At 37.5% G+C, this 461,373-nt stretch carries 431 protein-coding genes, 3 tRNA genes, 1 rRNA gene, 11 pseudogenes, 6 riboswitches and 2 other annotated features (2 of these 454 running past the window's edge); of the genes and pseudogenes, 164 read left to right on the top strand and 282 right to left on the bottom strand.

The window, feature by feature from the left end:
- The 3 genes in view from cobA to ACFX4W_RS16600 are tightly spaced (at most 13 nt apart) and all read left to right on the top strand, a layout consistent with a single transcriptional unit that may run on beyond the window.
- Positions 1–374 carry the 3' end of a uroporphyrinogen-III C-methyltransferase gene (gene cobA / locus ACFX4W_RS16610; protein WP_165575746.1) on the top strand. 406 nt of this gene lie to the left of the window's left edge, so the window shows 374 of its 780 coding nt (coding positions 407–780); its start codon lies beyond the left edge, outside the window; it ends in the stop codon at positions 372–374.
- A gap of 13 nt (positions 375–387) precedes the next feature.
- On the top strand, positions 388–1,155 hold the full coding sequence (locus tag ACFX4W_RS16605; protein WP_097824842.1) for a sirohydrochlorin chelatase: 768 nt from the start codon (positions 388–390) through the stop codon (positions 1,153–1,155).
- Positions 1,136–1,744 carry an NAD(P)-binding protein gene (locus ACFX4W_RS16600; RefSeq protein ID WP_043977187.1) on the top strand — a complete coding sequence of 203 codons (609 nt, stop codon included), beginning with the start codon at positions 1,136–1,138 and terminating at the stop codon, positions 1,742–1,744. The genes ACFX4W_RS16605 and ACFX4W_RS16600 overlap by 20 nt, the downstream gene beginning before the upstream one ends.
- A gap of 26 nt (positions 1,745–1,770) precedes the next feature.
- Here ACFX4W_RS16600 and ACFX4W_RS16595 read toward each other — a convergent pair whose 3' ends face one another.
- The 6 genes and pseudogenes from ACFX4W_RS16595 to ACFX4W_RS16570 all read right to left on the bottom strand — a co-directional run bounded on the left by ACFX4W_RS16595 (position 1,771) and on the right by ACFX4W_RS16570 (position 6,217).
- Positions 1,771–2,448: an MgtC/SapB family protein gene (locus ACFX4W_RS16595; RefSeq protein WP_013059577.1), complete on the bottom strand. Its 678-nt coding sequence runs from the start codon at positions 2,446–2,448 to the stop codon at positions 1,771–1,773.
- 119 nt (positions 2,449–2,567) lie between these two features.
- The gene (locus ACFX4W_RS16590; RefSeq protein ID WP_043977184.1) at positions 2,568–4,154 is read right to left on the bottom strand and encodes an AMP-binding protein; all 1,587 of its coding nucleotides are present in this window, start codon (positions 4,152–4,154) and stop codon (positions 2,568–2,570) included.
- 238 nt (positions 4,155–4,392) lie between these two features.
- The gene (locus ACFX4W_RS16585; protein ID WP_025752735.1) at positions 4,393–4,587 is read right to left on the bottom strand and encodes a hypothetical protein; all 195 of its coding nucleotides are present in this window, start codon (positions 4,585–4,587) and stop codon (positions 4,393–4,395) included.
- A gap of 410 nt (positions 4,588–4,997) precedes the next feature.
- A pseudogene (locus tag ACFX4W_RS16580) lies at positions 4,998–5,123 on the bottom strand (cold-shock protein); the annotation flags it as partial.
- 274 nt (positions 5,124–5,397) lie between these two features.
- A complete protein-coding gene (locus ACFX4W_RS16575) occupies positions 5,398–5,586 on the bottom strand; it encodes a hypothetical protein (RefSeq protein ID WP_043981808.1) in 189 nt (62 codons plus the stop codon).
- 256 nt (positions 5,587–5,842) lie between these two features.
- Complete coding sequence (locus ACFX4W_RS16570) at positions 5,843–6,217, bottom strand: cupredoxin domain-containing protein (RefSeq protein WP_043981807.1); 375 nt, start codon at positions 6,215–6,217, stop codon at positions 5,843–5,845.
- 316 nt (positions 6,218–6,533) lie between these two features.
- On the opposite strand from ACFX4W_RS16570, the gene ACFX4W_RS16565 reads away from it, so the two are divergent.
- Together ACFX4W_RS16565 and ACFX4W_RS16560 are read left to right on the top strand one after the other, a co-directional pair.
- Complete coding sequence (locus tag ACFX4W_RS16565; RefSeq protein ID WP_043981806.1) at positions 6,534–7,964, top strand: PQQ-dependent sugar dehydrogenase; 1,431 nt, start codon at positions 6,534–6,536, stop codon at positions 7,962–7,964.
- A gap of 351 nt (positions 7,965–8,315) precedes the next feature.
- Positions 8,316–8,876, top strand: a complete 561-nt coding sequence (locus tag ACFX4W_RS16560; protein WP_043981805.1) for a hypothetical protein — start codon at positions 8,316–8,318, stop codon at positions 8,874–8,876.
- A 60-nt stretch (positions 8,877–8,936) separates the two neighbouring features.
- On the opposite strand, the gene ACFX4W_RS16555 is transcribed toward ACFX4W_RS16560, so the two are convergent.
- Positions 8,937–10,532, bottom strand: a complete 1,596-nt coding sequence (locus tag ACFX4W_RS16555; protein ID WP_043981804.1) for an acetolactate synthase large subunit — start codon at positions 10,530–10,532, stop codon at positions 8,937–8,939.
- Between the two features lie 458 nt (positions 10,533–10,990).
- On the opposite strand from ACFX4W_RS16555, the gene ACFX4W_RS16550 reads away from it, so the two are divergent.
- Positions 10,991–11,635, top strand: coding sequence for a glycosyltransferase (locus ACFX4W_RS16550; protein ID WP_162214007.1), 645 nt, complete (start codon positions 10,991–10,993; stop codon positions 11,633–11,635).
- A 642-nt stretch (positions 11,636–12,277) separates the two neighbouring features.
- On the top strand, positions 12,278–12,478 hold the full coding sequence (locus ACFX4W_RS16545) for a cold-shock protein (RefSeq protein ID WP_013056409.1): 201 nt from the start codon (positions 12,278–12,280) through the stop codon (positions 12,476–12,478).
- 295 nt (positions 12,479–12,773) lie between these two features.
- On the opposite strand, the pseudogene ACFX4W_RS16540 reads toward ACFX4W_RS16545, so the two are convergent.
- From ACFX4W_RS16540 to ACFX4W_RS16485, 12 genes and pseudogenes are all read right to left on the bottom strand, one after another.
- Positions 12,774–13,997, bottom strand: a pseudogene (locus tag ACFX4W_RS16540) (DEAD/DEAH box helicase); the annotation flags it as partial.
- Positions 13,998–14,017: 20 nt separating this feature from the next.
- A complete protein-coding gene (gene coaE / locus ACFX4W_RS16535) occupies positions 14,018–14,614 on the bottom strand; it encodes a dephospho-CoA kinase (RefSeq protein WP_377559798.1) in 597 nt (198 codons plus the stop codon).
- A 23-nt stretch (positions 14,615–14,637) separates the two neighbouring features.
- Positions 14,638–15,267, bottom strand: a complete 630-nt coding sequence (gene ytaF, locus ACFX4W_RS16530) for a sporulation membrane protein YtaF (protein WP_016765704.1) — start codon at positions 15,265–15,267, stop codon at positions 14,638–14,640.
- A gap of 60 nt (positions 15,268–15,327) precedes the next feature.
- Positions 15,328–16,161 (bottom strand): DNA-formamidopyrimidine glycosylase, encoded by an 834-nt coding sequence (gene mutM, locus ACFX4W_RS16525; protein ID WP_043976015.1) that lies wholly within the window; start codon positions 16,159–16,161, stop codon positions 15,328–15,330.
- Positions 16,162–16,182: 21 nt separating this feature from the next.
- Positions 16,183–18,810 (bottom strand): DNA polymerase I, encoded by a 2,628-nt coding sequence (gene polA, locus ACFX4W_RS16520; protein ID WP_043976012.1) that lies wholly within the window; start codon positions 18,808–18,810, stop codon positions 16,183–16,185.
- Positions 18,811–19,138: 328 nt separating this feature from the next.
- The gene (gene pnpS / locus ACFX4W_RS16515) at positions 19,139–20,911 is read right to left on the bottom strand and encodes a two-component system histidine kinase PnpS (protein ID WP_043976010.1); all 1,773 of its coding nucleotides are present in this window, start codon (positions 20,909–20,911) and stop codon (positions 19,139–19,141) included.
- The gene (locus ACFX4W_RS16510; RefSeq protein ID WP_013085192.1) at positions 20,904–21,620 is read right to left on the bottom strand and encodes a response regulator transcription factor; all 717 of its coding nucleotides are present in this window, start codon (positions 21,618–21,620) and stop codon (positions 20,904–20,906) included. Before ACFX4W_RS16510 ends, pnpS begins: the two co-directional genes overlap by 8 nt.
- 178 nt (positions 21,621–21,798) lie before the next feature.
- The gene (locus tag ACFX4W_RS16505; RefSeq protein WP_016765707.1) at positions 21,799–22,275 is read right to left on the bottom strand and encodes a MaoC family dehydratase; all 477 of its coding nucleotides are present in this window, start codon (positions 22,273–22,275) and stop codon (positions 21,799–21,801) included.
- A 133-nt stretch (positions 22,276–22,408) separates the two neighbouring features.
- Positions 22,409–23,347, bottom strand: a complete 939-nt coding sequence (gene mdh, locus ACFX4W_RS16500) for a malate dehydrogenase (protein WP_013085194.1) — start codon at positions 23,345–23,347, stop codon at positions 22,409–22,411.
- A 28-nt stretch (positions 23,348–23,375) separates the two neighbouring features.
- A complete protein-coding gene (icd, locus tag ACFX4W_RS16495) occupies positions 23,376–24,668 on the bottom strand; it encodes an NADP-dependent isocitrate dehydrogenase (RefSeq protein ID WP_277813712.1) in 1,293 nt (430 codons plus the stop codon).
- A 75-nt stretch (positions 24,669–24,743) separates the two neighbouring features.
- Positions 24,744–25,862 (bottom strand): citrate synthase, encoded by a 1,119-nt coding sequence (gene citZ, locus ACFX4W_RS16490; RefSeq protein WP_013059445.1) that lies wholly within the window; start codon positions 25,860–25,862, stop codon positions 24,744–24,746.
- 360 nt (positions 25,863–26,222) lie between these two features.
- A complete protein-coding gene (locus tag ACFX4W_RS16485; RefSeq protein ID WP_013059446.1) occupies positions 26,223–26,684 on the bottom strand; it encodes a DUF441 domain-containing protein in 462 nt (153 codons plus the stop codon).
- A 113-nt stretch (positions 26,685–26,797) separates the two neighbouring features.
- Here ACFX4W_RS16485 and ytvI (ACFX4W_RS16480) point away from each other — a divergent pair, with 113 nt between their 5' ends.
- Positions 26,798–27,907, top strand: coding sequence for a sporulation integral membrane protein YtvI (gene ytvI / locus ACFX4W_RS16480; RefSeq protein WP_043976005.1), 1,110 nt, complete (start codon positions 26,798–26,800; stop codon positions 27,905–27,907).
- Positions 27,908–27,946: 39 nt separating this feature from the next.
- Here the strand turns inward: ytvI (ACFX4W_RS16480) and ACFX4W_RS16475 are convergent, their stop codons facing one another.
- The 7 genes from ACFX4W_RS16475 to dnaE all read right to left on the bottom strand — a co-directional run bounded on the left by ACFX4W_RS16475 (position 27,947) and on the right by dnaE (position 38,213).
- On the bottom strand, positions 27,947–28,339 hold the full coding sequence (locus ACFX4W_RS16475) for an FxsA family protein (RefSeq protein WP_025750656.1): 393 nt from the start codon (positions 28,337–28,339) through the stop codon (positions 27,947–27,949).
- Positions 28,340–28,418: 79 nt separating this feature from the next.
- Complete coding sequence (pyk, locus tag ACFX4W_RS16470) at positions 28,419–30,179, bottom strand: pyruvate kinase (protein WP_043976002.1); 1,761 nt, start codon at positions 30,177–30,179, stop codon at positions 28,419–28,421.
- 491 nt (positions 30,180–30,670) lie between these two features.
- On the bottom strand, positions 30,671–31,648 hold the full coding sequence (accA, locus tag ACFX4W_RS16465) for an acetyl-CoA carboxylase carboxyl transferase subunit alpha (RefSeq protein WP_013059450.1): 978 nt from the start codon (positions 31,646–31,648) through the stop codon (positions 30,671–30,673).
- Positions 31,642–32,523 (bottom strand): acetyl-CoA carboxylase, carboxyltransferase subunit beta, encoded by an 882-nt coding sequence (gene accD, locus ACFX4W_RS16460; protein WP_043976000.1) that lies wholly within the window; start codon positions 32,521–32,523, stop codon positions 31,642–31,644. Before accD ends, accA begins: the two co-directional genes overlap by 7 nt.
- Before the next feature lie 227 nt (positions 32,524–32,750).
- Positions 32,751–33,353 carry a FadR/GntR family transcriptional regulator gene (locus tag ACFX4W_RS16455; RefSeq protein ID WP_016765715.1) on the bottom strand — a complete coding sequence of 201 codons (603 nt, stop codon included), beginning with the start codon at positions 33,351–33,353 and terminating at the stop codon, positions 32,751–32,753.
- A 79-nt stretch (positions 33,354–33,432) separates the two neighbouring features.
- Positions 33,433–34,662, bottom strand: a complete 1,230-nt coding sequence (gene ystJ / locus ACFX4W_RS16450; RefSeq protein ID WP_013059453.1) for an NADP-dependent malic enzyme — start codon at positions 34,660–34,662, stop codon at positions 33,433–33,435.
- Between the two features lie 200 nt (positions 34,663–34,862).
- Positions 34,863–38,213 (bottom strand): DNA polymerase III subunit alpha, encoded by a 3,351-nt coding sequence (dnaE, locus tag ACFX4W_RS16445; RefSeq protein ID WP_280560415.1) that lies wholly within the window; start codon positions 38,211–38,213, stop codon positions 34,863–34,865.
- A 141-nt stretch (positions 38,214–38,354) separates the two neighbouring features.
- Here dnaE and ytrH point away from each other — a divergent pair, with 141 nt between their 5' ends.
- Positions 38,355–38,690: a sporulation membrane protein YtrH gene (ytrH, locus tag ACFX4W_RS16440; protein ID WP_013059455.1), complete on the top strand. Its 336-nt coding sequence runs from the start codon at positions 38,355–38,357 to the stop codon at positions 38,688–38,690.
- Complete coding sequence (gene ytrI / locus ACFX4W_RS16435) at positions 38,687–39,205, top strand: sporulation membrane protein YtrI (protein WP_377559794.1); 519 nt, start codon at positions 38,687–38,689, stop codon at positions 39,203–39,205. Before ytrH ends, ytrI begins: the two co-directional genes overlap by 4 nt.
- Positions 39,206–39,243: 38 nt before the next feature.
- Here ytrI and ACFX4W_RS16430 read toward each other — a convergent pair whose 3' ends face one another.
- The gene (locus ACFX4W_RS16430) at positions 39,244–40,182 is read right to left on the bottom strand and encodes a DHH family phosphoesterase (RefSeq protein ID WP_043975994.1); all 939 of its coding nucleotides are present in this window, start codon (positions 40,180–40,182) and stop codon (positions 39,244–39,246) included.
- A gap of 251 nt (positions 40,183–40,433) precedes the next feature.
- Here ACFX4W_RS16430 and ACFX4W_RS16425 point away from each other — a divergent pair, with 251 nt between their 5' ends.
- A complete protein-coding gene (locus ACFX4W_RS16425; RefSeq protein ID WP_013085203.1) occupies positions 40,434–40,730 on the top strand; it encodes a YtpI family protein in 297 nt (98 codons plus the stop codon).
- Between the two features lie 26 nt (positions 40,731–40,756).
- On the opposite strand, the gene ACFX4W_RS16420 is transcribed toward ACFX4W_RS16425, so the two are convergent.
- From ACFX4W_RS16420 to ACFX4W_RS16390, 7 genes are all read right to left on the bottom strand, one after another.
- Positions 40,757–42,073: a CBS domain-containing protein gene (locus ACFX4W_RS16420; protein WP_013059459.1), complete on the bottom strand. Its 1,317-nt coding sequence runs from the start codon at positions 42,071–42,073 to the stop codon at positions 40,757–40,759.
- Positions 42,074–42,154: 81 nt separating this feature from the next.
- A complete protein-coding gene (locus ACFX4W_RS16415; RefSeq protein WP_043975991.1) occupies positions 42,155–42,391 on the bottom strand; it encodes a hypothetical protein in 237 nt (78 codons plus the stop codon).
- A 346-nt stretch (positions 42,392–42,737) separates the two neighbouring features.
- The gene (locus ACFX4W_RS16410; RefSeq protein ID WP_043976679.1) at positions 42,738–43,415 is read right to left on the bottom strand and encodes a metal-dependent hydrolase; all 678 of its coding nucleotides are present in this window, start codon (positions 43,413–43,415) and stop codon (positions 42,738–42,740) included.
- Positions 43,416–43,528: 113 nt separating this feature from the next.
- Positions 43,529–44,650, bottom strand: coding sequence for an alanine dehydrogenase (gene ald, locus ACFX4W_RS16405; protein WP_043975989.1), 1,122 nt, complete (start codon positions 44,648–44,650; stop codon positions 43,529–43,531).
- 150 nt (positions 44,651–44,800) lie between these two features.
- Positions 44,801–44,968: a hypothetical protein gene (locus ACFX4W_RS16400; protein WP_013059463.1), complete on the bottom strand. Its 168-nt coding sequence runs from the start codon at positions 44,966–44,968 to the stop codon at positions 44,801–44,803.
- 164 nt (positions 44,969–45,132) lie between these two features.
- Positions 45,133–46,521, bottom strand: a complete 1,389-nt coding sequence (argH, locus tag ACFX4W_RS16395; protein ID WP_013059464.1) for an argininosuccinate lyase — start codon at positions 46,519–46,521, stop codon at positions 45,133–45,135.
- A complete protein-coding gene (locus ACFX4W_RS16390; protein WP_013059465.1) occupies positions 46,518–47,726 on the bottom strand; it encodes an argininosuccinate synthase in 1,209 nt (402 codons plus the stop codon). Before ACFX4W_RS16390 ends, argH begins: the two co-directional genes overlap by 4 nt.
- A gap of 314 nt (positions 47,727–48,040) precedes the next feature.
- On the opposite strand from ACFX4W_RS16390, the gene ACFX4W_RS16385 reads away from it, so the two are divergent.
- A complete protein-coding gene (locus tag ACFX4W_RS16385) occupies positions 48,041–48,355 on the top strand; it encodes a hypothetical protein (RefSeq protein ID WP_029319996.1) in 315 nt (104 codons plus the stop codon).
- Positions 48,356–48,380: 25 nt separating this feature from the next.
- On the opposite strand, the gene ACFX4W_RS16380 is transcribed toward ACFX4W_RS16385, so the two are convergent.
- From ACFX4W_RS16380 to sppA, 8 genes are all read right to left on the bottom strand, one after another.
- A complete protein-coding gene (locus ACFX4W_RS16380; protein ID WP_013085209.1) occupies positions 48,381–49,223 on the bottom strand; it encodes an EcsC family protein in 843 nt (280 codons plus the stop codon).
- 231 nt (positions 49,224–49,454) lie between these two features.
- Positions 49,455–50,645, bottom strand: a complete 1,191-nt coding sequence (locus ACFX4W_RS16375; protein WP_013059468.1) for an acetate kinase — start codon at positions 50,643–50,645, stop codon at positions 49,455–49,457.
- A gap of 196 nt (positions 50,646–50,841) precedes the next feature.
- Positions 50,842–51,834: a class I SAM-dependent methyltransferase gene (locus ACFX4W_RS16370; RefSeq protein ID WP_043975986.1), complete on the bottom strand. Its 993-nt coding sequence runs from the start codon at positions 51,832–51,834 to the stop codon at positions 50,842–50,844.
- 147 nt (positions 51,835–51,981) lie between these two features.
- A complete protein-coding gene (tpx, locus tag ACFX4W_RS16365) occupies positions 51,982–52,515 on the bottom strand; it encodes a thiol peroxidase (RefSeq protein WP_042452765.1) in 534 nt (177 codons plus the stop codon).
- A 137-nt stretch (positions 52,516–52,652) separates the two neighbouring features.
- Positions 52,653–53,120: a GerW family sporulation protein gene (ytfJ, locus tag ACFX4W_RS16360; protein ID WP_162215025.1), complete on the bottom strand. Its 468-nt coding sequence runs from the start codon at positions 53,118–53,120 to the stop codon at positions 52,653–52,655.
- A gap of 13 nt (positions 53,121–53,133) precedes the next feature.
- Positions 53,134–53,832, bottom strand: a complete 699-nt coding sequence (locus ACFX4W_RS16355) for a DUF2953 domain-containing protein (RefSeq protein WP_280560419.1) — start codon at positions 53,830–53,832, stop codon at positions 53,134–53,136.
- A 341-nt stretch (positions 53,833–54,173) separates the two neighbouring features.
- Positions 54,174–54,677: an RDD family protein gene (locus tag ACFX4W_RS16350; protein ID WP_043975979.1), complete on the bottom strand. Its 504-nt coding sequence runs from the start codon at positions 54,675–54,677 to the stop codon at positions 54,174–54,176.
- A 10-nt stretch (positions 54,678–54,687) separates the two neighbouring features.
- Positions 54,688–55,698, bottom strand: a complete 1,011-nt coding sequence (gene sppA / locus ACFX4W_RS16345) for a signal peptide peptidase SppA (protein WP_043975976.1) — start codon at positions 55,696–55,698, stop codon at positions 54,688–54,690.
- A 149-nt stretch (positions 55,699–55,847) separates the two neighbouring features.
- On the opposite strand from sppA, the gene ACFX4W_RS16340 reads away from it, so the two are divergent.
- On the top strand, positions 55,848–56,648 hold the full coding sequence (locus ACFX4W_RS16340) for an NAD kinase (RefSeq protein ID WP_013059475.1): 801 nt from the start codon (positions 55,848–55,850) through the stop codon (positions 56,646–56,648).
- A gap of 23 nt (positions 56,649–56,671) precedes the next feature.
- Here ACFX4W_RS16340 and ACFX4W_RS16335 read toward each other — a convergent pair whose 3' ends face one another.
- The 5 genes from ACFX4W_RS16335 to ezrA all read right to left on the bottom strand — a co-directional run bounded on the left by ACFX4W_RS16335 (position 56,672) and on the right by ezrA (position 62,988).
- Complete coding sequence (locus ACFX4W_RS16335; protein ID WP_043975974.1) at positions 56,672–58,264, bottom strand: amidohydrolase; 1,593 nt, start codon at positions 58,262–58,264, stop codon at positions 56,672–56,674.
- Between the two features lie 123 nt (positions 58,265–58,387).
- Positions 58,388–58,576, bottom strand: a complete 189-nt coding sequence (locus ACFX4W_RS16330) for an alpha/beta-type small acid-soluble spore protein (RefSeq protein ID WP_013059477.1) — start codon at positions 58,574–58,576, stop codon at positions 58,388–58,390.
- Between the two features lie 88 nt (positions 58,577–58,664).
- Positions 58,665–59,876 (bottom strand): tRNA uracil 4-sulfurtransferase ThiI, encoded by a 1,212-nt coding sequence (gene thiI, locus ACFX4W_RS16325; protein WP_043975972.1) that lies wholly within the window; start codon positions 59,874–59,876, stop codon positions 58,665–58,667.
- 6 nt (positions 59,877–59,882) lie between these two features.
- Complete coding sequence (locus ACFX4W_RS16320) at positions 59,883–61,025, bottom strand: cysteine desulfurase family protein (RefSeq protein ID WP_043975970.1); 1,143 nt, start codon at positions 61,023–61,025, stop codon at positions 59,883–59,885.
- Positions 61,026–61,296: 271 nt separating this feature from the next.
- Positions 61,297–62,988, bottom strand: coding sequence for a septation ring formation regulator EzrA (gene ezrA, locus ACFX4W_RS16315; RefSeq protein ID WP_377559785.1), 1,692 nt, complete (start codon positions 62,986–62,988; stop codon positions 61,297–61,299).
- A gap of 213 nt (positions 62,989–63,201) precedes the next feature.
- Between ezrA and hisJ the strand changes: the two genes are divergently transcribed.
- Entirely contained in the window at positions 63,202–63,996 is a 795-nt protein-coding gene (hisJ, locus tag ACFX4W_RS16310; RefSeq protein WP_043975968.1) for a histidinol-phosphatase HisJ, read from the top strand.
- Here the strand turns inward: hisJ and refZ are convergent.
- Positions 63,988–64,635, bottom strand: coding sequence for a forespore capture DNA-binding protein RefZ (gene refZ, locus ACFX4W_RS16305; RefSeq protein WP_013085219.1), 648 nt, complete (start codon positions 64,633–64,635; stop codon positions 63,988–63,990). The genes hisJ and refZ overlap by 9 nt on opposite strands.
- A 217-nt stretch (positions 64,636–64,852) precedes the next feature.
- Between refZ and ACFX4W_RS16300 the strand changes: the two genes are divergently transcribed.
- Entirely contained in the window at positions 64,853–65,332 is a 480-nt protein-coding gene (locus tag ACFX4W_RS16300) for a GAF domain-containing protein (protein ID WP_043975966.1), read from the top strand.
- A 416-nt stretch (positions 65,333–65,748) separates the two neighbouring features.
- Positions 65,749–66,351 (top strand): 30S ribosomal protein S4, encoded by a 603-nt coding sequence (gene rpsD / locus ACFX4W_RS16295; RefSeq protein WP_013059485.1) that lies wholly within the window; start codon positions 65,749–65,751, stop codon positions 66,349–66,351.
- 72 nt (positions 66,352–66,423) lie between these two features.
- Here the strand turns inward: rpsD and tyrS are convergent, their stop codons facing one another.
- Complete coding sequence (gene tyrS, locus ACFX4W_RS16290) at positions 66,424–67,683, bottom strand: tyrosine--tRNA ligase (protein ID WP_280560422.1); 1,260 nt, start codon at positions 67,681–67,683, stop codon at positions 66,424–66,426.
- Positions 67,684–67,758: 75 nt separating this feature from the next.
- Positions 67,759–67,969 (bottom strand) — a binding site (T-box leader).
- A 139-nt stretch (positions 67,970–68,108) separates the two neighbouring features.
- Positions 68,109–69,824, bottom strand: a complete 1,716-nt coding sequence (acsA, locus tag ACFX4W_RS16285; RefSeq protein WP_043975961.1) for an acetate--CoA ligase — start codon at positions 69,822–69,824, stop codon at positions 68,109–68,111.
- A gap of 284 nt (positions 69,825–70,108) precedes the next feature.
- Here acsA and ACFX4W_RS16280 point away from each other — a divergent pair, with 284 nt between their 5' ends.
- Genes ACFX4W_RS16280 through ACFX4W_RS16270 form a run of 3 tightly spaced genes read left to right on the top strand, consistent with a single transcriptional unit; the run spans position 70,109 to position 72,576 of the window.
- Entirely contained in the window at positions 70,109–70,741 is a 633-nt protein-coding gene (locus ACFX4W_RS16280; protein WP_162215031.1) for an N-acetyltransferase, read from the top strand.
- Between the two features lie 30 nt (positions 70,742–70,771).
- Positions 70,772–71,413, top strand: coding sequence for an acetoin utilization AcuB family protein (locus ACFX4W_RS16275; RefSeq protein ID WP_043975958.1), 642 nt, complete (start codon positions 70,772–70,774; stop codon positions 71,411–71,413).
- Entirely contained in the window at positions 71,413–72,576 is a 1,164-nt protein-coding gene (locus ACFX4W_RS16270; RefSeq protein WP_016765740.1) for an acetoin utilization protein AcuC, read from the top strand. Before ACFX4W_RS16275 ends, ACFX4W_RS16270 begins: the two co-directional genes overlap by 1 nt.
- Before the next feature lie 29 nt (positions 72,577–72,605).
- Here the strand turns inward: ACFX4W_RS16270 and motS are convergent, their stop codons facing one another.
- The 7 genes from motS to ACFX4W_RS16235 form a co-directional block, all read right to left on the bottom strand.
- Positions 72,606–73,262: a flagellar motor protein MotS gene (motS, locus tag ACFX4W_RS16265; RefSeq protein ID WP_080781548.1), complete on the bottom strand. Its 657-nt coding sequence runs from the start codon at positions 73,260–73,262 to the stop codon at positions 72,606–72,608.
- On the bottom strand, positions 73,252–74,055 hold the full coding sequence (motP, locus tag ACFX4W_RS16260; protein ID WP_014458004.1) for a flagellar motor protein MotP: 804 nt from the start codon (positions 74,053–74,055) through the stop codon (positions 73,252–73,254). The genes motS and motP overlap by 11 nt, the downstream gene beginning before the upstream one ends.
- Before the next feature lie 53 nt (positions 74,056–74,108).
- Positions 74,109–75,107, bottom strand: a complete 999-nt coding sequence (gene ccpA, locus ACFX4W_RS16255; RefSeq protein WP_025750682.1) for a catabolite control protein A — start codon at positions 75,105–75,107, stop codon at positions 74,109–74,111.
- A 558-nt stretch (positions 75,108–75,665) separates the two neighbouring features.
- The gene (locus ACFX4W_RS16250) at positions 75,666–76,742 is read right to left on the bottom strand and encodes a bifunctional 3-deoxy-7-phosphoheptulonate synthase/chorismate mutase (protein WP_043975954.1); all 1,077 of its coding nucleotides are present in this window, start codon (positions 76,740–76,742) and stop codon (positions 75,666–75,668) included.
- 328 nt (positions 76,743–77,070) lie between these two features.
- Positions 77,071–77,394, bottom strand: coding sequence for a bacillithiol system redox-active protein YtxJ (gene ytxJ / locus ACFX4W_RS16245; RefSeq protein WP_043975951.1), 324 nt, complete (start codon positions 77,392–77,394; stop codon positions 77,071–77,073).
- Positions 77,395–77,607: 213 nt separating this feature from the next.
- On the bottom strand, positions 77,608–78,063 hold the full coding sequence (locus ACFX4W_RS16240) for a YtxH domain-containing protein (RefSeq protein WP_013059496.1): 456 nt from the start codon (positions 78,061–78,063) through the stop codon (positions 77,608–77,610).
- A gap of 27 nt (positions 78,064–78,090) precedes the next feature.
- Positions 78,091–78,576 carry a DUF948 domain-containing protein gene (locus ACFX4W_RS16235; protein ID WP_013085231.1) on the bottom strand — a complete coding sequence of 162 codons (486 nt, stop codon included), beginning with the start codon at positions 78,574–78,576 and terminating at the stop codon, positions 78,091–78,093.
- A gap of 281 nt (positions 78,577–78,857) precedes the next feature.
- Between ACFX4W_RS16235 and ACFX4W_RS16230 the strand changes: the two genes are divergently transcribed.
- Entirely contained in the window at positions 78,858–79,973 is a 1,116-nt protein-coding gene (locus tag ACFX4W_RS16230) for an aminopeptidase (RefSeq protein ID WP_013085232.1), read from the top strand.
- A gap of 40 nt (positions 79,974–80,013) precedes the next feature.
- Here the strand turns inward: ACFX4W_RS16230 and murC are convergent, their stop codons facing one another.
- From murC to ACFX4W_RS16190, 8 genes are all read right to left on the bottom strand, one after another.
- The gene (gene murC, locus ACFX4W_RS16225) at positions 80,014–81,315 is read right to left on the bottom strand and encodes a UDP-N-acetylmuramate--L-alanine ligase (protein ID WP_013059499.1); all 1,302 of its coding nucleotides are present in this window, start codon (positions 81,313–81,315) and stop codon (positions 80,014–80,016) included.
- A gap of 185 nt (positions 81,316–81,500) precedes the next feature.
- The gene (locus ACFX4W_RS16220; protein ID WP_043975948.1) at positions 81,501–82,154 is read right to left on the bottom strand and encodes a hypothetical protein; all 654 of its coding nucleotides are present in this window, start codon (positions 82,152–82,154) and stop codon (positions 81,501–81,503) included.
- 339 nt (positions 82,155–82,493) lie between these two features.
- Positions 82,494–85,592 (bottom strand): DNA translocase FtsK, encoded by a 3,099-nt coding sequence (locus tag ACFX4W_RS16215; protein WP_280560429.1) that lies wholly within the window; start codon positions 85,590–85,592, stop codon positions 82,494–82,496.
- Between the two features lie 429 nt (positions 85,593–86,021).
- Positions 86,022–86,627 carry a YtpR family tRNA-binding protein gene (gene ytpR, locus ACFX4W_RS16210; RefSeq protein WP_013085234.1) on the bottom strand — a complete coding sequence of 202 codons (606 nt, stop codon included), beginning with the start codon at positions 86,625–86,627 and terminating at the stop codon, positions 86,022–86,024.
- A gap of 2 nt (positions 86,628–86,629) precedes the next feature.
- Entirely contained in the window at positions 86,630–87,442 is an 813-nt protein-coding gene (locus ACFX4W_RS16205) for a DUF1444 domain-containing protein (protein WP_014457994.1), read from the bottom strand.
- Between the two features lie 72 nt (positions 87,443–87,514).
- A complete protein-coding gene (locus ACFX4W_RS16200) occupies positions 87,515–87,832 on the bottom strand; it encodes a thioredoxin family protein (protein WP_013059504.1) in 318 nt (105 codons plus the stop codon).
- Between the two features lie 153 nt (positions 87,833–87,985).
- A complete protein-coding gene (locus tag ACFX4W_RS16195; protein ID WP_162215037.1) occupies positions 87,986–88,510 on the bottom strand; it encodes a DUF84 family protein in 525 nt (174 codons plus the stop codon).
- Positions 88,511–88,567: 57 nt separating this feature from the next.
- Entirely contained in the window at positions 88,568–89,641 is a 1,074-nt protein-coding gene (locus ACFX4W_RS16190) for a M42 family metallopeptidase (protein ID WP_013059506.1), read from the bottom strand.
- A 152-nt stretch (positions 89,642–89,793) separates the two neighbouring features.
- Here ACFX4W_RS16190 and ACFX4W_RS16185 point away from each other — a divergent pair, with 152 nt between their 5' ends.
- The gene (locus ACFX4W_RS16185) at positions 89,794–90,105 is read left to right on the top strand and encodes a PepSY domain-containing protein (protein ID WP_025750689.1); all 312 of its coding nucleotides are present in this window, start codon (positions 89,794–89,796) and stop codon (positions 90,103–90,105) included.
- On the opposite strand, the gene ACFX4W_RS16180 is transcribed toward ACFX4W_RS16185, so the two are convergent.
- Both ACFX4W_RS16180 and trmB read right to left on the bottom strand, forming a co-directional pair.
- Positions 90,074–90,931: a YtnP family quorum-quenching lactonase gene (locus ACFX4W_RS16180; RefSeq protein WP_280560432.1), complete on the bottom strand. Its 858-nt coding sequence runs from the start codon at positions 90,929–90,931 to the stop codon at positions 90,074–90,076. The two genes, ACFX4W_RS16185 and ACFX4W_RS16180, sit on opposite strands and share 32 nt — an antisense overlap.
- 75 nt (positions 90,932–91,006) lie before the next feature.
- Positions 91,007–91,657, bottom strand: coding sequence for a tRNA (guanosine(46)-N7)-methyltransferase TrmB (gene trmB / locus ACFX4W_RS16175; protein WP_013059509.1), 651 nt, complete (start codon positions 91,655–91,657; stop codon positions 91,007–91,009).
- A gap of 127 nt (positions 91,658–91,784) precedes the next feature.
- On the opposite strand from trmB, the gene ACFX4W_RS16170 reads away from it, so the two are divergent.
- Positions 91,785–92,063 (top strand): YtzH-like family protein, encoded by a 279-nt coding sequence (locus ACFX4W_RS16170; RefSeq protein ID WP_013059510.1) that lies wholly within the window; start codon positions 91,785–91,787, stop codon positions 92,061–92,063.
- A gap of 6 nt (positions 92,064–92,069) precedes the next feature.
- On the opposite strand, the gene ACFX4W_RS16165 is transcribed toward ACFX4W_RS16170, so the two are convergent.
- The 4 genes from ACFX4W_RS16165 to thpR form a co-directional block, all read right to left on the bottom strand.
- On the bottom strand, positions 92,070–92,864 hold the full coding sequence (locus tag ACFX4W_RS16165; protein WP_028410490.1) for a phosphotransferase family protein: 795 nt from the start codon (positions 92,862–92,864) through the stop codon (positions 92,070–92,072).
- 191 nt (positions 92,865–93,055) lie between these two features.
- On the bottom strand, positions 93,056–95,197 hold the full coding sequence (gene pulA, locus ACFX4W_RS16160; protein WP_043975934.1) for a type I pullulanase: 2,142 nt from the start codon (positions 95,195–95,197) through the stop codon (positions 93,056–93,058).
- 92 nt (positions 95,198–95,289) lie between these two features.
- Positions 95,290–96,216: a hypothetical protein gene (locus tag ACFX4W_RS16155; protein WP_280560433.1), complete on the bottom strand. Its 927-nt coding sequence runs from the start codon at positions 96,214–96,216 to the stop codon at positions 95,290–95,292.
- 135 nt (positions 96,217–96,351) lie between these two features.
- A complete protein-coding gene (gene thpR, locus ACFX4W_RS16150) occupies positions 96,352–96,906 on the bottom strand; it encodes an RNA 2',3'-cyclic phosphodiesterase (RefSeq protein WP_043975930.1) in 555 nt (184 codons plus the stop codon).
- A gap of 190 nt (positions 96,907–97,096) precedes the next feature.
- On the opposite strand from thpR, the gene cysK (ACFX4W_RS16145) reads away from it, so the two are divergent.
- Positions 97,097–98,029, top strand: a complete 933-nt coding sequence (gene cysK, locus ACFX4W_RS16145; protein WP_013085245.1) for a cysteine synthase A — start codon at positions 97,097–97,099, stop codon at positions 98,027–98,029.
- A 32-nt stretch (positions 98,030–98,061) separates the two neighbouring features.
- On the opposite strand, the gene pepV is transcribed toward cysK (ACFX4W_RS16145), so the two are convergent.
- Positions 98,062–99,465, bottom strand: coding sequence for a dipeptidase PepV (gene pepV / locus ACFX4W_RS16140; protein ID WP_043975928.1), 1,404 nt, complete (start codon positions 99,463–99,465; stop codon positions 98,062–98,064).
- Positions 99,466–99,873: 408 nt separating this feature from the next.
- On the opposite strand from pepV, the gene ACFX4W_RS16135 reads away from it, so the two are divergent.
- Positions 99,874–100,095 (top strand): DeoR family transcriptional regulator, encoded by a 222-nt coding sequence (locus ACFX4W_RS16135; RefSeq protein WP_013059517.1) that lies wholly within the window; start codon positions 99,874–99,876, stop codon positions 100,093–100,095.
- Between the two features lie 223 nt (positions 100,096–100,318).
- Here ACFX4W_RS16135 and ACFX4W_RS16130 read toward each other — a convergent pair whose 3' ends face one another.
- Both ACFX4W_RS16130 and ACFX4W_RS16125 read right to left on the bottom strand, forming a co-directional pair.
- The gene (locus ACFX4W_RS16130) at positions 100,319–101,035 is read right to left on the bottom strand and encodes a pseudouridine synthase (protein ID WP_097824699.1); all 717 of its coding nucleotides are present in this window, start codon (positions 101,033–101,035) and stop codon (positions 100,319–100,321) included.
- A gap of 51 nt (positions 101,036–101,086) precedes the next feature.
- A complete protein-coding gene (locus ACFX4W_RS16125) occupies positions 101,087–102,730 on the bottom strand; it encodes a putative polysaccharide biosynthesis protein (RefSeq protein WP_043975924.1) in 1,644 nt (547 codons plus the stop codon).
- 211 nt (positions 102,731–102,941) lie between these two features.
- On the opposite strand from ACFX4W_RS16125, the gene ACFX4W_RS16120 reads away from it, so the two are divergent.
- The gene (locus ACFX4W_RS16120; protein WP_043975922.1) at positions 102,942–104,213 is read left to right on the top strand and encodes a BaiN/RdsA family NAD(P)/FAD-dependent oxidoreductase; all 1,272 of its coding nucleotides are present in this window, start codon (positions 102,942–102,944) and stop codon (positions 104,211–104,213) included.
- Positions 104,214–104,217: 4 nt separating this feature from the next.
- On the opposite strand, the gene ACFX4W_RS16115 is transcribed toward ACFX4W_RS16120, so the two are convergent.
- From ACFX4W_RS16115 to ACFX4W_RS16075, 9 genes are all read right to left on the bottom strand, one after another.
- Positions 104,218–104,397, bottom strand: a complete 180-nt coding sequence (locus ACFX4W_RS16115; RefSeq protein ID WP_013059521.1) for a sporulation protein Cse60 — start codon at positions 104,395–104,397, stop codon at positions 104,218–104,220.
- Between the two features lie 210 nt (positions 104,398–104,607).
- On the bottom strand, positions 104,608–104,787 hold the full coding sequence (locus ACFX4W_RS16110; RefSeq protein ID WP_080781547.1) for a hypothetical protein: 180 nt from the start codon (positions 104,785–104,787) through the stop codon (positions 104,608–104,610).
- 102 nt (positions 104,788–104,889) lie between these two features.
- On the bottom strand, positions 104,890–105,201 hold the full coding sequence (locus ACFX4W_RS16105) for a rhodanese-like domain-containing protein (RefSeq protein ID WP_013085250.1): 312 nt from the start codon (positions 105,199–105,201) through the stop codon (positions 104,890–104,892).
- A gap of 238 nt (positions 105,202–105,439) precedes the next feature.
- A complete protein-coding gene (gene leuS / locus ACFX4W_RS16100; protein ID WP_322552462.1) occupies positions 105,440–107,854 on the bottom strand; it encodes a leucine--tRNA ligase in 2,415 nt (804 codons plus the stop codon).
- 64 nt (positions 107,855–107,918) lie between these two features.
- Positions 107,919–108,137 (bottom strand) — a binding site (T-box leader).
- A gap of 243 nt (positions 108,138–108,380) precedes the next feature.
- The gene (locus ACFX4W_RS16095) at positions 108,381–108,572 is read right to left on the bottom strand and encodes a hypothetical protein (RefSeq protein WP_034276835.1); all 192 of its coding nucleotides are present in this window, start codon (positions 108,570–108,572) and stop codon (positions 108,381–108,383) included.
- Positions 108,573–108,636: 64 nt separating this feature from the next.
- Entirely contained in the window at positions 108,637–109,959 is a 1,323-nt protein-coding gene (locus tag ACFX4W_RS16090) for a GntP family permease (protein WP_050688647.1), read from the bottom strand.
- A 156-nt stretch (positions 109,960–110,115) separates the two neighbouring features.
- Complete coding sequence (locus ACFX4W_RS16085) at positions 110,116–111,303, bottom strand: MDR family MFS transporter (protein ID WP_029319939.1); 1,188 nt, start codon at positions 111,301–111,303, stop codon at positions 110,116–110,118.
- 158 nt (positions 111,304–111,461) lie between these two features.
- Positions 111,462–111,617 (bottom strand): hypothetical protein, encoded by a 156-nt coding sequence (locus ACFX4W_RS16080; protein ID WP_013059527.1) that lies wholly within the window; start codon positions 111,615–111,617, stop codon positions 111,462–111,464.
- 12 nt (positions 111,618–111,629) lie between these two features.
- Entirely contained in the window at positions 111,630–111,893 is a 264-nt protein-coding gene (locus ACFX4W_RS16075) for a YtzC family protein (RefSeq protein WP_013059528.1), read from the bottom strand.
- A 169-nt stretch (positions 111,894–112,062) separates the two neighbouring features.
- Between ACFX4W_RS16075 and mnmL the strand changes: the two genes are divergently transcribed.
- Positions 112,063–113,025 carry a tRNA modification radical SAM protein MnmL/YtqA gene (gene mnmL / locus ACFX4W_RS16070; RefSeq protein WP_043975908.1) on the top strand — a complete coding sequence of 321 codons (963 nt, stop codon included), beginning with the start codon at positions 112,063–112,065 and terminating at the stop codon, positions 113,023–113,025.
- On the top strand, positions 113,022–113,591 hold the full coding sequence (mnmM, locus tag ACFX4W_RS16065) for a tRNA 5-(aminomethyl)-2-thiouridylate-methyltransferase MnmM (protein WP_043975906.1): 570 nt from the start codon (positions 113,022–113,024) through the stop codon (positions 113,589–113,591). Before mnmL ends, mnmM begins: the two co-directional genes overlap by 4 nt.
- 12 nt (positions 113,592–113,603) lie before the next feature.
- Here the strand turns inward: mnmM and ACFX4W_RS16060 are convergent, their stop codons facing one another.
- Both ACFX4W_RS16060 and ACFX4W_RS16055 read right to left on the bottom strand, forming a co-directional pair.
- Complete coding sequence (locus tag ACFX4W_RS16060; RefSeq protein ID WP_013059531.1) at positions 113,604–114,662, bottom strand: tetraprenyl-beta-curcumene synthase family protein; 1,059 nt, start codon at positions 114,660–114,662, stop codon at positions 113,604–113,606.
- A 31-nt stretch (positions 114,663–114,693) separates the two neighbouring features.
- Entirely contained in the window at positions 114,694–115,470 is a 777-nt protein-coding gene (locus ACFX4W_RS16055; protein ID WP_013059532.1) for an alpha/beta fold hydrolase, read from the bottom strand.
- A gap of 107 nt (positions 115,471–115,577) precedes the next feature.
- On the opposite strand from ACFX4W_RS16055, the gene ACFX4W_RS16050 reads away from it, so the two are divergent.
- The 3 genes from ACFX4W_RS16050 to ACFX4W_RS16040 all read left to right on the top strand — a co-directional run bounded on the left by ACFX4W_RS16050 (position 115,578) and on the right by ACFX4W_RS16040 (position 117,985).
- Positions 115,578–116,105, top strand: coding sequence for a gamma carbonic anhydrase (locus ACFX4W_RS16050; protein ID WP_377559776.1), 528 nt, complete (start codon positions 115,578–115,580; stop codon positions 116,103–116,105).
- Positions 116,106–116,296: 191 nt separating this feature from the next.
- Entirely contained in the window at positions 116,297–116,821 is a 525-nt protein-coding gene (locus tag ACFX4W_RS16045; protein ID WP_014457968.1) for a phosphatase PAP2 family protein, read from the top strand.
- An 18-nt stretch (positions 116,822–116,839) separates the two neighbouring features.
- Positions 116,840–117,985 (top strand): glycosyltransferase family 4 protein, encoded by a 1,146-nt coding sequence (locus tag ACFX4W_RS16040; RefSeq protein ID WP_098524606.1) that lies wholly within the window; start codon positions 116,840–116,842, stop codon positions 117,983–117,985.
- Positions 117,986–118,017: 32 nt separating this feature from the next.
- Here the strand turns inward: ACFX4W_RS16040 and metK are convergent, their stop codons facing one another.
- Complete coding sequence (metK, locus tag ACFX4W_RS16035) at positions 118,018–119,220, bottom strand: methionine adenosyltransferase (RefSeq protein WP_013059536.1); 1,203 nt, start codon at positions 119,218–119,220, stop codon at positions 118,018–118,020.
- A gap of 132 nt (positions 119,221–119,352) precedes the next feature.
- Positions 119,353–119,470, bottom strand: a riboswitch (SAM riboswitch).
- Between the two features lie 374 nt (positions 119,471–119,844).
- On the opposite strand from metK, the gene pckA reads away from it, so the two are divergent.
- A complete protein-coding gene (gene pckA, locus ACFX4W_RS16030) occupies positions 119,845–121,434 on the top strand; it encodes a phosphoenolpyruvate carboxykinase (ATP) (RefSeq protein ID WP_028411848.1) in 1,590 nt (529 codons plus the stop codon).
- 34 nt (positions 121,435–121,468) lie between these two features.
- Here the strand turns inward: pckA and ACFX4W_RS16025 are convergent, their stop codons facing one another.
- Positions 121,469–121,711: a DUF2584 domain-containing protein gene (locus ACFX4W_RS16025; RefSeq protein WP_028410471.1), complete on the bottom strand. Its 243-nt coding sequence runs from the start codon at positions 121,709–121,711 to the stop codon at positions 121,469–121,471.
- A 54-nt stretch (positions 121,712–121,765) separates the two neighbouring features.
- Positions 121,766–122,548 (bottom strand): alpha/beta hydrolase family protein, encoded by a 783-nt coding sequence (locus tag ACFX4W_RS16020; protein ID WP_098331536.1) that lies wholly within the window; start codon positions 122,546–122,548, stop codon positions 121,766–121,768.
- 172 nt (positions 122,549–122,720) lie between these two features.
- Between ACFX4W_RS16020 and ACFX4W_RS16015 the strand changes: the two genes are divergently transcribed.
- Genes ACFX4W_RS16015 through ACFX4W_RS16005 form a run of 3 tightly spaced genes read left to right on the top strand, consistent with a single transcriptional unit; the run spans position 122,721 to position 125,284 of the window.
- Entirely contained in the window at positions 122,721–123,719 is a 999-nt protein-coding gene (locus ACFX4W_RS16015; RefSeq protein ID WP_028410470.1) for an ABC transporter substrate-binding protein, read from the top strand.
- Between the two features lies 1 nt (position 123,720).
- Positions 123,721–124,491, top strand: coding sequence for an ABC transporter ATP-binding protein (locus tag ACFX4W_RS16010; protein ID WP_025750714.1), 771 nt, complete (start codon positions 123,721–123,723; stop codon positions 124,489–124,491).
- Positions 124,478–125,284, top strand: coding sequence for an ABC transporter permease (locus ACFX4W_RS16005; protein WP_098331537.1), 807 nt, complete (start codon positions 124,478–124,480; stop codon positions 125,282–125,284). Before ACFX4W_RS16010 ends, ACFX4W_RS16005 begins: the two co-directional genes overlap by 14 nt.
- Before the next feature lie 46 nt (positions 125,285–125,330).
- Here the strand turns inward: ACFX4W_RS16005 and ytkD are convergent, their stop codons facing one another.
- From ytkD to ACFX4W_RS15980, 5 genes are all read right to left on the bottom strand, one after another.
- Positions 125,331–125,801 carry an RNA deprotection pyrophosphohydrolase gene (ytkD, locus tag ACFX4W_RS16000; protein ID WP_028410468.1) on the bottom strand — a complete coding sequence of 157 codons (471 nt, stop codon included), beginning with the start codon at positions 125,799–125,801 and terminating at the stop codon, positions 125,331–125,333.
- A 104-nt stretch (positions 125,802–125,905) separates the two neighbouring features.
- Entirely contained in the window at positions 125,906–126,226 is a 321-nt protein-coding gene (locus ACFX4W_RS15995) for a hypothetical protein (protein ID WP_028410467.1), read from the bottom strand.
- 74 nt (positions 126,227–126,300) lie between these two features.
- Positions 126,301–126,726 (bottom strand): phage holin family protein, encoded by a 426-nt coding sequence (locus ACFX4W_RS15990; RefSeq protein WP_028410466.1) that lies wholly within the window; start codon positions 126,724–126,726, stop codon positions 126,301–126,303.
- Positions 126,727–126,807: 81 nt separating this feature from the next.
- The gene (locus tag ACFX4W_RS15985) at positions 126,808–127,248 is read right to left on the bottom strand and encodes a Dps family protein (protein WP_013085268.1); all 441 of its coding nucleotides are present in this window, start codon (positions 127,246–127,248) and stop codon (positions 126,808–126,810) included.
- 163 nt (positions 127,249–127,411) lie between these two features.
- Positions 127,412–127,885, bottom strand: a complete 474-nt coding sequence (locus ACFX4W_RS15980) for an S-ribosylhomocysteine lyase (RefSeq protein ID WP_013059547.1) — start codon at positions 127,883–127,885, stop codon at positions 127,412–127,414.
- Between the two features lie 150 nt (positions 127,886–128,035).
- On the opposite strand from ACFX4W_RS15980, the gene yidD reads away from it, so the two are divergent.
- Complete coding sequence (gene yidD / locus ACFX4W_RS15975; protein ID WP_013059548.1) at positions 128,036–128,263, top strand: membrane protein insertion efficiency factor YidD; 228 nt, start codon at positions 128,036–128,038, stop codon at positions 128,261–128,263.
- Positions 128,264–128,266: 3 nt separating this feature from the next.
- Here the strand turns inward: yidD and ACFX4W_RS15970 are convergent, their stop codons facing one another.
- A complete protein-coding gene (locus tag ACFX4W_RS15970; protein WP_013085269.1) occupies positions 128,267–128,839 on the bottom strand; it encodes a beta-class carbonic anhydrase in 573 nt (190 codons plus the stop codon).
- Between the two features lie 119 nt (positions 128,840–128,958).
- Between ACFX4W_RS15970 and ACFX4W_RS15965 the strand changes: the two genes are divergently transcribed.
- Positions 128,959–130,146: a GTP-binding protein gene (locus ACFX4W_RS15965; RefSeq protein WP_280560446.1), complete on the top strand. Its 1,188-nt coding sequence runs from the start codon at positions 128,959–128,961 to the stop codon at positions 130,144–130,146.
- A gap of 83 nt (positions 130,147–130,229) precedes the next feature.
- Positions 130,230–131,189 carry a metal ABC transporter substrate-binding protein gene (locus tag ACFX4W_RS15960; protein ID WP_028410463.1) on the top strand — a complete coding sequence of 320 codons (960 nt, stop codon included), beginning with the start codon at positions 130,230–130,232 and terminating at the stop codon, positions 131,187–131,189.
- A 29-nt stretch (positions 131,190–131,218) separates the two neighbouring features.
- Here the strand turns inward: ACFX4W_RS15960 and ACFX4W_RS15955 are convergent, their stop codons facing one another.
- Complete coding sequence (locus tag ACFX4W_RS15955; RefSeq protein ID WP_013059552.1) at positions 131,219–131,464, bottom strand: type B 50S ribosomal protein L31; 246 nt, start codon at positions 131,462–131,464, stop codon at positions 131,219–131,221.
- A gap of 152 nt (positions 131,465–131,616) precedes the next feature.
- Here ACFX4W_RS15955 and ACFX4W_RS15950 point away from each other — a divergent pair, with 152 nt between their 5' ends.
- On the top strand, positions 131,617–132,951 hold the full coding sequence (locus ACFX4W_RS15950) for a cytochrome ubiquinol oxidase subunit I (RefSeq protein ID WP_013059553.1): 1,335 nt from the start codon (positions 131,617–131,619) through the stop codon (positions 132,949–132,951).
- Between the two features lie 15 nt (positions 132,952–132,966).
- Positions 132,967–134,004: a cytochrome d ubiquinol oxidase subunit II gene (locus ACFX4W_RS15945; RefSeq protein WP_016765774.1), complete on the top strand. Its 1,038-nt coding sequence runs from the start codon at positions 132,967–132,969 to the stop codon at positions 134,002–134,004.
- A gap of 30 nt (positions 134,005–134,034) precedes the next feature.
- Here ACFX4W_RS15945 and ACFX4W_RS15940 read toward each other — a convergent pair whose 3' ends face one another.
- Genes ACFX4W_RS15940 through ACFX4W_RS15930 form a run of 3 tightly spaced genes read right to left on the bottom strand, consistent with a single transcriptional unit; the run spans position 134,035 to position 135,600 of the window.
- Positions 134,035–134,493, bottom strand: a complete 459-nt coding sequence (locus tag ACFX4W_RS15940) for a flavodoxin (protein WP_280560450.1) — start codon at positions 134,491–134,493, stop codon at positions 134,035–134,037.
- A gap of 15 nt (positions 134,494–134,508) precedes the next feature.
- Complete coding sequence (locus tag ACFX4W_RS15935; protein WP_241771326.1) at positions 134,509–135,264, bottom strand: hypothetical protein; 756 nt, start codon at positions 135,262–135,264, stop codon at positions 134,509–134,511.
- 54 nt (positions 135,265–135,318) lie between these two features.
- Positions 135,319–135,600: a DUF2325 domain-containing protein gene (locus tag ACFX4W_RS15930; protein WP_043975879.1), complete on the bottom strand. Its 282-nt coding sequence runs from the start codon at positions 135,598–135,600 to the stop codon at positions 135,319–135,321.
- Between the two features lie 207 nt (positions 135,601–135,807).
- Here ACFX4W_RS15930 and ACFX4W_RS15925 point away from each other — a divergent pair, with 207 nt between their 5' ends.
- The gene (locus ACFX4W_RS15925; protein WP_013059558.1) at positions 135,808–135,966 is read left to right on the top strand and encodes a DUF1540 domain-containing protein; all 159 of its coding nucleotides are present in this window, start codon (positions 135,808–135,810) and stop codon (positions 135,964–135,966) included.
- Between the two features lie 66 nt (positions 135,967–136,032).
- Entirely contained in the window at positions 136,033–136,236 is a 204-nt protein-coding gene (locus ACFX4W_RS15920; RefSeq protein WP_013059559.1) for a hypothetical protein, read from the top strand.
- 29 nt (positions 136,237–136,265) lie between these two features.
- On the opposite strand, the gene ACFX4W_RS15915 is transcribed toward ACFX4W_RS15920, so the two are convergent.
- From ACFX4W_RS15915 to ACFX4W_RS15880, 8 genes are all read right to left on the bottom strand, one after another.
- Entirely contained in the window at positions 136,266–137,309 is a 1,044-nt protein-coding gene (locus ACFX4W_RS15915; protein ID WP_013059560.1) for a ribonucleotide-diphosphate reductase subunit beta, read from the bottom strand.
- 16 nt (positions 137,310–137,325) lie between these two features.
- The gene (locus tag ACFX4W_RS15910; RefSeq protein WP_165575752.1) at positions 137,326–139,569 is read right to left on the bottom strand and encodes a ribonucleoside-diphosphate reductase subunit alpha; all 2,244 of its coding nucleotides are present in this window, start codon (positions 139,567–139,569) and stop codon (positions 137,326–137,328) included.
- Positions 139,570–139,702: 133 nt separating this feature from the next.
- Positions 139,703–139,888: riboswitch (cobalamin riboswitch) on the bottom strand.
- 279 nt (positions 139,889–140,167) lie between these two features.
- Positions 140,168–141,271: an o-succinylbenzoate synthase gene (gene menC / locus ACFX4W_RS15905; RefSeq protein ID WP_165575751.1), complete on the bottom strand. Its 1,104-nt coding sequence runs from the start codon at positions 141,269–141,271 to the stop codon at positions 140,168–140,170.
- A gap of 3 nt (positions 141,272–141,274) precedes the next feature.
- Positions 141,275–142,738: an o-succinylbenzoate--CoA ligase gene (locus ACFX4W_RS15900; protein WP_237074100.1), complete on the bottom strand. Its 1,464-nt coding sequence runs from the start codon at positions 142,736–142,738 to the stop codon at positions 141,275–141,277.
- Positions 142,739–142,820: 82 nt separating this feature from the next.
- Positions 142,821–143,639, bottom strand: a complete 819-nt coding sequence (gene menB / locus ACFX4W_RS15895; RefSeq protein WP_013059564.1) for a 1,4-dihydroxy-2-naphthoyl-CoA synthase — start codon at positions 143,637–143,639, stop codon at positions 142,821–142,823.
- 16 nt (positions 143,640–143,655) lie between these two features.
- On the bottom strand, positions 143,656–144,465 hold the full coding sequence (gene menH / locus ACFX4W_RS15890; RefSeq protein ID WP_162215050.1) for a 2-succinyl-6-hydroxy-2,4-cyclohexadiene-1-carboxylate synthase: 810 nt from the start codon (positions 144,463–144,465) through the stop codon (positions 143,656–143,658).
- A gap of 3 nt (positions 144,466–144,468) precedes the next feature.
- Positions 144,469–146,223: a 2-succinyl-5-enolpyruvyl-6-hydroxy-3-cyclohexene-1-carboxylic-acid synthase gene (gene menD, locus ACFX4W_RS15885; RefSeq protein WP_097824720.1), complete on the bottom strand. Its 1,755-nt coding sequence runs from the start codon at positions 146,221–146,223 to the stop codon at positions 144,469–144,471.
- Positions 146,210–147,631, bottom strand: coding sequence for an isochorismate synthase (locus tag ACFX4W_RS15880; RefSeq protein WP_230182999.1), 1,422 nt, complete (start codon positions 147,629–147,631; stop codon positions 146,210–146,212). Before ACFX4W_RS15880 ends, menD begins: the two co-directional genes overlap by 14 nt.
- A gap of 352 nt (positions 147,632–147,983) precedes the next feature.
- Here ACFX4W_RS15880 and ACFX4W_RS15875 point away from each other — a divergent pair, with 352 nt between their 5' ends.
- Positions 147,984–148,736 carry a TraR/DksA C4-type zinc finger protein gene (locus tag ACFX4W_RS15875; protein WP_162215052.1) on the top strand — a complete coding sequence of 251 codons (753 nt, stop codon included), beginning with the start codon at positions 147,984–147,986 and terminating at the stop codon, positions 148,734–148,736.
- 93 nt (positions 148,737–148,829) lie between these two features.
- Positions 148,830–149,627: a TIGR00266 family protein gene (locus ACFX4W_RS15870; protein WP_013059569.1), complete on the top strand. Its 798-nt coding sequence runs from the start codon at positions 148,830–148,832 to the stop codon at positions 149,625–149,627.
- A gap of 38 nt (positions 149,628–149,665) precedes the next feature.
- Here the strand turns inward: ACFX4W_RS15870 and ACFX4W_RS15865 are convergent, their stop codons facing one another.
- From ACFX4W_RS15865 to glgB, 5 genes are read right to left on the bottom strand one after another with little or no spacing between them, the layout of a single operon-like run.
- Positions 149,666–152,077, bottom strand: a complete 2,412-nt coding sequence (locus tag ACFX4W_RS15865) for a glycogen/starch/alpha-glucan phosphorylase (protein ID WP_377559769.1) — start codon at positions 152,075–152,077, stop codon at positions 149,666–149,668.
- 13 nt (positions 152,078–152,090) lie between these two features.
- The gene (gene glgA / locus ACFX4W_RS15860; RefSeq protein WP_043975855.1) at positions 152,091–153,521 is read right to left on the bottom strand and encodes a glycogen synthase GlgA; all 1,431 of its coding nucleotides are present in this window, start codon (positions 153,519–153,521) and stop codon (positions 152,091–152,093) included.
- On the bottom strand, positions 153,518–154,543 hold the full coding sequence (locus ACFX4W_RS15855; protein ID WP_025750736.1) for a glucose-1-phosphate adenylyltransferase family protein: 1,026 nt from the start codon (positions 154,541–154,543) through the stop codon (positions 153,518–153,520). The genes glgA and ACFX4W_RS15855 overlap by 4 nt, the downstream gene beginning before the upstream one ends.
- A 22-nt stretch (positions 154,544–154,565) precedes the next feature.
- The gene (locus ACFX4W_RS15850; RefSeq protein ID WP_016765788.1) at positions 154,566–155,717 is read right to left on the bottom strand and encodes a glucose-1-phosphate adenylyltransferase; all 1,152 of its coding nucleotides are present in this window, start codon (positions 155,715–155,717) and stop codon (positions 154,566–154,568) included.
- The gene (glgB, locus tag ACFX4W_RS15845; RefSeq protein ID WP_280560459.1) at positions 155,668–157,629 is read right to left on the bottom strand and encodes a 1,4-alpha-glucan branching protein GlgB; all 1,962 of its coding nucleotides are present in this window, start codon (positions 157,627–157,629) and stop codon (positions 155,668–155,670) included. The genes ACFX4W_RS15850 and glgB overlap by 50 nt, the downstream gene beginning before the upstream one ends.
- Positions 157,630–158,056: 427 nt before the next feature.
- Between glgB and ACFX4W_RS15840 the strand changes: the two genes are divergently transcribed.
- From ACFX4W_RS15840 to ACFX4W_RS15830, 3 genes are all read left to right on the top strand, one after another.
- A complete protein-coding gene (locus tag ACFX4W_RS15840) occupies positions 158,057–158,344 on the top strand; it encodes a hypothetical protein (protein WP_013082386.1) in 288 nt (95 codons plus the stop codon).
- Between the two features lie 302 nt (positions 158,345–158,646).
- On the top strand, positions 158,647–159,888 hold the full coding sequence (gene bcbE, locus ACFX4W_RS15835) for a bacillibactin exporter BcbE (RefSeq protein WP_013082387.1): 1,242 nt from the start codon (positions 158,647–158,649) through the stop codon (positions 159,886–159,888).
- A 167-nt stretch (positions 159,889–160,055) separates the two neighbouring features.
- Positions 160,056–164,261: a tetratricopeptide repeat protein gene (locus ACFX4W_RS15830; RefSeq protein ID WP_237074685.1), complete on the top strand. Its 4,206-nt coding sequence runs from the start codon at positions 160,056–160,058 to the stop codon at positions 164,259–164,261.
- 31 nt (positions 164,262–164,292) lie between these two features.
- Here ACFX4W_RS15830 and ACFX4W_RS15825 read toward each other — a convergent pair whose 3' ends face one another.
- Positions 164,293–165,588: a purine/pyrimidine permease gene (locus ACFX4W_RS15825; RefSeq protein WP_237074686.1), complete on the bottom strand. Its 1,296-nt coding sequence runs from the start codon at positions 165,586–165,588 to the stop codon at positions 164,293–164,295.
- Between the two features lie 252 nt (positions 165,589–165,840).
- Between ACFX4W_RS15825 and ACFX4W_RS15820 the strand changes: the two genes are divergently transcribed.
- The 14 genes and pseudogenes from ACFX4W_RS15820 to ACFX4W_RS15755 all read left to right on the top strand — a co-directional run bounded on the left by ACFX4W_RS15820 (position 165,841) and on the right by ACFX4W_RS15755 (position 181,877).
- Positions 165,841–166,665, top strand: coding sequence for a M55 family metallopeptidase (locus ACFX4W_RS15820; protein WP_116371870.1), 825 nt, complete (start codon positions 165,841–165,843; stop codon positions 166,663–166,665).
- Between the two features lie 14 nt (positions 166,666–166,679).
- Positions 166,680–167,609: an ABC transporter permease gene (locus ACFX4W_RS15815; RefSeq protein WP_013056182.1), complete on the top strand. Its 930-nt coding sequence runs from the start codon at positions 166,680–166,682 to the stop codon at positions 167,607–167,609.
- Between the two features lies 1 nt (position 167,610).
- Positions 167,611–168,549, top strand: coding sequence for an ABC transporter permease (locus ACFX4W_RS15810; RefSeq protein ID WP_025749326.1), 939 nt, complete (start codon positions 167,611–167,613; stop codon positions 168,547–168,549).
- A 4-nt stretch (positions 168,550–168,553) separates the two neighbouring features.
- Positions 168,554–169,552 (top strand): ABC transporter ATP-binding protein, encoded by a 999-nt coding sequence (locus ACFX4W_RS15805; RefSeq protein WP_043979402.1) that lies wholly within the window; start codon positions 168,554–168,556, stop codon positions 169,550–169,552.
- A gap of 23 nt (positions 169,553–169,575) precedes the next feature.
- Positions 169,576–171,219, top strand: a complete 1,644-nt coding sequence (locus ACFX4W_RS15800) for a peptide ABC transporter substrate-binding protein (protein ID WP_237074793.1) — start codon at positions 169,576–169,578, stop codon at positions 171,217–171,219.
- A gap of 88 nt (positions 171,220–171,307) precedes the next feature.
- Positions 171,308–172,252 (top strand): S66 peptidase family protein, encoded by a 945-nt coding sequence (locus tag ACFX4W_RS15795; RefSeq protein ID WP_043979397.1) that lies wholly within the window; start codon positions 171,308–171,310, stop codon positions 172,250–172,252.
- A 31-nt stretch (positions 172,253–172,283) separates the two neighbouring features.
- Positions 172,284–173,084: a C40 family peptidase gene (locus ACFX4W_RS15790; RefSeq protein WP_377560541.1), complete on the top strand. Its 801-nt coding sequence runs from the start codon at positions 172,284–172,286 to the stop codon at positions 173,082–173,084.
- A 580-nt stretch (positions 173,085–173,664) separates the two neighbouring features.
- Positions 173,665–175,473 (top strand): reverse transcriptase domain-containing protein, encoded by a 1,809-nt coding sequence (locus ACFX4W_RS15785; RefSeq protein ID WP_377238817.1) that lies wholly within the window; start codon positions 173,665–173,667, stop codon positions 175,471–175,473.
- A gap of 106 nt (positions 175,474–175,579) precedes the next feature.
- Positions 175,580–175,696 (top strand): annotated as a pseudogene (locus ACFX4W_RS15780) (peptidase); the annotation flags it as partial.
- Between the two features lie 12 nt (positions 175,697–175,708).
- Positions 175,709–176,716, top strand: a complete 1,008-nt coding sequence (locus ACFX4W_RS15775) for an ABC transporter ATP-binding protein (RefSeq protein ID WP_043979393.1) — start codon at positions 175,709–175,711, stop codon at positions 176,714–176,716.
- 14 nt (positions 176,717–176,730) lie between these two features.
- Positions 176,731–177,492 carry a serine hydrolase gene (locus ACFX4W_RS15770; protein ID WP_237074687.1) on the top strand — a complete coding sequence of 254 codons (762 nt, stop codon included), beginning with the start codon at positions 176,731–176,733 and terminating at the stop codon, positions 177,490–177,492.
- A 341-nt stretch (positions 177,493–177,833) separates the two neighbouring features.
- Entirely contained in the window at positions 177,834–178,385 is a 552-nt protein-coding gene (locus ACFX4W_RS15765; RefSeq protein WP_013056190.1) for a hypothetical protein, read from the top strand.
- Between the two features lie 109 nt (positions 178,386–178,494).
- Positions 178,495–179,022, top strand: coding sequence for a GNAT family N-acetyltransferase (locus ACFX4W_RS15760; protein WP_280559317.1), 528 nt, complete (start codon positions 178,495–178,497; stop codon positions 179,020–179,022).
- Positions 179,023–179,108: 86 nt separating this feature from the next.
- Positions 179,109–181,877 carry a bifunctional diguanylate cyclase/phosphodiesterase gene (locus ACFX4W_RS15755; protein WP_043979388.1) on the top strand — a complete coding sequence of 923 codons (2,769 nt, stop codon included), beginning with the start codon at positions 179,109–179,111 and terminating at the stop codon, positions 181,875–181,877.
- A gap of 38 nt (positions 181,878–181,915) precedes the next feature.
- Here the strand turns inward: ACFX4W_RS15755 and ACFX4W_RS15750 are convergent, their stop codons facing one another.
- The gene (locus tag ACFX4W_RS15750; protein WP_028408025.1) at positions 181,916–182,752 is read right to left on the bottom strand and encodes a TIGR03943 family putative permease subunit; all 837 of its coding nucleotides are present in this window, start codon (positions 182,750–182,752) and stop codon (positions 181,916–181,918) included.
- A gap of 16 nt (positions 182,753–182,768) precedes the next feature.
- A complete protein-coding gene (locus ACFX4W_RS15745) occupies positions 182,769–183,638 on the bottom strand; it encodes a permease (protein WP_043979385.1) in 870 nt (289 codons plus the stop codon).
- A 262-nt stretch (positions 183,639–183,900) separates the two neighbouring features.
- On the opposite strand from ACFX4W_RS15745, the gene ACFX4W_RS15740 reads away from it, so the two are divergent.
- From ACFX4W_RS15740 to ACFX4W_RS15725, 4 genes are all read left to right on the top strand, one after another.
- A complete protein-coding gene (locus ACFX4W_RS15740) occupies positions 183,901–184,851 on the top strand; it encodes an ABC transporter substrate-binding protein (protein ID WP_043979383.1) in 951 nt (316 codons plus the stop codon).
- A 90-nt stretch (positions 184,852–184,941) separates the two neighbouring features.
- Positions 184,942–185,949, top strand: coding sequence for a FecCD family ABC transporter permease (locus ACFX4W_RS15735; RefSeq protein ID WP_043979380.1), 1,008 nt, complete (start codon positions 184,942–184,944; stop codon positions 185,947–185,949).
- Complete coding sequence (locus tag ACFX4W_RS15730) at positions 185,946–186,926, top strand: FecCD family ABC transporter permease (RefSeq protein WP_280559318.1); 981 nt, start codon at positions 185,946–185,948, stop codon at positions 186,924–186,926. The genes ACFX4W_RS15735 and ACFX4W_RS15730 overlap by 4 nt, the downstream gene beginning before the upstream one ends.
- A gap of 18 nt (positions 186,927–186,944) precedes the next feature.
- The gene (locus tag ACFX4W_RS15725; RefSeq protein WP_043979376.1) at positions 186,945–187,730 is read left to right on the top strand and encodes an ABC transporter ATP-binding protein; all 786 of its coding nucleotides are present in this window, start codon (positions 186,945–186,947) and stop codon (positions 187,728–187,730) included.
- Between the two features lie 21 nt (positions 187,731–187,751).
- Here the strand turns inward: ACFX4W_RS15725 and ACFX4W_RS15720 are convergent, their stop codons facing one another.
- Positions 187,752–188,057 carry a hypothetical protein gene (locus tag ACFX4W_RS15720; protein WP_043979375.1) on the bottom strand — a complete coding sequence of 102 codons (306 nt, stop codon included), beginning with the start codon at positions 188,055–188,057 and terminating at the stop codon, positions 187,752–187,754.
- A gap of 88 nt (positions 188,058–188,145) precedes the next feature.
- Positions 188,146–188,697 (bottom strand): TVP38/TMEM64 family protein, encoded by a 552-nt coding sequence (locus tag ACFX4W_RS15715; RefSeq protein ID WP_237074690.1) that lies wholly within the window; start codon positions 188,695–188,697, stop codon positions 188,146–188,148.
- Between the two features lie 494 nt (positions 188,698–189,191).
- Between ACFX4W_RS15715 and ACFX4W_RS15710 the strand changes: the two genes are divergently transcribed.
- From ACFX4W_RS15710 to ACFX4W_RS15700, 3 genes are all read left to right on the top strand, one after another.
- Positions 189,192–189,509, top strand: a complete 318-nt coding sequence (locus tag ACFX4W_RS15710) for a hypothetical protein (protein ID WP_013056195.1) — start codon at positions 189,192–189,194, stop codon at positions 189,507–189,509.
- A gap of 29 nt (positions 189,510–189,538) precedes the next feature.
- Positions 189,539–189,721, top strand: a complete 183-nt coding sequence (locus ACFX4W_RS15705) for a hypothetical protein (RefSeq protein ID WP_029324165.1) — start codon at positions 189,539–189,541, stop codon at positions 189,719–189,721.
- A 126-nt stretch (positions 189,722–189,847) separates the two neighbouring features.
- Positions 189,848–190,372, top strand: coding sequence for a cupin domain-containing protein (locus tag ACFX4W_RS15700; RefSeq protein WP_013056196.1), 525 nt, complete (start codon positions 189,848–189,850; stop codon positions 190,370–190,372).
- 33 nt (positions 190,373–190,405) lie between these two features.
- Here ACFX4W_RS15700 and ACFX4W_RS15695 read toward each other — a convergent pair whose 3' ends face one another.
- The 3 genes from ACFX4W_RS15695 to desA all read right to left on the bottom strand — a co-directional run bounded on the left by ACFX4W_RS15695 (position 190,406) and on the right by desA (position 193,308).
- Positions 190,406–191,008, bottom strand: coding sequence for a response regulator transcription factor (locus ACFX4W_RS15695; protein ID WP_013056197.1), 603 nt, complete (start codon positions 191,006–191,008; stop codon positions 190,406–190,408).
- The gene (locus tag ACFX4W_RS15690; protein ID WP_043979369.1) at positions 191,005–192,147 is read right to left on the bottom strand and encodes a sensor histidine kinase; all 1,143 of its coding nucleotides are present in this window, start codon (positions 192,145–192,147) and stop codon (positions 191,005–191,007) included. Before ACFX4W_RS15690 ends, ACFX4W_RS15695 begins: the two co-directional genes overlap by 4 nt.
- Positions 192,148–192,264: 117 nt before the next feature.
- Entirely contained in the window at positions 192,265–193,308 is a 1,044-nt protein-coding gene (gene desA / locus ACFX4W_RS15685) for a Delta(5) desaturase DesA (RefSeq protein WP_043979367.1), read from the bottom strand.
- A gap of 223 nt (positions 193,309–193,531) precedes the next feature.
- On the opposite strand from desA, the gene ACFX4W_RS15680 reads away from it, so the two are divergent.
- From ACFX4W_RS15680 to ACFX4W_RS15640, 9 genes are all read left to right on the top strand, one after another.
- A complete protein-coding gene (locus tag ACFX4W_RS15680) occupies positions 193,532–193,927 on the top strand; it encodes a ribosomal maturation YjgA family protein (RefSeq protein ID WP_043979365.1) in 396 nt (131 codons plus the stop codon).
- 158 nt (positions 193,928–194,085) lie between these two features.
- Positions 194,086–194,640, top strand: coding sequence for a hypothetical protein (locus ACFX4W_RS15675; RefSeq protein WP_043979363.1), 555 nt, complete (start codon positions 194,086–194,088; stop codon positions 194,638–194,640).
- A gap of 257 nt (positions 194,641–194,897) precedes the next feature.
- A complete protein-coding gene (gene cls, locus ACFX4W_RS15670; protein ID WP_043979361.1) occupies positions 194,898–196,400 on the top strand; it encodes a cardiolipin synthase in 1,503 nt (500 codons plus the stop codon).
- Between the two features lie 35 nt (positions 196,401–196,435).
- Positions 196,436–197,290, top strand: a complete 855-nt coding sequence (locus ACFX4W_RS15665; protein ID WP_014460878.1) for a DUF1206 domain-containing protein — start codon at positions 196,436–196,438, stop codon at positions 197,288–197,290.
- A gap of 84 nt (positions 197,291–197,374) precedes the next feature.
- Positions 197,375–197,596, top strand: a complete 222-nt coding sequence (locus ACFX4W_RS15660) for a spore germination protein (protein ID WP_013056204.1) — start codon at positions 197,375–197,377, stop codon at positions 197,594–197,596.
- Positions 197,597–197,813: 217 nt separating this feature from the next.
- Complete coding sequence (locus ACFX4W_RS15655; protein ID WP_162213898.1) at positions 197,814–199,259, top strand: glycosyl hydrolase family 18 protein; 1,446 nt, start codon at positions 197,814–197,816, stop codon at positions 199,257–199,259.
- 287 nt (positions 199,260–199,546) lie between these two features.
- The gene (locus tag ACFX4W_RS15650) at positions 199,547–200,749 is read left to right on the top strand and encodes a macrolide family glycosyltransferase (protein WP_162213899.1); all 1,203 of its coding nucleotides are present in this window, start codon (positions 199,547–199,549) and stop codon (positions 200,747–200,749) included.
- Positions 200,750–200,795: 46 nt separating this feature from the next.
- Complete coding sequence (gene galU / locus ACFX4W_RS15645; protein ID WP_162213900.1) at positions 200,796–201,704, top strand: UTP--glucose-1-phosphate uridylyltransferase GalU; 909 nt, start codon at positions 200,796–200,798, stop codon at positions 201,702–201,704.
- Between the two features lie 103 nt (positions 201,705–201,807).
- On the top strand, positions 201,808–203,019 hold the full coding sequence (locus tag ACFX4W_RS15640) for a sugar efflux transporter (RefSeq protein WP_237074693.1): 1,212 nt from the start codon (positions 201,808–201,810) through the stop codon (positions 203,017–203,019).
- A gap of 341 nt (positions 203,020–203,360) precedes the next feature.
- On the opposite strand, the gene ACFX4W_RS15635 is transcribed toward ACFX4W_RS15640, so the two are convergent.
- Positions 203,361–204,584 (bottom strand): MFS transporter, encoded by a 1,224-nt coding sequence (locus ACFX4W_RS15635; protein WP_043979346.1) that lies wholly within the window; start codon positions 204,582–204,584, stop codon positions 203,361–203,363.
- Positions 204,585–205,002: 418 nt separating this feature from the next.
- Between ACFX4W_RS15635 and ACFX4W_RS15630 the strand changes: the two genes are divergently transcribed.
- From ACFX4W_RS15630 to ACFX4W_RS15565, 14 genes are all read left to right on the top strand, one after another.
- Positions 205,003–205,374 carry a thiol-disulfide oxidoreductase DCC family protein gene (locus ACFX4W_RS15630; protein WP_028408045.1) on the top strand — a complete coding sequence of 124 codons (372 nt, stop codon included), beginning with the start codon at positions 205,003–205,005 and terminating at the stop codon, positions 205,372–205,374.
- A 154-nt stretch (positions 205,375–205,528) separates the two neighbouring features.
- On the top strand, positions 205,529–206,452 hold the full coding sequence (locus ACFX4W_RS15625) for an oxidoreductase (protein WP_043979342.1): 924 nt from the start codon (positions 205,529–205,531) through the stop codon (positions 206,450–206,452).
- A 153-nt stretch (positions 206,453–206,605) separates the two neighbouring features.
- Positions 206,606–207,706: an amidohydrolase/deacetylase family metallohydrolase gene (locus ACFX4W_RS15620; protein WP_043979339.1), complete on the top strand. Its 1,101-nt coding sequence runs from the start codon at positions 206,606–206,608 to the stop codon at positions 207,704–207,706.
- Complete coding sequence (locus tag ACFX4W_RS15615) at positions 207,684–208,787, top strand: DgaE family pyridoxal phosphate-dependent ammonia lyase (protein WP_043979337.1); 1,104 nt, start codon at positions 207,684–207,686, stop codon at positions 208,785–208,787. The genes ACFX4W_RS15620 and ACFX4W_RS15615 overlap by 23 nt, the downstream gene beginning before the upstream one ends.
- Position 208,788: 1 nt before the next feature.
- Positions 208,789–209,544 (top strand): 2-dehydro-3-deoxy-phosphogluconate aldolase, encoded by a 756-nt coding sequence (gene dagF / locus ACFX4W_RS15610; RefSeq protein WP_043979334.1) that lies wholly within the window; start codon positions 208,789–208,791, stop codon positions 209,542–209,544.
- Positions 209,537–210,553 carry a sugar kinase gene (locus ACFX4W_RS15605; RefSeq protein ID WP_043980571.1) on the top strand — a complete coding sequence of 339 codons (1,017 nt, stop codon included), beginning with the start codon at positions 209,537–209,539 and terminating at the stop codon, positions 210,551–210,553. Before dagF ends, ACFX4W_RS15605 begins: the two co-directional genes overlap by 8 nt.
- 11 nt (positions 210,554–210,564) lie before the next feature.
- Complete coding sequence (locus tag ACFX4W_RS15600; protein ID WP_043979332.1) at positions 210,565–211,281, top strand: GntR family transcriptional regulator; 717 nt, start codon at positions 210,565–210,567, stop codon at positions 211,279–211,281.
- Between the two features lie 78 nt (positions 211,282–211,359).
- On the top strand, positions 211,360–212,685 hold the full coding sequence (locus ACFX4W_RS15595; protein WP_043979330.1) for a GntP family permease: 1,326 nt from the start codon (positions 211,360–211,362) through the stop codon (positions 212,683–212,685).
- An 84-nt stretch (positions 212,686–212,769) separates the two neighbouring features.
- A complete protein-coding gene (locus ACFX4W_RS15590; RefSeq protein ID WP_043979326.1) occupies positions 212,770–213,582 on the top strand; it encodes a BtpA/SgcQ family protein in 813 nt (270 codons plus the stop codon).
- A gap of 495 nt (positions 213,583–214,077) precedes the next feature.
- The gene (locus tag ACFX4W_RS15585) at positions 214,078–215,058 is read left to right on the top strand and encodes a DUF3231 family protein (RefSeq protein ID WP_043979324.1); all 981 of its coding nucleotides are present in this window, start codon (positions 214,078–214,080) and stop codon (positions 215,056–215,058) included.
- 140 nt (positions 215,059–215,198) lie between these two features.
- On the top strand, positions 215,199–216,455 hold the full coding sequence (locus ACFX4W_RS15580) for an alkaline phosphatase (RefSeq protein WP_043979322.1): 1,257 nt from the start codon (positions 215,199–215,201) through the stop codon (positions 216,453–216,455).
- 143 nt (positions 216,456–216,598) lie between these two features.
- Positions 216,599–217,339 (top strand): DsbA family oxidoreductase, encoded by a 741-nt coding sequence (locus ACFX4W_RS15575; RefSeq protein ID WP_034653288.1) that lies wholly within the window; start codon positions 216,599–216,601, stop codon positions 217,337–217,339.
- A 198-nt stretch (positions 217,340–217,537) separates the two neighbouring features.
- Positions 217,538–218,497: a S8 family peptidase gene (locus ACFX4W_RS15570; RefSeq protein ID WP_043979318.1), complete on the top strand. Its 960-nt coding sequence runs from the start codon at positions 217,538–217,540 to the stop codon at positions 218,495–218,497.
- Positions 218,494–219,297, top strand: a complete 804-nt coding sequence (locus tag ACFX4W_RS15565) for an endonuclease I family protein (protein ID WP_013082427.1) — start codon at positions 218,494–218,496, stop codon at positions 219,295–219,297. The genes ACFX4W_RS15570 and ACFX4W_RS15565 overlap by 4 nt, the downstream gene beginning before the upstream one ends.
- Before the next feature lie 49 nt (positions 219,298–219,346).
- Here ACFX4W_RS15565 and ACFX4W_RS15560 read toward each other — a convergent pair whose 3' ends face one another.
- Complete coding sequence (locus ACFX4W_RS15560; RefSeq protein WP_016763546.1) at positions 219,347–219,808, bottom strand: MarR family winged helix-turn-helix transcriptional regulator; 462 nt, start codon at positions 219,806–219,808, stop codon at positions 219,347–219,349.
- A 279-nt stretch (positions 219,809–220,087) separates the two neighbouring features.
- On the opposite strand from ACFX4W_RS15560, the gene ACFX4W_RS15555 reads away from it, so the two are divergent.
- The 4 genes from ACFX4W_RS15555 (at position 220,088) to ACFX4W_RS15540 (ending at position 223,118) form a co-directional block, all read left to right on the top strand.
- Complete coding sequence (locus ACFX4W_RS15555; RefSeq protein WP_013082429.1) at positions 220,088–220,726, top strand: biotin/lipoyl-containing protein; 639 nt, start codon at positions 220,088–220,090, stop codon at positions 220,724–220,726.
- 33 nt (positions 220,727–220,759) lie between these two features.
- Entirely contained in the window at positions 220,760–222,385 is a 1,626-nt protein-coding gene (locus ACFX4W_RS15550; protein ID WP_043979312.1) for a DHA2 family efflux MFS transporter permease subunit, read from the top strand.
- Positions 222,386–222,446: 61 nt separating this feature from the next.
- Positions 222,447–222,875 carry a MarR family winged helix-turn-helix transcriptional regulator gene (locus ACFX4W_RS15545; RefSeq protein ID WP_043979311.1) on the top strand — a complete coding sequence of 143 codons (429 nt, stop codon included), beginning with the start codon at positions 222,447–222,449 and terminating at the stop codon, positions 222,873–222,875.
- A 45-nt stretch (positions 222,876–222,920) separates the two neighbouring features.
- Positions 222,921–223,118: a helix-turn-helix domain-containing protein gene (locus ACFX4W_RS15540; protein ID WP_013082432.1), complete on the top strand. Its 198-nt coding sequence runs from the start codon at positions 222,921–222,923 to the stop codon at positions 223,116–223,118.
- Between the two features lie 29 nt (positions 223,119–223,147).
- Here the strand turns inward: ACFX4W_RS15540 and ytzI are convergent, their stop codons facing one another.
- Positions 223,148–223,282 carry a YtzI protein gene (gene ytzI / locus ACFX4W_RS15535; RefSeq protein ID WP_016763550.1) on the bottom strand — a complete coding sequence of 45 codons (135 nt, stop codon included), beginning with the start codon at positions 223,280–223,282 and terminating at the stop codon, positions 223,148–223,150.
- Between the two features lie 128 nt (positions 223,283–223,410).
- Between ytzI and ACFX4W_RS15530 the strand changes: the two genes are divergently transcribed.
- Positions 223,411–223,578 (top strand): YfhD family protein, encoded by a 168-nt coding sequence (locus ACFX4W_RS15530; RefSeq protein ID WP_075420553.1) that lies wholly within the window; start codon positions 223,411–223,413, stop codon positions 223,576–223,578.
- A 90-nt stretch (positions 223,579–223,668) separates the two neighbouring features.
- On the opposite strand, the gene ACFX4W_RS15525 is transcribed toward ACFX4W_RS15530, so the two are convergent.
- The 4 genes from ACFX4W_RS15525 to ACFX4W_RS15510 form a co-directional block, all read right to left on the bottom strand.
- A complete protein-coding gene (locus ACFX4W_RS15525; RefSeq protein WP_043979308.1) occupies positions 223,669–224,676 on the bottom strand; it encodes a FecCD family ABC transporter permease in 1,008 nt (335 codons plus the stop codon).
- Positions 224,673–225,683 carry a FecCD family ABC transporter permease gene (locus ACFX4W_RS15520; RefSeq protein WP_043979306.1) on the bottom strand — a complete coding sequence of 337 codons (1,011 nt, stop codon included), beginning with the start codon at positions 225,681–225,683 and terminating at the stop codon, positions 224,673–224,675. Before ACFX4W_RS15520 ends, ACFX4W_RS15525 begins: the two co-directional genes overlap by 4 nt.
- An 81-nt stretch (positions 225,684–225,764) precedes the next feature.
- Positions 225,765–226,685, bottom strand: a complete 921-nt coding sequence (locus ACFX4W_RS15515) for an iron-hydroxamate ABC transporter substrate-binding protein (protein WP_043979304.1) — start codon at positions 226,683–226,685, stop codon at positions 225,765–225,767.
- Entirely contained in the window at positions 226,686–227,480 is a 795-nt protein-coding gene (locus tag ACFX4W_RS15510; protein ID WP_043979302.1) for an ABC transporter ATP-binding protein, read from the bottom strand.
- A gap of 189 nt (positions 227,481–227,669) precedes the next feature.
- Here ACFX4W_RS15510 and ACFX4W_RS15505 point away from each other — a divergent pair, with 189 nt between their 5' ends.
- From ACFX4W_RS15505 to ACFX4W_RS15490, 4 genes and pseudogenes are all read left to right on the top strand, one after another.
- Entirely contained in the window at positions 227,670–228,719 is a 1,050-nt protein-coding gene (locus ACFX4W_RS15505; RefSeq protein WP_043979299.1) for an NAD(P)/FAD-dependent oxidoreductase, read from the top strand.
- A 156-nt stretch (positions 228,720–228,875) separates the two neighbouring features.
- The gene (gene megL, locus ACFX4W_RS15500) at positions 228,876–230,063 is read left to right on the top strand and encodes a methionine gamma-lyase (RefSeq protein ID WP_043979296.1); all 1,188 of its coding nucleotides are present in this window, start codon (positions 228,876–228,878) and stop codon (positions 230,061–230,063) included.
- A 212-nt stretch (positions 230,064–230,275) separates the two neighbouring features.
- Positions 230,276–231,520, top strand: coding sequence for a Bcr/CflA family efflux MFS transporter (locus ACFX4W_RS15495; protein WP_043979293.1), 1,245 nt, complete (start codon positions 230,276–230,278; stop codon positions 231,518–231,520).
- A gap of 117 nt (positions 231,521–231,637) precedes the next feature.
- Positions 231,638–231,757, top strand: a pseudogene (locus ACFX4W_RS15490) (aldo/keto reductase); the annotation flags it as partial.
- A gap of 4 nt (positions 231,758–231,761) precedes the next feature.
- Here the strand turns inward: ACFX4W_RS15490 and ACFX4W_RS15485 are convergent.
- The 4 genes and pseudogenes from ACFX4W_RS15485 to ACFX4W_RS15470 all read right to left on the bottom strand — a co-directional run.
- Positions 231,762–232,331: pseudogene (locus ACFX4W_RS15485) on the bottom strand (Y-family DNA polymerase); the annotation flags it as partial.
- A 298-nt stretch (positions 232,332–232,629) separates the two neighbouring features.
- A complete protein-coding gene (locus ACFX4W_RS15480; RefSeq protein WP_241771356.1) occupies positions 232,630–233,100 on the bottom strand; it encodes a DinB family protein in 471 nt (156 codons plus the stop codon).
- 16 nt (positions 233,101–233,116) lie between these two features.
- Positions 233,117–233,677, bottom strand: coding sequence for an HPP family protein (locus tag ACFX4W_RS15475; RefSeq protein ID WP_043979289.1), 561 nt, complete (start codon positions 233,675–233,677; stop codon positions 233,117–233,119).
- Positions 233,678–233,796: 119 nt separating this feature from the next.
- Complete coding sequence (locus tag ACFX4W_RS15470; protein ID WP_043979286.1) at positions 233,797–234,381, bottom strand: CGNR zinc finger domain-containing protein; 585 nt, start codon at positions 234,379–234,381, stop codon at positions 233,797–233,799.
- Positions 234,382–235,482: 1,101 nt separating this feature from the next.
- Between ACFX4W_RS15470 and pruA the strand changes: the two genes are divergently transcribed.
- From pruA to ACFX4W_RS15455, 3 genes are all read left to right on the top strand, one after another.
- A complete protein-coding gene (pruA, locus tag ACFX4W_RS15465; RefSeq protein ID WP_028408064.1) occupies positions 235,483–237,048 on the top strand; it encodes an L-glutamate gamma-semialdehyde dehydrogenase in 1,566 nt (521 codons plus the stop codon).
- Positions 237,049–237,119: 71 nt separating this feature from the next.
- Positions 237,120–238,040 carry a proline dehydrogenase family protein gene (locus ACFX4W_RS15460; RefSeq protein WP_237074707.1) on the top strand — a complete coding sequence of 307 codons (921 nt, stop codon included), beginning with the start codon at positions 237,120–237,122 and terminating at the stop codon, positions 238,038–238,040.
- A 171-nt stretch (positions 238,041–238,211) separates the two neighbouring features.
- Positions 238,212–239,600: an amino acid permease gene (locus ACFX4W_RS15455; protein WP_074898028.1), complete on the top strand. Its 1,389-nt coding sequence runs from the start codon at positions 238,212–238,214 to the stop codon at positions 239,598–239,600.
- Positions 239,601–240,173: 573 nt separating this feature from the next.
- Here the strand turns inward: ACFX4W_RS15455 and ACFX4W_RS15450 are convergent.
- Both ACFX4W_RS15450 and ACFX4W_RS15445 read right to left on the bottom strand, forming a co-directional pair.
- Positions 240,174–241,106 (bottom strand): alpha/beta hydrolase, encoded by a 933-nt coding sequence (locus ACFX4W_RS15450; RefSeq protein WP_043979278.1) that lies wholly within the window; start codon positions 241,104–241,106, stop codon positions 240,174–240,176.
- A gap of 225 nt (positions 241,107–241,331) precedes the next feature.
- On the bottom strand, positions 241,332–241,547 hold the full coding sequence (locus tag ACFX4W_RS15445; protein WP_043979275.1) for a hypothetical protein: 216 nt from the start codon (positions 241,545–241,547) through the stop codon (positions 241,332–241,334).
- Positions 241,548–241,739: 192 nt separating this feature from the next.
- Between ACFX4W_RS15445 and ACFX4W_RS15440 the strand changes: the two genes are divergently transcribed.
- Both ACFX4W_RS15440 and ACFX4W_RS15435 read left to right on the top strand, forming a co-directional pair.
- Positions 241,740–242,291: a YhcN/YlaJ family sporulation lipoprotein gene (locus ACFX4W_RS15440; RefSeq protein WP_052500317.1), complete on the top strand. Its 552-nt coding sequence runs from the start codon at positions 241,740–241,742 to the stop codon at positions 242,289–242,291.
- Between the two features lie 217 nt (positions 242,292–242,508).
- The gene (locus tag ACFX4W_RS15435) at positions 242,509–243,054 is read left to right on the top strand and encodes an undecaprenyl-diphosphatase (RefSeq protein WP_165575356.1); all 546 of its coding nucleotides are present in this window, start codon (positions 242,509–242,511) and stop codon (positions 243,052–243,054) included.
- Positions 243,055–243,286: 232 nt separating this feature from the next.
- On the opposite strand, the gene ACFX4W_RS15430 is transcribed toward ACFX4W_RS15435, so the two are convergent.
- Positions 243,287–244,087: an alpha/beta fold hydrolase gene (locus tag ACFX4W_RS15430; RefSeq protein ID WP_043979270.1), complete on the bottom strand. Its 801-nt coding sequence runs from the start codon at positions 244,085–244,087 to the stop codon at positions 243,287–243,289.
- Between the two features lie 476 nt (positions 244,088–244,563).
- Between ACFX4W_RS15430 and ACFX4W_RS15425 the strand changes: the two genes are divergently transcribed.
- From ACFX4W_RS15425 to ACFX4W_RS15400, 6 genes and pseudogenes are all read left to right on the top strand, one after another.
- Positions 244,564–245,127 carry a YitT family protein gene (locus tag ACFX4W_RS15425; protein WP_237074709.1) on the top strand — a complete coding sequence of 188 codons (564 nt, stop codon included), beginning with the start codon at positions 244,564–244,566 and terminating at the stop codon, positions 245,125–245,127.
- A 283-nt stretch (positions 245,128–245,410) separates the two neighbouring features.
- Positions 245,411–245,704 (top strand): hypothetical protein, encoded by a 294-nt coding sequence (locus ACFX4W_RS15420; RefSeq protein ID WP_052500316.1) that lies wholly within the window; start codon positions 245,411–245,413, stop codon positions 245,702–245,704.
- Positions 245,705–246,028: 324 nt separating this feature from the next.
- Positions 246,029–246,505, top strand: coding sequence for a hypothetical protein (locus tag ACFX4W_RS15415; RefSeq protein ID WP_237074710.1), 477 nt, complete (start codon positions 246,029–246,031; stop codon positions 246,503–246,505).
- 202 nt (positions 246,506–246,707) lie between these two features.
- Positions 246,708–247,143 (top strand): annotated as a pseudogene (locus tag ACFX4W_RS15410) (GNAT family N-acetyltransferase).
- A gap of 636 nt (positions 247,144–247,779) precedes the next feature.
- Complete coding sequence (ltrA, locus tag ACFX4W_RS15405; protein ID WP_377559498.1) at positions 247,780–249,429, top strand: group II intron reverse transcriptase/maturase; 1,650 nt, start codon at positions 247,780–247,782, stop codon at positions 249,427–249,429.
- A 263-nt stretch (positions 249,430–249,692) separates the two neighbouring features.
- A complete protein-coding gene (locus tag ACFX4W_RS15400) occupies positions 249,693–250,115 on the top strand; it encodes a MaoC family dehydratase (RefSeq protein ID WP_043977682.1) in 423 nt (140 codons plus the stop codon).
- A gap of 242 nt (positions 250,116–250,357) precedes the next feature.
- Here the strand turns inward: ACFX4W_RS15400 and ACFX4W_RS15395 are convergent, their stop codons facing one another.
- From ACFX4W_RS15395 to ACFX4W_RS15325, 15 genes are all read right to left on the bottom strand, one after another.
- The gene (locus ACFX4W_RS15395; protein ID WP_043977680.1) at positions 250,358–251,701 is read right to left on the bottom strand and encodes a sugar porter family MFS transporter; all 1,344 of its coding nucleotides are present in this window, start codon (positions 251,699–251,701) and stop codon (positions 250,358–250,360) included.
- A gap of 52 nt (positions 251,702–251,753) precedes the next feature.
- A complete protein-coding gene (locus ACFX4W_RS15390; RefSeq protein ID WP_052500288.1) occupies positions 251,754–252,596 on the bottom strand; it encodes a sugar phosphate isomerase/epimerase family protein in 843 nt (280 codons plus the stop codon).
- A gap of 130 nt (positions 252,597–252,726) precedes the next feature.
- Positions 252,727–253,746, bottom strand: coding sequence for a Gfo/Idh/MocA family oxidoreductase (locus ACFX4W_RS15385; protein WP_043977679.1), 1,020 nt, complete (start codon positions 253,744–253,746; stop codon positions 252,727–252,729).
- 780 nt (positions 253,747–254,526) lie between these two features.
- On the bottom strand, positions 254,527–255,534 hold the full coding sequence (locus ACFX4W_RS15380; protein ID WP_043977677.1) for a LacI family DNA-binding transcriptional regulator: 1,008 nt from the start codon (positions 255,532–255,534) through the stop codon (positions 254,527–254,529).
- A 709-nt stretch (positions 255,535–256,243) separates the two neighbouring features.
- Positions 256,244–257,077: a hypothetical protein gene (locus tag ACFX4W_RS15375; RefSeq protein ID WP_043980811.1), complete on the bottom strand. Its 834-nt coding sequence runs from the start codon at positions 257,075–257,077 to the stop codon at positions 256,244–256,246.
- A gap of 467 nt (positions 257,078–257,544) precedes the next feature.
- The gene (locus ACFX4W_RS15370) at positions 257,545–257,874 is read right to left on the bottom strand and encodes a nucleoside triphosphate pyrophosphohydrolase (RefSeq protein ID WP_043980813.1); all 330 of its coding nucleotides are present in this window, start codon (positions 257,872–257,874) and stop codon (positions 257,545–257,547) included.
- A gap of 153 nt (positions 257,875–258,027) precedes the next feature.
- Entirely contained in the window at positions 258,028–258,498 is a 471-nt protein-coding gene (locus ACFX4W_RS15365) for a DinB family protein (RefSeq protein ID WP_043980815.1), read from the bottom strand.
- A gap of 44 nt (positions 258,499–258,542) precedes the next feature.
- Positions 258,543–259,712, bottom strand: a complete 1,170-nt coding sequence (locus ACFX4W_RS15360; protein WP_043980817.1) for a cysteine desulfurase family protein — start codon at positions 259,710–259,712, stop codon at positions 258,543–258,545.
- A gap of 2 nt (positions 259,713–259,714) precedes the next feature.
- On the bottom strand, positions 259,715–260,119 hold the full coding sequence (locus ACFX4W_RS15355) for an iron-sulfur cluster assembly scaffold protein (protein ID WP_098334625.1): 405 nt from the start codon (positions 260,117–260,119) through the stop codon (positions 259,715–259,717).
- A 1-nt stretch (position 260,120) separates the two neighbouring features.
- Entirely contained in the window at positions 260,121–261,290 is a 1,170-nt protein-coding gene (locus ACFX4W_RS15350) for a LuxE/PaaK family acyltransferase (protein WP_043980822.1), read from the bottom strand.
- Entirely contained in the window at positions 261,287–261,553 is a 267-nt protein-coding gene (locus tag ACFX4W_RS15345; protein WP_043980824.1) for an acyl carrier protein, read from the bottom strand. Before ACFX4W_RS15345 ends, ACFX4W_RS15350 begins: the two co-directional genes overlap by 4 nt.
- Positions 261,554–261,586: 33 nt before the next feature.
- Positions 261,587–262,624, bottom strand: a complete 1,038-nt coding sequence (locus ACFX4W_RS15340) for a flavin-containing monooxygenase (RefSeq protein WP_043980826.1) — start codon at positions 262,622–262,624, stop codon at positions 261,587–261,589.
- Positions 262,625–262,705: 81 nt separating this feature from the next.
- Positions 262,706–264,475 (bottom strand): fatty acyl-AMP ligase, encoded by a 1,770-nt coding sequence (locus tag ACFX4W_RS15335; protein ID WP_377559741.1) that lies wholly within the window; start codon positions 264,473–264,475, stop codon positions 262,706–262,708.
- Between the two features lie 48 nt (positions 264,476–264,523).
- A complete protein-coding gene (locus tag ACFX4W_RS15330) occupies positions 264,524–264,856 on the bottom strand; it encodes a carboxymuconolactone decarboxylase family protein (protein WP_043980830.1) in 333 nt (110 codons plus the stop codon).
- A 783-nt stretch (positions 264,857–265,639) separates the two neighbouring features.
- On the bottom strand, positions 265,640–266,248 hold the full coding sequence (locus ACFX4W_RS15325; protein ID WP_043980832.1) for a TetR/AcrR family transcriptional regulator: 609 nt from the start codon (positions 266,246–266,248) through the stop codon (positions 265,640–265,642).
- A gap of 189 nt (positions 266,249–266,437) precedes the next feature.
- On the opposite strand from ACFX4W_RS15325, the gene ACFX4W_RS15320 reads away from it, so the two are divergent.
- On the top strand, positions 266,438–267,619 hold the full coding sequence (locus ACFX4W_RS15320) for a YhgE/Pip domain-containing protein (protein WP_377559739.1): 1,182 nt from the start codon (positions 266,438–266,440) through the stop codon (positions 267,617–267,619).
- A 308-nt stretch (positions 267,620–267,927) separates the two neighbouring features.
- Here ACFX4W_RS15320 and ACFX4W_RS15315 read toward each other — a convergent pair whose 3' ends face one another.
- Positions 267,928–268,212, bottom strand: coding sequence for an AbrB/MazE/SpoVT family DNA-binding domain-containing protein (locus ACFX4W_RS15315; protein ID WP_043980836.1), 285 nt, complete (start codon positions 268,210–268,212; stop codon positions 267,928–267,930).
- Between the two features lie 742 nt (positions 268,213–268,954).
- On the opposite strand from ACFX4W_RS15315, the gene ACFX4W_RS15310 reads away from it, so the two are divergent.
- From ACFX4W_RS15310 to ACFX4W_RS15295, 4 genes are all read left to right on the top strand, one after another.
- Entirely contained in the window at positions 268,955–270,589 is a 1,635-nt protein-coding gene (locus ACFX4W_RS15310; RefSeq protein ID WP_043980838.1) for a glutamate/serine transporter AimA, read from the top strand.
- Positions 270,590–270,638: 49 nt separating this feature from the next.
- On the top strand, positions 270,639–270,866 hold the full coding sequence (locus ACFX4W_RS15305; RefSeq protein WP_043980840.1) for a hypothetical protein: 228 nt from the start codon (positions 270,639–270,641) through the stop codon (positions 270,864–270,866).
- Between the two features lie 282 nt (positions 270,867–271,148).
- Positions 271,149–272,495: a branched-chain amino acid transport system II carrier protein gene (gene brnQ / locus ACFX4W_RS15300; protein WP_098525976.1), complete on the top strand. Its 1,347-nt coding sequence runs from the start codon at positions 271,149–271,151 to the stop codon at positions 272,493–272,495.
- Between the two features lie 272 nt (positions 272,496–272,767).
- Entirely contained in the window at positions 272,768–273,040 is a 273-nt protein-coding gene (locus ACFX4W_RS15295; RefSeq protein ID WP_340448764.1) for an HU family DNA-binding protein, read from the top strand.
- Between the two features lie 95 nt (positions 273,041–273,135).
- Here the strand turns inward: ACFX4W_RS15295 and ACFX4W_RS15290 are convergent, their stop codons facing one another.
- The 3 genes and pseudogenes from ACFX4W_RS15290 to ACFX4W_RS15280 form a co-directional block, all read right to left on the bottom strand.
- Positions 273,136–274,347 carry a Ger(x)C family spore germination protein gene (locus ACFX4W_RS15290; RefSeq protein ID WP_377559737.1) on the bottom strand — a complete coding sequence of 404 codons (1,212 nt, stop codon included), beginning with the start codon at positions 274,345–274,347 and terminating at the stop codon, positions 273,136–273,138.
- On the bottom strand, positions 274,344–275,435 hold the full coding sequence (locus tag ACFX4W_RS15285; protein WP_377560540.1) for a spore germination protein: 1,092 nt from the start codon (positions 275,433–275,435) through the stop codon (positions 274,344–274,346). Before ACFX4W_RS15285 ends, ACFX4W_RS15290 begins: the two co-directional genes overlap by 4 nt.
- Before the next feature lie 24 nt (positions 275,436–275,459).
- Positions 275,460–276,038: pseudogene (locus ACFX4W_RS15280) on the bottom strand (spore germination protein); the annotation flags it as partial.
- 254 nt (positions 276,039–276,292) lie between these two features.
- On the opposite strand from ACFX4W_RS15280, the gene ACFX4W_RS15275 reads away from it, so the two are divergent.
- On the top strand, positions 276,293–276,820 hold the full coding sequence (locus tag ACFX4W_RS15275; protein ID WP_237074269.1) for a hypothetical protein: 528 nt from the start codon (positions 276,293–276,295) through the stop codon (positions 276,818–276,820).
- Between the two features lie 84 nt (positions 276,821–276,904).
- Here ACFX4W_RS15275 and ACFX4W_RS15270 read toward each other — a convergent pair whose 3' ends face one another.
- Positions 276,905–277,021: an alpha/beta fold hydrolase gene (locus ACFX4W_RS15270; protein ID WP_237074268.1), complete on the bottom strand. Its 117-nt coding sequence runs from the start codon at positions 277,019–277,021 to the stop codon at positions 276,905–276,907.
- A gap of 73 nt (positions 277,022–277,094) precedes the next feature.
- Positions 277,095–277,199: pseudogene (locus ACFX4W_RS15265) on the bottom strand (sensor histidine kinase); the annotation flags it as partial.
- Between the two features lie 189 nt (positions 277,200–277,388).
- Between ACFX4W_RS15265 and ACFX4W_RS15260 the strand changes: the two are divergent.
- Complete coding sequence (locus ACFX4W_RS15260; protein ID WP_280560067.1) at positions 277,389–277,793, top strand: hypothetical protein; 405 nt, start codon at positions 277,389–277,391, stop codon at positions 277,791–277,793.
- A gap of 564 nt (positions 277,794–278,357) precedes the next feature.
- The gene (gene lepB / locus ACFX4W_RS15250; protein WP_280560068.1) at positions 278,358–278,903 is read left to right on the top strand and encodes a signal peptidase I; all 546 of its coding nucleotides are present in this window, start codon (positions 278,358–278,360) and stop codon (positions 278,901–278,903) included.
- Between the two features lie 685 nt (positions 278,904–279,588).
- Here the strand turns inward: lepB and ACFX4W_RS15245 are convergent.
- Both ACFX4W_RS15245 and ACFX4W_RS15240 read right to left on the bottom strand, forming a co-directional pair.
- A pseudogene (locus ACFX4W_RS15245) lies at positions 279,589–279,786 on the bottom strand (carboxymuconolactone decarboxylase family protein); the annotation flags it as partial.
- A gap of 322 nt (positions 279,787–280,108) precedes the next feature.
- Positions 280,109–280,663 (bottom strand): helix-turn-helix domain-containing protein, encoded by a 555-nt coding sequence (locus ACFX4W_RS15240; protein WP_028409913.1) that lies wholly within the window; start codon positions 280,661–280,663, stop codon positions 280,109–280,111.
- A gap of 113 nt (positions 280,664–280,776) precedes the next feature.
- On the opposite strand from ACFX4W_RS15240, the gene ACFX4W_RS15235 reads away from it, so the two are divergent.
- Positions 280,777–281,361 carry a LysE family transporter gene (locus ACFX4W_RS15235; RefSeq protein WP_162214749.1) on the top strand — a complete coding sequence of 195 codons (585 nt, stop codon included), beginning with the start codon at positions 280,777–280,779 and terminating at the stop codon, positions 281,359–281,361.
- Between the two features lie 622 nt (positions 281,362–281,983).
- Here the strand turns inward: ACFX4W_RS15235 and ACFX4W_RS15230 are convergent.
- From ACFX4W_RS15230 to ACFX4W_RS15220, 3 genes are all read right to left on the bottom strand, one after another.
- A complete protein-coding gene (locus ACFX4W_RS15230) occupies positions 281,984–282,502 on the bottom strand; it encodes a GrpB family protein (protein ID WP_280560069.1) in 519 nt (172 codons plus the stop codon).
- 151 nt (positions 282,503–282,653) lie between these two features.
- On the bottom strand, positions 282,654–283,085 hold the full coding sequence (locus ACFX4W_RS15225; RefSeq protein WP_098332779.1) for a terpene synthase: 432 nt from the start codon (positions 283,083–283,085) through the stop codon (positions 282,654–282,656).
- 249 nt (positions 283,086–283,334) lie between these two features.
- Entirely contained in the window at positions 283,335–284,117 is a 783-nt protein-coding gene (locus ACFX4W_RS15220) for a GNAT family N-acetyltransferase (protein ID WP_280560070.1), read from the bottom strand.
- Between the two features lie 211 nt (positions 284,118–284,328).
- Here ACFX4W_RS15220 and ACFX4W_RS15215 point away from each other — a divergent pair, with 211 nt between their 5' ends.
- Both ACFX4W_RS15215 and ACFX4W_RS15210 read left to right on the top strand, forming a co-directional pair.
- The gene (locus tag ACFX4W_RS15215; RefSeq protein WP_280560071.1) at positions 284,329–285,228 is read left to right on the top strand and encodes an alpha/beta hydrolase family protein; all 900 of its coding nucleotides are present in this window, start codon (positions 284,329–284,331) and stop codon (positions 285,226–285,228) included.
- Positions 285,229–285,530: 302 nt separating this feature from the next.
- Positions 285,531–286,148 (top strand): methanogen output domain 1-containing protein, encoded by a 618-nt coding sequence (locus ACFX4W_RS15210; RefSeq protein ID WP_043980926.1) that lies wholly within the window; start codon positions 285,531–285,533, stop codon positions 286,146–286,148.
- Between the two features lie 353 nt (positions 286,149–286,501).
- Here the strand turns inward: ACFX4W_RS15210 and ACFX4W_RS15205 are convergent, their stop codons facing one another.
- From ACFX4W_RS15205 to ACFX4W_RS15170, 8 genes are all read right to left on the bottom strand, one after another.
- Entirely contained in the window at positions 286,502–287,338 is an 837-nt protein-coding gene (locus ACFX4W_RS15205; protein ID WP_280560072.1) for an alpha/beta fold hydrolase, read from the bottom strand.
- Between the two features lie 36 nt (positions 287,339–287,374).
- Positions 287,375–288,466 carry a low temperature requirement protein A gene (locus tag ACFX4W_RS15200; RefSeq protein ID WP_141235301.1) on the bottom strand — a complete coding sequence of 364 codons (1,092 nt, stop codon included), beginning with the start codon at positions 288,464–288,466 and terminating at the stop codon, positions 287,375–287,377.
- Between the two features lie 248 nt (positions 288,467–288,714).
- Entirely contained in the window at positions 288,715–289,359 is a 645-nt protein-coding gene (gene ycaC / locus ACFX4W_RS15195) for an isochorismate family cysteine hydrolase YcaC (protein WP_025753100.1), read from the bottom strand.
- 174 nt (positions 289,360–289,533) lie between these two features.
- The gene (locus ACFX4W_RS15190) at positions 289,534–290,100 is read right to left on the bottom strand and encodes an NADPH-dependent FMN reductase (RefSeq protein ID WP_043980920.1); all 567 of its coding nucleotides are present in this window, start codon (positions 290,098–290,100) and stop codon (positions 289,534–289,536) included.
- A gap of 155 nt (positions 290,101–290,255) precedes the next feature.
- Positions 290,256–291,194 carry a ring-cleaving dioxygenase gene (locus ACFX4W_RS15185; protein WP_377559731.1) on the bottom strand — a complete coding sequence of 313 codons (939 nt, stop codon included), beginning with the start codon at positions 291,192–291,194 and terminating at the stop codon, positions 290,256–290,258.
- A 141-nt stretch (positions 291,195–291,335) separates the two neighbouring features.
- Positions 291,336–291,734 (bottom strand): DoxX family protein, encoded by a 399-nt coding sequence (locus tag ACFX4W_RS15180; protein WP_013084346.1) that lies wholly within the window; start codon positions 291,732–291,734, stop codon positions 291,336–291,338.
- 348 nt (positions 291,735–292,082) lie between these two features.
- Entirely contained in the window at positions 292,083–293,123 is a 1,041-nt protein-coding gene (locus ACFX4W_RS15175) for an FUSC family protein (protein ID WP_237074258.1), read from the bottom strand.
- Positions 293,124–293,320: 197 nt separating this feature from the next.
- Positions 293,321–294,589 (bottom strand): glycosyltransferase, encoded by a 1,269-nt coding sequence (locus ACFX4W_RS15170; protein ID WP_043980914.1) that lies wholly within the window; start codon positions 294,587–294,589, stop codon positions 293,321–293,323.
- Positions 294,590–295,170: 581 nt separating this feature from the next.
- Here ACFX4W_RS15170 and ACFX4W_RS15165 point away from each other — a divergent pair.
- Positions 295,171–296,352 (top strand): cation:proton antiporter, encoded by a 1,182-nt coding sequence (locus ACFX4W_RS15165; protein ID WP_237074257.1) that lies wholly within the window; start codon positions 295,171–295,173, stop codon positions 296,350–296,352.
- Positions 296,353–296,491: 139 nt separating this feature from the next.
- The gene (locus ACFX4W_RS15160) at positions 296,492–296,701 is read left to right on the top strand and encodes a hypothetical protein (protein WP_043978263.1); all 210 of its coding nucleotides are present in this window, start codon (positions 296,492–296,494) and stop codon (positions 296,699–296,701) included.
- Between the two features lie 47 nt (positions 296,702–296,748).
- Here ACFX4W_RS15160 and ACFX4W_RS15155 read toward each other — a convergent pair.
- The 17 genes and pseudogenes from ACFX4W_RS15155 to ACFX4W_RS15075 all read right to left on the bottom strand — a co-directional run.
- Positions 296,749–296,928: pseudogene (locus tag ACFX4W_RS15155) on the bottom strand (IS3 family transposase); the annotation flags it as partial.
- Positions 296,929–297,127: 199 nt separating this feature from the next.
- Positions 297,128–298,084, bottom strand: coding sequence for a malate dehydrogenase (mdh, locus tag ACFX4W_RS15150; protein ID WP_013058360.1), 957 nt, complete (start codon positions 298,082–298,084; stop codon positions 297,128–297,130).
- A gap of 35 nt (positions 298,085–298,119) precedes the next feature.
- A complete protein-coding gene (locus tag ACFX4W_RS15145) occupies positions 298,120–298,533 on the bottom strand; it encodes a BMC domain-containing protein (protein ID WP_013084349.1) in 414 nt (137 codons plus the stop codon).
- A complete protein-coding gene (locus ACFX4W_RS15140) occupies positions 298,526–298,810 on the bottom strand; it encodes a EutN/CcmL family microcompartment protein (protein ID WP_013058362.1) in 285 nt (94 codons plus the stop codon). The genes ACFX4W_RS15145 and ACFX4W_RS15140 overlap by 8 nt, the downstream gene beginning before the upstream one ends.
- Entirely contained in the window at positions 298,807–299,472 is a 666-nt protein-coding gene (locus ACFX4W_RS15135) for a hypothetical protein (RefSeq protein ID WP_043978258.1), read from the bottom strand. The genes ACFX4W_RS15140 and ACFX4W_RS15135 overlap by 4 nt, the downstream gene beginning before the upstream one ends.
- Entirely contained in the window at positions 299,469–300,122 is a 654-nt protein-coding gene (locus ACFX4W_RS15130) for a phosphate propanoyltransferase (protein ID WP_043978256.1), read from the bottom strand. Before ACFX4W_RS15130 ends, ACFX4W_RS15135 begins: the two co-directional genes overlap by 4 nt.
- 25 nt (positions 300,123–300,147) lie before the next feature.
- Complete coding sequence (eutM, locus tag ACFX4W_RS15125; protein ID WP_013058365.1) at positions 300,148–300,441, bottom strand: ethanolamine utilization microcompartment protein EutM; 294 nt, start codon at positions 300,439–300,441, stop codon at positions 300,148–300,150.
- 16 nt (positions 300,442–300,457) lie between these two features.
- On the bottom strand, positions 300,458–301,987 hold the full coding sequence (locus tag ACFX4W_RS15120; protein WP_080781590.1) for an acetaldehyde dehydrogenase (acetylating): 1,530 nt from the start codon (positions 301,985–301,987) through the stop codon (positions 300,458–300,460).
- A gap of 34 nt (positions 301,988–302,021) precedes the next feature.
- Positions 302,022–302,675, bottom strand: a complete 654-nt coding sequence (gene eutL, locus ACFX4W_RS15115) for an ethanolamine utilization microcompartment protein EutL (RefSeq protein ID WP_043978254.1) — start codon at positions 302,673–302,675, stop codon at positions 302,022–302,024.
- A gap of 12 nt (positions 302,676–302,687) precedes the next feature.
- Positions 302,688–303,713 carry an ethanolamine ammonia-lyase subunit EutC gene (eutC, locus tag ACFX4W_RS15110; protein ID WP_043978252.1) on the bottom strand — a complete coding sequence of 342 codons (1,026 nt, stop codon included), beginning with the start codon at positions 303,711–303,713 and terminating at the stop codon, positions 302,688–302,690.
- Positions 303,714–303,725: 12 nt separating this feature from the next.
- A complete protein-coding gene (locus ACFX4W_RS15105; RefSeq protein WP_043978250.1) occupies positions 303,726–305,090 on the bottom strand; it encodes an ethanolamine ammonia-lyase subunit EutB in 1,365 nt (454 codons plus the stop codon).
- 17 nt (positions 305,091–305,107) lie between these two features.
- Positions 305,108–306,553: an ethanolamine ammonia-lyase reactivating factor EutA gene (locus tag ACFX4W_RS15100; RefSeq protein ID WP_043978249.1), complete on the bottom strand. Its 1,446-nt coding sequence runs from the start codon at positions 306,551–306,553 to the stop codon at positions 305,108–305,110.
- 198 nt (positions 306,554–306,751) lie between these two features.
- Positions 306,752–307,249 (bottom strand): EutP/PduV family microcompartment system protein, encoded by a 498-nt coding sequence (locus ACFX4W_RS15095; RefSeq protein ID WP_043978247.1) that lies wholly within the window; start codon positions 307,247–307,249, stop codon positions 306,752–306,754.
- 24 nt (positions 307,250–307,273) lie between these two features.
- Entirely contained in the window at positions 307,274–307,615 is a 342-nt protein-coding gene (gene eutS, locus ACFX4W_RS15090) for an ethanolamine utilization microcompartment protein EutS (protein ID WP_013058372.1), read from the bottom strand.
- Positions 307,616–307,657: 42 nt separating this feature from the next.
- Positions 307,658–308,947, bottom strand: coding sequence for an ethanolamine utilization protein EutH (gene eutH / locus ACFX4W_RS15085; protein ID WP_080781589.1), 1,290 nt, complete (start codon positions 308,945–308,947; stop codon positions 307,658–307,660).
- Positions 308,948–309,161: 214 nt separating this feature from the next.
- Positions 309,162–309,734: an ANTAR domain-containing response regulator gene (locus ACFX4W_RS15080; RefSeq protein WP_013058374.1), complete on the bottom strand. Its 573-nt coding sequence runs from the start codon at positions 309,732–309,734 to the stop codon at positions 309,162–309,164.
- A complete protein-coding gene (locus tag ACFX4W_RS15075; RefSeq protein WP_377559724.1) occupies positions 309,727–311,160 on the bottom strand; it encodes a histidine kinase N-terminal domain-containing protein in 1,434 nt (477 codons plus the stop codon). Before ACFX4W_RS15075 ends, ACFX4W_RS15080 begins: the two co-directional genes overlap by 8 nt.
- Positions 311,161–311,378: 218 nt before the next feature.
- On the opposite strand from ACFX4W_RS15075, the gene ACFX4W_RS15070 reads away from it, so the two are divergent.
- Positions 311,379–312,338, top strand: a complete 960-nt coding sequence (locus ACFX4W_RS15070; RefSeq protein ID WP_377559722.1) for a patatin-like phospholipase family protein — start codon at positions 311,379–311,381, stop codon at positions 312,336–312,338.
- Positions 312,339–312,576: 238 nt separating this feature from the next.
- Here ACFX4W_RS15070 and ACFX4W_RS15065 read toward each other — a convergent pair whose 3' ends face one another.
- The 4 genes from ACFX4W_RS15065 to ACFX4W_RS15050 form a co-directional block, all read right to left on the bottom strand.
- Complete coding sequence (locus tag ACFX4W_RS15065; RefSeq protein WP_377559721.1) at positions 312,577–313,458, bottom strand: phosphorothioated DNA-binding restriction endonuclease; 882 nt, start codon at positions 313,456–313,458, stop codon at positions 312,577–312,579.
- Positions 313,459–313,773: 315 nt separating this feature from the next.
- Positions 313,774–315,486 carry a DUF262 domain-containing protein gene (locus ACFX4W_RS15060; protein ID WP_377559719.1) on the bottom strand — a complete coding sequence of 571 codons (1,713 nt, stop codon included), beginning with the start codon at positions 315,484–315,486 and terminating at the stop codon, positions 313,774–313,776.
- Between the two features lie 111 nt (positions 315,487–315,597).
- The gene (locus ACFX4W_RS15055; RefSeq protein ID WP_377559717.1) at positions 315,598–315,843 is read right to left on the bottom strand and encodes a hypothetical protein; all 246 of its coding nucleotides are present in this window, start codon (positions 315,841–315,843) and stop codon (positions 315,598–315,600) included.
- A 142-nt stretch (positions 315,844–315,985) separates the two neighbouring features.
- Entirely contained in the window at positions 315,986–316,135 is a 150-nt protein-coding gene (locus tag ACFX4W_RS15050; protein ID WP_377559716.1) for a hypothetical protein, read from the bottom strand.
- A 545-nt stretch (positions 316,136–316,680) separates the two neighbouring features.
- Between ACFX4W_RS15050 and ACFX4W_RS15045 the strand changes: the two genes are divergently transcribed.
- Positions 316,681–318,486 (top strand): GmrSD restriction endonuclease domain-containing protein, encoded by a 1,806-nt coding sequence (locus ACFX4W_RS15045; RefSeq protein ID WP_367046874.1) that lies wholly within the window; start codon positions 316,681–316,683, stop codon positions 318,484–318,486.
- A gap of 727 nt (positions 318,487–319,213) precedes the next feature.
- On the opposite strand, the gene ACFX4W_RS15040 is transcribed toward ACFX4W_RS15045, so the two are convergent.
- The 7 genes from ACFX4W_RS15040 to ACFX4W_RS15010 form a co-directional block, all read right to left on the bottom strand.
- Positions 319,214–320,926, bottom strand: a complete 1,713-nt coding sequence (locus tag ACFX4W_RS15040; protein WP_377559713.1) for a TcaA NTF2-like domain-containing protein — start codon at positions 320,924–320,926, stop codon at positions 319,214–319,216.
- 79 nt (positions 320,927–321,005) lie between these two features.
- Positions 321,006–321,914 carry a phosphotransferase gene (locus ACFX4W_RS15035; RefSeq protein ID WP_377559710.1) on the bottom strand — a complete coding sequence of 303 codons (909 nt, stop codon included), beginning with the start codon at positions 321,912–321,914 and terminating at the stop codon, positions 321,006–321,008.
- A 98-nt stretch (positions 321,915–322,012) separates the two neighbouring features.
- Complete coding sequence (locus ACFX4W_RS15030; protein WP_280559812.1) at positions 322,013–323,341, bottom strand: 6-phospho-beta-glucosidase; 1,329 nt, start codon at positions 323,339–323,341, stop codon at positions 322,013–322,015.
- 38 nt (positions 323,342–323,379) lie between these two features.
- Positions 323,380–324,726 (bottom strand): PTS cellobiose transporter subunit IIC, encoded by a 1,347-nt coding sequence (gene celB, locus ACFX4W_RS15025; RefSeq protein ID WP_377559707.1) that lies wholly within the window; start codon positions 324,724–324,726, stop codon positions 323,380–323,382.
- 11 nt (positions 324,727–324,737) lie between these two features.
- Positions 324,738–325,043, bottom strand: a complete 306-nt coding sequence (locus ACFX4W_RS15020; protein ID WP_043983066.1) for a PTS sugar transporter subunit IIB — start codon at positions 325,041–325,043, stop codon at positions 324,738–324,740.
- A 262-nt stretch (positions 325,044–325,305) separates the two neighbouring features.
- A complete protein-coding gene (locus ACFX4W_RS15015) occupies positions 325,306–325,788 on the bottom strand; it encodes a hypothetical protein (protein WP_043983069.1) in 483 nt (160 codons plus the stop codon).
- Positions 325,789–325,844: 56 nt separating this feature from the next.
- Positions 325,845–326,777 carry an ADP-ribosylglycohydrolase family protein gene (locus ACFX4W_RS15010; RefSeq protein ID WP_280559813.1) on the bottom strand — a complete coding sequence of 311 codons (933 nt, stop codon included), beginning with the start codon at positions 326,775–326,777 and terminating at the stop codon, positions 325,845–325,847.
- Positions 326,778–326,967: 190 nt separating this feature from the next.
- Here ACFX4W_RS15010 and ACFX4W_RS15005 point away from each other — a divergent pair, with 190 nt between their 5' ends.
- Positions 326,968–327,534: a DUF6434 domain-containing protein gene (locus ACFX4W_RS15005; protein ID WP_043983073.1), complete on the top strand. Its 567-nt coding sequence runs from the start codon at positions 326,968–326,970 to the stop codon at positions 327,532–327,534.
- 116 nt (positions 327,535–327,650) lie between these two features.
- Here the strand turns inward: ACFX4W_RS15005 and ACFX4W_RS15000 are convergent, their stop codons facing one another.
- The 6 genes from ACFX4W_RS15000 to ACFX4W_RS14975 form a co-directional block, all read right to left on the bottom strand.
- The gene (locus tag ACFX4W_RS15000) at positions 327,651–329,153 is read right to left on the bottom strand and encodes a malate:quinone oxidoreductase (RefSeq protein WP_013083523.1); all 1,503 of its coding nucleotides are present in this window, start codon (positions 329,151–329,153) and stop codon (positions 327,651–327,653) included.
- A 707-nt stretch (positions 329,154–329,860) separates the two neighbouring features.
- The gene (locus ACFX4W_RS14995) at positions 329,861–330,019 is read right to left on the bottom strand and encodes a hypothetical protein (protein WP_155726330.1); all 159 of its coding nucleotides are present in this window, start codon (positions 330,017–330,019) and stop codon (positions 329,861–329,863) included.
- Between the two features lie 182 nt (positions 330,020–330,201).
- A complete protein-coding gene (locus ACFX4W_RS14990) occupies positions 330,202–330,594 on the bottom strand; it encodes an immunity 50 family protein (protein WP_043983075.1) in 393 nt (130 codons plus the stop codon).
- Between the two features lie 113 nt (positions 330,595–330,707).
- A complete protein-coding gene (locus ACFX4W_RS14985; RefSeq protein WP_280559816.1) occupies positions 330,708–332,930 on the bottom strand; it encodes a T7SS effector LXG polymorphic toxin in 2,223 nt (740 codons plus the stop codon).
- A gap of 198 nt (positions 332,931–333,128) precedes the next feature.
- Positions 333,129–333,401 carry a DUF5344 family protein gene (locus ACFX4W_RS14980; protein ID WP_016764504.1) on the bottom strand — a complete coding sequence of 91 codons (273 nt, stop codon included), beginning with the start codon at positions 333,399–333,401 and terminating at the stop codon, positions 333,129–333,131.
- 6 nt (positions 333,402–333,407) lie between these two features.
- Positions 333,408–333,761 (bottom strand): YwqH-like family protein, encoded by a 354-nt coding sequence (locus ACFX4W_RS14975; protein ID WP_165575031.1) that lies wholly within the window; start codon positions 333,759–333,761, stop codon positions 333,408–333,410.
- Positions 333,762–334,097: 336 nt separating this feature from the next.
- On the opposite strand from ACFX4W_RS14975, the gene ACFX4W_RS14970 reads away from it, so the two are divergent.
- On the top strand, positions 334,098–336,230 hold the full coding sequence (locus tag ACFX4W_RS14970) for a GDYXXLXY domain-containing protein (protein ID WP_280559817.1): 2,133 nt from the start codon (positions 334,098–334,100) through the stop codon (positions 336,228–336,230).
- 221 nt (positions 336,231–336,451) lie between these two features.
- Here the strand turns inward: ACFX4W_RS14970 and abc-f are convergent, their stop codons facing one another.
- The 6 genes from abc-f to ACFX4W_RS14940 all read right to left on the bottom strand — a co-directional run bounded on the left by abc-f (position 336,452) and on the right by ACFX4W_RS14940 (position 344,259).
- Positions 336,452–338,080 (bottom strand): ribosomal protection-like ABC-F family protein, encoded by a 1,629-nt coding sequence (gene abc-f, locus ACFX4W_RS14965; protein ID WP_280559819.1) that lies wholly within the window; start codon positions 338,078–338,080, stop codon positions 336,452–336,454.
- Between the two features lie 372 nt (positions 338,081–338,452).
- The gene (gene melA / locus ACFX4W_RS14960; protein WP_165575030.1) at positions 338,453–339,775 is read right to left on the bottom strand and encodes an alpha-glucosidase/alpha-galactosidase; all 1,323 of its coding nucleotides are present in this window, start codon (positions 339,773–339,775) and stop codon (positions 338,453–338,455) included.
- 26 nt (positions 339,776–339,801) lie between these two features.
- Positions 339,802–340,632 carry a carbohydrate ABC transporter permease gene (locus ACFX4W_RS14955; RefSeq protein ID WP_043983089.1) on the bottom strand — a complete coding sequence of 277 codons (831 nt, stop codon included), beginning with the start codon at positions 340,630–340,632 and terminating at the stop codon, positions 339,802–339,804.
- Positions 340,632–341,564: a carbohydrate ABC transporter permease gene (locus tag ACFX4W_RS14950; protein WP_013083531.1), complete on the bottom strand. Its 933-nt coding sequence runs from the start codon at positions 341,562–341,564 to the stop codon at positions 340,632–340,634. Before ACFX4W_RS14950 ends, ACFX4W_RS14955 begins: the two co-directional genes overlap by 1 nt.
- Positions 341,565–341,653: 89 nt before the next feature.
- Positions 341,654–342,913 (bottom strand): ABC transporter substrate-binding protein, encoded by a 1,260-nt coding sequence (locus ACFX4W_RS14945; protein WP_043983091.1) that lies wholly within the window; start codon positions 342,911–342,913, stop codon positions 341,654–341,656.
- A 311-nt stretch (positions 342,914–343,224) separates the two neighbouring features.
- Positions 343,225–344,259 carry a LacI family DNA-binding transcriptional regulator gene (locus ACFX4W_RS14940; protein ID WP_102813935.1) on the bottom strand — a complete coding sequence of 345 codons (1,035 nt, stop codon included), beginning with the start codon at positions 344,257–344,259 and terminating at the stop codon, positions 343,225–343,227.
- 333 nt (positions 344,260–344,592) lie between these two features.
- On the opposite strand from ACFX4W_RS14940, the gene ACFX4W_RS14935 reads away from it, so the two are divergent.
- Complete coding sequence (locus tag ACFX4W_RS14935; protein ID WP_280559824.1) at positions 344,593–345,348, top strand: hypothetical protein; 756 nt, start codon at positions 344,593–344,595, stop codon at positions 345,346–345,348.
- Between the two features lie 9 nt (positions 345,349–345,357).
- Here ACFX4W_RS14935 and ACFX4W_RS14930 read toward each other — a convergent pair whose 3' ends face one another.
- From ACFX4W_RS14930 to ACFX4W_RS14900, 7 genes are all read right to left on the bottom strand, one after another.
- Positions 345,358–345,573 (bottom strand): DUF3951 domain-containing protein, encoded by a 216-nt coding sequence (locus ACFX4W_RS14930; protein WP_043983097.1) that lies wholly within the window; start codon positions 345,571–345,573, stop codon positions 345,358–345,360.
- Positions 345,574–345,649: 76 nt separating this feature from the next.
- Positions 345,650–346,105 carry a GNAT family N-acetyltransferase gene (locus ACFX4W_RS14925; protein ID WP_043983098.1) on the bottom strand — a complete coding sequence of 152 codons (456 nt, stop codon included), beginning with the start codon at positions 346,103–346,105 and terminating at the stop codon, positions 345,650–345,652.
- Between the two features lie 266 nt (positions 346,106–346,371).
- Positions 346,372–346,602 carry a hypothetical protein gene (locus ACFX4W_RS14920; protein ID WP_338390606.1) on the bottom strand — a complete coding sequence of 77 codons (231 nt, stop codon included), beginning with the start codon at positions 346,600–346,602 and terminating at the stop codon, positions 346,372–346,374.
- 84 nt (positions 346,603–346,686) lie between these two features.
- Positions 346,687–347,262 carry an alpha/beta fold hydrolase gene (locus ACFX4W_RS14915; RefSeq protein WP_338390607.1) on the bottom strand — a complete coding sequence of 192 codons (576 nt, stop codon included), beginning with the start codon at positions 347,260–347,262 and terminating at the stop codon, positions 346,687–346,689.
- 232 nt (positions 347,263–347,494) lie between these two features.
- On the bottom strand, positions 347,495–348,631 hold the full coding sequence (locus ACFX4W_RS14910; RefSeq protein WP_043983101.1) for a glycerate kinase: 1,137 nt from the start codon (positions 348,629–348,631) through the stop codon (positions 347,495–347,497).
- Positions 348,632–348,653: 22 nt separating this feature from the next.
- Entirely contained in the window at positions 348,654–349,910 is a 1,257-nt protein-coding gene (locus tag ACFX4W_RS14905) for a GntP family permease (protein WP_280559826.1), read from the bottom strand.
- Between the two features lie 127 nt (positions 349,911–350,037).
- On the bottom strand, positions 350,038–351,138 hold the full coding sequence (locus tag ACFX4W_RS14900) for a sugar diacid recognition domain-containing protein (RefSeq protein ID WP_241771411.1): 1,101 nt from the start codon (positions 351,136–351,138) through the stop codon (positions 350,038–350,040).
- Positions 351,139–351,296: 158 nt separating this feature from the next.
- Between ACFX4W_RS14900 and ACFX4W_RS14895 the strand changes: the two genes are divergently transcribed.
- Positions 351,297–352,481: an iron-containing alcohol dehydrogenase gene (locus ACFX4W_RS14895; protein ID WP_043983104.1), complete on the top strand. Its 1,185-nt coding sequence runs from the start codon at positions 351,297–351,299 to the stop codon at positions 352,479–352,481.
- 32 nt (positions 352,482–352,513) lie between these two features.
- Here ACFX4W_RS14895 and ACFX4W_RS14890 read toward each other — a convergent pair whose 3' ends face one another.
- The 24 genes from ACFX4W_RS14890 to spoIIE all read right to left on the bottom strand — a co-directional run bounded on the left by ACFX4W_RS14890 (position 352,514) and on the right by spoIIE (position 375,745).
- Positions 352,514–352,861 (bottom strand): DUF805 domain-containing protein, encoded by a 348-nt coding sequence (locus ACFX4W_RS14890; protein ID WP_043983106.1) that lies wholly within the window; start codon positions 352,859–352,861, stop codon positions 352,514–352,516.
- A 160-nt stretch (positions 352,862–353,021) separates the two neighbouring features.
- Positions 353,022–354,023, bottom strand: coding sequence for a DUF3231 family protein (locus ACFX4W_RS14885; protein WP_043983108.1), 1,002 nt, complete (start codon positions 354,021–354,023; stop codon positions 353,022–353,024).
- 255 nt (positions 354,024–354,278) lie between these two features.
- Positions 354,279–354,557: a hypothetical protein gene (locus ACFX4W_RS14880; protein WP_028408159.1), complete on the bottom strand. Its 279-nt coding sequence runs from the start codon at positions 354,555–354,557 to the stop codon at positions 354,279–354,281.
- A gap of 462 nt (positions 354,558–355,019) precedes the next feature.
- On the bottom strand, positions 355,020–355,430 hold the full coding sequence (locus ACFX4W_RS14875; RefSeq protein ID WP_043983110.1) for a hypothetical protein: 411 nt from the start codon (positions 355,428–355,430) through the stop codon (positions 355,020–355,022).
- A 480-nt stretch (positions 355,431–355,910) separates the two neighbouring features.
- Entirely contained in the window at positions 355,911–356,117 is a 207-nt protein-coding gene (locus ACFX4W_RS14870) for a hypothetical protein (protein ID WP_016766132.1), read from the bottom strand.
- A gap of 48 nt (positions 356,118–356,165) precedes the next feature.
- Positions 356,166–356,513 carry a hypothetical protein gene (locus tag ACFX4W_RS14865; RefSeq protein WP_025753676.1) on the bottom strand — a complete coding sequence of 116 codons (348 nt, stop codon included), beginning with the start codon at positions 356,511–356,513 and terminating at the stop codon, positions 356,166–356,168.
- Positions 356,514–356,724: 211 nt separating this feature from the next.
- Positions 356,725–356,796 (bottom strand) — tRNA-Glu (locus ACFX4W_RS14860).
- Positions 356,797–356,835: 39 nt separating this feature from the next.
- Positions 356,836–356,912 (bottom strand) — tRNA-Ile (locus tag ACFX4W_RS14855).
- Positions 356,913–356,981: 69 nt separating this feature from the next.
- Positions 356,982–358,531, bottom strand: a 16S ribosomal RNA gene (locus ACFX4W_RS14850).
- Between the two features lie 281 nt (positions 358,532–358,812).
- Positions 358,813–360,297: a lysine--tRNA ligase gene (gene lysS, locus ACFX4W_RS14845; RefSeq protein ID WP_013054894.1), complete on the bottom strand. Its 1,485-nt coding sequence runs from the start codon at positions 360,295–360,297 to the stop codon at positions 358,813–358,815.
- 272 nt (positions 360,298–360,569) lie between these two features.
- Entirely contained in the window at positions 360,570–361,115 is a 546-nt protein-coding gene (folK, locus tag ACFX4W_RS14840; protein ID WP_028410339.1) for a 2-amino-4-hydroxy-6-hydroxymethyldihydropteridine diphosphokinase, read from the bottom strand.
- Entirely contained in the window at positions 361,116–361,475 is a 360-nt protein-coding gene (gene folB, locus ACFX4W_RS14835) for a dihydroneopterin aldolase (protein ID WP_043978999.1), read from the bottom strand.
- Between the two features lie 21 nt (positions 361,476–361,496).
- Positions 361,497–362,360, bottom strand: a complete 864-nt coding sequence (pabC, locus tag ACFX4W_RS14830; RefSeq protein WP_043979051.1) for an aminodeoxychorismate lyase — start codon at positions 362,358–362,360, stop codon at positions 361,497–361,499.
- A 4-nt stretch (positions 362,361–362,364) separates the two neighbouring features.
- On the bottom strand, positions 362,365–362,946 hold the full coding sequence (gene pabA, locus ACFX4W_RS14825) for an aminodeoxychorismate/anthranilate synthase component II (RefSeq protein ID WP_013054890.1): 582 nt from the start codon (positions 362,944–362,946) through the stop codon (positions 362,365–362,367).
- A 2-nt stretch (positions 362,947–362,948) separates the two neighbouring features.
- Positions 362,949–364,364 (bottom strand): aminodeoxychorismate synthase component I, encoded by a 1,416-nt coding sequence (pabB, locus tag ACFX4W_RS14820; protein WP_043979000.1) that lies wholly within the window; start codon positions 364,362–364,364, stop codon positions 362,949–362,951.
- A gap of 97 nt (positions 364,365–364,461) precedes the next feature.
- Complete coding sequence (gene cysK / locus ACFX4W_RS14815; protein WP_013054888.1) at positions 364,462–365,400, bottom strand: cysteine synthase A; 939 nt, start codon at positions 365,398–365,400, stop codon at positions 364,462–364,464.
- Between the two features lie 201 nt (positions 365,401–365,601).
- Positions 365,602–366,480, bottom strand: coding sequence for an Hsp33 family molecular chaperone HslO (gene hslO / locus ACFX4W_RS14810; protein ID WP_043979001.1), 879 nt, complete (start codon positions 366,478–366,480; stop codon positions 365,602–365,604).
- 12 nt (positions 366,481–366,492) lie between these two features.
- On the bottom strand, positions 366,493–367,260 hold the full coding sequence (locus tag ACFX4W_RS14805) for a type III pantothenate kinase (protein WP_013054886.1): 768 nt from the start codon (positions 367,258–367,260) through the stop codon (positions 366,493–366,495).
- Between the two features lie 217 nt (positions 367,261–367,477).
- Complete coding sequence (ftsH, locus tag ACFX4W_RS14800; RefSeq protein WP_013054885.1) at positions 367,478–369,388, bottom strand: ATP-dependent zinc metalloprotease FtsH; 1,911 nt, start codon at positions 369,386–369,388, stop codon at positions 367,478–367,480.
- A 93-nt stretch (positions 369,389–369,481) separates the two neighbouring features.
- A complete protein-coding gene (gene hpt, locus ACFX4W_RS14795; protein ID WP_013054884.1) occupies positions 369,482–370,021 on the bottom strand; it encodes a hypoxanthine phosphoribosyltransferase in 540 nt (179 codons plus the stop codon).
- Between the two features lie 27 nt (positions 370,022–370,048).
- Positions 370,049–371,425: a tRNA lysidine(34) synthetase TilS gene (gene tilS / locus ACFX4W_RS14790; protein ID WP_043979004.1), complete on the bottom strand. Its 1,377-nt coding sequence runs from the start codon at positions 371,423–371,425 to the stop codon at positions 370,049–370,051.
- A gap of 96 nt (positions 371,426–371,521) precedes the next feature.
- The gene (locus ACFX4W_RS14785) at positions 371,522–372,487 is read right to left on the bottom strand and encodes a protein kinase domain-containing protein (RefSeq protein ID WP_034654932.1); all 966 of its coding nucleotides are present in this window, start codon (positions 372,485–372,487) and stop codon (positions 371,522–371,524) included.
- Positions 372,456–373,196 carry a VWA domain-containing protein gene (locus ACFX4W_RS14780; RefSeq protein ID WP_013054881.1) on the bottom strand — a complete coding sequence of 247 codons (741 nt, stop codon included), beginning with the start codon at positions 373,194–373,196 and terminating at the stop codon, positions 372,456–372,458. The genes ACFX4W_RS14785 and ACFX4W_RS14780 overlap by 32 nt, the downstream gene beginning before the upstream one ends.
- A gap of 71 nt (positions 373,197–373,267) precedes the next feature.
- Positions 373,268–375,745 (bottom strand): stage II sporulation protein E, encoded by a 2,478-nt coding sequence (gene spoIIE / locus ACFX4W_RS14775; protein WP_013054880.1) that lies wholly within the window; start codon positions 375,743–375,745, stop codon positions 373,268–373,270.
- A gap of 489 nt (positions 375,746–376,234) precedes the next feature.
- Here spoIIE and ACFX4W_RS14770 point away from each other — a divergent pair, with 489 nt between their 5' ends.
- From ACFX4W_RS14770 to ACFX4W_RS14750, 5 genes are all read left to right on the top strand, one after another.
- Entirely contained in the window at positions 376,235–377,185 is a 951-nt protein-coding gene (locus ACFX4W_RS14770) for an AAA family ATPase (protein WP_043977166.1), read from the top strand.
- A gap of 10 nt (positions 377,186–377,195) precedes the next feature.
- Positions 377,196–378,386 (top strand): DUF58 domain-containing protein, encoded by a 1,191-nt coding sequence (locus tag ACFX4W_RS14765; protein ID WP_237075577.1) that lies wholly within the window; start codon positions 377,196–377,198, stop codon positions 378,384–378,386.
- Positions 378,383–380,575 carry a transglutaminase TgpA family protein gene (locus ACFX4W_RS14760; RefSeq protein WP_237075578.1) on the top strand — a complete coding sequence of 731 codons (2,193 nt, stop codon included), beginning with the start codon at positions 378,383–378,385 and terminating at the stop codon, positions 380,573–380,575. Before ACFX4W_RS14765 ends, ACFX4W_RS14760 begins: the two co-directional genes overlap by 4 nt.
- A gap of 39 nt (positions 380,576–380,614) precedes the next feature.
- Positions 380,615–380,716, top strand: a riboswitch (purine riboswitch).
- Positions 380,717–380,839: 123 nt separating this feature from the next.
- The gene (gene guaA, locus ACFX4W_RS14755) at positions 380,840–382,369 is read left to right on the top strand and encodes a glutamine-hydrolyzing GMP synthase (protein ID WP_043977160.1); all 1,530 of its coding nucleotides are present in this window, start codon (positions 380,840–380,842) and stop codon (positions 382,367–382,369) included.
- A 97-nt stretch (positions 382,370–382,466) separates the two neighbouring features.
- Positions 382,467–382,568: riboswitch (purine riboswitch) on the top strand.
- Positions 382,569–382,701: 133 nt separating this feature from the next.
- On the top strand, positions 382,702–384,027 hold the full coding sequence (locus ACFX4W_RS14750; RefSeq protein ID WP_013055032.1) for an NCS2 family permease: 1,326 nt from the start codon (positions 382,702–382,704) through the stop codon (positions 384,025–384,027).
- A 357-nt stretch (positions 384,028–384,384) separates the two neighbouring features.
- Here ACFX4W_RS14750 and ACFX4W_RS14745 read toward each other — a convergent pair.
- Positions 384,385–384,447: pseudogene (locus tag ACFX4W_RS14745) on the bottom strand (cold-shock protein); the annotation flags it as partial.
- Positions 384,448–384,737: 290 nt separating this feature from the next.
- Here ACFX4W_RS14745 and ACFX4W_RS14740 point away from each other — a divergent pair.
- Together ACFX4W_RS14740 and fbp are read left to right on the top strand one after the other, a co-directional pair.
- Positions 384,738–385,613 carry a YitT family protein gene (locus tag ACFX4W_RS14740; RefSeq protein ID WP_013058095.1) on the top strand — a complete coding sequence of 292 codons (876 nt, stop codon included), beginning with the start codon at positions 384,738–384,740 and terminating at the stop codon, positions 385,611–385,613.
- 792 nt (positions 385,614–386,405) lie between these two features.
- Entirely contained in the window at positions 386,406–388,334 is a 1,929-nt protein-coding gene (gene fbp, locus ACFX4W_RS14735; protein WP_043981285.1) for a fructose-1,6-bisphosphatase, read from the top strand.
- A gap of 57 nt (positions 388,335–388,391) precedes the next feature.
- On the opposite strand, the gene ACFX4W_RS14730 is transcribed toward fbp, so the two are convergent.
- Positions 388,392–389,099, bottom strand: a complete 708-nt coding sequence (locus ACFX4W_RS14730; RefSeq protein ID WP_043981286.1) for a M48 family metallopeptidase — start codon at positions 389,097–389,099, stop codon at positions 388,392–388,394.
- Position 389,100: 1 nt separating this feature from the next.
- Positions 389,101–389,604, bottom strand: a complete 504-nt coding sequence (locus ACFX4W_RS14725) for a YehS family protein (protein ID WP_043981287.1) — start codon at positions 389,602–389,604, stop codon at positions 389,101–389,103.
- 422 nt (positions 389,605–390,026) lie between these two features.
- On the opposite strand from ACFX4W_RS14725, the gene ACFX4W_RS14720 reads away from it, so the two are divergent.
- From ACFX4W_RS14720 to ACFX4W_RS14710, 3 genes are all read left to right on the top strand, one after another.
- Positions 390,027–390,557, top strand: a complete 531-nt coding sequence (locus ACFX4W_RS14720) for an ECF transporter S component (RefSeq protein ID WP_097822870.1) — start codon at positions 390,027–390,029, stop codon at positions 390,555–390,557.
- 89 nt (positions 390,558–390,646) lie between these two features.
- Positions 390,647–390,838 carry a hypothetical protein gene (locus ACFX4W_RS14715; RefSeq protein ID WP_013058089.1) on the top strand — a complete coding sequence of 64 codons (192 nt, stop codon included), beginning with the start codon at positions 390,647–390,649 and terminating at the stop codon, positions 390,836–390,838.
- Positions 390,839–391,045: 207 nt separating this feature from the next.
- Entirely contained in the window at positions 391,046–391,702 is a 657-nt protein-coding gene (locus ACFX4W_RS14710; RefSeq protein WP_377559693.1) for an alpha/beta fold hydrolase, read from the top strand.
- Positions 391,703–391,782: 80 nt separating this feature from the next.
- Here the strand turns inward: ACFX4W_RS14710 and ACFX4W_RS14705 are convergent, their stop codons facing one another.
- Together ACFX4W_RS14705 and ACFX4W_RS14700 are read right to left on the bottom strand one after the other, a co-directional pair.
- Complete coding sequence (locus tag ACFX4W_RS14705) at positions 391,783–392,109, bottom strand: Na-translocating system protein MpsC family protein (RefSeq protein WP_043981928.1); 327 nt, start codon at positions 392,107–392,109, stop codon at positions 391,783–391,785.
- Between the two features lie 37 nt (positions 392,110–392,146).
- Positions 392,147–393,583 (bottom strand): NAD(P)-binding domain-containing protein, encoded by a 1,437-nt coding sequence (locus tag ACFX4W_RS14700; protein WP_043981927.1) that lies wholly within the window; start codon positions 393,581–393,583, stop codon positions 392,147–392,149.
- A 391-nt stretch (positions 393,584–393,974) separates the two neighbouring features.
- Between ACFX4W_RS14700 and ACFX4W_RS14695 the strand changes: the two genes are divergently transcribed.
- On the top strand, positions 393,975–394,877 hold the full coding sequence (locus tag ACFX4W_RS14695) for a COX15/CtaA family protein (RefSeq protein ID WP_043981926.1): 903 nt from the start codon (positions 393,975–393,977) through the stop codon (positions 394,875–394,877).
- Positions 394,878–394,922: 45 nt separating this feature from the next.
- Here the strand turns inward: ACFX4W_RS14695 and ACFX4W_RS14690 are convergent, their stop codons facing one another.
- The 10 genes from ACFX4W_RS14690 to xylA form a co-directional block, all read right to left on the bottom strand.
- Positions 394,923–395,807 carry an SDR family oxidoreductase gene (locus ACFX4W_RS14690; RefSeq protein WP_043981925.1) on the bottom strand — a complete coding sequence of 295 codons (885 nt, stop codon included), beginning with the start codon at positions 395,805–395,807 and terminating at the stop codon, positions 394,923–394,925.
- 349 nt (positions 395,808–396,156) lie between these two features.
- Positions 396,157–396,651, bottom strand: a complete 495-nt coding sequence (locus ACFX4W_RS14685; RefSeq protein WP_043981924.1) for a universal stress protein — start codon at positions 396,649–396,651, stop codon at positions 396,157–396,159.
- Between the two features lie 147 nt (positions 396,652–396,798).
- Positions 396,799–397,095, bottom strand: coding sequence for a cytochrome o ubiquinol oxidase subunit IV (gene cyoD, locus ACFX4W_RS14680; protein WP_043981923.1), 297 nt, complete (start codon positions 397,093–397,095; stop codon positions 396,799–396,801).
- The gene (gene cyoC, locus ACFX4W_RS14675; RefSeq protein ID WP_043981922.1) at positions 397,096–397,695 is read right to left on the bottom strand and encodes a cytochrome o ubiquinol oxidase subunit III; all 600 of its coding nucleotides are present in this window, start codon (positions 397,693–397,695) and stop codon (positions 397,096–397,098) included. It abuts the gene before it with no gap.
- Between the two features lies 1 nt (position 397,696).
- On the bottom strand, positions 397,697–399,691 hold the full coding sequence (gene qoxB, locus ACFX4W_RS14670) for a cytochrome aa3 quinol oxidase subunit I (protein ID WP_372482331.1): 1,995 nt from the start codon (positions 399,689–399,691) through the stop codon (positions 397,697–397,699).
- Complete coding sequence (locus tag ACFX4W_RS14665) at positions 399,666–400,604, bottom strand: cytochrome c oxidase subunit II (RefSeq protein ID WP_165575981.1); 939 nt, start codon at positions 400,602–400,604, stop codon at positions 399,666–399,668. The genes qoxB and ACFX4W_RS14665 overlap by 26 nt, the downstream gene beginning before the upstream one ends.
- A 383-nt stretch (positions 400,605–400,987) precedes the next feature.
- The gene (locus ACFX4W_RS14660; RefSeq protein WP_157842273.1) at positions 400,988–401,134 is read right to left on the bottom strand and encodes a hypothetical protein; all 147 of its coding nucleotides are present in this window, start codon (positions 401,132–401,134) and stop codon (positions 400,988–400,990) included.
- Between the two features lie 205 nt (positions 401,135–401,339).
- The gene (gene xylE / locus ACFX4W_RS14655) at positions 401,340–402,761 is read right to left on the bottom strand and encodes a D-xylose transporter XylE (protein WP_162214058.1); all 1,422 of its coding nucleotides are present in this window, start codon (positions 402,759–402,761) and stop codon (positions 401,340–401,342) included.
- Between the two features lie 301 nt (positions 402,762–403,062).
- Positions 403,063–404,565: a xylulokinase gene (xylB, locus tag ACFX4W_RS14650; RefSeq protein ID WP_165575280.1), complete on the bottom strand. Its 1,503-nt coding sequence runs from the start codon at positions 404,563–404,565 to the stop codon at positions 403,063–403,065.
- A gap of 58 nt (positions 404,566–404,623) precedes the next feature.
- Entirely contained in the window at positions 404,624–405,961 is a 1,338-nt protein-coding gene (gene xylA, locus ACFX4W_RS14645; protein ID WP_377559687.1) for a xylose isomerase, read from the bottom strand.
- 234 nt (positions 405,962–406,195) lie between these two features.
- Here xylA and xylR point away from each other — a divergent pair, with 234 nt between their 5' ends.
- Positions 406,196–407,353, top strand: coding sequence for a transcriptional repressor XylR (xylR, locus tag ACFX4W_RS14640; RefSeq protein WP_028408895.1), 1,158 nt, complete (start codon positions 406,196–406,198; stop codon positions 407,351–407,353).
- A gap of 264 nt (positions 407,354–407,617) precedes the next feature.
- On the opposite strand, the gene ACFX4W_RS14635 is transcribed toward xylR, so the two are convergent.
- A complete protein-coding gene (locus ACFX4W_RS14635) occupies positions 407,618–408,514 on the bottom strand; it encodes a TetR/AcrR family transcriptional regulator (RefSeq protein ID WP_043981916.1) in 897 nt (298 codons plus the stop codon).
- Positions 408,515–408,781: 267 nt separating this feature from the next.
- Here ACFX4W_RS14635 and ACFX4W_RS14630 point away from each other — a divergent pair, with 267 nt between their 5' ends.
- Complete coding sequence (locus ACFX4W_RS14630; RefSeq protein ID WP_043981914.1) at positions 408,782–410,014, top strand: cytochrome P450; 1,233 nt, start codon at positions 408,782–408,784, stop codon at positions 410,012–410,014.
- 178 nt (positions 410,015–410,192) lie between these two features.
- On the opposite strand, the gene ACFX4W_RS14625 is transcribed toward ACFX4W_RS14630, so the two are convergent.
- Positions 410,193–410,657 (bottom strand): hypothetical protein, encoded by a 465-nt coding sequence (locus tag ACFX4W_RS14625; protein ID WP_043981912.1) that lies wholly within the window; start codon positions 410,655–410,657, stop codon positions 410,193–410,195.
- Between the two features lie 246 nt (positions 410,658–410,903).
- Between ACFX4W_RS14625 and ACFX4W_RS14620 the strand changes: the two genes are divergently transcribed.
- Together ACFX4W_RS14620 and ACFX4W_RS14615 are read left to right on the top strand one after the other, a co-directional pair.
- Positions 410,904–411,326: a CBS domain-containing protein gene (locus tag ACFX4W_RS14620; protein WP_013056563.1), complete on the top strand. Its 423-nt coding sequence runs from the start codon at positions 410,904–410,906 to the stop codon at positions 411,324–411,326.
- A gap of 65 nt (positions 411,327–411,391) precedes the next feature.
- Positions 411,392–411,517 carry a hypothetical protein gene (locus ACFX4W_RS14615; RefSeq protein ID WP_013056562.1) on the top strand — a complete coding sequence of 42 codons (126 nt, stop codon included), beginning with the start codon at positions 411,392–411,394 and terminating at the stop codon, positions 411,515–411,517.
- Between the two features lie 60 nt (positions 411,518–411,577).
- Here ACFX4W_RS14615 and ACFX4W_RS14610 read toward each other — a convergent pair whose 3' ends face one another.
- Both ACFX4W_RS14610 and ACFX4W_RS14605 read right to left on the bottom strand, forming a co-directional pair.
- A complete protein-coding gene (locus ACFX4W_RS14610; RefSeq protein WP_377559683.1) occupies positions 411,578–412,633 on the bottom strand; it encodes an aldose epimerase family protein in 1,056 nt (351 codons plus the stop codon).
- A gap of 189 nt (positions 412,634–412,822) precedes the next feature.
- Positions 412,823–413,347: a DinB family protein gene (locus ACFX4W_RS14605; RefSeq protein WP_043981910.1), complete on the bottom strand. Its 525-nt coding sequence runs from the start codon at positions 413,345–413,347 to the stop codon at positions 412,823–412,825.
- A 296-nt stretch (positions 413,348–413,643) separates the two neighbouring features.
- Between ACFX4W_RS14605 and ACFX4W_RS14600 the strand changes: the two genes are divergently transcribed.
- Complete coding sequence (locus tag ACFX4W_RS14600; RefSeq protein WP_043981908.1) at positions 413,644–414,537, top strand: hypothetical protein; 894 nt, start codon at positions 413,644–413,646, stop codon at positions 414,535–414,537.
- 63 nt (positions 414,538–414,600) lie between these two features.
- Here ACFX4W_RS14600 and fsa read toward each other — a convergent pair whose 3' ends face one another.
- Both fsa and ACFX4W_RS14590 read right to left on the bottom strand, forming a co-directional pair.
- Positions 414,601–415,269 carry a fructose-6-phosphate aldolase gene (gene fsa, locus ACFX4W_RS14595; protein ID WP_013082751.1) on the bottom strand — a complete coding sequence of 223 codons (669 nt, stop codon included), beginning with the start codon at positions 415,267–415,269 and terminating at the stop codon, positions 414,601–414,603.
- A 60-nt stretch (positions 415,270–415,329) separates the two neighbouring features.
- The gene (locus tag ACFX4W_RS14590; RefSeq protein ID WP_025749002.1) at positions 415,330–415,839 is read right to left on the bottom strand and encodes a hypothetical protein; all 510 of its coding nucleotides are present in this window, start codon (positions 415,837–415,839) and stop codon (positions 415,330–415,332) included.
- A gap of 490 nt (positions 415,840–416,329) precedes the next feature.
- Here ACFX4W_RS14590 and ACFX4W_RS14585 point away from each other — a divergent pair, with 490 nt between their 5' ends.
- On the top strand, positions 416,330–416,626 hold the full coding sequence (locus ACFX4W_RS14585) for a hypothetical protein (RefSeq protein ID WP_013082749.1): 297 nt from the start codon (positions 416,330–416,332) through the stop codon (positions 416,624–416,626).
- 106 nt (positions 416,627–416,732) lie between these two features.
- On the opposite strand, the gene ACFX4W_RS14580 is transcribed toward ACFX4W_RS14585, so the two are convergent.
- A complete protein-coding gene (locus tag ACFX4W_RS14580) occupies positions 416,733–418,184 on the bottom strand; it encodes an NADP-dependent glyceraldehyde-3-phosphate dehydrogenase (RefSeq protein ID WP_377559680.1) in 1,452 nt (483 codons plus the stop codon).
- 511 nt (positions 418,185–418,695) lie between these two features.
- Here ACFX4W_RS14580 and ACFX4W_RS14575 point away from each other — a divergent pair.
- A complete protein-coding gene (locus tag ACFX4W_RS14575; protein ID WP_013082747.1) occupies positions 418,696–418,836 on the top strand; it encodes a hypothetical protein in 141 nt (46 codons plus the stop codon).
- Positions 418,837–418,907: 71 nt separating this feature from the next.
- Here ACFX4W_RS14575 and ACFX4W_RS14570 read toward each other — a convergent pair whose 3' ends face one another.
- Positions 418,908–419,354, bottom strand: coding sequence for a hypothetical protein (locus ACFX4W_RS14570; RefSeq protein ID WP_043981904.1), 447 nt, complete (start codon positions 419,352–419,354; stop codon positions 418,908–418,910).
- A 326-nt stretch (positions 419,355–419,680) separates the two neighbouring features.
- On the opposite strand from ACFX4W_RS14570, the gene ACFX4W_RS14565 reads away from it, so the two are divergent.
- On the top strand, positions 419,681–419,836 hold the full coding sequence (locus tag ACFX4W_RS14565) for an aspartyl-phosphate phosphatase Spo0E family protein (protein ID WP_016763750.1): 156 nt from the start codon (positions 419,681–419,683) through the stop codon (positions 419,834–419,836).
- 136 nt (positions 419,837–419,972) lie between these two features.
- On the opposite strand, the gene ACFX4W_RS14560 is transcribed toward ACFX4W_RS14565, so the two are convergent.
- The 9 genes from ACFX4W_RS14560 to ACFX4W_RS14520 form a co-directional block, all read right to left on the bottom strand.
- Positions 419,973–420,941, bottom strand: a complete 969-nt coding sequence (locus tag ACFX4W_RS14560; protein ID WP_043981903.1) for an extracellular catalytic domain type 1 short-chain-length polyhydroxyalkanoate depolymerase — start codon at positions 420,939–420,941, stop codon at positions 419,973–419,975.
- Between the two features lie 285 nt (positions 420,942–421,226).
- Positions 421,227–422,573, bottom strand: coding sequence for an MFS transporter (locus ACFX4W_RS14555; RefSeq protein ID WP_043981901.1), 1,347 nt, complete (start codon positions 422,571–422,573; stop codon positions 421,227–421,229).
- Positions 422,574–423,229: 656 nt separating this feature from the next.
- Positions 423,230–423,514, bottom strand: a complete 285-nt coding sequence (locus ACFX4W_RS14550) for a DUF5316 family protein (protein WP_043981900.1) — start codon at positions 423,512–423,514, stop codon at positions 423,230–423,232.
- Positions 423,515–423,689: 175 nt separating this feature from the next.
- Positions 423,690–424,172 (bottom strand): Cys-tRNA(Pro) deacylase, encoded by a 483-nt coding sequence (ybaK, locus tag ACFX4W_RS14545; RefSeq protein WP_043982614.1) that lies wholly within the window; start codon positions 424,170–424,172, stop codon positions 423,690–423,692.
- 259 nt (positions 424,173–424,431) lie between these two features.
- Entirely contained in the window at positions 424,432–425,421 is a 990-nt protein-coding gene (locus ACFX4W_RS14540; RefSeq protein WP_043981897.1) for an ABC transporter ATP-binding protein, read from the bottom strand.
- The gene (locus ACFX4W_RS14535; protein ID WP_162214050.1) at positions 425,414–426,412 is read right to left on the bottom strand and encodes an ABC transporter ATP-binding protein; all 999 of its coding nucleotides are present in this window, start codon (positions 426,410–426,412) and stop codon (positions 425,414–425,416) included. The genes ACFX4W_RS14540 and ACFX4W_RS14535 overlap by 8 nt, the downstream gene beginning before the upstream one ends.
- Positions 426,409–427,317 carry an ABC transporter permease gene (locus ACFX4W_RS14530; RefSeq protein WP_043981894.1) on the bottom strand — a complete coding sequence of 303 codons (909 nt, stop codon included), beginning with the start codon at positions 427,315–427,317 and terminating at the stop codon, positions 426,409–426,411. Before ACFX4W_RS14530 ends, ACFX4W_RS14535 begins: the two co-directional genes overlap by 4 nt.
- 9 nt (positions 427,318–427,326) lie before the next feature.
- Positions 427,327–428,280 carry an ABC transporter permease gene (locus tag ACFX4W_RS14525; protein ID WP_043981892.1) on the bottom strand — a complete coding sequence of 318 codons (954 nt, stop codon included), beginning with the start codon at positions 428,278–428,280 and terminating at the stop codon, positions 427,327–427,329.
- A 59-nt stretch (positions 428,281–428,339) separates the two neighbouring features.
- Positions 428,340–429,878: an ABC transporter substrate-binding protein gene (locus ACFX4W_RS14520; protein ID WP_043981890.1), complete on the bottom strand. Its 1,539-nt coding sequence runs from the start codon at positions 429,876–429,878 to the stop codon at positions 428,340–428,342.
- 290 nt (positions 429,879–430,168) lie between these two features.
- Here ACFX4W_RS14520 and ACFX4W_RS14515 point away from each other — a divergent pair, with 290 nt between their 5' ends.
- Positions 430,169–430,915, top strand: coding sequence for a gamma-glutamyl-gamma-aminobutyrate hydrolase family protein (locus ACFX4W_RS14515; RefSeq protein WP_043981888.1), 747 nt, complete (start codon positions 430,169–430,171; stop codon positions 430,913–430,915).
- A 145-nt stretch (positions 430,916–431,060) separates the two neighbouring features.
- On the opposite strand, the gene ppsA is transcribed toward ACFX4W_RS14515, so the two are convergent.
- The 9 genes from ppsA to ACFX4W_RS14470 form a co-directional block, all read right to left on the bottom strand.
- A complete protein-coding gene (gene ppsA, locus ACFX4W_RS14510; protein WP_043981886.1) occupies positions 431,061–433,667 on the bottom strand; it encodes a phosphoenolpyruvate synthase in 2,607 nt (868 codons plus the stop codon).
- Positions 433,668–434,646: 979 nt separating this feature from the next.
- The gene (gene hmpA, locus ACFX4W_RS14505; RefSeq protein ID WP_043981882.1) at positions 434,647–435,867 is read right to left on the bottom strand and encodes an NO-inducible flavohemoprotein; all 1,221 of its coding nucleotides are present in this window, start codon (positions 435,865–435,867) and stop codon (positions 434,647–434,649) included.
- A 165-nt stretch (positions 435,868–436,032) separates the two neighbouring features.
- Positions 436,033–436,476 carry a hypothetical protein gene (locus tag ACFX4W_RS14500; RefSeq protein ID WP_043981881.1) on the bottom strand — a complete coding sequence of 148 codons (444 nt, stop codon included), beginning with the start codon at positions 436,474–436,476 and terminating at the stop codon, positions 436,033–436,035.
- Positions 436,477–436,596: 120 nt separating this feature from the next.
- A complete protein-coding gene (locus ACFX4W_RS14495; RefSeq protein ID WP_043981880.1) occupies positions 436,597–437,097 on the bottom strand; it encodes a hypothetical protein in 501 nt (166 codons plus the stop codon).
- 80 nt (positions 437,098–437,177) lie between these two features.
- Entirely contained in the window at positions 437,178–437,510 is a 333-nt protein-coding gene (locus ACFX4W_RS14490) for a hypothetical protein (protein ID WP_043981878.1), read from the bottom strand.
- Positions 437,511–437,642: 132 nt separating this feature from the next.
- On the bottom strand, positions 437,643–438,020 hold the full coding sequence (locus ACFX4W_RS14485; protein WP_043981877.1) for a hypothetical protein: 378 nt from the start codon (positions 438,018–438,020) through the stop codon (positions 437,643–437,645).
- Between the two features lie 13 nt (positions 438,021–438,033).
- Complete coding sequence (locus ACFX4W_RS14480) at positions 438,034–438,549, bottom strand: SMI1/KNR4 family protein (RefSeq protein WP_043981876.1); 516 nt, start codon at positions 438,547–438,549, stop codon at positions 438,034–438,036.
- Between the two features lie 121 nt (positions 438,550–438,670).
- A complete protein-coding gene (locus ACFX4W_RS14475) occupies positions 438,671–439,003 on the bottom strand; it encodes a YolD-like family protein (RefSeq protein ID WP_097823712.1) in 333 nt (110 codons plus the stop codon).
- A 14-nt stretch (positions 439,004–439,017) separates the two neighbouring features.
- Entirely contained in the window at positions 439,018–440,283 is a 1,266-nt protein-coding gene (locus ACFX4W_RS14470; RefSeq protein ID WP_377559673.1) for a Y-family DNA polymerase, read from the bottom strand.
- Positions 440,284–440,658: 375 nt separating this feature from the next.
- Here ACFX4W_RS14470 and ACFX4W_RS14460 point away from each other — a divergent pair.
- Positions 440,659–440,732, top strand: a tRNA-Gly gene (locus tag ACFX4W_RS14460).
- 115 nt (positions 440,733–440,847) lie between these two features.
- Here ACFX4W_RS14460 and ACFX4W_RS14455 read toward each other — a convergent pair.
- Positions 440,848–441,513 (bottom strand): B3/B4 domain-containing protein, encoded by a 666-nt coding sequence (locus ACFX4W_RS14455; RefSeq protein WP_280559023.1) that lies wholly within the window; start codon positions 441,511–441,513, stop codon positions 440,848–440,850.
- 129 nt (positions 441,514–441,642) lie between these two features.
- Between ACFX4W_RS14455 and queG the strand changes: the two genes are divergently transcribed.
- The 11 genes from queG to ACFX4W_RS14400 all read left to right on the top strand — a co-directional run bounded on the left by queG (position 441,643) and on the right by ACFX4W_RS14400 (position 454,784).
- Entirely contained in the window at positions 441,643–442,779 is a 1,137-nt protein-coding gene (queG, locus tag ACFX4W_RS14450) for a tRNA epoxyqueuosine(34) reductase QueG (protein WP_237075565.1), read from the top strand.
- Positions 442,780–442,851: 72 nt separating this feature from the next.
- Positions 442,852–443,739: an amidase domain-containing protein gene (locus tag ACFX4W_RS14445; protein WP_280559024.1), complete on the top strand. Its 888-nt coding sequence runs from the start codon at positions 442,852–442,854 to the stop codon at positions 443,737–443,739.
- Positions 443,740–443,803: 64 nt separating this feature from the next.
- Positions 443,804–444,277, top strand: a complete 474-nt coding sequence (trmL, locus tag ACFX4W_RS14440; protein ID WP_016762878.1) for a tRNA (uridine(34)/cytosine(34)/5-carboxymethylaminomethyluridine(34)-2'-O)-methyltransferase TrmL — start codon at positions 443,804–443,806, stop codon at positions 444,275–444,277.
- 458 nt (positions 444,278–444,735) lie between these two features.
- Complete coding sequence (locus tag ACFX4W_RS14435) at positions 444,736–446,631, top strand: PrkA family serine protein kinase (RefSeq protein WP_013055179.1); 1,896 nt, start codon at positions 444,736–444,738, stop codon at positions 446,629–446,631.
- A gap of 324 nt (positions 446,632–446,955) precedes the next feature.
- Positions 446,956–448,134 (top strand): sporulation protein YhbH, encoded by a 1,179-nt coding sequence (gene yhbH, locus ACFX4W_RS14430; RefSeq protein WP_013055180.1) that lies wholly within the window; start codon positions 446,956–446,958, stop codon positions 448,132–448,134.
- 104 nt (positions 448,135–448,238) lie between these two features.
- The gene (locus ACFX4W_RS14425) at positions 448,239–449,270 is read left to right on the top strand and encodes a DUF3231 family protein (protein ID WP_043978128.1); all 1,032 of its coding nucleotides are present in this window, start codon (positions 448,239–448,241) and stop codon (positions 449,268–449,270) included.
- A 144-nt stretch (positions 449,271–449,414) separates the two neighbouring features.
- Complete coding sequence (locus tag ACFX4W_RS14420; RefSeq protein ID WP_043978126.1) at positions 449,415–450,311, top strand: cation diffusion facilitator family transporter; 897 nt, start codon at positions 449,415–449,417, stop codon at positions 450,309–450,311.
- Between the two features lie 104 nt (positions 450,312–450,415).
- The gene (locus ACFX4W_RS14415) at positions 450,416–451,945 is read left to right on the top strand and encodes a spore germination protein (protein ID WP_052500295.1); all 1,530 of its coding nucleotides are present in this window, start codon (positions 450,416–450,418) and stop codon (positions 451,943–451,945) included.
- Positions 451,938–453,029, top strand: a complete 1,092-nt coding sequence (locus tag ACFX4W_RS14410) for a GerAB/ArcD/ProY family transporter (protein ID WP_043978124.1) — start codon at positions 451,938–451,940, stop codon at positions 453,027–453,029. The genes ACFX4W_RS14415 and ACFX4W_RS14410 overlap by 8 nt, the downstream gene beginning before the upstream one ends.
- Positions 453,019–454,131, top strand: coding sequence for a Ger(x)C family spore germination protein (locus ACFX4W_RS14405; RefSeq protein ID WP_043978122.1), 1,113 nt, complete (start codon positions 453,019–453,021; stop codon positions 454,129–454,131). The genes ACFX4W_RS14410 and ACFX4W_RS14405 overlap by 11 nt, the downstream gene beginning before the upstream one ends.
- 197 nt (positions 454,132–454,328) lie before the next feature.
- Positions 454,329–454,784, top strand: coding sequence for a VanZ family protein (locus tag ACFX4W_RS14400; protein ID WP_237075567.1), 456 nt, complete (start codon positions 454,329–454,331; stop codon positions 454,782–454,784).
- Between the two features lie 279 nt (positions 454,785–455,063).
- Here ACFX4W_RS14400 and thiC read toward each other — a convergent pair whose 3' ends face one another.
- On the bottom strand, positions 455,064–456,833 hold the full coding sequence (gene thiC / locus ACFX4W_RS14395; protein WP_043978116.1) for a phosphomethylpyrimidine synthase ThiC: 1,770 nt from the start codon (positions 456,831–456,833) through the stop codon (positions 455,064–455,066).
- Positions 456,834–456,946: 113 nt separating this feature from the next.
- Positions 456,947–457,061, bottom strand: a riboswitch (TPP riboswitch).
- A gap of 81 nt (positions 457,062–457,142) precedes the next feature.
- A complete protein-coding gene (locus tag ACFX4W_RS14390) occupies positions 457,143–457,433 on the bottom strand; it encodes a hypothetical protein (protein ID WP_043978114.1) in 291 nt (96 codons plus the stop codon).
- Positions 457,434–457,890: 457 nt separating this feature from the next.
- Between ACFX4W_RS14390 and ACFX4W_RS14385 the strand changes: the two genes are divergently transcribed.
- The 3 genes from ACFX4W_RS14385 to ytvI (ACFX4W_RS14375) form a co-directional block, all read left to right on the top strand.
- Entirely contained in the window at positions 457,891–458,715 is an 825-nt protein-coding gene (locus tag ACFX4W_RS14385; RefSeq protein WP_013055186.1) for an undecaprenyl-diphosphate phosphatase, read from the top strand.
- Between the two features lie 273 nt (positions 458,716–458,988).
- Positions 458,989–459,128, top strand: a riboswitch (cyclic di-AMP (ydaO/yuaA leader).
- A 106-nt stretch (positions 459,129–459,234) separates the two neighbouring features.
- Complete coding sequence (locus ACFX4W_RS14380; protein ID WP_025753247.1) at positions 459,235–460,494, top strand: glutamate/proton symporter GltT; 1,260 nt, start codon at positions 459,235–459,237, stop codon at positions 460,492–460,494.
- A gap of 213 nt (positions 460,495–460,707) precedes the next feature.
- A protein-coding gene (gene ytvI, locus ACFX4W_RS14375; RefSeq protein ID WP_013055188.1) for a sporulation integral membrane protein YtvI crosses the window boundary here: on the top strand, positions 460,708–461,373 show its 5' portion. The gene runs 366 nt beyond the window's last position; 666 of the gene's 1,032 nt are visible here — the first part of the coding sequence; it begins with the start codon at positions 460,708–460,710; its stop codon lies beyond the right edge, outside the window.

The raw sequence follows: 461,373 nt of genomic DNA, 5'->3' as shown, positions 1-461,373 counted from the left end.
GCGCAAGCTTTGCTTTTGTAGCGGGTCATCGTAAAGATAGCGAGCATGATGCAATCAAATGGGATAGCCTAGCCAAAGGTGTAGATACTCTTGCAATTTATATGGGGGTGCGGAACTTACCGTACATTTGCCAACAGTTAATGAAACACGGAAAAACCTCAGCTACGCCAATTGCATTGATTCACTGGGGAACATGTGCGGACCAGCGCACTGTAACTGGAACTCTTGGTACAATTGTTGATATTGTTAAAGAAGAACAAATTGAAAATCCAAGTATGATTATCGTTGGTGAAGTTGTGAATTTTCATGACCGATTAAATTGGTTTGAGAAGACTGGACAGCATTACTATTCGTTTGCACAAGAAGCTTACTAAAGAGGTTGATTATATGGATGCAGTTTTATATGTTTGCCATGGCAGCCGCGTAAAAGAAGGCGCTGATCAGGCAGTTGCTTTTATTGAAAGATGTAAAAAAAATCTAGATGTACCGATTCAAGAAGTTTGTTTCCTAGAACTAGCTTCCCCCACTATTGAACAAGGATTTGAAGCATGTATTGAACAAGGTGCTACTCGTATTGCAATTGTGCCTCTTCTGTTATTAACAGCTGCGCATGCAAAGCATGATATACCCGAAGAAATACACAAAGTATATGAACGTTATCCCCAGGTAGAGGTGCTGTACGGAGAACCGTTCGGCGTAGACGAACGAATTGTTGATATCTTGGTAGAGAGAATCAATGAAACCAATGTGGATAAGCATGAAGATTCGATGGTATTGTTGGTCGGCAGAGGAAGCAGTGATCCTGCTGTAAAAAAAGATTTTAACGAAATAGCTCAACTGCTAAAAGGGAAAGGTGCTTTTAAAGAAGTGAGCACATGCTATTTAGCTGCAGCTTCTCCTAATTTAAAAGAAGGCCTGCACCTTGCTAAACGAACTTCGTATAAGCAAGTATTCGTTCTTCCATACCTTTTGTTTACCGGTATTTTAATGAACGAAATTAAGGAAGAATTGGAGCAGCTATCAACAGATGCCCAGCAGTTTATCTTAGCCAACTACCTAGGTTATCATGATGGACTTGCACACATTTTAAGTCACCAAGTAAAAACGTTATTATCCAGCAAAGGAAATCAATACGATGTATACCGTTATGCTTGATTTAAAGGGTCGTTCGGTCTTAGTAGTTGGGGGCGGAACAATCGCAACTCGTAGAATTAAAGGTTTTTTACAAGAAGGAGCAGCCATTACAGTGGTTGCTCCAACTGTTTCAGCTGAAATAAATGAATGGGAAGCTAAAGATCAGCTGCGTGTAAAAAGAAAAAAAGTAGGAGAAGAAGACTTACTTAATGTCTTTTTAATTGTTGTGGCTACAAATGATCAAGCTGTGAATAAGTTTGTTAAGCAGCATATTAAAAATGATCAGTTGGTTAATATGGCCAGCAGTTTTTCCGATGGAAATATTCAAATTCCTGCACAGTTTTCTAGAGGGAGATTATCGCTAGCAATATCCACAGATGGCGCTAGCCCTTTGTTGACAAAGCGAATCAAAGAAGACTTATCCTCAAATTATGATGAGAGTTACACACAGTATACACAGTTTTTGTATGAATGCAGAGTTCTTATCCACAGATTAAATGTGTCAAAGAGCCGTAAACATGAGTTATTAACAGAAATTATCGATGATCAATACCGGCTGTCTCTAGTAAAACAGCGGGAATTTTTACAACAGATTAAAAAATACAAATAAAAAACGGCCAACTGGCCGTTTTTTATTTATACATTTTCAACTTCAATGCTTCGAATACCGCTGATTTTTTGAATTTCGTAATACACTTCTGTAGTAGGGCGCTGGTTATTAACTGACACTTTCATTCGTATATACAATTCATTGGTGTCTAAATCTTTGATTCGAATATTTTTAATTGTAATATTCTTTTCTCTAATGCTATTAGTTGTATCAAAGATATTGTGCTTATCCGCCAGCTTGAGTTGAAGAATAAGCTCTTTCTCGCGCAGTTGCCTAGGCCCCAAAATAGTAATAAGGAAGGGAAGAAGTTCAACGCTGATAATGAGCAGTACAACTCCGGTAATAGCTTCAGGATAAAACCCTGCACCTACAGCAATGCCTATACCTGCTGCTCCCCAGATAATAGCCGCTGTTGTAAGCCCTGAGATGCTGTCATTTTCTTTTCGTAAAATGACGCCCGCCCCTAAAAAACCAATTCCAGAAACAATTTGAGCGGCCAGACGAAGCGGGTCCATTGTGATATGATCACCTTTATTAAAAATTTGAGAAGACTCAATCGAAACAATTGTGAGTAAACAGCTAATAATGGAAATTACGAGAGATGTTTTTAAACCAACAGGCTTTCGTTTTAGTTCCCTTTCGATTCCAATAATAAGACCAAGTACAGCGGAAATACCTAATTTGAGCAACATTTCATTTTCCATTATTTTCACCTATTTCAATAAACATTGTTGTTTATATCTGTATGAAAGAAGAAAAACAGATATGTATCAGTATAGTAAACTTTTCTTCATAATAACAGGTGGAATTCGAAAAAATCTGATTATTTATAAAGCGCTGCGATCTTTTCTTTCAATTTATATTTTTGAATCTTGCCGGAGGCCGTCATGGGAAAGTCGTCTATAAAATAAATATGTTCCGGAATTTTGAAATGAGCAAGCTTACCTTTGCAAAAGTCTTTGATTTCTTGAGCGGTAAGAAAAGAATGTTGCTTGAGTTTAATGCATGCAGCAACTCGTTCTCCATACTTTGGATCAGGAATACCGACAATTTGCACATCTTCTACCTCGGGTATTCTATATAAAAACTCTTCAATCTCTCTTGGATAAATGTTTTCTCCGCCTCTAATAATCATATCTTTTAGACGTCCTGTAATTTTTACATAGCCACCCTTATCGATAGTAGCTAAATCTCCTGTATGTAGCCAACCTTCTACAATTGTTTTTTCTGTTTCTTCCGGCATTTTATAATACCCTTTCATTGTTAAATATCCTTTTGCACAAAGTTCTCCTTGTTCTCCGAAAGAAGCTGGTTTACCTGTAACTGGATTAATAATTTGAATCTGTACATGATTATGAACTTTGCCAACCGTTTGTACTCGCCGCTCGATAGAATCAGTTGGTGTTGTTTGGGTGATTACAGGAGATGTTTCGGTTTGACCATACGCGATCGTAATTTCATTGATGCCCATGTCATGTATGACTCGTTTCATTACTTCTGCTGGACAATTAGAACCAGCCATGATTCCTGTGCGAAGAGTAGATAAATCATATTGATTAAACTCAAGTGCATTTAATTCCGCAATAAACATAGTTGGTACACCGTGAAGAGCTGTACATTTTTCGTTCTCTACGGTGCGTAAAACAGAGGCAGGTTGAAATTCAATAATCGGTAGCATAGTAGCACCTACAGATACGCATGCTAGAACTCCCAGCACACATCCAAAGCAATGAAAGAAAGGAACTGGGATGCATAAGCGGTCTTCGTTAGTCAGTTTCATAGACTGAGCAACTAAAAAGCCGTTGTTTACTATATTATGGTGACTTAGCATAACTCCTTTTGGAAAACCTGTTGTTCCGGAAGTATATTGCATATTGATAACATCATGGATATGTAGGGATTGTTCATGCTTATTGAGAACCTCATCCGATACCGTTAAGCTACTCATTAAAAACTCGTTCCAAGATGTATGTTCGCTTGATCCACTTAAGTTTATAAGATGTTTTAGTTTGGGAAGATTATGTTCAATACTAGTGATAATAGACGTATAAGAAGTGCTTTTAAATTCATCAATGAAAAATAGCGCTGTTGTATCAGAATGACTCAATACATACTCTAATTCAGAGGATTGATAACTTGTATTAAGGGTAACCAAAACAGCGCCTATTCTAGCTGCTGCAAATTGAAGAAGCAACCATTCCGGCACATTGGTAGCCCAGATAGCGATATGGTCGCCTTTTTTGAGACCAGTGGCTAGAAGTGCCTTTGCAACTCGAGAGGTTTCTTGATAAAATTCCGCGTACGTATAGCGAATATTTTGTTCAGAGTAGATAACCGCTTCTTGATGCCCAAACTTTTTTGTACTTTCTTTTAAAAGTTTTCCAACCGTTAATTCAAGCAATGGTTTCATTTGGTTTCCTCCTTGAATAATGTTAAAGTATATATGAAAGCGTTTTCTAAAAGTAGTTTATCAAATTTAAAGAAAGTGTTCCAAAAAATCATTCGACAAATTCCTTCACTGTCCATCGTACGTATGAAGAAGAGAAGTGACTGAAGTTATCACATTGATTTCAATAAGTAAGTATACTGAATGCGAATATTGTAATAAAATAAAGAAATGTCTCCTTTTTATAAGAAGACAATGCATGTTAATAAAGAATGGTATAAAAATATGAAGTAAACAAACAAAAAATCATGCTGAATGTTGAAAGTGAAATAAATGAAAGGCCGTTGACTTTGCCTTCTTTATTAGACATTTGAATTGATTCCCAATAAGCAAGTGAAATTAAGAGAATAGACATGCAAAAGGACAAATAGAGTGCAGCTGCAATTAAGGTACCCAAGTGAACGCCTCCTTGGCGGATAATGATTTAATAGACATTATGCTAGTGTGGCTCTAGATATGCTAGTATCTATTAATTGGCTAACGTTTCGTTTGCAAGAAAATAGTTTTTAAAAATATATCGAAAAACTATTGCACAATAAAAGAAGGCATGGTATATTATTAAATGTCGCTAAGATGAACTGCTAAAGCAAACATCGAAGCGATAAACAAATAAAAAACTTGTTGACAACTAGGTTGCAACTTGTTATGATGGTAAAGTCGCTNCGAACACGGAAGTTAAGCTCTTTAGCGCCAATGGTAGTTGGGACTTTGTCCCTGTGAGAGTAGGACGTTGCCAGGCTGGAAAAGATCTCTCTTTTCTTTTAAAAAAAGTTGTTGACATTACGTTGATAACTTGATAAGATAGTNTTCTAATGATTTAAAGCCTTCACCTTGAATAGAGCTGAAATGTACGAATACATCGTCTCCGCCTTCAATTTCGATAAAACCGAAGCCTTTGTCTGCATTAAACCATTTTACTGTACCTTGTTCCATAATAGTGCCTCCTGGTGTGGAATACTCCACACTTGNTTTTAATATTAAGGGTGTAATTGCTTGTTACTTACATATCATTTAATATTTTTGTAGATATTTATTATAACCTATCAATGATTTCGAGAAAACAAAAAATGAAAGCGATTACTTTGGATTTAAAATACTAAATGAAACATAACTGTTTTTTATGAGATGTATTTTGGTTCTGAAAAAATACAGAGCTTAAGCTTAAATGGTCTAAAGTTTCTCTTATATATTAATATATAAGAAACTTTTATTCTTTCTCGTTTCGTGGCATAGCATTAGAAACTATAGAAATGTCTCCAGTATAATATTTATGCGGATAAGGATCAGAAGACTTAGCAGGCTTTGTTACAAACTCTTTCTCAAGATCACCTAATTTGGTTTCATCTGTATTATTCTCTGATACCTGTTCTAAATTATTTGATTGATTATCGCCCATATAAAATTCCTCCTTTTAATTAAACAATGCTCATTGCTCATTCATTAAGGATACATTTTTTAATAACCTGGATATAAATGCTGTTTTTATTCTATACTTTCCTGTGCTTTTTCTTCATTTAGTATATATTTGAAATAAATATTTATTACTTTTTTGAAATTGTGAACGGTTTATTTATACCTTTAAAATCCATTATGTTAATTAAGAAAGTATGTTATATTCACTTCAAAAAGCAGAGACCCATTGGCCCTGCTTGTTATTTGACTATCACTTTCCCCACCATTCCACTATTAAAATGATACCTACATATCAGTTCATATGTACCAGGATTTTGTGGTTTTACGGTAATGGTTTTTTCTTTTCCAGGCTGGACTTCAGCGTCAATTCCGAGCTTTTCTACTGTGAAGGTATGCTCTTTCTGACCTTCATTTTTTAATATCAATGTTGTCGTTTTTCCACTCGGGATAGTGATGGTTTCTGGATTAAAGTAATCATCGTTCAACTGAACCTCCATGGTTTTTTGTCTTACCATGTCTGATTCGGCCAAAACGCCGAGTGATCCTGAAGTCATCACACTGATAACCATCGCAAACAAAACGAATAGTCCCATTAACCAGTTTTTCACAGACATTTGCATTCACTCCTTTCATAAGTCATATTCTTTTCCAATTTATAAAATAATATCACTATTTTTTGTAAATTAATTATTATTTTTCCTTAATTTCAATTTTGGGGAGTCACAAATAGTTATGAACGTTGGGAGAATCTTGAGTGTTGAGAGAAGAAAATAGCAGGCTTAATCAGGACTAAATAAGTTTTATGAAAGAAGCTTCTCGATTAGGTCCCTCCATTAAATTGCCGCACTTTATAAAACAGTATTGATACTAATAGAACAGTTACAATCATATTCTTATAAAAGAAACCATTAAAAAGGAGTGTCAAGTTAGTTGATAAAAGCTAAGGTTAGTTTACGGCCTATTGTTAGTAAGATAAATTTACCTACCATTTTGAAAACAGCTATACTTCCTGGTGACTCATTTGAAAGCTTATTTATTGCAACCCAAGTAGGAGAGATCTTTTACATAAGAGACGAAGCTATACAGACTTTTTTAGATATTCGCTCACGAATCATAAAATTAGGTACGTCTGAACCAGGTGTTTCCCGCGGAGGATATGATGAACGAGGATTGCTAGGGCTAGCGTTTCATCCAGAATTTTATTATAACGGTCTGTTTTATCTTCATTACTCAGTAGCTGGAACACAAGGCCCAGGTGCACTTTCCGAACATTATAGACCTAACCCGTGTGATCCTAAAACTTCAAACTTAAGGTGGATAAATAGAGAAACTAAATATGATCATATTGATACAGTGGAAGAATGGATTTTCCAACCAAATGCTCAGCCTCAAAAAAGACGGACGTTACTTAACTTAAGAAGACCATTTTTTAATCATAATGGTGTCAACAGCTTAAACTTTTCACCTGAAACTGGAAAACTTATCTTTACAACCGGAGATGGTGGATCAGGCTATGACCCCTTTAACTTAAGTCAGAATGATATAGAAATTTACGGGAAAATAATTGAAATTGATGTAGGTAAGAATACATTTATCCATAATCCACCCGTAGTCACACGTTTTAGTGAACTCCCCTCACCTATTCAGGAAACTCTTACGCTCATTGCTAAGGGTGTTCGCAATATAACGGGCATTTCATTTCAAAAATTTTATAATCAGTACATCAAATATGTGGGAAATGTTGGACAAGACGTAGTAGAGTCGATTTTTTCATTTGTTCATTATAAGTCAATACCTGTTCCTCAACTTGTTCAAGCTTCTTTAATGAGAGCTAAACCCAGCCAAGAAGGATTTATTAACCTTGGCTGGCGGGGATGGGAAGGAGATTTTCCGACTTCGTTTATAAAAAGGTGTTCTGAAAATCCGGCCTTGGATGAGAAAATAATTGCTTATTACAATGAAGCGGTAAAAACTTCAGTGAGACGTCTTCAGCCTTTAACTAGTTATTTTCATAAAGATCCCCGCCCCAATAAATTTGGAGGGACCTCCCTTACAGGAGTTCAGCCATATATGGGAAATAATATCCCTAGCTTAACAGGAAGCGTTATGTTTACAGATATTGCACAGGTTAAAGAATCTCAATCCCCAGTTAAAGGGGTTTTAGCTTATACCAGGGCAGGTACAGATTGTAAGCTAAATGATTTTAGTGTGGTGGAAATTGATTATAATTTTGGTTCTCAATCAGCTTACTACGTTAGTTTGGGAACGAATCTGGATCAAACCAGGCTTTATTTAGGAGTTTATGGCTCTATGAAAGTGTCTGACTTTAATCAAGGTGCTGTTTTTGAAATTGTTCCATGACTTATATTTATAAAATTCGACTGGGTATTGATTTTCTCCTAAAAGTTATAGCTTAATTTTTTTACCAGCTATTTTATAGGAATAAACAAATGAACTTCCTAGAAAATAAAAAAGCCTTTAATTAATAAAGCCCATAAAAGGTTCATTTTATGGGCTACAGTACATACCTTTAGAAAGATAAAGAAATTTATCTTAACGGATATGACCTATTCCTTTAAAAGTAAATGCGACTTATTAGTCCTCCCTCTTAATTTCTTCATATATTACATGTAAGAGTTGATATATCAGGCAATGATCTAAATCTCTCTTTAACCCCTTATAATGTAAAAACAGTTAACCGAGGTGAAATTCATGTACTTTTTAAAGTCTCTTTCAAATGAAGTAAACTCTGCGCAGCTTTTTTTTAATAGACTATCTAAAACTAAGCAGCTTGTATCAGGCGCTCTTTTCGCCAGCTTAGCAGCCCTTTTTCAATCAGCAGGAGGTTTCTTACCAGGAATAGGAGTTTTTATTAGTCCATTCTCTACTGCACCCATTCTTTTTTGTTTTACACTTTCGCTCCCTCTAGGATTTATTACCTATATACTAACAAACCTGCTTCTTCTGATTATCCAGCCAAGTGAACTTATTATTTTTCCTTTTACAACAGGAATATTGGGAATGGGCATAGGAGCTGCTTTTTACTTTTTTAAAAAGAGATTATACATTGTTGTAAGTGGGGCCACTCTATTAACTGTTGGGATTATTACCCTATTGTACGGTTTCAAATTCCCAGTACTAGGTCCCGTGATTTCTAAAAATTTTTCTCTTTCTACTACTGGTTTAATTTTTGTATTTACTTTCCTTTATAGTTGGATTTGGGTTGAACTCAGCTTAGCTTATTTTAAAAAATTAAAAACATTTATTTCCTAGTGAATCTACAAATTAATCCCTTAACAAAGATAACTCGTTAAAATAATGGAGAAATCGCAATCAGTTTTTTAGAAGAACGTCAATTAGGACAATCTCATCTAAACTTTGTAAGGCTCTTTTCATTATATTTTCAAATTCAACTAAACTATTTGCCTGTTCCCCTTTAATTCCAAAGCTTTTTGCCAGTTGAACAAAATCTGGGTTTGTAAAAGTTACTCCATAGCTCTTACCAAACTTTTTGTTCATCATTTCCTGCTCTATTTTTAATGTAGAGTCGTTTAAAACAATAATGATGAATGAAAGCCCTAAGCGTTTTGCCGTCTCTATTTCAGCAAAATTCATTAAAACTCCTCCATCTCCAGTAATACAAATAGCTGGATCATTAGGGCAGGCTAGCTTAGCTCCAATTGAGCCTGGTAAAGCAATACCCATGGAAGCTAGACCATTTGATATAATGAGCCTGTTAGGGTTTTTAGGTTGATAAGTTCGGGCTATAGATACTTTATGAGCTCCCACATCTGAAATCACAATTGTTTTCTCTGAAGAGAGCTTGTCAATAATATGCAAGATATTCTCGATTGTCAAAGGCAGCAAATCGCTATCTATCTTTTTCTCTTCAATGTGATAAGATTGCTTAATTTGTTTCTGGAGATTACCAGAGGGAATCCATGGTTTAGAAGGAATATCAAGCTGATTGAATGCTCGTAAAGTCTGCTTTATATCTCCAACCAATTCGACCTCTATAGGGTAATATTCATCTACTTCTGCCGGTAAAGTATCTATATGTAAAATTGATGTTTTTTCTGTGTTCCATTCTTTGGGTAACCTTTCGACAAGATCAAACCCAATTACAATAAGTAGATCAGCTTCCTTTAAGCCTGCTAGCACTTCATCTTTTTCATTAAATCCAAACGTAAAGAAATTTTGTGGGTGATCTTTAGACAGTACACCTTTAGCCATATAACTATGGGTAACCGGTGATTGAAGGCGTTCAATAAATGGTTGAAGCTCATCCACGGCTCCCTGTCTAACAGCGCCGTTACCGATAATAACAAAAGGTCTCTCATACTGTTTAATAAGAGTATTGGCAGCCTGAATTGACTCAAATATAGGTATGCTTACGGGTATAGATGTAGGTAAAATAGGTTTAATGGGAACGATTTGAGTTGCTAAGTCTTCTGGCAATTCTACTACTACGGGTCCTGGCTTTTCCATTTGTGCAATTTTAAATGCTTTTCGAATAATCTCAGGAAGCGTTTGTGCATCTTTTATCTGAACACCCCACTTCGTTGCCGGTTCCACCATTTTGATAATGTCCATATACTGATGCGAATCTTTATGCTGCCTTCCCAAAGCAGCCTGTCCTGTTAAAGCAACAACAGGGGAATGGTCTAGCTTTGCGCTAGATATACCTGTCAATAAATTAGTCGCTCCAGGGCCTAATGTTGATAAACATACCCCTACTTTGTTTGTTAACCTTCCGTATACATCTGCCATAAAAGCAGCTCCTTGCTCATGCCTCACATTCACGAATTGAATCTGTTTAGAGTTGGATAAGGAATCAATAAAATCCAAGGTCTCTTTACCGGGTATTCCGAAAATATATTCAACTTCCTCATTTTCTAAACATTGAACAAGTGTATCCGTCACTTTCATATTGTTCGACCTCTCTCTAGATAGTATTCTGACAAGCTTATGTGAAAGGAATAGCTCATTAATCTTTATCGTATTTTTTGAGTTTCAGCTCGCAAAAACCCCAAATTTATGCAAAGAAATCCTATTCACTAACTATTGTTTATAGTGTTGCCATTAGGTTCTTATGTTAAAGACATTTTTTAGAGAATGTATAAATAATTGAATGAGTCAAAAAACTTGGAAGGAAATTAGACGGCAATGATTGTTTCTTTGTTAGTGAACAAAAAAAGCTTTATTTTTTCTGCTCTAACCTTACAAAAAGGTATCCTCTCTCTTCCCCTTCCTCTATGTTGGCTGATTGAAAGTGTAAAGATACCCTATAAAAAATTATTATTAGAACGTAACATTTTGAGGAATGTAAAAAATCCCATATACAAATAATAAGGCGCATACTCGTTTAAATTGGAGGGAGCGTTTTTATGAAAAGATTATTATTGATGGGATTTATGTTGTTATTTTCGCTAAACATGCTGGTTGAACCCAGTAGTGCTCGTGCTGAAACACAAGAGCATCGTGTTAGTCAACCTCAGGTAAAGTTTGAAAATGAATTGAGAAGACTTTGGATGGATCATGTACTGTGGACAAGCAATTATATTACAAGTGCAACAACAGCAGGATCAGAAGACCAAAAACAAGTGTTGAAAAGGTTATTAAAAAATCAAGAAGATATCGGGAATGCTGTGAAGCCGATATACGGAGAGAAAGCTGGGAATAAACTTACGGATTTGCTCAAGGAACATATTGTGATTGCTGGCAAGATTGTAGATGCGGCTAAAACGGGAAAGAAAGCCTTGGTGAATCAATTAAACCAAGAATGGTATAGAAATGCTGATGATATAGCAGCGTTCCTTAGCCAGGCCAACCCTTATTTTAAAAATGAAGATTTGAAAAAATTACTGTATACGCATCTAAAATTAGTGACAAATGATTTATCTGCAAGCTTAAAAAGAGACTGGGAGGCGAGAATCGTTGCAATTGATGAAGGAGTATCGCATATTATCTTAATGGCAGATACTATATCTGCAGGAGTTGTGAAGCAGTTTCCAAAGAAATTTAATAAATAATTTTAATAGGTACACGTAGATATTCTGCATAAAGCATCCTAACCAAAGGTTTAGTAAATTTAAACACTGGGTATTATCAAATCAAGACGATGTGTTAAGAGTACCGCCCGTGCATAGGGTGTGTCCTTCTCTATTCTATAAAAAATGGCGCCTAAAACGGCGTCATTTTTTATTTGGAAACAAGGTTACTGATTCTAGTGCGAAGGTTGTATTTATATGAAAAAGGTATATAGATTTCTATCTAATCGAATGTATTTTTACACCACTATTCAAAAATTTTTTTGGGTGAACTTCCCTTTCTTTTGGACAGACGGCTCCCATTATGCTCTCGCATCTAATTTAGGTTCATATTTATGACTGCAATGCCCTTAATGATTGTGTGAACAGTGGCTAATACTCGACTTCTATCATTTCCATGTTTAGAGGATCACTTATAAATATTTTGAAGTTTTTACACGAGAACTCCATTATGATGTATATAGTCATGCCCTTATTACCTTTTAATGGAATGAATGATGATAACAGAAAGTTAAAAAGATCAAATTAAATTAAGTTTAAGATGTCTCCATTGGGATAATATATAAATAAGCTAGATTTAATGATAATCTGGTTTATTTTCTACATTTTAGGAGGCAACAAAAAATGGAACATGGTAAAGTAAAATGGTTTAATGCTGACAAAGGTTTTGGATTTATTGAGCGCGAAGGTGGAGAAGATGTGTTTGTTCACTTCTCAGCTATTCAAGGTGAAGGCTTTAAATCCTTGGATGAAGGTCAAGAAGTGACTTTTGATATCGAACAGGGGCAACGTGGACCACAAGCGACAAACGTAAATAAAGCATAAGAAACCATACTAAAAAACAGACTCTATTTTCAGAGTCTGTTTTTACTTAAAAAGATTTTTATATCAAAACTTATTCATCAATAATTATAGTTCGTGTTTTTTTAATTCTTCTTCAAAGAAAAAGGTACTTGGGTATTTATCGACTGTATAAGAGTATCTTTTCATATTTTTTACATAATGACTTTTTAAGATTGTCACTAATTCATTCGATACTCTTATAGTTACTACTTCTCCATTACTAAATATTTTCTCACTCATAGCCATTATCCTTTCTCGCATCAAAAATAATCAGGGATTATTTTCTATATGTTTTTTTACGGCCTACTGTTTCTTTTCTCCCTCTATTTCTCTTACGTTCTGTTTTTGCCTTTTTATTACGAAGTGGTGCCACTTCAGACAATTGGACAGAGGTCATATTTGATTCTTTTGTTAAAAGCTTTAAAGTGGCTGACAGCAAAGAAACAGAATCCACTTCTTCTAATAACTTTTCCGCCATTGGCTTATATTCTACAAACTCCCCCTTGTGGATAGCGGTCAAAACCTGGTGAATGATTGCTTCCTGATGCCCTGCCATTACCTCACTAGAAGTAGGAGGTGATTGTCTAGACATTTTGGTTTTCGTGACATCTTCGATTACTTTTAAGTGATTACGTTCTCTTGGAGTTATAAAGGTAACTGCCAATCCCTTAGTACCTGCCCGCCCTGTTCGGCCAATACGATGAACATAGCTTTCAGGGTCCTGAGGAATATCAAAATTGTAGACATGGCTAACACCTGTAATATCAAGTCCTCTTGCTGCAACGTCGGTTGCAACCATAATCTCAATCGTATGATTCTTGAATTGACGAATTACATCGGCACGTTTGGATTGCGTCAGATCTCCATGAATGCCTTCTGCTGCATATCCACGCTTTTTTAGCCCTTCAGCAAGTTCATCCACACGTTTTTTTGTGCGTCCAAACACAATAGCAAGGTCTGGTGATTGAAGATCTACGAGATTACAAAGAACATCAAATTTTCGATTCTCTGGAATTTCCATATATTGCTGCTCGATGTTCTTTACCGTTAACTCCTTCGCTTTTACTTTTACGAGTTCAGGATCGTTCATAAATTTCTGGGCTAGACTTTGTACTTGCTTCGACATGGTTGCTGAAAATAGCAAGGTTTGGTGGGGAGAAGAGATTCCACCAAGAATCGTTTGGATATCTTCAATAAAGCCCATATTTAACATCTCATCTGCTTCATCCAGAACAGCTGTACGAATATGATTTAAACGAATGGTTCTTCTTTTCATATGGTCCTTAAGGCGTCCTGGGGTTGCTGAAATAATATGCGGTCTGTTTTTAAGGGCTTTGATCTGACGATTAATATCCTGACCTCCATAAATGGGCAGCGTTTTAACTCCTTTTACCTGCCCAATTCGGTTTAACTCCTCTGCTACTTGAATAGCCAGTTCGCGTGTCGGTGCTAAGACTATTCCCTGAATCCCTTCTTCACTAAGCTCAACCCGNAAAAAGAGTGAATGCAATCATTCACTCTTTAATCTAGCCATAGGGCTAATATACTTAAAAGCTGTTGTTTTGTTTCTTCCACAGGACCGTTGTTATTGATCACCGCATCGGCTAAGGCTACTTTTTGAATCAATGGCAGCTGTGCATGGATACGCGCATAGGCATCCTCCGCCGAGAGGTTATTACGCGACTTTAACCTTTCTAGCTGCACAGACTCATCGACATATACAACTACTACTTTATCGACTAAATGTGTCAAATCGCTTTCAAACAGCAGCGGAATATCTAATACAACGGCTTCGTAACCTTCCTCTATATAGCTTTCCTTTTGAGAAAGCATTTCTTTTCTTACGGCAGGATGTACAATTGCATTCAACTTTTTACGTTCTTCCTCTTGATAAAACACAATTTCCCCTAAAGCCGCTCGATTGATCTCCGCGTTCTCGTGAAGAATAGAACGGCCGAACGTCTCGACAATTTGTTTGTATGCTTCTTTTCCTGGTTTTACGACTTCTTTTGCAATGTGATCAGCGTCGATTACTGGAATATTGATATCTCGTAGCATTCCGGTTACCGTGCTTTTCCCGCTTGCAATTCCGCCTGTTAATCCAATTACAATTGACATTGGCCTCTCCTTTATCTCTTTATTTAAAATCTAAAAATACCTAAAATAATGAGCAGAACTCCTGGTACAAATGAGAACATTTTCATCCATGATAAACGTGAAAAAACCTTGCCAAATTGTATGCCCGCACTTAAAAAAAGAGAACTCATAAGAGCTACAGCAATTGCTAGAGCATACGGCGAATAACCTAATAAAGCCGCTCCAAACCCCGCTCCAAATGCATCAAGAGATAATGCAATTCCAAGTATAAATGCTTCAATACCATTGATGGAACCTGAATTATCTAAATCTGCTGCAATTGGCTTTTTTAATACGTTAATGACTAGGCCAATTGACTTAATTTCAATTTTCACTAATGTTTTTTCTTCTTTTACTCGAGGTGAATCTGCCGGACAAAAAAACTGGTATAAAATCCACATCCCAAGCAGAACAAGAATACCTCCGCCTACTTTATTTAGTACATCCACTGAAAATAGATGCGTAAGTACTTTTCCTAAAAACATAGAAAACATTAAAGAAAATGCTGAGCAACATGAAATAATAAAAATGGATTTCAGCGGGATTTTCACCTTTCGAAGTCCGTATGTCAGGCCAACACTAAAGCTGTCAAGACTTACGGCAAAAGCAAGAATAAGTAAAGAAAATGTTATCATGATGAGAGGACTCCTTTCCTTTCTGTCTATACGTAGTATATGAAAGGAGCCCATCCATTGTTATTTTTTATCCGGCTGACAATTTGGGCAGATATGTGTTCCTCTACCGCCTACAACAAATTTTTCAATTGGGGTACCGCACATTTTACAGGATTCGCCTTTTCTTCCGTACACATAAAGCTGCTGCTGAAACATGCCTATTTGTCCCTGTGTGTTTACATACGTGCGAATGGTGCTGCCTCCTTGTTTCACAGCTTCTTGAAGAGTCGCTACAATTTCTTCGTACAATTTTTCATACTCTTCGTCTGTTAATTGGCTGGCCACTCGTTCAGGATGAATCCCTGCGCGAAACAGTGCTTCATCTACATAAATATTTCCAAGGCCAACCACGACATTTTGATCGAGTAAAACCGGCTTGATTTTTCGAGAGGTTTTGCCGATTCTCATTTTTAATTGACTAGGATTAAATGTTTCGTCAAACGGTTCAGGTCCAAGGCCAATAAGAGGAGGAAACAGATCTTCCTCTCCCTTTTTAAATAAGTGCATAGTACCAAACTTCCTTACATCCCGGTATCGCAATTCCGTTCCATCCGTGAAGTGAAAAAAGACGTGTACATGCTTATCTGGTTCTTCTGCATTCTCATGGAGAGCATATTTCCCTTCCATACGCAAATGAGAAACCATCGTATAATCATCGAGCACAATTTTCAAAAATTTACCTCTGCGTTCAACATCTCGAATGGTTTGTCCAACAAGCGCATCACAAAACTGTTCAACTTGTTCAGGACGTTTGATAATATTAGGCCATTTAACTGTTACACGCTCAATGGTCTTTCCACTGGCTAATTCAATTAACGTACGTCTGACGGTTTCAACTTCTGGTAATTCTGGCACGTTTGTCACATCCTTTTTCCACTACTTTGCTTCGTACCAAGTCTTTCCGTAAGAATAATCTACTTTCAACGGAACTTCTAACTCTAAAGCGTTCTCCATTACTTCTGGTACGATTTTCTCTAAAATTTTAATTTCTTCTTCTGGGGCTTCAAAAATCAGCTCATCGTGTACTTGAAGCAGCAGCTTAGCCTGAAGATTTTCATCTTTTAAGCGCTTATCCATTTCAATCATTGCTTTTTTAATAATATCAGCTGCCGTCCCTTGGATAGGCGTATTCATAGCCGTACGCTCAGCGAAGCTGCGGAGGTTAAAATTTCGGCTCGTGATTTCAGGCAAGTAACGTCGGCGGTGCAAGAGCGTTGTTACATATCCCTTTTCTTTTGCATCGCGTACAATCGTATCCATATACTCCTGTACACCAGGGAAGCTTTTTAAATAGCGTTCAATAAAAGTAGCCGCTGCTTTTCTTGTAATTCCTAAACTTTGCGATAAACCGTAATCACTGATGCCATAGACGATTCCAAAGTTAACTGCTTTAGCCTGGCGGCGCATATTGGACGTTACTTCTTCTCTTTCGACGTGGAACACATCCATCGCTGTTTTCGTATGAATATCTAAGTCATGCTTAAACGCATCAATTAGCTTTTCATCATCTGCAATATGAGCCAGTACGCGCAGCTCAATTTGTGAATAATCCGCTGCAAATATCAACCAATCAGGCTGTGAAGGCACAAACGCACCTCTTATTTTTTTACCTTCTTCAAGACGAATCGGGATGTTTTGCAAGTTAGGATCTACTGAGCTTAATCTTCCCGTTTGAGTTAATGTTTGATTAAAGCGGGTATGAACTTTTCCATCGCTTTCATGAATAACCTTTTTTAATCCTTCAATATACGTAGACTGTAATTTTCCTAGCTGACGGTATTGTAAAATCTCTGGGATAATATCATGGGTACTAGCTAATTGCTCTAATACATCAGCTGATGTGGAATAGCCTGTTTTTGTTTTCTTTATGACCGGAAGCTGCATTTTTTCAAAAAGAACAACTCCTAGCTGCTTTGGCGAATTAATATTGAATTCTTGTCCAGCGTATTCGTAGATTTCCGCTTCAATTTTTTCAAGCTGCTCTCGAAGATCTTCGCCCATTTCATCCAAACGCGCGCGGTCAATTTTCACCCCTTGATATTCCATATCAGCAAGGACAATGGCAAGAGGCATTTCAAGCTTCTCAAACAGCTCAAACTGTTCATTTTCCACCAATTCTTTTTCTAACACTTCTTTTAAATAAGCTACGGCGGCTGCTTTTCTTACAACATGCTCAGCTAGCTGATCAGCTTCTGCAATGCTTCGCTTAGCTCCTTTTCCATACACAGCTTCATCTGATTGCACTTGATGGTATCCTTTTAATTTTGCAATTGTCGCTAGGTCATCATTTGCCTCAGCAGGGTTCAAGATGTAAGAAGCAATCATTACATCATGTTCAATTCCTTTAATTTCATGCCCCGCCCATTTTAACGATACAATCGTACGTTTCCCATTAAACACCGTCTTTTTTACACGTCCATCTTCTAACCATGCTTTAAATTTAGAAGATGAAAGAGCTGTATCTTTATCAATAAAATAGTGACCATTTTTGTTGCTGATTCCAAAACCGAGCAGCTGATTGTGATGGTAGTTTTCTTCATACCCTTCTACGATCAGAGCTGCTTCGCTTGTTAACATATCATCGTGAACTTCCTGCGCTATTTCAAACGTTAGTTCTTCAAAATCTGCTTCCTCTTCTGCTGATTCACCAAATTTAGCAAGCAGAGAATTAAACCCAAGCTCTTTAAATAATGAGATGACCTTTGAAGATTCAAACCCGTCATACTTTGCATCTTCTACAGATACTTCAAGAGGCGCTTCGCAATAAATAGTTGCAAGCTTTTTACTCATGATAGCTGATTCACGATTATCTTCTAGCTTTTCTTTTAATTTTTTACCGCTGACTTGATCGATAGATTTCAATACATTTTCAACCGTTTCGAACTCTTTTAATAGCTTTAAGGCTGTTTTTTCGCCGACTCCGGGCACGCCTGGGATATTATCCGAGCTGTCCCCCATAAGGCCTTTCATATCAATAATTTGTGCAGCCGTAATACCATACTTTTCATCAATGGCTGCAGGCGTATAGGAATCGACATCCGTAATTCCTTTTCTCGTAATATCTACGGTTACATGTTCTGACACAAGCTGAAGTAAATCTTTATCACCAGAAATGACTTTTACGGCCATTCCTTTTTGTTCAGCTTGTTTTGAAAGCGTACCGATAATATCATCTGCTTCATAATCAGGCAGTTCATAGCGCTTAATCCCATATGCATCTAATAACTCACGAATAAAGGGAAACTGCTCTGAAAGTTCAGGAGGCGTCTTTTGTCTTCCTCCTTTGTATTCTGTAAATGTTTTGTGGCGAAACGTTGTTTTCCCTGCATCAAATGCCACAAGTAAATGTGTCGGCTTCTCTTCCTCTAAGATACGTGTCAGCATTGTAGTAAAGCCATATATGGCATTTGTATGTATTCCTTTATCATTGTTTAAAAGCGGCAAAGCAAAAAATGCACGGTAGGCAATACTATTCCCGTCAATTAATACTAGTTTTTGTGTCATTCATGTTCCTCCATTTCGCTCTCTTCTTATCTTACCTTTATTTTAGCAAACAATAAGCTTTAAGGACAAAAAGTAATCTTGAGTTCAACGTTTTATTTTCATGTGGTGATAAGATCTGTACATCATAAAATAAAAACACCGCCTAGTTATTTTAGGCGGTGTAACATGTGAATGGATAGAAATTGTCAAAAAGAATCGGCGAAAATAGCACGGTTAAAGCTATTTTCGCCTTACACATTGGCTCCTTGGATGAAGGGGTTTCCATGAAAAATTGTATCAATTAATTATTAAGCTACATTAAATAAATTGTAAAAGGAACGTAAACATTTTACATCTGCGGCAAATACTTGTGCAGCTTGACCGAAAAAGTTGTCCCTTTATTGACTTCACTTTTCACTTCAATTTCCCCTTTATGAGCTTCAACGAGATGTTTAACAATTGCTAATCCAAGACCTGTTCCTCCGGAATTACGGCTTCTTGCTTTATCTACTCGGTAAAAGCGCTCAAAAATACGTGAAATTTCATCAGAATCAATACCGATACCTGTATCTTGAACATGAACCGTAATCGTTTCTTCTTCCTCTTCAAGCGAAACGTGAACAGTTCCTTCAGGCATTGTATACATGAGCGCATTGCCGATTAAGTTAACAAACACTTGCATAAGGCGCTGACTGTCACCATCAATCCACGCTTCTTCAGGAAGCGTATCTAACGTTAGCGTGATTTCTTTTTCAGTCGCTCGGTTTGATAGCACTGTTATGACCTCATAGAGAAGGGTATTCAAATCTACTGGATGGATGCTTAGCTTAAACCCTTGCTGTTCAACTTTAGACAAATCTAAAAGATCTTGAATCAGACTCTCCATACGCTGACTTTCCGTTAAAATGATCGATAGAAACTGCTGGCGCAGCTGTGGATCTTCCATGGCACCGTCTAACAATGTCTCACTAAACCCTTTTATAGACGTAATAGGAGTTTTTAGTTCATGAGACACATTTGCTACAAAGTCACGGCGAACTTGTTCTAGCTTTTTCAGCTCGGTAATATCATGGAAAACAAGCACAATCCCTTTCCATTCATCGTTTAAGCCAATAATCGGCGCTCCGTAAACATCAAAATATCTTCGTTCAATATTTAAAGGGAGAACCACTTGTTTTCGAACCTTTACTTCCGTCATAAATATTTTTTCCACAAGCTTAATGATTTCTTTATGCTCAAATACCTCGTAATACAAATGATAAAGGAAGTCATCCGGATGTATATGAAACTGCTCTTTATAAGCTCGATTCACTAAGTTTATATAGCCTCTACTATCGATAAGAAGCATGCCGCTTCCCATATTTTCAATTAGCGTGCGCAGCCTGTCCTGCTGCATTTCTTGATTAGTGATAGACTCTTGCAGATTACGAGCAAGTGCGTTAATAGACTGACTCAGCATCCCTGTTTCATCTACATAATCTTCATATGTACGAGCTTTATAATTCCCTTTTGCAAGTTCCATAGCCACTTTGGTTGCCGATTCAATAGGACGGGTATAGCGTCCCATAATCTTTACACCTAAGAGTAAAATCACAATCAAAGCTAGACCTAAGCTTCCAATAAGAAGGCCCCAAATTTGCTGATTTACTTGTTTTAATGAATCAAACGATGTACTCAGCACAACAAATCCCTCTTGCTTACCTTTTATAATAAGCGGGATGCCATAGTAATATAAGTCGTAATCTTCTTTAATTTGATCAAAGCTTTTTTTACTGTTTAACTGCTTTTTTAATACTTGTTGGATTACGATACTTTTTTCGATTCTTTGCTGCTTGCTGCCTGGATTTGAGTCAACTAATATTTTTCCGTCTTTTTGAACGATAGTCGTTCGTACACTTAACGAATGGCTGATTTGATCAACTTTAGATTTTAAAGCAGGACTTGTGATACCTTCTTCGCTAATGTACATTTCTACAAGCTTTGCCTCTTTTTCCATTCGCTCTTGAAACGTCTGAAAATAAAAGTTTTTAAACAACTGTCCCAGCAGCAGGCCAAGACCTACTAATACAATAATAATAAGTACTAATAGAGCCAAAAGTAGCCTTGAACGAAATTTATTCATCTACCTTTGGTTCCTCCAGCTTATATCCTAATCCTCTAATCGTTTTTATATAAACAGGTTTTCGCGTATTGTGTTCAATTTTCTCACGCAAATGGCTGATGTGCACATCTACAATTCGCGTATCTCCGGCAAAATCATAATTCCACACTGCACTTAGCAGCTGATCACGAGTTAATACCCGTCCTTTGTATTTTGCCAAATATAATAATAACTCAAATTCTTTCGGAGTAAGCTCAAGCTGCTCTTGATTAAAGTATGCCTCATAATGATCTGGAAGAATTTTTAAATCACCGATCATAATGCGCTCGCCATCTTCCTCTTGTTCATTTTCCTGAGCAATGATTTGTGTTCTGCGTAAAATGGCTTTTACACGCGCTACTACTTCTCGAGGGCTAAATGGTTTCGTCATGTAGTCATCTGCGCCAAGCTCTAGCCCTAATACTTTGTCGAACTCATCGTCTTTTGCAGTTAACATTAAAATAGGCGTCATCACTTTTTGCTGACGAAGCTTTTTACAAACTTCAATTCCATCCATCTTAGGAAGCATCAAGTCTAACACAATTAAATCCGGTTTTCCTTCTAGTGCCTTGTTGTATCCTTCTTCCCCGTCTTCAGCTGTTTCTACTGTAAAGCCAGCTTGCTGTAAATTATATTGTAATAATGTTGAAATTGATTGTTCATCATCTACGACTAATAATTTCTTACTCATATTAACGATATAAGCCTCCATTTAGTTAAATTAAACCGCAGCTTCATCCAAATGATATTATTTTCTATTTATCTTCTCTTATCATACAATGTTTTAGCCTCGTTCTCCAATACATTTCAACATTTTCAGAAAATATGACCAAACAGTTTCTTCTATATTTATAAATATTTAAGGCGTTTTAAAAATTTTCAAAGTCGTGTGTCTCTACCGATGGAAGTCTAAACGGCGGATACACAAGAAACCGCGCCGTTACTACTTTCTCTTTTTGCTCATTGACCGCTTCCACCTCAATCGTAACAGTTCTAGAAGAAACATCTACCTCTGTCACTTCAAATAAAAATTCAATCGTGCTATAATGATGAATCTTTTTAGGGAAGGCTACCGTATGTTCTGCAACGTGGCTTCCAGGTCCGGGCAAATACTTTGAAATGGCTGCTGTCATAATACCGGTAATCATAATACTTGGCACAATAGGTTTTTTAAAAGGGGTCTGAGATGCGTAATCATGCTGAATGTATAAAGGGTTAGAATCGTTTGTCAGCCCTAAGTACAATAAGATATCTTTATCTTCAATTCGTTCCGTTAGCGTTAATTTTTCTCCAACTTTTATATCTTCAATACTTCGGCCTATTTTTTGTTTTTTACCTAATACCATCATCATTCCACCTTTTGTATAAAGTAATAGCTTTTCTTTATATACAAGAAAAATTCGAGGTTTCCCTCGAATTTTCCTTGTGACTATTGTTTGAATATTGATAAAAACCTATACTCAAACCTATTTTATTGTATTAAGCTAATACACCCATGACAGTTTTAACTGATTTTGCTGATTGATCTAAAGAAGCTTTTTCAGAATCAGTCAGTTCTAATTCAATTACCTGCTCAATTCCTGCAGCTCCTAATACGGTTGGAACACCTAAGTAGATGCCATTATAACCATATTCACCCTCCAGGTAAGCAATCGCTGGTAAAATACGACGCTGATCTTTTAAGATCGCTTCTGTCATTTCCACTAAAGAAGCAGCAGGCGCGTAGTATGCACTTCCGTTACCTAATAAGTTAACGATCTCGCCGCCGCCTTTGCGTGTTCTTTCAACAATTGCTTCAAGACGCGCTTTTGGAATAAGCGTTTCAAGAGGAATACCGCCAGCATATGAGTAGCGTACAAGAGGTACCATATCGTCGCCATGTCCACCAAGTACAAAACCTGTAATATCTTTTACTGAAATGTTTAACTCCTGCGCTACGAACGTACGGAAACGTGCAGAATCTAATACGCCTGATTGACCGATTACGCGGTTTTTAGGAAAACCAGATTCTTTAAATACTGTATACGTCATAGCATCTACCGGGTTTGTCAACACGATGATGTGACAGTTTGGCGAGTATTTAACAACTTCTTGAGTAACAGACTTCATGATTTTTTGGTTCGTTGTTACTAAATCATCGCGACTCATACCTGGCTTGCGCGCGATACCAGCTGTAATAATGACAATGTCAGAATCAGCTGTGTCTTCGTAGTTGGCTGTTCCTGTAATGTTAGCGTCAAAGCCTTGTACAGGACTTGCTTCTAACATATCCAGCGCTTTACCTTTAGCTGGATTTTCTAATTGCGGAATATCAACTAATACAACATCAGCTAATTCTTTTTGACCAATTAAAAAAGCAGTTGTAGCTCCTGTAAAGCCCGCTCCGATAACAGATACTTTTTTACGCATATTTGCCATTATAATTCCTCCCCTAAATGAATAGCTATTAAACTGTTACTTGTTTTCCTAGATTGCTAATTAATTCATCAGCAAACTCTGAACACTTCACTTCTGTTGCGCCGTCCATTAAACGTGCGAAATCATATGTTACTACTTTTGAAGCAATTGTTTTTTCCATTGATTTCATGATTAAATCCGCTGCTTCATTCCAGCCAAGGTGTTCAAGCATTAACACACCTGATAATAATACAGAAGATGGGTTTACTTTATCTAAACCAGCATATTTAGGTGCTGTACCGTGAGTTGCTTCAAAGATAGCATGTCCAGTTTCGTAGTTGATATTTGCCCCTGGAGCAATTCCGATACCGCCAACTTGTGCTGCTAATGCATCTGAAATGTAATCTCCATTTAAATTCATTGTTGCTACTACATCGAATTCACGTGGACGAGTTAAAATTTGTTGTAAGAAGATATCTGCAATTGAATCTTTTACAATAATTTTTCCTGCTGCTTCCGCTTCTGCTTGAGCTTTGTTTGCAGCCTGTGCACCTTCTTTTTCAACGATGCGGTCATATTGAGCCCAAGTAAATACTTTATCGCCGAATTCTTTTTCAGCTAGCTCATAGCCCCAATTTTTAAATGCGCCTTCTGTATATTTCATAATGTTACCTTTGTGTACAAGCGTAACAGACTTGCGGCCTTGTTCAATTGCATAGTTGATTGCTGCACGCACAAGACGCTCTGTTCCTTCAGAAGAAATAGGCTTAATACCTAATCCAGAAGTTTCAGGGAAACGGATTTTATTTACGCCTAATTCCGTTTGTAGGAATGAAACAAGCTTTTGTACTTCTTCAGAACCCTTCGCATATTCAATACCAGCATAAATATCTTCAGTATTTTCACGGAAGATAACCATATCTGTATCTTCAGGGCGCTTAATTGGAGAAGGTACGCCGTCAAAGTAGCGAACAGGACGTAAGCATGTGAATAAGTCTAATTCTTGACGCAATGCCACGTTTAGAGAACGAATTCCACCGCCTACTGGTGTTGTTAATGGTCCTTTGATTGCAATTATGTATTCGCGAATTGCATCTAACGTTTCTTCCGGTAACCATTCGCCAGTTTGATTAAATGCTTTTTCACCTGCTAATACTTCTTTCCAAACGATTTCTTTTTCACCATTGTATGCTTTTGTAACCGCTGCTTCTAGTACGCGAGAAGCTGCTGCCCAGATATCCGGACCAATTCCGTCACCTTCGATAAATGGAATAATTGGGTTATTTGGTACGTTTAACACGCCGTTTGCTACAGAAATTTGTTCACCTTTTGTCATGAGAATGACCTCCTTAAAAAATTTGTCTACTTTCACTTATGGAAAAGTGCTCAACGAACGTGAGCACCTTCGTCACATTGTTTAGCTGCGCTCTTCAAGCGGAATGTACGTTTGTTTTCCAGGACCGATATAATCAGCTCTTGGACGAATCAAACGATTGTTTGAATACTGCTCTAAAATGTGAGCAATCCATCCTGATACGCGGCTTACGGCAAAGATCGGAGTAAATAGATCGTGATCAATCCCTAAGCTGTGGTATACAGAAGCTGAATAGAAATCAACGTTTGGCGGAAGTTTTTTCTCGCCTGTTACGATCTCTTCAATTTTCACTGACATATCGTATAGCGTTGTATCTCCTGCTTGTTTGGTAAGTTTTTCAGACATTTCTTTCAAGTGCTTGGCACGAGGATCACCCTGCTGATACACACGATGTCCAAATCCCATAATCTTTTCTTTTTTCGCGAGCTTTTCGCGAATATAAGGTTCCGCGTTTTCAACTGTTTGAATGTCAGACAACATTTTCATAACAGCTTCATTCGCTCCCCCGTGAAGAGGACCCTTTAATGCTCCAATAGCGGCTGTAATTCCTGAATAAATATCGGATAACGTTGCCACACAGACACGAGCTGTAAAAGTTGAAGCATTTAGCTCATGATCAGCATGTAAGACAAGTGCTTTATCAAATGCCTCTACTTGGATATCAGTTGGCTCTTCGCCGGTTAACATATATAAAAAGTTAGCGGCAATGCTATAGTTTTCGTTTGGTTCAATTGGCTCTAATCCGTTACGGACTCTTGAAAAAGCCGTTACCACCGTTGGTAATTGTGCTTGCAAACGAACAGCTTTGCGATAATTTGCTTCTTCATCCATTAAATCAGCTTCAGGATCGTACAACCCCAATAGTGATACGACTGTTCTTAAAGCTGCCATTGGATGAACATCTTTAATTGGATAAGTTTTGAAATGCTCTAAGACTTCTTGGGGTAATTTAGCGTTTTCTGCTAGTAATCTAGAAAACACAGATAATTCTTCTTTGTTAGGTAATTTTCCGTGCCATAGTAAATACACCACTTCTTCAAATGTTGCATAATTCGCTAAATCATCAATATTGTAGCCTTGATATGTTAAAGTGTCATCAATAATTGAACTTACTGCTGACGTTGTAGCGACTACCCCTTCTAGACCTCGAGTTGCTGTCATAAATCTCCACTCCTTTACAGAAAAAATTCCCCATACCTTTCTGTGTAAAACGTGAAAAACAAAATTGAGCCCCTGCTCAACTAGACATTAAATGATATACGAAGCGCCTCTTTTGAATATATATCTTGGAAGAACATTCCTTCACCCCACGTAAAGAAAATGCTTACATTTCCATTTGTTTCAATAACACACAAAATCAAAACATCTGCATGTGTCATTGCTTTGTTACAGCCCTATAGGTAAAACATACAATTGTATGTAAAAAGATGCGGCCTCAAAATATATTATAAACAATTATCTGACTTTTGTGAATCAAAAGAGAGAAGAAATTTCAAAAAAATTATTATTATACAAAAATTTCTACGAAAAAAGTTCAGTTAATTTCATAAATAAATAAGCGATTCCAGCACCGATTAACGGACCTACTGCTACCCCTTGAAACAGCGCCACAGCAAGAATTGTGCCAAAAACTAAAGCGGTCGTAATATGCGGATCATCTTCCAAGAGTGTAAGTCCATATTTGGCAATAATTGCTACAGCAATTCCGGCTCCTAGAGCAATCCAGGCATAAGAAGATTTCACGGCCTCTCCTAATTGTTTGAATCCTATGTCTCCTGTTGCAATTGGCACAAGAACGGCAATTGTAATAACCGTTACGCCAATATTAATTCCTTTTGATTGTAGAAACGGAAAAACCTTACCGTCTAACCCAATTAATTTTAAAATAAGTAAAAATGCAACTGCAATAATTAATGATTGATTTTTAGCCACTAATCCAATTACGAGTAAAACAGCTAAAAAAAGCATGGGTTGTGAGAACATTTTACTCATCCTTTCTTTTTTTATTGTGATAAATCTAAAGCGTATTACGTAAATATTTTATGAGTAGCTTTTTCTTTTGTTGACTATCGTTTACAAGGAGGCCTCTATTTATTGTGTACAAGCTTCATTTACATCGACTATTTCGCTTAGCTTGTGTATTGGCAATTATTGCAGCATCTATATTTCTTAGTTATTATGTCTCTTCTCTCATATATCCATTTATTATCGCCTGCTGCATCGCTTTTTTTATAAATCCTATGGTTAATCTATTTGAATTGAAGCTGCGCTTACCCCGCTACTTAGCTGTTTTACTGTCAATGGTTCTGGTCTTCTCTCTTTTGGCTGGACTTATTACGTTACTTATCACAGAAATCATTGCAGGAAGTACGTATTTAGCGAAAGTTGTTCCCACAAATTTCAAAGAAGTGGTCATATTTATTGAAAATATTGCTACAGAACAAATACTTCCTTTTTATGAACGCATTACTTCTATGTTTAATAACTTAAATACCGGTCAGCAAGCAACTATTTTATCGAACATTAAAGGGGTAGGCAACCATATCGCTCAAACGGTGGGCGATTTTCTCCAAAATGTATTGCAAAGCATCCCAGTACTTTTATCCGTACTGCCTAATGCAGCTACCGTGATTATTTTTTCATTACTGGCTACTTTTTTTATTAGTAAAGATTGGTACAAGCTGATGGCTAAAAGCAGCGTGTTTATTCCTAAAAAAGTAAGGGAAAATGGACAGACAGTGGGTGTGGAGCTTAAAAATGCACTGTTTGGTTTTATTAATGCTCAGCTTACGCTTATTTCGATTACCACAATTATCGTTCTTTTTGGTTTACTTGTTCTTAGGGTTGATTATGCTATTACAGTCGCTTTATTGATTGGCTTAGTAGATATTCTTCCTTACCTCGGAACAGGACTGGTTTTTGTTCCTTGGATGATTTATGCCTTTGCCACACATAACGTGTCATTTGCTGTAGGGCTTTCGGTACTATATGCTGTAGTACTTGTGCAGCGACAAATTATGGAACCAAAAATTTTGTCATCAAGCATTGGTCTTGATCCTCTCGCTACATTAATTTCTTTATTTGTAGGATATCAATTGATTGGATTTTTCGGATTAATAGTTGGCCCTGTGATTCTTGTTATTCTAAAAACACTTCATACAACGGGAGTTTTTAAAGAAACGTGGCAATTTATTATAGGAAAATGAAAAAGTGTGTGAAAGAAGCTTCTTTCACACACTTTCTAGTTAACGAATAATCGTCATTCGATTACGTCCTTGAAAAAATCTTCTTAGCCACGTTAAAAGAAAAGGCTTAACGATTCTGCGTGTAAACGGCAGTAAAAAGATAAAGCCCACAACATCTGTCAAGAAGCCTGGAAACAGCAGAAACAGTCCGCCAAATAGTACACACATGCCATCAAGGATTTCACCGCTTGGAACATGTCCCTGGCTCATCTGACGCTGTGCCTTTTGAAAAAGAGATGTTCCTTGTTTTTTCGCTAGAAACGCACCAATAAAACTGGTAGCAATAATCAGTAAAAATGTTGACATTACACCAATGAGATGACTTGAATAAATCAAAATCATTACCTCAACAGCAGGTACAATAAGAAGGAGCGGAAGGAGCTTCCTCACCATCATCACCTCTTCGCTTATTGAATTGCCTAAACAAAAAGAGAAGGATTCCCCTTCTCTTTTTTCTATCATCTACGTGTTCTTACAGTACGCTTGCGTGTCCGTTGTATACGACACCACGTGAAGCATCAACTGTAATATCTTGATCTTCTGAGAATACGCTTGTTGCATTTTCTACGCCTACAATGACAGGAATGCTTAAGTTTAACCCTACTACAGCTGCATGGCTTGTTAGACCGCCTTCTTCTGTAATAAGAGCTCCTGCTTTTTCGATTGCACTGATCATATCGCGATCTGTGCTGTTTGTAACAAGGATCGCACCTTCAGTCATTTTTGCATTTGCTTCTTCAGCAGTTTTAGCAATAACTACTTTACCAACTGCTGCTTTACGACCAATTCCTTGTCCTTTAGCAAGAACGTCACCTACAACTTGAACTTTCATTAAGTTCGTTGCACCTGATTCTCCAACTGGAACACCAGCTGTAATAACCACTAAGTCGCCGTGTGCTACAACGCCTGTTTTTACTGCGTCATTTACAGCGTGATCTAACATATCGTCAATCGTATTTACGCGCTCACCAACAACTGGTGTAACACCCCATACTAGAGACAGACGACGTGCAACAGAATCGTTTGCTGCAACAGCTACGATTGGAGATTGCGGACGATATTTAGAAACGATTTTCGCTGTATAACCACTTTCTGTTGGCGCTACGATTGCACTAGCGTTTAAGTTAAGCGCTGTGTGTACAACAGATTGTCCAATTGCATCTGTAATAGATGGGCCAACTTGCTTGCTGCGCTGTTGTAAAATCTCAGAGTAGTTTAGAGCTTGCTCAGCACGAGAAGCGATTGAATGCATTGTTTGTACAGCTTCAACTGGGTAAGAACCTGCAGCTGTTTCACCAGATAACATAATTGCATCTGTACCATCAAAGATAGCATTGGCAACGTCACTTGCTTCCGCACGAGTCGGGCGCGGGTTGCGTTGCATTGAATCAAGCATTTGTGTAGCTGTAATAACTGGTTTGCCAAGCGCATTACATTGTTTGATTAGATCTTTTTGTACTAATGGTACTTCTTCAGCAGGAATTTCTACTCCTAAGTCACCACGAGCAACCATTAAACCGTCTGAAACTTCAAGAATTTCCTTGATGTTATCTACGCCTTCTTGGTTTTCGATTTTTGAGATGATTTGAATGTGAGCTGCATTGTGTTTTTCTAGTAGTTCACGAATTTCTAATACATCAGATGCGCGACGCACAAAAGAAGCAGCAATAAAATCAATGCCTTGTTCGATACCAAATACAATATCGCTTGCATCTTTTTCAGTGATACCAGGAAGGTTTACACTTACGTTTGGCACGTTTACACCTTTTTTATTTTTTAATGTACCAGGGTTAAGTACTTTTGTTTTAATTTCACCATCAGTTTTATTGATGTCTAGTACTTCAAGACCGATTAAACCGTCATCTAAAAGGATTTTTGATCCTACGTGTACGTCCTCGATTAGACCTGGATATGTAATTGAGAATTTTTCAGTTGTTCCCACTACTTCTGTCATAGAAACAATGATTTCAGAGCCTTCTTCTAACTCAATTGCACCATTTTCCATTGTGTTTGTACGAATTTCAGGTCCTTTTGTATCAAGTAAGATACCTACTGTTTTACCTGTTTGTTTCGCAGCTTCACGAATGTTAACAATACGTGCACCGTGCTCTTCAAAGTCACCGTGAGAGAAGTTTAGACGACAAACGTTTAAGCCTGAGTTAATTAGTTCAACTAATTTTTCTACACTTTCACTCGCTGGTCCAATAGTACATACAATTTTAGTTTTACGCATTCAAATTTCCTCCTATATATTTACTATTTACTCCTTAGATAGGGCAAATAGCTATTTCTTTTACTAACCTTGTACTAGCAGGCTGTGAACAAATATTTTGTTGCCCTGACTTGTTCACCTTGCTTTACGTGTAACTTATGAAATACCTATGTAGCGCTGAATCAAATAGCAAACACAAACACAAACACATACACAGCACTTTAACGATGAATTTCTTCATCGTTTGCTTCTTGTTTTACTATTCCCTGCAATTCATACAGCAATACTTGCTGCCTGATTTGTCTTATATATCTCACGTTTTAGAGAAAAGACAAACGCTAGCACAGCTGCTAATAACCATAGGAAATTTTTTAAAAACACTCTTTTTCTACTTTTACTTAAAGGTTTTTGCTGTCTATAAAATACCACGAAGAACTTGTAAACACAATAGAGAAGGGCTATACAAACCGCACAAAAACGCGCACCCTTATTTTTCAAGAGTGCACGTTTCTTTATTTTATAGTAATGGCATCGTTTTCAGCTGCAAATTGTCCGATTTTTTTGTATTTTAAATAACGCTCTTCCACTAGCTCTTCTTTTGATAAATTCATCAGCTCTTTTAATGATTTCTTGATAATGCCCTCCATGTATCCAGCTTGTGCATCGATATCTCGGTGAGCTCCGCCTTTTACCTCTGAAACCATTTCATCTACAATGCCCAGTTCTTTCAAATCTGGTGCTGTAATCTTCATCGTTTCAGCAGCTTTTTTCGCAAGAGAAGAATCTTTCCAAAGAATGGCTGCCGCTCCTTCTGGAGAAATAACTGAATACGTCGAGTTCTCAAGCATATGAAGGTGATTTCCTAAACCTAATGCCAAGGCTCCCCCGCTTCCTCCTTCTCCAATTACAATGCAAATAACAGGTACAGTTAAGCCAGCCATTTCGAAAAGGTTTTTCGCAATAGCTTCGCTTTGTCCGCGCTCTTCTGCCGCTTTTCCTGGATAAGCTCCTTTTGTATCAATAAAGCAAATAATTGGGCGGTTAAATTTCTCCGCTTGCTTCATTAGACGCAGTGCTTTACGGTAGCCTTCAGGATGAGGCATACCAAAATTACGGCGAATATTTTCTTTCGTATCTTTACCTCTCTGATGTCCAATCACGGTAACAGGCACGCCATTAAACTTGGCAATTCCTCCTACGATTGCTTCATCATCTCCATAAAAGCGATCTCCATGACACTCTAAAAAGTTTGTAAACAAGCGAGAAATATAATCGAGTGTTGTAGGACGCTCAGGATGACGAGCAATTTGAACACGGTTCCATGGGCTTAGATGATTGTAAATATCGTTTTCTACTTTTTCTAAGCGATTTTCTAACTTATCAATTTCGCTAGATAAATCCACTTCTGTATTTTTAGCAAACTCTTTAAGCTCTGCAATCTTGTTTCGCAACTCAACAATTGGACGTTCAAATTCTAATTCGCTTACCACTCGATGTCACCTCCTGCTACGTGTATATCTAAAATAGTTGTTAACGTTTCTTTTAAATCATGACGGTTAATAACTCCATCTAGCTGACCATGCTTCAACAGAAATTCCGACGTCTGAAAATCTTCTGGAAGCTCTTCTCTAATTGTTTGTTCAATAATACGTCTTCCAGCAAAGCCAATTAACGCGCCCGGCTCGGCTAAATTATAATCACCTAACGAAGCAAAGCTTGCTGACACGCCTCCTGTAGTAGGATGTGTCATAATCGAAATGATTAAGCCGCCTTCATCACTGAACATTTTAAGAGCTGCGCTAGTTTTAGCCATTTGCATCAAGCTCAGAACACCTTCTTGCATACGTGCACCGCCTGAAGCTGTGAAAATAAGGAATGGAACATGCATTTCCTTCGCTTTTTCAATGGCGCGAGTAATTTTCTCGCCGACTACAGAACCCATGCTTCCCATACGGAAGTGTGAATCCATAACAGCAACTACTACTTTAATGCCCTCAATATCTCCTTCACCCGTAACAATCGCTTCACTTAAATTAGTTTTCTCACGATCTTTTTCGAGCTTTTCAAGATAATCAGGGAACCCAAGAGGATTTTCTGACGTCATATCTTTGTCGTATTCAACAAACGTTCCGCTGTCGATTAAGCTTTCGATACGCTCTGGTGCTGTCATTTGGTGATGATATCCACAGTTTAAGCATACTTTTAAGTTTTTATTTAACTCTTTCGTATACATTATTTTTTTACACTTTTTACACTTGGTCATAATTCCTTCAGGTACATCTTGTCTCATATGCTCAGAAGGAATCGTAGCATATTTTCGTTTTTTTGGAGTTTTTGTGTTTTTTGTAAATAAATCTCGTAACAAGGTGTAACCTCCTTTTGGTTCTTCTCTTTATCATAAGAACCTTTATTCTTCCTCTTCTTCTACTATTTACAAGTTGTGAAAATCCGCCTCAAATACAAATCAAGTGACGGATAGACAAAAATTGGACGAATTGTTCGCTTCACTTTATTAGTTGCTATTTACTTTACTAGATGACTGTTTGATTTTGTGTAGAAAGATGGCATGTCTCTTTCGACAAATTCCTTCTTTCACACTTGTTTGTAGCACTGATGGTGAAGATTTAATACAGCTGCTTCATCTTTTTTAGCTAACGCCTCTACTAATTCACTTATCAGAATGTCGCTTGGCGCTGAGTTTTGTTGAAAAGTTTGAGAAAAACGGCAAATAATCAGCCAGATTCGGTGTAATAGCCGATTAGGCTGCAAAGAAAACAAATAGTCAAACAAGTTCTTCAAACAATCGTCATTCTGCTTTTGAATTGCTTTCGAAACATTGATTTCGTCCTGTTCCGCTAAAACAAAATACAAACAGCTCTTTTCAAGAATATATCTAGTCTGAATTAAGTCTGATTTTGTTTTACCGTCTTGTACTAAAAAAGTAGCTAATAAATCAATAAATTGATGATCCCCTACTTCTTTAATAAACGTACCTTCACCTCTTCTAGTTTCAATCAACCCAATTAGCTCTAACGCTCTGAGCGCTTCTCGAACGGAAGAACGTCCTGCGCCTAACCGTTCAGAAAGCTCTCGTTCTGACGGGATTTTATCCCCCGTAGTTAAACGATCGTCTTCCATTAGCTGGCGAATTTGTTTTAGAATTTCTACATATACTTTTGAACGTTCATTCTTCAAGTTTACTACCACTCACTTTACATTACTTTAACAGGCATGCTTGAAGCATCATGCCTGTCAAAGAACAGTTGATGTAACCTTATTCAATAATCGCTAAGCGACGTGTGTTTTCAGCTACGGCTTCTGGCTTTACCTTTATTCGGGCAACGCCTGTTTCCATAGCTGCTTTTGCAACAGCGGCGGCTACTGCCGGAGCCACTCGTGCATCAAATGGACCTGGAATCACATAGTCTGTATTCAAGTCCTCTTCCGTAATCAAATTAGCAATGGCCTCAACTGCAGCCATTTTCATTTTTTCATTAATATGAGTAGCACGTACATCTAGTGCACCTCTGAATATCCCCGGAAACGCTAAGACATTGTTCACTTGATTAGGAAAATCAGAACGTCCGGTGCCGATTACTTTCGCGCCAGCTTTTTTAGCTTCTTCTGGCATAATTTCAGGCACCGGATTTGCCATTGCAAAAATGATTGGGTCTGGATTCATCTTTCCAATCATCTCCGGTGTGAGTGCTCCTTCAACCGAAACTCCAATAAATACGTCAGCTTCTTCTAAGGCATCAGCTAACGTACCTTCTACTTTGCTTCGATTTGTATAGGCTGCAACTTCATCTTTTATACGGTTCATGCCGTGAGGACGCTTGTCATAAATCGTTCCTTTGGAATCACACATAATGATATCGCGCACTCCATAGCTGTATAATAATTTAATAATAGCAATGCCAGCAGCTCCTGCTCCATTCGCTACCACTTTGATTTGTGACATTTTTCTTCCCGTCAGCTTCAGGGCATTAAGAAGGCCCGCTACCGTAACAATAGCCGTCCCATGCTGATCATCATGAAAAACCGGGATATTTGTTTCCTTTTTCAACCGCTCTTCAATTTCAAAACAGTTAGGAGCCGCAATATCTTCTAAATTAACGCCTCCAAAAGTAGGTTCTAGCAATTTAACAGTTTCTATAATTTTGTCCACATCTGTCGTGTTTAAACAAATTGGGAATGCATCTACGCCGGCAAAACTTTTAAAAAGGACAGCTTTCCCTTCCATTACTGGCAGAGCAGCTTCAGGACCTATATTGCCTAAGCCCAATACGGCAGTGCCATCAGATACAACAGCTACCATATTTCCTTTCATCGTATATTCATATACATTGTTTACATCATCATATATTTCTTTGCAAGGTTCTGCTACACCAGGGGAATAAGCAAGGCTTAAATCCTCTGCGTTTCGAACAGGAATTTTGGACTTTGATTCTAGTTTACCTTTGTTAATGCGGTGCATATGCAATGCTTCTTCACGTAAAGACAATGAATTTCACTCCCAATAAACAAAATGATAACAAATACTGCGCCTGAACCATGTTCTTTCCCACACTCATATGATGTTATAAATCCAATTGCATTTCATTTCAAGAAAAACGCATCTAATTCGTATATTTCATAAAAAACGGTGGTCAGACCACTTTTTTAACTATTTTACCATATAACATCACATGAAATCTGTAAAGACTATATCTTCTTGAACACAACGTGGTTCTCTCCTAGCATTGCTTTTAAAGTTTTTATTAACTCGTCGCTTCGTTCAATAGAATAGTGAACGGGAAGCTTGACCAATTGACGTTCTGCCTCATAATAAATTTTCACGGGAATTTTCCCTCTATGAGACTGAAAGTGCTGGTAAATAGTATGAAGCAGCTTTTCTGTACCTTGCTTTGTTTCTATACGTAAGTATAATTCTTCTGACGGTAGTTTTTGAACCGCCTCGCTAGCAGCTTCAGCACGTTGACAAACAATTTGCTGCTGCCCATTTCTTTCATCTATCTTTCCTTGTATCAGTAAAACCTTACCTTGTTCAAACAGCAGACGATTCTGCTCAAATACGCGGGGAAACGCAACAACTTCTCCTTCTCCACTTTCATCCGTGATGCGTAAAAAGGCCATTTGCTCTCCTTTTTTCGTTCGAATGACACGAATTTCCAACACAAATACTAAAAGAGAGACCGCTTTTCCTGAAGCGTATTCTTTCATATCGTGAAGAGAAACAACAGAATAAAAGGAATTCAGTGCTTCATACTGAGAAGCAGGGTGGCTTGATAAATAAAAACCTAGCATATCTTTTTCATACTGAAGCCGATCTTCTATTTTCAGTTCCTCTTTTTCCATATATTTAGGCTTTAACGAAAATTCATCTCCAAATCCAAAATCATCATCTGGGAGTACCAAGCTTGCATGTTCAAACGCTACATCAATCGTTGCTAATAAAGTAGCTCGATTTTCTCCGAACTCATCAAAGCCTCCAGATAGAATCAAAGCTTCAAGCCCCTTTTTATTCACGGCTTTTTGTGAAACACGGGCACAAAAATCAAATAAGTCTTCAAATCTTTTTTTCTTTCGCTCTTCTGTTATTTCCTGCATAGCTGCTGCACCAATATGTTTAATCGCTGCAAGGCTATACCTTATACTTTCACCTTCTACGTTAAACGAATACATGCTCTTGTTAATAGAAGGTGGGAGAACTTGTATTTTTTTTCTTTTTAGTTCATTAATATATTGAGCAATTTTCCCTTCATTTCCAATAACGCTCGTTAGTAAAGCTGAAAAGAACTGCAGCGGGTAATGTGCTTTCAAATAAGCTAACTGATAGGCTACCATACTGTAAGCAACAGCATGACTTCGGTTGAAGCCATAATCAGCAAAACGCACAATAAGGTCATACACTCGATTAGCAACGGATAGGTCATACCCTTTCTTCTTGCTTCCTTGGATAAAATGAGCTCGTTCACGATCCAGCACTGCCCGTTCTTTTTTACTAACTGCTCTTCTCAACAAATCTGCTTCTCCAAGAGAAAAACCGGCCATTTTTGAAGCAATCTGCATAATTTGCTCTTGATACACGATAACGCCGTGCGTGGATTGTAAAATGTCTTTAAGCGTAGGATGATCATATATTACCTTCTCCACTCCATGCTTGCGCTTAATATAGGTTGAAATATTTTCCATCGGACCAGGTCTATACAGCGCGTTAACTGCTACAATATCTTCTAGCTCTGTAGGTTTTAATTGCTGAAGCACTCTTCTCATTCCATCTGACTCTAGCTGAAAAATACCGGTCGTATCCCCTTTACTCAGCAGTTCAAAAGTTTTCTGATCGTTAAACGGTATATGAGACAGTGACAGCTTTCGATTCATGTCCCGCTCAATTTTCTTTAAAATATGATCTAAAATGGTTAAGTTGCGCAAACCTAAAAAGTCCATTTTCAAAAGCCCAATGTCTTGCAGAGCTTCCATTGGATATTGAGTTAGATATACATCATCATGTCCTTCTTGTACAGCTACAGATTGCGTCAGCGGCTCCTCACTAATCACAACGCCTGCTGCATGCGTAGAAGTATGCCTTGGCAGTCCTTCTATCTTCATGGCAATGTTGTACCATTGTTTTCTGGCTTCATTTTCAGATAAATAGTCTTGAAGAACTCTTGAATCACGAAGAGCGCTTTTCAACGTTGTACCTGGTTTAGTTGGAATCGCTTTGGACATTTTGTTTAGCGCTTCTTGATCAAATCCCATCACTCTCCCTACATCACGTACGGCTGCTTTAGCTGCTAGTGTTCCAAATGTAATGATTTGAGCTACGTGCAGCGCTCCATATTTTTGCGCCACATACTGAATGACTTGATCTCGTTTGTTATCAGGAAAATCAATATCAATATCAGGCATCGAAATACGTTCAGGGTTTAAAAAGCGCTCAAATAAAAGCTGATGCTGAATTGGATCAACATTTGTAATTCGCAAGGCGTATGAGACCAGTGAGCCTGCCGCTGAACCCCGGCCTGGGCCCGTTAAAACACCGTGTTCATGAGCATAATTCATAAAATCCCATACGATAAGAAAGTAATCACTAAAGCGCATATTTTCAATAATGTTTAGCTCATAATCCAAGCGTTCCTCATATTGTTCCGTGATCACTTGAACTCTTTCTTGCAATCCTTTTTCGCAGAGAGTGCGCAAGTAGGTTGATGATGTAACAGACGGGGGAACAGGATATTTTGGAATGGACATTACGCCTAGAGAAATTTCGAGCTCGCATCGTCTTGCGATTTTTATACTTTCTTCTATTAAAAAATGCTGGTCATGAAAGAGATCTTCCATTTCATCAGGTGATTTGAAATAGTACTCGCTGCTCTTACTTTTTACCTCTTCATCGCTATGTAATTTCTCTCCGTCTCGAATAGCTGCTAAACACTCATACGCATCCCGATCTTCTTTTTTTAAATATTTCACTTGATTCGTCGCAACAAGCGGGATATTTTCTTCAGCAGCAAGTTCCGTTAACTGCTGATTTATAAAAGCTTCATCCTGTCCGTGGCGCTGTATCGATATATACAAAGACTGCGAATATACTTTTTTAAAGAATTGAAGCACTCGCTTAGCATCTTGAAGTTTGTTTTCTGCTAGCAGGGTTTCAACTTCTCCAGTTAAACCGGGTGTAATAGCAATCAACCCGCTGCTGTAATGATGAAGCCATTTTTTATTTACACCGTGTTTTTCCTTGGTTTGAACTAAACTGCTTAGTTTTAATAGATTTTCATATCCCTTATCATTTTCCGCTAACAAAACTAAAGGGTACGCTCGCTCGCTTTCTTCATGTTCTAGAATTGATAATGTGAGCCCAATAATTGGCTTGATCCCCGCTTTCACGCAGGCTTTATAAAAAGGAATGACTCCGTACATCACGTTTTCATCAGTCAAAGCAATCGCTTCATAGTTCATTTTCTTAGCTGTTTCTACAAGTTCATGAATACGAACGGAACTGCTTAATAAGCTATAAGAACTTTGAAGCTGCAAGTGAACAAAAGGCACAGGACTTCCCACCTTTCTTTAATTCTTTATTCTTATTATAAATTTTGTTGCCGGCGTAGACAAATTACATAACTCTGAGCGTTTGTCCATATATATGTAGGAAGCGTGATTCATTGATAAAATAGTAAAGGAGGACACGTCATGACAAAAGAGCCTTTTATGTCTCTTTTCATTTGGAGTTACTTCACTTCATTAGGTATTATTTTAGGCGGTTCATTAATTGGAGCATTTGCAGGGTTTTTAATTGGCAAATCTCCTTTATACGTCATGCATACCCTCAGCAATAGTTTAAAAATCTGGGCAATTGTCGGAGCAATTGGAGGAACATTTGATACGTTTTACAGCTTTGAGCGAGGACTCTTTGAAGGAGCCACAAAAGATGTATTCAAACAAATCCTTTTAATTCTATCCGCTATGGGAGGAGCTCAGACCGGGGCTCTTATCATCAAGTGGTTAACTCAGGAGCATTTTGTATGAGGGTACCCAGCGAGCGAATGTTCAAGCGCTCCGACTGGCAGCGTTTTTTTGCCGGTATAGTCATTGGAGCAATTGTTAGCTGGGGGGTGTTTTTAACGATTTATGGCGTTTCAAGAGATAGAGAGCTAGAAGAAATTCGAATTGCTAATGATAAGCTAGAAAAAGCAAATTTGCAAATTAGCGCATGGCAAGAAGATGTAAAAGCATTAAACAAGGAAATGAAGCAGCATTTAATTATTCAGAATGTGAAAGTAAAATTAGTAAACGGCAATCGTTATAAAGTAAACTCTGTGGTTGAATACAATATTCAAAAAAGCGTGGACAAAGAAGCACAGCACTTAATTGCCCAAGATATTGAAAGTGCATATCGAAGCAGGGATATCTTAAAAAAAGCAATTGAAAATAAAAAATACGAATTCGATAAAACAATTTATGAAGTTGAAGCCCATCAAATTTATTTTTATACAACACTTTCGATTGAAGTTCGAATTAAAAAGATGGAAAAAGTACTATAAAAAGCCGCTGATTTAAAATCAACGGCTTATTTTACAGATTACTCCTGACTGCAGAGCTCTTCTAAATCAAGCAGTAAAGGCTCTACTTCTTCCCATGAATAAATGGAAGCGCCGGACGCAAGAGGATGGCCTCCTCCGTTGTATTTTCTAGCAATTGTATTAATGACAAGCTCTTTTGAACGAAGGCGAACACGAATTTGATTTTCTTCCTCCACAAAAAATACCCACGTTTTTACTCCATCAATTTGCCCTAACGAACCGACTAGCTGAGAGGCATCGGCTGGTGTCACATCATATTTTCGAAGAATTTCATTCGGAATTTTCATATGAGCAACTCCTGTTGGAGACATCGTAAAGTTTTGCAGCACATATCCGTGTAAGTGAGCGACGTTTTCTTTTGTTTTGTATAACTGATCATATACGTCTTTAAAATTGAAACCATATTGAATCAATTCACTTGCATAGCAAAACGTTTTCGGCTTTGTATTTGGAAATAAAAATCGACCCGTATCTCCGACGATACCGCTGAAGATCAGCTTTGCTCCTTCATCATTCAGAGATAATCCCTTTTCTTTTCCTTCCAAGTAAAATTCATAAATCATTTCGCTTGTTGAAGAAGCAGACGTCTCAACCCAAAGCAAATCACCGTAAGGAGTTTGGTTTGGATGGTGATCAATTTTAATGACCATTTTTCCATTTATGTAGCGCTGATCTGACACTCGGGCTTCATTAGCCGTATCACAAACGATGACAAGCGCATCCTCATAGGTGTCATCAGCGATGTCATCCATCCGGTATAAAAATTTTAGTGACTCCGCTTCTTCTCCCGTTACGTATACCTTCTTCTCCGGAAAAGATGTTTTTAACAATTCCGCTAATCCGCACTGAGATCCGTATGCATCTGGATCTGGACGAATGTGCCGGTGAATAATGATGGTGTCAAACTGCTTAATAGCTTCTAATATTTGTGCTTTCATTTTCTCTCTCCTGTCAATACTGTTCTTATTTTATGTACGTACCGCATGCACTTACATTTCCGCAGCGCTGTATCCATATTATTTATTAAATCATATCTCTTCTCTTTTTTGAAAGAAGAATCAATCAATAGTAGAATTTTCTGTCATCTACCTGTAAAATAATAGATAATACTGTAAGCACTTTCAACACTACGCATTACTAACATCTAGAAACATTATGGATAGAAATACACCGAACTGGAGGGGCGTCTGTGCCATTTTTTATGATTTTAATCGTTGTGTCCTTTGTTTTCTACATGTATTTAAAAGTAAAATATGTACGTTCGAAACGCCCAATGGAACGAAAGTGGATTTCCGCTAAGTCGAGTATTTGTCTTGGCTCTTTTGTATTATTTTTTGGAATCAATCAATGGTTTATTTACGAAACAAGCCTTTCGCTTATCATCGGCATACTATTTGTATTATTCGGTTCAGGCAGCATATTAGCAGGTATCAAAGCTTACAAGTACTATCAGCCTTATGCAATAAAAGAAGCTGGTCAAATGTAAAAGAAGCTGCAGAGCAGCTTCTTTTTTTATACTCTTTCCAATAACTGAGCCATCATCATCGCTTTCCCTACTACAACCCCGGCATTGTAGACTTCTACATCTAATTTAGCAAACTTCCGACCAAGTTCTAATAGCTTAGGGCGAATTTCAATTACGCTTTCAATTTGAACTGGCTTAATAAAATAAACGGTGATGTTTTCAATAACCAAATCACCTTTTTTATATAAGCGAAGAACACGATTGGCGGCTTCCGTTACAATAGTAGTGAAAACTCCGTATGAAATAGTCCCCATATAATTCGTCATTTGCGGCGTTACTTCACAGCGATACACCGGTGCTTCTTTTGTCTCTTGTACATCCATAAATTGATTGGTTACAATGTCGTCAATAGTTTCTCCTACCTGCGGTTGACGCTGAATCATTTGCAGCGCCTTTAAAACATCTTGACGGCTGATAATGCCCTCTAGCCGGTGGTAATCATCCACTACAGGCAGTACTTCAATCCCTTCCCATACCATCATATGCGCAGAAGAAGCGACCGATGTTTTCCCGTGAACCGTCATCGGATTTTTCGTCATTACTTTTTCAATTGAAGTAGAAAGGTCATATCCAATAACATCTTTTGAGGTGACCATACCGTGAACTTTCATATGCTGATCCACTACAGGAAAACGACTGTGGTGAGTCTTATCGTTACATTCATGCCATTTTTCAATCGTATCGGTTAACTGCAAGCTAACCGCTTCAGAGATAGGTGTTAAAATATCCTCTACAAGCACAATTTCTTTTTTTATCAGCTGATCATAAATAGCACGATTAATCATCGTTGCAACTGTAAACGTATCATAGCTCGTTGAAATAATAGGAAGTTTAAGATCATCCGCAAGCTTCTTAACCCATTCTTCCGTATCAAAGCCGCCCGTAATTAACACGGCTGCTCCTGCTTCAAGAGCTAATTCATGAGCGTTTACTCGATTCCCTACGATAAGAAGGTTTCCGGCCTCGGTATATCTCATCATAGCATCAAGCTTCATCGCTCCAATAACAAACTTGTTTAACGTTTTATGCAAACCTTCACGTCCGCCCAGCACTTGTCCATCCACGATGTTTACTACTTCAGCAAACGTGAGCTTTTCAATGTTTTCTTTCTTCTTTCGTTCAATTCGAATGGTCCCCACTCGTTCAATCGTTGAAACATATCCTTTATTTTCCGCGTCTTTTATTGCTCGGTACGCCGTGCCTTCACTGACATTCAGTTCTTTGGCAATTTGGCGCACTGAAATTTTTTCACCAATTGGAAGCGAATCGATATACTGTAAAATTTGCTCATGTTTTGTCGCCACGTGTACTTCACCCTTCTAAAACGTTTTTACGTTTCATATGTCTTTTCTTTTATTATACGGGGGAAGTGAAATGGATTCAATCTAACCTCTTTGACGCAAAGGCTTTCTCACACTATTTTTTTGAATACCTGCCTTCTTGCGGCGCGGTGCATAAAGCAGTGATGACAAATTGCCTCCGGCTACAAAAAGAGCAAAGGTAAGCCAGCTTATGCTAAAAACCCCTTGCAAACTCGAAGTTGTTAACACTAAGTGCGGCATTGCATAGTAAAGCATCACTCCGCATAATAAAAGCGATAAAATAACTCGATTTTTTTCCATAGCTCTCCCTCCTTATTATTACTATCGTATGCAGGGAAGTAAAAAAAGCAGAACGTTTCTTTACAAATAAAAAGAGATTAAGACATAACTGCATCGATTCAATCTAAAGACGAACAAATGTGAGACATGAGCTGAACCGCTTGTGACACCGCAGTTGACTTGCGTGCAAGACTTCGCTTTCCGAGGGAGTCTTCGTCTTGCCCTCCAATCAACAGCTAGAAGCCGCTACATATATGAAACCTACGTTCACCTTAACAATAAAAAAAGAACGAGTGATCGATAATATCGATTACTCGTTTTTTTTTAACTTTAACTGAAATCGTTTTGTCCCAGCCTTTATTTATGATTAAAGATCCAATCCTTCTCCAACTTTTAATACTTTTCCTTCAATACCAGATAAAGACTCAACAAATTGATGAGGATCTTGCTTAATTACAGGAAATGTATTGTAGTGAATTGGCACAACAAGCTTTGCCTGCACCCATTCCGCTGCGATAGCCGCATCTTCAGGTCCCATTGTAAAGTTATCTCCAATTGGAAGAAATGCTACGTCAGGCTCATGGCGACCAATTAACTTTAAATCAGAAAATAAAGCCGTATCTCCAGCATGATAAATTGTCTTTCCTTCAATCGTTAAAAGCAAACCAGCCGGCATTCCTGTATAAATAATTTTCTCATTATTTTCTGTATAACTTGAACCGTGGAAAGCTTGTGTCAATTTTACCGTACCAAAATCAAATGTATAAGCTCCGCCTATGCTCATTGGATGTACGTTTAAGCCTTGCCAGCTAAGATATGTAGCTAATTCTGCTACTGCCACAACAAGTGCACCGCTGCGCTTAGCAATTTCCACCGTGTCGCCTACATGATCATTATGGCCATGAGTCAGTAAAATCACATCTGCTTTTACATCTTCAGCATTTAAATCTGTTAATTCATTTCCAGTAATAAACGGGTCAATTAAAATTGTTTTTCCTTTTGTTTCAATTTTAACAACAGAATGTCCATGATAAGAAACGCGCATCATATATTCTCTCCTTTTACACTAACCTTTTCTATATTCTACCCGTCTGTTTTGGTTACAAAACAAGTGAATACGCGGCTATCATATCACAAACTGCGCAAAAACATGCCTTATTATGCTTGCTCTAATAAAGTTGTTGCATCAGCGTAAGTTAGACCGTGTGCATCTGCAACAGCCGCGTAAGTGACAAACCCATTTAGGGTGTTGATGCCTTGAAGAAGGGAAGGGTTTTTTAAGCACGCTTTTTTATATCCCTGATTTGCTATTTGCAGAGCATAAGGAACCGTTACGTTGGTCAGCGCTAAGGTCGACGTGCGTGGAACAGCTCCAGGCATATTAGCAACAGCATAATGCAAGACCTCATGCTTCAAATAAGTCGGGTTATCGTGAGTGGTAATGCGATCAGTTGTTTCAAAAATCCCCCCTTGATCAATAGCAATATCAACTACAACGGACCCTTTTGACATCGTTTGAACCATTTCCTCTGTGACAAGCTTTGGCGCTTTAGCTCCCGGTATGAGAACCGCTCCTATCACTAAATCTGACTCTTTTACAGATTGTGCGATATTGTAGTGATTTGACATTAATGTCGTCACTTCTTTACCAAATAAATCATCAAGCTGGCGAAGGCGATCAGCGTTTAAATCAATTATTGTAACATCAGCCCCTAATCCGACCGCAATTTTAGCAGCGTTGGTTCCCGCTACTCCTCCTCCAATAATTGTTACTTTTCCTCTTTGCACGCCTGGAACTCCACTTAATAAAATCCCTTTGCCACCTTTGGTTTTCTCCAAAAATTGAGCTCCAATCTGAGAAGACATTCTTCCTGCAACTTCGCTCATCGGAGTTAACAGAGGCAAGCTTTTGTTTGGAAGCTGTACAGTTTCATAAGCGATGCCTACCACCTTTTTATCAATCAATGCTTTCGTTAATGCTTCTTCAGCTGCCAAATGTAAATAGGTAAACAAAATAAGTCCTTCACGAAAATATCCGTATTCTTCTGAAATCGGTTCTTTTACTTTCATAACCATTTCAGCATCCCATGCTTCTTTTGCAGTATTTACAATAGAAGCTCCTGCATTTGTGTAATCTTCATCATGGAATCCAGAGCCTTCTCCTGCCTGTGTTTCAATATATACATCATGCCCACCGTTAACTAAAGCTGTAACACCAGCTGGAGTAATAGCCACGCGATTTTCATTGTTTTTTACTTCTTTCGGCACTCCAATTTTCACCTTTATCCCTCTTTTCTTATATCAGTGATTAACTGAAAAAAGAACGCCACACCAAATCCTTTAGAAAACCGGATTTACTATGACGTTACCTTTCGATAGAGCTCAGCATAATCCTGCTTTTCTTAGTCTATATACAGTATATGCATCTAGTTATTCATATAGTTCGTTATCACTCTGTGCTTCTGGATTTTCGACTACAGAAGCCATAGCATCGCCAATGACGCCGCTTGAATAAGAATCCATTAGCTGTCTTGATGTCTCTTTTTCTCCTTCAAAATCATATTCATATACATGCTGCGGATGTTTTTTGTCTTTCATATGTCACTTCTCCTTTTTCACTTTATTTTCTTTACGAATGTAAACTTTACTTCATAATCCCTTACATGATCTTTTCTATTTTCTTCTTAAATGCTCTAGTTATACCATTTATCTCACATCAAAAAACGCCCGCAGATTTTTCTGCGGACGTTTTGATAACTTTTTTATATCGATGTTTTTTCATGCAATTCATCTTTAGCTAGCTGAATTGCTTTTTTTACTTGTTCAAATCCTGTTCCTCCCGCGCTATTGCGGCGATTAACAGCTGTTTTTGGACTTAATACATGATAGATGTCTTCCTCGAATAAATCTGACGCTTCCTTATATTGTTCAAGCGGCAAATCCATTAGGTAGATATTTTTCTGAATACAAACGAGAACCAGTTTCCCAACCACTTCATGTGCTTCACGAAACGGCATACCTTTTGAAGCAAGATAGTCAGCTAACTCCGTTGCATTTGAAAAATCTTGTTTCGTAGCTTTTTCCATAACATTTGTTTTTACTGTCATTGTTTCGATCATGCCAGCAAAAATGGTCAAACATCCTTCAATCGTTGTAACCGTATCGAACATGCCTTCTTTATCTTCTTGCAAGTCTTTGTTGTATGTTAAAGGGGTACCTTTTAACACAGTCAATAGGCTAAATAAATGACCATATACTCGTCCTGTTTTACCACGAATTAACTCCGCCATATCAGGATTTTTCTTTTGAGGCATAATACTGCTGCCCGTTGCGTACGTATCATCCATTTCAATAAATTGAAATTCTTGACTAGACCATAAAATTAACTCTTCACAAAAACGAGATAAATGCATCATTAAAATAGAACTGTTGCTTAAAAACTCTAAAATAAAGTCACGATCGCTGACAGCATCCATACTGTTTTGATAAATCCCATTAAAGCCTAGAAGCTCAGCGCTATAGTGACGATCAATTGGGAATGTTGTACCAGCTAAAGCTCCTGCTCCTAAAGGAGATAAATCAATACGCTTCAGCGATTCCGCATAACGTTCAGCATCGCGCTTGAACATTGAAACATAAGCCATTAAATGATGAGCAAAAGAAACCGGCTGCGCGCGCTGCAAATGTGTGTAGCCTGGAAAAATGGTTTCAACATGCTGATCTGCTTTTGTAAGCAATACATCTTCTAGATTTTCAATCAGACCTACAATTTGCTGAACATGCTTTTTTAAATATAAGTGCATATCTGTAGCAACTTGATCATTACGGCTTCGACCCGTATGAAGCTTCCCTCCAACCGGACCAATTTCATCAATTAATAACTTTTCTAAATTCAAATGAATATCTTCATATTGAGCAGAAAATGTTAATTCTTTCTTCTTAGCTTTTTCAAGCAGTGTTTGAAGGCCTTTTTTAATTTGTGACGCTTCATCTCCAGAAAGAATACTGCATTTCTCAAGCATTGTTACATGTGCTAAACTGCCTTCAATATCTTCTTCTACAAGATGCTGATCAAATGAAATCGACGCACCGAACTCGTCAATCCATTGTTCAGGGCGTTTCGTAAAACGCCCTCCCCAAAGTTTGGTCATACCGTTGTCACCTTCTTTTGATTTACCATGCTGCTCACTTGTGTTGGAAGTCCCCATAATGAGATGAAACCAACTGCTGCATTGTGATCAAACTCATCTTCTTTTGTATATGTTGCAAGTTTTTCATTGTATAAAGAATTAGGAGATTTACGTCCCTCTACGATAGCATGCCCTTTAAATAGTTTTACTCTCACTGTTCCGTTCACATATTGCTGCGTATCTTTCAAGAATGCAAGCAGTGAATTTGTTAATGGAGAGAACCATAAACCTTCATAGATAACTTCTGTTAATTTTTTCTCAATCACTGGTTTGAAGTGCGCTACTTCTTTCACTAATGTTAAATCTTCAAGCTCTTTGTGTGCTTTAATTAATGTCATAGCAGCTGGACACTCATATACTTCACGTGATTTAATTCCCACAAGACGGTTTTCTACATGATCAATACGTCCGACTCCGTGCTTACCTGCAATTTCATTCAATTCTAGAATTAACTGAGCTAGCGTGTAAGATTGACCGTTTAATGATACTGGAACACCTTCAACGAATTCAATTTCTACTACATCCGCTGTGTCCGGAGTGTTTTCAAGAGAAGCCGTTAGGTCATATGCTTCTTCAGGTGGAGCTGCCCAAGGATCTTCAAGAACGCCACACTCGTTACTTCTTCCCCACAAGTTTTGGTCAATTGAAAATGGGCTGTCTAAGTTAATTGGAATTGGAATATTCTTTTCTTTTGCATACTCGATTTCTTCTTCACGAGACCATTTCCAGTCACGAACAGGAGCTAAAACTTCTAAGTGTGGATTTAATGCTTTAATTGATACTTCGAAACGCACTTGGTCATTTCCTTTTCCCGTACATCCATGTGCGACAGCTACTGCATTTTCTTGTTCTGCTACTTCTACAAGCTTTTTAGCGATTAGCGGTCTAGATAGTGCAGATACTAATGGATATTTTCCTTCATATAATGTGTGTGCTTGAAGTGCTGCTAACGCAAATGTATTGGCATATTCTTCTTTTGCATCAATCACATATGATGATACCGCTCCAACTGTTAAGGCTTTTTCTTTAACGAATTTCAAATCTTTTCCTTCGCCTACATCTAAACAGCAAGCTACCACATCGTACCCTTTTTCCTGTAACCATTTAATTGCAACTGATGTATCTAAACCTCCGGAATATGCTAAAACAACTTTTGGATTACTCATTATCTATTCCTCCTACAAATTATATATATATTAATACAACCGTTTTAATTTTTATTCATTTAATCTACTATTACTTTAACAACTTTTTAATCTATTTTCAATAGTTATTCAAAAAAAAGTATATAAATTCACATTTATTTTAATTTAATAGGGTGAAATCTCTTAAAATACTGTAAAAATAGATATGAATGAATATTCCTCCCTTACATACTTTGTATATTTATATGCATAAATCAAGTATACATGATTTATTTTTCACTTACAGTAGCTCTGGCTTTTGTCATTGTATAAAATGGAAGGGAAGAGGTGAAAAAATGGAGCGCTTTTTTACTTATGACAACAGACTCGGTATAAAAATTCCTGCTCTCGAAAGAGAATGGACATTCTATTCTGAAAAAGTTCAGCAGGATATCCTCCTAACATGGGAATCCATTCGGGGGCAGATTCCAGACAAAATTCAATCTTTAGAAAAGAGTATTAATCAAAAACAAGCGGCGTTAGAAGATGAGACTAATTTTATCCGCTCCTGCGAATTAAATAGCGAGATAGGAGAACTTGCTTCTATTATTAATGATTTGTGGATTTGGTATCGAACAAATGAGGAAATATCAAAAAAAGTTCACGGATAGACAAAAAAACGAGTCTCATGAAAAATTAATGAGACTCGTTTTTCTTATCCAGCAAATAGCGGTATTGGTAAAAGCGCTTCGCATAATCTGTCACTTGTTTGGCCATTCGATAATTCATCCCTCCGCCAACCATCATGCTTACAATCGGCAAACGATTATAAACTTTTCGCTTCGCAGCGAATATAGCTAGCGTTTTCCCAATTTGCACAACGATTTTTTGCAGCCACGTTTTATCTACAATTTGATCAACACCTTCATAAAAATACGGGTCAAATTCTTGGCTTAACTCACCCTTTAATTGATGCCACCCCTCAGCCTGAAGGTGTCTAGGTAAGGTTGCTGCATGGAACACTTTTAGCGTTAGCATAAGCTCTGAAGGAGTCTGGATATGATAACCGTAGCTCATTGCTGCCTGTTGCACCGCTTGAATATTCATGCATAAAACAGCAGGTATATCAATACCGACTAGCAGCGATTGTCCGGTTCCTGAAAGTGCTCCTTGACTCAGCGCATACAACCGAAGCTTGGCCATTTGCTGTTCGCATATATAAGAAAGCTGATCTACTTGAAGGGAATTCATTTCTGACAGATCTGTGATATCCTCTTTGAATACACGAGCGGTTTCAATAATTCGTTTTGTCGCTTGAGTTTGCATTTCCGTACCTTGAATTAATGCAGTTAACTGAAAGAGTCCCTCATCAATTTTATGTAAATAGGTCTCACGAACAGAAGCTGGAATTAAATTAAGCCCTTTTTCTAACCACTCTTCGTACAATAACTCCATCTCAGTTGCTTCTACACTCTGTAAGCTCTCTTCCCATTTATAGATTTCTTCTAAAAGCTGTTCTTCGCGATTCGTTAGTATCATCATGTCACCCTTTCAAGAAATAAGTAGTTTTATTTTTATTATAACAAATAATGCATCCGTTACATTTTGCTTCCTATATTATTTCTTTCTTCTATACGTTGTAAACCTTCTTTCAACCGTCAGCTACTTACGCTATATAAAAAAGCTGATTTCCAAACAAGGAAATCAGCTTTTCGTTAGTTTGCCTGACAATTTATGAGAATTCATGCATTGAAGAGGCACTTTATGAACTTAAATATTCGCTAAACGAGTAACGTCACGTGCAATCATAACTTCTTCGTCTGTAGGAATAACCATAACTTTAACTGGAGAATGAGGGTAGCTAATAAATGCTTCTTCTCCTTGTACACTATTTAAAGCTGGATCCCAATAAACGCCCATGAACTCTAAACCGCGCAGAACGCGAGCACGTACAACATCACTGTTTTCTCCAATACCTGCTGTGAAGATGATTGCATCTACACCAGACATACGAGCAGCATAAGAACCGATATATTTATGAATACGGCTAGCAAATACTTCAAGTGCTGTTTCAGCGCGTTCATTGCCTTCAGCGCTTGCTTTGATTAGATCGCGTAGGTCACTAGAAATACCAGATACACCTAAAAGACCACTTTCTTTATTTAATACATTTAATACTTCGTCAGCAGTTTTCCCTGTTTTCTCCATAATAAATGGAATTAATGCAGGGTCAATGTTACCTGAACGAGTTCCCATTGCTACACCAGCTAATGGTGTGAAGCCCATTGATGTATCAATTGACTTGCCGCCTTCAATTGCAGCGATACTTGCACCGTTACCTAAGTGACAAGAAATTAAGCGCAATTGTTCGATCGGACGGCCAAGAAGCTCAGCTGCACGCTCAGAAACATATTTATGAGATGTGCCGTGGAAACCGTATTTACGAACACCATACTTTTCATAGTACTCGTACGGTAAGCTGTACAAGAATGATTTTTCTGGCATTGTTTGATGGAATGCTGTATCGAAAACTGCTACAGCTGGAACATTTGGAAGAATATCTTGGAACGCTTTAATTCCCACAATGTTTGCTGGGTTGTGAAGCGGTGCTAAATCAGATAAAGCTTCAATTTCCGCTAGTGTTTCATCTGTGATTAAAACAGAATCAGCAAATTTCTCTCCGCCGTGTACTACACGGTGACCTACACCAGTGATTTCATCGTATGATTGAATGATGTTTTGAGAAAGTAACTTTTCAACTAAAATTTTAACTGCAACAGCATGGTCAGGGATTTCTGTAATATCCGTTTGTTTTTCACCATTTACCGAGATCGTGAAAACAGCGTTATCTAAACCAATTCGTTCTACTAAACCTTTTGTTAATACCGTCTCACTTGGCATTTCAAATAATTGAAACTTAAGTGAAGAACTGCCGGCGTTGATTGCCATGATTTTTGACATAAAAAAACAGCTCCTTCTTTATTATACGTGCATCATAAACATAACGAACAGAACATAAAAGTGTAATCTCTACAATATTCTATGCATTTCGACACGATTTCTATCCTTATTCATTTAATCATTCACGACAATAGATTTCAAGAGCTATACATCATGAAAACGCTACCGACAAATATTCATTATTTTCGAAAAAGACTTACTTTTTATTCACTCGGAACCATTGGTCCATTTGAGCCATAATATCACTCATTGCTTCCCGATTGCTGAACTTCGGCAAATTCACAAGCAGCGCGTTTTCAGGTGCTGTTACTCCTTCTCCCTGCTTTTGAAGAACCATAATACTTTTAGCAGCCTGCTCTTGTTTGAACATTGAAAGTGGCAGCTGAATAATCCCTTGCACGATTGCTTCCTCTTTTAAGAGCGGCTGTAATAAATGAGACTGTTCCGATTCAAACAAGTTATTTGGAATAAGAGCCACTACGTATCCTCCGTCTTTTACATGACGCAAGCTTTGTTCAATAAATAAGTGATGAGCATAAGTGTGACCTTCTTCAGCTCTTACCTTATACTCTTTTGCCCCTTCGTCGTTTGGATAATAACCAACCGGCAGGTCACAGACAACTAAATCCACAGGATCAATAAAAAGCGGCTGTAAGCTGTCTTGATTGAATAATTGAACGCCGTGCTTCTGTAAATTTGCATTTACATATGTTAATTGAAGTAATAAATCATCCACGTCTACACCGTATACGTGTTCAATTGACGCAGCATGTGTGTTTAAAATGGTTGTTAATAAATTCCCTGCTCCTACTGCGGGATCTAAAAGCGTATATTTATCTTTTCCTGCCATGAACTTTCCAACTAGATAGCTGACAAATAGTCCTACAGCATCAGGCGTCATTTGGTGGTTAGGCTGAACTGCTTCTTTCATGCCTTTTAAAATAGCCAGCTGATACGCTTTTCGAATCGTTTCTTTTTCAAAATGATCAAGCGTGATTGAATCGTATTCTTTTTTTAAACGTTTTTTAGTTACCTCATCTAGCTCTTTTTGTAAAATAGTTCCTTGAAACAAATTTTCTCCCGTTTCAGCTACTGCTTCTAAATATACGCAGTTTAGTTCTTTTCTTAAAATAATAGCTGTTTGATCAATTACACCAAATAGCTTTTCCATACTAGCTAACTGACTCATATTCTGCCTCCTGTGTAATGAAATAATATCTATATAAATGAGTAAACGTCCTATTTGGAACATCATATTTTATCATAAAAACTTCTTAAAACACAAAGAAGGCGAAAAACATTGTTTTCCGCCTTCTGCCGAACGCCACTGACAATCTTACTTAGCTGTTTTAGCTGCTTCGATTGCTGCTTCGTAGTTCGGATGCTCAGTTACTTCTGGTAAGTACTCAACATACGTTACGTTGTCATTTGAGTCTACCACAAAGATTGAACGAGCTAATAAGCGTAATTCTTGAATAGCTACACCATATGCTTCTCCGAAAGATAAGTCGCGGTGGTCAGATAAAGTTTGAACATTATCAATGCCATTAGCACCACACCAGCGCTTTTGAGCAAACGGTAAATCTACGCTTACTGTTAATACTTTTACGTTATCTAATTTAGCTGCTTCTTCGTTGAAGCGGCGAGTTTGCGCATCACAAACTCCAGTATCAATAGAAGGAACTACACTGATTAGGCGAACAGAACCCTTTGTACTGTCAAGCGTTACTTCTGATAAATCATTTGCTAAAACAGTAAAGTTTGGAGCCTTGTCTCCAACCTTCACTTGATTTCCTAATAATGTTACATCGTTACCTTTAAATTTAGTCACGAATAATTCCTCCTTTAAGTAAGTATGTACACTGTTCATATTAGCTTGTCTGTCTCTATATTGCAATTAAATGACATACAAAACATGGCACTCCAAGCTAGAAAACAAACCAAACAAAATAAGCTTTGCTTGCTTCTTTTACTATTCAAAGAAGCAAGCAAAGCTTTATTTTATACTTACAAATTAAAATCGTTTGCACTATCATGATGCTGATTTTGTTGATTATGATGATCCTGCTGATGATTGTTTCGTTTAAACATTTGTTGCAAGCGTTCAATTGCTTGAGGTGCTGTATCTAAAATCTTTTCATATAAATGTGTACTTTCGTTAAGGTGAAGCATTTTAATTCCGCTTCCACTCACAATTAAAAAGGCAATTGGCGTAATTGATACACCGCCACCGCTACCTCCGCCAAATGGATGACCTGATTCTTGCTGATGCTGTCCCGGAGAAGATGGTGCATGCCCTTCTACTCCAAATTCGCTTCCGCCCGCTGCAAAACCAAACCCTACTTTTGAGACAGTTAAAATAACACTGCCATCAGGTGTTTCTACAGGATCACCAATGATTGTATTAACATCAATCATTTCCTTTAAATTTTCCATAGCTGTCGACATTAAACTTTTAATTGGATGTTCTGCCATTAAGATAACCTCCTTATGTTTTCACAGAGTGTGTCTTGTTCTTATTTGACGACTTCCATCTTTTGCGACGCTTTTTGGACGTATGCCGCCAGTATCTCAAGGTCCGTAAACCTACTAGAATAGCTTGACCAACTCGAAAAGAAATTATGCACTCAAATACCGTTTCTGACCAAAGATGTTGAAATACAGGAGTAACGCTCATGACAGGCATATCTTTTAATTTCATATAACGGCTGATTATACCAACTATGCTCCCCTTTGCAGACCATACAGCCCCGGTAAGTACGCCTGTTAACGCAGCGTCACCTAAGCCGAAACGGCTGTGCCATCTAATATCACTTACCGTTACTTTCTGTAAGAAACGACGGAAAATTTTATGAAAACCGACTACCTGTTCAAGAAATTGCTTCGCATTTTCTAACATGCTTAGCCCGTCTTCTACAGAATAATCACTCCATGAATTCTCATTTTCTTTTCCTTGATCACCCATTCCTTTCTTCTTTTCAACAAGCAAACGCGGTGAATCTTTTCTTACTTTCACTACCGGAATTTCATATGTATAGCGAATAAGACCAAACCAAGCCCTGAGTCTCACTCTGTAATAATCGTTATCTCGGACATGGTGAAGATCTACAAACAGCGTAATTTTTGTCCATACAATAAGTACAATAACAATTAAAAGTGCTAGCAATATCCATAAAAGCCATAGCACATCCTTCACTCCTTCTTAGCTTCACATTATCTCCAAAACACAGAATATTAAACCTTATGGAAACAATAAAAAGAGGTTGAGATATAACGAAATGAATCTAATCTCAAGACGAACAAATGGGATACATGAGTTGAACCGCTTGTGACACCGCAGTTGATTGGAGGACAAGGCGAAGACTCCCGCGGAAAGCGAAGTCTTGCACGGAAATCAACTGCTAGAAGAATCTAAACAAATGAAACCTGCGTTTACCATAACAAAAAAAACGAACCACTAATCAAAAGTCTTGATCAGTGGTTCGTTTTTTACTTCGTCTAAAATCCTTTTATTCCAGCCCGTTTTTATTATCTGCTGATTGTACCTTCGTGTATGACGGTTGTATCTGCGTAGTAATCGTGTGCTCCTTGCTTCTTAGGTAAAAACGCAACTAATAAATAGCCTAGTAGAAAAACCGTTTTAGAAATATAGCGTCCAACTCCTTCACGAAACAGCACAACAGGCCAAGTTAACGTGGAGTCTTTCAGCGATACTACTTTAAGCCCAAACACCATTTTTCCAAGCGTTTGTCCAAAATACTTGGTCATTAAAACAAAATAACCATAGAAGATAATAACCGTTACAATCGTATAAGGAGAAAAAAATCCATCTTCTCGAGAAATACCTGCTAAATGGAAAATGGGCTTGATCAGCAGAGAGTTCAAGCTAGCTACCACAGCTAGATCTAAAAGATATGCCCAAAAGCGCATCCAAAAGCCTGCATAATGGAATTCACTACCTGTTGGCGTACTTACCGCTGGCTCATGTTTTATATTGTCGTTTGATTCGGTTGAATGAGACTGATTTTCCATGTTCCCACCTCTATTCTGCATATAAATACATCAGACGCGGAGAGCTTGGCTGCGCAAATGTTTTTAACATTGCAGTGACTTGTTCATCTCCACCTATTACTTTTTGCATACTCATTGAAAGCCAAGAAGGCAGTCCGAATCCTTGATCGTATTGAATTACTTGTGCCCCTTTTAACTTATAATCTTTTTCCATTCCTGTTACCGCATCTTCAAAATAGCCTAGTTGATCGACCAGCTTCAGCTCTTTAGCCTGACGTCCATCGTACACTCGTCCATCTGCGATAGAACGCACTTTTTCTTTAGACAAGTGACGTCCCTCAGAGATAACATTGACGAAACCATCGTACGAGTTGTCTACAAGTGTTTGCATAATTTCTTTTTCTTCTCCGGTCATTTCTCTTGTTGGAGACATAATATCTTTATGAGCCCCGCTTTTAATCACGACAGATTCTACTCCTAGTCTATCAGCCAGCTTGCCGTAGTTAACGCTTTGCATAATTACACCTAGTGAACCTGTTAAAGTGTCCGGGATTGCATAGATTTTGTTAGCCGCTGTTGAAATGTAATAGCCTCCTGAAGCAGCCATTGATCCCATTGAAATATACACTGGCTTTTTCGTTTCTTTCTTCAGCTCTTCAATTTTTTTATGTATTTCAGCACTTTCAACGACGCCGCCGCCCGGTGAATTCACCTTAATAATGACTCCTTTAACTGCCTTATCATTTTTTGCAGCCTCTAGCTGCTTTAAAAATGCTTGGTGGTTATAACCATTTTGGGACATAAGCGGAGAGGAACCGCTTCCTGTATCTTGAATCGTTCCATTGACCTCTAGCACTGCAATTTTCTTAGCTGCATTCCCTTTTTCGATAACTGTTTCTGATAGTTCACTGTCGTCTCCTCCAAATATGCCTGCCAGACCGTCATCTTTTTCTTCTTTGACTGAAAAACCAATATTAACAATCGCAGAAAAAATGAATAAGCAGGCTGCAATTAAAAGAGCAATCCACCTTTTTTTGTTCATGAAAATCCTCCTTTTTAGGTGTCAGAATTAAAAGATTATTCTTTTAATTCTTAAAGCAATAATGCTATAATTATTGTAACAAACTTTTTTTAAAAAGTTTACTTTATCGCTAATATTTTACATATCAGACAAACAAGGGGGAACTATCTATGCCAAATCGTCGCAACGTTTATTTCTTTCATCCAAAAAACCAGGAAACAAAGGCGCTTGTAAGTCCACTTATTGAACTTGCAAAACAATATGACTTTCAAGTAGTAGATCATTTCGACAGCGCTAACATCATTGTAAGTATTGGCGGTGACGGAGCTTTCTTACAGGCTGTCCGTCAATCTGGCTTTCGAGATGACTGCTTATATGCTGGTGTCACAACTTCAGATCAACTAAGCTTTTACTGCGATTTTCATATCGATGAAACGGATAAAATGATTGAAGCTATTACGACAGAAAATATAGAAGTACGTCGATTTCCCGTTTTACAAACTCAAATTGATCAAGGAACTTCTTTTTATTGCTTAAATGAATGTTCGATTCGATCAGGTGTTATAAAAACACTCAGTCTAGATGTTTTTATTAATGAAAATCACTTTGAAACATTCCGTGGGGATGGGATGATTATTTCAACACCAACAGGCAGTACGGCTTATAATAAATCGGTAAGTGGAGCCGTAGTTGATCCGTTAATTCCTTGTATGCAAGTCAGCGAATTGGCATCGCTAAATAATAATAACTATCGTACATTAGGATCTTCATTCATCCTAAGCGCTGAGCATACGCTCACTTTAAAACTATCCAATGACAACAACCACAGTCCAATTATTGGAATAGATAACGAAGCATTAAATGCACGCCAAGTTGATCAAGTTCAAATTCGTTTAAGCGACCGTCAAATTAAAACGGTTAAACTGAAAGATAACTCTTTCTGGCAACGAGTTAAGCGTACATTTCTATAATAAAAAGCGCCCTTGGGCGCTTTTTATTTTTGATATACAATTTCTCCATTAATAGCAGTCATCTGCACCTGTACCCCTGGAATATCATCTGCAGGTATCTCAAACAGATCTCTTTCTAATACGGTAAAATCAGCTACATAGTCCTTTTGAATATATCCTTTTTTGTCCTCTTGATGAATGGCCTGCGCACTTCCTAAAGTAAACAGCTGAACAGCTTCAAATACTGTAAGTCGCTCAGACGGTATGTAAACGACCGAGCTATTTGGAGAAGTTTTTCTAGAAACTGCTGCATGAATTGTTAACATGGGATTGATAGGTTCAATAGGCGCATCCGATCCGCCTGCACACATAACGCCCTCGTCCAATAACGTTTTCCACGCATAGCAATAGTCCAAATGCTCTTCTCCAATTTTTTCAATGACCCATGGAAAATCACTGGCTAAAAACCGGGGCTGGATATCCAATACAACCGGGAGCTTTTTTACACGCTCAACTAAATCTTTTCGTAGAATTTGCGCATGAATAATACGATCTCTTTGCCCTGTTTGAGGAGGATATTGTTCGATGCTTTCTACTACATATTGAAACGCTAAATCACCAATCGCATGAATTGCAACCGTCATGCCTAATTCTCTTGCTTTTCTCACTAGCTGTTTTAATTCATCGAGTGATTGAATAGCTACACCTCTTGTAGATGGGTCGCTTTTGTACGGAAAGCTTAAAAGAGCAGATTGACTGCCGAGAGAACCATCAGCAAAAATCTTCATTGGCCCTATTTCAATAAAAGCGGATGTGTCTTTCTTTTCTTCAACATATGTATACATATCATCTACAGCTTCATGATGAACAAGTAAATGAGCACGAAACAGCTGCTTTTCTTTATGAATAACGTCTTGAAATGCTTGATATGTACGCAAAAAGCCTCCATAATAATTTAAATCTTCCGTATGTCCACCCGTCAATCCGTGCTGAACACAATCTTTAATAGCTACTGAAAGAGCTTGTCGAATGTATGCTTCCGATACTTGAGGAATATGAGCCGTTACTAATTCTTGCGCTTGATCAGCCAAAAAACCGGTAGGATTTCCCGCTTCATCCCTCTGGATAATACCTCCTTCCGGGTCCCATGTTTCAGCTGTAATCCCGGCTATTTTAAGAGCAGTCCCGTTTACTACTAATCCGTGACGACAGACTCGCTTCAACATAATAGGATGTTCTGTTGAAAGTTGATCAAGATCTTGATACTGAATCAAAGAGGAATCTTCCCACTGATTTTCATCCCAACCTTCTCCAATTACCCATTCTCCTTTTGGTGTACTCTCTACTTTTTGCCGAACGCGCATCAGCACATCTTCCCTAGAAGTAGCTTGAGACAAATCAAGCCTAATGAGCTTTTCACCATGACCAATTAAGTGAAGATGGCTATCTACAAAGCCCGGATACATTGAATATCCTTTGAGGTGTACTTCTTTGTCAATCTCAGCACCCCATTTCATTCTTAGATTTTCTTCTGCGCCTATATCTTCAATGAATCCTTTTTCAACATATACGCTTTCTACATGCTCATCTTCTTTTAGCATCGTATATATTTTGCCTCCGTAAAATAAAGTCCCCATCGCCAACATCTCCTTTACTTTATAAAGCTTGATCTTGTCTCTATTATACGTGACAAAACAAACAAGACAAAAGAGTGAGGTTTCCCCCACTCTTTTTAGCCATCATTATTTAGTTAATATGACTTATTTACCACCAAGTTGTTGCTCAGCCATTTGAACTAAGCGTTTAGTGATTTCTCCACCAACAGATCCGTTAGCGCGAGCTGTTGCTTCTGGTCCAAGATTTACACCGAATTCAGAAGCGATTTCGTATTTCATTTGGTCGATAGCAGCTGCTGAACCAGGAGCTACTAATTTGTTTGTGTTTGCCATGTGTTTTCACCTCCTTGTTGAATATAGATTGTGTCAAAACACATGGCATCATACATTATTTTTTTGGTAATTTTATGAAATTTAACTTTTAAAACAAATCTTCTACGCTGTCTGCGGTATTTGTAGCCGAAGAAGCTGTCATCTCAAGCGTTTCTACATTATTTACCGCTTCTTGAATTAATGTTTCAAAATCATAAAATTGTTCGTATCGATTTATTTTTTCACGCTTTGGCTTCGTTTTTGGTGAGCTTGGGGTAAAAATTGTACAGCAGTCTTCATACGGTCGATTCGAAATTTCATGTGTATCAATTTTGCGGGCAATTTCAACAATCTCCGTTTTATCCATTGTTACAAGCGGACGCAAAATTGGCGTATTAGTCACTTCATTAATCGCATACATGCTCTCAACCGTTTGACTAGCTACCTGCCCTAAGCTATCGCCAGTTACGATAGCTAACGATTCATTTTTTTCACGAATAAGGTCCGTAATTCGAAGCATCATACGACGTGTAGAGGTCATGGTATAATTCTCTGGAATTTGCTTTTGAATCGCTTGCTGTACAGCTGTAAACGGTACAATATGCAGCTTTACTTTTTCGTGATAAGCCGTTAGTTTTTGCGTTAAATCGATGACTTTTTGCTTAGAACGTTCACTTGTAAAAGGCGGACTGTAAAAATGAACCGCTTCTATTTCTAAACCGCGCTTCATGGCTAAGTATCCTGCAACCGGGCTGTCGATTCCTCCAGAAAGCATCAGCATCGCTTTTCCACTCGTACCAACTGGAAGACCTCCTGCTCCGCGATAATCAAAACATGTAATATACGTTGCTTCACTTCTCACTTCTACTCGTACATTTACGCTTGGTTCTTTTACGTTTACCTTTAGATGCTCTGTATTTCGTAGAATATGACTTCCTACTTCATAATTTAATTCGTTTGTATCAAGAGGAAATTGTTTATACGCTCTTCGAGTAGATACTTTGAATGTTTTTCCTTCTACATCAAATTCTTTCATTGCTTCTAACGCTGCTTCTTGAATGACTTCAAGCTCATTTTCAACTTTTAATGCTAAACTAAAGCTTTGAATACCAAAGATTTGCTGAAGACGTTCGATGATAGGCTCGTGATTTTCACCGTTTAAGTGAATATACATGCGGTCTCTTGTGTATTTTACGTGAATATTTTGGAATGCACTAAGAGCCGTTACAATATTTTTTCTTAGCTGGGCAACAAATTTTTTTCTATTTTGTCCTTTGGTTGAGATTTCTCCGTACCGAATTAAAATATGGTTATATATCATAATCATTTACCTCATTACTTTCTTTAGATCTTCAATTACTGTGAAAATAGCATTTACAATAGGCGTTACTTCATTATAATCATTTAAGCCTGACAAGCTTAATCGAATGGACTGATCGGCTTCTTCGTAATTTTTACCGATAGCTAAAAGCGTTTTGCTTGGCTTTTTTCGCTTTGATGAGCAAGCAGATGTAGTGGATACAAACACTCCTTTTTCTTCAAGAGCGTGAACAAAAACCTCACCTTTAATACCTTGTGCTGTAAAATTTATAATATGGGGTGCCGAATGCTCATTCGGCGTATTAATCGTGATTCTTTCGTGAGCAGAAAGGTTGTCCATCAGTTCTGCTTTTATTTTCCGCATTTTTTGCTGATTTTGAGCAGCATGTTCAAGTGTTAAACGAAGTGCTTTAGCAAATGCTACGATTCCCGGCACATTTTCCGTGCCTGATCGATACTGCATTTCCTGAGAGCCTCCGCTAAGCAGCGGATGAAGCTGAACTCCATTTCGTTTATATAAAATTCCCGTCCCTTTTAAGCCGTGAATTTTGTGTCCTGATAATGTGCATAAATCAATTTTATGATCCGCTAAAGAAAGCGGAACTTTTCCAATTCCCTGCACATGATCGACATGAAAAAGCACCTTTGAATAGTTCGTCAGCATATGTCCAATTTCTTCAATTGGCTGAATGGTGCCAATCTCATTATTTACATGCATAACAGATACTAAAATGGTTTCATCTGTAATAGCTGATTCAATAGCCGCAGGTGATACAAATCCACTGGAATCTACCGGAACATACGTAACGTTAAATCCTAGGGCTTCTAACTGCTTGAATGGTTCATGAACAGAATCATGTTCAATATTTGTCGTAATGATATGCTGACCTCGGCTTTTATATCGCATCGCTACGCCTTTAATAGCCAAATTATTCCCTTCCGTTCCTCCCGATGTAAAGATAATTTCATTTGACGATACGTGCAGCAATTCTGCTACTTGCTCACGCGAGCGGCTCAACAAATTCTCCGCCTGTACGCCAAACTGATGGAGGGAGGATGGATTGCCATAATAAGTTGTAGCTACTTTAGTAAAAGATTGTATGACTTCGTTATAGGGTTTTGTTGTAGCGCTATTATCTAAATAAATCAAGGATGCGCGCCCCCTTCTTCATTTTTTCGGAACAACGTATTATCATAACATACCTTGATACTTTTTTAAATTAGGTTTTGCCTTAGTAATCATAACAAGGATAGACGATCTTTTCAAAGCTATTTGCCACTTTATAAGCAAGGTCTCCCCTTGCTTATCCTAACAGTTGCTGCCGTATTTATAGACTATACCATTAGCATTGAAAGAGATACGAGATAGTATGCAAAGAAAAGCGTCATAAAAAAGCTCGTGTCCTTTGGACACGAGCTTTTTAACTCTGTGAAGATACAATACGCTGTATACGATCCAGCGCACCAGGATCTACTTGCTCAATAGCTGCAGATGCCTGTTTTAATGCTTCTTTGTATTCGTAATGACGAAATGCTTCTTCTGCTTCTTCTAAAGACTGTGCAATCGAGTGATGAGTACTTCTATAGCGGTTACCGTATTGAATCACTCTTTCAACGAGTCGCGCTTCTTCTAACATTGCCTCTGTTTCATCAAATGTATCCTGAACAAAACCAACAGCATCTTCAAGTAAAGATTGAACAGCTTGAATATTAAGCGGTTTTTCTTTCAGCTTAGCGGTTACTTCATTTAAGATATGAACCGTTTTTTCAAGCTGCACTTTATATTCTTCAGGAACACCAGGAAGGTTGCTTTTTTGAATAAGGCGTCGTGCTTCAATCAACTGAGATTTCAGTTCTTCTATTTTGTCCTTAGCTGAGAGCTCATCTTTGCGAAGAGCTTGTAGCATATCGCTGTAGGATTCCTGAGATTCTTTTAATTGGTTAAGCTGTTTGGAAACGTCTTCGAGTTCTTCTTGGATCACACTGTAGGCTAAATTGTGCTCCGCCACCTTGTCCGAAATATTATAGTACAAGTTAGTCAATCGTTTTAGTTCGCGGTCCATTTTATAATATACGTCTAAATCGCGCTCTTTAAAATGATAGCTTTGCTGTACAAATAGCGTTTCTTCACGAAGTTCACGGTTTCGTTCTTGAAGCATACGAAGGAAGTTAGATACCGTATGAGATTCACGGTTCATTTTATGATAGGAGAAAACCTCATGCTCAAGTGAGTCATATAACTGCTCTAAGCGTTCGTTCACATCATCTAGTTTTGTAATCGCTTCTTCCACATATAATTCTTCAATATCTGCAATAATTTCAGCAGTTTCTTGTTTTAAAAGCTCTACCGTTTCTTCTACTTGCAGATGATCTAACACATATCCCTGCTCACTCATTTCGCGGAACCCGTCAAGCAGTTCATTGAACTGAACAGGAAGAGTGGTCTGACACTCAACTAACACTTTTGGAATTTGTTCTAAATACGAATCAATAGCTGTTAAATCAGTTTTTAATTGAAGAACAATCTCACGTGCTTGAAGATAGTTTCCGTTAATCGTCTCTTCCTCGTATTTTTTAAACTGCTCTTTAGACGTATTAATTGCGTATTCTAACGTTTTTTCAGCATTTCCATAGGAATACCGATGTGCGAGCAATTTTTTCTTCACATGGCGGTGAAGCTGATTTAATTCCTCAATATCATATCGATTATCTTGTTCGCTACCAATTAAATTTTGAAGTTCAGTAAGTATGTTTTCAATATCTATCTTGGTTTGTTCTAAGGCTTGATCAGTATGTATAGATAACTGCTTCGCTTTTTTAAATCGGTATTTATCCGCTGCTTCTTCCGTTTCAAACAGTTCTTTATCAATTTTCGGGAGATTAGTTGATATAATTTCATCCCACTGCTCACGCCAACGTTCAAATAGCTCTTCAGTTTGACCTGTCATGTTCAATTCTTTTACTTTTGAAATTTCCTCTGCAACTGGCGTATTTGCTAATTCGACTTTGATCGTTTCCAGGCGATCAATTTCTTGATAAATCTTTTTACGTGAAAACATTCCGTACACAACTAATCCGATAATAAGTATGATTAGTGCTATAATGAATTCCATACTAAGCCCCCTTACAGTGCGTTCTACATGACAAGTTTCTTATTTATAAAAAGGGTGAATTTAATCCTTTAAATTTTTTTGCGTCAATGTTTTTATGATACCATGTAAAGTCCAACTTTTGAGCAAAAAATTAAATTTTTTTATACAAAATATTGGCATGGAGTCACTTTGTGTCGTTACAATGGAAAAAGAAGAAAAAAGGAGGCATTTTTTATGAAAGTTGACAAACATATTCATACTCCATTTTGCCCACACGGTTCACCTGATTCATTGCAACAATATGTTGAACAGGCGATTTCCCTGAACTTTTGCGAGATTTCGTTTACAGAGCATGCTCCATTACCAAAAAGCTTCAGTGATCCGACGCCTGATCGCGACAGCGGAATGGATCCTGACAAACTTGATCGCTACATTCAAAACGTACAGCAAGTTAAAAAAGAATTTGAGCGCGATATTCGTATTAATATCGGATTGGAAGTTGACTTTATTGAAGGATTTGAACACCAAACAACAGATTTCTTAAACGAATATGGTCCTTATCTCGATGACAGCATACTTTCTGTCCACTTCTTAAAACATGAAGAAGGATATGACTGCCTAGATTTTAGCGCTGACGTATTTGCACATATTGTACAGAAGTTTGGCAGCGTAAGCAAAGTATATGATAAGTATTACAACACGGTATTACGCTCTGTACAGGCCAATTTAGGCGTTTATAAGCCTAAGCGCATTGGTCATATGACGCTCGTACATAAATTTCAAACTCGCTTTCCATATGAAGACACACTTTCCCCTATTATTTTAGCAATACTCGATGAAATAAAAATGAAAGATCTGGCTTTGGATTATAATGGTGCAGGGTTGTTTAAGCCTTTGTGCAAGGAAGCGTATCCAGCTCCCTTTGTCGTAAAAGCAGCCCAACAGAAAAAAATCCCTCTCGTATATGGGTCAGACGCCCACTGTGCGAAGGATTTAGGCCAAGGCTATGGAGAGCTCCATTTAGGATAATTGAACGCGCAGTTTGTTTGTCCGTTCATATGGTAAACATACCGTTGTGTGCACCCATTGCTCAAGCTCAATCGCATATTGCTGAACAAAATACGGTTCGTGAGGCAATATATGAAGAACTTCACTTAGATACTGAGGATGAAGATAAGGCATAGACAGCATGCCCTTAAGCTCAATGATTGTAAAGGAAACGTGCAGCTTTCGAAATTCCTTTTCTTTCATCCCTCTTTCAAGGATGGTTTTTAAGTAGTATTTTTCCTTGGTTAAATACGTAGTCATAACTTCTCGAATTAAAATCGTGTCAAGAGAGATTTCTCTATATACGAGCCGGGCAATATGCCTATTTTCGTGCTGGTAATGTAAGATAGCTCGAATCATCACGATCATACTTTCTGTTGAAGACAGCTTTTTCATTTCTTGGAATGCTTGCTCCAGTACCGCAATATAACCTTCAAAATAAGAAATCACTAAACTTTCAAGCAATCCTTCTTTGCTATGAAAATAATATGAAATATTCGCTACGTTCACTTTCGCTTTTCCTGCAATCTCGCGCACCGACGTACCATCAAAACCTTTTACGTTAAAAAGAGAAACAGCCGCATCAATAATTTTCTCTTTCGTTTTTGACTGTACAGCCATCTATCTACACCTCATTTCGATTTATTTTTACAAAACACATATGATTGCAAAATTGTGTAGAAATCGTTACAGTATTTAAAAAGGATTTTAGTAGCCTCTCTACATAATTCGTGATAGGCTTTTTAGTTCCTGTAATCTTTTATCGACAAAGTAGCGTTAAAACTGACGTTTCCTGATAAAAACTCATTAAATCTTATGTTGAATGGAGGAGAATACATTGTTTAATGTCGAAAACTACAGCGGCTCAAAACAAAAGGATTATGAATTAGTAATTAAGCAATTACGCGCCTTATTAGAAGGAGAAAGCAATGCCATTGCTAATCTAGCAAATGCTTCAGCTTTACTAAATCAATTTTTAAATGAAGTAAACTGGGTAGGTTTTTATTTAATGGAAGACGGCGAGTTAGTACTCGGTCCTTTCCAGGGGCTGCCGGCTTGTGTTCGAATTCCACTTGGAAAAGGCGTATGCGGTACAGCAGCTCAAAATCAAAGAACAGAGCGAATTGAAGATGTTCATGCATTCCCTGGCCACATTGCATGTGATGCTGCTTCTCAATCTGAAATCGTTGTGCCAATGGTAAAAGACGGTAAACTTTTAGGTGTTCTTGATATTGACAGTCCAATCAAGAATCGCTTTGATGAAATCGATCAACAGTATCTTGAAGAATTCGTGAAAGAACTCACTTCTTTTCTTTGAATATGAATAAGCAAAAAAACCGCTGCGAATCAGCGGTTTTTGCTTATTAAACAAACGTTTGATTAGCCCATCACCACCGTTTTCTTACGTTCTTTCTTCTCCTTTCATACTTCAAATGAATATATCCTTTCTTTTACATTCTTTTAATCTTCAATCTTCCTTGACTTTATACGAGGAAACACCTATAATACTCGTTGTGTGAAATATTGCAGCTTATACAATCTTCTTTATGTTTTTTCATTTTGTTCCTCATTAAAAGATTGTTTTACAGAAGTAGCAATCCTTTTAACAAGATGGTGTATCGTGTAACTCTCTGCTGCTAGAGCGATGGTACATGAAAACAAAATGAGCATATCGCTAGAATGTGTCTGTTTTTGTTTTGCATAAAATAAAAACACAAACAAGGAGGAGTCATCATGGCTCGTTATACAGGTCCAAGTTGGAAAATCTCTCGTCGCTTAGGTCTTTCTCTAAGTGGTACAGGTAAAGAATTAGAAAAACGCCCTTACGCTCCAGGTCCACACGGCCCAGGTCAACGTAAGAAAATTTCTGAGTACGGTTTACAATTACAAGAAAAGCAAAAATTACGCCACATGTATGGTGTAACTGAGCGTCAATTCCGTAACTTATTCGTTGCTGCTGGTAAATTAACTGGTAAGCACGGTGAGAACTTCATGATTCTTTTAGAAGCTCGTCTTGATAACTTAGTATACCGTATGGGTCTTGCACGCACTCGTCGTCAAGCTCGTCAATTAGTTAACCACGGTCACGTTTTAGTTGACGGTAAACGCGTTGACATCCCATCTTACCGTGTACAACCTGGTCAAGTGATCGGTGTTCGCGAAAAATCTCGCAACCTTTCAATCGTGAAAGAAGCGCTTGAAGTTAACAACTTCGTACCAGACTACTTAACAGTAGACGCTGAGAAATTAGAAGGTACATTCACTCGCTTACCAGAGCGTTCTGAATTATCTGCTGAAATCAACGAAGCACTAATCGTAGAGTTCTACTCTCGTTAATAGTAAAAAGCCGTTCCTTATGGAGCGGCTTTTTTGCTATCTATATAAAAAAAAGGCCTTTCGGCCTTTTTTTTATGCGTATTGAATAAGCGTATATTTTTTCTTGCCTCGACGAATCACTGTGAATTGACCTTCAATACGGTCTTCTGCACCTACTGTTTTTTGTAAATCTTGTTCACGCTCACCATTTAAGTAAATCGCACCGTTTGAAATATCTTCACGTGCTTGACGTTTAGAAGGAGAAATTTTACTTTCTACAAGTAAATCAATTAAACCAATATCTTCACCTGTATGCGTGTAAGAAGGAACATCCTTGAATCCTTGCTTAATTTCTTCTGCTGTTAACTCTGAAATACTTCCGCTAAATAAAGCTTGCGAAATACGAATTGCTTGCTCAAGAGCTTCTTCACCGTGTACAAGCGTAGTCATCGCTGCCGCTAGTGCTTTTTGTGCTTCGCGTTTTTCAGGAGCTTCTTTTGCAGAAGCTGCTAATTCATTAATTTCCTCGTGTGATAAGAATGTAAAGTATTTTAAATATTTTATAACATCACGATCATCTGTATTAATCCAGAATTGGTAGAATTCATATGGACTTGTTTTTTCAGGGTCTAACCAAATTGCTCCGCCTTCTGTTTTACCGAACTTCGTCCCGTCCGCTTTTGTTACAAGCGGAACTGTTAATCCAAATGCTTTTGCATCTTCTTCTGATTTACGAATTAATTCTAAGCCAGCTGTAATATTTCCCCATTGGTCGCTGCCGCCAATTTGAAGCTTACAGTTATATGTTTGGTATAAATTCAAGAAATCGTATGATTGTAAAATCATGTAGCTAAATTCCGTAAATGAAATGCCTGATTCGATACGAGATTGAACAGAATCCTTTGCCATCATATAGTTAATACCAAAGTTTTTACCGATATCTCGTAGGAATGTAATAACATCTAATGAGCCAATCCAGTCATAGTTATTTGCAATAACTGCTGGATTTTCACCTTCTTCGAAATCTAAGAAGCGTGAAAGCTGACCTTTAATACGCTCACTAAACATGGCAACCGTTTCTTTTTCATTTAATGTACGCTCTGCTTTTTTACCGCTTGGATCTCCAATAAGACCCGTACCTCCACCAACTAATGCAATTGGTTGGTGTCCAGCTTGTTGAAAGCGACGTAAAATTAAAACAGGAAGCATGTGGCCGATGTGAAGGCTGTCGGCTGTCGGATCGAATCCACAGTATAAACGAACAGACTCTTTACTCAAAAGTTCACTTAAGCCTTTTTCATCCGTTTGTTGGTTAATGAGCCCTCGAAACTCAAGATCTTGTAAAATATCCATGTTATATATTCTCTCCTTTATCTAATTGCTCGTTACAATTTGTTGAACAACATAAAAAACGCCCCTTCTTAAAAAAGAAGGGACGAAAATATCGCGGTACCACCCTATTTGGAAATAAATTATTTCCCACTTAAATGATGTAACGGTCTACCCGTCTTTTGCTACTGTAAGTTCACAAAAGATGCTCAAGGACGTATTTCATATTTGTCTATGTACTGATTTTCAGCAACCATCAGCTCTCTTAAACAGGGAGACAAGTATTACTTCTTCCTATCACTGCAGTTTATTTTATTTAAAAGTTTACACCCCACAATTATGAATGATTTCATTTTAAAATTCAAGTCCAAAAAAAAGTTCAAACAGCTGGCTGTTTGAACTTTATAAAAATCACTTATTTTCCCTACAAAGATTGAAACATTTACTCCTTAGTCTTCCATCGTTGACAAATCGCCCGTTGGCAAATCTAATTCCCACGCTTTTAAAACGCGACGCATAATTTTACCACTTCGTGTTTTAGGTAGCTTATCTTTAAACTCGATTTCACGCGGGGCTGCATGAGCAGCTAACCCTTTTTTCACAAATTGACGAATATCTTCAATCAGTTCATCTGAAGATTCATACCCATCTCTAAGTGCGATAAATGCTTTAATAATTTCCCCACGCACAGGGTCAGGCTTACCAATAACACCCGCTTCTGCTACAGCAGGGTGTTCAACAAGCTTACTTTCTACTTCAAATGGACCCACGCGTTCTCCTGCCGTCATAATAACATCATCGATTCGGCCTTGGAACCAAAAATAACCGTCTTCATCCATATACGCCGAATCACCTGATACGTACCAATCACCTGGCATAAAATATGACTCATACTTTTCTTTGTTGTTCCAAATCGTATGCATCATAGATGGCCAGCCTTTTTTAATTGCTAAGTTACCCATTCGATAAGGTGGAAGCTCTTGTCCTTGATCGTCAACGATTGCTGCTTGTACACCTGGAATTGGTTTCCCCATAGATCCTGGCTTAATTTTCATAGACGGATAATTACAAATCGTCTGACCGCCAGTTTCAGTCATCCACCATGTATCATGAATACGTTTTTGGAACACCTTCATTCCCCAGCGTACCACTTCAGGATTTAACGGTTCTCCCACACTTAATACATGTCTGAGATTGCTTAAATCATAGCGTTTAACTAAGTCATCACCAGCACCCATTAGCATACGAAAAGCTGTAGGTGCACTGTACCAAACCGTTACGCCAAAATCTTCAAGTGCTTGATACCATGCATCTGGACTAAATCGTCCTCCCACAATCACATTGGTTGCTCCAGCAAGCCAAGGACCAAAAATCCCATAGGAAGTCCCCGTTACCCAACCGGGATCTGCTGTACACCAATACACATCGTCATCTTTTAAGTCGAGTACCCACTTTGCAGTTTGATAGTGCTGAAGCATTGCGTTGTGAACATGAAGCACCCCTTTTGGTTTGCCAGTTGAACCTGATGTATAATGAAGCAGCATACCATCTGTTCTATCTACCCACTCAATTTCCACCTCTTTATTCGCCGCTTCTAATCGCTTCAGAAAATCTAGTTGAATGCCTTCTTCTTCTACATTTTCCCCTACCAGGAGAATGTGTTTTAAAGCTGGCAAATCTTTCACCGGAACGCGGCTCAGCAGTTCAGGCGTCGTAATTAACACTTTTGCATCACTGTCTTGCAAACGATCTTTTACTGCACCTTCCATGAACGCTTCAAATAAAGGCCCAACAATAGCACCAAGCTTCACCGCTCCTAACAATGCAAAATAAAGTTCCGGAGAGCGAGGCATAAAGATAAACACGCGATCTCCTTTTTCTACATCTGCTTGTTTTAGCACGTTTGCGGCTTTGTTTGACCATTCTTTCATTTCTTTGAATGTATATTTTTCATTGCGCTGCGCGTCTCGATAATAAAGCGCAACTTTATTTTTACGCGTAGAGTTTGCGTGCTTATCAATTGCTTCATAAGCTGCATTTAGTTTACCTGTTTCATGCCATGAAAATTCCTTCTCCACTTGTGACCAGTCAAAGGTTTGATACGTTTTATCATAGTCCTGTAAGTTGTATACCCCTTCAATTACAGGAAGCGCTTCCACCTTCATCACAAACTCCCCCTTATGTATAAAATTTACAAACCTATTATATAACAAAAATAGACTTTTCACAATTTTATAAAAATTATTTGTCGGAATTGGGATAATAGTCTCCCTTGTTATATGACAACCTCTGTTATAGAAGTGTCGAATGAACAAGAATCTCTTTTAATTTTTTATTCTATGTATTCTAAAAAACTCCTTTTCTTTTATTTAATTTTTTGAAAACGCTTTAATATAAAGTTTTTTTTGTATTATAATACAGATAAGACTGCTTGAAGGTGGTGATTCATGTGAAACATTCCCAAACATACAATATGAAAGAACTAAAAACCGCTGTTGGAGCAATTGTTATTGAAGGACCTGTTTCCTCCCAGACCTTGCAACAACTTGATTTTCATGAGCAACTAACAGCCTTTCGTCCACCTGAACAGCAAAAAGAAGCATTGATCGAGATTGCCAACTTGCCTGAAGGTAGAATCATTGTTGCTCGCCATCATCATACAATCATTGGTTATGTAACCTTTTTATATCCCGATCCTCTAGAACGATGGTCGGAAGGAAATATGGAGAATTTAATCGAATTAGGAGCTATAGAGGTAGCCGCTCCATTTCGCAGCTACGCTGTTGGTAAAAACTTGCTTATCGTATCTATGATGGATGATGCAATGGAAGATTATATTGTCATTACGACAGAATACTACTGGCATTGGGATTTAAAAGGAACAGGGCTAAATGTGTGGGATTACCGCAAAATTATGGAGAAAATGATGAATAAAGGCGGACTGACGTGGTTTGCCACAGATGATCCGGAGATTAGCTCCCACCCTGCTAATTGTTTGATGGTAAGAATCGGGAGCAGAGTACCTCAAGAAAGCATACAAGAATTTGATAGCCTGCGCTTTCGAAATCGCTTTATGTATTAAGCCGACCTTTAAGAAAAGGAGCTGTGTCTGATGATTGTTGAAGAGATGATGAAAACTGATCTCGTTACCTTAACCCCCGACCATACGATTGCTGAAGCTATGAAACTTTTAGATACACATAAGATTAGACATATTCCTATCATTAATGACCTTCATCACGTAGTTGGTATCATTTCTGATCGTGACGTAAGAGATGCAAGTCCATCTATTTTAGATAATACTTATACATCTGCTCTTCTATCCGAACCCGTGCGGATGATTATGCAAACAGAAGTCATTACAGCTCACCCTCTTGATTTTGTTGAAGAAATTGCAAGTATTTTTTATGAACATCAAATCGGTTGTATTCCCGTCACAAAAAACAAGCGGTTAGTAGGCGTTGTTACCGAAAGAGATCTATTACATACGTTTATTCAGCTTACCGGCACCAATAAGCCAGGTTCACAAATTGAAATAAAAGTAGAAAATAAGGCTGGCGTGCTCGCTGAAGTTACATCCCTCTTTGGTTCAACGAGAACAAACATCTTAAGCGTACTTGTCTACCCTGACGTAGATGAACGATATAAAATACTTGTGCTTCGCATTCAAGCTATTAATCCATTGATTAGTATAAATACATTAAAAGAAAACGGCTATGAGGTGTTGTGGCCTAAATTACCGGAGATGACGTAATGACTAGTAACGCTGTATTTATTTATTCAGATGATATTCTTTCGTACAAATTCAGCAATAATCATCCGTTTAACCAGCTTCGTGTTCAACTAACATATGAACTGTTACGGGAATTTGGCGCTTTAGGCAATCAAGATATTGTATTACCGCGGATGGCATCTGATGAAGAACTTCAGCTTGTCCATGATACTAGCTATATTCAAGCGGTAAAATTAGCAGGAAGCGGCGAGCTTTCTGTTGAAAAAGCAGCAGATTTTGGTCTTGGAACAGAAGATACACCTATGTTTCCCAACATGCATGAAGCCAGTGCATTTTTAGTTGGGGGTACACTTACTGCTGTAGATTATGTGATGACTGGAAAAGCTAAGCATGCTCTAAATTTAGGAGGAGGATTGCACCACGGCTTTCGAGGAAAAGCTTCCGGCTTCTGTATTTATAACGATAGCGCGGTAGCCATCAAATATATGCAGCAAAAGTACAACGCGCGTGTTCTCTATGTCGATACAGATGCTCACCACGGTGACGGCGTGCAATGGACATTTTATGACGACCCTTCCGTTTGTACTCTTTCCATTCATGAAACGGGACGCTACTTGTTTCCAGGCACGGGAAACGTTAACGAACGCGGGCACAGTGAAGGCTATGGTTATTCATTTAATGTGCCTGTTGATGCTTATACGGAAGATGAGTCTTGGCTCGATGTTTATAAGACCTCTTTAAAAGAAGTAGCTGCTTTTTTTAAACCAGATGTTATCTTGACACAAAATGGAGCCGATTCTCATTATTACGATCCGCTCACTCATTTATGCGGCACCACGAAAATATACCGTGAGATTCCTAAAATTGCTCATGAAATTGCTCATGAATACTGTCAGGGAAGATGGATTGCGGTTGGCGGAGGAGGTTATGATATTTGGCGGGTTGTTCCTCGGGCTTGGTCATTCATTTGGCTTGAAATGATTGAACGAAAGGCAGAAGGCATGCTTCCTCTGTCATGGCTTGAAAAATGGACAAAAGTATCGCCTCACCCCGTTTGCACGCAGTGGGATGATGAACCTAATATCTATCAGCCAATTCCAAGAAAACCAGAAATAACAGAAAAAAACGCTCAAACTCTTGAGCGCGCTCTTTATCCTATTCGTTCTCATACATCTCATTCTTAAAAAAAGGCTATACAAGCGTATGGCCTTTTTCACTGTGCTTCGGGATCTGAAATAATAATTTCGACGCGTCTATTTTTTTGTAGATTGTCATTAGACGTGTTCGGAACAAGCGGCTTTGTATCTCCGTAGCCAAGTGCTTCAAAGCGGTTAGCAGAAAGAGAAAAATGGTTCGTTAAATAACGTATGACGCCGCTAGCCCGCGCTGCCGATAGTTCCCAATTAGATGGATAACGATAGGTGTGAATGGGTCGATTGTCGGTATGACCTTCTACTTTAATATCATTTGGAATCGTACTGAATAACCTTCCTAATTCATCCAGAAAAGGGGTGCCTTTTTTCAAAATGTCCGCTTGTCCTGTTTCAAACAGCACCTGTTCTTGTAAAATAAGCACAACTCCGCGTTCATCTCGCTTAGCAGTAATGACATTCTGAAGCTTATTTCCCTTCAGGTAATCCTGCACTTTCGCTAAAATGTTATCCAGCTTTTGAGACTGCTGGCTCTTTTCTACAGAAGCTAATGAGCCACCGCTTGTAAGCGAATTGACAACGGTCTGAAACTTTTGATTATCCACGCTAGACATTGAAAATAGTAAAATAAAAAAAACTAATATTAACGTCACCAAATCAGCAAATGTTACCATCCATTTTGGCGACTGTGCCGAATACCTTTTTCTTCTACGCTTCACGAACGTGTTCTCTCTTTTCTTCCAGCTTTCGTTTTTCAACAGGGGCAAATACTTTTAGCTTTGCTTGCACAAAGCGAGAATTTTGACCCGCCTGCAAGCCGATGACACCTTCAATAATCACTTCTTTAACAAAAAGCTCATGCTCTGTTTTACCAGCTAATTTAGCTGCGATTGGCTGAAAAAACAAGTTTGAAAGCAGCGCCCCGTAGAAAGTCGTTAAAAGAGCAATTGCCATGTTAGGCCCAAGCGATGAAGGGGTATTAAGGCTTTTAAGCATTAGCACTAGCCCAACGAGCGTCCCAATCATTCCCCAAGCGGGGGCATAATCGCCTGCTTTTTCAAACATACTTCGACCTCTCGCATGTCTTTCTTCCACTGCAGCTATTTCAGCTTCAAGCAACTCTCGAATCATTTCCGGTTCTACTCCATCAATGGCTAGCAAAATACCTTTTTTCACAAATGAATCATCGATTTGTTCAAGCTCTGCTTCTAACGATAGAAGTCCTTCTCGACGCGCTTTCTCCGATAAATGTACAAATGTTCCTACAATTTCTTCTACGTTTATTTCTTTAGATTGAAACGCTTGTTTCCCTACTCTTCCCATATTTTTTAATTGTTTTAAAGGAAAGCTCACGCACAGCGTACCAAAAACGCCTCCCAGTACAATTAAAATCGATGGTACATCAATAAAAGCTAAAAAACCGCTCATTCCCCCACTTGAAATAACCCCAAACACAACCATAGAGATACCAATTAGTATCCCTATAGGTGTGAGCATATCAATTTTTTTCATATTCTATCTCCCCGTGTCTGAACTTTGGATTCGTTCTTATTCATTCACAGGTATTATTTTGTTGACTGTCTGAACTCGATGCGGTGAGGAAGCTGTACAATGCTGCTGTCTACCGTTTCTTTGTTCATGTATTTTGTTAAGAGACGCATCGCTACTGCACCAATATCATACATTGGCTGTACAACAGATGTTAACTGAGGACGAACCATTGTTGAAAGTCTTGTGTTATCAAAACCGATAACTTCTAGATCGTTTGGTACATTCAACCCGCGATCTTGTGCCCCGTGAATAACGCCTAATGCCATTTCATCCGTTCCAACGAAAATAGCAGTTGGCTTTTCAGCTTCTTCTAATAGTTTTTCAACCGCTTCAATACCTGAATCGTACGTGTAGTCTCCTTCTACAATATAAGAATCACGTACAGGCAATCCGCTTTCAGTAAGAGCACGCTTGTACCCTTTTACTTTTTTCGCATGATTGATTGGTTCTTCTAACGTACCTGAAACGAATGCAATATTTTTATGACCGCTGTCAATTAGTGATTGCACTGCATCAAAAGCTGCTTGTTCATAATCAATAGTTACAGATGGGATTTGGTTAGTTGATTCGATTGATGCTGCAAGTACAACTGGAACCGGTGATTTTTTTAGCTCTTCTACGTGTTCTTCCGTTACATTCCCACTCATGAAGATGATTCCGTCTACTTGTTTACCAAGCATGTTATTTAAAAGGTGAAGTTCTTTATCTTGATTTTGATCGGAGTTACTTAAGATGATATTATATTTGTACATTGTTGCAATATCTTCGATTCCACGCGCTAATTCTGCATAGAAAATATTTGAAATATCAGGAATGATAACTCCTACTGTCGTTGTTTTTTTACTTGCTAATCCACGCGCTACTGCGTTCGGACGATAGCCTAGTCTTTCAATTGTTTCTAATACTTTTTTTCTAGTTGATGGTTTTACATTTGGATTTCCGTTTACCACACGAGAAACCGTTGCCATCGACACGCTTGCTTCCCTTGCTACATCATAAATTGTTACGTTCACAACAAACACTCCTTATCGAAAAACATTTCGTTTATTTTATCCTTATTTCATTTCTTGTATTTACGTATATAAATCCATCTTCCTTTATAGAATGGCTATTTCTAGCTCCTTCACTCTTACATACAGCTTAGATACCCTGTATGCATCTAAATCATTCCTGTTATGCCCTTATTATTACGTGGCAAAGACAATTTTACCAGTTTATATGTAACAATGTAAAAGACGGTGTATATTAAGTAAATAAAAAAAGTGAATCGCGAATTTATATCATATGCAATCACAGAATGATAGCGAATATCTGTAACTACTATACGATACTATGTGCTTCATCGCAACGTATTTACCGCCTTTTTCCGACAAGTTTCACGAGAATTTCATAAATTCTTGTTTTTTGGATTTGCACTTATTCTTTCCTATTTTGACAAAAGTTATCGACTGTTTTCAAAATACGTGATAATTTCGCTTATCTTTATTATAACGAAAGGCAAACAAGCTTGAAACCATTAAGTGCCTCAAACTTGTCATAAAAGTATACGAATTTTTCATTTTTACGTTTTTTTATAAATTTAAGTTACATATAGGTTTTAGCTGCTTCATAAATTCTGTAAATTGCGGGATATCCATTTGCTGAGCTGAATCAGAAAGTGCTACGGCAGGATCTGGATGAACTTCTGCCATAATTCCATCTGCACCGATGGCAAGAGCTGCTTTAGCCGTTGGAACAAGTAAATCTCGTCTTCCCGTTGAATGGGTGACGTCGACTAAAACAGGTAAATGAGTTTCTTGTTTTAAAATGGGAACAGCTGAAATATCCAGCGTATTTCGCGTTGCTCGCTCATACGTACGAATTCCTCGTTCACACAAAATCAGCTGATCATTTCCTTTTGAAACAATGTATTCAGCAGCATTAATAAACTCATCAATCGTAGCGGCTAAGCCTCGCTTTAATAAGACAGGCTTCTTCACCGCACCCGCTTCTTTTAACAGCTCAAAATTTTGCATATTACGAGCGCCAATTTGAATCACATCTACGTATTCTACAGCTGTTTCAATATCAGCGGGATCGACAATTTCACTAATAACGGCTAAATCGTATTCGTCAGCTACTCTTTTTAAAATTTGCAATCCTTCTAAGCCAAGGCCTTGAAAATCATAAGGAGATGTTCTTGGCTTGTAGGCTCCGCCTCTAAGCATCCGCACGCCCTGCTGCTTCACGGCTTTTGCTACGGCTGCTACTTGCTCATAGCTTTCAACGGAACAAGGTCCTGCTACAAAACGCTGAAGTCCGTCACCAATTGTTTCTCCTTTTACCGTAACAATTGTATTTTCCGGCTTCTTTTTACGGGATACAAGAAGTGCTTTACGATGATCGTCTTCTTGAAGCTCTAAATGAGCTTTGAAAATCTCTTTGAAAATATGTTGAAGCGTAGACGTTTGAAACGGTCCTTCATTCTTGCTTAAAATCGCATCAAGCATTGCTCGTTCACGAACGGGATCAAATCGTTTGGTTGACTGCATGCCTTTTAACTTTCCTATTTCTTGAACAAGCTCGCCTCGCTCATTAATAAGCTTTAACAGTTTCATATTTACTTCGTCAATTTGAGATCGCAAATGCTGAAGATTTGAATTCGTCATGTACGTCCACCCTTTCACTGATTTTAAAAAATCCGTTTAGCAGGGTTACTACATAAGATGATAGATGATGGAGGATATATGTAAGGGGCTTCTCTGCTTTTATGTGCTAAACTACATCTATTGTACGAAAAAGCGGATGAAACCGCAATCAGCTTATAAAAAAAAGAGGTTGAGGCATAGCTAAATCGCTCCAACCTAAAGGCGGAAAATTGGGATAAACAATCTATTATGGATTGCTTGTCATACAGTAAACCTACGTTCACCCTTCCAATGAAAAAATCCGAACGATTAATGTTCGGATTTTTCTTTTACTAAAATACTTTTTCGATTAGTGAGCTACGTTTTTCGCTAATTCGTCTTTGTTAATGTTCCAGTGAGAAGCATGCCACTTCACTTTTCCATCTTCAAACAGAAGCGCTTGAGGTGATTCATGCTTCACTTCATACGTCTCAGCGATATAGTTAGATACATCACGTGAATCTTGAACATGAAGATAATAAGAAGGAATGTCTTCATGACCAGAAGCAAATGCTGAAAATGCCTCATGACCAGCTGCACTAATTGGACACGTTGTACTGTGTTTTAAAAATAAAAAGCGATTGTTTTCCTTTACAACTTGTTCGAACTCTTCAACTGTTGAAATTTTTTTCATTTTTTTCACCCTTTCTGTACTTACTCTTAAGTTTACATGGTTTGAGCGTTTCCATACAAAAAGAGTGCTCAGCTTTATGTATGATGCTCATAAATTCATTTATAAGGTGGAGTTTTTTTCTGCAATGAAACAATTATTTACTTGTTGTTATCCAACCTAAATTACATACAAAAAAAGCGTTCACCCTATAGGGTAAACGCTTTTGATTCTTTATTATGGTCGTGGCACTGTGCTTTCCACTTCATCTAGTGCTTTTTGAGCTTCTGTTAGCTTTTGCTGAACGTCTTCGTTGCTTTGAGACTCAACTTCATCAGCAAGCACTTCTAAGCTTGTTGGCGGTAATGCTTCGTGTTCAGGATCTACTTTACGGAAGTTTTTCACCTTGTCCACTACTTGTGAAGATTGCTCAGACAGTGTTTGTGATAAACCAGCCGTTTTTTCTTTAGCCGTTTGAGCAAACCCTTGTCCTTTTTCAACAGCGCTGTTTTTCGCTTGCTCTGTTTTTAAACGAACGTAAGCTGCCTGCTCATTTAAATCAGAACGGAACTCTTTACCTGATTTTGGAGCAAGTAGTAATGCCGTTGCAGCTCCTACAACTCCTCCAATCACTGTTCCTACTAAAAAGCCTTTATTTGAAGTGTTGTTTGGTTTATTTGGTTTGTTTGACATATGCGTCTCCTCCTTTAAAGTTCATCCTTATGAAAATGAGCGTGAGCGTTGAACCGCTTTTTCTTTTACTTCAACAGGTACAGGCTCTGCTTCAACTTTTTTCTGTTTTCTTAATTTTATACGTTCCCATACGTCTAATGCAACATTGCTCCATTGAACAACTTGAGCAACAGTTTCTTTATTTTCTTCTACTTTCTCTGAAACGCTTGATGATACGCTTTTAATAGACTTATTTAGGTCTTGGATTGAGTCACCTACGCCTTTAACAGAATCCACCACTGTGTTCAGCGCTTCGGATTTACGCTGAATATCTTCAGCTAACAGATTAGTCTTATGTAAAAGTGCAGTTGTTTCAGCTGTGATTCCTGTCATTTGCTTTTCTACACCGTCTAAAGTACCTGCCACTGAATTTAATGTGTGCTGAACGGATTTCAATGTTTTGGACACGGAAACCACCAGGTAAAAAATCGCAATGGCAACAATAGCAGCGCTTAAATAAAGAATAATAACCATCTGTGCAAGGCACCTCCTATTTTCTTCTCTCTTGTTATAACTACTTTCCCAATTTTATAAACAATTAAACCTTCTATTCCCTATAGACTCTTTAACTTTACCATATTCTCTCTGCTTTTATTCAGAAAAAGGGAAGATTGTACATTATTTCGCGATATATGAGTTATTTCCCTTCCTAAAGAAAAAAAGGATTTTAAAGCATAAAAACAAACAAAATAAGCTCAGTGGGGTACAATAGAAAGTGAATCACCAATCATTGCTATTTTAAGGAGGCACTATTTATGAAAGACCCTAGAATTGCGACATTAGCTAAAAATTTAATTAATTATTCTGTTCGCCTTCAAAAAGGAGAAAAAGTATTAATCGAAAACTTTGGACTTCAGCGCGAACTTGTGACAGCACTTGTAGATGAAGCGTACAAGGCGGGTGGTTATCCATTTGTACTGCTAAAAGATCATTCGGTAGACCGCGCTCTTTTAAACGGTGCACAAGAAGAGCAGTTCAATATGATGGCAGACTTCGAAGCAAATGTGATGAAGGAAATGAATGCTTATATTGGCTTGCGTTCTGGCTCAAACATTTTTGAACAATCAGATGTTCCGGCAGATAAAATGAAAATCCAAGGGAATACGATCGGTAAAAAAGTACATAGAGAAATTCGCGTTCCAAAAACAAAATGGGTTGTTCTTCGCTATCCAAACGATTCAATGGCGCAGCTTGCTAAAATGAGTACAGAAGCATTTGAAGATTTTTATTTTGATGTATGTAACTTAGACTATGGCAAAATGAGCAAAGCGATGGATGCTTTGGTTGAGCTTATGAACCGTACGGACAAAGTGCGTTTAACAGGTGAGAATACAGACTTAACGTTCTCTATTAAAGATATTCCTGCAGTGAAGTGTGCCGGGGAAATGAATATTCCGGACGGTGAAGTATACACGGCTCCTGTACGTGATTCTGTAAACGGAACAATTTCTTACAACACTCCTTCTAACTATCAAGGCTTTACGTTTGAGAATGTATCCTTAACATTTAAAAACGGTAAGATTGTTGAAGCAACCGCTAATGATACAGAACGCATCAACGGCATTTTTGATACGGATGAAGGCGCACGTTTTGTTGGCGAATTTGCGATTGGCGTAAATCCATATATTCAACATCCAATGCAAGACATCTTATTTGATGAAAAAATTGACGGAAGTTTCCACTTCACTCCTGGCGAGTGCTACGAAGATGCGTATAATGGAAACAAGTCAAATATTCACTGGGATATGGTGATGATTCAGCGCCCAGAATACGGCGGCGGTGAGATTTATTTCGATGACGTGTTAATTCGTAAAGACGGGTTATTTGTCATTGAGGAATTAAAAGCGTTAAATCCTGAAAATTTAAAATGAGTTTTGAAAGAAAAAAGGCACTCTCCTGAGTGCCTTTTTTTTATGATACGGTTTGCTGATATAGTTTTTCAAACTTTTGAATGTCTCCAGCACCCATAAATACTAATACAGCTTCATTATGGTCTTTTAACGATTCAATTGTTTCTTCATTAATTAATTCAGCTCCGCTGATTTTGCTTCGTAAATCTTCAATTGATAATTTACCTTGATGCTCACGAGCTGATCCAAAAATATCACATAGATATACTTTATCAGCGTGCTGTAAGCTTGCTGCAAAGTCCTCTAAGAACGTTTGTGTACGCGTAAAAGTATGCGGTTGGAAAACAGCCACAACTTCACGGTTTGGATACTTTTGACGAGCAGCTGAAATCGTTGCATTAATTTCCGTTGGATGGTGTGCATAATCATCGATTAGCACTTGTTTGCCAACGTTCTTTTCACTGAAACGACGTTTTACACCTTGATATGTTTTAAAACGCTCTTGCAGCACAGCAACGTCAATTTCTTCATAATGACAAAGTGCAATAACAGAAAGTGCATTTAAGATGTTATGGTCGCCATACCCTGGAATTTCAAATGATGCGTGGAATGTATTACGAACGAACACATCAAATGTTGTGCCTGTTGTGCTTTTTACGATATTACGTGCTTGGAAATCATTTTCTTCGCCTAAGCCGTAATAAAGAACAGGTACCTTCGCTTGAATTTGCTGCAGATGTTCATCGTCACCACAGGCAATAATTCCTTTTTTGACTTGAAGTGCCATCTCTTGGAACGCGCTGAATACATCGTCGATATTGGCAAAATAATCAGGGTGATCAAAATCAATATTCGTCATAATTGCATAGTCTGGCGTATAAGATAAGAAGTGGCGGCGATACTCACATGCCTCAAACGCAAAATACTTGCTGTCTTTTACACCTTTACCCGTACCGTCTCCAATTAAATATGAAGTAGGTTCAGCTCCTTGAATCACATGCGCTAACATACCCGTTGTGGATGTTTTTCCGTGTGCTCCTGTTACGGCTACACTCGTATACTGTTTCATAAAGTCACCTAAGAAACGGTGATAGCGTACAAGCTTGACTCCTTCTTTTGAAGCTGCTTCTGCAATTTCTTCATGCGTATCAGGAAAAGCATTTCCTGCGATTACAGTCATGCCGTCTTTAATATTATTTTTATCAAATGGTAAAACAGGAATTCCCTGCTGTTCTAGTGCTTTTTGCGTAAAAATTTCTTTTTCAATATCCGATCCTTGAACTTGAAAGCCCATATCGTTTAGGATTTGCGCAAGCGCACTCATTCCTGTTCCTTTAATACCTACAAAATGGTAAACTGTCATATAAAGAACCTCCAACATTCGTCTATCTGTAAGACAGTATATGACGGTTATCTAGAATTGCTCTTACAAACGTATATAAATGTCGTTTGATTGATGATTTCACGATAACATCCGTACATTATATCACTTCTTATAACATAACTCCATGACTCCATTTCTACTCTCTTCCCTTGCGAAACGGCCTTTTATTTTGGCTTCATCACATAGTATATAGCCTGCTGTTTTAAAAACGAGCGCCATGTCATTGCATTTTTTTTGTCATTATATTGCGTTACTAACTGTTCAATGCGTTGTTTATGTCCTAAAAAGAAAGAGTCAATTAACACGTCATATCCGATTGATTTTATTTTTCGAATCCAAATTACTTGTTGTTCCTCTAAATTTGCAAATCTTCCTCTTACATCTTTGATGATAACCTGCTCATTTGTCAATGGGGTATATCCTTTTAAGAAAAACGAATTAGGTACTTTAGACACAATAATTGGCTCTAGTACACTCGTCAAAAAAAAGGCTCCTTGAATCAAAAACGACTCTGTTTTCTGCTTTGCCTGATCAGCTAAAAAAAGCTGCAGCAGGGTTTTCCCCTGAATGGTTACATATTCAAATGCAAACCACTGAAAAAATAATTGTTCATGGGAATCAGACAGAGGCGCCTCATGAGGCAAGTTTACTAACTCTTTAAATAAATGTGAAGCCCGCACTTTTTCTCGTATATTCGTATAGCGGTTCACAAAAAAGAAATATTGATTGTAAAAGTCGCAAATAGCATTATCAGACTGAAGCTGCTTTTGTTCACGAATTTCATTAAAGTTAATCAGTTCATGATTTTCTTCTCTCATTACTCTTCACTCGTACTCTAATTATTTTAGTTTGTCCTCTTTATACGCCTTCAGCTCATATGTTTCTGCTGGTGAGAAATGATAGCAAACTATCACATGCTAAAAAAGCAACACACACATTATCCTTACATATAGTAAATCATTTTACTAGTTCTGACAAACCTTTTCCTTTTTTTCTTCATGGATTTCTTCCAAAATCTCTACTCAAATTCTGTATAAACGAACTTAAAGCAGGAAAAAAAGAGGCGACGGATACAGTGACAGAGCGTTAGCTCACACAATGCTGTATCCTGCTGATCTTGCATAGCCTCTTTTTTAACCTACATGTAGAAAAACAGCTTAAAATGTAGAAGTGGCTGTTTGACTTTCCATTTCCTGAAGCTCGTTTTCGGTAATGAGCACATCTCTCGGCTTGCTTCCTCTTGCTTCTGAAATAATGCCTTGCTGTTCCATCATATCAATGAGGCGCGCAGCGCGATTGTACCCCATTCTGAAGCGTCTTTGCAGACTGGAAGTAGATGCACCGCCTTGGTCTAGCACAAACTCGCATGCTTCATAGAAAAGCTCATCTTCTTCATTTGAAGCAAAGCTCTGCTGCTTTTTCAACAAATCTTCTTGATCAAATAGGTATGTTGGCTTCATTTGCTTTTTGACATGATCTACAACGCGGTCAATTTCTTCATCTGAAACAAAGTTCCCTTGAATTCGAACGCTTTTAGAAGAGCCGTTTTCAAGAAGCAGCATATCACCTTTACCTAGTAGCTTCTCTGCTCCCCCTGTGTCGATAATTGTACGTGAATCAACTTGCGAAGAAACAGAAAATGCAATACGCGTTGGCACATTCGCTTTAATTAAGCCTGTAATCACATCTACGGAAGGACGCTGAGTTGCAAGCAATAAGTGAATGCCACATGCTCTTGCCTTTTGTGCAATACGGCAAATAGCTTCCTCTACTTCCCCAGGAGATACCATCATTAAGTCGGCAAGTTCATCAATAATAATAACTAGATATGGGAGCTCCCCGCTTTTTTCATTATGTTCTTTTACACGTTCGTTGTATTTTGTAATATCACGTACGCCCGCATGTGCAAACAATTCATAACGGCGCTCCATTTCCTCTACTGCCCATTTTAAAGCTGTAGTAGCTGCTTTAGCATCCGTGATAACCGGGCTGACTAAATGCGGAATACCGTTGTAAGGAGCTAGCTCAACCATTTTAGGGTCAATTAACATAAGCTTGACTTCGTGCGGCGCAGCTTTATAAAGCAAGCTGACGATAATAGTATTAATACACACGCTTTTACCAGACCCTGTCGCTCCGGCAATCAAACCATGAGGCATTTTATTCAAGTCAGTCACAACCGGCGTTCCTGAAATATCTAACCCTAAAGCCACCGTTAAAGGAGAGTTATCTTTTCTAAAAGAGGGATGCCTCAAAATTTCACGAATTAACACCGGCTTACTTTGACGATTTGGCACTTCAATTCCAATCGTATTTTTCCCTGGAATTGGCGCTTCAATTCGGATATCACGCGCGGCTAGGCTCAGTTTAATATCATCTGTTAAATTCGTAATTTTGTTCACTTTCACACCGGGTTCAGGATGTACTTCAAATCTGGTCACGGTAGGACCTTGTGTGACGTTTACGACCTTAGCTCGAACGTTAAAGTTTTTTAATGTCATATCCAAAAGCTCACGCTGCTCATCCGCCCATTGATTATCTTCTTCAATAGCAGCTGGAGGAATGTTAAGCAAGTTCATTCCAGGAAATGCATAAGGAGAAGAAGCCTTTACATTTACAGGTTCTTCAGCTTTCAACGAAGCCTGCGGAATTGCTTCTTTGGTTTTTTCACCGTGAACTTCTTCTTGCCTACTTACTTCCGTTTTTTTTTGCAGAGCTTCTGTCTCCTGCCCTTGGTATGAACCTTGAGACGGCTGACTTTTTTCTCGAGCGCTGTTATTCATCTTTGTGCGGTCTTTTTTCAGCATCATCACGTTAAAAGGCACTAATCGCTTACCGCGACCTCGTTCAGCATTTCCTGGCTGTTCTGCAGGTACAAGAGGTTCTACAGCTGACTCTTGCTGTACTTGTTCTTGTAACTCTTGACTTTCATGCATACTGCTTTCTTCCTCTTTTATCACCGAATTTTCAAGCTCTTGGTGAACAACAGCCGATGCCGCTTCTGGTTGCCATTCATCAGCTGCGGGTTGCGATGAATTTAAACTTTCAGAATTCAGCTCATGTTCTGCTTCCATATGAACACTGTTTGCAGGCTCTTCTAGAATGACGTCACTTTCTTTCTCAGCAGCTGGAGCTTCTTCTTTCTTTCTAGGCTTTAGTGCTTCTACTTCTTCTGCTGCTTGTAAAAACACTTCGCTTCCGTCCATCAACGTTTCTACTTCTTCAGTCTCATTTCCTATCTCTTGTTGGAGAGAAACTGATGGTTCAGACGGGCGCGTTTCCTCTGAAATTGGAACTTCTTCGGGCGCTGTCATACCTTTCGCTAAATCCCAGTCAAGAGTGCTCTCTTGTCCCACTAACGGTTCGACCGCGTGTGATTCTTCAAAAGCTGGCACCTCTTCCTGTTCTTTTACGGCTACTGAAGAACTTGGCTTTTCTTCAGGAAATGATAGCTTCTCTTTTTGATTTTCCTCATATTGCTTCCACTGAGCAAAACGCTGAGAAGACAGTTGCATCATTTCTTCTGTTTCTTGAATCGGTGCTTCTTCGGCTATAGGCTTAGAAACCGGTTTTCTTAACGGCTCTACAACAGCTGTATTCATCGCTCGTCGGTAAATTTCATCTTCAAACGCCGCTTTTGATAACTGTGTACTCGGAAGCTCATATTCTACTACTTCCTCACTTCCGTTTTGTACAACATTAGAAGGCCGCTTATTAAACCCATAGACAGGTGAAGGAATTTCAGTAGGACGAAACGGACGTTTTCTTACTTGCGGAACCGCTTCTTTCTTTTCAGATACCGTTTTTAACGGCTGAGATACTGACTTAGGCTGCGTTAGCGCCGACTTGCGAACAGGCTCTTGATAAAACGGAGCCGGTGCCTTTTTTGTTACAGGCCTTGGTTCATTTTTAGGCGCTGCTGCCTTTTTTGCTTCTCCCGTATCATCAATTAAAGGAAAACGAAACGTTCCTTTTGGATATTGATAAGCTACTTTTGTATGAACATCTTGCTGTTCTTCAGTGTAACTCCGCTTTTGCGTTCTGGCCGAGTGTGGAACAGAAGGTTTTGGCGCTGCTTTCATCACTGGCTTTTGATGAACTGACTGCATTTGTTTAGGCTTAGGAGCCTTCTTTTTAGGAATTGTTTTTTCTCTATTTAAAGGGTATTCTTCCGTTGTATTTCCATGTTCGTCTACAACAATTTCTTTCACTTCGTATCCTAGTAAATAATCCATTACTTTTCGTACAAAACCCATTTTTATCACTCTTTCTATCAGACTATCTTACTTCGTTTAGCCTCTTATACCGCAGTGCTGCGATATCTACAAAAAGCTATCCATGCATCCTTTATTTACCTTTGGCCTCAAAGTATTCTCTGAGATGGATATATATACTATCTTTTCATTTATCATTCTATCACGTATGCTTGAACTCTTACTATAAAATCTACTATTTTGCTTCCCTTATTTATACAGTAAAATTCCTCTTTGCAAAAATATTTTTTTGCGTCTAGTTAGCACTCATAATTAAACGCGAAAAAAGCCACTAGTATATACTAGTGGCTTTTAATTTTATCAAACCTTTTTAAGAATTGACAATTGCTTTTCAGCAACTGTAACGCTTTGAAATATACGTGTAAAAAAACATCATGCTTTTGCCCTATAAATCAGTATCGCACTCTGCTTTTATGCTTGAAAAGGTTGACCTACTTCATATTTGTCTTCAAGTACTAGAATTCCTTTTTCTTGAGGAGCGTTCGGAAGCGCCAGCTCTTTAGCAGAGCAAATCATACCTGAAGAAGGCACACCGCGCAGCTCTGCATCTTTAATGATCATGCCGCTTGGCATAACCGCTCCTACTTTTGCTACCACGACTTTTTGACCTGCGTCTACATTTGGTGCTCCACACACAATTTGAAGTGTTTCTGTGCCAACATCTACTTTACAGATGTTCAGCTTATCTGCATTTGGATGCTTTTCTTTTTCTTGAACGTATCCCACTACAAATTTAGGAGATAAATCCACTTCAAGTTTACCTTCAAAACCGCTTTCGCTAAGTACACGATTTACTTCTTCCACCATTTCTTCTGTTAATTCAAGAGAACCATTTCCCTCTACTTTTAACTTAGAAGAAGCATGAAAGATGTTATAGCCAGCTGTTGTATTTGATTTTTGATCAAAGATACGCACAACGTCGCCTTTTGTTTCAAACGTGCGATTTTCAATTGCGATATCTTCTAGCTTGACGATTAATGTATCGCCGATACCTTCTTTATTATAAAAAAGATTCATAATTAGTCCCGTCCTTTACTGCGATTTTTTCCTAGAATAAAAATAGGTTCTAGCTCACCGTTTTCGTATAAAAATGAAAGAGCTGTGATGGGTACACGTCCACTTGCAAAAAAGCTCATGGTCATTTGCGCAAGAATATCATAACCCGTTTCGTTTTGAATATCAGCTAGAATCAGCACATCTTGATGAGGTACTGCTACAGCCATTGTGCCCGAAACACTAGAAGCAAAATCTTGCAAAAATGCCTCGTTAAGAATTCGACTTGCATCGTATCCATCGTTCTGATTTACAAAATAAAAGTCATTGCCTGCTACCGTATCTTTTTTATGTGAAATCGGCAAAGAGCGAAGATTAAATTTAGCCATTTCCCGCACTGCGGATAGATCTAAATTTTCCTTGCGAATTAGTTTCTCATCTAATAGACGATATGTATTGCCTAAATCAAGCGCATAATAAATGCGTGTTTCAGCTGTATGTTCATCATAAATCAACGGCACGTCTTCATTCGATTTATCTGGAAAAGACGTTGAGCGAATAACTGGATAAATGCGCTTTTCTTTTCCCGTTACCTGCTGTTCATCGTTCATAACACGAAGAGCTTCTTTTATATAATATACCATTTCATCTAGAGCCGCTTCCTTTTTTTCTTCCCATTTTGCAATTAGCCCAGGTAAAGAAATGGTTACACCTTTTTTCGTTTCCTGATGTTCAACGCGCAGCGTATCTTTTTCACGATCAAATAAAAATGACCAATCTGCACCCGTTAATCGCTCTTCTAGTAGTTTTCTCATCTTTTGACTATTCATTTTCGCCATATTTACGCCTCCTTTTCTCATTTTTATGTATGAAGACTGATAGCTGTAGATCGCTATCAGTCTTCACTTGATTTATGCATTTAAGCCGTTAATAAACTCTTCAATTTCTTCTTTTGTTTTACGGTCTTTGCTGACAAAACGCCCTGTTTCTTCTCCGTTGCTGTAACCAACAAAGCTTGGAATTCCAAAGATGCTTAATTCTGCACAAAGATCGATAAAGTCATCGCGGTCGACATAGTGAAATGTATACTCACTATGATTCGCCTCAATTTCTGGAAGCACAGGCTCGATTACTCGGCAATCTGGGCACCAGTCTGCTGAAAACATCATGATATGCTTTCCTTCTTTAATGATTTCTTTGTATTGTTCAATTGTTTGCATTTTTTCCATTTTTCTTTCCTCCACTTTTTCTTTTACTTTCGTATTTAAACGGCTAAAGCCCTATACATTATTTAATCCTTCTACATCAAAACATAGTATATGAGTTGTTGCAACTATCATACACTGATGCTTTTCTATTATAAAGGGTTACAAAGAAATTTCCTATTGAACAGCTTGATTTGTCCTAAAATCAAGCTGTCCTTTTAGCATTAAAACAACCTGATAAAACATAGCGGTCCGATCTAAATTTCCATTGGTGAAAATACCGATTGCTCCTTCTTTTTTTCGGATATTCTTTTGGTTTGTATACACTTCCATAGCTTCGGCTAATTCTTTTTTATCATGACGAAGCATACCGGCTACCGCTTCAGGAAGCCGAATACGAGCCCCTCCACCTAAAATCGGTTCAAGGTCCTTAGAGGTAACAAGGCTTCCCCAATTGCAAAGGAATAAGCCATGAGGCGTTTCCTGCACCCCTCCTTCAAGCCCAATACCAATATCAGCACCTGTCTCTTTCACAGCAGCACGCGCGCGATTAACCGCTCCTTGGATGGTTTCTTCGTCAGAAAAAGGCTGTGGCGACACCCCGGACTGCACGCCTACCTCTACATATGTAAAAGTATCTCCAAATACTTTTTTTACTGCATTTACTTTTGTTGGATTTTTCGTTCCGATTGCAATTTTCATTTTTTTCTCCTGTCATTATGAAACAAAGCAACCGCAAAAGCAGCTGCTTTGTTCTTTTTATCCGTTTTGCTTAATCGTATCGAGCGTTGTTTGGTCTGTAGAACGTACAAGTTTGACTAGTAATTCTTTTGCAGCTGCATAGTCATCTACATGAATCATAGAAGCATGAGTATGAATATAACGTGAACATACGCCGATGACCGCAGAAGGAACTCCATTATTAGAAGTATGAACGCGCCCTGCATCCGTACCTCCTGGAGAAACAAAGTATTGATAAGGGATGCTGTTTGTCTCAGCTGTATCTAAAATAAATTCTCTCATTCCTCTATGTGTGACCATCGTACGGTCAAAGATACGAAGTAATACGCCTTTTCCTAATTGTCCAAATGCATTTTTATCGCCTGATGTATCGTTAGCTGGACTAGCATCTAGTGCATAAAACAAATCCGGTTTAATCATATTCGCAGCTGATTGAGCACCGCGAAGTCCTACTTCTTCTTGCACAGTAGCTCCAGAATATAAGATATTTGGCAATTTTTCATTTTTTACTTCTTTTAATAATTCAATCGCAAGTCCGCACCCATAGCGGTTATCCCATGCTTTCGCCAGTATTTTCTTTTCATTTGCCATTGGCGTAAACGGACAAATCGGTACAATTTGGTCGCCAGGACGAATGCCCATTTCTGCTACTTCCTGCTTACTATCTGCGCCCACATCAATCATCATATTTTTAATGGCCATTGGCTTGTTGCGCTGTGATTCGTCTAATAAATGAGGAGGGATAGAAGCAATTACGCCGGTGATAGGACCTTTTTTTGTAACAACATGGACGCGTTGAGCTAGCAGTACTTGACTCCACCATCCTCCTAGAGTTTGAAAACGAAGCATTCCTTTATCTGTTACAGACGTAACCATAAATCCTACTTCGTCCATATGTCCCGCTACCATTACTTTAGGACCTTTTTCTTCATTATAGCGAACGCCGAATAAACTTCCTAACCCATCTTGAATGACTTCATCTACAAGGGGTTCAATTTGCGAGCGCATAAATGAACGTACTTGATGTTCGTTTCCAGCGGCACCTGGTAACTCCGTTAATGTTTTAAATAGAGATAGCGTTTCATTGTTCATATATACTCTCCTTTATGTATCATTTTCTTTATTGTATCGAAAACCGGAAATAGTTGCTAGTTCCGTCCTTCTCTTCTATAACTCAACTTAACAAAGCATTCGACAATTTGATATAATGATGAAAACATATCCTTAAAAAGCAGGTGAATAACGTGAAATGGACTCAACTAATAGCAGGAGCTGCAGTCGGATTTGCAAGCGCTTATATTCTTCAAAAAAGAAAGTCGTCAATTTCCTCATCGGAAGCCCTTACGATTGTTAAAAGCGCTTTTAAACAAAATGGGGCAATCGATGGCTCATGGATTGAAACAACGACTAAAGTCATTCAAAAACATGGTCTCTCTTTTTATGGTTATACAGGTGGAATTATCAGAACACGTGATGCAAAACAGGAACATTACGAGTTTTTCATTGATAAAAAAAGCGGTTCTATTATTGAATTGACGCTGAATGCACCCGTTTAATTTCGTCAACTATTTCTCCTTTGTTATCCCATTTTACAGCTCGATAAAAAGCATCATGATAAAAACTCAGCCAAGCTTGATTCTCATAGGCATAAGCTAGCCACTGCTGCTTTTGTTCAATCGAAGTCATTGGATAATCATCATATGCCATTACCCATAAGACATTTTGATGTGCATGTGTTGGCAAAAGATCGCCCATGTGCACTAAGATGTCATTGTTTCCTTTTAATACAACTACAGCATGACCATCGCTGTGACCGCCGGTATGATGAGCCGTTACTCCAGGCACAATTTCATCTTTATCGCTAAATGTTGTTACTTGATGCTGAATAAATTCCCAATTTTGTTTCCAATACGTATTTTTAGAACGTATATTAGGATTTCTCATTTCATTCCACTCGATCTCACTAACAAAGATTTCTGCATTTGGAAAAGCAGAGGAAAAATGTCCGTTGCTGCATTTTGTTAAGCCTGACACATGATCAAAGTGAAGATGCGTCATAATGACATGAGTAATATCTTCGCACGTAAACCCTAACTTTTGTAAATCTTCAGCAATAAATGATTCTTCTGTTACACCAAAATGACGCTTTTTTTTCTCATCCAACATACCATTCCCTATACCCCCATCAATTAACATGAGGTGTTTTTCAGTTTGAACGAGCAAAGGATCAGTTCTCATTGGAATTCGATTTCCTTCTGAGATAGGATATTTTTTTGTCCAAAGCTCTTTTGGAACAACACCAAACATTGCTCCTCCGTCTAAATGATTATTCCCTCCACGAAGCCATGTCACTTTTAATCCGCCTATTGTTAACGTTTCCATTTTACACCTCCATTATATTCCTTTTTATTTTATCACTATCTCCTTCTCTTTTTGAACAAAAAAAGACTGATGAACTCAGTCTTTTTCGTTCAGGTATTTTACTTCACAGCGGTAAATACGGCTGCCTTTTTGTGAAAATTTCTCTTCATATTCCGTCATAACATTGCCTTCAAAATCGCTTTTATGCAAATCTAAGCTAATGTATTTGAGAAGAAGCCCATATTCTGAAAAGCTTGTCAATGAATATTCAAATAGACCTTGATTATCTGTTTTAAAGTGAATTTCTCCACCATCAACCAGCAGGTTTTCGTACATGCTTAAGAACGTTTTGTATGTTAAACGGCGTTTGGCATGTCTCTTTTTTGGCCATGGATCAGAGAAATTGAGATAAACGCGATCCACGTCATTTTTTGCAAAAAACTCACTAAGGTGGTTAGCATCTACATTCAACAGCTTTAAATTTGGAAGCTCTTCTTCAATCAATCGTTCTAGAGCACTTAAGATGACACTTTCATACATTTCAATTCCAATATAGTTGATATGCGGATTTTGTTTAGCCATCCCTACTAAAAATTGGCCTTTTCCTGTTCCTACTTCAATATGAAGAGGATTTTCGTTTCCAAAAACCTCTTTCCAGTTCCCTTTATACTCTGCTGGGTTTGGAACCACGTATTGGGGATTTTCAGCAATTTTATCTTTTGCCCAAGGTTTGTTTCGTAATCTCATGTTGCACCTCTTTAATGTATTTTGACGCATTGAAAATGTCGGTTATTCGAAACAACCGACATTCTCATGCATAATTGTGTTTAGATAGAAAAAAATAAGAGCATCATACGAGAAAGGATGATGCTTAATGCCTTTAAATGCCGAACACCAAATGAATATATTAAAAGATATTTTATCTAATCATCAAAGTGATTGCTGCGGAACGGTTGCGGAATGTGAACAGGTTGAACGTTTAATTCAATCAATGTTAGCAAAAGGATACGCTAGCACAGACGTACAAGCAACACTACAAAACGTGTATAAATACACGCAAGATGCAAAAAGTGCTGCTCATTTAGACGAACATATTCAAACCAATCAACAAAATTTATCACAATGGGTCCAAGAACTATCTACCTTGTCATAATCTTTGCTACTGTGCTTGAATGTCGTTGACGAGCAACATCCGAAGATATTCAAGCCAGTAGTTCATTTCAGAATGTTCATTTTTCGAACGATGCCATTCAATGAATAAAATGGTTTGACTTATCACATACCACTTCATTCTCTTTTTCAAGTTCTCGGTTAGTTCAACTCCATAATGCTCAAGCCATTCTTCCCACTGAGATGGATTGATGTACCAATAAAGCAATAAACCTAAATCAATAGCAGGATCTGCAATCATCGCTCCGTCCCAGTCGATTAAATATAGCTGCGTATTCTCTCCAAGCATCCAGTTATTGTGGTTCACATCACAGTGACACACAACATATTTATCTGTCTGAACGGACGGAAGCTCTGCTTGTAAATAACTGATTCCCTGCTCTACAATACTTTCTTTTTGAAGTCGCTCGTCCACATTCTCTACAATATCGGCTAGCACGTCTTCGGGAAGAAGCGGTGTTTTCCCCAACCTTTTCAACATATCTAATAACTCGTTTGAATGATGAATTTTACTAAGCAATTCTGTCACTCGACTCGAATTCATATCTTTTGGTTTTAATTCTCGACCATCTAGCCAGTGCTGAGCTGTGATCACATCTCCATTTTCCATTCGTCTTGTCCACACGAGCTTCGGTACGATTCCTTCAGCTGACAATACTGCTAAAAAAGGTGATGAATTACGCTTTAAAAAAAGCTTTCGGTCTTGAAATTTTGCAAAATAAGCTTCTCCTGTCGCTCCGCCAGCAGGAGTAATTTCCCATTCGCTTCCTAATATATCTTCCAACCAATTCACCTTCAATTTCAACACACACATTTCGTTTAAAAATTTCACTCAATAAAGCAATCTATTAAGACATCATGACGTTATTTTCTTAGTAAATAAAAAAGACGGCTATTGAGGATATGTATCAATAGCCATCCTTTATAAATATTATCTCCATCATACTTTTTTCGTCAAGTGGTTGAAGACAATAATTACGTTTGAAATAAAATAAGAACGCTAAGCTTTGAAACGTTTATAGCATTATCCTCTATAGTAGGATACCCATTTTTATATACTTTACAATGATCAAGTGCTATTTTCCATGGTCCTTCTGGCAAAACTACTTTTTCTTCCATTAGGCCTTGATTAAAAAACACAATAATATTCTTCCACGGACCGTAAGCCAATACGTTTGATAAGCAATAGCCAATAACGGATTGCGGCGTATTTAGGAAAGAAACATGCTGCCTAATCGCTGAAGCATCTCCCAAGCGAAATGCACCGTGCTGTTTGCGAATACGAATCAGCTCTTGAACCCAATTCACATCAGGAGAAAATTTGATCCGTCGATTCCAATCAAGTGCATTAATATCATCGGGTGAATTATAGCTGTTCTCTACGCCTTGTTTAGTGCGGTAAAACTCTTGACCACTATGAAGAAACGGTATGCCTTGCGAAAGAAGTACAATAGCAGTAGCAAGGCGGTGACGACTTCTACGAATGTCTTCGTCTTCTTCTCCATTTGAATTCGTTAACTTATCCCACAGCGTATGATTATCATGTGATTCAACGTAATTAACTGATTGTGCTGGATTTATAAATAAAGCCCGGCTGTCTTCTTTATCCAGAATGCTCCCCGCTATAACAGATTGCACGGTCTCTTTTTGATGAATATTTCCGCTGATAAAACCTTTTTCATATACATCAAACGTGCTTCCTTTTACAGAATCTCGAAAGCGATCATTAAAATAGCCGATTTGAGGCGTTTGGCGGGCATTCGCCATAATTGCTTTTTGATTATAGGGGAGAGGAGTGTTTAAATCCCAGCCTTCGCCAAACACCAAAATAGTAGAATCAATTTCATTTATTTTGTCCCGAATGATGTTCATCGTTTCTATATCTAAAATCCCCATGAGGTCAAAGCGAAGCCCATCAACGTCGTACTCTTTTATCCAAAACAATACTGAATCGATAATAAACTTTTGCGCCATTTTCCGTTCAGAAGCAAAATCATTTCCTACTCCCGTCCCGTTCGAAGGCATCCCAAACTCATCATGTCGAAAATAATAGCCCGGAACAATTTTTTCAAAAGGTGATTCCTCTCGTACAAATACGTGATTATAAACTACATCTATAATAACACGGAATCCCTGTTGATGAAGTGTTGATATTAATTGTTTCACTTCAGCAATACGAGTGGCAGGATTTGAAGGGTCAGCGGAGTAGCTTCCTTCTGGTACATTAAACAACAATGGATTATACCCCCAATTATAAGAAGCATGAGGGTTTAATTCATCTACTCCGCCAAAGTCGTTAATAGGAAGAAATTCAAGGTGGGTCACTCCTAGCTCTTTTAAATAATGAAGACCTGTTGTTTTGCCTGGCTGCCCGCTTGATTCAGTAACAGCTAGGTATGTGCCCTTTTTTTCTATCCCGCTTAAAGGATGAATAGAAAAGTCGCGAACGTGCATTTCGTAAATAACGGCATCTGTTGGCTGAAGGAAAGGTGGCTTTTCATGGGGATGAACATAGGCTGTATGAAGATTTATCAGAACTCCGTATTCACTATTTGCTGTAGCTGCAACGGCATAAGGATCCACCGCTTCATTTGTCCGGTCGTTTACATCTATTAAAAATCGATAATAATATCCTTCTTTATCTAAGGGAAGTTTCTTTTCCCATACGCCTTTTCTTTGACGAGCCATGACGTACAGTTCTTCTTTGCCGCTGTTTGCATGTATTAATTTTAAAATCACTGCTGATGCAGTCGGGGCCCAAATTTTTATCATAATATGATCTGAATAAAAGGCTGCACCCAAATCATTTTGATTATAATAAAATCTCTCATCAAACTCTTTGGTTCGTATAACAGCCCCTACCTGCAGCGGAACTTTCTCTCCGTAATTATCACAGATAACGTACGACTGTCCAATTTCTATGCTACCTTCAACCTTGCCTTCATATTTGATAAAACCTTCTAATTCATGTACGTTTTCAATAGAGATGGTCTCATGTATTTGTGTACTTTTAATCACAAAAAAATCAATTTGACCTTCATGATAAGAAGTTGGAACTAAAAGAGTAATACGATCTATTTGATCTAAATAAGCTTGAAACTTATTATCACCAGTCATCCTTTTCTCCTCCTTATGCCAATTACCTCTTTAGTAGCATTATATGTAGTAAACGCAAAAACGAAAGCACTTTCATAGCGTGAATGTTCGTATTATTCACCTGCTTCGAATTCCCGGTCAAAATAAATACTCTGGCTGTGTTCGAGCAATACTTGAGCTGCTTTCATCTGCTTAAACTTTAAAGGTGCTTTAGATTTCCTAAGTTCACAAAACCATTCTTCATACTTTCTAGCATCTACAAATTCAACCTGATAAGGCTCCGCAGCGTAATCAATGTATCCATTTCTGCTCAGTAATATTTTCTTTACGTTATGTTCAATATCGTGAGTACGATAGATGCTTCGGACAATTTGCTCCGTTCGATTTAACCCAATTAAAGGATTTAATATCTTTTTTTGATCTCTTCCTCTTAACTCTGTCCAAAAATTTTCTTTTGAATACTGAAAAACAGCACTTTTATATGTTTCTATTAAACAAATACAGAGGGTTTCCGTTGGAGTAACAATAATGATATCTCCTTCTACCGGAGCTTTATTAATCAGGAAAACAGGCTTGTACATCACGAGACATGTATCAGGAAAGCGCTGAATAAAATAACGGAGAGCTTCATCATGGTAATGTTTACGATCTGCTTGTGAGAACTCAAATAAAGTGGATGTAGCCCATTTCATTTGAAGATCAAATACATTTTCTAAAAACAATATTTTCAAGTCTTCCGCTGTTTGTGGAAGAGTTGTAAACCTCAATAGCTCTTGATTTTCCACGCTATCGCTAGAGAACGCTTCTTCCACTTCACACGTTTCTGTTTTTCTTGTAAACCGCTCTTTTGCTTTTTGCAAAAATGAACGTTGAGCTTTTGTTTCTTCTTGTACAGGCGGCTCATGTAATAGCCCTTCTTCAAATAATTGCTTTGCTTTCTTCCAATTATGCTTTTTTAAGTGATTAAACTGAGACGTGTAGTGATAAACGTCTTTTTCATAACGGGAAATATAATCTTGCACCTTAAGTAGCTGCGCCACGTTTACATCAATCCCCTAATTAAAATTCCTCTAAAACTTTGTTCGCCGATGATTTCTCTATTATCATCGGCGTTTTCTTTCCTTTGATAAGAGCGATTTTTAAATAACCTCTCTCCATGCTTGTATGTTCATATGCTACTGTGACTGCAAGGAAAAAGATAGTATTTTTTTATATTTAGGTTTGCTAGCAGGATGAACTTCAAAAAGGGCAAACGAACTTACTTGAAACTGTTCTTCAATCGACGTTTGTTTTAACTGTTCTTCCAAAAGTCCGGCTTCCCCTCCCCACTTCTTTGCAATCGTAATATGAGGACGATAAGGACGTTTTTCATATAAGCCGCTTAGATCTCCCCATACGGCCTGTATATCCCTTTGCAGATTCATAAGCTTATCATTTGGCCTAAGGCTTACATAAAGCACTCTAGGCTTGTTATACGCACCGAACACATCGTACTGACCTGTCTGCAGCGAAAAACTTGAATGACGGGAGGCTACCTCTTTTAAGCGCGTAATCAGCTTTTCCTTTTTGTCATCTAAAAACCCTAAAAATTGTAGCGTTATATGATAATCGTCAGGGTATGTCCATTGTTTGAAAGGAAAAGGTATTAATTCCTTTGCCCAATTTTCTGCCTGATGTGCAATGGATACAGGCACGTTGATTCCAATAAAATAATGTTTATCGCCTTTCATCAAATCGCTCCTTTTCTTTTTATTATCTTTCCCCAATTGGTTATGTTCAAAAAGAGCTAGATCTATTTTAAAGGTTTTTTCGGATGAAATAGAGAGGTTTTTCTGAAAATTTGTCATGTGCTTAAAAAATAAGAATTTGTGTTATCATAGAAACAATACAGAGAATTTTTATAAGAAAAGGATGAGAAAAATGAAAGTTGTTAACAATATGGCTGATTTGATTGGCGAAACACCTCTTGTTAAGTTGAATCGTCTTCAACCTGCAGATGGAGCATCCGTTTACTTAAAACTAGAATTTTTTAATCCAAGCCGTAGTGTAAAAGACCGTGCTGCTTTTAATATGATCGTGGAAGCTGAAAAAGCAGGCTTGCTCAATGAAAATTCTACTATTATTGAACCAACGAGCGGAAATACAGGTATTGGCTTAGCAATGAATGCAGCGGCAAGAGGTTATCGTTCTATTTTAGTTATGCCAGATACCATGACTCAAGAACGAATTAACTTGTTAAAAGCATATGGTGCGGAAGTTGTTCTAACACCGGGCGATGAGAAAATGCCTGGAGCAATTCGCAAGGCAGAAGAGCTTACAAAAGAAATTCCAAATGCATTTATGCCCATGCAGTTTGAAAATAATGCAAACCCTGACGCTCATCGAAAAACGACTGCTAAAGAAATTATCGAGGCAATGAACGAGTTAGGCAAAGACTTATCTGCTTTTGTTGCTACTGCTGGAACAGGCGGAACGATTACAGGAACTGGTGAAGTACTAAGAGAAAACTACCCAAATATGACCGTTCATGTTGTGGAACCAGCTGGGTCTCCTGTATTATCTGGAGGAAGACCTGGGAAGCACAAGCTTGTAGGAACAAGCCCTGGATTTATTCCTGATACGCTTAATGTAGATGTTTACGACGAAATTTTAAAAATTAAAGATGAACAAGCCTACGATATTACGCGACGCTTGGCTTCTGAAGAAGGAATTTTAGTCGGTCCTTCATCTGGCGCTGCGTGCTATGCTGCTATCGAGGTAGCCAAAAAATTATCTCCTGATCAAGTGGTCGTATGTATTGCTTGCGATACAGGTGAACGTTATTTATCAAGCGACCTATTCTCATTTGAATAATAAAAAAGCGAACGCAAAGGCGTTCGCTTTTTTTATTTAGCTAATTCGTAAATAGCCTGTGCATAAATAGCTGTTGCACGAAGTAAATCTTCAATTACCATGTACTCGTCTTTTTCGTGCGCTACTTCTTCACGGCCTGGGAAAAGAGGTCCAAATGCCACCCCCGCTTCCAATGCTCTGGCATACGTTCCTCCTCCAATTGAAATAAGTGTAGGTTCTTCATTTGTTTGTTCTTGGTAAACCTTTTGAAGCGTTTGAATAAGCTCATGTTTTTGATCGACATGATGTGGTTTAGAATCTGTAAAATGTTTGATGGTCATTTGATAAGATTCACTTTTTTCTTTAATCGTATCAATAATGTCGTCAATATGAGCTGATACAGGATAGCGAATGTTTAAACCAAAGTGCCCCGCTTCTTCTTGATTGTAAGACATGATTCCAACATTTATCGTTAAATCACCCGTAACCTCATCTTTGCGATTTAAGCCCATTTTTTCTCCTAGTGCATCTTGAACTAAATACGCATTTGCATAACCTACAAACTGATTAGCTTGTTCATCAAGTTCTAATGTGTGTAAAAAGCGAAGAAGCGTAAGTCCAGCATTTTTCCCTTTATCAGGCACACTGCCATGTGCTGAAACGCCTTCTAAAGTAAGTGTGTATACACCGCTCTTTTCTGTTATTGAACCTTTTAAAGACTGATCCTTTAAAAATTGATCATATTTATTTTTAATATCCGTTTCACTATGGAATTCAAGAACAGCTGTTGCAAGATCAGGAACCATATTGTAGCGTCGTCCAGAGACAAATGATGTAAGCTGAACGCTTCCCTTTGTTCCTTCAATTGGCTGCTGGCGAATTTCTACGTCTGTAATTCCTTTTTCAGCAAAAATGATAGGAAAATCCGCATCGGGCGCAAACCCCATAGTTGGCATCTCTTCATGATTGAAGTAGTGGTCCACACATCTCCAGTCACTTTCTTCATCCGTTCCAATGATCATTCGAACCCGTTTAGATAGAGGAAGCCCTAAATCTTTCACAATTTTCATCGCATAATAAGCAGCCATCGTCGGGCCTTTGTCATCGATTGCTCCTCTAGCAAAAATTTTCCCGTCTTTTATTTCACCGCCGTATGGATCAACCGACCACCCGTCTCCTTCAGGAACAACGTCTACGTGACAAAGAATGCCAAGAAGTTCTTTCCCTTCTCCTGCTTCAATATGACCAGCATATCCGTCTACGTTCTTGACGGAAAACCCGTCATTTTTTCCTTTATTTAAAAGAAAGTCAAGCGCTTGAGCAATTCCAGGTCCAAATGGCTCTTCTTGTTTTTCTGTGCTTGTCAAAACACTTTTAATTTGTAGAAAACGCTGCGTCTCAGCTAGAATTTCAGCTTCTCTTTTTTGAACTTCCTCTTTCCAATTAATTGCCGTCATCTGTTTGTCTCCTTTTCCTGCTTTTACAGATTGTATCTATCATTACTATTGGTAAATTTAACTTTATCATACCTTTATATAGAAAGAAATAATTGTCTCTTTCCTTTCATATCAAAGGTTTACAGAGTCAAAATTCCGGGAAATAAATTGTAGGCACAATCGATAAAAACGGATTCTATTTGTTTATTGTTTACATATACTATAAAAAATGTGCAAATAGAGGAAGGAGATGTTACGAAAGGATTACATATTTATATCATTTTTTGTAAATATTGTGTTAATTTGCGTTTTCTCTTTTATTTTTCTGTCGATTTTGTGTACAATAAGGATAAGGACTGAAATAGTGCTTGACATCTCAGAGTTATAAAGAAGTTGTGCCTTACGAAAAACGAATAAGGAAGTGGTTTTTTGAAACCTTCAACTAATCGAATGCTAACTCGTATCAAATCGGTCTATATGTTCATTTGTAAAAATGGAACAGTTACAACGCAAGAGCTCGTAGACGAATTTGGTATTACACCAAGAACCATTCAGCGTGACTTGAATGTGTTAGCATATAATGATTTAGTTCGCAGCCCAAGTCGCGGTACATGGACGACTACGCAAAAGAAGGTCAAGATGTCATCCTAGTAAGTTTATTTCAAGGGTAGTAAGTGATTTATATATAGAGATAAAATTCTACGCAGTAGAAAGTCAAGACTTGGACGAGTGCATAGTCCCCCGCTCCATTTGCACGTCAAGCAGAGTTGGTACTCGTTTAAGTGCTTTAACGTGAAATGTTTCACTTGTCTAACAAAGTGGACAAAAAAAAGGAACCATTTTAGACTTAGGTTCCTTTTTCTTTCGCCTCTTCTTAGGCATTTGAGTTTTGCAATAAAGCTAGTTCTTCTTCCGTTAACTCCCTATACTCTCCTAAATCTAACGACTCGTCTAATAGCAAGGCTCCCATAGATAAACGTTTTAAATACGTTACTTTTTTTCCTCTTGCTTCAAACATACGCTTCACTTGATGAAATTTCCCTTCAACGATCGTTAATTCAATTTCTGATTCCACACCGCTTGTTAGTATCTTTAACTCTGCTGATTTTGTTACATATCCATCATCAAGAGTGACACCTTGCCTAAATGCTTCAGCATCTTCTTCAGTCACCGGTGCATTAATTTTTGCAAAATACGTTTTAGGAACGTGCTTTTTAGGAGATAGCAGCTGATGTGCAAGCTGACCGTCATTCGTCAGCAGCAAGAGCCCTTCTGTATCTTTATCTAAACGCCCTACCGGAAATGGGTTATACACAGCATCATCAAGTTCAAGCAAGTCCAAAACTGTTTCATGAAGAGAATCTTCTGTCGCTGATATGACGCCTTGCGGCTTATGAAGCATAAAGTAAACAAATTCTCGGTAAGAAACGGCTTCGCCATGCACAGTTATTTCTTGTTCATCTGGATTAACGTGGACCTTAGCATCTTTAACTGCTGTACCGTCTACCTTAACAGCCCCAGTCTTTAAAAGACCTTTAACTTCTTTTCGGCTTCCGTACCCAATGGTAGAAAGCAATTTATCCAAACGCATGTAATATCCTCCTCTTTTTTGAAAAGAAGATGACTCTAACGAGTCATCTTCTTAGGCACTGCGCTGTTTATTTCGGCGCAGTATCTTTCGTTCAATTGCACCTGTTACCCTCGCTCCCATTACTTTTTCAAGCAGGCTTGTACGATAGGTAATAATAAAGTAAATAAGGCCGCCTACTGCTGCTCCTATAATCGTAATAACAGTGGCAGAGAATCGTCCTGGCGTTGTAAACAGACCAATCACTGCTGCGACAATTTTTACGCTGATTCCCATAATCGCAACAAAAATGAGAATAAGCACAGAGCGTTTTATAAACTCACTGTAGTTATATTTTGCGTGTTTTTGAATAAGCGCAAACATATAAACAAGAGATACGATATAGCCTAATGCAGTCGCTAAAACTGAACCAATCTCGTGGAACATAAGAATAAATGGAACGTTCACGACAATTTTCACAATCAATCCAAATAATAGACTTAAAACAGCATATTTTTGTTTGTTGATTCCTTGTAAAATAGCTCCATTCACCGTAAAAAATGAGAACAATAAAGCTACCGGTGCATAGTAAAGCAAGACATTCCCACCCGCATCCGATGCATCTGTTCCAAAGAAAAACGTATAGGCTGGGCCAGCTAAAGCCATTAATCCTACAGATGCTGGCAGCACAAGAAACATAATCGTTTGATATGTTTGGTCAATTTGCTTTTGCAGTACGTTATAATCTTTATTCACAAAGGAACGTGTAATCGTTGGTACAAGAGTCAAACCGAACGCAGTAGCTAATGAAACGGGAATCATCACAAGCTTTGGAACATAAGACTGAACAATTCCGTTCATTGACTCTGCTATTTCTTTTTGTCCAGCCGCTACCATTGCACGGTTAAATGTGAATTGGTCCACATACTGATAAAGCGGAATAGCCAAGCTGACAAAGACATATGGCAATGAATACGTAAGCAGCTCTTTAAAAATGGATACGGTAGAAATACGCGTAGGCGTTACCGTCTGCTCGTTCACCATTTTATCAAGATAAGGCTTTCGTTTTTTCCAGTACCAAATCAATACAGCCAGTCCAGCAAGAGCTCCTACAAAAGCCCCCATCGTAGCAAATCCAACGGCTAATGCAAGACTCCCGTGGACAACTTTGATGACGATATAGGTAGATGCCAATAAAAAGACAACCCGCACAAGCTGTTCAACTACTTGTGAAACAGCTGTTGGTCCCATAGACTGGTGACCTTGGAAAAATCCTCGCATTAAACTCATCATCGGTACTACAATTAACGCAACACTAACCATTCGCATAACCATTACTACATCTTCTAAGGAGTTATTTAAATCAGAACCTCCCAGTGTAATTCTAGACATAACAGGAGCTAACGAATATAAAAGTAAAAATGCAAGTATTCCTGTGACAAGCATTAATTTCATGCCGGCCCGGTACATTCTTCTACTCGTATAGTAATCACCGAGTGCATTATATTTTGATACAAATTTCGATACGGCCATTGGCATACCGGCTGTAGCAATACTTAAATAAATAGCATATTGGTTATATCCGTAACCAAACAGTGCTCCCCCTACGGTTCCAACAAGGATCGCAAATGGAAATAAATAAATCATTCCCAAGATTCGGGATACATAGGTGCCAAGCGTCAGCACAAAGGTCCCTCTTAACAATTTTGAATCAGACATACGTTTGCCTCCGATACTTAATGTTACATACTGATAATAATGATAGAATTGAAAAGAAGCAAGTGACAGTATACACTAAGAAAGGTCTTATACTCACTCGCACTCGTCAACAAACTAGAAAAACAAAGACTATAGCCCATTTTATCCAATGTTGAGAGATTTGTCAGTGAACAAACTAAAATTTTTTAAGAATAGACAGGTTGGTGAAAGTATGATATATGATGTAGTCGTAATCGGAGGAGGACCTTCTGGTTTGATGGCATCGATTGCAGCTGGTGAGTCAGGTGCAAACGTATTATTAATTGATAAAGGCAATAAACTTGGACGAAAGCTTGCCATTTCTGGAGGCGGACGCTGTAATGTGACAAACCGTCTTCCCATTGATGAACTTATTAAACACATTCCAGGAAACGGACGCTTTTTATACAGTGCGTTTTCTGTTTTTAATAACGAAGATATCATCTCTTATTTTGAAGGCCTGGGAATTAAATTAAAAGAAGAAGATCACGGCCGTATGTTTCCGGTCAGCAATAAAGCGCAATCTGTTGTTGACGCATTAATTAGCGAACTTCACCGTCTTCGCGTGACAATTCGCACAAACACAGCCGTTAAACGCGTACACTATGAGAACAACACCGTGAAAGAAGTTGTGCTTCAAAACGGGGAAGCAATCCAAACGAAAAGCGTTGTGATTGCAGTAGGTGGAAAATCAGTACCTCATACAGGTTCGACAGGAGACGGTTATCAATGGGCAAAAGATGCAGGGCATAAAATTACTGAGCTTTACCCAACAGAAGTTCCTATTACATCTAGCGAACACTTTATTAAAACCAAAACGCTTCAAGGTCTATCGCTTCGCAATGTAGGACTAAGCGTGCTTAATAAAAAAGGCAAGCCTGTCATTACTCATCAAATGGATATGATTTTCACTCACTTTGGCATCTCTGGCCCTGCCGCTCTTCGCTGCAGCCAATATGTTGTTAAAGAGTTAAAGAAACAAAAAAGCAACACTGTTCAAATGTCTCTTGATTTATTTCCTAGCCAAAACGAAGAAGATATTTTTCAACAATTAGTCAAAACAACAAAAGAAGAACCGAAAAAAGCAATTAAAAATGTCTTAAAAGGTTTTGTATCTGAACGTTATCTATTGTTTTTACTCGAGCAGGCAGGCATTGATAGCCAAGCGCTAGCAGGACAGCTTCAGCATGAGAAACTGAGAGAATTTGCAAGACTGTGCAAACGATTTGAATTTGCTGTAAACGGCACGCTTTCTTTAGAAAAAGCATTCGTCACAGGAGGCGGCGTATCTGTTAAAGAAATTCACCCAAAAGAAATGTCTTCGAAATTTATGCAAGGCCTTTACTTCTGCGGGGAAATTCTTGATATCCATGGATACACTGGAGGATACAATATCACTTCTGCTCTTGTAACAGGCCGTTTGGCTGGAAGTAATGCAGGAGAATTTGCAACAAGCCTAGCATAATATGCTAGGCTTTATACATAACCATGGCTGAAAAACAGTACACCTGCTCATCACGATCAACATCCACTGTCACTTGGTATTTAATATCAACGACGTCTTCATCCTCTAATTTCCGTAAAAATCGGTTCACCGCAAATTCTAAATCTTTTTCATGCTCTTTATCAAACATTTTTACTTGTATCACAGCTTCTACCACCTTGTCCTATCAAATTTGTTTCAATCAGAATGGACTGTTTCTCTTGATGATGGTTTTTGTACAGATTTTCAATCTCTTACTACCTCTATTTTTATGAGGGCTTTTATAGATTTAGTCATCATTTGTTTTCCTGCTATCATTTTAGTCGGTTGGCAGAAGTTTCATTCAAAAAAGAGGTTAAGACATAACGAAATGAATTCAATCTAAAGACGAACAAATGGGATACATGAGCTGAACCGCTTGTAACACGGCAGTTGATTTCCTTGCAAGACTTCGCTTTCCGCGGGCGGCCAGTGATCCTCCTCCTCGCTTGCGCTCCTGGGGGGTCTCACCTGTTCCGCTTTTCTCGCAGGAGTCTTCGCCTTGCCTTCCAATCAACTGCTAGAAGAAACGAAACAAAAAAAATGAACCACTAATCAAACATGTTGATCAATGGTTCATTTTTCACTTCAGCTAAGATACTTTTGTCCCAGCCTCTTTTTATTTATTAACCGTTTTTCCTTCCCACTCTAACATACCGCCAACCATATTTGTTACTTTATATCCTTGTTCTTGAAGGTAGTAACATACGTTTTCACTGCGGCGGCCCGAACGGCAAATGAAAATATATTCTTTGTCTTTATCGAAATAATCCACATTACCTGGAATATCATTCATACGAATGTGTTTAGCAGTGGGAATCATTCCTTCTGCTACTTCTTCATCTTCGCGCACATCAACTAAATGAAGTTCTTCTCCATTTTCAACGCGTTTTTGAAGTTCTTCAGGCGTAATTACTTTTACTTCTTCCATCTTCGTCATTCCTCTCTATTCTTTCATTCAGCTTGCTATCGCTATTGTAGCAAATTCAAATACCTTTATGCCACTAAATAAGAAAAGCTTAAGCAGCAGCCTGCCTAAGCTTTTCCAATCGTAGTTAAAGGTTTGACTAAGCGCCTGATGTCAACCCGAAAGGTGGACATCAGGCGCTTAGGTCTAGAACAGAACCCCTGACTAAAGAACTATCAAGGGTTCTGTTCTACATCAATACTTAATTAGCTACGATGTTTACTAATTTACCAGGCACAGCAATCACTTTGCGCACTGTCTTACCTTCAATGAACTCTTGAACATCTTCATTAGCCATTGCAATATCTTGAAGCTCTTCACGAGATGCCTCAGCAGGTACGTTTACTTTCGCACGTACTTTACCGTTAATTTGAACGACAATTTCCACTTCATCATCTACAAGTTTTGCTTCGTCAAACGCAGGCCAAGCCTCATACGAAATTGTATCTTCGTGACCTAGTTTGCTCCATAATTCCTCAGTCGTATGAGGACAAATTGGTGCTAATAGCTTCACAAATCCTTCTACGTATTGCTTTGGCAGCACGTCAACTTTGTATGCATCATTGATGAATACCATAAGCTGAGAGATACCTGTATTAAAACGGAGGCCTTCGTAATCTTCCGTTACTTTTTTCACCGTTTGGTGATACACGCGTTCAAGCGTAGTGTCATTGCTTTCTTGAACCTTGCTGCTTAATTCACCGTTATCGTCAACAAGTAAGCGCCATACACGATCTAAGAAACGGCGTGCACCATCAAGCCCTTTTGTTGACCAGGCGATTGACGCATCTAAAGGCCCCATGAACATTTCATAAAGGCGAAGCGTATCTGCACCGTGGCTTTCTACGATCTCGTCTGGGTTTACAACGTTACCTTTTGACTTACTCATTTTTTCGTTATTTTCTCCAAGAATCATACCTTGGTTAAACAGTTTTTGGAACGGCTCTTTTGTTGGAACTACGCCGATATCATATAAAAACTTATGCCAGAAACGAGCATATAATAAGTGAAGAACAGCGTGTTCAGCTCCACCGATATAAATATCAACCGGCAACCATTCTTTTAATTTATCTGCATCTGCTAACGCTTCACTGTTTGTTGGATCAATGTAGCGTAAGTAATACCAGCAGCTGCCTGCCCATTGAGGCATTGTATTTGTTTCGCGGCGCCCTTTTTTGCCTGTTTCCGGATCTACAACGTTCACCCAGTCATCAATGTTTGCTAACGGAGATTCACCTGTGCCTGACGGTTTGATTTCAGTCGTTTTTGGTAACACAAGCGGAAGTTGATCTTCAGGAACTGCAGTCGTTGTGCCGTCTTCCCAGTGAATAACAGGAATTGGTTCACCCCAGTAGCGCTGACGGCTGAATAACCAGTCACGCAGACGGTATGTTACTTGTTTTTCACCTTTTTCATTTGTTTGAAGCCACTGAATCATATTTGAAATTGCTTCTTCTTTATCTAAACCATTTAAGAAGTCTGAATTAACGTGCTCGCCGTCGCCTGTATAAGCTTCTTTTGAAACGTCTCCGCCCGCTACTACTTCTTTAATCGGCAGTTCAAATTTAACAGCAAATTCATAATCACGCTCATCATGAGCCGGAACAGCCATAATTGCACCTGTGCCATAGCTCATTAGAACATAGTCAGCAATCCAAATTGGCATTCTCTCGCCGTTTACAGGGTTAATTGCATAAGCACCAGTGAATACGCCAGTTTTGTCTTTAGCTAAGTCTGTACGTTCTAAATCGCTTTTGCTTTTAATTTGATCTAAATACGCTTCTACCGCTTCTTTTTGTTCGGCTGTTGTAATTTTTTCTACAAACGGATGTTCAGGTGCTAAAACGGCATACGTTGCCCCAAATAGCGTGTCAGGACGCGTTGTGAACACAGTAAATGTGTCGTCGTATCCATCGATTGTGAAGTGCACGTGAGCTCCTTCAGAGCGGCCAATCCAGTTGCGCTGCATTTCTTTAATACTTTCTGGCCAATCAAGCTCATCTAAATCTTCTAGTAAACGATCTGCATAAGCGGTGATTTTAAGCATCCACTGCTTCATTGGACGACGCTCAACCGGATGTCCCCCACGCTCACTTTTGCCGTCAATAACTTCTTCGTTCGCAAGTACCGTTCCTAGAGCAGGACACCAGTTAACAGCTACTTCATCCACATAAGCTAAGCCGTTTTTATATAGCTGTAAGAAAATCCACTGCGTCCATTTGTAGTAGTTTGGATCAGTTGTATTAATTTCTCGCTCCCAATCGTAAGAGAAACCTAACGATTTGATTTGACGACGGAAATTATTAATGTTAAGTTCAGTGAATTCAGCCGGGTCGTTTCCTGTATCTAATGCATACTGTTCAGCAGGTAGTCCGAATGCATCCCATCCCATCGGATGAAGTACATTGTATCCTTGCATACGCTTCATACGAGATAAAATATCCGTTGCTGTATAACCTTCTGGATGCCCAACGTGTAAACCAGCGCCAGATGGATAAGGGAACATATCTAATGCGTAAAATTTACGCTTTCCTTCATCTTCTGTTGTTCTAAATGTTTTATTTTCTTCCCAAACTTTTTGCCATTTTTGTTCGATCTTTTCATGATTAAAAGCCATACATAATCCTCCTTGTACGCTCCAGCTGTATTTAATTAAACTAAAAAACCCCTCATCCCTCAAACAAAGGGACGAGAGGTTGAATAAACTTCCCGCGGTACCACCCAAATTAGCACAATTATGTACTCACTCATTTTCCTTAACGCGGATAGACGGCAAATGTTACTTTACTTCACATTTACAACTCCAAGGTGAGTTCATGAACGCTCGTTTGCTGACTCGCACCACCCGTCAGCTCTCTTAGCTCGCTTCGTTCACTACTATTCCTTATCATAGTTTTTACATCATACTACCTTGTATTGTAAATAATATGTTCGTAAACTGCAAGTTGTTCAAGGGATTTTGTAAAAGTTTCTGCAATGCAGCACTGCTTTATTGCTAAATCCTCTCTTTCATTCTTATATATGAACAACTTCTCCCAAAAACATACATCGACGGCCAAACAAAAAAGGGATTGAGACATAATTAAATCAATCCAATTTAAAGACGAACAAATAGAATAAATGCGCTAGTATGAATCTCTTGGTTACACCGCTGTTGATTTCCGTGCAAGACTTCTCTTTCCGCTGGCAGCCGATGAGCCTCCTCGTTGCTTACACTCATGCGGGGTCTCACCTATTTCAGAAGTCTTTGTCTTGCCCTCCACTCCGCAGCTAGAAGCACCTAAACAAATGAAATCTACGTTCACCATAAACATGAAAAGATCCGAACGATTCATCGTTCGGATCTTCCTTCAACTAAAATACTTTTATCCCAGCCCCTGCTTTCTTTAGCTGCTATTATTAAATGCCAAATCCAAAAGAAAACAGGATGATCGCAAGTACAAGACCAACAAGCGGCACAATCACCGTCATTGCTGCAACTGATCCATACGCATCTTTATGAGTTTCTCCGCAAATAGAATTAATGGTTGTTACGACATAACCATTATGAGGCAAGGAATCTAGTACTCCAGAGGAAATAGCTACTACGCGATGGAGAGCTTCTGGATTTACACCAGCATCTAGATAGTGAGGTGCTAAAATTGGCAAAGCAATCGCCTGACCTCCTGAAGCCGAACCTGTCATCCCCGCGATAACACTCACGGCAATAGCTCCTCCGATCAACGGACTTCCTGGAATATGCGTCATGGCATCTACAGCCACTCCAAACGCGGGAACAGCCTTAGCAACTCCTCCAAAACCTACGACAGCGGCTGTATTCCCAATAGCAATTAACGCACCCAGCGTTCCTTCTGAAGCTGCATTCCAAAATCCTTTAAAATGCTTTCGGTTCACAATATAAGTGACAATGATCCCGCTTAAAAGTGCGACAATCAGCGCAGATTGCTGAAGTGGCTTATGAAGTGCAAAAGAAATAATGAGCACGACCACAAGCGGAAGCAAACTTAATAAAGGATTAGGAAGAGACTGATTTTCCGTTACTACTGGATCTTTCTCGCGTGATATAAAACGCTCTCCATTTTTAACTGCTTTTGAAATCAAGCGCTTTAACCACCAGTAGCCGAATACAGCCATCACTACTGCTACAACTAAACTAACTTCCCATCCTGCATACGGACTCGTCTTCAAATATTCAATTGGAATCCAGTTTTGGATTTCAGGCGACCCAGCCGAGGTCATCGTAAACGTAACCGAACCAAATGCTAAAGCAGCAGGAATAAACCGCCTCGGCAAATCGGCTTGTTTGAATAAGCTCAAAGCCATTGGATAGACAGAGAATGCTACTACAAACAAACTGACTCCTCCGTATGTCAAGACCGCACAGGCAAGTACAATCGCCAACACTGCTCTTTTCATTCCTAGTTTACTGACAATCCAGCGGGAAACACTATCAGCAGCCCCGCTGTCTTCCATCACTTTTCCAAAGACGGCGCCCAATAGAAACATTAAATACCAAGAAGCAATAAATCCTGTGAAACCAGACATGTAATTTCCAACAAAATTTGCTTCCCCTTCTTTCACCAGCTGTGGAAATAAAGGCATTCCGCTTGTTAACGCAACAACTAAAGCACTGAGCGGACCTGCTATAAATAAATTCATGCCTCTCATCGTTAATACAATGAGCAGCAATAATCCTCCAATTAATCCAATCATACTAAGCATGTTTAGCCCCCCATGAAGTCATATAATTAGAAAACGCTTACATGTTTACAGGTATATACTCCTTCCTTTGCTTGTCACGACCCTTACTATATTATTAAAGGAATACTGAAGACATTCCTACGTTTATTAAGCAGTCAAAAATAAAACCATCTCTATTTATTTAGAGATGGTTAACGAACGCTGACGTTTTTCTTTTAATTTATAATCGTATATCCATGTTGTACACATGCTGAATAGCAATAGCCCAATTAATAAATAGCACAGCGTAGACATATTAAACGCATCGAAAATAACGCCTCCAAAGAGAGGACCAATCATTTTACCTGCAGTAGCCATGCTGTTAACTACACCTTGATAAAATCCTTCTTTTCCAGATGGTGCCAATTGACTTGCAACAGCTGGAATGGCTGGCCAAACGAACATTTCTCCAATTGTCAACACAACCATGGCTGTTAAGAACTGCGGAAATGTTGTAGCATTCACCACGATAACAAAAGAAGCCACAAAAATAACCGTTCCAATTAGGACTTGTACTTTTAATGTTTTTGCTACTTTTTGAATGATGGGTACAATCAAAGGCTGACCGACTACAATTAAAATCCCGTTAATCGTCCAAAGCAAACTGTAGCTAGAAAGAGGTATATTCAGCTCACGCGTATGCGTAGCAATCGTTGTTTGCCACTGAACATACGCCACCCAGCATAAGACATACCCCGTACATAAAATAAGAAGAGCAGTCAGCTTCGTTTTATGCCCAATGCTCCCAGCTTCATTAAGGACATTCGTTTGCCCAACTGTAACCGAAATATGGCGATATGAAAAAATAGCAATAAGCAGAAAAATAACGTATAAAATTGTATTAGCTAAGAAAATATACGTAAATGAATAAGACGCTACAATGCCTCCTACCGCGGCGCCAATAGCTACTCCTGCATTTTGAGCAACGTACATCGCATTAAATGCTTTTCTTCCGCCCTGTGGCCAAACGGACCCTGCCATTGCATACATAGATGGAAACACAATACCAGATCCAAACCCTACAACAACCAAGAGAACAACGTATGTAGGCCAACCATGGAAAAACACGAGTCCCACTAATGCAATAAGAGTAATAATAATTCCTGATAAAATGGATTTATATCCTCCGATTTTGTCAAAAAGCGTTCCTCCAAGCAAATTTCCTACTACGCTTGCAGCAGAATTCAGCATAAGAACCACTCCTGCGACGGACAACGACTTTCCTAAATGTTCATTTATATAAATTGTATTGAGAGGCCATAAAAATGAAGCTCCCGTTACGTTTACAAGCATACCAATAATCAAAAACCAAAGTGATTTAGGCATTGATCTCCCCCCTATCTATTCGAATGCCAACGTACATTCTAGTCTTTTCTTAAAGGGTTCGCAATGCTTTTACATATAGACAATTTATTTAAAATTCGCTGACTATTTAAAAAGGTGATTTCACATGACAATATCATGCAAAACCACCTTTTTATCGCTTACTTTTGCTTCGAACGAACCGGCTGTGCACGCTTGCTGTTTCGTGCTTTTAATTCTTTTACCGGATCAAAATCTTTTCCTAGCTCAATGTCATTGCTGTTGATCCCGTTTTTTGTTTTTTGTTCCGGATTATTTTGATTTGAACGCGTTGCCATAAAATCCTCTCCTTAATGCTGAGTTGTGATCAATTTATTTTGCAGCTGCTGAACTTGCAGGCGCATGCGATATAGCTGCTCTCTCTGCTGTGCATTTGCACTGTGAGAAAACTCTTCAATTTCTTTATAAGCATTTTCTAATTTTTCCTGTGCTTTTGTATACTCAGTGTCGTTATAATGTTCTTGCTTCATGCCTTCCTGCAACTGGCCTTGACCAAAGCGAATAGCATCTTCACACTGTTGCATAAGTTGATCCACTGCTTGACGAGTTGTCATTCTCTATTCCTCCTATTCGTTCATTTCTGTCTTATTTTGCGCAACTTTACTTCTCTTTACGACAAGAAGAACCTGTTAAATATAAGCATCCTTAAATTTGTTTGGCACTTTTTCACGTTTTTGATACAATTTGTTGATGTATATTGCATGTAAAAAGGAGGTTGCTGATTTGAGTCAGACAAACCCATTTCCGTATAAATCTGAAAACAAACGTTATCACACCTGGAATTACCACTTACGTAACCACTTTGGCCATAAGGTATTTAAAGTAGCCTTAGATGGAGGATTTGATTGTCCAAACAGAGACGGCACGGTAGCTCACGGCGGCTGTACGTTTTGCAGTGCTGCCGGCTCAGGGGATTTTGCCGGAAACAGAGCGGATGACCTCGTGACACAATTTAATGAAATCCGTGAAAAAATGCATCATAAGTGGAAAGACGGAAAATACGTTGCTTACTTTCAAGCATTTACTAATACTCATGCTCCTGTCGAGGAGCTTCGTGAAAAATATGAAGCCGTCTTAAAGCTTCCCGGAGTTGTTGGGCTTTCTATCGCCACGCGCCCTGACTGTCTCCCCGACGATGTGGTGGAATACTTGGCTGAATTAAATGAACGAACTTATCTATGGGTAGAACTTGGACTGCAAACTGTTCATGAACGAACTTCACTGCTTATTAACCGGGCACACGATCATCAATGCTATGTAGATGGAGTAGCAAAGCTTCGAAAACACGGTATTCGCGTTTGTTCTCACATCATTAATGGTTTGCCTTTAGAAACACCTGATATGATGATGGAAACCGTACGTGAAGTAGCAAAATTAGACGTTCAAGGAATCAAGATTCATCTGCTTCATTTACTAAAAGGAACTCCTATGGTCAAACAGTATGAAAAGGGCCTTGTTGAATTTCTTTCATTTGAAGAATACGTAAAGCTTGTATGCGATCAGCTCGAAGTAATCCCTCCTGAGATGATTGTTCATCGTATTACAGGCGATGGACCGATAGACCTCATGGTTGGACCGATGTGGAGCGTAAATAAGTGGAGCGTATTAAATGCCATTGATCAAGAGCTTCAACGTCGTCAAAGCTATCAAGGAAAATATTACGAAAAAGAGTTGATGGAAAGATGAAAATAGAACGTATCCTGCCTTTTGCCCGCACATTGCTCACTAATGCTGTGGCCCAAGGAGATGTCGCGATTGATGCCACAGCAGGAAATGGACATGATACATTGTTCTTAGCTAACTTAGTCGGAGACACAGGTCATGTATATGGATTTGATATTCAACCTCAAGCCATTCAAGCAACTCAACAGCGATTGACAGAATACCATGTAGAAAACAGAGTAACACTTATCCAAGAAAGCCACAGCAATATAAACATGCTTCCTCGTTCTATTAAAGGACGAGTCACGGGCGCTGTCTTTAATTTAGGTTATTTACCAGGTGGAGATAAAGACATTGTCACCACTTCTGAAACAACAATCTCTGCAATTGAGCAGTTACTTGATTTGCTAGCACCTGAAGGAGTGATTGTGCTCGTTATTTATCATGGACACGAACAAGGGAAACAAGAAAGAGACGATTTACTAACGCATGTCCAAAATCTTGATCAAAAAGACGTTCACGTTTTACAATATCGTTTCATGAATCAGCAAAACAACCCTCCCTTCATCATTGCTATTGAAAAAAGATAAGCCGCATATGGCTTATCTTTTTAACATTCGGTACAAGCGTCCGTTGATATAGAAAAAGTAGCTGAGGGCTCCCCCCGCTTTTATTAACCTACGTGCATTCACATGAACATGTTTTTGTGCCCGCACTTTTTGATCCGACAAATAAACGCCCAAGAGTCCTTTATAGATAAAGCAGTGAAAGTGATAATCCGGCAGTTTTTTAGCATATTCGTCCGCTTTTACGACAAAATGCAAAAAGCGATCCATCATTTGCTGATAATGAGGATAATAAAAACAAAAGTTCAAATCTCCTCCTGCTTTATCTTCTTCTTGGTCAATTAAATAATCGAGTAAAATATGTAAGCCTTGAATATAAGGAAAATATCCTGCTTTTATTTTCTGCGTCATTTCTTCGGTCATCTCTTCTTGAAAGCTATAGGCAACTAAACAAAAAATTCCTAACGTTGAACCAGAGCACGCTGAAAATTCATACCACTCCATTTCAGGAACACTGTGCCGGTGAGCATCGAACCAATTCTCTAATCGTGGAACTCTTTCCTTGATTTCAACATGCTTATGTATTTGCAAATCACAATAATAATTAGCTAGTTCTAATAAATGTGAAGAGACTATATGGTAATTACAAGCTTTTCGCAAGGACTGCTGACAAGTCTGGACAAGTCCGGCTAAGTATCCTCCGTCGTCTTTATCCGCTCGAAAACGATAGTAATCTCCAAGAGGTGCATGAGGAGTCAACGCATCTGGCATCGATTCATGCAAGGCGGCAAAATCTTTAGGGTCTAGCGAATTGCTGCGGTCACATAAGTTATCTAAGTAATCGCTGATTGTTTGATAGGCAACAATAAATTTCACGCATTCAATCATGTTTTCTTTCGCTAAAATCGATAGGATACCGCCTCCTTCACAATGAAAAGTTTTTGTATCGATACTTGCCAATGCTTGAGTACGCAATTCTTTATTAGGAATCTCTTTTGCTCGTTCACGCCAATGATTAAGCTCATGATGAACGACAGGAAACACTTCTCGATAAATTTTTCTCATTAATGAAATAGGATGAGACGGAATCTTCATTTATTTTCACCTCAATTTCTTACCGCACTTATTAAATGTGAAGATCGACAAAACTTTTCGCATATGTAAAAACGTATTCTCTTTCAGGCTCATTAAAGATTTCGTGATACAGCTGAGACCATTCTTTGTAGATTTTTTCACTTAGCTCTATTTCATCAAACCACTGCCTAACAATCAGCTTTTCAATAATTTTATCTTCTCCTGCCTGCATCACAAGAAGCGGGACATCAGGCAAACGATCGATATCTTTAAAAGCTAAGTTGACAGCTTGGATCAATTCCCGGTACCATCTTACAGAAACTTTTGTAACATACAGTGAGTCATTTTCATCTTCATCTCGAACTTCTTGGTTTCTTGTTGCTTTTTCAACAGTGAGACCTAAATCAAAAAGTTTGTTCGGCATGACTTTATTTAACCCTTTAGATAGCATATCTAAATAAGCCGGTACTTGCTCTTTTAATCCTAAACAAGGAGAGGAAAGAATCGCACCCCATATAGGGAGGTTTTTTGTCTGGAGCGTACGAATAACCGCTAGTCCTCCCATACTGTGACCTAACAGGAAAATAGGCAAATCATATTTTTGCGCTTCACGTACCCATTCTTCCACTTCATACACATATTCATCAAAGGATAGGATATGTCCTCTTCTTCTTGTTGTTAAGCCTTGGCCAGGAAGGTCTCCCATAATTACGTGCATTCCAACCGAACGCCACATCTCAATCAGCCAGCGATAGCGTCCGTGATGCTCCGCTGCTCCATGGACCATGACAATAACGCCTTTTGGATTTACTGCTTCCCATTTATGCATTTGAGTTACTCCTTCTTCCTTTTTTTGTTTACCTGCTTAAAAAACCTTTGTACACTTACATTAGAAGATTTACTACTTTTTTTCAACTAATAAAGGGAGATGATTTGATGATTTATCCGTATAAAGAAAAAATGCCTACCATTGCACCCAGCTGCTTCATCGCAGACTATGTCACGATTACTGGAGATGTCACCATTGGTGAAGAAAGCAGCATTTGGTTTAACACTGTTATTAGGGGAGATGTTTCACCTACGATTATTGGTAAACGAGTAAATATACAAGATCAATCAACACTCCATCAAAGCCCAAATGCTCCTTTGCTTATTGAGGATGATGTAACAGTAGGACATCAAGTTATTTTACATAGCTCCATCATCCGCAAACGCGCGCTCATTGGCATGGGTTCTATTATTTTAGACGGTGCGGAAATTGGTGAAGGTGCTGTTATAGGTGCTGGAAGCTTAGTGCCTCCCGGTAAAAAAATACCGCCTAATACTCTCGCACTCGGCCGACCTGCTAAAGTGATCCGCACTCTGACAGAAGAGGATTTAAAAGATATGCAGCGCATTCGTACAGAATATGTAGAAAAAGGGCAGTATTATAAGTCTATTAAGAAATCTGATTCTTCATTATAAAGGAAACGTTCCCTCAGAAAGTCATACTGAGGGAATTTTTTTAGTATCTCCACAAACTCTCCAATCATGTTCTATTCTCTCCACAATTGTAAAGAAATTTCCATATTAATTTACATCGTTTTAGTACTGCCTCCACAATTAAAGATTAAACTGAATAATAAAGACGTATTTATTGAAAAGGGAGCGACTCTATGAAAGCCAAGTTAATTCAGTATGTATACGATGCCGAATGCCGATTATTCAAAAGCGTAAACCAACATTTTGATCGAAAGCACTTAAATAGATTTTTACGTTTACTCACTCACGCCGGCGGAGCCACGTTTACCATTGTGATAGCGTGCTTGCTGTTATTTCTTCATCCTTCATCCGTCGCTTACGCTTGTGCGTTTTCTCTAGCCGTTAGTCATATTCCTGTCGCCATTGCTAAAAAACTATATCCGAGAAAACGACCTTATATTCAATTAAAACATACAAAAGTATTAGAAAATCCATTAAAAGATCATTCATTTCCATCTGGGCATACAACAGCTATTTTTTCGTTGGTTACCCCTCTTATGATTGTTTATCCAGCCTTCGCTGCTGTTCTTTTGCCTCTTGCAGTAACGGTAGGGATTTCAAGAATTTATCTCGGTCTGCACTATCCGACGGATGTCATGGTAGGCCTGATACTGGGCATCTTTTCAGGTGCTGTTTCACTGAACATATTTTTAACTTAATTGATAGGAGGAGTACTAATGAGAATTGCTTTATTTACGGATACATTTGCTCCAGAAGTTAACGGAGCTGCTAAAACACTTTATCAATTTACTCAGTACGTCAAATCAAAGCAAATTCCCATCCAGGTATTTGCTCCTGAATTTGCTCATGATCAGTCATTTTCAACGTATGTTCACCGTTCGCCCAGCATGCCGTTTTTTCTTTATCCAAACAGCCGCTTTTCATTGCCAAACGTTCTAAAAATTAAAAAGCAGCTGCAGGAATTCAATCCTTCTATTATTCATTTGGCCACTCCTTTTACAATGGGGCTTTGCGGCTCCTATTACGGGAAAAGATTAGGTGTTCCTCTTGTCGGCTCTTATCATACCAATTTTGATGATTATTTATCTCACTATGAACTTGAAAAAATGCGTGTACCACTACAAAAATATATGAAATGGTTTTATAAACCTGTACAAAAAATATTCGCTCCCTCTGAAGTGACCAAACAGCAGCTAGAAGAACAAGGGTTTCACAACGTAGCTATTTGGTCGCGAGGAGTAAATCATAAATTATTTCATCCCCACTATGACCGCTTTGATATTCGTATTAAATATAATATTAAAAAGCCCTACATTTTAACGTATGTAGGAAGATTAGCTAAAGAAAAGAACGCTGATTTTTTAATAAAAATCGCACGATCTCTACCGGATCATATCCGGCATCAAATTCACTGGGTTATTGTAGGAGACGGCCCTTTAAAAGAACAAATGCACCAGCAAGCATCTGAGCATATGACATTTACAGGCTTCCTTGAAGGTAAGCAACTTGCTCATATCTATTCATCATCTGATTTGTTTGTTTTTCCTTCAGAAACAGAAACCTTCGGAAATGTTGTACTGGAGTCTCTTGCTTCTGGAACTCCTGTAGTGGCAGCAAATGCAGGAGGAGTTAAACAGATGGTTCAGCACGGGCGAAACGGCTACCTTTGCAAACCTCACTCCTTAGAAGAATTCAGTTCGGCTATTACAGATTTACTCGATGATTTGCATCAGCGGCTTCACTTTGGCCATGCAGCGAGGCAATACGCTCTTACTCAATCATGGGACGCCATTTTTCAGCATTTGCTTTCAGAATATGAAGTTGTCGTAGAAAAATCTGCTGCAGGTATTCAATGGGCATAAAAAAAATCTCCGTTTTCACGGAGATTTTTTTATTATTTAGCTAAAGCTTGAGTTTTTAATGCTTCCGCTTTGTCTGTGAACTCCCAAGGAAGCTCCACGTCCGTACGACCAAAGTGGCCGTAAGCTGCTGTTTGCTTATAAATTGGGCGACGTAAATCAAGCATTTTAATGATGCCTGCTGGACGTAGGTCAAAGTTTTTGCGTACTACGTCTACTAGTACTTCTTCAGAAACTTTTCCTGTACCGAATGTATCAATTGAAATAGATACTGGTTGTGCAACACCAATTGCATATGCTAGTTGTACTTCACATTTATCAGCAAGATCAGCTGCTACAATGTTTTTCGCAACATAACGAGCTGCATAAGCTGCTGAACGGTCTACTTTTGTTGCGTCCTTACCAGAGAATGCACCGCCGCCGTGACGAGCATATCCGCCGTAAGTATCAACAATAATTTTACGACCAGTTAAACCAGCATCTCCTTGAGGACCGCCGATTACGAAACGTCCTGTTGGGTTAATGAAATACTTTGTATTTTCATCAATTAACTCGTTTGGAACAACTGGATTAATAACATATTCTTTTAAGTTACGTTGAATTTGCTCTAACGTTACTTCTGGGTGATGCTGAGTTGAAATAACAATTGTATCGATGCGAACAGGTTTGTTGTTTTCATCATATTCAACTGTTACTTGTGTTTTACCATCCGGGCGAAGGTAAGGAAGAATTTCTTCTTTACGTACTTCTGTTAGACGGCGAGCAAGTTTATGAGCTAATGAAATTGGAAGAGGCATTAATTCTTTTGTTTCATTACATGCATAACCAAACATTAACCCTTGGTCTCCAGCTCCGATTGCTTCGATTTCTTCATCTGACATTTGACCTTCACGTGCTTCTAACGCTTGGTCTACACCAGCAGCGATATCAGCTGACTGCTCGTCGATAGATGTTAATACTGCACAAGTTTCAGCATCAAATCCGTATTTTGCACGAGTATAGCCAATTCCTTTAATTGTTTCACGAACTGTTTTAGGAATATCCACGTAAGTAGAAGTTGTAATTTCACCACTTACTAAAACTAAACCAGTTGTTACGCTTGTTTCACAAGCAACACGAGCATTTGGATCCTTTGCTAGGATAGCATCAAGAATTGAGTCAGAAATTTGGTCACAAATTTTATCGGGATGTCCCTCTGTAACAGATTCTGACGTGAACAGACGACGTTGTGTTGACATCAGTTTTCCTCCTTATAAATACGATACATTGTGATACGGTACTCATTCCCTTATTTTCATTACACGTTAAAAAATATAAAAAAACCTTTCCTTGTATCGAGGAAAGGTATCAAATTCTACATAAGCCTTTCACTCTTATCGATCAAGGTTGTGCCCTTGCATCAGGTTAGCACCTTATCGTCTACACAAAAAAATGACGATGGTTGCTGGGTTTCATAGGGCCTGTCCCTCCACCAGCTCGGGATAAGAGAGTATCCGTTCAAGGACATATAATACATGAAAAAGCGCTTCACTGTCAACAACATTCAAATGGAAATCATCTCTTTATGTTTGAATCTGTTTTAATGTAACATACTCAAATTACGAAATAGTACACCTTATTAAGAATCATCACTAAGTTTAGTTAATAAGACAGATCAAAATGAGGATTTCACTTAAAACAGCTTCACTTTTTTCGCTCCTAGCACATATACATGTGTCTAAAATAGGTATAACGTACATTTTTTTATAATACACAAACATTTTTAGTTAAATAGTATAGAATAATTAAATAAATGTGTTATACTAATTATAAATTTCAAACATTAATGAATAAATAATAGCTAAAAAAGGAAGGTAGTGCACATGAGTACTGTTGATATGTCTATCGAATTAAATGGTTTGCTTCAATTAAAAACAACAAAACACCAATTATCTGTTCCACAACTTGTTGAAAAAATTCTAGCTCGACGCGAAGGAACGCTGACTTCTACAGGTGCTGTGTCAGTCGAAACCGGAAAATATACAGGTCGCTCTCCTTTAGATAAATTTATTGTAAGCGATGCTGTGTCTTCAAAAACGGTTGAATGGGGACCTGTCAATCAGCCAATTTCTGCTCAGCGATTCGATGCGCTATACAAAAAAGTCTTAACTCACTTAAAGAAGCAGGATGAACTTTTTGTTTTTAATGGATATGCTGGAGCTGATAAAAAGTATCAGTTACCAATTCAAGTAGTTAATGAATTTGCATGGCACAACCTATTCGCTCAGCAGTTATTCATTCGCCCTTCAGCCGAACAAAAAACAAATGATGATGTGAAGCCGTTTACAATTGTAGCAGCTCCAACGTTCAAAGCTGATCCTGAAACAGACGGGACGAACTCTGAAACCTTCATTATTCTTTCGTTAGAGCGACGTATTGTGCTAATTGGAGGAACTGAATACGCTGGTGAAATGAAAAAATCTATTTTCTCAGTGATGAACTTCTTGCTTCCTCAAAACAATATTCTATCCATGCACTGTTCTGCTAACGTAGGAGAAGAAGGTGACGTTGCATTATTCTTTGGTTTATCTGGAACGGGTAAAACAACGCTTTCTGCTGATGCAAACCGTCGTTTAATCGGAGATGACGAGCACGGTTGGTCAAGCTCTGGTGTATTTAATATTGAAGGAGGATGCTACGCGAAGTGCATTCAGCTTTCCGAAGAAAAAGAACCGCAAATTTTCAATGCAATTCGCTTCGGCGCCGTACTGGAAAATGTAGTGTTAAATCAAAATACGAAAGTAGCAGATTATAATGATAATAGTTTAACAGAGAATACTCGTGCCGCTTATTCAATTGACTCTATTGATAATACAGTATTACCAAGCGTTGCTGGGCACCCTACAGCTATTGTCTTTTTAACTGCCGATGCTTTTGGCGTCTTGCCTCCAATCAGCAAGCTTACAAAAGAACAAGCGATGTACCATTTTCTGAGCGGATACACTAGTAAGTTAGCTGGAACAGAGCGCGGCGTAACATCGCCACAGGCTACTTTCTCTACATGCTTTGGTGAGCCTTTCTTACCTCTTGCTCCAACAACTTATGCAGAAATGCTAGGAAAGAAAATCGATGAACATAATGTAAATGTCTACCTTGTAAATACTGGATGGACCGGCGGTGAATACGGCGTGGGAGAACGAATGAAGTTAAGTTACACTCGAGCTATGGTTCAAGCAGCCCTTGAAGGAGAACTAGCTAATACCGAAACAGTAACAGACGCTATTTTTGGTTTATCGATTCCAACTCATGTTCCGGGCGTTCCTGATGAAGTGCTTCAGCCTTCTAAAGCATGGAACGATGCAACAGCTTATAATCAAAAGGCAACTGAGCTTGCTGCTAAATTCAAAGCTAATTTCAAGCGTTTTAACGATGTAGCATCTGACATTTCAACATTAGGCGGACCTAGGGTCTAATAAAAAACCGATCGTCTTAGAGACGATCGGTTTTTTAATTAGTCGAATGTAATTTTGTCAGTTCATATGTGACAATGGTTTTTTCCTGTTCCATTTCTACCTTACGCACAATAGCAGTTCCAATACATTCTCCAGTTTTCGTTTTGTGAATGTTTAATGGAATATCTAACGGATACAAGCGATATCCTTTTTTCTCAATTTGAAAAATGTTATCCGTTACACGCTTTTCGTTGCCTTTTGTCACAATCATTGTATTTAATTCTAGCGGCATCCCCATTTTTTCTCACTCCTCACTGTTATTCTACTTGTTTTCTCTATCGTAGCATATCTTTTATTGCGCTTTCATCCACTTCGTTAACTTCTTCACCGTTTCTCGGTTTTCTTTTGGTGGAAAAGCATGTGGAAAGTTTTCGAAATACCAGCTGGTAACTTTTTTATTGGACTTCTTTAGTTTAGATTCGAGCTGATAGGAATGATCAATCGATACGTTTTTATCTTCTAAACCATGAATAAGCAAGACCGGCGGCTCGACGAGATGAGCACGGTGCAAAGGTGTCCTCCATTCGTATCTTTCAGGATATTTAGAAGGAGTTCCTCCAATCACCCGCTTCATCATTCTTCTTAAATCTTCTCTTTCTTCATATGTCAGCACCATATCCGTGACGCCTCCCCATAACACAAGAGAGCGGCTGTCGTTTTTTTCAATGGCTGTGAGTAAAGCCATCACTCCCCCTCTTGAAAACCCAAAAATATGAATGCGGTCACGGTAGACGTTAGGGAGCTGTTTCAGTAAATCGTAAGCAGCAAAAGCATCGTAACGATCATCTCCTGCAAAATCTTCGTTTCCTTCGCCTCCTTGATTTCCCCTATAGAACGGAGCCATCACAATAAAACCTTGAGAAGCAAATTGAATAAGTCGAGCAGGACGAACCGTTCCTACGTTCTTAATACCTCCTCTTAAGTATAAAAAGCCGTCATACATTCCTTTTTCTTTTGGCTCTGCGAGCATTCCTTTAATCTTAAGCCCTTGACATGCATATGTAATCACCCACAGCGCCACACGAGGGTTTGATGATGGGAAACGCTGTTTATGAAGAATTGTTCCATCTTTCATTTTTTTCCTCCATTCTTTATATAACTAGCCTGCTTTCTCCCGCTAAGGTGTACTTTCAATTGTTGGCTAATACTTCTTTGATTTTACACATAGTTATATAGGCACTCACCTTCTTCTACTTTCTTACATACATTATCATAAAATATTTTATTCTTTTAAGGAGGTTTGCTTTATGAAACCAATCAAATGGCTTTTTTCTTTGCTTGCTATTATGATTTTACTCATTCCACTAATTAGCTGCAGCAAAACAACATCTGTACAAACGGTTCGTGTCGGCGAAGTAACTCGCTCTATCTTTTATGCTCCCCAGTACGTTGCTATTTCAAAAGGCTTTTTTGAAGAAGAAGGACTAAAGGTAGATTTAAAAACAACGTGGGGCGGAGATAAGACAATGACGTCACTTTTATCTGACGGCATCGACGTCGCCTTAGTCGGCTCGGAAACTTCAATCTACGTATATGCACAGGGGTCTAGTGATCCCGTCATCAACTTTGCACAACTAACCCAAACCGACGGAACATTTCTAGTAGCGCGTAAAAAAGTCGATCACTTCTCATGGGATCAGCTTAAAGGCAAAACGTTTCTTGGTCAACGTAAAGGCGGTATGCCGCAAATGGTAGGGGAATATGTGTTGAAACAGCATAATATTGACCCTAAAAAAGATGTAAAACTCGTTCAAAACATTGATTTTGCTAACGTTGCGAATGCTTTTGCTTCTGGTACTGGAGATTACGTTCAATTATTTGAGCCAACGGCTAGTATTTTAGAGCAACAAGGAAAAGGACATATCGTTGCTTCCTTCGGAAAAGAATCAGGAACAGTTCCTTATACAACATTTATGGCCAAAGAAAGCTATTTAAAAAATAACCCTGAAGCGGCAGCTAAATTTACTCGAGCTATTTACAAAGCACAAAAATGGGTGAATACACATAGCTCAGATGAAATTGCTGAAGTGGTTGCACCGTATTTTGAAGATACACCTAAAGACACGCTAAAAACCGTGATTGACCGCTATAAATCCCAAAAATCTTTTGCAACTAACCCTTTATTAGATCAAAAAGAGTGGGATCATTTACAAAAAATCATGGATGAATCTGGAGAACTTCCAAGACACATCGACCACAACAAGCTAGTCAACACAAAATTCGCAAAAGATGCAATGAGTGAGTAATATGACAAAACTTCACATTCAAGATGTTCAGCATATGTATCTTACGACAAAGTCTGCTACCACTGCACTTGAACATATTAATTTGTCTATTGAAGAAGGAGAATTTGTTTCCTTTCTCGGCCCAAGCGGATGTGGAAAAACGACGCTTCTATCGATTATTGCAGGCTTGATTGAACCAACGTCCGGCTCTGTCACAATAGACGGTGAAAATATCGGAACATCAGTCCCAAACATCGGTTATATGCTTCAACAAGATTATTTGTTTCCGTGGAAAACTATTAAAGAAAATATTTTACTTGGGCTTGAAATTCGCGGACAGCTAACAGATAAAACAGAGAGTAAAGCACTGTTACTCCTAAAAGAAATTGGTCTACAGGGCGTAGATGACCTATATCCACACCAGTTATCCGGAGGCATGAGACAACGCGTCGCTTTAGTCCGAACACTTGCCATTGACCCCGCTATTTTACTCTTGGATGAACCTTTTTCAGCACTTGATTTTCAAACAAAACTCAAGCTTGAAGAACTTGTTTCCAAAACGCTGATGACTTATCAAAAAACGGCTGTTTTGGTCACGCACGATATCGGCGAAGCCATTGCTATGAGCAGCCGAATCTTTTTATTCTCAGCCAAGCCGGGAAAAATTGCAAAAACATTCACGGTTCCTTCTATTTTACGAACCCTTTCTCCGTTTGAAGCACGACAGCATCCTGTCTATAACGATTTATTTATGGACATATGGAAGGAGCTTGATCAACTTGAAACCCACTAGCTCCCTAGATACTCTTCACGAAAGCTACCTTCGCAAGGTTCGAGGCGAAAAACGATTAGTACTGAGCGTGCAGCTGGTAATTTTCTTAGCCTTTTTTAGCTTCTGGGAACTGGCTTCTCGTTTAAAGTGGATTGACCCTTTAATTTTCAGTTCCCCTACTAAAGTATGGAATTTATTTCTAATTAAACTTACCGACGGCTCGCTGGCAGAACATATTGGTTTTACATTATTTGAAACGGTTCTCGGCTTCATTCTAGGCACATTACTAGGTATTTTACTTGCAACGGCCCTTTGGTATTCAACTAGGCTTGCACATATATTAGATCCTTACCTCGTTATTTTAAACGCCATGCCTAAAGTAGCGCTGGGCCCTATTTTAATTGTAGCAATAGGGCCAGGATTTTTCTCAATTTTAACGATGGGAGCAATTATATCTGTTATCATTACATCCATCGTCGTTTACACAGCCTTTAAAGAAGTTGATCCAAACTATATCAAATTACTAAAAAGCTTCGGGGCAACGAAAACCCGTTGTTTTAAAGAAGCTATTCTTCCAGCTTCCATGCCTGCCATTATTTCCACATTTAAAGTAAATGTCGGCTTATCTTGGGTAGGCGTCATCGTAGGAGAATTTTTAGTTTCTTCAAAAGGGCTTGGATATATGATTATTTATGGTTTCCAAGTCTTCAACTTTACTCTTGTTCTTCTCAGCTTATTATTAATTGCCATTTTCGCTACGATTATGTACCAAGGCGTTGCTTATTTAGAAAAGAAATTGATCCGACGCTCATAAAAAATCCCCCCGTACAAACGGGGGGATTTTTATTAATACGATGCTTTTACAAAAATGTTCGCTTTACATATTTCATTACATATTGTAAAACATTATCTTTCATGATGAAGCTGTATGCATCATCTTGTTGAATGCCCGAAGGTAGTTGATCAATCATTACGGGACCATCTGTTTCCATGTAGTCTTCTTTTTTAATTACATTTCCAATAGTAGCAAAATAAATATTTTTAATAATGGTCTTTCCTTTACTTACTACTTTGTACTGACCAATATAAGTCAAAGAAGAGACTTCTCCGCCTGTTTCTTCAAATACTTCTCGAACCGCTGCTTCTTCTGGTACTTCATTGCCTTCTAGTTTTCCTCCGGGAAATTCTAAACCTCGTTTTGAGTGATTCGTTAGCAACCATTGATTTTCATACCTGCATACGACCCAAACATGACGTGGAGTTTTCGAGAATGGATTTTTTTCAAATGATAAAAATACTTGATTATGATATGCATCCTTAAATGTGTACATGGTCGACTCAAACTCCATTTGATTTTTCCCTTATTTTATCATACATTACGGCCATACCTGATAAGAAAAGTATGCTCGTACTTTTTTTATTTGCTTTTTACCCTTTATTCCATTCTATCTGAAGATAAAATATTCATCTGTTTGATATGTGATTTTGTTTCATCGTCTCCCAGCTTATAAAGCATGGCATATATGTCAACTGTTGTTTTATCGTACATATCATTTTGAGAATCATGATGATACTCCAGATACGGAATATGTGATCGCCAAAAGCTTGACCAATCGCTTGAAGCGCGCTGATCTAAATAGGTTCTCAGCTGCTCCACTTCTTCATCTGTTGCTTCAATGGCATAATTCCAGTCTGAAGCAGTATTTGACTGATTGATTTCCCCTGAACTCAGAGATACATAATATTTTTTTGTCATGAAAGATATTCAGCTCCTTCTTTCTAGTGCCAACTTATCTTTCTTATTTGTATCTTATTCTTTTTTTATACACTCTAAGATTTAAAGCGGTCTTTTAAAATCGCTATTGCTTTTTTTAACGGCTCTGGAATCGGAACCCCTACAATTCTTGCGTTTTCTGTAATTGAAATCATTTCGTTTAAAATATAGAATAAAATAGCTCCATCTCGAATAATATGACCGTTTTCCCAAAATACAGAATCGATAAAGTTTGCTACAGCAATCATGGCAAAAATAAAAATCTTTTTGGCAATTCCTTTAAAACCTACTTTGCTAGATAAACGTTTATTTATAAAAGCTGCAATCGTGCCTGTCAAATAATCCATTGTCACTAATGCTACTAAAGCCATTAGTAAATAGTCCCACTCTCCAAATAAAAAAAAAGCCAGTGAACCTAAACTTGAGATTATCAAGACAGAAAGCTTCTGCATATCCACTTTTTTCACCCTTTCAGCAGTCATATCCCTACAGTATATGCCGGTGAAAAAAAAGTGTTCGTCCATCTTATCATAAAAAAACCTGCGATTACTCGCAGGTTTTAATCACTTGCCTAGGAATGATTTTAACATCCACGTATGCTTTTCTAAGCTTTGATGAATGGCTAACAGCATGTCTCCTGTTGTTTCGTCGCCCGCTTCACCGGCTGCGTCCATTCCTTCTTTTAATTCAGCAGTTAGCGTATCAAAATCGCTTACTAAAGAAGCAACCATATCTTTAGCCGTTTCGCTTCCATCCGCTTCTTTAATAGAAGAAAGTTCTAACGATTCTTTCATTGTTGCCACAGGTTTTCCTTCTAATGCTAAAAGGCGTTCTGCAAGGTCATCAATAATTGTAGCTGTTTCCGTATACAGCTCTTCAAACTTTTCATGAAGAGTGAAGAATTGTTCACCTTTTACGTACCAGTGAAAGTTATGAAGTTTTATGTACATTACACTAAAATTCGCTACTTGTTTATTAACGATTTCATTTACATTTACTGCCATGTTTTTCGCTCCTTTGTGAACTCTTTGTATAATATAGTTGTACCCTTTTTTAGTTGATTAAAACATTTTTTTCATAAAAAGAGACATTTCCCTTTCTTTAGACTTAGAGAAACTTCTTCATCTTTTTTCAAATAAAATAAGCAGCCCAGCGGACTGCTTATTTTTAGCCAAATACTTTTTCTAAATCTTCTTTGTCCTGTTCTAGCCAGAACTTCATCAAGCGTTTTGCTCCTTCTAAATCGTGAAGTTTCGCTTGGCCGCACTGCTTTTCATTTGCTGCTGGAATTTCAGTAATGTTAATTGCATCTTTTAACGTATCGTCTAACAAATCAATAATTTCACGTACAGTCGGCTCACCGCTCACTACTAAGTAGTACCCTGTTTGACATCCCATAGGCGAAATATCAATAATATCAAAGTGATCGTATTTTTCTACATGAGTACGAATATTAAAAGCTAATAAATGCTCTAGCGTATGAATAACGTCCGGCTTCATTGCTTGTTTGTTTGGCTGGCAAAAACGAATATCAAATTTATTTACAACGCCGTCGCTTCCCACTTTGTGAACACCGCAGTGTCTTACGTAAGGTGCTTTAACCGCATTATGATCTAGCTCAAAACTTTCTACTGATGGCATAATACCACTCCTTTTTTCTTCTTTCACCTATCATAACATGCAATTCCGATATATTTCATCCATTTAATAACCTTTATTTCTTTTAGTTGCTTTTTATTCCTTCTATCCCTTATAGTATGAGCAAACACGAAAGAAAGAACGTGATAATAAATGATTGCAAAGCTTTTGCTTTTACTTATAAAAGGATATCAAAAAGGAATTTCACCTTTTCTTCCGGCAAGGTGCCGGTTTTACCCTACCTGCTCCCAGTACGGAGTTGAATCCATTAAACGCTTTGGTGCCGTAAAGGGATCTTATTTGACTGTAAAACGCATTTTAAAATGCCACCCGTTCCATCCGGGTGGCATCGATGAAGTACCTGAGAAAAAATCACACTAAGCTTTAGTTGTTTTCGATTGCTTCATACCCATTTACAACAACATCTAGCTTTCCTGTATTTGGATCAATAACTAGTCCATGTACAGGAGTATCTTTTGAAAATAAAGGATGATTACGGATTGTCTCTACACTATGCTGAACAGTCTCTTCTACTGAATCAAAACCCGTTAACCATTGTTTCAAGTCCATAGAATATTCAATGGTATTAATCACTTCATCTGAGATGCCTTTTGCTCTTACTTTCTCTAAAAAAGGTTCCGCCTGAAGTTTACCTGCTCCACAGTCGTGGTGACCAATTACACATACCTCATCTGCTTGAAGCTCGTACACAGCTACTAAAATGCTTCGCATAATACTTCCAAATGGATGTGAAACAAGCGCTCCTGCGTTTTTAACAATTTTCACGTCTCCGTTGCGCAAATTCAAAGCGTGTGGAAGTAATTCTACCAATCTTGTGTCCATACACGATAAAATAACCATTTTTTTATCAGGGAATTTGCTTGTTTCGTAAAGTTCATACTTCTTTTCTTCTACAAATTTTTGGTTGAATTCTAAAACATCTTGTAATAAGCTCATCTGCTGTCTTCTCCTTCATAAAAAAAATTCTTTCTTGTATTATAATACTTTTTCCTATAAGATGAAAAGTGTTAAATCGTAATCATTATTATTTACAAACAAGAAAGTAGGTTATAACAGTGAAAAAAATTCCCGTTACCGTTTTAAGCGGATACCTTGGTTCAGGTAAAACAACTCTTTTGAACCATATTTTAAAAAATAAAGAAGGTTTAAAAGTCGCGGTCATTGTCAATGACATGAGCGAAGTAAATATTGATGCAGACTTAGTTAAACAAGGCGGATTCTCTCGAACAGATGAAAAACTTGTTGAAATGCAAAATGGCTGTATTTGCTGTACGCTTCGAGACGATCTAATGAAAGAGGTAGAACGCCTAGCAGACAATGGTGATATTGATTATATTGTCATTGAATCTTCCGGAATCAGCGAACCTATCCCTGTTGCTCAAACATTTACTTATATTGATGAAGAGCTGGGCATTGATTTAACTCAGAAATGTTCGTTAGATACGATGGTCACTGTAGTAGATGCCAATCGCTTTTGGGAAGACTTTTCATCCGGCGAAAGCTTATTGGACCGCAAAGAAGGAACAGATGAAAACGATACAAGAGAAGTGATTGATTTGTTAATCGATCAAATTGAATTTGCAAACGTCATTTTGTTAAACAAAGTTGATTTGTTAACAAAAGATGATGCAGATGAGCTGCAGGCTGTTCTTCACAAATTAAACCCAGAAGCCACTGTTATCCAAACAATTAATAGTGAAGTAAGCCTTGAAGCCATACTTCATACCGAGTTATTCGACTTTGAAAAAGCTAGTCAAGGAGCCGGATGGATTAAAGAATTAAATGAGGAGCACCATACGCCTGAAACGGAAGAGTTCGGTATTTCTTCTTTTGTATACAGAAGGAATCGTCCCCTTCATCCTGAACGCTTTATGAAATGGTTAGAGAACTGGCCGGTTGATATTGTACGTGCAAAGGGATTTTTCTGGCTTGCTTCGCGTAATAATATGGCAGGACTTCTTTCTCAAGCAGGTACGTCCATTATGATTCAAGCAGCGGGTGAATGGATAGCAGCTTACGCACCGGAAGAAAGAGAACAAACCTTAAAAGAAGAGCCTGAATTACGAGCAAAATGGGATGAACAATTTGGAGATCGTATTAACGAGCTCGTTTTCATTGGTATTGATATGAACACAGCTGAAATAATTGAAACTTTAGACCGCTGTTTGCTGACAAATGAGGAAATGAATCAAGATTGGGCTACTCTCAAAGATCCCCTTCCTAAATTTACAGTAAGTGCGTAAATTTTTAGTTTTCAAATCGTAATAATTACGATATAATAACATAGGTCATAAATGGTTACGATACGAACGGAAGGAGCAACATAATGAAATTCAAACCACTTTTAATGGTGCTTGCATTAGGAATTGGAACAGCTCTTGCGGGGTGCAGTTCAAGCAGTGCAAATAACGCATCTGATAATAAAAACAAAAAATTAGAAGTTTATACAACAATCTACCCTTTACAGGACTTTACTGAAAAAATCGGTGGAAAATATGTAGAAGCTAAAAGCATTTTACCAACCGGTGTAGATGCGCACTCATTTGAGCCTACAACAAAAACAATGGTCAAAATCGCCAACGCGGACGCATTTGTTTACTCAGGAATTGGACTTGAAGGTTTTGCAGATAAAGCACAGTCTACACTTAAAAATGAAGATGTAGCTTTAGTAGAAGCTGCAAAAGGAATTAAATTAGCAAAGAGTTCTGAAGATGAGCATGCCCACGAAGACGAACATGCCCATGAAGAAGAGCATAACCACGGAGATACAGACCCTCACGTTTGGCTTGATCCTGTTTTAGCTATTCAATTAGCAGAAAATATTAAAGACGAACTTATTGAATTAAAACCAGATAAAAAAGCAGAGTTTGAAAAGAACTTCCAAGCGTTAAAGACTCAGCTTGAAGATGTGGACCAAGAGTTAAAAACAACGATTGGCGACGCACCTCATAAAGAAATTTTAGTATCACATGCAGCCTATGGCTACTGGGAAAAACGATACGGCTTAAAGCAAATTAGCGTAGCGGGTTTATCTCCTACAAATGAGCCGTCTCAGAAACAATTAGAAAACATCGTAAAACAAGCAAAAAAAGACCATATCAAATACTTTATCTTTGACCAAAATTTAAAGCCTAAAGTGTCTACGCTTGTAAAAAATGAAGTAGGAGCTCAAGCTTTAACACTTCATAACTTAGAGTCATTAACAAAAAACGATGTTAAAAATAAAGAAGATTATTTCTCCATTATGCAACACAACATTGATACCTTGAAAAAAGCATTATATTAATAAAAAAACTAGCCTCCCGGCTAGTTTTTTTATTGTAATTTATATTTTTGCTTAAAGCGTTCTACACGGCCGCCTTTATCAGCAAATTTTTGTTTTCCTGTATAAAATGGATGTGTATCCGAACTGATTTCAACTTTTAAAAGCGGATATGTGTTGCCATCTTCCCATTGAACGGTCTCATTTGATTGTTTTGTAGATCCTGATAAAAATGATGTTCCGCTATTTGTGTCCATAAATACAACTTTACGATAGTCTGGATGAATATTGGTTTTCATAAAATATCTCTCCTTTAAAACAATATATGTTCATTATAATCGTAATGATTACTATTTTCAAGTGATATGTTTTACCAATTCCGATGCATAAAGCGTGGTAAAAAGTGGACAATAAGGTTTATCAATACTTTACTGGAAAGGTTGAAAAATGAATGGATCATTTAGTTACTGCACGTTCAATGTTTGGCCTGAACATGGGAGTACATATCATTTTTGCCACCCTTGGTGTCGGCATTCCTCTCATGATTTTATTGGCTGAAATTCTTTACTACAAAACAAAAGATAAAGATTATGAACTTATGGCACAGCGCTGGACAAAAGGAGCTGCCGTCCTGCTTGGAGTCGCTATTCCTACGGGAACAATTGCTGGTGTACAACTAGCGTTGCTTTGGCCGGGTTTTATGGAAATTGTAGGAAAAGTAATGGCTCTTCCCTTTCAAATTGAAATTTATGCTTTCTTTATTGAGGCTCTGTTTCTCTCTATTTACGTATACGCAGCGGACCGTATTTCTCGAAAAATGAGGATTATCAGTCTAATTTTAGTAGCAATAGGCGCTCTTGCCTCTGCCGTTTTAATTACAAACGTGCACGCATTTGAAGGAACACCTGCTGGCTTTCGAATTTTAAATGGCGAAATTGTAAGCGTAGATCCTTGGGCAGCTTTCTTTAATCCGAGCTTCTTTGTAACGTCCGGTCACGTAGCCGTTTCTGCTTATACAACCGGAGGCTTTGTCATTGCTTCAGTCGCTGCCTTTAAAATGCTTCGTGCGCGAAAACATAATCCAAGAGAATATAAATTTCATCATAAAGCGCTGATGATGGGATTAGTAATCGGCGGGATTTTTTCTTTTGTAACAGCTTTGAATGGACATGAATCTATGCAAAAAGTATACGAATATCAACCCGAAAAACTTGCAGCAGCTGAAGGTCTATTTGAAACGCAAGATCATGCGCCATTAGCTTTAGGTGGATTCACAGATGAAAAAGAACAGCGCGTCAAGTATGGAATTGAGTTTCCATGGATGCTCAGCTTCTTGTCGGGTAATAGCTTTAATACAGTGATTACTGGACTTAATGACTTCCCTAGGGATTATTGGCCGCCGCTTTTTGTGCATACCTTGTTTAACGGTATGGTCATTATCGGATCGATTTTAATTTTAGTGGCGCTAGTGGGCGTTGTTTGGTACAAGTTTTTAAAGAAGAAAAGCTTCCCTAAAATTTTCATGTGGGCATTTGTCGCAACGGGCCCTCTCGCGATCATGGGCATTGAATTCGGATGGATTTTCGCATGTACCGGAAGACAGCCCTGGGTCATTTACCGCATCATGCGTACATCAGAAGCAGTTACCACTTCTGCTAATTTGCATATTTTATTTTTTTTATTTTTGCTTGTTTATATCGTACTCGTGGCCGCAGTCGCCCTTGTACTGGTGTTTTATTTCAGAAGAAATCCGCTTTCTAAAGAGCTTGCTGCGCAAGCAGATTAAAAAGGATGTGAGAATATGGGTGATTCGTTACTAGCAATTACCGTAATATGGGGCTTCATTTTTATCTATGCCGTAATGGGAACGATGGATTTTGGAGCTGGTTTTTGGTCGATGGTATATATTAACCGTACGAAAACAAATGCTACAGATGTAGCAAACAGATATCTATCGCCTACTTGGGAAGTAACCAATGTATTTATCGTTGCGATTGTGGTTGCGCTGTTTAGCTTTTTTCCTCGAGCTACATTTACGCTTGGAACAGTGCTACTAATACCGGGGAGTATCATTTTACTTCTCTTATCTATTCGAAGCGGATTTTTAGTGTTTTCACACTATGCTAGCAGCTTCAAATATCGGAGAGCGTTGGTTTATATATCCGGTATATCCGGCGTGTTAATTCCTGCTTTTTTAATCGCTGTACTGCCAGTAAGTCAAGGTGGGTTTATTGATATAATTGATGGCACGCAGCAATTAAACTTAGCAAAAGTATTTTCAAGTCCGCACGTCTATTCATTTATCGGATTTGCCATAAGCTCTTCGCTGTTTCTATCGTCTCTGTTATTAGCAGATTACTCGAAGTCATCTGACGAAATGGAAGCTTATGCGGTCTATCGGCGTGATGCGCTCATTACAGGACCTCTTTCCCTGCTAATGGCTATCTTTATTATGATTACAATGCAATCAGAAGCAAGCTGGTTATATGATAAAATGATGCAGTTTAAGCCCCTTCTTTACGGATCTGTAGGTCTATTTGTAGTAGCTGGTATTGCTCTGCTGCTACCTTCTCAAAAAGGAAAAGGCATGCCTCGTTTAGCCGTGGTATCCATTATCCTTCAATATTTCTTAGCAAGTTACGTATACGGACGAAGTCATTTACCTTATGTTGTCTATCCAAACGTAACGATTGAGAATGGATTTACACATCCCGATGCATTTCATTCTTTATTTATTGTGTATATTGTTGGTTTTGCTATTTTATTTCCTGGATTCTTTTATTTCTGGCGTCTATTTATGAAAGACAATAAAGAATACAGCAAAAAGAAACCATATTAAAAAACCCGGTCAGCACTTGACCGGGTTTTCTTATGAAGCAGCAGATTTTGCTACTACTTCAGCAAAACCTTTAGCAAATACCTTACATTTTTCTACATCTTCTCCAAAGGGGGAGAGCTCGATTTTTAAACCGGAAACGGCTATATTTCCGTTACGTTTCTTTATTTTTTCTTCAATTAAATCAACTGCTCCGCAAAAAACATCATATGATGAATCACCTGAGCCAAATACAGCCATCTGCTTTTGACTGAGATCTATATCATCCATTTCCTCATAAAGATCTAAAAAATCATCTGGTAGCTCTCCATCTCCCCACGTATAAGCTCCAAAGATAATAGATTCTGCAGATACAAGGTCAGAAGCATCAATGTCATATACTTCTGCTCGTTTCACATGCAATCCATGCTTGACTAATTCTTCTTCGATCAAATCGGCTATCGCTTCTGTGTTACCTGACATACTCGCATAAGCTAGTAAGATTTCCTTCATGTAAATGACGCTCCTTTACACCAGCAGTGTCGGCCGCATATCCCCTTCTTCAGCGCATTCTCGTTGAAGAGGACAGTTTTCACACTCACTGGATGCATAATTCTTTTGAAAATGTTTTGGTTCCATTAACACACTTTTGACAATATGTAGTTGAAGTATGGCTTTTTGATAATCGTCTGGTGCAATATGATAAGTTGTTGTTTCTCCAGTTAATAATGAATAAAAACGAATTTGTTCAGGAACCTTTTTAAAAGCTTGTTTCGAAAAAACGATAATAAAGTCTTTCATGGCGTTTTTCACTTCTTCATGGTCATCTAGAATGAATTTTGTTACCGTATAAGACTTCTCTGTCCATGCAGCAAAATCAATGGTTAGAGAAAGGTTGCTTTGAATTTCTTCTACATAAACGCTGTATTTCTCAAACACAAAAAGCGGTAATTCTACATGTGCTTTCTTTCCTAAAAACCTTAGTAAATAATCGCTTACTCTAGCTAACACATCGTAATAGTGAACGGGTGATGAAAACATATTTGGCTTTAGGCGCCAATATTTTTCAATGAGCTGTAAAACATAGAGGTTTGAGCGATACTCAACTGGCTTGCTATAGTATGTTTTAATGATTTGATGGACAGTTACTTGAACGAGCTGTTTCCAATCTATAGATGTTTTTTTCAAAAGAAGCTGCTGCTGATAAAATTTGTATGGACATCGAATAAATTGTTCGATGTGGTCGTTAGAGAGTGTCTTTATATTCACTTTTATCGGTTCCACCTATGTCTCACCACCCTAATTGAAATTCATTCTCAATAATAAGTAAAAATTAAATCATGAAATCTGCTCAATCACTTGACGAATAGCACTCCATGAATGTTTGACGAAATAAATCGGTTTTTTTTGTTTTTTTGCTTTCTCTTTAATGACTTTTGCCATATTGTGATTAATAAAATCCGTAATAACTAATACAAACCCAATATGTTCGGGTATTTCTCGCTTCACCATATTGCTTTTACGGCCATCTAAATGAATGACTTCATTAAATCCTTCTCCCGCTAAACGATCTGTAATATGCTTTAACCTGTCTCCTCCTACAACCATAACTGATGACATGTTTGTTCCCTCCCAATTAATTATTCATTTAATGATTTGCCAACAACTTGTATTCTTTACTATATACACAGTTTAATTGAGAATGATTCTCTTTGTCAATGTTTAATTGATAAAAATTCTCAATTAAAATGAAAGTCTACCACCTTTCTTATAAGTTAGTTGAATTTTGACCATACTATAGCTATCACATACAAAGGAGGGTTAACGTTGGAACAAAACATTCTTTGTGAAGTAAATAACTGTCACTTTTGGAAAAATGGAAATCACTGCAGCGCAGAAGAAATTTACGTGGTAAGTCATAGCGGAAAACATGCAGCAAGCAGCTATGAAACAGACTGTAAAACGTTCAAGCCAACTGAAGCGTAACCCGCAAAAGGACAGCCTCTGGGTTGTCTTTTTTCTCTCTTCAAGATCATAAAAAAGGAGACTAATATGAAAACTGAACAACTGATTCATTTTTTTAAAGAAGAAGCCATAAAAGCAAATGAACAAACCTTTCCAATCTATGTACAATCATTTACTCATTTATGGACATATAAATGGGGAACACTTGAAAACATTCCAGAAGAAATTGATGACTTAATTACCACACGTGCGTTAGAACTTGGACTTATTCACTTAAAAAAAGCTGACTAATCAATAAGGAAATTAGTCAGCTTTTGTGTTTATAGATCATCAAATCCATTCGCATCTGATGCTTTTGTATATTGTCTTGATTTCTGTTCAAAGAAATCCGTTTTCCCTAAATCTACCTCTTGATAAGCAATAATCCAACGAAGAGGATTTTCAATCGGTGCTTCTGGGAAAGCAGCTCGGCCGAAGCCTAATTGATTACAGCGTTTATTAGCCATGTATTCAATATACTGCTGCAGTTCTTTCATCGTGATGCCGTCGAATTTTTCTCCGATAACAGATTCCGCCCATTCAATTTCAAGACGAGCTGCCTCTTGGAACGTTTCAACTACAAACGTTTCTAGCTCTTCCGTACGATAAGCTGGATTTTCATTTAGTACTTCCTTGAAAATCTTTTCAAATAACCCAACGTGAAGCTGTTCATCACGATTGATATAGTTAATCATCGTAGATGTCGCCACCATCTTTTGATTTCTCGCAAGATTATAGAAGAAAGCAAATCCGCTATAGAAGAAAAGGCCTTCTAAAATAACATCATATACCATAGACTTCAAAAAGTTTTCAACCGTTGCTTCTTCGCTAAATGCTTTATATCCGTTTGTAATAAAGTCATTTCGAGCGCGAAGCTTTTCGTCTGTGCGCCAGTATTCAAATACTTCATCTTGTTTTCCTTTTGGTACAAGACTTGATAAAACATATGAATACGAATGATTATGAACCACTTCTTGCTGCGCTAAAATAATCATTAGAGCATTAATCGAAGAATCGGTTACATAGTCAGCTACTTTGCTAGCATAATCTGATTGAATACTGTCCAGTAGCGCCAGCAAGCCAATAATTTTCAAAAAGCTCTCTTGTTCGTCAGCCGTTAACTGAGGGAACTGCTTAATATCTTGACCCATATTAATTTCAAACGGCGTCCAAAAGTTAGCTAGCATACGTTTGTATTTAGGGAACGCCCATGAAAATCGGACGTCATCCCAGTTTAGAATATTTGAGCTCTTGCCGTTAATGATTCCTGTCGAACGGTTCGGAGCTGTTTCGTTCATTAATTCTCGTTTTAACATGCTTGTCATCAATTATTCACTCCTTTTAACTATGACAGCTTTCACATTCTTCAATGACTTCACTTGATGTTGAACGTACGTAGTAGGTCGTTTTTAACTTTTCTTTCCATGCCGTCATATGAAGATCCAGCAGCTCTTTTGCTCGGATATCATTTTGCACATATAAGTTGAATGAAATGGATTGATCAATATGGCGCTGGCGCTTGGAGTTTTGCTTAATGCTCCAGTGCTGATCAATTAAATAAACGGACTTATAATACCAGTTTGTTGCTGGTGATAAATCTGGTGCCGTCACCGGGATTTTATAGTTTTTCTTTTCCTCTGAATAAAACTTACGGAAAATCGGATCAATACTTGCAGTAGAACCCGCGATAATAGATGTTGATGAATTAGGTGCTACAGCCATTAAGTAGCCATTTCTTATCCCATTGCTTTGAACTTCGTTACGCAGTTCACTCCACGCTTCGCTTGTGTATTTACGTGTTTCAAAATAAGCGCCTGACTCAAAATCTGAGCCTTTAAATAATGGATATGCACCTTTTTCTTTAGCTAAGTTCATGCTTGCCTGTACGGTTAAGTAAGCAATTTGCTCGTACAATTCATCGCAATATGCTACCGCTTCATCTGTTTCCCATGCTATTTTCTTTAAGGCAAGCAGATGGTTCCAACCAAATGTGCCAAGTCCTACTGCGCGGTACTTTTGGTTTGTTAGTTTTGCTTGAAGTACTGGCAAATCATTTAACTCAATAACGTTATCAAGCATGCGTACTTGAATTGGAATTAAACGTTCAAGCACACCTTCAGTTACGGCTCTCGCTAAGTTGATAGAAGAAAGATTACATACAACAAAATCGCCCGGATTCTTTGTAATAATAATTTTTCCGTCTTCTGTAATTTCCTCTGTTACGACCGTTGTGCTTTGGTTTTGCGTAATTTCTGTACATAAGTTGCTGCAGTAGATCATGCCCTCGTGGCGGTTTTGATTAGCTCGGTTAACCGTATCACGATAAAACATATAAGGCGTTCCGGTTTCAAGCTGGGAAAGCATAATACGCTTGAAGATTTCAATAGCAGGTACTGTTTCTCTTGAAAGCTGTTCATTATTTACACACTCAGCGTAACGAGTGCGGAACGAACCGCTGCCTTCTTCTTCATCATAAAAATCTTCTAACGAGTAGCCCATCAGCGTACGAACTTCGTGAGGATCGAATAAGTGCCAGTCTTCACGTGCCTCTACTTTTTCCATAAACAAATCTGGCAAACATACGCCAGTGAATAAATCATGCGTGCGCTGACGTTCGTCACCATTGTTCAAACGCGCGTCTAAGAATGAAAAGATGTCTTTGTGCCATACGTCTAAATATACGGCAATAGCTCCTTGTCGTTGACCTAGCTGATCGACACTTACAGCCGTATTATTTAGCTGTTTCATCCATGGAATTGTTCCTGATGATACGCCTTTAAAACCTTTTATATCACTTCCTCGGCTTCTAATATGACCGAGGTAGACACCAATTCCGCCTCCATTTTTACTAAGCGTGGCCAAATCTGTATTGCTATCATAAATACCGCGTAAGCTGTCATCAATCGTATCAATAAAGCAGCTAGATAGCTGTCCGTAGCTCTTTCCTGCGTTTGAAAGTGTTGGTGTGGCAACCGTCATATATAGACTAGAAAGCGCCCAATACGCTTCTTTTACTAATGCTGTTCGATTTTCTTTCTTTTCTTGAGACATCAGCGTCATAGCAATGATAAGAAAACGTTCTTGCGGTAATTCGTATACGCGCTTATCATGTGATGTCGCTAAATAGCGATCTGCTAATGTCAACAATCCAATGTATGTAAATAAACGATCGCGTTCAGGAATAATGACTGAAGCAATTTCATTAATTTCTTCTTCTGTATATGTTTTTAATAGCTGCTTATTATAAATGCCGATTTTTGTTAGTTCTTGAATAAGCTGATAAAACGAACCGTACTTCTCTTTTTTATCGTAACCTCGGTTGTCCGCTGCTTTTCGATATAGTTCGTTTAAGTAGACGTCTGCCGCTACGTACGTCCAATCGGGTTCTTCCATTGAAATACGCTCTAAGGCTGCCAAAATTAGGACGTTTGCAACCTTTTCGTCCGTCATATTTTCCTTTACTGTAACAGTTTGAATAACCTTTTCCTCATACAAAGAAAAATCAAGCTGCGTAAATTCTTTTTTTAAACGTTCAATATATGCAGTTAATTCATGTAGAATTGTAGGCTTTAATGTATTCACCATAAATATGGCTCCTCTCTTCACTTCAAAATAAAAAATCGCTCACCGTACCTCGGTGAGCGAATAGAACGAAGATAGAAGAAGACACTAAGTCTTTTCTCAATCCTCGCTCTACCCTCTCACCTCCCGAAGAAGATAAAACGACATAAAAAAGGCAGGTCTCCTGACTTATGCTTCTTTTTACTTTAAGGCCTTCCCATGATGTTTACTCACAGTGGATTTCCTTATTTCATCAGCATTCACAGTTGCGGGGACAGCTTTGGATTTTCACCAAATTCCCTTTTAAGTCTTTTTATCAGACACCTTTTTCACTGGAAAACACAAAATATAGTATTTTATTATGGATTTCAAAACAACATATTGTGTTATGTTATAAACACATTATATAGGACAACTTAGAAAACTATCAACCTATTTTCAAAAATAATTTTGTTTTTTACGATAAAACTCTTCGACTTTTTTCATCAAACTATTCCATCATAACATGTTTTGACACGCTTGATGGAACAATGTGCTCTTTTTAAAAAATTTGTCCTATTTTTCTACTAAACATTGACAACCTCAATAAAAAAACCGTTTTTCATCAAAAAACGGTTGTTAATTATTTGTATTCTTTTTCAAATGCTGTGATTGTTTTGATAAACTTTTTATCAATATCGTATCCTATCCCCGGTTTTCCCTTCACCTTTATTACTCCGGCTTCTACCTCTACTTCGGGCTTAATAATATCTTTTTCCCAATAGCGAGACGACGCAGAAATATCACCTGGTATCGTGAAAGAAGGCAGTGTGGCAAGGGCAATGTTATGAGCTCGTGAAATCCCTGCTTCTAACATTCCTCCAACCCAAAGTTTTACACCATGCTGGGCGCATAAATTATGAATTTGCTTTGCTACGGACATTCCGCCAACTCGCCCGATTTTCACATTGATAATCTTACAGCTTTCTTGTTCGATTGCATGACGTGCATCTTCATAGCTCACAATACTTTCATCTAAGCAAATCGGCGTCTTTATTTGCTTTTGTAACAATCGATGATCAAGGATATCATCAGAACTTAACGGCTGTTCGATCATCATTAAATTCAATTCATCTAGTTTCTTCAATGAATCACTATCGCTTAACGTATAAGCTGAATTGGCATCAGCCATAAGAGGAATGCTTGGAAATTCATCTCGAATTTGTTTCAGTAGCTCATAGTCAGCACCCGGCTTAATTTTCACTTTAAAGCGCTTATAGCCATCTTTCATGTAAGTCTTTATTTGTTCTTTCATTACGGAAATGTCATTTAAGCCAACTACCACTCCAGCTTCTACAGCAGACCTTACTCCGCCAATTACTTCAGATAACGGCTTATTTTGCCGCTTTGCATACAAATCCCATACAGCACAGTCCAAAGCTGCTTTAGCCATGTTATTTCGCTTTAGAGGTTTGAATAGCTTTTGAACATCCTCTGGTTTTTGAAGCTGCTTATGAAGAAGCGAGGGAATTAAAAAATCGTCTAACATATGAAAACACGTCTGAATCGTTTCTTCCGTATACCAAGGAGATGAAAAAGCAACGACTTCTCCCCACCCTGTAAATCCTTGTTCATCTTCTACTTCAAGCAAAATCAATTCTCGATCCTGCACCGTACCATAGCTTGTTGAAAAAGGAGAAAGAAGCTTCATGTCAATTTTATAAAGATGTACTTTTTTTATAATCATCGATTAGCTCCCTTTCTGTATGAACGATGATAGCTTCCGGCGTATGATTTTATTAGAAGCCGTTCGCGGCAGCTCCTCTACTCGAACGAAGTACTTTGGAAGTTTGTACTTTGCTAAAAATTGTTGAATGTGTAAAGATAATTCTTCATCTGAAACGTCTTCGTTTACAACAACACATGCAGCTGGCACTTGTCCCCATTTTTCATCAGCTACTCCCGTTACACCGGCCTCTTTAACAGCGGGATGCTTCAACAAAACATTTTCAATTTCAGCTGGATATACATTTTCTCCACCTGAAATAATAAGGTCTGAACGTCTGTCTAACACATATAGAAAGCCTTCTTCATCCACTTTCCCGATATCTCCTGTATAGAACCAGCCTTGTTGAATTGCTTTTTGAGTAGCCTCAGGTTTATTTAGGTATCCTTTTGTAACATTTGGACCTTTAACAATGATTTCTCCTGCTTCGCTGGTCTCATTTCCTTTTTCATCTACAATTTTCATTGCACATGGAAATAATGGTTTACCTGCTGATCCCAGTTTTCGCAAACTGTCTTCAGGTGAAAGCGTAACGAACTGTGAAGATGTTTCTGTCATTCCATACGTTTGATAAACAGGAATTTCTTTATTCACACAAGCCTCTAAAATAGTAAGCGGTGCAGGTCCTCCTCCTAAAAGCATACAGCGAAACGTATTTGGATACTTGCGTTCAGCTAATTCATCAAGCATATTGGACAGCATAGAAGTAACAACCGAAATAATCGTTACCCCTTTGTTTTCAATGGCTTCATTTACTGCTCTTGCTTCAAACCGTTCTTCTAAAATGATTTTCATTCCGTAAAAGACGCTCCGCATTAAAATAGATAAGCCGCTAATATGAAACAAAGGAACCGCTATAAGCCAGCAGTCTTTTTCATTTAATCCTAAATTAAGCGCTGAGCCAACAGAACTCCACCAGTGATTTCCATATGTCTGCAGCACTCCTTTTGGATGACCTGTTGTTCCAGACGTATACATAATGGTGAATGTGTCCTCGAGATTCCACGTTTTTTGAAAACCTGTTTCTGCTTCTGGAGAACTTTTTAAAGCAGGTAAAGTAAGCTGAGTAATGGAACTTTGGAATTCTCTAATTAAAAATGTTTCATCCGCAATAAGCAACGACACGTTTGCATCTGTTAGCTGATAATTAATTTCTTCGTTTGTCAAACGCGTGTTGACGAGCAGCAACCGGGCGCCAATATAAGAAATCGCATGTAAAATCTCGATAAACTCCACTCTATTTTTCATGTATAAAGCAATGGTATCACCTTGCTTTACACCGTTAAACGAAAGCTGCTGTGCTACTTTTTGAACACGTTTATGAAGCTCTTGAAACGTAAGAGACGTTTGCGGTGTTTCTACCGCCACTCGATTTGGCGTCAAATATGCTCTTTGCATAAGCCCATTAGGAATCGTTTGGCTACTCATGAATTTCTCTCCTTTTTATACTGATTAACTAAATTAAATTGAAAAAACAGCCTGATGATAATCACCAAGCTGTTTCAGCTGTTTAAGGGAAACGTGGGAACTGTTGGAAGTCTGGATTGCGTTTTTCCTTAAATGCATCGCGACCTTCTTTTGCCTCATCGGTTGTGTAATAAAGAAGCGTTGCGTCACCCGCAAATTGCTGGATACCTGCTAAGCCATCCGTATCAGCATTAAATGCTGCTTTTAAGAAACGAAGAGCGGTTGGACTTTTTTCTAACATCTCTTCACACCATTGAATTGTTTCAGCTTCAAGCTGTTCTAATGGAACGACCGTGTTTACTAATCCCATGTCTAGTGCTTCTTGAGCGTTGTACTGACGGCATAAGAACCAGATCTCACGCGCTTTCTTATGACCTACGATGCGAGCTAAGTAACCAGAGCCATATCCTGCATCGAAGCTTCCCACTTTAGGACCTGTTTGTCCAAAGACAGCGTTATCCGCTGCAATTGTTAAGTCACATACAACATGAAGAACGTGGCCTCCGCCAATTGCATAGCCTGATACCATCGCAACAACCGGCTTTGGAATTACGCGAATTAAACGCTGTAAATCCAGAACGTTTAGACGTGGAATTTCATCTTCTCCTACATAGCCGCCGTGGCCGCGAACTTTTTGGTCTCCGCCTGAGCAAAATGCTTTATCTCCAGCACCTGCTAATACAATTACTCCAATACTTGCATCGTCACGAGCATAAGCAAATGCATCGATCAATTCCATTACCGTTTTTGGACGGAATGCATTGTGCACTTCCGGACGGTTAATCGTAATTTTAGCGATTCCGTTATATGTTTCGTATAAAATGTCTTCATACTGACGTGCTGATGTCCATTCAACTGTCATCTTTATTTCCTCCTAATTATGTAGTAGCTAAGAACTCACTTACTATTCTACCAAAAATCTCGGGTTGTTCCACGTGAATTGCATGACCTGTCCCTAAAATAATTCTAGAAGTAGCATTTGGTATTAATGTTTGCATTTCTTTGGAAATTAAACAAAACTTTTGATCTACTTCTCCTGTAATAAGCAAAACCGGCATCAACAGATCGTCCAGCTTCTCCCAAAGGGACGGCTGGACTCCTGTTCCCATTCCTTTCAAACTGTTGGAAAGGCCGATTTCTGTATGCGAAAGTCTTTCTTTACGCACCGCTTCTTGAACATGGCTAGGCAATTGCTTTTGAGAACTAAAAAGAGGAATTCCCTCCCAAAAGTTCACAAATTCTTCAATTCCATTTTTCATAATGCGGCTCGCCAGCTGTTCATCTTTTTCTTTTCTTAGCTTTTGTTCTTCTCGCGTTTTTAAACCAGGCGATGCGCTTTCTAATACCAACTTTTTCACATGGTGTGGATATCGCTGGGCAAATGAAAGAGCAAGCCTTCCTCCCATCGAATATCCAATTACATTCACCTGTGATAAAGATAGCTGTTGAAGAAGCTCATGCAGTGCTTCAACAACTGCTTCCATTGAATATGGTTTGATTTCTTTGGGAGCTGCTGATTGGCCATGACCAATAATATCAACAGCAATTACCTGATAGTCTTTAGCGAATTTCTTCATAAAGGTACGCCAAGTTTGAGAAGAGCCGGTAAAGCCGTGAAGCAGAAGCAGCGGCTCTCCTTTTCCCTCGGTGTGCACATAGTAAGATACACCACCTAATTGATACATCATTGCCTATTCCTCACCGTTTGACAAATTTATTTCCTCGGAAACAAGTTTCCACAAACTGCGATGAGTCTCTACATTTTCTGTACGAGTTGTACGAATCTCTACAACATGCAAACCGCCTTTTGTGAAAGCATGGTTCATTGCATGTCGAAATTCTTCCCAGCTGCTTGCTGAAGAAAATGTGCCATCATACAGACGAGTGGCATGCTCAAAGTTTAATCCAGTTGGCGTACCGAATAGAAATTCAAAGTGCTTTTCTTGTTTTGACTGCGGTAAAAATGAAAAAATTCCTCCGCCGTCATTGTTAACTAGCACAACGGTTAAATTTAAATTATGCATTTTAGCTGCCAGCAGACCATTTAAATCGTGATAAAACGATAAGTCACCAATAAATAAAACGGTGTGATCGTAAGCCGTGCTTACGCCTAGAGCAGACGAAACTACACCATCAATTCCATTTGCACCCCGATTTACAAAGAGTGGAATATCTTTTTCCGTATTTAAGAAGAAAGAATCAATATCTCGAACAGGCATTGAATTTCCAGCAAATAAAGCCGTGCCTTCAGGTACTACATCAACAATTTCTTGAACTACTTGTCCTTCGAACCATTCCTGGCCGGAAGTTAATGTTCTCAGAGCCTGTGCAGTTTGAGCATTAATCTTTTTCCACAGACTCAGCCATGAAGTAGACTCCTCTTGATTCGCTGAAAGACGCTTGATCAGTTCTTCACAAAATAATGTCTCATCAGCTTCAATCATCACTGTCGAACGTAAAGTAGGGTCTCTCCAGCCTTTACCTTGGTCAACTACAAACATTTCTGTCGGCTCGTGGGCTTTCAAAAATTGCAATAGCGGTTTCGATACCGGCATCGCGCCAAAACGAATGACAACTTCCGGATAAAAACGCTCATCAACCTTATCACTTTTTAAAAATGTATCATATGTCTCTATTACATTTTCTTTTGAATGCTTGCCGCTTCTTAATTGTGATAACGGATCTGCGATCACTGGAAAGCTTAAAGATTCAGCTAAACGGCATACGCTGTCTGCTGCTTTTAAAGACATTTGATCTCCACATATAATAAGTCCTTTTGTTGTTCCCTCTAAGCGCTTCGCAATTTCTTCGAAACCTTTTTCAGATAGAGATGCTTCTCCATGAATAGCAGACACATATGATTTACCGCGTTTCCCTTGACTCCATAAATCTTCAATAGATAAATCTGGTACAATCGGTTCACGTAAAGGTACGTTAATGTGTACAGGACCGCTCGGTATAGCTTGAGCTGTATGAACAGCCCTTGAAGCTACTGTTCGAATATAACGATTCATATCTGCACTTTCTTCTGGTAAAGCTGTATCTACAAACCACTTCGCATATTGACCGAAAAGATGATTCTGATTAATGGCCTGCGGGGCACCTATATCCCTTAACTCATGCGGCCGATCCGCTGTGATAACTACTAAAGGAATGCGTGAATAGTGAGCTTCAATTACTGCAGGATAATAATTCGCTGCAGCTGTTCCAGATGTACATACAAGCGCCACTGGTTTTTTCTTTGCTTTTGCTATTCCTAGAGCAAAAAAGCCGGCGGAACGCTCATCAATATTTAAGTGCACATGAATATCAGGGTGCTCAGCCATAAGCATCGCAATAGGCGTTGAACGTGACCCTGGACTGACCACTACTTCTTCAACATTTGCTTCTACTAATTCATCCACGAATGACGCAATATACGTTGTTAATGATTTAATGTGTTCCACGCATAATCCCTCCTAAAGCTGAAAGCATCGGGTTGAATTTAATTCTTGTTTCTTCATATTCACTTTCAGGCGTAGAATCTGCTACAATTCCACAGCCCGCAAATAAAACGGCTTCTTGCTGCTGAATAACAGCGGAGCGGATTCCTACTATAAATTCACCGTTTCCGTTGATATCCATCCATCCTAAAGGAGCTGCATACCACCCTCGGTCAAAGGATTCTAGCTGTCGAATAATAGGCAAGGCCTCCTGTTGAGGATATCCTCCTAGCGCTGGTGTTGGATGGAGCTTTTGAATAAATGAAAATAGCGTTACATCTTCCTTTATACGCCCTTTAACAGGTGTATACAAATGTTGAATATGCTTTGTTTTATATAAACTTGGCGTACTTGGAATTTCTACTTCATAACAATAAGAATTCATCGCTTCTTTAATCATATGAACAACAACATCGTGTTCAATTAAGTTCTTGGGATCTTGAAGCAATTCCTCACCTAGTTCGTGATCTTCCTGCCTTGTCTTTCCTCTTGGAATCGAACCCGCTAAACATGTGGAAAACACATAATCTCCTTGTTTTTGCACTAGCCTTTCTGGGGAAGCGCCGATAAAATGCTGATGCTCTCCCTCTAAAATATATGTGTAGCTAGTTGGCTGTTCCTTTAACAGACGCTGAAGCACGTATTCAGTAGAAATATCTTCATTAAATTTTACTTTTAATTGACGAGCAAGAACTACTTTCTCTATAGCCTGTTGCTTAATTAAAGTAGTAGCTCTTTCAATATTTCCTTTAAATTTCTCTACCCCAATTTCCTCTTTTTCCAACAGCAAAGGTGAAATATGGGATTCCCCGTCGTACTCTTCACAAAGAACAAGTTTTTGGACCTCTTCGAAATAATTGATGTGCTTTTTAACAGAATCTTGTCCTTTAACCATCATATTAACGGTAAGGTATCCTTCTTTGTCTGCCTGAGTATATAACACAGTTGGAATCATAAATTTTGAACTCGGGAAATCACTCCAATAGTTTTCTCGATACTGATTTGGGTCAAATGAAAATCCTCCAAATAAAAGAGGACCTGTCCCATCAGGGGAAATTTGGTTATTTTTATAAAAGTCTTCTTTTATAAAGCGCTTCCATTCATTTTCAATGTGGAAATAACGTTCTTTTGCCGCATTAGTGCAAATAGTATGCGCATATCCTAATCCAACAAATGTATAATAACTGTTAGGATCTTTCCAAAAAAAGCGTTCTTTATAAAACTGGTCATGTCCGTTCGCATAAAAAATAAGGGGGTCAATAGGTCTTACTTTTTTCACTAAACTGACCAATTTTGGCTGATTTTCATTTTTTGCACACTCAATCGCATCTTTAATGTATTCTTGTACTAACTGTTCGGTCGTTGCAATCACACTACGTCCCCCCGTTCATCTTTTTTTCTTAAGTCTGTAACTAACTTATTATAAACTTTCAGTTCAAAAAAATCTAGCATCGCGATTCACGAGAAAAAATTAATTTCGCTTGTCTAAATTATGCCTTTTCATTAAATGAATCAAAAATCTTTATGATCTATTCAGTACTCTTTAAACCTCGAGAACGTTATTTTTATCATACCCTTTTCTATAACCTTTAACTTTCTTTAATTTTCCACTCCTTTTCTCTCTTAGCTTCATGAATATCCCAAATACTCCTAATATGAATCGTGTTTTTTTGAATTTTTAACACATACTACAAAAGCACAATAAATTTTTAAGGGGGAGCTTCATGACACTTTCAAAACAAAAAATCAGTCAGTTAAAACAAAATTTACAGCAGCAGCAGGCTGATATTCAATCGCACTTTGATCAAAATGATCATTTTGGTCTAACTCGAAGCGACGCTCACGATGCTGTAGGAGAACTTTCAAGCTACGATAACCACCCTGGTGACACAGCCACGGAAACATACGAGCGTGAAAAAGACCTTGCACTAAATGAACATGCAAAACAAGAGCTACATGAAATAGAAGAAGCACTTCAGGCAATCGCTCACAGCACGTATGGAACGTGCAAAGTATGTGGAGAAGATATCTCGTTTGAAAGACTTCAGGCTGTACCAACTACTTTATACTGTAGAGAACATAGCCCATCACAGGATATTCCAAAGCACAGACCTGTAGAAGAAAATGTTCTCCATCACCCATTTGGTCAATACGACTATGACGATACCGAAACAACAGGATATGACGCAGAAGATTCTTGGCAAGACGTTGCGCGTTACGGGACGTCTGAATCTCCTTCTGATTTTATAGAAGATACGTCTAACTATAGTGAAACCTATATTGAGGCAGATGAAGCTATTGGGTACGTTGAAGATTATGAAAACTTTGCCGCTACCGATTTATATGGACAGCCTCTTCCTATTTACCCTTCAAAAGAGCATGAGCGATATGAAAATGCACTGGATGAAGAAGGTACGATGACCATATTTGGAGATTTACCAGCCTATGAGAAAGATCCATACACTGAAAAGGAGTAGTTCTTCATACTACTCTTTTTCTATTTTTAGTAGGAGCTATAGGAGATGACATCGAATGAATAGGAGATTAGAATTAATAATGAGGTGAAAATGATGAATGCACATGAAATTGATTATAAATTGTATGGAGATGACATGCAGTTTGTTGAAATTGAATTAGATCCTTCAGAAAGTGTTATAGCAGAAGCTGGAGGAATGATGATGATGGAAGATGATATTGAGATGGAAACCATTTTTGGTGACGGTTCTTCTTCCAACAGCAGCGGGCTGTTTAATAAACTCAAAGGAGCTGGGAAACGCGTATTAACTGGTGAAAGTTTATTTATGACGGTATATACAAATAACGGATATCACAAACGAAAAGTATCTTTCGCTTCACCTTTTCCAGGCAAGATTATTCCTGTCGATTTAGAGCAGCTCGATCATAAAATCATTTGTCAAAAGAGCTCCTTTTTATGCGCTGCCAAAGGCGTATCCGTTGGCATTGATTTTCAAAAAAAACTAGGAACGGGCTTCTTTGGCGGTGAAGGTTTTATTATGCAAAAGCTAGAAGGTAATGGCTTGGCATTTTTGCATGCAGGCGGAACCATTCATAAAAGACAGCTGCAGCCGGGTGAACGCCTTCGTGTGGATACTGGATGTTTAGTAGCCATGACCCGTGATGTAAACTACAACATCGAATATGTAGGGAAAATTAAAACAGCTCTGTTTGGAGGGGAAGGCATGTTTTTTGCTACTCTGTCAGGACCGGGAACAGTTTGGATTCAATCTCTTCCTTTTAGCAGACTAGCCGATCGTGTTTTATCAAGTGCAGTTTCCCCAACGGGAGGTAAAGGTGAAGGCAGTATCCTTGGTTCTTTAGGTGATTTCTTAAACGGTGACAACAGATAAAATAAAAAAGGTGTAGTCTTTGACTACACCTTTTCTATTTATTGATTTAATAAATTTTTAGTGGAATGAATTCCCCAAATATCAGATGCATATTCCTCAATCGTTCGATCACTAGAAAAAAAGCCGGAGTGTGCAATGTTCGTCGCACTCATTTGAAGCCATTTATTTTCATTTCTATAAGCTTCGTTTACTTTTTGCTGTGCCGTAACGTATGAGTCAAAGTCACGGAGTACATAGTATTCATCATTTTGCATTAATAATGAATCATATATAGGCTCGAATAAGTCATATGTGTCAGGCAGGAAGCCGTTGGTAAGCTGCTCGAGCACTTGTCGAATCCGCTTATCATGATGGTAGTAATCATAGGCACGGTATCCTCCATTTTGCTGATAGCTCAACACTTCTTCGGCTTTTAATCCAAAAATAAAGACATTATCTTTTCCTACTGCCTCGCTAATTTCGACGTTCGCTCCGTCCATCGTGCCAAGAGTTAACGCTCCGTTCATCATGAATTTCATATTTCCCGTTCCCGAAGCTTCTTTGCTGGCGGTTGAAATCTGTTCACTGACATCCGCTGCAGGAAAGATATACTCAGCAAGTGACACACGATAGTTTTCTAAAAAAACGACTTTTAAAAACGGTGATGTTTGTGGATCATTATTGACAACATCAGCTACAGAGTTAATTAGCTTGATGACTTTTTTTGCATAATAATAGCCGGGAGAAGCTTTCGCACCAAAAATAAATGTACGAGGAACGATTTGAAAATTAGGGTCTTCTTTTAATCGATTGTACAAATACATAATGTGCAGCACATTTAAAAGCTGCCTTTTGTAAGCATGAAGCCTTTTAACCTGTACATCAAAAATAGAATTAGAATCTATTTTAATTCCCGTTTGCTCTTGAATAATATCCGCAAGCAGCTTTTTACGCTGTTGTTTTACTGTTTTTAGTCCTTGTAAAAAACTTGGATCTTCCACGTACTCTTGGAGCTTTATAAGAGAATGCGGCTGTTTAATCCATTTATCTCCTATCACCTCGGTAATAAGGGAGGAAAGCTGTGGGTTAGCTTTTAACAACCAGCGCCGGTGGGTAATTCCGTTCGTTTTATTGTTAAATTTAGCAGGATAAAACTGATAAAAATCTTTCATTTCTCGTTCTTTTAAAATATCAGTATGAATCTTTGCCACACCGTTTACTTTATAACTTCCCACAATTGCTAAATGAGCCATCTTTACTAACCCGTGCGCTAAAATAGCCATATTTTCAATCCGCTCCCAGTCCCCTGGATATGATTCCCATAATTCTTTACAAAAGCGCTCATTAATTTCTTCAATAATCATATACACGCGTGGAAGCAAGGGTTGAAATAAATCAATCGGCCATTTCTCAAGGGCTTCAGAAAGAGTCGTATGATTTGTGTATGATATGGTATTGGACGTAATATGCCATGCATCTTCCCATTCCATTTTTTCTTCATCCAGTAAAATTCTCATTAGCTCAGGAATCGCAAGTACAGGATGAGTATCGTTAATATGAATGGCTACTTTTTCGTGAAAGTTTGTAAGTGTTTGATAGGTATTTCGATGTGCTCTGATAATACTTTGTAAGCTAGCTGATACAAGAAAATATTGCTGTTTCAATCTTAATATTTTACCATCTTCATGTGTATCATCTGGATATAAAAATTCTGATACAGCCTCTGTTTGACGCTTATACTCCATCACATCTTTATGTACTGGAAATGATGAAGGCTCCGCATTCCAAAGGCGAAGTGTATTCACTGTATCTGTTTTATACCCGATAACCGGGATGTCATAAGGAACAGCAGAGACGGGTTCTCCTTTTACATGACGAAAAGAGAATTTTTCGTCTTCCTGTACCATTTCAACTTCGCCCCAAAAGTTCACTTCTATGGCTTGATCTAATTTACGTACTTCCCATGAGTTCCCATGCCTTAACCACTGTTCTGGGAGCTCAATTTGAAAGCCGTTTACAATCTTTTGATCAAACAAACCGTGTTTATAGCGAATCCCATAACCGTGGCCAGGAAGATTAAGTGAAGCAAGAGAATCTAAAAAACAAGCAGCAAGCCTGCCTAATCCGCCGTTTCCTAATCCTGCGTCTACTTCTATCTCTTCAATATTTTCAAGTGAAATATTCAGATCACTTAATCCTTCTTTTACAACTTCCCGAATTCCTAAGTTCAACAGATTTTGACCCAATAGTCTGCCTAGTAAAAATTCGATAGAAAGATAATACACTTGCTTTGTATGTGAAGACCTATGAATTTCATTGGTTGAAATCCAATCGCTGCTAATATACTCTCGCACCATATTTCCTAATGTATGATAGTGATCTTGAACAGTAGATTCTTTAAAGCTCTTTCCATATGTCATTTCCAGCTTTTTCAAAAAAGCCTCTTGAAAGCTTTTTTTATCAGAGAACAATCTGCTCACCCTTTCACGATGGAGTAGATGTCAAATTTGAATACAATTGATTATATTTAAATGCCGATTGCCCCCAGCTATAATCCTGACTCATAGCATCCATCATTAATTTTTTCCATACATCTTTCTGGTGATAAAATGAAACAGCTCTTTCTAACGTATGAAGCATGTCATGAGCATTATAATTCTTAAAAGAGAAGCCATTTCCCTCTCCGCTATATTCATTATAAGCTTTGACCGTGTCATTCAGGCCGCCCGTTTCACGCACGACTGGAATGGTTCCATATTTTAAGGCTATTAATTGTCCGAGTCCGCAAGGCTCAAAACGGGAAGGCATTAAAAATAAATCCGTACCGGCATAGACTTTATGAGCAAGTTCCTCATTAAAACCAATAATAGCTTTTACTTGTTGCGGGTACGTATCTTCCATCTCACGGAAAAACTGCTCAAACTCGTATTCTCCAGTTCCTAAAATAACAATTTGGGCTCCTAAGTTAACCGTCTCATGGAAAACGTGCTTAACTAAATCCAATCCCTTCTGCTGAGTTAACCTTGTAACCATCGAAATAATTGGAACATCCTTATTTTCTTCTAATTCAAGATAGCGCTGGAGCTCTTTTTTATTTTTATATTTCCCTTCAATCTTTTCTACCGAATAAGGATAAGATATAAGCTGATCTGCGTTTGGGCTATAAGCTTCTTCATCGATTCCATTTACAATCCCAATTAAATCTTGATTTCGCTGACGCAATAATCCATCTAAACTTTCTCCGTAATATGGCATTTGAATTTCATCTCGATATGTAGGACTTACCGTGGTAATTTTATCAGCTGATACAAGCGCAGCTTTCATAAAATTAATATTCCCATAAAACTCGAGCTGGCTTGTAGTAAAATAATATTCATTTAAATTTAATAACTCATATAAATTGCTCTTAGGGAAGATTCCTTGGAATTGTAAGTTATGAATCGTAAAGACCGTCTGAATATGATCATACATATCATAATTAGCACGAAGTAAAAATGGAATCATAGCCGTATGCCAGTCGTGACAATGAATAATATCAGGCTCATTCTCTAAAAATGGGATAGCTTCAAGCACAGCTCTGCTGAAAAAAGCAAATCGTTCAGCGTCATCGTAGTGTCCATATAAGCTATCTCTTTTAAAATAATATTCATTATCAATGAAAATATATTTAACGCCATCCATCGTTAACGATTCAATTCCGCAGTACTGTCTTCTCCACCCAACCTGCACATGAATAACTTTTTCAAGCACCATTTCATCTTGATAATGTTGAGGAATCGTTCCGTACTTTGGCATGACTACACATACGTTCGTTCCTAACTTTTTTAATTCTTTAGGCAGGGCACCGGCTACGTCTGCTAATCCTCCTGTTTTAATAAAAGGTACACATTCTGATACAGCAAATAATACATTCACGACTTCATCAACGCTCCTTGAGTTGTTCCTTTAGCAATGACTCTAGGTAATCCTGACTCACCTAGCAACGTTTCATTACTTCCTATTTTCACATCTTTGTCTAAAACAACATTTTCTAATACACTATTTTCTAAAATAACGCCTTTTTGCATCACAATGCTATTCTTAACGACCGTACCTTTTCCAATTTTAACGCCTCGGAAGATAATACTATTTTCCACATGCCCTTCAATCACGCACCCGTTTGCGATCATTGAATTTTTCACAACCGCTTTTTTTGCGTAACGAGTAGGCGGTTCATCTTTTACTTTAGTGAAAACAGGACGTTCGTTAATAAATAGCTGCTTCCAAACATCTGGAGATAAAATTTCCATACTTGTTTTATAGTAGGCATCTAAGCTAGAAATCTCAGCCGTATATCCATGGTGCTCATACTTTTCTACACGATGAGATTGTGCCATATATCGAACCATTTCTTTAATCGTATAAAAATCATGGGATTCATTTTGCAAAATATTAACTAGAATAGATTTATTAATAATATACATATTAAGCGATTTATCACCCTGCTTCATTTCAGTAATATCTGCATTTGAAGCAATATGACGTTGCAACACGTGCTCAAAGTCAACTGTACATATCGTATAACTATTCGCAATTAATACGTATTCCTGCTTACTTCTTAAGAAATAATCAATATGATAACGGAACTGCGTGAATAGTGATGGACTTTCTAAGTGTAAATCACTTGTCATAGGAGGGAAGATAAACAATCCATCTCGCTTCCGATCCAAATCCCACTCTTTTCCTGAACCTATATGATCCATCAATGCGCGATAGCGATCACGGGGAAAAATGGCAACGCTCGAAATTCCAGAGTTCACCATATTAGAAAGCGTAAAATCGATTAATCGATAGCGTCCTGCAAAAGGAATGGCAGCAATCGATCTATAAAAGGTTAAAGGCTGCAGCGCTGTTGTGTTTGTACAAGCATCAATAATACCAAGCATTTGATTATTCAATGTCGTTCATCCTCTCTGTTCGTTAAATGCATTTAGCAACTGATTCAATCAATTCTTGAGTAACAAGAATTACTTCTTCGCTTCCTTTGGTCGGTCGAATAATAGTACCGTCTGGAACTTCAATATCCGATGGGACAATAGCGTTTTCAATATATACGTTAGAACCTATCTTTGCAGTAGGCATGACAACCGTTTTCTTGACTTCAGAACCTGAGCCGATTTGTACACCTGGAAATAACACGGACTGCTCTACGTTTCCTTCAACAACGCACCCTTCATTTACTAATGACTCCACCACGCAGGCGTTTGGCGCGATATATTGAGGAGGCTGATTAGGGTTAACAGAGTATACTTTCCATGAAGAGTCAAATAAATTAAGCTCGTCTTTATCACATAACAAATCCATATTCGCTTCCCACAAGCTTTTTACAGTTCCTACATCTTTCCAATAACCTTGGAATGGGTATGCAATTAGCTTTTTCTTTTCGTCTAGTAAAAGCGGAATAACATCTTTACCAAAATCATGGCTTGAATATGGATTGCGTGCATCCATTTCTAAATATTCTTTTAAAATACTCCATTTAAAAATATAAATCCCCATGGAAGCTAGATTGTTTTTAGGACGCTGAGGCTTTTCATCGAACTCCATTACGTCTAGGTCACTATTTGTATTTAAAATACCAAAACGGCTCGCTTCCTCCCAAGGTACTTCAATAACAGAAATCGTTACGTCTGCTTCTTTGTTTATATGATAATCAAGCATATTTTCATAGTTCATTTTATAAATGTGATCACCTGATAGAATCAGTACGTACTCAGGATCATACTGTGTTAAATAGTTTAAATTTTCATAAATAGCACTAGCCGTCCCTTTATACCACTTTACTCCATCTGACTCCGCGTATGGAGGCAATACCGTAACGCCACCATTCCGTCGATCCAAGTCCCAAGCGCTTCCAATTCCAATGTATGAATTGAGAACTAGCGGTTGGTATTGTGTTAACACACCTACTGTTTCAATACCTGAATTTGTACAATTACTTAAAGCAAAATCAATAATTCGATACTTACCACCAAATGGTACAGCTGGCTTTGCTAGATTTTTTGTAAGTGAACTTAGCCGACTACCTTTTCCTCCTGCCAATAACATCGCGACGCATTTCTTTTTTAACATGTTGTTTTCTCTCCCCTCGTTTTCTCTTTGCTCGTAGTATACTAATGCCAAACGGCGGAATATTCATTTCAATGCAAAAAGGTTGGCCGTGAAACGATTCATCCACTGATTTTAATGCCTTTTTATTTACAATACCTGAACCGCCGTACACTTCGTCATCACTGTTAATAACTTCAATGTACTCTGTCTCAACTGGAACTCCAACTTTGTAAGAATGATATGGATGCTCAGAAAAATTGCTAACAACTATAAAAATCTCCTGATTTTCTTTCGACTTACGAATAAAAGAGAAAATTTGTTGATGATGGTTGTTAACATCAATCCATTCAAATCCATCTGGATTATGGTCTAATTCATATAAAGGCTTGCTTCTCTTATAAATCTTGATGAGATCCTTCATATATCCGTTAAGATTGCGATGCATATCAAAATCATAAAGCATCCAATCCAACTCCTCTAAATCTTTCCACTCATCAAATTGGCCAAACTCTCCGCCCATAAATAAAAGCTTTTTCCCAGGGTGTGCAAAGAAATATCCATATAGCAGTCGAAGCTGTGCAAACTTGCGCCAGTAATCACCTGGCATTTTATTAAGTAATGATTTTTTCCCATGTACGACTTCATCATGAGAAAGCGGCAAAATAAAGTTTTCGTTAAACGCATACATTAGTGAAAAGGTCATTTTATCGTGAAGATAGGGACGTCTTTCCACGCCAGCTTCCATGTATGTTAAAACGTCATTCATCCATCCCATGTTCCACTTATAATTAAAGCCTAAACCACCCTCATACGTAGGTGCTGTAACAAGCGGCCAGTCCGTTGAATCTTCTGCCATCATTAATATCGTTTCATCAGATTCAAAAACAGCTTCATTCAACTTTTTCAAAAAGCTGACAGCTCCATCATTCACTGCTTTTCCAGAAGAATTTTGCCAATAAAGCATATTGGCTACAGCATCTACTCTAAATCCATCTATATGGAAGTACTCCAACCAAAACAAAGCGTTCGAAATCAGAAAACTTTGGACTTCAGGCTTTCCTAAATCGAAATTAGCTGTTCCCCAAACGTAATTTTCACGATCGGGCTCTTGTTTGTATTCATAAGTAGGTTCTCCATCGAACATATACAGACCATGTTCATCCTTACAAAAATGCCCGGGTACCCAGTCTAAAAGAACCCCTATATTATTTTGATGACACTCATCTATAAAGTTCATCAACTCTTTAGGTGTACCGTATCGACTGGTAGCAGAATAGTATCCAATTCCTTGATATCCCCAGGATCGGTCGAGCGGATGCTCAATGACTGGTAATAACTCAATATGTGTAAAACCTTGTTCAGCAATATAAGGAATAAGCTCCTGTGCTAATTCACTATATGTATAAAGGCTGCCATCTTCATGAGTCCTCCAAGACCCTGCATGCAGCTCGTAAATACACAGTGGTCTTTCATATATATTTTGCTGTTTTTTCTTTCTACGCCAATATTGATCGTTCCATTTGTACCCATCTAATGAGTAAACAATAGACGCAGTGTTCGGACGCACTTCACTGAAGAAAGCGTATGGATCTGCTTTTAATTTTTTTTGATTGCTTTGTGTGATGATTTCATATTTATAAATAGTCCCTTGTTCTAACTCAGGGATAAATGTCATCCAAATACCTTGTTCATTAACTTTAACCATTGAATGTTGAAAACCGTTCCATTTATTAAAATCACCTACAACGCTTACACTCTTTGCATGAGGTGCCCACACGCAAAATCGTACGCCTTCAATTCCTTCTACCGTTACCTGATGCGCACCGAAAATAGAGTAACTGCGAAATAAGTTTCCTTCGTGATACAAATGAACATCAAATTCAGTAGGCTGAACCGCTAGATTCACTTTTGCCACCCCTTTAACTTCAAACATAATATACGCACATAATATACGCTTCTTACCACTCATTCCCTTTTACAGTAAAAACATAAACCTTTTCTACAAATATAATAGAATAAATGTTCTTTTAAATTGCTCTTTATCCCATACTCTTCATACTTTATTACTTTATGAATAATTCCATATGACATAGGGAAAATCCTGCTTAAAACTTACTTTTTATTCTGAAAATTCATGGTAATTATTCCTAACTATTATTTCTGTTTACTTAATCTTTAAAAAAGCGCAAATAAAAAAGGTTTGCATATATGCAAACCTTTTTGNAATTTTTATTTAACTTAGGCGTAGTACAAATATAACTAAAAAAATTTCTTATGAGATGAAAAATAACTGAAAATTTAGTTTATAATAAAAGTATAGTCAGCATAATTTTAAAGCGGTGATAAGGAGTGGATCGTGTATGTATCGTACACAAGTAAATGGAAAAGAAATCATTTTGTTATTTTCAACGCTCGAAGCAGCAAAGAGCCGCAGCAACCTAGAGAAAGAGCAAATTTATAAGCGCGTGTTGCATTTAAATGAGCAGCTGCTAATGTTTCAAAATGGAACAAGCTTCACCATTGGCGATCCGTTAGGATTAATTGTAGCTCAAGTGAAAAAAAGTGATTTGACAACCATATATATCGAACATATCATTGATAAACAGTTTATGTATGATGGAGAGGGGCATCGAGGTGAAGTAGTGTAACAAGATGACACCTATATATGAAGAAGCGTACGGAGATACTCGTACGCTTCTTCATATATAGGATTAAAAATATGCGATTTTACAAGTATTAACAGGGATAAATAACAAAGTTTAATAAATTAAAGAAGAACAGTGAAACCATGAATAGCAATCACCTTTTTAGCTAAAAAATATAGATACACATCATCTTATGTAATGAGATAGTTAAGCTTTAAAATCAATGAACACGAGAGGTTTTATAAAGCTTAAATTGAAAAACGTGTGATTGTGACGTTAATTAGAAGTAAGGTTTGGAGGACGCTATGGAAAGTAGAAAAAAATTGGATTTACTTGCTCTTGCTTCTGTGCCACTTATCATGACCCTCGGAAATTCAATGTTAATTCCGGTATTGCCGGTGATTGAAAAACGTCTACAGATAAGCTCGCTGCAGGTATCCATGATTATCACGGTCTATTCAATTTTCGCTATTTTTTTAATCCCGATTGCTGGTTATTTATCAGATCGATTTGGCCGCAAGAAAATTATTATTCCAAGTTTGCTGCTTGCTGCAGTAGGAGGGGCTTTAACAGGCTGGGCTTCATGGCAAATGGCCAATCCTTTCTGGGTTATTTTAATTGGCCGCGCGATTCAAGGAATAGGTTCAGCAGGAGCTATGCCTGTTGTGATGCCTTGTGTAGGAGATATGTTCAAAGACGAGCAAGAAATTACAAAAGGACTAGGTTTAATTGAAACAGCTAATACGTTTGGGAAAGTACTAAGCCCAATACTGGGAGCTTTTTTAGCGGCTATGATTTGGTTTCTTCCTTTTTGGTTCATTCCTATTCTTTGCCTTATTTCGATTCTTTTGGTTATCTTTTTAGTAAAAGTTCCGAAAAATGATAGTTCTTCTGAATCTGAACAAAAAAAGAAAAGTATTAAGCAGTTTTTGAAGGATTTGAAGAAAACGCTCAAAGAAAATATTGGATGGCTTATGGCTATTTTTATTTTAGGCGCCATTATTATGCTTGTATTATTCGGTGTTTTATTTTACCTATCGACCATACTAGAGGAGCGTTATCATATTGTGAATACGAAAAAAGGTTTAGTGATGGCTATTCCTTTGCTCGCTTTATCTATTTCTTCTTTTGTGGCGGGGAAAAAAGTTGGAAACAATAAAATCGTTATGAAGTGGTCTGCTTTTTTTGGCTTCTTATTGTTAACATGTTCTTTCATCATTTTATTTTTTAATACGTCTCTTTTTAGTATTTTACTCACTTTAGTGCTTGGTGGAATTGGAATTGGAGCAGCTCTTCCCAGTCTTGATGCGCTTATTACAGAAGGAATTGAAAAGGAAGAGAGAGGAACCATTACGTCTCTTTACAGTTCGATGCGCTTTGTAGGAGTAGCAGCTGGGCCTCCCCTTTATACATTGCTTATGAAGTGGTCGGACATGGCTGTGTTCCAAACGTCTCTAGGGGTTAGTGCGGTAGGTGCCATTTTAGTTTTAAAAGCGATTAAACCAAAGCCTGAAGGCGGCGTAAAACTGAAGAAAGCTGAAGTGTGATTTTATAGAGCTGTCTTATGATAAAAGACAGCTCTTTGCTATTTAAAGACCCGTCAATATACTTAAATTTATATTGTGTCTAGAAAAAATCCTTGAAATTTCTTATACTTCAATTTATAGACAGCAGATGCAATAGTTCTTATTTTATTGAATAAGGTGGTTTTGAATTGAGTATAAATTATCAGAAATTAAAAAGCATGGTGGATCATTATCAAATATTTGATCTTGTAGCGTATATAACAGAAGAAGTACAAAGCCTTCAACCAAAGAGCCTTACGGGTATTGTGAAAGAATGGTTAGCAAACTTACAAACGGAAGAAGAGCTGCACGAGCTTATCCGCTTTTGTGATGAAGCTTTATTAAATCGTTTAAGTCGAATGTTAACGACATATGGATATCGTCGATTTGGCTCGATTCGAATGGTAACTCTTTATTGTGATGATCTCCTGCGAGAAGGCAAGATACTCGACGCTGATGATAGACTTTCTTTATTAATTTCTCAGCTGGATACGGAATCAGTTAAAGAGGAACAGCTTGAGAAAATCTATTTTTTAAAGGTAAGAATTCTTTTAGAAATGAAACAAGTGGATGAAGCTTCTGAGTGGATGAAACAAGTAACGTCCCATAATCAAAAGGGTATGGCTGACAGATGGGGCTATTTTCATTTGCAGCTCAACGACAGAATGAAAGCTGAAGCCTGCTTAAAAGAAGGAACGACATATAAGGAGAATGGAGATTTTTGCTATGCAATGCTCGCAGACTTATATGCGTATGAAGGGAAGCATAAACAATCGCTTGAAAAAATTAACGAGGCTATTGTCCGCTACCCACAGCTTCCGTCTTTATATATGGATAAAGTGATGCGATTAAAAGATTTAAAAGAGTATTCTCTCTTGCTTGAAACGATTGAATTTATCGATTCAAAGTTACCCTATCACGATTATCAAGACTTTTTTACGCTGCTGCGCGCCGACATTTATTTTGAACAGAAGCAGCAATCTCAGCTTACGCATCTGCTCTCGACTAAGCGATGTTTAAAAGATTCACCTTATCAAAAATTAATTGGAAAGAATACAGACGATAAATGCAGTACAATCAAGCTTCCTATTGTACCGATTGTTCAAAAAGATAATTATTGCGTGCCAGCTAGTATGAGTATGATGTTAAGGCTTTTACATACCGAAAAAACACAGGATGAGATTGGGACGCGTATTTACGGAGGGTTAGGCTCCAAATTATCAACTGCGGTGAGCTACTTTGAATCTCTTGGCTTTGCAGCGATGTTTTTTACAGGCACAGTTGAACAGTTTAAAGAACTATTAGACAAAGGGCTGCCTATTTTGGTCAGTCTGGAATTTGAACAAGCTTCCCATGTTCAAGTTGTATTTGGCTATGATGATGAACTTGAACTTTTTCATGTACAAGATGCTAATTTTCTAAGTCCAACGTATGTAGAATATAAAAATTTTGATCAGCATTACGCTAATTCGGGTTTTTTATCAATTGTTGCTTCTAAAGCGGCAGCGGATCTCGCTTCACTTTCTAAAGAGCAAGATGTGTTTATTCGTCAGCTGTATGACTTAATCGAACTAGTTGAAGCGAATGAAGAGGCACACATTAATGATCTCGTTTCTTTACTAAAAGCAAATGAGCATGTTCCATTTGCCGCTATTTACAGTATGAAGCATTTGTATAGAAAAGAGCATGAAGCCTATATTCGTACGTGTATTAACCATGTGTTAGAGAAGTATAGCAATCATGATTATCTTAAGCTTCACGCTGCATATGCCTTTTTTAAACTTGACGACAGTAAGGGAGCATCTTCCTTGTTACACCACATAGATAACAAAAAGCATAGCTCTTTTTATCACTATCTTAAAGGAAGAATTGCGCTGGATGAAGAGAAGTATGATGAGGCTGTTGAAGCACTGCGCAGCTCCCTGCAATTAGACGTAGAGCAGCATTTGAACTGGAGCTATTTAGCACTTGCATATATGTACAAAGGAAACCTGGAAAAGGCTTTTGAATGCTCGACCATTTCCTTAAATATGTATGGCGATGAATCTTATACACAAATCAATCACGGACTTATTTTAATGGAGAAAGAAAGATATGCAGAAGCCAGAAATCTTTTCGACGCGTTATTAAAAGAAAACCCAAAAGATGCGCACAGCTGGTTTGAAAGAGCCCGTTGTGATGAACATTTAAAAAAGTTTCGTAAAGCTTACCGGGGATTTCAAGTAGCTAAACAGCTTTTGCCGACTGTTCCTTATCCATATCTTTCGATAGCTGATTTGCTACAATATCAACTAGAAAAAACAGACGAAGCTGAAAGCTATCTCAAAGAAGGCATGAAGCATCTCCCAAGCGACATGACAATTCGAGGAAGACTAGGCGATTTATACGTCGCGAATCAAAGGTACGAAGAAGCTATTGCTCTGTATAAAGAAGGCTTAAAAATAGAAGAAGATGCCCTTATGTATTTGGGCTTATCTTATGCGTATCTAGAAACAGGTGAACATTTAACGGCCGTTGATACGCTCACGCTTATTGCGCAGAAGTTTTCATCGAACAGCGACGTCCTGTTGGATGCAGGCAGCATGCTTTTGGATGCAGCAAAAGAGAAGAATCTAGACGACCAAACGATAGAGTTTGGATTTGCTCTTTATGAAGAAGGAATTCATTTTGCTCAAACAGCGCTAGCTGAAGTGTTAGAAGCATATACGAGTTATTTAGAAGACACGGCTTTACTGACTCGTGGAATTAAGTTTTTAACTGCAGAACATCAAGAGCACCCTAATGAGATTTTGTACATGTGCTACTTAGGCATATTATACGAACAAGCCAAGCAGCTAACAAAAAGTGAGAAACTTTATCAACAAGCGCTTCGTATCAAGCAAGATGCTTTGCCATATTATCGGTTAGGTGAAATATATCAATCAATGAATCGCATCACTGAAGCAAAAGAGGCCTTCCAAAAATGCTTAACTCTTGATAAAACATTTGAAGCCGCTTGTATGAAGCTTGCTGAAATGGCTTGTGAAGAACAAAATCGAACGGCTGAAAGGAATTGGCTGCTTCAATGGATACAGCTGAATCCTATGGAAGTAAACGTTGAGCACGCAGCTTCACTTTGTGAAACAGAGAAAGAGTATGAAGAGCTGTTAGAGGTATTAAAAAGCGTAAAGGAAATCGTTTTGCCTCAGTGGCTTGCTGACAGCCAGGCTCATGTGTATCGCCTAAAAGGAGACATTTCACAGGCTGAAACGTATTTAGAGAAGGCGCTTGAACTAGATCCACAGAATCCTGCTATTCGCCACCATCAGGCAAAATGGCTCATCATGGAGCATAGATATGAAGAAGCTAGAACAATTCTTACAGAGCTACTAAGTGAGAATCCGGAAGATTACGCTCTATTTCAAACGTTCATGTCTAGCTTTCCAAATGGAAAAAAACTGTCTGGGCTTACGACAGATTTAAAAAAGATAAAAATGGAAAAACACAGCAAAAGCTTGTTATTTAAAAATGCAGCCGAGGCTTTAAATGAGTATGCCGATTCGATCGTAGAAGAGCAGCAAGGATCTATCTTCAAACGAAGCTTAGCAAAGTTCAAAGCAAAAGCAAAAACGGTTACGCTGCTTGGCTTAACGATTGAACTGTATGAACTTGCTATAAAAACGGATCCGAATAATAAAGAGGCTGTGCATGCATTTGCGGCTTTTTACGAAGAGAAAGGATTAATTGAAGATAGCATCACCGTGCTGAAAAAATCGCTGCATCAAAGCTGGGATTTTGATGTTGCCTATCATTTAGCCAATATACTCGTTAATATCCATGAAAATGAACAGGCTGCACATGAAGCGCTAAACTTAGTTCAAAAACTTCTTGAACAGCAGCCGTATCATATAGATTTGCAGATATACCGGGCATTTATTTTGAGTAGCCTTGAAGAGGTAGAAAAATCGGAGACAGCTTTTCAAGAATTACTTCAACAGGAGATTTATCAGCCTGACATATATGCAGGACTAGCAAAACTGTATAATAAAACACAACGTTATCATGAAACTGTTCAGCTTCTTCAAAAAGCGATTGAACAGCGTCAAGAGTATGAAGGGATGTATACTGATTTAGGTATCGCGTATCATTTAGAAGGTGAAACGGAAGCAGCAGCTTCGCTTATGATAACCAGAGTAGAAAGTGGAGACGAAGATCTTTTTATTCGCTATAACTTGGCATGCTATCTAGCTGTTCTTGGAAAAACTGCTTCTGCTCAGGAAGAGTTGGATTATATTTTAGCACATGATGAAACGGGAGAATTCTATGAACTGGCTATGGCAGACGATGAACTAAAAGGATTAACGGTAAGAAGGTAAAAAAAAGAAGCTGGGTTTCAGCTTCTTTTTTTTATCCCTCTTTTGCACCTTGTCTTTTCAAAGAAATGGATTCAGAAATTTCCAGTGCAAGAATGATAATTGTGCCAAGAACTAATCCGTTGCTTAAAAACGTAGTAACTAAAGGTGGCAGTGTTGAAAAAGCTTGAGAAGGCAAAAACATAACCCCTATCCCCGACAGCAACGCAATACCGGCTTTTTTCATTGCTTTTTCGGGCTGTTTGGCATGCTTGAATTCTCCAATTCCAAGAGCCATCATACCTGTAAAAACAGGAAAGATTGCCGCGTATCCGACAGCAGGAGGAAGAGCGGACATAATGGATGTTAAAGGAGTAAAGATACTCAAAAAAAGCAAAAGACACGATGCTACAATAAAAGGAACTCGGCTATAAAGATTTGTAGCTGAAATAAATCCACCGGAACCTGAAATAGGAACGGCACCGACACCTGAAAACAATCCTCCAAGCAGCTGACTTATACCCGAAACCATCCCGGAACGCTTAATATTGTCTTTTTCAATTTTTTCTCTTTTGTGTTTATAAACAGACTCAACAACACGAATAGAAGCGAGCATGTTTGTAATTAAAATGAGCGTCACAAAAAAAGCAGTGACAACCATATTCCATTCAATGCGAGGAGCTCCAAATACAAACACTTTAGGTATGTAAAATAACTGCGCCTGAAACTCGATAGGTTTAGCTAATCCTAGTATTGCAAATACTCCCCAGCCTACACCAATACTAATAATAATGCTGAGCTTATTTAACGTCCTGTGTGATAATAAATAAAAAGTCAGCAGCAAAATCGCAGCTGAAGCCAGCGCAATAGGAAGTTTAATAGCTGAATTCGTTTCTGTAATACCAAACATTCCTTTTAAAAAGGAACCGCTGAGCTGCGTCACTAATAAAATTAAATATGTACCGGTAACTGTCGGGGTAAAGTATTTTGCTAGTTTATCAATGAGACCAAGCAGGCTCATCAAAATAGCGATTATCCCGCTTATAAGGAGGGTGAACTGCAGTACGCGGAGCGTTTCAGAGTGAGAACCAAACAGAACCGTTCCAAGACTCGCATACAGAGAAAAGACGCCCCACCAAACACCAGCTGGCCCTTCCATGATGGGATATTTATGCCCTATAAATACCTGCAAGAGCCCGGATAAAGCTAAAATAAATAACGTTCGCTGTAAAAATTGAATAGAATCCGCTGCGTTTAAATGAAACTGAGAAGCAATTACAATAGGAACAATCATACTATTAGAAATCATAAATAAAAACCATTGTAGTGAAGCAATGGAAACTCGAAACATTCTTAACACCTCAATTAATGCCGACGAGCGGCTGAATGAACCAACAGGCTGCTCTATTATTTTACCATGGGATTTCCAATTTGTAAGCGATATCTTGTTAAAAGGAAGACGAATAAAGTGTCAAAAAATTCAATATATTGTTGTAAAAAGAAGAAAGATAATTTATAATTTTCTTACAATTATAAATTATAAACATAAGAATAATTTATAATGAACTGACTAACAGTCAAGGAAGGAGGAGGAATAAGACAAATGAAACTATATCTGTCGGTTGATATGGAAGGAATTACGGGACTCGTCGATCACACAAATGTTCTGCGACAGAAAGAAAATTATGAGAGAAGCCGCAAAATAATGACGGATGAAGCAAATGCAGTAATTTATGCAGGATTTAGAGAACAGTGCTCAGAAGTTGTGGTAAATGACAGTCATTCGAGTATGAATAATCTCCTTGTTGAACGGCTTCATCCAGAAACTCAGCTTATTTCAGGAAGCGTAAAACCATATTCAATGGTACAGGGATTAGATCAGACTTTTGATGGTGCTATGTTTCTAGGATATCATGCTAAAGCATCCATGCCTGGTGTCATGTCTCATTCGATGATATTTGGTGCTCGCAATATGTACATAGACGATACGAATATTGGAGAGTTAGGCTTCAATGCATACGTCGCAGGCTATTACGGCGTGCCAGTTTTAATGGTAGCCGGTGATGACCAAACGGCGCTGGAAGCACAGCAGCTTATTCCAAACGTGACGACTGCTATCGTCAAACAGGCCATTTCACGTTCTGCAGCCAAAACATTAACCCCTAAGAAAGCAGAACAATTACTTCAAGAAAAAACAGCCGCAGCTATTCAACACAAACACCTTGTTAAACCTTTAATTCCACCTAAACATCCAACCTTACGAATAGAATTTGCAAATTACGGTCAAGCAGAGTGGGCGCATTTAATGCCGGGAACAGAAATTGAGCCTGGAACGACGACCGTTCGGTTTCAAGCAAAAGATATTTTAGAAGCTTATCAGGCCATGCTTGTTATGACTGAATTAGCTACGCGCACAACATTCTGTTAGAAGGTGGGATAAAGGTGAAAAGTTATATTCTGAAACGATTTTTATCCATGCTTGTTACGCTGTGGGTAATTGTGACCTTAACCTTCTTTTTAATGCATTCGATTCCTGGATCTCCATTTAATGAAGAACGAGCGACAAGCGATGCAGTTCAAAAAAACCTGGAATCATTTTATCACTTAGATGAGCCGCTAGCTGTGCAATATATTCTTTATTTAAAATCCATTGTTACCTTTGACTTTGGTCCTTCCATTAAACAGCCGTCTCAAACGGTTAACGACCTTCTAGGAAGAGGGTTTCCCGTGTCATTTGAACTTGGAATGGTGACGTTAATTCTTGCGGTAATTTCCGGTATTACACTAGGCATTATCGCTGCTCTTAGAAGGAATGGAATAATTGATTACATGGCGATGAGCATAGCAGTTATCGGATTGTCGGTTCCAAATTTTGTTATGGCCACGTTGTTAATTCAACAGCTTTCTGTTAATTTGAAAATTTTACCTGCCGCTACGTGGACGAGCCCTTTACATATGATTCTTCCGACTCTAGCTCTTGCTACAGGTCCTATGGCTATTATTGCACGTTTGACTCGCTCAAGTATGATAGAAGTACTAACTCAAGATTATATTCGAACAGCGCGTGCAAAAGGGCTTTCACCAGTAAAAATTGTATTTAAGCATGCGCTTAGAAATGCTTTAATGCCCGTTATAACAGTTCTTGGAACGATTGCGGCCAGCGTATTAACCGGCACATTTGTTATTGAACAAATCTTTGCTATTCCTGGCATGGGAAAATATTTTGTGGACAGTATTAATACGAGAGACTACCCGGTAATTATGGGCACGACGGTCTTTTACAGTTCGATTCTCATCATTATGCTTTTTTTAGTAGACATTGCTTACGGAATACTTGATCCACGAATCAAACTGTATAAGAAGGAGGGATAACGTGCTGGAAAAACAGGAGTATAAGCAAATTCCTGATGAGTGGTTTGTGCCAAAGAAAAAAAAGAAATCTGAAGCTGAAGCAGTTGTAAGGCCGAGTCTTTCTTATTGGCATGATGCTTGGCGCAGGCTTGTAAAAAACAAGTTGGCCATGCTGGGTCTCTTTTTTTTAGTCATTCTCGCTGTGATGGCTATATTCGGTCCTATGTTTTCACCCTACAGTGTAACGAAAGCTTCTTTTACAGAGCAAAATCTTCCTCCTTCAGCTAGTCATTGGTTTGGAACGGATGACTTAGGCAGAGATATGTACACCCGGACATGGTACGGGGCTAGAATCTCTTTATTTGTAGGACTGATGGCAGCGCTTATTGATTTTATCATCGGTGTCATTTACGGGGGATTCTCAGGCTACAAAGGCGGAAAAACAGATAATGTCATGATGCGCGTAATTGAAATTTTATACGGTCTTCCTTATTTATTAGTCGTGATTTTACTAATGGTAGTCATGGGCCCCGGGCTTTCTACGATTATTGTGGCACTTTCCGTTACAGGTTGGATCGGGATGGCGAGAATTGTACGGGGGCAAGTATTGCAAATAAAAAACTATGAATACGTGCTTGCATCCAAAACGTTTGGAACAAAAACTAGTCGTATCATTAAGCGAAACCTGCTTCCAAATACGATGGGACCGATTATCGTTCAAATGACACTAACCGTACCAACTGCCATTTTTGCTGAAGCTTTTTTAAGCTTTTTAGGGCTGGGTGTACAAGCTCCTTATGCCAGCTGGGGAGTAATGGCAAACGATGGTTTATCAACGATTCTATCAGGCTATTGGTGGCGTTTGTTTTTTCCCGCTTTTTTTATTTCTCTTACCATGTTTGCTTTTAATGTCCTTGGAGACGGACTGCAAGATGCACTTGATCCGAAATTAAGGAGGTAAGCAAATGGAAAAAATGCTCCAAATCAAAAACTTACACGTACAGTTTTCAACTTACGGAGGGCGAGTTCAAGCTGTAAGAGGCGTTAGTTTTGATTTACATAAAGGAGAAACACTAGCGATTGTCGGAGAGTCAGGGTGCGGAAAAAGCGTGACATCTCAAAGTATTATGAGGTTAATTCCGACACCTCCGGGCAGGATCACAAGCGGATCTATTTTATTTAAAGGCCAGGATTTAACGAAACTATCAGAAAAGAAAATGCGAGACGTTCGAGGCGCTGATATTTCGATGATTTTTCAGGATCCCATGACTGCGCTTAATCCAACTCTTCGCGTAGGTGAGCAAATTGCAGAAAATATTATGCAACATGAAAACATTTCAAAAGAAAAAGCCAAAGAAAAAGCATTTGAAATGCTGGAGCTAGTCGGAATTCCAAATCCCAAAGAACGCCTAAAGCAATATCCTCATGAATTTAGCGGGGGAATGAGACAGCGTATTGTCATTGCAATGGCTCTTGTATGCAATCCCGAAGTGCTAATTGCTGATGAACCTACCACAGCTCTTGACGTCACGATACAAGCGCAGATTTTAGAATTGTTTAAGGATATTCAGCAGAAAACGGATGTCTCTATTGTTTTAATTACCCATGATTTAGGTGTAGTTGCTCAGGTAGCTGACCGTGTTGCCGTAATGTATGCAGGAAAGATTGTAGAGATTGGAACAAGAAGAGACATCTTTTATACGCCGCAGCATCCGTATACAAAAGGATTGCTGCGTTCAGTTCCTCGGTTAGATTTATACGAAAGTGAACTTGTGCCTATTACAGGATCACCTCCCGATTTATTTGCACCTCCATCCGGATGTTCGTTCGCACCTCGCTGTCCTTACGTAATGGAAGTATGTGACCGCATGTATCCTACGTCAACAAAGCTGAAAGAAAGTCACCAAGTGCACTGCTGGCTTCAAGATGAGAGAGCCCAAAAATTTGTAACAACTATAAGCTAGATTTATAGATGAATAGAGAACTTATGAAAGAGGGGGAAATGATGAAAAAAATAGGGTCTTTACTAATGATGTGTGTACTTACATTTGCACTTGCTGCCTGTACGGCCACAAAAGATTCAGGCGCGGAGCCAGAAAAGAAAAGCAGTACAGCAAAAGAAGACGGTAAGGTCCTTTATATGAATAATGGCGCAGAACCTACGTCTTTTGATCCGCCTATTGGATTTGATTCATATTCATGGAATATGCTTAATAACTTAATGGAAGGGCTGACTCGTTTAGGAAAAAGCGATGAGCCTGAAGGAGCAATGGCCGAGAAATGGGATATCTCTGAGGACAAAAAGGTCTATACGTTTCATTTACGAAAAGATGCTAAATGGTCAAATGGAGATGACGTGAAAGCAAGTGATTTCGTATTTGCTTGGAAGAGGCTGTTAGATCCTAAGACGGGTTCACCAGCGGCATTTTTAGGTTATTTCATCCAAGGTGGAGAAGAATTTAATACGGGTAAAGGTAGTGCTGATCAAGTAGGGGTAAAAGCGCTAGATGACAAAACCTTTGAAGTTACGCTTAAGAGCCCTCAAGCCTATTTCTTAAGCGTAGTTTCCAATCCAGCGTTCTTCCCAATTAATGAAAAAGTAGCAACAAAAAATCCGAAATGGTTTGCAGAAGCAGACTCGTTTGTTGCTAATGGTCCCTTCAAATTAACTCAATGGAAGCATAACAATAATCTAGTCATGGAAAGAAACGATCAGTATTGGGATGCTGAAAATGTAAAGCTTGACAAGGTAAAATGGGCAATTGTTGAAAATACAAACACAGAATATCAAATGTATCAAAATGGAGAACTAGATGTTTCTGAAATTCCATCGGATTTAAGTGAAAAGCTGCTGAAAGATGGAGATGTTCATATCGAAGACCAAGCGGGAACTTACTTCTATCGCTTTAACTTAGATAAAGAGCCCTTTCAAAACAAAAATATCCGTAAAGCATTTGCAATGGCTGTAGATCAAGATCAAATTGTTAATTTTGTTACAAAAAATAAAGAAAAACCAGCTCGTGGGTTCGTATCTTACGGATTTAAAGATGCAGATGGAAAGGATTTCCGTAAAACGGGCGGCGATTTATTAAAAACAGATAGCAAAGAAGCAAAAGTACTTCTGAAAAAAGGAATGAAAGAAGAAGGATATAAAAAGCTGCCAGCTATTACGCTAACATACAGTACAGACGATACGCATAAAAAAATAGCAGAAGCACTGCAGCAAATGTTCAAAGAAAATCTAGGCGTAGATGTGAAGCTTGCCAATATGGAATGGAATGTTTTCCAAGAAGAACAAAAAGCGTTAAAGTTTCAGCTGTCACGAAGTTCATTTTTAGCTGATTATGCAGATCCAATTAACTTTTTAGAGAGCTTCCAGACGGGTCATTCAATGAACCGTACAGCTTGGAGCAATAAAGAATATGATGAGTTAATTAAACAAGCTATGAACGAAACGGATAATAAAAAACGTTTTGAGCTTATGTATAAAGCAGAAGGTATTTTATTTGATGAGATGCCAATCATTCCTATCCATTTCTACAACTATGTGTTTTTAATAAAAGATAACGTATCTGGAATTGTTCGTCATCCTGTTGGCTATTTAGATTTGAAGTGGGCAGATAAACAGTAAAGTGGAACTTTTCGTCAGAGGGGATTTCAATACCCTTCTGACCCAAGTTTCACTTTCTTCATTTCTTTACACAAAAGGAGTGTAACAAATGATAAAACCAAAACCATTACAAAAAGGTGATACAGTAGCTGTTATTGCACCTGCTAGTCCGCCTAATCAGCACAATCTAAAAAAAGGAATAGAATATTTAAAGGAAATAGGATTAAACGTAGTAACAGGCGCGCATTTATATAAAAAAAACGGGTACTTGGCAGGGACTGATGAACAGCGAGCAGCCGATATACATGCGATGTTTGCCAATAAGAAAGTAAAGGCAATTATTTGTGCATGCGGAGGTTACGGGACTGCTAGACTTGCCTCGCAATTAAACTACGATTTAATTAAGCGAAACCCAAAGGTTTTTTGGGGATATAGCGATATTACGTTTTTACATACGGCTATTCATCAGCGCACAGGTTTGGTTACCTTTCACGGGCCAATGCTTTCGTCGGATCTCGGAAAAGAAGATGTTCATATAGAGACGAAGCAAGCTTTTTATCAATTATTTTCTCACCGTTCTTTGTGCTATACGGATCAAATTAGTCCCCTCGACACCATTTGTGAAGGAGAAGCAACTGGTCAGCTGATAGGAGGAAATCTGACTTTGCTGGTAAGCACGCTTGGCACACCATTTGAGCTAGATACAAAAAATCGAATTTTATTTATTGAAGATATTGATGAAGAGCCGTATGAAATTGACCGCATGATGACACAGCTGTATATGGCCAATAAACTGCAGGATGCAGCGGGAATTATTATGGGAGATTTTCATAACTGCTATCCTAAAAAACGTACGGAGTCGCTTTCTTTAGAAGAGGCATTAACAAGTTACCTGACTTCTTTAAAAAAACCTGTGATGAGAGGGTTTCGCATCGGGCATTGCTCGCCTCAAACAGCTGTGGCGATTGGAAGCTATGCCACGATGTCGACTTATGAACGAATGGTGGAATTTGAATCCGGTATTACATTACCAAAAGATAAAGTCGAACGCTGAAGGTTAAACCTGCGGGGAGGATAAATAGGTGATGGATAAAAAAACGTATTACGTTTGTGTAGCTGTGGCGACTGTTTGGACTTCCTATGACTCTAGCAGAGAAATAGATGACAATGCAATAAGTGTCCCAGTAAAACTGGATAAATGGCTAGAACAATTAACGTATACACGCCGGTTGGAGCTTTGTGAGAAAAATTTAGTTCAAACGCAGCTGTTACTAGGAGAAGAAGTATATGTAACAGAAATGAAAGGTAAATGGGCAAAAATCGTTATTCCTTCTCAGTTTTCTTCTAAAGATGAAAGAGGATATCCCGGGTGGGTTCCTTTTCACCAACTGATTTCTCAAACTGAATATTTTCCGTTGAATAAACCAACGGCGGTGGTATCAGCAACGATTGCGACCCTGCACCTAGCGGAAGAAGCCTTGCAAATTAGTTATCAAACGCAGCTGCCTCTTTTAAAAGAAGATAAAGAATGGCTAGAAGTTCAAACGCCGGTTGGCAGTGGGAGAATAAAACGTCAAGATGCTGTTGTAATAGAGGATAGAAACCGTAAAGTAAAAGGAACTGGGGATAGGATTATTGCAGCAGGAGAACAGTTTTTGAATCTTCCATATTTATGGGGTGGCATGAGTGCCTGGGGATATGATTGTTCCGGGTTTGCCTATGCTACTCATAAAGCAAACGGATATCTTATTCCAAGGGATGCAACCGATCAAGCAAGGCAAGGAAAAGAAGTGGGGTTAGCCTCTATTCAACCTGGAGATTTGCTGTTTTTCGCTCATGAAAAAGGTGAAGGGTCTATCCACCATGTTGGTATTGTGCGCCCTTAAGGGCTCAAAAGGATTCTACCTTAGCAAGGTAGTAGGCAAAGAACACAGAAAGCCTATCGTCACCTAACTTATCCGGATGGGAAACCAATGGGGAGTGTAGCATGTTAGGAAAGCTATAAGTTACCAAGTTACCATGGTAAGACTGAATAGCAAGGCGAAATGTTATAAACAAGGATGAAAGCTAAACTGCTTGAATGGCAGCCCGAGCGAGTATAACATGGCTTACGACGAAAGGTAACTAGAAGACGTCGTATAACTCAAGGGGAGGACTAATAAATGCCGAGTCCTTCCGAGTGTTTCAGAGTTACGCAGCCCTAATGAAGGGAAAAGGACGAACGTCACATCCGACATTATAACAAGCTATCCTTAGAGTACTAAAAGGGGATTACCTAAGTTGAAACGCCTACTAATTAGGCTATTGAGGATGATACCAAGTGGTAAAAAGCAAGGTATGTGGCTCATGAAAATTCAATAGGGTAACGGAGCTTCCGTAGTAGTCGGAGATAGGGAAAGCCTATTACATGGCGAAGGGAAGCAGCTTAATCGTTTAATACAATATATGGAGGGAGCGTGAGGCTTCATGAGAAGTCCAAGTAGCGTATTAAACAGTCTAGCTTCTAAATCTGAAGACTCTACTTACATCTATAAGCGCCTCTACAGAAATTTATATAATCCTGAGTTTTACTATATTGCATATCAAAAGGTTTATGCAAAACAAGGAAATATGACACAGGGTGTAGATGGAAAGACCATAGATGGAATGAGTCTTAAAAGAATAGATGATCTCATTGAGGCGTTAAAAACTGAGTCTTATCAACCTAAACCCGTTAAAAGAGTATATATTCCAAAGAAAAATGGAAAACGTAGACCACTAGGTATCCCATCAATGGATGATAAGTTAATTCAAGAAGTAGTTAGAATGATACTTGAATCAATTTATGAAGGAACATTTTCTAAATCTTCTCATGGATTTAGACCTAACAGAAGTTGCCACACAGCACTAATGGAAATTAAGAAACACTTTGATGGAACAAGATGGTTTATAGAAGGGGACATTGAAAGTTTCTTTGACAATATTAATCATCATAAACTCATTAGTATCTTGAGAAGAAGAATTCAAGATGAGAAGTTTATTAATCTCATTTGGAAGTTCCTTCGTGCTGGATACCTAGAGGTATGGGAATACCACAAAACATATAGTGGGTCACCGCAAGGTGGAATTATCAGTCCTATCTTAGCCAATATTTATCTAAATGAGTTCGACAAACATGTAGAGCAAATAATAACTAAGTTCAATAAAGGTATCCAAAGGAAAGTAAATCCTACTTATAGCAAAATCAATAAAAAATTGACCAAGTTAAGGAAGGTTCTACAAGAGGAAGAACTTAGTGAAGATAAACAGAGGGATATCATACTTACGATTAAAGAGCTAAGGGAAGAACGGAGCAATACACCTGTCGTAAAGCCGCACGACGAAGACTTCAAACGGATGTACTATACAAGGTATGCGGACGACTTCTTGATAGGAATGATTGGGGATAAGCAGGAGGCTTTACAAGTAAAACAAAAGTTAGCTGAATTTCTCAAAGATGACCTCCAGCTAAACCTTTCACAAGAGAAAACATTGATTACTCATTCCAGTGATCCAGCTCGTTTCTTAGGGTATGATGTGATGATTTCAAGAAACCAAGATCGGAAAATGTGCAAGGACGGAAGAATGAGAAGAACTAAGTCCTATACATGCACGTTAAATGTTCCGCACGAAAAATGGGTTGATAAACTAAAGGACTTAAGGGTTTTAAAAATAACGCCAAATGGCACTTGGAAACCAGTACACAGAACTAGTCTAATACATCTAGATGATTTAGAAATTCTTCAAATCTACAATGCCCAAATTAGAGGAATGTATAACTACTATAAGTTAGCCAAAAACGTGAGTGTACTTAATAAGTTTTACTACCACATGAAATATAGTATGTATAAAACGTTCGCTAATAAATATAAAACATCCATAAATAAAATTACTAATAAGTACTGTGAAAATGGAGTGTTTACAGTAACCTATTCCACGAAAAAAGGAGTACAGAAGAGTATGTTGTACTCTGAAGGTTTCACCTGTAACACGAAAATCAAAGCTAATGAATCATATGACTTATTAGTGAACGAGCAAAAAAATAAAGGAGAAACAAGCCTGATAGATAGGCTTAAAGCAACTACATGTGAGTGGTGTGGTAAAACAAATATTCCTCTTGAAATGCATCACATTAGGAGAATCAAAGACCTAAAAGGAAAAGCCAAATGGGAAAAGTGGATGATTGGAAGAAGACGTAAAACTGTAGCACTGTGTCATGAGTGTCATCGAGATTTGCATAATGGAAAGCTAGACTAAGGTTAAGTGGAGAGCCGTATACACCGAGAGGTGTACGTACGGTTCGGAGGGGAGTTCTTGGAAACCTATCGTAGTGATGCGAAAAGGCGCTGGGTTCTTACCTTACTATTATGGTGAAGGAAAAATGCTTCATTCACCTAAAACAGGTAAAACCGTTGAACTGATTGAATTAAAAGAAACGCTTTATGAAGAAGAGCTGTGCGCAGCCCGGCGCTATTATTAGGAGGTGGCAGTTATGACAGCGAAGCATTTGTTAGAAGTAAAGCAGCTGAGCAAATATTTTTCGATTACGAATAAGCAGGTTTTGAAAGCAGTAGACGGCGTGTCTTTTCATATTTCAAAAGGAGAAACCTTTGGACTTGTTGGTGAATCCGGCTGCGGAAAATCAACTGCGGGGCGAACAATCATTGGGTTGTATAACCGTACATCAGGAGAGGTGCTTTATAAAGGGAAAAACGTGCATGAGCTATCAGAGAAAGAAAAATTTGCTTTTCATCGTAATATGCAAATGATTTTTCAAGATCCATATGCTTCACTAAACCCTCGTTCTACCGTGAAGGAGATTATCTCAGAACCAATGGAGGTTCACGGACTTTATTCGAATAAAAAAGAGATGCTGAACCGCGTGTATGAGCTGCTAGAAGATGTCGGGCTAAACCGTGATCATGCCAATCGCTATCCTCATGAATTCAGCGGCGGGCAGCGCCAGCGTATAGGGATTGCGAGAGCTTTAGCACTAAATCCAGAATGCATTATTGCAGACGAACCTATTTCTGCTTTAGATGTGTCTGTACAGGCTCAAGTAGTTAATTTATTAAAAAAACTCCAAAAAGAAAAAGGGTTAACCTATTTATTTATTGCACATGACTTGTCGATGGTAAAGCATATAAGCAATCGTATTGGAGTTATGTATTTAGGGCATTTAGTAGAATTAACAACAAGTTCGGAGCTGTATCAAAAACCGCTTCACCCTTACACTCAAGCTCTACTGTCAGCTATTCCTATCCCTGATCCTGACGTGGAGGATAATCGGAAGCGGATTGTTCTTAAAGGAGAATTACCGAGTCCAATTAACCCGCCCTCTGGCTGCGTGTTTAATACGCGCTGTCCTCTTGCAGTAGCAGCCTGTAAGACTCAAAAGCCAGAGTGGCAGGAAGTTGAAGACAATCACTTTGTATCCTGTCACTTATACAATCAAAAGATAATGAGTAACAACTATATTGAAACAGCTGCGACAAAATGATGGAAAGAGCGAGAATGAAAATCGAAGATGCAGTTACTACATGGAAGCGGAGTAATAATGGACTTATACGTATTCATATTGAAGGAAAAGAATCCATACAGATTAATTCTTTTATCCAACAACGAGCAGCAAGTACAATCAAGCTGCTGCTTGCAATAGAAGCGTTTCGTCAAATTGATGCGGGCATCTTGGCTTTAACATCTGTCATTCAAAGAATGGAAAAAAACACGGTTGGCGGAGCAGGCGTACTTAGAGCTCTTCCGCGGTTAACACATATTAAAGTAGAAGAGCTGCTTACCCTTATGATAATTGTTTCTGACAACACAGCTACAAATGAACTCATTTCTTTAGTAGGATTTGAAAAAATTAACGAATGTGCTAAAAATCTAGGATTAAAGAAAACCGTTTTAAACCGCTATATGATGGACGAAATCGCTGTTGAAAAAGGGATTGATAATTATACGTGTGCCTCTGACGTAGTAAAGTGTCTAAGGGAAATATATGAAGGAAACCTTTTGCAAAAATCTAGTCGCGAAAAAATAATGAGAATGTTAGAAATGCAGCAGTTTCAGCATAAGCTTCCAGCACGTATAGGATCAGCGTTTCAAGCTGCGAATAAGACTGGAGAACTACAGGGAGCAGAACATGATAGTGCTATTCTCATGCGAGGTAACGAAACATATTATGCCGTTGTTTTGATAGATGGACTAAGTGACAATGAACAGGGAAGGAGATTAATTGCTGATATTGGATATCTTCTGTCATCTAACATCTAAAAATCTTTTGACCATATACTTCAATAAGCGGAATTGGTTTGCTCCCTTTTATTTAATGTCTTCTATCAAAGAAAAACTCACATTTACTAATAATAAATACTTATCTTCTCAGATTTTGGCGAGATCGTTGTTTGCTGTGCTGGATTTGTGCTAGTAATAGATAAACATGTTCTTTTTCATAAAATTTTATGAAAAAATAATGATAAATCATTCATCCTATACCAACTTATTCATATTTTTTATATAATAGAATAATAGTATATATTTTAAACGAATAGTGAATGTCTATGCAAAACAGCAAGGAGCATGAAATTATTCGATTCATAAATGGTGGTGTATGTATGGCAAACGAACATGTAATGATAGATATTATAAAAGCATTTAAACGCAATTCAACTGAATCCATTGCTATGGATTTAATTAAGGAAGTGCGAGGGACATTTAGTCCATTACCTAAATATATAGCGGATTTAATTGATGAGCTGAGAAAATTAAATTTAAAAGACGAAGTGATCAGTGTCATCTTGTATCAATCTGTATATGTGGCAGATCATCAATTTAATATTAAAGATACCATTACCAATCGTCAGTTTGTAAAAGATACAATTGAAATGGGCAGAAGATGGGTGCATCAGTACGGCCGAATTGAAACAGTAGAAGAAGCAATTCATATTGCAGAGCAAGTGTCTACAAAAGAGGACTTGCCTCATCATTTGCAAACAGCAACAATTGACGAAAAAATTACGCTTGAGGTGCAGCTTGATCATCAAACGTATGAAATGTTAAAAAATATAGCCGTTTATTATGATCATCATTCCTATGAACAGTCAATGACTGTAGCAATTAATCGTTTATATACGCAGCTGCGCGATGCACAATCAAAAAATAGTTAAATGTCAAATCTCACATGTTCCGTGCACCATGTGAGATTTTTTAAGATGTGAAAGAGGCGCAGATGAAAATGTCTTGTTTCATCATTCACCAAAAGGAGGGAGAACATAGATGAGGGTATATTTATCTCCTCTTCAAAAAAAAGATGCTTCTAAAGTTTTTGAATATTGGTCGGATGAAGAGGTTACTAGATATATGAATATTGAGCCCTTTGCGACGCTTTATCAAGCGGAAAGCATGATTGCACTTCTCCAAAGTTTGACGAAAGAAGGGAAAGCAACACGCTATGCTATTCGATTAAAGACTTCCGATGAGATCATTGGAACCTGCGGTCTAAACCGTATTGATTATGTTAAAAAGCAAGCAGAGATTGGGTATGATTTAGGCAGACCTTTTTGGAAAAAAGGTCTCATGACAGAAGCGCTCTGCCTTTTGCTAGAAAAAGCTTTTGAAGAGTTTCGTATACAAGAAATTGAAGCAAAAGTTGATCCTAATAATAAAGATTCAATTACTCTTTTAAAAAAATTTTCGTTTCAACTAGAAGAGGCGTATGAGTCAGATGATTGTACTTGTTTATACACTGTCAACAAGGAAAAAGTGAGCGCGATATTGTCAGGACGTTCAAAAGGTAAGAAGTAAATCAAGCATAAGTTCTTTTGAAATAGTAAATATTTTTAGGCCTTAACCGATAACAAAGAAAAGAACGAATTGAAGGAAGGTCATGAATGAATCATCATACACATTTACTAGAAGGGACGTACAATGAGTTACTCGTTACACTCTCTTTCCTTATCGCTATTACTGCGGCGTACGCTTCTTTTGGGTTAGCTAATCGTGTGAAAATTTCCCGGGCAAAATTTATTCAGTTTTGGTTAATCAGCGGGGCATTTACATTGGGGATAGGCATTTGGTCAATGCATTTTATCGCCATGCTTGCTTTTCACCTGCCCGTAGATGTTTCATATAATTTATGGTTTGTTCTTCTCTCAATCTTGGGAGCGATAACGGGATGTTATATAGGTCTCTACCTCATTCACAAACAAAAGAAAAGTATAAAAGCACTTATCATTGCAGGGAGCTTTATGGGAGCGGGAATTGTTTTTATGCACTATTTGGGCATGATGGCTATGGAGCCAATTATGATTTCGTATGATCCATTTATCGTTTTTCTCTCTATTCTTATTGCTGTTGCTGCTTCTAATACAGCTTTGTGGCTTGGTTTTTATTCAAAGCTAAATGAAGGGAAGCTTACCGTTTTTGCTAAGGTTATTTGTTCTACTATTATGGGCATTGCTATTGCAGGTATGCACTATACGGGCATGCAGGCAGCTTCTTTTTCAGGAATGTCAATGTCTGAACACTCAAACGGTTTTGCCTTAAATCCAATATATTTATCCGTCGTTATTGTTTTTTTTATTGTCTGCCTCTTTACGGCTGTGTTTTTAACCATTTTTATGGATCGACGCGTACAAAAACAAGAAGTTTTAAAATGGGCTTTTTTTGAATCCGCTCTGGATGCTATTTTGGTGATCGATGAAAAAAGACATGTTTTATCGCTCAATTATGCAGCGGAAACGCTTTTCTCTCTTAAAGCATCAGATGTAATCGGGAGTAATGTTGTTAAGCTGCTGCCCTTCTACGAATTTTCTTCTCTACAAGATGGACGAACTGAGCACTCCCTTTTGATAAGTAATAGAGAAGTTACGGTTGAGATAACGGTGATGGCGGTAGGAATTGAAGAGACGGTTGAGTATATGTTGTATATCCGCAATATGACGCAAGAGCGTGAAGCGGAAAAAACGTTGATTGAAGCAAAAAATCGCTATGAAAACTTGTTTTACTCCTCTCCATTGGCAATTATGGTCCATCGAGAAGAAGAGGTCGTGTCTGTGAATGATGCTATGATTCAGCTTTTAGGAGTAACGGAAGACCAGCTCGTTGGTAAATCGTTATATGATTTCTTTTCATCTGAACAAGTTCCCGATATTAAAAAAGGATTGAAGGCAGTAAAGGATAGAAATGATGAGCCAAGATCTCCATTAGCTCAATTGAAAATGTTTAATGCGTTAGGTAAGGAACTCTTTTTAGAAGTAAAATCTACGCTCATTCAAATTAATGGAGAGACGCTTTTTCAGACAGTAACTAGAGATGTAACGGAACAGAAAAAAGCTCAAGAATCGCTTCAATATATGGCTTTTCACGATATGCTAACAGATTTACCAAATCGAAGTATGTTTTCAAGCATTGTAGAGAAATCCATTGATTCAGCAGCTGCTTCAGGAAAAAAGCTTCATTTCTTATTTTTAGACCTAGATCGTTTCAAACAGGTAAATGACACGCTTGGTCATCATGCTGGAGATCAGCTTATGCTTCAGGTTGTTGATCGAATGAAGAGCTGCATAAGAAACCAAGATGTGCTTTCGCGTTTTGGAGGAGATGAGTTTTTAGTTTTACTGCATGATAGGACTGATGAAGAAGTGAAAAAAATCTGTCAATCATTAAATGACTGCTTATCCACTCCTTTTGTAGTGCTATCGAGAGATGTTTATTTAGGGGTAAGCATCGGAGTTAGTTTATTTCCTAAAGATGGAAAATTGCTTGAAGTGCTAGTTCGCCATGCTGATTTAGCGATGTACGAAGTCAAAAAACAAGGGCGTAATCATTATCTGTTTTATCAAAAAGAAATGCAGGTTCATACTACGCGACGAATGAGAATTGAAGATGGGTTACGCAAGGCTTTTGAGCTGGGCGAAATGGAGCTTCACTATCAGCCGAAAGTCAATATTCAAAGTGGCCATATTGTTGGAGTGGAGGCTTTAATCCGGTGGACTCATGCCGAGATGGGCGTCATTTCTCCCGCAGAATTTATTCCGATTGCTGAAGAAACAGGCGTTATTGTTACACTGACGAAATGGGTATTAAAAAAAGCGTGCCATCAAAATAAGTATTGGCAGCTTCAAGGACTTCCTCCCTTAAAAATGAGTGTGAACATATCAAGCGTGGATTTTGGCACAACTGATTTTGTTGATTATGTGTTAGGTGTCTTGCGTGAAGTAGAGTTAGAATCAAGATATTTAGAACTTGAAATTACAGAAAGTGTAACGATGAAGCATGTTGAGCAAACAATCGAAAAGCTACAAATCTTAAAAGATGCAGGAGTATTTATTTCAATTGATGATTTTGGCTCAGGATACTCCTCGTTTAGCTATATTCAGAAGCTGCCTATTCATACGCTGAAAATTGACCGGTCTTTTATTAAAGATTTAGATCCTAATACAACGGAAGTATCGATTGTCAGAGCCATTATTACACTAGCCAAAAGTTTGCAACTATCCGTCGTAGCAGAAGGTGTAGAAGAAGTTGAACAAGTAGAACTTCTTCATAAAGAAAAATGTGATGAAGTGCAGGGATACTATTTCTCCAAACCGATTTCAGCGGAGGAATTTTATGAGAAATTTCATAAAATCGAAGAAAAAATGGAATTTGTTCATTAATGTAAAAAGCCGTTCTTATTTAAAAGAACGGCTTTTAATTATTGGTTATTTCGATATACATAAGGGTCCTTTGGAGCCTGCTCCCGCTTCACTTTTGTTACTTTCAAAACAGGAATGGTTTTTTTGAACGGCTGATAATACATTGTACTGACTTCACCTGTAACAGTTGCCCAGTCATCATTTTTAAAAGCAGCGTCATCTGGAAACTCAATGAGCATTCCAAACACCCCTGAATCTGCAATACAATGAATAATACCAAAGCGAAAGAGAAAATACTGATTCTTTTTTAGCTCCTTCGTTTGATACATAAATCCTTTAAATGAAATGGTTTTGCCACTGAATTGACCAGGATATCGGTAAATAGTTTCCATTGCATTTAAAAATTCCTCATCTTCTAAGTTGATATTCTCTCCTTTAGAAAATTTTTTAAGGTCATGATGAATCATTTGGTCATAGGCTTCTTCGCCGTAAAAAGAACTTGTATCCGGCTGTAAAAATTGATGAGAAGAATAAGGATCTTTTTTATCATAAATAGGAAAATGAAATCCTTTAGCTTCAACAATGTTAGAATCAAGAGTTGCGACAGGTAAAAATAAGACAGTGAATACAGGTAAAATATAAATTGGGTACCATGCTCTTCGTTTCCATTTGCTTTCTTGATGGTTATGGGCGCATCCGCAGCTACAATCATCATCATGTTTTTTAGGGCCTATCATGTAAAAGATTAATTCTGCGATAGTTAAAAACCAAAGTACAAAGATAGTACCAAATGAAATCCAAGAATATTTCATATTAATATATTTTGAGATATCCCCAGTTGCATGAAGGTGCATGAAGATGAACGTAAACCCTATTAAAATTAAAATACGAATCATGCTAAATCCCTCCTTATTAATGAACAATTAAGATCGAAACAATAAGTACTAAAATAAAGACATAAGCCAAAAGTGTAAAGACAAATTTAGTCTTAAACTGGCCTAGCATCATCAGCGTATTCTTAATGTCAAACATTGGGCCGAATACCAAGAATGAAACAATAGCACTGTCTGTAAACGTACTGCGAAACGAGGAAGCGATAAACGCATCTGCAGAAGAGCAAAGCGATAATACATATGCAAGTCCCATCATTACCGCGTTTGATGAAACATCGCCTTGACCTAATGAAAATAGAGTAGATGTCTTAACAAACGTCTGCATTCCGGCTGCAATTAATCCTCCGATAATCAGAAATTTCCCAACAGAAAAAAACTCATCAATAGTATGACGGGTAGCTTCTGAAACCTTCGCACTCATTTTTTTGGGGGAAGTATGCAGGTGAACCTCACGTTTCGTCTGAGGTGTTTTAAACTGAAAACTTAAAATGAAACCTACAAGTAAGGAAACAATAAAAGCCACTCCTGCACGATACAATACTATCTTCCAATCATTACCGAAGGCTACAAAGGTAGAAAATAAAACAACTGGATTAATAATAGGACCTGTTAACATAAAAGGAATAGCAGCATAAAGAGGAACTCCTTTTGCCATTAAACGTCTAGTAATAGGAACAATTCCACATTCGCAGGCTGGAAAAAGAGCTCCAATCACACTAGCTAATAGGACAGCACCTATTTTATTTTTAGGAATAACTCGAGCCATCATTTCATCAGTTACAAAAATTTGAATAATTCCTGAAATGATCACGCCCAGTAATACAAAGGGAAGGGCTTCAATGAGAATACTAATAAATATAGTATTCATTTGTAATAGAGACGAATTCACTATCTTCACTCCAAAATTAAGATTATTTAAAAGTGCGTTAGTACAATAAAGTTGAATATGGTCAACTTACAGATAGTGTATCGTAAAAAAGGGAGGGAATAAAGCTTTTTCAAGAAAGGGATTAAAAGGATTCTTCTGTTATTTATTCAAGAAATGTCCCATATTACGAGAAAACTATTGACGCACCTTTAATTAACAGATAACATTGATGATAATGATTATCAGCGTCAAACAGAGTATATACATAGGAGGAAGCGTTAAAATGAAGCAAGTTAAAAAGATTAGACTTGCCAGTGTAGCTGCTATTGTTTCTATTTTATTTGTTCTAGCAGGATGCGGGTCAACTCAAAATTCATCAAAAGAAAATTCAGATAATAGTCAAAAGATATCTGTGCAGCATGAGCTGGGAAAAACAAAAGTTCCTGAAAATCCAAAAAAAGTAGTTGTGCTTGAACTATCCTTTGTAGATGCTTTGCAAGGTTTAGGAATGAAGCCAGTAGGAATTGCAGACGACAACAAAAAAGATATGATTGAAAAACTCGTAGATGGGAAGATCAATTATACTTCAGTAGGAACACGTCAACAGCCAAATTTAGAAGTAATTAGTTCCCTGCAGCCGGACTTAATTATTGCCGATGTGCAGCGTCATAAAGCAATCTATAAAGAATTAAACAAAATTGCACCTACAATTGAATTGAAAAGTCGTGAATCTACATATGAAGAAAATATAGATTCATTTAAAACAATTGCGAAAGCAGTAGGAAAAGAAAAAAAAGCACAACAGCGCTTAAATGAGCATGAAGAAACAATTTCAAAATTAAAAAATGAGTTAAAAGAAGAAAGTGGTCAGACAGTCTTACCAGCAGTTGTCAGAGATACTTCTTTCCAAGCGCATACATCTTCTTCTTATGACGGAGAGTTCCTTGAAAAGCTAGGATTGAAGAACGCTGTACAAGACAAAGAAGCATATGCTGAGATGAATTTAGAACAGTTGTCAGACATTAATCCAGATATTTTAATCCTAGCAAATAACGAAGGTAAACTTGTAACGGATGAATGGAAAACAAATCCTCTTTGGAAAAATTTAAAAGCTGTTAAAAATGATAAAGTTTTTGTAGTAGACCGTGATTTATGGACAAGATTCCGAGGAGTGATTTCAGCTGAGGCAATTGGAAAAGATACGGTTAAGTTACTAAACAATAAGCAGCAGTAACATAACAGAGTCTGACAAAGAGGCGAGAATAGTTATTCTATTCTTGCTTCTATTTGTTTAGAAAAGAAAACTGTAGAAAGTGTGTTGGAAATGACAAATCTTGTCCAAAAGCAAAAAATGAATAAATACATTGTGTTGGTAGCTAGCGTTTGTTTGTTAATCATTGGAATGATTTTGCATGTGGCTGTGGGATCTTCTGCTGTCAGCTTTACAGAAGTAATTAAGGCAATTTTTGCGCCTGATGACTCTAAGCAGACAACAATCGTACAGACGCTTAGACTGCCAAGAGCTGTGCTGGCAGCTCTTATTGGAGCCAGCTTGGCAGTTGCTGGAGCATTGATGCAAGCTATTACACGAAATTCGCTTGCCTCACCCCAAGTGTTTGGAGTAAATGCTGGTGCTTCATTAGCGATTGTAATAGCTTTTATTTTATTTCCTGACCTTACCTCTCAATCAACTGTTTATATTGCCTTTTTAGGGGCAGCTTTAGGAGGAATAACTGTTTATTTGTTCGCATCGGGCGGAAAGATAACTCATGTGAAACTAGCACTTGCCGGAATGGCTGTGCATTTATTTTTATCGTCACTTACTCAAGGAGTAATTGTGCTAAATGAACAAGCTACGGACGTTTTGTATTGGCTTGTAGGTTCTATTAACGGGAAAGACTGGACTCATGTGAAAATTCTTTTACCTTGGTCGTTTCTAGGTCTTCTCCTAGCTTTTGGATCATCTCGCTCTATATCGATCCTAGTATTAGGAGAAAATATGGCAACAGGATTAGGAGAAAAGGTAAAATGGATTCGCTTTTTTGCAGGTATACTAGTCATTATGCTCGCCGGTGCATCTGTTGCCGTTGCGGGGCCAATTGGATTTGTAGGTCTCATTGTACCTCATATAGCTAGAAAATTGGTAGGAGGAGACTACCAGCGAATTTTGCCATTTTCAGCTATATTAGGAGCCATTTTGCTTGTTTATGCTGATGTACTGTCTCGTTTCATTGCATATCCTTTTGAGTCGCCAGTAGGGATTGTAACAGCTCTTATTGGAGCGCCTTTCTTTTTATACCTTGCTAGAAAGGGGAGGAATATTAAGCAATGAAAAGAAAACACCCTTATCAAATGTTAAGTATCTTATTGTTAGGTTTAATAATTACGATTGTAATTAGCTTAGGGATAGGAGCCGTTTATATTTCCCCGGGAGAAATTTTTCAGCAAATAATTGGAAGTTCTCAAGGGAGTTCATTTATTTTAACGAATTATCGTATTCCACGCACCCTCATTGCTATTGTTGTAGGTGCGGCTTTAGCAGTAGCAGGAGCTATTTTGCAAGGGATATTAAAAAATCCACTAGCTTCTCCCGATGTTATCGGTGTCACAAAAGGAGCGGGGCTATTCGCCGTTTTTATCTTAATTGTATTTCCAACTGCTTCTGTGCTTCTGCTGCCACTTTCAGCTTTTTTAGGAGCAGCAGCTATAGCCGTTATACTTATGGTGTTTTCCTACTCTCAAGGGGCTAAACCTCATACGCTGGCTTTAGTTGGCGTAGCGTTAGGAGCTATTTGTCAGGCTGGAATTCAGTATTTTATGATTAAGTTTCCAGATGACGTGAATACAACTCTTCTTTGGCTCACAGGAAGTTTATGGGGAAGAGGCTGGAGTGAGCTTGGGATGTTAATTCCTTGTGTTGTACTCGTGCCTGTTATTATTATATTTGCATCTAAGCTCGACATTTTAAACTTAGGGGATGAGATTGCAGTTGGCTTAGGAGAGCGAACAACATACGTTCGTTATACACTATTGAGTATGGCTGTGATATTGGCAGGGTTATCTGTAGCTGTGGTTGGGTCAATTGGTTTTATTGGTTTAATTGCTCCTCATATTGGTAGGAGGCTAGTAGGAAGCCGTTCGAAGTTCTTGTTACCAGTTTCAGCAGCAGTAGGTGCTTTATTCCTGCTAATTGCTGACAGTTTAGGAAGAGGGGTTATGCCGCCCGTTGAGATTCCAGCTGGAATTGTAACAGCTGTTATTGGCGCCCCCTATTTTCTATATTTACTGTGCCGTGAACAGAAAAAATAGAGGAAAGGAGGAACAGTAATGACAAAATTAACTGCTGAAAAGCTTTCACTATCATATGATTCAACTTCAGTTATTCATAATATTGACCTTCACATTCCAGAAGGAAAGGTAAGTATAATCATTGGATCAAATGGCTCTGGAAAGTCAACAATCCTTCGTTCATTGGCTCGTTTATTAAAGCCTACAGAAGGAAGTATATATTTAAATGGAAAAGATATTCATCGTCATTCATCAAAAGAAGTAGCAAAAAAACTGGCTATTTTGCCTCAAGCTCCTGAAGCTCCTGAAGATTTAACAGTAAAAGAGCTTTGCTATTACGGTCGTCACCCTCATAAGGGCTTATTTGCTCGCTATTCTGCTGAAGATCATCAAATTGTAGAGGAGGCTTTACAGGCAACCAAACTGTCTGATTTAAGTCATCGTACACTGGATGCTCTCTCTGGAGGGCAGCGTCAGAGGGCCTGGGTTGCAATGGCATTAGCACAGGGTACGGAGCTTCTACTTTTGGATGAGCCTACCACATATTTAGATTTAGCTCATCAGATTGAAGTGCTTGAACTTCTTCGTTCTTTAAACCAAAAGAGAAATTGTACAATTGTGATGGTCTTACACGATCTAAACCAAGCAGCTCGCTATGCAGACCATTTAATCAGTATTTCAAACGGCCAGATTTACAAAGAAGGTTCTTCTGCTCAAGTATTTACAGAAGAAATGATAAGAGATGTGTTTAATTTATCTTCAACTATCATTCAAAATCCGGTTGATGGTTCACCTTTATGCATACCAACTGGAATCATAAAATAAACTGCATTTTAAAACAGCGTACTATTTTTGCATAGTACGCTGTTTTACATTTAAGGTCAGAGCTAACAGTTTATACAATACATAGATTCCAAGGTATGCCCCGGTTAATAAAAAAGCTGAATTTAAAAAGATTGCATGGATGCTCGTCATAAAAACAGTATGGTTTTTTAAGATACGATAGATAGAAGCAGCGGCTATATTTCCAAATACTAGCGCTGAAAGAAGGGCTAGCGTATTAAAAACTAGCTCTGCTCCTTTCCATTTGAGTGAGAAAAAGAGCATGATAATAGGAATAATGATACTTCCAGAAACTAACAGAAAAATCAATGGACCATCTCCAATACGTTATCTTATTACAGTTACATAAGATAATGTTTTTGCTTATCTTTAGATAGTCTTCCCTTTTTATAATCCGTTAAGCTTTTTTCTTCCATTTTTTACTTATATAAAAAAGTAAGATGATGGATAAAACCATTAAAATGATTTTGTCTTGCATAGATCCTTGTGAAAGATGATAAACCGAATAAACTTCAATAAAAAGCGCTGGAATTTTTCCAAGTGCGCTAGCAGAAATGAATACCGCAAAGGAGCCTTTTCCTACAGCGCTGAAGAATGTAATGAGGCCTGATGGAACAAAGGGAAGTAAACGCAAAGAAAGAATCAATACAAAACTCTCTTTCCCTTGTACGCGCAGCAGTTTCAGCGACTTGGAGTGAGAAAGTGTTTTTGTATGAACAAGTGTACGGAAACCTTTTCGATACAGCCAAAAAGAGAGAGCTGCACCTAAAACTTCTCCAATAAAAGAAAGTAAAAATCCGTTCCAAAAACCAAATAATTTTACGTTTGCGAACGTAAGGGGTGCACTTGGAAATACGCCCGTAATGCTAATAAGAATGTTCAAGAGAATGCTGATAAACCCAGCTGCTTCTAAATGTTCAAGCAGAAATGTTTGAAGATAGTCAGTCATGGTTATACTCCCATTTATGTTTTACTTGTAGGGCTATTTTAGATGGTTTTCTACTATTATATAATTTTTGGCATGAAATAAGTAGGTAAGCAGTTTATAAAAAACGAAACAGGGTAACTACTTACTAATGAAAGATGATTTACTGATTTGAAGGGATGGACAACTCATGTTGAAATTTTTGCTTGTTATTGTAGTGGTATTATTAATTATTATGATTTTTAAACGCTTTATCCGAAAATGAAAATGCTAACTAAGCAGCTCGTGGGATCTTTCTCACGAGCTCTTTTGCGGAGCTATTCAGTAGCTCAACAATACACTTTTTACCTGTGATGAATATCACTGCAGCTAGGGAAATGAAGGGGTAAGATAGAAATGGGAGGGAGGTATATGGAATTATTATTCTATCTCAGCACTTATTTATCAGGGGGAGCTATTGCATTATGGCTAATTAATGCAGCATTTAATGGATTATTAAAATAACAGAGGGAGAGAAAATGAACGATTCTAAAGGTATATTTAACGATAAAGAAAGAAAGCTTGCTCGCTATTTGGAGACGTACACAACTGAGCAGATTTTAACTGAAGCAGGCATGTCTTCGTCTGCTGCGCTATATGAGTTGAAAAAAATAAGATTACCGCGGGCAGTTGCTAATACGATTGTTTATTACGTACTGGCAACAAATAATCAAAAGCTGGTTATGTACAAACTGCTCATGTTAGCTGGCGTTTGTAAAAAGCTTGGCATTCAAGATGCACAGGCAGCCCTCACTTTTATCAAAAAATATTACGTTTGTCATCAGCATTTACACTAGAAAGTACATTTGTCTGAGGGGGAAAAGAGATGAATATTGTCCCGTTTAAGCAGCGTTCATCTGCAAAAAATGATCAAGGCAGAGAACAGCCGTTTCAATGTTTCATTGAGGGAGATCGATTTCAGTTAGATTTGTATATGACATATTTATTTCATCGCTGCCATTCTAGCAGGTATAGATATAACCGTGCTAACAGAAAGGGTAGGATGTAATGATAAAATACCAGTGGTAGCGGCTTCATTTTTCCTGATGGAATAATGAAGCCGTTTGTTGTGTTAGAAAGAATGATTTACTATGATGTAGTTAATGATAAAAGAAAAAGGAAGGGAAGGAACGTAATGGATTTACATAAGTGGGAATATTGGATTTCAAAGCTCGAGCTTCAGCCTCATCCAGAAGGAGGGTTTTATAAACAAACCTATCGCTCCAATGATGAAATTTCTGATAAAGAAGTGTCATCGCAGTTTGATGATAAACGATTTCTATACACGAGTATTTACTTTTTATTAAGGTCTCAAGATGTATCGCATTTCCACCGGCTGCAATCAGATGAACTATGGTACTATCATGGGGGAAGCCCTTTAACCATTCATATTATTTACCGCGACGGAACCTATCAAGAAGTAAAACTAGGTACAAACTTAGAAAATGGAGAAGTTCCTCAATTTTTAGTTCCAAGAGATACGATTTTTGGTTCCTCTGTGGCAAATGAGAATACGTTTTCTCTCGTTGGATGCATGGTCGCACCAGGTTTTGATTTCCGTGACTTTGAATTATTCACAAAACAGCAGCTGCTTGATGAATTCCCCGAGCATGTTGTGATCATCGACAAATTAGGGTACGATAAATTGCCAAATGATTAAAAAGCATGCATCTCGGTTTGATGCATGCTTTTTTCATTTGAACCAGCCTTTTTCCTTAAAGCGAGTAATGGCTTCAATGCGGTTCTTTACTTCGAGTTTGTCCAGAATGGTAGAAATATAATTGCGCACCGTTCCAGTCTTAATAGATAGTTCGTCAGCAATTTCTTTTGTGTTTTTTCCATCAGCTACTAGAGCTAATACTTCTTTCTCTCTAGCTGTAAGAGGACTGGTAGATTCACTATATAAGTCATCCACTAATTCTGGAGCATAGAGGCGTCTGCCTGCCATCACGCTTCGAATGGAATTTGCGAGTTCTTCACTCGGACTATCTTTTAGCAAGTATCCGCTTACGCCTGCTTTCAAAGCTCTTTGAAAATAGCCGGAGCGAGCGAACGTTGTCAAAATGATGACTTTGCAGTTTAAATCTTTCAGTTCCTCTGCAGCTTCAAGCCCAGTTTTAAGAGGCATCTCGATATCCATTACGCATATATCTGGCTGGTGCTGCTTAGCAAGTGATACCGCTTGTTCCCCATTTGAAGCTTTTCCGACAACTTCCATGTCATCTTCTAAATTTAACAAAGAGCCTAAAGCCCCTAACATCATTTGCTGATCTTCGGCAATAACAATTCGAATCATAATTGTTCCTCCTTAATATGTTTAACGATGTTTGGAACTGTAATATGAATAATCGTCCCCCCTTGACTGGAGATATCAAGATGGCCGTTTACAAACTCCAGCCGTTCTTTCATTCCTAAAAGACCGTTTCCTTTCCAGCAGGTTTTCTTCGTATTAATACCAACTCCATTGTCTTCTACCGTTATGCCTACTTCTTTTGCAGACTGATGTAAAGTAATCGTGCAAACGGTGGCTTGACTATGTTTGACCACATTGGTTACTGCTTCTTTTAAGCACATGCTAAGAATATTTTCAATTAGCAACGACACATTCTCTAATGAAATGCCCTCTTCTCCTACAAACTTAATTTCGGCAGCTTCTAAAAGCTCTTGAACGCGTTTTAGTTCTTCACTAAGGCGGATTCCACGCATTTGAGAAACCATGTTTCTCACTTCATTAAGAGCCGTGCGCGCTGTTTGCTGGACATCTTTTAATTCTGATTTTGCTTTTTCAGGATCTTTTGTAATAAGTTTTCTTGCTAAATCACTTTTTAGACCGATAAGAGACAGCTTTTGTCCTAACGTATCGTGCAGATCGCGAGCTATCCGCTGGCGTTCTTCCTGTTTTACAAGCTCAGAAATACGTTTATTTGCATCTTCAAGCTGTTCTTCCAGCCGGTCTCGCTTCTTCCGATTATAAATGCTAAATGGCAGTACAATCACACTGATGGAAATTACAAAAATGAAAGGCAGCTGTTTTAAAAAGATCTCTTCTTGCATAACAACGTTAAAGTTTACCGAAATAACGGTGCTAATTAAATGAACAGCATACAAAGTGAAGAAAGCGAGTCGTTTTTGGATATTTCCAATAAAATAAGCGATAAAAAAAGCAAAGTAAAAGGCAAAGTAAATATAATTGAAAATAGTTGTCAGGGCTAAGGAAATAACGATTAACAAAGCCGTCCATACGTAAACGGACTTGCCTGTTGAAACAAACGCAAAACGATAGAAAATAAAAAATAAGATGGTGAGTAACGAACCAACAATAATGTGATTCATGGATGAAGACTGTAAAATAAAATAAAATGGTAGAATGACAAATACCGTCCATATGTAGGGAGATAGCCCAGTGATTTTTTGGAAAAACGTATATTTTTTCATAAAGAACCTCGTTTACTTGTTAAAATACACTATTAGTTTACCACAAAGTAGAACGAAATAAGTTTAGAGAGATAGATAAAACAGTCAAGCTTTTGAAAGCTTGACTGTTTTGTTTTATTAAAGTTCTGCTTTTGTTTGAGATGACATTCTGCTTGCTTTTGGTGCAGCTGAGCGTGTTTTTATTTCTTTAAAGCTCACAAACATTTTGTTTTCTTCATCCCATAGACGGAATCGAAGAGAGCGAAGACTTGTTGCGAGTGTAATGGTTGGTACATTTTGAAGAGGCTGCGTGTGTTGATGAACAGCTTCAAGCTTATAGTTTGGCACTCTTGGGCTTAAATGATGTACATGGTGAAACCCAATATTGCCTGTTAGCCATTGCAATAGTTTTGGAAGCTTGTAAAATGAACTTCCTTCAACGGCAGCTTTTACATAATCCCAGTGCTCATCTTCTTCAAAATAAGAATCTTCAAACTGATGCTGTACATAAAACAGCCAAATTCCAATTGAACCTGAAATGAAGAAAATCGGTCCTTGAATTAATAGGAACGCCTGCCACCCTACCAACCAGCAGGTCGCTGCTGCTAATGCAACGATCAATACATTTGTAAGATACGTATTCATTCTTTCTTGTTTCTTCGCATTTTTTTGATTGAATCGGTTTGTAATCAAAAATACATATATAGGTCCCACGCCGAACATAATGAACGGATTGCGATAGATACGGTAAGCGATTTTTTTCCAAATAGAAGCTTCTTTATATTCTGTTACGGTTAACACCCAAATGTCACCCGTACCTCTTTTATCTAAGTTGCTGCTTGTTGCATGGTGAATTGCATGGCTATGTCCCCATTGACTGTAAGGGAACATCGTTAAGACACCGGTAATGGTTCCGAGAATTTTATTGTGTTGTCTACTTTTAAAGAAAGAGTAGTGACAACAGTCATGAAAAATAATGAATATTCTTACTAAAAATCCTGCTGCGATAACAGTTAGCGGAAATGCTAAAAAATAAGAAATTGAAAGGCTCTCATAAGCGAGAAACCACAGTGTGAAAAAAGGTAAAAAAGTATTAATCAATTGTCTTATGCTGTCTTTCATTACTGCTTTTTCAAAAGGTGCAACTTGTTTTCGTAAATTCTTTTGTTTTTGTATAGTCATATGAAATTCCTTTCATCACCGTATATTACCCTCAGTATAAAGAGATTTTTCTGACTATTTAAGACATACGTGTCATATAGAAACCATGACAGTTGTCATATATATGTAGGGGGAAGCTGTAAAAAATGAAAAAAAGCGGTATTTAACAGTCTGCGGTTCTGATAAAATTATACAGTGAAGGCTTATTGCTACGGAGTATTTAAGAAGAAAAAAGGAGTTTGAAATGAATAAAAGAAATAGATGGGTATATCTTCTTCTAGCTTTTGTGATCATGGGAGCAGGCCTTTTATCAAGAAAACTTACCGCGTATCTTCCTCACATCGTAAATATATATGCGGGAGATTCGTTATGGGCCTTAATGATTTTTGTCAGCGCGGGTTTTTTGTTTCCTGCATGGAGGATAAAAATGACTGGTATGTTTGCTATAGTGTTTTGTTACTTCATTGAATTTACACAGTTGTATCACGCTCGGTGGATTGATGACATAAGAAAGACTGCGCTAGGAGGGCTCATTCTGGGGTATGGCTTCTTATGGAGCGATATACTGGCTTATTCGATTGGAGTCGGGGTAGGAATGAGCTGGGAATATTATAGATATCGATTTAAAAGATCCGCCTAGCAAATACGATTCAACGAATTTTAGAACTCAGCTGAGGATGGAATAAGCCGTAAGGTTATGAAGCAGGATGTATATACATAAAAATAAACTTATGCATAAAAATTTTTCACTTAAAACCAATTGTCTATTCGTTGAACGAGAGGAAGAGAGGGGATTATTTGAACTTAATAGCCTGGATGATTATTGCATGTGAAATCGCTTTTTGGATAGTCATCATTTTAGGATTAGCAGCAAGGTATATGTTTAAAAAACAAAAGCTCAGTTTTTTTATTTTAGCTCTAACACCTGTTGTTGATTTTTTTCTTCTGATTGTGACGAGCGTAGACCTTTACGGAGGTGCTACAGCGACCTATGCTCACGCTATTGCAGCCGTGTATATTGGAATTTCGATCGCTTTTGGAAAAAGTATGATTCAATGGGCAGACGAACGCTTTCAATATTATGTGATGAAAAGCGGAGAAAAACCCCGTAGGCGCTATGGAAAAGAATATGCAAAGCATTATTTTAAGTCATGGCTACAGCATCTTGTTGCTTACGCTATTGGAGCAGCTCTTTTAGCGGCGATGATGTATATAGTACCAAATGGAAAAACCAACGTGCTGCAAAATGTAGTGGAATTTTGGACAGTTATTGTAGGAATTGATTTCTTATTATCTCTTTCTAATTTCGTTTGGCCTAAAAAAGAAAAAGAGTCCGGTTATACCAACTTATAAAAAGACATCGTCATGCGTGTGAAGCAAAAAACCTCCCCGTAAGGAGGTTTTTTGTTTTACCATCCAGGGTATAGGTATATGAATGATGCTTGTCTAAGGTAGTTCAGTTTAGTTGCTTAAGCGGCTAAACTGCTTTTTGTGCAAATATATGTACAATTTATGTAGCATGCATGATAAGAATTCTGTGTATTCCATATACTACCTCATATGAAAGATAGACAAGTGATACAATACAGTTTGTTTTTAGGAGAGCTTTTATGAAAAAACGCCGGTTGGACTTTATTTTTTTATTTATTATTTTACTTTCCATTTATGCTTTCTTTTTTACCTCTATTGATGTTCATTGGAAGTATGCCTTAGTTGGATTATATGGTGTCATCATTTTCATTTGTATGTATTCACTTATGCTTGAAAATCGAACGCCTGAAAGTACGTTGGTTTGGATGTATGTCCTCTTTTTCTTCCCTGTTGCAGGTTTTTTCTTTTATTTGTATTCAGGACAGCTCTATTTAAAGGGGCATATGTTTAAAAAAAAGCGTATGCATAACCGAGAAATGCTTAGAAAGATGGCAGACAAAGAAACGACGCCTGATCTATCGCCGCTTCAATCGCATCAGCGTTACTTTGCTCAGTATCTTCAATGTGTATCTTTGACAAAGATGAATGTTCATACAAAAACCTACGTCCTTAAGAACGGGCAAGAAACGTTTAATGAAATCAAAAAGCATTTGCAATCAGCAAAACAGTTTATTCATATGGAATACTATATGTTTCACTCAGATTCTCTAGGAAAAGAAATCATTGATATTTTAATAAAAAAAGCAAGCGAAGGTATAGAAGTGCGCTTTACATTCGATACAATGGGAAGTTTTACACTATCGGGTTCAGATATTAAACGAATGAAAAAAGCGAATATTAAAGTGCATCCTTTCTTACCTATTAAGTATGGATTTTTCAATCAAAAATTCAACTTTCGAAACCACCGTAAAATAGTCGTAATTGACGGGGAAGTAGGTTTTGTAGGGGGATTGAATGTTGGGGATGAGTATTTAGGAAAAAACAAAAAAATTGGTTTTTGGAGAGATACTCATCTGATGCTAAAAGGAGAATCTGTTCAAACCTTGCATTCGATCTTTATGTTCGATTGGGAATACGTTTCTGGAGAATGCTTAATTAACGATGAAGCGTATACAAAGCCTCATCCTGTCGAAGGAGAAGGCTTTGTGCAAGTGGTGGCGACAGGGCCTGATACGCAGGAAAATATGAGTGATTATTACTATACTATGATTACAAGCGCGACGAAATCAATCTGGATTTCAACTCCTTATTTTGTTCCAAATGAAGCCATAAGAACCGCCCTTCGTATTGCGGCTAGAAAAGGTGTAGAGGTACGGATTATGGTACCCGAAATTAATGATGGCTTTCTGACTCAATATGGAACTAGGTCATATTTTGCTGAACTTCTTCGATGTGGAATTGAAGTATATTCGTATAGAAAAGGGTTTTTGCATCAAAAAATTGTGATTATAGACGGAGATATGGCTTCGGTCGGTACTGCAAATATGGATATGAGAAGTTTTCATCTGAACTTTGAAGTTAATGCATTTTTAATTGAAGGAGAGACGATTCAAACGCTCATCAAAAATTACGAAGAAGATATTGAAGACAGTCATTTGATCAAACCAGTAGCATTTTACAAGCGAAGCTTAGTAGAACGTTCGAAAGAGTCATTTGCACGCTTATTTTCAGGTGTTTTATAAAATAAAGTTTGTTTTCAAAAAGCAGGAGGAAACGTATGGGTGAATCTCCATTTGTTAAAAAAGATACGTTTGGTCGAAAGTTACATCGCTTAAAAGAACGTACTAAGCCATTTGTCGTACGTTTTTCACGGTTTGGTCATGTGGCTCAAGGTGTGGTCTATTTTATCATCGGTATATTAGCGATTCAGACAGCTTTCGGATTAAAAGGCGATTTAGTTACTTCTCAAGGAGCCCTGCACACAATTGCAAAGCAGCCGTTTGGATTTTTGATTTTAATTGTCTTGGCAGTAGGTTTAAGTGGATATGCGTTTTGGCAAATCATTTCTGCTATTTTTGATCCTCACCACGTTGGGCATGGGGTAAAAGGCGTTTTCACTCGTTTGGGCTATTTAGTTGTAGCGACGTTTTATATTAGTCTTTGTGTGAGTTCGGTGAAAATTTTGCTTCATGCTCACGTTCATACCTCAGGTAAGCATTATCAAACGGTATCAGCCAAGCTGTTATCTTATCCCTTTGGGCAAACCATCATTGCGCTTACAGGTATCGGCGTTATTATCTTTGGGATTGGACAAGTATATTGGGCTCTTTCAGGACGCTTCTTAAAAAAACTAAAGAAAAACGAAATGTCAAAAGAAGAGTGGCGATGGAGCGGGCATATTGGAAAAGCAGGTATTATTGCTCGAAGTATCGTCTTTGGCATTATTGGTTTCTTTCTTATTCGCACGGCTCTTCAAGCGGATCCAGACGAAACGAAAGGGTTAGATGGAGCCCTTGCTGAAGTAGCACAGCGTCCTTTTGGGTCTGTACTGCTGGCTATCGTATCAATCGGGCTTATGGCATACGGAGTATATATGTTTGCAGAATCAAGGTATAAACGAATTGATCCTTAATAAAATTAAAAAGATGAAAAAGCTACTTTTTGACCTTCTGCTCATATCATATAGCAGATAGATAATGAACAGGAGGAGAGGCAGATGCCATCGGTAGTAGGAGCCGTAAATATCTCGAATGTATTGGTTTCATCTTCAGTGGAGTTTGGTGATTGTCTGGCTATTAAGCCAAAAAGTACAGCTTTTACAACAGTCGGTTCTGGCAGCGGGAACACAGGAAATTTTATGAATATTACAAGCAGTTCCAGTACCGCTAATACAATTGATATGGATATTAAGGATCAAAATGTAGTGGGAAATGCATAAGAAACGAAAGCTTATCGTCATCGGACGGTAAGCTTTTTTATTTGTATTTCACGTATACCCAGACGTTTCTTTACCACAATGTACCTCTAGGATTCTATCTTATAGGAGTAGTAAACTAGACAGGTGATGTCAAAAAGTGGGGAGGCGAAATTATAAAATGAAGAAAATATGTATGAGCCTGATCGTTCTCTGTCTTTTCAGTGGAGGATTGGCCCCGATGAGTAAAGGAGCCGCTGCTTCTTCAGTGGGCACTGTCAAAGGTGACAACGTAAACGTATATCGTTCTCCTTCCTTACATTCTTCTGTTATGCAGACAGTGAAAAAAGGAGAAGAATTTCCTGTCATTTCATCTGAAGCTGGAGATGCAGCTCAGGTTACCACTCATACGGTAGTGCCGGGAAATACACTATGGTTACTAGCTAAGCAATACGGTGTAACAGTCAGTGATCTAATAAAACAAAATCAGCTAAAAAAGACGGAGCTGATTCCAGGGCAAACGCTGAAAATACCACCAAAAGGCTTGTTACATAAAGTAGTATCAGGAGATACGCTTTGGAAAGTCTCCGTAAAGTACGGTGTAAAAGCAAATGAATTAACAAAGTTAAATCAGCTATCCTCAACAAATATTAAGCCCGGACAAACGCTTATTATTCCTGATTACTATATACAAGTACAGCTTTTGGAAGGGAAAAAGGGCTGGATCAAAAAATCTGATTTAGTGCAAAAGAAGCATCAGCCTGTAGTTATGGGTTGGAGCTTTAATGAAAAAACAGCAGGCTATACAGAATCGATGAAGCAAAAGAATTTAGACGTTGTTTCACCTCGTTGGTTTACGCTAACGTCGAATGACAAAGTTGTTTCATCTTCTATAAATGAATCATATGTTCAAACGGCTCATAAAAACGGCAAAAAAGTCTGGCCGCTTATTGGCAACAATTTTGATGATGTACTTACAAGTGATGTGCTAAGCAATAAAGCAAAGCGGAAAAAGCTTGTATCATCAATAGAAAGTTCGCTAGTAAAAACAAACAGCGATGGGATCAATGTTGACTTTGAAAACATTAATATCAAAAACAAACAAGATTTTGTTTTATTTATTAAAGAATTAAAAGCAGCGTTAAAACCTCATGGTATGACTATTTCAGTAGACATAACAAGAGAAAATAATGATCCTTTTTGGTCGGGAAGCTTTGATAGGAAACAGATTGGTCAAGTGGCAGACTATGTCATTATGATGGGATATGAAGAACACTGGGGAGGAAGTCAGGTTCCAGGATCTGTTGCTTCACTGCCTTGGGTGAAAGAAGGCGCACAACTTCTTATGAAAGATGTACCTGCACACAAAATCCTTCTGGGAGTTCCTTTTTATACGCGAGAATGGAAAACGGACCTATCGACCAAAAAAGTTGTCACAAAAGACTTAACGATGAAAGAAGCCGAAGCTGTTATCTCTTCTAAAAAGTTAGCTAAAAAATGGGATAGCCAAGCCTCACAGTACTATGTAGAATACACGGAAGATGGTACGAAGCATCAAATATGGCTCGAAGACAAAGCATCTATGCAGCGCCGGGTTAAATTAATTAATGACTATCATTTAGGTGGGGCGGCAGCTTGGTATATTGGTTCAGAAACCTCAGATATATGGGAGTTATACAACTTTTAAATAAAAAACACACCTCTTGCTTGATTTAGTGAGGTGTGTTTTTTATTTGCATCATAATGAAGCGTATACATCTATTTACAAACGAGATAAATTTTACAATATTTGTTTTTCTTGAGTTAATTTATAACTATATTCCAAAATGAGCCTATTTAACCTTTTTTTAGTTGAAAACGCTTAATGACTTTACGATAAAGATAATTTATAGTAAATTCAGTTTCTATACAATAAATTTACCAAATGAACAATTAAGTAATTTAATTATTAACTAAGTGAAAGGAATGAATGTTATGGGAAAAGTATTAGTAATAGGCTTTCCAGGTGAAGGACATGTGAATCCTTCTTTAGGAATTGTAAAAGAGTTGATGGCTCAAGGGGAAAAGGTCGTCTATTACGGCATTGAAGACTATGCTGAAAAAATTCGGAAATCAGGCGCGGAATTTCGTGAATACGAAGATTTTCGTCCAAGTCTTGATATGAGCAACCGGATGACAAACGAAGAGTCTTATGACCGCTATGAAATAATGAATTTGTTTTTAAATGAATCTGAAAATATTATTACTAAAATTATGAGTGAAACGAAACATGAAACATATGATTATGTACTTTATGATTATCACCTTTTAGCAGGTTCCGCTGTGGCCGACCTTCTTCAGCTTCCGAAGGTTTCTCTTTGTACAACATTTGCGTTAAATAAGGAGTTAGCAACTTGTATGATGCCAAGTGGTCAAACAGAACCTGACCAATCTACCTTTTATCCTCAATTCGAAAAATCATTAAATAAGTTCAACAACCAATATAATACTCAGTTAAAAGATTCCATTGACATTATGTCGAATCCAGGGGATATTACGCTAGTATTTACGTCAGAATTCTTTCAGCCAAACGTATCTGAATTTACGAGTGAGTACAAGTTTATTGGTCCTTCAATTGTTAAACGATTAGACATTGAAGATCCTTCTTACTTACAAAATGAAAATGAAAAAATTATTTTTGTTTCTATGGGAACTATTTTTAATCAGCAGCTAGAAATCTATAACTTATGTGTAGAAGCATTAAAAGATTTTGAGGGTAAAGTTATTTTATCTATTGGTAAAAATACCAAACCTGAAGAATTAGCACACATTCCAGAAAACTTCGTTGTGAAACAATACGTACCGCAGCTAGAAATTTTAAAACGTGCGGATTTATTCATTACTCACGGCGGAATGAACAGCAGCAGTGAAGGTTTATACTACGATACGCCCCTTGTCGTTATTCCAATGGCAGTGGATCAATTTATGGTTGGCGATCGCGTGCAGGAGTTAGGAGCAGGTGTAAAATTAGATAAAAATAATGTATCTGCTGAGCTAATCAAAAAGACAGTTAACGACGTTTTAACTACTCACACATATAAACAGCATGCACAACAAATTGGAGAATCACTTCGCTCAGCGGGAGGATACAAGCAAGGAGTGAAAGAAATTTTCAATGTGGTGCCTGTCAAAGCGTAATAGATGTAAGGCAGCTAGATAACTAACAGAGAGGAGTAAATATAATATGCAGACTATAAAAAAAGCAGTTATACCAGCAGCAGGGTTAGGTACTCGTTTTTTACCCGTTACAAAATCTATCCCAAAAGAAATGCTTCCAATTGTAAATAAGCCCGTAATTCAATTTATTGTAGAAGAAGCCTTAAAATCAGGAATCGAAGATATTTTAATTGTTACAGGAAACGGGAAACAAGCAATTGAAAATCATTTTGATCACAATATTCAACTGGAGCACTTGCTTCATCAAAAGGGAAAAACTGAACTATTAGAAGAAATGGAGCATATCTCTGAACTAGCGAATATTCATTACGTTCGTCAAAAAGAAATGAAGGGCCTTGGCCATGCAATTGGCTGTGCTCGACAGTTTATTGGAAACGAACCGTTTGCAGTTTTACTTGGAGATGACTTAACAGACCCAGATCAGCCTTGTTTAAAACAGCTGATTGACCAGTATAACCAAACGGGATCATCGGTTATCGGCGTACAGCGCGTAGAGGAAGAATCCGTTCACCGTTACGGGATTATAGATCCAAAAGCAAATAAAAACCGGTTATACGAAGTGAATGGTTTTGTAGAAAAACCATCAGTCGAAGAAGCTCCGTCTAATTTAGGAATTATTGGACGCTATGTATTTACACCTGACATTTTTGAGTATCTTGAAACGCAGGAAGCTGGAAAAGGCGGGGAAATTCAGCTAACAGATGCTATTCAGCGTATGAATATAGACCGTTCTATTTATGCTTACGAATTCGAGGGCGAACGTTATGATGCAGGAGAAAAGTTAGATTTTATTTTTACGACTCTTGCTTTTGCATTAAAAGATGAAGAATTAAAAGCACCTCTTTTGACCAAATTCAAAGAACTTATCAGCAAAGAAGAACAAAAAGAAAAAATTGCTGTACAAATTGGAAAATAACCTTCATTTACACACCTTTCTTCTACTTTTTCTTGAAGAAAGGTGCATTTTTTTGCGGAAATGGAACGTTTGACAGCTGGATAGAAAGGGTTGAAATGAGTTTATGTCGAAAATAGAAAATTCGTTTGTATCAGGCATAAAGATTGTGTTTACAGACCGGGATTTTCGAACGATTTTTATTTCATTATTTATTATTGGATTATCCGTTGGCGGCTTTATGCCTTATTTAACGGTTTGGGCAACAAATACATTGCATGCCACTTCTTTTCAAGCAGGATTTTTATTTGTGCCAATGAGCATTATTGGTTTAATCGTATCGTTTTATTTAGCTTCGTTATCAGACAAATGGGGGAAACGAAAGCCATTTATTATTTGGGCGTTACTGATTGGAACCATTTCAAGAGTGCCGTTAGCGTTTACGCATTCTTATACAATAGCACTCATTTTACTTGCTATAGGAGGGTTTAATGCGTTTTCTTTTTTCTTTGCCCTGCTGAATGATTTTATTGTTAAAAAGCAAGAAAGCAAATCGCAGGCAGGTACGATTACTGGTACCGTGCGAATGGCTTTTTCACAAGGCTATATTTTTGGACCTATGCTTGGCGCTTTAATTATTGATCACGGAGGGTATACTCTTTTATTTTTATTATCAGGGTTGTTATCGCTAGCAACTTTAGGGTGGGTTCTTTTTGCGCTTAAAGAAGACAGTATGCCTCAAACTTCGGCTCATGCATCTTCAAAAGCGCCAGCCGGTATACCTTCTGTATTAATAGCTGTATTCGTAGCAGCTCTTTTCATTTTTGCGGGTGATTCCGGGCGTTCTATGTATTTGCCGCTCTACATAACGGATACGTTAAAACAATCCGTTTCGATTGTAGGGATTCTCTTTACCGTTACATCTGTTTTTGAGCTAGTATTTATGCCGTTAGGGGGCTATTTTTCTGATAAAATCGGAGTTAAACGATTCTTTATCATTGGAATTGCTTGCCAAGTGCTTTATTTTATTTTAACGAGCCTTCATTTACCGCTGAGTGGGTTAATTGTGCTTCAAGTATTTTATGCTTTTATTCTGTCCGCTACAATGGGAGTGGGAATGGTATATGCTCAGTCACTGGCTCCGCGTCAAATTGGACTAGCCACAACGGCATATATGACGGCTATACAAACTTCAGCAGTTGTCAGCAGCTTAGCTATGGGGTCACTAGTCAGCGTGATTCCGCTGCCTTCTACTTTTTACATTTTAGCTGTTTTCGCGGTTATTTCAGGTGTGATGTTCCTGTTTATGAAGCAAAAATCAGTTGAGAAAATGAGTTAAAAAGAAAAGTTAAGAAGAGGTTGAGACATTACCCAATTAATTCAATCTAAAGGCGGACAAATAGTATACATGAGCTCGTATGGATTGCTTGTGCCACCGCAGTTGATTTCCGTACAAGTCTTCGCTTTCCGCGGGTGGCCGATGAGCCTCCTCGTCTTTTGCGCTCCTGCGGGGTCTGATCTGTTCCACTTTTCCCGCAGGAATTTTCGCCTTGCTCCCCAATCAACTGTTAGAAGGACCTAAACAAATGACACATACATTCACCATAGCAAAAAAACGAACCATTGATTAATGGTTCGTTTTTTTACTTTCTCTAAAATATTTTTGCCCCAGCCTCTTTTTTATGAGGCTGTTTCTTGAATTTGTTCGCTGCGATTTTTATTTAAAATTTTGCGGTAGCGGTAATTAACAAAAGCTGCCGCTGCCATACCTACTACTGAAAGCATCGCATCAAAAATAAAGATAATTGAAATATGTCCCGTTTTAGACATAAGCCCTGTTGCTAAAGGCAATAAAATAGCAGCTAGTCCAGCAGCCGTCGCTACAATTCCAGTAACCGTTCCTTTTTTGTTCCAGAAAAGCTCGGTCATAACAGTAATCGCTAATTGAAAGACCCCAGCCGTAGAAAATCCCATGAAAAAAGCAGCTGCAATTGCAATAGCAGGTACTTTAACAAAAAGAAGCGTAAGTACGGCTATAAGGGTAATCATCGGGTAAACGAGAATAACCGTTACAGGACGAAGCACTTTGCTTAATAATACAGCTAATACTAAAACAGAGATTAAAGCTCCAATGCTGTAGTAGCTTAAAAGGCGGACCGAGCTGCTTTCAGCCATACCTAATACTTGTTGACCGTAAGTAGGGAGCCAAATTTGAGCCACCGTAAAAAGCGCTGTAGAAGTAAATCCAATCACAATAAGAGCAATTCCTTCTTGTTTCATTTTAGGAGCAGAGATAAATTTATTCTCTGCTGTATTTTGCTGTTGAACTGTACTCTGTTCGCGTTTATGATTGGGAAAAGGCAGTTTGAACATAAAGATCATATTTAGTAAATAAATAAGAGCAGGAAGAAAAAAAGCATACCCATAAAACAAATCACGATCTGCAAAAAAGGCAATCATAAACGGCAGAAGTGCCGCTCCTGCAGAAATAAATGCTTTTACAAGAACACTGGCTGAACCTGAAGATTTAGGAAAGACCTCAATCAAAGCAGGGTACGTTCCAGCATCCATAGCAGAGTTTGCAATACCAGCGATAATAGCAAAGATAAAGGCTGTTTGATAATTTGGCGATAATGGAATGCCAATTAAAAAAATCGCCATCGTCAGAGACGAAACAATAATCAAAGGCTTTCGTCCGACTTTATCAGACAAGACGCCTGATAGAGAATACGAAAGCAATTTTCCAATTCCGATAGCAGAAATGATATAGCTGATTCCAGCACCGTCGGTATTTAATTGTTTTGTCAAAAATGACATATTTGATGCAAGCATGATATTGACCATGCCCAGTAGAAAGTAGTTAATATACATACCTGAAGCTGACAGCATGTACTTATTTTTCATCGTTTACACATCCTTACGTAAAAAAGCTTATATGAAAGGGATAAAAGTAACACCCGTTCCTCCTTTTTTCTTCGTTATTTATAAACCTACTTCCATGATAAGTTTATGAAGACATTACCTTTACCTTTTATCATTATATTTATTTAGTCCTTTTTAGTATGTGACTAAATGCGTGCACCTACTGCTTCAAATCAATATGAAATCTATTCTAACATGTTTTTAGCGCTTTAAACCAAAAAAGTGATATTTTATAAAAAAATCCTGTCTTCTTTCGCGGCTTCACAAAAGAAACCCCACAAAAAATGTTTGTTTTAAAGCCAGGATGCACAAGAAGTGCCTCCCAATAGTGGTTATTAAAAAGGAGAAAAGGGTATTTATAAATTAAGGAAAAAGAAACAAAAGAAGAAAGGTGGAAACAATGAAACACAAAGTATTTTTTGATGCGCAATGTCCTTTATGTTACAACGTAAAAAAAATAATTAAAGCGCTGGACTGGACGAACCAAATTCAGTGGATTCCAGTTCAATACATTGAACGAACGGAGTATAGTTACTTAAAAGAAGAGGGAAGAGACTTATATGATCAAATTCATATGGTGACCAAAAAAGGGGAAGTTCTAGCAGGATTTGAAACGGTCAGACGGCTTTTAGCTGTTTTGCCTCTTACATTCCCAATAGGTGTGCTTTTGCATTTACCATTAATGAACAAAGCGTTTAGTCCGCTATACAAATGGGTCTCCACAAACCGATACGACTGGTTTGGACGCTACGATTCTCCGCGAACCACATAAACAAACAAAAGGGACAAGCTTTGAAAAAGCTTGTCCCTTTTGTTTTGAAGACATTATACTTTATACATACCTTAATTTTAAAAAAACGTTAATTTAGTGTGACTTAGACGCGTGAATTTTAGAAAAACAGCTATAGCTGAAAGGGAGAACCTATATGATAACAAAATGGACAGCTGAACGAATGCCCGGTGTAACGGGAAAAACAGCCCTTATAACGGGAGGAAACAGCGGTATTGGATTTGAAGCAGCAAGGGCTCTAGCAGCTCGCGGAGCAGAAATCATTCTTGCTGTGCGTAATGAGGAAAAAGGGAAAGAAGCTAAGAAGAGAATTAAAGCGGATAACGGAAATGCTAAAGTGACTATTATGTCATTAGATCTCAGTGACTTGAGCTCTATTCGGCATTTTGCTAATCAATTTCTTCAACAATACTCGTCTTTGGACCTTCTCATTAATAATGCAGGCGTGATGGTTCCGCCTCACAGCAAAACGAAAGACGGATTTGAACTGCAGTTTGGCTGTAATCATTTAGGACATTTTGCGCTTACGGGTTTGCTGCTTCCTTTACTAATGGCAACTCCACATTCAAGAGTCGTAACGGTAAGCAGTATAGCTGCTAATTCTGGAAAAATCTATTTTGATAATCTAGACGGGGAAAAAGGCTACAGTCCAATGAAGTTCTATAGGCAAAGTAAACTCGCCAACCTATTGTTTGCTAAAGAACTGCAAAACCGCTTAGAAGCAGCTGGATCGACGACAATTAGTGCTGCGGTACATCCGGGTATTTCAAATACTAACCTATTATCACGAGGTTCAGGTAAAGAGCCAAACGGCTTGCTGAAATTTTTAGTCAAGCTATTTAGTCAATCTGCAGAAATGGGCGCGCTGCCTACTCTTTATGCAGCCACTGAATCAATAGAAGGCGGTACATATATTGGGCCAGACGGAAAAGATGCTAAAAAAGGATATCCTGCAAAAGATAGGATGGGAGATGTTTTATTTAAACCGGACGTAGCTGAAAGGCTATGGAGCATATCGGAAGAATTAACAAAAGTGACATATATATTCAAGAAAAGATAAAAACCAGCGGCTATTGGTCGCTTTTTATTTTTTTTAAACTTAAACATTATAACGTTATATTTACTTATTTATTTCTTTATGTTATTCTACATTTGTAAAAACAGAAAAATAATTAATATTAGTGTAAGCGCCACCATAAGAGGAGTGAACGAAATGAAGAATCGGTTTCTATTAAGGAATGTCAAATCGGTCACTGAAAAAGAGTTTGATATTGTTATAGAAAATGGAAAAATTTCTGAGATAGCAAAAGCTGGTGAAGGAAAAGCACCGCTTGTTTATGATTACTCAGGAACCTACATATCCAGCGGATGGATTGATTTACATGTTCATGCGTTTCCAGATTTCGAACCATATGGAGATGAGATAGACGAGATAGGAGTGAAGCAAGGAGTAACAACACTAGTGGATGCAGGAAGCTGCGGTGCTGATCAAATAGCAGATTTAATTCAAAGCCAATATGCAGCAAAAACTAATTTGTTAGCGTTTTTAAACATTTCACATATTGGTTTAAAACGCACAGATGAGCTTTCAAATATGGACTGGCTAAAAGCGGAAAACATTTTTGAAGCCATGAAGGCATATAGAAACAATATTGTAGGTTTAAAAGCCCGTATAAGCAAAAGTGTAGTAGGTAAAAGCGGTATTGAGCCTTTATATTTTGCTCGAAAAATGTCTAGTAAAATTTCACTTCCATTAATGGTTCATGTCGGGTCTGGTCCTCCTGCTATTGAGGAAGTTGTTTCGATTCTAGAAAAAGGAGACATTATTACTCACTATTTGAATGGAAAAGCTAATAATCTATTTGATGATGAAGGAAAGCCGCTTCCACTCCTAATGGAGGCCATCCAACGAGGTGTTCATTTAGATGTAGGGCACGGAAATGCAAGTTTTTCGTTTCAAGTAGCAGAAGCTGCCAAAAAACATAATGTTAAATTCAATACAATTAGCACAGATATTTATCGAAAGAATCGACTAAATGGGCCTGTATACAGCTTAGCTCATATATTATCTAAATTTCTTTATTTAGGATACAGCCTTGAAGAAGTAGTAAATGGCGTTACTGTTAATGCGGCAAAGTGGCTTAATAGACCGGAGCTAGGAAGGATACAAGTTGGAGACCGTGCCAATTTAACTCTTTTTACTATAGAAGACAAGCCTGTTCTGTTTGTTGATTCCGAAGGAGAGAAGAGAGAAGGTAAGCAAATAATTAAAGCAAAAGGAGTAGTTGTAAATGGAACGTTCATTGAATGCTAAATATGGCTTGAAACGAGTAATTAACGCGAGCGGTCGAATGAGTATTTTAGGTGTATCAGCACCGACTGATACAGTAATGGATGCAATGAAAAAAGGAGGACAAAATTACGTTGAAATCGCTGATTTAGTTGATAAAGCAGGCGATTATATTGCTGAGATCTTAGGAGCAGAAGCAGGTGTGGTTGTTAACTCAGCTTCAAGTGGAATTGCTCTCTCTGTAGCTGCTCTTGTTACACAGGGAAATCGCCGCAAGAGCGAGCGTCTTCATCAAGAAGAAATTCCTAAAAGAGAAATTATTATTCTGAAAGGTCATAACGTACAATACGGGGCACCAGTTGAAACAATGGTTTATTTAGGTGGAGGAAAGCTTATTGAAGTTGGCTACGCTAATGAAGGAAGAGCAACTCATATTGAAGAAGCGATTTCTGAAAACACAGCCGCCATTCTTTATGTGAAATCTCATCATACAGTTCAAAAAAATATGATCTCTGTGGAAGAAACGTGGGAAATTGCACAGAAAAACAATGTTCCGTTAATTGTGGATGCTGCCGCAGAAGAAAACCTTCAAAAATATGTAAAGTACTCAGACCTTGCAATCTACAGTGGCTCAAAAGCAATTGAAGGACCAACTTCTGGAATTGTTGGAGGTGAACGTAAATATATCGAATGGCTGAAAGTTCAACTACATTGTATTGGAAGAAGTATGAAAGTAGGAAAGGAAACAATATTTGGGTTACTTCAAGCACTTGATGAGTATGGAGAAAAGAAAGATAAAAGTGCAAAAGAAAAAGAGAGTTTACAAGCGCTACTGTCATTAAAAGACATAGAAGGCGTTAACGTAACAATTGTTCAAGATGAGGCAGGCCGAGCTATATTCCGAGCTAGAATTCAAATCATTCCAGAACAGGCTAATATAACTGCAGAAGAAGTTGTAAAAGAGTTGAGTGAAGGTGAAATTGCTATTTATACACGTGATTACGGGATAAGACAAGGATATTTTGACATCGACCCAAGACCTTTAAAGGGCGATGATATACATGTAATTGAGTCTAGAATACGCGAAATTGTAGGAGGAAACTGACATGTCAAACATTACAAAACGTTTTTATAAAGAGCGTGCAGCATTAAACGTATTAGCAAACAGTGTCGAAAATGCCAAAGAAGTATTTGAGGCTGCAGAAGGGCATGTATTAGTAGGCGTGTTATCTAAGGATTATTCTACTGTAGAAGAAGCAGTAAAAGCAATGAAAGAATACGGAAAGGAAATTGATGGAGCAGTATCAATTGGTTTAGGTGCTGGAGACAATCGTCAAGCAGCTGTAGTAGCAGAAATTGCAAAGAATTATGCTGGCAGCCATATTAATCAAGTATTTCCTGCTGTTGGAGCAACACGTGCTAATCTAGGTGAAAAGGATAGCTGGATTAATAGTTTAGTATCCCCAACCGGCAAAGTCGGCTACGTAAATATTTCGACTGGCCCAGTTAGCGCAGCGCATAATGAACAAGCTATTGTACCAGTCAAAACAGCTATTGCCCTAGTACGTGATATGGGAGGAAACGCGCTCAAGTATTTTCCTATGAAAGGGTTAAGCTATGAAGAGGAATTCCGAGCTGTGGCACACGCTTGCGGGGAAGAAGAATTCGCTTTAGAGCCAACTGGAGGAATTGATAAAGAAAACTTTGAAACAATTTTGCGTATTGCTTTGGAAGCCGACGTCCCAAAAATTATTCCGCATGTTTATTCGTCAATCATTGACCAGAAAACAGGAAAAACAAAAGTAAATGATGTACGTGAGCTCCTCGAAAAGATGAAAAAGTTAGTTGATCAGCATGGCTAAGAACTTTGCAGCATTTGGAGAGGTAATGATGCGTTTACAAGTACCAGGATATGAATTACTCTCTCAAGCTCATACATTAAGCTATTCGTTTTCTGGTACAGGGGTAAATGTAGCGGCGGGGTTGGCGAACTTCGGATATACGGGATATTTGATCACTGCTTTACCGGATAACGCTGTGGGAGATGCGGCTGTATCTTATCTTAAAAAGTTAGGTATTTCGCAGTCATTTATTAAACGCAGCGGAAAACATGTCGGTATGTATTTTTTAGAAAATGGATTTGGGTCCCGATCTAGCCGAGTTACATATACCAACCGTTCAGAAAGCAGCTTCAACAGAGCTCCTGAAGGCATATATGATTTTGAGAATATTGCGGAGAAAGTAGATGTGGTGCATTTTTGTGGAATCTCTCTAGCAATGAATGATTCCGTCCGATCCTATATGAAATCATTTGCCAAAGCGGTAAAAGAACGCGGTGGTATGGTCGTATTTGACTGTAACTACCGCCCGTCTCTATGGGGAGATGAAGGATATGAAAGCGCAAAACCTCATTATGAAGATATGCTGTACCTTGCAGATATCGTAATGATGAATGAACAAGATGCTATGCACATTCTTAAGATGGAAACAGAAGAAATAAGCAGAAGAAAGCAGCTGATGAAACTAATTCCAAAGGTAGCAAAGAAGTACGGTCTTTTTGTCGTAGCCGGTACGCACCGATCTATTAATAAGAACAATAAGCACTCTTTATGCGGTTTTATATATAAAAATCATACATTTACATTTTCTGATACGATTACTTTTTCTGTCTATGATAGAATAGGCGCAGGAGACGCCTATACAAGCGGCATTTTATATGGCGAGTTAGAGAGCTTTTCAGCAGAAAAGACTGTGGCATTCGCTGTAACAGCGGGAATGCTTGCTCATACAATCGTAGGCGATACTCCTATGTCATCCCAGTACGATATACAAAAAGCGATGACAGAATCAGTAGGCGATGTAGAAAGGTAGAGGATGTAATAGTGAACGTATCTCGAAAAAAAGGACCACTGTATTTACAAATAAAAAATATCTTAAAAGATCGAATTTTGCATGGCGTGTATCCCATTCAAACAAATATTCCTTCTGAGCCGCAGCTGGAAGAGGAATTTCAAGTAAGTAAAATTACGGTTCGAAATGCTATTAAAGAACTTGTGAAAGATGGATATTTAGAAACAAAAAGCGGTAAAGGAACAAGAGTTATTCGAAATACATCTATTTCAAGGCTCTCAAAAGGAAAACGCTTTACCGAAGTGTTGGTGGAAAAAGGGCATATCATTCAGAAAAAGTTGCTTGGGGCGGAGACAATTGAAAATGCACCAGAAACAACTTTATATACGCTGTTTGGTGAGCAATGTATTCAAATAGAACGTCTTTACTATTTAGATAATGAACCTTATATTCATTACACGCATTATTTAACCATGCAACGTATGGAAGGGATAGAATTAACACACTTAAATGCACAGTCGTTATACGATTTGATTGAAGAACAAGATATTACATTGGAGAAATTTCGAGATCAGTTTGCTGTTGCAAAAGCTGATTCTTATGTAGGCGAAAGACTGAATGTGCAGGCTGGAGAAGCGCTATTAAAGAGATCACGGTATTCCTATGATGAAGAAGGAAATATCATCGAATACAGTGAGGGCTATTATAATACAGAGATGCAGCAATACATTGTGAATTACGATATTTAAGAAGTGCGAGAAGAATACATATTCTTTTCGCCTGAAAAATGAGAGCGTTTACTAAATGGGGGAAAAGAGGAATTTAGTATGGATATGTATCTATTGCTTGTGACATGCCTAGCAATTGTTATTGTTGTATTAGGAGTCTCTTGGTGGAAGTGGCATGCTTTTATTAGCTTAACCGTTGCCAGTTTATTTCTGGCTATTATGTCAGGGCTTTCGATGGACAAAATTGTGGGGGCTTATGAAACAGGAGTCGGCAGTGTTTTAGGTCACCTTGTTGGAATCTTGGCGCTTGGAACGATTTTAGGGAAAATGATGTCAGACTCAGGGGCTGGCATGCAGGTGGCGGAGTTTTTCATTAGGTTTTTTGGAATCAAAAAGTTGCCATGGGCGATGCTCTTTGCTGGTTTTATAATAGGTATTCCAGTTTTTTTTGAAGTTGGAATTGTTATTTTACTGCCGTTAGTGATTTCTATTCATAAAACAACAAGACAAAATATTCTATTAATTGCACTGCCTGTAATTGCAGGCCTATCGATTGTACATGGTCTTGTGCCCCCCCACCCGGGAGCGATGACAGCCATTGGAATATATAATGCAGACTTAGGAAAAGTTTTGCTCTATTCATTGATTATTGCTCTTCCAGCAGCAATAGTAGCAGGGCCTGTATTCGCAAAATGGGTGCATAAACGTGTGATTCCTGAAGGGGAACCTGAATTAATTCGTATCAGCACTTCATCTGAAAAATTACCTAACACAGGTATTTCATTTTTCATTATCTTATTACCTGTGTTATTAATGGTGTTATCTGTTATGGCTCCGTATATACCGCTTTCTAGCTTTTTAACTAAATTTTTTGTATTTATAGGCAGCCCTGTCATCGCACTTTTAATTTCTTGCTTTGCCGCATTTTATCTTTTGGGCATGCGTCAGGGAATGAAGAAAGATATAATTAAAAGATTAGTAGAAGAATCATTGCTTCCGGTTGGATCTATTATTTTAATTATTGGAGCTGGAGGGGGATTTAAACAAATTTTAATTGATAGCGGTGTAGGTACATCAATTGCTCAAATGTCTGAGCAAATATCGCTTTCTCCTATTGTCTTAGCATTTATGGTAGCAGGATTAATTCGTATTGCTACCGGATCGGCAACCGTTGCATTAACAACAGCTGCCGGCATTGTTTCACCAATCATTGTGCATATGTCTGGAGTCAATCTGGAACTGCTGGTTATTGCGACAGGAGCAGGATCACTAATGTTCTCTCATGTAAATGATGCAGGCTTTTGGCTAGTAAAAGAATATCTAGGTCTAACGGTAAAAGAGACGTTTAAAACATGGACGGTACTAGAAACACTGCTTTCGTTTATTGCTTTTGGAGGCGTTCTATTATTTGATGTTTTTATTTGAAAATTTCCTCCTTCTGATTATTTTGGAAGGAGGTTTACTAGTTGACTTGATATATAGTATTTGTAGAATAAGGAGGCAATGTATATGACCTGGTTAAAAGAAATACTTGGAACAGAAAAAGCTATTATTGCTATGTGTCACTTGTTACCGCTGCCTGGAGATCCATATTTTAATAGTGAAAAAGGTATGGACTATGTAGTAGAAATGGCAAGAAAGGATTTGCATGCTCTTCAAGAAGGCGAAGTAGATGCTATTATGTTTTCAAATGAGTTTAGCATGCCGTATTTAACGGATGTTAAAACGGAAACTGTAGCTGCGATGGCACGAATTATAGGTGAATTGATGTCGGAAATTAAAGTGCCCTTTGGAGTAAATGTATTGTGGGATGCTAAGAAATCTTTGGATTTAGCGGCTGCTACTGGTGCTAAGTTTGTTAGAGAAATTTTTATAGGCGTATATGCAAGTGATTTTGGTACTTGGAATACCAACGTTGGAGAAACAATTAGACATCAGCATCGAATTGGGGCCAAAAACGTTAAATTATTATATAATGTTGTTCCTGAATCTGCTGCGTATTTGGCTGAGCGGGAAATTGAAAGTATTGCTGCATCTACGGTATTTAACAATCGACCAGATGCGCTATGTGTATCTGGATTAACAGCAGGGGCCAAGACGGATGTGCAGTTATTAATGCGCGTAAAGGAGGCTGTTCCTAATACAATTTTACTTGCTAATACAGGAGTTAATTTCACTAATTTCAAAGAACAGTTATCTATTGCTGATGGGGCAGTTGTAGGTACAACATTTAAATACGACGGTAAATTTGAAAACCATGTGGATGTTGACCGTGTAAAAAGATTTATGGACAAAGTAAAATTTTTTCGTGACAATCTTTAAACGACAAAAAGGGTAAAGGTGAATCAGTTAGCTTTTAGTTTTGATACGGATGCTGTAATTGTCCACAGTGCACCTGTATACCTCATCTGTAATAAAGACATATTTAAAAAGAGATAGCAATAGATGAGAATATACAGCTTAGTTTCATTGGAGTAATAGCTAAAAGAAAATGGACAATATTAAAAGAGAAATTTTCATTGATCCCGCCCAATCTGAAGAATACAAATTCTCTGTTTAATTAATTTTTATTATAGTGGTGATCTAATGAAAAATGAGCCTTTTCATATTAATTAGTATCTTAACTGTGCAAATCAAACGTAAGATGCAGTTCTGTAATTAGAGCTGTTTTTTTATTGCCCAAAAGCTATAGGTCAGGGGGGAAATAAAAAACAGAATGTTGGATAGCATAATGATAAGTAAATGTACAATGAGTATGCTCTATTTTCAAAGAAACAGACGTACTCAACAAAGCTGAAGAAGCGGAGGGAAGTAACAGTGCCTGACAAACCTAGTATTACCTCAAGCGAAATTGGGACGCTGTGGATGACATATCAGCAGAAAACGTTAATTATTTGCTTGTTAGATTATATGATTGAACATGCGGATGATGAAGATGCTAAAACAATTATGACGGACTTGCGTGAGCAGCTCATTATATACATACGAAAAATAAAAACAATATTTGAAAAAGAAGGAGCGGTAGTGCCAACGGGGCTTTCATCTCAAGACGTAAATGTACAGGCTCCAAAACTATTTACTAACGGATTTGATATTATGTTTCTTCGTGTCATCAAAGAAATTAGTATGGGGATGTATACATTAAGTTTAGGCAAGGCCTACAGAGAAGATGTGGTGAAATTTTATCAAGATTTAACAAAAATTACGCAAGAGTGCTACGATTCCTGTACGCAGTACTTATTGAGAAAAGGAATTTTATCCCGCCCACCCTATATTCCGATGCCAACTACCGTTGAGTTTGTTTCGGATAGAAAATATCTGAGCGGCTTAAATGTATTTGCGGACAAAAGAGTACTAAATACGATGGAGCTAGCGCAGATTTATCATGGAGTCGAAACAAACATTGTCGGGATGAAGTTAATGAAGGCTTTTTCTCAAACGGCGAAAGATGCCGAAGTGAAAAAGCATTTTTTGAAAGGAAAAGAGCTTAGTAAAAAAATTATTACGCGACTTGAAGAAATAATTATACAAGACGATATTTCACCTTCTGTTGCCTCAACAGGAAGCATAACGACTTCTGAAACGCCTGCTTTTTCGGATCGTTTGATGCTGACATGCGATATTTTACTAAGTAACTTCAGTATCGGAAGTCAGGCGTTTGGAGCAGCATTTAGTTTTCGAAGAGATATTGTGGCTAAAATGATGCTGATAGGAGAAGAGGCGTTTCAATATGCAAGCGAAGCAACAGAAATTATGATTAAAAAAGGCTGGCTTGAAGTTCCGCCAAGTATTGATTAGCTAAAAGGAAAGCCTCTTTCATGCATTGTAAATGGAAGTTTATATATCTTTACACACCTTTAACCTTTTATTCAAGTTGATTTAACAGACTGCGTGTACAGTTAAGTTATGTCAATAATAAACAGTAAAGGGTGTAAACAATGAAAAAACGTGCAATTGGAGCGGCAGTATTATCAGCGGTAACTGTAGCAGCGCTGGCATTTGGAACAAATTCACCAACAGATGCTAAAGCAGCTAAAGGCGTAAATAACCAAAAAGCTAAAAATGTTATTCTTTTTGTTGGAGACGGTATGGGTACCGATCATCGTGATGCGATCCGACTGGCCGCCGTAGGAGCAAATGGAAAGTTAGCAATGGATGATATGCCGGCAGTAGGGAGAGTCCATACATCTTCAGGAAATTCATTTGTTACGGATTCTGCAGCAGCTGCTACAGCCATGGCTTCAGGAGTTAAAAGTTATAATGGCGCTATTGGCGTAAATATGAAAGGAAAGTCTGTTCAAACAGTTTTAGAAAAAGCAAAATTAGCTGGGAAAACGACGGGGCTTGTGACAACAAGTCAAGTAACAGACGCAACTCCAGCTGCTTTTGGCGCACATGTTAAAGATCGAAGTGCTCAAAGTGACATCGCGAAGCAGTATCTTGAAAACAGTAAGATAGATGTGATTCTAGGTGGCGGAGAAGATTATTGGTACACAAAAGGAAATGAAGGTGCACATCCAGATGCCCCGCCAGAAGATAAAACTGAAGGAAGCAAAGGAACGCAAGGAAACTTAGTAAACAAAGCACAAAAACTTGGGTATACATACGTTAATAACGAAAATGAATTAAAATATGCTAAAGGAACAAAATTGCTCGGTCTGTTTGCTAATGAAGAAATGTTTCAACAAGCCCCTGAAGGCCAAGGTGATGTGTACAACCCTCAAGTATCTCTAAAAGACATGACAAAAAAAGCAATCAATACGCTATCACAAAATAAAAAAGGGTTCTTTCTTGTAGTAGAAGAGGAAGCGATTGATGAAATGGCTCATAATAATAATGCTGAACTCATGATTAAAGCAGGTAAGCAGCTTAATGATACGGTGAAGATGGCTAAAGCTTATGCTAAAACACACCCAGACACTCTCGTATTAGTAACAGCTGACCATGCAACCGGAGGTTTAGCACTTGAAAAAGTAGACAATAAAGATAACGGTGGAGATGAAGCATCAAAAGAAGATGGACCATTTGCAATCGCTCATTCAAAAGAGCAGTTCGTTGCGGATTGGACAACTGAAGAGCATACGTCATCAGACGTTCCTTTAAATGCAATGGGTGCCGGCTCAGAAAGATTTACTGGAGTATACGAAAATACGTATTTACATGATGCTCTTCTAAAAGCAATGAATTTAAAATAAGTGAGATAAAAGTACGGTGTTGATTTAATATACTTAGTATGTAAATCAACACCTTATTTTTTGCTTTGTGTGAGCAAGTTATGATGGAGTTTCTTCAAAGGTATGCTACGATAAGAATTATCTTGAATTGAAGAGGTGTCACGATGAAAATAGAAGTATGGTCAGATTTTGTCTGTCCTTTTTGTTATATTGGAAAGCGCCGATTAGAGCAAGCGCTTCAGCAATTTGCACACAAAGATGATGTGCAGGTTGAATTTAAAAGTTTCGAGCTAGATCCAAACGCCCCAGTTAATACTGGCAAAACAATTAATGAAGCTCTTGCTGCTAAATATGGAATGACGATTGAACAAGCGAAGCAAGCAAATGAAGGAATCGGACAGCAGGCAGCTAGTGTGGGCTTATCCTTTAATTTTGACGATATGAAGCCAACTAATACATTTGATGCTCACCGCTTAGCTAAATTTGCAAAAGCTCAAGGAAAAGAAGCAGCCATTACAGAAAAACTCTTATATGCATACTTTACTGAATCAAAACATCTAGGTGAAGAAGAGACGCTGGTTGCTGTTGCAGAAGATGCAGGTCTTGACCGAGAAGAAGCACGTCAAATTCTCGCGGATAAAAACGCATACGCAAATGAAGTGCGCAGTGATGAAGCAACGGCTCAGCAATATGGCATTAGCGGTGTTCCATATTTTGTTGTTAATCAAAAATATGCGATTTCAGGTGCACAGCCAGTCGAAACATTTGTAGGAGCTCTCCAACAAGTATGGGAAGAAGAAAATCCGACTCCCGCTTTGAAGAGCCTTTCTCCAGAAGGAGCAGATGATGCCTTTTGTGCAGATGGTCAATGTGCCGTTCCTGATTCCTCTAAAAACCAACAATAAATAAAAAGCAGAATCGGAATTTCCGCTTCTGCTTTTTATTTATTTGCAAAAAAATTCACAAAAACAAACATACGTTCTGTTTTTGTGTTATAATAAGTTTAGAAGCAACAAACCTCGATGAGTAAGCTCCAAAAATAAGCGATTAAAAGTGATCCCACCATGAACTACCTTCCATTTAATCCTGCAGGGGGAATCTGAATGAAGAGCAAAGTGCGCATTATCCCATTTCAAGTAGTTGAACAATTGAATCAATTTAATGAAGTCCCAGAAGGAGTCGCTCTAATTGGAGCAGAGCAAGTATGGAAGCAAACAAAGGGACGGGGAATAACCATAGCGGTTTTGGATACCGGCTGTGATGTTACACATCCAGATTTGCAGGAGCGAATTATTGGAGGAAAAAACTTTACACAAGATGATCAACAAAATCCAGATATTTTTCAAGATTATAATGGTCACGGCACTCACGTAGCAGGCACAATTGCAGCAGCGCATAATGGAACGGGTGTTGTAGGAGTGGCTCCTGAAGTGGGCTTACTTATCCTAAAAGTACTTGATGGAAATGGTTCAGGTCAATACGAGTGGATTATTCAAGGTATTAACTACGCCATCGAGCAAAAAGTAGATATCATTTCGATGTCGCTTGGAGGTCCGTCGGATGTGCCTGAGCTACATGAAGCGATTCAAGATGCTGTTGATCAGAATATTTTAGTTGTCTGCGCAGCGGGAAATGAAGGAGATGGAGAAGGCTCCACAGATGAGTTTGCGTACCCAGGCTCATATAATGAAGTGATTAGCGTAGGAGCTGTTGATTCAGAGAAACGATCTTCGGTATTTTCCAACTCAAACAACGAAGTAGATGTAGTAGCTCCGGGAGAGAAGGTCGTATCAACTTACTTGAATGGAAAGTATGCCGCACTGAGCGGAACCTCTATGGCAACACCTCACGTAGCAGGGGCCTTAGGATTGATAAAAGTTCTTTCAAATGAAATGTTTGGAAGAGAACTTACAGAACCAGAGCTTTATGCACAGTTAATCAGAAGAACCCTTCCATTAAATGAATCACCAAGAGAAGTAGGAAACGGATTTGTGCACTTGACCGTTGTTGAAAAGCTGTTGCGTGAAATTCAACGTCAAATGACTTCAGAGGTGATCGGATGAGAAGCAGTTTAGATATGCTAATGATGGAAAAGCAGCAGGCAAAAGCTCTTTATCACGAATACGCAAACAATCGAAGTTATTATGATGAAAAGACAGATGAAGAAAATAAAAATCTTTATTATCAAGATACGCTCTTTGAAAGAGAAGCCATGCAAACGTTGTTAAAGGAAACGCATCAGCATTTGCTAAGTTATTCGCCGCATAAATATGTATATCCCTGGGTGGATCTACAGGAGAATGGGGAGCTGAAAAGTCTATACTCAGGGAAAGGGATGGATCCGTTAGAAACTATACAGCAAGATATTGATCAACTTCAGTCGCTTAGTAACTCCTCTCTTTCAAGCAATGATATACTGCTAAACTGTGAGCATGTTGTCCCACAATCTTGGTTTGGGAAACAAGAGCCTATGAGAGGCGATTTGCATCATTTATTTGCGTGTGAACCTTCTTGTAACAGTCGAAGAGGTAATTCTTCTTATATTGACTTCGCGGATTATACGCCGGAAGTAAAGCAATCAGATGTGAAAGAAGGATGTGGCAAAGCAGAAAAAGGTAAGTTTGAACCTGAATATGGAAAAGGAATTGTGGCTCGATCAACTCTTTATTTTTTAATTCGCTATCATAATAAAATTGACTCTTCGCGAGTAGATCTTCCTCTTTTACTAAAATGGCATGAAGAATTTACTGTTTCACTTTATGAAAAACATCGCAATGCAGCAATCTTTGAATTGCAAGGCAACCGAAATCCTTTTATCGATTTTCCTGACAAAGCAGGTGCGTTAATGAGTTCTGCTTTCTAAAATAGCGAAGAGCTCCGCTTCAATTCGAAGCGGAGCTCTTTTGGATAATCTAATATGAAAATCCATATTTATCACTTAAAAGGGCGTCCATTTTATTTAATAAGCGAAAATATTCTTCTTGTTCTTCTACACTTAGAGCTGCTAGCATATCTTTTAAAAATCCATTTCGCTTCTCTGTAATCATTGAAACAAGTTTCTTTGATTCATCGGTCAGTGAAACCCACACGACTCTCCGGTCTTTTTCGTCTCGCACGCGCTGAATGAGAGATTCTTCTTCCAATTGATTTAATAAGCTAGTTGTAGCGCCCGAGGTTAAGTGAAGTTTATTTGAAATATCTGCTACCATATACTTTGTGCCGCTGGCAATGTAGTTTAAGATATAAAATTTAGTGGGTGTTAAGTGATAAGGCTGTGTTTTTAATGTTTCTTCGACTAAATGCCGCATATATTGAAAAAAAGATGTGTTAATTTGATAAAGGTGTTCAATTTTTGAATCTAAATTGTTATCCATGCTAGCTTCCATCTCCTTGTACACTACGGACGTATATAAACTAACTCTAAAATAAAATGAAACAATTGTAAAGGATGGCAATGATTATCTTTAACCACCATTATTATTTTTAAATTAATATCTTTACGAAAAAATATCTTTATGATAAAGTTATTTAGGTGGTTAACCAAATAGATGATTGTAAAGAAACATATCTCATAATAGATGGAGATAATATCTTTATGAAAAAGCTATATAAAAAAGTAATTTTATTAGTGAAGTATTAAGGAGGAGTAATGAATGTCTAGAAGTCGCTTAATGGTAACAAATTTTATTGGAATTATCGTTATTTTAGCTTTATTAATTGGAGGAGGATATTATTACGTTCAAAAATCGAACTATATTACAACGGATAACGCTAAAGTATCCGGAGATGTATACAATGTAGTTGCACCTGCAGCAGGTAAAGTAGCAAGCTGGACAGTAGAAGAAGGAAATGATGTATCAAAAGATGCTGAAATTGCTAAAATTCAAGCTGAAAAAGGGTCTGTAGCTGCTAAAGTGCCAGCAGATGGAAAAATTATTCAAACAAACGTAAAAGAAAATCAAATGGTTCAAGCTGGACAGCAAATTGCAACGGAAGTAGATATGAAAGACCTATTTATCGTAGCAAATATTAAAGAAGATCAGCTTAAGGATATTAAAGAAGGCGACGATGTAGATGTAACGGTAGACGGAGACAGCAGTGCAAAAATCGACGGCAAAGTCGAAGAAATTGGATATGCAACCAATTCACTTTCATCTTTAACATCGAACTCAAGCTCAGATGGAAACTACACAAAAGTGTCTCAAACGGTTCCTGTGAAAATTTCTATTTCTAATTATTCAGAGCATGTACTGCCAGGTATGAACGCAGAAGTAAAAATTTCGAAAGACTAATTCTTACTACAACAGTTCAAGAAGGGAGGAAATATGATGACAGCCAGTATAGAAAACACAAGTGATGGATCCATCAAAAAGCATATTCCGCTATTGATTGTTTTAATGCTTGGTTTGTTTCTTGCGATATTAAACCAAACGTTACTGAACGTAGCCATCCCGCATTTGATTACTGAGTTTGGCGTAACGGCAAATACAGCTCAGTGGTTGTTAACTGGATATATGCTTGTAAACGGGGCATTAATTCCGCTTTCAGCTTTTTTAATTGAACGATTTGGTGTGCGTCGCTTGTTCTTATTTGCAATGTTTTGTTTTACAGTAGGGTCATTGATTTGCGGAATTGCACCTACGTTTTCGATTATGCTTACCGGCCGTTTAATTCAAGCTATTGGCGGAGGTGTCTTATCGCCTCTTGTTATGACCATTATCGTGTTTATTTTCCCTCCTCACATGCGAGGAAAAGGGATGGGGATTTTTGGTTTAGCCATGATGTTCGCACCGGCTATTGGACCAACGTTATCTGGATGGGTTATTCAAAACTATGATTGGCACATCCTTTTTAACGGCATGGTGCCATTAGGTGCTATTGTATTAATTATTGCTTTCTTTCAATTAAAAGACATTCAGCCTCCAAAGGATGTAAAAGTTCACATGCCTTCTGTTATGACATCACTTGCAGGTATGGGATTATTGCTTTATGGATTCAGTGAAGCTGGAAATGACGGCTGGACGGATTCAGTTGTTCTTTCTACAATCATTGGCGGGGCAGTTCTTTTAATTATATTTGTTCTTCAACAAATTAAATCTGAAAAGCCGCTATTGGATATGCGTGTATTCAAATATAATATTTTTTCACTATCAAATATTATTAGTATTGCGATTACAATCAGTATGTATGCAGGCATGTTCTTGCTTCCAATTTACTTGCAAAATATCCGCGGATATTCTGCTTTTGATTCAGGACTGCTGTTGCTTCCTGGCGCACTTGTTATGCTGGTTATGTCGCCGATTTCAGGTACATTGTTTGATAAAGTGGGACCTCGTCCGCTAGCAATCGTTGGTATGCTCATTACATCTATTTCAACGTTTGAATTTACGAAGCTGACGATGGATACACCGTTTAATCATATTTTAGCGATTTATATTATCCGTTCGTTCGGCATGTCACTCTTAATGATGCCGATTATGACAGCCGGTTTGAATCAGCTTCCGCAGCGACTAAGCAGTCACGGAACGTCAATGTCTAATACGCTTCGTCAAGTAAGTGGTTCAATTGGTATTAGTTTAATGACGACCATTTTTACGAACCGTACAACGTATCATGTAAATGAAATCAGCAGTTCCATGAATATGGCTGATCCATTCTTTATGAACAGCTTTCATTTATTTGTACAAAAAGTAGCTGCTACTTTGCATTTATCACAAGATCAGGCTCAGCAGCAAGCGCTGAAGGTTTTATCTGGAAAAATGACGCAGCAAGGTACGATCCAAGGTATTAACGATGCCTTTTACTGGGCAACAGCAATTTCTGTTATTGGTTTAATTTTAAGTTTCTTCCTTCGTGACGTACGTAAAGATAAAGTCGTCGAAGAAAAGAAATCAAAAGCTCAAGAGGAAGATATTCGTATGCTTCCAGCTCCGAAAAGTATAAATTCATAAGGAGCTATAGAAATCTAAAGTTCATCATAAAAATGTTGGAGAGAAAGGGGCAGTGAGGTGGATGGATCCATTGATATTTGGTGAAGAAATTCAAAGAATTTCAATATCTTTAAACAAAAAAGTAATGACAAATGTAAAAAGCCTTTTACAGCATTACGGAATTACCCCTTTTCAATATCATATTTTACTGATTGTTGAACGTGCAGATACAATGCCTGTCACCAAAGTGGCAGACGAGATAAAGGCGAGCCCAAGCGTTATTACAGCATCGATTACACGTTTGTATGAACTGAATCTTGTGGAGCGCTACCATTCAAAAAGAGATCGGCGTAAAGTTATGGTCGAGCTTACAAACAAAGGGAAGCAAGTGATTCAAGCTGCTGAAAAAGACATGCAGCAAGGGGTTGAAAAACTGTTTGCTTGCTATAAAGAAGAAGAACAGCAGCAATTTCTCACGCTCTGTCGACAGCTAGATGAACATGTGACTTGAACTTGAGTAGAAAAAAGTATATTGAGTTAAGCGGAGTGAGTGTAAATGAATAAAGAAACGGTAAAAAACATTCGAAAAAACTACAATATGAATCAGCGAAACTTCGCTCAAGCAGTAAACTGCAGTTTTTCTTTAATTGCACTGGTTGAAGTGGGGAAGCGAAGAGTAACAAAAAACTTGGAAGACAAAATTAAGCAAGCATTTCAATTGAACGATCACGATTTAAAAACACTGCAAGGGTAATACAAAAAGTAGGTGTGAAACGAGCGCACCTACTTTTTTTCGTCTTGTTTTTTTGTAAGCGGATCTACCGTATGTTTGTAATCGTAAGCTTTCGAAGTAGTAACTATGCATAGCAGTAAAATAACAAATACAATGATAATAGAGAGCGTAATAATGATGATCATATAAAACGTCCTTTCTTTTTCTTATTACGTATGCTTTCGGTCTTATTGGTGAAATTCCTTCTTTCTCCACATAGTGCAGAAACGACAAACGCATACTAGTAACAGCCTAAAATAAAGGAGTGTTTATAATGAATGAAAAAGAGTTGAAAAAACAATTAAAAAAGGTAGCGGATTATCCTGCATCTAAAGCAGATGGAGTAGACGAAGAGTTTTCTCGTGAATTAGCAGACCAAGACGATTTAGAAGCTCAGGCTAGAGCGAACGCTGCAGATGAAAGACAAAAAAAGCAAAACTAAAGCTGAGATAAAAGTATTTTAGCCCAAGTGAAAAACGAACCACTAATCGAAATGTTTGATTAGTGGTTCGTTATTTCTCAGCCTCGTTTATTATTTTTTCAAAAGTAAATAAACAAAGTAAGGAGCACCGATTACGGCGGCAATAATTCCTGCTGGTACACCGTTAGGATCGGCAATGTTATGTCCTATTGTATCTGCAATCAGCAAGAGCCAGCCGCCAAGTAAAATGGCAACGGGAATAAAAAGCTGGTTTCTCGGTCCGACTAAGCCTTTGGCAATATGAGGAGCAAGAAGCCCAATAAAGGCCACGCCGCCTGTAACTGAAACTGCGGCTGCCGCTAATGCAACCGCGGCTAGAAGCAATGTGATACGCTCTTTCTCCATAGCGATACCGACTCCAATAGCTGCAGCTTCATTTAAGTTAAAAATGTTTAATGAATTTGCTTTGTACAATATAAAAGGAATCAAGACAAGCAGCCAAGGTAGAAGTGCCCATATAAAAGGCCAGTCTGTCCCCCAAATGTTTCCTGCAATCCATTTAGCAATAAAATCAACTTTAGCACGATCAGCTGATGACATAATCACCACCATCATTCCAGAAAGAGCCATCGAAAAACCTACGCCTGTTAAAATAAGTTTTACAGGCTGCAGTCCTTGGCTTTTACTATATGCACAAAGGTAGATAAGACAAGCTGTAAACAAGGCACCGATGAACCCTACTAACGGAAGAGCATACACGAAAGAGCCAGCTTCAATTGGAAAAAATAAAAAGAATACGGCAATTGCGACGCCTGCTCCCGAATTAATTCCTATAATTCCAGGTTCCGCTAAGTCATTGCGCGTAACACCTTGTAAGATAGCGCCTGATAAAGCTAGAGCCATTCCTGCTAAAAGAGTAATGATAATTCGCGAAAGTCGAATTGAAAAAAGAACAAACTCATCTGCAAAATCCCCTTTGCCAAAAAGAGTAGGAAATACTTTATTATAAGGAAGGGAGGCATCCCCAAGCCCCATCCCTATTACAATCGTTCCAAGAATCAAAACAGTGAGCAGCATCATAATTATTCGTTGTTTTCTAATAAGCGTTGGGTGGATCATGAGAATGCTTTTCCTCCTTTACGAACAATGACTAAAAAGAAAGGTAAACCAATCATGGATACAACTGCTGCTATCGGTGTTTCATAAGGCGCACTTACGGTTCGGCCCAACGTATCAGCGAGCAGCATAAACGCTGCGCCAGTGACAGCGGACATAGGGATAATATAACGATAGTCGGTTCCTACAATTCCTCGTACAATATGAGGAATCATCAAGCCGATAAACACCATGTTTCCGACTAGCGCAACAGAAGCACCTGCAAGAAGAATCATGACAACAAATAAAACGGTTTTGACCTTTGTTGTTTGCTGACCTAACCCCACAGCGACTTCTTCGTTTAAGCTTAAAATAGTAAGCTGCCGGGAAAGCAAAAGCGCAATGAATATACCTCCCACAATAAAAGGAACAATGATTTGAAGCTGTTCCCAAGAAGTGCCTACCATTCCGCCAGCAGTCCACATCGATACATCTTTTGAAATTTTAAAATAAATACCGACGCCTTCTCCGATCGCATAAAGAAACGCTGAAACGGCAGCCCCGGCTAGTACAATTCGAAGCGGAGAAAAACCGCCTCTTTTTATAGCAGCAATTCCAAATACCAAAATTGCGCCAACCGCAGCTCCGATAAAGCAAGCAATCGTAATACCTAAATAATTTACAGAAGGGATAAAGACAATGGTTACAGCTAAAGCTGCATTTGCGCCAGAAGTTAAGCCTAAAAGTCCTGGATCTGCAAGAGGATTTCTTGTCATACCTTGCATAATCGCCCCTGATACTGATAAAGCAGCGCCAACAAAAACAGCGGCGATTTCACGAGGTAAACGAATATCTCGGATGATCGAAATCTGTTCGTTTACACTGCTTGATGAAAGTGCTAGCCACACATCTTTTATCGATATATCAGCAGCGCCAAAAATCATTGAATAACCAAACATTATGATGAATACGAGCAAGGCACCTATTAATTTATATAAAAAAGGAATGAAACGCTGATTGTCTATTTTCATAAAACACCCATCTTTTCATGTAAGAATAAATTTAGTAAAACAAAGCAAGAGGAATTCTAAAAAGAATTCCTCTTGAATGAGTTACTTGCCAAGAAATTTTTGAGTAAAGAAATCTAGTTGATAATCTAATGTGATTGGATCATTAAAATAAAATTCTTTTGCATTTGCTTCAAATACGTGATTATTCTTTACAGCAGGAATATTTTTGAACGTATCTGTTTTCTCAAATGATGTATCTCCATCTTGGTTTTTACTGAAGATTAAATAATCTCCGGCATATTCAGGAAGAACTTCTGGTGAAATTGCATAGTAACCATCTTTCAAAGCCATGTCTTTTACTTTCTCTGGCATTTTTAATTTCATTTCTTGATAAAGAATCTCCGTTCCGCGTCCCCAGTTATCGCCAAATACATAAAGCTGCTTGTCAAAGTTCTCAATAACTGAAACCGTGGTATCGTCGCCAATTTTAGCTTTGATGTCAGAACCAGCTTTTGCCGCACGCTTTTTAAAATCGTTTACCCATGACTGTGCTTCTTTTTCTTTATTTAATAGTTTTCCGATTTCTACATGCTGAGTAAGGTAGTCTACTTTATCGTATGTATACGTGACGGTAGGAGCAATTTTTTTCAATTTATCAACGTTTTTTGTAGTAGATAAGCCAATAATTAGGTCAGGCTTTAATTTAATGATCTTTTCTAAATTTTCATCTGATACTTCTTCAACGCCTTTTAATTTCTTTTCAAAGCGGGGATTCATTTTAGACCATGAATCAACTCCGACAATATTGACACCTAACGACATGACGTTACCTGCGTAGGAGCCTAACACTACAACACGTTTCGGGTTAGCCGGAACTTTTACAGGGCCGTCTTCAGATTGATATATGATTGTCTTAGATTCGCCATTTTTGCTAGAATCATTTTTGCTTTCAGTTGAACCGCTGCTGCAGGCACTAATAAGTAGTACGAATATGAGCATGAATGGAAGCAGTAATTTTTTCATTTAGTTATCTCCTCTTAATAAGTTATACGTGATGCACATTGGTTTATTGGTTCTCGGGTCTCGTCCGATTTCAGCGTCGATATGAAACACTTTTTTTAGAACGTCATGCGTGATGACTTCGTCACACGTTCCGGCTTTAACAATTTCTCCATCTTTTAAAGCGATAATATAATCTGCAAAACGAGCGGCTTGATTTAAATCGTGAAGTACCATTACGACGGTACGTTCTTGCTCTTTGTTTAGCTTTTGAAGCAGCTCAAGCACTTCTAACTGATGAGCCATATCCAAGTAGGTAGTCGGCTCATCGAGGAATATAATATCTGTTTCTTGAGCTAAAGCCATTGCAATCCACACTCGCTGACGCTGACCGCCTGAAAGAGAGTCAACGAGACGAAATTTGTAATCTTTTGTTCCGGTTACTTCAAGCGCCCAGTCAATCGTTTGATAGTCTTGTTTCGACAGACGCCCAAACCCTTTTTGATAGGGAAATCGCCCATAAGATACAAGTTCTCCAACAGTTAAGCCGCTGGCACTTTCAGGGGTTTGAGGGAGAATGGCCATTTTTTTAGCGAGTGCTTTTGTATGTTCTGTTGAAATATTTTCGCCATCTAAAATAACGGAACCGGATTGATGAGAAATAATGCGGGTGATGGCTTTTAAAAGCGTTGATTTGCCGCATCCGTTTGAACCAATAATCGTGGTAATCTTTTTGTCTGGAATGTTAACGCTTAAATTCTTTACTATTAGACGTTCACCATAACTAATATGTAATTTCTCTGTATATAGGCGAACCATATCTGACCCTCCGTTTACGTTTAATACAACAAATACTTGATAATGATTATCAATATCGTTTACTTTACATACTATAATTCGAACGTTTCCGGATGTCAATAGTTATTTTTATTGTCAAAACGGTGAAGAAGATGTATATTCAAATGAGAATGATAATCAATAACAATTAATTGCAAGGAGCGGGTGTTCATGACACATAACGAACTGTTTGACGTGACGATTATAGGCGGGGGACCGGCCGGCCTTTATTCTGCCTTTTATAGTGGACTAAGAGAAATGAAAACAAAGCTGATTGAATATCAGCCAAAATTAGGCGGAAAACTTCACGTTTATCCTGAAAAAATGATTTGGGATGTAGGAGGGCAAACGCCTATTTCTGGTGCGAAGCTTATTGAACAGCTTGTTGAACAAGGGCTGACGTTTGATCCAACTGTTGTTTTAAATGAGAAGATTGAATCGATTTCTCGCTTAGAAGATGGTATTTTCCAGCTGACGAGTTCTTCAGGTGAACATCATTACTCTAAAACCATTATCCTTGCTGTCGGAGGAGGTATTTTAAATCCGCAAAAGCTCAAAATTGAAGGAGCAGAACGATTTGAAATATCAAACTTAAACTATACGGTTAAATCTTTGCAGCATTTTAAAAATAAAACGGTGATTGTTTCCGGGGGAGGAAATTCAGCCATTGATTGGGCAAATGAGCTAGAGTCCGTTGCTAAAAAAGTATATATTACGTACCGAAACAGTGAACTAAACGGTCATGAAGCACAAGTGAGACAATTAATAAACAGTTCAGCTCGGTGTCTGCTTAACACATCTATTACAAAATTAGTGGCTGATGGGACGCATGAATTTATTGAAAAAGTTGAGCTGACTAATCATCAAACCGGTGAAATTTCTTATTTACCGATTGACGAAGTCATTATTAATCACGGTTATGAAAGAGATACAGAGCTGTTAAAAAACAGTGAATTATATATTAAAACCATTGATGACTGCTATGTTGCAGGTAACGCAGCAAGCGAAACGTCGGTAGAAGGCGTGTATGCAGCGGGAGACATTCTCATGCACGAAGGAAAAGTCCATTTGATTACAGGTGCTTTTCAAGACGCTGCTAATGCCGTAAACAAAGCAAAACAATTCGTTCAGCCCTCTGCTGCTAAGGCGGCTATGGTTTCTTCTCATAATGAAGTATTCAAAAAACGTAATTCAGCACTAATTAAACAAATGATGAAGTAAAGCGAGGTGCAGGGTGCATGTCGCTTCTTTCTCTACGATGGAATTATCTACATGGAGAGGCAGGGAACGAAAAAAGAAAAGAGAAATATAATAAAAGAAAACGCTTACATTTTTTTAAAAATGACATAGTGCTTGTGTGCATAAGGGGGAAGCCGTATGAACGAAAAAGAGAAATATCAGTTTGAAACAAAAGCCATTCACGCAGGGTATGAATCAAAACATCATTTTGATAGCTTAGCTCCGCCTATCTATCAAACGTCTACATTTACATTTTCATCTATAGAACAAGGTGCAAACCGGTTTAGCGGAGCAGAAGATGGTTATGTATATTCCCGGTTATCGAATCCAACGGTCACCATTTTAGAAGAGCGTATGGCACAGCTTGAAGAAGGAGAAGCCGCTTTGGCATTTGGATCGGGAATGGCTGCAGTATCGGCTGTATTGATTGGACTTACAAAAGCAGGCGATCATATTTTATGTTCTAAAGGAGTGTATGGATGCACATTTGGTCTCTTAGAAATGCTTGAGGAAAAATATCAAATCCATCATTCTTTCTCCAACTTGGAAACTGAGGAAGAAATTCTTGCTGCTATCAGAAAAGATACAGCATGTATTTATATTGAAACACCGATTAACCCGACTATGACTTTAGTAGATTTAGAGTTAGTTGCTTCTATCGCCAAACAAAAAGGAATTCCTGTGGTAGTAGACAATACCTTTTCAACTCCTTATTTGCAACAGCCGCTGAAGCTTGGGTGCGACTTAGTCATTCATAGCGCAACAAAATTTATTGGTGGACACGGAGATGTTGTCGCAGGAATTGTAGTAGGGAACAAAGAGGTTATTTCCGTACTGCGCAAAACGACGCAAAAAGATATCGGAGGCATTCTTTCACCGTTTGATGCTTGGCTGTTACTCAGAGGCTTAAAAACGCTGGCCGTTCGAATGGATCGTCACTGTGAAAATGCTGAACATATCGCAAAACAATTAAGTCTCCATCCCAAGGTGAAAGCCGTTTATTATCCAGGTGATAAAAAGAGCACTGCTTATTCTCTCATGCAAAAGCAAATGAGAAAAGGAGGGGGGCTTCTCTCTTTTGAAGTGAAAGGAGGTTATGAAGAAACCGTAAAAGTGGTTAATCAGCTTAAGCTCATTTCCATTGCGGTGAGTCTTGGAGATGCTGAAACACTTATTCAGCATCCTGCCTCGATGACGCATGCAGTTGTGCCGGAAGAAGCTCGGAAAGAAATGGGAATTTCAAACGAACTCCTTCGTTTATCAGTTGGACTGGAAGCATGGGAAGATATTATGAGAGATTTACAGCAGGCATTAGATAGTATATAACAAACGCTCAAACAACGCTTGAAGTATCTTAAGGATATTTCAAGCGTTGTTTTTTGAATATCAACCGTATGTCATCAGTCATACATCCTTTTTTGCGAATGGAACTTTACCTACACCTTTAGACAAATGTCCTAGACAGAAGAGATGCCTTTTAATAGACTAAAGGTTATCTGTGAAAATACAATATTTAGTAAGGAAGGTGCTCTGCTATTATGCTTCATAACCCAACTGGAAAAAAACGTCTAGGATTGGCGTTTCTTCTCAGCACGCTTGCGATATTAGGTCCGCTTAATATCGATATGTATTTGCCAAGTTTCCCTGCTATTGCTGATCATTTAGATGCCCGAGCTTCACTTGTTCAGCTTAGTTTAACATCGTGTTTACTAGGCCTTGCCATTGGTCAAATCGTGATCGGTCCAATCAGTGATGCGAAGGGACGAAAACGACCTTTACTCATTTCCATTTCTTTATTTATGATATCGTCCTTGCTCTGTGCTTTGGCTCCTACTATTACAGCTTTAGTCATCGCACGCTTTTTACAAGGGTTTACAGCTTCGGCAGGAGTTGTTCTTTCTCGAGCCATTGTCAGAGACGTTTTTAGTGGAAGAGAGCTTACGAAGTTTTTTGCTCTGTTAATGGTTATCAACGCCTTTGCGCCAATGATAGCACCAATGGCCGGAGGTGCTATTTTGCTTCTTCCTTTTGCAAGCTGGCATACTATTTTCTTGTTTTTAAGTTTAATAGGCCTTTTAATTGTTTTAACAATTTCAATGCGTTTAAAAGAAACTTTGCCAATTGAAAATAGAACGCCAAGTTCAATTGGTCATTCCATTCGCACGATGGGTAGTCTATTACAAGACCGTTCTTTTATTGGGTATGCCTTAATTGTCGGACTGGTCCACGGAGGAAGCTTTGCTTATGTATCAGGCACTCCATTTGTCTATCAAGGGATCTACCATGTTTCTCCGCAAGTTTTTAGCATTTTGTTTGGCATTAACGGCTTAGCCATTGTGACTGGAAGCTTTATTATTGGGCGCTTTAGCGGAATTCTTCATGAAAGAAGCCTGCTTCGCATTGCCGTGATTACGGCTGTAAGTGCTACTAGCGTACTTCTTATCATGACCATGCTTAAAGGGCCGCTGGCTACGATTGTTATTCCCATTTTTATTTACATGATCTCTATAGGAATGACAATCACAGGCTCGGTGACATTGGCAATGAAAAATCAAGGACATAGAGCAGGAAGTGCGAGTGCCGTGTTAGGCATGCTTCCACTAACTTTAGGATCAATTGTTTCTCCTTTAGTGGGTATTAACGAAACCACAGCTATTCCGATGGCTGCTATTTTATTTAGTACGGCGCTTTTAGGTTTTGTAGCTTTCTTTACGTTAACTAAAAACAAGAAAGAAACAGAAAAGTGCGAAGTTAATGAGTTTAAAACGGAGGTTTCTCCGTAATCACTTTTTTGATTGTTTGACAGCACCACTCCTTTGTGAAAATGAGTGGTGCAAATTTATTCAAGTATTGGATAATATATGCCAATCTTAGAGCATGATCGAAAGGAGTGGATAATAATGAGTAAAGTAATTCCTGAAATAACCCTTAATGACGGGGTAACCTAGCCTGCTATAGGTTTTGGTACATATAAGCTTAACGGAAATGAAGGAGTCAACGCTATAATGAGTGCGATTGATGATGAATAGCCCACAATTTAAAGGGAATATTCTCATATCGCCAATACGCCACTCCTGTTGGGCTATTCTTTGCCTCATGGTCTAAGCTTACCTTGGCCAGTAAGAGATTAGGGCCTATGCCTGCCGTAGCTGTCAGGCGTGTCTTATGATAAATTTCGTCGATAATATTGTGGGCTAATTCTTCTGGTGTACGAGCGAATAGATGCAACGAAGCTGTCGCATCAATAAACAGCTCATCAATACTATAGGAATGAAAATCCTCAGGAGCCACATACTGTAACACCAAGCTCGAAATATAGGTCGAAGCCTTGATATACCTCTCAATGGATGGATTCACCACATGGATATCTTTCCTTTTAGGAATGTCGAAAAGACGACTTCCTGTTTTGACCCCTTCTTTCTTTAATAAGGGTGTGGCAGCTAATACAACGGATCCCGACCGTTTGATATCTCCTACTACCGCAAGCTTTGTTTTCAACGGATTTAATCCTCTTATGACAGAAGAAACGGACGCATAGAACGCCTTCATGTCGACACATATAATGATTCTGTTTGGTAACTGCTCATCCTCCATTGAAAATACTCCTCAAATAAAAGAACGTTTGTTCTGTATATTATATACGAACAAACGTTCTTTATCCAGTGGAATATCATACCTTTTCCCGATTATTGCTATCCTATAGGAAAAGGAATACAAACTATCATTTAAAAGTGGAGTGAGAAAAAAGCCTGTATCTCCTTAGATACAGGCTTTTTCTTTTCGTGTTTAGTTACCATGATTTTAATTCTAGAACTAATTAAAACCTTTTCTATAAAAAATGAATTGTGTTTATTTTAAGGTTAACCCCATATTAAAAAACACATTATTCCAGTTAACTTAAAATAGATTTGATATTTTTAAGAGCATTATAATGCATTCCTTTGTGATATAGACAAAAACTCAGAAATTCATCTATATACCTTAACTTTAGACCAGTAGAGGTTATGTATGGCTGTAAGCTCTTTTCGCCTAATTTTTTTGGTAGTATAAGATTCAAGCGCTGATTCTGTAGTGTTAATAAGTTTAACAGTTCAATTAAACTTGGTCGTTCTATAGACCATTCTGATGGCTTGGTACCGGGTGCAAATATATTGTTATAATGCTCCGGTATATTTATTTCTTCTCCAGCAAAAGAAAAAGCAAATTTCTCTTGTACAACGTATATATGGCCTAGATTCCACTTTATATTATTATTTAGCCCATCTGGGATAATCTCTGTGAAAGCATCATCCATATGAGAAACTAGTTTAATTGTATTTTCTCGCGCAAAATTTAGTTGATTGCAAATATAATGTTCCATCATTAATCTTCTTCCTCCTTTACAACCAAAAAGTTGGATAAGCTCTATCACTTCGTAAATTATTTACGACTAAGGCTACAAGCACAATAAGTAAAGATCCAATTAGAACAGGCGTAATAATATAACTCCACGATACCCCACCTAAGATAACAACAATTGGATCGGCTCCTGCTGGAGGATGTGTTGTCTTAGTAAGCATCATTAACGCAATCGCTAAGCCAACAGCTACTCCTAAAGTCCAAGCATTATTTCCAAATGCATGATATATCACTAAACCCACAAGAGTAGCAACTAAATGTCCTCCGATGATATTTCGTGGTTGAGACAAAGGAGCATTCCATACCCCAAATGCTAATACACAACTTGCTCCAAATGGCGCCATCAACCAGGGCGTTGGAGTCATGTCTGTCAATAATCCTAGAGCTAAAATGCTAATAAGACCTCCAATTAATCCTGTGGAAGCATCCTTAAGATTAATCTTTAATGGACTTTTTGTATTAGTAACCATTTTTGAAAAGAAACTCCTTTTAGGTATAGCTGTACCTTCTGTTTTTGATTGAACTGAACCTGTGACACTCATATGCTTCACTCCTTTTTATTTTTCATTTATTTTACATTCATTAAAACTAACCTGTCAATATTGATTTAATAGGTTAGTTTATGACGGTAACAAAAAAGACTTGAATTCATTTTAAGAATTCAAGCCTTTTTATTGTTTTTATGTTGAAATCGAGCTACTTTCTTTCGATTCCCACATATTTTCATTGAACACCATTTACGTCTGCCTGTTAAATCAATAAATAATAGCACACAATCAGGGTTACTACATCTTTTGATTTTTTGTAGCTTACCATCAGCAATCAAACGCAAAGCATCTAATGATAAGAGAGATAAAATTTTATTTAGTTTGCTGCCTTTAGGAACTTCTCTTAGTTCACCTGACTCAAATTGATATACGTAAGGGGCATTCTCAATGTTTTTTTCTAAGTTTGAGATCCAATTGTTATTAATAGAATTCCCATCTGCTATTCCTTCGAAATTTTCTCTTAGCGTAAAGCGAAACTCATGAATATGAGGTAGTATTTCAGTTGCTTCATCCCTGGATATATTTAAAATCTCCCTATCAAGAGAAGGAATTTGTTCATACATTGTATGAAGCCAGTCTAAAAGATCTTGTTCATGAACCATCAATTCATGGCGACGACCATGACTTATAACTTCTGTATTTACCAAATCAATAGAAAGAAAGCCAGAAACTAAAGGGAATGTTCTCTTACTACACATTATGTTCTTCCTCCCTAAGTCAATATTGGTCAAAATTAATAATACAATTATATATTATCTAACTTATGTTTGAAATGGCATTCACTAACTTGGATTGATTAACCTTTATTTTAAAACATTAACTAATTTAAAATAGTAATTTTGGTTTCCATAAGTTTGATTTTAGGAACCAATTAAAATCTTTTCTATAAAAAATAAATGTAGTTAATCCAAGATTAATTCTCGTTAAAAACTAAGGTGTTTAAAACATAGCTGTCATTCTTATTTCCAAAGACAATCATTTTACTAAAAGAGTATTTAGGGTGAAGGAATCTTTCTATATTCCTTATTCCAAATTACTTGACTAGAAGATGATTTTATAGTGATTTTTACCTTTAGGGGAATTTAAAAACTATAAATAACTTCATATTTACATGATTGGATAACATTTGTAAGTTAGAGACTTATCTATCATAATGACGCTAGTAAATGTAGTGTCAATAGTTTTAATTCAGTGGAATTGTTCGTATCCTCTGTTAAAGCTTCATCAACGTATCAAGTTCAATTTTCTGCTGTAATCTAATTTATTAAGAGCTATAGCAGTAAAGATATTACATAATTTTATTCATAGTTTCTTATTTGTAATCATATTTAAAAATAGTTTTGTAACAGTTTCAAATGAATACAAGGGTGAGCTTTATCAAAATAAAGTTTTAATTAGACAACGTTTTTTAAAAGGATAGTCAATTAGGAAAGCTATTAGCTCATGCTGGAATACCTGAATATTAAATATAAAAAATATGTCAGATTATCTAACCATATATTTGCATAAAACCTTAAAAGTAATATAATCATTCTATCTTATGAACAAAAGTGTTCAAAAATATATAATTGAACACTTTCGTAAAAAAAGTATGTACAAAACCCATCAAAGGTGTTTATAATACATTCTTATAAAGAGTAAATGTTCTAAAAATTATAAATTAATTTATTATTTCAAACTTTTAGAACTAATTATCTAATAAGTATTGATAATTTGAAGATAGTATTGGCCAGTACTACAAAACACATCGATTTTAAAATCAGAAATCTATTAAAACTTTTAAGGGAGAGAATAGTACAATGACAACAACTCTTACAGAAATCAAAGCATATAAACATGAGCCTTTTACAGACTTTACACTTGAAGAAAATAAAAAAGAATTTAGTAAAGCTTTAGAAACTGTACAAGCCGAACTAGGAAAAGATTATCCTCTAGTTATTGGTGAAGAGTTAATTACAACAGATGAAAAAATTGTATCGATTAACCCAGCAAATAAAGTAGAGATTATTGGACGAGTGTCTAAAACGAATCAAGAATTAGCTGAAAAAGCTATGCAAACAGCTCTTTCTACATTCAATACATGGAAAAAAGAAGATCCAGAAGTACGCGCAAACATTTTATTCCGTGCAGCTGACATTATCCGTCGTCGTAAACATGAATTCTCAAGCTATTTAGTTAAGGAAGCTGGTAAGCCTTGGAATGAGGCTGATGCAGATACAGCAGAAGCTATTGATTTTCTAGAGTTTTATGCACGCCAAATGTTGAAGTTAAAAGATGGGGTACCTGTACAAAGTCGTGAAGGGGAAGAAAATAAATTTAATTATATCCCACTTGGTGTAGGAATCATTATTTCTCCATTTAATTTTCCGTTAGCTATTATGGCAGGAACTGCAGCTGCAGCAATCGTTACAGGAAACACAATCTTATTAAAACCTGCTGATGCAACTCCTGTCGTAGCAGCGAAATTTGTAGAAGTAATGGAGGAAGCTGGTCTTCCTAAAGGAGTACTAAACTTTATTCCAGGCGTTACACCTGAGATTGGCGACTATTTAGTTCAACATCCTAAAACACGTTTTGTTTCATTCACAGGTTCTCGTGAAGTTGGTTGCCGTATTTATGAAAAAGCATCAAAAGTACAACCAGGGCAAAAATGGTTAAAACGTGTTATTGCTGAAATGGGTGGAAAAGATACAGTGGTTGTTGATAAAGATGCAGATTTAGATTTAGCAGCATCTTCTATCGTTTACTCTGCATTCGGCTTCTCAGGACAAAAATGTTCAGCTGGTTCTCGTGCTGTGGTTCATCAAGATGTGTATGACATTGTACTTGAAAAAGCAGTTGCATTAACAAAAACATTAAAAGTAGGGAATCCAGAAGATGTATCTACTTATATGGGACCTGTTAGTCATGAGGCTTCTTACAACAAAGTATTATCTTATATTGCAATCGGTAAAGAAGAGGGGCGCTTGATGACAGGTGGAGAAGCAGATGACTCTAAGGGTTACTTCATTCAGCCAACAATCTTTGCAGATGTCGATGAAAAAGCACGCCTAATGCAGGAAGAGATTTTTGGTCCAGTAGTGGCTTTCTGTAAAGCACGCGATTTCGATCATATGATGGAGATTGCAAATAACACTGACTATGCTTTGACAGGTGCGTTACTTTCTAACACACCTGCCCATATTGAAAGAGCAAAAGAAGAATTTCATGTAGGTAATCTTTATTTCAACCGTGGTTGTACAGGTGCAATTGTAGGCTATCATCCGTTTGGTGGATTTAACATGTCTGGAACTGATTCAAAAGCAGGAGGACCGGATTACTTAATCCTGCACATGCAAGCAAAAACAACAAGTACATCACTTTAAAAACAATGGGACAGCTTTTCGAGGCTGTCCCGGTTTTAAAGAAAGGTACATATATTTAGGGGGGGATTTTCATGTTAGCAGAGGTTTCAAAAAATGTTTTTCTTCATGCTTCTCAAAATAGAGTACTAAATAAGGCTGCAAAAAAATGGGGTCTTAAATTTGGAGCTTCTCAAGTTGTGGCGGGGGATACAATTGAGAGTGCCATGGTAAAAGTAAATCAATTAAATCAAAAGGGGTTAGTTTGCACTCTTGATCATCTAGGAGAATTTGTATCTAGTAGAGAAGAAGCTATAGAAGCAACACAATATAACGTACGTACATTAGAAGCTATGGGGAAATCAGGGGTAAATTGTAATCTATCCGTTAAAATGACCCAGCTTGGTCTGGATATTGATCCAAATTTCTGTATGGAAAATATGCGTCGAATCCTTGAAACGGCAAAAAAATATAATAATTTTGTACGAATTGATATGGAAGACTATGCACATTGCCAAATTACGTTAGATATCTTAAAAAAATTACGTCAAACTTATAGTTATGATAACGTAGGTACAGTTATTCAAGCATACTTATTTCGAGCTGAGCAAGATGTAAAAGACTTAAAAGGCATTTCTCTTAGATTGGTTAAAGGGGCTTATCAAGAATCTCCTACAGTAGCTTACCAAGAAAAGAAGGAAATAGATAATAATTACATGAGAATTATTGAAGAACATTTATTAAGTGGAAGCTATACAGCCATTGCCTCTCATGATCATAATATTATCGAAAAAGTAAAAGAATTTGCTGAAAAATATCACATCAATCGTAATCAATTTGAGTTTCAAATGCTATACGGATTTAGAACCGATATGCAGTTGAGTCTAGCTAAAGAAGGCTATAAAATGCGTGTTTATGTCCCTTTTGGAAATGACTGGTTTGGATATTTTATGCGTCGTATGGCAGAAAGACCACAAAATGTTGCATTTGCATTAAAAGGCTTTTTTTCTAAATGAATATCTAAATTTTCATAATATTTAGATATAACTGAGGTTCTGTCAAAAAAATTAAATAGCCTTTGTTATGTGAGCAAAGGCTTTTTCTGACGACTTTCTTCTCTACTCAACTATTAAATTTCCTTACTTTATGGATAGGAATATTAATTTTTACAAAGGAGGTTATAGGATATGCATGATCAACAGCCTGAGCTCAAAAAAGAACTAAAAACACGTCATATCACCATGATTTCTCTTGGTGGTGTCATTGGTGCTGGACTATTTATTGGAAGTGGAACATTAATTAATACTGCAGGACCTGGTTCGATTATCTCGTACGCATTTGCTGGTTTATTAGTCATTTTAGTAATGCGGATGCTAGGTGAAATGTCAACAGCCAATCCATCGAGTGGGTCGTTTGCTACTTACGCCAGAGAGGCACTTGGACCATGGGCTGGATATACTATTGGTTGGTTGTACTGGTTCTTTTGGGTTATTGTTATTGCAGTAGAAGCAATAGCTGGTGCAACAATTATTCAATATTGGTTTCCTTCTTTGCCATCCTGGTCCGTGAGCCTAATTCTTACCTTTCTGTTAACCTTAACTAACATATTTTCTGTTAAATCTTTTGGTGAATTTGAATATTGGTTTTCTTTAATTAAAGTAGTAAGTTTGGGTCTGTTTTTAATCCTTGGAGGAGCTATTATATGTGGTTTTATACCAGGAGTAGAATCACCTGGTACATCAAACCTTCTCGACAGAGGTGGATTCCTTCCCAATGGAATAAGTTCGATCTTCTTAGGAGTAACTGTTGTAATGTTCTCATTTATGGGAACAGAGATTGTAGCCACAGCCGCAGGTGAATCACCTCATCCAGAAAAAGCAATTATATCCGCAACAAATACCGTCATCTACAGAATTTTACTTTTCTATCTTGGCTCTATCCTGATTCTTGTAACAGTTCTTCCTTGGGATTCTTCAAGTTTGATGAAAAGCCCTTTTGTATCGCTCTTAGAAATTGTCAATATTCCAGCAGCAGCTCAAGTAATGAATTTTATCTTGTTAACAGCTGTACTTTCTTGCTTAAATTCAGGTCTTTATACAAGTTCTCGTATGTTATTTTCTATGGCTCAGAAAGGAGATGCTCCTAAACTGTTTTTAAAGGTAAATAGAAAAGGAATTCCTTTTAATGCAATTATAGGCTGTACAATTATTTCTTATATCAGCGTAGGTTTTAATTATCTTTCTCCTGATAAGATTTTTTTGTTTCTAGTCAATGCTTCTGGGGGAGTCGCTCTTCTTGTATATTTGGTAATCGCTTTCTCTCAATTACGTATGCGTAAAAGTTATGAAAAGGAGCAGCCTGAGAAACTCAAAATAAGAATGTGGCTGTTTCCTTACTTAACATACGGCACGATTGTTGGCATTACTAGTATTTTTATCGCAATGCCTTTTATTGATTCTTTACGTACACAGTTCTTTTTAACTTTACTAATAGCTTTATTCATTGTAGGATCTTTCTTTCTTACAAAAAACAGAAGGAATATAACAAAAATAGAAGTAGAGAAAAATATCTCTTAAATTTAAAGTCAATACAAATAAAGGAGCTATTTTTATGTGGATAATCACTACTTATTCAAATTTAAACAATACTACGATGTTTGAATATGAAAACGAAATAGAAGCAAGAAGAGCTTTTAAAGAAATCCAAGGCTGTAAGATCCTTTCGGAGGTTATTTATTTTAACGACTCTAAACTAGCTGTGAATGCATATTAATCTCTTATATTGTACGCTTCGTTATTAACGTTTGTTTTATAATTATTATAGAAGCTCGTCTAAAATAAACTTACCTCTAAGAGGTAAGCAATTTTTAGACGAGTTTTTTCACATATAAATATCTTTTGTTTTATCAACAAACGTTCGTTAAGGTGCATGTATTTAAAAGGACGTTCGTATTTTGTTATTTGAGTTAAACGGACGGTGAGAATGATAGATTTCTTATATAAAAGAAAAGTTCGCAAAAGTATACTTTTACGGACGAGATATTTAAATCTATTAGAAAATTTTAGAATAATTATTATCGGTAACAAAATAAAAAACCTTTATTTCCAATGATATACAGATAGCGCATTCATTGTTCTCGTAATCATCGTTTACACATCATCTGTTAAGTAGCGATGGATAGAAGAAAACACATTATCTCTTATCAGCTCTTCTTCATTTAATAAATGATGTTTTCCGTTCTCTATAAGTTCAACATCTATATTTGGAAACTTCTTTAGTAAGAAATCAACATTATATCTCCAATCCACTGTTGTGTCCTTTTTTCCCTGGAGGATGAGAACAGGGACAGAACTGGGATTCCCCTTCTTAATCAATTCATTCCATCTTATCAATGCTTCTACCCAACTGAGAGGGACCTGATCATACTGTAACGGATCATTCTTCACAAAACGCAAAAACTTTGCATCTGTTGAATTGTCTCGAAGTATCCTCTTCAAATTCCTGGTGAACGCTTTTAAGGGCTTTACTAAAATGGTGATTGCATTCCAGCGATAAGGCCGAACGAGGGGCGAGACAAGCACTGCTTTTCGAATCTGAGACGTTTCAGGGTTATTCAATATATAATCGACTGCAGCAGAAGCGCCCGTACTATGAGCCACGATATAGACGGGCAGAGAGCTTGAAGACAGGTGTCTACGTACGACTTCTCGAATACTTTCTGTATAGAGAGAAAACTCCGAAATGGCTCCCCGTTCTCCTGTTGACAATCCATGTCCTGGTAAATCAAATGTCAACACATGAAACCCTTGTTGAATCAAGAAACGAATGACAGTACTTAGTACTCCCGCATGATCATAATAACCGTGAAGAAGAAGAATATGAGCTTTTATCGGTAAGGGACGAAAAGATTGGATAAACAGCCGTTCATGGACAAACGATTCAAATCCGTAACGATACATTATGTTCTCTGTTGGGAGATTGTAAAACTCACTGTAACGTTTCATGTTTTCATTCATGGGGCGTGAATCGTATGTAAAGTGAAAATGCTGATCATTTTTAATGTTTTTAATAACTTGTTTCATATTCGACCTCTGTGTCTCCGTAATTTTTTTATGTCATTTAATAATATTATATTCCTCATTTACTAATGAAAAATGAAAAACCAAAAGAAAAGTTTTATGTAATTAAGTCATCGGTGTTTATTTTTTTGATTATTAAAAGCTTTATGCAGTTTTTACTGCATAAAGCTTTTAATAATCAACGATAACCCAATTGCTATACAAAACATACTATTGTAAATACAGTTTTTATTGCTTGGATAAACCGTTTTTCATCTGGTTTCTACTGCTCATTGTTTGCATAGTTGGTGCCCCTGTTTTATTTCCATTTCCTCTTATTATCCAAATCACTAAAGTCCCAATTCCTATGCTTAAAAGTGACAGTAGCATGCCTCTGTTATTATTTTTCTTTGCAAATAGGCCATTAACATTAAATAAAGAAGTTAGCTGCTGTACATTATTCATTATGCAAATCCCTCTTTGATAAGTGTTTGAAAGAAATCTCTCTTCCAACATCTTTATTTTTTACCGACGCTACATATATATACTAGGAAAATGATCTATCGTTACTTGGGTTTTCAAATTATTTCCTGTAATTATTTAAAAACCAATGTAAACCTTAATACATATATGACTATTAGAAGGAGTGGAAAAAGAATGAAGACAAAAAAATATGTACTGGGACTCTTATCAGCTATTTTATCAGTAGGATTTCTTTTTGGTTGTAATGATAAAAAAGATGAAGCTGAGCCTGATCCAACTGAAGAACCGTCCGAACAAAAAGCTCAAAATAATCGTGATAACAATGATCTACGAGACGTGGGATTTCAACCCGACGGTGTTCAAAATAACAATGTAGATAATAATAATCAGACACGATTAGAGGTAGCTGATAAAGCTGCGGATCGTATTGCTAAATTAAATGAAGTAGATACTGCGAATGTGATTGTTACAAACCGAAATGCATACGTGGCTGTTGTTTTAAAGAATGAAGCAAACGGGGAAGTAACCGACCGTTTAAAAAAGAAGATTTCAGATCAAGTAAAAGTTACAGATAAAGATATTCGAAATGTGTATGTGTCATCCGATCCTGATTTTGTGAATCGTATGGAAGGGTACGGAAATCGAATTAATGAAGGTTCGACAAGAAATGGCCTATTTGAAGATTTTACTGAAACCGTTAAAAGAGTATTCCCTAATAATCGTTAAACAGAAATGATGAGATATAAAAAAGTAATTTTTTATGTTTTAGAAAGAGAGGCCTCCTTATAGATTAAGGAGGTTTCATATATGCTTCTCTCTCTATTATACGAAATGACTTAATAGTTATTTTTGGTTCCTTTTTACTATCATAGGAGCATTGATCATGTAATGGATGCTTCATTAGGAGAGAAGAGTCTATCTAAAATTGAAGGAGAAAATCAGGATGGATTATAAAATATTCAAGATAATTAATCAACTGGCTGGGCGTTATTCTATATTGGATATGCTGATGATATTGGTTTCAAATAAGGTACGTTATCTATTCGCTTTTGTGTTAATGTCGATGTGGTTTCGAGGCCATTCGTACAGAAAAGTGATAAGATATGCCTTAATATCTGCGGCCTTTACGTTGTTGATTGACATGTTAATTCAATGTTTTTATTTTAAGCCTCGTCCTTTTATAAAGCACCGTGTCGGCATCCTTATTCCTTCAAAGATGAATTCCGCATTCTTAAGTAAACATACGTTGCTTGCAACTGCTGTAGCCACTTCTATTTTTCTACGTGAACGTGTTCTCGGGTCAGTTATGTGGGGAATGTCCTTGTTAACAGGATTCTCAAGGATTTGGGTAGGGCATCATTATCCCTCTGATATTGTCCGAAGCCTCTTTATTGGTAGCTTAACAAGTATTATTGTTGAGAAAGTTTTTGGTTCTCTAAAAATAATGAATCGAAAATCAAAAAAGTATTATGCCCAAATACGTAAATGAAGCATTTTCACTAGCTAATAATGTCTCGATTCTGTACTTGCTTTAATAATTAGTTAAAGCAGTTACTATAGCGAAGGCTTCTACTAATAACGACAAGATAAAGCTCTTAAGGGAAAAATTCCCTAAGCGCCTCATTTTTAGTTGTAAAATTTGTATTTAGGCTGATGAGCTAAACAATCTTACCGATCTCCTGTAGTTTATCATTGAGCTTTATACATATGAGATTTTAAAATTATTCATTACTTAAGTCTCTTTTTGTTTTATCACTGGATTTATTTAAGACAAATCCTGTAATTAGCTCATTAAATTGAACCCACTTTTTTGTAGGCAGTTGGTGACCCTGTTGTGGTAAAACAAAGAATTCAGCATGCTTACATTTATTTTTATACTCTTTCATATAGTGGGTAGTCCAATCCTTTTTCCCACCATATATAAACAACAAAGGCATAGTTAAGTGATGAAGTTTGTCTAAACAGTTATAGTGTAATGAATGATTATAATACTGATACCATGATTCTTGATCTGCTTTTTTCATATAACTAACTAGGCTCTTTCTTAGTGTCTTGTCCTGAGTATGACTTATAGAAAGGCTTTTTATTAATATATTTAGGTGTTCTTTTACCATATACATTCCTATTTTATGTAATAGTTGTCCAGGTATATCTCTTACTATAGGGTAAGTTCCTGAGAAAACTAATAATTCGACTCTATCGGGATGATAAATAGCCAGCTCTTGAGCAATTAGACAACCAGCAGAATAACCACATATAATAGCCTTGTCTAAATGCAGCGCATCCATAAAACGCAATACTTCGTTTGCATAGAAGGAAATTGATACAGTTTGTTCAGCTCTAGGACTTCGTCCATGACCACTTAAATCTGGAAAGATGACTCTCATATGCTTGGATAAATCGTATTGATAATGGAAGACTTTATTTCCCATGCCAGGTGGATGAATAAAGATGACTGGCATACCCTGTCCACGCTCTTCATAATACAAGTATTTATTAGTGTCTATTTCGATAAAAGGCATGATTATTTCTCACTCCAAAATCAATTAATAATTACTCTTTAGTTAAGGTTAATCTAGTTTATGAAAACCAAGATCTTTTTTCATCTTACATTTAACTCCATATAATTAACTATTTGTTCTGTATTGTTTAAAATCAAAGATCCTTTTTATTATTTATTATGAGGTTATTATAGTGAGACTATACAGACTAAAAAGGAGGAGATTTTAGAATTGTTAATAGGATTTCTGATAATGCTGATTATGTGAACTAAACATGTATACAATACACAGCTTAAAAAGCAGAAAAACTCCCATCGGTTGGAAGGGAGTTTTTCTGCTTTTTAGGAGTTTGCTATAGTATTATGATTTATCCATCTTGAGTAGTTTGCTTAAAAGATAAACTTTTATTCATTTATATAAAAAGAAAAAACATTCATGACAGGTAGCTAAAGCTTATACATATAGTAAGAGATAAATTAATTAAAAAGGTGATTATTATGTTTCGAAAAATACCGGTTGTTCTTGTCGGAAGCTTATTATTAAGTATAGGAATTAATGGATTTTTAGTTCCTCATTATTTGTTAGATGGAGGAACAATTGGAATCGCTCTCATCCTTCACTATTATTTTGAATTTTCTACAGGTTTAACGATGATTATTTTGGGCTTACCATTATGTTGGTTTGCTTGGGTTTATGAAAGAACTTATTTTTATAATAGTTTTTATGGGTTACTTATTTCTTCTTTATTGATTGATTGGCTAGAGCCTATTAAAGACCAGTTTCAACTTCCTGTTTTTCCTAGTGTAATCTTTGGAGGAATATGTATTGGGACGGGAGTTGGTCTTATGCTTCGATACGAGACAAGTACTGGAGGAACAGATTTACTAGCACAACTTATATCAAAAGCTTTTTCCTTAAACATAGGGATGGTTATTTTAATTATAGATGGTTTTATCATAACAGCAGCTCTTCCTTTATTAGGACCTAAAACGTTTCTTTTTTCATGTTCAACAATTTTTATAGGTGGAATGACGACTTCGTTAATTACAAAAAAGGAATAATTAGGATTATAAAGTTAGTATTTTCTATCCTCCGTTTTTTGCCCCTCCCTTTCTACAACCTTCAATCGCTTTATAAGTTCATGTTAATTATTTTAACTTATAAACCTAAAGTCCTTCTAAAATGGCCTTCTTTTAGAGTGAACTAAAATACATAAACCTTTTCGTGAAAATTAAGGAATGCTGCTATAACATTTGTTTGATTATAAATTGAATACCATATCTCTTTCTAAATCATACTATATAAGTACATTTGTATTTATATGAAAATCAGGAGGGTCTATTAATGAGCAATGGTAATACACCGGCAATTGGATTCATTTACAATGGTGAATTTTACGAGATACTTATAAATCAGAAGTCCACAACATTTAAGGAAAACATTAGCCCCCAGGAATCTAGATTACCTACGAAGTTAAACTTTCCTGGTGAAGACGAAAAAAAATTAGTTTTTGTTTCCTATAATTCCACCGGAAATGGTCAGACACCAATAATACTTGAGAAATCTAATCAATTACCAGAAAACGCTATAAAAATGCTATTAGAATACAGTATTGATTCGTCTAGACCTTTCTTATAAGGGAGACTTAATGTGGAATCTATTTTCAAAAAAATATAGCATGATTCTCCATAAGGACTATTTTTATAGGGACTAACATATATATATAATGCAGACTTTTTATGCATTCACCTTCCACTGGGGTATCGAGAAAACGTAGTCATATCAAGGATGTATAAAAAGCTGCATACTCCGGAAAAAGAACCCTCGGCGGAACCGTTCTGCGACAAGGGTTCTTTTTTGTCGTGTCTTCCGGAAAGAGTGTTTATGTAAACTAGGAATGAATATGATATTCATATTATTAGAGATATAATTTAAGTAACTATTTGTAAAGGAGTTAGTTTATTGAAAAAGTATGAAAAGATGTTAATAGCATTCAATGATAAGGAATTAAATTGTTATGCGAATCAAGGAGATTGGCTTTATATTGCAACTAAGAAGGATACAAAAAAGGGATTATTTCGTTTAGCTAACTACTTGCATTATTTTGTTTCTTTAAATTCAGAACGCATTCCTTCTGAATTTGGGGTTGTAAAGAAGATTGAAGGCTATGTTACAGCAGAAGATTTAGCTAAATTGGATTATGAAAGTAGAAAACAGGATGTATCACTTATAACAGATCAAGTGTTAATAGATTATGAAAAATTCCTTCAAAAGATAAATGCTCAACCTGAACATACTCCTATGGCAGTTACATGGTTAGAAAAAAGGTTCCCTAATAATACAAAAGAGTTAAGGGTACATAAAAAGTTCTTTTCTGGCATGTCTAAAGCAGAAAAGAAATCTATATTTGAATTTACAATTAGAGATGGCTCTCAATAACACAAGCGCTAACAATTTGACGTTAGCGCTTATGTTGTTCCTAAAATCTTGATTATGTTAACTGATTTTGTATATTATATTCACTTTTCATATTAGCATTCGAAACTTTTATTAGTAAAAAAAAGAAAGAACAACATAACATTTTCTTCCTGTGATAGCATCAATTTAAGTAAATTCATAAATAAATTAGGGAGAGATCAGAATGACAGTTCGCTTAGTGAAAGGATCAGATTATTATATACTATCACCGTTAATCAACGAATGGTGGAATGGAAGACAAATGTCTGACTTGTTGCCAAAGCTTTTTTTTTGATCATTTTAAAAATACTAGCTTTATTGTTGAAGAAGAAGGTGAAATCATAGGCTTTTTAATTGGATTCTTATCTCAATCTTATTCGAATGAAGCATATATTCACTTTGTTGGAATTCATCCGCAGCACAGGGGAAAAGGTATTGGGAGACATTTATATAATCAATTTTTCGACGTAATTAAACAAAATGGCCGTAATATTGTTCGCTGTGTGACTTCTCCTGTGAATAAAGCTTCAATTGCTTATCATACTAAAATGGGTTTTGAAATTGAACAGGGGAATAAACCTAATCAAGATAAGGTTCTATTTGTAAAGTACTTGAATTAATTCAAGTACTTTTTCTATCGATAATTTACATTATGGTGCGACAAGAAGTCGCTTTCTTACAGTGTAGCTAACGCTACTCATCTAGACGCGAAGATGATCTCCATCCGAAACGGCATTCTTGGTAACGAGTCTGTCGGTTGCATGAGGAAATGTGGAAACAGAGGACAAATGCATGGTCCAGAATACTGCTAGGAGAAAATAGGTACGGCAAACGAACGTGAAGGTTTGTAAGCTTCGTAAGCGTTAGCTCAAGATAGTGCATAGTTTTGCTTGGGTCTTGGCAAGAGGAACAGTAGATTCATAAAGCTACTCTGATGCGTCCCGCATCTTGCCCGGAGTAAAGAACCTGCCTTCCCCTATTGCATCTGTAGAAAGTGAAACTTGGTAAGCCCTATGTCATCTGCATAAGCAGTAGGATGACTGTAAAGTCAAACAATGTGACAGAGGGTATGGGATATGAGAAAAAGCGAAAGCCGTTACCCTGAAAAGGAACAGGAAAGCAGAATGATTGTATAACTGGACGGATACTGTCGGTTTTACAGACAATGACAGGCTCGAAAGAGCGCCCACTTCTCATGGGTCTTCAACACGAAAATAAATTTGTGGCTATCTTCTAACGAAAAGGAGCGTGCTGTTATGAATACCTCTCTACGAGCGTCGGCGCACGTCTCGCATAAAGATTGGTACTCTATTGATTGGAGTATTATACAAAAATATGTAGCGAAGTTACGACAAAGAATTTATCGTGCCGAACAACAAAATCAACAAAGAAAAGTAAGGAAACTTCAACGTTTACTCCTTCGGAGTAAAGCAAATTTACTGCTTTCTATTCGCAGAGTAACACAACAGAATAACGGTAAGCGAACACCTGGTGTAGATGGCTATACGGCCTCAAAACCAAATGAACGTATCAAACTTTATCAACAACTAGTTCAATGCAATGTCTTTCGTCATCGTCCAAAGCCAGCAAAACGAACGTTTATTCCGAAGAAAAACGGAAAGCTAAGACCTTTGGGTATTCCTACGATGCGAGACCGAGTCTATCAAAACGTAGTAAAAAACGCACTTGAACCCCAATGGGAGGTCAAATTTGAACCTACTTCCTACGGTTTTCGTCCCAAACGAAGTACACATGATGCAATAAGTAATCTGTTTAAGAAGCTTAACACCAATAGCAAGAAAAAGTGGGTATTCGAAGGAGATTTTTTAGGATGTTTCGACCATCTTAATCATAAGTGGATAGTGGAACAAACATCTATGTTTCCGGGAAACATTCTCATTAAAAGGTGGCTTAAAATGGGATACATAGAGCAGGATATGCTTCATACGACAACAGAAGGAACCCCTCAAGGGGGGATCGTGTCTCCACTTCTAGCTAATATCGCTTTATGCGGTATGGAAGAAGAGATTGGTATTGTTTATAAAAAGACATACAAACCAAACGGAGGATATAAAATCGACCCCAAATGTAAGATAGGACGTGTTCTCTACGCAGATGACTTCGTCATCGTAACGGAAACGAAGGAAAGCGCGGAAAGCATGTATCGAAACCTCGCTCCTTACTTACAAAAACGAGGAATTACACTTAGTATGGATAAAACTAGGGTTACACATATTGAGGACGGGTTTGATTTTCTTGGCTTCTCGCTGCGTCAATATAATACGGGACAAGGAAAGAAATTATTTATCAAACCTAGCAGAGAAAGCATTAAAAAGGCTAAAAACAAGATAAAGGATACGTTCTCTGTGATGAGAGGACGACCAGTAAAAGAAATAATACGTGTTTTAAACCCGATTATTCGTGGCTACGGACAGTATTGGGAACATGTCGTATCCAAAAAGACTTACAGCTACATGGACAATTATATTTTCCTAAAAGTGAGAAAGCATTTGAAACAATTGCATCCAAAGAAGTCGAGAAAATGGATTAGCCAGCGTTATTTTAAGAAGCCCCACCACGGTGGGAATAATAAATGGATTCTCACATGTCCAGTTACTAACATTCAATTGTTAAAGATGTCCTGGATTAAGATAGAACGGCATGTCATGGTAGCCTATAAAAACAGCCCAGATGATCCAAGTCTAAGAGAGTATTGGGAAAAAAGAGACCGTAAGGTCTTTAATAGCGAAAATACTTTAGATAGGATGAAACTCGCAAGAAAACAAGGATATCGTTGTGCGTTGTGTAAACAAACTCTACAAAATGGAGAAAAAGTTACAGTACGAAACCTAGAGGTTTCTACAGGTGAATTTGCTAAACTAGTACATGTACCGTGTATTAGATAAGTTGTTCGGATAAAAAGAAGGCTTGAGCCGTATGACGGGAAATCTGTCACGTACGGTTCTTAGGGGGGCGGGCGCTCGTGAGAGTGCCTCCCTACCCGACTTAACTAATTTTGTATTAGATGATACATACCCTAAAATCAGAAAAAACTACTGTAATAAATAGAATACTTAAAGCGCTCATCTTTCTTTTAACTTGCTAAGGAAGTAATACTACACTAATATTGACAGGTACAACAATTAATTTTTAAACAAGAGGTGCATTAATGAAGCTAGACGAGTTTACAATTGGACAAGTATTTGAAACCAAGTCCTTTAAATTAACAAAAGAAGATATAATAAGATTTGCAAAGGAATTTGACCCTCAATATATGCATTTAGATGAAGAAAAAGCGAAACAAGGTAGATTTAATGGAATAATTGCTTCTGGAATACATACAATGGCGCTTTCATTTAAGCTTTGGATTGAACAAGGTATGTATGAGGAAGATGTTATTGCTGGAACAGAGATGAATAATATCAAATTTATAAAACCCGTTTATCCAGGAGATGAATTGCATACTATTGTCAAAGTCATTGATAAAGAAACGAGAAAAAGGGAAACAGGAATCCTTACTGTCTTATTATCTACTTATAATAGAGAGCAAAAAGTATTTGAAGGTGAGTTGTCCGTACTAATAAACAAATAAATTCTCATTTAAATTGGTGAAAGTCTCCAATTACTTTTCTGGATCATCTTGTTATAAGTATTTTGCACTCAAAAACAACTTGATTTGTAGAATGGTGTATTCTCTCCACGATCAGTTATCATTCTGGAATTTATAAATGCAAAATAAGTCACATCTTATAAAAAGGAGTGACTTATTTTTACTCAAAATTTAAATTCTCTTATTAATTTTTGAAATTGTTTTTGGTAGAAAGTCAACCTGTATTAGCTAACAGCCTGTTTATTTTTAAATGCTATTTCTAGTTCAATTTCTTCTAACGTTCGACCTTTCGTCTCAGGAACATATTTCATAACAAAGAGGAAAGCAAAAACCCCAATAACTGCATATGTTAAGAAAAGGACGCCTACTCCAACAGCTTCTACAAGTACAGGAAATGACATCGAGATGACGATATTTGAAAGCCATAAAGCTGTACTTGCTACACCCATTGCTACGCCACGCACATTCATAGGGAAAATTTCACCAAGAATGACCCATACGACCATACCCCAACTTGCTGAATATGCAACAATAAACAAGGAAAGGCAAGTAAGTAACAACCACACTGGCACTTCAACCCACACCATTCCAACTCCAAGCGTACCCAACGCAACTGTCATACCAATGTTTCCAATTAACAATAGCTTTTTACGGCCAATTTTATCAATAAGGAGCATTCCAAGAATCGTAAACAAAATATTAAAAACTCCAATACCTATTGTTCCAGCAATTGCTGCTGTAGAACCGAATCCAGCTGTACTTAGTATTGTTGGTGTATAGTAGATAATTGTATTGGTTCCAATAATCTGTTGAAATACAGCAATGCCGATCCCAATAAATAAAACAGAGCGTAAGCCAGGTGCAAAGAGCAGCTTTAAGTTTACCTTTTTTTCAGCCTTTACCTGCATAATACTTCTGATTTCTTCTTCTACTTGGTGCGAATATCTTGTTAGAGATAACACCCTACGTGCTTCATCTTCACCTACATTCTGCCACAGCCACCTTGGACTTTCCGGCATAAAGAACATCCCTAGCATCAGTAAAACAGAGGGAATAACAGCTAATCCTAGCATCCAATGCCAATTTTCTGAAGTCGCAAACATGTAATTTACAAGGTAGGCCATAAAAATGCCAAGAGCATTCATAATTGTGTTTAATGAAGAGACCTTACCGCGAATATTTGCTGGAGCCATTTCAGCTAAGTATAGAGGAACAATACCTGAAGCTCCTCCAACTGCTATTCCTAGTTCAATACGAAACGCAATTAAAGTATGTACATTAGGAGAAATAGCTGTTCCAATTGCGCCAATCGTAAAGAGTACACCTAGTATAATGATTGTTTTCTTTCTTCCATATTTATCAGCTACAGGTCCACTAAAAGCTGCGCCTATAAGGGCCCCAATTAAAACGCCACTTACCACTAACCCTTCAAGAAAAGGTGTTAGTCCCATGTCTTTCTTTATAAAAAGAAGAGCACCTGAAATAACCCCTGTATCGTAACCAAATAAAAGCCCACCTAAAGCACCAAAACAATAAATTACCCACCTATACATTTTTTGTTTATTCATGGTCCACCCATCCGCCCCTTTAGTTGAATCTTTTTTAGCAAAGAAATACTATTTAGAGTTGTTTTACAGGTATGAAGTTATTTTGTAAGAACGATAAACTTTCTTCAGCGAACGTGTAAATCTTATTCATGTTGGCTCCTTTATTCGCTTGAAAAGGATTTGGACCGGGAGCTGTTGCTTCTACCACAACATACCCACTGAAGTTTATCTTCTGTATTCCAGAGATAAATGGCTTAAAGTCGATGAGTCCACGCCCCATACTTCTTCGATTACTATCAGCTACATGAAGAATGTGCAGGTTATCCTGTGCGTCTAAAAAAGGAAATTCAAGATCTCGCTCTTCAATGTTCATATGGTAGGAATCCAACAACATTTTCACTTTAGGATGATTAACTTCTTTCACAAATTTTGTAGCATCGGCTCCTGTATTAACAATGCAACTCTCATATCTGTTTAAAGGCTCTATTACAAGAGTAATATCTAATTCCTCTGCTCTTTTTGTTAACTTTTGTACAGAGTCAATAGCCCATTTCCAGTCCTCTCCCTCCGCGCCCATCGGGGCCGTCTTTCCAACAGCAGAGGGACAAACCACTAAATATTCTGCTCCTACCTCTTTAACAGCTTCGATTTGCCTTTCAAAGTATGAGACTGCTTTTTTTCGGTTATCTTCGCTTCGATTGGCTAAATCTTGTTCTTCGTTCGGCCAACCAGTATCGCCTGTCAAACCACTTATTTCTAAATTTAAGTTTTTCGCTAATTGTTTAATATCGCGCCATTTATAATCGTCTACTGCAGCTCTAATTTCTATTGCGTCATATCCGGTTTTTGCCACAAACTCCATTGTATTTTCTAAAGGAATATCTCCAAACGTCCAACTACAAATTGAAAATTTCATCTTTATTCTCCTTTTTATACATTTAATTTATTTTAGAAAGTTAAACCTAAAAAGAAGAACCTAGCCATTAATGATATCGCTTTCTTTTTAGGTCGAATAAAATAATGCTTTTATAGTGAAGATAGTTTAATTAGATCAACTGTACACTTTCCTTAATTTTGACTGGTGCATTTGTTTTAACAGATTCAATACAAGCAAGTGCAATAGAAAGAGCTCTGCGAGCATCGTTACCTGTTACATATGGAGTACTTCCATTACGCACACATTCTACAAAAGAAGTGAGTTCTGCCACGTAAGCATCGTGCAACAACTCAGTGTCTCTTCGATATGTATCCCTACTTATTCCTTCTGAAGTGTAGCGAATCATGTTTGTTTGTTGAACACCTCCGGCTATTACCATACCAGCTGAACCAAATACTTCACCACGAACATCATATCCATAAACTGCTTGGAAATTTGCTTCAGCTGTTGCGATTGCTCCGTTATCAAAACGGATGTTAACAACTGCAGTATCAAGGAGACCTTTATCTTTAAAGTCTGGACGTACAAGTGCATCGGCTACTGCATAAACTTCAATTGGTTCTGCACCTGGATTTAAATAGAGTAATGTATCAAAATCATGGATGAGCGTTTCTAAGAATATTGTCCATTCTGGAATTGGGGTCGGATCCCCCAAACCTGGATCACGCGTCAAAGACCTTAATAACTGTGGAATTCCGATTCTACCTTTCACAATATTGTTATAAGCAGCTCTAAAATCTGAAGCGAAACGACGATTAAATCCGACTTGTAAGGGAACGTTTGCATTCTGAGCTGCTAATATGGCTTTATCTGCTTCTTCTAAGGTAATCGCCATTGGTTTTTCACAGAAAACTGCTTTCCCAGCATTAGCAGCAGCAACAACGAGATCTGCATGTGAACGGGCAGGAGCTGCAATAACTACTGCGTCAATATCTGGATCTTGGAACATTTCCTTTGGATCTGTATATGCCTTTGATACTCCCAGTTCTTTGGCAAGTCTTTCAGCAGATCCTGAAACCGGATCAGCGATTGCGTTAAGCTTTGCTCCATATATTTTACGAGCAACTGTTCTTCCATGAAAACTTCCCATACGTCCTGCACCAACCAGACCAATTCTAATTTCTTTCATCTTTTTTCCCCCTCTAGATTAAATAAAGTTAACTTCCTCTTGTAGCTTTTTTTATAACGCTTTCATTTCTGGGTTAATCAAACCTTTTAAAACTTACTAAGCTAACAATTAAGGAAAGCTCTTTCCTTAATATTGAGTTTATCCTCTAGTTTTTTTATTGTCAATAATTTTTTAAAAATTTAAACAATATGTACGATTGTCTATTCTGCCTGAGTTTTTAGATTATATAGCCTTTTTAAGTATTATAAAAATGGTAAATTAATTCTAATTTTCTTGTAAGTGTTAGTAAAATAAATTTAGACATCTTATAATTAAGGAAAGTTCTTTCCTTTTTCGGTTTTCTTGAAATCACTAAGAATTATCATAATAAATTGATAAAGTTAATGGGAAGCTCTAAATAGATTGCCCATAGATAACTATATTTCAGATATAAGGTGGACTTTATCACATAGAAAAAACAGCAATATCTTACCTATGTAAATGAAAGAATTTAGATAAGCATAAAGAAAGGCATATAGTGAATAGATTAATACGTTGTTAGTTGCGATAATGAAACAAGAGGCTGTTTTAAATAAGCTAAATTAGCTATAGATATTGTGTAAAGTTCTTGTAATTTAGGATTATTGATTTTTCACTGTGAAAAAGATAGCAAAAAAAGCCACATAGCTTTAAAACAAGCTGCGTAGCTTTTTCACTCCTGAAAATTCATTATTCAACACATAAGTATCTAACTTCAATGACGGTATTAATTACTAAAAGGTTTCATTTTTTTATCTACATTCATGTATTCGTTTTATTATGAGAAGTAGATGCACGAACTACTAATTTTGGAGATAAAACGATTCTTTGCTTGGTCTCCTTTGAATCTTCAATCTCCTGTATTAATAGTTCAACAACTTTCTTACTCATTTCATGAATAGGTTGAGCTATTGTAGTTAAAGGAGGATCACAAATTGTCGATAGTACAGTGTCGTCAAACCCAATAATTGATAGATCTTGCGGAACTTTTATCTTAAGTTCACGCGCACCCTGTATTGCTCCAATCGCAAGAAATTCGGTTGAGGCAAAAATAGCTGTTGGAGGAACAGACAAATGTAGAAGTTCACGTGTAGACTGTTTTCCTTCATCAAGTGAAGTATTATTGAGAGATACTAAATTTTCATCATATGGCAATCCTGCTCTCTCAAGGGCTTGCTTATATCCCTCAAATCTTGCTCCTATAGTCGGAAACTTAATGTCTTCAGTAATCATTGCAATTCTTTTATGACCTAAGCTTATCAAGTATTCTGTAGCCTCATAGCCTCCCAGAAAATCATCCACTAATACAGCATCGACAGCAAGCGAAGATACATCTCTCGAAAGTAATGCGACTGGAATTTCAGCCTTAAGGAGCTCTTTAATGGCTTTATCCTCTTTTAATCCGGTAGCAATTATAATACCATCTATGTACTTTTGTTTTAATATAGAAATGTATTCGATTTCATTTTTTAAATCATTGTCCGTACTACAAATCATTAAACTAAAGCCGAACTTCTTAACATGATTTTCAACACCCCTTGCTATCTCTGCCATGAAAGGATTTGCAATATTAGGTATCAAAAGTCCAATAGTTTGAATACGCTTTTTGACGGAAGCTACCACACTAGGTTGATAGTCTAATTGGTGCATGGTATCCCTAACCTTTTTTCTGGTTTTCTCTGCAATACTCCCTGTATTATTTAATACTTTAGAAACGGTTGAAATGGATACTCCAGCTTCCTTTGCTACATCATATATGGTTGGTTTCATTCCCTTTCCCTCTTTTCTCTTAACGCATCATACATTTATTTTAACTTATTTTAATTATAGGCGAAATGATTACCAAATTAAGTTTATTACTTGCAACAATCTTTTTTTATCTTTAGGTATTATAGTTATTCATATTTGATACAAACCTAATAAATATAAGAGTGTTCATGTAAACTAGCGACGTATATCATATTCATTAATTTTTCTCTTTTTATAATGTAGTAAAATGTAATTATAAGGAAATTACTGGAGGGATATTCTTGTTTAAGACGCTACCATACAGAATAGCTACGACCTTGCTTGCATTGGTTATCGGTTTACTGAACTATCCCAGTGAAATTTCAAATTTTGCTTTTATAGTATCGTTTATGGGACTATTTTTCATTATGGAATCAATTGTTCCTAATTTGAAACGTAAAGTTAGTTTAATTAGGATTTTTTCAATATTTTTTATTGTGATATGTGCGATTACATATCTTAATGCTTAAAGCCAATCCTTTTTGGATTGGCTTTAATTTATTCCTAGAAGCTACATTATGTGAACTGAACAAGTATAGGTTATACAGTCTAAAAACAGAAGGAACTACTGTCCCCCAACAGTAGTTCCTTATTGTAATATAAGTGCATTTTGGATGATCTAATTTACCTGAAGTAGTTTATACAGAAAGAATGATTGACGAATGACTCACAGAGACAGATTCTTTTTTAGTTATTTACTAACTTCCACTATGAATGGAACTATAAAGACTTTGTTACTACGCTGAAACTCTCCCCAAATTTTATAGATGCCAGGTGAAGGAAATGTGGTATGGAACATAGCTTTAGATCCTTTTATCCTTTCATCCATTGGGTGTACGTGCAGATATTTTGTTGCGTCTTGATTTAGAATGACAACGTGTCCTACAGCTCCAAGGTATGGTTGTAAATCCTGAATAGGCTGTTTGGTTTTAGCGTCTTCAAAATGAAAATTTAGCATAGTTTCCTGATTCGCTTTTAGCTGGCTATCTATTTTAAGAGACACTTGATTTCCATTAACAGTTTTTAATAATTTCTTATCAGGTATAAGGCTAACAGGGGCTGATGTATTTCCCTTAACAGAAACCGTATGCATTTGAACTGTATCCGATTGTCCTTTCGGTACAAAGTCAGCAATTAATTTAAATGATCCTCCCTGAGTAAACGTAACAGGTACTGTAAACACACCTTTTCCCTTATAAGTAGGATGGATGTGTTGATATTTTGACAAGTCTTTGGTTGCAACAATCAGATGCATTTTCTTTTCGTGATTTACCTCAAATTCGGAAATAGGCTTCCCTTTATTATCTTTGATTGTGATTGTTAACTGATTGGTTGTATTAGCCTGAGGATAATGTTCAAACTTCCAATCGGTTTGTACGGCAACTTGTTGTTTTTCTTTTGAAGAATCGTTATGGTCCATGTTTGCCATGTCGTGTTTCATCTGCTTATATTCAGAATCCTTATTACATGCTACCAAAGAAATCATAGTTAAGAGAGATACCGCGACAAATAGTAACTTTTTCATATATACACCCTTTCATTGTAATAAGTACTGCTGCCCACCATTTATATCAAATAGATGTGGAGAAACTGTGCAGACCTATCTATACAAGGATAGCCTCTATACCCAAACACAGAATTAAGTAAAAATCGATAAGTAATTACGTAAACTTACTTATAATAAATTGTGTTTAATAAAAATAAGAAATCTTAAAAGGCATGCGTATTAATACGCATGCCTTTTAAGTAACCTTTCATAAAAAATCCCAAAATATAAATACCAGATAATGCTTATAGGGTTTGTCAAAAATTATTTTATCCAATAAATGTCGACTGTTAAATATGGAAATATAATCAATTAAATAGGTTTTTTAGATAATATTAGTGAATTAGATACAATTACATAACTAGAAAGGTATGTAAAATGATTATAAACTATACTTCTACCGACGGTATATTTGATATTGTTTCACAACGTTAATGAGATTAAATTTACTCCTTCTTGCGAACTTCCACTAGAAATAATTTTTTATCAAAGACTTCTCTTTTATCAGCTTTATGTCGTCTAACTCTCTCCAAATCTTCGATGGAAAATCCATGACACTTTGTTAATCCATAGATTACTTCTAATAAATCTGCAAGTTCTTCTATAGCCTCATTTGAGTTAGAAGCTGCTAAATACTCATTTAATTCTTCCTGACTTTTCCTTTGAAGTTCTATTAAATAATCCTGTTCTGTTAAAACTTCAACCACACACTCGCCTTCGAATTCTTGAATAATTTCGGGTATGCGGTCTCTAATTAGTTTATTATAAATGGTCATATATCTTATCTCCTTTATAATTAGAGTGTTTACTATACAGACGTAGCAGAACTATCTAAACAAAAAACAAGCCTTTGAAAACAAATGCTTGTTTTTGTTTAGAACTTATTAATATAAACTGTTAGAAGGTATTTTCATCTGTATCTACATTGATTAATTTTTTGCATTTTCATATTCAACAACACGTTTCATTGCTTGAATGTGGCCTAAATGATTGGATTCATGTAATACAGCCAAACCTGCTAATTGTTCATAAGTATCAAAACCCATAAATGGTTTTTGAAGTGTTTTCTTTAATTGTTCATTTGGAATTTGCTGAAGACGAATGGACTGATCCTTGAGCTGAATAATCAATTCGTCTAAGCTAGGCACCTCATACTTCCAATCAGCTGGTTTTGTACCATTACTAAACAATTCGATATAGTTTGCTGGAAGGTAAGTCGTTTTTTCTGGAAAGCCAAACATTAATTGCTCAGTGAATGTTAATACATGACCAACATGCCAATGAATTGTATTGTTAAAACCATTTGGCTGAACACTCGCTACTTCTTTAGAAATAGATTCTACATTTCTTATAAAGTAATCCTTTGCCACTTTAAACTGCTTAAATACTAATTCATTCATGTAATCTCACTACCTTCCAATCATTATTTTTCACTTTAATATTCCTATACAGGTATTTGATATTTAGGTGAGAAAGAACGTAATCTAACAACAGAATGTTTTAAATGTCTAACTAGCTGATTTATTTCATCTTCAGTGGTTAGTGCTCCTATACTTATACGAATTGAGCTTCTAATCTCGTCATCTGTCTTTCCAATTGCTTTTAATACATGTGAAAGTTTTGATGACGTAGAGCTACATGCGGAAGCAATAGATACACAAATTCCCAATTCATTTAACATACTGGCTAAGGATTCCCCTCTAATCCCAGAAAATTGAATGTTTATTGTGGAGGGAACATTAGCATGTATGTCTCCGTTTATTAAACAATCCTCGATTTCTGCTTGGAGATTAGTTAAGAATAAGTCACGTAGGTACTCTGTCTTTGTGAAATTCAAGTATAGATCTTCTTGAACTATTTTTGCAGCAATCCCAAAACCGACAATACCTGCTACATTTTCTGTTCCAGAACGCATACCAAATTCTTGAGATCCTCCAAGGATAAGAGGAGGAATATTCACCTCTTCACGTAAATATAAACACCCTACTCCCTTAGGTCCATAAATTTTATGTGCTGACATGGATAAACTATCAATTGGAAGTTCCTTTAAATTAACTGTTATTTTCCCAACTGCCTGCACTGCATCGCAATGGAAATGAATATTGTGCTTTTTACACAGGTTACCTATTTCTTTTATAGGCTGTATAGACCCAATTTCATTATTTACCATCATGACTGCAACAAGAACGGTTTGGCTAGTTATAGCTCTTTCGATATCATTAAGATCCACAATACCAGCCGCATTAACAGGTATTGTGGTAATTTGAAATCCATGATGCTTTCTTAAGTAATCACAAGTTTTTAAGATAGCTGGATGTTCAATTGCACTTGTAATAATATGCTTCCTCTTTGAATTTTTAGCTGCTATGCCCTTTAATATAGTGGAATTTGCCTCAGATCCACCACTTGTAAAAAATATATTACTATCCTTCACACCAATAAGATTAGCTATATCTTTACGTGCTATTTTAATGGCCTCTTTAGCGCGATACCCTATAGAATAAGTACTCGACGGATTTCCAAAATGATTTTGAAGATACGGTAACATACCTTCTAGTACTCTTGGATCAATAGGAGTAGTGGCATTATAGTCAAAATAAATAGGTGTATGCATTATTAAAATGCACCTTCCCCTTCAACCAGAAATTCTTTCTGTTCAAATTTCTTTTTTGTTGGATTTGCGCACTGATTTAAAATATTTAAAGCGATATCAACACAATGAAGCTGTGAAGGTTCTAACTCACCTAACCATTCAACAACATCATCGCGTATAATAGACGAAATTTCAGCTTTAGACATACTAACTATTTTTTCTGAAACAATACTTGCTGTAGCAATAGACGTAGAGCATCCATAAGCTCTATAAGCTACATCGGAGATAACCTCTTGGTTTAACCTTAAATACATGTGTACTGTATCACCACAAATAGGATTACTGATTTCGATCACATAGTCCGCATCTGTAAGTTCACCAATATTCCTAGGATTCATAAAATGGTCACAGATTATATCATTGAACATTTTAAATTCCTCCTTTGACAGCCATGCCTTTTTCTTTTTCTTCGATAAACTTTTCAAGGTTAATTGCACAACAACCTACTTCTACGCCTGGCATCCTTGAAATATATACTAACGTCTGTCCATTACGACCACATTCACAAGATGTATCTTTTCTTAAATAGCCAACATCTTCTGTCAGAATGAAGCCTGGATAAGAAATAGAAGTTGGGTCATAAATAGCAATAATGCCTCTTTCTCCATATTCAACTTCTTCTAAGACATTGTGTGGGTTACGCATAGAAACGTGGACCCATGGTGGAATATGTTTTTCTTGTTTATGGCATTCTACTGCAAGCATATTAGCTTCTACTAATCCATACATATCCCTTACATTGTATGATTGAACGCCTAAGTATTCATGACAAAGCTCATTAAATTCTGCTCGTGGAATTTCTTCACCAGTGAACTTTTTCCACCCTCCAAGCGTAATAATAAAGCTATTCTTTTCTAAATTAAGTTTAATATTGCGATCCATACAATATTTAATTAATCTATATACTAAAAATGGAGGGCCTACTATATGTCTAGTATGCTTTCCATCCCAACTTTGTAAGGCTTCTACAGCTTTTTCGGGGTTGAATGTTATTTTCTTTACTAAATTAACGCTACCATCTAATAAACCAGCAAAAACATTCAGTGCTTTTACCATTCCCATTTCAGGCATTTCTTCAGTTGGTGGGAAAAGGAATAATCCCATCCCTCTGGAGAACTTAAAGAACTCTCTATAGGTAGTTACAACACTATCAAATGCACTGTCCATCGTTAAACGATCACGACGAGATACACTAGGAATACCACTTGTCCCTGTACTTCTCATTTCGAATTCAACTTCGTTTAATTTCGATGTCATAAGAAGGTGAGAATCGCATTGTTTAAATGTTTGAACTGGAATTAAAGGGATTTTTGCTAAATCATTAAAATCCTTTATATCCTGATGGCTAATGTTTTTCTTCTTACATAAATCACGATAAAATTGGTTGTTTTCATAATGGTAGTTAAAGTTATCTGCGATAACGCTACCTTTATATTCATTTACTGTATCAAAAGGCATTTTATAAAGGTTATGAGCACTGCCGACTAATGTATTTAATGGGGATAATCCTAGTTCTTTTAACTGAGTAGATAAGTTCATTTAATAGCCTCCTTAGTGTTCTGAGCTTGTATTTGTTTTACTAACAACACAACGTCCTCAATCGTTTTGCACCAGCCATAGTCCTCAGTTGGAATGCTAATATCTAACTTTTGCTCTAAATCTAAAACAAGTTCTAGGCGATCAGTTGAATCCAGTGATAAATCTCCGGACAAATTGCTATCTATTTTAATATCCGTTTCTTTTAAAGGTGAAAAAACTAAAATAGACCCTCTTATCATCGTAAAAATCTTATCGTTTTCCATAGTTAGAACCCCCACTAAAACTTTTCATATCAATTAAGTTATATGATTTGCCAAGAACTTGGCGTCTTCTCCAACCCCTAATAATAAGGCGGAACCTCTTCGGTATTGCCATGATAACCCTAGAAAGTAAAGACCCTTTTCTTTTGTTATGCCTCGATCATGAATCACATTATTGTTTTTATCAATTATATTAAGGACTTCAATCCATTCGTAATCATTGTGGTAACCAGTGGCCCAGATGATATTCTCTGGTTGGACCTTCTCGCCATTTTGACAAATTAAACTCTTACCGTCTGCCTTTGAAACTTTTGAAACCTTGTTAACAGCTCCTCTACTTAGCAGTGGTTTTAACTCTTTTCCTATAATTGGATCATTTTTTTTCATAAACTGCCCCAATTTTGAATGGATAGTTGCTTTTGATACTCCAAGCACTTGGAACCACCAAAAAATACTCCTATTCAGTAAGGTATAGGGTAGGAATTTCATTTGTTTACCTACAGATAGATAAACTTCTCTGCTTTCGGCTAACTCCGTTGCAATCTGTACCCCTGAATTACCGGCACCCACTACTAAAGTCGTTCCTTCCTTTAATTGAGTTGGATTTTTATAATGAGCTGCATGAATCTGGAAAATGTCTTTTGAGACATCTTTCTCAATATCTGGTACAAAGGGTTTTTGAAAGGGACCAGTTGCAACTACTATATTTTTTGCTACATAATTTCCTTTACTGGTAACGAGGTGAAACTTCTTATTTTCTTTAAATAGATTAATAACTGATGTATTCAGTTGGACTGGAAGATCATAATAACGACTGTAGTTTTCTAAATAATCCGCAATCTCATCTTTGTTAGGGTAACCATGTGGTGGCCCTTCTACATTCATTCCCGGTAGGGCGCTATGAGATCTAGGTGTAAACAAGGTTAAAGAATCGTAACGATGACGCCAAGAGTCCCCAACTCTACTATTAGAGTCTATAATTAAAAATGAAAGAGATTTTTGTTTTAAATAATAGCCAATAGCTAGTCCTGCTTGCCCGGCACCGATTACAATTGTGTTATATGAATTTCCCATTTAACATCCCTCCTTCAACAATAGTAAGTACATTATGCATAGTAGGATGAGTTTATTAGGAAAAGAGGGAAAAGAACGAATTTAATTATGCCACACCTCTAAACCATTATTTAAATACGCGTTTTTACAAGCACTTCTTTGGATTTTCCCACTAGATGTTTTTGGTATACTGCTAGTCTTTAAAAGGTAAATAGTGTATGGCTGAACTTCATGTTCCTCCATTACTTGTTGACGGATGTTCCTTAAAACACTGTCTAAATAACCTTTTAATTCTCTTTCTTTGTGTGGTCTAAGCCTATATTTACGTTCAATTTCGGCAACTATAATCAACTTTTCTTCCCCATTAATATCAACAGAGAACGCAGCACTGGCTCCTGAAATAATAGCTTGATCTGCTTTTTCCACAGTTAATTCAATATCTTGTGGGTAATGGTTTTTCCCTCTTAATACAATGAAATCTTTTAGTCTACCTGTTACAAAAAGCTGGCCTTCATGAAAAAATCCTAAATCCCCAGTTCTTAAAAAGCCATTTTCATTTGTGTCTTTTACTATATTATTAAACGCATAATTTGTTTCTTGTTTCCGTCCAAAATATCCTTTTGCTATACTGTCTCCTTTAACCCAAATTTCACCTATTTCATTTGATGCACACTTGGATAAGGAATCAGTATTAACAATTTCTACTTTTTGATTAAGCCAAGTCATACCACAACCAATTAATTTTACTGAATCTTCAGAATTTATAGGTCGCTCTATAGCTTTATTTTCTAAAAGACTTTCTTTGCAAAAGCCTTTGGAGACAGGCTTTGTTAATTTTTCATTACCTGTTATAAATAAAGTTGCCTCAGCCATACCGTAGCACGGAAAAAATTGATTTAGTTTAAAACCACAATCTTTAAAAGCCTGGGCAAACTTTTGAATAGTTTCATACCGCACGGGTTCAGCCCCATTAAAAGCAACTTCCCAACTACTCAAATCAAGCTGCACCTTTTGTTCATCTGTAATCTTTTTTAGACATAAGTCATAAGCAAAATTGGGTCCACCACTAATAGTTGCTTTGTACTTTGAAATAGCACTTAGCCATCGAAAAGGTTTTTGTAAAAAATCCATTGGAGACATAAATACACATTTAGCCCCAAGATATAGTGGTTGTAGAATGTTACCTATTAACCCCATATCATGATACATTGGTAGCCATCCGAGCATGACTGTATCCTCGTTATGCTGACAAGCTGCTTTGATCATGGCTTCATTGTGCAAAATATTACCATGAGTGACCATCACTCCTTTAGGAGAAGATGTAGATCCTGAAGTATATTGTAAAAAAGCTAAAGATTCTTTATCTACCTTTGGTTGTGACCACTGATCCCGATAATCATAAGATATATCGTCAATCGGAATCCACTTTAGATTCATATTTGATAGTTCATCTGAGAAATGAAAACTTATTTTTGAATGCAGTTGAGTAGTTGTCAAGATGATATTAGTAGCTGAATCATCCATAATTGCTTTTAAACGTTCCATATTTCGACTTAACCCGGGAGGGTACACAGGTACGGGTATTACATTCGCATAGATACATCCTAGAAAGGCTTTAACATAGTCTATCCCCGATGGATACATTAAAAGAGCTCGTTGTCCTTCTAAACCTAAATGTTGTAGGTAAGCAGCGATTTGCTTAGCATACATATGAAGTTCTTGATAGGTAATATTAGTTTCATCTTGGTTATCATTAGATAAAAATGTGTAGACTACTTTTTCAGGATGTATCATCACTTTATGTGATAACAAGTCTATCATTGAAGAATAATTACTTTTTGGAATAGTAGGATTGTCTATCAACTTTTCCATGCGGTCTACACCTCTTTTTAGTGTTCTAAAATCACAAAATCAAAAATTCTACTCTCTTTCAAAGGCATTGATGGCGTTTACGCTATGACTAATTGCAGCACCAGCTTTAAGTGCAGCTGCTACAGTCACTGCTTCTAAAATCTCATCCATAGTTCCACCTAGTTTTTTATACTTAGCTACATGAGCTTCAATGCAATATGGACATCCTGTTGTATGAGCCACGGCAATAGCAATCAACTCTTTTGTTTTAGGAGGAATCGTACCCGTATTAAAGACTTCATGTTCAAACTGCATAAATTTTGCTGCAACCTTTGGCGATCTTTCCTTTAATTCACCTAATCTATTTAAATATGATTTTTTATATAAAGTATCGTCTGACATCTTTTATTTCTCCCCTCATTGTTCAAATATAAGTAACTATCATGAAGAATAAAACAAACTACTTTAAAATAATAAAAACTTATTTAATCGTCGGACGATTTTCCCACCCCTTTTTCACAATGGTAAAATTTCACTAAGTCGAAATAGAAGAAAATTAACCTATAATTACCTCTATTTGTAAAAAAATCAGCTACAAATGGATTCTACAAACAATATTTTGGGTTGTCAATTACTTTATTTGAAATTTAAGAATAATTTAATAACTATTTTACAAGACTTTTAGGAGGTAAACTAAAGGCTATTCATTCACTAAGATAAGTACATTATTATGCTTAAAATTATATTAATAAAATCAAAGCAAGACTTATTTCAGGAGGTATTTTTGGGAAGTTTTAAAAAAATAAGTGGACTATAAGATATAAGAAAGTTTAGATGTTTTTTTAGGGCAGATGAATCTTTATTTAAAAGTGAGAAATTCACTATGTATAATATGTCTCTATAACACTCAAATGCTTTTTTGAATGTTAAAACATATGATAACGCTACCATTTTCACCAAAAAAGAATGTTACAAAAAAAAATTTTAAAAATGAAATTTACATTTGGAAATGAAGTTAAAAGATGAGAATGATAGTGTGAGGGATTATATCTATCTGCATTCAAGATCTCTTCTAGAAGTTATCCTAGATATAATCCCATTTTTTATAAAAGCCTAGGTGATGCTAATGTTTTTAAAATTGCTTATTGAAGTAAGTTTGGAACTCTTTACAAGTTAAATTTTATCTTATGCCTCAATTTCAAAACCTGAAGACTGTAATGGACCAATTGTAATTAAGCTAACTAACTGCACTGCCATATGTTTAGGAGAGTAGACTAAATCATTATTAACCCACCATTCTACAGTACCAATCAATGCTGAAGAAATGAAATGTATTAATAATTCTGGAGGAGTTGAAAATTTTTGTTCTTGTAAATTTATTGTGGCGAATTCTTTTCTGAATTTCTCTAGAATAACCCCTTGCATTTTGCCATTAAATCCATGTACCCCTTTTTCACTTAACATAATTTGATAAAAAGTAGCATGGTGGAAAATATTTGTGAATATAGCTTCAATCATTGATTGAAACTCTGATATTTTCACCCTTTTCTTTTGAATGTATATACAAGGGTTAATAATATCTGTTAGTTCCTCAAAAACTTCGTCAATTAATTTATCCACCAAATCTTGCTTATCTACATAGTGAAGATAAAAGGTAGCCCTGTTAATTAATGCATTGTCTGCAATATCCCTAATGGTAATAGATTCATAGCCTTTCTCTTGAATTAAATCAATAAACGATTCTTTAATCATTTTTCGTGTTCGAATAACACGCAAATCTGTTTTCTTTAACATTTTTTCATCACCTGTCTATGATTTCATTTTTAATTAACACTTAGGACTCATGTGTTGTATATATAACAAATAGCGCAATATTGATTATTGAGTATGTGAGAATAAGGAATATAATTACATTGTATATAACAGGGCGTTTCTTATGCAACGCTCTGTCGATGAAAACAAGATGTTCAGGAGGGAGATTACGTGTGCGTATTTAAGAGTTTTTTTTCACAAAAAAGATTTTGGGGGAGCTTACTAGGAATTATCATTGTCGTTATGATTTTCAGTATTGCTTTCATAGGATCAATTGTTAATCCCACTCCGAAGGACTTGCCTGTTGCATTGGTGGTAAATGATAAAGGTGCTGAACTGCCTAATAAGACAAAACTAAGTGCTGGTGAGGAATATAGAGAAGCGTTACTAGATAATAAAGATATTCCCTTTAAGTGGTCAGTGATTGACACAAGAGAAGACGCTATCAGTGCAATGAATGAAAAGAAATACTATGCGACTATTGTCATTCCAGAGAGCATGTCTCAACAAATTATGTCACTTCAATCCCCTTCACCACAAAAGGCAGAGATAGAGGTAATTATTAATCAAGGAATGCATTACACGGCTGCTAATACAACAAAACAGGTTATCGATCAATCGCTTTCTAAAATAAATGGTCAAATTCAGGATACAGTTTTTACCCAGTTAGAAGCTAAAAAAGCTACTATTACTCCTTCGCAAGCAAAACTTTTGAGCAGCCCTTTACTTGTGAAGAATGAAACCATTAACGAAGTTGGAGATCACACAGCCAATGGGAATGCTCCTGTTTTATTTACACAGATAATATGGATCGCGGTCATTATTAGTTCTGTTATTCATTTTGTTATTATGAAGAAGGTTACAAATGGCCGTATAAGTACCCGATCTGTTTTAGCTCAATTAGTTGCAGGACTACTATTTGCAACAGCCATTGCTTCTACAGTCCTTTTATTTACTGATAATGTATTAAACGTTAATATATCTGACTTCCAGGCAACATTCTTATTTTTACTTTTTACTGCATTTATGTTTTATTTACTTCAAAACGCTATTTTAAATTGGTTAGGATTAGTAGGGGTTCCACTATTTATCTTACTTTTTCTCTTCTCAATTCCGGTATTAAATTTACCTCCAGAGTTTCTACCTACAGTAACTCAAGATTGGTTTTATTCATGGGTTCCCTTTAAATATAGTGTAGAAGGTCTACGTAACATCTTCTACTTTGCAGGGCATGCTATCGAAAGCTATTTATTTGTTCTAGGAATGATAGGTGTGGCTTCATTTATAATCATGTCACTTTCTATACTCAAAACAACAAGTAAAGAAAAACCAAGGGTGGCTGTAGAAAAGTAATTTTTATTTATTAATAAAAAAAGACCTTGAGAAGAGCAAGATATATAACTTACTCCTCTCAAGGTCCTATTTGTTTTAATTAATCTTTTGATATCTTTAATTACATGTGAGCTATAAGCCTATACTTGATCTTAAACTTCAGGAGTTGGTGTTGGTTTTTTATAACCACTTTTATATAAGTCTACATATGAAACCTTAGCATATTAATGTGTGAATATAATACAGTAGTAAGTCGCATTGCAACGTAAGAGCCGACCCAAATATTTTGAAAGGAATGTAGCTCCTAAAAGGTGAAAATGAAAGAATGGTCATTCAATCTGTTTTTTCATATCAATTAATTGTTGTAATAAAATCTTTTCTCCTTCTGAGCTTAGCACGATATTACCTAGATACACTTTATTTTTATCACTTACCTTACCAGTGATAGCACAGGGTTTACTTTCACCACATTTTTCGATAATTATTGTTTCATTTTCTATAAACATTTCCACATAACTCTCACTGCCTTTTATCCCTAAGGTTCGTCGTAGTTCACTAGGGAATGTGACACGTCCAAATTTGCCTAGACCCTTAATCAGCCCTATTTTCTTCATTTTCTCACTCCTAATTTAAATTATCTTTCAATTTAATAATGGTTATTAATTAATTGTATTTTGGTGAAAAATTATCTCCATAAGAGAATTTTTTGCTGGAGTAATTCCCATCTCGAAAATGTATTATATTACTTATTATCTTTTTCTTTTAATAAAAGTAATATATGAATTTAAACTAATAACAAAGATTTATTAAGCCTCATTTTATGATACAAACTACAGAATTAAACAAAAATCTACATAAAAAACCAATAATATCCATTAAATTATTTATATGTAAAAAATATTTAAATCCATATATGATAACATTAAATGTTTCTATATCTAAATAATGGAGAATAAGCACTTCTTTCTTATCGAATCATTCACAAAAAATAATTTAGAAAATTTTTAATTTTTGTCGTTTTCTGTATGATTATATAGTTCCTAGTATAAATTAAAGATACGATGTCGCTGGAGAAAAATGAAAGCGTTTAATACTAGTTTATCTTTTCTTAGTTCCACTTCAATGGAGTGAAGATATTTATAAACTAACTACAGAAAAAAAGTTGCTCTCATTGTATCCTTATTAATGACTTAAAGGAGTATCACTATCTCTTCGAATTACGCTGATGTATCCACTCCTTTTGAAGCTAAGCAGACTACAATATCTACTATAATCCTTCCCTTATAAAGAAAGGGATTTTGGAGGATGTAATAGTCTTTCTATAATTACTACAACTTATATGAGAGAGGTTAAAAAATGAATCATTTACATCGCAGGATGGGAACTTTTTCTTTAACAATGGTTGGACTAGGTTCAATCATTGGTTCAGGTTGGTTATTCGGGGCATGGAGAGCAGCTCAAATTGCTGGACCTGCTGCTATTATTTCCTGGATTATCGGTATGATTGTTATTTTATTTATTGGACTTTCTTACAGTGAGCTTGGATCTATGTTTCCAGAAGCAGGAGGTATGGTTAAATATACACAATATTCTCATGGATCATTTCTTGGATTTATTGCTGCTTGGGCAAACTGGATTGCTATTGTATCTGTTATCCCAGTTGAAGCTGTTGCATCTGTACAATACATGAGTTCTTGGCCCTGGGAATGGGCAAAGTGGACAAGTAGTTTAGTGAAAAATGGCACGCTTACTTTACCTGGATTAGGCATTGCTTCTGCTTTATTACTTATTTATTTCTTACTAAATTATTGGACAGTAAGTCTCTTTTCCAAAGCAAATTCACTCATCACAATCTTTAAGATAGTGATTCCTGGCTTAACAATTGGATCACTTCTATTTGCCGGTTTTCATAGTGGAAATTTTACGTCTGGAGAAGGCATCGCGCCAAATGGTTGGGCAAGCGTACTGACGGCGGTAGCAACGTCCGGTATTGTATTTGCATTTAATGGTTTTCAAAGCCCTATTAATATGGCTGGAGAAGCAAAGAATCCTGGGCGTTCTATTCCATTAGCTGTAGTAGGATCGATTCTAATTGCTACCGTTATTTATATCTTATTACAGGTGGCATTTATTGGGGCAGTTTCTCCTTCTATGGTTGTTCATGGATGGAGTCACCTTAATTTCAACTCTCCATTTGCTGATTTGGCTATTGCTTTAGGTATTAACTGGCTTGTGATTGTATTGTACGCTGATGCATTTGTTTCTCCTTCTGGAACGGGAATCACCTATACGGCTACTACATCTCGTATGATATACGGTATGGAAAAGAATAAATATTTACCTGGTGTTTTAGGGAAATTGCATCCTATTTATGGTGTGCCACGTCAAGCAATGTTTTTCAATTTAGCAGTATCATTCATTTTTTTATTTCTCTTTAGAGGTTGGGGTGTATTAGCTGAAATTATTTCAGTTGCGACATTAATCTCTTATATTACAGGGCCTGTTACAGCTATGACGTTAAGAAGAACGGGGAAAGAATTCTATAGACCATTACGTCTAAAAGGATTAAGTATTATTGCACCACTGGGTTTTATATTTGCGTCATTAACTCTGTACTGGGCGAGATGGCCACTTACAGGACAGGTGTTATTCATTATTATAATGGGTCTTCCTATATACTTTTATTATCAAGCAAAGTTGAAATGGAAGGGATTTCAAAAGAACTTCCTAGCAGGACTTTGGATGGTTACTTACTTATTATGTATGATAGTTATTTCATATTTAGGAAGTGAAAAATTTGGTGGAATAAATGTTATTCCATACGGTTGGGACATGCTGATCATTACATGTTTGTCTCTTGTTTTTTATGTTTGGGCTGTAAAGAGTGGATTTAAGACAGAATACCTCAAGGAAGCCACCAAAGTAAATGAAGAAATGAGATTAAGGGAGAGAACAATAGAATCTCAATTAGATAAAGAAAAAGTTGTATAAAAATTGATTTCTAGTACCAGTATTTTATAAGTATGTGGAGATAGTTGTTATGGTAAAAAATAAGGTAGGAAAGTTAAAGATCTTTACGGTAGACTATTCTATATTAAAAAACAATAAAATAATCAATAATTCTATAGTCATCCAATCCATCAATAATCCAGATGAAATTGTAAGGTTAGCTAAACTAGATATATCTACAAAAGAAAGAGTGTTCATTCAAAATGTAAAGATTTTAAGATTTAAGTCCATCCTATCTCATGGGCATAATTTAGAATAGGAAAACTCGTAAAAAAAGGAATTTACTTATAATAGCAAGAGCTTATTTTAACGATGTTATTGAGATATTTTACTTGTTTTATTAGATGCCTAGGGCATCTTTTTCTCTTTTCTCATATGTTCGAGAGCTATAGGGAAAGTCGAATTCCTATTTATCGTAATGCCACGAGAAGCCAAAACAGAAAAAGGCCGAAAAGTTCTCTAAAAAACCCTGTACATTCTTTCGGCCTTTTGTTTCATTTATATAAAAATAGTGAAAGTTGTTATTTTATGGAGGTTTTATATGTCGGATAAAGTGCCATTTTCATTTATAGTAGTAATTGGTTTAATGTTATTTGCTCTATTCTTCGGGGCAGGAAATTTAATTTTCCCACCAATGCTTGGTCAATCAGCAGGAATAAATATTTGGTCAGCTAATGCCGGATTTTTAGTAACCGGAGTTGGGTTACCGTTACTTGGTGTGTTAGCATTTGGTTTTTCAGGGAAAGATGATGTACAGTCACTAGCAAGTCGCGTACACCCTGTGTTTGCTCTTATATTTACAACCGTACTTTATTTAGCGATTGGTCCTTTATTTTCCATACCAAGAGCAGGAACCGTTTCTTTTGAGATAGGCGTCAAACCTTTTTTGGCGGAAGATCTAGACCATATACCTTTATTTATTTTCACCATCATCTTTTTTAGCATCACATGCTTTTTCTCACTAAACCCTGTTAAAACTATCAATATTATCGGAAAATTCCTAACGCCTATTAAGTTAACATTTATTGGAATTCTTGTAGCGATGGCTTTTATTAATCCGATTGGGGATTTTCAGGCACCTACGAAGAACTATAAAATTCACTCATTTTTCAAGGGATTTCAGGAAGGTTATTTAACAATGGATGCTCTTGCAGCTTTTGTTTTTGGAATTATAATTATTAATGCTATTAAGGAAAAAGGCGCAAAAACAAAAAAACACATTATGACTATTTGTGCAAAAGCAACAGGAATTGCTGCCATTATCCTAATAACCATTTATACGGCTCTTTCTTACATGGGTGCTTCAAGTGTAGAAAAACTTGGACACTTAGATAACGGAGGTACTGTTTTGGTAAAAGTCTCGAATTATTATTTTGGAGCTTACGGTGGAATATTATTAGGATTAATGATTACGGTAGCTTGTTTAACAACTAGTGTAGGACTTGTTGCTTCTTGTTCTTCATTCTTTCATAAACTATTTCCAAAGATACCTTATAAAATACTTGCTATTAGTCTATGTGGTTTTAGTGCAATAGTTGCTAACATCGGGTTAACACAGTTAATTGCTATTTCTATACCTCTATTAACAGCTATTTATCCATTAGCTATTGTATTGATATTCTTAACTTTTTTTCATCCTTTATTTAAAGGAAAAACTGAAGTTTATCAAGGGAGCTTACTTTTGACATTTATTATTAGTCTATTTGATGGATTAAATACGGGCGGTATTCACATTTCATCTATTAATAGTTTCTTTATTAGAGTTCTCCCTATGTACAAAGTAGGACTAGGTTGGATTGTTCCAGCTATTATTGGAGGATTAATAGGTTTTAGCATAGTACAAGGAAAAACCCTTCTTAATTACAGGTCATCTAGACTGAATAAATAATAAATATTCTGATGCAAAGGTTACATCCATTTGAAAATAGGAGAAACTCGTCAAAAAGGAAGCTTTGTTCTTATTGAGCAAAGCTCCCTTTTTGACGAGTTTCTTCTGTCTTGAATGGGGTTCATTTTGTCTTAAAGCAAATCTCAGCATCTAGTTTATTAGATAACTTTTTAAATCCTCAAATGAGTGCTTATATTTGAACATTTTATAAAGACTGTGATATGTTCTACATATACATACTATATATGCAGTAAGAAATGAGGTATTTACATATGAAAAAAGCTGAATTAATCGATGCAGTTGCAACAAAATCAGAACTAACGAAACAAGATACTAAAAAAGCTGTAGATGCATTGTTTGAAACGATTTCTAATACGCTTGCCAAAGAAGAAAAAATTCAATTAGTTGGATTTGGTACATTTGAAGTACGTGAACGAGCAGAGCGTACAGGCCGTAATCCTCAAACAGGTGAAGAAATGACAATTCCGACCTCAAAGGCTCCGGCTTTTAAACCGGGAAAAGAATTAAAAGAAGCCGTTAAATAAGTATATGATAAATATTTTTTAGAAAGCCTAAAGGTTATTCCTTTGAGCTTTCTTTCATTTTTGAGATTAAAACAAGCAAAATTAAACTTGGAGGTTTACTTTTTTGATCCTGATGTTCCATAATCTTTAATCGTTAATTTTACATCATAGTTAATGGGAACTTCACTAAATGTTTGATCCCAATTGTCTTTGACTCTTATCCATACCCTAGGATGCTTAATTCTCAATTGATTTCCGAAACCCGCAACATCAACCTCATATTCTTTTTGTATTTTTTTTGTTACGTTCCTTATCAAATGCTTTACTTCTTTTTCTGAAGTTTTTTGTGCCTTCTGTAAAAATTGATTTTTTAAAGGATTTCCTGAGACCACCCAATTCTCAGATAGCCTTCCCTCTGATTTAATGTGTACATCGAAGGAGATGTTATTTCCTTTCACATGGGGTTTTATATGACTTTTCATAGACTCTATTTCATACACGATCAGCTGACCGGTCTTTTTATCAAAGCTTTTCACTAGACCTCCTTTCCCTTTTCCTGTGATCCAAGTCAGACCATCTAGTTCTTCTTCATTCAAAAAACCAATCATTTTATGTGTTTTCCCTTTAATTATCCCAGCACCAGCAAATTTGATTTCTCCATTTGCTGACAATACATTTTGCAATAAAAAACTAGACCCTGATTGGATTTTACTCTCTAATTTAATAAGAGACATAGGAGGTAAAATTCTCGTTGTTCGATAGGTATTGTCTATCATTCCAGCCAGACGTAAAGCTGGGATTTCTCCTCCTGTTTTCGATTCGAGTGTGTCGCTGGCTTTCCCTTTACTAATAAGTACAAGACAACTTGGTCTAAAATCATTGTCACGAAGATTTTGATCCACTAATTGTTCCAAACTATATGATCGCGCAATGGCCTCACCAATAACCATCACTTTCATATGGGGACTGGTTAAAGGAGCATCACTTCTTAAGGATAATTCACGAACTATTTGAAAAGCAGAATCTCCTGTTTCAGACACATTCATGTAAGATTTTTGCTGAGGTCCTCCTTGTTTAGTTGTTGAACTTGCTACTTGTGGGGTGATCAGTTGGTAGGTTGACGTAATCAGATTCTTTTTTGGATATCCCTCTGCTTGTTCATCAAATTCTTTTTCAACCATAGACTCCTTATCTTTATCATATGCCACCCCTACCCCAAAACTTTGCTCTTCAATTTCATGACTACTCCAGCAGCCTGTCAGAAGAAAGAGCGAAAGGACAAGGAGCGAAACTGAGAGAAAGCGTATATTGTTTCGACTTAAATTCATTGTTTTCCTCCCCTCCATTTTGCGACAATAAGAAGAGGCAATGGAAGGAAGCCAAATAAAAATAATGCAAGAGTACCCACCATATCCCCAAGCTTAAATACGTCATTAATATTTTTGGGAGTCATAGAAATTAAATAAATAATTGGAATTACACCATATATAAATGGATGGATGCTCTTTTTGAAAAGTTGAGCCAGCCCCAGAGCAGCAGCATAATGAGCCATAGTAAAGATAGTAAACATTTGCATCATCCATACCACCAGTAACAAGGAATCAAACCGTTCAAAGATTAAACCGGTTAATTCAAAACTTCGTATCAAATCAAGTGTTGGCCATGTTCTCGTAACTACTCCATCAACTGATAACGCTCCCAAGACCATTACAACGGTTATCATATAAAAAATTAAGGCCATAAAAATTCCACTTAAAGTAGCTTTTACTGCTTTACTCGGCTCTTTCATAAACGCCACAAGTAGTAGCATAATTTCTGGTCCAGTATATGCCAGACTCGTTGTCTTTATCCCTTTGAGAATAGGGATAATTCCCTCCCCAAGAACCGGGCGTAAATTATCCAGTTCAAATATTTTAAAGCTCATAAAGGTAACCATCAAAAAAATGACAACCGTAATAGGTAATATAATTTCAAATAGACGAGTAATCGGATTGATTCCTCCCACGATTAAATAGAGTCCCACCCACATAAATGGCATGACAATAGCCCAGGTCGGAGTCCCTTCTAACAATAAATACTTTGTTACTTCTGTTAATGAACGAATTTGAAATCCAGAAGTTGTTAGAAAATAGCCGACAATAAGTAAACTAAGTAAATTGCCGACCCATTTTCCTACAATTTCTTGACTGTATTGATAAACGGTTTTTTCAGGAAACTGTAGACTTAGCTTTACCATGATTATCCCTGCCATCATCGCGATTAGCCCACCTAAAATAACCGTTAGCCATACATCTGGTGTGTGTACCTTCTCAACAGATGTTCTGGGTAGGGTGAGAATTCCCGTGCCAAGGGTAAAATTGATGACAATAACAGCTGTTTGAGGAGTTGTTATTGTGTCTTTTGGACTAAGAATCATTTTTCCTCTTCCTTTCATGAGAGGTTATCCTTTACGTAAAGGATCTTTGGTATGCATCATCTTTGGACGTCGTTTCATCATCATAAGAGGCATACGGACCATCAAGTCTTTCCATTCACTTAAACGATAAGGAACAGCTGGACTCATATAAGGTACACCAAAACTTTTTAGTTTTACTAAATGGCTCATCATGAAAAGGAAAAATAAAACCACGCCATATAATCCAAGGATGGCGGCACAAAGCATGGCTGCGAAGCGAAGAATACGTAATGTAATCCCTACACTATATTGCGGAATAGAAAACGATGAAATGGCAGTTAACGCCACTACGATTACCAAAATGGGGCTAACGATCCCTGCCTGCACTGCAGCTTCTCCAATGATTAACCCTCCGACAATTCCCATTGCTGGACCAATTGGCTTTGGTAATCGGAGTCCGGCTTCCCTCAAGATTTCAATAGCTACTTCCATGAATAAGGCTTCTATAAGGGCTGGAAATGGCACTCCAGACTTTGTTCCTATAATGGAAATAGCTAACTTAGTGGGAATCATTCCTGGGTGAAACGAAATAAACGCAATATACACAGCCGGTGTAAAAAGAGCNTTTTTGATTTTGTTCAGTTAAAGGAGAATGCTTTGTTGCTTGGACTAGCACTCGCATCCATAGGTACTCTACTCTTCGCAGAGGTAATAAGAAGAGTTAACCCCTTTGTTACATATAAAATTACTCACCCTGTAAAAATTGCAGGATTTATATCTTTTGGGTTGATTGCTAGTGCAAATCTATATTGGATAAGTTTTTGAAGGTTATAACACTAATTAGAAGAGGTAAAATCATTTTGGGAAGAAATTTTAGTGTGACGTTATCAATTTGTGTATTAAGTATTCTACTAAGAATTATAATATTTGTTTTAAATTCGAATGGTATTTATGTGCAAGGCTCCAACTTTTCTCAGGATATTATTAAACTGACTATAAATATCGTAATTCTATTATCTGTTACCAGGATTATTATGTATAAACTAAAAGATAAAACTTTAAAAACCCTTACTGTTATATGCGCGACTTTTCTCATAGTAAGTAATTTTTGCTGGTGGCTAATTATAGATAGCGATGCTACATACACTGCTTTTTATTCCCCTAATAGGAATGAAGAGTTTGTAGTTAAAGAAACGCGTCATAGTGAGGTCTATCAACTGTTGAAATTTAAAATATTATCAAAAAAACTTGTGGATATTCGTGGCGATGACGGTTACAGAATGTTTTACGAGGATAACTACAAATTAGAATGGATGGATCATCACAAATTGAAAATCCATTATCTATTTGATCCAATCAGTCCTAGTGATTATAAGGATGTAACTGTTGCATACAAGGAATATTAAATACCTAGTTATACTAAAAGCCTTTAGATTTATTAATCTAAAGGCTTTTTTGATTATTGGAACAAGTATTATATTAGCTCCAACTTAATTTTTCACTTCTTCCCATGTAGCTTTAATAATATTAATAATGGTTTGAGGTTGATCAACATGAAGAAGGTGCCCTGCGCCCTCCACAATAATATGTTTACTGTTCTTTGACAAACGTGTAAGGTCTCTTTGAAATAGGTTCCAAGCTGCAAAGGATTCAGCTGTATGATAAGAAGGTATTCTCGTTACCATCAGAACCATACTGAATTGCATTAGAAATTAAATTATTAAGAATCCTTTCAATTGCACTTTCATCTCCCCTAACAAAAAGTGATTCTTCTGGTATTTCAATATTTTCTTTTTATAAAAATTAGAATCTTACCCTTTATATTAAATAGAATAATAGTCAAGCTCGAATAAAACCTGATCATCTATAATAAAATTTAAGGAAAAACCTTTTTAATCATGCTATGTAAGTTTTTATTAGGTTAATTCTATGAAATGTAATAGATTATTCAGATGGAAAAAGGAGTGAATACAAATGAGTTTAGCCACCTATATAGGTTCGAATGTAGAATTACCTATTAATGACGAACTGGATGATATAGTTACTATTGGAAGCTGCTTTTCAGATAAAATGCATCGATTAAACATAAAGAAACATCACTTTACTACTTCTTATGTTTATGAAGTGTCAAGTGACTGGGGAATTGAAATCACGGAATATATGAATAAAAGCAGACTGAAAGAATCAAAAGAGAAACTACTTGCACTGTGTCGATTGATGGATCACTATCTTAAATCAGGAGATTTTTTTGAATTGTATAGCTGTTGGATAGGAGAAGAAGCTGAAAAGCGAAAAGGAGCACTAACTTTAAACATCCATTATTTTGATATAGATGCTATTGAAATGCCTGAAAAAACATTAGTTAGAATCAAAAAATAAACTTCCCTTATTATGCTAACAATTTTTTCGTATCTATAATCTGAACGCAAAAAAAGCTATTTCAATCGTATTGGCATCGGAGTGAAATAGCTTTTTCTACTTTACATTCAAGAGTGTGTTAGATCCTTATGGATATCTTCACATGTGAATTGTATCACAAACTTTTCTGTGTGTGAAGATGAAAAATAAAATTTGTAGGACAAGTATCTAAAAAAATTAAAGAGCAGCCTCGTTTGCCAATGACGAGGCTGCTCTTTATAAGTGTTCATTCATACTTATCCGAGTACGAAGCAGCGTTATAACCCTTTTTTATTGTATCTTTATCTTTAGAGTCTTCTTGTCGTCCAACTCCTACTACACCGCCACCCATAAGTAAGGATTTTTCACTAAATACTAATTCTCCTGTATATGCATAATTAGAATTTCCAATATACTCAGAATTAATTACTTCTTTTCCGCTGTAAATGCTAGCATATATAACCTTTAATTGTTAAATTAAAGGTTTATTTCTATATATTATGTTATACTTTTAAACATGTATTACGCTTGTAGAGGAGTTTTCAATTGAAACAGAAAGAGCTTTTTTCGTGGATTAAATCCATTATCATTGCCTGTATTCTGGCTTTTGTGGTAAGAGAGTACCTATTTACACCTATAGTAGTAGACGGTGAATCGATGATGCCGACTTTAAAAGACAGTGAACACATTATTCTTAATGAAGTGGGTAAAAATAACCCAGATAATATAAAAAGATTTGATATTATCGTTTTTCATGCTACAAAGGAAAAAGACTATATTAAAAGAGTCATTGGTTTACCTGGTGATCATGTAGAATATCGCAATGACACGCTATATGTAAACGGTAAAAGATATGAAGAGCCTTATTTAGATCAATATAAAAAAGAAATAGGAACAGGCCCATTAACTGAGGGTTTTAAACTTGAAGATTATATAGGCAGCAAAACTGTCCCAAAGGGTCAATTATTTGTCATGGGAGATAATAGAATGTACAGCTTAGATAGCAGATCACCTGAAGTAGGAACAATCTCCGTAGACAAAATTGTAGGAAAAGCTAAATTAGCTTATTGGCCTTTAAAAGAATTTGAATAGATTAAGTAAAATCTTTTAAAGCTCCCTTATGAAAGGGAGCTTTTTCTATTTCTTTTCCAGTCCGTCACATGAAATGAAGCATTGTTGCTTTAAGCCCTACACTAACTGCAGCTCCTGTTTAAATTCATTTTTCCTTATATTTTCTGCGAAAGTGAGAAATCGCTGCTGCTCCTACAGCAGCAATCAAAACTAAAAAAATGGTAGATAGCGTATCATTGGCAACAAACATCTTCACCAAAAATGCAGATAGCAAAATAGCTACAAAACCTATTCCTAAATATGAAAGATTAATAATTGATCACTCCAGCTATAACGTTATTCCTATGTAAAAGGTTTTACAATTAAAAACATAATGAACATAATAACGGTAAATAAAGCCCCCAGAAGAGCAAAGTTAAGTGGCCTATGAGTATCTTCATTAGCCTTTACAAACAACTTGGACCATCTTGTATACATCACTAATTTTGTACAAAGACTAAACAAAACCCCTGCAATGATTGAAGCAATTGCTATTTTTAAAATATGAATTCACTCCTTTCTAACACAACAGAAGGATATCCACAACCTAACATAAAAACCTATATAATACAAAAATCTAAGAATCATAGGAAGTAGTCTTTCCACTTTCTATGCCGCTAATGGTTAACCGCCCTACCTTATTTTTAAACATAATTTTGATTTGTTATTATTGCTCCACTACAATATTCAGTGCTGCAGCTGCTTTTGGCCATTCCACATAAAAAGCCATATGGGTTATTAAAGCGATCATTTCTTTTTCAGTGACGCCATTCTTTTTTGCCAACTGCAGATAAAAAGGCATTTGTTCGGTGTTGCCAATGCTGATCAAGGATTCATTCGTACATATTCGAGTACGAACGGTAACAGCATTATAGCATCTGCTTCATTTTAAAAGATGTAGTTTCTTTATTTATCGGCTTTTATTTTTTCTAGATAAGGCAATTACAAATGCTAAATATATTGGATAAAGTAAAAGACCGAGGTATATAACAATCCTGCTGATAGGATCGAGCTGATCTCCTACTGCAGTAAGAGGGTTATTCTTTATTTTTTGTTTGGACAGGTAAGCTTACTGCTGTAGCTACATAGTATCTAACGATTCACTGCTTTATTGGTTGGCCATTAAATCTTTCATTAGTTGTACCGGTTTAATACAAAAATAAAATAGCGTTCTTGAAGAACGCTATTTAAACTGGATAATATATGATCATACTTAATTTAGCTAATGTTTTTCCGCGATTATAATAAGAATGAGCTCTATCAGCTTTGAACCTAATAGCATTCCCACTCTTTATCGTATATTCATTGCTATTTACACTTATAGTGAGTTCGCCTTCAAAGACAGTTATGAACTCTTCAGTCCCTTCCCTATGCGAATCAGCGTCTAGAGATCCACCTTCTTCTATTTCTACAGAATAAACTTCAAAGCGCCTATCATCCTCGAAGGGAAAATAAGGGTAGACTTGATATTTTCCGTTGTCTTCAGATAATATTTGAATGTCGGTTTTTGAAATGACTTTGGTGTCTGGCTGAGGATTATTTATTAATGAAGTAAAAGAAATTTTTAATCCATTAGCTATTTTCCAAATAGTTGTAATTGTAGGACTCGATTCTCCTCTTTCAATTTGCCCTATCATTGTCTTGCTTACCCCAGTTAATTCTGCAACTTTTTCGAGACTTAATTTCTTACTTTCTCTAAAATTTTTTAGGTTTTTGGCGATAATAAGATTTATTTCCTCCATAAATACACTCCTATCACTATGTACAATATAACGACCATAATGTAAAATAAAAAGCACGACGTTATATCGTCCTTTTTGAACATTATAATATACATATTAGAGGAGGTACAAATATGCCATTATTATCATTTTTGCTATATATTTTTGTGACCAGTTTTACCCCTGGTCCTAACAATATTATGGCCATGTTATTTGCTAACAAATACGGTTTGAGAAAGACTACAAAATTTTGTTTAGGAGTAGGTGCAGGCTTTCTCATAGTAATGTTGTTATGTAGTTATTTTAATGTTTTACTCCAAAATTCCATCCCAAAAATTGAGTTTTTCATGACGGTCTTAGGAGCAATCTATATGGTCTATCTAGCTATAAAAATTATTTTGAGTAAAGATGATGATAAAAATAACGATGAAAACAGGAATAACAGTTTTTTCATGGGGATGCTTTTACAATTTATAAATCCAAAAGGTATTCTGTATGGTATAACGGCTATAGCAACCTTTATTCTTCCATATCACAACTCGAATTTTAGTTTAATAATGTATTCTTTATTTCTAGCTTTTGTGGGCTTTGTAAGTACTTTCTGTTGGAGTTTATTTGGTTCGGTTTTTCAAAAATTTCTCTCAAAGTATAAAAGCCAGTTTAATATAGTTATGGCTTTATTATTAATGTATAGTGCAGTCTCCATTCTTATCAAATAACTTGCTTATTTGATTAAGGATCCATTTTAACAATGGAATCATTTTAACGTTAGAAATATTCATTTTATTGAAAAGTCAGTACTTCTCTTATGCGAAATATTAACCCCTCCTCGAACGTTATAACGTACATATTGTACTTTATATCACTATTTTGCTTAAAAATATAAATTGACCAGTTATGCATAATTCGAGAAGGATACTCTTATGTATCTATTGATTTGCTTACCTTTTTAATTTTATAAAATATGATCAATATTAATTTGTTATGAAATTTCAATAGTTATTTAATATTTAGCTACAGCAGCCCATTTCTACACAAAAATTAGGTTAGAAAATTTCAGGGTAGATATAAGACGAGATATAAAATACTACCATATTTATAAAAAAGAGTGTTTTTCATGCAAGTCTTCCAGTTTCACGAGTGATAGAAATGTTGATAATTTAACAATGTATAAAGTCGTGTATAAATGAGAGAGTCAAAAAGTGAACGACCCCCTGTGTATTAAGGGATCGTTCTTTTATAAATTAGGGAAAGAATGATCATGGTAACTAACTTTGATGGAGTATACAATGTATTGAGACACAATATTATATTAACTAGTTTAACTCTTTTTCTTTAATTTCAACGATTAAGCCAATGCCATTTAAGCGCTTCTTTTTCGATTCTTTTAACAAATGCATCCTTACCATCACTATAGCCCTCGATATCATTGGGAAATCTATGAGCTAACTCAGCTTTTAATGTTCCATATTCATTGCTTACCATTTGATTTTGACGAAGATAATCTCTAAAAGATAAGTGTCTTTCAATCTCTTGAATATTATCATACTGAAAAGCGTGAATTTGATGGGTGCGATTATCCCCACCTTTACGGTAATACCTTCTTCCTTTGATTCCAAACTCCCCCATTACTTCATATCCGAGCTTCTCAAATTGGTCTGAGTAATTATCTAACCTTCTAATGTCATTAACTACCAATAGAATATCAATAATAGGTTTTGCTTTTAAGTTTTGAATAGAAGTGCTTCCAATGTGAAAAATATTTACCAATTCTTTTTGAAGCATTTCCTTAATTGAGTATTCTTCGTTTAGATATTCGTATTTCCAATTTGGATTATGTTCAACTACTGTAATATTCATTTTTATCCCCCTTAATCCTTTATCACATGGACAATATATTAAAGGATTAAATTGATTGCAAAAATCTTAGTATCTTCTAAATTATAATATATGCCTTCTTAGAAAAGTATTTATGTAAACTAGCTTTGTATATAGTACCCATCGTTATATTTTAATCTTGAGATAAATAAATCCAGTTCATTTCATCAAATTCTTCAATAATATAATTTGAACCTATATCCTTTAAAATTTTATTAAAAAATTTTATATTAACGTCATGATCATACAAATCTTCTTGAATGTATTCCGTAATAATAAAATTCGTTAAATTTGTATTATTAACAAAATCTGAAAAGAACGATTTTAGAAAAAGTGACTCTTCTTCACTTAATTTTTCATCATTGATTAATGAAATCCTAAACACATTTAAAATCGCGTTAATATCTTCTTCCTCCATATAACATAATGGATCTAGTTTTTTATCTTCTTCTGTAAATGGCTTTCTCGTGTCTTCAATAACTACATAAGAAAAGATTGTTCCGTTTTTTGACACTCGAAAAATTTCCAAATCCCGCAATTTTATAATTCTATTAAACGATATCATAAGGTCCTCCTACCCAAATAAGAATTCAGGATATTTTAATAAAGTAGATACTGTTAAACCTAACGAGCATAGAATTCAGTTTACAGCAAAATCATCTTGTGCTCTGTTAATTAGAGGGCAAGGCTTATCGGCCGCCTGCGGAAAGCGGCGTCTTGCACCGAATCAACCCCAGTGTAACAAGCCATTCGCTCATGCATTCCATTCGTTCGTCTGTAGATTGTATTGATTTATTTATGTCTCATTCTCTTTTCATTTTAATACATATAAAGCGTAATCCTCTTCATTCGAAAACCCAAGTTTATTGGCTAGTGCTTTCGATGCTTTATTGTGATTATCGCAATCCCAAGCAGGCATAACGTTTTTTTCTAAACATTTATTTATAAATGCCTGGCCCACTATCTTTCCTAATCCTTGGCCTCTATAGTTAGGGTTAGTCACAATATCAATTTCAGCTATGGTTCCACTATGAAAAATGGACACACATTCAGCGATAATCTCTTCTTTATGGATTAGACAAACTCCTAATCCGTTTTTCAGAAAATTACTCTCTGATCCCCAGTACTCCACTATATATGATTCATTGAAATTCTCACTTTTCTTTAAAGAATCAGCGTTAAAATCTTTTAACTCATAGAGATTGGACAGGCTGTGCGTAGAATGAACTTTTGAAGAAAGAAACCTATACTTAGAACGCGTCATTTTCTTTACATACGTTTTGAAAGTTTCGTCAAAAACAGTTTCCCAGTCAGTGGATGGAGTAAAAACCGTAAACCGCTTCTCCTTACCATACACGTTCTCAACAAAATAACGATAGATAAAGTTATTAAATACCTCGTCATTGCCTTGTCCAAATACATAATAGTCACCTGCACCTATTCTAAGAAATCCTGATGATGGACTCATCATATCATTTACGTACACAGATCCTGGAATGACATGATTAACGACAGAAAAAGCAAATGTAGGAGTCTTAAATGACGCTTCTAACATATTGTTTATCTTGTAATAATCTTTTGGTTCTAAACAATGCATTTGATTTCCCCCTTAATAAATATCACTGTCTTCATTATATAAGTGCATGCACAGATTTAGTTATCATAACGTGCTTTATCGATATAACAACAGCCCGAGGAATAATTAAAATAAAGGTTGATTACTCTTTTTCAGGAGGGCTAAATCAAAAAAAATTTCATATAGAAGTTTGTTATAATAAAGATTGTTAAAAGTAAGGAGGAGTATATAAGTGCAAATAAGAAAACTTGAAAGACAGTCATTTTATGCCGGATGTCAATTCGTAGATATAGAAGATCAAGCAAATGAACACGCCTTGCCTCTCCTTATTATGTATCCTACATATAAAGAAGAACAAGTTGAAAAGATAGGACCTTACACGATAAGCGCTGCGCAAGATGCTCCGCTTTCAAATGGATCATTTCCTTTAGTCATTATTTCTCATGGAGATGGAAGCACGCCTCTTGCTTATCGAACCATTGCCCAGTTTTTAGCACGTAATGGTTTTATTGTAGGAATACCGCAGCATCTCTTTAATAATCGAGAGGATAATACGCTATCTGGAACAATAGATAACCTAAAAAATCGGCCTATCCATATACGTACTGTAATCGATTGGTTTTTAAAAGAAAGTTCCTTTTCTCCATCCATTAAATCAAATAATATTTCTCTTATTGGTCATTCAATGGGAGGATATACGGCTCTTGCTGTAGCAGGTGGAGTTCCCACTTCTTTTCCTTCTGAATCTCCTGATCAAAAGCCTTATTGTTTATCTATTACTCATGATAAGCGGGTTCAATCACTTATTCTTTTAGCGCCAGCCGCCGGATGGTTCAGGGAAAAAGGCGCTCTTGAAGACGTGAATATACCTATTTTAATGATTACAGGCGAAAAAGATACGATTACTCCTTCTTTTCACGGGGAATTTGTGTTAAATGGGGTTTCTGATGCGGAAAAAGTTCAGCATATCGTTGTAGAAAATGGAGGGCATTTTTCATTTCTCAGCCCATTTCCCGACTTTATGAAATCTCCTACCTTTCTTCCCTCTCAGGACCCGGCAGGCTTTAATCGTAAAGAGTTTCATGAGGACCTGCAAAACACTATATTGAACTTTTTATTAGGTCCTTTTTAACAGATTAGTGAGTTGTACCACCTTTTCTTTTGAAGCAATTATATCTAGAAAGAGCAGTTAAAATCTCTTAGAAACTGATGAGCTTCTAAGGGATTTTTATTTCCTATAAGGTCCATGATGCTAGTCTCCTTCTTTCTTTTTAAAAAGAAGCCAGTATTTACAAAAAATATTTTTAAATTCAAAAAACATAACACGCGATCTTATTAATCTGTAATAATTAAGAAATAAAGATATATAGAAAAAGTGCTGCCTATTGAATTGATATTTTTGCTCTTTTACAAAACAAAAGGGGGATTTACAATATGGCTTTAAAAAAAGGTCAGCTAAGCGGACATGTATTTTTGTCTAAACTTATTACACAGTACGCAATGATTCATGAAAAAACGGTAGGTCCCGTAGCTGAAGAATATATTAAACAAATTGGTATTCGTACTGGAGAATGGATGGAAGACTTTTATAGCGATAAGCATGAAAAGTGGACGGTAGAAGAATATGCAGAAGTTATAATTGACCTTAAAAATTCAATTGGAGGTCACTTTGAAATTGTGTCCGTTTATCCAGACCATGTGGTTGTAAGCGCTACTCAATGTCCATTTGGTGACGTCGTACAGGATGCTCCTCATTTATGTAAGATGACATCTAGTGTGTTTGGAGGAATTGCAGCTCGGAAATTCGGCTATGGAAAAGTGAGCTTGCGTCAGCGTATTGCTCTTGGTCATCCAATGTGTGAAGTTGCTATATATTTTACAAAGCACAGTGAAGAAAATGGAGATGTGTATGAAGATCTTCCTATTACCCCTTCTTATGGGAACCCCTTCAATTGGGAAGAGGAAACGATTCATATGCTTAATCAAGAACTTCGAAGAAGCGATGAAATGATTGAAACCCTTCTTGCGGAATTAGAAGAATTACGTAAATAGCATTGTATTACCACACTTAACTATTAAGACATTTTGTTCTAGTTAGAGAAGCAAAACAAGACGTACAAAACAAAGAGCAGCCTTTAATTAAAGGTTTGCTCTTTGTTTTTATCACTCATTTTAATTATTATGGTAAGCAGAAAAAATAAAGTAAAAGTTATTATAGCTATTTAGGAATTTTATTTGTAATCTTATGCTTAAGAATCAGATGCGTCACCCTAAAGAATCCTTGGAGCGATCAGAATGCCTTTGTTAATTGCATGAACTGATAAAAAAGAAGCGCCCTCCGGCAACTTCTTTTCGCTTTTCCTATTCATACGTCAGATTTTCACTTACAAAATAATCATTTATATTTAGTCTTTTAAAAATGACAGCAGCGCTTCGTTAAATTCGTGTGCATGCGTGGCATTTAAGCCGTGCGGACCGCCTTTTATTAAAGCTAACTTGGAACCAGAAATGGCTTCATGCGTTCGCTTTCCGCTATATTCGAATGGAACAATTTCGTCTGCATCACCGTGAATAATAAGAGTAGGTATTGTAAACTTGGCTAGATCGTCTCTGAAATCCGTTTTGCTGAAAGCAGCTATACAGTCTAGTGTCCCTTTAGGCGATGCGGCTGCTGCAATATCCCGGTTGTAAAGTCGAAATGGTTCGCTGACTAAGTCATTTCCGTCTTCAACCCCAAAAAATGTTTTTGTAAAATCATCAAGGAAAGCTAAGCGATCATTTTTTACGCCGTTTTCAAATTCTTGGATTCCTGCATCATCTAATGCTCCTTCAGGATGATCTTCTGACTTATAAAGAAATGGTGGTACAGCTCCTGCAAATACAGCTTTTTCTACTCTATCTGTTCCGTAAGTTCCTACATAACGAGCTACTTCTCCGCCGCCCATTGAAAACCCGACTAGCGTCACATTTTTCAAATTCAAATGTTCTAGCAGCTGATGTAAATCAGCAGCGAATGTTTCATAATCGTAGCCGTCCCATGGCTGAGAAGACTTTCCGAATCCTCGGCGGTCATACGTTATGACTCTGTATCCAGCCTCAACAAGAGCCGGAACTTGATATTCCCAAGACCGTCCGCTTAGCGGCCAGCCGTGAATTAAGACAACCGGCTTTCCTGTCCCGTGATCCTCGTAGTATAGTTCAACAGGTGCTTCATTTTCTGTTCCTACATTAATTTTTGCCATTTCGCTACCTCCAGTATATAGTCGTTCTTTATTTGGTTAAGTGGTCGTAAACCTAGCGTAGATAATAAAAAAGATGGCTAACTCTCCTATGATGAGGGTGTTCGGGACGACTAAAAGTAAGTTAATAATAAAAAACACAGCTAAAATCCCTAAAAACAAGCCTAAATGATACACTTTCAAACGATGTTCTTCGAATCTATACTGGTGAAAAACAAGAGTGGTTGCCATGAAGTAAAGCAGCACGGATCCGAATACAAAATATAAGCTGAATGTGTACTGAACTTCATGTAAAAACATGAGCTTAATCGATGCTGCAATCATGCTTAGAGACATGAGGATAAGTAAGTGTCCGTAAATAATCGTTTGTCCGGCTCTTTGAATAGACTTGTTCACTTTCTTTTCTACGTTCTCAAAGTACTGCCACCACATGGCGATGATCAGGACAAATGAAATAACCGAAAATAAAATGGTATTCCAGTCCCCTTTTTGTGGCTGTATCACAGCAAGAATGCTGACAACGGATTCTCCAAACAAAATTAATGTTAGTAACGCAAAGCGTTCTAACAAATGAGCCGTGTTGGTCGGTAATTTCGCTAGTCGCTTATGTCCTAAAATAGGTAAAATCATGTCCACTGCAATTCCTGTATATAACACGGCGTAGCGGACCCATGAATCAAAAAAGAGCGACAGAAGCGAGATAACAATCCCAATTCCAAAGCATGTTCCTAAAAACACAGCAACTTTTTTTCTCTCACTCTGTTCAAATTTTTGGACAATAAGATATTGAATCGAGGTTAACGCTCTTAGCCCGATATAGCCAATCAAAAAAGACACGTAATATTGATCAAAATCTACGGACAAGCTTGAGATCATGATAAGAACAAACAGCATTTGAAGAATCATAAAGATGCGCTGATGCAAAAAATCTTGTCCAAATCGATTGATAAACATCGTTTGTCCCGTCCACGCCCACCATATCGGAATAAAGATCAGTACAAACTTTAACAAATACTCTCCATGAATATACCCTTGTTCAACGTGAAGCAAAACATGCGTAGCAGTCGCAACGGCTGCCACAAATAACAAATCATAAAAAAGCTCCAGCCACGTAACTTTTTTTTCTTCCACTACTCCGCATCCCTTCCTATCATCTATCAAGCTGTCGTTAATATACTTTATTTTATATACAAGAGACGCATATTTCATGACAGGTAGCGTAGTAAAAGATAGGTGAGCCAGCTGTTCATCAGTCGGCTCACCTATCTAACAATTACTTTTATGTCGTTACGTTTTCTCCGTCACATAAATGATCCACAGATGCCATTCTACTTTCATGTCTTATATGTAAAGAGAACGACCTTTAGCATGCTATGTTATTAGACACTCTGCTTGCTGAAATCGCGCTGAGCTCCTCTATAGCTGCCCATTAAGTTTTGATAACCAGGAAGATGACTAGAAATTAAGTTGCCAAAACCTTCAACGTCGTTGCGCCAGTCACGCTGAAGCTCGCACGCTACGCTAAACCAGTTCATAAGCTGTGCGCCCCCGTGAGCCATACGCGTTAATGCTGCATCTGCCACTTGCTTATTAAACGTTCCGGAAGCATCCGTCACAACAAACACTTCGTAGCCTGCTTTAATGGCAGAAAGTGCAGGAAAAGCAACGCAGACATCTGTCACTACACCGGCGATAATCAGCTGTTTTTTCCCGGTCGCTTTAATGGCTTTAACAAACTCTTCGTTGTCCCACGCGTTAATTTGTCCAGGACGAGCTATTTTTGGCGCATTAGGAAACAGATCAACGAGTTCTTGCATGAGCGGGCCGTTGGGTCCATTTTCAAAGCTAGTTGTTAAAATAACCGGTAAATCAAAGAATTTAGCCGTATCACCAAGAGCTAATACGTTGTTTTTAAATTCATCAACACCATAGTCACGTACAAGGCCAGAAATAAGCCCCGTTTGGTGGTCAACTAAAAGCACGGCAGCATCATCTTTTGAAAGGCGAGAGTAAAGATCAGACATTTTATAATCCTCCTTAAATTAAGGCAAGTAAGGATACATGTACCTCTTCCATTCCTTACAAGCGGTCTATAATTCCAACGGTTTTTTGGATTTCATTTATGATCTGTTAGGTAAAACATGTACAGAAAGAAAAGCTATTTCTGAGGTGAAGGTTCGTGAGGTGTGTTCTCTCTCTTAATCTAGAACAGGAACAGGCGCTTGATCAATCCAATGAATGAACTGCTGTAGGTAGCGTTGAAGATAACGTTTTGTTGATTCATCGGTTAGTACTTTTTGTTGAGCATCAACTTTTTCATGAACTTGCGAAATCAGCATTTTTTGAAATGGCAAAACGTTGACTTGCATAGCTTCCAGTACTTCTCTCGTTTGCATTTGAGCAAAAGCCGTACCGAAGCCTCCTGGAGTTGCTCCAATTAGGCCAACTGGTTTTCTGTTCAAAACAGAAGAGGTCCGAGGTCTTGATGCCCAGTCCAAGGCATTTTTTAACACTCCGGGAATTCCTGAATTGTACTCTGGACTAACTATAATAACGCCGTCAACATCTTGAATCGCAGCTCTAAAGGATGCGACAGATTCTGGTGATCCGTCAGCTTCTAAATCTTCATTAAAAAAAGGCAGGCTGCTTATTTCAATCCAGCGATATTGAGCTGAGTCATCTAATGTAGTCAATGACTCAGCAATCATTCGGTTATACGAATTCTTTCGTAAGCTTCCACAAATAAGACCAATAGTTTTCGTCATCTATTCACCTCCTTACTTGGAATTAATTTCATATTACCACGGTGTTTCAAATATAGATATTAGTTTTATATATAGATAAATTAATTCCTTCTTTATACCTAATTCGGGATTGAACTAGCGTTTTACTATTACTAAAAGAATTCTTTTAGTAAAATTTAGTCTAATTCTCTCACTTCAAAAGGAATCAAAGCTCTTTCAATTTGATCTCGATGGGTTTCGTACTGTTCAGGCAGCATGAGTTTTTCTCCCATTGTTTCAAGTGACTCATCATGAGCAAAGCCTGGAGGATCTGTTGCAATTTCAAATAGAATTTCTCCGTGCTCCTTAAAATAAATCGCATTAAAGTAATTTCGATCTCGAACAGCCGTTACTCCGTATCCGCTGTCGGCTACGTATTTCTGCCATTCTAATTGATCTTCATCATCTTTTGCTCGCCATGCAATATGGTGAAACGTTCCAACGCCCATTTGCCCGCGTCCAATGGTTGTTAATTTTAAATCAATCACATTTCCGATGTCAGCTGATGATTGAAAACGTATAAAATCTCCTTCTTGCCCTACTTTTTGTAGACCCATTACGCTTTCTAATAACTGAGCTGTTTCATGAGGCTTAACAGATAATAACGTAGCCCCTCCGAATCCTTTAATAGCCACTTCAGGTTTAATTTCACCGACTTGCCACGTATTCTTTTCTCCTTCTTCTCTTTCCACAATCTCTAGATGTAAACCATGAGGGTCGTCAAACTCTAAATACTGTTCTCCAAATCGCTCCATCTTTGTAGCTGGAACCCCAAACTTAGCTAATCGCTGTTCCCAAAAGTCCATCGCACCTTTTGGCACCACATAGGAAGTTACGCCAACTTGCCCGTCACCTATTTTTCCTTGTCGTGCATTTGCCCACGGGAAGAATGTAATAATCGTTCCAGGTTTTCCCCCTTCATTCCCAAAGTAAAGATGATAAGTTCCTGGATCATCAAAGTTTACCGTTTGTTTGACCAAGCGTAATCCTAACACGCCCGCATAGAAATCAACATTTTCTTGAGGATGACCTACAATCGCCGTGATATGATGAATACCCGCTGTTTTTTTACTCATTACTACCATCTCCTTCGATACATTTTTCGTCATATGTTCCGTTATCCCTCTTAAAATTACAACTATTTATCATAAATATCTCGAATTCGAGATATTGGTCAAAAAATAAAAGCGTCTTTCTTATTCAACCCATTTTCTCTTTTAGAAAATAAAAGTATCTAGTGCATAATAACCTGGTCCTGCAATTGCTACACCGATTGCTACAACTAAAAGCGTAAGGTTATATTCATACCCATTTTGTGTTGCCCAGTATCCATTCGGACCGTGTACTTTCACAATTGCCATGACCATTGTTCCCGCAATCAAAAGCGCTCCTAGCGGTGTAAGAAGTCCTGCAGCAAATAAAGCTCCGCCTACTAGCTCGGATAATCCAGCCATTAACGCCATTCTAACACCTGGCTTCATTCCGATGGATTCAAACCAGCCGCCCGTTCCTTTTAAGCCGTGGCCGCCAAACCATCCAAATAATTTCTGAGTTCCATGTGCCATAAAAGATAATCCAATGACTAAACGTATTAACAATAAACCAATGCTCACCATTTTTTATTCCTCCTATTTTTTCATCACTTTAAAATCTCGAATTAAAATATCTTGAATTAAGGATAATTATAAAACCATATGATTCCACTGTCAATATAAATTTTTATATTTTTTTGTAGTTAGCTGAAACGCTTAACGACGTATTAAAAACATATTCATGATTTTATATGGATATGAGCACGGGAACGGAAAATATAAAAGCTAAATTGTATTATTTATTGAATAAAAAAAGAAGTCACCCCTTGGTAACTTCTTTTCCTCTTCTACTATGCATGTATCGTTCAATAACCAGATACTGCAGTTATCACCCCATTTATAAAAGGGATATCTACATCACTTGAATTAGTATCATTTTGTTCCTAATTTATCAATTAATTTAAGCGTATCATTATATAGACTTAATTGATGTCGGTGGGACTCTAATTCAGGTGGGATACGGATTTGTAAAGGAATTGAAGACAGATCCAGTAAATCCAAAGATGATTTGTTTATAGCGTGATTTTCTAAGTTTTGATTAGCTTGTTTTGTGACGTATTCTCCTAATACTTGTAGTTGAACAGCCCATTTTTGCCGATCAACTGTGGGTAGAGAATTCGTTTCGGACCAGTCATTAAATGTAGTGAGCACACCTGAAATATAGGTGTAGCCATGCTTCAGTTGAAAAAGGAATTGTTCGTTTTGTTTTAACTGCTGCTTTTTATTTCTGCCAAATGGGTTCAACCTTAAACTCTTCTCTGCTTTTTCGAATTCCTTTTCAACCTGATGAAGTTCCTGAAGCAGGTTAGTTGTATCATCTATTAAATTTTCGCCCTCAACGAATTCGCAGTTATTGTTTACCCAATAAGCCGCCTTTTTAAATAATTGTCCAAGGTCTATTCCAAATTGGGTCAAGGTTCTGCGAGCTTCTTTTACGTAATTTGGAGGAACAATTATGATATGGATTATAATAGCGACAAGAGCTCCTATGATCGTATCTCTTATTCGATCAGAGACATAATAATTTGTTTTATGAACGAATACAAAAACTAATAAAATGGTAAGAGCAATTTGATGAATGATCGTCTTATGTAGCCTTAGTACAACAGGAAGCACCATTCCCATTGTTAATAATAATCCTATTGTCCACCCGTTTACTTCTAAATGTTTAATGATAAAAATCGTAGCAGCAATTCCAAAAAGAGTGCCGATAATTCGATAAAAAGCATACACAGCAGAATGCTGGATGGTTTCTTGAATAGAAAGAATCACGGTTAAAGGCGCCAAATAAGGATGTTTAGAGCCTAACATTTTTGCCAGTTCCCACGATACACCCGAAGCTATAGATATTTTGGCTATAAGTATTAATCCTTTTATTAGTTCGAGCTTTTGCTTTCCCTTATTTATATCCATAAAAACTCCTTTATTTAAAAAGTGCTCTTCTACACCTATGTATGTAAGCCAACTTACAGTCACTTCCTGCCGTTACTTACTATTGACTGGAGAAGGTAACTTTATTACAAACAAAGCCGTTTTCATATATAAGAGTTGATTGAATAAGACCCTTCTCTTAAAACACATACTTGCTGTTTAGCTATCCTTCAACCCATCTATTTATCCCGCAATTTATGTACTACGCTTTCTATATGTTTCACCGCTTGGTATACACCATTTTCCAATTGAATGATGCTTTTTATTTGTTGAGCGTTTTCAATATACTCTTTATTTTCTACTTGTTCTAACGCCTGAACCAATTCGAATACCTGGAGATTTTTTTCTTGTAACGGCTTTAGTGAATACCCTTTTTTATAGAGGAGATTTGCCCAAAACGGTTGATCCACTGTAAACGGAATGATAATTTGTGGTACGCCACTCAGTAAAGCTTCAGACATTGTTCCAACACCTCCATGATGAATAATGCCTTTAGCACGTTTAAATAAAAGTCTATGGGATGCATCTTTAACGGCAAGTATATTCTCTTGTTGATTAAACTTCATACCGCTTGTTCCTGTTAACACTATTGCGCGATTGTCCGTCTCCCTTAATGCCTGAACTAACTTTTGTTTAAAAATTGACGGACTCTTTAAAGGCATAGAACTAAATGATACTACAATAGGCTTCTTTCCTTTTTCTAGAAATTTTTCTATTTCATTGGGTAACATCTCTTTCTCTACATCTAAAAAGAAAAACCCTGATAGAAATACAGAACCTTTCCAACTCTCTACTTCTTTGAAAAGAAAAGGACTAATCGGATAAAGTATAGAAATAGGTACACCGTTTACGTCATATGTGTAAAGTCCTGCTTTTCTCTTTGGAAGTTTTAACGTTTTTTCTCTAAAATCGTTAATTTCTTTCATAAAAGGGTATTCACTGAATTTTATTAGCTTGTAGGATAATCTATTTAATGTAGAGCCAAAGCTTTTTTTCGATGATAAAGAGAAATTTGGGAACTCTGTAATTGGATACATAATTGGAACGGGCGGTAAGCAAATGCAAGGAATATGATAGTATAGAGCAATATCAACCGCACCAAGAGCTTTAGGATGATAAATGATTAAATCTGCTCCTTGGGAAGCCTGATAAAAATCATCCATACTTTTTCTGTAGGATGGAGCAATTTTTTCTTTTAAAAACTTCATTATCTTAAAAGGTGAAAACCTTTTACCATTAAGTATATCTCTTCCTTCCTCGCTCTCCATTATTGCCATCAAATCAGTAGAAGTGGGATGAAAAGAAACCCTATTTTCTTCAATAAAACGTTGAAACGTCGCACCTGTACAAATAACTACTTCATGCCCATTCTTAATCATTTCTCGAGCAAGTGCAATATAAGGCTGTACATCTCCTCTACTGCCTAACGTTAAAATTGCTACTTTCATAATTTTCACCCCCACAATAAATAATAACTTAATTTTTTTGTTTTGCTGCAACTATATTTTAGCTTATGTATGAATTTTTCTTATTTATTTAATTTTTGATTTCGTTAAGTTAAATGATAATGTCTTACGATTTGCGATAGTTCTTGCATTCACAATCAAGTAGCTTTAAAAGGTTTACGATTTATTTTTAAATCGGCATTTATATCTTTTGTTTGAGGGAAACTTTATATTACACATAATGTATGTAAGCTATGTTAAAGGTTGTTTCCTCACTAAGAGGAAACAGCCTTTCTCTTCTTGCATGTTTGTAAGCACAAACTTACTTTTCTATGATTGAAGTTGTATTCAAATTGATATTATTTAGCATTATATAAGTAATTTATTACTTATTAATGATACCTTAGGAAAATATCATCTATAATAAACAAAGTTATAAGGATCGCGCATTATTGAAACAAAAATTAGTAAAGCAGTACATCTCTCCAGGTGAACAGAAACCTATCCCTAAAGAGAATATACCCTTACCAATACTTGGCACATGAAGCATAATTTTAGTTTTAAAGAGACAAAGGAGCATAAGAATGGTTACATATTGGATTATTTTATTAGCTATCGCTGTAGGTGTAATATTTATCGCAGAAAAAATGAAACAACCTTATCCCACTTTCCTTGTAGTAATAGGATTAATCATTGGTTTGGTACCAATTCCTGCATTGGGAGAAATAAAAAGTTATGCAGCCAATGATACCGTGTTTCAAACGACCGTTATTTTTATCTTTTTATCAGCTTTGTTAGGGGATGCAGCACTTAAACTGCCTTTTGATGAACTAAAACGTAATAAGAAATCTATTTCTTTATTAGCTTTTTTAGGCACATTTCTTACCTTCTTACTAGTTGCTGCTTCTACTTATTTTTTCTTGCACCTTTCTTTACAAGAAGCCTTAATTTTCGGTGCACTTATGGCAGCTACTGACCCTGTATCCGTTCTAAGTATTTTTAAGTCAATGGGCCTAAACAAGCGTCTCTCCATTGTAGTCGAAGGAGAAAGTTTAGCAAATGACGGAGTTGCTGTTGTACTATTTCAAATTGCTGTGGTAACTACTGCCTTGAGCTTAACAGGTACATTGAATGCGCTGCTTGAATTTCTGAAAGTTGTAAGTGGAGGCATATTGATTGGTGGAGTGTTTGGTTTATTAGCTTCTCGTATTACATCTAAGATTGATCATTATTTAGTGGAGACTGGATTATCGATGGTTCTATTTTATGGTACGTTTCAGCTAGCTGAACACTTTGATGTTTCTGGGGTAATATCTGTAGTAGTAGGTGGCGTAATCTTAGGAACTTATGGACGAAACGTAGGTATGTCAGATCTAACACATGAAAAAGTGAATTCCTTTTGGGAAACGATTGCTTTTCTCTCTAATGCACTTATTTTCTTACTGGTAGGGTTAGAAGTGAGTCGTATTGATTTTTTAGATAAAGGATGGCTTATCGTTGGAAGTATTCTTATTGTTCTTTTAGCACGTTTTCTCGCTGTCTATATAAGCTTAGCTTTTGATAAATCCATTCCAACTTCATGGAAACCTATTATTTCGTGGGGAGGGTTAAAAGGCTCTCTTTCAATTGCGCTTGTTTTAGGCATTACACCCGAATTTGAAGGGAAAAATCTGTTATTAGCCATGACATTTAGTAATGTAGTCTTTTCTCTTCTTGTTCAAGGAACAACACTAAAAAAATTAGTTTCATTTTTGAATGTAAAATAAACGCCTATACTAAAAGAGAGTTGATGTTATTTTTGAAACTTTTCTTACACCCACTCGTAGATCCATAAGAAGCAACCTTACTCCTTTCTTAGTAGACATACAATAAATACGCGATAGACAGCGTACAAGGAGGAATTAGATGGAATCAAAAATGAGTTGGTGTATTAAAAATCCTTCGTTTTATTTAGGAGCTGTTTTATTTCTGATCTTTGGTAGCCAATGCGTTATGGGATATATAAAAGAACATCAATTCTACGTTCTAGAGAGCATATTAAGTATCATAGGCGTTTTTATGATTGTTCTACCGTTGAAAAAGAAACTTGCTCATCATTCACCAAAAAGCACTTAGTTATATGGGAAGGGCCCCTGATTTCGAGACAAGGATCAAAACACCTTTTAAACAGCCAGTTTTCGGTATTGTACCGGTGACTGGTTATTTAGTTTTGTTTGAATACGGATATGGTTATAATAAATAATATAGCTTTCGACAGTTTGTTCTACGATGTTAGTCGTAGTACATGTTAACTCATCGAGGTAAAATGTTTCAGACTTCAGGCTGGAATGAAACGATTCAATTCAATTGCTTTTAATTTCACTTCTACTGGATAGCTCACTCTTGCTCCCATAGAAAAAACACCTCTAGGTTATTGTTAGGTACTACATACCTGTTTTTTAACTTAAAGGTGTTTTTTATTTGTCTCATTCATGGGGGCAGTCCCGAGCAGCTAAAGGGTTTTAAAAGCTATTTTATGTTTTGCTTTGACTAAAGGCTGGTTTAGCTGAATACTTCTGAAGACTCTAAGATAGCCATAACGCTTTGTACGGATTCGATTGAACGTTTTAGCCCTTCATTTTCCTTTTCCGTTAAAGGAAGTTCAATGATATGTTCAATTCCATCTCCTCCTAGAATTGTGGGTACACCTAGGTAAAGGTTATTACAGCCATATTCCCCTTCTAGATAAGCTACAGAAGGGAGAATTCGCTTCTTATCCTTTAGGATTGCTTCTGCCATTTGAACCATAGAAGCAGCAGGAGCATAATAGGCACTTCCATTTCCAAGCAGGTTAACGATTTCTCCTCCACCTTTGCGGGTTCGCTCTACAATCGCTTCTATACGTTCAGGTGAAATGATTTTATCAAGTGGAATTCCTCCGGCATACGAATAACGAACTAATGGTACCATATCATCTCCGTGGCCCCCTAAAACAAATCCTGATACATCTTCAACAGAGATATTTAATTCTTGAGCCACAAATGTATTAAAGCGGGCTGTATCTAATACACCAGATTGGCCTATTACTCTATTCTTAGGGAACCCCGTAGTCTTATAACAAACGTATGTCATTGCATCAACTGGATTACTTAATACAATAATATAACTGTTTGGTGCATGCTTTTTTACATTTTCCGATACTTCTTTCATAATCTTTGCGTTTGTTGAGACTAGGTCATCACGGCTCATTCCCGGTTTTCTTGGAAGTCCTGCAGTAATTAATACTAAATCTGCATCCTGAATGTCCTCATAGCTAGATGTTCCCTTAATATTAGCGTCAAATCCTTGGACTGGGCTTGCCTCTAACATATCAAGTGCTTTTCCTTTAGTCGGGTTAGTCTGGGAAGGAATATCAACTAACACTACGTCTCCAAGTTCTTTTTGTGCCATCATTAATGCTGCTGTGGCTCCTGTAAATCCCGCTCCAATTACAGCTATTTTTTTACGCTTAAATGCCATGATTTATCCCCCGTTCTCCGTCGTTTATATGTATGTTATTCTACTTTTTGATCTTCTTCTACAGCAGCAGAATCTGCTTTTGCTTTATATTGAATACTGGATTTTGTTTTAGCAGCAGATGATTTTTTAGTCGCTTTATTGTCTTTAGGTGTCTCCTTTGACTGCGATTCTTTATTTTCATCTTTTAATAGGCTATTTCCAACCTCTTCATCAGGATGGGGAATTACATGCGCTGACACTAATTCTCCAACGCGAGCCGCTTCTTCTTTTCCCATATCTACAGCTGCTTGTACTGCACTAACATCACCTTCAACTAACACTGTTACAAGGGCTGCATCCACTTTTTCTTGCTTCACTAAGCGGACATCAGCTGATTTTAACATCGCATCCGCTGCGACGATTGAACCTATTAAGCCTCTTGTTTCAATCATGCCAAGAGCTTTAGCCATTCTCTCCACCTCTTTCTATATCAACAGAATCTATAATCCCGATAATAATTGCATCAATGGGTAATGGAGTGTCGGATGCCATATGTGCTGCGGCACTTCCTTGAGTAACCATTACCTTATCACCAATCCCGGCTCCAATACGATCAACTGCAATAAAAGAAGAGTCGTTATTCGATTTATTTAAAAGTTCAGGTTGAACAACTAAAAACTTTAAACCGCGTAAGTTATCTTCTTTTCTTGTTGCCCAGACGTTGCCAATTACTGTCCCTATTTTCATAAAACATCCGCTCCCTCTACGTCTATCACGCAAATTTCTTTTCCTAATTCTCTTGCTGTATCGCGCGCTAAAGGAGTGATAATCGTTTTAGGTGAAACAGTAATTTTTTCTTCTTCTACTAATTTCACATGTCTTTGGGTTAGCACTCGTTCTGTAAATGATACAGAATGTCTGTTTAAGCCTGATTGCAAAAATCTCTCAAATGATTGGATTTTTACTCCAAAGCTTTCTAATGTATTTTTATAAGCGATTAAATGTGCTGCATACTTATTGTTTACTGTTTTTTTTTGATTACTGGATAGCAAAACGTTTCCTAAAGTTACAGAAGGAATGAGTGAAACAGAAATTCCTTCTAGCAAAGCCTCAGCTAAAAGATAACTTTCTAGTGTATCTGTCATACCAAGAGCCCCTTTTACTAGCAGGTCCTGCTTTGCTTCTGCAAATAAAATACCTTGTATATCTTTTGGAAGGTTTTCTTTTTGGTCATCGCTGTAAACCAGTGTCCAGCTTGTTTCTAACTTTTTGATTTGAATTAGATCAATTTCCGCCAACTCTTTCACGATCAGCAGCTTTGGCTTTACATTTAGGTGCTGCTTGTCTGATTTATCTAATCGTTTTAAAACTTCTACTACAATTTGTTCAATCAGAGCATGATTGTTCATAAAGCTTCCTCGTATAGAGAAAGAATCCCTGTAGCTCCAGTAGAAATTAGCCCAGCATTCGCTTCATCTGTATCAATATGCATTTCAAGCTTAAACTTTGGCGAAACTCGAATTAATACACGTTCGAGCGTAGTAGGTCTTTCTCCTTGAGCGGTAATGCGAACACACTGACCATTTTTCACACCATAAGCTTCAGCATCATCCGGCGTCATATGAATATGAGCTCGTGCAATGATTAAGCCTTCTTTCTTGTAGATGCTACCCTTTGGTCCAACTAATGTAATCGCTTCTGAATTCTTTATATCTCCAGACTCACGTAGTGGAGGAACAGAACCAAGTTTAATTGAATCTGTTTTACTGACCTCCACTTGAGTTATACTCCTTGCTGGACCAAGGACTCGCACCTTTTCGATGCTTCCTTTAGGTCCCACAATGGTAACTGTTTCATTAGCTGCAAATTGCCCAGGCTGAGACAGGTCTGATTTTTTTGTTAGCTCATACCCTGCTCCAAAAAGAGCTTCTACATCTTCTATACTTAAGTGACAGTGTCTAGCAGATACAGCCATTGGGACTGTATTGCTTTGCTTGGTTGTTTGACTTAGCTGCTGAACAACCTCTGCTACAATCGATTGAATGGCCTGCTTATTCATGCGCTATGCTCCTAACTTTTTAAGCTTATAGTTCACTATCAATTTTTGGTAAAATACTTTCTAATTCATTGTGTGGGCGTGGGATAACATGAACGGAAATAAGTTCTCCAACACGCTGTGCAGCTGCAGCACCAGAATCTGTCGCTGCTTTTACCGCGCCTACGTCACCGCGTACTAAAACCGTTACAATTCCTCCACCTACGTGAACTTTACCAACTAAATGTACGTTTGCTGCTTTTACCATTGCGTCTGCTGCCTCTACTGATGCTACTAATCCTTTTGTTTCAATCATTCCTAATGCTGTTAGTTCTCTTGCCATTTTTAATTCCCCCTAATTAGTTTGTTTGATATTTTTGAAGTGCTTGATTAACCATTTCAGAAATTGCTGCCGAATCAATCGGTCCCTGTGGCTTTAATTGATTCATAACTTCGTTGACAATTTCCTGTACGTCTTGATGATCTTTTGTATCTGACGAAGCAGAGGTAGAAGATAGAGATGGTTTCGGAATTGTTACCTCTTTTGTGCCGTAAGCCATTCGCTTAATATTTAATAAATGGCGAGCGGTCACATTGTCTGACGTAATGTTGCCTCCAAACGAACCGCATCCTAGTGTAAAGGAAGGCTTAAGTCCAGTCGTACCACCCACAGCTCCTACTGACGAGAGTGTGTTGACCATCAGTCTCGAGATCGGCATTTCAAGAGCAAACGTTTTAGCTACAGCATCATCGTTTGTATGAAGCGATAAACTATGACCTCTTCCTCCAAGGTTTAATAAGCTTAAACATAATTCCCTTGCTTGTTCGTTGTTCTTAGCTGTATACAATGGGAAGATAGGTGCTAGCTTTTCAATCGAAAATGGTACATCCTTGGCCACCTTTGTTTCTTCAGCAACTAAGATGCGTGTATCAGAAGGTACTGTAATACCTGCCATTTCAGCAATTTTCACAGCACTTTGACCAACAATATTCGGATTAAGCTTCTTTGGAATCGGTGAAATCACTTTTTCCATCTTGGCTTTCTCTTCTGAATTTAAAAAGTAGGCTCCATTATTCTTTAATTCTCTAATAGCCATTTGTTGAATATTAAGATCGACAACAATTGCTTGCTCGGTTGCACAGATCGTGCCGTTGTCGAACGTTTTGCTATCGACAATCATTTTTACTGCTTGGTCAACCTTCGCAGTCTTTTCAATATATACAGGTACATTTCCTGGACCTACACCATAAGCTGGTTTCCCAGAACTATACGCTGCTCGAACGAGACCACTTCCACCTGTTGCTAGAATTAAGTTCACATCTTTATGCTTCATTAATTCATTGGTTGCTGCCATAGAAGGATTAGAAATCCAACCAATAATCCCTTCTGGAGCTCCTGCTTCAACTGCTGCACGGGAACAAATTTTAAGTGCTTCTACTGTACAGTTCATTGCCCGAGGATGAGGGCTGACCACTAGAGCATTTCTAGTTTTTAAACTAATTAATGTCTTGAAGATAGCCGTTGAAGTTGGGTTAGTTGTAGGAATAATTCCAGCAACAACTCCAAAAGGAGAGGCGACTTCTATCACTTTGTTCGCTCTATCTTCGTGAACAATACCTACTGTTTTTTCATTTTTAATTGATTCATAAACAGCTCTAGATCCTACCTCATTTTTGATTTTCTTATGTTCTGCAACACCCATTCGCGTTTCTTCCACTGCCATTTTCGCTAATTCCAATGCTTTAGAATAGGCTGCTTCGGCAACTTGTTCAACAATGCGATCTACTTGTTCTTGTGAAAAATTCAAGTATACCTGCTGTGCGGCTTTTGCCTTTTCCACTGCATCTCGCATCTCTTGCAAAGATTGAAGATCTTGATCAAACTGCATATCCAACAACTCCTTTCTACTGTCTATAAGCTTTTTAATAATGAACTGGATTTCTTGCAATGTCTAAAATAGCCTGGCGAAACGCATCAGCAGCTGCTTGACAGGCTGATTGAGATCCTGTTAAAAACCCACCGCCAAAATTTGTTTCAGAAGGAGGGGCAAAAAATTTCACAAGTTCTACATCAGCTGCTTTAAGCGCTACATCAAGTCCATACATAGCCTCTAGTGGAGGGGCAATTAAATAAGCTAGCGGTTCGCCAATATCGATTCCTGCTTCTTTAGAAAGATAAGAACCTGTTCTTGCCACCACATGTGCATACAGCGCGTGATTTTTCTCTTCATCTAACGCTTCAAAATAGGCATCTGATTTTGTCACTTGTAAAACAGCCTCAATACCAGCTTTAACTTCATCTGGACTTGGACCTGCTAATACCCCAATCATTTCACCTGATAGCGGACCTGACGCATGGGCAGCGCCAGCATAAAAGGAACGGGCATAAGCTACCTCAACGTCTGCTCTTTTAGTGGCTTCATCTAAAGCTGTATAGCCTACGTCATCAATACTTGATGTAAACATGGCTAAACTTCTATGGTAAGGCTGCAAGTTAAACTGTTGAACTAAGGCGTCATCCACATTTGGAATCACACGAACAGCTAAAATGTCAGCATGGATACGTGTTAAAGCCACTCTTATTCACCTCTATTGTTCTTTTTGAACAAGCGATACTCCGCTAGCTTCATATTTTAAAATTTTTTGAACCAATGTACCGAGATAAGCACCCGCTTCAACTGGAGGAATACCGCCTTTATGAATATTGGAAACCACCATTCTCTCAGCTTCAATCATTCCTTTTTTCGGTTCATAGCATAAATAGGCACTTAAAGATTCTGCGCTTATAAGTCCCGGGCGTTCTCCAATCAAAAGTACCACCACTTTTGGCGTCAGAAGTTCACCAATGTCGTCCATTACAGCAACTCGACCTTTTTCTATGTAAAACGGAACGCCGACATCTAAACCAGCGCTTTTTAAGGACTGTTGAAGAGATAGGTAAACATCTTCGACATTTTCTTCAATGGCCTTGGAGCTTAAACCATCAGAAACAATAATTTGAACAGTTGGTGATTTGGTACATCTCTCTTGAATGCACTTTTTTGCTTCGTCTGATAGCTTTCGTCCATAATCCGGCCGGCGAATGTATACTTCTTTATCCGTTACCTGAGTATTTACTTTAAATAAGTTCAGCCGTTTTAAAAGGTCGTCGTTCACATTGCCATACACAGCGTCAACGGCTGCTGCATGGTCATAGCGGAATTTCAGCCATGTTTCTGTTCGCGGACGTAAACCTGCTCTGCCAATCCCTATTCGGGCAGGTGTTTTTTGAATCAATGTATCTAATTCTTCTTGATTCACTGGGTTTTTAATACCCGGCACCTGCTGCTTTGGTTCAATGTTCTCTTCCTGCTGAATAGGCATTTTACTTTCAGGCAGAGATGCCGAATTATCTTCTTGAATATTCGGAAATTTAATTAATTCCTTTGCCGACTCTTCTTCTACCACTTCAGCTAGAGGCCCATTAGTTACCTTCGTATTGGCATTGGATGTGTGAGCCCAAAAAGCTACGCTGCTTTGACGTTCGTCAGTAGGAGAATTTTGTTCGAAACTAGATTGTTTTTCTAGCTTTTCAACAATGGATCGTGTAATTTTTTCAATCAATTCAGGATTCATCCTCTTTATCACCTACCTTGTAAAAATACTTGGATCTCCTGCGTATTTACCTAATTTCCCTTGTTCAAAAATCCCCATTTTCTCAAGCCATTCTGCAAATAAAGGAGAAGGCTGTTTCCCCATCGTTTGCCTTAAAGTCGCTACATCGTGGTAGCTCATTGATTGGTAGTTAAGCATACAATCATCACCCATTGGTGTTGCGATAATAAAATTAACACCTGCAGCTGTTAGCAATACACCCAGATCTTCAATATCATTTTGATCTGCTTTGATATGATTGGTGTAACAAATATCTACACCCATCGGAATTCCATGCATCTTTGCCATAAAATGATCTTCTAAGCCTGCGCGAATAACTTGTTTGTTGTTATATAAGTACTCAGGTCCAATAAAACCGACCACGGTATTTACAATGTAAGGGTCATAATGACGTGCAAACCCATAGTTACGCGACTCTAACGTTAGCTGATCCATTCCAAAATGTGCTTCAGCTGATAGCTCAGAACCTTGTCCTGTTTCAAAATATAAGCGTTGAGGCCCTGTTCCTGTTCCGTGACTTTTTGCTAATTGATTTGCCTCTTCTAGTAAGGCAGCGCTGATTCCAAATGAACGGTTAGCGGCTTCTGTTCCAGCAATACTTTGGAAAATCATATCCGCTGGTGCTCCTTGTTCAATGGCTTTCATCTGAGTCGTAACATGAGCTAAGACACAGTTTTGAGTTGGAATCTCCCAATCATTCATAAAATTTTTTGTGGCGTGGAGCAGTCGTTTTACACTTTCAACTGAATCATCTACAGGGTTAATACCAATAACAGCGTCTCCAATTCCGTAAGACAGCCCTTCTTTTAAAGAAGCAATCATACCCTCTACATTATCTGTAGGATGATTAGGCTGCAGTCTAGAAGCTAAGACTCCTTTTTGGCCAATAGTAATGTTGCATTTTGTTAAAATTTCAACCTTATTTGCGGCGTGAACTAAATCGAGGTTTGACATTAATTTTGCTACTGCAGCAATAATTTCACTATTTAACCCTCGACTAATCCTCTTTAAATCCTCACCCGTTGTTTCATCACTTAAGATATACTCTCTAAGCTCTGCTATGGACCAATTTTTCATTGCTTGATAGATAGGTTCATTTACTTCACTCTCAATAATTTGAGATACTTCATCTTCTTCAGGTGAGATCATTGGGTTTTCGCGAATATCAGCAAGTGTTAATTCACTAAGCACTTCCTTTGCTGCAATTCTTTCTTGAACGGTTTCTGCAGCTAAACCTGCCAGCCGGTCACCAGACTTTTCTTCATTTGCCTTAGCAAACAAATCTTTCAAATCAGAAAATTGATAGACAGCACCTAAATAATGTGTATGTAACTTCAACAGTGAAGCCCCCTTTCTTATGAATGGAACGTAAGGGTTTTGACTACTACCGGTACCACACTTGTTTGCAGCAATTGGCCAATATCTAAGTAGTCACCGTGTTCCACCTTAATTTGATCAATACAAATAATGCTTTGCGACGAATCTTGAGCAACAAGCGTTTGACCCAATACCTTGGCATGATCGCTCTCAAGAACAATAATCAGCGGCTGATCTCTTTTGTTTTTTTGTTTCACCGCTTCTAGCAGACCTTTTGCTAATTGCTGAATATCTCGAAATCCTACGTACGGAAGCCCAGATAAGTACAAGGCAAAATTTTGCCCCTCCTGCTGCGGGTCATGTATCTCAATTGCATCTTTTACAGCATCCTTTAAGTGATGAACACTTTTTTGAAACCCATCCTTAAACGAAATTTGATAAACGGGTATATTTCGTACAGGTAAATCTTTGCTTTCCACTTGAATCGTAGCTCCACTGATTTCAGTCGTTTGTGTACCAGCACCAAGAACGGTTGCGCGAACGGTTTCATCAGGCTTAATCCATGACCATCTCTTCAAACTCTGACTATCTCTTAAAGAGTCCGCAAGCATCATTCCTATGTCGTGGTAAGGAGCTTGTTCAAAATCTTTAGACTCATATTGATAGAGGCACTCACTGATTCCACCAGAAAACATAATGACATCAATTTCTTCTTTCCAATTTGGTTCATGACCTAAAAGCAGTACCTTGTCTTCTGCTGTCATGGTACGTGTTAGCATTCTACTAATCACATCGGCCATATAATTTGTTATATTCTTTATCTCTTCTTCCACCAGTACGTCACCTTTTACAAGAGTACTATTCCACCCTCTTAATAGATTTCTAACCGGTGGCGAAATGCTGCTGATTTTATCTTCCGAAAACTCTATCAGCCTGCCTCCTATATGCAGTGTGCAGGTTCCACACAGCCTTCCCATTCGATAGACTGCTACATTAGCGGTTCCCCCGCCAATATCTATATTGGCAATAGTTTTGCTCACTTTTTTAGAATATTGATAAGCTCCTGATCCTTTTGCTGCAATAATTCCCTCTAAATCAGGACCCGCAGTTGCAACTAAAAACTCCCCCGCATGATTTGATAGATGGTGAATCATTTCCTCGGCATTTTGCTTAGTTGCTGTTTCACCTGTAATAATCACGGCACCTGTTTTAATATCTTCAGAACCAACGTTTGCTTTATCATACTCATTTCTAACAAGCTTCTCTATTGCTTCAATATCGATTGTTGTTGATGTGAGAAGTGGTGTTCGATAAATTGGGCTGCGATGAATAATTTCTTTATCAATAATCTCAATACGCGGCAAGTGTGTTCCTCCTGCCATATTCATCAGAGAAAATTGGCTTAACACAATTTTGGTTGTGCTTGTTCCTATATCAATTCCTGCGCTGATAATCTCCTCTTTTAGCGGTTCGTATTGTTTCATATCCCTCCACCTCATCAACCTTCAATCAGCAAAAGGTTTTAGTCATTACTGATTGCTAATTAGTCGTGTTTTAGTCAAATAAAAAAGGCACCTCATACGAACTATCTCCTGAAAGATAGCTGTATAAGGCGCCTTTGCCCGTGTTTTTTTTGTATATTTAGAATATAACTGATTTTTTACAAAATGTAAAGGTTTTCATTAAAAAATAATATATTTCGATTTCCAGTTATCAGTATACTGTTTCATCTCTTGTAAAGACTGACACTGTACCAAAGCTCGAACCTCTTCAAGCCCTTCTTTGTTGCGGGAAGAAGTAACAACAATAGGACCATTTACAACTACTTGCCTTGCTTTTTTAATAGCTAAGCTCACATCAGCATCTTCCGCATCACTTTTTGTAATGACCCCAATAGCTAACTTATTAATGCCTGTACTAAAATTAGGTGGAAAGACTGTCTTTTTCTTTGTGGCGTCCTGCAAATATAACACATGTGTAACTTCAAGAGCGGTTGCCATAATATTTTTATAAAAAAAAGGATTTTCAACATATTCTCCAGGTGTATCAACGATCCAATCATAATAGATTAATGCTTGGGTTTTAACTGCTTCGACCGGCTTTCCAAGCAGAGCATTTGTTAATGTCGATTTGCCTGCACCAATTGAACCAATAAGCATGGCTCTGTTTTTTTTATGCATAACTCTCCCCTCCCTACTATACAATTAAGATTTTGTAATAATTGAAGGTGTGTAACCTAATGTTTCGGAGAGAAAACGATTGATTTCTCTCATTGCCATGTCTACTTCTGAAACGCTCCCCACAATAACAAGACTTCCTGTAAAACGATCTAAAAAACCTAATTGAACATGTGCAGCTTTTGTAGCCAAATCACCTGCAATGATAACCGTCTCACTTGGAGTTAATGTTAGAATGCCTAGAGCTCCTTCTTGCTGTATACCCAATTTTTCAAACATATCCGGATCTGGATTTGCAATTAAATGGCTTAATGTAATTTGTTTTCCCGGCACAAACTCTTGAATAAAACGCTTTTTTTCTTCACTCATAAAAAATTACCTCTCCCTTATCGTACAAATTCTATACAATGCTTACATCACTTGTGTCTTACTGCTTTTTTCTTCTACCTTTTCATTTTCTTCAGCTGCTGAACTTAAGTACTCGTCTTTTCCAATAATGCCTGCTTCGCGATCCTTCTTTTCTAGCTCCAAGGCTTTTGGAACAGATAGCCAATATGCTAAACCAATGCCTATTACACCTGCAGAGAACTTCCCGATAATAACTGGAAGAATTAATGTCGGCTGGAAATTGGCTGTAAAAGACAAATGATCTCCTAATAAGAATGCCGAGCAAACCGCAAACGAAATATTAATAACTTTGTCTTTTGGAGGCATACTGCGAATAAGCTTAAACATCGCTAAAATATTAGCAATTGTAGCTAAAATACCTGCACTTCCTTCTTTACTTAGTCCGAGTTTTTTCCCTACAGCTTCAAGCGGCTTTCCTGCATATTTTTGAAGCAAATAAACCATTGGAAATGCACCAGCAAGCATGATGCCAATATAACCTGCTGTTTCTAGCGCACGGAATTGATCCGTTTTATCAGCCATGATCGGATGAAATCCCCAGCTTCCAAATAAATGAGAGAATAGGCCCGTAAAAATTTCAACAATGGAGAAAACAAGAACTAGCTTAATTCCGGCATCCATAATACGCCCAAACCACATAAATCCTTTAATCATTAAATCTGGCAAGAAATATAGTCCTACCGCTAATAGCACAACAAATAATAAAAGTGGAGATAAGTTCAAAATAATTTTCAAATAACTTATCGTAAATTCGTATGTTGAATCACTTGTAGTTGAAATAATTTTACGCACATCAGAGTTGGTTACCATAATTAAAACACTTGAAATAAAAGCCCCAATTGGGATCGTTAACACACCTGACATGACGCCGAGCGCCATATATTTGTGGTCGCGTTTATCAAGCATGGCCAGTCCTACTGGAATTGAGAATACAATGGTTGCTCCGGCCATAAATCCTACTATCATGGCCATGACCCATCCTTCATACGACTCTTTTAATACGTGTGCTAATTGATATCCTCCCATATCCGTTGCTAAGATAGAGGTTGCAGCGATAGCAGGATCTGCCCCAATAGCTGAGAAAAAAGGACCGCATACCGTACTAATAAACCACGAAAGATATGGAGTTGCAGCCATGATACCAGCTGCTGGTATAAAAATGTACCCAATAGAATGCAAGCCCTCCATAAATTGCTTTCCTAACCCTTCATCACTGTTTCTAATCGCAGCAATAGCCCCACACACTGCACAAGTCATGATAATATAAATCACGATTTTCCCAATGATAACCACACCCAATTCCCCCTATATGATAATTTTTATTTAAATAGATAATAGTTTAACTATTTCTATCTATTTAAAGCGTATGAAGTAACCTGTTAAGAGCTTTGCTACTAGAGAAAGTTTAAAATTGTTCCCTTAAAAAAGACAAAAAGGTGCCAGGTGGTTTTTTATCACTTAAAACCACTAAGCACCTTTGCTCAAACTATTTACTTGTACAGTGAGGTTAAGTTCCATATTTCTCAATGATGTGTTTTGCTAACTTCTCTAGTGTAACCTGCTTTTTCATGCTAATCGTCCGCATTTTTTTGAAAGCACGATCTTCTGTTAAATTATATTTATCCATTAAAATTCCTTTTGCTTTTTCAACAATTTTTCGTTTCTTCAGTTCATTATTCATTTCCTGAACTTTTTGCTCATACATTTTTGCATTTTCTGCTTGCTGTAGAGCGATTTCAACTGCTGGAATTAAATTTGATTCAGCTATCGGTTTTACTAAATAGCCTACTATATTCGCTTTTTTTGCTTTATCAATAAACTCCCTCTGGCTGTATGCTGTCAACAGCAGAATAGGAATATTATATTTATTTGAAATAATTTCACTTGCTTTCAGTCCATTTAACTTAGGCATTTTTATATCCATAATAATCAGATCTGGCTTTAGTGCAAAAGCTAATTCAACCGCTTTTTCTCCATCTCCAGCTTCTCCTACTATTTCATAACCATTATCAGAGAGCATCATTGATAAATCTAGTCGTACAATTGACTCATCTTCAACAATCATAATTCGTTTAGTCACGGTGTCCGCCTCTTTCTAATGGGAACCTAGCTGATGCCATGGTGCCATTTGCAGTTCTCTCAATCGAAAATTGACCAGATAAATCGTGAGTGACCATCATGGTAACTATATCTAATCCTAAAGATGGTTTGGCTTCTTTTGAGTACCCAATACCATTATCTTTAATTGTAACCTCTATCTCGCAGTTATTCTGTTGAAAAGAAACGTGAACCTTACCTTCTTCTCTTCCCTTAAACGCGTGTTTCATACAGTTTTGAATGAGCTCATTAATAATTAATGCTATGGAGACAGCTTTATCCGACTCTGTAAAAAGCTGAGTGCCCGAATATTCAATTGAAATATTTTTATTTTCATCCGTAGAGCTATACACTAGCATATTACCAATTTTCTCAATCAAACTAAGAATATCTACATTGTCTACACTAGAGTTGGAAAGAATAATCTCGTACACAGAAGCGATACTTAGAATCCGGTTAAGACTCTCGACAAAATGAGCCTTGCTTTCTTCAGGAAGGCCCCTTCTCATCTGAAGCCTTAATAAAATCGCAATAGTCTGTAAATTATTTTTGACGCGATGATGAATTTCTTGAATCATAACTGATTTGACAACAAGTTCTCTTTCTCGCTCTCTAAGTTCAGTCATATCTCGAAATGTAATAAAAGCGCCATTCGTTGGATTTTCTTGTTTTAAACTAACTTTTTTGACTTGAAATACCTTATTTAAGATGGTCACTTCATGCATAAACAACTTTTCTGGATGATAAAATAACTCTTCTAAACAAGGAAAATATTCGATGATTTGATTGCCTGTCTTACATTCTGAGGAACAGACTTCAGAAACCAAATTAAAAGCAGCAGAATTAAAATATAGAATGTTTAAATTAGGATCAATAAAGAAAAGTGCCTCTCCAATAAACTCTGGAATAAGCGAAGCATTTTCTGTTATCTCCATTAAAATTTCGCTTAACGTATCATTTGTATTTGATAACGTTTTCATTTTTTCTTGACGTTCAACTACTTCACTGATATCTTTCTCCATAATCAATGTAGCAATTACACGATTATTAAATCCTTTAATAGGAACCACACTTTGTTCTACCGTTTTTCCTTCTTGTGTTAAGGCACGATTTAAAGACATCGGTTTTCCATTTCGCAGCGTGTAAAATACTGCTGGTTCAAACGCTTCGTACACAAATTTCCCTGCGACTGGACGTTCATAAACTGACGGTGCAGTTTCTGGTGCAGCTTCTGCCACTACAACTGCATGCTGTCCTTCTTTTGTTAAACAATCGATAAACACATTTGCTCGGTTTAAATCAGCAATAAGCGGCAAATTTTTAGCAACTTCATCAATCTTTTGAATATCGACTTCTGCTAGATTTGTATGAAGCCTGCATAAAGAATTTAAGGATAAGGTATGAGTCATATGTANAAAAAAATGGAATTTTATGAAGTCTAAACTTATTTTAAGATAAGTAAAAAGTTAAGACAAAACTAAAAGACATAAGCCTCTCCTAATACTAAACTCGTATCCTATAAGCTTCCTGAAGAACTGATAAAAGCGATTACTCATACTTATCCAACACATCAAATAAACATATACAGAATAATACCTCTCATGAGATTCGAAAGGAGAAATCACCTTTGACAAAATATCGGATTATGACCTTTGATGGAGGCGGTACTTTAGGTGCTTTAAGTTTACAGCTTTTGAATAGATTGGCTTATCAAAACCCAAAGTTAATTAGTGAAACCGATGTTTTTTCAGGAAATTCGATTGGTTCATTTACTGCTCTTGCATTAGCAAGCGGAAGATCACCAGAAGAGACGTTTCAGTTTTTCAAAGATCACATCTTACCGGCGTTCAGCGTTTCCCGACCGGGCGGACCTGTCTTTAACCAGCAACTACCCTATTCTGGCTTTATTAAAGCCATACGAACATTTTTCCCCCGGGACCTTCGCCTTAGAGACTTAAAGAAACGAATTGTTGTGCCTGCATTCCACTTATTTTCACCGGAGCTGAATCGTTGGAATCCTGTGTTATTTCATAATTTTCCTGGCTCTCCCTATCTTAATGAAAAAGCAAGTGACGTAATACTTAGGAGCAGCGCTGCCCCCGCAACGCAAAGAGCTTATCAAAACTACGTAGATGGTTATACAGTGGCAACTAACGCAAGTACAGCTAGTATCGCGTTTGCAGTAGGGAAAGCAAAACAGCCGTTGGATCAAATTGCCGTATTATCCATTGGAACAGGTGAACAGCCAACTCAATTAAGAAGAGATACAAAGGGATGGGGAATGGTGAGTGCCGATAACATACGCCCTGAAGATATAGAGGACCTGCCGCCAAATTGGGGAGTCCTTTTAGACCGGTCTCCTAATGAACCGTTGCTGCCGTTTCTTCAGATTATCTCCGGTGGATCAAGCTACTACGAGTCAATGGTCAGCTCTGAGCTTTTAGGCGATCAGTTTTTCCGGTTAAATCCGCGGATTCCTAATTTCTCTAAAACAGATCCTTCTGTAGTGCCCGCTCTCATTTCAATTGCTAATAAAACGAATTTACGGCCTGTATTTCATTTCATTGAAAAAAACTGGAAGTGTTAATGTTTTTTGAGAAGAGTATTGAAATAGGGAATTTGTTGTTTTATAAACACAAATTCCTCTTTTAGATAAACCCTTATACTCCTGCTCGTTTATTCTAATTCGTGAGTATCCGTTTGGTACCGCTTTTTCGTAACATCGTTCTTCCTCCGTTTATATGTTCTTTACTATATTTTAAATGACACCAATATATGTAAATTACTTTCTCTGTATAAACATACCAAACTATCATTTACAAAAATCAGTTTATATCACTTGCTTGATATCGAGCAGGACCTCTAAACACCTCTCTAACATGCCATCCAAGAAAATCTTCACTCGGCTGGTATGCCGGATGAATCGGATCTCTAAGCTTTTGTCCGTGAAACTTCATAAGCCACTCTTCAAATCCATTTGTTCCATGTGCTTGGGTGGCCACTAACAGCTCATTATGATCTGAAAAAGTAAAAACTCCCCGATCAAATAATTTGTGATGCATCGAACATAACGCGATGCCGTTGCTTTCAATATCTGGTCCTCCCGCTTGATGCCACTTAATATGAGCAGCCTCCACGCCAACTAAATTATGCCCAAGACGAACGTTAAACCCACAAACAGCGCAGCTATATCCGTAAGCTTGAAGAATTTTCTCTCGAAACTTTGGATCTCTTTTTCTCTTTAACTGTGTTTCAAAATCCAAGCCTACGGCTCTTAATATATCTTCATGGATCGTATCCGGAAAATGCTCATTTAATAAAAATTGCGCTGCATCTTGAAGCAGCGTAGGATCATTTGCAAAAAGGTTATAAACATCCTGTCTAAAACCGCCTACTATATTTGTACTCATCAAATATTTATCCGTAAAGCTACGCTTATCAACATCTTCATTTAGCTCCCATATTCCATCTCCTGTCAAACGAACAAAAGGATGCTCCGGATGATAGGAACTCCGAGAAGGTCCAAACTCCATAAGCAGCTCTTTTAAAGGAATTTCCACCTCGCTATATGGCAGGTGCATTTGCTGCTTTGCTTGCATCTGACCTAAAGCATACAGTATTAGTAATGGTTTGTGCGGAGCTCTTTGATCTCTTTTTTTCCAGATGTTTAAGTTCTTTATTTTTTGAAGTACTTCTTCTCTGTTCATGTTTATTTTCAGCTCCTAACTCTATCATTTGAATGAAACAAGTCCATTCGACACTACTTTTTATAACACGTTAAATAATGCTATATTGCTAACTTCAATATAATATATAAATTGAATATATTAAACTTTTTAGAAGACCAGATGCGGTTTCCTCATAAAAATTTGAAATACATCTAACCTGCACTCTCTACTTAGTTTTATTTGTAGTAAACTCGACAAAGTAAAAACTTAGAGTTCTTTTTTACCTACTAACCTTTCAATCAACGGTAAAAAAGACTCACAATTGTGAGCCTTTTCCGTTAAACACTTAGCTATTTATACAAAATAGATTTTCATTAATCGATTAACCAGTACCTCATGACGCTTCTCACACTCTGAAATAGTCCATTCTGATATAGGTTTTAACTCTTTAGTTAGTTCAAAGTCGGTGATACCATTTGAAAAATATTTATCCAACTTAAATTGAAAATCTTTGTTATTCGCAGATGAATTTTTCTTCCTACTCAATAAAACTAAGTTACCTAATTTATGAGTCCAAATTTTTCGATCTTCTTGAGCGAAAGCACCTTCCCAAGCGCTTTCTTTCGGAGGATTCTGAGGCAAGATGTGTTCAACGCTGATTACTCCGCTATAAGCCTTTTTAATTGTAGCATTTTCACTTAAGCTCATATCTAAGCGTAGCAATAAATATTTTGCAAATTTTTTCCGATAAAAATCTTGTACATTAATATTATATGTAAAATCAGAAAGACTGTTTTCTGTGTTAAAAATATCAGATGTTATAACTTCTTCTACTGATAAAGCCATATCAATTGATTGAATCATCTTAACTGTTTCCGTAACACGTGCAGTAGGTGATAACCCTTTAACCCAGCTAGTCACAAATTTCTTTTCTAGCAATTGTAGAAATGGATATACTTGCTCATTATCATTAAATTTTTGAACAAAATGAATGAATACAGGAATCCAATCAGATCCAGGAATGAAGTCTCGCATTAACGTTAGCAAACCATAATACTTTGCTTTTACATCTGTATCTCTACTAGCCAGCTCTGCATTTAATACTTTTTCACGATAAATCTCAGCAAATTCTTTTACATATTCAATAAAATTCTTTCCTTTAAAATCAGAATTCTGTTTGAATACTTTTTCATTATACTCTTCTTGAATCGTTTTCTTAGCTTTTTCTTTTACGTAAATTAGTCGAATAAAACCAAGAAGTTTCTCCAATTCTTCACGACCTAGTTCTTCCTCCATTGTTTCCCAAACATTTTGGTAGTAATGGCGCTCTGTATCATTTACCGCCTCCAAGTTCATGCTTTTCAATAAATCGGCATTACTTAACGGCATACCCCGATCATTTAATACAGAAAATAAGCGAAAAGCAGATGTAAACGTACCAGTTTTCACATAGACAAACATACAATTATTTAAAACAAAAACAACCATTTTGTTTAATAACTCTTCATCCACTAAACCTGTAGCTTCATCTTTAAATTTATCTTTGAACCGCTGAATAGCCTTGCTCATTCTTTCTTGTGACTCTGTGACAAATGAGGATCCCGGCTGTGATGTGCCGCCTTCTTCTAGAATATGTTTTTTAAAATACGCAAAATCCCGGTCTCTTACTTTTAAACGAAAGGTTTCAGGTTTATCTTCAAAAATATCAGCTTCTTGATAAATTTTTGATTGAAGTGTAGTTTTAGCTTTTGGAGATGTAATTAAATCTCGCATTACAGCTAATAAAATTGTTAAGGTTGTTAAGCGCTGCTGTCCATCTACAACGTCATAAAGGCCGCTATCATCACTTTTTTGAGAGATTACTTGTAAAATTACACTCCCTAGAAAGTAACTATTTTCTCCATCTTCCATTGCTTCTCGAATATCATCAAACAGCTGATCAAGCTGGTCTTTTTCCCATGAATATTGACGTTGATACCCTGGAATTTGAAAAGCAAACTTAGAACCAAATAAATCCTTAAATAAAATTTCTTTTGCTTCAATTTTTGTGTCAATTACTGTTGTCATGTTATCCTCCAAAATATTAATTATATAGAATGTCAATATACCTAAAATTATTATAATACAAACAACTTGAACATGAGGGGATATTGACTAGAGGTATGTGTTTATAATGCCCTACACTTCTACATCTTTATCTTTTTCTTCATCTATCAGTTCAATACTTTCCCATTTACCTGCACGTTCAAGTTCACTTTTTAAAATATCAAATAATGTACGGTGATATCGTACACTATCAGGGTTATCACTTACACTTGTTAACCTAGCATCGGTAGAACCAACTCTCATGGTGATTTGACCTACTTTATTTTTAAAAATACGTAGTGGTACTTCAATGGTTTTAGTGGTTTTGCCTTCTTGCATTTAAATTCCTGCCTTTTGTTATTATTTTTTATAATATTACTGGAATGTTTGAGTTCATATATTTAATATTATTTTGATTATTATTAAGTTCAATCAGATGTGTCTCATCAGACTTTTTAGTTAACTTCATATTTTTTAGATTCTAATCAATAGTTATAGTTACAGATTCAGGAAAATCAATAGAAAAATCATCTTTAGAGATTACCTTCAAGTCCTTCTTACCAATTGTAGAATTTTCATCCCCATCTATCATAACTACGGGTTCTAAATTAGTTAATTTAATTTTTTCCATATTTTAAAACTCAGGGCTTTAGTCTGAAAAATAAAGGCGGATTTTGATTTAGTAGACACGCTCTGAATATTTAAATATCTAGAATCAGTAGAATATAGAACAAATTCCTCTTTTAAGGAGACAAAACTATATATTAACGAACCTACCATAATAAATATTATACCTTCCAATAAAAGTCTTAGGAGTTTTATAACTTGCTCCTATTTCTTAATTTATCGTTATTGTTATAAATGAATTAACCCTTATCTTATACATTTGTTGTTATTAATTGTTTTTATTTATCATAAAACACAGTTCACCCTTGTACTTGAAATATAATTTTACTATATAAGAATGTATCTTTACATATTTAAATTAATATATAGCCTTCTATGTTTAGATTATTTAAGGAAGGGTTATGAAAAAAAGATGGTTAGATTGTTTAAAAAATTACATTTTTTCCTATATCCACAATAATGTTAATCATTAGTTATTTCATAGGAATTTTTATACAGTAAGTAATAGCAATCTAATTGAGAGAAATTATTGATGAAGGAGTGAATTTTGTGACAACAGCAATTAGTACGTTTGATTCTACAAAGATGGGACTTTTAGATTTACTTAAAGACATAAAGATAGGAAAAACACAGCTACCCGACTTTCAACGCGGTTGGGTGTGGGATGATGACAGAATTAAAAACTTGTTAGCAAGCGTTTCATTAGCTTTCCCAATTGGTTCTATACTTCTTCTAGAAACAGGAAACGATAGTACACGCTTTAAACCCAGACCAGTAGAAGGCGTGACAGATGTCCCAACAGAACCTGAAAAGCTCATTTTAGATGGACAGCAACGTCTTACATCTTTATTTCAGTCTCTTCTTTCAGAAAACCCTGTTTTAACCCATGACATTAGAAAGAAAGAGATTAAGCGTCATTACTTTATAAATGTATTTGAAGCAATAAAAAACGATTCAGACCGAGAGGACGCTATCATTTCCCTACCCGAGGATTTAAAATTACGTAATTTCAGGGGTGAAGTGACTGCCGATTATTCAACTCTAGAATTACAATGTAAAGCAGGTTTACTATATTTACCTTATATATTTAATAATGGTATCTGGGAATGGCAAAACACATTTATGACGCAAGACACTATATCTCAAGCTGAAAAATGGGACACATGGGGAAAGATAAACAGTGAAATTATTCAGAGGTTTCAACAATATCAGTTCCCAGTCATTACTTTAAAAAAGGAAACAAAAAAGGAAGCTGTATGTCTAGTTTTTGAAAAAGTAAACACAGGTGGTGTAACACTTACTGTTTTTGAACTACTAACTGCTACTTATGCTGCAGAGGACTTTGACCTAAGAAACGATTGGTTTTCTCAAAAAAGAAAGTTTAAAAATCACCCTCAGCTTGGTAATTTACAAAACGATGATTATTTAGCTGCGATCACATTACTCAGTACATATGAAGCACATAAACAAGATAACACAAAAGGCGTGAGCTGTAAGAGAAGGGATATTCTAAGACTATCTCTGTCTAATTATAAAAAATATGCCGAAATGATCTCAAACGGCTTCATTACCGCATCAAAGTTTTTAATGAGTCAAAATTTTTATAAGGCAAAAGATATTCCCTATAGAACTCAACTGATTCCACTTGCAGCAATATTTTCAGCTTTAGGAGATGAGGCTGAACAAGATACTATAAAACAATATATCTCACAATGGTACTGGTGCGGAGTATTTGGAGAACTGTACGGATCAGCTAACGAAACTAGGTTTGCTAAAGATTTGCCTGAAGTATTAAGTTGGATAGAAGGTAAAGATGAGCCGACTACAGTTAAAGACTGTAATTTTTCTCCTAACCGCCTCCATACTTTACGTACTAGAAATAGTGCAGCTTACAAAGGTGTTTACGCGCTTCTCATGCACGAAGGATGTATGGATTTTCGTACGGGAGATACTATTGGATTGTCGACTTTTTATGATGAAAATATAGATATTCATCATATCTTCCCAGTTAAATATTGCAATGACAATGAAATAGCTGAGAGTGATTACAATTCTATAATCAATAAATCACCCTTAAGTTATAAAACAAATCGAATTATTGGAGGCAATGCGCCTAGTATATACTTAGAAAAGCTCCAAAAAAGCACACGTATTACTGAAGACAGAATGAATAAAATCCTTTATTCACATTTAATAGATCCTGCTACCTTAAAAAGTAATGATTTCTCTTTATTCTTTAGTAAGAGAAAGGAGAGCTTACTTTCATTGATATCAAAGGCAATTGGAAAGAAAATAGAAAGTCTTCAGCTCAATAATGACCTTATCTTTACTAATCAAGATGGAGAGACAAATTAAATTTCTTATAATGAAACCCCTTTCCTTTACTCTAAATATCCGTCAATATTAGTTTGCACTCAATTATTTTATTGGGGACTATTATAGTCCCCAATTATCTATTATTTATCAATCGGAAACTGTAAAGAACCAATCAGCCTAGTGTTTCTCTGCTAATTTTTACTTTTTCATATATACATACAGAGTCTTTTGACAGAAATTTTTCTATTTCTAACCTTCAAGTTAAGTCAATACTTGTTCAATTTCATTAAATTTTTTGTGTATAATAACTCTGCCTATGTTTAGAAAGTTGCTTTACATAATAATGAACCCTGGGTAGTCTTATACTGGAATCTATAATAATATCAACTACCTCACCACTTCTGCCTCGCATAGAAATAATAACTAGCAATGAACAATGCTCTTTATACCCTTTAATAGCTTCACTTCAAAATGATCCACATTGGCAAAATTTTGCGTTCATACGTTATTATTTGATAAATAGTCTGGATTCCATTGTTTATGTGAATATTTTTTATAATGTATTCCAATTTCCTTTAGTAATTCATCTAATATTTTTTCAAAAATTAACCCATAACGAGAGGATTGATACCTATCTTCTCTTATATTTTCATAATTAAACCCTGCTTTTATGACTACCTCTCTGGCAGCGTAGCGGTCATCTCAACCACAACAACCGCTAGCTCCAAAAGGAACTAACGGTTATTCATAACCTCTCAGAAACCCTTCACTCTTCCACCGGCTTCTGCTCATCTGTTAACGTATCAATTTTAGTAATTTGAAGTTTGTCCTTGCCAGCGACTTTCACATGATAAATTCGTTCTTTTTTAAACTGCGTGCTCGCGTCGTATGAGTCGGTGAATGTGTACACTTCGTTTGTATAAATGCTGTAGGTTCGGTCATCATGTGACTCTGTTTTTGTCACTAAAAATTGATCGTTAGCAAACGATACGTTTTTTCCGGCTAAGGATGTGATATAGCTTTTTAACTGCTTATACACTGGCTGACCCGAATCGATATAAGGTGCCATCCCACTAAAGTCTCCGCTGTTTAAGCTTGAAAAGTAAGCGGCCTTATAAGAGATAAAAAAGTTTTCAAGATCCGTTTTTCTTACAGCATCTGGCTTAGGCTGTTCATTTTTTAACGACTTCGTGCTGGCCGTAGCTTTTATGTTTGAGCTTGTTTTTACCGTTTGATTAGCACGATTCATATATACAATCGTCAGTAATAAGACAAGGACGATAGCGCCTACTACTAAAATAGGAAAAGTGCGCCGTGATGATTGCTGCTTTTTGAGCACGGGAAAGTCTGCGTAGGATGGCAGCGTAACAGGTTTTATATCTACCTTTAACCGAACTATTGGCTGTGGTATTCCCGTGCTTTTTACACTGCCAAGCGGCTGAAGTGCTAAAAATTCTTCGTATGTAACAATAAACTCGTTTACTGCTATTCCTTTGTACATGCCGTAAATTCGGTTCCACAGTTCTCGACACCGATTATCCTTTATATCTTCACTCAGTTCGTTAAAAAATGGTCGTGATTTTTTAATAAAAGCCGCTAACCACGTTTGATGAACGTCGACTTTGTGGACTGTATTTAGGTCGTTAAGTGATTGCTTTAACTTGGCCTGTTCATTTGCATCGTTTTGGCTAATGACTTCCATACTGCGTTGCGTTTCTTTCAGCACAGTAGAAAGACTCTTACTCATTTTTTCTTGCAAGGCATCAAACTGACTGCGAACATCAGGCCAGTGAAGTTCGAGTAACTGTTTTTGTGCAGTCGTGGCTTTTCGAATACTTTCATTTAGTTCATGCTGCTTTGTGCGAAAGGCGGTCGTTTTTTGTTTGGTCACTACTTTATTTTTGCTTAGCTGATGCCATTCTTGCTTTAAACTCTTGTCTTCTTCGAGTACTGTGGCTATCGCTTGTTTTACATGTTCATGCTTTTTTTGAAAGTCAACGAACGCTGACAAATACGTATTCCAGTTTTCCTTCATTTCTTTTAACGATGACGTGTTAGCATGTTTTTCTGTTAGTTGAAAAAAGTCGTTTCTAAACACTATCATATCCGCTTCAGAAAAAAGTTCTTTTCCGAAAAGCTCTGTCACATTCCTATGTATGCTTATTAATTGTTCAATCTGTCTCGTATTGCTTTGACGCTTTTTTATGTACTCGGGATAGTCGCTTGAAAGAAACGTCACCATTGTATATTCACTGTTGTTCATGTTGTACTCTGTACGTTCTTTTTCCAGTTCGTCATACACTTTCTGCAGATGACGTTCTACTATGGAGAGAAATTTTTCTTTATCCATCCCCTCTACTTCTTCTTTTAGCATGTTTAAAGATTCCGTTTCTCCAATAAGAGATGTTTTTTCTTTATATAGCTGTATCCATGCTTCTAGCAGCTGCGCTGCTGATTCATTCCAGTGGCTTGTATTCATTGTTTGCTTCACCTGTTGTTTTTATTTTTATCCTTTTTTAACTATACAGGAATTTAACAAAAATTCTATTACAGTTTTATTACTCTTGAAAAATCAGGTTCAAGCTTTCAAGAGCCGCTTCTAGTGTTTGTTTGTCTCCTTGATCGTAGCTGTTTGCCACTAAGACTACAGTTGTAAATACAGCTTTCCATTTTGCCAGTCTGTGCGTTTCTTCGTCTACTTTTCCGTATTCTTTAAAAAAACGTACTCTTCCTTTAGGAGGTAAAAAGCTGTAGGCAATCGCTAGGTCAACTGCCGGATGACCAATATGAACATCTCCCCAGTCAATGATGCCTGAGACCATATTGTTTTGATCAACAATCATGTTTTTAATATGAAGATCTCCGTGAACAAGTACGTTTTTTTCTTGATAGTGAATTTCTTGTATGTCATTTACATAGTCTTCAAGAACCCCTTGGTTAGAATAAAGGTTACGCTCTTTCATTTGCTTAACATACTTTTCTAACGCCGGCTTTCGCTTCATCATATCAAGTCGATTCAGCTCATCAAACGGCACACCGAGCTCTTGGGCTTTTAAATGAGGATAGTGATGCAGTGTGCGAAGAAATCTTGCCAGTACAGAAGCAGATTGTATGCGCTCTTCTTCTGTTAATCTTGCAGGCGGAGTTCCTTGCACGTAGTGATAGCCCGTAAAAGGCCAAGGATAGCCTGCATTCGGCTTACCGAAAAAAATGGGCTCTGCAATGGATAGCGGCAGCTGAGAAGCAAGGCTTGGTAAAAGCTGATTTTCTGTTTTTAATAGTCCTACTGCGAGTTCTCGTCTTGGAAACCTGAAAACAAAGCGGTCGTTTACTTGATAAACCGTATTGTCAAAGCCGTAGCCAAGCAGCGAAATTTTAGCGGGCGCAAGTTCTGGAAACTGCGTCTCGGTTAGCGTTTTGGCAAGCGGTGCTGATACAATTTGTTCTGCATCCCATGTATTTGGCACTGTGATCACCTTTCTTTGATGTTGATTTTGTATGTAAAGTATACTATAAAAATGAAAAAACCTCTGACTCGTTGTCAAAGGTTTTTTCACTATACGTATTAGACTTTCACCGAGTTAAAAAACTGCGGTAAATGAGATTTATGCGCGTCTAGCATTTCGTCCAAGAGCTGCTTGGCAATAGTATCAGATGGGACTAACGGATTGATTGTCATTGCAACAAGCGCGGTATTGTAATCTCCCGTAACGGCTGCTTCGGCCGCCACTCGTTCAAAAGATTTGATTTGCTGAACAAGTCCTCGAACAGCTACAGGTAAATCACCGACTGCAATTGGCTTTGGCCCTTCTTTTGTAATCACACAGCTCACTTCAACAGCAGAATCATTCGGAATGCTGGCAATTGCCCCATTGTTAATGGTATTTACAGGCTGAATATCGCCTTTATCATTATAGATAGATGAAATTAAGCTGCAGGCTGCATCGCTGTAGTATGCCCCTCCTCGCTTTTGAAGCTGAGGGGGTTTAATTGCAAGATTAGGATCTTTATAGAGCTCAAATAAGTCTTTTTCTAACGCGCGCACTACTTCAGCTCGTGTGCCTTCGAGCTCAGCTGCATTTTGTTCTTCTTGCAGCATTTCGTTTGTTTTATAATAATAGCGGTGATAGCCGCATGGAATAACTCCTAGGCCTTTAATAAAGTCAGGATCCCATGAAACTCCTTTGATATTTCGCATAGACATCGCATTCGTCGGGTCTGCCATGGCGTCAATCACTTGATCTTTCACGCTCACTCCGTCTAAAAAGACATCTAATCCAAAGACCATATGATTTAACCCGGCAAAGCTAACCTGTACGCGGCTTTCGTCTACTTCTAGTGCTTTAGCAATCCCCATGCGAATACCGATTGGCACGTTGCATAAGCCCACTACTTTTTTATGATTGCTATAGCGTAAAATGGCTTCTGTCACCATACCAGCTGGATTCGTAAAGTTTACAAGCCACGCATTTGGACATAGTTCTTCTATATCTTTCACAATACTTAAAATCACAGGAATTGTGCGCAGCCCTTTGAATAATCCGCCCGGTCCATTTGTTTCTTGCCCAATCACGCCGTATTTTAACGGAATTCGTTCATCTTTCATTCTTGCGTCTAACAATCCTACGCGAAATTGTGTAGTGACAAAGTCGGCATCTTTTAACGCTTTTCTTCGATCCAGCGTAAGATGAATATCAATTGGCACTCCTGCTTTTTCAACCATTCGTTTTGCCAGATTCCCAACAATCTCTAGCTTTTCTTTTCCTTCTTCTACATCTACTAGCCAAAGCTCTCGTACAGGCAGCTCGTCATAGCGCTTAATAAATCCTTCGACAAGCTCCGGCGTGTAGCTTGAACCTCCGCCAATGGTTACAATTTTAATTCCTTTTGTCATTTCAATCCCTCCGCTATAATGAATGATTTTAAAATACGTTATCCAACACTTTGCTGTTCTTCTTTTACCGGTGAACAATCTATAGAAGCTCCGGTTTCTTCTATAAGTTTTTGTTTGTCCCACATTTTAAAGAATGGAAAATAGACGCCAAACGATACCACCATTAGCACAAGCTGCAGAACAGCCCCTGATATGCTTCCTGTAATTAAGTAGCCGCTAATCACCGGCGGCATTGTAAACGGCGTGACAATTCCTATTGGCTTTGCAACGAGGCCGATATCCATCGATACATACGTAATGATAACCGATAGAAGCGGCGCTAAAATAAACGGAATAATCATAATCGGATTTAATACGATAGGCATTCCAAAAATAACAGGTTCGTTAATATTAAAGAAGCCCGGTCCGATGCTTAATCTTCCTAGCTGCTTCATTTGCTGGCTTTTCGCAAACAGCACCATCGCCAGCACAAGAGAAAGCGTAGTGCCGGACCCTCCTACAAACACAATATCGTTAAATTCATTCGTTACAATATGCTTCACTGGCTCACCAGAAGCAAGAGCGGTTGCGTTTTCCGTTGTTAGCGTAAGCCATACAGGCGTCATGACAGAACCAACAATCGTCGCACCGTGTAGCCCCGTACTCCACATAAGAGTAATTAAGATAAAAATCAGAATCGTACCGACTAAGCTTGTACCAATATGAGTTAAAGGCTGTTGCAGTAAAACCGTCACGACATTATGTAAATTCCCGAAGTCTCCGACGTTTTCTACAAGCAAACGTAGCATCCATATAACCATTACAGCGCCAAACCCTGGTATTAACGCTGAAAATGAACGAGCGACAGCTGGTGGAACGGTTTCTGGAAGCTTAATCACAATATTTTTTTGAATAATCTTCCGGTAAACTTCTGTTGCGATAACAGCTATGACCATCCCCACAAAAAGACCTTTACTCGTGAACATCGCCGTTTGGTAAGCTGTTTCGACCATAGCCGTTCCATCTGCGTTTTCTCCAATCGTATACGAAACAAAAGGTGTCCCGACAAAGAAAGCAGCTAAAGACACTGCACCTGAAGCAAGTGCATCCACTTTATACGATTCTGCTAAGCGATAGGCAATCCCGAATGTAGCTACTAAAGCCATAATTTCAAACGTTCCTCGGTACGGGTATAAAATGCTTGCTTTTAGCTTAGGATGTTCTGTTAAAAAATCTGTGTAGGCTTGAAAAGGCAAATTGGCTAAAATTAAGAAAAGTGAACCGATAATAATAAGGGGCATCGTCAGGACCATACCGTCTCGTAATGCTTGAAGATGACGCTGCTGAGCAGCTTTGCCAGCAAGCGGCATAATATATGTTTCAAGTACACGATTCATTTTGCTCAATTGATTCCCTCCTATTTCGAAACTAACTGCTCAGCAGATTTTAGCACTTCTTCTCCGTTACACATTCCGTAATGAACCGGATTAATAACCTCTACTGGAATTCCTTTTTCCTCTCCTAACTTTTTCATTTGAGGAAGCAAGTAGCGCACTTGCGGACCTAAAAGTAAAATATCTGCATCATCAATATGATTTCTAACCGAGTCTCCTGGTACTGCCCAGATTTTGCACGTTGTCTCTTTTTCTTTTGCGCTTTTTTCCATTTTAGTCACTAACAAACTTGTAGACATCCCTGCTGCGCAGCATAGTAAAATATTCATTTCCAATTCCCCCTTGATCAGTGATTGATTAACATCCATAAATGAGATAAGTATCTTGCTAAGGTGTTTTCTTGTTACCTTCACTATATATTGAAAACGCTTTCAATTAAACGTAATATTTTTCCGTTACCAAAGGAAAAATATTGTGTGAATATTCTTTAAATTCTGAGGGGAAGGAATTGTAAATCAAATTGAATTGTGGTAGATTCTTAAAAAAAGATAAGCAGCTCACCCATCTAGGTAAGCTGCTTATCTGCCCTTATTATAACCCAGTAGAAATTGTCTCCTGATGTGAGATTCCTAGGTGGCGGTATGAGATGGTTACTTTTTGTATACTTATATTATCTGCAAGAGAAAGCGCATATATCTGATCACTTTCTTTTCCTTTGTGCGATCTTTCTAGCTGTTCGTCAGGGCCTGTATGCGGCTGCAGCTTCACACTTTGCAAGCTCTTAAACGTATAGCCTTTTGTTTCTTCGCTAGTAAAGTCTCCAAGAAGGAACTCTTTTTTATCATTGCTTACTTGTATTTTTGCATATTCGGACGTTTTGTTTCCGTTGATACGGATTTGTTCTATTTGAATATCTCCTAGAGAGCCCTTATTACCTATAGAAATCAGCTGAACTTTTTTGTTCTTGGCACAGCCAGCGGCTTTAGCCTCCAACGATGCACTCATTTTTACAAATGTATATACTCCAACAAATACGATAATCAAGATACTAGCTATAAGAAAAATCTTTTTCAAAAAAACACTCCTTACCTGACTTTTTCATGAAATACAGCTTCTGTTTATTGTCTTTTTCATATACACGCATCTGCAAATTTCTTACAAGCTCCTATCAACTCTTCTTTTTTAGCAAGCTGACAAACCCACTCTTCAGGAATACCATCCAGCTGATAATATGCTCCTGCCATAGTACCTGCAATAAAGCCTATTGTGTCTGTGTCTTCTCCTAAATTCACAGCGGTAAATACAGCTTCTTTGTAGTCATCGCTTTGCAGAAAAGACCAAAGAGATGCTTCTAGCGAGCTGACGACGTATCCAGTTGACCCGATTTCATTTCTCGCTGCGTGCGGCAAGCTTAGGTTTAACACTCGTTCATACGCAGTGAACTCTGCTTCATACTCCGTACCTGTTAACTGCTTTTGACAAAGATTTACCGCTTTTTCATATGCTTCAAAAGGCTGGTCGCCGTCAAGAAGACAAATAAGCAGCTCCACGTATATAATGCAGCCAAGCGTAGAGCGCACATGGCGGTGCGTGACGTGAGCAATTCTTTCTATTTCTTCTTTTCTTTTTATAAAGCTAGGTTCCTGACGTAGTGTAAACGCAAGCGGAGCAATACGCATAAGCGCTCCGTTTCCGTTGTCGTATTCAGCACTTCCTCCCCACTCTTCTTTAGGAAGCCCGCTTTTATAGCGGCGAATCGCTTCGCTTGTGGCAATGCCAATATCAAACATTTCTCCGTACGGCGTCCAGTAGCCATTCGCCCAATAGCTCGCAAACTTTTGCATCAAATCATATTCATCTTGTTTGTCTAGTAGATTATCAATCAAGCACATCGTCAGAGATGTATCATCTGACCACGTTCCTTTAGGCTGGTTGTATGTACCGTAGCCTGTCATAGTTGTGATCCGAAATGTATCGCGTTTTTTAAACTCAACTGGAACGCCTAAAGCGTCTCCAACAGCTCCTCCTAGAATCGTAGAAAGGACTTTTTTATGTAGCGTCATGCAATCAACTCCTTTTTCTTATTGTAATTGTTTGATTTTGGAATTTGCAAGAGATCTCTTGCCTAGATGCTTTTTCTTCTTTATAAAATAGGAAGAAATATAAAGACATCCCTTCATAATTCTCTAAAACAATTGACCACCAAGAACAAACGTTCTATGATTACTTTGTAAATATATGGAGGTGAAAACAATGAGACCCGAACTTACAAAAAATTTATCTATCAATGACTTCACGGATTTTTACTGGCTCAAAACCGAGCTGCAGAAATTTTGCCGTGAAAACAACATGAGCCCGTCTGGATCTAACATGGAACTTTCAAAAAGAATTGAAGTGTTTTTAACAACCGGTGACACTCAACACTCAGGAGCACCTTCTAAAAGACGCTCGTCCTCTAAAACACAAGCGCCGCTAACATTAGATACCGTCATTGGGGAAAACCACCGCTGCAGTCAAGAAGTACGGGCTTTTTTTAAAGAAGCCATTCATCCTACGTTTCATTTTTCCACGTATATTCAAAACTACCTTAAAGAAAATGTAGGGAAAACCTATCGAGATGTGGTAAAAGCGTGGCATGAAGAAGAAGAACGAAAAAAGCAGCCTTCTTATCAAAAAGAAATTGCGCCTCAGTTTGAGTACAACCGCTTTATTCGCGATTTTTTTAACGATCCGAAAAACAAAGGAAAAAGCCGCGATGATGCAATTGTAGCGTGGAAGCATTTGAAACTTCAGCCTGGAAGCAATCAATACCACTCTTAAATCAAACTCTACATAAATAAAGAGCATTAAAACACCACCTCAAGAAAAGGTGGTGTTTGTGCACGCCTGTAGATTTCTTCACATACGCATGTGCTGTTTGTTACGGCGTAAAATCTTTAGCTATAAACAGACTCTTTTTTAATTAAACCAAGCGTCTGTGAAGTGGACGCATGAATTTCGTTAAAGAAGTCTGGATGATCAACTAATGACATGCCATAGGAAGGAATCATTTCTTTTATTTTTGGCTCCCACTTGTTCATGTTTTCTGGGAAGCATTTTTCCAATACTTCAAGCATAACGTGAACCGCCGTTGATGCACCAGGCGAAGCGCCAAGAAGTGCAGCAACAGAACCATCAGCCGCACTTACAACTTCTGTACCAAACTGAAGCGTTCCTTTTCCTCCGGCTTCCGTGTCTTTGATTACCTGAACACGCTGGCCTGCTACAACGATATCCCAGTCTTCGCTTTTAGCGTTCGGGATAAACTCACGCAGTTCTTCCACACGTTTTTCATTTGATAACAGCACTTGCTGAATCAGGTATTTCGTTAACGCCATTTCTTTGACGCCTGCTGCTAGCATGGTTAAAATATTATTCGGTTTTACAGAACTGATTAAATCCAAGTTTGAACCTGTTTTTAAGAACTTTGGTGAAAATCCGGCAAACGGGCCAAACAACAGCGTCTTTTTGTTATCGATATAGCGTGTATCAAGATGCGGAACTGACATTGGCGGAGCTCCGACTTTGGCTTTTCCATATACTTTCCCGTGATGCTGCGCAATGACTTCAGGGTTATTGCATACCATAAATAATCCGCTTACCGGGAAGCCTCCAATATGCTTGGATTCAGGAATACCTGTTTTTTGAAGTAAAGGCAAGCTTCCGCCTCCGCCTCCGATAAAGATAAACTTTGCCGTGTGGTACTCAACTTTGCCGCTGTCTACATCTGCGACTTTTACTTCCCACATACCGTCACTTTTACGTTTAATATCTTTTACACTTCGTTTGTAATGAACGTGAACCCCTTTATTCTTCAGATGGTCAAACAACATGCGTGTTAAAGCACCGAAGTTTACGTCTGTTCCCGAATCAATTTTAGTTGCGGCAATCGGTTCATTTGACGTGCGCCCCTTCATGATTAGCGGAATCCATTCTTTTAGTTTGTCAGGACTGTCGGAATACTCCATTCCTTGAAACAACGGATTGTTTGACAGCGCTTCAAAACGCTTTTTCAGAAACGATACATTTTTTTCCCCTTGTACCAAACTCATATGCGGAATTGGCATGATAAAATCTTGCGGATTGCGAATCAACTTGCTGCTTACCAGATAAGACCAAAACTGTCTTGACAGCTGAAACTGCTCGTTAATTCGGATCGCTTTTGTTATATCTATAGATCCATCAGCTTTTTCTGATGTATAGTTTAGTTCGCACAGCGCAGAATGGCCCGTCCCTGCATTATTCCATTCGTTCGAGCTTTCTTCCCCTGCGTCTGCGAGTTTTTCAAATACTTTAATGTCCCATTCAGGTGCTAACTCTTTGAGTAATGATCCCAAAGTTGCGCTCATGACTCCGGCACCAATTAAGATAACGTCTGTTTTTTTCTGTACGTTGCTCATTATAACCTTCCTCATCCCCTATATTTGTAAAAAGATGTAGGCGCTCCTGCTTACGTAGTAAAAAAATTCAGGTGCGACCTAAGAACACACCTTTTTCTGTCTCACTTATAACTATATCACAGTATAATTGTCTGATGATTATAAACTATTCAAAAATGATAAAAAAGTGAGAAAATCGCCCACAAATTCCAAAAAACTTATTAAATTCCGTCTGCATTTTCTTTTATTAGTAAACTTTTATACCTACTTCTAAGTGGCAAAGCATTGATTAATAAAATAACAAACTATTCCAAAAATTCAGCTTAAAAACCAAAATAACTGTCTTGAAAATTTCACCTACTATAACTATACTCATTTGAAAGAACAAACAGCACTATAATTAGAAATGCCTTCATTCTTTTTGACTAGTTATACGTAGACGTATATATATGTATAGAGCACCGGCTCGTCCAGGTGCATATTTAGAAAAATAAGTATATATTGCAATGGCTAATTTTCAGCTCATATTGCAAGTTACAATATCTATGTCATATAACATACCATGAAATAAGTGAATAAGTAAATGATTATTCAGAAATTTATGTTATAAAACCTAACATGTATGTTGACTTTTACATAGGACATAGTTATTGATAAAGAGTAGCACCTTACATGCTTCTCTTATTTCAAAGTTGTTTAGTTAAATCGTTCATGCGTCGTGGTTATTATTAGCTTCCACCAAAATAAGCCACGCTTAGCACGTGACTTGTTTTGGTTCTTATTGAGCTTGGTTGAATATTCTCTCGTGTAAACGTCCAAATACCACGATTTTTACCAAAACCGCTAAATTCAAACTTAAAATCGCCTTCTTTTAGTATATCAAACATTGCAATACCGCTTTGTTTTTTCTCCTGGTGAAATAATTTCCATTCAAATAATCCTCTGTGGCACCAGAAACAACCTTGGCATTGTCCATATTCATCTAAATAAATTATTCTATCTATCGTGCGCTCTGAATGCAAATACAAAGTTTTTTTGTTCTTATACTTATGCCTTTTTTAATAAATTCTTATGGTGTACCTATTAAACCAGGATTTATTTGTTCAATCCTTGCCCAGTCAAATAAACACGTAATAGACATTCTATTAGTACATTGAATTTTTATAGATCCCCCTTCCCCAATATCTTCAATTTCGAATTCCTCAATTTCATTAATAGTTCCAAATGAATTGATTTCCAATTCTTTCACACCCAAAAATGACATTTCAATATATACTATGTCCCATTCCCCCCACCGTTTAGGCTTATTTTTTACAATCTCTTTAGTAGATAATTGAATAAATAATGTCGGACCATCTCTTTTTATTTGAACACTCAATAATTCAGAATTGTTAAACATTGGCATCCTACCAAAAATGCCTGTAACTGCTTGAGGGTTCATTATCCTACTCGAGTTAATCATATATACACTCCTCTATTTCTATTAATACGTTGTCTATCTCTTACACGCTTTATAATTAATCAAGACTATATCTCTGATATAAATACAATACATATCTACATGAAATATATAACCTATTTTTTATTTCTTTTATTAAAATAATAATGATCCTCCATTCCTTCTACTTTACCAGTTCTTGTATTCTCTGGAGGCCTTACATTGTAATGAGGTGGCTGATCACCAATCCCCCCTTCTCCAAACTTATGACCTGCTGAATGATCCTGTATTATTACTGTTTGACCATTTATTTCGTATGTCAATTCTCTTGTCATTACAGACTGTTTCATCTCATTTAATATTCTATTTCCTGCTCCATCATTTAAAGGAACCATCTTTTGACTTATAGGGTGTTGTGTCCTTGGTATACCTAACTGTTTTTTTATTTCATTTAGACTAGCATTTCTATATTCTTTAAAATTCCCATCTGATTTTTCAGGATTACCCCTACCCTTACCACCTGGCTTTTCCACTTTCTCCAACGCATTCGACTGGCCTTTTGAAACACGTCCAATATTATACGTCGTTAATCCATTTAACGCTTCACCAAAGGTCTGTCCAGGTAACGCCTCTCCTATCCCTACCAGTTGAGGTTGAGGGCGTAAAGTCGGTATCTTAGCATCTAGTAAAGGTTGAAGCTGCTTCTGAACAGGTTCATACACCTTCTTCGACCAATTGCTTGCTGCTTTTGGGCTGACGACATTTCGCATATCGCTTAATGTTTTGGTTGCTTTATGAGCAGGTACACGCGGAACGTTTGTTACTTTTGGAACGGATTTTACGGCTCCTGCGGGTTTCGCTCCTCCAATGACGCTCGCAAACAGAAACATGCTGTTTTCCCAGTGCTCTTTTGAAAGAGGTTTGTCAGGATTAAGTGCCTGCTGCCCTACATCTAAGAGTCCCATCGTTGCGTGATTGACAAAGTCATACGGTGAATCAAACGATTTTTCCCCTCGTTCATTCAACCCCTCTTTGAAGGAAACAGTTCCATCAAATCCGCCCATCGTTATATAGTTTCCAAAGTCATACAAGGAGTTGTACCGTTTATCTGCTCGCTCTCCCATACCGGCCCAAACGTCTTGTGCTACGCCTTTAGTACCCGTAACTGTACCTTTTGCTAAGGTTATAGCACCTTCTCCTACGTCCTTGACTACAGCTTTTATACCGGTTTCTTCTTTTTTAGCTTTAGGATTTTCACAGATTTCTGTAAAGTCAAAGGATTCAGCAGTTTTTTCAGGTGCCACATCTCTAATCTGTCCTTGACTCATCACCGACTGCATAAGCATTCCCTCAACGCCCGTAGCGTTTTGAAGAATCTGTTGAGACGTTAGCATGCCTACAGTTGAAGAATCGTTGAGCGCCTGCAGGTATGGGCTTTTTTCCAGTTCCACTGCTTGCTCTGCAGGTGACAGTTCCGCTAGTTTTTTCATGTTAGCAGGTGCTGTATCCTGCTGAACTTGCATTAGCACTTCTTTTATGTAAGGCGAGTTTTTTTCAAGCTTGTGAATTTCTTTTAACTGTTCAGCAGGCGTCATTGCTTGAAGCTGAATCAGCTTTTCAAGACCTACTTCCTTTATCACCTTCTCTTGTTTTTCTTTTCTTGTCAAGGTTGTTGGAATGCCTTTTTCAAAAAACGAGACGCCTCCTGAATCGGTCATCTCTTTTTTCGCTAACTCGCTCAGCTCACTTACATTGCCCGGCTGAATGGAACCATTTTGAAACCCAGCTTTCACTTTAGAAAGCAGCGAGTTTAAAGACGTCAGCTGATCTTGAATGGCTGAAAGGCTTTGTGTTTGCTGTTCGTCAAAACGGACTAAATCGTTCATCGTTTTGTCCGCTTTGTTTTTTGCTTGTTCTACTTCTGTTAAAAAACCTTGGTCGTTAAGCGCTGAAACTGAAGCAAGATGACTGACTTTTTGAATCGCTGCATTCGCTTGATCGACAAGCGAAACGGTTGTATTTCTTGTTTGATTTAAATGCGTAGGAATAGTGTCTTGCAGAAACCGCTGCGTAATGTAGCCGTCTTCGCTCGGTTCGAATGAGCGCAGCGCATGTGTGATTTGAGTTAGTCGAGCTTCATAGGAAGTGAGTAATGAATGATACAGCGTTAAAAAAGAAGCATGTCCCGTTTCGTAAAAAGACCGAATCGCTTCTCCTCCTTTTCCTTTAAACGCATCATCTAAGCTTGAAAATGCCTGAACCTGTGAAATTAGGCCCTGAATTTGTTCTTTTTGACTTTTAATAGAGTCTAAGATAGCTTGAATATTTTCGTGAAAAGCATCGACATCAAGTGTTTTCAATAATCTGTAACCTCCTAGCTGTACCGATGTAGAAAAACAACGAACGGTTAACGAACAACCCCGTCATTTTTCTAAACCTAAGCGGACGCTCCTTTTTACAAGGCTTGCATCATCCGCTAGATAAAACCTTTTTATTTGAATGCCAAATCTATGCTGGTTGAAAGGTTGTTTTTGATAGCTTTATATAAAATATGAACATTATTTAGCGGCGTTTGCAGCTTTTTCATCTGCTTCTTTTATGGACTGCACGGATTTTTTGGTGGCGTTCAAATCATCGAGGAGCGTTTGCTTATAGTCCACAATTAACGTTTGAAGCTGCTGGTTCAGCTGGTTTAATTCATCGAGCACCGCTAGTTCTTGTCCGCTTCCGACGTGAAACGGAAAAAGCGGCTGAAACTGCTGCGCAGCAGCGCTTAGGTCACTAAGCGTTCTATTAATTTCACCATCTATTACTTTAATTTCGTCTGCCATATTGCATCACACCTTATCTTTTGCTTCGTCTTCTTGCATTTTAATGGCGCGTTCCATCCCTTGTATATCTGATTGAAGCGCCGTAATTTTTGTATCAATTGTCGTAAGGGCATCCGTCAGCTGACGGGTCAGCAAATCATCGTATTCGTCTAACATAGCCGTACGGATGTCTTCAAACCCAACAGCAAGGCTGCCTGACCAAGTGGCGGAAGTGAGCTCTGGTTCTTTCACCTTTTCCTTTGCATGTTCAAGCTCGCCTTTGACTTCCGTTAACGTGTTTTTACTAGCCGTAAGCTGCTGGATATCTTCATGTGCCTGCTTTACTTGGGTATACAGATGAGCAACAAACATCTCATTCATATGATGACACTTCCTTTATATCTATCTCTTGGATCTTCTAACATTAATTCCCTTTTACTGCTTATCAAATAAAGAAAGAGAGCACATCGGCACGTTTTCTTATATTTTTTGGGAATAATGTAGGTTTTTAGTTCACTACCCACTCTTCAGGATAAAATAACCAAAAATACCTTACTATTTACAATTTATCAAGATTTTTGGACTACTTCACTTGTTATTTCCGCGCCACTAAAAGGCCTTTTTACACAATTTTTTTGTTAAAACGCCTTCATTCTTTCTATTTCCAAATATTTAAACATGCGCTAGTATATACATAATATAAAGAGGAGGTTGAGTATGAGAGAAAAGCTCGTAAGACTCGGTTATTTACTGGGGTTGGCTCTTGTTTTGTCCGGCATTTTATATTTCTTTGCATCGAACTGGCAAGGCTTTGACCGCTACACTAAAATTGCGCTGAGCGTGGGGCTGATGCTGCTGTTTTATGGAAGTGCGTTTGCGGTGCGAAAGCTGCTTCCTCAGCAGGCGTTTTTAAGTCACTGGACGCTTTTGGCCGGCGCTCTTTCATTTGGATTAAGCATCGCGCTTCTTTCTCAAATTTACAACACGCACGCTGAATCGTACTGGCTGTTTTTAATTTGGCTTGTGCCGGTTATTTTGTTTAGCTTTTTTACAAAGTATCAGCCGTTTTACGTGTTATCGTTTGTTTTATTTCAATTCACCATGGCTTTTTTTATTTCACCAACAGGTGCAGTTTCACAGCGAGGCGAACACGAGACGCTTTTACTTTACGCAGGAATGGCGTTTGTGAACTTACTCATCTTTTGGATCATAAAAAAGAAACAGCGCTCGTCTCCTGTGATCATGTATGCAGCGTTTTGTTTATTTCACTACATTTTTTTAACTGTTTCCCTGCCGGATTTCACAGGCAGCTCTAGCTTACGGATTGGTCTTATTATTTTTTATTTGCTGTTTTTACTAAGCTCCTTTTTTTATTTTTCAAAAGTGGAGCCGCAAAGGTCGTTTTTAGGGATTTCCATCGTGGCATTTGCTTTATTTGTTATTGAACAGTTTTTCTCTTTTATTTTTAAACACTACGCTGAATGGTCACTGTTCTTAGCTTTAGGATTCGTGATTTTATTTATTGGTGCAAGCGTATGGTTTGTCAAATGGCTCACTGCCAACACGTCAGCACAAAAAACCTCGCTCCGCGTAATCAAACGAATAGCGGTGATTGGGATTACGGCCATTGCGTCGGTGATCGGCAGCAGCTCTTTAGGAGGACTTGTCACACTTATTACAGGAACGTACCCAACAAACGGAATGCTTGTGATTGGCGTTTTGCTGATTGTGGCATGTTATTTGATTAAAGCAGATATTCCAACGGTGAAATATACGCTTTTAATGATGGGCGTATTAATTAGCGGCGGCGCTTCTTTTTTTGTGGACGACATTCTGTTTTTTATCTACGTCATCGCACTTGTAGCGCTTTTAGTATTCACGAAGCATACGCCCGTTCGTCTGCTGCTTTTTGTGCTAGTGCAAGGGCTTCTGTTAATAAAGGTTCCGACTGCTTACTATGACACTATCAAAATAGATTATGTGCTGCTCGCTTTGTTTCTATTAAATGCCGCTGTGTACGCGATAAACGTACACCACGCGTTTAAAAAAGCAGCGCTGCTTCTTGCTTTTATCTTTTTACTGTCGCTGACTGAATTAAGCGAACCGTCTTTTTTAAATATCATTTACTGCACGGTGTTTTTTGTGATTTCGACCGTCTTTTTATTTGTGACGGTACGAAAAGAGCCAAAATATGATTTTATTGTCGGCATGATTTTCTGGTTTGTTTTTTTAGCGATGAAATATTACGACTTTGTGTGGGATTTATTTAATAAATCACTTGTGCTCGTTATTTTAGGTCTTATCTTTCTTTTCCTAAGCAGGAAATGGGACCTGTCAACGCCTGACCAGCCGCAGCCGTCGTTTCTTGACCGCAGCCGAACCGCTGTATGGATCATCATTCTTGTTCAGCTTATTATGCTGGGCGGCATTTTCACTAAAAACGAAGTGCTTCTTCAAAACGGAAAAGAAATTAAGCTCGCTTTACAGCCGATCGATCCGCGCTCGCTGCTGCAAGGCGATTATGTTGAGCTGAATTACGACATTGCGCACGTTACCTTACCTCATGTGAAAGACGGAGAAAAAGTGAAGCTCGTTCTTCGCCCTAACAAACAAGGTGTGTATAAATACGCAAAAATCTACCAAGCGGATGATGACTGGAATAAACCGTATACTTCTAAAAAGAAAGACGTTGTCATTACGGGCAGCTATCACGACTGGGGAATTCAGTACGGAATTGAGCATTACTTTATTCCAGAAGGAACCGGCAGCAAAGTGGAAAGCGAAGCTCGTTTTGCTACTGTACGAGTTGGAAAAAACGGAGATGCCATTGTTACAAAAGTAGGCAAATAAAAAAGCAGCCGCTTCAACATTGAAGCGGCTGCTTTTTGTTTTAATTGATAAATACGCCGATGATCATCGTTAAAATAAGAATCACAAAGAAAATAATGATGCCATACCCAATCCATTTTATTCTTTTGGGCGTTCCTTTTACATTCATATCCGTTATTTTTCCTTCAATATGCTTTTGATGTTCAGTAACATCATTGTATTCATTGTTAGGCGAAGTGATGTTATCCTTCCTTTCTATTTAATCGTTTTCTTTCTTCTAACAGCTCTTCATATCTTTTTTCAAGACGCTGCTTGTCTTTTCCTTCTGGGGTGATAGAAAGCTCGCTAATCACTTTTGTTAATTCTAATTGAAGCGCAAGTTTCTCCGCTTCATTTTGCTGCTGTGACGCTTTTTTGCTTTTACCCGTGTCTTCAATCGCCGCGAGCTCCGCTTTAGACTGTTTTAACGTCAAAACATGCGTCGCAAGCTTTTTAACAAAGTAGCGGTCGTGCGTCACAAATAAAATCGTCCCTGGATAAGCTTTTAATACTTCCTGCAGCGCTTCTTTTGTATGAAGATCAAGATAGTTGGTCGGTTCATCTAAAAGAAGAACGTTATAATTTCCTAAAAAGACTTTTGCTAATGCCGTTTTGACTCGTTCTCCTCCGCTTAGCATCTCTACTTTTTTATACACGTCTTCACGTTTGAAAAGTAAGCGCGATAGTACCGTACGAATAAAATGCTCGGTGTACGGACTGTCTTCTTTAATGTTTTCTAAAATGCTTTTAGCGGGATCTAGATTTTCAAGACGCTGATGGAAAAAGCCGAGTTTTACAGGCTTCGCAACCGTGATGCCTTCTGCTCGCTGCTCAATCATATTCAGCAGCGTAGATTTTCCGGCGCCGTTTTTGCCGACAATCGCTACTTTCGCTCCCGGCTTCACACCGCCTTTTAGGTTTTGAAACAAGATATGATTACCAGCTGATGCTGAGACTTTGTCAAAGCTTAGTACCTGCTTGCTGTGCACTTGATGAAACTGCGATAGGTCAAAATGAATTTCTTCCATTTCTTTTGGCTTTTCTTTTTTCTCCAGCTTTTCAATTCTTGTTTCAATCGCTTTTGCGCTTCTGTCTAGCTTCGCTTTTTGTTTTCCGACCGCTCGCTTATGAAGTCTCGCTTCAGAGTTGCCCATGCGGCTCGGCGCTTTTTTAAGCGACTTTGATTTTTGGCTTTTTTCTTCAGACGCCAGTTCAAGCCGCTGCTTTTCTTTTACATACTGTTCATATTCAAACTGCTGTCTTTCAACTGCGTGTTTTTTTTGCGTCACATATTCTTGATAATTGCCTTCATAGCAGTTAATTTTGCCGTCTTCTACTTCCCAAATAGACGTACAAAGGCGGTTTAATAATTCTCGGTCATGTGAAATCAGCAGGAGACTGCCTGTAAAAGACTTCATTTCTTCTTCAAACTTCTCTACGCCTTTTACATCTAAGTGGCTCGTTGGCTCATCGGCTGCAAGCAGTTCTGCGCCTGATGAAAGAGCAGCTGCAATTTTTTTTCTTGTTTCTTCTCCCCCGCTAAGAAAGTCCGCTTCAGTTGGCACACTCCACTGACTTTTCATCTCAGGAGAAACAGCTCCTGTAGCTTGAACATCAAGCTGCGGAATCAGTGAGGAACGGCCATATGTTTGTACAATCCCTTGATCTGGACTCATTTTTTTCATTAAAATATGAAGCAACGTCGATTTGCCTTCTCCGTTTTTCCCGACAATTCCAATTCGCTCTCCGCGATGTACTTGAAGTTTCTCTGCTTGAAACAGCAGGCGATCTCCATAGCTTTTTTCAATATTTATAGCTTCTAACAATAACATAAAAAAACCTCCCTAGGATTTCTAGAGAGGATTAGAGGTCATAATTAGGCATACGCAAATATGCACCCTTTTTATAGAGTAAAAAAAGGGAGAAATCACTTCATATAAGACATATAGAAATGGCACCTAAAAATGTACAGACTAATCCTATCTAGACAAATGTTCATTTAAAATAAAGTTTTAAAAGAATGTCTAAAAAAATAGGATTACTTATCCATTGTCTACGGTACCTTTCCTTTCTTAGTATAAAATGACTTGCTTCTTACAGTGTATGATGAAGTTTTTTAAATGTCAATATCCATTTGGATGATATTCCCTTCTTTTACTACTCACAAAAAAATCCTCAGCCGATCAAAGCCGAGGATTCTTTTATTACACGTATTGGTTCACTTTCCCTGTAAAATCAGGCAGCCACTCGCCGTGGGCTTCAATTAAATCATCGCACATACGAATGATGTCATCCATAGATAATTCCGCATTTGTATGAGGATCTAGCATCGCTGCTTGATAGATGTGCTCTCTTTTTCTAGTGACCGCTGCTTCAATTGTTAGCAATTGCGTATTAATATTCGTACGATTTAACGCCGCAAGCTGCTCAGGTAAGTCTCCTACATAAGTCGGCATAATGCCGCTTCGGTCTACAACACATGGAACTTCTACGCACGCTTTTGTCGGCAGGTTACTAATTAAGCCCCCGGTATTTAATACGTTACCGGCAAATTTAAACGGCACGTTTGTCTCCATTGCTTCAATGATTCTAGAGCCGTACTCATGTGAACGTGTATGAGTTAACTGACTGTTGTTAACCATTTCTTCTCTCATTGATTCCCAATTGCTAATTTGCTCTTCGCATCGGCGCGGGTATTCATCCAGAGGGATGTTAAACTGATCAACAAGATTTGGATATTTATGTTTAATAAAGTATGGATGATACTCTGCGTTATGCTCAGACGATTCGGTAATATAATAACCGAACCTATCCATTAGCTCAAAACGCACCATATCGTGATGCTTTGTCTTTTGTTTTTCTTTTGCCAGACGCTTGATTTCTGGGTATAAGTCTTGCCCATCTCTTTTTACTTCTAGCAGCCATGCCATATGGTTGATGCCTGCGATTTTCTCTTGTATTCCTTCATGATTCATTCCGAGAGAATCAAATAAATCTTTTGTACATACTTGAACACTGTGACAAAGGCCTACCGTCTTTACATTGGTATAGCGCAGCATTGCACCCGTTAGTGTTGCCATTGGATTGGTGTAATTTAAAAACAGCGCATCTGGACATACTTCTTCAATATCTTTTGCAAAATCAAACAGGACCGGAATCGTGCGCAGTGATCTGAAGATTCCTCCAATTCCTACTGTATCTCCAATCGTCTGACGCAAGCCGTATTTTTTAGGAATTTCAAAATCAATGACGGTGCTTGGTTTGTAACCGCCTACTTGAATGGCGTTAATCACATACTTCGCTCCTGTTAAAGCTTCTCTGCGGTTCAAATAGGCTTTAACCGTAATATTCACTTTATAGTTTTCTTTTAGATTGTTTAGCATATTTTCCGAATCTCTTAAACGCTCAGCATCTATATCGTATAGCGCAAATTCAAAGCCAGCTAAAGCAGGCACAAACATGCAGTCTCCTAAAATATTTTTTGCAAAAACTGTACTTCCCGCTCCGATAAATGTGATTTTAGACATTGTCATCTTCCTTCCTCGTATTGGTTTTATCCTTTTACAGATCCTGATGAAAGCCCTGCAATAAAGTATTTTTGTAGCACTAAAAATAAAATGGTCATTGGAAGCATCGCAATAATCGCAGCTGCTCCTACTAAGCTAAGATTATTTTGATTTTCGGCAAAAAAGCTTGCTAACGTAACGGTTAATGTATGCATTTCCTTATCTTGAAGGAAGAAAATTGCAAACTGATAGTCGTTCCAAATATAGACGCTCGCAATAATTAAAATAGACGCAGTGACAGGCTTTAGCAGTGGAAATACGATTTTAAAGAAAATCGTTAACGTGCCGGCCCCATCAATTCTTGCTGCTTCCTCGAGCTCTTTAGAAATAGTGGAGCGAATGAAGCCCGCATACAAAAAGATCGTTAGCGGCAAAAAGGCTGCGACATTATTTAAAATAGCAATTTGGTACGTGTTCATCATCCCCATATTCACAACCATTTTGTACAGCGGAACTAACGCTGTTAAAGGCGGTATTACCATCACGGCGATAAAGATAAAATAGACGTACTTATTTAGTTTCGTTTGGCGGCGCGCTAGAGGATACGCAGCCATTGATCCTAAAAAAATAAGCAGAACCGCCGAAACGAACGTAATGATAAACGTATTCATAAAAGAACTGCCTAAATTCGCTTGCTCCCAAGCCGCTGTGAAATTTTCAAGGTTTATGCTTTTTGGAAATACCCATTTGGAACTAAAATCCCCGGTTGCTTTTAAAGAAGTCGTAACAAGAATATAAAAAGGGACAATATGAACGAGCGTTATACAAAGAGCTAGAAAGGTAAAAAATCGCTTTTTCCGTTTATTTGTATAGTCCATCACGCTTCTGTCTCCTTTCGCTTAAAGTACACAAGTGCTGATAAGCTAATGACTAAGATAATGAGCGCCATGCACACACCTTGAGTTGCAGCATAGCCGGCGTCCTGTCTTCTAAAATATAAGTCATACATAAAAGTAGACATTGACTGCGATGCATCTCCAGGCCCTCCTCCTGTCAGCGCAACAATTACGTCAAACAGTTTTAAACCTCCGATAATATTTAAAACGACATTAATTGTAATCGAAGGCATAAGCAATGGAAGCGTGATGTTTTTAAACTGCTGAAGAGCAGATGCTCCGTCAAGCTGCGCTGCCTCGTAATAATCTTTTGAAATACTTTGCAGTCCCGCTAAATAAATAATCATCGCAATTCCAACGAATTGATACGTATTGACGAACACGATAATCCAAGAGTTAAGCTCTGGAGTTCCCAAAGCATTAATCTTCTCAAAACCTAAAAATACAAGAAGGTCATTTAAAGCGCCTCCTTGGTAGGCAAAAAAGAAGTACCAGATATAACCCATAATAATTGGGCTGATAATAACCGGAAGGTAGACAATTGTTCTTGTTACAGCTTTCATTTTAATGCTTTGATTCAGAAGCAAAGCGTATAACAAGCCAATAATATTTTGAAAAATAGTACTGCCTATTCCGTAGAGCAGCGTATTTTTTATCACAAGCCAAGTCGTTGGATCTGCAAGCAAACGTTTATACTGCTGGAGCCCAATCCAATCATATGTTTGTGAAAATCCATTCCAATTAGTAAAGGAAAGTCTAATTCCGTTAATAAAAGGATAGATAATAAAAACGGTGATAATTACTAAGCCGGGAAGATACATCCACCATAAAGAGGACTCTGTTTTTAATTTTTTCTTTCGTTTTTTCGTATCTCTTACTACAGAAACCGGCTCTTTCCGGACTAATTCATTCATCGTGTTCACTCCTATTTCAGCTTGTGTTGAAAAGAAGCAGAAGCCTATCTCCCTGCTTCTCGGCGAACAAGGAACTTTTGCACACTATTTTATTGTTTACTGAGACGCTTGTACTCTTTTTCCATCTCTTTTGATAATTGCTTTGGCGTTAAACTTCCCGCTAGCAATTCTTGACCTGTAGAAGACATCACTGCCCACATACCGCTCGGTAAATACTTTCGGTCGAAGTATGGCTCAACTTTAATATCGCTATACTTATCGTAGTATTCAGAGTAGTAGTTTTGTGTTTTATTGTTTTTCAGAGCCGATGCTGAAGACGTTCCTTCGGCAATCTTTTTGGCAACTTCCGGCTGTGACACAAATTCAATAAATTTCTTGGCTTCTTTAAGGTGCTTAGAATCTTTCCACGCAGCAAGGGTAAAGCGCTCTCCGCCGATCCAGCTTTGCGTACCGCCTTTATGAATAGCAGGCACCGGTACCGTTCCTACTTTTACTTCAGGATTTAATTCTGTTGCATCCGGTCCAAGAGATCCGCCCACAAATGTAAAAGCAATTTTATTTTGAGCCATTAATTCCGTTGCTTGAGATACTTTTGCGGTTAATACATCTTCATTCAGCAGCCCTTTTTTCTTCATTTCTGCCATTGTTTCCGCTAGCGGCGTGTAGTTTGACCAATTAAATGTTCCTTTTTCCAACTGCTTAGCATAGTTCTTATTTTTTGCTGTAATAAGCTGAGGTGTAGCCAGCTGATCAAACACTTGAGCAATATTGCCATTTTCCCCTCCTGGGATCCATAGAGGCGCTATTTCTCCTTCGCTCTTCTTTTTTACTGTTTCTAATGCTGTTATAAATTCATCCATTGTGTTAGGAGGCTTTATTCCGTATTTTTCTAACAGCGTCGCATTATAGCTAATTCCGTCTTTTGCTTGATTTAAAGGATACGCATACACTTTGCCGCTTTTATCTTTTAAAATTTGATTTAGCGCTGGATCCAAATGCTGAACCCAATCCATATCTTTTAAATCTGCTACATATTCCCCGTAGCGAAGCTGAGACCAGCCGTGCGTATCAAATAAATCCGGCATATCATTTGCACCCATTTTCACACGAAGCATATCTTCATAGCCGTTACCCGGAAAATTCGCATCAATTTTAATATCTGCATTTTGTTTTTCAAATTCTGCAATCGCATTTTGAAGCGCTTTTCTCTCCCCTTTATTACTCATCGTAGAAAAAAGCGTTAGCGTTGTTTTCCCATTTCCACCTGTTGCCGCTTCTTTATTTCCGCAGCCCGCTGCCACAACAGAAAAGACTAGTAATAGAACGAAAAGATACGTAAGCTTTTTCATTTATCTTTTTTCCTCCTTATACTCTATCAAGACATAAATAACTGAATATTCAGTTATTTATACATAGACAAATTCATTGCACAACGAAATAAAGTCACTTATAATTTAATCCTATACTTTTACAAAGGTTCAAAGAGTCCTAGAGATGAAAAAGTTTTTTCATTTACATACTTATCTGCCAATAAGTATGTAGTTTCTAGGGCTTTTTAACCTGCTTTTTCTATGGTTTTTTCTATTTTTCTTCCCCCTTATCACTCTTTATGTATGAATTCTTCTTTTCTATCACCCCCTTTCAAGTTATAACTTTTAGGCTACTGTTTTTTGAGTAAGGCTCCGCAGCTTTCACGATAAATTAATTTAGTCGGCACCATGACTTTTAAAGGAACGGATCTGCCGCTTAACCGATCTACTAGCATTTTAACAGCCTGCCTTCCCATTTCTTCAGTATATACTTTAACCGTTGTGAGCGGCGTGCTCGCAAATGCTGCGATATCTACATCATCAAAGCTTACAATCGCTACGTCTTCAGGAACCTTTATATTTGATTGCTGCAGGGCACGCATTGCTCCTATCGCCATTGCATCACTTGCGATAAAAAATGCCTCAGGAAGATTTCCTTGCTTAATCGCTTGTCCCATCAGCTCATAGCCTTCAGTCATTGAGTACTCTCCTATATAAACTTTCTCAGAATCGAGCAGGCCTTTTTCATGCATAACGCGTTCAAAAACCGTTTGACGCTGATCTTCAATAATAGAACTTCCATTGATATAATGTTCTCTTTCTGTCCCTCCGATATAGCCAATTCTTTTATAACCGAGGTCAAATAAATGATTTAATGCGTGTTTAGTAGCTTTCTCAAAATCAATCATGACCGAATCGTACAAATCCTCATCCGCTTTGTGATTAATAAAAACAATAGTATCTAAATGATTGCTCACTTCTTGAACCGTTTCTGGACTAACTCTTCCCACTACAATCACTCCATCAAGATCCTGCAGCAGCTCTTCTTGCTTCATGCCTTTTAGCCTAAATGACTTTACTGTAAAAATTTCTTTTTCTGAGCATTCACTCTCTATTCCATGGCGAATAGAAGAGAAAAAAGGGTCTACTAACTCTTCTTCAAGGGACTGAGCAAAAATAATACCTATTCGAGGAGCTTCTATATCCTTTCCGTTTGCCGTTCCTTTTCGTATCTTCACGGGCGTATATTGCAGCTCCTTGGCTGCATGCAGAATGCGTTCACGAGTAACCTCAGATACAGAAAGCGTATGATCATTATTTAGTACTCTCGATACGGTTGAACTGGAAACATTAGCGTACGCCGCTATATCTTTTAAAGTTGCCATCTTTTTACCTCTCTATTATAATCTTCTATTTTTACTAAATATTTATCTCTTATATTGGAAGAATAGCACATTAATAAAACGCTTTCAATAAATAATTTTAAAATTTCAGTAAATTTATTAAAATATTCTCCAAAATTCTTCATTTCTTTTGTTATTTCTGCCGTTAAAATGACAAAAAAGCCGCTATTACTACTTTGTTTTTATCACACTGCACTAAAACTTAAGTAAACTTTTAGTAAATATTAATTTTCGTAAGAATTTGTTCATATTTGATATAAAACGGTTTGTTGGGGAAAATAAAAGGAGAAATACTGATAAGGAAAGAGAGAGCCTATGATTAGCCAACATTCTTATTTTCAACAATGTCTGCCTGCCATTCAACAATTGCATAATATGAATTTTACGAAAGAACAGCTGTTGCAAAAAGACTTTTTAATCGCTCAAGAACGTGAATTAAGCATGTACTACTCGCCTCATAACGATTACATAAATCCAGACGCTCATATTGTCATTGCCGGCATCACACCAGGCTGGTTTCAAATGAAAACCGCTTTTAAACAATGCGTTTCCAACCTGTCTCATCATCATCAGCTTGAACAAGTCCTGTACGAAACAAAAAAAGCAGCTAGCTTTAGCGGAACGATGAGAGTCAATTTAATAGACATGTTAGATCAATGCGGAATTGCAAAAGTCATGGGCATTAACGGTGCCGCTGAGCTATTTGCTTCACAGAGAGATTTGCTGCATACAACGTCCGTACTGAAATATCCCGTGTTTTATAAAGGAAAAAACTACACGGGGCATCAGCCGCCAATTGAACGCTCAGCGCTTCTTTCTCGCTATGCTTTTGAAGTGTTTCCACATGAATTGAACGAAATAAAGAATCCATGTTTAATTGTTCCACTAGGAAAAGCGGTTGAGAATGTTTTAAGAAAGCTTTCAAATGAACCTTCGTTTTCTAGGCATACGTATTTATTTGGCTTTCCCCATCCATCTGGAGCAAACGGACATCGAAAACGGATATTTGAAGAACACCTAGGTGAATTTACGGAAATTGTGGAGGGGTGGACTGTAAACAGAAGGAGTTGAAAACGACCTTTAGCTCTTTCTGTTTACAACATCTCCTTCTTTTTCTTCTAGTTCTCGTTCATTTTGCTCTTCATGAAACTCTTCTTCTGTTTGTGCAGCAAGATAGTCAAACGGCGTATAGTAATTACGAGGAAGCTTTCGGTGCCAAACTGTTTTAACAATAATAATCATCAACGGAATACTCACCGTTAAAATAGCGACTAAAACTAGTAGCGAAAAAATCATAAATTATTTCCTCCTGCTTTATGAACCGTGCCTCCTGAAATAACAAAGCGGATCCCCTACACCCATCCACTTATATTTAATCTACATTCACTGTCATCAGTATACGAGATTCATGAGTAACAAAACCGTTCTTTTCAAAAAAACGTTCTGGTTTGCCTTGGCCTCTTTCAGTAGACACATAGACTTCTTTCACTTCTTTTTGTATAAGTAACTCGTTAAGGAAAGATAAAAGACTCGTTCCTACGCCAGTTTGCTGAGTGTTGCTTAACACACAAATTTCATTTACATAAAACGTCTTATAGTTCGCCCACTGTTCTTCATTTCCTACTATAAATCCTATGAGTTTATTATTTTCACTATGAAAGTAACCTATCCCTATGTAACCTGGAGTTTTACTGATATCGTATAAACGAGCATAAGCAGTGTTTATACTCCAAGGCTCGTTCCACGGTGATCCACTAAAAACGTTTGTATAGATGATTGCTGCTTCTTCTAATTCTTTATCCCTTAGTAAACGAACTTGACTTTTCATCATGTTACTCCTTTTCCTATCAACTTTCTTGAAATTCATTTATATATAAAACATTCCAGTTATTGGTTAATTATAACATTTATAGACGTAGAACGAATAAATTAGTTATCGTTCTTCACTGTACTAGAAAAAGGAGATCCAATGTTCGGACTCCTTTTCTTAAATCAAATTTATTTCTTTTTATTTGAATTAATAGATGTGTCTATAAAATTATTCACATATTCGCTCATTTCTCTGTACTTCGTCCAGTGTAAATAGTGATGACCTTATAAAACAACTAGTTTTTGCGACGATACGTGACTTAATTGATCTTGATAAAACGTGATATTAGATTTTTCTTCTTTTGGTTCTTTATCTATTTTTCTAGTGAAAATCATTACAGGCATCTTTGAAGGAAACGACATATCGAGAGTTTTATTTATATTGTTGTTCAGTTCTTTTGCTTCATCAATGACGTTTTTGTTGTAGCCTTTCCAGCTGGATATTGCTTTTGTCATTTTTAAATTTGTTGTTGTATACGTTCCTTTTTCGGCTAGCGGTAGATACTGATCAGGACTAGTAAGCAGGGCTAAGCGAGCAAGTCAACTTGGCGCTAAAACACTCATCAAACTTGGTATATTCGGCGCTTCTTCTTTAAAATAATCCAGCGCTTTTGGCAACGTAGGGTCTATTCCAATAATTGCTTTTACTTCATCTGGATATTTATTAGCGTAATACATGCTGTACACGCCAGAAACTGAGTGCGGCATTAATATATACGGACCTTTTATATCCGATTTTTGCAAAGCTTCTCTTATTTCACTTACACTATTTTCTACGGTACGTTTTTTATTCGTAATGTCACTCCATCCGTATCCAAATGGTTCTACTACCACCACTTTATTATCCTTCGACAGTTCATTTACTAACGGTTCAAAATCCAGTGCAGGCGCAGTCGTTCCCAACCCGCTTAGTAGTACAATCGTATTTTCCCCTCTACCTTTTGTATATACATGAATATCTCTGCCATCAACCTCTACTAATTGACCAATAGGCGGATACTTTTTCTTTTCCACTGCCGTCATTACTTGATTCGTTACAATCCATATGATGCATATCCCCAATATAGCTACTATCACGTTTCGTAAAATTCTCAAGAACCTAAACTTTTTTTCCACGTTAACCTCTCCTTTCCATAAGTAGCAGTTAGTAAGCCGACGAGAATGCGAGAGAACCTTTAGAACTGCTTACTTACTATGACGCTTCAGAAAACGTTTAGTTCTATTTCCTATATAAAATTTAAAAGAATGATAGCAGCTTACTTCAGCACTAAACGAAAAAAAGGCCTCTTCTGATGGAAGAGACCTTTTACTATTTATTAAAAAGAGAACAATAAAAACTGTAACTCCTTCACTTGATGCCTAAGCGTATAACTGACGCTACGTTTTTAGCCGTTCTTTCAATGTTTTCACCGGCTTTTTCCAGTGCTTCTGACAGGTCGACTGCCCCGGGCACGACGCTAAATAACGCCGAAATACCTTGTTCATACACAGCTTCGCTTCCTGCTCCAATGCTCCCTGCTATCGCGATCACGGGAACGCTATGCTTTTTTGCTGTTTTTGCTACGCCAATGGGGGTTTTTCCGTAAATGGTTTGTCCATCTATTCTTCCTTCACCAGTAATGACAAGGTCAGCATCTTTAATATAGCTTTCTAGCTGAGTTGCCTCAATGACAATGTCTACACCTGGGTTTAACTCCGCAGATAAAAATGCCAGCAGTCCGCCTCCTAGTCCTCCTGCCGCTCCAGCACCAGGAACACTTTGGATATGAATATTCATTTCTTTTTCAATAACTGCTGCGTAATGAGCTAGATTACGGTCAAGCCGTTTAAGCATATCCGGAGTTGCGCCTTTTTGAGGACCAAATACCGCAGATGCTCCGGTTTCACCCGTTAACGGATTGTCTACGTCGCAAGCCACTTCTACTTTGACTTCAGCAAGCCGAGAATCCAAGTTTGTAAGATCAATAGAAGCTAACTGATCTAGGCTGCCGCCCCCTTCTTTCATTTCTGCTCCGTTAGCATCAAGAAGCTTTGCCCCTAAAGCTTTTGCCATACCAGCTCCTCCATCATTTGTAGCACTTCCTCCGATGCCAATAATGATATGCTTTACTTTTTGATCTAATGCTTTGAGAATGAGCTCACCGGTTCCTCGCGTTGTTGTGATAAGCGGATTGCGTTTATCCACCGGAACATGATGAAGGCCTGAAGCGGCTGCCATTTCAATAACAGCCGTTTTGCCGTCTCCAAGAATTCCATAAAAAGCTTCCACCTCTTTACCTAAAGGTCCCGTTACTTTAGCTTGTATGATTTGTCCGCCCGTCGCGTCCACAAGCGACTGAACGGTTCCTTCTCCTCCGTCTGCCATAGGTACTTTACTAATCTCCGCGTTAGGAAAATGAGTTCTTATTCCTTTTTCAACCGCTTCACAAACGTTCAGAGCTGTTAAGCTTTCTTTAAATGAATCCGGTGCAATCACAATTTTCATGCGTAAACACTCCTTTTAGTTTTTAGCCATATAGCTTTAATACACCAAATATCAGCGTGGATACAATTGCCATAATGAGTCCAATAAGCGATTCGTAAGGGATTAATTTTAAACGTTCTTTTATTTTCATATTTACACTTCCGCCCGTTGCGTGGAAAAAGCTTCCGTGCGGGAGGTGATCAAGTACGGTCGCCCCAGCATGAACCATAGCAGCTCCGGCTAAAGCAGAAACGCCTAGCTCTAAAATCGTCGATCCAAAAACTTGGCTTGCGACTGCTGTTCCTGCCGTTGTCGAAGCGGTTGCCGCTGACATAAAAATACCTGAAACCGGAGCTAAAACATAAGCGGGCAATCCAATGGCAGACAAGCCTTGAATAATAACGTCTTTTAGCTGGGAGTTAGCAATAATACCTGCTAATGTCCCCGTTCCAAGTAGCATAATGGCTACACCTGACATTTTTCCTAATCCAGAAATAGCATATGTATTAAGCTGTTTTCCTTTTTTCATCACAATAGCACCAACAATCCCTCCTGCAGGAAGCGCAACCATTGGATCAATATTAAGGTCAAAAAGCGGTCGCAGTGCCAGCAGCACGATGGTAACAATGGGTGCTATAATGGCTGTTAAAAACAGCGGCAAGCTGCTTGCATCCACTGTATCTATTTCTTCAGCTTGAACCATTGTTCCTTTTTTCATTAATCGTTTGGCTACTAGATAAGTGACCGCTACGCCAAATACAGCGGGAATAATTCCCGCAGCCATCACGGATGTAAGCGGAATATTAAATGCATCCGAAGCAGCAATAGCGTTAGGATTAGGAGACATTAAATTTCCTGCCTTTCCTCCTCCAATCATTGCTAATAAAATAGCAGGCTTTGACATACCCGTACGTTTAGCAATGGCTAAAGCAATAGGCGCCACTGTGATCACAGCCACATCAACAAACACACCTACTGTCGTAAGAATGAGTGTGGCTAGCGCTAGAGCTAAAAGCGCTTTTGTTTCCCCTAGTTTTTTTACAATGGTTTCTGCTATAACCGCTGCAGCACCCGATTCTATTAATACCCCGGCCAATATACCAGCTGCAAGAATCCGCAGCACTGCGGGAATGATGCCTTGTGCCCCTTCAATCATTAAATTAACGGTATCAGCAATATTAACTCCGCCAATTAAAGCTCCGGCTATCATTCCGTATGCGGGAGCCACTTTCTTTAAGATTAATATAATAGCAATTACTAATGCACAGATCGCGCCTAACGCGCTTACTTGAACGTCCATAAAGCCATCCCCTTTCTTATTTCTCCTGTCCCTAATGTTAATTGTAAGCGTTATCTTATATTCTTTCATTAGTCACTTCAACAGAAAAAGACCTCACTATCGCAAGATCTTTTATGCACATGCACAGTTATGAAATTTTAGATAGCAGTAGCGCTACATATAGTTCAAGAAGGTCTTTGACTTTTCTTGGATCTTTTCCCGTAATGCTTTGGATTTTATCTAGACGGTAGCTTAGCGTATTTCGATGTATAAAAAGCTTTTTAGCTGCCGTGCTTCCTTCGCCATTTTCTTCTATGTAGACCGTTAACGTTTCGATAAGTTCTTTTTTCTTATCGTATTCCTTCAGCTTTTCATAGTGATGCAACAGTTCATGATTTTCTTGAAAACCGGCGCTTTGACGTAACAGCACGGGAATTTGATAATCCGAATAGCAGTAGAAAACAGCTTCTGGGTGAAGCTTAGAACCGACGGCAAGCGTATCTTTTGCCTGCTGATAAGATACATGAAGGCCTTTAAGGTCAGCTTGAACAGATCCTGCCGCTAACTTACACACCATACCAGACGCCCGAAGCTGTTTTTCCAGCTGTTCCGCATAGCTGCTAGCGCTGCCTGCTTCTGTAGATTTTAATATGACCACTCCGTCTGGAAGCATAGCGTATAGGTCATTGTTAGCTATGTATTTCTTTACAAGCTTCATAACTTCATGGCGATTGTCCGCTGTAACAATCAGTGCCACTCGTGGAAGGTATAAATTAATATCAAAGCGGTTCGCTCGGTCAAAAAATAAAGAGTCAAACGGCTCTTCTTGCTGAAGAAGCTGATGAACCACCTCTTCTTTTAATCGCTCATCCCATTGAATTTCCTCTATTAAAATCATTTCTTGAAAAATCATTTCAGCCGCCATGCGCACGAGTTCTCCGTAATTACGAATCTGTTCTGGCAGTCCTGTTAATCCCACGACTCCAACAATTTCTCCGTTAAAGAAAATAGGGAAATTCACGCCCGGTTTGGCCCCGCGCAGCGAGTCAGCCTGCTGTTGAGTAATTTCGTAGGAACTGCCGCTTTTTAATACCATCAACGCTCCTTCGTGGATTTGATTCATTCGCTTTTTGTCACCCGAACCAATAATGACTCCTTTTTCGTTCATCACGTTAATGTTGCAATCAATAATCTCCATCGTTCTACACACAATTTTCTGAGCTAATTCTTTTGTTACGTATCTCAACATTTCCTCATCCTTTGCCTCTGTGAAGTAAAGCTCAATTTTTTCGTGACAGCTAATTTGTATTCAATGAAAAATTTGCGATACTTCATTATAATATACGTAGAAGCAAAACCACATCTTTGAAACCGCCAACAAAACAGTGCCTATAGGAGGATAAAAGAATGACTGTGTCAAAACTAGTTTTTACCCCTCTTAGCTATACAGGATGGGGATCACTTCAGCAACTGCTTCCGGAAGTAAAAAAATATCACCCCGCTCATATTTTAATTGTCACAGATCCCGTGTTAAAAGACATTGGACTTGTGGATAAAGTGAGTTCTCCCCTCATTAAAAATGGATACGAAGTAGATGTATATGCAGATACGGCACCAGAACCGCCTTTAGCACTCGGTGAAAAACTCGTATCCTACGCAAAAAGCCGAAAATTTGATTTAGTCATTGGGGTTGGCGGCGGCAGCGCGTTAGATTTAGCAAAACTTACGGCCGTTTTAGCCGTTCACGACGGCGCTGTAGAAGAATACTTGAACTTAACTGGTACAAAACAAATTTCAAAAAAAGGTCTTCCTAAAATTTTAATTCCTACAACTTCCGGCACGGGCTCAGAAGTAACGAATATTTCTGTATTATCTCTTGAAAGCACCAAGGACGTTGTGACCCACGACTATTTGCTTGCAGACGCTGCGATTGTAGATCCTGAGCTTACGCTAAGCGTGCCTTCTAAAGTAACGGCGGCTACAGGGGTTGATGCATTAACTCATGCCGTTGAAGCTTATGTATCAGTAAATGCAAATCCAGCAACCGATGCCTTAGCACTAAAGGCTATACGCATGATTAGCTCTTCTTTGCGAACAGCTGTAGAAAATGGCAAAGATAAAGAAGCGCGAACTCAGATGAGCTACGGAAGCTATTTAGCGGGCCTTGCTTTTTTTAACGCTGGTGTTGCTGGTGTTCATGCGCTTGCTTATCCGTTAGGTGGACAGTTTCATATTTCACACGGTGAATCAAACGCCGTATTGCTTCCATATGTGATGGGTTACATACGCAGCAGCTGTGTGGAAAAGATGCGAGATATTTTTGAAGCACTGGGCGGAAACGCTAACTCTTTATCAACAGAAGAAGCTTCTTATCAGTGTGTAAAACAGCTGCAGTCACTTGTCGAAGACGTAGGCATTCCTCAAACCCTTCGCGGATTTGATATTCCAGAAAGTGCCCTTCAAAAGCTGACAGAAGATGGCGTCCAGCAAAAACGAATTCTCGCTCGCAGTCCTTTGCCTCTTCTTGAAAAAGACATCCGAGCTATTTACCAATCGGCGTATGATGGTGCTATAGTAGAACCTGTGCACTAAAAAACTCCCCCTTGTGTAAGGGGGAGTTCTATTTATGCTGCTTTAGCCGTTGTACCAAAACGATTCTCTTTTGGATCGCTAGGCTGGCAGAATAAAATAATCAGCCAAATACTTCCGATTAATGGAACTAATGTAATGAGCTGCCACCATCCGCTTTTTCCCGTATCGTGGAGCCTTCTTGCTCCTACCGCTAACGAAGGGACTGCAATCAATAGCGAGTAGATTACCGGCAAAAAAAGAGGCTTATCAATAAAGAACTGAATGAAAGAAAGAATAAATGAAATAACAAAGTTGACCAATACAAACATCCAGTATTCAGTTCGGCTTGCTCTGCCAGAAAACGTCCCGTAATTTTTCAACACTTTTATGTACCACTTCATATGCAACAACCTCCTTTTTTAGTATAAAATTGTAAATTTATGGTTTATATATCCTTTTTATTCAAAAAACAAACCGTTAAACGAACAAATAACGACATTTTTTATGCAAAAGAAAAAACTTCTTTCAAAAAAAGAAGTTTTCGTAATGTATTATGCTTTTCTATTTAATCAAATCATTTCGGTCTTCCATACTTGGCGGTTCTTCAAGCCATCCGTTTTTAGCCATGATTTTTCCCCCGTCTTGCCCGTATGTTAAAATGTCTTTGGCGGTACTGACAAGAGTAAGAGGAAGATCTCCACGTAAACTAAACGCAGTGCCTAAAGCGTTGCTTCCTAGCCCGAAACTGCAGAATAAACTCACGCAGTACATCATTAGTTTATCTGAAAAGGGTGCTACTTTTGACTCGGTCGCCTTCGCTCCCCACGTCGCAGGCGTCTGAATATCGCTTTCCAAAAGAATTTTACTATAATCACTTACAATTTTTTTAGCCAGCTCTTTTCCTTTTACAAAGTACTTCTTCACTTCAGGCTCACTTGCTACTTGAGCGAACCCTGTGATCATTTGCATGCCAAAAATGTTGCTTTCAATTGCGTAATAAATATGTGCTACCTCTACAGTATTTAATGCCCGTTTACTCGAAAATAAATGGTTTCCATTCATGTAATCTGTGCCTTCAGCAAACTTCGCTTTTTTAGGTACGGAAACAGCTGGAGGCCTTGGAAGCACGTTTTTATCCTGAAGATAATCTACACATTTGTCATAGCCACTTTGCGTGAAAGCGGTAAGTTCTTTATATAGAGAGATTATGTCTTTTCTGTAGGACATGGTTAAATGAAGCGTATGTAGCCCCATACTAATTTCTTTTAAAAGGCGAAGAAACATAATATCAAACATCTTATCATAGAGCTTAGGAACGCCTATATTTACATCTTTTTCTGTATATCCTACTGGTATGGAAGCCCCTTCATTCTGTAAAATTGTTTTGATATCTTCAATGTAGTTCACCACTTGCCTATGCGTATCTTGCATAATTTCCTTTGCCCCGTCATCTTCTGCCTGTGCAATAAAATATTCCAAAATTCTTTGGGTCATTGTTTTTTGCTGATAGGTCATCCAAAGAGTAGCAATTTCACTTGAACTTAACGGTATTTCTTGACTCATGCACTAAACCTCCTGCTAGGGATACATACGTAAATCTTCATTTATTCAAGAGTGGGTATCTGTAATGAAGACTTTATTCTAGACCTTAACATTCGCCCCCGCAGTCAGATACACAACTCTGTCTCTTCCTCAATTAATTCTGCTTCATTTACTATGCACAAATTAGAAGAATTCTATGTATTTACCCTCGCTTTTAAATGGCGGAAACAAAAAAAGCCCCCTCTCATTAAAGGCGCTTTTTCAAAGAAAACGTTTTTATTCCATCGTATCAGAAATTCTTTTGTAGCTTCCGCATTTTTTTAGATATTGAATAATATCTTGATCTTTTACACGCTGAATAGCTGATCCGAACAGTTCTGCTGCTACCTGCATGCGTTCATGTTTATGTTCAATGGTCATAATATATCGAAGCGCATCCACAACCGGTGCATTGTGACGTGTACGACGAGTTATGTACTCGTGAATGGCTTCATTTAACCCTTCCGATTCCGCTTGTTGAAACTCAGGTTTTCTTACTACTTGACTATATACCACTTTTTGACACTCCTTCTCCTCATTTTTAATCATTTTTATCTTTCTTTTATTTCCATTTCCCTAACAAAAAGGAAACAAAACATGCAATGTTAACTTTTTTTAGAGTTTTCTAGCAGATGCATTTAAAAGAACATAGGTTTGATCCTTATAAGGAAACTATGATATATTTTTTGTCTACACAGACTATACACAGTAAGGAATGAGGTATTTAGATATGAATAAAGCTGAATTTATTGATGCTACAAAGGCTCCAGCCTTTAAGCCAGGAAAAGAATTTAAAGAAGCTGTTAAATAAAGAATCTAATGCTGGGTATAAAGTAAAACAAGCAGGCTCTTAATAAGTAAGAATCTGCTTGTTCTGTTCTATATAAAGACTATTTCAGTAAGTTATTTTATTTTTTCTAAAAAGATACATATCTAACAGCATATTAACAAGCAATCGATTAAGCTACTACATTTATTTTAATATACAGTTGAGCTAGATAGAATATCTTTATGAAAACGTACTGTTTCAGAACTATAAGTAGTCATATTTAGTACACTTTTTATAGAATATGAGATGAGGATACCCCCATCTTCCATTGTACTCACCCAATAAGGATGAAAGGGTATTAAAAAATAAAATCGCTTATCAAGTTTTTCTAAAACAAATGGTTCGGTAACATTTTTAGTTTCTAAATTACCAACAGAGACATCAATTTTATCACCTATTCTCATTCCACCATAACCCTCTATACAAATTTCAATAAATCCAGTTTCTTGAAGTAATTCTAATTCAGCTTCTCCGACGTAATCATATCTTTCTAGTATGTTCGTTCCATTTTTAATTGATTGACGTACGAAATCCCCGTCATAATAAAAAACAAATGGCAATTCTAAATCTTTTAAGTCAATAAGATTTTGTATGGTGATAGTACCAACTCCTTTATACCAACTCGTTGATTATTATAACATTATTGGCTATTCCAACGTTTTATCTCATATTCTTGATATGTGCTTCCCTTTTAAATGTAGTCTACATGGGGATCAAAGCAAACTTATTTAGAATTAGCATTGTGAATCCCATTCAAAGCATAGCCAAACTACATACTCGAATGCAGCTACTCTGTCTTGGACTGTATTTTATCTTCCACTTTTTCTTTTAAATCAGAGGTAGGCATGAAGAAAGAGACATTTTACAATAAGGTAAAAGTATACGAGGCAAGGAAGTAAAGTTTTCTTCATTTCCTAATTTTATTGGACGTCCTGACAAAATAAGTGACTCAACAGTTTGTTCATAATCAAGCTTATAGCTTCAATAAAATCACAGTTTTTTTAAAATACGTTGATTAAAAAAACACCCTGAGAGGATGTTTAATAGTTAGCTTGTAAAGCTTCACTCTTTTTCTTTAGTTTTTGACTTTCTTCTTCTAACTCAATAATTTTATTTTGGAGCTCTGTATTATCAAAGTCTTGCTCTAACTCTTCAGATAGCTTTATTCGCTGTTTATGAATTTCAATTCGTTGTTTAGCAATCGCTTCTACTTCTTTGTTTAATTGTAATTGTTCATATGGATTCATATAAATTCCTCCCTTACTTTCACTTTCAACACAAGAAGACAGATTCCTTTAAAATAAAGTCCAGTGAGTGTTCCCTATAAACATGCTAATGGCCCCAAACGCACTAGCAATAAAACTAAAATTCCATACAGTCCGCATCCAAACTGCTAAAGAACCATATGTCTTTTTAAAGGCTACTTCACGCATAAAGATGAGATAAAGAACTGTAAACCCATATACACCAAATGCTACCCATTGAAAAGTTTCTTGAATTTGTGGAACTATTAGAACAACTGCTACTAAAGCTACGGTGAAAATGAGGTTCACAATCATAAAGAAGCTGACGAAACGCATCCACTTAAATCCCTTTTCGTCTAGTTCCGCAGCACCTTGGTTTTTTCGCTTTAATTCCTCCATTATTCATTACCCCTAGTATTCAGTTTCATCCATTATAGCACGTTATCCTAGTGTTATTCTTAAAGTACTAGTATCGTTATGTTCAAATTTAAGAGATTAGACTCAAAAATTTTAAAGTTTTCACATTAGAATTTTATACAGCCTCAATCAAAATCTGTAGTTATCTAACATAAATAAAAGAGCAGTTTGCAAATGCAAACTGCTCTTTCGATGACCCGTACGGGATTCGAACCCGTGTTACCGCCGTGAAAGGGCGGTGTCTTAACCACTTGACCAACGGGCCATGATTGTTTTTTAAGTTTAACTTAACTGTTTGTTATACTGGTGGGCCTAAGTGGACTCGAACCACCGACCTCACGCTTATCAGGCGTGCGCTCTAACCAGCTGAGCTATAGGCCCATATATATGATAGAGAGAATTCTCTCAAAACTGAACGAAATGAAACGTACGTCTTATAAAAATCCTTAGAAAGGAGGTGATCCAGCCGCACCTTCCGATACGGCTACCTTGTTACGACTTCACCCCAATCATCTGTCCCACCTTAGGCGGCTAGCTCCTTACGGTTACTCCACCGACTTCGGGTGTTACAAACTCTCGTGGTGTGACGGGCGGTGTGTACAAGGCCCGGGAACGTATTCACCGCGGCATGCTGATCCGCGATTACTAGCGATTCCAGCTTCATGTAGGCGAGTTGCAGCCTACAATCCGAACTGAGAATGGTTTTATGGGATTGGCTTGACCTCGCGGTCTTGCAGCCCTTTGTACCATCCATTGTAGCACGTGTGTAGCCCAGGTCATAAGGGGCATGATGATTTGACGTCATCCCCACCTTCCTCCGGTTTGTCACCGGCAGTCACCTTAGAGTGCCCAACTAAATGCTGGCAACTAAGATCAAGGGTTGCGCTCGTTGCGGGACTTCCCAACATCTCACGACACGAGCTGACGACAACCATGCACCACCTGTCACTCTGTCCCCCGAAGGGGAACGCTCTATCTCTAGAGTTGTCAGAGGATGTCAAGACCTGGTAAGGTTCTTCGCGTTGCTTCGAATTAAACCACATGCTCCACCGCTTGTGCGGGCCCCCGTCAATTCCTTTGAGTTTCAGTCTTGCGACCGTACTCCCCAGGCGGAGTGCTTAATGCGTTAGCTGCAGCACTAAAGGGCGGAAACCCTCTAACACTTAGCACTCATCGTTTACGGCGTGGACTACCAGGGTATCTAATCCTGTTTGCTCCCCACGCTTTCGCGCCTCAGCGTCAGTTACAGACCAAAAAGCCGCCTTCGCCACTGGTGTTCCTCCACATCTCTACGCATTTCACCGCTACACGTGGAATTCCGCTTTTCTCTTCTGCACTCAAGTTCCCCAGTTTCCAATGACCCTCCACGGTTGAGCCGTGGGCTTTCACATCAGACTTAAGAAACCGCCTGCGCGCGCTTTACGCCCAATAATTCCGGATAACGCTTGCCACCTACGTATTACCGCGGCTGCTGGCACGTAGTTAGCCGTGGCTTTCTGGTTAGGTACCGTCAAGGTACAAGCAGTTACTCTTGTACTTGTTCTTCCCTAACAACAGAGTTTTACGACCCGAAAGCCTTCATCACTCACGCGGCGTTGCTCCGTCAGACTTTCGTCCATTGCGGAAGATTCCCTACTGCTGCCTCCCGTAGGAGTCTGGGCCGTGTCTCAGTCCCAGTGTGGCCGATCACCCTCTCAGGTCGGCTATGCATCGTGGCCTTGGTGAGCCGTTACCTCACCAACTAGCTAATGCACCGCGGGCCCATCTGTAAGTGATAGCCGAAACCATCTTTCAATCATCTCCCATGAAGGAGAAGATCCTATCCGGTATTAGCTTCGGTTTCCCGAAGTTATCCCAGTCTTACAGGCAGGTTGCCCACGTGTTACTCACCCGTCCGCCGCTAACGTCATAGAAGCAAGCTTCTAATCAGTTCGCTCGACTTGCATGTATTAGGCACGCCGCCAGCGTTCATCCTGAGCCAGGATCAAACTCTCCGAAGAAATGTTTGCTTGCTCAATTTAAAAATAAAATTTAACGTTGACGTTTGTCGCTTTGTTCAGTTTTCAAAGTTCAACCGTCGCTCTTAAGCGACTTTACTATCTTATCAAGTTATCAACGTAATGTCAACAACTTTTTTATTTCTTTTTGTTGTTCTCGCTTGTCTGCGTTAGCAACAGATATAAATATACCAAATCAATTTCATAAAAACAAGAGGTAAATTAAAAGTTTAAATTTTCTAATATTATTAACTAAAAAAAGATGGCCGTAGCCATCTCTTTTTTTAGCGTTGACGCATATGTGGGAATAATAGTACATCACGGATTGACGGTGCATTTGTTAGTAACATAACAAGGCGGTCAATACCGATTCCTAGACCACCTGTAGGTGGCATACCATATTCTAATGCCTCAATGAAGTCATCATCCATCTCATGTGCTTCATCGTTTCCTTGTTCTTTCTCTTTCAACTGAGCTTCAAAGCGCTCACGTTGGTCAATTGGATCATTTAGCTCTGTAAATGCGTTCGCGTGTTCACGCGCAACGATAAACAGCTCAAAACGGTCAGTAAAACGCGGATCTTCCGCATTTTTCTTAGCCAATGGAGAGATTTCTACAGGATGTCCGTAAATGAACGTTGGTTGAATTAACTGCTCTTCTACTTTTTGTTCAAAGAATTCATTTACAATATGTCCATATTGCATATGTTCAGTGATTTCTACCCCGTGTTCTTTCGCTAAAGCACGAGCTTCTTCAACAGATGTTTCTCCCCAGAAGTCTACGCCCGTATATTGTTTAATAGCATCGACCATATGAAGTCTTGTCCACTCTGGAGTTAAATCTACCTCTTGATCGCCATACTGAATCTTTGTTGTGCCAAGTACTTCTTGCGCAATGTGTGCAATTAAGTTCTCTGTTAAAGCCATGATATCTTTGTAGTCCGCATACGCTTCGTACAATTCGATCATTGTAAATTCAGGATTGTGACGTGTAGATACACCTTCATTACGGAATACACGGCCAATTTCGTATACTTTTTCTAATCCACCTACGATTAAACGTTTTAAATGAAGTTCAATCGCAATACGCATATAAAGTTCCATATCAAGCGCATTGTGGTGTGTCACAAACGGACGAGCTGCTGCTCCACCTGCGATTGAATGCATCATCGGTGTTTCAACTTCTAAATATCCATGATTATCTAAGTAACGGCGCATCGATTGAATAATGCGGCTTCTTGAGATAAATGTTTGTTTACTTTCTGGGTTTGTAATTAAATCTAAGTAACGTTGACGGTAGCGCTGTTCAATATCTTTTAAACCATGATATTTATCTGGAAGTGGACGAAGCGCTTTTGTTAGTAACGTAAAATCTTTTACTTTAATAGAAAGTTCGCCAACTTTTGTTTTGAATAAAACACCTTCAACCCCTACCAAGTCACCGATATCTACGCTGCTGAAGATTTCGTACTGTTCTTCGCCAATTGCATCTTTACGTACATAAAGCTGAATTTGTCCTGTTAAATCTTGAACGTGAGCGAAACCTGCTTTTCCTTTTCCACGCTTTGTCATAATACGACCAGCTAGTGACACAGGCACTTCATTTTCTTCTAACTGTTCTTTTGTTAACTCGTCATACTCACTAATTAATTGCTGTGATGTATGTGTACGTTCAAAACGTTGACCAAACGGATCAATACCTTGATCTCGTAGGTTGCTCATTTTTTCGCGACGAACGAGAAATTGATCATTTAATTCTTCATGACTCATCGTTTACTCATCTCCATCGTATAATTAAGTTTTCCGAAACAGAAAAAAGGCCAGCATGTTTACTGGCAACTACTACGTTTCTTTAAAATTATTATAGGTTCAGTCGTTTCTCTATGTCAAATCGCTTTATTCTTGCTTCGCTTCTCTTTTTCTTCGATTTCTCTAACAAGCTACCGAATAAACCCAAAACCTGCGAACCCAAATCTCAAAGTTTTCACTATGAACTCTACTTTACGCCAATATAAAAATGAATCAACTAATAAGATTCATTTTCACTTATGTAAATCATTACGATTATTTTCGAACATATCTAGTATACCCGTTGTTTGCTCTCGAAATAATTTTACATCTTTTAAATCTGATAAACGTGTTGTGATGGTTTCAACTTTTTCTTCTGCTACAGGGAGAATAAGAGATGGAGCTAGTTCGTTTAGAGGAACCATCACAAACGCTCGTTCAAACATTCGGGGATGAGGGACGCTCAGTCTATCCGTGTGAATGATTTCATTACTATAAAGTAAGATATCTAAATCAAGGGTTCTAGGTCCCCATACAATCTCTCTTTTTCGGCCTGCCGTTTGTTCAATGGCTTGCAAACAATCTAAAAGGTGCTCTGACGAATACGTTGTTTGTATTTTTACTACCATGTTTAAAAAGCTTGCTTGATTCGTATACCCGACAGGGGCCGTTTCATAAACAGATGAAACAGCCACTACCTTAATCTCAGAGTGTTTCATCAAGCCAGTAACTCCTGACTTCAAATGTTCCATTCGATTTCCAATATTTGATCCTAATGCAATATATGCTTCTGTTGTCATTCAACGGCTCCTTTTAATTTCAATAGCTACCGATTGATAATAACCGGGAATTGGCGGATCGGGTTTATATACCTTTACTGTACAAGCCTGCACGAGTTCGTAATTAGCAAGCAATTCAGATGCAATCGTTTCAGCCACCGTTTCAACTAACTTGAACGTGCGCTTCTCTACAACTTCCTGGCATGTTTGGTATAAATCTGCATAGCTCACCGAGTATTCTAAATTGTCCGTAGTACCAGCTTGCTTTAAATCCAGTTCCACAGCTAAATCCACGTGAAAACGCTGCCCTAATTTATTTTCTTCTGGAAATACGCCATGATAGCCATAGAAACGCATATCATTTACATGAATTTTATCCATCTTTAGTCTCTCCTTTCGCTTTTATACATGTAGCTCGTGTCGACTCATTAGCGACATTGTGTAAGAGCGATACTCTTTTTGCAACTGAGCTGTCAGCGTATGGTCTCCTACTGAAAACTGCTTATCCTTTATACTTCGAAGAGGTACGATTTCTTGAATGGAATTTGTAACGAAAGCTTCATCACCCTCCAAGAGCTGTTCCACCGTAAATAAGCCTTCTACAACCTCTATGTTTTTCTTTTGTAAAAGCGTAAAGATAAACTGTCTCGTAATTCCATTTAAGATACCTGTTTCAAGAGACGGCGTATATACACAATCATCTTTTACAAAAAATAAATTGGACACAATACCTTCGGCTAAGAACCCTTCTTTTGTTAAAAAGATACCCTCTTTATTTAAGTCCGAACCAACTTCTCGCTTAGCTAGTACATTATTTAAATAATGATGAGATTTTAATCTCATGGTTCCTTCAGGCGTATTTCGTTTCGTCTCAAGAATAAGCCCCTCTTTTACAAGGGGGCTCGATGGATGAGGCATTGATTTCATATATACGATTGTAGATGGCTTGTCGTATTCTTCCACTTGCAAGCCAATTCCGCCATTTCCTGCTGAGACATTTAATCGAACATACGCATTTCTCTCATTGTTTTTCATTAACAAACTATTAATGATTTCCAACACGTCCTGTGTAGAGTAGTCCCATACAATATTTAATTCACGTAAGCTGCTATGCAGGCGATCCAGATGGTCTTCCACTAAAAATGGATGACCTTCATACACTCGTAACGTTTCAAACAGCCCTAGGCCATACATATATCCGTGATCAAACGGAGAAATAGTGGCTTCAGACGCAGACTTTACTTCGCCATTTACGTATATATACATATCATTACACTCGCTTTTTTTCGTAAGTTTCAATAAAATTCTTCAGCATTTCTTTACCGTAAGAAGTCATGATAGATTCAGGATGGAACTGTACTCCTTCAATAGGTAATGATTTATGGCGAATCGCCATAATTTCATCTTCTGCTGTCCACGCTGAAATCTCAAAGCAATCCGGCAGTGAACTTTTTTCTACAATCAAAGAATGATACCGCGTTGCCGTGAACGGATTATCAAGACCTTTAAAGATAGTACGGCCATCATGATGCATTTCAGATGTTTTCCCGTGCATTAATTTATCCGCACGAATCACATTCCCTCCAAAAGCTTGCCCAATCGACTGATGCCCTAAGCATACGCCGAATATTGGAATCTTACCTGCAAAATACTCGATGGCTTCTAGACTGATTCCCGCTTCGTTAGGACTGCATGGTCCCGGGGAGATCATCAAGAAATCTGGATTTAGCACTTCAATTTCAGAAAGTGTAATTTCATCATTTCTTTTTACAAGAAGCTCATGCCCTAGCTCACCTAAATACTGTACTAAATTAAACGTAAAAGAATCATAATTATCAATCATTAATATCATCTTTACTCACCCTCACTCAGCTCATTTTCGCTCTGCTCTTTTGCTTTCCATAGTGCAATTGCTTTTTTCAGTGATTCTTTGTATTCGTGTTTCGGATTTGAATCAATCACAACACCCGCACCAGCCTGCACATAAGCTTGGCCGTCTTGAATAATCATAGTGCGAATCGCAATATTTAATTCCATATCTCCATTAAACCCAATCCAACCAATCGATCCTGTATAAATTCCTCTTCGAACTGGTTCAAGTTCTTCAATGATTTCCATTGTACGAACTTTAGGTGCTCCAGTAATCGTTCCTCCAGGAAAAACCGCATCTACGATATCTACAAAATCTTTGTTGCGCGCGAGCTTGCCTTTTACATTAGACACAATATGCATGACATGTGAATATTTTTCAATAACCATAAACTCGTCAACATGCACAGTACCATATTCGCTTACTCTACCAAGATCATTACGCTCTAAGTCAACAAGCATCACATGCTCTGCACGCTCTTTTTCGTTATGAATAAGCTCATCTGCTAACTGTTGATCTTCTTGATCATCCTTACCGCGGGAGCGTGTTCCCGCAATCGGTCTCGTACTGATTTCATCACCGGCTTTTTTCACTAATAATTCTGGTGAACAGCTCACAATGTGAAATTCTTCTGTCTGCATATAAGACATGTAAGGAGACGGGTTGATTTTTCGTACCTGTTCGTAGATATGCATAGGATGAGTTTGAAGCTGTTGAGACTGTCGAACAGATAAGTTCACTTGAAACACATCGCCTTGCCCGATGTACTCATGTACGCGTGTTGTAGCATCTGAAAAAGCAGCTTCAGACATCGAAACCTCACTCTTTTCGGCAACACGATGAATCTGCTCATATGAGAGTCCTTCATCACTTGCCCCCATCCAGTCCTTTTTGTATTGATCAATACGCTTATGTGCCTGCTCTTTACAATCTGCTTCGTCATTAACGATAATCCAGAGCTTTTCCTTTTCTTGATCGTATACAAATACGTCATCGAAAATAAGGAAATAAACGTCCGGCGTTTTCAATGAATCTTCAGCAAGGTCAGGTATGGTTTCTACATAGCGGATATAATCATAGCTAATAAAGCCAATTGCTCCACCTTGAAAAGGAGGAAGATCTGGATTCACCTCTGCTTCAAACTTCTTCATCCAGTCTCGCATAAGATGAAGCGGATTACCTTTTTGAACAGTAGTTTGGTCATCCGTTTTGATATGAAGCTCGTTTTGTTCGCCTCGCAAAATGGCTACAGGTTTTAATCCCATTATTTGAAACTTTCCGCCTCGACCGCTTTCAAGCAGGATATGATTCGGTTCCTCTTTTGACAACTCTTGATATTTTTTGAACCATTGGCTTTTAGAGATAGAAATAGATTCGCCCCAAGTCATTCTTTGCTGCATTTGTTCACTCTCCTAAAAATAAATCACCTGCTTTCATTTTACATGATTCTTAGATGAAAAAAAACAGCTTCATATAGAAGCTGTTTTTTTATCGTTTTTATGCTTGTGTTTGTTCCTCGAATTGGAACAATGGAGTACTTAGGTAACGCTCACCGTTACTTGGAATAATCGCTAACACTTTTTTACCTTTTCCAAGCTGTTTTGCAGCTTTTAACGCAGCATAAATCGCAGCCCCAGAAGAGATACCTACTAGTACACCTTCTGTTTTTGCTACTTTACGGGCATATTCAAAAGCTTGATCGTTTTGAACAGCGACAACTTCGTCATATACTTCCGTGTTAAGCGTATCCGGAACAAAGTTTGCACCAATTCCTTGAATTTTATGAGGTCCTGGTTGACCACCGCTTAAAATCGGAGAATCAGCTGGCTCTACCGCATAAATTTTGATATTTGGGTACTTTTCTTTTAACACTTCACCAGCACCTGTAATAGTACCGCCAGTACCGATACCTGCCACAAATCCATCTAGCTGATCGCCGAACTGCTCGATGATTTCTTTAGCCGTTGTTTGACGGTGCACTTCTGGGTTCGCCTCGTTTTGGAACTGCTGAGGAATAAAGTAGCCGTGCTCTTTTGCAAGCTCAGTTGCTTTATTAACCGCCCCTTTCATTCCTTCTGGACCTGGTGTTAATACTAACTCTGCACCGTATGCACGAAGCAGATTACGACGCTCAATACTCATCGTTTCAGGCATTGTTAAAATAGCACGGTATCCTTTTGCTGCAGCTACCATTGCTAAGCCAATTCCTGTGTTACCACTTGTTGGTTCAATGATTGTGTCGCCAGGTTTTAACACACCTTTTGCTTCCGCATCTTCAATCATCGCTAATGCGATACGATCTTTTACGCTGCTTCCCGGGTTCATAAATTCTAATTTTAAATATACATCCGCCATATCTTCTTCAACTAGACGGTTTAGTTTTACGATTGGTGTTTGACCAATTAACTCTGTAATTGAATTTGCAATACGTGCCATATGACCACTCCTAATACCAACTAATTTTATTGATTTTGTATACAATTTATCAGATGTTTTCTAAATTGTCAATCATTTTGTCTTTCCATTTACCTAATTTTGTTATATTTTTAGATCAATATATACAGAAATAGAACTTAATATCTATAAAAAAAGGCGCTCATTTATAAAATGACGCCTTTTAAGAATCTTTTATTTCATTTAAATTGCTTGTTCTTTCATTTCTTCAAGCTGCTTTTTATCAAAACGATAGGTCTCATTACAGAAATGACACTGGGCTTCAGCTTGGCCGTCTTCCTCAATCATCGATTGAATCTCTTCTTGTCCTAAGCTGATAATAGCATTGGCAATTCTTTCTTCTGAGCACTGACATTTGAACTCTACAGGCATTGTCTCCAGAAACTTCACATTTTCTTTTCCAAGAACTTCTTCTAAGATTTCCTCAGGAGAAAGACCTTTTTGAATCAGTTTTGAAATTGGTTCAATCGTCTGTAATCGTTGTTCAATAGCTGTAATCGTTTTATCATCTGTTCCCGGCAGAAGCTGAATGATAAATCCGCCCGCAGCTAAGATCGTGTTATCAGGGTTAACAAGTACACCTACACCTACTGAAGATGGGACTTGTTCAGATGTCACAAAATAATACGTGAAATCCTCTCCTAATTCTCCCGATACAATAGGTACTTGTCCGTTAAATTGATCACGCATTCCGATATCTTTTACGACACTTAGCGTGCCCTCTGTACCTACAGCACGTGCTACATCTAATTTCCCATGCTGATTTAAATCGAAGTGCGTTTGTGGATTCGTTACATATCCACGCACTTCCCCTTTAGCATTGCTGTCTACTAAAATAACGCCAATTGGGCCGCGGCCTTCAATTTTAATTGTTAGCTTTTGCTCACCCTTTAGCATAGCCCCCATCATGACTCCCGCAGTCATTGAACGTCCCAATGCTGCAGAGGCTGTAGGCCATGTATAGTGACGGCGCTGCGCTTCTCCAACTGTATCCGTTGTTTTTACTGCATAAGCGCGAACTTGACTATTGTAAGCTAATGCTTTTACTAAATAGTCACCCATAATATACACCTCTTACTCCATATTTTTTGTATAAATTATTTGCAATCCTTTTAAAGTCAAAAATGGATCCACAATATCAATAATATCCGACTCTTTAGCAATCAATGTTGCGAGTCCTCCAGTAGCAATAACTTTAGGATTTACTGTTGCTTGCTCTTTCATTCTTGCTACAATTCCTTCTACTTGTCCAACGTATCCATATAAAATACCTGCTTGCATCGCAGATACTGTATTTTTTCCCACAATGCTATTTGGTCGCGCAATTTCAATTCGCGGAAGCTTAGATGCTCTTGAATAAAGAGCTTCTGTCGAAATATTAATACCAGGGGCAATCGCACCACCCATATATTGCTTATTTTCATCAATATAGCAATATGTGGTTGCGGTACCAAAATCAACGATAATTAAAGGGCTTCCGTATAGCTGAATTCCAGCAACAGCATTTACAATACGGTCTGCTCCCACTTCACGCGGATTTTCATATTTAATATTTAAACCCGTCTTAATTCCAGGACCAACAACAAGCGGCTTTAAATGAAAATACTTTTGACACATTCTCTCCAATGCAAACATAATAGGAGGAACAACAGAGGAAATAATAATACCATGAATATCTTTAAAAGATAAACTAACGTGCTCAAGCAAGGCTTTGATTGTCATGCCATACTCGTCTTCTGTTTTATTACGGCTTGTTTCTACACGCCAGTGATACTTCAATTCATCTCCATCGTATACACCTAATACCGTATTCGTATTTCCAACATCTAATACAAAAATCATTTCAATCACCACTTTATATAAATTCAGTATTCACACTGAAACCATCATACCATAACTGGTAAATAGACGTGTATATTCTAGATAAAATAGGAATATAATGACACGATTCTCTAGTGGATATCCTACTTATCCACCATATATACGAAAATCTTTTACCAAACCTAACTTTTGCTCATTAAAAAATCAGTGGAGAATATCTCCACTGATCTTTATTGTCTTATGCTTTTGGCTCTTCATCGTCTGTCTTTGTTTGGATGTTTACTTTAACATCTTCATCTGTTACGTGACTAGAACGGTCTGGAAGAGTTCCATGATCTACTAAGTGGTTGATTTGCTCAGCGTCTAACGTTTCTACTTCTAACAATGTTTGAGCTACAAGCTCTAACTTGTCACGGTTTTCCGTTAAGATCTGCTTCGCACGCTCATAGCTTTCTTTAATGAAACGTTGGATTTCATTATCAATTTCATGAGCAATCGCATCACTGTAGTTTTGTTCACTGTGTAAATCACGACCTAAGAATACTTGGCCTTGTTGTGATTGACCGAATTGCATTGGTCCTAACTTTTCACTCATACCGTATTCTGTTACCATTTTACGAGCGATGCTTGTTGCACGCTGGAAGTCATTATGAGCACCTGTACTCACTTCGCCGAAAATAATTTCCTCAGCTACGCGACCACCAAGCAATCCAACAATTTTATCCAGCAGCTCTGGCTTCGTCATAAAGTAGCGATCTTCTTTTGGTAACATAACAGCATATCCACCAGCTTGCCCACGTGGAACAATGGTTACTTTATGTACCATATCAGCTTCGTCTAATACGACACCGATAATTGTATGTCCTGCTTCATGATAAGCAACAATATTGCGTTCTTTTTTAGAAATAACTCGACTTTTCTTAGCTGGACCTGCAATTACGCGGTCTGTTGCTTCGTCAATGTCAACCATTTCAATTTTCTTTTTGTCCTGTCTAGCAGCTACTAAGGCAGCTTCGTTTAACAAGTTTTCGAGATCTGCACCTGAGAAACCTGGCGTACGCATAGCAATTGCTTTTAAGTTTACTGATTCATCTAAAGGCTTATTGCGAGCATGTACTTTAAGCACTGCTTCACGGCCATTTACATCTGGACGATCTACCGTAATTTGACGGTCGAAACGGCCTGGACGTAATAACGCTGGATCTAAGATATCCGGGCGGTTTGTTGCTGCAATGATAATGATACCTTCGTTAGCACCAAAACCATCCATCTCAACAAGCAACTGGTTCAATGTTTGTTCACGCTCATCGTGTCCGCCACCAAGACCTGCGCCACGTTGACGACCTACAGCATCGATTTCATCAATAAAGATAATACATGGAGCATTCTTCTTCGCATTTTCGAATAAATCACGAACACGAGAAGCACCGACCCCAACAAACATTTCAACAAAGTCTGAACCACTGATAGAGAAGAAAGGAACGCCTGCTTCGCCAGCAACGGCTCTTGCTAATAATGTTTTACCAGTACCAGGAGGTCCCACAAGTAAGACACCCTTCGGAATTCTTGCACCTAGCTCTGCGAACTTACGAGGATCTTTTAAGAACTCAACAACTTCCACAAGTTCTTGCTTTTCTTCGTCTGCACCAGCTACGTCTTTAAATTTAACCTTTTTCTTTTCTTCACTGTAAAGCTTAGCCTTACTTTTACCGAAGTTCATAACGCGGCTTCCGCCACCTTGAGCTTGGTTCAGTAAGAAGAAGAATAGGATGAAAATAATAACAAACGGAATGATTGACGTAAAGAACGTTACCCAGCCGCTTGTTTCATCAGCAGGTTTAAAATCAACTTCTACTTGATTATTTTCGGAAGCAGCGTCAATACGATCAAGTGCTTTGTCACCATCTACGATGTAAGTTTGGAACGTTTGATCCTTTTTATAAGAATCTAACTTCCCTTGCACAACATACACGCCTCTTTCAGGCTTCATAGAGAGTGATTTCACATCACCTTTGTCTAAGTGTTGAACAAATGTATCGTATCTCATTGGTTCTGCTTTTTGATTAGAGCCACTAAAGAAGCTTACCACGCCAATAATGACTAAAAATATAAGTAAATAAAAGATGGTATTACGGAAGATCCGATTCATTTCTTACCTCCTCCCACGATAAACAAATACTGTATTCAATACTAACATAGAACATTTATCCTATCCAATAAATTGCACTTGGATATGTGCTTATTAATTGCTGTATACTTGCGGTTTAAGAACCCCAATATACGGCAGGTTACGATATTTCTCTTGATAATCTAATCCATACCCTACTACGAATGCATCAGGTACTTCAAATCCAACGTAATCTGCTTTAATAGATGCTTTACGACCTGTTGGTTTGTCTAAGAGTGTGACAATCTTAATTGACTTAGCTTTACGGTACTTGAATAACTCTACAAGGTAGCTAAGCGTTAAGCCGCTGTCGATAATATCCTCTAAGATAAGAATGTCTCGACCTTCAACTGATGTATCTAAATCTTTTAGGATTTTTACTTCACCAGAAGAAACCATCGCATTGCCATAACTTGATACATCCATAAAATCCATTTCTAAATATGTATCAACACGCTTAATTAGATCAGACATAAAAGGCATAGCGCCTTTTAATACACCGATTACCAAAGGAAAACGGTCAGCGTATTCCTCAGATAATAGCTTACCCAATTCTTTTACTTTCTGTTGTATTTCTTCTTCTGAAATCAAAATTTCTTGAATATCCTGCTTCATTCCTTACTTGCCTCCTAGAAGTTTTCGCTACTTATAGTATAAAATAACATATCTGGACTTATGTGTATGCAGTTCATAAGCAGATTTTTTCAAACCAGGTAGCCACAAAATAGTTCCTTGGCTATCTTCCACTACCGGCCAATGATCTCTGAAGTGTAAAGGGATTTTTTCATCGATAAAAATATCCTTTACTTTTTTATGTCCCTTCATGCCCTTTACTCGCATTTTATCGCCATTTTTTCGTGTCCTTACCTTTAATGATTGTAAATCGTGAGCTTCATCTAAAAGAAAAACATCGTTTCCTTTTATATCTTCGACTTTATTATGTATTTCACAAATAAGCTGGTGACCATTTGGAAGCTCGACGACCCCTGGAATCGGAACAATAAATTCATATGGCTCGATGTTCCCCTCATTAAAGGTGAAAAGACAGTCGTTGTAAGATCGGATAATACGTAAACCATTTGGAAAGTCAAGCGTCCCAGACGGTTTTTCACTTTCGCAAAATCCTACTAACATGTCAACATGCGCTGAGGAAAGGGTTGGAGGAATTTCTTTATAGAGATAGTTTAATATTAGTTGAATACCACGCCTTTGTAAAGGCTTGCGTATCCTTAGAAAACAATCTCTATCGATGAGAATTTCATTTTGCAATTTCTTTCTCATTACTTTATTCATCACATCGGTCGTTAATTCCTCTAAGTATGCTTGATCTTCATGCAAGTTCTCGCTAAATTGTTGAAATTTTTCATGTACAGCTGCGTTTTCTTGCTTTAAAAATGGCAAAACGTAATGACGAAATCGATTTCTCGTGTACGAGTCTTTCTCATTACTCGGATCAATCCGAGGGGTAAGCCCATGTAGCTTACAGTAGCGATTGATTTCTTCTTTCGTTACGGCTAGGAACGGCCTAATAATAAATCCATCCGCATATGGCCGCTTGGGCTGCATCCCTGCGTATCCATTCATCGTACTGCCTCGGACCATTCGCATTAACATCGTTTCAATCTGATCATCTCCGTGATGTCCTAATGCAAGAAAATTTGCTTTGTGCTTCTTCATAACATGAGTAAAAAATGTATAGCGGCATTCTCTGGCTGCTACTTGAGAAGATAACTTTCTTTCCTTCTGATAGGCAGTAACATCAATTTGCTTCGCCTCACATTTAATATTCAATTGTTTGCAGTAGTTCTGCACATATTCCATATCTTGCTGTGACTCTTCTCCCCGGAACATATGATCAACATGAGCAGCAATAATAGTAAGAGATTTTTGCTCTTTCAGACTCCATAAGAAATGCACCAGTGCTAAAGAATCAGGACCACCAGAAATACCTACAACCACTGTAGAGCCTGCGGATAATAACTGATGTTTTGTCATAAAATTGTTCACTTGCTTTTCCATAGGAATGACTCATCCTTATAATGTACACGCAATAATGTATCATTAATTTACTTTATACGAATGACTATAAGGAAAGTTTCACAATTTCTCCAAACTTTATAGCACTTGAATAAATAGATACAAAATATAAATCAACATTACAGATGTACAAAGTAGTAGCGTCTCTAACACGTGAGAACGCTTCTTCTTTACTTTAACACGAGGGGCAGACGGTTGACGAACGTTTTGAGGCTTTGTTCCTTTACTTTTTGCCCCTCTTCTTTTTTCGACCGATAACACCTCTGTTTTCATTTCTTTAGCTGACTTATACTTTCCCGTAACCGCTTGATACAAAACGTCCCCGAAAGGTTCCAACTGCTTTGTTGTTAATATAAATTGTTTTAATTGTTCAGCCGGTTTGTCCGTTTTATTAATTCGCTTGCCATAAGCTGCGTGAATCAAAACCATAGATACAGCAAACAAATCATAGGTCGGTTCTGCTTTTCGGGAGCCAAGCCCCCAGTGCGCCCGATCATAAAAGTCGGTAAATTCTTTTATTGACCGCCCTTGCAGAGTTGTTCCTCCGACGTCAATCCATCGAACTTTTACGGGGTTAGATGTTACGACCAGGTTTTCTGGTTTTAAATCGCCAAATACCCACCCTTCTTCATGAAGGTTTTCCAAGTCTGTTAAGAGCTGACTTGCAAATACTTGCAGCCATTCTGTCCCTCTTGTTGAGATAAAGGAAAGGAGAGGCTGCCCTTTCACATACTCCATTACATAGAAAGAAAGAGCATGAGAACCATAGCTCCAATCATCTACATCAAGTAAGCGCGGTCCTAGCACTTTGTCTTTGACTTGAGAGAGCTTTTTTAATACATTCACTTCTGCTGTAACAGACATGTTGGAAAAGCTTATTTTTAACGCTGCTAGCGTTCCGTTTACTAATTGAACTAAATAGACAACTCCAGTTGCCCCCACGCCTAATTTCTCAAGAATTTTATAATGGACGTGATGCCATTTCCCTTGAATTTCTGTTCCCGGAGATAGGTTACATACCTGATTCTTCAATGTATTGTTCATTATTTTTTAACAACCCTCTCAATGAGCGCTTTTTGGTGAAATAATGAGTAGCCTCTTTGATAGCCGGTCCAGTAGGCGTAATACCTCCTGCTGTTAGTTTTGGAAAAATCGTTGAAAGCGACTCTAATCTTGGATTCCAGTCCATTAGCTTCTCTACATCTTTCTTTTTCCCAGGAAATAAAAAGATTGAAAATTGATTATGCCCCATGCGAGCATTCAAGCTTAACGATAAATCTAACAGTGACTCCTTTACAGTAGGAAGCTTATTTTTCATACTTCCGCTCATGTCAACTAAAATAAGAATCTCTAAGTCAACCGTTTCCCCAAGTTCATCAACAACTTCCATGATTTCTCCTCGCTTCTCAGGAGATAACTCTTCTAATCTTGAATTAGAGGAACCTAGAATTTGCTGAAGCTCTTTATTTACAACGCCTTGAAGTGTTTGCGTCATTGCTTGCCTTGTAACCATTTGAACAGTTTGAGAAAGCTGTTTTACGTAAACAATTTGACTCACGCCACCGCCTGACATGGCAATGCCTTCTATTTCATTCGTGCTTTGCTCATCAATTGTGTCCTCTTCCATCACACCAATAACGTTTACACTAATCCCTTGTTCTTTAGCTAGTGCTGCCATTGCTACCGGATCTTCACCTGTATTCGAACCACCGTCCGTAATGACCAACATCTGTTTCAATGTACCTTTTTTCATAAAAAAATCCCCTCCTCATTATCAGTATTAACATGATAGACGAGGAGGAGATAAAATATACTTCTATCTAACTATTGTGCTTTTTTACGATAAGCGTAAGAAGGAATCGATGACCATTTCGGGGTATTGTGCTGAAGTTTTGCCACAACTACCGTCATATCATCTTCAATCAAGCCTGATTTTGTTCGAATAACTTCTTCCATAATTAAGTCTGCAATTTCTTGTGGATCGTTTGTTTGAAGCTCGCCAATTTTTCGCTTCATCCACATTTCGTAGTTCTCAACGTGTTTTGGTCCTTCAAATACGCCATCACTCATCATAATTAATAAGTCTTCGGCCTTCATTTGTTCATTCACAACATCCACTTCAAATTCTTCAATAATGCCCATTGGCAAATTGCTTGCCTGTATTTTAATCACCTTGTCTCCACGTTTGATGAAGCTTGGCGTAGAACCGATTTTCAAGAAGTTTACATTGGCATCTTGTAAGTCGATCATCGCTAAATCTAACGTAGAAAAGATCTCATCGTTTGTACGCAGCGATAAAATAGAGTTAATCGATTTAATTGCAATTGTCTCTTCTATTCCTGTTTGTAAAATTTGTTTTAACAGCTGAAGCGTTTCGCTGCTTTCATAGTGGGCACGCTCTCCATTCCCCATACCATCGCTAATAGCTAGTGCATACTTACCAGCGTTTAGCTCAATCATGGAGTAGCTGTCACCGGATACAAACCCTCCGCCTTTAGCAGCATGTGCTACGCCTGTATCAACAACGTACGCTTTTGTACAGCCAAACGAAACGTGGCAATAGCCTTGAGGATATTTAGCACATTCTTCGTTCTTTACTACAATACTTTCACCTAAGATATCTGTAAGCATTGGCGCAATAATCTTCTCGCATTCTCCTCTTCCGTGACAATATGGCACCCACATTTCAATATCTACATTTCCAGGTTCTAAGCTATAAATTTCAATTTGATTGATTTCCATCCCAAAGTTGCGAAGAGCTTCTAAAATCTGTTCTTCTTGTACATTTAAATTTTCGCGCTCTCGCTTAATTTCTTTTGCAAAATTTCCCATAACTTCAGAAACACCGTGAAGCTGTTCTGCTACAATCCTTCTACTTTCTTGAATTTGGGCTTTTAAGTGCTGATTGGCTTTAAAATACGTAAGTTCATGCTCAATCACATCGATGACTTTTTTCGATTTCACACAATGTTTGTCCATTTCTCGAATTAGTCTTGGATTTTGTTCAAGAGTGCCATTATCAACTTCAAGCATAATTTCCTTCATATATTCATAGGTTGTATCAAACTGCTGTGCCCAACATTGTTCTTTTTTAAAACAAAATTGGCACGTCCTTTCGGTAACGCTGCTTAAGAAATAATCGACTTCTTTATCGGCGCTTGGCTTTTCATCATAAAATCCATTTTGCGTAAAACTTTTGGAAAGTGCTTGAAAAACATTTGAGAACTGTTCTACGCGATTCGCTGTTACATCTCGGATCTTGCGCACGTACTGCTGTTGTTCAAGCATGTTTTCAGATGTCCCTGGTACTAATTTACTCAAGTTTTTCAAAACAAAAGATGGGGTTAATAAAAATAGGACAACAGCCGTCAGTGATTCATACAAATTAGTCGTCAACCCTTGATCTGCCTGAGCATATAGGCCAATTAGCAATGAACCAACAACCAGCCCAAGAGCTGCTCCTAGCTTTTTACCGTCTTTTAAAAGTCCTCCAAGCAAGCCGGAAAAAGCGAGTAAACTCATTTCATACAAACTAGAAACATTCGCGAAGCTTAAAATTAAACCGGTTACGACCCCTACCGTAGCTCCTATCGTAGGGCCGGATACAAATGCAAAAACTAATACTAAGTAACGAGATAATATATGTTCAGCCGAAAGCCCGTAAATCATCCACCCTATTGTCCCCGTCATAACAGATGCCAACAAAATGATTAGAGAAATCACTTCTTCTGTTTTTAATGATTGTTTTCGCTTTCGGTATGAAATTAAAGGCACGCTTTGTAAGAAAATCATGGTTAAGATAAAGCTCAACCCTGCTTCTACTGCCACAAATGTAAAATCATACATGGTGAATTCCTTGGTAAACACATAAAAAATAGTTAGTTTTGTAAGTAACATCGCGCTAAATACAGTGAACGGCAGCTTCTTTAACGGATCCATTGTCAGTATGCCGCTAAATCGATGAATTAGTAAGAAAACAAATAGTGTAGCAAATACGGTACCTCCATTTTGAATGGAAACACTAAATGCCCCTGCCAATACGGCTAAACTTGCTAACGGTGCTTTTTCTTTCTTTATAGCCATTACAGCTGCAAAGAATGGCAAAGCAAATGGCATGATTTTCATTAAAATTAACGCTCGTCCTAATAAAAAACCTACGACTAGCAGCAACAATCCCCATTGAAATAACACCTTTTCCGTTTTCATACCCGCCTTTGTAAACACACGGGACATTTCTAATCTAGTTCGGTTAAATACCGCCTCTGTTGTTGGACTTGCAAAATCTCTTTCCGTCTTTTGCATTCTCCCACCACCCGCTAATTATACTTATTCATTATTATATCGCGGCGAAAGGTGAAATTTTGTCAAACGGACTAGTCAAATACCTATAATCGTTCGACTATTTTCTAGTATTATATTGAAAACTATACAAAAAGATGTACAATCTTACATGGCAATTTAAAAAATATCAGAGATACTGTTTGCCTCAGAGAAAGCCTATGCTCATCATTTTTTTCAAAAGCAAATAATAGTCTATAAAAATAACAAAAAAGTTATTGACAATAACCCTTCTTTTTTATATTATTATAAATGTCTTTTAGAGAACGTATANGGAATGGGCGGCATGATGTAATCACTGCCCTAACTAAAAAAGCGACCAAGTGAGTACTTGGTCGCTTTTTTGCGTGCGTTAATATTTTCAGATTTTTTGAAAATTTGTTAAGATAGTACTATGTTTATTGAAAAACATACTAAACTCAAGGCTTAACTGAGTTTTAAGGGGGAGCTTTATTGATTCAGCTGGATCATATTAATAATAAATTAAATCAAGTATTAGAAAACATCGATCAAATTGTGATTGGAAAGCGTCAGGTATCTACGTTGAGTTTGGTTGCTTTGCTTGCAGAGGGGCATATTTTGCTTGAAGATGTGCCGGGTGTGGGGAAAACGATGCTCGTGAAGGCACTGGCCAAATCGATTGATGCAGAATTTAAACGAATTCAATTCACGCCCGATTTGCTGCCGTCCGATGTAACAGGTGTTTCTATTTACAGTCCAAAAGACATGGAATTTCATTTTCGTCCAGGTCCTATCATGAGCCATATTGTGCTCGCTGATGAGATTAACAGGACTTCTCCTAAAACACAATCGGCGCTTTTAGAAGCAATGGCTGAGCATCATGTAACAACCGATGGTATCACCCGGGAAATTCCAGCGCCTTTTTTTGTGATGGCTACTCAAAATCCTGTTGATTTTGATGGGACCTATCATTTGCCGGAAGCGCAGCTGGATCGATTTTTATTCAAATTAAGCATGGGGTATCCTACGCAGGAAGAGGAGCTTCAAATTTTAAACGGCGTATCGACTCAAGTCAATCTTGAGGATGTCAAACCCGTCATGAGCATTCCAGAATTAGTACAGGCTCAAAAAACTGTAAGCAGTATTTATGTAGATGATGCGATCAAGCACTATATCATCGAAATCATTCGCAAAACGCGCTCTCATCCACATGTTTCGTTAGGTATCAGTCCTCGTGGAACGGTTTCCTTTATGAAGGCCGTTCAAGCATATGCTTTAGTGAAGGGAAGAGATTACTGTCTTCCTGATGATGTTCAAGAGCTTGCTTCGTATGTGTGTGCACATCGATTAATGCTAAGATCTGATACCCAGTACAGCGGCTTAACAGCGGATGATGTGATGAAGCAAATTATGGCTGATACGAAAGTACCTGTTAAAAGGTAAGAGGTACTTTATGAAACAGTATATAAAAGTGATATGGAATAAATGTAGGGACTGGTTCGTTTTATTCTGCATCTTTGCTGCTACGTTTTCGTACGCGATGTTTCAAGGGGGCTTTGTCAGCTGGTTTTTATTTTATAGCTTCTTACCTTTTGGATTATATGCGGCAGCCGTTTTGCTTTATCCGTTAAAGAAGTGGAATGTTACTCGTGATGTGAAGCTACAGCCTCGATTCGCTGGAGATCATCTTTCGTATGACATTCATATTACACGCTCCTCGGGTTTTCCTGTTTATATGGCAGCAGTGAAAGAGGAGAGTAACCTTTTAGATCAAGAAGAAAGAACAATTTATCCGCTTTTTCAACGAAACGCTGTTATTCCGTATGAAAGATCGTTTGTAGAAAGAGGAGAATATGAATTTTTTACGATTTCGATTGAATTGAGTGATTTATTAGGAATTGTAAAAAAGAAGGCATATTATCCGCTGCAGCAGCGGTTTATCGTGTATCCTCAAATCCATGAGATAGATATCCCGTTTCTTTTAGCGGGAATAGAAGAAGGAAAAAATGAAGTTTCCGCTGGAAATCAATCTACTACGTTAGTGACAGGCATTAGAGAATACCAGCCGGGTGACCGATTAGGATCTATCGATTGGAAGGCGACGGCTCGTAAAGCTACGTTGATTTCTAAAGAGTTTGGTCATTATCATGAACGGAGTATGATTATCATTGCAGATGTTATAAGCTCTCTATACTTTGAAGAACGAATGAGCTTTCTCGCATCCATGCTCATTCATGAAGAAACCAAGCGTAAAAAAATCGATTTTCTTTTAGCTGGAGATGCACTTTTTTCACCAAAAACCTCTGAACAAAGTGAGACTGGTAACCTGTTGTATCACTTAGCGCGTGCACAGCCTGTTAACAACCGAGCGTTCGAAACAGAATTTAAGAGTATTGCCATTCAAAAGCAGCATTCTTTTATGGTCATTGTCAGTCAAGTTACAGGGACTCTCATTGGGCAGGTTCAATCTAAGCTGAGTCTGCATGCTAAGGCATCAATAATTGTCGTTAAAGATGAAGGAGCAGGGCTTAGTGACGAAGAGACGGTTATTGTAAATGGAATACAATCTTCTGCTTTAACGATTGAAGTTGTTAATATTCCACTTCCTCTATCATCTAAAGGAAGTGAGGGCGAAAATAAGTGAATAAATCAGCTTTGTATGTAAAAAACATCTTATTGTACGCGGGAGCATTCTTTTTATTAGTGGAATGGCTTCTTCCTTTAAATGAAGTGACGGATACCAATCAAATTCAGTACTTTATCTTGTTTGTTGCTTACTGTTTTTTGTGTTTAACGTTTCGCTTGCCGTTTATCGTGATGACGTTAGGGAGTATATTGTTTATTTTGTTTTCGCTTCACAATCTCTATTTCCAAGGAGCCTTCTTTTCTTCAGACTGGCTTCCGAGACTTTTGGAGATTCTTCAGTCAGATGCGCAAAGTATCATGCAGTGGAATATAGCGAATTTATCATTTGAAATGAGGAGCACTTTATTTTTTGTGCTGCTTTGGATTATGGCTTATTTAATTCAATATTGGATCTTTTATCAAAAAAGAATTTTCTTCTTTTTCTTCTTAACCATTTTGTATATTACCGTGTTGGATACCTTTTCTACTTACGATGCGGGAGCTGCTATTATTCGCGTGACGATTATCGGATTTTTATTAGTAGCCATGCTTCGCATAAATCCTGAACGTATAAAAGCTGCGAGCACTGAGCGTTTAGAAAATAGAAAACGATCGTTTCTTTTTCTAGGCAGCTTTTTAGCTATCGTCATTGTGCTGGCTTATCTCGCTCCTAAACCAGGGCCGCAGTGGCCAGATCCCGTACCTTTTATCACAGCGCATACAACAAATCAAGGACAGGGAGAATCTGCAAACGGTCAACGAATTGGCTATGATATGGACGATTCTAAATTGGGGGGATCGTTTGTCAATGATGATACGGTTGTATTTACAGCCAAAGTAGAGGATGAGCACTATTGGCGTATTGAAACGAAGGATGTTTATACAGGCAAGGGGTGGGAGCTGTCTAAAGAGGAAGAAAAAGTGCCCTTTAAAGGAAATGAAAACTTACTCCCTCAATATGACTCAAGTGTAGCAGGACAAGTAAGAAAAGCAGAAGTTACCTATTCGCAGCCTTCTGTTCATCTTATGCATGTTCCTCAACTGCTGTCGCTAACCTTAAAAAATGGCATTCAAACCGATGTTACACCGACAAATGAAAAATTATATCCTTATCAAAATGACAAGCTTGTTACTGTTCAATCGTATGAGATGACGTATAAATATCCTGTATTTGATATTGGACTTCTTCAGCAAGCAGAGGAAAAAAAGGCAGAGAGTTTAGAGAATAATAACGAATTTATAGCAAGGTATACACAACTTCCTGCTAACTTGCCGAAACGAGTAAAGAATTTAGCTCGTGAGGTAACAAAAAATAAGAACAATCGTTATGAAAAAGCGAAAGCCGTTGAAGAATACTTTCGATCAAATCCATATGTATATGATACTGAAAATGTTCCAATTCCTACGAAAAATAAAGATTATGTGGAGCAATTTTTATTTGATACAAAAAGAGGGTACTGTGATAACTTCTCTACTTCTATGGTCGTGCTGCTTCGTTCATTAGATATTCCTGCTCGGTGGGTAAAGGGCTATACAGAAGGTGATGCCACCGTCATTTCAGGAAGTAGTAAGTGGACAACCTATGAAATTACACAAAATAATGCTCATTCTTGGGTCGAAGTCTATTTTCCAGGAGCGGGTTGGGTACCTTTTGAACCAACAAAAAGTTTTTCTAATCCTTATGATTTTGTAGATAGCCAACCTAACAACTCTAGTGAAAATAGTCAAAGGGAAGAAGAGAAACAAGAAACGCAAGTGAAGGAGCAGCCTAAGGAAAAAGAGCTTCCGGCACAAGAAGAAAGAGCGAAAGAAAAAACAGCTTCTCTTCAAAATGTTAAGTTGTCTATGAAGTGGAAAGTACTTTTCTGCGGACTGATTGTAGTTATGTTAATAGTAATATATCTCAATCGATTTAAATGGTTTTTATCTTTTTATATCTCTTTTTATAAAAAGAAAGAGAGTGTGGAAACCTTTGAATCAGCGTATGCTTTTTTACTTAAAAGACTCTCTGCAAATGGACTAAAGCGGCAAGAAAGTCAAACGCTGCGCGACTTTGCAGGAGAAGTAGACGAAAAATTAAATACGGTAAATATGCTACAATTAACGGAAAAATACGAGCGGGTTTTGTATCGAAATGCAGATTCCATAAAAGAATGGAAAGAGTCGATTGAATTGTGGGAAAATTTAATCAAAAAAACGAGTTCTTGACCATTGTTTCGCGGATTGATAGAATATTCTCGAACTTACTATAAATGTTTCGTATACCTTCATATATCCTCGATAATATGGTTCGAGAGTCTCTACCGGGTCACCTTAAACGATCTGACTATGAAGGCAGAACAGTCTATTTGACGATAAACGTCGTGCTCAACTAGACTTCTGCCTTTGTTTTTTGAGGGAGAAGTCTAGTTTTTTTTATATTTTAGGGCATAATAACAAGTGATTATTTACACATTCGGAGAGGTGAACAAGATGGAAGGCATGATTGTTGTATTAGATTTTGGTAGTCAATATAACCAACTGATTACGCGTCGCATTCGCGAGTTCGGAGTATATAGTGAATTGCATCCGCACACAATTACAGCAGAAGAGATTAAAGCATTAAATCCAAAGGGAATTATTTTCTCTGGAGGCCCAAACAGTGTGTACGGTGAAAACGCATTTCACTGCGATGAAAACATTTTTGAATTAGGTATTCCTGTTTTAGGTATTTGTTATGGAATGCAATTAATGACTCATCATTTTGGCGGGAAGGTAGAAGGTGCTAGCCATCGTGAATATGGTAAAGCAGCGATTAACGTACAAAATGATTCATTAATGTACCATGAGTTGCCAAAAGAACAAGTTGTTTGGATGAGTCACGGTGATTTAGTTGTAGAAACACCAGCTGGTTTTGAAGTGGACGCAACTAGCCCATCTTGTCCAATTGCCGCAATGAGTAACAAAGGTAAGAATATGTACGGAGTGCAGTTCCATCCAGAAGTTCGCCATTCAGTGCACGGTAACCATATCTTAAAGAACTTCGTGTTTGAAGTATGTCATGCTGAAGCAAACTGGTCAATCGAGAACTTCATTGAAGTTGAAATGGATAAAATCCGTGAAACAGTTGGAGATAGAAAAGTACTTTGCGCACTTAGCGGCGGAGTAGACTCTTCAGTAGTAGCTGTGTTAATTCACAAAGCAATTGGTGATCAGTTAACATGTATGTTCGTAGATCACGGTTTATTACGTAAAGGTGAAGCGGAAAGCGTAATGGAAACATTTAGCGAAGGCTTTAATATGAACGTAATTAAAATCGATGCAAAAGATCGCTTCTTAGAAAAGTTAAACGGCGTATCAGATCCTGAACAAAAGCGTAAAATCATCGGTAATGAATTTATCTATGTATTCGATGACGAAGCTGCTAAATTAAAAGGGTTTGATTTCCTAGCTCAAGGTACGCTATACACAGATATTATCGAGAGTGGGACAGCTACAGCTCAAACGATCAAATCTCACCACAACGTAGGTGGATTACCGGAAGATATGCAGTTCAAACTAATCGAACCGTTAAACACGCTATTCAAAGATGAAGTACGTGCATTAGGTTCTGAATTAGGTATCCCTGATAACATCGTTTGGCGTCAACCTTTCCCAGGACCAGGTCTAGGTATTCGTGTACTTGGTGCAATTACGGAAGAGAAGTTAGAAATTGTACGTGAGTCGGATGCTATTTTACGTGAAGAGATTGCAAAAGCTGACTTGGAGCGCGATATCTGGCAATACTTTACGGTTCTTCCTGACATCCGCAGTGTAGGTGTAATGGGAGATGCTCGTACGTATGATTACACAATCGGTATTCGTGCTGTTACATCAATTGATGGTATGACTTCTGATTGGGCCCGTATTCCTTGGGATGTGCTTGAAGTTATCTCAACGCGTATTGTAAACGAAGTTAAGCATATTAACCGCGTAGTGTATGATATTACAAGTAAGCCACCTGCAACAATTGAATGGGAATAATATGTAAGAAAACCGAACAAACGAACATTCTTTTTTAAGAATGTTCGTTTTTTGTTGACTTTTTTAAAAAGTTAATGGTAGGATAGTAACATAAAACAGCGAGATATAGCTTTAATGTCGTATAATCTTGGGGATAAGGCCCAAAAGTTTCTACCGAGCTACCGTAAATGGCTTGACTACGAGAAAGTAATACATGTATGTGTAAAAATCTTTTGTTTTTTTGGCTCATACATTTCTCTTTTAGTCGATCTTATGCCTTTACGCGCCTAGTGTAGAGGCATTTTTTATGGCTTGCCTAAGTGCATGCGGCTTCTATAAAGGGAGGAAAAAACGTGAAGAAGTATTTTCGTTTTGAAGAGCTGGGTACTAGCTATCGAAAAGAGTTTATAGCTGGCCTTACAACTTTTCTATCTATGGCTTACATTTTATTTGTTAATCCATCTGTGCTATCACTAAGTGATGTAAAGGATCTGCCTGACAGTATGAGAATGGACCAAGGGGCTGTATTTACAGCTACTGCTTTAGCGGCAGCTTTGGGATCAATTGTTATGGGAGTGCTTGGTAGATATCCAATTTCATTAGCTCCAGGTATGGGATTAAACGCATTTTTTGCTTATACAGTTGTTCTGACAATGGGAATTCCATGGCAGACGGCTTTAACGGGTGTTATGATATCAGGTGTTATTTTTATTCTTTTAACATTAACAAGCCTGCGAGAAAAAATTATTAATTCTATTCCTATTGAATTAAAAATGGCTGTTGGAGCAGGTATTGGTTTGTTTATTAGTTTTATTGGTATGAAAGGTGCCGGAATCATCGTCAAAGATGATGCCACATTTGTTGGACTGGGTGATTTAACTAACCCAACAACGTTACTTGCGGTTTTTGGCATTGTCATTACTATTGTATTAATGGTGCTTCGAGTAAATGCAGCTGTATTTATTGGTATGATTGTAACAGCTGTAGCGGGTATGGCTTTTGGTTTAATTGATACACCTAAAGCAGTTGTTTCATCAGTTCCTAGTCTTGACCCGACGTTTGGGGCAGCTTTTCAAAATATCGGTGATATCTTTACTGTAAAGATGCTAGTCGTCATTTTAACTTTCTTATTTGTTGATTTCTTCGATACAGCAGGTACGATGGTTGCTGTAGCGAGTCAAGCTGGGCTTATGAAAGATAATAAGCTTCCGCGAGCGGGCAGAGCGTTATTGGCAGATTCTAGTGCGATTGTAGTTGGTGCTGTTCTTGGTACCTCATCAACAACAGCTTATGTAGAGTCTACGGCTGGAGTAGCAGCGGGCGGACGTTCAGGATTTACTGCAATCGTAACGGCGGCGTTTTTCTTAGTTGCACTGTTCTTTTCTCCATTGTTAGCGGTCGTGACACCAGCTGTTACTGCGCCGGCTTTAATTACGGTAGGAGCTCTGATGGTGTCAAATTTAGGGGAAATTAATTGGAAAGAGTTCGAAGTAGCAGTTCCTGCATTTTTCACGGTAATTATGATGCCATTAACATACAGTATTGCAACAGGTATTGCGGTTGGTTTTATCTTTTATCCTATTACAATGTTATGCAGCAAGCGTGGAAAAGAAGTTCATCCAATTATGTATGCTCTCTGTATCATCTTCATACTCTATTTTGCATTCTTAGCAGAATAGTTTAAATAAAAAAGCTCAGTTTAATGACTGGGCTTTTTTTTTATGGTAAGATAAGAAAACTGCATAGCGGCTAGATTGCTATTGTAATAGAGAGTATTCAATCATTTTACTGAAGGTTTACTTCATTAACTTTTTTATTTATAAAGTTTTTTAGAAAAACGATTGACTCTATATATTATATATGGTAAATTATTAAATGTCGCTGATGAACAGCGCAGTTGAGAGAAACATCTTAAAAAAAGATGTTGACATCAAAATGGTAGAATGTTATACTAATAAAGTTGCTTCAGAGCAACGGTTGAACTTTGAAAACTGAACAAAGCGACAAACGTCAACGTTAATTTTTATTTTTTAANTTTCGCGTTCGATGAATCCAAAACCTTTTTCTGCGTTAAACCATTTTACTTTACCTTGTTCCATAATTGTTGCCTCCTAGTGTGACACGCACACATTGTGTTACTATCCTTGCTCAAATCTATAGACGAAAGTTATGTAACTTATCAATCTTTGCCGAACAAAAATAATTCTTCTTAAACTTAACAGAAATAGGGACTTATTGCAAGGATAGAGTCTGTACAGCTAGAATTTCTCTTTTCTCTATGTTTGCACTATGTGAGCTGAAAAACGATACGTAAGCCTCCTTAGTTCAAATAAAGAGAACGTTTGTGGTAAACTTAAATAGTAAAAAACATCTAAAAGTGAGGAATTATATGAACACAACTAAAAAACATCACAGGCCTAAGCGGCTAAAAATTGCTTTCCGAGCATTAATGGTTATTATCGGAGGAATTATTGCAGCTTACGGCTTAGAAACTGTCTTAATTCCAAACCATGTTTCAGATGGAGGGGTAACAGGGATTAGCATCGTCGCTTCAAACCTATTTGGCTTGCCGCTTGGGGTTCTCATCGCCGTTATCAACATTCCTTTTGTATGGTTAGGATATCAACAAATTGGGAAAAGCTTTGCCATATTTTCCATCCTCGGAATTGTCTCATTAGCTGTCGGTACTAGCCTCATGCATCACACTCCAGCAATTATTGAAGGAGATACACTACTCGTAACCGTTGTTGGCGGTATTATCCTTGGGTTTGGAATGGGAATTGCACTTCGTAACGGCGGGGCCTTAGATGGCATCGATATGCTGGCCGTGCTGCTTTCTCGAAAACTGCCGTTTGGAACAAGTGATCTTATTTTATTCTTAAATGCATTTGTATTTATTTTCGTTTCATTAGTATTTGGTCTGCAAGGCGCGATTCTTTCTGCAATTGCATACTTTATTGCATCCAAAGTTATTCACATCGTAGAAGTAGGGTTAAGCGGATCGAAAACCTTCCAGATTATCACTTCTCAGCCTGCGTTAATGGTAGAGACAATACGTGATCGTTTAGGTCGAAGCGCTACATACAAAGAAGCTTACGGCGGTTATTCTCATGAAAAATTTAAGGAAATCACATGCGTAATCAACCGCTTGGAAGAAAGCAAAATGAAAGAAATTATCAACGAAATTGACCCGACGGCTTTTGTTACGGTATATGACGTAGCGGAAGTTAAAGGCGGTAATTTCAGAAAGAATAATATTCACTAAGCTGAATAAATTACTGCATTTGTACGAACACTCTACAACAACCATCTTTTTCGTTTGAGATCGTTTGAGATATAGAGAGAAAAACGCAGCATGGCCTATTGCCTGCGCTGCGTTTTTCTTTATTATAAAATCTATTTTCATAAATAGAGTATTCGTATTTTACATTATGTACTTATTGAATATAACTCTTGTTGTTCAGAGAACATTTTTAAAACCGGATATGCTGAAATAGTGAAACGGTCAGAATTAGGGTGGATAAGGTATCAGCAGATATTAATGTGATGATTTTTCTCGTCATCCAACAAATTCAACAGAAAAAATCTCTGAACGTAAAAGAACAGAGATTCAACAGAATGATGACTCTTATATAATACAAAGGATGACTTTTCCTGTCTCAGAAAGGTCATCTTTATCGTACCACCACAAAGGGTCTGGCGCTGTGCGTTTTCTCACAGCCGGGGAAGAAAAAATCTGCTATAGTATAGAGGTCGGAGTAAACTTTCTTAATTATGTGCGCTTCTTTCATATGTATCGAACCTGCTGACTGAGATCAGCAGGTTTTTTTAGTTACCAGCTAGCTGTCATCTTTAAGGGGGCAAGATCGGTTAATCTTTATAGACAAATAGACTTTATACCATTTTACCTATACGTAAAATAGGTTAAAATAAAGAGGTGAGGCATGGAGAGAAAAGAGTTAAATAAGAGGTGCGTAACATTATAATCACAATTTATCTTACAGGATTATAACGGTGATTATATTAAATGGTGAACGTTGAAAGGGGATACATAGTTTTGAACACAAAATATCTAGATTTACTTGCACAAAAGTATGATACGGAAGAAAAAGTGGTAACCGAAATTATTAACCTTGAAGCTATTCTTCATCTGCCAAAGGGGACCGAACATTTTGTCAGTGATTTACACGGCGAATATCAAGCCTTTCAGCACGTGCTGCGAAACGGTTCGGGAAATGTAAAAGAGAAAATTAAAGACCTTTTTAAAAATGTATTATCTGACAAAGAAATCAATGAATTTGCGACATTAGTGTATTATCCTGAAGAAAAACTACCGTTAATTAAAGCGCAGTTTCGAAACAAAAAGGAACTCTATCAATGGTATACAGAAATCATTGATCGTATGCTTAATCTCATTTCGTACGCTTCTTCTAAATACACGCGTTCTAAACTGCGTAAAGCATTGCCAAATCAATTTGTGTACATTATTGAAGAGCTGCTATATAAAACGGATGAATTTACAAATAAAGAACAGTACTATACAAAGATTGTTCAGCAGATTATTTCTCTAGGACAAGCCGATAAGCTTATTATAGGGCTTGCTTATACGACGCAAAGATTGGTTGTGGACCACCTGCACGTAGTAGGGGATATTTATGACCGTGGACCTGAACCGGATAAAATTATGGATACGCTGATTAACTATCACTCCGTTGATATTCAGTGGGGAAATCACGATGTGCTATGGCTAGGGGCTTTTGCGGGTTCGAAAGTGTGTCTTGCCAATATTATTCGTATCTGCGCGAGATACGACAATCTAGATATTATTGAAGACGTATATGGCATTAACCTGAGACCGCTGCTTAACCTGGCGGAGAAATATTATGATGATAATCCCGCTTTTAGACCAAAAGTAAGCTCAAGTGATAAACTATCCGATCACGAGCGACTACAAATTACGAAAATTCATCAGGCCATTGCGATGATTCAATTCAAGCTTGAAAGTCCGATTATAAAAAGACGTCCTTTCTTTAATATGTCAGAAAGGCTGTTGCTTGAAAAAATTGATTATGATAAAAATGAAATTACGATATACGGAAACACGTATCAGCTAGAAAACAGCTGCTTTGCAACGATTAATCCGGCGCAGCCTGATCAGCTATTAGAAGAAGAAGAGCAGGTAATGGAAAGACTGCTGCTTTCTGTGCAGCATTCGGAAAAGCTGGCGAGACATATGAAGTTTCTGATGAAAAAAGGCAGCCTTTATTTGAAATACAACGGAAACTTATTAATACACGGCTGCATTCCTTTAGATGAACAAGGAAACATGGAAAAAATGACGATTGAAGATAAAACGTATGCAGGCCGCAACTTGCTTGATGTGTTTGAACATTATTTGCAAGAGGCTTTTGCCCATCCTGAAGAAACGGATGATTTGGCAACAGATATGGTCTGGTACCTATGGACAGGAGAATATTCATCACTCTTTGGGAAACGCGCAATGACGACGTTTGAAAGATATTTTATAAGTGATAAAACAACGCATAAAGAGAAGAAGAATCCATACTACTATTTACGGGAAAATGAGGAAGTCTGCCGAAACATCCTGGAAGAATTTAAATTAAATCCTGATCATGGTCATATTATTAATGGTCATACGCCAGTCAAAGAAATTGAAGGAGAAAACCCGGTCAAAGCAAATGGAAAGATGATTGTTATTGACGGCGGTTTTTCAAAAGCGTATCAATCCACAACAGGTATCGCTGGCTACACGTTATTATATAATTCTTACGGCATGCAGCTAGTCGCTCATAAACACTTTAATTCAAAAGAAGAGATTTTATTAGAAGGAACGGACGTCTTATCCGTAAAGCGATTGGTTGACAAAGAACTAGAAAGAAAAATGGTTTTAGAAACAAATGTCGGAGAAGAATTGTTAAAAGAAATTTCTATTTTAAAAGATTTACGAAAATATCGCTATAGTTAAAGATAAAAAAAGAGCAGTATGCCTCTGGGGCTCCTGCTCTTTTCTTATTTAGTGGTACTACACCGTCATTTCCCAGCTTGACATTGCCAGCCAGTTCTCTTGTTCACGATAATCGGGCATAATTTTCCCGACAAGACGCCAAAACGACCGGTCGTGATTCATGTGAACCATGTGGCACATTTCATGAACGACTACGTAATCAATGACGTGCTGCGGTGCCATTGCCAGCCGCCAGTTAAAGGTTAGCTGACGCTTGGAATCACACGTGCCCCACGCTTTTTTGCTATCCGAAATCGAAATGGAGCGCGGCTTTGTTTTAAAATGTTTTTGATAGGAGGAGATACTCTTGGTTACTAGCGCTTTACATTGTTGATAGTAAAAGCGTTTGAGCGCTTGTTTTATCGCTTCATCGTCGTGCTGATTGACATAAATCTGAAGCGTGTTCGCTTCAAACACTACAGAATCCTTTGTAATGGTCGAATCGTGATGAATCTGTATCGGATAGTTTTTTCCTACATACAAAAAGCGTTCTCCGTGTTCATAGACTTTTTTCTTTGGTCCATGCGTTCTATCTTTCATTTCGTTTATTTTTTGCTGAATCAATGCCCAGTTGTTCTCTAATAACATCCGTACTTGTTCAGTAGACGTTCCTTTAGGAGCAAGGACTTCGACCGTTCCGTATCCGTCTACTTTAATCGCAAAAGAACTTCGATTTTTATATCGTATTTCATAATGGATACTCTGATTTGAAAAAGTGTGTATCATTTTATCCTCTATATTGTACGGTTAAGCCTCTTAGGAATTTTCGTGCAAAATTCTCTTTGCACGGTTTGTAATTTTTGTGGCCTTTTTTTCGTAATAAAGCACCTAATTCTGCTTTAGATACACGTATGCCACCGTCGTCGAATACTTCTAACATCTCTTCACTGGTTAGGGACAAAGCAATTTTTACTTTCTTTAATAAGACGTTATACATATTTTGATTGCTTTGAACCGGCGCTGGAGGTGCTTGCCCTGGTTTAGGGTCTTGTTCTCCTCTTTTAAAGGTAATAAAACCGTTTAAAAAAGAATCTAACATATTGTTACTGCACGTGATGTGTTCGTCCTCATGAACTGCATCCTCGTCTTCTTCGTCGGGCGTTCTCGTAAGGATCTTTAATACGTCTTCTTTTGTTACGTCTACTCCGCCAAGATTAAAGATCTCTACCATTTCTGTATTTTTTAAATCCAAGGCATATCGTAATCTAATTAAAATATCGTTATTATCCATTCTTGCTCCTCCTATAACTTGCTTGCTGTATGTAAAAATCATGACTGCCACAATCTGAACGAACTTGGTCAATATCAGTACAATTATAGTAACAGGTTCCGCTGGAATTCTAGGTTATTCCATTCATTTCTACAAACATATAACTTCTCATATTTATCAGCCTTCGTCAACTCTTGAAAAAGAACGATTTGCTCATATTATGCCCGAACAGACTCTTTACCATAACAAAAATTAGGCGCCGCAGTCTGCTAAAGGAAGCAGAAGCAGCTTTATTTTTTTAAGAACGGATAGGACAATTTTTGAAGTTGGCGGATCCCTTTGTGCTGCTAGAATGATATATCTTACTAAATAAATAGTTTTACGTATTTATTAAGTATGTAATTAGGAGTATGATAGTAGTAAAAAAAGAAAGAGGTCAACAGATGAATTCAACATACTCACCAAGAGAATCAACCAAAATCAAAGCTTTATCTATGCATGCACTTTTTATCGCACTGACGTTTGTAGCGACAATGTTTATCAACATCAAGCTTCCAATCATGGGTAACGGAGGCCTCATCCATTTAGGCAACGTTCCTCTTTTTATAGCAGCCTTTATTTACGGCAAAAAGACAGGAGCCATCGCCGGGGCTTTTGGAATGGGGTTATTCGACCTCATCTCCGGCTGGACAGCATGGGCGCCGTTTACGTTTATTATCGTAGGGGCAATGGGCTTTTTAGCAGGTCTTATCTCAGAAAAAGCACCTGGTAAAAGAGCACTTGTGAACACACTGGCAGTTGCTGCTGCGCTGATTGTAAAAATCGTAGGCTACTATTTTGCCGAAGTGATTCTTTATCATAACTGGATCCTTCCGCTTGGCTCTATACCGGGGAATGTGATGCAAGTTGTTATCGCTGGTATCATCGTCGTTCCGCTTGTAGGACGCTTAAAGAACAGAGCTGTACAGATTTAATCGCTTAATTGTAAGTCGTTTTACCATTATCCTATCCTTAAGTGATATACTTGATAGATATTCATCAAGTGAAAGGAGCGGAAAACACCATGAAATATTTAAAATCACAGATGAAACAGCTCATTAAAGACAATCAGGAACTGCAAGGTAAGCTGAATGGACTGATGAAAGAGCACAGCCTTGAAAAAAACTTTGCTCTTAAAGCTCTGTACCATGCAGAAGTGGCTGAAGGCGGGAAATATCAGCTTGCCTATCAAGCATTAGACGCACCGAAAAAGTAATGGCCTTGTTGCTCATTCGTATATTTCTTCATTATAAAAAGGCAGCCGAATCGCATATTTGGCTGTCTTTTTTAGCAAGTAGAATAACATAGCATTATGTTGGCTTTTGCACAACTTCTTTCTAACTGCTTAAATCTTGATAAATAGGGTATTAAAAAATAAATGCTACCGATCGTTCTAATTATATAAGAAAAGAGGAAAATAGCGATGACCGTATCTGTTTTAGAACAAGCAAAAGTAGAATTACCGAATGGAGAAACAGTAAATTACCGAATGAAAAAAGGCGGAAAAGAGGTGCTTTTGTTAATTCACGGAAACATGAACTCTTCCCTTAACTGGGATGTGTTAATGAATGAACTTCCAGAACATATCACAGCTTATGCGATCGATTTAAGAGGATTTGGAGACTCCACTTATCATACACCTATCCACACAATCAAAGACTTATCAGATGATGTCAAACTGTTTGCGGATGCTTTAAAGTTGTCTGCTTTTACAATAAGCGGGTGGTCATTAGGAGGAGCAGTTGCTATGCAATATGTGATTGATCATCCGAATGATGCCAAAAATTTAATTCTCTTAAGCTCCGTCAACATTAAAGGCTACCCCATTCCAAGAAGAACGTTCCTAGAACTGCCTATTCCTAACAACTTTATACAAACCAAAGAAGAAGTAAAAGAAGCATTTAGAATGGTAGAAAACGCAAAAGAAACAAAAANTTCTCTTTTAACTCGCTTTTACAGCTCCTCTATAAAACAGTGTGTTTTTAACCATTTCCCCTCTCTTTTTCATGAAAATATCTATAAAAAGAGCCGTGAAAACAGAAGGGAATCCTTCTGTTTTCACGGCTCTTTGCTTCTGTAAACAGAAGATAAGCATCCGTTTTTTACGTATTTTGCACAACAAACGATTTCATCGAACGTTTTGCAATTTATATAGCGAAGTTATTTAAAGCAAATAACCGTACAAGAATTCTCTGTAACAGGATCATAGTCTCTAAATAAAGAAGTGACCTGGATATCAAATAAAAGCTCCACTTTTTGCTTTAGCATTTTTTTATATTTAGTCGACAAAGCGGCATCAAGAGACATCACTAATTCTCTATATTCTTCACTGAGTGCTTCGAGTGCCGGCATTCTTTTTGATTGAGCTAGTATAAGAATTTTATTATCAATAATATCTATTTTTTGAGTATTCACGCCTACATGAAAAATTTCTTGGCTAATTTGAGTATACAAAGTAGCTATCTTCTTTTTAGAGATCGGCTCCATATGCTTCACCTTTTTCATTGTTAAAAATATGTTTTTGCTATATTGTTTTCACTTGATTATTGTCCTTTGACCAGCTGCCGACAAATTCAGGCTCATCATAGTCAAAGAAATTAGTTAAATTCTCATGGCGATTATCAATAAAAAGCTGATTGGCGACTTCTGAGACGAGCTTTGGTATCGCATATTTTAGCCCTGAAAGAGCGGATGCAGAAATTCCACAGCTAATTAAAGCGGAATAATTAAAAGCAAAAAGGCCATATACCATTTTTTGACCTTCCCTATTACGACTTAAAAAAGCAAAGCCGTTACTAAGGTAAGGATGGGCATCCAATACTGGGTTGGCAATTTCATGCGGTGCTTTGTAATGATCGTTCCAGCGAGCGATGTGTTTTTCAACAAGTTGCAATTCTGGACGCAGAGCCGGATCTGTTAGAAGTCCGGTGCTAATAATTAAATAGTCAAACGTAAACGTTCCCTGAGGAGTGGTTACAACTGCTTTGTCGTGTTTTTCCTCGACGTCGAGCCATGGGGCATGTACGTGCAAATGAAAACCTGGCCATGAGGAAGCGCGTCCAAATGTATCATTCGTAGGCGGCTGATTGTATTCGAAAAAATGAGCCATCACTTCATATTTTTCAGCATCTGACAGAGCATGGAAACGTTCAATCATTCCTGAAGCTTCCATTTGTCTGATTGGATTAATACGCGGAAGTTCTTTTCGTCGAACAAATACATGAGCTTCAGCAACTCCTTCGGAAAGCGCATAGTTGGCGTTATCAAACGCGGATGCTCCTCCTCCTAAAACAGCTACTTTTTTGTTCTTCAACGTAGTAAAATCAATGGTTTGTGAAGTGTGAGAATAAAGATGAGGCGGCAATTTTTCAGAAATCATAGGTGGAACATGCCATTCTCCTCCTCCTTGAATTCCTGTAGCTAGTATCACTTTACGTGCCATCAGTGTAGAACACACGGCTCCATTCCCTTCAATATGCAAGCGATGGATACCTGTTTCTGCTGGCTCAATTAACGTTAATTTTATTTCATTCGCCACAGGAAGGTTAAGAATGTTCCGGTACCAGCGCAAATAATTCATCCAGTCTCCTCTTGGAATTTTGTCAAGAGCTTCCCATCCTTCTGAGCCGAATTGTGCTTCCCACCACGCTTGAAACGTCAGTGAAGGAATTCCTAAATCGATAGATGTTAAGTTTTTGGGCGTTCTTAGCGTAATCATTCGCGCGTACGTTTCCCACGGACCTTCTAAACCCGAACGATTTTCATCAATAACAAGAATATTCGACACGCGTTCTCGCAGCAAGCCAAAGGCTGTTCCTAAACCGCTTTGACCTCCTCCAATAATGATTACATCGTATACGTGTCCGCTCTTAGGGGTAATTGGCTGTACCTCTGTTGGTTTCCTAAAGGAAAGATAAGAAAGATCGGTTTCTACTCTTTTATTTAAAGCTTCTAAGCTCATCGCTATCTCTCCTTTCAATAAAGTTTCTCCGTGATAAAAGTTTATTTTATACCTAACACAAAATGATAGGTTTTATAACATCGTTTAATTTATATTTATATTATCACTTTTGGAATATGATTGTATCTCCATTCTCTCTAAAGTTTTTTTTTGCAAATTGTATAAAATCACTAATATAATTTTTTTATATCTTATGTATGGAACCATATTTACATCGTTTAAAAGGAAAAAACCATTACAAAGTTTAATGAAGAAAGCTTTTCTGACATAAATTTCAAGGGGAACATGTGCAAGTTTGTGACAGTTATTTGTTAATTACGCTCTACTACTTGACTATCGTATTCATCAAATCTATAGTCATAATTAGTAACTCAGCAAAGGGAGTCAACGTATGAGAAATTTATTTAAAATAACAGCTATATTTACAACGATTGTTATGTTTATTTTAATGATTGCCGGCAGTCTGGTCACAACCACAGGATCTGGATTAGGGTGCGGAAACGAGTGGCCGCTGTGTAACGGGCAGTTAATACCCGAATACGCGGTAGCAACAATGATTGAATATACGCATCGTTTGATTACCGCATTTGCAGGTCTTCTCGTTTTAGCATTTTCTATTTGGGCTTGGATTCGTTACCGCAGAAACCGTGAAGTGAAAATTTTAGCGATTCTGAGTATTGCATTTATCGTTATTGAGTCATTACTCGGGGCTTCTGCAGTTATCTGGCCTCAGTCAGCTGAAGCGCTAGCACTGCATTTCGGTCTTTCGCTTATTGCGTTTACCGGCGTATTTTTGCTTTCCATGTTTGTTATTCAAAAAGACCGTTCGGATCATTTTATTAAAGGAGCGGTCACAGGCAAATTTAAAGGGCTCGCATGGTTTACGCTTATATTTACCTATTGCGATATTTATTTAGGTGCATATGTGCGTCACAAAGGTGCAAGCTTAGCATGTACAAGCTTTCCTGCTTGTTATGGCAATACGCTTATTCCAAAACTTTCAGGAACAACAGGTATTCATTTTGCCCACCGATTTGCTGCTCTTGTACTGTTTGTTCTTATCATTTGGATTATGGTATCTGCCATCAAACAGTACAAAGAAACTCGCCGTGATATTTACTATGCGTCCATCATTGCGGTTGCTTTAACCATTGCTCAAGTATTCAGCGGTATCTTTGTTGTCATGTCTCGTTTAAATGTCTTTGCTACACTGTCTCACTCAGCATTTATTACAGCGTTATTCGCTACGCTTAGCTACATTTGTGTACAGACTTTAAAAGGTAAAAGACGATAACTCAAAAAAACACGTGCAGTTCATAACTGCACGTGTTTTTTTGAGTTAAGCTAGTTCTATTCCGCCTGTAATCCCGTAAACTTGAGCTGTTACGTAGCTTGCATCCGTTGAAGCTAAAAATACGTATACATTTGCCAACTCTACTGGCTGACCAGCACGCTGCAACGGTGTATCTTGTCCAAAGCCTGGAATAGCGTCGCTTGGCTGCCCTCCAGAAATTTGCAGCGGCGTCCAGATAGGTCCTGGAGCAACGGAGTTGACGCGAATACCTTTTGGAGCTAATTGCTTGGCTAGTCCGCGAGTGAATCCGTTAATGGCAAACTTTGTAGCTGCATAGTCTAATAAATTAGGACTTGGGCTATAGCCTTGTACAGAACTTGTTGTAATAATAGAAGCACCTGCCGGTAAATAAGGCAGCGCTGCTTTTACGGTCCAATATAAAGAGAATACATTTACTTCAAAGGTTTTGCGCAGTTGGTCCGTTTCTAAATCAGCAATATCTTCTACTGCCTGCTGTTTGCCAGCTACGAGCGCTAGAACATCTAAACCATCTAATTCTTTATAAGCTTTTTCTACTAGCTCTTTGCAAAAAGCTTCTTCGCCTACATCACCAGGTATGAGAACGGCTTTTCTTCCTTCTGCTTCAATAAGCTTTTGTACTTCTTCTGCATCTGCTTGCTCTTGTGGCAAGTAATTAAGCGCAACGTCTGCACCTTCTCTTGCGTAAGCAATCGCTGCTGCCCGGCCAATACCTGAATCTCCGCCCGTCACAAGAGCTTTTCTGCCTTTTAATTTACCTGCACCTATGTAACTGTTTTCCCCGCAGTCCGGGATGACGTTCATTTCTTTTTGTACACCGGGCGGTTCTTGATACTGTTTTGGATAGTCTTCATGGAAATATTGAGTTAATGGATTATTTAGTTTTGACATATTCGTCACTCCTTTATGAATGAATCCTTAACCAACTAAGGAAAAGTTTTCTATATACTTGTTCTTCCCGTCCTCTTCTTTAGTAAACATGCTTGATGTGCTCTATTATCCTCACTTTTCTTTCATTACCTTTCCCCTTCAATCAACAGCTAAAAACAGCTGCATACCTGAAATCTACGTTTACCATCACAATAAAAAAATCCGAACGAGTCGAATTCTTTATTAAGAATCTCGATTCCTCGTTCAGATCTTCTTTTAACTAAGATACATTTATCCCCCCCTCTTTAAATAAATGGTGAGAGCTTTGTATTTTACTGTGAACAATAAGCGTTCTTTTTCTTCTGTTCTGCTACTCTGTTAGTTCCACTTGTAAAGGCTTTGATTCTTCTTCGGCTTCTTTAGGAGTGCGAACAATTAACACATCACATTTGGCATAGCGTAAAATATGCTGAGATACGCTTCCGATTAAAATGCGCTCTACGGCGTTTAGCCCCGTCGCACCGCATATAATTAAATCAACGTGCTTATCGGGAGCAATTTTTTTAGATATTTTTGTTTTAGGAGAACCGTGTTCAATTAATGTCTCGACTTTCGTTACTCCAGCCTTAAGAGCTAGGTTACTATAGTTGGTCAAAAGTTCTTCAGCAAATTTCTCTGCATCTTGAAAGCGTGTATCTGTATAGAATGCATAAGGTGATGGACTTAACGCCTGTATGTCGATAACGTGACAAACTATTAAATGAGCGTTATTTTTTTTCGCACTGTTAACTGCTTTTTTGAATGCCCACTCTGCTTCTACAGAACCGTCTACTGCTACGAGGATGTTACGATAAGCCATATTCATCATAATCTCTCCTTTGTCTTTCGTTTATAAAGAACTTTCCTTGCTACACTTTTATTTTACTTCTTGCGCAAACGAAAGTATGTGATTTTTATCACAATATATAGAAATTAATAAAAATGGAGCCGTGTGTAGTGCACGGCTCCATTTTTATTGAACTTGAGAGTTAAAAGTCATTATCCAAATCGATCCTGCTACAATCGTAATAACAAAAACGATTCCAAGTATTAAAGCCATCACATTATAGCGGGGCTTCTCTCCGTCTTTGATATGCATGAAGAAAAACAGTTGAATGAAAAATTGAAGCACGGCCATTCCTAGAATGCTAGCTAGTAATATATTTTTAGAAAATACATGGTTTAATACCAGCATCAGAGGAATAACGGTTAAAATAATCGAGAAAATAAATCCTATTGTATAAGCTTTTAACGATCCATGGTTCTCCATCTACATCACCCCCATTAAATACACAACCGTGTAAAGGAAGATCCAGACAGCATCAAGAAAATGCCAGTATAAGCTGATAATCGTCACTTTTCGCTTTGTTACAGAGGTAATTCCATATCGTTTTAATTGGATTGTAATTGAAATCATCCAAATGATGCCGACAGAAACGTGCAGCCCGTGCGTACTAACTAGCGTATAGAAAGCTGTAAAAAATGCGCTGGTGGAAATGGTTGCTCCTTCATGAACCATTGTTTGAAATTCATGAATTTCAAGGCCCACAAAGCACATACCTAAGAGCAGAGTTACGATTAGCCAGCCAATTAAAGGTTTTATTTTTCCCTTGTGCATGCTCAGCACAGCTAATCCGCTCGTAAAGCTGCTCGTTAATAAGATAAACGTTTCAGAAACAAATCCTGGAACTTCAAAAAATTCCTTTCCTGTAAGGCCTCCCGCAGTATGATTAACAAGAACGGCATACGTAGCAAATAATGCTCCAAATAGGATGCAGTCCGTTACGAGGAAAAGCCAAAAACCCATAACTTTGATTCCTTCATCATGTTCATCATGATGTTCTTCGTGGTGCGCTGTCGCATAAGCCATGTCAGCCAACCCTCCCTACTGAATCTTCTGTATGTCGAATTTCATCCACCGGAATATAATAGTCCGAGTTGTATTGAAAAGAACGAACTAGTAAACAAGCTCCGACTCCTGTCAAACCGAATATCGCCATCCACACCCAGTGGAACGTTAAGCCAAAACCAGCAATGAACCAGAAAACCGACATGATAAATGGAATACCTGAATTCTTAGGCATATGAATCGGAGAGAAAGCAGCTGTTTCCTTCGCTTTTTTCTTTTTTCTTTCTTCTTTTATTGTCCACCACGCATCTTGCCCCGTTACTGTTGGAATCACTGCAAAATTGTAGTGCGGCGGCGGTGAAGGGATGGACCATTCTAATGTACGTCCATTCCAAGGATCCCCTGTTACATCTTGTTCGCCGTACTTAATGCCATGAAGAATCTGCCATGCTTGAAAGATAAACCCTATGCCCATAAAGAAAGCTCCGACTGTAGAGATAACGTTCAGTGGTCCCCATCCCATGTCAAAGTCGTACGTATAAATACGGCGTGTCATTCCCATAAACCCTAATGCGTATTGAGGCATGAAGCATACATAAAAACCAATATTCCATGTCCAAAACGCCCATTTACCAAGACGGTCATTTAATTTAAAGCCAAACATTTTTGGCCACCAATAGTACAAACCTGCAAAAAAGCCGAATACAACGCCTCCAATTAACACTTGGTGAAAGTGTGCAACTAAAAAGTAGCTATTATGATACTGATAGTCTGCGGGAGCTGCTGAAAGCATAACACCCGTTGCTCCTCCCACAACAAAACACGGGATAAAAGCAATTGTCCATAGCATTGGCTGCGTCATTTGAATACGGCCGCGGAACATCGTAAATAACCAGTTGAACACTTTAACACCCGTTGGAATTCCGATAGCCATCGTCGTAATAGCAAAAAACACATTCACATTAGCACCTGCACCCATCGTAAAGAAATGATGTACCCATGTGAAATACGATAGAACGCTAATAATCATCATTGAAAAAACCATAGACTTATAGCCAAATATCTTCTTTTGAGAAAACGTTGCAACGATTTCAGAAAAAATGCCGAATGCAGGAAGTACAACGATATACACTTCAGGATGTCCCCACATCCAAATTAAGTTAATGTACATCATCGGATTTCCTCCGCCGGTCATAGTAAATAAGTGTCCGTCAAAGAAGCGGTCAATAAACAATAAAGCAAGCGTTACGGTTAATACAGGAAACGCGAAAATGATAATAATACAGCTTGCTAGAACGGACCACGTGAATAGGGGCATATGCATAAGTTTCATGCCCGGTGCACGCATTTTTAAAATAGTCATAATAAAATTAATTCCAGAAGCCAAGCTGCCAATACCTGATATTTGAATGCCCCAAATATAAAAATCTTGACCTGGTCCAGGACTGAACTGCATGCCAGAAAGCGGAGGATAACTCAACCATCCTGCATCTGGCGAGCCGCCGATTACAAACGACAAATTGAAAAGCATGGCGCCAAAGAAAAATAGCCAAAAGCTTACCGCGTTTAAAAAAGGATAGGCGACATCCCTTGCTCCAATTTGAAGAGGTACAACAATGTTAAAGAACGCAAACATAAGCGGCATTGCCATAAATAGAATCATAATGGTTCCGTGCGTAGTAAAAATTTCGTTGTAATGATTAGAATCTAGAAAATGCCACTGAGGGAATGCTAGTTGCATACGCATTAATAATGCATCTACTCCGCCTCGAAACAGCATTAATAATGAAGAAAGCATATACATAATACCAATTTTTTTATGATCCACCGTTGTGAGCCACTCACGCCATAGCCACTTCCATTTTTTAAGATACGTAAGAACAAAAATAATACCGGCTAATGTTAATAAAATGGCGACATCTGCTCCATAAATCATCGGTTCTCCTGTCACAAAAAAATGAGATGAAAAATCTTTTAATTTTTCTAACAACTTATTTTCCTCCTTCCTGGTGCTCATGCTGTGCATGTACTTGTTCTTCAGAAGCCACATTCATAGTCTTCATGTCTTCATTTTTCATATGGTGATGCTGACTATAATATTGACCACCGTTTTTAATGACAATTTCTTGGAATAAGCCTTTAGGAATGGTAGAATACGATTTTTCTAGAGAAAGACCTTGTTGGGCAAGATTGCTATAATCAGCTTTTGTTAAAGCTGGTGATGTTTCTTTCACTTGCTTTACCCATTGATTAAATTCTTTTGTCGATGTAGATTTAACTTTAAAGTTCATATGAGCGAACCCTTCACCCGTAAAATTAGCACCCGAACCAAAATATTCTCCCTTGTGATCAGCTTGCAGCCAAAGCCCCATTGCCATTCCCGGCATGGTATATAATTGTCCTCCCAGCTCCGGTACCCAAAAAGAATTCATAGGGGCATCTGACGTTAGCACGAATTGAACGGGCACATCTTTTGGAATGTTGACATAGTTCACTGTCGCAATATTTTGATCCGGATATTGAAATAACCATTTCCAGTCAAGGGATGTTACTTCAATTGTTAGTGGCTTTACATCTTTTTTCGGCGGATCTACTAAGTCATACGTCGTCTTGGCCGTAGCGAAACCTAAAATACCAATAATAATAATGGGGATGCTCCACCAAATAAATTCAAGACGCTTACTATCGTCCCAGTCTGGCCGATACGAAGCCTTATTTCCAGGCTTATCACGGTAGCGTAAAACGATATACACAAGCAGACCTAAAACAGGAATAACAACAATTGTGCATAAAATTATGGAAAAAATAATTAACTGGTATTCTTTTTGAGCCACCGCCCCCTGCGGATTTAAAATCAAATAACGACTATCACAGCCTGCTAAAAAAATTGTGATGAATACGGAGAGAATGATTAACTTGCCAATATGCATTGATTTTTGCTTTCTCACCTAAGCTCAGGCTCCCTTCTTCTAAATCTCTGTACATAATAATGGTATATAAACGTGGATATTAGAGATGCATCTCAACAGATCAAAAGGCTAATAACCTCCTAACATATTGAAGTTTGTCATGACATATTGCTTACTCCTAAAAAATTATCATGTTGTATCATTAAAAGGTGTGATATTCATCACACTTGAAGCGCTTTTTATCTAGTTTAAATGGCTTTACCATAAATTCGTCACATATTTGGGTAATTGTGGGGAATAAAAGGTGCCTTGTGACTATCCTAATAAAAGAAAAAAACTCTTCCAGTTTTTATTAACTGAAAGAGTTTTTTATAAGTACTAGATGAAGTATTGAGCTTTAACACTTACTGATTTGCTTGTTTGACCTGCTGAAACATCCAATCAATCATTTTCCGATTCTGATACGCGGGAACCCAGGAAGCATGATCATACTTTAATTCTTTAGGATATTCCGTATATAGCGGATACCCCCAGATTTTTTGTAAATTCATTGCACCGTTATTTATATTTACGATGAAACACTCCTCATAAAGAAAACTATATTTCTATTTTCAAAGAGACTTATCACTATAGCAATATTTTTTAAAAAAGCTATCCACTTTCTTCATAAAGCTTACATATTAAAAACACCTAAAGATAGTTTAGGTGTTTTTGAAATTTTTATATTCATCTATTCTCTAAGTAAAAGCTCAATGGTTATATGGCCTTCTTACTCTTTGAAGCCCCTACTTTTTTTCTCCACATATTTTCCATTTGTTCGAGAGTTTTACCTTTTGTTTCAGGAACAAATTTCCAGACAAACAAAGCAGAAAGTATACTCATTAAACCGTAAAAACCATATGTTAATCCTCCGCTATATTCCATCATCACGGGATATGTAGAGGAAATAAAATAGTTAGCCGCCCACTGAGCAGCTACGGCAATAGCTACAGCACGACCTCTAATTTTATTAGGAAAAATCTCTGAAATGAGCACCCAACAAATTGGTCCCCATGACATCATAAAGGAAGCTGTATAAATAATGATAAATACAAGCGTCCCTATACCAATGATGTTTGAAAAAGCCATGCTTGCTACACCGAACATTCCAATGGCCATTCCGATAGACCCTGTTATTAATAAAGGTTTTCTTCCCAAACGATCAACCGTCAAAATTGCAATTACTGTAAAAATAACGTTTACTAATCCCATAATAATAGTTTGCAGCATAGAAGAACCTTTAGCTGCTCCCATGCTTTCAAAAATACGCGGAGCATAATATAGAGCTACATTGATTCCTACAAACTGTTGAAATACAGAAAGCAGTATACCTACAACGATAACTAATTTTCCATATGCCAATAATTTTTCAGACGAAACATTGGTAGAAATTGTTTGTTTAATATCTTCTAAAATTGATTTCGCTTCTGAAGATCCATTAATTTTAGTTAGTATGGCTAAAGCTTTTTGATCTTGATTCTGTATAGCTAAGTAGCGAGGCGTTTCAGGAACTAAAAACAAGAGTGCTGCAAAGAGTAAAGCTGGAATGGCTCCTGAAGCAAACATGTATCTCCAACCTACATCATTAATCCATTCTAAGGTTTCCCCATTTGCAATACCCCAATTCACGAAGTAAACGACTAACATTCCAAAAATAATCATAAATTGATTGAACGATACCAATCTGCCGCGAATATCTGCCGGTGCAATTTCTCCTATATAGATGGGACAAATGGCTGATGCTAAGCCAACACCAATCCCACCTATAATGCGGTAGAAGTTAAAAGCAAGTAACAAAGAGAGTGTCGGTTCCCCTTTTGTGAAAAATAAAAACTCAGGATAAGAAGCGCCTAACGCTGAGACTATAAAAAGAATAGCTGCTAGTATAAGTGATTGTTTGCGTCCTAGTTTCGTCGCAAAATAACCAGATACCAATCCTCCAATAATACATCCTATTAAAGCACTTGATACAGTAACACCATGTGCTAAAGATCCTAACCCTAAGCTGTCAATAAGATACACCTTTAATGATTCTTCAGCTCCAGATATTACAGCTGTATCATATCCAAACAGTAACCCTCCGATAGCGGCAACTAAGGTAATAGAAAAAATATATAATGAGTTTCGATTTTGTTTCATGCGTTGTTAAAAGCAGTTAGTTAAAAGTAACAGTAGAAGTTCTATTTCTAACTGAGTTCGCACTTATTTGAATACGCTTTTAAATTCTTGGAACACAAAAGAAATTTTCGTCGTCTATTCGACTAACTGCTCTTATCCTCCCCTCCAATGTACGTATTTTTCTAGTGAATCAAATCTTACTACAGCATTTTCTATACTTCCTTTTGTGTTAGGTATATCGATATACAACCATAATCAATTGATACAAGCTACTTTCATATGAAGTTTCTTTTTAAAGTAAGGTTGCATATTTTGCAACCTATTATTTCCTTTTAAATTCGCCTAGCTTTTTACTTAAGTCGTTTGTTTGAAGGTAGACTTCTTTATATAATTCATAAAGCTGTTTATAGACTTGTACATGTTCTGCATTAGGATAATATGTTTTCGACGAGGTAATAAATACGTTTGCACACTCTTCCAATGAGTTATACCAGCCACAGCCATAAGCTGCTAGCATGGCTGCTCCTAACGCTGGGCCTTGTTCAGTAGACAACTTTACGATTTTTGCATTAAAAACGTCTGCTTGAATTTGAAGCCAATGATCATTTTTTGCTCCTCCGCCAATTGATACAATAGACGTAATTTCCTTTCCGCTTTCTCGAAAGATTTCAATTGACTCATTTAAAGAAAACGTAATACCTTCAATAACCGCTCGCGTAAAGTCTCTCTTTTTATGAGAGGCGTCCATTCCTATAAAACTTCCGCGAATCGTAGCATCTGCATGCGGTGTACGTTCCCCAACTAAGTAAGGGGTAAATAAAAGGCCGTTTGATCCGATTGGTACATTTTTTAGGTCAGCCAACAATTCTTCAAACGTGTCGTTTTCTGCGAAATTTTCCTTAAACCAGCTTAAACTGTGACCCGCAGATAGCGTAACGCCCATCGTATAAAAGGCATTTTCTTTTCCATGATTAAAATAATGGACTTTTCCATTAAAGTCTCTATCGCTTCGTTCCTCATAAGAAAGAACAACACCTGATGTCCCAATGCTACATAGTGTTTCCCCTGATGATAAAATGCCGGCGCCAATTGCTCCGCAAGCATTATCAGCTCCACCTGCAAATACTTTCGTTGAAGTGGCTAATCCCGTTTTTTGAGAGAACGCTTCACTAATATTGCCTATGCATTCACTAGATTCAACTAGTGGCGGACAAAGATTAATATTGATTCCTGTTAATTGGCAAAGCTCATCATCCCATTTTTTCTTGCTGATGTTTAATAATAATGTACCGGCAGCATCTGAATATTCACTATGAATAAAGCCGGTCATTTTAAAGCGTAAATAATCTTTAGGCAGCATAAATACAGCTGCTTTTTCAAATATAGCCGGTTCATACTCTTTTACCCACAATAACTTAGGAAGAGTAAATCCTTCTAAAGCCTGGTTTTTTGTTATCTTTAAAAGACGTTTTTCTCCAATGACTTTATAGAGATGATGACATTGTTCTGTTGTTCTTGTGTCATTCCACAAAATGGCGTTACGTAATAGGTTATAGTTTTCATCCAGCATCACAAGGCCATGCATTTGTCCAGAATAACTAATTCCTTCTATATCTTCGGGTTTTATATTAGCGTTAGCAATTAATTCACTTAAAGCACTAGCCGTCTGCTGAACCCATTCTTCTGGATTCTGTTCGCTATACCCTGTTTTTTCATGAAGGAGAGGATAATCCTTAGAAACCACAGCGCAAATCTTGCCTTTTGTATCAACTAAAACCGTTTTTACGGCGCTTGTTCCTAGATCAATTCCAATTACATATTTCATCTTAATACCTCCGCGTTTATAAACGAGAGTAGAAATCGTTTCTACTCTCGTTTGTTTTTTAAACTTCCAAAATATATTGATTTAAAATAGCCTTTAATCGTTCTTGTCTTCCTGATTTATTCATAATATTCGGATTTTTAAACGCGTACTGCTCCAGTGTATGGAAGTTAGCTTTTCCTTCCACAATCTCAAGCCCAATTCCCTCTTTAAAGCTGCTGTAGCGCTCGTTGATAACATTTTTGAAAACACGATCTTCTACTAATTTATGTGCTACTTTCAATCCTCGAGCAAACGCATCCATTCCTGCTACATGAGCATAGAGTAAATCGTCTTGTTCAAAAGAACCTCTGCGTACTTTGGCATCAAAGTTTAATCCTCCGCTTCCCAGCCCTCCATTTTGCAGGATTTCATACATTGCTAGCGTTGTAGAATATAAATCCGTTGGGAATTCATCTGTATCCCAGCCTAAAAGAGGGTCACCTTGGTTTGCATCCACTGATCCTAAGAAGCCTTGTACTCTAGCTACTCGTAATTCGTGTTCAAATGTATGCCCAGCTAACGTTGCGTGGTTAGCTTCTAGATTAAGTTTGAAGTATTTATCTAATCCGTATTGTCTTAAAAATGAAATAGTTGTTGCTGCATCGGTATCATACTGATGTGTCGTAGGTTCTTTAGGTTTAGGTTCAATTAAAAACTGCCCCGTATATCCAATTTCGGTTGCGTAATCTACAGCCATATGCATAAATCTAGCTAAGTTATCTAGCTCTAACTGTAAATTTGTGTTAAGCAGTGTTTCATATCCCTCACGGCCGCCCCAGAATACATAATTTTCTGCGCCTAATTCTTTTGCTGTTTCAAGCCCCTTTTTTACTTGAGCCGCCGCATAAGCAAATACATCTGCATTACAAGAAGTAGCTGCACCATGAACGAACCGGGGATTTGTAAACATATTCGCTGTGTTCCATAATAACTTTACGTTACTTGTTTGCATATATTCTTTGATCATAGTGACGATAACATCAAGATTTTTATTTGTTTCTTGCAACGTACTGCCCTCAGGAGCAATGTCTCGATCATGAAATGCGAAGAATGGAACATTTAATGTTTCAAAAAGTTGAAAAGCTGCCTCAACTCTAGCTTTTGCTAAATCCATTCCATCATATCTATCCCAAGATCTTTGCATAGTAGCTGCACCAAAAGGATCCGTACCATCTGCTGTAAACGTGTGCCAGTAAGCAACAGAAAAACGCAGCTGATCTTTCATTGTTTTACCGCCTACTACTTCTTCAGGATTATAGTATTTAAAAGCTAAAGGATTTTTAGAATCTTTACCTTCGTATAAAACTTTGTTTGCGCTTTCAAAATAATTAATTTTATTAGTACTAGTTTGGACCATTTGTCATTTCCCCCTTCGATTTAAGTGAACAAGTTTATCCATTAACTATCTTGATTCAGTTAGTTTGTTTATCCAATAAACTAACTTTATTTCATCATATACAAAATAAATGTTTATTTCAATGTTTTTTTTAGAAAATTTAGTTATAATATTAGATATGATACTTTTAAATATCTAATTCAAGCTTCAAAAAACACCAACTTAGTTCGATAGATAAACAAAGGAGTGGTTATTATTCAAATTGCAGATCAAGCTTTAGTAAAAAAAATGAATCAAAAATTAATATTAGATGAAATTTTAAAGAACTCCCCTATCTCCAGGGCAACTCTCTCTGAGATTACAGGATTAAACAAGTCTACTGTCTCCTCTCAAGTAAATACACTGCTTGAAAAAGATTTTATTTTTGAAATTGGGGCAGGGCAATCCAGAGGCGGCAGAAGACCTGTAATGCTTGTTTTTAATAAGAATGCAGGCTATTCGATCGGTATCGATATAGGAGTCGACTATCTTAACGGAATTCTAACCGACTTAGAAGGAAATATTATTCTTGAGAAGACTTCTGACTTGTCTAGTTCTTCTGCTAGTGAAGTAAAAGAGATTTTATTTGCACTTATTCATGGTTTTGTAACCCATATGCCTGAGTCCCCTTATGGTCTAGTGGGAATAGGGATTTGTGTTCCAGGTCTTGTAGATCGTCATCAGCAAATTATTTTTATGCCTAACTTAAATTGGAATATCAAAGATTTGCAGTTTTTAATTGAGAGTGAGTTTAATGTTCCGGTTTTTGTTGAAAATGAAGCTAATGCAGGAGCATACGGTGAAAAAGTATTTGGTATGACAAAAAACTACGAAAACATCGTTTACATCAGTATTAATGTCGGAATTGGAACTGGACTTGTTATTAACAACGAATTGTATAAAGGTGTTCAGGGTTTTTCTGGGGAAATGGGTCATATGACGATAGATTTTAATGGCCCCAAATGTAGCTGTGGAAATCGGGGCTGTTGGGAATTATATGCTTCTGAAAAAGCGTTACTGGCTTCGCTCTCTAAAGAAGAAAAGAATATTTCTCGAAAAGAGATTGTGGAACGTGCAAATAAAAATGATGTAGAAATGTTAAATGCACTTCAAAACTTTGGCTTTTATATCGGAATTGGATTAACCAATATTCTTAATACATTTGATGTAGAAGCTGTTATCTTGAGAAATCATATAATTGAATCTCATCCCATTGTTTTAAATACGATTAAAAACGAAGTTTCTTCTAGAGTCCATTCTCATTTAGACAATAAATGTGAACTATTGCCTTCTTCGTTAGGAAAAAATGCACCTGCTTTAGGAGCGGTTTCTATCGTTATTGATTCTTTTTTAAGTGTTACCCCTATAAGTTAGTTAAGTGAACGCAAAGGTTAGCAAACTATATCACGTTTGATCTTAAGAATGAAGCAGCTATTTTCGATTAATTGATTTTCTATAAAAGGGAAAGAATTACCCTCTTCTAATAAGAGTGTTATGTCTGTCTCCGCCACCTTTTTCATCCCATGCAGCCAGTCACCTATCATAACGGCAACTGGCTGTTTATATGTTATTGGCAACCTGCTCTTTTCTAAACTACGGAGAGTCTTGCCTTTTGGGTTAATTTACCTGCTTTTCACATTATGAAGCATGTCTTGTCAGAGTAGTTATGACTTCTTTATATTCCTCTAACTCTTTGGTCTGTGCGAGAGTATTGATTTTCTCTAGCGATAAAAGAGAACTCTGAATAATAAATGTGCGAGGCTCCGTATCATTTTGCAGTAATTCATCAGATATAAACGTCACAAATTCCAGACTCTTCTTTTGTTCCTCTTCATTTGTTAGTTTATTTTCAATCACCCGTTTTAACTTCGCGGTTACGCGCATAAGCTCAGTCGAAAAATGACTTTCTGTTTTCTCATTAAATACCGCAGAGTAAACGGAAGGATTAAATAACTGTTCTTTTTGTTCTGCTACTTCGATTACGATCTCCTCTATACGCTTCATACAATAACGGACAATTTGTTCAATAGGCAATGGATAGTTTAGTGCTTTATTCATTTTAAATATATTGTTAAGCATTCCTTCTAGCAGCACAGCTCCATCAAATAAATAAGGAAAAGTCTTAGACGGGAAAATCTGCTGCAAACGTTCATATATCCAGTTGAATGTTGCTGTTTTTAACTCCTCTATATATTGAAATGTTTTGATCTCATTTAAAATGAGTGTACTTTCAATCATTTCAGGAATTTTGTTTTGCTCTGCAAAGTTCAGCATAAAAATTATCTGTTCTTCAAATACCTTCTGATTGTCTCCTTTATATTCAATGGCTACTTTTTCTCTTTGGAGAATAAGTGATTCTTGCAAAGACGAAAGTAATGAGAGAAGGAGTTCGCTTTTAGATGAAAAATATTTATAAAATGTTCCTTTTGAAATACCGCTTCTTTCTAATATATCTTGTACCGAAGTGTCTACGTATCCTTTTTCCATAAAAAGCTGGTGCGTATGCCCTAAAATATCGAGCTGTTTTTGGTTCATTGCTGCTACTCCTCTGTTTACAATTTACTTTTTATTTAGTATAACTTATCTGCCTTTTCCTACGTGAATTTTATCCTTTTTCCTTGATAAATAAATAAAAATAATTATATACTATTAGTACATTTTTATACATGTGGTATAAAAATGTACTAATAGTATAGGTTAATTAAACAAAGCAACTATTTATCTAGCAAGTGACAACTACTAAGCGCTATGTAGCTAGTAAATTCCAAATTTATACCTATTCTGAAGGAGGAATAAGATCATATGAACAAAGAAGTCATTCCCGTTACAGAAATTCCAAAATTCCAATCACGTGCAGAAGAGTTTTTCCCTATCCAATGGTATAAAGAAATGCTGAACAACCACCCTGTTTATTTTCATGAAGAAACAAACACATGGAATGTATTCCAATACGACCATGTTAAACAAGTCTTGAGCAACTACGAATTCTTTTCAAGCGATGGGCAAAGAACCACTATTTTTGTTGGGGATAATAGTAAGAAAAAAAGCACATCTCCAATTACCAATCTTACAAACTTAGATCCTCCTGACCACCGGAAAGCGCGATCTTTGCTTGCTGCAGCCTTTACTCCTCGCAGTTTAAAGAACTGGGAACCGCGAATCAAACAAATTGCAGCAGACCTTGTAGAAGCCATACAAAAGAATTCAACTATTAATATTGTTGACGATTTATCTTCTCCTTTTCCTAGTTTAGTTATAGCAGATTTATTCGGTGTACCGGTAAAAGACCAATATCAGTTCAAAAAATGGGTAGATATTCTGTTTCAGCCTTATGACCAAGAAAGATTAGAAGAGATTGAACAAGAAAAGCAGCGTGCAGGAGCTGAATATTTTCAATACCTCTACCCGATTGTCATTGAAAAGCGCTCCAACCTTTCTGATGATATTATCTCAGACTTAATTCAAGCCGAAGTTGATGGTGAAACATTCACAGATGAAGAAATTGTACACGCTACCATGCTGCTTTTAGGTGCAGGAGTTGAAACCACAAGTCACGCCATTGCAAATATGTTTTATTCTTTTTTATATGACGACGAGTCGTTATACAGCGAGCTGAGAAACAATAGAGAATTAGCTCCAAAAGCAGTAGAAGAAATGCTTCGATATCGGTTTCACATCTCCAGACGAGATCGGACGGTTAAACAAGATAACGATTTATTAGGCGTTAAGCTAAAAAAAGGAGATGTCGTTATTGCGTGGATGAGTGCATGTAATATGGATGAGAATATGTTTGAAAACCCTTTTTCTGTAGACATTCACCGCCAAACTAATAAAAAACACTTAACGTTTGGAAACGGACCTCATTTTTGTTTGGGCGCCCCTCTTGCCCGACTTGAAATGAAAATCATATTAGAAGCATTTTTAGAGGCCTTTTCTCATATCGAACCATTTGAAGATTTTGAATTAGAATCGCATTTAACTTCTTCAGCTACGGGGCAATCTTTAACGTATTTGCCGATGAAGGTGTACAGATAAAGTTTATGTGCATGACAAAGCAGAGAAACGTGAAAGAGGTTTATCTTCTCTCATGTTTCTCTTTTCTTTTATTATCTCGTTTAACTACTTATGTACCAAGTTTAGGAGGGCTTTAATACGATTTAAAGCTGACAGTACCGAAATATAAGTGGCGATGAGCTGGTTAACGAAATATCAGCTATTGCCTTCTCTGCCTTAAAGCATCTTCTATAAAATGCTGATACAAATAATTAATAAGAGCAGTCGCAATCGAGATGATAAAAAGTTGAAAACGCGTCATGTTGACCATTTTGTATACCTTTAGTTTTTCTGCCAGACTCGTCAAAGGATAAGCAAATAGATAATCAAATAGAACGTTAATCAGCAAATATTTTTTAAAATTTCCATAGGTCAGCTTGAATACCCAAAAATTAGCTACAAAAAATGGGCCAAAGATAAAAGATATATCGCTTGCAAGTTTAGGGAAAAGAGGTTTTCTCACTTTCCACCAAGTAAAGCTTTTAGATAACTCACTGATAAAAGCAATAACCAATGAACTAAACGTTAAAACAGGTAGGTATCTTTTAAAGACAAATTTATCAACTTTTACTATAGACAGCCAAGGCAATAAAAGTACTGCCAAAAGCGTTAACTTTCCTTTCATTATGTACCCAACTCCTGCCGTTACGAAAATGTAAGCTAGATCATATCCTCTTTAGTTTGTGTAATAGGCTCTTTTTTATGTGCTTATTACACTGCGTTAGTTCTTTTATTCGCCTTTTGTTACAAAATTTTTTCCTTTCTTTATTTTAATCCTGTACTTTTTTGCTTTTAGGAAATTATTGAGTCTCATATTCTGCATGTGCATGGAGAAAATACGGAGGTGAATGTTTAAAAGGAGGAAATAAAAATGACTACAGTACGTGAAGTTATGACTAAAGATGTGAAAGCTTGTGCACCGCACGACCCAGTAACAGCAGCTGCAAAATTAATGCGTGATATTAATTGTGGTTCTGTGCCGGTGTGTCAAGAAAATCGAGTAATGGGAATGATCACAGACCGTGATATCGTGTTAAATTGCGTGGCGGATGGAAAAGATTGCAACACTGTGCATTGCCATGATTGTATGACTAAAGATGTAATTACGTGTTCTCCGGATACGGATATTCACGAGTGTGCACGTATGATGGCTGACCATCAAATTCGCCGCATTATTGTAGTGGAGAATAATAATATGGTTGGAATCTGTGCAATCGGCGACCTTGCGACAGTGAACGTATATGTTGATGAAGCCGGTGCAGCATTAAGCGAAATTTCTAACCAAGTTCATTAAAACTTTTCAGCATATAAATCCTTAATGCTTGTACAAAATAACCCTGTCTGCAAGGAGGTGCTAACATGCCAAATTTAAACGATAACAAATTTAAAAAGATTCAGTCTGAGAGTCAAAAGCAAGGAAAGTCTCAAGAAGAATATGCGGCTGAGCTTGACGCTAATCGTGCAAAAAGCCAAAAGAAAAAGTAACAATAAAAGGATTACAATCGGCAGAGGCTCGTTTGTAATCCTTTTTATCATCCCGTTTTGTTACAGGCTGCGATCAGTTATAAATGTATAGTGAGTATATGCTTCATACTTCTCACCGGGCTTTAATACACAAGAAGGAAAATGCTTATGATGAATAGCGTCTGGTAAACCTTGTGTTTCTAGGCAAACACCGAGGTATTTCTCTGAGTGAACCCCTCTAATTTCGAATTCTTCGTCTAGATGATTTCCCGTATAGAGAACAACTGAAGGCTGATCCGTTTTGACTTCTATTTTGCGGCCGCTTGCAGGATCAAATAATGACATCTGATTTTCAGCTTCTGCTTCTAAAAGAAATGGATGATCGAACCCTTTACCCACTAATATATTTTGCGGATGTGTAGAGTCCACACCTTCCTTGAGACTATGTCCTTCTCTAAAATCAAATGGAGTATCTGTGACGTTTAGCGTTTCTCCAGTAGGTAAAAGATCATCATTCAACTCTAAGAATTCGTTACTTTTCATCTTCAAAACATGATCTAAGACCGTTTCTTTTAGATTTCCGTTTAAATTGAAATACGTATGATTTGTTAAATTGATAAGAGTGTCTTGATCTGTTGTTCCTTCATAAGAAATATGGAACTCATTTTTATTCGTTAATGTATACGTAACTTTCACTTCAAGGTTGCCGGGATACCCTTCTTCTCCGTCTTTACTTACATATGTAAATTCAACACCTACATGATCAGTTGTCTCAATAGTTTTGGTATTCCATATTTTATGACTGAATCCTTCTTTTCCGCCATGCAAATGATTGTTTCCTTCATTTTTCTCTAGACGATAAGTTTCATTATTAAGCTCAAACGATGCTCCACCTATACGCCCTGCTACGCGTCCAACCACAGCTCCGAAATAAGGAGAATACTTTTGGTATTCTTCTATTGAATCAAATCCCAATACAACACTTTCAATCTTCCCTTCAGAATCCGGCATTTCAATATTTGATATTACACATCCATAGTCAAGGCAGGTGATTTTAAGCCCTTCATCATTTAATAAGGTATAAGCATGTACAGCTTGATTGTTTAGTTCGCCAAATTTCTCTGAGTTCACTTTCACTTTTAATCAGTCCAATCCTCTTTTTATTCGTAAATTGCTTAACGGACCCTACATGTTATAAACATCGGATATGTTGTTATAGTTCCCTCTGCAATCCTTCCTGAATCTTCATTATTCTCATTTTATTGTAATCGTGTACATTTCTTAATTCAAGCTTGAATGATAAAGGCTGGCCACTGTGTGTCATTGCTATTTCTTTAGTATTCCTAAGTATTCTTCCCAAGGTCCTACATCTTCTCTGTATCGTTCTGCCATTACTCGAACAATTTGCGCAATATGGGTTAAATCATGAGCAACCCAAGTCGAGAGCAGCTCTCTGACTTTTACTTCCCCAAACTCAGGGTGTTCTCCTCTCACTTCAAGGTGCTTTTCATGCTTAACTAGCAGCTTTAGTTGATGTAAATTCTGTATTCTTACCTTTTTGAATTCAAGAAGCTTCTCTTCAATAGAATTAGCAGATTCCTTGTTTAAATGGGCATAGCGGTCAAACGGAGGAAAAGCTCCCTCTTTTCCTTTTTGAAGGATAAATTCTAGCCTTGGTATCCAATTGTTTTTTTCTGCTTCTATTAAATGTTCTATGACTTCGGAGGTATTCCACGTTCCTTCTCCTTCATTGCATTGCAGCCACCCTGCAGATAGTCCCGACAAAAGTTTTTCAAGCGTTTGTGGCGTATGCTCAAGTATTTCAATCGCTTCTTTTAAATTAAAATTCATATCAATTCCCCTTTCTCAACGTAATGATGCTGAGCTGTCAGTTATGTAAATCCTTTAGAGATTATAGTCAATTTTACCATAATTCGCTTCTATTAAAGGTGCCAACTATTTTTCTAATTCCTTTTATGATGACTAAAACAAGAACACACGTTTGGTTTTTCTCTAGAAATATGATAAAATATATATAGGCTAAAACGTAGTGAGTATCAGTCTGAATAGATATTGCTCATCCGGAAAATAGATTACTAGAGGCTTTTTCATCTTGAACTTTCCGTGTGGATTGGAGTGAGACAACAGTGAGTAAAAATCAAAAGCGATGGACAAAAGAAGAAGATAGATTTCTTATCCAACACTATGGCGCTATGACGCTTCAAGAGATGGGTAAGTATTTACATAGAAGCAAGGAATCGGTTAATAAACGACTTACTCGATTAAATCTTCGTGCTTCGGATACAGCTTTACGTAAAAAATGGACGCTTGAACAAGATGCTTTTTTGCAGGAGAACATTGATATCATGAATAACCGTGAAATGGCACATTCCTTAGGCAGGAGTCCTTCTTCTATTGCTACGCGCATAAAAGTTTTGGGACTAACACGAAAAACGGCGATGCGAAGATGGACGCTGCAAGAAGACGAATATTTGCTAAGGTATTACGGGGTAAAACCTCTTTCACACATATCAGCTAAATTACAGCGAAGTGTGCAAGCACTAGAATCGAGGTTGAACCGTTTAGAAGTGTATGGAGCCAAAGCACACGTAGGACATATTACAGCGTGTGAACTAGCAGCCTGCCTTGAAGTAGATGTTCATACAATTTACAAGTGGATTCATAAAGAGAATCTATCGTACAAAATGATCATCGCCAAGACCAGAACATTTATGGGAATTGACATTCAATCTTTTTGGAATTGGGCTGAACAAAATAAATCGTGCCTTAACTTTTTTAAAATACCTAAAAATACGCTTATTCCAGAACCAGCGTGGGTGAATGAACAAAGAAAACTAGACTATGTAAAGCGCCCTAAATACGAGCATAAAAAGTGGACAGCAGAAGAAGATGCCAGATTGTGGCGTATGTTTTATCAGGAAAAGCGCAATCAGCGAGAAATTGGACAGCTGCTCGGGCGTTCGAGAAATAGCGTGCAGCGACGCTTAGAGCGTTTACGTAAAAAGAAACTAGTTAGTTAAACGATAAAAAGCTTGGAATAAGCTATGCTTACTCCAAGCTTTTTTTATTGATATGACTTTTTGTTAAGCTTTAACTGCTTTTTCCCAATCTGCTGCAAATTTTTCCATTCCTTGGTCAGTTAACGGATGTTTTGCTAATTGCTCAATAACAGCGTATGGAATTGTGGCAATATGAGCTCCTGCAAGTGCTACACGCGTTACATGATCCGGATGTCTTACAGATGCCGCAATAATTTGAGAGTCGATGTTTTGAACGCGGAATAACTCAGCAATTTTAGATACCAGCTGTACTCCGTCTTCTGAAATATCATCAAGACGTCCTAAAAATGGAGAAACATACGTCGCTCCAGCACGAGCTGCTAAAAGCGCTTGGTTTACTGTAAAGATCAGGGTTACATTTGTTTTTACGCCTTTTTTAGCAAGGTAGCGCGTCGCTTCCAAACCAGCTAATGTCATAGGCAGCTTAATCGTAATGTTTTTATCTCCGTCGTTAATTTTAATCAGTTCTTCAGCTTGAGCAATCATGTCTTCAGCAGAAAGTGCGTCAGGCGTTACCTCAGCGGAAACGGATTCAACTTCCGGTACCATTTGAAGAATTTCTTCGATGCGGTCTTCAAATCTTACGCCTTCTTTTGCTACCAAAGATGGATTGGTTGTCACACCAGCTAGAACACCTACTTTGTATGCTTTCTTAATATCCTCAAGGTTTGCTGTATCAATAAAAAATTTCATCTCACTATTCCTCCTTATTGTTATACATCAATCTGCATTTCAACTTGCGCGAACTATAGTCTAGCCGATTTGCTGAAGGGCATATAGATTTTCTATAGAAGCGTTTTCAATCTCTTTTGCAGTTAATACCTTTAATTTTTCTAAAAATTGTATAGCGTCCACTCGGTCTTCAATGTCTTCTTCTGTACGAATATTCTCCGTTTTAATCTGATGGATACATTCGTTGATGACTTCTTTGTACGCATTCGTTTGGATAAACCATTCTGCTAACAGCGTTTTTGTTGCTTCTCTTTCTTCTTCACTTTTAACTGCAAACAAACTCTCTGTTTCCGTTTCACTCAGCATAAGGCTGCTAAAATCGTGATTCATACAAAGCCAAAAATAACCTTTTTGGCTATCGTAATACTTTCCTTCTCTTAAAAGAAAATACTTGATTCCAAATTTAATTTTATGAGATTGGTTCTCTGAACTCGGCATATGAATTTCTTTTATTTCTACGCTTTCTGATACATCCAGATATGTTTCTAAACCATACTTTGTATTCACTACTTTTGCATCCAATATGTCCATCCTCATTCTCCTTTTCTCAAATTCTATTTATTTTTATAAAAACAGAGGTCTGATTTTATGTAATAACGAATCCCATTTTTGTGGATGTTTTTCTTAACCAACCGACATGTTTTACTGTTTACGCTTTCATTATATATCAGATTATTCGAAAAATCATCAAAAACAATCAAATTCATTCAAAAAAAGTCATGAAATCGTAAAAAGTAGTCAAAAAAGGTCATTGTTCATTAAAAATAGAGGAACTTTTATGTTGATTACGTGCTTCAAAGTTTCTTAAGGTAATTACCTTTTCCAAAAAAACGACTTTTATTACATACCCTTTCTGGAAAAATATACTCATTCGTTTCACCATTTTTTCACTTTAACATGATATCTTGTAGTATACTTTTGTTTCACGTGCTAATTCCCATGATTTTTTGCTATTTAAGGTTATTCATTTTTATTAGTGGGAAAGTTACATAAATACAACACGTTATAGGGGGACTTTAACATGGATAAGAGAATTGAAACATTAAAAGAAAAGCTGCCTGATAATCATAAGGAGGTTGCTGTTCTGACCTCTCATATTTTTGATGCGCTTGATAAATTAACAACTGAACATCGCAGATATGTTGATATTTCGGCAGCAGCCAAAATAAAGCCGAATCCGGATGAAGAGAAAGCTTTTTTTGATACCATTTATCAAGTAAAAACACTCATTATGTCAGAGCTTGAAAAAACCGTTGAGGATATCGAGCACAAAGGTGATAAAAACTGGCATAAGAACTATAAAGACGGAATCGAGTGATAGGTAAATAAAACGTTTAAAAGCCTGTGCTTTTTGGAGCACAGGCTTTTTTCCATGAGATTGTCTACACTCGACTAGCTCGATTTGGAGAGCTCTTGGAATTCAATCATTGAAGGTTTAATACCGTTACTTTTTCACGAGTCATGGATTCAATGCTTTTACGAATACCTTGAGCACCCATACCGGATCCTTTTACGCCAATAAAAGGAAAATGATCAGGGCCGCGTTCCGTACGGCCGTTGATTTGAACGGAGCCCACTTCAATTTTATTTGCAATTGAGAAGGCTTTATTAATATCTTTTGTAAAAACGCTTGCTTGTAAGCCAAATTCTGATTCGTTTGCTATATCAACGGCTTCTTGATCAGAAGCGACGCGGATAATTGGTAACACAGGACCGAATGGTTCTTCCCATGCTACGCGCATAGTATCATTCACGTCATCTAAAAGCGTAGGATAGATAAGGTTTCCTTCACGCTTGTTTCCAGTCACAACTGTTGCACCTTTTCCTAGTGCATCTGCAATTAAAATCTGAATAAAGTCAGCTGCTTTGCTATCAATTAATGGAACGATCGTACATCCATCTTCAGGAGAACCGACTGATAGTTTATGTACTTCTTCTTTTAAAATATTTACGAGCTCGTTTGCCACTTTTTCATGCACAAGTACACGTTTAATAGCTGTACAGCGCTGACCGGAATAAGAAAATGCTCCGCTTATAATATGTTTTGCTGCTTCTTGTAAATCTGCATCTTCACATACAATACCCGGGTCTTTTCCTCCAAGTTCTAGTACAAGAGGAATCATGCCTGCCTTTTTAGCTAATTGAGTACCCGTATTTGTTCCCCCGGTAAATGAAATCATGTTAATGCCTTTATGTTCAACTAAATAATCCCCAATAACAGATCCGCGGCCCGTCACGACGTTTACAAGACCTTGTGGAATACCTGCTTGATGAAGAGCTTCAATCATCTTAATACCGCTGATCGCTCCTTGCGTTGCAGGTTTGAAGATAACTGCATTTCCTGAAATAAGCGCAGGCGCTAGTTTAGCAGCTGCTAAATTTACCGGATAATTAAAAGGAGGAATTGCGAGTACAACTCCTAAAGGTACGCGTTCAACAATAGCAACTTTAGACTTAGAACCGCCAGGAAAACTATCTCCCTTCATGCTTTCTCCGTTCATATGAAGGGCTTCTTCAACTGTATAGCGAATGAAATCTGCTGTGCGCACTACTTCATTCCTTGCATCTTTTAAGCTTTTTCCAACTTCCTTCATAATAATTTCGGCAATTTCACTCTGCATTCTTACCAGCTCATCCGCCCAGTTGTATAAATACTTGGCACGTTCTTGCAGAGAAGTTTCTGTCCACCCTTTCTGAGCTTTTTGCGAGGCATGTACTGCTTCATCGACCTCTTCTTTTGTGATAGCCTGCACTTTTCCAATCACGTCATGACGGTATGGAGAAACAATGTCAATTGTCTGCCCTGATTTACTTTCTTTCCACTCACCGTTAAGATAAAAAGAATAAGTTGATACATTTAATACCGTTGTTGTCATAAAAAGTCCCCCTTAATAAAAGTGAAATTATTATCAAAATTTTCAGTCTTTTTTACGAATGAAAACTCTGTGAATATCTGAGCAAAAAGAATTCTAGATACATCCATTTCTATAACTTTTTATATCGCTTGTAACTTCCTTAAACTTGTTGCCTTTAAAGCAGCAGCTTTTCTCTTTTCGACTCAAAACCAAAGCATCATATAATTTAATGAATATTTTGTATTTTTAATATATATAAATTTCTTTCATTCGTACAATACAAAAAAGTTATCTCAACGATTAATAATGTTAATGATTTATGTCCCCCATACAAAAAAATTTATGGCTTCCTACTTTTTTAGGGAAAATGGGAGTTTTAAGTTCCCTTGATTATATTTATTTTGAGGGAGATATTGAGGAGATGCACTACTCTTTTTGTTCTATGTGTTGAGAAAATAAAATAAGGGTATATAATAAATATAGGAAAATGAAGATAAAAGTAGAATATATATTCTAAAGGGAGGGATTTATTGTGATTGTTACTTTAGGTTTTGCGGCATCAATTATTGCTTTGTTTATGCTTTTTACTAATCGGACGTCCAATATCCCGGAAGAAATAATCCATGAAACCACAAATGTTAATAAAGAAGAGCAGTATATGTATTATATATAAAGCGTCTTAACAGACGCTTTTTTGTTGCGCTTTTTACAAAGTCTATAGCGGTTAAAAACGGCCCTCACCTATCATTTATCTTTATTTATCAGCGCCTGATAGCCATAAATAGTTAAACAGAAACTAATAAATGAAGAAAAGATATGTTTTGGTTTAAAGTTAACTAACTTAAATAAGTCCAATTTTTGATACAAGTAACTTAGCGGAAAAGCAAATAGTGAATCCATTAGTAAATTAACGAAGAAAAATCGTTTGAAGCTACCAAACGTAAAATGAAAGATCCACAGTGTCCCTACTAAAAAGGGGCCAAAAATAAAACTGCTATCGTTTAAAATTTTCCCTTTCCACCCTCCTTTTACCCTCCACCACTTGTAAGGAATAGCTAATGAGCACATTCCAATTACTAACGATGAGGCAAAAAGAGAAGCGGGAAAATAGGTTCTCATTGATTTTTTCGGCATAAAAACAAGGGAGATCCATGGAAGAAACAATTGAAGAATTCTGATGACATTGGGCATATTAGTAAATTCTCCTTTCTTATGTTAACATGCCTAAATGTAATCGGATTATGCCTATGTCCGCAAAACAGAGTAAGCTCTGTTACTCCGTGAGTTCTTTACAACCGGTGGAACAATCATGATTAAGACAGAGCACAGCTTCCAGCAAAACGTTTAAAAGTTAATTCTTTTTAAATGAAAATATCTGAATTCAAAATACGACAGACTTCGACACTAGCTATTTGTTACTATATTTTTTAGGTTCTATTTTTAGATTGGAACCATTTTTACATAAATGATTCAACAATTTAAGCCTTTAAAATGACGTGGCAAGCGGAGGAAACTTAATGTGTTTCAAATGTAGACTACTGCTGATAAAGATAGAATTTATACGAAAAATGATGATGATGATTGCCCTAGAAGAAGGGTTTACAAGTAGTAATACGATTAAAATTAGTCAGGATCTAGATGTATTGTTAAATCGGTTTGAAGCTACTTGTTAAGAAATGCTGGCTGATAACAGAAAAAGGATCTTTCAATAAGATCCTTTTTTACTGTTGGTAGACGATTATTCGTTTCAAAAAAATAAAAGGCTAATGTTATTTAATAGCATATTGTGATCTCTCTTTCGTGCTCTATTTAATCATTGTGGGCTTCAAAAAAATCCCACATCATTTTTGAAGCATTAGGACCTTTTGAATCAGTATCCGATCCATTGTCATTTCCTCCTGACCATGCATGCCCCATATCCTCTACCATAATTTTTTTCATCCACATTTTATTTTCTGTATCTACGTAGTCATACGTTATGTAACTATAGTGATTTTCGTTTTCCCTTGAAGTATAAGAAGCTGCATTTTCATGTAGGTCGATACCGAAATACTTATATGTATAAATCCACTGTTGAATTAATGTAGACGCATTAATTGGGTTGACTGTTGTATCTGATTGACCGTGAAACGTAATGATGGGAACAGGCCGTGCATAAGGTCCCATTTTTTTATAAGCTTCATCACCGTCAAGTTCAGGATTTAGAGATCCATATAGCATGACTTCTCCAGCTGTGATGAGATCTACAGCATAAGCATTACTGCCTGCTGAATGAATGCCTACCGCTTTAAATACATCAGGATAAGCAATAGCCATCACATTTGCCATAAAGCCTCCAGCTGACATACCAGCAAGGTATATATTAGTAGAATCAATCGCATATTTAGCGGTTATGTGATCAATCATATCTTTTATTATGTCTGGCTCTCCATTGCCGCGAAACTGGTTATACTCATAAAACCAATTCCAGCACCCGTTGGAATTAGCAAAGTAATTCATCTGAGGATAAAGAACAATAAAGCCTTTTTCTTCCGCTAGCTTATTCATTTCCGTACCCGCAGCAAAATCATCTGCATCTTGTTGACATCCATGAAGCATAACGATTAATGGTACTTTACTTAACCCAGTATATGTACTTGGAACATATACCTTGTAGGTAAAGTAATCATCATAATTATACTCTTTCCAAATAGGACGAAAGAACGCACTCTGTAATTCTATTAAAAACGTTGAAGCGCTTAAAACTGGATTCATAAAAAAGGAACATAAAGTATTCACGAAGTTTACCCTCTCTCTATTTCTGATGTATACTCTCTATTTCGTTATATCACAAAATAATCCTTTTATTATGGCGCTGATCTTTTTTATATGCCTTTAATTATTTTCCTCTTCATGCTTTAGTCGTACAAATTCATAATGCAAAACTATAGAAAAAAGAATTCTATAGCAAGAACAGTCACTTAGTACGTTTAATACATGTATACGCGCGGAATACTAGAAAAGGACTGGCTATAAAAGCCCGTCCTTTTTTATGTTATCAAACGATTATTTATTTAACCAAAATTAAAAACTGATATTATTTGGCGGTACATTGTCTCCTTTGTCCTCTTTCTTGAGCTCAGATTCTATATATGAATCTTTAGAGGATTCTCCCATACGCCAATAAACAAGAAAGCTGATGGCAATACACCCTGCTACATAGAAAAAGAAAATTGATTCATGGCCAATACTTTTTAGCCATAGGGCGATAAATTCTGCTGTGCCTCCAAATATGGCAACTGTAAGTCCATACGGTAATCCTACACCAAGAGCTCGAATTTCTGTTGGGAAAAGCTCAGCTTTTACAATAGCGTTAATAGATGTATAGCCTGTTACAATGATAAGTCCAACTGTCATTAATAAAAAAGCCATGACTGGGTTATGTGCTTGTTTCATAAAAAGAAACAGCGGTACAGTCAATAATGTTCCTAAAATACCAAAGCTCATTAACAGCGGTCTGCGTCCAATTTTATCTGATAGCATACCTGCTATTGGCTGAATGACAACAAATACAAGCAGTGCACAGAAGTTAATCCAGCTTACGACCCCTTTATCTAGTCCTACACTGTTTACCATAAATTTTTGCAAATATGTTGTATACGTATAAAAAGCGACCGTTCCTCCTAATGTTAAGCCAATAACGGTCAACACCGCTTTAGGATGCTTCATAAGTGCTTTAATTGTCCCTGCATTTTCACGGCTTTCAGCGTCCATTTTAGAAAATTGTTCTGACTCATCCATTGTACGGCGCAACCATAAAACGCTTAGCGCGCCGATTGCTCCAATGACAAAAGGAATACGCCAGCCCCATGAAATCATATCTGCTTCACTAAGAACGTTTTGCAGAATAATTTGAACACCTAATGCTACCAGCTGACCAGCAACAAGCGTCACGTACTGAAAGCTTGAATAAAATCCTCTTCGCCCCCTGCTTGCCATTTCAGAAAGGTAAGTTGCAGAAGTTCCGTATTCTCCTCCTAAGGAGATTCCTTGCAGCAAACGCGCTAATACTAGAATAATAGGAGATAATAACCCTATTGTGCCATAGCTAGGAGTACAGGCGATAATAAAAGAACCGCTCGCCATAATGGTAATAGATAAGGTAAGCGCAGCCCGACGACCATATCGATCCGCATAGCGTCCCATTAATAAACTTCCGATTGGACGCATTAAGAAACCGACGGCAAAGATTGCCGCTGTGTTAAGCAGCTGACTTGTTGAATCACCTTCCGGGAAGAATTGCGATGAAAAATAGACGGCAAAAGCAGAGTAAACGTACCAATCGTACCATTCAATTAAGTTCCCAACAGATCCTTTAAAAATATTACTTGTAACACGCCTGTTGTTTGTAGCTTCACTGGTATGAGCCATGAGTGATCCCTCTTTTCTTTGAGTGTTTAATGTTGGTTCTCCTGTAATATGAAGTAGCAAGTAATTTACCAGCAAATCTTTTTAAACAGCTAGATTGTATTGCTTTCTATAAAACCTGTTCAACCAATTACTTATATAATGAGAGCGCTTAAAAAAGGTTGGATAATTCATTTCAGTATCATCTATAGATAATAAGATAAGTGGTTTTAAAAGCGGCGGCTGTCTATTACATATGTAGTGTTAATCCTCCCTTCCATTTATATATTGTACTATTGATTTATTAGAAAATATAATATTTTCTAATTATTTATACAAAAATTTTACAAAGTTCGGCTTTCTAATTTATATGACAAACAGAAAAAAAGCCATGTTCTTTAAATGAGAACATGGTTAAGAAAATACTCTTATCAACTTGTGAGTGTAAGCTGCTTACATTTACATAATATGTAGAATAAACATAACTTGTACTAAGCTCTAACCTAAATTTAAGATAATTATCGAATTTTAATCTTATCTCTTATTATATATACAGCCATGGATGCTCTATAATTTTGTTGCATTGGCGACCTTAATTTGGCTCATTTAATTTTAAATTCACATAAAAAGCGTTCTATCCCGAGATATTTTTCACCTAAGCTTGTTGTTTGGAAACCAAACTATATAAAATAATGAATGAGAAGAAATACGCCGAGAACTGGAGCCGCAGCTAACATAAGGTTTATAGAATTTCTAATTCTCCACTTCTTGTCCGTTTTTGATTCCGTGGCCAGATTGGCTCTCATTCGATCACCGCTTACAGCTGCTCCAGATATAATAATGGCTAGCCCTACTAGTATAATGAACGCTACGAAAAATACTGTTTCTGAATTTACGTTTGCTATTGTACATCCTAATAAAAGAATAAAAGATAAAATGAACCCGCCAATAATTGATTTAATCATTTTTGTCTTCCTCCTAGCCTTTTTATAAATTTTCCACATATTAACTATATAATATCATTTTTTCTATATTTTTACTTTTATTTTATTGTTTTAACAGATAAAAAGACAGTAATTAAGGGAACTAAAAAAGCGAAACGCTCATGTCTGAGTACGTTTCGCTCAAGGGAACTACATTTTAACTATCTTTTGTGATGTCTGCTAAACTTAAGCGAATTACTTTTGATAAGTCACTTAACGTTAACTGTATTTGGTGACCTACACGTCCACCTGAAAAGTAAATCGTTTCACAGTTTTCTGCTGTAGAGTCAATGAAGGTTTCGAACTGCTTTTTCATTCCGATAGGAGAACACCCGCCGTGAACATATCCTGTAAGAGGTAACAGCTCTCTTTGAGGAATCATTTCTAAGGACTTTTCACCAGCCGCTTTTGCCGCTTTCTTTAAATCAAGCTCCTTTTCAACCGGTACCATGAAGACATAATGTTCTTTTGATTTCCCTACGGTCACCAGTGTCTTAAAGACTTTAGCAAGATCCTCTCCGAGCGAAGTAGCTACCTGTACCCCACTCAGCTTTTTAGTGTCATAAGAATAATAGTTGTACACAATTTTTTTCTGATCTAAAATTCGCATGACATTCGTTTTATCTGCTTTTTTACCCATAATTATCACCGATACCATCATAACACGTTTTGTTTTCATATCTCCATATATTAGGATAGATAGGTTAGTAAGGATTATTTATATCTTTTATATAAAAATGAATCTAATACGCTGAATAATGACTTTTCACCACCCTTTAAATCCGCTATTTTCACACAAAAAAGCCACTAGAGGCACTAGTGACTTTTTCCATTTCTATCTATTCGATTGTGCTGCTGCATCAATACGTTTGTTTTCTCTATCGCTACAGCTTTTCACCTTAACTATAAAGATGACATTTTACTTTATGCTTGTTGTCAATCACTGTATCTTCAGGTGTTTCTTTCATGCAGCGGTCAAATGCGAACGGGCATCTTTTATGAAACGCACAGCCTGAAGGTGGATTAAGAGGAGAAGGAATTTCACCTTTAACCTCAATTTTTTCGCGTTTTTCATGTTCGTGAATTGCCGGGACAGATGACAAAAGAAGTTTTGTGTAAGGATGACGAGGATTTGAAAAAATCTCATCTGTTGGCCCTTCTTCTACTAATCTTCCTAAATACATCACACCAACGCGGTCTGCAATATGTCTTACGACGCTTAAATCGTGGGAGATAAAAAGATATGAAAGCTTCATTTCTCTTTGCAAACTGCGCAGTAAGTTTAAGATTTGTGCTTGAATGGATACGTCCAGTGCTGAAACCGGCTCATCACAAATGATAAGCTTGGGGTTTAAAATCAATGAACGCGCAATGCCTATGCGCTGGCGCTGACCTCCTGAAAATTCGTGCGGATAGCGGTTGTAATCTTCTTCGTTAAATCCAAGCTTTTTTAATAACTCAATGACAAGCTGCTTTCGTTCGCTTTTTGCGCCTACATTATGAATTGTTAATGTTTCTTGAATGGAAGCACCAATCTTTTTTCTTGGATTAAGGGAAGTATGTGGATCTTGGAAAATCATTTGTAAATCTTTACGAATTGTTCGTAAGCGTGATGCTTTAGATTCGAAAATACTTTCTCCATTAAACTGTGCTTCTCCGCCCGTTGGTTCTACTAATTTTAAAAGCGTGCGCCCCGCTGTACTTTTCCCGCAGCCAGATTCACCTACTAATCCGTACGTTTCGCCTTCATAAATATCAAAGGATAAATCTTGAACTGCTTTGATTTGGCCTTTTGCTTTCCCTAAAGCAGAACGAACCGGATAATATTTTTGCAGGTTGCGAACTTCAAGCAAGGGCTTGGCGCTTTGCTGCTTTGCTTCACTAGACATACGCAACCTCTCCTTCTTGAATTTTTTCATAGTGCCAGCACCGAATGCGATGCGTATCATCGGCATGCTCTAAAACAGGTACTTCTTTATGGCATTTTTCCGTTGCAAACGGGCATCTTGGTGCAAAACGACAGCCGTCTGGCACGTTTGAAAGCGGCGGAACCGTTCCCGGAATGGACGAAAGCTCTTGTGTTCTGTCGCCATCTAAGTGAGGAACCGACTTAATTAGGCCCATTGTATAAGGATGAAGCGGCTTTGAAAACAGCGTTTTAACGTCCGTTTCTTCCATCACTTGTCCTAAATACATCACGGCTACTTTTGTACAAATATTAGCTACAACGCCTAAATCATGGGTAATGAAAAGCACGCCCATGTTGAGCTTGTCTTTTAAATCCATCATGAGGTCAAGAATTTGCGCTTGAATGGTTACGTCTAAAGCTGTTGTTGGCTCATCGGCAATAAGAAGCTTTGGCTCACAGGCTAAAGCCATCGCAATCATAATGCGCTGCCTCATTCCACCGGAAATTTCATGCGGATACTCTTTTGCTCGCTGTTCTGGAGACGGAATGCCTGTTAGTCTCAAAAGCTCTACGACTTTCTTTTGCGCTTCTTTTTTGGAGACTTTCTGATGCAGACGAATCACTTCAGCAATTTGTTTTCCAATGGGCATAACGGGGTTTAATGACGACATTGGGTCTTGGAAAATCATTGAGATTTCGTTTCCTCTTAGCTTTTGAATTTGCTTTGAAGACATCTCTAATAAGTTTTTTCCCTCAAACAAAATCTTGCCATCGTAGCTTGTTAGGTCTTCATCTAATAGCTGAAGAATAGATTCGGACGTTACGCTTTTTCCAGACCCTGATTCACCGACAATCCCTAATACTTCTCCTTTATTTAATTGAAGAGATACATTGTCAACAGCCGTTACTTCTCCGCTATACGTTGTAAAAGTTACTTGTAAGTCTTCTAATTTTAAAAGGGCGTTACTCAACGTTTTTTCCTCCTTTTCTTCAGCATTACGTTTTTCGGATTTAACCAATCCCGCAGACCGTCACCAAATAAATTAAGGCCAAGTACAATTAAAATGATGAATACACCCGGAAACACGGTCATCCACCATGCGTTGTAAATCGCAAGCTTTCCGTCATACAGCATATTTCCTAAGCTCGGTGTCGGCGCAGGAATCCCGGCTCCTAAAAAGCTTAGCGAAGCCTCAGTTAAAATCGTTACGGCAAACACGTATGTTACTTGAACGATTAAAGGCGATAAGACGTTTGGCGCCATATGAAAACAAATGATTCGAAGTGAGCTTGCTCCTTGAGCTTTTAGCGCTTCAATAAACGTTTTTTCTTTTACAACAAGCGCAGCTGAACGAACAATTCTCGCAATCGAAGGAATAAATACAAGGCTCAGTGCGATAATAACGTTGCTTGTTTTAGGTCCTAAAGCAGACATAATAGCAATTGCTAGTAAAATAGATGGAAAAGCAAACAAGCCGTCACAAATTCTCATTAAAATATAATCAAGAATTTTATAATAAGAAGATAAAAGTCCAACGATTAAACCAAGTACAGTAGCAATAATCGTTACTGCGGCTCCAATCATTAATGATATTCTGACGCCGTACATTGTCCGGCTAAATACATCTCGTCCAAAGTTATCCGTTCCAAACCAGTGCGTGCTTGACGGCGGTGCTAATCGATTTGCAGGGTCGATTTGTAAGCTGCCAAAAGGAGAAATGAGCGGAGCAAAAACAGCAATCAAAATAGATAATAAAATAAGTATCGCTCCTCTTACTAGCAAACGATTTGAGAAAAAGCGCACTACCGCTGGGTTTCTTTTTTTCTTTACAGTTACTGAAATGGTCTCTGTATTTTGTTGTGCGTTCACATTCATCACCCTCCTTTAATCATGATAAGAATTGCGTACACGCGGATCGATCACGGCATACAGCAAATCAACAACTAAATTGATGACCACATAAGCAACCGTAATTAAAAGTACGGCTCCTTGAATAAGCGCGTAATCCCGGCGTTCAATTGATGAAACAATCAGCTGACCTAGCCCTGGAATGTTAAATAATGATTCTGTTACCGCCGCTCCGGTCACAAGTCCCGCAAATGATTCTCCGATAACTGTTAAAATCGGTAAAAAACTCACGCGCAGCGTATGCTTAAGCATAATTGTGCGTTCATTTAATCCTTTTGCTTTTGCCGTTTTAACAAAGTTCTCAGAAATGGTATCGAGTAAAGATGAACGCGTCATACGCGTAATTAATGCAGCTTGAATCGCTCCAAGCGTAATCGTTGGTAAAACTAAGTACTTTAAATACTCAAATAATCCAGCATTTAACGGAACGTATCCTGAAACAGGAAAAATTCGAAGCTGTACCGCAAAAAGCAAAATAAGGAATGAACCGAGAAGAAAGCTAGGAATGGAAATACCTAAAAGGCTAGCTCCCATAATGCTTTCATCACGAATCGTTCCTTTATGTTTAGCTGCATATATACCAAATAGTAAAGCAAACGCCACACCAAAAATTTGCGCGAGTATAGCTAGAGAAACCGTAGGGCCTACATTATCCCAAATTGCCCCGAGCACAGGTTTATTTAAAAAGTAAGAATAGCCAAAATTTCCGTGGAAAATGTTAGATAGCCAGATAAAGTATTGATTTACCACAGGCTCATCCAATCCCATTTCTTTGCTCAGCGCTGCAATTTGTTCCGGACTTGCGCCTTGTCCTAAAATGATTGCTGCGGGACTCCCAGGCGTTAAGCGCGTAATTAAGAACACAACAATAGATACAATGAATAAAACAGGGATTAGTGCAAAAAGTCTCTTAAGTGTATAAGCTCCCATCGTAAACTCCTTTCTAAAACAGAGAGCGTAAGCCCTCTGTTTATTAGAATAATAAGATATTATTTTGTTAAACTCATATTGTAGAAAATTGGACCTAAATTATACTCATAGCCTTTTGCATTGTTAGAAACGGCATTGATGTTCACTTTATGACCAATAAGCGTAAACGGAAGCTCGTCCCATACGTATTGCTGAATTGCATCAATGTCACCGCGAGCTTCTTTAACAGAAGGAGCAGCTTTAATTTTGTTTAAGTAGTCCATTGATTTTTCAACTGATGTACCTTTTGTAGTCCAGAATCCTTGGAAGATGGTAGAACGAGCGTTCCAGTCAACAGGATAGATGTCCCATTGGCTTGTATCACTCATTTTATCGCTGAATGTCGCCCAGTCGTATACTTCTAATTTTACATTCATACCAATGTCTTTTAACTCTTGTTGAACCACAACAGCTGTATTGTATTGATCTTGGTAATCACGAGACGCCATTAAGCGAATTTCTTCTCCGTTATAACCAGATTTCTTCAAATATTCTTTTGCTTTTTTCTTATCATGCTGGTTATATTCTTCTTTTCCAGCTGTACTGTAGTAATTTGGATACTCTTTGTTCACAATGGATGAAGAAAGCTTGTAATAATCCGAGTTTCCGTAAGAACTGTCTAAGATGTCTTTTGAGTTAAGAGCTGCGTTAACTGCTTTTCGTGCATTGATGTCTTTAAAGACGCCTTTATCTGCGTTGTAGAAAAGTCCCATAAATCCGCCTGGTGATGTTTCTACTTTTGCATTTTGACTGCCTTCAACTTGTTTGGCATTATCGCTTGATACAGATAGCGCAACGTCAAATTGTCCGGTTGTAATACCAGAAATCCTAGTTGACTCATCGCTTACGAAACTAATCTTAATTTCATCGACGTGAGGAGTTTTCTTAACTTCGCGGCCTTTCGAAGAATAATCTTTAAATTTCTCTAATAAAAGATATTGATTTTTCTTCCACTCTTTTACTTTATATGGACCTGTTCCTATGTAGTCTTTGATCCCTTCATCAGATGCATTGTCAACGACTTCTTTTGGTAAAATAGCTGCTGCGGGGATTGGATCAGCTAATAAAGAAAGCGTGTTAACGTTTGGTGATGGTAAATGAAGCTCTACCGTATAATCACCGGTTTTGGTCATTTCAGCACCAGAGAAGTTTGTTTTCCCAAGAGACGATAGCTTAATCCAGCGGTTAATAGAAGCGACAACGTCATCTGCAGTCATTTCTTTACCGTTATGGAATTTAACCCCTCTTCTTAATTGGAACGTGTATGTTTTATTATCATCGCTAATATCTACTTTAGACGCTAAGTCAGGCTTAGGATTTCCTTTTTCGTCTAAAATCATTAGTCCTTCGTAGATACTGCGCGTTGCGTCTTTCACATCTGAGTCCCCAGTAATTTGAGCATCTAGCGTTGCTGGCTCACTTTGAGACGCGACGTTTAGCGTTCCACCTTCTTTTCCTTCTTTTTCACTTGAAGAATTTTTGCTTGCATTACCACTGCACCCTGCTACCATGAGGACAATGGTTAAAAGAGAGATGAAAAGTAAATAAGTCCTTTTCACTAAAATCACTCCTATTTCCTTGTATAAAATTTTAATCCGACTATAATAAGAAGAATAGTAGGAATGTGAACAATTGTAGCACTACCTTCTACCTTTGGCAATTAGTATTTTTAACATACAGAGGCTATTATACCATTTTCTATTAAGTAAATATGGTATATATGTATAATAGTTGAACAAAATAACCATTTATTTCTTATAAAGCAAGAGATTGAACACACTTTATCAACGCAGTAAAAAAGAAAGAACATCTCAAGAAATGGTAATTTAACAAAAAGGAGAAAACAACAGTGGGATTTTTAATTGGCATATCAGGAAGCATTATTGTGGATCAAGGAGGACGCTTTCCAGGCTATAAGCGAGCGTATGTGAATAATGACTATATCGAATCAACAGCGCTCAGCGGCGGAATTCCTTTTATCTTGCCAGTGCTAAAAGATGAAGAAATGATTAAAGCGCAGGCAGAAAGTATAGACGGGTTGATTTTATCAGGTGGTCAAGACGTTAATCCCCTTTTATACGGAGAAGAACCGACAACCAAAACGGGTTCACCTTTTTTAGCACGAGATCAGTCTGAACAGCTATTGTTAAAGCATGTGATCGATCAAGGAAAGCCGGTGTTAGCGATTTGCCGCGGCTTACAAATTTTGAACGTTGCTTACGGCGGGACTCTTTATCAAGACATGTCAGACATTAAAGAGTCATTTATCAAACATGATCAATACAAAAATACAAGCGACCCTTCTCATTCCATCATGATTAAAGACGGAACACGCCTGCATGACCTTTACGGTAATCAAGCTCTTATTAATTCATTTCACCATCAAGCTATTAAAGACGTAGCGCCAGGTTTTGAAGTTTCTGCATGGGCAAAAGATGGAGTTATTGAAGCCATTGAAAAACAAGGAAAACAATTTGTAGTCGGCGTCCAGTGGCATCCAGAAATGATGGCAAAAGAACATACTTCAATGCTAAACTTGTTCAAACTGTTTATGGAGCATGTGCAGCAGTCGGCTGTAAAAAAAGTCAGCATTTGACGTTTTAATCTACTGCGTCACCAATACAAAAAGGCAGGCCATTATAATGGCCTGCCTTTTTGTATTACCTGAAGATACGCATAGAAATCTAGACAAATTTTCATCTATTAATAAAGAAGGAAAACAGCGCAAGCATCTTTAGCTTTTACAATATTTCAATATATCCTTCTGTTCCATGTACGCGAATTTGCTGTCCGTCTTTTATCAGCCGAGTAGCATTCTCTACGCCGACAACCGCTGGCAATCCGTATTCACGTGCAATGACTGCTCCATGAGTCATCAGTCCGCCAACTTCCGTAACAAGCCCCTTTATCCCTACAAATAACGGGGTCCAGCTAGGGTCAGTAAAGGAAGTAACTAATATATCTCCCTCTGATAGATTAGCATTTTCCATGTTTAAAATGACGCGCGCTCGCCCTTCTACCACTCCTGAAGAAACCGGTAAACCTACAATTGCTTGGGACGGAAGATTTTCTCGTTTGTACGCACCTGTAACAATTTCGCCATGAGACGTGATTACACGCGGAGATGTTAGCTTTGTGTATAATCGGTATTCTTCTTTTCGCTTGGTAATGATTTGATCATTCACTTTATGTGTGCGCACGACTTCTTGAAGTTCGTCAAACGTCAGATAGTATATATTTTCTGTTTCAGAAATAACACCGGCTTTTACAAGCTGAGCGGCTTCTTTCAGCAGAGCCTGTTTATAAACAAAATAGCGATTAATCATGCCGTATTTGGGATATTCACGATAACCGATAAAATTCCGCATGAGATTAATCTTTTCTTTTGTTTCTTTTGCTTTTTGTTCACCATCCGGCAATTGCTTCAAGCGGTTTAATAGCTCTTGCTCTTTTTTCAAGGCTTCCTGCAGGCCTTTTTCAAATTTTTGCTTGCTAGCGTTAGCCTCAAAGTTTTTAATATTACCAAGAATCACAGGGATAAGTGCAGCCGGCTTTTCGCTCCAGCGAGTTTTCGTAATATCGATTTCGCCGGGGCATCGCATTCCGTATTTGCTGAGATAATCATAGATAGCGTCTTGAGTTTTCTCTCCGCCTTCAAACTTAACCAGTTTCTCCAAAAAGTTATCATCTTTTACGTGTTGTAAATAATGGATGACTTCTGGATAAGGACGAATCACATCTGCGACATCCAATAGCGCCAGACCCATTTCTGATGTAATATTGTTTGGTACAGATTGAGAAATCACGTCTGCTGCGTTTTTTTCACCTAGCCACGTCTCCATTTTTTCATTGATCCATGATGAAGCATCCATAGCAGCCATAAACACAGCTGTACTTTGTGGGTCAAATAAAATCTTCTTTAATGTCCCGATATCTTCTGAAATAAAATCGACTAATTCCGACCCAGATTTCGTTTGGATGGTTTGCTTTAGCTCTTCTATTGATGCTTGATTTTTCTTGATCAAGTCAGAAACTATGGTCGAGTCGTTTTCGATTTGTGTCTTAGGCTTCGTAGGCGGCATGCTTTTATTGCTTTTACCAGAACTTTGATCATTTGGTAAAGGTTTTATAAAGTCTCCTCGCTCTATTATGCTTGTAAGTGCGTCTTTCATGAGGGGATCATGTTGTCCCATGGCACCTAACATCATTTTTCTGCTGTCAGATGAAGCCAGCATAGGGGTGACATCAACAAACAGCCTTCCACCGGCTGTACGCATAGGTGCATTAGTCGTTAACAGAAAAAAAGACAACCCCAGTGGTTTCATGGCATCGGTCATCATTTGTTGATGTCCAACAGATACATAAACGCGATTTTCCTGATCATGTGCTTCAGGAATTGGATATAAAGTAGTGATTGGACGACTTTGAACAATATAAAATGTATCCTCAGCCAAGCACCATTCAATATCTTGAGGACAACCGAAGTAAGCTTCAAGCTGTCTTCCAACGCGTTCTAGCTGTAAAATTTGAGAGTCAGTGAGCGCTTGCGTTTTTTGTAGATCGAAATGAACTTCCTTTGTTTCTGTTCCGCCTTCTTTTAATCCGTAAATAGCTACCTTTTTAGCTGCTATTTTTTTATCGACGATTTCGCCTTCTTTTACTTTATAGCAATCGGCAGAGACCAAACCTGACACTAGCGCTTCTCCAAGTCCAAATCCCGCATCGATTGATAACAGCTTTCGGTTAGAAGTAATTGGGTCAGCGGAAAATAAAATACCTGAAGCCTGCGGAAAAACCATTCGTTGAACAATAACAGATACGTGCACTTGACTATGGTCAAATCCATTTTTAATACGGTAGGTTACCGCACGATTTGTAAACAGGGAAGCCCAGCATTTGCTAATGTGCTGCAGAATAGCTTCTTTGCCTCTGATGTTTAAATAGGTGTCATGCTGACCAGCAAAAGAAGCATGTGGCAAATCTTCAGCAGTCGCACTTGAACGAACGGCATAAGCATGCTCTTCCCCAAACTGAGAGAGAGAATGAATAACTGCTTTTACAACGTCCGAAGGAATTTTTATTTCCAGAAGGATTTGGCGGATTTTTTCGCTAATTTCACCAATTTGATCTCGGTCATCAGCTTTTAGCATCGTCAGCTGGTTCAGTAACGCTTGAAACGTTTCATTTTGTTCAAGGGCTTTTTGATACCCGGCCGCTGTCACACAAAATCCTTCCGGTACTTGTATTCCTTGAATTTTTGATAACGCGCCTAAATTTAAGGCTTTTCCTCCAACAAGTGAAAGCTGTGTATCTTTTATTTCTTGAAAGCTAAGAACTAAAGAGTTCATTCAACATCTCTCCTAACCGGTAATGTTTTATTGATTTTACCAGCAGTAAATGAGAATAAACAGTCTATATCGGCGTTTTTTTATGTGGTATAATTAAAGTAGGAAGAGAAATACATACCTTTTTGTTTGCGGTTACATTTTTAAAAGTTGTATAACTAACTTATCTAATTGATTCGTATCCTTTTTAAAGCAGGTAAGTACACGTTTGAAGGATTTGTTGTTCTTCCTCATTTAACACTTTCTTTTTAGAGAATGAAATTTCAACATCTCTCCTCATTTTAACCCTTCTTTCATTTGGTCACCTGAAGAGTCTAGCTCATTAGATGATTAACTCTCTTTTTTTGAACTATTCCGAAACCATAGTATTACGAATGTATCTCTTCGCTCGTTTTCTAGCAAGTGTATAAATAATCACCTGCAGCACAAGCGCCGCAAGGCTTATCAGTACTACTTGTTCGACAGAATTAAAGGGCGAAAAATATTTCTCCCATTTAGAATCAGGAAGCCTTAATGCGTTATAAAAATATGAGGTACTAAAAGAAATTATATTTCCTAAAATAAGTGATAAATCCGCTCTAATAAGCCCACTTAGATAAGACAGTGCTAGTGTAACTATGGCCATGATTATATAGCTTACCTTTGAATCATCCTCAAAATCTTTTCGCATAGATAAATAAACATATGGAATGCAGTAAATGGTAAAAATTATAAAAGGGAGTAGTCTTCTCATATAGTAGTCTCTCCAATATTTGGGGTTCGACATAGTTTTCTATTATTATAAATTACCGAAGAGAATTTTTTCCAGTTTTTTGTACGCAGAGAGTGTAGAAATACTTATATGTATCATGATCGTTTGTAGAATCATTCCTTAGGGCAAAGTAAAAAAGCACGCTTATGAGTGCTTTTTTACAGCATATTTATTTAAACAGGACGTGTGTTTTCATCGAACATTTTCCGTTTACTGGTAACAATTACTTCTTTATTTTTCTCCTAAAATGGCTACAGGGCTAAATACCTCGTAATGAATACGTTCGTTTGGTATATCCCATCTATGTAGTGCTTTAAGAATAGCTTCCATAAACGGAATCGACCCGCAGAAATAAAAGACAGCTTCTTTTGAAGGAACAACGGATTGTAACAATTCTAAATCAATATAACCCTCTTTATCAAAATCAGTGCCAAGTCCATCCCCTTCATTAGGCGAGCTATAACAGATGAAGGAGGTAACATTTTCGTTATTTCTATTTAGTTGAGCCACATGTTCTTTAAAAGCATGCGTTTTCCCATTAATACTTGCATGAAGAAAGGTAACCTTACGTGTAGGTTGTTTTTCTACAATGGTATTCAGCATACTAAGCAAAGGTGTAATACCTATACCTCCACTAATTAGCACAACGGGAAGTTCACTGTGATCAAGTACAAAATCTCCAGCTGGAGCTGAGAACTTAAGAGTATCTCCTGTCTGAACTTGTTTATGTAAATAGTTTGACACGATTCCTGCTGGCGCACCGTCATGCCCTTCTTCTCGTTTTACACTGATTCGATAATAATCCTTTCCAGGGGCTTCAGAAAGACTATAGTGGCGAATATGCGTGTATTTCTCTCCCGGAACATTTGCTGCTAATGTAAGGTATTGTCCTGCTTTATAAGAGGCAATTTCTTTCTCATTTTTAGCTTTTAAATAAAAAGACGTTACATTATCACTTTCTTCTACTTTCTTATCTATATAAAAGCTTTGATATCCTTCCCAACCTCCAGGTTGACTCTCTGTCTCTTCGTAGAGAGCTTCTTCTAGCTCAATAAAAGCATTGGCAATATATCCGTACGCTTTTCCCCATGCTTCAATAATCTCATCTGAAGCTGTATCTCCCAAAACATCCTTTACTGCTTGAAGTAAAGTTTCACCAACGACTGGATATTGTTCTGCCTTTACCCCTATCGCACGATGCTTTTGTGAAATCCGTTCAATTACAGGTTTAATGGCTTCTAAGTTTGTAATATGTTCTCCTGCAGCATACACGGCATATCCTAATGCTTCCTGTTGAATTCCTCTTTTTTGATTTGTTTGATTGAACATATTATATAAATCTGGCGCTTTTTCAAATAACAATTCATAAAATCTCTTTCCTATTTGTTTACTATGTTCTTTCAAAACTGGCACTGTTGATTGGACAATTTCAATCGTTTTAGAATCAAGCATATAACATCCACCTTTTAAGAATTTTTCATATGTATTAATCTTTTTTAATACTACAATTTAATATGGCTAAATTTGGATTATCCTATACTGGAATGAAAATACTAACTTTAGTTACCGTAATGAATAGGTTTTTTAAGAAACAACTTTATTAGATTTGACATTACTTTAATTTGGCTTTTCAACAAGTATCCAAGGGGCTTCTATCTCAAAATCAAGTTGAAGTACGGGTCTGGTAAATCCGCCAGGGACAAATTCTAAATCGTTGGAAAAGCCAATATGTAGGTTATTGCTTATTTCAATTGCACCATCTGAATTCATAATTTCAAGAGGTGTTTTGTTAGATACCTTACCTACCATATGATAGCAGCCAATATAGAAGTGGAGTCCATTTTCTTGAGAATCAAAATGTGATAAGTGATTACATTGAGAAGGATTAATACCTAGTCGGTTAAAAAACTGAAGCTCTATCTCTGATCGGGACTTCATAGCTTCATAAAAGTTTAGACAATATAGACAATCGCACAAATCCCATTTTTTCAAATACTGTGTTTTTGTTTCTTCAACATCAATTTCTAAAATCCAATCATCAATTTTTATGCTTTGATACAAACTCTTCACTTCCCATACTTAGGCTATTTAACAGTTACCTTCAGTTGCAGAATTCTTTAGCTTAATTTATAAGATGATTAGAAAGATATACGGGCAATTATAACAAATCAGCCAAAGCACCTAATAAGTCTTCACCTTTAGTTTCTGAATAGCTTTTAATACATCTTCTCTATTCTTAGCAAACTTCAGCCACTTTGGCAGTCGACTCTCGACGCTTAAATAATAGGGATGTGATTCCCTGAGTTCAGCTTCTATATAGCTTTCGATATAATTTAAATGTTCCAGGTTTAATGCCCATAAGGTGTTTCCACTACATTCAATTTGTAAATAGAGCGGAAGTTGAAAATACCAGTCGCAGGGATCTCCAATTAAAATTACTTCATAATCAGCTTTACGTTCGTACGATACTCTTGCTTGTCCGTAACCGTTTGCTTTTATAACTTTGTCTTTTGTGGTTCCGCAAGTAGTACAAACAAACCTTCTTCTGACGTTAGCGACGTAGGGACTCGAATCATCTAAAGCTATGACTTTTGCACAAGAGGCGCATTGTGGACAAACGACTAGAAATTCATATCCTAACCCTATAAGTGTTTTATTTTTATTTAGAAATGTTTTTTTCAAGACGTTTTCTCCCTTGAATTTATTAATTCATATTATCGAAGCGATGGAACTACAACATTGATTTCAGTTTTAATTTTACATTAATCGCCAGAGGCAAATACTAATTTATTTAGTTTCAGTGCCTCTAAGCAAAGGCTCTTTAATGCTTCAGCAAATGTTTTCGTCTTCAGGGCTATCTCCGTTGATTGTCTACAGATTGTCTGTAATGCTTCACATACCTTGATTAATTGATTTATCTCTTGTACAGAAAACAACTTGTCCCCATATTGATCTAATCCTGTCAATAATTCAAACGAATGTCTGAATTCTCTTGTTAACAGGTAGTCGTGTACTCTTTCCTCAAATTTTACACATTTAGTAGAAAAAGCTGCTTCTTTCTTATTATCGGCAATGCAGAAATCGATTCCTACCATCAGGCCCTTCCTTCCTCTACATTCTTTCTAAGTTTAATAGGTACTAAAAAAGAGGACAGCTAGGTATATACTAAACTACTATCTGTCCTTCTCTGGCCGTACTTTTATCAAAATCTTTTAACGAAGCAATAATTAAGTAACCTCTTCTACAAACTCTTTTAGAGAATCATACATTTCTAAAGCGTCCCATTCACCCATGCCATGTTCAGCTGTGAAAACTGGGTAATCTACATTCCCTATATCAATAAAGAGCGGGTCACCGCCTATTTCTTCATCATACCCTATGACAAACCAGTTTTCTTGCCAATCTCCTTCTTGATTTCCTATAAGGGAATTTGCTTCTAAATCTTCTCTGTAGCCTAATTGGCCATCTAAAAACTCGCTTTTAAGGTAGATGTAATAAGGAGCAGAAAGAATTTCTCCCACTTCATCTTCAAATTCTACTTTCACTGACGTACCTGGAAGTTCTTTAAGAATTTTATAGATTTTCTCTATATCAGGTTTTATCATTTGCTTCTCCCCTTTAATGATCTGTATGACTTATCGTGGCTATTATCCATTCTTCTAAGCTGTCTGCTATTACTTCACGCTGTTCCCAATCATGCCAAAAGGTGATAATTTGACCAATTTCCCCTCCTTCATCAGGATCCAAGTCTATACAAATATCATCTCCTCCCCCATTCGTGGCAATCGAAATCCAACGTGGGTTCCACCAAAATTCTTTTTTTACTGGCCCAATAGGTTCAATTTCTGGAAAATCTTCAAATTCTCCTCCGTCTAAAAGCTCTTTTAATGTTTGCCACGTATACAGAATCTCCTCTAAAGGTAATAGAGTATAATTTTCAATAACTGCTATATATTCATCACGCTGTCCATTATGTATCATTAACCAGTCTTTAAGGTTTTTGGGGAATGTTAGTCCCATCTTTTGTTCAACCTCTGCAATTTCTAATTCAGTAGCTGCTTCTTTAAGCGTTCCTGCTGCTTCTGGTCGATTTATTTTTAACCACTGCTCAAACTCATTCCAAACTTGCTTCATATTAGGAACCTCCTTATATAACGTCATTAAATGAATCTAGGAAAAATGATTAGATATTTTTTAAACTTATACTAATTATGTATGGAAATCTTATGTAAATAAACTGTTTTATTATTTTCTACTACATGAAACGAACATCAATTAGCTCGCTTAACCTCATTTTGTTCGTTTGCTTACATCCTTCATCTATAAATACAAATAACCCTCCAAGGGAATCTACAAATTGAATAACTCCTGTTTCCGTTATACATTGCCCATGCTTGTAATACGTAAGGTATACTTTTTTATGTGTATGGAGAGCTTCGATCAAGGTAAAATTAATTTGTTCCATTTGATCTTCTGTTAAAAAAGGTTGAGGTATTTCTGATTGCTTTTTTATAACTTCTTGTAATCCTTTGTATTGCTCGGGCATAGTGGCAAACGGTCGCCATTTTTTCATTCCTCTGTTTTGCATGTCATCTTCCTCCTTTATGCTTTATGACCTCCTAAAAGGCCGTTTCGATAACGAGCTGTTGAATGCTCGAGATGGCTTGAAGCTCGCAGAACGCTATTCTTCCCATAACGCATACGAATTTCATCAATCGTTTTAGCAAGGGCATAGGCTCTTTCGCGCTGGTCAATATCTTCAAATAAGCTCATTTGCTCTTCTTCTTGAATAAGGTTGTTCGATAAAGAAATTCCAATCGATCGAATGGGCATTCCGCTATCAAATGTGTGTAGGATGGTTAAACAATAAGGGAAGATATCTTGACTTAAATTCGAAGCTCGCTCCATTTTCTTTTGCCTCGAGAAACCTCCACCTGTTTGTTTGCTGTAGCCAATGGATAAATGAATAGTATGTGCCACGACTTGATGCATACGTAAACGAAAGCACACATCGTCTAACAGTTCTAATAGCAGCAATTCCACTTCTTTTCGATTTGTATAGTCTCGAAACAGAATTTGACTCTTCCCGAATGATCGAGAGCTCGGAATATACACGTCAGAAATGCGACTAAAATCAATTCCATTTGCATGTTGGTGGATTTCCTCTCCTAAGACACCAAATTCTTTACGTATCATCTCTACAGAAGAAAGAGCGAGTTCTTTTATGGAGTGAATGCCCAAACAATTTAAGCGTCTTTCCGTAGCAGACGAGATTCCCCAGAAATCCTTCATTGGGTGAATCGACCATAATTTGAAAGGAATATCTTCGTATCGCCAATAAGCTACCCCTGTTGTGCTATTCTTGGCCTCATGATCTAAGCTCACCTTAGCCAGTAAGAGATTCGGACCTATGCCTGCAGTAGCTGTCAGCCGTGTTTTGCGATAAATCTCGTTGATGATTTTACGGGCTAATTCTTTTGGTGTGCGAGCGAATAAATGCAAAGAAGCTGTGGCATCAATAAACAACTCATCAATGCTATACGCATGAAAATCCTCAGGAGCCACATACTGTAATACCAAACTAGAAACATAGTTCGAAGCCTTGACATACCTTTCCATGGATGGATTTACGACATGGATATCTTTCCTTCTAGGAATGTCGAAAAGACGGCTGCCTGTTTTGATCCCTTCTTTCTTTAATAAGGGTGTGGCAGCTAACACAACTGATCCCGACCGCTTTGTATCTCCTACAACTGCCAACTTTGTTTTTAATGGATCTAGCCTACGTATCACGCATGAAACAGAAGCAAAGAATGCTTTCATATCAATACAAATAATGACTCTGTTTGGTAGATATTCATAATCCATTGGAACAACTCCTTAAATAAAGAACATTCGTTCTCTATTATATACGAACAAATGTTCTTTATTCAATAAAAACTCTAAAGTTTTCCCGATTATTGTTAATATAATAGGAGACAAGAATATTGTGAGTAAATTTGGAAGATAAAGGAGATGGCAAATGAATAAGAAAATGACTAACTATATTATCTTTTTTTCATGGTTTTTATTCTTAGTTCTTTTGTGGATTGTCGTTTCATTATTCAAAGGTGAAAATGGACAGTGGTGGTCTATGTATCGTTTAAATGCAGACAAATACGGCCTTTGGGCTTTAGAGATTTCTTACATAAAGTTTAGTATTGCTGCTTTTATCTCATTAGCAATAGCTTATATGGTGNATTTGCGGGTGTAGTTTAGTGGTAAAACCTCAGCCTTCCAAGCTGATGTCGTGAGTTCGATTCTCATCACCCGCTCCATACATATTGTTATCACAACGCAGTGTCTCGCTTTCAAAGCTGAGATGTTGCGTTTTTTATTTTTAGCGTAAATATAGCGTCTATCTTTTCAAGATAGACGCTATATTTACGTACATCAGTTAATGACTTGATAGGTTGCTGCGCCGCCGTGAATTTGAATGAACATGTCACTTAGGGATTTAGTTAGTTTATAAGCCCGTTCTTCTGAAAGTGAAGGCTTTAAATAAATGAACTGTACAGCTTGTGTTGTCTTTTCAGTTACGTACGCTCGGTTAGAATCGACATAAGGGCTTCCGAAAGCTCCTAGGGCATCTTTAGAAATGATTTTATTTTCTAAAGAAATGTTACGTTCATTTAGAGCTTCATAAGACTCTTCTTTTTTACCGATAGTAAATTCGATGGGGCCTTCTAAATTAGAGGAATCATAAATTCCAATTGGGACTTCATATTGCAATGAAAAAAAGTTGTTAATGTCCACAGCAGAATTGATAGAAGGCAAATACGTTTGTTTTCCTATTCTTCTAATTAAAGCTTCTATAGAAGGACGGTATTTACTTGGATCAGTTCCAAATGTTTTGAAAAGCTTTCTCCACTCGCTAACACCTTCGAATTCTGTTACTTTTTTTGACCCAAGGTCAAAATAAATGGATTCTTGAAAGAGGCGCAGACGTCCTTTTAGCATTTGAGGAGAATCACCAACTTCAATATTTTTATACTGAATGATTCCCATTTTAAAAGAAGGGCAAAGCTGTTTAATAGCGGGCGATAATGTAAAGTTCATTTTTTTGATCCTTTCTATTATAATTAGTATTTGTTCGTTTATAGATACCATCCTATCATTTCATTGAGTGAGAAAACAGTTCAATGCATGAATATATAGAATTTCTTAGAAAGGAGGCCATTATTCACTATGAATGCGTATCAGTTGAAGGAAGAAATTATTTCATATAGCAAAGAGATTGGAATCGATAAGATTGGATTTGCGAGTGCTTCCATGTTTGATGAGTTAAAGAATCGATTGTTAGCACAGCAAGAGTTAGGTTATGCTTCAGGCTTTGAAGAACCTGATATTGAAAAGAGAGTAGATCCCACATTAGTTGTTCCAAAAGCTAGATCGATTATTTCAATTGCACTTGCGTATCCTTCTAAATTAAAGGATGCACCAAAGAGCACAAAGGAAGATCGCCGTGGAATCTTTTGCCGTGCTTCTTGGGGGCAAGATTATCATACGGTTCTACGTGATAGGCTTCAAAAGCTTGAAACCTTCATAAAAGAAAAAGTACCTGCAGCTATCCTTCAATCGATGATAGACACAGGTGAGCTGTCGGACCGAGCTGTAGCAGAAAGAGCTGGTATTGGCTGGAGCGGTAAGAACTGTGCCATTATTACACCTGAATTTGGTTCCTACGTGTATTTAGGAGAAATGATTACAGATATCCCGTTTCCTCCTGATAAACCGATAGAGGACGGTTGTGGTACTTGTAATAAGTGTGTTGATGCGTGCCCTACGGGTGCGCTTGTAACAGGTGGTCAGCTGAATTCGCAGCGATGCATTGCCTTTTTAACCCAAACAAAAGGATTTTTAGCTGAAGAATTTCGAAGTAAATTAGGCAATCGTTTATATGGCTGTGATACATGTCAAACTGTGTGTCCTGAAAATAAAGGAAAAGACTTTCATTTTCACCCTGAGATGGAGCCTGACCCAGAACTTGCGAAGCCTAAATTAAAACCGCTCTTAACGATGAGTAATCGTGAATTCAAAGAGAAATTTGGACATGTTTCAGGTTCTTGGAGAGGGAAAAAGCCAATTCAGCGTAATGCCATTATTGCACTGGCCCATTTTAAAGATCAAACCGCCGTTCCAGATTTAATTGAATTAATTAAAAATGACGTTCGCCCTGTCATTCGAGGAACAGCGGCATGGGCGTTAGGCAAAATTGGCGATAAAGAAGCGTTAGATATACTTATGAACTTAAGAGAAAAAGAAAAGGACCAAGAAGTAATTGAAGAAATGTCAAAAGGTATAGAGATGCTTCAAGAGATCTAAACCGTATTTTTATTGATAAAGTTAGCTAATGAGTCATAGCGTATAATAAACGCTTAGAAAAGTGGTGACATTATGCTAACAAAAAGGAATGTATTATATACTTTAATTAAAGCGCGTGCGGACAGCTATGTAAAAGGTGAGCTTCATGAAGACTTTAAGCCTTTCATTGAACATCAGTGTGAGCTAAAGCGGTCTCTTATAAAAAAAAGAGAAGTTGATGTTTTAAAATGTAATATGAAAGGTTCTATTCAATCTGCTCATACGGATCAGGAAGAAACAAGAGTATTATATAAGGTGCACATTCAGGCATTTTTAAAACAAAACGATTTTTTCTATATAGAAGAAGAAATTGAAGATCGTTTAGCTCTTTTTTATAAAGATACGCTTATTCAAGATGAGCTGCTGGTAAAGCGTTTTTCTGAAGATAAGGTTGAAATGGATGTAGAAGAAGTAGAGGAAGACGAAGAAAGAGCCTCTTATTATGATCGTCTTGCGGCTGTTCAGTATGCAGAAAAACATTGGGATAAACCTAATGAAAGTTATAAGCAGTTTGAGGTAAACTGCACCAACTATATTTCACAGTGTTTGCATGCAGGAAAGGCGCCGATGCGGGGATATCCTAAAAAAGCAAACGGATGGTGGATGAGAGGGAACGCCTGGAGCTATAGCTGGGCAGTTGCTCATTCCATGCACAGCTATTTAAGTAACTCCAAATCAGGACTTCGGGCTGTGAGGAAATCTTCAGCAAGCGAACTTGTCCCGGGAGACGTTATCTGCTACGATTTTGAAGGAGATGGAAGATGGAATCATACGACGATTGTTGTAGCAAAAGACGGTCACGGTATGCCTCTTGTGAATGCGAACACGTATAATAGTCGAATGAGATATTGGGCTTATGAAGATTCAACGGCTTACACGCCAAAGATTAAGTATGATTTTTTCCATATCGTTGATCGGTAAGTCTTTCGTTTTAGCAAGTTAGTGGTATAATGATGAATAGATTTGTTAGCAGAGGTGAAAATTTGTGGGAGTACACGTAGTGTTATTTCAACCAGAAATTCCAGCAAATACAGGAAATATTGCGCGAACATGTGCAGCAACAAATACGACGCTGCATTTAGTTCGTCCGTTAGGCTTTTCAACAGATGATAAAATGTTAAAGCGAGCTGGATTGGATTATTGGGAATTTGTAAATGTGGTGTATCATGATTCATTAGAGGAAGTATTCGAAAAGTATCCTGAAGCAGGTTTCTACTTCATCACAAAATTTGGTCAGCAGCCACACACAACATTTGATTATAGTGACTTAGAGCAGGATCATTTCTTCGTATTTGGAAGAGAAACAAAGGGTCTGCCAAAGCACATTATTGAAGAGAACATGGAAAGATGTCTTCGTTTACCGATGACAGAAAATGTTCGTTCTTTAAATTTATCTAATACAGCAGCTATTTTAATCTATGAAGCGCTGCGTCAACAAAATTATGCTGGTTTATCTTAAGTAAAAAGCGAGGTTCAAATTTTATTGAACCTCGCTTTTTTATTTATGTCGACGATGATATGTAGTGGTTATTTTTTAACGCCCGGTTTATCATTGTATCCCGCTCTGAAGATGGATGCTAAAAAAGCAATTGTTACTCCTAATACTAAAAGTAAGCGCATTGATTTTCCTCCTCAATCTAATTAAAAGGATTATATAGCTACTGCAGTTAAAACCGACTTCCCATATCTCATGATGATAATAATGACAAAATAACTCTTCTAGAGACATAAGTTCTCTAACAAAGTTTAGCCGTTCCTTCTTACTCTTTTATTATAGCTAATAAATACTTTACTGTGAATGCCTAGCAAGGACAAATTTCTGAATTTTACAATTTAAAAAGCATGTTCAAACATTTTGCTGCATAGATTGTATTAATCTTGTTCACTAGCACCATAACTAGTAGGGGAGGTCCTTTAATGGATATATTAAAGAAAGTTGAAAGATACCGCGAAGAAGAGAATCGTCTTAAGTGGGAAGGGACATTTGAAGAGTACCTAAAGCTGATTAAAGATGAGCCTTTAATTGCTCAGCCTGCACACTCTAGAGTATACAACATGATAAAGGATGCAGGAATTGAAGAGGTAAATGGTAAAAGACATTATAAATTTTTCAGTGGACAAATGTTTGGACTTGAAGATTCGCTAGAACGCTTGGTGGAAGAATATTTTCATCCAGCTGCAAAGCGTTTAGATGTTCGTAAACGTATTTTACTTTTAATGGGTCCAGTAAGTGGTGGTAAATCGACGCTAGTGACCATGTTAAAAAGAGGGCTTGAAGCTTATTCGCTTACTGATCGAGGAGCTGTTTACGCTATTAAAGGATGCCCAATGCATGAAGATCCGCTGCATTTAATTCCACATCATTTACGTAAAGACTTCTTTGAAGAGTATGGTATCCGAATCGAAGGAAACTTATCTCCTTTAAATACAATGCGATTAGAGGAAGAGTATGGCGGGAGAATTGAAGACGTCATTATCGAACGCATTTTCTTCTCAGAGGACAAACGAACTGGAATTGGAACGTTCAGTCCTTCTGATCCGAAATCTCAAGACATTGCCGACCTAACAGGAAGCATTGACTTTTCAACAATTGCAGAGTATGGATCTGAGTCAGATCCGCGTGCTTACCGCTTTGACGGAGAGCTTAATAAAGCAAACCGGGGAATGATGGAGTTCCAGGAGATGTTAAAATGTGATGAGAAATTTTTATGGCATTTACTCTCTTTAACCCAAGAAGGAAACTTTAAAGCAGGAAGATTTGCTTTAATTAGTGCAGATGAATTAATCGTAGCGCATACAAATGAAACAGAGTATCGCTCGTTTATTTCCAATAAGAAAAATGAAGCTTTGCATTCACGAATTATTGTAATGCCTGTTCCATATAACTTAAAAGTGAGTGATGAGGAAAAAATTTATGACAAAATGATTCGTGAAAGTGACGTATCAGATGTTCATATTGCCCCTCATACGTTACGTATTGCGTCTATCTTTACTACATTAACGAGATTAAAAGAGCCTAAAAAAGGCGATATCGATTTATTAAAGAAAATGCGCCTATACGACGGTCAATCTGTAGAAGGCTATAACGATGCAGACGTAGAAGAGTTACAAAAAGAGTATACGGATGAAGGAATGAGCGGTATTGATCCTCGTTATGTCATTAATCGCATTTCATCTACCATCATTCGAAAAGATATTAAATCAATCAATGCATTAGATGTACTGCGTTCATTGAAAGAAGGGCTAGCACAGCATGCATCTATTTCTGCTGAGGATCGAGAGCGTTACCTGAATTATATTTCTCTGGCGCGTAAAGAATATGATGAAATTGCTAAAAAAGAAGTGCAAAAAGCCTTCGTTTATTCGTATGAAGAGTCCGCTAAAACATTAATGGATAATTATTTAGATAATGTCGAAGCATACTGCAACAAAAATAAGCTTCGTGATCCGCTAACAGGAGAAGAGTTAAATCCAGATGATAAATTAATGCGTTCAATTGAAGAACAAATTGGTATTTCAGAAAATGCAAAAAAAGCATTCCGCGAAGAAATCTTAATTCGTATTTCGGCTTATGCACGTAAAGGAAAACGATTTGATTATAATTCCCATGAGCGCTTACGCGAAGCGATTCAGAAAAAATTGTTTGCGGATTTAAAAGACGTAGTGAAAATTACAACGTCCACTAAAACACCAGATGAGCAGCAGCTGAAGAAAGTAAATGAAGTAGTGGCTCGATTGATTGATGAGCATGGATACAATTCAGTATCTGCTAATGAACTGCTGCGCTATGTAGGAAGTTTGTTAAATCGATAACTCAGTACTAACAAGAAAACATGGCACTTCCGATCTGTGCCATGTTTTTCTTATCTCTTAAAATAAACTCTGCATAATTAGGCTAATGTGTAGTACGCATTGCACTTAACCATCATATGATAAGTCATAAACATATACATGACACTAGACACTATAAAATGAATAGTTAATAGTGAAAGAATTAGTTAGCAAGTATACCATTCTTGCGCATAGGATAAGAGTAACCAACCTTTGAACTAAAGGTATTTGTCAGAAACTTTCGGTATAGCTTATGCATGCCGAGTAAAAATGTGCAGGTGTTTTTTAAATAAGGAGGGGAATAGCGTGGGAAAAGAAGTAGATAAAAGTTTTGCTGTCTCAAAAGAAGACTGGTCCCTCCATCGTAAAGGCCACGATGATCAAAAAAGACATCAAGAAAAAATTAAAGAAGCAATTAAAAATAATTTACCGGATTTAATTACAGAAGAAAATATCGTGATGTCCAATGGAAGAGAAGTTGTTAAAATTCCGATCAAATCATTGGATGAATATCGAATTCGGTACAATTATGATAAAAACAAACATGTGGGTCAAGGTGATGGAGACAGTAAAGTTGGGGATGTAGTAGCACGTGATGGATCTGCTGGAGATGGTCAAAAAGGAGCAGGAAAAGGTCAAGGAGCAGGGGACCAGGCTGGAGAAGACTACTTTGAAGCAGAAGTGTCTCTTATGGAGCTTCAAGAGGCTTTATTTGCTCAATTAGAACTGCCTAATCTTCAGCGAAAAGAATCTGATCAAATTGTTGTGGAGCACATTGAGTTTAATGATATACGACGTACAGGTTTGATGGGGAATATCGATAAAAAACGAACGATGATGAGCGCTTACAAGCGAAACGCAATGACAGGAAAGGCTGCTTTTCATCCTATTTATCCGGAGGATTTAAAATTCAAAACGTGGAATGAAGTTATAAAGCCAGAATCGAAAGCAGTCGTCTTAGCTATGATGGATACGAGCGGTTCGATGGGCATATGGGAAAAGTATATGGCAAGAAGCTTTTTCTTTTGGATGACACGCTTTTTACGTACGAAATATGAAACAGTGGAAATTGAATTTATTGCGCATCATACAGAGGCAAAAGTAGTATCAGAAGAAGACTTTTTCTCTAAAGGAGAAAGCGGAGGAACTATCTGTTCATCTGCTTACCGAAAAGCGCTTGAATTAATTAACCAAAAGTATGATCCGAGCCGCTATAATATTTACCCGTTTCATTTTTCAGATGGCGATAACTTAACTTCAGATAACGCAAGGTGTGTAAAGTTAGTAAATGAATTAATGAAAGTGTCAAATATGTTTGGATATGGGGAAGTGAATCAGTACAATCGACATTCCACTTTAATGTCTGCGTACAAAAATATTCAAGACGAAAGTTTTAGACACTTTATTTTAAAACAAAAATCAGACGTTTTTCACGCGATGAAAAGCTTTTTTAGAAAAGAAACAGAAGACCAGAAATATGCTTAACCTAAAAGGCCTAGACTTGTTATCTAGGTCTTTTTTATGCGGTTTATTCAGCGCTTCTTTGGAGATAGTAAAAGTACGACTTTATCCAAAAGGAGAATAAGTGAATGAACGAAAATATAAAGAGCGAAATGCAAAAACATCAACAAAATCAGCGGTTGAACGCAGCTGAGTTAGGTTACTTATGGGCGCAATATTTAGGCGATACGCTGTATGTATGTGTTCTTGGGTATTTTCTATCTGTTGTAAAAGATGCCGAGATTAAGGAGCTCTTAAAAAAAGCCCATCAGATTTCACAAACTCATGTAGACGAATTGACGGAATTATTCAGTTCGGAAAAAATTCCAATACCAGTAGGTTTTGGGGAACAAGATGTGAACAAAGGAGTTCCTGCTTTATTTGATGATATTTTTATGGCTATTTATGTAAATGAAATGGCAATTGGAGGTATGAAAAAATATGCCAGAGCCCTAAGCGCAGTGAGAAGGCAAGATATTTATGATCACCTGTCTCGGTGTGTAAAAGAAAGCGACAGTCTTTTAGATGATTCTAACCACGTTATTTTAAGAAAAAGCATGCTAATGAGACCTCCAGTTATTCCTTATCCTGTAAAAGTAAATTTTGTGGATCATAAAACGTTTATATCACCATTTTTCTCTCAAATGCATCCTCTAACTTCTTTGGAGGTTACGGCTATTCAAGAAATTGTTAATACAAATGTATTAGGTAAAACGCTGATGCTGGCATTTAGTCAAGTAGCTACCACACAAAAATTACGCTCTTATTTTTTTGATGGAGTCAAGCTTGCGAGTAAGCAAATCAAGCAATTCACTGAGTTATTGTCTGAAGCTGACCTACCAAGTCCGCGTCTGCTTGATGCGTATGTAACCAACTCAACGATTTCACCGTTTTCAGATAAACTGATGATGTATCATACTTCCACAGCGGTGACGATCGCTATTGATAACTGTGGTGCTGGCTTGTCTATGTCGTTCCGTTCGGATGTCGCATTAGAATTTTCTCAGCTAATCGGGCGTATAGGGAAGTATGGAAAAGATGGAATTCGGATTATGATTGAGCAAGGTTGGATGGAAGAACCTCCAATGTCAACAGACCGTAAGAAGTTGGCGGAGAAATAATAAGGAGTATGTTGTCGGTTATCAGTAATTTTGCGGTACTGAAACATATATAGCTAAGCGAAAATAGATTGCTCTAGACCCACTTGAATGAGCAGTGATAAGATAAAAAAGCTGATTTTTCAAGAAGTAAGTCGAGGTGTGCAAATGAACAACAGTATAAGGGAGTCCATTGCGAAAAAAGTAGCATGGATTAGCGTATGGAGCAATATTGCCCTTACGCTAGGAAAAGTAATAGTAGGATGGATTGGAAATAGTGATGCTGTATTTGCTGATGGTATTCACTCTGCAGCGGACGTATTTGCCTCTATTATTGTCTTGTTGGTTATACGAGTAGCAAATAAACCAGCAGATGATGACCATCCATATGGACATGGAAAAGCAGAAGTGATTGTCTCAGGAATCGTAGGAATTATTTTATTGCTTGTATCATTTTATGTGGTATTTGAAGGAGTCGTTGGTTTATTCCATCCGGTTGAATCTCCAAATATTTTAGCCATGTGGATTGCTGTTATTTCATACATAGCAAAGGTATTGTTGTACCGTTATTCTTTAAACGTAGCGAAGCAGCACCACAGTAAGGCAATTGAGGCAATTGCCTTTGATCATAAAGCAGATATTGTTGCTTCTATTGCAGCGGCAATTGGCGTTTTATTATCGATTATTGGTGATAAAATGAATGTTCAACTGCTGTTATACGGAGATAAAATAGCAAGCATCTTTGTTGCTTATTTAATTTTTAACATTGCCAGACAAATGATGGGAGAGTCTTTTCAAATCTTAATGGAAGGCAATATTGATGAAGAGCTACTGAAAGAACTTGAAGAAAGCATTTATGAATTTGAAGATGTGAAGCGGATTGATCGCGTTCGAGCAAGAGAACATGGCCATTACATATTAGTGGATGTACGTATTTCAATTGACCACTTTAAAACAATTAAGGAAGGTCATGATTTAGGACGAGAAATCAAAGCAACACTTATGAAAAAGCATGATAATATTCAGGAAGTATTAATCCATTTGAATCCTTATTATCCAGATTAAAAAGACGCAGCGAAAATTTTCCGCTGCGTCTTTTTGCATTTTTTTACATACTATTCATTTTTTTAGAAACAATGAATAATAACAAGAGACATCGAGGCAGGTGAGTGGCACTGTTAATTAAACGAAGGCCTAAGCGAACAAAAAGTCCTATCTCCCTTGAAGAAAAAGAGCCAAAAACAGAAATTGAACTTGGCACAAATGTAGAAGAAATTCTAAAAATGCTGGAAGAAAGGTTAGACTATACGAGTGATATAGGGCAAAGGTGGCTGAAATTTAATCATGAGCGTGCGCTTTTAGTCTATTTTGTGCCCCTTATGGATTCAATCAAGTTAAATGATCATGTTATCAAACCGTTATTAATAGAAAAAGAAGGGGAGATAAAAGAAGTCATTCAGGCTGCTTCCATTACTCCTACAAAAGATTTGGATGAAATGATTAGTTTAATGAGTCGAGGTGCTTCTCTTCTATTAATCGAGAATGATCCGTTGGTTTATGCAATTGATTCCACAAAAACAGCTACAAGAGAAGTGAACCAAGCGCTGAATGAGAAAATAATCAGGGGGTCTCAAGAAAGCTTTGTGGAGAGCTTAGATAAAAATTTGAACTTGATGAGACAAAGGTTTTTAGATGGAAGCCTTATTGTACGTTATATCGAAGTAGGAAGTATTTCACGCACGCGAGTAGCGGTTTTATATTTGAAAAATATAGCTAACGTAGAGATTTGTAATACGATCATTAATCGTATCCAACAAATTGAAGTGGATGGAGTGGATAGTGGGAGTATCATTGAAGAGGCTCTAGAAGATTCGCCTCTTTCACCATTTCCTCAGCTGTTGAACACAGAAAGGCCGGATCGGGTAATGGGCAATCTGTTAGAAGGAAGAATGGCAGTGCTAACAAATGGAAATAGCTCTGCGTTGATTGCTCCCGTTAATTTTTTCTCTTTTTATCAATCGCCTGAAGATTATAATACGCGTGCACTTTATGGCTCATTTTTCCGCCTTTTACGTATATTCAGCTTTTTTGTAGCTATGAGCTTACCTGCAATTTATATTGCAACGATTTCTTTTCATTATGAATTGATTCCTTTGGACTTAGTTTTTACAGTAAAAGGTTCTCTTGAGAACGTTCCATTTCCTCCGATAGTAGAAGCGTTTATTATGGTTTTAATATTAGAGTTACTAAAAGAGGCTTCTCTTCGGCTGCCTTCTTCAATTGCTCAAACGATTGGGGTGGTTGGAGGGTTAGTTATCGGTACAGCAATTGTTGAGGCGAGTTTAGTTTCAAATATGATGATTATTGTTATTGCTCTAACAGCCGTTTCTTCCTTTGTTGTGCCATCAAACGAAATGAGCACCACGCTGCGAATTTTAAGTTTTCCGATGATGATTGGAGCAGCAGTCTTTGGCTACTTGGGTATTGTCTTTGTATTAGTTCTTATTGTTATGCATTTAGTTATTTTAGAGTCTATTACGATGCCTTACTTAATCCCTTTTGCGCCCTTTAAAATTTCTGGTTTAAAGGATGTTTTTATGAGGATGCATCAGCTCTATTTGAATGAAAGACCTGCTAACGCTAAGCCTCAAAAACGCCAACGTCAAAAAGCGATAAGGAATTGGGATTCAAATGAATAAAAATAGTATTTCAGTCAGTCAGCTGTTCTTTATCATTTTACAAACGCAAATTGGTATTGGTGTTTTAGGGTTACCTTATAACTTATTTAAGACGGCGCATACGGACGGCTGGATTTCAATGTTAATTAGCGGGTGTATTATTCAAGTAATTACATTATTCCACTGGGGATTAACGCATCGTTTGCCAGGTCTAACTTTATATCAGATGACTAGCAAGCTGCTTGGCAAGTGGGTAGGTAATTTTTTAAATATAGGATATGTATTTTATTACATCATTGTTTCAAGTGTTATTACTGTTTTGTATGTAAACGTGTTAAAGCGCTGGCTGTACCACTTAACGCCAGCGTATGTTTTGGTCCTTTTATTAGTTGTGATTGCGCTGTATTTTGCAAAAGAGAATGTCCGCAATATAGGGCGTTTCTTTACAATTGTATCCGTATTTTTAATTATTTTAGTGCTGTTGATATCGAATGCTTATAAAGAGGCTGATGTCCGGTACCTGTTTCCGATTGGGCACAGCGGTATTCAAAATATCTTGCTGGCGTCAAAAGAGGGAAGTATTTCAATGCTAGGTTTTGAAGCGATTTTGATTTTAGCTCCATTTGTAAAGGCAAAATCTACTATGACATTAAAGATGGTCATGCTTAGTAATTGTATCGTTACCGTTTTATATGTATATATCATCATTGCTTGTTATTTGTTTTTTAGTCCGGATGAAATCTTAATCGTACCAGAACCGGTTTTGTACATTTTGAAGGCGACGCAAAACTCAGTTATTGAACGAATAGACTTGGTTTTTATTACCTTTTGGATTATTTCTGTTATTACGTCCCTTATTATGTACGTGTATATTTCAAGTGTAGGCATGCAGGAAATATTCAAAAAAAAAACTCACCGTCCGTTTGTTCCAATTGTATTGATATTCGTAACAGGTCTTTCCATTTATTTTTCAAAAACGGATAATCTTGTGACAGCTTTATCACAGGCAACTAACTATTTAATTTACGTATTCATTTTCTGTATTCCTATTTGTTTGTTAATTCTATCATGGATAAGAAAAGGAACAGTAAAAAATGAAGCATAAACTTATCAAGATCTTCAATGTATGTTTAGTTCTAAGTTTTTTAACAGGATGCTGGGATCAAAAAATGCTAAAAGATACGATGTTTTTGTCTACAGTGGCTTATGAAAAAAAGAAAGGAAATAAGGTGATTTCTACTATTGCGATCCGCTCGTACACTTCTAAAGAAGGGATTTTAGTGAATAAAACCTACCATGTGGCAGGAGAATCACCTCGGGATGATCGAACAAAAATTAACCAGCAGGTTTCTGGAATTGTAATGTCTGCTAAAAAGAGAATAATTTTATTTGAAGATCGATTAGCTAAAGAAGGTATACTAGAATTATCAGACGTTTTATATCGTACACCAGAAAGTCCTTTGACGGCTAAGTATGTCATTGTCGAAGGAAAGCCGAGTACTATCGTTGAATTACAGCAAGTAGGAGAAGAGCTAATTGGAGAATATTTAGACGGAGTTGTTCATACGGCTGAAGCGAATTCTTTAGTACCAATTGAAACTCTTCAGTCACTTTGTACCGTGTTGTTTGATGAAGGAAAAGGGCTAGCTCTTCCTTATATGAAATTAAATACTGAAAATAAGACCGTTGATGTAATCGGTACAGCTTTGTTTAATAAAGATAAATTTTCAGGCATTACATTAAATCCTGAGGAATCCAAGGTGCTTCTTTTATTAGGAAATCAAAAAGATAAATATATGATTATGAGTGACAAAATTACCATACATGACCAAAAGTATGTAGTATCGTATGATGTGTCAGACGCTAAAGCAAAGATGAACGTTAAGCCGGATGCGATTCACGGGGTAAAAGTGACCATACCACTACATGTAAAAGTAAGCATTAATGAATTCACTAAAAACGAAATGTCATCCCCTGCATTAATAAAAAATGTACAGGAAGAAATTGAAAAAGTTCTACAAAAGAAAGCAGAAAAAGTAGTTGTAAAGTTGCAAAAAGCTAACTGCGATTTTCTTGAAATAGGAAGAGAAGTAGCCGCTTATCATCCGAGTATATGGGAAAGGCTTAAATGGAGACAGGATTATAAAAACATCTCGATTAATCCGAAAGTACAAGTGGAAATTATCCATCGTGGAATTATTAATTAACAAAAGTCATGCGAAAAGCATGGCTTTTTTAAGTGAAAAAATTTTAGTTTACAAAATAATAAAAAGGGAATTGTATTTATTTATTGATGTGATAGGATAAAAAAGCATGTAAATGCATTCACTACGAATGAAAGAAGTGGACGGGTACATATAGATAATAATAAACGGTTTTGGGAGTCAAAGAAGGTGATGTTGAAGTGAATGTAAGCATCAGGTCAATCGTTAAAAAAGTCATGTTCATTCTATTTATTGCATATACAGCAGTGGTCATTTATGCTACTCTCATACGGGAAAACGAACATGTTTACGGAAAAGCAATGAACTTGGATTTATTTAGCACGATCCGTCTGATGTGGGACAGCGGGAATATAATGCTCACTCTGACAAATATACTGGGGAATATCGTGATGTTTGCGCCGCTTGGAATGTTTATTCCTTTGTTTATGAAGTGGTTTGACGGTTTTATTCAAGTGTTTACGACGGGTTTCTTAATCAGTTTTCTAATTGAAATTTTACAGTACAAGCTAACGGAACGAGTATTTGATATTGATGATATCTTTTTGAATACGCTAGGTACATTTATAGGCTGGGTTATTATTAAAATACTATATTGGGCCAAGAACGTGCTGAAAGCACGTTTCAAAAAAAGATAAAGAGATGGAGACATAACTGAATCAATAGCTAGAAAGCAGCTACAGATATGAAGTCTACGTTTACCATCACAATGAAAAGATCCGAACGATGAATCGTTCGGATCTTTCTTCAACTAAAATACTTTTGTCCTAGCCACTGCCTCTTGTTGATAGAAACACTTAATGCAGCGTCTTACGGAAGAATGTGAGGATTCAACGATAATGTGCTGACAATTTTGCTGAACAAATAATAACTTTCTTTCAAGCTGCTTAATTTGTTCTTTAAGCTGTTCTACTTCATTATTGATAGATATTTGAACCACTGTTAACAAACTCTTTAGCTTTTTCTTTCATTCCTTCTTTTCTTACTTCGTTTACATCTTTTTCATTTTCTTGAGCCATGTTACGAATATCTTGAGAAATACGCATCGAACAGAATTTAGGTCCACACATTGAACAGAAATGGGCTGTTTTAGCACCTTCAGCGGGAAGTGTTTCATCGTGATATTCTTTTGCGCGCTCTGGATCTAGTGACAGGTTAAATTGATCATTCCATCTAAATTCAAATCTTGCTTTAGACAGCGCGTTATCGCGTTTTTGTGCTCCTGGATGGCCTTTTGCTAGGTCAGCGGCATGCGCAGCAATTTTATAGGTGATAACGCCTTCTCGAACGTCTTCTTTATTTGGCAGACCTAAATGTTCTTTTGGGGTTACGTAGCAAAGCATAGCTGTCCCAAACCAGCCAATCATTGCAGCCCCGATACCTGATGTAATATGGTCATAGCCTGGAGCGATGTCGGTTGTAAGCGGTCCAAGAGTATAGAAGGGAGCTTCTTGGCATATTTCCATTTGTTTATCTACGTTTTCTTTGATGAGGTGCATAGGGACATGTCCAGGGCCTTCAATCATAACTTGAACATCGTGTTTCCAAGCAATTTTAGTTAATTCACCAAGCGTTTCTAATTCACCGAACTGTGCCTCATCATTAGCATCTGCAATGGAACCAGGACGCAGCCCATCGCCAAGCGAAATAGAAATATCGTATGCTTTACAGATTTCACAGATTTCTTCAAAGCGAGTATATAAAAAGTTCTCTTCATGATGAGCTAAACACCACTGCGCCAAGATGGATCCTCCGCGTGAAACAATACCTGTCGTACGTTTCGCTGTCAGAGGAATATAGCGTAAAAGAACACCTGCGTGAATAGTAAAGTAATCAACACCTTGCTCCGCTTGTTCAATTAATGTATCGCGATATGCTTCCCACGTTAGATCTTCTGCAACACCTTTTACTTTTTCAAGCGCTTGGTAAATAGGAACAGTCCCTACAGGAACAGGCGAGTTGCGGATAATCCATTCGCGCGTTGTGTGGATATCCTTTCCTGTTGATAAATCCATAATTGTATCGGCTCCCCAACGCGTTGCCCATGTCATTTTTTCTACTTCATCTTCAATAGCTGAACGAATAGCTGAATTTCCGATATTAGCATTGATTTTTACGTGGAATTTGCGGCCGATAATCATCGGTTCGCTCTCAGGGTGATTGATATTATTAGGGATAATGGCACGTCCTCTTGCTACTTCTTCACGCACGACTTCAGGATCCATCTGTTCACGAATAGCGATAAATTCCATTTCGGGCGTGATGATTCCTTTTTTCGCATAGTGCATTTGCGTTACATTTTGATTTTTTTTCGCGCGCAAAGGTAAACGATTAGTGATAAAGCGCTCGTACTGATCTCTTGGATCACCATCATAATAACCGTTATCCTGTGGCTGAACCGTACGGCCTTGATATGTTTCTACATCGTTTCGTTCTGCAATCCACTTTTCGCGCAGAGCCGGTAATCCTTTTTGTAAATTAATTTCATAACAGGGATCTGTATAAACACCACTCGTGTCGTATACACGTACGGGATTATTTTCTTCTTCCCCAAAAGATCCTGTAGTAGGAGACTGATGGATTTCACGCATAGGCACTTTAAGATCTTCTCTGGATCCTTGGACATATACTTTGTGACTGTTTGGAAAAGGCTTTTTCATAGAAACTGATACATTTTGTTTTGACATTACATATTCCTCCGGTTTCGCATAAAGTGTAGCTATACCGAACCATAAAAAAATCGGGTTCTGTGATAGACAGAACCCGATGGAATAGGCGAAAAAAGAATAAACATATACTATTCTTTTCAAGACTACTTCCCTCCGCTGGTATAACCCAAATCAGGTTCAAAGGGTTAAAGAGTTTTATAGCACTCTTCTCTCAGTCTGAGCTATCAGACACCCCTAGTAGAAATAACATTTAAATTATTCAATTTACGGCTTAAGTTTACCATCATTCGGTAAAAAATCAACCCTTAAATAAAAAAAGCTAGACAATCAACGTTGTCTAGCAGCATCGATTGCAATCACAATAGCTGTAATAATGTGCATAACAAACCCTAAAAATGGAATCCAAGCAACCAGTGAAGTAACAATCCCTAGTATGTTTCCATACGCAGATAACCCTCGTCTATTAGCTAAAATGAGTGTGATAGCATGAAGAATAAATCCAATAAAAAGAGGAGTATAACTAAAGCCCATAACAATCCCCGCGCCAATTAAAGGAATTCCCAGTAAGGCTTCATACCCAGCAGTGACCCATTTCATTGTACGTACATTTCCATTCATAGTAAAAAGCCTCCTAAAAAAGATACTACTATATACGAGAAAAGAGAGAAAAAAGTTTCAAATTACTTAGGGGATATGTCGTATAAGCAAGCACTAGTTGATTAAAATGATAGATGACAGTAAAGGGGATGGAAAAAACATAATGATTTAGTCATTTTTTCACACTAAAGAAAAATAGTCTAGATGATTCATTTTTAGCTAAGGACCCGGAATTTATACCGAACATAGCGACTGCTTTTTAAAACAAATAAAAGCTGATATCTTGTTTTTTGGTTATAGCATGTAAGGTTTTTATTACAAATTATTAAAGATTCTTATCTTTTTGCAAATACACATTGTATTTCATAGTTTTAACAATTATGATAAAAAAGCAAGTGTCAAAATAGGAAAATAGTTGAGCATGGAAAACGAAGCGATAAGCTTATTAATTTGAAAGAAAGGCAAGGTATATAGCTTTATGTGGGAAATTATTGTAGCAATCATTTTAGGGATTGTAGAAGGTTTAACAGAGTTTGCTCCTGTTTCGTCAACTGGGCATATGATTATTGTGGATGACCTGTGGTTAAATTCAAAAGAATTATTTTCATCTCCCGTAGCTAATACATTTAAAATTGTTATTCAGCTAGGGTCGATCTTAGCAGTAGTAGTTATTTTTAAAGATCGTTTCATTAATTTATTAGGATTGGGAAAAAAGCCAGCCGCTCCAATTGGACCGACAAATCGCTTGAATTTAATGCAAGTAATTGTTGGTCTGTTACCCGCAGGAGTGTTAGGACTTTTGTTTGATGATTATATTGATGAACATTTGTTTTCTTTAAATACGGTGCTAATTGGCTTAGTAGTCGGAGCTGTATTAATGATTCTAGCAGATTTGTTTGGACCTAAACGTCCGCGTGTAGAGACGGTGGACCAAATGTCTTATGGACAAGCACTGGGTATAGGACTGTTTCAATGTATTGCTCTTTGGCCAGGTTTTTCTCGTTCAGGCTCAACGATTTCAGGAGGGGTTCTTCTTGGAATGAGCCATAAGGCAGCGGCAGATTTTACATTTATTATGGCAGTGCCAATCATGGCAGGAGCAAGTGGACTTTCATTGGTTAAAAACTGGCAGTATTTCACATCAGATGCACTACCGTTTTTTATTGCTGGTTTTATCAGCGCCTTTATTTTTGCGCTGGTGTCTATTCGCTTTTTCCTGAAATTAATTAATCGTATCAAATTAGTACCATTTGCACTATATCGAATTGTGTTAGCAGCTATTCTATATTTTGTATTTTTATAAAATAAACATGCGTGTTCTTTAGTCCCTTAAACTTCTAATAGAGACTCAAAGAGCAAGAAAAAGCTATTGCAACATTGCAATAGCTTTTTTGTATAAATATATATTATCGCCTTTTGAAAGCGTTTTATAAACATGGGTATTGACAAAACGTGTCGAAAAATAGTAAATTAATATTTGTGCAGTATAAAGTTAAGTAAAAGTAAGACTTCTGTTTAGTTTTATTGACTGTAAAAAACGTATGACAACGTATAGATCGTTTTAATTTTATAAAAACTGAATAATAAGCTTAATCGTATAGAGCGGGGGAATCATTATCGGCAGTAAAGCTGCCTTGGGGTGAATCCTTACAAAAGGTAGGAAACTCTCAATTCCGAATCCGACAGTTAACCCCGTTTGCTTTATTGAGAGAAAGAGCCCAAAATAGCGTAAGTAAAAGGCTGTTCTTTCTTAAGAATAGTCTTTTTTTGTTTTTTCAGAAAAGTATATACAAATGTCATACATCTTTGGGGAGGTACATCTATGAAAAAAATTCGTTTTGGTTTGGCTACGCAGATTTTTACCGGATTAATCCTCGGTGTTCTTGTAGGGGTAATTTGGTTTAACGATCCGCGTGTAGTAACATACCTACAGCCGCTAGGAGACCTATTTTTAAGGTTAATTAAGATGATTGTTATTCCAATTGTTATCTCAAGCTTAGTCGTTGGAGTTGCAGGAGCAGGGAGCGGCAAACAGGTTGGAAAGCTCGGCGTTAAAACCATTCTCTATTTTGAAATTATTACGACTTTTGCAATTATAATCGGTGTATTGGTTGCTAATATTTTTCATCCTGGGCAAGGTGTAGACATTCATTCAGCACAGAAGAGTGATATTTCACAATATGTTGAAACATCCAAACAGCAAGAAGGAAAGTCAGTGGCTGAAACTTTCTTACACATTGTTCCAACAAACTTTTTCCAGTCAATTGTTGAAGGAGATATGCTAGCAATTATCTTCTTTACAGTGTTATTTGCACTAGGAGTAGCGGCAATTGGGGAAAGAGGAAAGCCAGTTGTACAATTCTTCGACGGCGTTTCTCACGCAATGTTTCACGTGGTAAACCTTGTAATGAAAGTGGCGCCAATTGGTGTATTTGCTTTAATTGGTGTAACAGTTTCAAAATTCGGCTTAGAGTCACTCCTTTCATTAGGAAAGCTTGTTATCTTAGTTTACTTAGCGTTAATTTTCTTCCTACTTGTTGTATTAGGAGGAATCGCGAAATGGGCAGGAATTAACATTTTCCACTTATTCCGCTATATGAAAGATGAACTGTTGTTAGCATACAGTACATCTAGTTCTGAGACAGTTCTTCCGCGAATTATGGAAAAACTTGAAAAGATGGGCTGTCCAAAAGCTATCGTATCGTTCGTTGTACCAATTGGTTATACATTTAACCTAGATGGTTCCGTTCTTTATCAAGCGATTGCAGCGTTATTCTTAGCGCAGGTGTACGGTATTGATTTAACGATCGTTCAACAGCTGACGCTCATTCTGGTATTGATGGTTACATCTAAAGGAATGGCTGCCGTGCCAGGAACATCATTTGTTGTATTACTGGCTACTCTTGGAACAATCGGGGTTCCGGCAGAAGGATTAGCCTTCATTGCTGGAGTAGACAGAATCATGGATATGGCACGTACGGTTGTTAACTTAGTAGGAAACACACTAGCAGCAATTGTGATGTCTAAATCTGAAGGCAAATTTGACCCTAAAAAAGGTACAGAGGTCATGAGAGCCGGCTAATTTATAAATTAAAAAGCTACTTATTCTATTCAAAAAATTAGAATAAGTAGCTTTTTTCATAATAATTCCTTTATTATTATGGAAATTGACCCTATAATATGTAACATCAGGTATAAATATATTCAAATTTTATTCTTACATAAAAGCAGTCACTGGTTCCTTTCTTTATCAATAAATATAGAGATAGCTTAGCTAGTTGGGGGATAGTAGAGTATGTGGAAAAAGCGAATATGGGTCATCGCCTCGATAGTAATCGTATGTTTGTTAATCCCTTACAGTTTACCGATTGTGTTTGCTTTATTAACAGCATTAGCGCTTGAGGGTATTGTTCAAAAATTGCATCAATCTTTTAAAATGAAGAGAGTCTATGCAGTGCTTATGACCTTCATTTTATATGTTGTTTCGCTCATACTTATTGGATTTTTTATTGTTCGGACAATCGTTACGCAAGTGGTTGCTCTTTCAAAAATAGCGCCTTCCTTTGTAAAAGAAATCTATGAAACCGCGATTTATCCAACTATTATTAAGTGGAAATACTATTCAAACGCTCTTCCTACAGAAGTGATTTCTTCTATCGAGCGCACGCTTGAAAAAACCGTAAATTCATTAGATTCTCTATTAAAAAGTACCGTGGAAATCATCATTAGCTTTGCTGCTACTGTTCCTGGGTTTCTATTAGAGTTTCTTATTTATTTAGTAGCGCTTGTATTTATCAGCCTTGAGCTGCCTGCTATTAAAAATAAAATTAAGTCATTTTTAACAGAAGAAACGAAATATAAGCTACAAGTTGTCATCACTCAGCTTATCCAAGCGGGGGTTGGTTTTATTAAGGCACAAATTATCTTAAGTGTCATGACGTTTGTAATGGCTTATGTAGGG

Origin of the sequence: Priestia sp. YIM B13489 (assembly GCF_042787645.1) — a bacterium.
GTDB lineage: Bacteria > Bacillota > Bacilli > Bacillales > Bacillaceae_H > Priestia > Priestia megaterium.
The sequence above is the reverse complement of the archived record's forward strand: the minus strand, read 5'-3'. Positions and strand labels throughout refer to the sequence as shown.

Bases quoted from the DNA above. Each gene is read 5' to 3' on its own strand.
- ACFX4W_RS14995 (WP_155726330.1), bottom strand. From the start codon at position 330,019: ATGTTTGATATACTAAAAGAAGGCGATTTTAAGTTTGAATTTAGCGGT.
- ACFX4W_RS16170 (WP_013059510.1), top strand. From the start codon at position 91,785: ATGCCTTTAAATGCCGAACACCAAATGAATATATTAAAAGATATTTTA.
- ACFX4W_RS16380 (WP_013085209.1), bottom strand. From the start codon at position 49,223: ATGATACTAACGAATCGCGAAGAACAGCTTTTAGAAGAAATCTATAAA.
- pabB (WP_043979000.1), bottom strand. From the start codon at position 364,364: ATGCAGCAAAGAATGACTTGGGGCGAATCTATTTCTATCTCTAAAAGC.
- rpsD (WP_013059485.1), top strand. From the start codon at position 65,749: ATGGCTCGTTATACAGGTCCAAGTTGGAAAATCTCTCGTCGCTTAGGT.
- xylA (WP_377559687.1), bottom strand. From the start codon at position 405,961: ATGGTCCAAACTAGTACTAATAAAATTAATTATTTTGAAAGCGCAAAC.
- ACFX4W_RS15805 (WP_043979402.1), top strand. From the start codon at position 168,554: ATGGAAAAAATGCTCCAAATCAAAAACTTACACGTACAGTTTTCAACT.
- ACFX4W_RS16050 (WP_377559776.1), top strand. From the start codon at position 115,578: ATGATTTATCCGTATAAAGAAAAAATGCCTACCATTGCACCCAGCTGC.
- ACFX4W_RS15800 (WP_237074793.1), top strand. From the start codon at position 169,576: ATGAAAGAGGGGGAAATGATGAAAAAAATAGGGTCTTTACTAATGATG.
- ACFX4W_RS16200 (WP_013059504.1), bottom strand. From the start codon at position 87,832: ATGGAAAAAATGCAAACAATTGAACAATACAAAGAAATCATTAAAGAA.
- ACFX4W_RS14540 (WP_043981897.1), bottom strand. From the start codon at position 425,421: ATGTCTAGTGAAGCAAAGCAGCAAAGCGCCAAGCCCTTGCTTGAAGTT.
- ACFX4W_RS14405 (WP_043978122.1), top strand. From the start codon at position 453,019: ATGAAGCATAAACTTATCAAGATCTTCAATGTATGTTTAGTTCTAAGT.
- ACFX4W_RS15495 (WP_043979293.1), top strand. From the start codon at position 230,276: ATGCTTCATAACCCAACTGGAAAAAAACGTCTAGGATTGGCGTTTCTT.
- ACFX4W_RS14665 (WP_165575981.1), bottom strand. From the start codon at position 400,604: ATGCATATTGGCAAGTTAATCATTCTCTCCGTATTCATCACAATTTTT.
- ACFX4W_RS14990 (WP_043983075.1), bottom strand. From the start codon at position 330,594: ATGATTAACTCGAGTAGGATAATGAACCCTCAAGCAGTTACAGGCATT.
- ACFX4W_RS15370 (WP_043980813.1), bottom strand. From the start codon at position 257,874: ATGACCATTTATAATAAACTAATTAGAGACCGCATACCCGAAATTATT.
- ACFX4W_RS15285 (WP_377560540.1), bottom strand. From the start codon at position 275,435: ATGATTCTTAGTCCAAAAGACACAATAACAACTCCTCAAACAGCTGTT.
- ACFX4W_RS15580 (WP_043979322.1), top strand. From the start codon at position 215,199: ATGAAAAAACGTGCAATTGGAGCGGCAGTATTATCAGCGGTAACTGTA.
- ACFX4W_RS16060 (WP_013059531.1), bottom strand. From the start codon at position 114,662: ATGAAGATTCCGTCTCATCCTATTTCATTAATGAGAAAAATTTATCGA.
- ACFX4W_RS14380 (WP_025753247.1), top strand. From the start codon at position 459,235: ATGAAAAAAATTCGTTTTGGTTTGGCTACGCAGATTTTTACCGGATTA.
- ACFX4W_RS16575 (WP_043981808.1), bottom strand. From the start codon at position 5,586: ATGGGCGATAATCAATCAAATAATTTAGAACAGGTATCAGAGAATAAT.
- ACFX4W_RS16545 (WP_013056409.1), top strand. From the start codon at position 12,278: ATGGAACATGGTAAAGTAAAATGGTTTAATGCTGACAAAGGTTTTGGA.
- ACFX4W_RS16235 (WP_013085231.1), bottom strand. From the start codon at position 78,576: ATGGTTATTATTCTTTATTTAAGCGCTGCTATTGTTGCCATTGCGATT.
- cyoD (WP_043981923.1), bottom strand. From the start codon at position 397,095: ATGGAGAACCATGGATCGTTAAAAGCTTATACAATAGGATTTATTTTC.
- ACFX4W_RS15980 (WP_013059547.1), bottom strand. From the start codon at position 127,885: ATGCCATCAGTAGAAAGTTTTGAGCTAGATCATAATGCGGTTAAAGCA.
- ACFX4W_RS15795 (WP_043979397.1), top strand. From the start codon at position 171,308: ATGATAAAACCAAAACCATTACAAAAAGGTGATACAGTAGCTGTTATT.
- lysS (WP_013054894.1), bottom strand. From the start codon at position 360,297: ATGAGTCATGAAGAATTAAATGATCAATTTCTCGTTCGTCGCGAAAAA.
- ACFX4W_RS14925 (WP_043983098.1), bottom strand. From the start codon at position 346,105: ATGAAAAGTCAAGTTCGTTTACTAAGGGATAAAGAATTAGAAGAAGCA.
- ACFX4W_RS15480 (WP_241771356.1), bottom strand. From the start codon at position 233,100: ATGATGGAACATTATATTTGCAATCAACTAAATTTTGCGCGAGAAAAT.
- ACFX4W_RS16195 (WP_162215037.1), bottom strand. From the start codon at position 88,510: ATGAAAATTGCAATCGGAACGAAAAATCCAACAAAAGTAAATGCAGTA.
- ACFX4W_RS14900 (WP_241771411.1), bottom strand. From the start codon at position 351,138: ATGTTGAGATACGTAACAAAAGAATTAGCTCAGAAAATTGTGTGTAGA.
- ACFX4W_RS14550 (WP_043981900.1), bottom strand. From the start codon at position 423,514: ATGATTAAATCAATTATTGGCGGGTTCATTTTATCTTTTATTCTTTTA.
- ACFX4W_RS16205 (WP_014457994.1), bottom strand. From the start codon at position 87,442: ATGGCGAAAATGAATAGTCAAAAGATGAGAAAACTACTAGAAGAGCGA.
- dagF (WP_043979334.1), top strand. From the start codon at position 208,789: ATGTCAAACATTACAAAACGTTTTTATAAAGAGCGTGCAGCATTAAAC.
- ACFX4W_RS15390 (WP_052500288.1), bottom strand. From the start codon at position 252,596: ATGAAATTTTCAATTTGTAGTTGGACGTTTGGAGATATTCCTTTAGAA.
- ACFX4W_RS15840 (WP_013082386.1), top strand. From the start codon at position 158,057: ATGTATCGTACACAAGTAAATGGAAAAGAAATCATTTTGTTATTTTCA.
- ytrH (WP_013059455.1), top strand. From the start codon at position 38,355: ATGACAAAAGAGCCTTTTATGTCTCTTTTCATTTGGAGTTACTTCACT.
- ACFX4W_RS15445 (WP_043979275.1), bottom strand. From the start codon at position 241,547: ATGAATAATGTACAGCAGCTAACTTCTTTATTTAATGTTAATGGCCTA.
- coaE (WP_377559798.1), bottom strand. From the start codon at position 14,614: ATGTCAATTGTAATTGGATTAACAGGCGGAATTGCAAGCGGGAAAAGC.
- ACFX4W_RS14945 (WP_043983091.1), bottom strand. From the start codon at position 342,913: ATGAAAAAGCTTACGTATCTTTTCGTTCTATTACTAGTCTTTTCTGTT.
- bcbE (WP_013082387.1), top strand. From the start codon at position 158,647: ATGGAAAGTAGAAAAAAATTGGATTTACTTGCTCTTGCTTCTGTGCCA.
- ACFX4W_RS16390 (WP_013059465.1), bottom strand. From the start codon at position 47,726: ATGAGTAATCCAAAAGTTGTTTTAGCATATTCCGGAGGTTTAGATACA.
- ACFX4W_RS15395 (WP_043977680.1), bottom strand. From the start codon at position 251,701: ATGAATAAACAAAAAATGTATAGGTGGGTAATTTATTGTTTTGGTGCT.
- ytxJ (WP_043975951.1), bottom strand. From the start codon at position 77,394: ATGAAAAAAATTTCAACAGTTGAAGAGTTCGAACAAGTTGTAAAGGAA.
- ACFX4W_RS14905 (WP_280559826.1), bottom strand. From the start codon at position 349,910: ATGGACGTTCAAGTAAGCGCGTTAGGCGCGATCTGTGCATTAGTAATT.
- ACFX4W_RS15680 (WP_043979365.1), top strand. From the start codon at position 193,532: ATGAATAAAAGAAATAGATGGGTATATCTTCTTCTAGCTTTTGTGATC.
- ACFX4W_RS15435 (WP_165575356.1), top strand. From the start codon at position 242,509: ATGGATTATAAAATATTCAAGATAATTAATCAACTGGCTGGGCGTTAT.
- ACFX4W_RS15690 (WP_043979369.1), bottom strand. From the start codon at position 192,147: ATGAAAAAATATACGTTTTTCCAAAAAATCACTGGGCTATCTCCCTAC.
- ACFX4W_RS15060 (WP_377559719.1), bottom strand. From the start codon at position 315,486: ATGACAACAGTAATTGACACAAAAATTGAAGCAAAAGAAATTTTATTT.
- ACFX4W_RS15040 (WP_377559713.1), bottom strand. From the start codon at position 320,926: ATGAATACAAGCCACTGGAATGAATCAGCAGCGCAGCTGCTAGAAGCA.
- ACFX4W_RS15970 (WP_013085269.1), bottom strand. From the start codon at position 128,839: ATGAGCTTATTACAAGATGTTTTAGAATTCAACCAAAAATTTGTAGAA.
- ACFX4W_RS15420 (WP_052500316.1), top strand. From the start codon at position 245,411: ATGAGCAATGGTAATACACCGGCAATTGGATTCATTTACAATGGTGAA.
- ACFX4W_RS16330 (WP_013059477.1), bottom strand. From the start codon at position 58,576: ATGGCAAACACAAACAAATTAGTAGCTCCTGGTTCAGCAGCTGCTATC.
- ACFX4W_RS14980 (WP_016764504.1), bottom strand. From the start codon at position 333,401: ATGGCAGACGAAATTAAAGTAATAGATGGTGAAATTAATAGAACGCTT.
- ACFX4W_RS14690 (WP_043981925.1), bottom strand. From the start codon at position 395,807: ATGTCAAAACTAAATAATCCATTAACTCAATATTTCCATGAAGACTAT.
- ACFX4W_RS15590 (WP_043979326.1), top strand. From the start codon at position 212,770: ATGACCTGGTTAAAAGAAATACTTGGAACAGAAAAAGCTATTATTGCT.
- ACFX4W_RS14570 (WP_043981904.1), bottom strand. From the start codon at position 419,354: ATGCCCAATGTCATCAGAATTCTTCAATTGTTTCTTCCATGGATCTCC.
- ACFX4W_RS15635 (WP_043979346.1), bottom strand. From the start codon at position 204,584: ATGAAAAATAAGTACATGCTGTCAGCTTCAGGTATGTATATTAACTAC.
- ACFX4W_RS14720 (WP_097822870.1), top strand. From the start codon at position 390,027: ATGAATTCAACATACTCACCAAGAGAATCAACCAAAATCAAAGCTTTA.
- ybaK (WP_043982614.1), bottom strand. From the start codon at position 424,172: ATGGGTAAAAAAGCAGATAAAACGAATGTCATGCGAATTTTAGATCAG.
- ACFX4W_RS15425 (WP_237074709.1), top strand. From the start codon at position 244,564: ATGTTTCGAAAAATACCGGTTGTTCTTGTCGGAAGCTTATTATTAAGT.
- cls (WP_043979361.1), top strand. From the start codon at position 194,898: ATGAAAAAACGCCGGTTGGACTTTATTTTTTTATTTATTATTTTACTT.
- ACFX4W_RS15065 (WP_377559721.1), bottom strand. From the start codon at position 313,458: ATGAACAGAGAAGAAGTACTTCAAAAAATAAAGAACTTAAACATCTGG.
- ACFX4W_RS16025 (WP_028410471.1), bottom strand. From the start codon at position 121,711: ATGGGGATGCCGCTAGAATTAAATACAATGATTGTGACAAAAGGCAAC.
- xylE (WP_162214058.1), bottom strand. From the start codon at position 402,761: ATGAAACAAAATCGAAACTCATTATATATTTTTTCTATTACCTTAGTT.
- pnpS (WP_043976010.1), bottom strand. From the start codon at position 20,911: ATGAATAAATTTCGTTCAAGGCTACTTTTGGCTCTATTAGTACTTATT.
- ACFX4W_RS16190 (WP_013059506.1), bottom strand. From the start codon at position 89,641: ATGAACAATGAAACGCTATCTCTATTTAAAACATTAACGGAGTTACCA.
- ACFX4W_RS15750 (WP_028408025.1), bottom strand. From the start codon at position 182,752: ATGATTCGTATTTTAATTTTAATAGGGTTTACGTTCATCTTCATGCAC.
- ACFX4W_RS14955 (WP_043983089.1), bottom strand. From the start codon at position 340,632: ATGGACTATACAAATAAACGGAAAAAGCGATTTTTTACCTTTCTAGCT.
- guaA (WP_043977160.1), top strand. From the start codon at position 380,840: ATGGAAGGCATGATTGTTGTATTAGATTTTGGTAGTCAATATAACCAA.
- ACFX4W_RS16250 (WP_043975954.1), bottom strand. From the start codon at position 76,742: ATGACGAATTCAAATCTTCAGCATTTGCGATCTCAAATTGACGAAGTA.
- ACFX4W_RS15385 (WP_043977679.1), bottom strand. From the start codon at position 253,746: ATGAAAGAAATTAGAATTGGTCTGGTTGGTGCAGGACGTATGGGAAGT.
- ACFX4W_RS15310 (WP_043980838.1), top strand. From the start codon at position 268,955: ATGAATCATTTACATCGCAGGATGGGAACTTTTTCTTTAACAATGGTT.
- hmpA (WP_043981882.1), bottom strand. From the start codon at position 435,867: ATGCTTGATTCTAAAACGATTGAAATTGTCCAATCAACAGTGCCAGTT.
- ytpR (WP_013085234.1), bottom strand. From the start codon at position 86,627: ATGAATCTTTTTTATAATAAAGAAGGTATCGGCGATACATTAATCGTC.
- ACFX4W_RS15400 (WP_043977682.1), top strand. From the start codon at position 249,693: ATGAAGCTAGACGAGTTTACAATTGGACAAGTATTTGAAACCAAGTCC.
- ACFX4W_RS16605 (WP_097824842.1), top strand. From the start codon at position 388: ATGGATGCAGTTTTATATGTTTGCCATGGCAGCCGCGTAAAAGAAGGC.
- ACFX4W_RS14805 (WP_013054886.1), bottom strand. From the start codon at position 367,260: ATGATTTTTGTATTAGATGTTGGAAATACGAATACGGTATTAGGTGTA.
- ACFX4W_RS14895 (WP_043983104.1), top strand. From the start codon at position 351,297: ATGACTGTGTCAAAACTAGTTTTTACCCCTCTTAGCTATACAGGATGG.
- ACFX4W_RS15290 (WP_377559737.1), bottom strand. From the start codon at position 274,347: ATGAATTTAAGTCGAAACAATATACGCTTTCTCTCAGTTTCGCTCCTT.
- ACFX4W_RS15770 (WP_237074687.1), top strand. From the start codon at position 176,731: ATGAAAATCGAAGATGCAGTTACTACATGGAAGCGGAGTAATAATGGA.
- ACFX4W_RS16385 (WP_029319996.1), top strand. From the start codon at position 48,041: ATGGAGCGCTTTTTTACTTATGACAACAGACTCGGTATAAAAATTCCT.
- ACFX4W_RS14930 (WP_043983097.1), bottom strand. From the start codon at position 345,573: ATGATTTTTTCGCTACTAGTTTTAGTCGCTATTTTAACGGTGAGTATT.
- ACFX4W_RS15230 (WP_280560069.1), bottom strand. From the start codon at position 282,502: ATGAATATTACAGTAGTTGAACATAATCCAAATTGGAAATACGAATAT.
- ACFX4W_RS16040 (WP_098524606.1), top strand. From the start codon at position 116,840: ATGAGAATTGCTTTATTTACGGATACATTTGCTCCAGAAGTTAACGGA.
- ACFX4W_RS14975 (WP_165575031.1), bottom strand. From the start codon at position 333,761: ATGAATGAGATGTTTGTTGCTCATCTGTATACCCAAGTAAAGCAGGCA.
- ACFX4W_RS16090 (WP_050688647.1), bottom strand. From the start codon at position 109,959: ATGCTTAGTATGATTGGATTAATTGGAGGATTATTGCTGCTCATTGTA.
- ACFX4W_RS16270 (WP_016765740.1), top strand. From the start codon at position 71,413: ATGACTAGTAACGCTGTATTTATTTATTCAGATGATATTCTTTCGTAC.
- menH (WP_162215050.1), bottom strand. From the start codon at position 144,465: ATGATGTATCAATTAGGTGGTGTATCTTACTATGTGCACACCGAGGGA.
- ACFX4W_RS15650 (WP_162213899.1), top strand. From the start codon at position 199,547: ATGGGAAAAGTATTAGTAATAGGCTTTCCAGGTGAAGGACATGTGAAT.
- ftsH (WP_013054885.1), bottom strand. From the start codon at position 369,388: ATGAATCGGATCTTCCGTAATACCATCTTTTATTTACTTATATTTTTA.
- ACFX4W_RS14935 (WP_280559824.1), top strand. From the start codon at position 344,593: ATGATTAGCCAACATTCTTATTTTCAACAATGTCTGCCTGCCATTCAA.
- ACFX4W_RS15350 (WP_043980822.1), bottom strand. From the start codon at position 261,290: ATGAACTTATCTACTCAGTTAAAAGAACTAGGATTATCCCCATTAAAT.
- ACFX4W_RS16045 (WP_014457968.1), top strand. From the start codon at position 116,297: ATGAAAGCCAAGTTAATTCAGTATGTATACGATGCCGAATGCCGATTA.
- ACFX4W_RS14475 (WP_097823712.1), bottom strand. From the start codon at position 439,003: ATGCAAAACAGAGGAATGAAAAAATGGCGACCGTTTGCCACTATGCCC.
- pabA (WP_013054890.1), bottom strand. From the start codon at position 362,946: ATGATATTAATGATTGATAATTATGATTCTTTTACGTTTAATTTAGTA.
- tyrS (WP_280560422.1), bottom strand. From the start codon at position 67,683: ATGGATATTTTACAAGATCTTGAGTTTCGAGGGCTCATTAACCAACAA.
- thpR (WP_043975930.1), bottom strand. From the start codon at position 96,906: ATGAAAGGCGATAAACATTATTTTATTGGAATCAACGTGCCTGTATCC.
- motP (WP_014458004.1), bottom strand. From the start codon at position 74,055: ATGAAAAAAATTGATATGCTCACACCTATAGGGATACTAATTGGTATC.
- ACFX4W_RS15615 (WP_043979337.1), top strand. From the start codon at position 207,684: ATGGAACGTTCATTGAATGCTAAATATGGCTTGAAACGAGTAATTAAC.
- ACFX4W_RS16120 (WP_043975922.1), top strand. From the start codon at position 102,942: ATGATATATGATGTAGTCGTAATCGGAGGAGGACCTTCTGGTTTGATG.
- ACFX4W_RS15325 (WP_043980832.1), bottom strand. From the start codon at position 266,248: ATGTTAAAGAAAACAGATTTGCGTGTTATTCGAACACGAAAAATGATT.
- ACFX4W_RS15175 (WP_237074258.1), bottom strand. From the start codon at position 293,123: ATGGATATAAATAAGGGAAAGCAAAAGCTCGAACTAATAAAAGGATTA.
- ACFX4W_RS14730 (WP_043981286.1), bottom strand. From the start codon at position 389,099: ATGATACACACTTTTTCAAATCAGAGTATCCATTATGAAATACGATAT.
- ACFX4W_RS15470 (WP_043979286.1), bottom strand. From the start codon at position 234,381: ATGTGTAGTAAGAGAACATTCCCTTTAGTTTCTGGCTTTCTTTCTATT.
- ACFX4W_RS14940 (WP_102813935.1), bottom strand. From the start codon at position 344,259: ATGGCAACTTTAAAAGATATAGCGGCGTACGCTAATGTTTCCAGTTCA.
- ACFX4W_RS16095 (WP_034276835.1), bottom strand. From the start codon at position 108,572: ATGAATCGTTCGGATCTTTTCATGTTTATGGTGAACGTAGATTTCATT.
- ACFX4W_RS14660 (WP_157842273.1), bottom strand. From the start codon at position 401,134: ATGAATTTACAAAAAATCTGGGGGTATCCGCTATATACGGAATATCCT.
- melA (WP_165575030.1), bottom strand. From the start codon at position 339,775: ATGTCTAAAATCACATTTATCGGAGCGGGAAGTACAGTTTTTGCAAAA.
- ACFX4W_RS15730 (WP_280559318.1), top strand. From the start codon at position 185,946: ATGAAAAGAAAACACCCTTATCAAATGTTAAGTATCTTATTGTTAGGT.
- ACFX4W_RS16570 (WP_043981807.1), bottom strand. From the start codon at position 6,217: ATGTCTGTGAAAAACTGGTTAATGGGACTATTCGTTTTGTTTGCGATG.
- ACFX4W_RS14565 (WP_016763750.1), top strand. From the start codon at position 419,681: ATGTGTTTCAAATGTAGACTACTGCTGATAAAGATAGAATTTATACGA.
- ACFX4W_RS15915 (WP_013059560.1), bottom strand. From the start codon at position 137,309: ATGACAAGCATGTTAAAACGAGAATTAATGAACGAAACAGCTCCGAAC.
- ACFX4W_RS14555 (WP_043981901.1), bottom strand. From the start codon at position 422,573: ATGGCTCATACCAGTGAAGCTACAAACAACAGGCGTGTTACAAGTAAT.
- ACFX4W_RS14765 (WP_237075577.1), top strand. From the start codon at position 377,196: ATGAAACAGTATATAAAAGTGATATGGAATAAATGTAGGGACTGGTTC.
- ACFX4W_RS15240 (WP_028409913.1), bottom strand. From the start codon at position 280,663: ATGGAGGAAATAAATCTTATTATCGCCAAAAACCTAAAAAATTTTAGA.
- pckA (WP_028411848.1), top strand. From the start codon at position 119,845: ATGAGTACTGTTGATATGTCTATCGAATTAAATGGTTTGCTTCAATTA.
- ACFX4W_RS15955 (WP_013059552.1), bottom strand. From the start codon at position 131,464: ATGAAAACCAATATTCATCCAGACTATCGTAAAGTTGTATTTATGGAC.
- ACFX4W_RS14490 (WP_043981878.1), bottom strand. From the start codon at position 437,510: ATGGTAGGAATCGATTTCTGCATTGCCGATAATAAGAAAGAAGCAGCT.
- ACFX4W_RS14580 (WP_377559680.1), bottom strand. From the start codon at position 418,184: ATGACAACAACGGTATTAAATGTATCAACTTATTCTTTTTATCTTAAC.
- ACFX4W_RS14390 (WP_043978114.1), bottom strand. From the start codon at position 457,433: ATGAATGGAAATGTACGTACAATGAAATGGGTCACTGCTGGGTATGAA.
- ACFX4W_RS15120 (WP_080781590.1), bottom strand. From the start codon at position 301,987: ATGCAGTTTGATCAAGATCTTCAATCTTTGCAAGAGATGCGAGATGCA.
- ACFX4W_RS15525 (WP_043979308.1), bottom strand. From the start codon at position 224,676: ATGATCCACCCAACGCTTATTAGAAAACAACGAATAATTATGATGCTG.
- ltrA (WP_377559498.1), top strand. From the start codon at position 247,780: ATGAATACCTCTCTACGAGCGTCGGCGCACGTCTCGCATAAAGATTGG.
- ACFX4W_RS16010 (WP_025750714.1), top strand. From the start codon at position 123,721: ATGACAAAACTTCACATTCAAGATGTTCAGCATATGTATCTTACGACA.
- ACFX4W_RS15960 (WP_028410463.1), top strand. From the start codon at position 130,230: ATGAAATTCAAACCACTTTTAATGGTGCTTGCATTAGGAATTGGAACA.
- ACFX4W_RS16600 (WP_043977187.1), top strand. From the start codon at position 1,136: ATGTATACCGTTATGCTTGATTTAAAGGGTCGTTCGGTCTTAGTAGTT.
- refZ (WP_013085219.1), bottom strand. From the start codon at position 64,635: ATGGCTGTACAGTCAAAAACGAAAGAGAAAATTATTGATGCGGCTGTT.
- ACFX4W_RS15760 (WP_280559317.1), top strand. From the start codon at position 178,495: ATGAGGGTATATTTATCTCCTCTTCAAAAAAAAGATGCTTCTAAAGTT.
- mnmM (WP_043975906.1), top strand. From the start codon at position 113,022: ATGAAAATAGAACGTATCCTGCCTTTTGCCCGCACATTGCTCACTAAT.
- ACFX4W_RS15990 (WP_028410466.1), bottom strand. From the start codon at position 126,726: ATGACTGCTGAAAGGGTGAAAAAAGTGGATATGCAGAAGCTTTCTGTC.
- eutC (WP_043978252.1), bottom strand. From the start codon at position 303,713: ATGAATCCTGAATTGATTGAAAAAATTACACGATCCATTGTTGAAAAG.
- ACFX4W_RS16340 (WP_013059475.1), top strand. From the start codon at position 55,848: ATGCCAAATCGTCGCAACGTTTATTTCTTTCATCCAAAAAACCAGGAA.
- folK (WP_028410339.1), bottom strand. From the start codon at position 361,115: ATGACAACAGAAGCATATATTGCATTAGGATCAAATATTGGAAATCGA.
- ACFX4W_RS15180 (WP_013084346.1), bottom strand. From the start codon at position 291,734: ATGGTGAGCATTGGTTTATTGTTAATACGTTTAGTCATTGGATTATCT.
- glgB (WP_280560459.1), bottom strand. From the start codon at position 157,629: ATGTTTGAAGTTAAAGGGGTGGCAAAAGTGAATCTAGCGGTTCAGCCT.
- ACFX4W_RS16215 (WP_280560429.1), bottom strand. From the start codon at position 85,592: ATGGGTTTTGTACGAAAAGTAATGGATTATTTACTAGGATACGAAGTG.
- sppA (WP_043975976.1), bottom strand. From the start codon at position 55,698: ATGAACAAAAAAAGGTGGATTGCTCTTTTAATTGCAGCCTGCTTATTC.
- ACFX4W_RS14705 (WP_043981928.1), bottom strand. From the start codon at position 392,109: ATGGAGCCGATCTCTAAAAAGAAGATAGCTACTTTGTATACTCAAATT.
- ACFX4W_RS14700 (WP_043981927.1), bottom strand. From the start codon at position 393,583: ATGAGCTTAGAAGCTTTAAATAAAAGAGTAGAAACCGATCTTTCTTAT.
- ACFX4W_RS15345 (WP_043980824.1), bottom strand. From the start codon at position 261,553: ATGGAAAACGATAAGATTTTTACGATGATAAGAGGGTCTATTTTAGTT.
- ACFX4W_RS15870 (WP_013059569.1), top strand. From the start codon at position 148,830: ATGAATGCACATGAAATTGATTATAAATTGTATGGAGATGACATGCAG.
- fsa (WP_013082751.1), bottom strand. From the start codon at position 415,269: ATGAAATTTTTTATTGATACAGCAAACCTTGAGGATATTAAGAAAGCA.
- ACFX4W_RS14435 (WP_013055179.1), top strand. From the start codon at position 444,736: ATGGATATATTAAAGAAAGTTGAAAGATACCGCGAAGAAGAGAATCGT.
- ACFX4W_RS14685 (WP_043981924.1), bottom strand. From the start codon at position 396,651: ATGAATATGGCTTATCGTAACATCCTCGTAGCAGTAGACGGTTCTGTA.
- abc-f (WP_280559819.1), bottom strand. From the start codon at position 338,080: ATGTTATTGTTAGAAGCTATAAATATTGAAAAAAGCTATGGAGATCGC.
- ACFX4W_RS15165 (WP_237074257.1), top strand. From the start codon at position 295,171: ATGGTTACATATTGGATTATTTTATTAGCTATCGCTGTAGGTGTAATA.
- ACFX4W_RS16400 (WP_013059463.1), bottom strand. From the start codon at position 44,968: ATGAAAGACAAAAAACATCCGCAGCATGTATATGAATATGATTTTGAA.
- ACFX4W_RS16350 (WP_043975979.1), bottom strand. From the start codon at position 54,677: ATGGAAAATCAGTCTCATTCAACCGAATCAAACGACAATATAAAACAT.
- hisJ (WP_043975968.1), top strand. From the start codon at position 63,202: ATGAAAGTTGACAAACATATTCATACTCCATTTTGCCCACACGGTTCA.
- ACFX4W_RS14425 (WP_043978128.1), top strand. From the start codon at position 448,239: ATGAACGAAAATATAAAGAGCGAAATGCAAAAACATCAACAAAATCAG.
- ACFX4W_RS15010 (WP_280559813.1), bottom strand. From the start codon at position 326,777: ATGACGCTACATAAAAAAGTCCTTTCTACGATTCTAGGAGGAGCTGTT.
- ACFX4W_RS15315 (WP_043980836.1), bottom strand. From the start codon at position 268,212: ATGAAGAAAATAGGGCTGATTAAGGGTCTAGGCAAATTTGGACGTGTC.
- ACFX4W_RS15520 (WP_043979306.1), bottom strand. From the start codon at position 225,683: ATGAAAATAGACAATCAGCGTTTCATTCCTTTTTTATATAAATTAATA.
- ACFX4W_RS14870 (WP_016766132.1), bottom strand. From the start codon at position 356,117: ATGAATCCATATGAACAATTACAATTAAACAAAGAAGTAGAAGCGATT.
- ACFX4W_RS14445 (WP_280559024.1), top strand. From the start codon at position 442,852: ATGCTAACAAAAAGGAATGTATTATATACTTTAATTAAAGCGCGTGCG.
- mdh (WP_013058360.1), bottom strand. From the start codon at position 298,084: ATGGCATTTAAGCGTAAAAAAATAGCTGTAATTGGAGCGGGATTTACA.
- ACFX4W_RS16230 (WP_013085232.1), top strand. From the start codon at position 78,858: ATGAAAGACCCTAGAATTGCGACATTAGCTAAAAATTTAATTAATTAT.
- ycaC (WP_025753100.1), bottom strand. From the start codon at position 289,359: ATGTCTGATCTTTACTCTCGCCTTTCAAAAGATGATGCTGCCGTGCTT.
- ACFX4W_RS15900 (WP_237074100.1), bottom strand. From the start codon at position 142,738: ATGAGTAGCCAAACGATTCCTAATGGGCTTATGCAAAGAGCATATTTG.
- ACFX4W_RS14715 (WP_013058089.1), top strand. From the start codon at position 390,647: ATGAAATATTTAAAATCACAGATGAAACAGCTCATTAAAGACAATCAG.
- ACFX4W_RS15260 (WP_280560067.1), top strand. From the start codon at position 277,389: ATGAGTTTAGCCACCTATATAGGTTCGAATGTAGAATTACCTATTAAT.
- ACFX4W_RS15985 (WP_013085268.1), bottom strand. From the start codon at position 127,248: ATGGCAGTAAATGTAAATGAAATCGTTAATAAACAAGTAGCGAATTTT.
- ACFX4W_RS15505 (WP_043979299.1), top strand. From the start codon at position 227,670: ATGACACATAACGAACTGTTTGACGTGACGATTATAGGCGGGGGACCG.
- ACFX4W_RS14740 (WP_013058095.1), top strand. From the start codon at position 384,738: ATGAACACAACTAAAAAACATCACAGGCCTAAGCGGCTAAAAATTGCT.
- ACFX4W_RS15185 (WP_377559731.1), bottom strand. From the start codon at position 291,194: ATGAGTAAAAAAACAGCGGGTATTCATCATATCACGGCGATTGTAGGT.
- ACFX4W_RS15225 (WP_098332779.1), bottom strand. From the start codon at position 283,085: ATGATATCGTTTAATAGAATTATAAAATTGCGGGATTTGGAAATTTTT.
- ACFX4W_RS14410 (WP_043978124.1), top strand. From the start codon at position 451,938: ATGAATAAAAATAGTATTTCAGTCAGTCAGCTGTTCTTTATCATTTTA.
- ACFX4W_RS15945 (WP_016765774.1), top strand. From the start codon at position 132,967: ATGGGTGATTCGTTACTAGCAATTACCGTAATATGGGGCTTCATTTTT.
- qoxB (WP_372482331.1), bottom strand. From the start codon at position 399,691: ATGAGCACCAGGAAGGAGGAAAATAAGTTGTTAGAAAAATTAAAAGAT.
- ACFX4W_RS15050 (WP_377559716.1), bottom strand. From the start codon at position 316,135: ATGGAAAAAATTAAATTAACTAATTTAGAACCCGTAGTTATGATAGAT.
- ACFX4W_RS15705 (WP_029324165.1), top strand. From the start codon at position 189,539: ATGAATATTGTCCCGTTTAAGCAGCGTTCATCTGCAAAAAATGATCAA.
- ACFX4W_RS16485 (WP_013059446.1), bottom strand. From the start codon at position 26,684: ATGTTCTCACAACCCATGCTTTTTTTAGCTGTTTTACTCGTAATTGGA.
- ACFX4W_RS15210 (WP_043980926.1), top strand. From the start codon at position 285,531: ATGGCTTTAAAAAAAGGTCAGCTAAGCGGACATGTATTTTTGTCTAAA.
- ACFX4W_RS15725 (WP_043979376.1), top strand. From the start codon at position 186,945: ATGACAAAATTAACTGCTGAAAAGCTTTCACTATCATATGATTCAACT.
- ACFX4W_RS15510 (WP_043979302.1), bottom strand. From the start codon at position 227,480: ATGGTTCGCCTATATACAGAGAAATTACATATTAGTTATGGTGAACGT.
- hpt (WP_013054884.1), bottom strand. From the start codon at position 370,021: ATGAAGCAGGATATTCAAGAAATTTTGATTTCAGAAGAAGAAATACAA.
- ACFX4W_RS15030 (WP_280559812.1), bottom strand. From the start codon at position 323,341: ATGACAAAAGGAATTAAAATTGTAACCATTGGCGGAGGTTCAAGCTAC.
- ACFX4W_RS14885 (WP_043983108.1), bottom strand. From the start codon at position 354,023: ATGAGTCAAGAAATACCGTTAAGTTCAAGTGAAATTGCTACTCTTTGG.
- ACFX4W_RS15205 (WP_280560072.1), bottom strand. From the start codon at position 287,338: ATGGCAAAAATTAATGTAGGAACAGAAAATGAAGCACCTGTTGAACTA.
- ACFX4W_RS15440 (WP_052500317.1), top strand. From the start codon at position 241,740: ATGAAGACAAAAAAATATGTACTGGGACTCTTATCAGCTATTTTATCA.
- cysK (WP_013085245.1), top strand. From the start codon at position 97,097: ATGAAAGTTGTTAACAATATGGCTGATTTGATTGGCGAAACACCTCTT.
- eutM (WP_013058365.1), bottom strand. From the start codon at position 300,441: ATGGCAAGAGAACTAACAGCATTAGGAATGATTGAAACAAAAGGATTA.
- ACFX4W_RS16410 (WP_043976679.1), bottom strand. From the start codon at position 43,415: ATGCGCGTTTCTTATCATGGACATTCTGTTGTTAAAATTGAAACAAAA.
- ACFX4W_RS16015 (WP_028410470.1), top strand. From the start codon at position 122,721: ATGAAACCAATCAAATGGCTTTTTTCTTTGCTTGCTATTATGATTTTA.
- ACFX4W_RS15235 (WP_162214749.1), top strand. From the start codon at position 280,777: ATGCCATTATTATCATTTTTGCTATATATTTTTGTGACCAGTTTTACC.
- spoIIE (WP_013054880.1), bottom strand. From the start codon at position 375,745: ATGCAAAAGACGGAAAGAGATTTTGCAAGTCCAACAACAGAGGCGGTA.
- pulA (WP_043975934.1), bottom strand. From the start codon at position 95,197: ATGACTGGTGATAATAAGTTTCAAGCTTATTTAGATCAAATAGATCGT.
- ACFX4W_RS15820 (WP_116371870.1), top strand. From the start codon at position 165,841: ATGAAACTATATCTGTCGGTTGATATGGAAGGAATTACGGGACTCGTC.
- ACFX4W_RS15995 (WP_028410467.1), bottom strand. From the start codon at position 126,226: ATGACAAAAAAATATTATGTATCTCTGAGTTCAGGGGAAATCAATCAG.
- hslO (WP_043979001.1), bottom strand. From the start codon at position 366,480: ATGGGTGACTATTTAGTAAAAGCATTAGCTTACAATAGTCAAGTTCGC.
- ACFX4W_RS15335 (WP_377559741.1), bottom strand. From the start codon at position 264,475: ATGGAAAAGTTGATAGACAATCCTACTATTCCAAAAAGTAATTATTCT.
- ACFX4W_RS15475 (WP_043979289.1), bottom strand. From the start codon at position 233,677: ATGAGTGTCACAGGTTCAGTTCAATCAAAAACAGAAGGTACAGCTATA.
- galU (WP_162213900.1), top strand. From the start codon at position 200,796: ATGCAGACTATAAAAAAAGCAGTTATACCAGCAGCAGGGTTAGGTACT.
- ACFX4W_RS14695 (WP_043981926.1), top strand. From the start codon at position 393,975: ATGAGAAATTTATTTAAAATAACAGCTATATTTACAACGATTGTTATG.
- acsA (WP_043975961.1), bottom strand. From the start codon at position 69,824: ATGAAGGTGGAAGCGCTTCCTGTAATTGAAGGGGTATACAACTTACAG.
- ACFX4W_RS15430 (WP_043979270.1), bottom strand. From the start codon at position 244,087: ATGCCTTTTATCGAAATAGACACTAATAAATACTTGTATTATGAAGAG.
- ACFX4W_RS14725 (WP_043981287.1), bottom strand. From the start codon at position 389,604: ATGGATAATAACGATATTTTAATTAGATTACGATATGCCTTGGATTTA.
- ACFX4W_RS15190 (WP_043980920.1), bottom strand. From the start codon at position 290,100: ATGACGAAAACTATTGGTCTTATTTGTGGAAGCTTACGAAAGAATTCG.
- ACFX4W_RS15665 (WP_014460878.1), top strand. From the start codon at position 196,436: ATGGGTGAATCTCCATTTGTTAAAAAAGATACGTTTGGTCGAAAGTTA.
- ACFX4W_RS15455 (WP_074898028.1), top strand. From the start codon at position 238,212: ATGCATGATCAACAGCCTGAGCTCAAAAAAGAACTAAAAACACGTCAT.
- ACFX4W_RS15655 (WP_162213898.1), top strand. From the start codon at position 197,814: ATGAGTAAAGGAGCCGCTGCTTCTTCAGTGGGCACTGTCAAAGGTGAC.
- ACFX4W_RS15380 (WP_043977677.1), bottom strand. From the start codon at position 255,534: ATGAAACCAACCATATATGATGTAGCAAAGGAAGCTGGAGTATCCATT.
- ACFX4W_RS14605 (WP_043981910.1), bottom strand. From the start codon at position 413,347: ATGAATTTTAATTTAAAAGAAGCGATTGAAATACTTGAGCATACGCCA.
- ACFX4W_RS15740 (WP_043979383.1), top strand. From the start codon at position 183,901: ATGAAGCAAGTTAAAAAGATTAGACTTGCCAGTGTAGCTGCTATTGTT.
- ytrI (WP_377559794.1), top strand. From the start codon at position 38,687: ATGAGGGTACCCAGCGAGCGAATGTTCAAGCGCTCCGACTGGCAGCGT.
- ACFX4W_RS15295 (WP_340448764.1), top strand. From the start codon at position 272,768: ATGAAAAAAGCTGAATTAATCGATGCAGTTGCAACAAAATCAGAACTA.
- ACFX4W_RS16055 (WP_013059532.1), bottom strand. From the start codon at position 115,470: ATGCATAAATGGGAAGCAGTAAATCCAAAAGGCGTTATTGTCATGGTC.
- menB (WP_013059564.1), bottom strand. From the start codon at position 143,639: ATGACAGTTGAATGGACATCAGCACGTCAGTATGAAGACATTTTATAC.
- ytaF (WP_016765704.1), bottom strand. From the start codon at position 15,267: ATGATAACATTTTCTTTACTTATTCTTGCTTTTGCCGTAAGTCTTGAC.
- ACFX4W_RS16595 (WP_013059577.1), bottom strand. From the start codon at position 2,448: ATGGAAAATGAAATGTTGCTCAAATTAGGTATTTCCGCTGTACTTGGT.
- desA (WP_043979367.1), bottom strand. From the start codon at position 193,308: ATGACTATACAAAAACAAAAGAATTTACGAAAACAAGTTGCACCTTTT.
- pruA (WP_028408064.1), top strand. From the start codon at position 235,483: ATGACAACAACTCTTACAGAAATCAAAGCATATAAACATGAGCCTTTT.
- ACFX4W_RS15700 (WP_013056196.1), top strand. From the start codon at position 189,848: ATGGATTTACATAAGTGGGAATATTGGATTTCAAAGCTCGAGCTTCAG.
- ACFX4W_RS16370 (WP_043975986.1), bottom strand. From the start codon at position 51,834: ATGAGTCAGTTAGCTAGTATGGAAAAGCTATTTGGTGTAATTGATCAA.
- brnQ (WP_098525976.1), top strand. From the start codon at position 271,149: ATGTCGGATAAAGTGCCATTTTCATTTATAGTAGTAATTGGTTTAATG.
- ACFX4W_RS15460 (WP_237074707.1), top strand. From the start codon at position 237,120: ATGTTAGCAGAGGTTTCAAAAAATGTTTTTCTTCATGCTTCTCAAAAT.
- ACFX4W_RS14620 (WP_013056563.1), top strand. From the start codon at position 410,904: ATGACTACAGTACGTGAAGTTATGACTAAAGATGTGAAAGCTTGTGCA.
- ACFX4W_RS16180 (WP_280560432.1), bottom strand. From the start codon at position 90,931: ATGGAAACGTTAACAATAGGCGGATTAAAAGTGACATGGCTTCGTGGA.
- ACFX4W_RS14920 (WP_338390606.1), bottom strand. From the start codon at position 346,602: ATGACAAAAGCAATATCCAGCTGGAAAGGCTACAACAAAAACGTCATT.
- ACFX4W_RS15765 (WP_013056190.1), top strand. From the start codon at position 177,834: ATGGCAAACGAACATGTAATGATAGATATTATAAAAGCATTTAAACGC.
- ACFX4W_RS15020 (WP_043983066.1), bottom strand. From the start codon at position 325,043: ATGAATATTTTACTATGCTGCGCAGCAGGGATGTCTACAAGTTTGTTA.
- tpx (WP_042452765.1), bottom strand. From the start codon at position 52,515: ATGAACAGTGTACATACTTACTTAAAGGAGGAATTATTCGTGACTAAA.
- ACFX4W_RS14615 (WP_013056562.1), top strand. From the start codon at position 411,392: ATGCCAAATTTAAACGATAACAAATTTAAAAAGATTCAGTCTGAGAGT.
- ACFX4W_RS15875 (WP_162215052.1), top strand. From the start codon at position 147,984: ATGACACTTTCAAAACAAAAAATCAGTCAGTTAAAACAAAATTTACAG.
- ACFX4W_RS15340 (WP_043980826.1), bottom strand. From the start codon at position 262,624: ATGGGAAATTCATATAACACAATTGTAATCGGTGCCGGGCAAGCAGGA.
- ACFX4W_RS15735 (WP_043979380.1), top strand. From the start codon at position 184,942: ATGACAAATCTTGTCCAAAAGCAAAAAATGAATAAATACATTGTGTTG.
- ACFX4W_RS15375 (WP_043980811.1), bottom strand. From the start codon at position 257,077: ATGAAAAAGTTACTATTTGTCGCGGTATCTCTCTTAACTATGATTTCT.
- ACFX4W_RS14950 (WP_013083531.1), bottom strand. From the start codon at position 341,564: ATGAATGAATTAGTCCGGAAAGAGCCGGTTTCTGTAGTAAGAGATACG.
- ACFX4W_RS15920 (WP_013059559.1), top strand. From the start codon at position 136,033: ATGAAAACTGAACAACTGATTCATTTTTTTAAAGAAGAAGCCATAAAA.
- leuS (WP_322552462.1), bottom strand. From the start codon at position 107,854: ATGGCTTTTAATCATGAAAAGATCGAACAAAAATGGCAAAAAGTTTGG.
- ACFX4W_RS16590 (WP_043977184.1), bottom strand. From the start codon at position 4,154: ATGAAACCATTGCTTGAATTAACGGTTGGAAAACTTTTAAAAGAAAGT.
- ACFX4W_RS16085 (WP_029319939.1), bottom strand. From the start codon at position 111,303: ATGCCTAAATCACTTTGGTTTTTGATTATTGGTATGCTTGTAAACGTA.
- ACFX4W_RS15825 (WP_237074686.1), bottom strand. From the start codon at position 165,588: ATGTTTCGAGTTTCCATTGCTTCACTACAATGGTTTTTATTTATGATT.
- pepV (WP_043975928.1), bottom strand. From the start codon at position 99,465: ATGACGGCAATTAATTGGAAAGAGGAAGTTCAAAAAAGAGAAGCTGAA.
- ACFX4W_RS16505 (WP_016765707.1), bottom strand. From the start codon at position 22,275: ATGGTATTAGGTAAAAAACAAAAAATAGGCCGAAGTATTGAAGATATA.
- yidD (WP_013059548.1), top strand. From the start codon at position 128,036: ATGATTGCAAAGCTTTTGCTTTTACTTATAAAAGGATATCAAAAAGGA.
- ACFX4W_RS15605 (WP_043980571.1), top strand. From the start codon at position 209,537: ATGGCTAAGAACTTTGCAGCATTTGGAGAGGTAATGATGCGTTTACAA.
- menC (WP_165575751.1), bottom strand. From the start codon at position 141,271: ATGATTATAAAAAAAGTACATCTTTATAAAATTGACATGAAGCTTCTT.
- ACFX4W_RS15555 (WP_013082429.1), top strand. From the start codon at position 220,088: ATGTCTAGAAGTCGCTTAATGGTAACAAATTTTATTGGAATTATCGTT.
- ACFX4W_RS15850 (WP_016765788.1), bottom strand. From the start codon at position 155,717: ATGTTAAAAAAGAAATGCGTCGCGATGTTATTGGCAGGAGGAAAAGGT.
- tilS (WP_043979004.1), bottom strand. From the start codon at position 371,425: ATGGAAAAGCAAGTGAACAATTTTATGACAAAACATCAGTTATTATCC.
- ytkD (WP_028410468.1), bottom strand. From the start codon at position 125,801: ATGTACACATTTAAGGATGCATATCATAATCAAGTATTTTTATCATTT.
- ACFX4W_RS15950 (WP_013059553.1), top strand. From the start codon at position 131,617: ATGGATCATTTAGTTACTGCACGTTCAATGTTTGGCCTGAACATGGGA.
- ACFX4W_RS15545 (WP_043979311.1), top strand. From the start codon at position 222,447: ATGGATCCATTGATATTTGGTGAAGAAATTCAAAGAATTTCAATATCT.
- polA (WP_043976012.1), bottom strand. From the start codon at position 18,810: ATGACACAAAAACTAGTATTAATTGACGGGAATAGTATTGCCTACCGT.
- ACFX4W_RS15515 (WP_043979304.1), bottom strand. From the start codon at position 226,685: ATGAAAAAATTACTGCTTCCATTCATGCTCATATTCGTACTACTTATT.
- ACFX4W_RS15595 (WP_043979330.1), top strand. From the start codon at position 211,360: ATGGATATGTATCTATTGCTTGTGACATGCCTAGCAATTGTTATTGTT.
- pyk (WP_043976002.1), bottom strand. From the start codon at position 30,179: ATGCGTAAAACTAAAATTGTATGTACTATTGGACCAGCGAGTGAAAGT.
- ACFX4W_RS16560 (WP_043981805.1), top strand. From the start codon at position 8,316: ATGTACTTTTTAAAGTCTCTTTCAAATGAAGTAAACTCTGCGCAGCTT.
- ACFX4W_RS15940 (WP_280560450.1), bottom strand. From the start codon at position 134,493: ATGAAGGAAATCTTACTAGCTTATGCGAGTATGTCAGGTAACACAGAA.
- ACFX4W_RS15570 (WP_043979318.1), top strand. From the start codon at position 217,538: ATGAAGAGCAAAGTGCGCATTATCCCATTTCAAGTAGTTGAACAATTG.
- ACFX4W_RS15135 (WP_043978258.1), bottom strand. From the start codon at position 299,472: ATGAACAATCATGCTCTGATTGAACAAATTGTAGTAGAAGTTTTAAAA.
- ACFX4W_RS15305 (WP_043980840.1), top strand. From the start codon at position 270,639: ATGGTAAAAAATAAGGTAGGAAAGTTAAAGATCTTTACGGTAGACTAT.
- thiI (WP_043975972.1), bottom strand. From the start codon at position 59,876: ATGATATATAACCATATTTTAATTCGGTACGGAGAAATCTCAACCAAA.
- ACFX4W_RS16080 (WP_013059527.1), bottom strand. From the start codon at position 111,617: ATGGCAACGCGTTCAAATCAAAATAATCCGGAACAAAAAACAAAAAAC.
- thiC (WP_043978116.1), bottom strand. From the start codon at position 456,833: ATGTCAAAACAAAATGTATCAGTTTCTATGAAAAAGCCTTTTCCAAAC.
- ACFX4W_RS16130 (WP_097824699.1), bottom strand. From the start codon at position 101,035: ATGCGTTTGGATAAATTGCTTTCTACCATTGGGTACGGAAGCCGAAAA.
- ACFX4W_RS16510 (WP_013085192.1), bottom strand. From the start codon at position 21,620: ATGAGTAAGAAATTATTAGTCGTAGATGATGAACAATCAATTTCAACA.
- ACFX4W_RS15565 (WP_013082427.1), top strand. From the start codon at position 218,494: ATGAGAAGCAGTTTAGATATGCTAATGATGGAAAAGCAGCAGGCAAAA.
- ACFX4W_RS14525 (WP_043981892.1), bottom strand. From the start codon at position 428,280: ATGGGAGCTTATACACTTAAGAGACTTTTTGCACTAATCCCTGTTTTA.
- ACFX4W_RS16430 (WP_043975994.1), bottom strand. From the start codon at position 40,182: ATGAAAGCACAAATATTAGAAGCTATTAAGCAGTTTGACACCATCATT.
- folB (WP_043978999.1), bottom strand. From the start codon at position 361,475: ATGGATAAAATTCATGTAAATGATATGCGTTTCTATGGCTATCATGGC.
- ACFX4W_RS15075 (WP_377559724.1), bottom strand. From the start codon at position 311,160: ATGACTCATACCTTATCCTTAAATTCTTTATGCAGGCTTCATACAAAT.
- murC (WP_013059499.1), bottom strand. From the start codon at position 81,315: ATGACAGTTTACCATTTTGTAGGTATTAAAGGAACAGGAATGAGTGCG.
- ACFX4W_RS15450 (WP_043979278.1), bottom strand. From the start codon at position 241,106: ATGAAACAAGTTATTAAAAACATTAAAAATGATCAGCATTTTCACTTT.
- ACFX4W_RS14385 (WP_013055186.1), top strand. From the start codon at position 457,891: ATGTGGGAAATTATTGTAGCAATCATTTTAGGGATTGTAGAAGGTTTA.
- ACFX4W_RS14785 (WP_034654932.1), bottom strand. From the start codon at position 372,487: ATGAACAATACATTGAAGAATCAGGTATGTAACCTATCTCCGGGAACA.
- queG (WP_237075565.1), top strand. From the start codon at position 441,643: ATGAATGCGTATCAGTTGAAGGAAGAAATTATTTCATATAGCAAAGAG.
- mdh (WP_013085194.1), bottom strand. From the start codon at position 23,347: ATGGCAAATATGCGTAAAAAAGTATCTGTTATCGGAGCGGGCTTTACA.
- ACFX4W_RS16275 (WP_043975958.1), top strand. From the start codon at position 70,772: ATGATTGTTGAAGAGATGATGAAAACTGATCTCGTTACCTTAACCCCC.
- ACFX4W_RS15170 (WP_043980914.1), bottom strand. From the start codon at position 294,589: ATGAAAGTAGCAATTTTAACGTTAGGCAGTAGAGGAGATGTACAGCCT.
- ACFX4W_RS14890 (WP_043983106.1), bottom strand. From the start codon at position 352,861: ATGAAGTGGTACATAAAAGTGTTGAAAAATTACGGGACGTTTTCTGGC.
- ACFX4W_RS15660 (WP_013056204.1), top strand. From the start codon at position 197,375: ATGCCATCGGTAGTAGGAGCCGTAAATATCTCGAATGTATTGGTTTCA.
- ACFX4W_RS15755 (WP_043979388.1), top strand. From the start codon at position 179,109: ATGAATCATCATACACATTTACTAGAAGGGACGTACAATGAGTTACTC.
- cysK (WP_013054888.1), bottom strand. From the start codon at position 365,400: ATGGCACGTATTGCAAATTCAATTACAGAGTTAATTGGTCAAACACCA.
- ACFX4W_RS14455 (WP_280559023.1), bottom strand. From the start codon at position 441,513: ATGAACTTTACATTATCGCCCGCTATTAAACAGCTTTGCCCTTCTTTT.
- ACFX4W_RS16075 (WP_013059528.1), bottom strand. From the start codon at position 111,893: ATGACAACTCGTCAAGCAGTGGATCAACTTATGCAACAGTGTGAAGAT.
- ACFX4W_RS16335 (WP_043975974.1), bottom strand. From the start codon at position 58,264: ATGGGGACTTTATTTTACGGAGGCAAAATATATACGATGCTAAAAGAA.
- megL (WP_043979296.1), top strand. From the start codon at position 228,876: ATGAACGAAAAAGAGAAATATCAGTTTGAAACAAAAGCCATTCACGCA.
- ACFX4W_RS15530 (WP_075420553.1), top strand. From the start codon at position 223,411: ATGAATGAAAAAGAGTTGAAAAAACAATTAAAAAAGGTAGCGGATTAT.
- ACFX4W_RS15005 (WP_043983073.1), top strand. From the start codon at position 326,968: ATGAGACCCGAACTTACAAAAAATTTATCTATCAATGACTTCACGGAT.
- ACFX4W_RS15365 (WP_043980815.1), bottom strand. From the start codon at position 258,498: ATGAATGAATTAGTATTTAAGCAGTTTAAAGTGGCAAAGGATTACTTT.
- ACFX4W_RS15355 (WP_098334625.1), bottom strand. From the start codon at position 260,119: ATGTTCAATGATATAATCTGTGACCATTTTATGAATCCTAGGAATATT.
- ACFX4W_RS15145 (WP_013084349.1), bottom strand. From the start codon at position 298,533: ATGGCTAAAGCTCTTGGCATGATTGAAACAAGAGGCTTAATAGGTTCA.
- ACFX4W_RS16220 (WP_043975948.1), bottom strand. From the start codon at position 82,154: ATGAGAGAAGAAAATCATGAACTGATTAACTTTAATGAAATTCGTGAA.
- ACFX4W_RS15625 (WP_043979342.1), top strand. From the start codon at position 205,529: ATGATAACAAAATGGACAGCTGAACGAATGCCCGGTGTAACGGGAAAA.
- ACFX4W_RS16555 (WP_043981804.1), bottom strand. From the start codon at position 10,532: ATGAAAGTGACGGATACACTTGTTCAATGTTTAGAAAATGAGGAAGTT.
- ACFX4W_RS15710 (WP_013056195.1), top strand. From the start codon at position 189,192: ATGAACGATTCTAAAGGTATATTTAACGATAAAGAAAGAAAGCTTGCT.
- ACFX4W_RS15930 (WP_043975879.1), bottom strand. From the start codon at position 135,600: ATGTCATCAGTTATGGTTGTAGGAGGAGACAGGTTAAAGCATATTACA.
- cyoC (WP_043981922.1), bottom strand. From the start codon at position 397,695: ATGGCTTATGCGACAGCGCACCACGAAGAACATCATGATGAACATGAT.
- citZ (WP_013059445.1), bottom strand. From the start codon at position 25,862: ATGACAGCAACTCGAGGTCTAGAAGGGGTAGTCGCTACAACGTCAGCA.
- ACFX4W_RS15540 (WP_013082432.1), top strand. From the start codon at position 222,921: ATGAATAAAGAAACGGTAAAAAACATTCGAAAAAACTACAATATGAAT.
- ezrA (WP_377559785.1), bottom strand. From the start codon at position 62,988: ATGGAATTCATTATAGCACTAATCATACTTATTATCGGATTAGTTGTG.
- ACFX4W_RS15220 (WP_280560070.1), bottom strand. From the start codon at position 284,117: ATGCATTGTTTAGAACCAAAAGATTATTACAAGATAAACAATATGTTA.
- ACFX4W_RS15130 (WP_043978256.1), bottom strand. From the start codon at position 300,122: ATGAATAAGCAGGCCATTCAATCGATTGTAGCAGAGGTTGTTCAGCAG.
- ppsA (WP_043981886.1), bottom strand. From the start codon at position 433,667: ATGAACTCTTTAGTTCTTAGCTTTCAAGAAATAAAAGATACACAGCTT.
- ACFX4W_RS15630 (WP_028408045.1), top strand. From the start codon at position 205,003: ATGAAACACAAAGTATTTTTTGATGCGCAATGTCCTTTATGTTACAAC.
- metK (WP_013059536.1), bottom strand. From the start codon at position 119,220: ATGTCAACACAACGTCGTCTGTTCACGTCAGAATCTGTTACAGAGGGA.
- ACFX4W_RS15575 (WP_034653288.1), top strand. From the start codon at position 216,599: ATGAAAATAGAAGTATGGTCAGATTTTGTCTGTCCTTTTTGTTATATT.
- ACFX4W_RS15715 (WP_237074690.1), bottom strand. From the start codon at position 188,697: ATGACTGACTATCTTCAAACATTTCTGCTTGAACATTTAGAAGCAGCT.
- ACFX4W_RS14630 (WP_043981914.1), top strand. From the start codon at position 408,782: ATGAACAAAGAAGTCATTCCCGTTACAGAAATTCCAAAATTCCAATCA.
- ACFX4W_RS15695 (WP_013056197.1), bottom strand. From the start codon at position 191,008: ATGATTCGAATTGTTATTGCCGAAGATCAGCAAATGATGTTAGGGGCT.
- ACFX4W_RS15095 (WP_043978247.1), bottom strand. From the start codon at position 307,249: ATGCATAAAAAAAACAGAGCCATGCTTATTGGTTCAATTGGTGCAGGC.
- ACFX4W_RS14420 (WP_043978126.1), top strand. From the start codon at position 449,415: ATGAACAACAGTATAAGGGAGTCCATTGCGAAAAAAGTAGCATGGATT.
- ACFX4W_RS14970 (WP_280559817.1), top strand. From the start codon at position 334,098: ATGAGAGAAAAGCTCGTAAGACTCGGTTATTTACTGGGGTTGGCTCTT.
- ACFX4W_RS15550 (WP_043979312.1), top strand. From the start codon at position 220,760: ATGATGACAGCCAGTATAGAAAACACAAGTGATGGATCCATCAAAAAG.
- ACFX4W_RS15560 (WP_016763546.1), bottom strand. From the start codon at position 219,808: ATGGATAACAATTTAGATTCAAAAATTGAACACCTTTATCAAATTAAC.
- ACFX4W_RS15620 (WP_043979339.1), top strand. From the start codon at position 206,606: ATGAAGAATCGGTTTCTATTAAGGAATGTCAAATCGGTCACTGAAAAA.
- ytfJ (WP_162215025.1), bottom strand. From the start codon at position 53,120: ATGGCAGAACATCCAATTAAAAGTTTAATGTCGACAGCTATGGAAAAT.
- ACFX4W_RS14480 (WP_043981876.1), bottom strand. From the start codon at position 438,549: ATGAAGCAAGTTTGGAATGAGTTTGAGCAGTGGTTAAAAATAAATCGA.
- ACFX4W_RS15330 (WP_043980830.1), bottom strand. From the start codon at position 264,856: ATGTCAGACGATACTTTATATAAAAAATCATATTTAAATAGATTAGGT.
- ACFX4W_RS15910 (WP_165575752.1), bottom strand. From the start codon at position 139,569: ATGGTGAATACATTAAAGCCTACAATTCTACATGAATTAACTGCATAT.
- ACFX4W_RS15360 (WP_043980817.1), bottom strand. From the start codon at position 259,712: ATGCATACACCTATTTATTTTGACTATAATGCCACTACTCCTATTGAT.
- ACFX4W_RS16020 (WP_098331536.1), bottom strand. From the start codon at position 122,548: ATGAAAGATGGAACAATTCTTCATAAACAGCGTTTCCCATCATCAAAC.
- ACFX4W_RS16105 (WP_013085250.1), bottom strand. From the start codon at position 105,201: ATGGAAGAAGTAAAAGTAATTACGCCTGAAGAACTTCAAAAACGCGTT.
- ACFX4W_RS15140 (WP_013058362.1), bottom strand. From the start codon at position 298,810: ATGAAAATAGGGACAGTAATTGGCAACGTCTGGGCAACAAGAAAAGAA.
- ACFX4W_RS15640 (WP_237074693.1), top strand. From the start codon at position 201,808: ATGTCGAAAATAGAAAATTCGTTTGTATCAGGCATAAAGATTGTGTTT.
- ACFX4W_RS16475 (WP_025750656.1), bottom strand. From the start codon at position 28,339: ATGGTGAGGAAGCTCCTTCCGCTCCTTCTTATTGTACCTGCTGTTGAG.
- ACFX4W_RS14865 (WP_025753676.1), bottom strand. From the start codon at position 356,513: ATGGAGGAATTAAAGCGAAAAAACCAAGGTGCTGCGGAACTAGACGAA.
- ACFX4W_RS16240 (WP_013059496.1), bottom strand. From the start codon at position 78,063: ATGTCAAACAAACCAAATAAACCAAACAACACTTCAAATAAAGGCTTT.
- ACFX4W_RS14485 (WP_043981877.1), bottom strand. From the start codon at position 438,020: ATGATAAAACCTGATATAGAGAAAATCTATAAAATTCTTAAAGAACTT.
- ACFX4W_RS14910 (WP_043983101.1), bottom strand. From the start codon at position 348,631: ATGAAAATTGTGATTGCACCGGATTCATTTAAAGAAAGCTTAACAGCT.
- ACFX4W_RS16125 (WP_043975924.1), bottom strand. From the start codon at position 102,730: ATGTCTGATTCAAAATTGTTAAGAGGGACCTTTGTGCTGACGCTTGGC.
- ACFX4W_RS16415 (WP_043975991.1), bottom strand. From the start codon at position 42,391: ATGGAAAAAAATCGAGTTATTTTATCGCTTTTATTATGCGGAGTGATG.
- ACFX4W_RS15000 (WP_013083523.1), bottom strand. From the start codon at position 329,153: ATGAGCAACGTACAGAAAAAAACAGACGTTATCTTAATTGGTGCCGGA.
- ACFX4W_RS15775 (WP_043979393.1), top strand. From the start codon at position 175,709: ATGACAGCGAAGCATTTGTTAGAAGTAAAGCAGCTGAGCAAATATTTT.
- ACFX4W_RS16375 (WP_013059468.1), bottom strand. From the start codon at position 50,645: ATGTCAAAAATCATGGCAATCAACGCCGGCAGTTCTTCACTTAAGTTT.
- ACFX4W_RS15160 (WP_043978263.1), top strand. From the start codon at position 296,492: ATGGAATCAAAAATGAGTTGGTGTATTAAAAATCCTTCGTTTTATTTA.
- ACFX4W_RS15055 (WP_377559717.1), bottom strand. From the start codon at position 315,843: ATGCAAGAAGGCAAAACCACTAAAACCATTGAAGTACCACTACGTATT.
- ACFX4W_RS15785 (WP_377238817.1), top strand. From the start codon at position 173,665: ATGAGAAGTCCAAGTAGCGTATTAAACAGTCTAGCTTCTAAATCTGAA.
- ACFX4W_RS15100 (WP_043978249.1), bottom strand. From the start codon at position 306,553: ATGAAACAATACGAACCGCTAAAAGAGGAGATTATCAGCGCAGGAATT.
- xylB (WP_165575280.1), bottom strand. From the start codon at position 404,565: ATGAAATATGTAATTGGAATTGATCTAGGAACAAGCGCCGTAAAAACG.
- ACFX4W_RS14635 (WP_043981916.1), bottom strand. From the start codon at position 408,514: ATGAACCAAAAACAGCTCGATATTTTAGGGCATACGCACCAGCTTTTT.
- ACFX4W_RS14530 (WP_043981894.1), bottom strand. From the start codon at position 427,317: ATGAATGTGAACGCACAACAAAATACAGAGACCATTTCAGTAACTGTA.
- ACFX4W_RS14780 (WP_013054881.1), bottom strand. From the start codon at position 373,196: ATGAAAAAAGGTACATTGAAACAGATGTTGGTCATTACGGACGGTGGT.
- trmB (WP_013059509.1), bottom strand. From the start codon at position 91,657: ATGAGATTACGAAACAAACCTTGGGCAAAAGATAAAATTGCTGAAAAT.
- ACFX4W_RS15790 (WP_377560541.1), top strand. From the start codon at position 172,284: ATGGATAAAAAAACGTATTACGTTTGTGTAGCTGTGGCGACTGTTTGG.
- ACFX4W_RS14470 (WP_377559673.1), bottom strand. From the start codon at position 440,283: ATGGATTATGAATATCTACCAAACAGAGTCATTATTTGTATTGATATG.
- ACFX4W_RS14585 (WP_013082749.1), top strand. From the start codon at position 416,330: ATGGATAAGAGAATTGAAACATTAAAAGAAAAGCTGCCTGATAATCAT.
- ACFX4W_RS16550 (WP_162214007.1), top strand. From the start codon at position 10,991: ATGAAAAGATTATTATTGATGGGATTTATGTTGTTATTTTCGCTAAAC.
- eutS (WP_013058372.1), bottom strand. From the start codon at position 307,615: ATGAGTGAAGAAAAAAAGCGTTTTATTCAAGAGTTTGTGCCGGGAAAA.
- ytzI (WP_016763550.1), bottom strand. From the start codon at position 223,282: ATGATCATCATTATTACGCTCTCTATTATCATTGTATTTGTTATTTTA.
- argH (WP_013059464.1), bottom strand. From the start codon at position 46,521: ATGACCAAACTTTGGGGAGGGCGTTTTACGAAACGCCCTGAACAATGG.
- pabC (WP_043979051.1), bottom strand. From the start codon at position 362,360: ATGTATATATACGTAAATGGCGAAGTAAAGTCTGCGTCTGAAGCCACT.
- ACFX4W_RS14625 (WP_043981912.1), bottom strand. From the start codon at position 410,657: ATGAAAGGAAAGTTAACGCTTTTGGCAGTACTTTTATTGCCTTGGCTG.
- ACFX4W_RS14590 (WP_025749002.1), bottom strand. From the start codon at position 415,839: ATGGACATATTGGATGCAAAAGTAGTGAATACAAAGTATGGTTTAGAA.